This window comes from Caulobacter sp. 602-1 (assembly GCF_003931565.1).
Classification (GTDB): domain Bacteria; phylum Pseudomonadota; class Alphaproteobacteria; order Caulobacterales; family Caulobacteraceae; genus Caulobacter.
The window spans coordinates 509,732-925,202 of sequence record NZ_RRYI01000002.1 but is presented as its reverse complement, the minus strand read 5'-3'; the positions used below and the strand labels follow the sequence as shown (position 1 = coordinate 925,202).

Sequence of the window (415,471 nt, the reverse complement as noted above, 5' to 3'; positions counted from 1 at the left end):
GACTTCGCCAGCGTGATCGTGATCGCCGCCGTCAGCGTCGTCTTGCCATGGTCAACGTGACCGATGGTGCCGATGTTGCAGTGCGGCTTAGTGCGTTCGAACTTTTCCTTGGCCATCGTCTCTACCTTCGCGCCGGCGGGTGTTGTTGGGGTAACTCATATGGGGAGCTGGAGCGGGTAGCGGGAATCGAACCCGCATCCTCAGCTTGGAAGGCTGCTGCACTACCATTGTGCTATACCCGCCTTATCACCCAAGCGTGGGCTAGCGGGGTCGCGATCGGCTCCCGGTCTCTGGCTCTGGGACCCATCTTGCCTTCAGGACGCGCCCGTCTCGGAACTCGTCGCGTGCATGGTGGGGGAAGCAGGACTCGAACCTGCGAAGGCGTACGCCAGGGGATTTACAGTCCCCCCCCTTTGCCACTCGGGACATTCCCCCAAGCACGCGACGGAGTTCCGAAGCCGGCGGCCTTTAGCCGGTTCGACGCACAACGGCAAGCCGTTGAACTTCGAACTGGAACAAAAGCTTCTTTGGACGGTGACGGACGATGCTAAGAGCAGCGCCGGCCGGCCTAGAAACCCTTGGGGCCCCAAATCGGAGCGCGTCTTATAGTGTCCTCTCATTCCGAACGCAACGACCGGAAACGTCCTTCTGCACCCGGACGCGATTTTCGTTCCAAGCCCCGGAATAAAAACGAGTTTTCTCGCGGGCAAGGTGACGCAAAGGACTGGATTTGGGGAACCCACGCCGTCGAGGCGGCGCTTTCCAACCCGCTGCGACCGGCGCCGAAGCGCCTTCTGGCGACCGCGGACCGCGCCAAGCGACTCGCCCCCGATTTCCAGAAACTGGCCTGCCTCCAGGTGATGGAGGGCCAGGAGATCGCCAAGCACCTGCCACAGGGCGCCGTGCACCAGGGCCTGGCCCTGAAGATCGACGAGGCCGAGTCCCTGTCGATCGCCGAGATGGGCGCGCCGGCCAAGGGCCTGCTGGTCATGCTGGATCAGATCACCGACCCGCAGAACATCGGCGCCATCTTCCGCTCGGCCGCCGCCTTCGGCGCCAGGGGCGTGATCCTGCAGGATCGCCACGCCCCGGTGCTCTCCGGCGTCCTGGCCAAGACCGCCGTGGGCGCGGTGGACAAGGTCGCGCACGCGCGCGTGGTCAATCTGTCCCGCGCCCTGGAGGAACTGGCCGACATGGGCTGGCGGGCCGTGGCCCTGGCCGGCGAGGCCGAGGAGAGCCTGGAGGCGGTGCTCGACCACCAGCCCACGGTCCTCGTGCTGGGGTCGGAAGGCGAAGGCGTCCGTCGTCTCGTCGCGGAACATTGCGACGCCTTGGGAAAGATCCCGATGCCGGGCGGTTTCGAAAGCCTGAACGTCTCGGCCGCGGCCGCCATCGCGCTCTATGAAGCCTCGAAAGTTCGCGCGCGGGACGAAACTGTTTCGTGAATCCCTCTTAACCGTTTTGATTTCGTCGCAGGCACGTGCTCTTCTCGCGAACAATGGTCCGCGAGCGCTTGCTCGCGGAGGAGTTAGACATGGGATCGGGGGACCCGATGTTTGGACGTAAGGTACGCTTGGCCGCCTTGGCCACCACGGCGGTCGGCGTTCTGATGCTCGCCGGCTGCAGCGCCGGCGACCAGGTGAGCTCGGCGCCGCCGCCCAGCGATCGCCAGGATGCGACGACGCCGCCGGAGCTGATGGGCGCTGCGCCGCCGCCGAGCGCCGACGAGGCCCAGGACGGCCTGCTGGGCGGTCCGAGCCAGGCTCAGGCCCAGGCTCGCGCCGACGCCAGCGTGGATTCGAGCCCGCTGCCGCCGCCTTCGCGCAATTCGCATCTGAAGACCTGGCGCCGCCCGGACGGAACGCTGGTCACGGCCATGCGCCCGATCGCCAATCCGAAAGGCTCCAGCCGCCACGACTACAGGCCGCGTCGCGTCCACGCGACCCTTCCGGCCGCCACGACGGCGCACGCGGCGTCGAAGCCGACGCCCAAGCCGATGGTCCTCGCCAAGCCGGTGACCCCCAGGACGGTCGCCCCGGCGCCCGCGCCGGTCCAGGCCGCCAAGCCGGTCATGCCCGCCGCGCCGCTGGCCAGGCCGCCCGTCGTGGCCGCCAAGCCGGTGGCTCCGCCCGTTCCCGCGAAGCCGGCGACCAAGCTCGAGAAACTGCAGGCCGTCGTCGCGCCCGCCGCCACCAATGGCGCGGTCCTGGCCGCCGGCGAGAGCCTGGGCAAGAACCAGCCCGGCCAGGTGACCCTGTCGCTGCCGGCAACGCTGGGCGACCTGATCAAGCAGGAAGCCGCCAAGCTGGGCCTGACCAAGGCCGCCAAGAAGACCAGCGCCTATGCCGAGCTCTCGGGCGAAGGCTATGAAGTCACCCCGAACGGCCGCCAGACGGCGGTCGTCAAGCCGGGCGAGCCGACCACCTTCGCCTGGCAGGTCAAGCCGGGTCCGGAGGCCAAGGGCCAGCTGACGTCGCGGTTCGGCCTCGAACTGAACGGCGGCAAGACCCCGCAGGGCTTCTCGCTGGGCGAGATCAGCAAGCGCGTCGCCGCTCTGCCGGAACAGGCCAAGAAGGGCATGGGCAAGCTCGACCTGGGCGGCCTGAATGGCGACATCACGCTGCCGGGCTTCGGCCCGACGCCGATCAAGACGGTCCTGGGCGCCGCCTTGGTGCTGCTGGCCATGATCATCCTGGTCGGCGTATCGCGCAGCGCTTCGGCGGCCCGCCGCCGCGCCGAGCGTCAGCGCAAGTACCGCACCCTGACCGACTACGGCCGCAACGAGATGGAGTTCGAGCAGGAGCAGCACGCCCCGGCCTCGACCCACGTCTCGCACGTCAACCCGTTCCTGGCTGCGGCCGGCGGCGCGGCGGCGGGCGCGGCGGTCGCCTCGGCGGTCTCCTCGCACCATGACGACCGCGGTCATGGCCATGACGATCACGGCCAAGATCACGCCAGCCATGGCTACGACGCCCATGCTCACGAAGACCATGGCCCGGCGGCGCAGGACGGCCAAGACCACGACCCGCACGCCGAGGCTCACCCCGAGCCGCACGCGCCGGCCGAGCATGTGTCCTACGTGAACCCGATGGTCGCCGCCGCCTCCGCCCATCCGGCCAGCCATGACGAGCAGGCTCAGAGCGTCCACCACAAGGAACCCGAGCACGCCCACTAGGGCCAGCGCGGAACGAAAAGGCGACGCCCCGGATCGACGGTCCGGGGCGTTGTCGCATTTGCGGTCGACAGCTCCCTTTTGCGCCTTGCATCCCCGCGCGCGTCGCCGCATTGAGGATACATGTTCGAAACGCTGACGGCCCATCTGGGCGGCCTGCAAGGCCCGCTGACCGCCTTGCTGCAAGTGCTGATGATCGACCTGGTCCTGGCCGGTGACAACGCCGTGGCCGTGGGCCTGGCCGCAGGCGGCCTACCCGCCAAGGAGCGCAAGAAGGTCATATTGTATGGCCTGGGCGCGGCGGTTGTTCTTCGCATCACCTTCGCCCTGATCACCACCTGGCTGCTGGGCGTCATCGGCCTGCTGCTGGCCGGCGGCTTCCTGTTGCTGTGGGTCTGCTGGAAGATGTGGCGCGAGCTGCGCGAGCAGGCGGCCGAGGCCGACGCCATGGCCTGCGTCGATGGCGATCCGAACACCGAGCCGCGCGTCGCCCGCCAGCCCAAGTCGTTCAAGCAGGCTTTCCTGCAGGTCCTGATCGCCGACGTCTCGATGTCGCTGGACAACGTGCTGGCCGTGGCCGGCGCGGCGCGCGAACACCCCGGCATCCTGATCTTCGGCCTGCTGCTGTCGATCGCCCTGATGGGCCTGGCCGCCAGCGCTATCGCCAACCTGCTGCACAAGCACCGCTGGATCGGCTTCATCGGCCTGGCGATCGTGCTCTACGTCGCCGTGCACATGATCTGGGAAGGCCACCGCAGCGTGGTCATGGACCTGAACCAGACGGCCGCCTACAACGCCGCCGCCCCGGCGCCGCTAGACATCAAGCCGGACGAGCTGGCCCAGCACAACAAGCACAAATAGGGCGAGAATCACGGTCAGCGCGCCGGCAGGGGCGGCAGATCCAGCCGTCGAAGGTCGGCCATCCTGACATAGAGCCGCAGGATCGCGTGGTGGCGGACCGTGTCGTCCCGCGCCTCGACCGCCTCGTGCAGGCCGATCAGCGCCGTCCGCAGCGCCGCGTTGACACGGTCGAGCGACGAGACGGTCACCTCCTCCGTGAACGGAAGACCCGCGACGTCCAGCCCATAGTCGGCCGCCGCCTCGGTCAGGGTCGCGCGGATCAGGGCGTTCTCCTCGACCCGCGCCGCCACGCCGCGCTCGGCTTCCTGAGCCGCCAGCAACGACAGCAGCGCCACAAGCCCGACCTTGCCGGCCATGAACTCGCCCTGCTGCTCGGGCGGCCCGGGATCGGCCATGCACATGAAGTTGCCGACCAGGATGTCGGGCAGGCTTGGAGTCATGACAGGTCCTCCAGACGCAGCATCGCGGCGGCCAGGATCTGGTCGTGCCGTCGGGCGGTGTACCAGCCCGACACCGCCAGGATCGGCTCCTTGAAACCGCCGTCACGATATTCCTTGGCCGCCGAGGTCCAGATCGCCTGGCCCTTCACGGCGGCGAACAACGACCACCAGGCCAGGGCCGCCTCATCGACCGCGAGGCCGCTGGCTTTCGACCAGATGGTCAGGGCCTCGTCGCGCGGAATCATCGCGGCGACGGTCGTCGTGTCGAAGGGGTTCCAGAGCGGGTCGATGGCCCAGGCAAGGTCTTCCAGCGGGTCGCCCAGATGGACCATCTCCCAGTCCAGCACCGCCAGGATGCGGCCGTCCGGGGCGTGCAGGAAATTGCCGCCGCGATAGTCGCCGTGCACCACCCGCACGGCGCTGGGCGGCGGTGGCGGCTTGCGGCGCAAGAGCCGGATGGCGGCGCGGACGATCGGTTGCGGATGCTGCTCGTCGGCCTCGATCACGCCGGCCCAGTGATCGACGGCGATCCGCCAGCAGTCTCCGGGCGCCGGGGTCTCGGCGGCCTTCGCCAACGGCAGGTCGGCGGGATCGGCGCCGGCGATACGGCCCAGGATGTCGAAGAACGCCTCGCCGACCACCCGCGCGTGAGCGCCGTAGGGCATGACCGTGAACGGCGAGACCACCGTCCCGCCCTCGATCCGCTCCATGATGAAGAACGGCCGCTCCAGTTCCGCGCCCTCGACGTCCATCGCCACGGGACGCGGCGCGGGCACGCGATCGTGGAAACTCTCCAGGGCCAGGTATTCCAGGCCGCGGTCGGTCTCGATCAGGCTGCCGGGCGGGTCACGGCGCAGGATCAGGGGCCGGACCGCGCCGCCGACGTGGGCGGCGAAACGATAGGTCTCGCGGCTTGCTCCGCCGGGGATGCGCGACAGGTCGGCGACCTTGACCGGCTGGCCCCAGATGCGGGTGAGATACGCCTCCAGGCGCTCGGCCAAACTCATCGTGAGGGGGCCGCTCAAGGCGCCATGTCCAGGATCGAGGCGAAGCCCGAGGTCGCGTGCGGACCGATGGCCAGCTGCTCGAAGACGCCCCTGCCCTTCCGCGTCTTTCCCGCGCCGTCGACATAGGTCACGTCGCTGAGCGCCTGGACATGCAGCAGATGCGGCATCTTTCGGTCGAGCTCGGCGGCGGCGAAGTCCTCGCGCTCGACCTTCAGCGCGCCGTGGTTCAGGCCATGGCCCCAGACGGGGTGGCCGTATCCCAGACCCAGCATGAAGAACTCGGTCTTGGGTTCGATCGTCACCGCGCCATCGGCGCCGAAATCGAGGGTCGCGGCGGCCGCGTGGCGCGTGCCGCTCTTCCACTCGATAGCGCATGACGCCCGCGCGAAGCCGCCAAAGTCATCCTCCCGGCCGCCGTCCTCCAGCCAGAGCGCGCGGCGGTTCCAGGGCCGGCCCAGGTCGTCGTCATTGGTGTGGAAGAAGAGGCTTCCATCCGCGAAGTTGCACGGCGCCCACAGCCAGAAGAACTGCGGCGGGACCGGCGGCGCCAGCTCCTGCGGGTCGCGCGTCCCGACGGGGCGGACGCCCCACGACCGATCGCGCGTGCCGACGAAACCGTCGATGCCGGTCCGTACGCCGTCGACCTCGATCCAGCCGCTGTAGCGACCGTTCTGGGTCAAGCGGGTGTAGTCCAGCAGCGTGCGCGGTCCGTTGCGACGCACGAAGCGCGGCTCCTCGATCGGGAAGGATCGGCCCTCGAAGACGATCTCGGCGGCGATCCCCTGCTCCTGGGCGGTCACGGTCAGCTTCAGGCGCCGCAGCGGCTCGAGGACTTCGATGGCGATCGGCCCGACCGTCAGGTCCATCCGCTCCATCTTCAGCCAGCGGCTGGCGTGCAGATTGACCTGCCTGCCCTCCTTCATCACGCAGAAGGCCGCGTCAGCGATGTTGAGGTGCGGATAGACGCCGAATGCGGCGGCGAAGAACAGGTCGGAGCCGTCGCCCTGAGCGGCGTAGCCGTTGAAGAAGTAGCGGTCGTAGAAGTTCCGATCCGTCCCGGCATAGGCCACGGGCTCGGGCGTCTGATGGATCGGGTAATCGTCGCCCCAGGTGAGCGCCATGCCGTCCTCCCTTCTGGACGCGCGAACGCTCTGACTGCTTACGAAGTCGGCTTCGCTTTACGTCCAGATGAACGACGTTAAGGTCGCGCTCGACGATTGCAACGGTGACGGAGCGTAAGCCGATGGAGGGATGGACTCCCCGGACCTGGACGGCCCTGGCGGCGCTGAGCGGCCTGCTGTCCGTGGCCTTCGGCGCCTTCGCCGCCCATGGCGTCGACAGCTGGAAGGCCGTCGAGTGGCTGAAGACCGGCGCCCAGTACCAGATGATCCACGCCCTGGCGGTGTTTGGAGCCTTCGCCCTGCATCGGGCCGGGGCCAAGGGCATGGGGCTGGTCACGGCGCTGTTCTTCGTTGGAACCCTGGTGTTTTCGGGCTCGCTCTACGCCATGGCCCTGGGCGCGCCGAGGATCCTGGGCGCGATCACCCCGATCGGCGGACTGTCGTTCATGGCCGCCTGGGCGCTGATGGCCTGGCGCGGCTTCTCGATGCCCAATCAGGCCTGAGCCTTCCTCGCGCCCGGCAGGGCCAGGAAGAAGATCGCCAGGGCCGAGCCGACCAAGCAGGCGAACATCACCCCGGCCACCGGACGCGCCGTGCCGTCGTGCAGCAGGCCGCCGGCCCACGAGGCCAGGGCCCCGGCCCCGAACGAGGCCGAGCCCATCAGGGCCGAGATCGAGCCGGCGCGGCGCGGGTCGACGCTGAGCGCCCCGGCCATGGTGTTGCCGCCCATCAGGCCGTACAGCGACAGCGAGGCGAACAGCAGCGGCAGCACGGTCCACTGGCCGCCCCAGCCGGTCCAGGCCGCCAGGGTCAGCAGGAAGGCCGCGGCGATCGACGCGATGCTGGCCTTGCTCAGCACCTCGTCCGGCAGGTTGCGCCGCAGCAGCAGGCGATTGACCTGGCTGGCGCCGATGATGCCGACGGCGTTGAAGGCGAAGATCAGGTTGAAGACCAGCGGCGTGTGGCCATAGGTCCCCATCACCAGGTCCGGCGCGCCGGAGATGTAGGTGAACAACACCGCCCCGTTCAGCGCGCCGGCCAAGGCGTAGCCGACCAGCCGACGCAGGCCCAGGAGGGCGACATAGGCCTTCAGCGGGTTCTCCGACCGCGCCTGGGCCAGGGTCTCGGCCGAACGGGATTCCTTCAGGCTCGCCAGCACCCAGGCCCCGACGGCGAGGCCGAAGCCGACCTGGACCCAGAACACCACTCGCCAGCCGGCGAACGCCTGGATCACGCCTCCCAGCTGCGGCGCCAGGACCGGCGCCAGCCCCATGATCAGCATCATCAGCGACAGCACCCGGGCGGTGTCGGTGTGACCAAAGCGATCGCGCACCACCGCGCGCGCCACCACCGCTCCAGCGCATCCCCCCAGGGCCTGGACGAAGCGAGCGCCGATCAGGGCGTGGATGTTGGGCGCCAGGGCGCAGGCCAGCGACGCGATGATATAGACGCCGATCCCGGTCAGCAGGGGTCCGCGCCGCCCCAGACGATCGGACAGGGGGCCATAGATGAACTGACCGATGGCCATGCCCGCGAAGAAGGCCGCCAGCGTGGCCTGGGTCTGATCCGGCCGCGCCGACAGGGTGCGACCGATCTCGGGCAGGCTGGACAGGTACATGTCGATCGACATCGGCGCGAAGGCCGTCAGCGCGCCCAGCAGCAGGACGAGACGCCACGGAACGGCGGCGGGCGGCGAAGTCGTGTCGGTCATGCGGCCTTTTACGCCCGTTCGACCCTACGGAAACCAGAAATGCCGCTTGCCGGGGATCGCGACGGGCTCCAGGGTGAACGGCAATCACCTAGAAACGCGGGAGGACGAGCGGTCATGACGGTCAAGAATCCGGGCCTGCCCGAACCCCAGTACGCCGACGTCAACGGCATCCGCATGGCCTATTACGAGGCCGGTCCGCGCCAAGGCGTTCCGGTCGTCTTCTGCCACGGCTTTCCGGAGCTGGCCTTCTCCTGGCGCCACCAGATCGCCGCCCTGGCCGCCGCCGGCCGCTGGGTGATCGCCCCCGACCAGCGCGGCTATGGCCTCACCCCCGGTCCCGAGGCGGTCGAGGCCTATGACATGGACCACCTGACCGGCGACCTGGTCGGGCTGCTGGACCACCTGGGCGTGGAAAAGGCGATCTTCGTCGGCCACGACTGGGGCGGCATCATCGTCTGGCAGATGCCGCTGCTGCATCCCGACCGCGTGGCCGGGATCATCGGCCTCAACACCCCCTTCACCCCGCGCCTGCCGCTGGATCCGATCGAGATGTTCCGCAACGCCTATGGCGAGGACATGTACATCGTCCACTTCCAGAAGCCGGGCGAGGCCGACGCGCGCCTGGGCGCGGATCCGGAACGGACGATCCGCTTCTTCATGCGCAAGCCCAAGAGCTCGCAGGACGAGTTCCTGGGCCGCCCGGCCGAACGCCGCAGCCTGGCCCTGCAGGACGCCCTGCTCCACTACGACCCGGCGACCGACGACAACCAGTTCCTGGAGCCCGACGAACTGGCCTTCTTCGTCGACGCCTTCAAGCGCACCGGCTTCACCGGCGGCATCAACTGGTATCGCAACTTCACCCGCAACTGGGAGAAGGCCGAGACCCTGCCGCGCCGGATCGACGGCGTCCCTTGCCTGATGATCATGGCCGAGCTGGATGTCGTCCTGCCGCCGGCCATGGCCGACCGCATGGGCGAGCAGATCTCGGACCTGGAGAAGGTGCTGATCGAAGGCAGCGGCCACTGGACCCAGCAGGAGAAACCCGCCGAGGTGAACGCGGCGATCCTGGACTGGCTGGACCGCCGCTTCCCGCTCTAGTTCCTGGCCGCGATCATCTGGTCCGCCCGGCGACGCATGGCGGCGGCCAGTTGCAGCATGGCCAGGGCCGAGACCTCGTCACGCTCACCCGCGCGCAGGCTGTAGACGCTGGCCATGGCGAACAGCGCCTCGGCGCGGTCGACGCCCTCGGCCCCGAACATCTCGCCGATCTGCCGATCCAGTTCCGCCTGCTGCGCCGGGTTCAGCATCGCGAGCAGCTCGTCGTCGGAATAGTCTTCGGGCGCGGGCTGAGTCATGGCGGGCAACATACAGAACCGGATGAAGGGCGAAAACCTCAAGGGTCCGCCGAAGCAGACCCGTGTGTTTCTTTGACGAAAGGCCTGCTTTTCCGACACGAGGAAAATCCCCGCGATCGGGCAGGCCTTTTGCTTTCCTCCGTTCACAGCCGGCGGAAAAACACGTTAGGCTCGTTTCATGGATCGTAACGCTTCCGCCGCCGCCATGAGTTCCGTTGGCCGTCGCGGCCTCTTTCGCGAGGTCGAACCGTTCTCGTTCGGCTGGATGCCGACCGGCGGTCCCCACGAAATCTACTACGAGGAATGCGGCAATCCGCGGGGCAAGCCCTGCGTGATCCTGCACGGCGGCCCGGGCGGCGCGGTCAATCCGACCATGCGGCGGTTCTTCGATCCAGCCAAATGGCGCATGACCCTGTTCGACCAGCGCGGCTGTGGCCGGTCGCGCCCGAACGCGAGCCTGGAAGACAACACCACCTGGAGCCTCGTCGAGGACATCGAGCGGCTGCGCGAGCACCTGGGCGTCGAGAAATGGACCGTGTTCGGCGGCTCTTGGGGTTCGACCCTGGCCCTGGCCTACGCCATCAAGCACCCCGACCGCGTCGCCGGCCTGGTCTTGCGCGGCATCTTCCTGCTGACCGAGCGCGAACTGGGCTGGTTCTACCAGGACGGCGCCTCGATGCTGTTCCCGGACGCCTGGGAGCGGTTCCTGGCGCCGATCCCCGAGGAGGAGCGCGGCGACCTGATGGCCGCCTATCACCGCCGCCTCACCGCCCAGGACCGCCGCGTGCAGCTGGAAGCCGCCGCCGCCTGGAGCCAGTGGGAAGGCGACACCATCTCCCTACGCGGCCCCGACGCTCGTCCGCCCAAGTTCAACGAAGAGGACTTCGCGATCGCCTTCGCGCGGATCGAGTGCCACTTCTTCACCAACAAGGGCTTCTTCGATCACGACGGCTGGATCCTGAAGAACATCGACAAGATCCGAAACATCCCCGGCTGGATCGTCCAAGGCCGCTTCGACGTGGTCACCCCGCTGGACAGCGCCTGGAAGCTGCACAAGGCCTGGCCCGAGGCGCGCTTCGACATCGTCTGGGACGCGGGGCACGCCTCGACCGAGCCCGGCGTGATCGACGGGCTGATCCGGGCGACGGAGGCGGCGCTGGTCTCCTAGAGACCAGCCCGACCCTACATCAACGAGCCCTTGCCGCTGGTCACTTCCGTATAGCGGTGCACGCGCACGGCCTGCACCAGGCCGAAGCCGACCATGACCGTCAGCATGACGGTGCCGCCGTAGGACAGCATCGGCATCGGCACGCCGACGACGGGGGCCAGGCCCATGACCATGGCGCCGTTGATCAGCACATACAGCGAGAAGGTCGCCGTCACCCCGGCCGCGGCCAGGCGTCCGAAGTGGCTGTGGCTGATCGAGGCGATCCGCAGGGCCATGAAGATCACGGCCCCGTACAGGAACAGCACGCCGAAACAGCCGACGAAGCCGAACTCCTCGGCCAGGGTGGCGAAGATGAAGTCGGTCTGCTTCTCGGGCAGGAAGTTCAGCTGGCTCTGCGAGCCGAGGCCAAAGCCCTTGCCCAGCAAGCCGCCAGAGCCCAGGGCGATCTTGGACTGCAGAATGTGGTAGCCGTCGCCGGACGGGTCCTGCTCGGGGTTCAGGAAGGTCAGGATCCGGTTGCGCTGGTAGTCGTGCAGCCCGAACATGATGAACGGCGGAATGGCCACGGCCGCCAGCGCGCCCAGGGCCGCGATCACCCGCCAGGACAGACCGGCCAGCATCATGATCGCCCCGCCGGTGGCGGCGATCAGGATGGCGGTGCCCAGGTCGGGCTGCTTGGCGACCAGCAGGAACGGCACGCCGATCATCGCGGCCGGGATCAGCAGGCGCCAGGACAGCCGGGCGCTGTCCGACGACAGGCCGTGGTAGTATCGGGCGAGCGCCAGCACGAGACCGATCTTCATAACCTCGGACGGCTGGAAGCGCAGCGGCCCCAACTGCAGCCAACGCTGGGCGCCCAGCGAGATGTCGCCGACCAGGTCCACGGCCACCAGCAGGACGAGGCCTACGCCGTAGATCGGATAGGCCGCGGCGAACCACCAGCGCAGGTCGCACATGGCCAGGGCGATCATGATGATGAAATAGACGCCGAAGCGCAGCAGGTGCTTGTCGGCCCAAGGCTCCCACGAGGCCCCGGCGATCGAGAACAGCATCAGGCCGCCGACGCCGGCGATCATCGCCAGCACCAGGCAGAAGGTCCAGTCGACCTCCATGAACTTGATGATCGGCCGGTCGCGTTCGCCGGGCCGGGTCAGGCCGCCGCTCAAGGTCATCTTTGCCCTCCCTGAGGCGTGGTCGGCGGAACGGCCGGCGGAGCGCCGACATCGGGCGCGGGGGGCGCGACGCCCTCGACCGGATCATCCGGCGCGGCGCCTTCCATGACGTCTTCCGGAGCGACCTCGGGCAGCGGCGCGGGGCGCTCGATGCGAGCGCGGATCTCGGGGTCCTTCAGCAGCGCCACGCGCATGACTTCGCGGGCGCGCGGGGCGCCGGCGGTGGCGCCGCCCAGCCCGCCGTGCTCGATGATGACCGCCACGGCGTAGCGCGGGTCGTCATAGGGCGCGAAGGCGACGAACAGGTTGTGGTCCTTCAGGCGCCAGGTCGTGGCGTAGCCCTTGCGGTTCTTGACCCCGTCATAGCTGCGCACCTGGGCCGTGCCGGTCTTGCCGGCCATCTGCACGTCGCCGAGGCCCAGCTGGCTCTGCCTGTAGGCGGTGCCGCGCACGTCGTTGGCCACGGCCGCCATGCCGCCGCGGACATAGTTCAGATGCTCGGTGGAGAACGGCAGGTCGGGCACCGCCGCGCCGCTGGGCTGCTCCACCCCGCCGACCGACTTGATCAGGCGAGGCACCAGGGCCTTCTTGCCATTGGCCAGGCGCGAGGTCATCACCGCCAGCTGCAGGGCGTTGACCGTCAGAGCCCCCTGCCCGATCCCGTAGCTGGGCGTCTCGCCCGGAAACCAGATCTGGTTGGCCGGGTTCTTCTTGAACGCCCGTTTCTTCCAGGCCGGGTCGGGGACATTGCCCCGCTTCTGGCCGGGAATGCCGATGTCGTAGATCTGGCCGAAGCCCATGGCCCGCGCCGCGTTGGCGATCGCGTCGGGACCGATCTTCAGCGACGTCTGATAGAAATAGACGTCGCAGGAATTCTTGATCGCGTCGTGCAGGTTCTGCGAGCCGTGGCCGCGCGGCTCCCAGCACCGCCAGGTCCGGCCGCCATAATACCAGCTGCCGCCGCAGTTGATGCGGACCTCGGGATCGATGCCGGCGGTCAGCGCCGCCAGGCCCACGGTCGGCTTGAAGGTCGAACCGGGCGGGAAGACGCCGGTCAGCGACTTGTCCAGCATCGGCTTGCGCTCGTACTCGGCCAGAGCCTTGTACTCGGCGCCCGACAGGCCCTTCACGAAGCGGTTGGCGTCGAAGCTGGGGGCCGAGACCATGGCCAGCAGGTCGCCGTTGCGCACGTCCATCACGACGATGGCGCCGCTCTCCTCGCCCATCACCTCGAGGGCGCGGTTCTGGATGTCGGCGTCCAGGGTCAGCAGGACTTCCTTGCCCGGGGTCGGCGGCACGTCGCCGGCCGGATCCAGGCGCACGACGCGGCCCTGCGCGTCGACCTCGGTCTTTGTGGCGCCGGCGCGACCGCGCAGTTCCTTGTCGAAGGCCTTCTCCACGCCCTGCTTGCCGATCCGGAAGCCGGGGTGATGCAGCAGTTCCTGATCCTGGGTGGGATCGTCCTTGGCCGCGGCCAGGTCGCGGTCCGAGACCTTGGCGACGTAGCCGATCACGTGGGCGAAGGCGCCCCCGAACGGATAGACCCGAACCTCGCCCATGTCGGCGGTGACGCTGGGCAGCTCCGGGGCCCGGATGTTGACGCGGCTGAACTCCTCCCAGGAGAGGTCTTCCATCACCACGACCGGGGCCTTGCGCGGGGCGCGGTCCAGCTCCTTGAGCACGCGGGCGCGGCGGGCCTCGTCGATCGGCACCAGCTTCTGGAGGTCGGTCATCACCGCCTCGGCGTCCAGGCCCTTGTCCTTGTTGATGATCAGCCGGAAGTTCGGCCGGTTGGACGCCAGCGACACGCCGTTGCGGTCGCGGATCAGGCCCCGCGGCGGCGGCACCAGGCGGTAGTTGAACTGGTTGCCGGCCGAAAGCTTCTGATAGCGCTGGGCCTCGACCAGCTGCAGTTGCGCCAGGCGTCCGCCCAGGGCCAGCAGGCCCGCGCCCGTCAGGCCGCCCAGCAGGAACGCGCGCCGGTGAAAGACCCCCTGACGCTCGTTGACCTCGAAGAAGAAGATGGACGGTTCGCTCATGGCCTTACCGGAACCGCACGTCGGCGTCCTCGAAACGATCGACCAGGCGGTGAGCGAACGGGAACAGCAGCGCCGTTACCAGGAACTGCCAGAACACGGCCAGGAGACTCGGCATGGCCAGGCTGTCGAGCATGGTGAACAGGAAGCCGGCGATCATGGCGACGGCCGTGACGCCGGCGAACCAGGCCCACATCATGGGCCGGCTCTGGCCGGTCATGGCGTTGCGCAGGATCAGGACCATGGCGTAGGCGACCAGCAGCGACAGGCCCCAAAGGCCCGTCGGACCGCCCCAGAAGATGTCCAGGAACAGGCCCAGGATCAACAGCGCGAACGGCGCCAGGATCGAGGGGCGGATCATCGCCCAGGCGAAGGCCGGCACCATGGCGAACACAGGCTCGGGCAGCTGCAGGCCCCAGATGCGGATCGGCGCGGCGAACAGCATCGTCGCGAAAATGCACAGCAACATCGGCACGCCCAACCAACGGGCGGGATTGAGCGCTCGCCCGCCGCTCATGCTCATCGCGGCGATCCCGTCGGGACGGGCGTCGCGGCCGTGGCGGGCTTGGGCTGGGCCGGTTTCGGCGCCGCCGGCTTGGGCGTCGCGGGCTTGGGCTGAGCCCCGGCAGGCGGCGTCGCCGTGGCGGCGGACGGCGGGGTCGTGGTGGCCGCCGGCTTCGGCGCGGGCGGCGTCGGGGCCGACAGGATCGAGGTCTGCGGATCCTCGGTCGTGACCGGCGGCAGGGTCTTGGCTTCCAGCTGCTTCTCGTCGGCCAGCTGGGCGAAGTCCTTGAACAGCAGGATGCGGATGTAGTCGATCGACGACTGGTCGGCGAACAGCACCACGCGCCAGCGGCCGTCCAGCCCCTTGACCGCCGCGCCCACCGGCAGGCCGCGCGGCACGACGCCTCCGTCCCCGGAGGTGACGACGCGGTCGCCCTGCTGGATAGGATCCACCCCGCGCAGGTATTCGAGCTTGGGGTTGGGGCCGCCGTCGCCGGTCAGGATGGCGCGGGCGTTGGTTCGATCGATCATCACCGGCGTGCGCGAGGCGATGTCGGTCAGCAGCAGCACGCGGCTGGCGCCGCGCGAGACGCCGACCACGCGACCGACCAGGCCGCGCTCGTTGAGGACCGGATTGCCGACCTCGATGCCGCGCTCAGAACCAGCGTCGGCCAGGCGGGTGTTGGCGAAGGGACCGCGGCTGTCGGCCACAACCCGGGCCGAGGCCATCGGGATCGGCGGATCGGTGCGCAGGCCCAGCAGGCTCTTGAAGCGTTCGTTCTGGTCTTGCAGGTCCAGGGCCCGGTCGCGCCACTGGCGCATCTCGGCCAGCTCCGACTTCAGGCGACGGTTCTCCGAGGCCGTGAAGAAGTAGCTGCGGACGAAGTCAAGGCCCAGGCCCGTCCAACGACCGGGCGCGGCGATGGCGCCGCTGACCGGCTTGGCGACGACATCCACCGTCTGGCGGGTGACGCCGTAGGCCTGCTCCTGCAGGGTCTCGCGCCGGTCCGCCAGCAGGAAGGCGACGGCGATGACGGCCGCAACGATCAGGGCCACCGCCGCCGTCCAGGTAAGCGGCACTTTCAGGTCGCCAAGGGGACCTTCGCGAAAGGGCACGTAGTTTCTCCCGACGCCCCCCAGGCGCCTCTAGAGCAATACCAGCTTTAGGCCAGCGTGGATTCCAGGACGCCCTTCATCCACTTCGGATGCTCGAGAACCTTGCCGCAGCCCAGGGCCACGCACGACAGCGGATCGTCGGCCACGGTCACCGGCAGACCGGTATGATCGCGGATCTCGGCGTCCAGGCCGCGCAGCAGCGCGCCGCCGCCGGTCAGCATGATGCCCTTGTCGGCGATGTCGCTGGCCAGTTCCGGCGGGGTGGCTTCCAGAGCCACCTTCACGGCCTCGACGATCTGACCGACCGGTTCGGCCAGGGCGTCGGCGGCTTGCTTTTCGCTGATGCGGACTTCGCGCGGCACGCCCTGCATCAGGTCACGACCCTTGACGTCGATCGACAGCCCCTCGCCGTCGGCCGGCGCGCGGGCGGTGCCGATTTCCTTCTTGATGCGCTCGGCGGTGGTCTCGCCGATCAGCAGGTTATGGTGGCGACGCATATAGCTGATGATCGCCTCGTCCATCTTGTCGCCGCCGACGCGGACCGAACGCGAATAGACGATGCCCGACAGCGACAGCACGGCCACCTCGGTGGTGCCGCCGCCGATATCGACGACCATCGAGCCGGTCGGCTCGTGGATCGGCAGGCCGGCGCCGATCGCGGCCGCCATCGGCTCGTCGATCAGGCCGACGCGACGGGCCGAGGCGTTCAGGCAGCTGTCGTTGATGGCGCGACGTTCCACGGCGGTGGCGCCCGACGGCACGCAGACGATCACCTTCGGGTTCACGAAGCCCTTGCGGTTGTGAACCTTGCGGATGAAGTACTTGATCATTTCCTCGGCGACTTCGAAGTCGGCGATGACGCCGTCGCGCATCGGACGGATGGCTTCCATGTGGCCCGGGGTGCGGCCCAGCATCTGCTTGGCCTCGATGCCCACGGCGTGGACGATCTTGCGACCGCCGACGTTACGCAAGGCCACCACCGACGGTTCATTCAGAACGATCCCCTTGCCCTTCATGTAGATGAGGGTGTTGGCCGTGCCGAGGTCGATGGCGATGTCGTTCGAGATCACGCCGAAGAGGGAAGAGAACATTGAAAGCCCTGACTGAGGGGTAGGAGGGGCGTTACGGACGGCAGATCGGTGAAGAAGGGGCCTGATCCGTCCCGGAGACGGGGTCGGCGGAGAAGAAAAGGCTCCTACTTCAATTCAATGCGAGGACAACATGATTCCCGCATTTGGCGGATTTCGATCCGGTCAACATGCCTCGATGTTCGGCGGGAGCGCCGCCCCCTGGCCGCGCCGTCGTCCGAACGGCCAAAAGTACGCCGACGCCCGCCCGTTTGCCCTGCGAAAGCGTTGAATTCAAGGTCTATTCGCGGGGTTTTCGAAGGCTTTTGCGGTCAAGCCGACCAAGCACCCGAACATGGCGAAATCTAGCCGAGCGCGGCCATGACGACCCCGACCGCCGTTATGCCGCCGGCGGCCATCTGAAAGAGGGTCAGACGTTCCTTGAACAGACGACGTCCGGCGATGGCGGCGACCGGCATTTCGACCACGCCGACCGCCCTTACCGGCCCCACGGGCGACAGGGCCATGGCCGTGAACCACAGGCCCGAGGCCGCCGCGCCACAGAAGCCCGCGCCCAGCGACTGCCGCCAGGCGGCGACCACCGCCTTGAGGGCGTCGGGATTGCGCCAGGCCAGATAGCTGGTCAGGGCCGCCGTCTGGATCGCCTGCACCACCAGCACGGTCGCGAAGGCCGCCGCCGGCGGATGTCCGGGCTCCAGGGCCAGGGCCGCCTGCCGGAAGCAGTTGGCGCACAGCGCGAAGGCCGCGCCCGAGGCCAGGCCGGCCAGCACCGCGCCCTTGCGGATCACGACCTCGCCCCGCGGCCACGACAGGGCGGCCAGTCCGCCGGTCGCCACAAGTCCGCCGGCCCAGGCGATCGGCCCGACATGATCCTTGAAGACCAGGGCCCCGAACACCAGCGCGAACGGCAGGCCGCTCTGCTGCAGGGCCGTGCCCAGGGCGAACGACGAGCGCTGCATCGCCGTCAGCATGGCCGCGGTCGCGCCGATCTGGAACGCCGCGCCAGCGACGCAGGCGATCCAGAACCGGGCTTGCGGATGAAAGTCGAGTCCAGGCGTCGCCAGCACCGCGATCGCGGCGAAGACGGCCGCGAACGGCAGGCCGAACAGAAAGCGCACCAGGGTCGCGCCCCAGGGCCCCGCCCCGCCCATGACCGAGCGCTGGGCGGCGTTGCGCGCCACCTGGAAGACCGTGGCGGCGACGGTGATGGGGATCCAGATCATCTTCGACCTTTACGCCGCCCTTAGGCGGGCGGGCTGGGTTTCGCATCGAACCCTTATGCGCCTCGGGCGCAAGATAAGCGGGTTCGTCGCCGTCGCGCGGCGCTCGTTGAAAAAGGCTTACCGACCATGTCGCCCCACCCGCCCAGGAAAACGCCTCTTAGGCAGGCCGCCCAGTTCCTGCTGGGCGTGCCCACCGAGGGGATCAATCCCGCCCTGGACCGCATGCTGGACCTCGCCGAGGCCACGCCGCTGTGCTTCGTGACCGTCGCCGGCCCCGGCGCGGGCGAAGCCATGTGCCAGCTGTGGCGTCGCGGCTATCAGCGCGTCGAGGCGGCCCGCCGGGCCACCTGCGGCGCGGCTGACGAGCGCAGCGACGTGCTGCTGGTGATGGGCTGCCCCACCCTGGCCGACGCGCGCGCTGTCGTCGCCGCGACCTCCACGATGCTGCGCCCCGGCGGGACGCTGGTCGTGGACGTCGGCGCGCTGCTGGACGAGACGCCCCGAAGGGCCCTCGCTGAAGCCTTGCGAGACCTGGGCCTGGAGGTTCAGCCCCAGGCGCACCTGGGGGCCGAGATCCTGGCGACGCGGCCGTTCAGCCGTGGGCGCGCGGCGGCCTAGAAGCCGCTGGCGATCGCCGCTTCGGGCCGGCTCTTCTCCTTGCGGGCGAAGAGGTTGTTGAGGGCGTTGACGTAGGCCTTGGCCGAGGCGGTCAGGGTGTCGGTGTCGGCGGCCGCGCCGGTGGCGATGCGGCCGTCCTCCTCCAGACGCACCGAGACCTGGGCCTGGGCGTCCGTGCCCTCGGTCACCGCGTGGACCTGGAACAGGCGCAGGGCCGCGCTGTGCGGCACGATCTTATGGATCGCGTTGAACACCGCGTCGACCGGGCCATCGCCGGTGGCCTCGGCGGTGCTGGAGACGCCGTCGACGTCCAGGGTCAGTTCGGCCGACTGGCCGTCGGTGCCGGCGACCACGCGCAGGCGCGAGACGCGGATCTTCTCCGAGCCGCGCGCCAGGGCGTCGTCGACCAGGGCGATGATGTCGTCGTCGTAGACGTGCTTCTTGCGGTCGGCCAGGTCCTTGAAGCGGCCGAAGGCTTCCTTCAGCGCGTTCTCGCCCAGCTCATAGCCCAGGTCCTTCAGCTTGGCGCGGAAGGCGTGGCTGCCCGAGTGTTTGCCCATGACCAGGCTCGACGGGGCCTGGCCCACCGATTCCGGCGTCATGATCTCGTAGGTCTCGCGGTTCTTGAGCATGCCGTCCTGGTGGATGCCGCTCTCGTGCGCGAAGGCGTTCTTGCCGACGATGGCCTTGTTGTATTGCACCGGGAAGCCGGTGATGGCCGAGACGTAGCGGCTGGCGCGGGTGATGTGGGTGGTGTCGATGCCGGTGCGGTAAGGCAGGCGGTCGCCGCGCACCTTCAGCGCCATGACGATCTCTTCCAGCGCGGCGTTGCCGGCGCGCTCGCCCAGGCCGTTGATGGCGCATTCCACTTGGCGCGCCCCGCCCTGCACGCCGGCCAGGCTGTTGGCGACGGCCAGGCCCAGGTCGTTGTGGCAGTGGGTCGAGAAGATCACCTTGTCGGCGCCCTCGACATTATTGACCATCCAGCTGAACAGGTCGGCATATTCGGACGGATAGGTGTAGCCGACGGTGTCGGGCAGGTTGATCGTCGTGGCGCCGGCCTTGATGGCGGTCTCGGTGGCGCGTCGCAGGAACTCGCGGTCGCTGCGGGTGGCGTCCTCGGCCGACCACTCGACGTCGTCGCGCAGGTTGCGGGCGTGAGCCACCGAGCGGGCGATCACGTCGATGACGGCGTCCGGCTCCATCTGCAGCTTGTGCTTCATGTGCAGGTCGGACGTGGCGATCACCACGTGGATGCGGCCGCGCTGGGTCGGCTTCAGAGCCTCGGCGCAGCGGTCGATGTCGACCTGGTGGGCGCGACACAGGCCGGCGATGGTCGAGTTCTTGACGATCTTGGCCACTTCGCGGACGGCCTCGAAGTCGCCGTTCGAGGCGATCGGGAAGCCAGCCTCGATAATGTCGACCCCCATCTCCTCGAGGATCTTGGCCAGCTCCAGCTTCTCTTCCAGCGACATCGAGGCGCCGGGCGACTGCTCGCCGTCGCGCATGGTGGTGTCGAAAATGACGACGTTGTCGCGCTTGTCGAAAGCGCCTGCGGATACGGTGGTCATGGAAGTACTCGTCGAATGGGGTGTCTGCGTGCGGGCTGCGGGAACTATCCCCTGTGCGCCCGGCCGCGACGAAGCGCGGCCCCTAGAGCGCCCAGGGGCTGATAAGCCGAAGCGAAAGCAGTGCGCGCGCGACGTTCATGCCGGACTTTCTACACATCGCCCTGGAATCGAGCAAGCAATTTGCGCCAGCCGCGCGATCCGTCGCAGCCAGCGCAAGTTTATTCCAGGTCCAGATTAATTAGGGCGCGTAACGATCGGGAAGTCGGTCGGGAAGGCGTCAAACCATCCCGTCATTCGCCCCAACGCCGCGCGATCACCCTCAAGCTTGACCTGCCCGGTCAGGATCTTCGGGACCAGCGACTTGCCGGTGAACAACGACTCCAGGAACACGGGCCGGGCCACGGTCAGAGTGGCGTCAGCCTTCTCGCCCTGCCCATTTTCGCTTTTGGGGGACGGCTGGGCGACCAGCACGCCGTTGCGCACCTCGACCAGGAATCGCTCGTTCCGGTCGGGGAACACGAAGACGATCCGCAGGTGCGCGTCCTTGGCCTTGTCGGGGTTCAGGCGCACCGACAGCACGTCGAAGATCATCCCGCTGTCCAGCGCCGCCAGCATGTCCAGCGGCGTCATCGAGGCCGGCAGCTTGCGCACTCCGCCCCGCAGCTCATCGGCCCCGGTCAGGTAGATGTTCCGCCACAGGCTGTTCTCGGTCTGGTAGCCCATCTGGTCATAGGCCGCGGCCAGCAGCGCCTTGGCCTCCTTGTCGCCGTCGTCGGCCATCACCGCGTGGTTCAGCAAGGTCGCGGCCCAGGCGTAGTCGCCCTTCTCCGCCGCCTCCTTGGCCATCGCCTTGACCTTGGCCGCCCCGCCCATGGCGGCGACATAGCGCTTGCCCGCGTCGGCCGGCGGCGCGGGCTCCAGATGGGCCGGATTGGCGTCGTACCAGCCCATGTAGCGCTGATAGACCGCCCGGCTGTTGAAGCTCATCGAGCCGTAGTAGCCGCGGTTGAACCAATCCTTGGCCAGCGCCGGCGGCAGCTGGATCCTGGCGGCGATCTCGTCCCCGGTCAGGCCGAGGTTCATCATCCGCACCGTCTGGTCGTGCAGGTATTTGTAGGCGTCGCGATGATCGGCCAGGAAGTCCCGGACCACCGCCCCGCCGAAGCGCGGCCAGCCGTGGCTGGTGATCATGGTGTCGGAGACATCGCCGAACAGGCGGATGGACTCGGTCAGGCCATCGGCCCAGGCCTTGCTGTCGCGGACCAGCGCGCCGCGCGGCGTGAGGATATTGTGCAGGGTGACATTGGCGTTCTCGGCCATGTCCAGAATGCGCAGGTCCGGGAAATAGAGGTTCATCTCGGCCGGCGCCTCGGTGCCGGGCGTGTACTGGAAGCGGATCTTCACGCCGTCGAGCGTCAGCTCCTGCCCCGTATGGTCGATGCTGATGGTCGGCGGGATCAGGGTGATCGAGCCCTTGGCGATGGTCTGGCCGATGCCCGAGGTGATCTGCCCCTCGACGCCCGGCGGCAGCATGATGCCGAACTGGTACTGAGCCCGGCGGGCCATGGCGTTGCCGGCCAGGATGTTCTCAGCGGCGACCTCCCGCATGAAGCCCTCGGGCGCGACGATCGCCACCTTGCCCGCCTTGACGTCGGCCTCGTCGACCACCCCGCGCACGCCGCCGAAGTGGTCGCTGTGGCTGTGGGTGTAGATCACCGCCTTGACCGGCAGAACGCCCAGCTTGTCGTTGACCAGCTCCAGGGCGGCCTGGGCCGTTTCCTTCATGGTCAGTGGGTCGATGACGATCCAGCCGCTGTCGCCGCGCACGAAGGTTATGTTGGAGATGTCGAAGCCGCGCACCTGATAGACGCGATCGGAGACCTTAAAGAGCCCGTGCTTGGAGAGAAGTTGCGCCTGCCGCCACAGGCTGGGGTTCACGGTGGCCGGCGGCTCGCCCTTCAGGAAATCATAGGCGGCCAGGTTCCAGGCGACCTGGCCGTCGGCGCGCTTGATCAGGGGATCGGTACGCGTACCCAGGAAGCCCTGGTCGGCGAAGGCGAAGTCCTGATTGTCGGCCATCGGCAAGGTCGCCGCGAAGGCCTTCTGCTTGTCGATCGTGATCGCGCTGGCGGAATCCCCCGCCCAGGCCGCGCCCGCGATCATCGCCAGAACCGCGACGCCCGCCGCGAGCATTCCTTTGCGCATTCGTCCCTCCACGTTTTGAAACTTTATAGTTTCATTCTACATAGCACCCATGAGCGGAGTCGCGAAAGTCCCTGTCGCCAGAGGTCGCCCCGGCCAGCCCAAGCCTCGGGTCGACAAGGCCGCGCGCGGCCTGGCCGTGCTGGAGGCCGCCGTCGAGGTATTTGCGGAAAAGGGTCTGCAGGTCGCGACCATGCAGGATGTCGCCGACCGCATGGGCGTGGCCAAGATCCTGATCTACCGACTCTATCCCTCGCGTCAGAGCCTGATCGACGCCCTGTTCGGCGAGATGCTGGCCCGGATCGAGGCCGACGCCGGCAGGCCCTGGGGCGGTTACGGCTCGAGCATCGCCCGGCTGGTCGAGATGTCGCGCGCCAATCCGAAGCTGGCGCTCCTGCTGCTCAGGGACGCCCGAGGCGCGCCCGAGGCGGCCGTCTGGCGAGCGGCCCTGGAAGCCCTGCTGACCAAGCTGATCGAACCGTTCGTGGCGCCGCCGGAGGATGCGTCCGCGGCCCAGAGGGCCGCCTGCAAGCACGCCGCGCGCACCTTCATGCCGTTCGTGATCGAGGCCTGGGCGGCCGGGGTCGAAGAGACCGACGGCATGGACGATACGACCCGCACGCGCTGGTTCGGCGAGATCGTCCGAGCCTGGCGCGAGGCGACCTACGCCGCGGCGGGGCTTACGACTCCGCCTCTTCCGCCGCCTCACGCTTCTTGAGCCAGGCGCGGCTGGCCAGGCCCATGGCCAGCCAGATGACGACAGCCAGGGCGATCATGACGATATGCTGCTTGCCGCCGCCCTTCATCGCCTGGACGATCGAATTGCCGGCGAAGGCGGTCAGGGCGATCTTCGGCACGATGCCGATGGCGGTGCCGGCGGCGAAGTCGCGCAGCCTCATCGGCGTGACGCCGGCGGCCATGTTGACGATGATGAACGGCGCCGAGGGCACCAGGCGCACGATCAGGCTGGCCGTGAAGCCGTTCTTGCCGATCATCCGCATGAACTTGTTGACGCCCTCGCCCGCGAAGTCGCGGAGGATCCGCGCGCCGTAGGCCCGGCCCAGCCAGAAGCCGACCAGCGACGAGACCAGGGTCCCGATCCAGCTGTAGGCGAAGCCGGTCCAGGGCCCGAAGGCGACCACCGCCGCGGCGATCAGCACGAACTGGGGCACGCCCAGGAAGGCCATGACCGCGAAGGCCGCCACGGCCATCGGCAGGGCCCACGGCCCGCTGGCCGCGCCCAGCCAGTGCTCGACCGCCGTCTCGCCATTGACGCCCAGCAGCTGCGCGCCAAACAGGAAAACGACGCCCACCCCGCCGAACAGCACGAACGAGACCGCCACCGTGCGCCAGGCGCGGGCGTCCATGTTGGTCACGAAGTCGATGATGCGGCGGATCACGGCCCCTCCTCGCCCAGGCGCCGGTCAGGGTCAAGCGGCGCCGCGGCAAACGACGGCCGACACCTGCTGGAGAAAGAGGCGCTTTTCCGGCGGGCGCCGCGAAACGCGATCCGGGGACACATGATTCGCCCGTCACGACATTTCGGTTGCGCGGGCTTCACATGACAGCGTTACTTATCCACAGGCCGCAAGGACGGAAAACCTTGGCCCTGTAAGGAGTTTTATAGTGAAGACCCTGGCTGTGATCTCCCGCAAGGGCGGCGCCGGCAAGACGACCTTGGCGGTGAACCTGGCCATTACCGCCCATCTGGCGGGACTGAAGATCATGCTGGCCGATATCGACCCCCAGCGATCGGCGTCGGACTCCCTGCGCGCCCGCACCGGCGACGGCCCGCTGCTGGCCGAGATCAACGCCGGCAAGCTGTTCTCGACCCAGACTCAGGCCCGGCACGGCGACTTCGACGCTCTGGTCGTCGACACCCCCGCCGCGCCCGAGACCGATGTCCTGCAGGCGATCAATTTCGCCGACCTGTGCGTGCTGGTCTGCCGCCCGACCTTCCTGGACATCGCCTCGGTGGTCCGTTCGGCCGAGGCCGTGCGCCGCCTCGGCAAGAAGGGCGTCATCGTGCTCAGCCAGGCGCCCTCGCGCCGCAACGGCGTCGAGCCGCCGGCCGTGATCAAGGCGGCCGAGGCCTTGCGCTTCACCGGGATGCCGCTGGCTCCGATCGGTCTGCGCGCCCGCGCCGCCTTCCAGCAGTCGGTGGCCCACGGCCGCTCGGTCTGCGAATGGGAGCCGGGCTCGGCCGCCGCCGAGGAGATCAGCCGCCTCTGGGATCTGATCGCCCCGATGCTGCTGGGCGACCAGGGAAAGACCCTCGCCGCCAACCAGGCCTGACGCGCGCCTTACCGGCCTTCGTCAGAATGTCGCCCAACCGCGTTGCGCCGCGGCGAACGGGCGCGTAAAGACCCCCGCAATCCTGAAACGGTCCCGTTTGTCGGACCATCAAGCACAGGGGAGTCCTGCATCATGTCGCTCGAGTCCGCCGCCCTGCGGCGCATCGCACCGTCGGCCACCATCGCCATCAGCGCCAAGGCGCGCGCGCTGAAAGCCGCCGGTCGTGACGTGATCGCCCTTTCCGCCGGCGAGCCTGACTTCGACACGCCGGACAATATCAAGAACGCCGCGATCGAGGCGATCAAGGCCGGCAAGACCAAGTACACCGACCCCGACGGCATGCCCGAGCTCAAGGCCGCCATCTGCGCGAAGTTCAAGCGCGAGAACGGTCTGGACTACAAGCCGGGCCAGGTCCACGTCGCCCCGGGCGGCAAGCCGGTGATCTACAACGCCCTGGTCGCCACCCTGAACCCGGGCGACGAGGTCATTATTCCCGCGCCCTACTGGGTCTCGTACCCCGACATGGTTCTTCTGGCCGGCGGCACGCCCGTGTCGGTCGAGACCACCGCCGACAACGGCTTCAAGCTGACGCCGCAGGCCCTGGAAGCGGCGATCACCCCGAAGACCAAGTGGCTGATCATCAACAGCCCCTCGAACCCGTCGGGCGGCGCCTATGCCCGCGCCGAGCTTCAGGCGCTGGCGGATGTGCTGCTGCGTCACCCGCAGGTCTGGGTGCTGACCGACGACATGTACGAGCACCTAGTGTTCGACGACTTCGAGTTCACCACCATCGCCCAGGTCGAGCCCAAGCTCTACGACCGCACCCTGACGATGAACGGGGTCTCCAAGGGCTATTCGATGACCGGCTGGCGCATCGGCTACGCCGCGGGCCCGGAAGCCCTGATCAAGGCCATGGGCAAGATGATCAGCCAGACGACCTCCAACCCCTGCTCGATCTCGCAATGGGCGGCGCTGGAAGCGCTGAACGGCACGCAGGACTTCATCAAGCCGAACGCCAAGCTGTTCCAGGAGCGCCGCGACCTGGTCGTGTCGATGCTGAACCAGGCCGCGGGCCTGCAATGTCCGACCCCGGAAGGCGCGTTCTACGTCTACCCCTCGTGCGCCGGCCTGATCGGCAAGACCGCGCCCTCGGGCAAGGTCATCGAGACCGACGAGGACTTCGCGGGCGAACTGCTGGAAGCCGAGGGCGTGGCGGTCGTGCATGGCGCGGCCTTCGGCCTGTCGCCGTTCTTCCGCATCAGCTACGCCACCAGCAGCGACGTCCTGGAAGACGCTTGCCAGCGCATCCAGCGCTTCTGCGCCAGCGTCAAATAGGCGGCTTCGAGCCGCTGAACGACGAAGGGGACCGGTTCGCGCCGGTCCCCTTTTGCTTATCTTAGTCGTCGATCCAGTCGGTCAGGCCCTCCCGGGCGTGAACCTCCCGCAGCGCCGGACGCTGGCGGACGCAGTCGAGATAGCGCTTCAGGTTCGGCCATTCGGTCGCGGGCCTGGGCATGTTGCGCGTCCAGCGGCACAGGATCGTCGCCAGCAAGTCCACGCTCGTGAAATGGTCGCCGACGAGGTAATCCCGGTCGGCCAGCCGGGCGTCGAGCCGCGCCAGGCCCATCTCGATCCGCTCACGCGCCGCGGCCCGCACAGCGTCTTGCGCCTCGCCGCCCGCCGGCTCGTGCGGATAGAACCAGGCCCGGAAGTGCGGTTGGAAGCTGTTGGCCAGCCACAGGGTCCAGCTCAGATACTCGGCCCGCCCAGGCGAACCCGCCGGCGGAGCGAAGCCGGCCTCCGGGTGACGCTCGGCCAGCAGGGTCGCGATGCCGGCCATCTGGGTGATCGGCGCGCCATCGACGATCAGGGTCGGCACGACGCCGTCGGGATTGAGCGCCAGATATTCGGGCGTCTTGTGCTCGCCCTTGTCGAAATCGAGCAGCCTGGCCTCGAACGGAACGCCCAGCTCGATCAGCAGCCAATGGATGGCCGTGCCGGCCGTGCTGGGCGAACCATAGAGCGTGTACATCGAGACCCCTCCGCTGATGCGGCGGATAGGCGGATGCTTCTAGCGCCCGGTCAAGCAAAAGGCCCCCGCCCTGGCGGACGAGGACCTCGGAAATCGCTAAGCGCTCTGTCTCAGTGCTTTTCGCGCCACTTGGACTTGGCGTCGTCCTTGGTCAGGCTCAGATGGATCTTGTCGTCATTGATGTATTCCACCCAGTCCAGGGGGATCATGTGGTGCTTGAAGCCGGCGCCCAGATCCAGCTTGGCCAGCTCGATCTCACCACCGACGACATGGTCCACGCGGCCGACATGGCCGCCGTCCGAGCCGACCACTTCCTGATGTTCCTTGATCTGCGAGAGGTCGATCATGTGTCGTCTCCAAGGTTGAGCGAAACCGTCACGGGTCCCTCGTGACATGAAACGGCCATGGCCGTGGTCAAGTTTCAGCTTGCCATGCACGCATGGATTGTTCTTGATACGTTCCAAACGGAGTTTGGGGGTCACGCATGAGCCTACGCGCCCTTCTCGCCTGCGCCCTCCTCCTGGCCGCCGGCCCAGCGCTCGCCGATCCGGCCATTGGCAAGCGGGTCGACGCCGTCTTCGCCGACGACGCCGTGACCCTGACCGAGGCCGGCAAGACCGTGCTGGTCTACCGAACCAAGCCGCTCGATCCCGCCACAGAACCCGGCCGGGCCAACTACGTCGGCGTGCTCTACGCACCGGACGGAACGGCCTTGACCGAAGACAGGCCTGGAGACCATCCGCATCAGCGCGGTGTCTGGTGGGCCTGGATGAAGGTGCAGACCAGCGGCAAGACCGTCGCCGACGGCTGGTACATGAAGGGGCTCAGCTACTTCGTCCGTTCGAAATCGTTCCTGGGCGACGCCGAGGGCGGCGGGACCCTGACGGTCGAGGTCGACTGGATGGTCAATTCAGGCCCGGAGCTGGCCTATGTCGCCCGCGAGACGACCAGGGTCACGGTGCGCCCGCTGAAGAGCGGCGCGCGACGGGTGGAGTTCGACACTACGATCACCTCACGCGTCGAAGCCCTCGGCCTGGGCGGCAGCGAGGACGATCGCGGCTTCGGCGGATTCTCGATCCGGCTGGTCGATCCCGAGCACCTGACCTTCGCCTCGGGCGGCAAGACGATCACGCCGAACGGCGCGGCGATCAACGCCGGCGGCAACATGGGTTTCGCCTAGACCGGCGAGGCCGCGCCGGCCTGGGCGGTTGGCCTGGCCTGCAAGGCCAATGGCCAGGCGGTGACGCGCTGGATGCTATATAACGATCGTTCGATGCAGAACTGCGTCTTCCCTGGACGCGCGCCGCTGGTGCTCAAGAAGGATGAGGCGTTGCATCTGCAGGAAACCTTGGTCATTCGTCCCGCACCCAAGAAGAAGTCCCCGTAAGCGCATGGCTGACATCGTCAATCTGAACCAGGCCCGCAAAGCCAAGGCCAAGGCCGATGACAAGGCTCGCGCCGCCGAAAACCGCGCCAAGTTCGGCCGCACCAAGGGCGAGAAGACCCTGGACGCGGCGCGGGCCGACAAGCTCAAGCGCGACCTCGACGGCGCCAAGCGCGAGGATTGAACCGCGATGGATTTCCCATGGCGGGGTTGAAGAAACGCTCGGTGAATCTGGCCGGCCACGCGACCTCTCTGGCGCTTGAGCCGGAGTTCTGGGCGGTGCTGGAGAGCGCGGCGGCCGACGAGGCCGTGAGCCTGGCCGGTCTGATCCAGAGAATCGACCTGGAGCGCGGCGAGCGGCCACTGGCTTCAGCGTGTCGTGTTTTCGCCCTCGCGCGGGCGTCCACCTAGAGCGTGGCTGAAGGCGCGCGGTTCTACGCGCTTCGCGGCTCTGTCTGAAAAGCGGCTCTGTCTGAAAAGAGCCCGCCGTCGGAAGCGCGGGCTCTAATCGCGAAGTTCAGGCTTCACCGCCGGTCGTCGCTGCGTCGGCAGCGGCGGCGGTTGTGGGTTCGGCGTCGAGCGCAACGTCCTGGACAGGTCGGGTAGAGACCCGCGCCACTCCGCCCTATCGCCGGCCATGACACCCAGCATCCAGGCGCCCCATACGGCCGACACCAGTATCGCCAGGACCAGCAGAACGGCGAACACCCCGCCGCCGGTCTCGCGACGCGCCTGTCCGTTATCGGCGAGCGTCCTGGCCATGGATCAGCCCGGCGTCTTGGGCGCGTCGGGAAGCTTCGGCGCGTCCGGCAACTTCGGCGCCGAAGCCGAGATGTTCACGTCGACCTTCTTCTGTTGCGTGAAGCCGCCGGACATCATGAAGAAGGCCAGGACTGCGACAACGACCACCAGGCCGCCCACGATGAACGCCAAGCCAGCGTTTCCGCCGCCGCTGCTGCTAGTTCCTTCGGCCATGAGAGTCTCCGTGCCTGTCGGCTTTGTTCGTGATGGCGGATGAACGGCACGGGCGCGGGGAAGTTCCTTTTCCAACACACCTCGTCATCCCTATGCCGCGCCTGTTGGGGCTTAAGCTCCGCGCGGTTTGTGCTACATATGTTCCATGTATCCCGATGATGACTCGCGCGAAGCCGCCGGCGGCTTTCCGGGCGACCTCCCCTCTCCGCGCATCTCCGACCTGGCCAGGCCGCGGCCGCCGGCGCATGGCCACGCCACACCCGACTATCTTGACGGCCTGAACCCCGAGCAGCGCGAGGCGGTCGAGACCACCGAAGGCCCGCTGCTGGTCCTGGCCGGGGCCGGCACCGGCAAGACCCGGGTGCTGACCACGCGCCTGGCCCACATCCTGGCGACCGGCCGCGCCCGCCCGTGGGAACTGCTGGCGGTCACCTTCACCAACAAGGCCGCGCGCGAGATGCGCGAGCGGATCACCCACATCATCGGCCCAGAGGCCGAAGGTCTGCGCTGGCTGGGCACCTTCCACTCGGTGGCCGCCCAGATCCTGCGCCGCCACGCCGAGCTGGTGGGGCTGAAGTCGAACTACACGATCATCGACACCGACGATAACGAGCGGCTGCTGAAGCAGCTGATCGAGGCCGAGAACATCGACGCCAAGCGCTGGACCCCGCGCATCCTGTCGGGGATCATCGACGGCTGGAAGAACCGCGGCTGGACGCCCGATCGTGTCCCGACCAGCGAGGCCGGCGAGTTCGCCAATGGCAAGGGGATCAGCCTCTACCGTCAGTATCAGGAGCGCCTGCGCATCCTGAACGCCTGCGACTTCGGCGACCTGCTGCTGCACAATATCAGCCTGTTCACCGGCCATCCCGACGTGCTGGACGAGTTCCAGCGCCGCTTCAAATACGTGATGGTCGACGAGTACCAGGACACCAACGTCGCCCAGTATCTGTGGCTGCGTCTGCTGGCCCAGGGCCGGCAGAACGTCTGCTGCGTCGGCGATGACGACCAATCGATCTATGGGTGGCGCGGGGCCGAGGTCGACAACATCCTGCGGTTCGAGCGCGACTTCGCCGGCGCCAAGGTCGTGCGGCTGGAGCGCAACTACCGCTCGACCGAACACATCCTGGCGGCCGCTTCCGGTCTGATCACCGCCAACAAGGGTCGCCTGGGCAAGACCCTGTGGACCGAGGCGACCGGCGGCGACAAGGTCCGGGTCAGCGGCGTGTGGGACGGCGAGGCCGAGAGCCGCATGGTCGCCGACGAGATCGAACGCGCCAAGAAGGCCGGCCGCAAGTATAACCAGATGGCCATCCTGGTGCGGGCCAGCTTCCAGATGCGGGCGTTCGAAGAGCGCTTCGTGATGCTGCAGATCCCGTACAAGGTGGTCGGCGGTCCGCGCTTCTTCGAACGGGCCGAAATCCGCGACGCCCATGCCTATCTGCGCCTGATCCAGTCGCCGGACGACGACCTGGCCTTCGAGCGCATCGTCAACACGCCCAAGCGCGGAATCGGCGACACCTCGGTTCAGAAGCTGCTGCAGATCGCGCGGCTGGGCGGAATCTCGACCGTCGAGGCGGCGCGCCAGATCATCGCCAGCGACGAGTTGCCGGCGCGCACGCGCACGGCCCTGTCGAACTTCATCCGCGACCTGGACCGCTGGCGCTCGCTGATCGGGACCGTTCACCACCAGCGCCTGCTGGAAACGGTGCTGGAGGAGAGCGGCTATACGGACGCCCTGCGTCTGGACAAGGGCCCAACCAGCCAGACGCGGCTGGAGAACCTGAAGGAACTGGTCCAGTCGATGGGCGCCTTCGACACGCTCGAGGCCTATCTGGAGCACGTGTCGCTGGTCATGGACCTGGACCGCGAAGCCACCGGCGACGCCGTCTGGATCATGACCCTGCACTCGGCCAAGGGCCTGGAATTCCCGCTGGTGTTCCTGCCCGGTTGGGAGGAAGGCGTGTTCCCCAGCCAGCGCAGCATGGACGACAAGGGCGAGAAGGGCCTCGAGGAAGAACGCCGCCTGGCCTATGTCGGCATCACCCGCGCCCGCGAGCAGGCCCTGATCAGCTTTGTCGCCAACCGGCAGGTTTACGGCCGCTGGACCAGCCAGCTGCCCAGCCGCTTCGTCGACGAACTGCCGATCGCCCACGTCGATGCGGCGTCCGAGACCGGCTACTACGGCGGCGGCCCTGGCATGCAGTCGACGGCGGCCTCCCGCTGGGACGATCCGGGCGTCAGCGCCTTCCAGGCCGGCAGCAGCTATGACAGCCCCGGCTGGAAGCGCGCCCAGGAACGCACCGCCGGCTTCGGCGAGCGCAACGCCGCCTGGCGCGGTCCCCAGGGCGTCCGCGCCGGGTCGTCCGCCCGTTCGGCGCCGATCGAGGGCGAAGGTCGCCTTGTCGCCGTCTCGGCCCCCACGGGCAGCGCCTATTCGCGCGGCGACCGGGTGTTCCACGTCAAGTTCGGCTACGGCAAGGTCACCGGCATCGAGGGCAACAAGCTGACCGTCGCCTTCGACAAGGCCGGCGAGAAGAAGGTCATCGACAGCTTCGTCGAGAAGGCCTGAACGACGGCGGATGCTCCCCGCGGCGCATGAGGAGCATCTTTCCCCCGCGCTCCGATGTCGCGGGGGTTGAACGCGACAAGCGGATAACCATATGCTAGTCAAGAAGTAGCCAAACGCTTCAGCCCAAGACGGCTATCGCCCTGGCGCTCCATCGCCCCCCAACCGTCACCGACGGCTCCGGGCGGATATCTCCACCCTTTATGATCTATCGGGTCCGGCGACACGCCCGCCCCCTGTCTGGAACTTTATGAAAACCAACTTTACCCGTAAGGCCGCCACCAAGAGCGCGCCCCACATGCCTTCGACCTTCCGCCCCGCGACGCAAGCGCGCGCCGCCCAATCCGACTGGGTGTGGCCCGGCCTCACCCGCGCCCAACTGCGCGATATCGTCATCGACCAGATCGGCTAAGCGGCGCGACGCGCCTCCGCCAACCACGTCTCCCACGCCCCGACCGCGACCAGGATCAGGGTCGTCGCCACTGACAACGTCAATGGGCTGACATGTCCCGCGACCGGAACCAGCGCCGCCAGCAAGGCCAGGCCAGCGATCCGGGTGCGGGACCACTGCCTGAACACCGAAAGCTTGAACACCAGGGCTCCGAACAGGAACAGCGCCGGTCCGCCAATCACGGCGGCGGCGGTCTTGAAGTCTGTATGGCCCAGCGGATGGTGCAGCACCCACTCGTCGCCGACCGCCGCCACGATGACCCCGGCCACCGGTAGAAGGTGGCTGTAGGTGTAGGCGACGCGCGCGATCCGGCCGGGATTGTCGGAATGAGCGATGGCCTCGCTGGCCGCCTCGGCCGTGAACGAAAAATAGATCCACCACATGGCGATGCTGCAGACCAGGGCGCTGGCGAAGGCGGCAATCACCTCGAAAGTCCATGGCAGGCCGACCACCGTGGCCCCGGTGACGATGATCGACTCGCCCAGGGCGATGATCGTGAACAGGGCGCAGCGCTCGGCCAGGTGACCGCCCTCCACGACCCAGTCGGTCGAGGCCGAGCGGCCTATACCGGGCGTCCAGAAGCCCATGGCCGGCGAGGCGTATTCGATGGCCATGGCCAGAGCCCAGATCAGCAGCCGCATCTCGCCCTGCTGAAAGGCGCCGGTGATCCAGAAAACCGCCGACAGGGACAGCCAGGACAGGATGCGGATGAAGTTCAGCCGGTGGGCCGGCTCGCGCCACACGCCGAGCAGGAAGAACAGGCTCCGCCCGACCTGGATGAAGACATAGGCGCAGGCGAAGACCAGACCCCGCTTTCCGAAGGCGTCCGGGATGGCGGCCGACAGCACCAGGCCCGCCGCCATCAACACGAACAGCATCACCCGCACCGGCGTCCGCTCCGGATCCATCCAGTTGGTGACCCAGGCGGTGAACACCCACGCCCACCAGACGGCCAGCAGCAGCAGGGTTGCGTGCAGCAGGCCAAGGCCGGTTGGGTGTCCGATCACCGCGTGGGACAGCTGTGTGACCGCGAACACGAACACGAGATCGAAGAACAGCTCCACATAGGTGACGCGGGCGTGCTCGTGGGCGTGGCGTTCGCGCAGCAGCGGCTTCTTGGTCATGGCGTCCCTCTTCGCGACCAACCTAGAATCCGCCCCCTGAGTCTCGCGAGGGGGATTTCGAACCAAAGCCCTCGTCGCGCGCTATGCCGACATGGACCCGCGGCTCGCACACTTCCTTGGCCACCTGAAGGCCTTCGCCCTCACCCGCCCCGTCGCCCTTGGCGCGCCGGCCTGCGCCGTGCTCGGCGCCGTGGCTGGACTGGCCATGCAGACCGGAGCCCAGGATCGCGGCTACACGCCCGAGATGGAACCCGCCCAGTATGCGCGACAGGACTACGCCGAGCCGATCTCCTGGCCGGCGGGCGAGGTCCCGGACTATGTGGTCGGCACGGACTTCCTCAAGGCGACGCAGCCCCCGCCGCCGATCCAGTACGCCGACTATGAACCGCCCCCGGCGCCCGAGCTTCCGCCCTATGTTCCGGCCGAACACGGCCCGGCCGCGCCTCCGCCGCCAACGGACGCACCGAACTGGGCGTCCGAGCGCGGCGACATCCTGGACGTCTCCCTGCCCGAGGATCACCAGCCCCAGGCCATGGCGGCGCCCGCGCCTCTGGTGATGGCGGACGCGGCGGCCACCGGCATGACGACACGCTGAAGGCTCGCTTTTTAGCGCCTTTGCCGCTAACGGAGCGGCATGACCGACTATACGCCCCAGCAGATCGTCGCCCGCGGCGCGCGCGCCGAGACCGAGACCGCCGCCGACGCCATCGACAACCATCCCGGCCTGGAAGGCGCCACCTACTCGATCCTGGAAGAGGACGAGGACAAGGGCGTCTGGCGCATCGACGCCTTCCCCACGACCGACGAGGAAGACGCCAGCCTGATGGCGCTGCTGGGCCAGTACGACCTGAAGGTCGTGCGCGACACCCTGGCCGACGCCGACTGGCTGGCCATGGCGCTGTCGGGCCTGCCTCCCGTGCGCGCCGGCCGCTTCTTCGTCTACGGGATGCACGACCGCGGACGCCTGCCGGCCAGCACGGTCAACCTGCGCATCGAGGCCGGCGCGGCCTTCGGCACGGGCCACCACGGCACCACCGTCGGCTGCCTGCAAGCCTATGACCGCCTGATCAAGGCCCGCAGGTTCAACAAGGTTCTGGACGTCGGCGCCGGCACGGGCCTGCTGGCCATCGCCGCCGCCCGCACCGGTTCGAAGCTGGCCGTCGGCACCGACATCGACAAGCCCAGCGTGCGGATCTCCAAGGAGAACGCCAAGGTCAACAAGGCCAACGCCAAGTTCGTCCACGCCTCGGGCCTGTCGAACTCGCTGGTGGCCAACAACGCGCCCTACGACCTGGTGTTCGCCAACATCCTGGCCCGCCCGCTGATCGGTCTGGCCCAGGACATCAAGCGCGCCCTGGTTCCCGGCGGCACGGTCATCCTGTCGGGCCTGCTGCGCACCCAGGAGCGGATGGTCAAGGCCGCCTACCTCTCGCGCGGCTTCAAGGTCGTCAACCGCATCCACCGCGACGCCTGGGCGACGCTGGTCCTGCAACGGCCCTAGGCCTTCCCTGTCGGCGCATGGCGGCCTAAATCGGTAGCCATGCGCCAGACCTTCGACGAATCCACCGACCCGTCCTTCGGGCCCAAGCACGTCCCGCTGATCCGCGCCGCCATGGCCGAGCAGGGGCTGGACGGCTTCCTCGTGCCGCACGAGGACGAGCACCAGAACGAATATCTGCCCGCCGCCAATGACCGCCTGGCCTGGGCCAGCGGCTTCACCGGCTCGGCCGGCGCGGGCGTGATCCTCAAGGACCGCGCCGCCGTCTTCGTCGATGGCCGCTATACGCTGCAAGTCCGCGAGCAGGTCGACCAAGACCTGTTCGAGATCCGCGACCTCGTCGAGGGCGGCGTGCCGGCCTATCTGGAGACGACCGAAAAGGGCGCGGTGATCGGCTACGACCCCCGCCTCCACAGCCCCTCGGCCCTGGAAGGCCTGAAGGCCGCCGCCAGCCGCGCCGGCGCGATCCTCAAGCCCGTCGCCGTCAACCCGATCGACCTGGCCTGGGGCGAGGCCCGTCCCGCGCAGCCTATGGCCCCGGTCGTGCCGCACCACGTCGAATACGCCGGCGAGGAGTCCAGTTCCAAGCGCGCCCGGGTCGGCGCGGCGATCGCCGCCTTTGGCGCCGACGCGGCGGTGATCACCGCGCCGGCCTCGATCGCCTGGCTGTTCAACATCCGCGGCGGCGACGTCATTCGCTCGCCCCTGCCGCTGGCTCAGGCCATCCTCGGCGCCGACGGCGCGGCGCGCCTGTTCCTGGAGCCGGCCAAGGTCACTACCGACCTGCCGGCCTGGCTGGGCAACCAGGTCTCGCTGGAGACGCCGGACAAGCTTCAGGAGGCGCTGGGCGACCTTTCGGACAAGACTGTCGTGGTCGATCCGACCCAGTCCTCGGCCTGGTACTTCGATCAGCTGGCCGCCGCCGGCGCGAAGATCGTCCGGGCCATGGATCCCTGCGCCCTGCCCCGGGCCTGCAAGAACGGCGTCGAACTGGACGGCACGCGCGAAGCCCACAGGCGCGACGGCGCGGCCCTGACCCGCTTCCTGCACTGGCTGGCCACCGAGGGGCAGGTCAATCCGCCGGACGAAAAGGAGGCCGTCGCCAAGTTGGAAGGCTTCCGCGAGGCTACCGGCCGGCTGAAGGACCTGTCCTTCGACACCATCGGCGCGGCCAACGGCCACGGCGCCCTTCCCCACTACCACCCGACCGAACGCTCCAACGAGCGCGCCGCGATGGGCTCTCTATTGCTGGTCGACAGCGGCGGGCAGTATCTGGACGGCACCACCGACGTCACCCGCACGGTCGCCATCGGCGAGCCGTCGGCGGAGATGATCCACCGCAACACCCTGGTGCTGAAAGGCCACCTGGCGATCGCCCGCCTGCGTTTCCCGCCCGGCACCACCGGCTCGGCCATCGACGCCTTCGCCCGCGCTGCGCTGTGGGCCCACGGCCTGGACTATGACCACGGCACCGGCCACGGCGTCGGCGTCTATCTGGGAGTTCACGAGGGCCCGCAGCGGATTTCCAAGGCTCCGAACACCATCGCCCTGCAGCCCGGCATGATCGTCTCGAACGAGCCCGGCTACTACAAGGACGGCGAATACGGCATCCGGATCGAGAACCTGGAAGTGGTCATGCCGGCCGAGGACCTGCCGGGCGGCGACCGCCCGATGCACCGCTTCGAAGCCCTGACCCTGGCGCCGATCGACCGACGCCTGATCGACAAGAGCCTGCTGAGCGCCGAGGAAACAGCGCAGCTCGACGCCTATCACGCTCGCGTATTGCGCGAGATCGGACCTCGGGTCGAACCCGAGGTCCGCGCCTGGATGGAAGAGGTCTGCGCGCCGCTCTAGGCGGCGCGCGCGACGCCTACTTCAACCGCGTCCACCGCTGCGTCTTGCAGAGCGGGGCGACGATGCAGCCCTTCAGCTTGAGCTCGTTGTCGCTGAGCAGTTCGATCGTGCCCGAATAGGTGCCGCCGTCATCGGGGTTATAGACCTTGCCGCCGGTCCACTTGGTCGGGCCGCCGGTGAAATCGTACAGCATCTGCAGGTTCTTCAGGGGACGACCGCGCTGGGAATCGTCCTTGTTCTTGGCGTCCTTCTGGGCCGGGTTGGCCTTGATGTGGTCGGACGTGATCAGCTTGCCGCACAGGCTGTTGCCGCAGCGGGCGATCTCGACCTGGCCGCCGTTGGTCGGCGTCTGCCAGACCCCGGTGACGTCGGCCGCGAAGGCCGAGCCGGCCGTAACGGCCATGGCGGCGGCGAGCAGGATAGTGCGCAGCATTCGATACTCCCAATAGGTTCACGCATTCGAATGCGTGTTTGAACCCATTCGTTGCGTGATCCGCCCAGTGAGGACAAGGCCGAAGGCGAAAACGAGGCGGGAATTGCGGTTGCGGCGATGCGCCTCAGCCGTGGACCCGCGCCCGTCGGAGGCCGACCGCGCCCTTGGGCGGCGTATAGCCGTCGTGGCTCAACCGACCGAGGGTCATGCCCAGGCGTCCCGGAAGGTCGCGAACATGTGTCACGCCGTTCAAGCTGGCCGCCGCCAGCGCCACGCGCCCGCAGGCATAGGCGTCGGCCGCCGCGTCGTGGTGGGCGAAGTCGACGCCCAGGTGACCGCAGACCACGTTCAGCTTGTGCGACGACAGCTCCGGCCAGACGCCGCGCGCCACCTGCACCGTGCATAGATAGTCGAAGCTGGGCGGCCGCACGTCATAGTGCTCGCAGGTCCGACGGATCACACTGACGTCGAACGAGGCGTTGTGGGCCAAGACGAGCGCGCCATCCAGTTCGGGGCGCAGCCGCTCCAGCACGTCCGGCCACTCGTCGGCGTCCGCGACCTGTTGAGGCCCGATGCCGTGAAAGGCGATGTTGAACCGCGCGAAGCGATTGCCGGGCGGACGGATATAGTGGTGCTCGATGCGCGCCACCTGGCCGTCCTCGATCCAGGCCAGGCCGATCGAACACGGGCTGGCGCGCTGCTCGTTGGCGGTCTCGAAGTCCAGCGCGATGACCTTCATGCGCCGACCATCGCCAGCCACTCGTCCTCGGTCATCACCTGGATGCCCAGCTCGGTGGCGGTCTTCAGCTTCGAGCCCGCGCCCGGACCGGCCACGACCAGGTCGGTCTTCTTCGACACCGAAGAGGCCACCTTGGCGCCGAGGCCCTCGGCCTGGGCCTTGGCCTCGTCGCGGGTCATCTTTTCCAGCGAACCGGTGAAGACGATCGTCTTGCCGGCCACGGCGGTGTCGGTCTTGGGTTTGGCGACGGGCTGGATGTTCAGCTCGGCGACGAGATTGGCGACCTTGGCGCGATTGTGTTCCTCGGCGAAGAACCGGGCCAGCGACTGGGCCGCCACCGGACCGACGCCGTCGATGGCGGCCAGGTGTAGATAGTCCTCGCCCGGCGCGCCCGAGGCTGCGGCGGCCAGCCCTTGGGCGAAGGCGTCCCAGGTCCCATACCGCTGGGCCAGGGCCGCGCGGGCCGGCTTGGTCAGCCTGGGCACGGCGTGGCCGATCTTGATCTCCAGGTCGTCGGTCTGGGGCCAGGGGTCGGCGACCAGCCCGCCCTTCCCCGCCTCGACCAGCAGGTCCAGCGCCTTGGGGCCGACGCCCTGGGCCGTGGAAAGCTCCAGATAGGTCTCGCCGGGCAGGCCCTTGGCGGCGGCCTCGGCGGCGGCTCGCAGGTCCTCGAAGCGGTCGAAGTTGCGGGCCAGGACGGTCGAGGTCGTCTCGCCGATGTCGCGCGCGCCCAGGCCGTAGATCATCCGGTCCATGCCGATCGTGCGGCGGGCCTCGATCCCTCGCACGAGGTTGGACACCGAGGTCTCCCCATAGCCCTCGCGCTCGCGCAGCGCCGCCAGCTTCTCCTCGTCCTTGGCCAGCTTAAAGATGTCGGCCGGCTCGGTGATCCAGCCCTCGTCAAAGAAGGCCTGAAGTTGCTTCTCGCCCAGGCCCTCGATGTCGAAGGCGCGGCGCGACACGAAGTGGCGCAGGTGCTCGACCCGCTGGAACGGACAGGCGAACTCGCCGGTGCAGCGGCGCACCACCGACTCCTGGCCCGAGGCCGTGACCTCGCGGGCCAGCGGCGTTTGCAGCGGACACGGGCAGACGTGGGGGAATTCGTAAGGCGCCGGCGCCGGATCGGGCCGTGCGTCCAGGGCCACCTCGACGATCTGGGGAATCACGTCACCGGCCCGCTGGATCACCACGGTGTCGCCAATGCGGACGTCCAGGCGGGCGATCTCGTCGGCGTTGTGCAGGGTGGCGTTGGTCACCGAAACGCCGCCGACCGTCACCGGCTTCAATCGCGCCACAGGCGTGATGGCGCCGGTGCGGCCGACCTGCAGGTCGATGGCTTCCAGGATCGTGCGGGCGCGCTGGGCGGGGAACTTGCGGGCGATGGCCCAGCGCGGCGAGCGCGACACGAAGCCTAGGCGGCGCTGCTGGTCCAGGTCGTCGACCTTGTAGACGACCCCGTCGATGTCGAAGCCCAGCGTGGGCCGCAGCATCTCGAACTGGGCGTAGACGTCCAGCAGGCCCTGGGCGTTCTCGACCCGCCTGGCCGGCGGGGCCGTGGTGACGAAACCCCACTCGGCGAGCTTCTCCAGCGCCCCCCACTGGCTGTCGGCGAACGGCTCGGACACCAGGCCCCAGGCATAGCCGAAGAAGCGCAGCGGCCGCTGGGCGCTGATCTTCGGATCGATCTGGCGTAGCGAGCCGGCGGCGAAGTTGCGCGGATTGGCGTAGGTGCGCTGGCCGGCCTCCTCGGCGGCCTGGTTGAACGCCGCGAAGGCCTCCAGCTCGACATAGACCTCGCCGCGCACCTCGATCACGTCGGGCCAGCCCGAGCCCTTCAGGCGGTGGGGGATGTCGGCGATGGTGCGCAGGTTGGCGGTGACGTCCTCGCCCACCCGGCCATCGCCGCGCGTCGCGCCCTGGACCAGCACGCCCTTCTCGTAGCGCAGCGAGGCCGACAGGCCGTCGATCTTGGGCTCCGCCGTATAGGCGACGGTCTCGGACGGCGACAGGCGCAGGAACCGCCGGATCCGGGCGTCGAACTCGATCGCCTCGTCGTTGGAAAAGGCGTTGTCCAGGCTGAGCATCGGCACGCCGTGCTCGACAGGGGCGAACTGCTCGGCCCGCGCTGCGCCAACCCGCATGGACGGGGAGTTGTCGCGAACCAGGTGCGGAAAGCGGGTCTCGATATCGAGGTTGCGGCGCTTGAGGGCGTCGTACTCGGCGTCGCTGATCGTGGGCGCGTCCTGCTGGTGATAGGCGATGTCGTGCGCGGTCAGCTGGTCGGCCAGGCGCTCCAGTTCCTCGACGGCCTGGGCTTCGGTGAGGTCGGCGACGGGGATGAGGGACACAGCGGCGAATCCGAAAGACGGGAAGTTCCGGCAGGTTAGCAACGCCGTCCTGACGGGGGGAGTCAGCGATGTGATCGCCTGTCAGGGGAAAACTGGCCCGGCCCTTGCGCCGCAAGGCTTGAAGGAGCCCTCGATGTTCAAAGCCGGCACAAATAACGCTCTGCCCGTCCTGTCGCGGGACGGTCCGCTGGACGCCCTGCGGTTCCTGGCGGCGCTGTTCATCGTGCTCTATCACGTGGCCGAGCGCGCGCCGGTGTCGCTGTTCAGCCTGTCGCCGGCCTTCGGGCGCGGCTATCTGGCCACCGACTTCTTCCTGATGCTGTCGGGCTATGTGCTGGCTCGGACCTATGGCCCTCGCGTCCAGGGCTCGGACGTCGACACCCTGACCTTCCTGAAGCGGCGCGTGCAGCGCATCTGGCCGCCGCATCTGGTGATGCTGGCCCTGTTCGTCGCGTTCTTCGTTGGAACCTCGGCGATCGGCCTGGCGCCGCAGAACCCGCAGTGGTTCCAGCGGGACCAACTGCTGCCGCAGGTCTTCCTGGTCCAGGCGTGGTTCGTCCCTGGGAACTCCGGCTGGAACATGCCGACCTGGACCCTGTCGGCTCTGATTGCGGCCTACGCCCTGTTCCCGATGGCGTGGCGGCGCGTGGCGGCGACGCGGCGGCCGCTGGCCCTGCTGATCCTCGGAGTCTGCGCCTATGTCGCCATCGACCAGGCCGCCCTGATGGCCTTCGACATCCCCGGCTACCAGCTGCCGCTGCGCTTCGGCCTGATCCGGGGCGTGCCGCTGTTCATGATCGGCCTGCTGGTCGCCCGCCTGCCGGTGACGACCCTGGCGCGCCGCCAGGCCCTGCCGCTGGCCGTGGCGACCCTGACGGCCGTGATCGGCATCCAGGCCCTCGGGCGGTTCGACTATTTCAGCCTGGCCCTGCTGGGCTTCCTGATCTACGCGGCCGGCGCCTCCAAGCCTCGGGCCTGGCGCTGGGCCGGCGCGGCCGGGAAACTGTCGTTCTCGCTGTTTCTGACCAACACCCTGACCGCGGCCGTCTGGTTCGGCGTCGCGCGGATGGTGGAGAGCAAGCTGGGCCTGCCCGCGGCGGCGGCGTGGGCGCTGTGGGCTTTGGCCATCCCGGCGACGATCGTCGTGGCGTGGATGTTCGAGCGGGCGGTGGATGCGCCGTTGCAGCGTTGGATGAAGGGGCGGTCGGCCGCCCAGCGCGTTCCGACCAGCGCTCCAGCGACAGCCTAGAGCCTGTCCGCTTTTGATGGAAACATCAGAAGCGGATAAACAGGCTCTATTTCAAACATTTGGAGCGTGGCAGACGCCGAAACCGCTCACACTTTCGGCTGCCACGCTCTAGGCCATCAGGGCCCGCGCCGCCGCGCGCGCGGCTTCCGTCACCTCGGCGCCCGACAGCATCCGCGCGATCTCTTCCTCGCGCTCGGACGGGCCGAGCGGTTCGACCTTGGTGCGGGTCGAGGTGTCGTCGCCCGATTTCGAGATCCGCCAGTGGGCGTCGCCTCGCGCGGCGACCTGGGCCGAGTGGGTGACGACCAGAACCTGGGCGTTCGAGGCCAGGCGCTTCAAGCGCAGGCCGACCGCGTCGGCCACCGCCCCGCCGACGCCTTGATCCACCTCGTCGAAGATCATCAGCGGTTGCGGGCCGCCGCCGCGCCCCGCCAACGCCGCCTTCAGCGCCAGGGCGAAGCGGGCCAGCTCGCCGCCCGAGGCGATGGCCTCCATCGGGCCGAAAGGCGCGCCGGGGTTGGTCGAGATCTCGAAGGCGATGCGGTCCAGGCCCGTCGGGCCCGCGCGATCCTCGGCCAGCGGCTCGACGGCGACGCGGAACCGGGCCTTCTCCAGCTTCAGCGGGGCCAGTTCGGCCTCGACGGCCTTGGCCAAGGCGTCGCCGGCGGCGCGGCGCTCGGTCGACAGGGCCTCGGCGGCGAACAGATAAGCCTCGCGGGCCTCGGCGGCTTCCTTGTCGGCGGCCTTCAGGGCCTCCTCGGAGGTCTCGATGGCCTGCAGCCGCGCGGCGAACTCCGCGCGCTTGGCCGGCAGGTCCTCGACCAGGACATTGAGCTTGCGGGCCATGCCGCGCAGGGCGAACAGGCGCTCCTCGGCCTTCTCCAGGCGATCGGGCTCGAACTCGAAGCTCTCGGCGACCGAGTCGATGGCGGCGCTGGCCTCCTGGGCCTCGACCAGGGCGCGGTCGACGGCCTCGCAGGCGGCCGAGAGCCGGGTCATGGCCGCGCCATCAGCCGGAGCGCCGGCCTGCAGGGCGCGCTCGCGGGCCCGCTCCAAGGCCCGATAGGCCTGGGCAAGCTTGCCGGACAAGGCGTCGCCGCCCAGGGCGTCCTGGGCCGAAGCGATGTCGATCATGGCCTTCTCGGCCGAACTCAGCAGGGCCCGCTCCTCGGCCAGCGCCTCCTCCTCTCCCTCGCGGGGATCGAGACGGTCCAGTTCGGAGAGGCGGAGGGTCAGTTCCTCGGTCTCGGCGGCGGCGCGTCCAGCCAGGTCCCGCAACTCGGCGGCCGCCTCGCGGGCGGCGCGCCAGGCGCTCCAGGCCGAGCCGACGGCGCCGATCGACACGCCGCCGAACGCGTCCAGCAGGCCGCGATGGGTCTTGGGATCCAGGAGGCCGACGGTCTCGTGCTGCCCGTGAACCTCCAGCAGCAGCGCGCCCAGGTCCTTCAGCACCCCGACGCTGGTGGCCTGGTCATTGACGAAGGCCCGGGAGCGGCCGTCGGGCGACAGCTGCCGGCGCAGGACCAGATCCTCGTCGCGGGCGTAGGCCAGACCCTTGTCGTCGAGATAGGCGAAGGCGGGGTGGTCGGCCGGCAGGGCGAACATCGCCGTGGCCGAGGCGTGACCCGCGGCCCCTCGGCGCACCAGTCCCGCGTCGGCGCGCGCGCCGGTGGCCAGGCCCAGGGCGTCGAGAATGATCGACTTCCCCGCCCCGGTCTCGCCGGTCAGCGCGGTCAGGCCCTCGCCAATGGCCAGGTCCAGGCTCTCGATGAGCACGACGTCACGGATGGAGAGGCCGATCAGCATGACGCGCAAGATCGCCGGGAATCAGGATTTTTCAAAGCGCAAAGGTAGAACGAAACGAGACCAGGCGCCTGGTCCCGTCGCTTCTACATGCCCAGAACGCCCATCAGGCCCTTCTTGGACTTCTTTTCGCCCGGGGGGGCCAGGGTGGTGTCCTTGTCCTTCGACAGGACGCGCTCCAGGGCGTTGCGCTTGGCGCCGGCCTTCAGCGGCTCGACGGCGGGGCGCAGGCCATTGTCGTTGAGCAGCTTGTAGGCGTCTGCGTACCAGCGGTCGCCCGGGAAGTTATAGCCCAGGACCGCGCCATTACGCTTGGCTTCCTCGCTCAGGCCGATGGTCAGATAGGCCTCGACCAGGCGGTAGAGCGCTTCAGGCGTGTGCGAGGTGGTCTGGTGCTTCTCGATGACCGTCTTGAAGCGGCCGATGGCGGCCAGGGTCTGCCCGTTCTTCAGGTAGTAGCGACCGATGGCCATTTCCTTGCCGGCCAACTGGTCGTTGACCATGTCGATCTTCAGGCGGGCGTCTTGGGCGTACTCGGTGGTCGGATAGCGCTGGACGACGTCGCGCAGCGCGGCCAGGGCCTGCTCGGTGGCGGCCTGATCGCGGTTCACGTCGACGATCTGCTCGAAATAGCAGATGGCCTTCAGATAGTAGGCGTATTGGGCCGACGGATTGCCAGGATACAGCGAGATGAAGCGGTCCGAGTCGCCGATGGCGTCGGCGTACTGGTTGCCCATGTAGTGGGCGTAGCCGGTCATCAGAATCGAACGACGCGACCATTCCGAATAGGGGTGCTGGCGCTCGACCTCGCGGAAATAGTCGACGGCTTCGTTCCAGTTGCCGCGGTCCAGGCGGTTGGCGCCCGTGGAATAGAGCAGCTCGACCGGGCGCTCTTCGTAGGCGAGGGTCGGCTTCTTGGCCTTGCCCGCGCAGCCCGCCACCGAAACGGCGACCAGCATGGCGGCGATCGTGACGGCCGAACGTCCCTTGAAATTACGAAGCACGGAGTCTCTCACCCTCGAAGCAAACGCGCGCCCCAGCGCCGTGCAAGGCTTCTACACCACGCCGTCAAAGGCGCAAATGCGAACGCCGAGCCCGACTCCCGGAGACGCTATCTAGACCGCTTCGGCCAGTTCCGACGCGAGGGCGCGTAGGCGCCAGGCGCGCGGCTGGTTCAGCAACGCCCTAACCACGGCGTTATTGAGGCCGTGACCGGCCAGAACGCCTTCGAAGCGGCCCAGGAGCGGCCTGCCCAGCACATAGAGGTCGCCGATGGCGTCCAGCGCCTTGTGGCGCACGAATTCGTCCGGGCGGCGCAGGCCTTCCGGGTTCAACACGCGGTCGCCGTCGATCACCACGGCGTTCTCCATCGACCCGCCCCGGGCCAGGCCGATGGCGCGCAGGGCCTCGACGTCGCGAACGAAGCCAAAGGTGCGGCAGTCGGAGAGCTCGGCGCGGAACGAGTCCTCGTCGACGACCAGATCGACGGACTGATGGCCAATGGCCCGCGAGCCGAAGGCGATCTCGAAGGCGACCTCGAAACGGTCCGACGGCAGCAGGCTGGCGCGTTTGTCGCCCTCCTCCACCGTGATCGGGGCCAGGATCTCGATATATTGGCGGACGGCTTCCTGCTTGCGGCGGCCGGCGCGGTCCAGGATCTGGATGAAGGGCTCGGACGAGCCGTCCATGATCGGCACTTCCGGACCGTCCAGCTCGACGACGCAGTTGTCGATCGACAGGGCCGCCAGGGCCGCCATCAGGTGCTCGATGGTCGAGACGCGGACGTCGTCGCCATTGCCGATCACCGTACCGAGCTGGGTCTGGCAGACCGCCTGGGCGGTCACGGGGACGCGGTTGTCGCGGTTCTGCACATCGGTCCGCACGAAGACGATCCCCGTGTCGGGGGTCGACGGACGCACCGAGACGCGCACGTGCGCGCCCGTGTGCAGGCCGATCCCCGCGAAGATCACCGGTCCCGCGACCGTGTGCTGAAAATAACCCGAAGCCGACACTAGAGACACCTTATCGTTCGACGGACGACTCTGCGGTCGTCCTTTCGCCCCAGCTTCCATCTAGGAAGGATGCTGCGTCGCGGCAAAGCAAAGTCTGTTTCGGATTGTTACGCGCTAAACGACTGACTTGATTACAGATTTGTCACAGAAACGCAGGCGCGGAAACAGACCGTCGGTCGACGATCCGTGCTCGGGAATCTTGGTCCCCGGCTCCCCTAGCGGCTCGGCGAAACCAGGACTACGCTCCGCCGCCAAAGCGATAACCGTTTCCGGGAATTTCGGTTTCATGATCAAGAGCTTGCGTATCGTCGCCCCCATGGCCGCTTCCGCGGCGGTCCTCGCCGTCGCCCTCGCCGGGGCGGCCCACGCGCAGACGCCCGCCAAGCCGCACGTCTTCACCGCCAAGGACATGGCGAGCCTGGATCGCCTGTCTGATCCGCGCGTCTCGCCCGACGGTCGCCATGTGCTCTATTCGGTGCGGACCATGGACTATCCGGCCAACAAGGCCGCGATGTCGCTGTGGATCGCCGACCTGAAGGCCAGGATGGCGCCGCGCCGGCTGAAGATCTCGGACGGCGGCGCGTCGAGCGGCCGCTGGAGCGCCGACGGCAAGACCATCTACTTCTCATCCAGCCGCGCCGGCGGGACCGAGCAGGTGTTCAAGACCGACGTCATGGGCGAGACCGCGACCCAGGTGACCGCGGCGCCGTTCGACGTCCAGGCCTTCAAGGTCGCCCCGGACGGCAAGACCATCGTCGTGGGCCTGGCCGTGTTCCCTGACTGCGCCAACTTCGCCTGCACGGAGGGCAGACTGGCCGCCAAGACCGCGACCAAGGCCACGGGCGTGGTCTATGATCGCCTGTTCGTCCGCCACTGGGATACGTGGAACGACGGGACCAAGAACCACCTCTTCGCCTGGACGCTGGACGCCAACGGCGTGGCGACCGGCCAGCCGATCGACCTGATGAAGGGTTTCGACGGCGACACGCCCACCAAGCCCTATGGCGACGACGCCGACTTCACGATCACGCCGGACAGCAAGGGCGTGGTCTTCTCGGCCAAGGTCGCCGGCAAGGACGAGGCTTGGACCACCAACTACGACGTCTGGAGCGCGCCGCTGGACGGTTCGGCCAGGGTCCAGAACCTCACGGCAGCCAACAAGGCCTGGGACGCCGCCCCGGTGTTCTCGCCCGACGGTAAGCAGGCAGCCTATCGCGCCATGAAGCGCCCCGGCTTCGAGGCCGACCGGTTCGGGATCATCGTCCGCGACATGGCCACCGGCCAGGAACGCGAACTGGCCCCGACCTGGGACCGCTCGGCCGATTCGATCGCCTGGAGCCGTGACGGCAAGACGATCTACGCCACAGCGCTGGACGTCGGTCAGGGCAAGCTGTTCGCCATCGACGTCAAGACCGGCAAGGTCGCCGCCCTGACCGGCGAGGGCCACGTCACCGCTTTCGACGTCGGCCCCGGTGGGCTCGTTTACGCTTCCGACTCGCTGAAGAGCCCCTCGGAGCTGTTCATGACCCTGCCGAAAGGGCCGCCGGCGCGCGTGGTCAGCGTCAGCGACGAGGCCCTGAAGGACGTCGCCTGGGGCGAGCCCGAACAGTTCCGCTTCAAGGGCTGGAACGATGAGACCGTGCACGGCTTCATCGTGAAGCCGGCCAACTTCGATCCGGCCAAGAAGTATCCCGTGGCCTTCCTGATCCACGGCGGCCCGCAGGGCTCGTTCAGCAACAGCTGGTCCTATCGCTGGAACCCGCAGATCTACGCCAACGCCGGCTACGCCGTGGTCATGGTCGATTTCCATGGCTCGACCGGCTACGGCCAAGCCTTCACCGACGCGATCAGCCAGCACTGGGGCGACCGTCCGCTGGAGGACCTGCAAAAGGGTTGGGCCTTCGCCACCCAGAAGTACGGCTTCCTGGACTCCGACCGCGCCTGCGCCCTGGGCGCCTCCTACGGCGGCTACATGGTCAACTGGATCGCCGGCAACTGGAACGCGCCCTGGAAGTGCCTCGTGGACCACGACGGCGTCTTCGACACTCGCGCCATGGGCTTCGCGACCGAGGAGCTGTGGTTCACCGAGTGGGAGAACGGCGGAACGCCGTGGCAGCCCGGAACGACCTACGAGACCTTCAACCCCGCCCTGCACGTCGACAAGTGGGTCAAGCCGCAGCTGGTGGTGCAGGGACAGCTCGACTACCGCATTCCCGTCGAGCAGGGCCTGGCGACGTTCAGCGCCCTGCAGCGCAAGGGCGTGCCCAGCAAGCTGCTGTACTTCCCGAACGAGAACCACTGGGTGCTGAAGGCCCAGAACTCGGTGCAGTGGCACAAGGAGGTGCTGGACTGGCTGGACCAGTGGACGGGGAATACCCGGCCCGGCAAGTAGGTCTAGAGACGGCCCGTCGCCACCGCGAAGGTGAGACGGGCCTTCCTTTCGAGATCACTCATCTCGCGGCCCTTCAGGTGGGGTCGCGCCAGCGCCGCCGGGGCCACGGCCGGGAAAGCCGCCACGGGCAGCCCCCTCACCTCGCCCCGCGCCGCCTTCAGTTGCGCCTCGACGCGCCCGACCACGTCCTCACGCGTCCAGGTCTCGGGCAGGCGCGACCGCCCCGCCTGCGCCAGCCGCCACAGCCCAGTCAGGCCGAACGCCCGCGCCGCGCCCTTGACGGCGTGCGGATCGGCGCTCGCATCGAGCCGCCGCGCCGCCAGCACCGCCAGCGTGCCGGCCGTGGCGTCGACATAGGCCAGAACGGCGGCCTCGTCCTTCAGGGGACCTTCGTCCAGATCGGCGAAGCGCGCCTCGGCCAGTGTCGCGAGCGCGTTCGGGTCGAACCGGGACGCGGCCAGGGCCTCGACATTGGGATGCTTGCGCGGCGGCTTGCCGGCGGCGATCTCCTCCATCGCCTCGCGCCACCAGGTGATGCGGATCTCGCCCATCAGGGCGTTGGAGACGCCGCCCGCCACCCGGGCCAGCTCGTAGTTCAGGCCGAAGAGCGCGATGACGTCGGCCCGCGCGGCGAGGTCGCCGATGAACCGGCTGGCCAGCCAGCGGTCGGGGTCGACGCGGCGGACGAGGTCGTCGAGGGTTTCGGTGTCGGCCATGGTCTCAAAACGAAGAAGGACCCGCCGAGTTGGCGGGCCCTCCCCTTACAGCGTGTCGCCTCGGGCGTCAGCCGAAGACGGTCTGGTTCATCGCCATGGTCGCCAACATCGGCAGGCTGAGCAGCGTGTTGGTGCGGGAGAACAGCATGGCCAGCTTGGCGGCCTTGGCCTTGGCGTCCGCGTCGGCCTCGACCATGCCCAGCGCGATCTTCTGGTTCGGCCAGATGAAGACCCAGACGTTGAAGAACATCACCGTACCCAGCCACATCCCGGTGCCGATGAAAGTGTACTGCATGTCGACGCCGGGCGTGTAGCCGCCAGCCAGGCCCAGGGTCGCCGCTTCCAGCAGGTAGCCGCGGCTGAAGGCCAGGATAACGCCCATCACCCAGGTGAACAGCGCCGCCCAGCGGAACCAGAACAGCGCCTCGGGCGCGATATACTTGCTGACCGCCGGTTTCAGCTCGGCCGGGATCTGCGGCATCACGCGGATCTGCACGAAATTGAAGTAGTAGAGCAGCCCGATCCACAGGATGCCGAACATCACGTGCAGCCAGCGGAAGACGGCCTGCAGGAAGATCGCGCCATGCCCGTCAGGGCCGTGCGCGTAGCCAATCACGATCACAAGGGCCAGCACGAAGCTGACGATCATGGTGTTGCGGAAGTTGGTAAGCAGCCCGGACATCGTTTCCCCCAAGTCCTTCTGAAAGCTTGGCCTGGACCATAGGACCGTTTTCGGGAGTCGGCAAAGTCGCCGCTAGGACGCCGTTAAGGCGAATGCCGTAACCTCAAGTTGCGCCAAAGCGAGATCCGCCATGCAAGTGTCGTCCGTCGCCCAGCCCCTCTCCCCGCCGCCCGCCAGCGGTGGCGGCGTCGTCGCCGTGGTTCTGCGCCAGTCCGCGATCCTAGCCGACGGCTCCGGCGCCTCGGATGACCAGAAGATCGACGCCTATGTCGCCATCGGCAAGGCGCTGTACACCTCGGACCAGGGTCGGGCCGACTGGTTCAAGTCCAGCACCCAGGCCGATCGCGACGCGCTGAACGCCGCCTGGAACAACTCGACCATAGCCAAGCAAATCCGCCAGGCCGCCGATGACTTCAACGCCCGGGGTATGCGCACGCCGCGCGAAGGCAATGTGATGGCCGACCAGATCGTCGCCCTGAACCGGATGTCGCCCCAGCAGCAGAAGATGATCTTCGCCGGGACGGCCAGCCTTGAGCAGACCGGGACCCTGGAGAGCTGGAAGGCCTTCCTCCAAACCAATGCCGATGGACGCGAGCAGCAGCTGGCGGAGGAGAAGGCTGAAAGGGCCGAGAAGACCGGCAACGGCGCGGCTGTGCAGGTCTCGTTGTCGGACGACGCCAAGGCCGCCCTGGACACCCTGACCGACGAGAACCGCGTCGCCGGCGTCGCCGAGGCGGCCCTGGGCATGCTGCGAAAGGCGGCCGAGGAACGCGCCGAAGCCAAGGCGAAGAAGGATCGCGCCGAAGAACCCGGCGCGACCGTCGACCAGACAGCCTAGACCGCGATCAGCGCCGCCGCCAGCCGCCGGCCTTCGCTGGCCAGGACGTTGTAGGTGCGCGCCGCCGCCTCGGTGCTCATGAACTCGAGACCAACGCCCGCCGCCTTCAGGGCGTCGCGGACGGGGCGCGGCGGCAGGGCGTTGTTGAGGCCCGTGCCCAGTAGAACGAACTCGACCGCCCCGCCGGCGGCGAACACCTCGGCGAAGGCCTCGGGGGTCAGCGCGGCCAGGGAGGTGGCGGACCAGTCGCGGGGCTGATCGTCGAGGATCAGCAGCGAACCGGGCCGCCAGTCGCCGGAGACCCGGAAGCCGCCGCCGCCCCAGGCGTCGATGGACGGCGGCTGGCGCATCAGGGGCGCGAGGCCGCGCCGAGCTTGATCGGCGTGGCTTCGTCGTCGTTACGCTTCACGCCCCAGATGAGGATCATCGGCAGGGCGATATAGATCGACGAATAGGTGCCGATGACGATGCCGAAGATCATGGTGAACACCAGCGGGAACAGCACCGGGCCGCCGAACGCCATCGTGCCGCCCAGGGCCAGCAAGGCCGTGGTGCCGGTGATGATCGTCCGCGACAGACGCTCGTTTTCCGACAGGTCGATGATGTCGCGCAGCGGCGTGGTGCGGTACTTGCGCAGATTTTCCTTCAGACGGTCGAAGGTGATGACCTTTTCGTTCATCGAGTAGCCGATGACCGTCAGCAGGGCCGCGATCTCGGTCATCGAGAACTCGATGCCGCAGACCGACAGCAGACCCAGGGTCAGGACGATGTCGTGGATCACGGCCACGACGGCGCCCGTGCCATACGACAGACCGAAGCGGAACCAGATGTAGCCCAGCGTCAGCAGCAGGGCGACGCCCAGGGCCTTGAAGCCGGACATCAGCAGTTCACCCGAGACCTTGGCGCCCACTTCGGAGCGGCTGGTCACCTTCAGGTCGGGGAAGCGCTTGATCAGCTCCGCCTCGACGTTCTTGGATGCGTCGCTGGGCTTTTCGCCCTCGGCCGGCAGGAACTTGACCATGGCCGAGTTCGGCGAACCGAAGCCCTGGACCTGGCCGTCATGGGCGCCGATCTGGTCCAGCGCCGTGCGCAGCTGGGCCAGGGGGACCGGGCGCGACATCTGCACCTCCAGGGCGACGCCGCCCTTGAAGTCGATGCCCAGGTTCAGGCCCTGGAAGATCAGCAGGCCGATCGAGGCGACGATCAGGATCGCCGAGATGACGGCCGCGACCGGCGCCCAGCGAACGAAGCGGAAGTGGGTCGAACGCGGGATATAGCGAATGAGGGGCCAACGCATGGTCGGATCTCCTATGCGATCGGCAGCTTCTTCGGCTTGGTGGCCTTGAACCACCAGCCGATGAGCACTTGGGTGATGAAGATGGCGGTGAACAGCGACGTGAACACGCCGATCACCAGGGTCCAGGCGAAGCCCTTCACCGGGCCCGAACCGAAGCTGAACATGATCAGACCCGAGATCAGGCTGGTGATGTTGGCGTCCAGGATCGAGGTCAGGGCCAGCTTGTAGCCGTGGTCGGCCGCGGCCATGGGCGTTCGCCCGGCGTTGGCCTCGTCGCGCATGCGCTCGTAGATCAGCACATTGGCGTCGACGGCGACGGCCAGGGTCAGGATCAGGCCGGCGATGCCCGGGAAGGTCAGGGTCGCCTGGGTCATCGACATGATGCCGACGATCAGCAGGACGTTGACCACCAGGGCGATGGCCGCGAAGCCGCCGAACAGGCCATAGGCCAGGATCACGAACACGAACATCGACACCGCGCCGATGGCCAGCGAGATCGAGCCGGCCTTGACGGCGTCGGCGCCGAGCTCGGCGGTCACGGTGCGCTGGTCTTCGATGTTCAGGGGGGCCGGCAGGGCGCCCGAGCGCAGCAGCAGCGACAGCTCGTTGGCGCTCTCGGCGGTGAAGTTGCCGGTGATGATGCCGCTGCCGCTGGTGATCGGATCGTTGATCACCGGGGCCGAGATCACCTTTTTGTCCAGGACGATCGCGAACCGCTTGCCAGGGTTTCGCAGGGTGATGTCGCCAAACTTCTTGGCGCCGGAACCGTTGAAAGCGAAGCCGACGGCCGGCCGGCCATTCTGGTCGAAGGTTTGCGACGCATTGGTCAGTTCATCGCCCGAGACGATGGCGCGCTTCTTGACCACGTAGTACGGCGCGTAGCGGTCTTCGCTCTGCAGCAATTCCGAGCCTGCGGGCAGACGGCCGGCCTGGACGTCCTCGGGCGTGACCGTCTCGTCGACCATCTGGAAGGTCAGCTTGGCGGTCTTGCCGATGACGGCGCGCAGCCGTTCGGGATCGCTCTCGCCAGCCGCCTGGATCATGATCCGGTTGGTGCCCTGGCGGTTGATCGAGGGCTCCTTGGTGCCCAGGCTGTCGATACGGCGACGGATCGTCTCGATCGACTGGTCGACGGCCTTGGCGGCGTCGGCGCGCTGGGCTTCCGGCACGAAGGTGACTTCGATGCGGTTGTCGCCCTTGCCCGCGACGGCGACATCCTTGCCGCCGATGACGCCGGCCAGCGGCGCCCCGAGGTTCTTGCGCAGCAGGTTCAGGGCGGCCTCGTAACGTGAGGGGTCGCCGATGCGGACGCTGATCACCTCGCCCTGCTGGGCCAGTTCGCCGAACGGGATCTGCTCGCTCCGCAGCTGGGTGCGGGTGTCTTCCATCAGGTCGGACAGACGCTCGCGGTGCAGCGCGTCGGTGTCGACCTCATAGAGCAGATACGAGCCGCCTTGCAGGTCGAGGCCGAGGTTCAGCTTCTGGTGCGGCAGCCAGCCGGGCATGGCGTCCAACGTCTTCTGCGGCAGGACGTTGGGCAGGGAGAACAGGATGCCGAAGATCACCGACAAGGTGACGGCGATGATCTTCCAGCGGGAGAGGGTCAGCATGGATCAGTGACTTTCAGGCGACGTCGCTAGAACGCCTCGCGATATTCTGAGAGCGTCTTAGTTCTTCGCGTCGTTGGCGGGCGCCGGCTCGCCCTTGGTGCGGACTTCCGTGATCATGCCCTTGATGACCTTCACGGTCACGCCGGTGGCGATCTCGACGCCGACTTCCTTGTCCTCCACGCGGACGACCTTGCCGATCATGCCGCTGGACAGGACGACCGTGTCGTTGCGCTTCAGATTGGAGAGCATCGTCTGATGCTCCTTGGCGCGCTTCTGCTGCGGACGGATCAGCATGAAGTAGAACAGCACGACCATCAGCAGGATGGGGGCGAGCTGCAAGAATTGAGCGTTCAGACCGGACATGACGTCTCCAACAAAACCGATGCGGCGCGCCAGCCAAAAAGAGACAAGCTCATAGGGTCGCGCCAAGTCGGCGGAAGCTATGCGTTCGCCTCCCCTTTTGCAATCCAAGCGCACCCGGTATGCAGCGTGCCCATGACAGACGCGCCAAACACCGTGCTTGCTCCCTTGCTGGCCCGCATCGCCGAGGCCCTGGAACGGCTGGCCCCGCCGCCGCCGCCCGCGCCGGACTTTTCGGCCGCGCGCCTGTTCCGGCACGAGCCGAAAGACGGCGCCTTCGTCCCGGCCGCCGACTATCCGCTATCTCTGGACCTGTTGGTGGGAATCGACCGGCAGAAAGGCCGTTTCGTCGACAACCTCCGCCGCTTCGCGCTCGGCGTGCCCTGCAATCACGTGCTGTTGTGGGGCGTCCGCGGCACAGGCAAGAGCTCGGTGACCAAGGCCGCCTTCGTCAGCCTGACCGAAGAGTTTCCGGCTCTCAAGCTGATCGAGGTCGATCGCGACGAGGTCGCCGCCCTGCCCCCGCTGTTCGATCAACTCCGCGCGCGTACGGAGCGCTTCGTGGTGCTATGCGACGACCTCTCGTTCGAGGACGGGGCCGCGGCGGCCAAGGCGCTGAAGTCGGCTCTGGAGGGCGGCGTGTCGGGCCCGCCCGAGAACGTGCTGTTCGTGGCCACCTCGAACCGTCGCCACCTGATGCCCCGCGACCACGTCGAAAGCCAGGGCGCCATCGCCGCCGCCGAGAACGCCGAGGAGGAGATGAGCGTCTCCGACCGCTTCGGCCTGTGGATCGGCTTCCCGCCGATGGACCAGGACACCTATCTTGCCGCCATCCGCGGCTACGCTGAACAGTTCGGCCTGACTGCCCCCGACCTCGACCGCCGCGCCCTGCAGTGGTCGCAAATGCGCGGAGCCCGCTCGGGACGTGTGGCCTGGCAGTTTGTGCGCGACCTGGCCGGCGAACTGGGCGTCAAGCTGCCCAGCTGAGCCGGATGGCGCGTAATCGGTGATCTTTGGCGCTTTATCGCAAGCGCGCCACGCCGATCCGCGCTTAGCTGAGCCTCCCATCCAGGAGAGCGCCATGCCCGCGACCTTCAGACACTTCGCCATCAATGCCGACGACACCAGCCGCGCCAAGGCCTTCTACGAGAGCGTCTTTGGCTGGCGGTTCGACCCGTGGGGTCCGCCGGACTTCTACCAGGTCAAGAACGCCGGCCAGGGCCTGCTCGGCGCCTTGCAGGGTCGCCGCGAGCTGGTTGCGGGCGTGCGCATGGCCGGCTTCGAGGCCAGCTTCGGGGTCGCGGACCTGAAGGCGACCATCGCCGCCATCGAGGCCGGCGGCGGCAAGATCGTCATGCCGCCCTACCGCATCGAGGGCGTCGGCGAGCTGATCTATTTCGAAGACACCGAAGGCAACCTGGTCGGCGCCATGCAGTATGACCCGGGCGTCTTTCCCGAGACGGCATAGGTGAGCGACGGCTTCGACGTCCGCACCTATGCGGCGGGCCTTCACGCGGGGACGCTGCTGCCGGCCCACCGCCACGGGTGGGGTCAGTTGGTCTTCGCCGCCTCAGGCGTGATGCGGGTGGTCACCGACGACGCCACGTGGACGATCCCGCCGACGCGGGCGATCTGGGTTCCGGCGGGCGTGCGCCACGCCATCGCCGCGCGGGGCGAAGTCGCCATGCGCACGCTCTATATCGACCGCCCGCGCGCCGCCCCGCTGCCGGTCGAGCCTTGCGTCATCGCCGTGGCGCCGCTGCTGCGCGAGCTGATCCTGCATGTGCTGACGGTCGGTATGCTGAACCCGGACAAGCCCCACCACGACCGTCTGGCCGGTCTGCTGATCGACCTCATCCTCCAGGCCCGCCCGGAAGATCTGGCCCTGCCCCTGCCTCGCGATCCGCGCGCCCTGCGGCTGGCGGAGACATGGCGCGACCATCCAGCCGACGCGCGCGGACTGTCCCAGATCGCGCGAGAGTCCGGCGCCAGCCTTCGCACCTTGCAGCGCCTGTTTCCACGCGAGACGGGCCTGACCCTCGAGGCCTGGCGGCAGAAGGCGCGGCTGGTTCACGCTGTGGAACGTCTCTGCGCCGGCGCCGGCGTGACCGAGACCGCTCTGGACTGCGGCTATCAGAGCCCGGCCGCATTCAGCGAGGCCTTCTCTCGCCAGTTCGGCGTCTCGCCCAGCCGCTTCGCGCCGCGCGGTTTGGTCTGAGGCGAACGGCAGAACGGCCCGCCTCTTTCGAAGCGGGCCGTCGCCGGTTTCAGGGATGGCGTCGCCTCAGCGCGGCAGCACCAGGGCCGGGTCGACCGGCTTGGCCTTGTCCTTGACCGTCGGCGCATAGCGCATCTCGAAGTGCAGCTTGGACTCGTTGGTCCCGCCGGTGGCGCCGACCGCGCCCAATTGCTCGCCCTGGCGCACGGCCTGGCGCATCTTGACGTTGATGCTGGACAGGTGAGCGTAGGCCGTGACCCAGCCGTCGGCGTGCTTGACCAGCACCAGATTGCCGAAGGTCGGGACCTGGTTGCCGGCATAGGCCACTTCGCCGTCGGCGGCGGACAGCACCGGCGTGCCTTGCGCGGCGCGGATGTCCAGGCCGTCATTACGCTGGCCCGTGCCCTTGACGCCGAAGGTCGAGATGATCTCGCCGCGGACCGGCCAGGCGAACTTGCCCTTGCCCGAGGCGATGATCTCGGCCTCAGTCGGGGCGGCGCTGCTTTCGATGATCGGCCGCGCCGACGACGGCGGCGGAGTGACCGGCTGGGCGGCGATCGGCGCGCTGGGACGCGAATAACTGTTGCCGCTGGGCTGGTAGGGCTGCGGGCTGGATGGCGTCGACGGCGTGGGGGCCGTGGGCGCCGAGCTGTCGACGCGGGCGTAGGTGTTCGAGGGCGTCGACGGCGAAGGCGCTCGTGTCGGCTCGGGACGCTTCGCCACGGTGGTGGTGGTGGTCCGGATCGGGCCCTTGTCCTTGTAGCCGTCGGGCAGCAGGACCTTCTGGCCCTTCTTCACCGAGGCCGTGGCCCGCAGGTTGTTCTCCGCGGCCAGTTCCTTGACGCTGACATTGAAGCGCTTGGCGATACCGGCCAGCGTATCGCCGCTCACCGCGACATAGGCCTTCTGAGTGGTCGCCGGCCCCTTGATCTTGGCGCCTAGCTTCAGCGGCGTGTCGGTCTTCAGCTTGTTGTCGTCCGCCAGGTCGCTGACGCTGACGCCGAACTTGCGGGCGATGGCCGTGAGCGTGTCGCCCGACTTGACGGTGTGGATCTGGCGCGGCCCCGCGACGGTCGTGACCGAACCGGTGACGCTGAGCGTCGTCGTGCTGACGGGGCCCAGATCGCCCGGTTCCGTCGGCGTCAGTTGATTGGCCGGATGCAGCGATCCGGGCGTCGGGCGCGACGGGGTCGTGGTCGCCGGACGGCTCGGGGTCGGCTCGGCCTCGGCGGAGCTGGGCTGCGAGGCGGGCGCGCCGGCCAGCACGGTCGTCGTCTTGATCGGCCCCTTGTCCTTGTAGCCGTCCGGCAGGATCAGCTTCTGACCCTTCTTGATCGCCGAGCCGGCCTTCAGGTCGTTCTCGTCGGCCAAGGCGGCGGCGGTGACGTTGAAGCGCTTGGCGATGGCGAACATCGTGTCGCCGGTCTGGACCACATAGGCCTTCTGGTCGTCCTTGGCCGGGCCCTTGATCTTCTGACCCAGCTTCAGGCGATACGGAGGCTTCAGATCGTTCAGCTCGACCAGCTCGGCGCGGGTCGCGCCGAAGCCGCGGGCGATGGCGTCCAGCGCGTCACCGGATTCGACGACACGCACTTGCGGCTTGCCGGGAACATTGACCACGGGACCGGTGACGGTGGTGGTGACCACGGTCCTGGGCGGGGCGGCGCGCAGCTGCGGCGCGGGCGCCGAGGTCGTGGCGCGGGCGGGCGGCGGCAGCTCGGACTGGGTGACCGACGGCGCGGCCGAGGTCGAGATCGGCGTCGGACGCGACAGGGTCTCGGCCTCGTTGGGCGCGGTCGAGACGGCCTCCGACGCCGGCGCCGTGGATTGCGGAACCGGCTGGGCGGCGGGGGGCTGGGTGATCGGGAAGTTCGGCGTGAAGCGCTGGCCCGCGGCGCGCGCGTCCTCCGCATGGGCGCCGAGCGTTCCAGCCGTCAGGGCGATCACCGCCGCGCGCGTCCACAACTGCCTCATAGCCTCTCCTTTCCCGCCGTCGCCACCAAAGGGCTCCGCCAGGGTAAACCAACCTTTAACACCAGAGGCCGCGAAACGCCGCGTCCCCCAACCTTCACTGATCCTTCGCGACGCCGGCCAGCAGGGGCACGAAGCGCACGTCGCAGAGAATCTCGACCCGGAAGCCCCCCTTGCCGTCGCCGGCATAGCGGCGAAGGCTTTGAACTGGCCCCTTCCCCACCGGCGCGACCAGCACGCCGTTGGGCTTCAGCTGCGAAAGCAGCCGTTTCGGATCATCTTCGGCTGCGGCCGTGACCATAATGCGGTCGAATGGCGCCTGTTCGGCCCAACCCTCGCCGCCATCGCCGAACTTGGTGATGACATTAGTCAGGCCCAGCTTTTGAAAGCGGCCCTCGGCCTCCTTCATCAGGGTCCGGTAGCGCTCGATCGTATAGACGAGGCGCGAGACCTTGCTGAGGATCGTGGTCTGGTAGCCTGAGCCCGTGCCGATCTCCAGCACCCGGCAGCGCGGCTCGATCGTCAGGGCCTGGGTCATCAGACCGACGATATAGGGCTGGCTGATCGTCTGGCCGCAGGCGATCGGAAGGGCCGAATCCTCCCACGAGCGGTCCTTGAACAGGTCCGGCGTGAACAGGTCGCGCGGCGTGGTCTCGATGGCCTTCAGCACCTGCGGATCGGTGACCCCCTGGTCGCGCAGGGCTTGCATCAGGCGCGGCAGGTCGGCCTTGGCGTTCTCTGCGGCCTTGGACGTCCCTCCGCTCATGGAGCCGCCTTCAGCTTCGGCGGAGCGCCGCCCAGCACGCCCTTCAGCTTGTGGACGGTCTCGTTGTGCGTCAGGTCGATGTGCAGCGGCGTCACCGAGATGCGGCCCGAATAGATCGCCTTCAGGTCGGTGCCGTCGGCGGGCTCGGAGGCCTTGGCCGAGAAGCCCATCCAATAGTAGTCGCGGCCGCGCAGGTCGGTGCGCTTTTCCATGTTGCGCAGCAGGCCATCGCGGAAGCCCTGGCGGGTGACCTCGACCTCGGTCACCGCCTCGGGCGCCACGGCCGGGAAGTTGACGTTCATGATCACATCGGCCGGCCAGCCCACCTCCAGCAGGCGCTGAACGACGCCGGGGCCGAAGTGCTCGGCCGTCTCCCAGTGGGCGACGACCTCGTCGTGGAAGAAGTTCATCGTCTGGGACAGGGCGATCGAGCGGATGCCGTGGGCCATGCCCTCGATCGCGCCGGCGACCGTGCCCGACAGGGTGACGTCCTCGGCCAGGTTCTGGCCGCGGTTGACGCCCGACAGCACCAGATCCGGCGCGGGGCCGTCGATCAGCTGCTGCACGGCCATCATCACGCAGTCGGTCGGCGTGCCCTCGACGGCGAAGCGGCGATCGTCGAGCTTGCGGACGCGGATCGGGTCCGACAGCGTCAGGGCCCGGCTGGCGCCCGACTGCTCGTATTCCGGCGCGCAGATCCAGACATCGCCGCTGAGGGCGCGGGCGATCTTCTCCAGGCTCTTCAGACCGGGCGCGTTGATGCCGTCGTCGTTTGTGAGGAGGATCCTCACGCCGCGACTCCGATGTGGGTGACGCCGCCCATATAGGGCTGCAGCACGGCCGGGACATGGATGCGGCCGGCCTCGTCCTGGTAGTTCTCGAGCACGGCCACCAGGGTGCGGCCGACGGCCAGGCCCGAACCGTTCAGGGTGTGGACGAAGTGGCCGCCCTTCTCGCCGGTCTTGCGGTAACGCGCTTCCATACGGCGGGCCTGGAAGTCGCCGCAGTTCGAGCACGAGCTGATCTCGCGATACATGTTCTGCGACGGCAGCCAGACTTCCAGGTCGTAGGTCTTCTTCGCCCCGAAGCCCATGTCGCCGGCGCACAGCAGCATGGTGCGGAAGGGAAGCTCCAGCTTCTTCAGCACGGCCTCGGCGCACTCGACCATGCGCTGGTGCTCGGCCTCGGACTGGTCGGGCGTGGTGATCGAGACCAGCTCGACCTTGTAGAACTGGTGCTGGCGGATCATGCCGCGCGTGTCGCGCCCGGCCGACCCGGCCTCGGCGCGGAACGACGGCGTCAGGGCCGTCAGGCGCAGCGGCAGTTCTTCCTCGGCCAGGATCTGCTCGCGGACGATGTTGGTCAGCGAGACCTCGGCGGTGGGGATCAGCCAGCGATCGTCGGTGGTGTGGAACAGGTCGTCGGCGAACTTCGGCAGCTGGCCGGTGCCATACAGCGCCTCGTCGCGCACCAGCAGCGGCGGGCTGATTTCCGTATAGCCATGCTCGACCGTCTGCAGGTCCAGCATGAACTGGCCGATGGCGCGCTCCAGGCGGGCGATTTCCTTCTTCAGGACCACGAAACGCGCCCCGCTCATCCGGGCGGCGGCCTCGAAGTCCATGCCGCCGAGGGCCGCGCCCAGGTCGACGTGGTCCTTGGGCGCGTTCAGGCGGCCGGCCGGCAGCTTGGCGGCGTCGCCCCAGCGGCGCTCTTCGACATTGCCGTGCTCGTCCTCGCCCGCGGGCACTTCCGGAGCCGGGATGTTGGGCAGGCTGGCGAGAAGGTCCTTCAGCTTGCCGCCGACCAGGGCCTCTTCTTCGGCGGCCGTGGCCATGACGCCCTTCAGGGCCTCGACCTCGGCCATGAGGCGGGCGGCCTCGGCCTCGTCCTTCTTGGCCTTGGCCATGCCGATCAGCTTGGAGCTCTCGTTGCGCTTGGCCTGGGCCTCTTGCAGCGCCGTCTGGGCCGCGCGCAGCTGGGCGTCCAGCTTGACCGCCTGCGCGGCCTCGCCCGATCGCCCCTTGGCCGACCATGCGGCTTCGAAGGCTTCGGGATTTTCGCGGATGGCCTTGATGTCGTGCATCTAACGCAAGCTCAGGGATAGGCGGTGGAGAAACGCCCTCTCTAAGGCGCGTCGGCGGGGGCGCCAAGCTTTCCGGACGGGGGCGCGCCCTCCCCACGGCTTCGTGATCTCGGCGGCCGGGGGCCAAAACACCGTCACGTTGCTCAGAACCGTCGAAATTTAAAATATGCGACCGGATGACGCAGGGCGCGAAAAAGAGATTCACCCGCTTCCGCCAGATAGCGGCACGAACAATCCAAATGTTAACGGAAATTAGCCGCGCTTTCACACGCCGGCTTAATCCCGATCGCCGAAAAGCCGCGCCAACTTCAGTACGCGTCCTTTTTCGGCCCTCCCCGGCCGCCCGATCATTCCAAGGAATTTGAAATCATGAAGTCGTTCGCCGCTTTCGCCGCCCTCGCCATCGCCGCCGCTGTGGCCGTTCCGGCCGGCGCCAAGACCGCCAACGAAGTCCGCGTGTCGCTGACGGGCAAGAACTCGGTCCAGATCGAAAACGAGATCAAGGCCGCCGCCGCTTCGGTCTGCGGCGCCGGCGACGCGACCTGCGTCGACAACGCCCTGATGAACGCTCATCGCCAGCTGGCCTCGATCATGCGCGCGCGCGACATCGGCAAGCCGGCCGCCGTCGAGACCGTCTCGGTCGTCCGCATCTCGCTGAAGGGCAAGACCCAGAACCAGATCCGCGCCGAGATCCGCACGGCCGCCCAGACGGTTTGCAAGGCCCAGCGCCCGAACGTCAGCGTCGTGAACTACTCGTCGTGCGTCGCCGAGACGGTGCGCGCCGCCAAGGCCCAGCTGCAGGCGCGCATCGGCGCCGCGGCCTAGTTTCCCTCGCCTTTCCAAGTGGAACCGGAGGGCTCCGCGACTCGATCGCGGAGCCCTTTTCCATTGGCTCAGACGGTGACGATGTCCTTGCCGGCTTCCTCGTCGTCTTCCCGCTTGCGGCGACGCTCGATCAGCCAGACGCACCAGATCGAAATCTCGTAAAGCAGGCACAGCGGCACCGCGAGGGTGATCTGGCTGATCGGGTCCGGCGGGGTGACGATGGCGGCCACCACGAAGACGGCGACGATGGCGTAGCGACGGCCGGTCCGCAGCATATCCGACGTGACCAGACCCGCCAGGCCGCCCAGAGACAGGACCACGGGAAGCTGGAAGCTGAGGCCGAAGGCCAAGAGCAAGGTCGTCACCAAGGTCAGGTATTCCGAGACCCGCGTCTGCAGGACGACCTTCACGCCATCGCCGACGATCTGCTGGCTCAGCGAGAACCACAGCACGAACGGCAGCATCACGTAATAGACCAGCGCCGAGCCCATCAGGAACAGCACCGGCGAGGCGATCAGGAACGGCAGGAACGCGTTGCGCTCCTTCTTGTAGAGACCGGGCGCGACGAAGCGGTAGAGCTGCCAGGCGATGATCGGGAAGGCCACCACGATGGCCGCGAACGCCGACAGCTTGATGTTGGTGAAGAACTGCTCCAGCGGCGCGGTGGCCTGCAGGGTGATGTCCTTCAGGGCGGTGGGCGGCACGTGCTTGATGCCGACCAGGGCCAGGATCAGGTCGAACGAGCCATGATGGCCGCCCGCGTCCTGCACCGCCTTCAGGCCCTCAGCCACAGTGAAGGGGCGCACGAGGAACAGAAAGATCGGCTTCACGAAGGCGAAGCAGACGCCGAAGGCGACGGCGATCGCGCCGACGCAGATGATCAGGCGGGTGCGCAGCTCGATCAGGTGATCCAGAAGCGGCGCGCGCGAGGACTCGATCTCGTCCTCGGGTTCGTATCCGATGGCCTTGTCGTTCACGAGACGATGTCCGAAGCGGTGGAGCCGCCGGCCTTGGCCGCGCGCTTACGCGGCGTGCGGACGGCCTTGGGGGCCTCGACCGTAATGTCCTTCTTGGGCGCGGCGGCGCGCTTGCGCGGAGCTTTCGCGGTTTCGACCGGAGCCTGCTCGGCGACCGCGACGACCTTCTTGCGCGGCGCGCGCTTGGGCTTCTCGACGATCTGAGCGGCCGGCTCCGGAACCGAATTGTCCGTGCTCAGGGCCGGATTGTGGATTTCGGCTCCGGCATAGGGGTGCATCTGGGTCGCGCCGCTGGACAGCGAGGCGTCGATGTCGGCGAACACCTGGTCGACATGCGGATCCGCGGCCGGCGTCGAATTGGTGAACTGACCCGAGCGCATGGCCTGCACTTCGCGGCGCAGCTCGTCCAGTTCGGACTGGCGCGCCATCTCGTCGAAGCTGGCGCGGAATTCCGACGCCATGCCCCGCATCCGGCCCACGAACTGGCCCAGCTTGCGCAGCAAAGCGGGCAAATCCTTGGGACCAACCACGATCAAAGCGACGGCGGCGATGACAAGGAGTTCTGTGCCGCCGATATCAGGAAGCATGGACGCGCCTTAGAACGCGGAGCCCGTAAGCTCCCCGCGGGGTTGAACAGATGCGCGCGAAGAACCCTCCCCGCGCTTCAAGGCCTTACGACTTGCGAAGCTCTTCGGCTTCCTGCTCGGTACGCGGCAGGGCGCCCTTGGACTTGTTGTCGGCGACTTCGCTGCTGGTGTCGTCCTTCAGGCCGTCCTTGAACGCGCGAATGCCCTTGGCTGCGTCGCCCATGATGCCCGACAGCTTGCCGCGGCCGCCGAACAGCAGCAGCACCACGACGGCGACGATGATCCAGTGGATCGGACCGAGACTTCCCATAATCGAGACTCCTTGCGACAGCGCCAGATAGCCGCTGCGAAGCGTAGTTACAACATGCCGAAGAATATAGGCGCTCGCGGGGCCGGCGACCATCGTTCACCCGAGAGACGCGAGGTCGCGGAGCTCGGCGCGTCCTCTGGGCAAGTTCTGCTCGGCGGAGTTGACCGACCGGCCACGCCTTCAGCGCCCCCTTGTCCGCTAAGGATCTGTAAAGCCTAGCTTCCCGCCCGTGGCCCTTGCCTTGCACAAAGTGTCGCACCCTGGGGTTCGGGAGCGTTTTCATGTCCATTTCGTCCATCGGCTCATCGGCCTATGCCGGGGCCTACGGCGGCATGTCCGCCAGCAATTCGTCATCCATCGGCGAAACGTCCGCCAAGGACGAGTTCCTGAAGTACCAGGCGATGACCCCGGCCCAGAAGATGCGGGCCGCGATGCTGGCAAAGCTGGGCGTCACCGAGGAGCAGCTCAAGGCGATGAGCCCCGAGGATCGGGCCAAGGTCGAGCAAAAGCTCAAGGACATGATCAAGCAGCAGGTCCAGAACGATCCGGACAAGAAGGACAAGACCGGCCAGATCGCCGACGTCCTCGCCTAGCGATCCGCCTTCTCCGGCTCGCCCAGGAAGTCCTGAGCGAATTCCGGCTGTTCGCCGTCGTCCAGATCTAGCGGGTCCTCGTCATCGACGCGCAGGCCTAGCGGGTCGGGCACGGTGAAGCCTGGCGGCAGGTTCATTTCCAGCAGGCCCGCGGCCTTCATCTCGGCGATGCCCGGCAGGTCCGACAGCGCGGCCAGGCCGTAGTGCTCCAGGAAGGCGTCCGTCGTCCCGAAGGTCACCGGCCGGCCCGGCGTGCGCCGGCGACCACGCATGCGGATCAAGCCCAGCTCCAGCAGGACGTCCAGCGTGCCCCGGCTGGCCTGCACCCCGCGCACGGCCTCGATCTCGGCCCGGGTGACGGGCTGGTGATAGGCGACGATCGCCAGGGTCTCCTGGGCGGCCTTGGACAGGCGGCGCGGCTCCTCGCGTTCTTCGGTCATCAGGAACGACAGGTCGGTCGCCGTCTGGAAACGCCAGCGATCGGCCACGCAGACCAGTTCGATTCCCCGGCCCTCGTAACGCGTCCGCAGGCCCGCGAGGCCGGCGGCGATGTCCGCGCCCTCCGGCAGGCGCTTGGCCAGGTCGATATCGCTGAGCGGCTCGGCCGCCGCGAACAGCAGGGCCTCGATGCAGCGCTCGACGAAGAGAGGTTCCAGCTCGACGGTCATTCGCCGACCTCTAGCGGCTCCGCCCTGGTCCGCAAGTAGATCTCCTGGAAGTGCTCCATCTGCCGCGCCTCAAGGATGCCCTCCTTGACCAGTTCCAGCGAGGCCGACAGGGTCGAGGCCAGGTAGGAGGCGGGCGTGGGGCCGTCCTCCTCCTCCAGCGCCCGCTCGATCGGGGCGACGGTGGAGAGGATCGTCCAGTCGCGCATCTTCGGCAGCAGGCCGCGCAGGCGGTCGCGGGCGTCCTCCAGCGGATAGGCGGTCGGCGGGCGCGGGGCGTAGTGGCGGCTGTGCTCGCGCTTGCGCTGAGTGATGTAGGCGCTCATCAGGCCGTAGAGGTCGCCTTCGAGCCGGGTCGAGGAAACGATGCTCACCGCCTCTGGGTCGCCGCGCATGAAGACGTCGCGCCCCAGGATCGGGCGCTCCTTCAGGGCCTCGACGGCCTTGCGCATCACGTCCAGCTTGGCCAGGCGGAAGGCCAGCTGGGCGGCCATTTCCTCGGCCGGCGGCTCCTCGGCCTTGGCGCGCTCGGGCTTGGGCAGCAGCAGGCGGGACTTGAGATAGGCCAGCCAGGCGGCCATGACCAGATAGTCGGCGGCCAGCGAGAACCGCACGCGGCGCGCCTGCTGCACGAAAGCCAGGTACTGCTCGGCCAGCTTGGTGATCGACAGCTGCAGCAGGTCGACCTTCTGGCTGCGCGCCAGGGCCAGCAGAACGTGCAGCGGGCCTTCGTAGCCGTCGATGTCGATGACCAGCGCCGCGCCGTCCTCGGCCGCCTCGTTGGCGGCCTCGAAGTCGAAGGTCGGCTGGAAGCCCGTGCTCAAGCGTACTTGCCGTCGAAGGCGGCGTCGAAGCGGGCCCGCGCCTCGGCCGCGTCGAACGGCTCGGGAACCTTGACCAGGCGACCCATCACGGCCTGGGCCCGACGGCGGGCCTCCTTGCCCAGCCGGCCGACGCCGGACATCACGGCCTTCATCTCGACCATGTCGCCATTGCAGTGCAGGACGACGTCGCAGCCGGCCGACAGGCTGTCCTTGGCCCGCTGCTTGAAGTCGCCGCTCAGCGCCTTCATCGACAGGTCGTCGCTCATCAGAAGTCCGTCGAAGCCGATGGATTCGCGGATGATCTTCCGGATGACCTTCTTCGAGGTCGTGGCCGGACGGTTGCGGTCGATGGCCGTGTAGACGACGTGGGCGGTCATCGCCATCGGCATGTCCGACAGCACCCGGAACGGTGCGAAATCGCGGATTTCCAGCTCGAGCAGCTTGGCCTTCACGACGGGCAGTTCCAGGTGGCTGTCGCTCAGGGCGCGACCGTGGCCGGGGATGTGCTTGATGATCGGCAGGACGCCGCCGGCCAGCAGGCCTTCGGCGGCCGCGCGGCCCAGGGTCGCCACCTGTTCGGGCGTGTCGCCATAGGCGCGATCGCCGATGATCTCGTGCCCCTGGGGGTCCGGCACGTCCAGCACCGGCACGCAGTCGACATTGATCCCGATCGCGCGCAGGTCATGGGCGATCAGGCGCGAGCCCAGGCGGGTGATCTCGCGCGCCGTCAACGGATCGTTGGCGACCAGTTCGCCATAGGCGCGGCCCGGCGGATAGATGCGCCAGTGCGGCGGCTGCAGGCGGGCGACGCGGCCGCCCTCCTGGTCGATCAGGATCGGGGCGTCGTCGCGGCCGACCGTGGCGCGCAGGGCGGCGGTCAGCGCCCTTACCTGCTCGGGATCGGCGATATTGCGCTTGAACAGGATGAAGCCCCACGGCTTCACATCCCGGAAGAAGGCGACCTCCTCGGCCGTCAGCGTCGTCCCGGCGCAGCCGAGAATAGCGGCGGAAGAGGTGCTCAAAGGGGTAGCTCCTTACTTGACGAAGCAGGACTTGCCCGAGGCCGAGATCGCCTCGCAGAAGGCCTTGGCCGCCTCACGCGAAGCGAAGCCGGTCACCGAGGTGCGGTAGAGCGTCGTGCCGTTCTTGTCGATCGCCTCGACCTTCTTGCCCTTGCCAGCGGCCAGGCCCGGGGCCAGGCGCGTGGCGTCGGTCCAGGCCTTGTCGGCCAGGGCCGGAGACGACAGCGCGCCGATCTGCACCATGGCCGGACCGCTCGATGCGGTCGCGGGGGGCGCGGCGACCGGCTTGGCGGGAGCGGCGGCGGCGAGTTGAACCGGCTTGGGCGCCGGCTTCTGGGCGGCGGCGGTGGCTAGGGATTCGATGGTCGGAGCCGGGGCCGCGGCCGGCGCGGGCTTGGCGGCCGGCAGGGCGGCGGTCTGCACCGGGGCGCTGGCGACCGGCGCGGCCGGACGAGCCTGCGGCGCCTCGGGCGGCGCGGCGAAGGTGGCCGAGGGCTGCGGGTCCTCGTTGTGATAGATCTGCAGACCCGCGGCCGGATCCTGCGGCTGGCTGCCGGCCGGCGGCGGGGTCTTCATCTGGGCCACTTCGGTCCCGACGGCCTGCGGCGGATCGTTCGGGTTCCGCACGCCGCCGCGATAGACCAGGATCACCCCGACAACGAGGGTCACCAGCACCACCGCGCTGATGATCAGGGTCATGGGCAGCGGGCGCGCGCCTCGCACGGGCTGACGCGCATCGAACGACAGCGGCGCGTCGGTGGGCGGCGTATAGGCCCCGCGGTGCGGATCGGACATCTCGGCTAGGCTCCAGATACTCTCGGGCGTCCAAACAAGGGCGCACAGGTCGAACGCATCGAATCAGACGCGCGCGACCCTAGGTTACCCAACGGCGGCCCGTCCAAGAAGCGTCCGCCCCGCTCAGGTGGCAGACGATCGGCCGCTCGCGCCCACGTTCCGGATCCCTGGCCCGAAGGCCTAGTTCCAGACGTCCAGGTGGAACAGCTTGCGGTGTTCTTCTATCGCGAAGCGGTCGGTCATGCCCGCGATGTAATCGCATACCACGCGGGCGCGGCCAGCTTCGTCGCGGTTCTGCGACTTGGCGAACCAGATGGTCGGCAGGACCTCCGGCTCCTTCAGGAATAGCGCGAACATTTCGCCCAGAATACGGCGGGCCTGGCTGCGGGTGCGGTTGACGCGCCAGTGGCGGTACATGCGTTCGTGCAGGAAAGCGCGCAGGCGAGCCAGGTCCTCGGCCATGTCGGGCGAGAAGGCGACCAGGGCGTGGTCCAGGGCCCGGACATCGTCGGCCGAACCGACGCCGGTGGCCGCCGCGCGCTGCAGCGTCTCGCCCATCACGTCGTCGATCATCGCGCCGATCATGCGGCGGATGGCTTCCAGGTGGGTCAGGCGCGGGTCGAGATCGGGGCGCTCGCTCTTCACGGCCGCCAGGATCGGGCCGATCAGCGGCACGTCCATCAGTTCGTCCAGGGTGAACAGGCCCGCGGTGACGCCATCGTCGACGTCGTGGTTGTTGTAGGCGATGTCGTCGGCCAAGGCCGCCACCTGGGCCTCGGCCGACGCCCAGGTGTTCAAGCCGAGGTCGTACTCGGCGTCGTACTTCTGGATCGCCTTCCAGGACGGCTTGCCCAGCTTGTTGGTCACCGGACCATTGTGCTTGATGATCCCTTCCAGGGTCTCCCAGGTCAGGTTCAGCCCGAGAAAGTCCGGATAACGGTGCTCCAGTTCGGTCACGACCCGGAAGGTCTGGACGTTGTGGTCGAAGCCGCCGTAGTCCTTCATCTGCAGTTCGAGCTCGTCCTCGCCGGCGTGGCCGAACGGCGGATGGCCGATGTCATGGCCAAGAGCGATGGTCTCGGCGAGGTCGCTGTCCAGGCCGAGCGCCGTGGCCAGCGAGCGCGCCACCTGCGCCACCTCCAGCGAATGGGTCAGGCGCGTGCGGAAGTTGTCGCCCTCGTGGGCCACGAACACCTGGGTCTTCTCCTTCAACCGGCGGAAGGCCGAGGTGTGGATGATGCGATCGCGATCCCGCGCGAACGGCGTCCGGGTGCGGCTCTCGTCCTCCTTGAACCGGCGGCCCCGCGACTTGAACGGATCTTCGGCGTAGGGGGCGCGCGGAACGAAGTACGGGGTCGAGGTCATGAACCGCCTTTATCGCGTTGGACGATTTGGCCCCTTCCGTAGAGGCCGCGTCACCCTCATATAGGCTCAAGGTGACTTTTCCACAGCCATGACCCAAGTAGACTTAACGCTTTCCGAAAACGCCGCTCGTCGGATCAAGGCCATCGCCGCCAGCGAGGGCCGCCCCCTGATGTTGCGCGTCGCCGTCGATGGCGGCGGATGCTCCGGCTTCCAGTATCGCTTCGATCTGGTCGACGCCGTCGAGGACGACGACCTCAAGGTCGAGCGCGACGACGCCGTGGCCCTGGTCGACGTCGTCTCCCTGGCCCTGCTCAAGGGTTCGGAGATCGATTTCGTCGACGAACTGGCCGGGGCGGAGTTCCGCGTCCGCAATCCGAACGCCAAGTCCAGCTGCGGCTGCGGGGTCAGCTTCTCTATCTAGCGAGCGCCTTCAGGCGAACTGGCCTTCGGTTCGCCACCCGGAAGGCGCCACAGGACCTAAGCCGGCACGAACTGCAGCAGGGTCAGCGTCAGCGCGCCCCAGGCCAGCGGCGCGGCCATGGCGGCCCAGGCGAAGGGCGTCTGCCCCTTGCGCCACAGTATCCAGCCGGCCAGCGGGGCCAGCAGGCACACCACCCAGAACAGCGCCGCGAAGCCGAAGCCCAGCCAGGCGATCGGATTGAGCATGTTGCCCGCCCGGTCGAAGACCAGAGGCGTGAAGATGGCCAGGATCGCCCCGACGCTGGCGAAGGCCAGGCACGCGACGGTCGCCAGAACCATCAGCGCCAGCTGTCTCCGATCGATGGATTTGCCTGCCGGCTTGAGCGCGACCTTCATGGGCTCTAGCCTCCCGCCGCAGTCTGGAGCCGTCAATGCGTATCGCCACATGGAACGTCAATTCGATCAACGCTCGCCTGGAAGGCGTGTTGGCTTGGTTCGAATCGGAAGCGCCGGACGTGGCCGTGCTGCAGGAGATCAAGTGCGTCGACGAGAAGTTCCCGGCCGAGGCCTTCGAGCGGCTGGGCTACAACGTCGTCGTCCACGGCCAGAAGACCTATAACGGCGTCGCCCTGCTCTCGAAGTTCCCGGTCGAGGACGTCCGCAAGGGCCTGCCGGTTCTGTCCGAGGACGAGGTCGACGAGCAGTCGCGCTATATCGAGGCGGTGATCGCCGCGCCGGTACCGTTCCGCGTGGTCGGCATCTACCTGCCCAACGGCAATCCGATCGGCACCGAGAAGTTCGACTACAAGCTGGCCTGGATGCGCCGCCTGCAAGCTCACGCCCAGGGCTTGCTGGCCTTCGAGGAGCCGCTGGTCATCCTGGGCGACTACAACGTCATCCCCGAAGCCGAGGACGTGGCTAATCCCGAGGCCTGGCTCGGCGACGCCCTGTTCCAGCCCGAGAGCCGCGGCGCGTTCCGGGCGCTGAAGAACCTCGGGCTCACCGACGCCTACATGCAGGTCGACGGCGCGCCGGGCGGCTACACGTTCTGGGACTACCAGGCCGGCGCCTGGCCCCGGAATCTGGGGATTCGCATCGACCATCTGCTGTGCTCGCCCCAGGCCGCCGACCGGCTGACCGACGTCGTCATCCACCGCGACGAGCGCGACAAGGAAAAGCCGTCCGACCACGTGCCGGTCGTCGGTCACTTCCGCGACTGAGGCTTCATGGCCCCTCTGTCCGGGAATCAGGACTCTCGATAGCCTGGGCTCACTATGAGCGAACTCGCGCGTCTTTTGCTGTTCGTGGCCATCGCCGGCTCGGCGGTGACGTTCCTGGGCAGCCTGGCCATCTGGTACGGCGACGAGGACCGGCGCCTGCGCCGGGCCCTGCGCCATGTGCTGAAAAGCGACCCGGAAGGCTTCATCGTGGCGCGCGGCCGGGGCCGAGGCGCCGGCTTCTCGTTCTCGACCAACCTGCTGGCCGTGGCCTGGGATCGAGGCGCCTGGTGCCTGATCTATCGCCTGGAAGAGCTGATGGGCGCCGAGTTGCTGGTCGACGGTCAGGTGATGGGCCGCGTCTTCCGCGGCGAAGGCCGCCGCGCCATCGACCATGTCGCGCCCCAGGCCCAGTCGGTCACCCTGCGCCTGATCTTCGACGATCCGCGCCATCCCGACTTCGCTCTCGAGCTCTGGGCGCCCGGCGACGAGCAGCGCCGTGAAAGCCGCTCGCCGGGCGAGTTGGTGCAGGAGGCCAACCGCTGGCTGGCCCGTTGCGAAGCCATCGTCCGCCGGCCACTGCCGCCGCGCCCCGTGAAGCCAGAGGGCGCTCCGGTAGTCGCCGCCCGCCCCGCGCCGCCGCCAGAGCCGCCCGTGTCCTTCGATCACGACGAAGACGACGAGGACGATTTCCGCGCGCCACCGCCCCTGCCCGACACCCCGCCGCCGCTTGCTCGACGCTCTTCGTTCGACGACGCCCCGCGCGCCGCGCCGGCGCGGCCGGTTTCGCGGCCGACGGCTCCGGCTCCCGCGCCAAGGCCGCTTGTCGAGCCCGATATGTTTGACGATCCGCCGTGGGACGACGCGGACGACGAGCCCCTCGTCCCGCCCGCGGCCCCGACCTACAAGCCCGTTTCAAAGGCCCGCCGCGACACCGCCGCCGACCAGGACGAGTTGCCCTTCGATCTCGACGACTGATCACGCCCACGGGAACGGAATGCCGATCCGTCGAATTTCGATTGCTGCGACGCGGCGACAAGCGTAAATCGCCGCCGCCGGACGTGAGCCGGCGCTTTGGAGCTTCGAGCTTGCATGGCGGGTAAAGACCCCCTCGCCGCGTCCGACTCTGCCACCCCGACAACTCAAGCTTCCCACCACGGCCACGCGGCGTCGCGTTTCTGGGCTTTGGCGCTGGGCAGCGTGGGCGTCGTGTTCGGCGACATCGGCACCAGCCCTCTCTACGCCTTCCGCGACGCGCTGGAGGAGGCCGCCCGCGACGGCCTGGTCCGTCCCGAGATCATGGGCGTGCTGTCCCTGGCGCTGTGGGCGCTGATCCTGGTCGTGACGGTCAAGTACGTCCTGTTCCTCATGCGCGCCTCCAACAAGGGCGAAGGCGGGGTGCTGTCGCTGATGGCGCTGGCCCAGCAGGGCGCCAAGGGCCGCACGGGCCTGATCTTCGCCCTCGGCGCCATCGGCGCGGCGCTGTTCTATGGCGACGGCGTGATCACCCCGGCCATCTCGGTGCTGTCGGCGGTCGAGGGCCTGAAGTCGGTCCGCGGCTTCTCCGGCTGGTTCGGCACGCAGGAGGTGATCGTCACCAGCCTGGTGATCCTGACCGCCCTCTTCGCGTTCCAGGCCAAGGGCACGGCCAAGGTGGCGGGCATCTTCGGTCCGATCATGGTCTGCTGGTTCCTGTGCCTGGGCGCTCTGGGCGTGTGGCACATCAAGGACGACCCCAGCGTGCTGGCGGCGATCTCGCCGACCTACGCCATCTATTTCCTCGCCCATCACGGCCTGACCGGCTTTCTGGTCATGGGGGCGGTGTTTCTGACGGTCACCGGGGCCGAGGCTCTGACCGCCGACATGGGCCATTTCGGCCGTGGCCCGATCCAGATGTCGTGGTTCAGCCTGGCCCTGCCGATGCTGGCCCTGAACTATTTCGGCCAGGCGGCCCTCGCCTCGAAGGCGCTGGCCGCGGCCGAGGCCGCCGGGACCGCCCTGCCCAACGCGGACTGGTTCTTTCTCCTGGCCCCGCACCAGTGGCGGCTGGCCCTGGTGCTGTTCTCCGGGGTCGCCACCGTCATCGCCAGCCAGGCGGTGATCACCGGGGCGTTCTCCCTGACCCAGCAGGCGATCCAGCTGGGCCTCCTGCCGCGCATGGACATCAAGATCACCTCGACCACCGAGGCCGGCCAGATCTATGTCGCGCCGATCAACTGGCTGCTGTTCGTCGGCGTCGTCCTGGTGGTGCTGTCGTTCCGCTCGTCCAGCGCCCTGTCGCACGCCTATGGCATCTCGGTGACCGGCACGATGGTGGTCACCACCTTGCTGGCCTACATCGTCGTGCGCCACGTCTGGAAGTGGAGCCTGCTGGCGTCCCTGGCCCTGATCGTGCCGCTGTTCGCCCTGGACCTGACCTTCTTCGTCGCCAACCTGCTGAAGGTGCTGACCGGCGGCTGGGCCCCTCTGGCCCTGGGCGCGGGCCTGTGCCTGCTGATGTCGATCTTCGTCAGCGCCACCGAACGCCTGCGGGCCAAGCTCAACAAGGACGGCCTGCCGTTCGCCGACTTCCGCGAGATGATCGCCCGCCGTCCGGCCGCCGCGACGCCCGGCACGGCGGTCTATCTGACCTCGGACCCGGAGACGACGCCGCCGGCCCTGATGCACAGCCTCAAGCACTTCAAGGTGCTGCACGAGCGAAACGTGCTCTTGAAAGTGGTCAACGAGACCACACCCTACGTGCCCGACGACCAGCGCATCGAGGCCAAGACCCTCGACGACCGCTTCTCGCTGGTCACCGTGCGCTACGGCTATATGGAAAGCCCCAACATCCCGCAGGCCCTGGCGGCCTGCCGCAAGCAGGGCCTCAAGTTCGACATCATGAGCACGTCGTTCTTCGTCAGCCGCCGCACGATCGTGCCGTCGGTGGGCACCGACGCCCTGCCCGCCTGGAAGCGCAAGCTCTTCACCTTCCTGACCCGCAACGCGGCCGATCCGACCACCTTCTTCCACCTGCCGCCCGGGCGCGTGGTGGAGCTGGGGGCGCAGGTCAGCTTGTAGGCGCCACCGGAGGTTAGGACGGGCGAAATCGCAGCGCGAAAGTTGCCTCACCCGCTCTCACGGTTATTGTCCGGACGATGGGGTGCTTGGGGGCGTTCGGTAGATGCGTGTGATGAGTCTGGCGGCGATGGCCGCCCTGGTCCTGGCCGGCGGCGCTCACGCGGGCTCCCGGACGGTGCAGTACGGGCCGGCCCCCGCCTGGGTCATTGCCTCGCCTGCCGCCACCGGCTCTCCGGCGCAAGAGGGCGCCGCGTTCCAAGTGATCTATCTGGACAACCAGACCCGGCTGTCGTCGGACGGAGACGAGTTCTACACCGCCTACCGGTTCAAGATCCTCCGGCCCGAGGCCCTGTCGATCGGCAACCTGACGGCGGTCTGGAGTCCCGGCTCGGACGACATCCGCATCCACCGGCTGAAGATCATCCGGGACGGCCGCGAGATCGATGTTCTGGCCGCCAACAGGTTCAAGGTGATCCAGCGCGAGGACGAGCTCGCCGCGGCGATGCTCTACGGCAACCTGACGGCGACACTGCAAGCGCCGGGGCTGCAGGTCGGCGACGAGCTGGAGTTCGCCCTGACCATCCGCCGGCGCGACCCGACCCTGGGCGACCACGCCCAAGGCGCTCTGCAACTGCCGGCCCAGGGGGCGCCCGGAGCCTACCGCCTGCGGCTCCTGTGGCCGACCGGCAAGGCCGTGCAATGGCGCGCCTCCAGCGACCTGGGCGAGCTTCGTCCCATCCAGGCTGGCGGTGAGAACCTGCTGAGCTACGAGTTGCGCGATCCGAAGACCGTTGTGCTGACCGACGGCGCCCCGCCACGCTACAATGTCCGCCGCCTGCTGCAATTCAGCGGCTTCTCCTCTTGGTCGGAGGTCTCCTCGGTCCTCGCGCCGTTCTACGAGGTGGCGCAGACGGCGGCCCCCAACTCGCCCATCCGCGCCGAGGCGGCCCGAATCGCGGTCTCGACCCAGGACCCGGCCGCCCGCGCAGAGGCGGCGCTGAAACTGGTGCAGGAGCGCATCCGCTACGTCTATGTCGGCCTGGCCGACGCCAATTATCGTCCTGCCTCGGTCGACGAGACATGGACCCGCAAGTTCGGTGACTGCAAGGCCAAGACTGCCTTGCTGCTGGCCCTCCTGCGCGAACTGGACATTCCGGCCGAGGCGGTGCTGGTCAACAGCCAGGGCGGCGATGCGATCGAAGGCCTGCTGCCAATGCTGAACGCCTTCGACCATGTGCTGGTGCGCGCGCGGATCGGTGACAAGTCCTATTGGCTGGATGGCACGCGGATCGGCGACCAGCGCCTGGACCAGTTGACGCCTCCAACCTCGCGCTGGGCCCTGCCGATCCGGACCAAGGACGCGGCCGTGGAGCGTATTCAGCCCGACGCGCCGATGCTAGCCGAGACGGGCCAGATCCTAGACATCGACGCGCGAGCGGGGTTCGACAAGCCGGCCAAGATCGAGGCCCGTGAGTTCTTCCGGGGCGACGAGGCCCTGATGCTGAAGGCCAAACTGTCCCAGCTCTCGCCCGAGGACTCCGAACGCGCCCAGCGCGACTACTGGGCTAAGGACCAGACCTGGGCCGAGCCCAAAACTGTCGGCTGGACCTACGACCCGGCCCAGACACTGTTGATCATGACCATGACCGGCGAAGGCCCGCTGGAGTGGGAGGGCGACGAGACGGAAGGCCGCCGCCTGGACATCCAAAACGCTGGCTTCTCCCCGCCCGCCCCCTACAAGCGCGGCCGCGAGCAGGACCAGGATGCGCCTTGGCTCATCGAATTCCCCGCGTATCGGCGCTGGACCACCGTGCTCCGCCTGCCGCACGTCGAAGGCAAGAGCTGGAGCTTCCGCGCCTCGGACATGGATATCCGTATGGGCGGCGTCGCGTATCGCCGGGACGCGGTCCTTTATCGTGACAACGTCACCCATCAAGAGACCCTGCGCACGATCATGAGCCGCCGCGCCCTGGCGCCGGAGATCACCGCCGACGAAGCGCGCGAGACCAACAAGCAGCTTCAGACCTTCGATAACCGGGTGTCTTTCGTCTACCAGGACGAGCCGCTGCCCTCGAACGCGGTCATGAAGGCGAGCGTCGAAGAGCGGGCGGGCAAGGATCCGCAGAAGCTCACTGACGGCGCACGCTTCATGCGCGGCGAGGGCGAGACGGACCTAGCTCTGAAGCTTCTGGACAAGGCCCTCGTCGCGGACCCAAGATCCAAGGACGCCGCGCAGTTGAAGTTCGACATCCTAGCCGCGGACAGAGACGCGAAGAAGGCCCTGGCCTTCGCCGACGCGAGGCTAAAGACCGATCCGACCACCGCGCTGGCCTTGGCCCGCGCCCGGCTGCTGATCAAGCAGGGCCGCCGCGATGAGGGCTTCGCGGCCATGGACGCCGTGGCCGCCGCCCATCCTGACGACGCTGGCGTGCTGTCCGACTATGCCGAGGAAGCGCGGCAGGCGAGACGGACCGACGAGGCGCTTCAGGCCATTGCAGCGTCGATCAAGCTTATGCCCGGCAACGTGACCTCGCATCGCGTGAAGGCAGCGTTGCTCGTCGACCAGATGCGCTACGCTGACGCCTTGGTCGAGATGCAGGAAGCGTTCCGTCTGGAGCCCGAGCAGAGCATCAACTTGGTCAACCGCGCCATCGCGTATCGCCATCTGGGCAGAATCGATGAAGCCCTCGCCGATGTCGACGAAGCCATCCGCATGGACCCGATCAGCAGCGGCGCCTTGACGATCAAGTCCCAAATCCTACGCCAGGCCGGTCGCAACGCCGAGGCCGCCGCTGTCTTCGATCGAATGGTCGCGCTGGAGCGCAACAGTCAGAATCTCAACAGTCGCTGCTGGGCGCGCGCCCTGTCCAAGGTCGAACTGGCCGGCGCCGAGGCCGATTGCGCAGAGGCGGTGAAGATGTCGCCTGGGATTGCCGCTTTCTGGGACAGCTACGCCCTGGTGGCGCTGCGGACGGGCCGGCTCGACGAGGCGCTCAAGCGCTATGACCAGGCCCTGACGCTGCAGCCCAGGCTGGCCGGATCGCTGTACGGACGCGGCCTGGCCAGGCTGAGCAGGGGCGACGTGCCCGGCGGTCGTGCCGACATCGCCGCGGCCAAGACCATCTCGCCAACGGTCGATGCCGAGCTGATCGAGGCCGGGGTGGCCAAGGACGTGCCGGACCTGCCCTAACCCTCGACAGCCTGCTCGACCGCCAGCGCCAGGTCCAGCGCCCGGGCCGCCTCCTCGCCGGTCACGACGGGACGGGGGGCCTCGCCGCGCACGGCCGCGAGGAAGCCTGCGACCGACGGGCCCAGCGGATCCTTGCCGGCCGGGGTCTCGGTGAAGTTCTCGATCAGCGGGAACGGCGTGGTGTTGCGGAAGGCGCGGGTGAGGAAGTCGATCTCGACCTCGCCCGACGGGTAGACGACCTTCATGGTCCGCTCGCGGGTCTCGGCGACGCGAGAGCTGTCGAACACGGCGATGAAGCCGTTCTCGAACATCGCCTCGACCTTCACCCAATCGAGCGAGGTCGAGCGGGTGATCCCCCCTTCGCCGTCCACGGTCATGGGCAGGGCCTCGCACAGGGCCAGGGCGAGATCGATGTCGTGGATCATCAGGTCCAGCACCACCGAGACGTCGAGATTGCGGTCCGAAGGCACGCCCCGTCGCACGGCTTCCAGGCGCAGCGGCTGCTCGGGAATGTCCAGCAGACCCATGGCCTGGAACACCACCCGTTCCTGATGACCGCAGGCCAGCGGGACCCCGGCCTTGGCGGCGGCGGCGACCATCCGGTCAGCGTCCTCCGGCGTCACCGCCAGGGGCTTTTCACAATAGACCGGCTTGCCAGCCTTCAGCGCCTTCAGCGCCGCTTCGGCGTGATGGACGGCGGGGGTTGCGACCGTGACCACGTCAACGGCCGCCAGGAAGGCGTCCATGTCGTCGAAGCCGTTCGCGCCCAGCGGCTCGGCCAGGGCCTGGGCGCGCGACAGGTCGATGTCGAACACGCCGACCAGGGTGACGCCCTCCAGCTCGGCGTATTTCTTGGCGTGGTAGCCGCCAAACACGCCGGCGCCGATGACGCCCGCCCGAAGGGAAGAGGAAGGAGGCAAGGTCTGAGTCATGGCCCGCTGTCTACTCCGCTTCGGCGACGCTTAGAAGCACTGGAGCCTTCCGTAAGGACGCGCTAAACATTCGTTTGAATTAGCAACACTGGCCATGAGCCAGGGAGGAACGACCATGACCATCTCGCGCGAAATCCGCCTGAAGAGCCGTCCCGTGGGCGTGCCCAAGGTTTCCGACTTCGACCTGGCCACGGTCGAGCTGGCCGGGCCGGGCGACGGCGAGATCCAGGTGAAGAACCTCTGGATGTCGGTCGATCCCTATATGCGCGGCCGCATGTACGATCGTCCCAGCTATGTGCCGCCGTTCCAGATCGGCCAGGCCCTGCAGGGCGGCGCGATCGGCGAGGTCGTCGCCTCCAACGATCCCGACTTCAAGCCGGGCGATATCGTCAATTCGATGTTCGGCTGGCGCGAGGCGTTCAACGCCAACCCCAAGGCGCTGGCCGCCGCCGGCATGGGCGCGATCACCAAGATCGACACGCAAGGCGTGCCGCCCCAGGCTTTCCTCGGCGTCGCCGGTATGCCGGGCATGACCGCCTATGTCGGCCTGCTGAAGATCGCGGCGCTGAAGGAAGGCGACGTGGTGTTCGTCTCGGCCGCCGCCGGCGCGGTCGGCTCGATCGTCTGCCAGATCGCCAAGCTGAAGGGCCACACCGTCATCGGTTCGGCCGGCGGCCCGGAGAAGGTCGCGTTCCTGAAGTCGATCGGCGTCGACCACGTCATCGACTACAAGGCCACGCCCGACGTGGTCGCCGAGCTGGCCAAGGCCGCGCCCAAGGGCATCGACGTCTATTTCGAGAACGTCGGCGGCGTTCACCTGGAGGCGGCGCTGAACTCGGCCCGTCCGTTCGCCCGCTTCGCTCTCTGCGGGATGATTTCGCAATACAACGAGACCGGTAAGGCCGAAGGCCCGTCCAACATCATCCTGGCCGTCGGCAAGAGCCTGCGCCTGGAGGGCTTCATCGTCTCCAACCACTACGACCTCTATCCGCAGTTCGCCAAGGACATGGGCGAGTGGATCAAGGCCGGGAAGATTACCTGGAAAGAGACCGTCGAAGAGGGCGTCGAACGCGCGCCGGACGCCTTCATCAAGCTGTTCTCGGGCGAGAACATGGGCAAGATGCTGGTGAAACTGGACTAGTTCCCACCCCGCTCCTGGGCGTAGATGCGGCCTTCGCCTCTACGCCCTTGGAGATTCCCATGCCCGTCGCCCACCTCAAGCGCTGGAACATCGCGATCGGCGACGGCCAGCCGCTGGCCGTGATCGCGGGCCTGAACGTCCTGGAGAACCTGGACCTGGCGCTGGAGGTCGGCCGCGAGCTGAAGGCGGTCACGACCGAGCTGGGCCTGCCCTATATTTTCAAGGCCAGCTTCGACAAGGCCAACCGCTCGTCGATCAAGAGCTATCGCGGTCCGGGCCTGACCGAGGGCCTCAAGATCCTGGCCGAGGTCAAGCGTCAGCTGAACGTACCGATCGCCACCGACCTGCACGAGGTCGAACAGGCCGAACCGGTCGCCGCCGTCGCCGACCTGGTCCAGATCCCCGCCTTCCTGGTGCGCCAGACCGACCTGATCGTCGCCGCCGCAAAGGCCACGGCGGCCCAGCAAGGGATCATGCACGCCAAGAAGGCGCAGTTCATCGCGCCCTGGGACTGCAAGAACATCATCAGCAAGGCCCGCGAGGCCGCGTCGGACCTGGAAATCGTGCTGTGCGAGCGCGGCGCCTCGTTCGGCTACAACAACCTGGTGGTCGACATGCTGGGCATCGCCGAGATGCAGGCCCTGGGCGTGCCGGTCTCGATCGACGCCACCCACGCCGTGCAGCTGCCGGGCGCGGACCCTCGCACCGGCGGCGCCTCGACGGGCGGCCGCCGCTCCGGCGTGCCGATCATCGCCAAGGCCGCGGTGGCGGCCGGCGCCGACGCGGTGTTCCTGGAATTCCACCCCGATCCCGACAAGGCCCTCTGCGACGGCCCCAGCTGCCTGCCGCTGGACGGCGCGGCGGCGCTGCTGAAGACCCTGAAGGTTCTGCACGAGGTCGTGCGGGCCTGACCTCGCGGCTCCGTGATCGCGCGTGAGAATCCGGAGCCCAGGGTCCGAAATGCCGCGCGGCGAGGCGCCTTTCAGCATCAAATCGGCGCTCGAAGGCGCTCCCGCGAGGGGGGAACGTGATGGTCTACGCGGCTAAGCTTGCGAACGGATTTCTAATGGCCAAGCTTCTCTTCCACAATTTAACGTCCACATATTCAATTACTTATTGAAATTCCCCATATGAGCGAGCATCCCTGCTCCATACCGTCGCGGAGGTTTTTTCTCGCAACTGCGAAATTCGCGTGATTTCCGGTAGCGAATTTGTGATCGAGGTTTTACTCTAAGAGAGGTCGGCGGCTCTCCACGCCGAAACAGCCCGAGTTCCAAGACATGAGCGATCGCTCCAGCCTCTTCGACGTGCGCTCCTCCACGAGCGTGACCCTCGATCAGGTCGTTCGCCGTGAGACGGTGGAAGTCCCCGCCGAGGCGCCGCTAGCCATGCCGGTTCAGCCGCTGGGCTTCTGGCAAGGCGGCTCGCGCCGCGCCTCCGCCCTGGTCGCCGACATGACCTTCCGCCGCTGGGTCGTGGCGCTGGCGACGATCGCCATGGGCTTCGCCGGCTGGAAGGCCACCTTCGACACCATCGCGCTCGGTGGCGTAACCCGCCTGGAAGGCGTGGTCCTGACCCTGCTGGCCCCGCTGTTCCTGGCCCTGTCGCTATGGTTCTGCACCGCCGTGGCTGGCTTCGTGATCCTGCTGGGCAAGCCCAAGGATCCGCTCGGCATCGACGGCGAGGCCCCGATGCCCAAGCTGCACACGCGCACGGCCATCCTGATGCCGGTGCACAACGAGGACGCCGCCGCGGTCTTCGCCCGCCTGCGCGCCATGGACGCCTCCATCGCCGAGACGGGCATGAGCCGCCACTTCGACATTTTCGTGCTCAGCGACACCCGCGACGCGCAGGTGGCCCTGGCCGAGCAGGCCTGCTTCGCCCGCTTCCGCCGCGAGGCCCACAGCAACGTCTTCTATCGCGTCCGCAAGGAAAACACGGGCCGCAAGGCGGGCAACGTCGCCGACTGGGTGCGCCGCTGGGGCAGCGCCTATGAGCACATGCTGGTGCTGGACGCCGACAGCCTGATGACCGGCGAGGCCATGGTGCGCCTGGCCGACGCCATGGAGCGTCACCCCGGCGCCGGCCTGATCCAGACCATGCCGATGATCATCAACGGCCAGACGATCTTCGCCCGCACCTTGCAGTTCGCCACGCGCCTGTACGGCCGTGTCGCCTGGACGGGCCTGGCCTGGTGGTCGGGGTCGGAGAGCTCCTTCTGGGGTCACAACGCCATCGTCCGCACCCGCGCCTTCGCCGAGACCTGCGGCCTGCCGCACCTCAATGGCCCCAAGCCCTTCGGCGGCGAGGTGATGAGCCACGACGCCCTGGAAAGCGCCCTGCTGCGCCGGGGGGGCTGGAGCGTCCACCTGGCGCCCTATCTGGAAGGCTCGTACGAGGAGAGCCCCTCGAACCTGTTGGACTTCGCCACGCGCGATCGCCGCTGGTGCCGGGGCAATGTTCAGCACGTGCCGCTGATCGCCCTGCCCGGCCTGCACTGGATGAGCCGGCTGCACCTGGTGATCGGCGTGCTGAGCTACGCCCTGTCGCCGCTGTGGTTCATCGCTCTGACGGCGGGCGTCACCTCGCGCGCCCTGATGCCTGAGCTGAAGAAGGCCGCCTTCACCATGGCCGACCTGCAGGCCGCGGCGCACGCCCTGATCGACTGGCGCGAAATCCAGGCCACCGCCTGGGCCATGATCATCACCTTCCTGCTGCTGTTCGGCCCCAAGATCATGGGCTCGATCCTGGTCTTCAGCCGCAAGGCCGAGATCAAGGGCTTTGGCGGCAAGCGCCGCGTCGCCGCCGGCCTGGCCGTCGAGATGCTGCTCTCGGCGCTCGTCGCCCCGATGCTGATGTTCACCCAGACCCGCGCCATCGTGGAAATCATGGCCGGCAAGGTCGGCGGCTGGGCCACCCAGCGCCGCGACGCCGACAAGGTCGCCTTCAAGGAGGCCAGCGCCGCGATGGGCTGGATCAGCGTCACGGGCCTGATCCTGGGCGGCGTGTTCTGGTTCACCCCGGACCTGTTCACCTCGACCGCCCCGATCCTGTTGGGCCTGGTCCTGGCCGTGCCGCTGACCATGCTGGGCGCCAACAAGATCGCCGGCCTGAAGGTCAAGACCAACGGCCTGTTCATGACCCCGGAAGAACGCCGCCCGCCGGCCATCGTCCGCGCGGCCCTGGGCAGCGCCTGCGAGCCGCCGATCCGCTGGTTCGCCCGCGACGGCCGCCCGATCGGCCCGACCACCCGGATCCGCGACGCGGCCTGATCCTCAGCTCAAACACCCGAGAGCCTGTCCGAAAGGACAGGCTCTTTTTCTTTTGGGCTTAGCGGCGGGCTGGCCGTGGGGTTCGCGCCGGAGTAGAAGCGCGGCTCCTGTCCTTCCCGGGGAGCCGCGTACCGTGTCGCGTCTGTTCAGCGCCTATGTGATCGTCGACTGGAGCGCCGCGGCCAAGCCGACGACGGGCGCGGACTCCATCTGGATTGGCGTGCTCAAGCGCGACGTGCGCTTCCGCCTGACCTTCGAGAGCTATAATCCCGCGACGCGCGGCGAGGCCGAGACGCGGCTGGCCGCCATCCTCGACGACCTGAAGAAGCGCGGCGAACGGGCCCTGGTGGGCTTCGACTTCCCGCTGGGCTTCCCGCGCGGGCTTTCCAAGGCCCTCTCGCTGCCGGGCGAAACGCCCTGGCGCGCGGTCTGGGACCAGCTGGCCAAGATGGTCAAGGACAAGGCCGACAACACCAACAACCGCTTCGGCGTCGGCTCGGAGATCAATCGTCGCCTGACCGGCGGCCCCTTCCCGTTCTGGGGCTGCCCGCCCAAGGACGCGCTGACCACGCTGCAGCCCAAGCGCCCGCGCGAGCACGGGCCTGACGACCTGCCGGAGTTCCGTTACGCCGATGAGGCCGCCAAAGGCGCTCACTCGATCTGGAAGCTCTACTACAACGGTTCGGTCGGCGGTCAGGCGATCATGGGCATCCCGGCGGTGCGCCGCCTGAAGGACGCCCGCGGCGAGGCCGTGCGCGTGTGGCCGTTCGAGACCGGTTTCAAGGCCCTGACCGAGGCCGATCTCGATGGCGTCGCCGTGGTGGCGGCCGAGGTCTATCCGTCGCTGCTGAAGGTCACGGCCACGCCGGGCGAGGTCAAGGACCTGACCCAGGTGCGCACCCTGGCCGAACACTTCGCCAAATTGGACGAAGCGGGAAAGCTGGGGGCGTTGTTCGACGCGCCGAAGGGCCTCTCCGAGGACGCGCTGGAAGCGGCTTCGACCGAAGAAGGCTGGATCCTGGGGGCTTAGGCCTCCTCGCCCGCCAGCTTCCGATCCCGCCAGTCCAGCATCCTGAACCTGAAGAGCAGGAAGCCGGCGGCCAGGAAGCTGGTGATAATGATCGAGATCAGCACCCCGTTCAGGCCCATGCCGCGCGGGATCGCCAGCCACCAGGCCAGCGGGCCCATGACCAGCGCGTAGCTGATCAGGTGGGTCACAGTCGGGATCCACACCTCGCCCCGCGCCCGCAGCGCCTGGGCGGCCACTACCTGCACCGCGTCGGGCGCGAAGAACAGGCAGGCCAACGCCATCGCCGGGAGGATCAGCGTCATGGCCGCCGGGTCAGTGGTGTAGGCCAGCGCCACCCAGTGCTTGGCCGGATAGAGCAGAAGGCCAAACAGCGTCCCGATCACCGCGATAACAGCGAAGGCGATCCAGCCGGCCCGCTTCATGCCTTCCGGGTCGCGCGCGCCATAGGCCCGGCCGACCTGTACGGCGGTGGCCGTCGCCACGCCCAGCGGGACCATGAAGACGATGGCCGAGACGTTCAGGACCACGGTGTATGCGGCCACGGCAAGGCTGCCGATCCATCCGCAGATCAGGTTCATGCCCGCGAAGGCCGAGACCTCGAAGAAATTGGACGCCCCGGCGCCGTAGCCAATCTTGCGCTGCTCGATCTCGGCGGCCTTGTTGTGGGCCGGCTTGTCGAAGACGCCCAGTTCGCGGGAGTCCTTCATGCGCAGGACGTAGATCGCCAGGGCGATCGCCAGGGCGGTGCGAGCCACGAAGGTCGACCAGGCGCCGCCGACCGCGCCCATGGCTGGCAGGCCGAAGGTCCCGGGCACGAACAGCAGGTTGGCGGCCAGGTTCACGACATTGGCCAACCACATCATCACCGCCCCCGGAGCCGGCCGCGCCAGGCCCTCCAGCCAGAAGGTCAGCACCACCGAGATCGCATAGACCGGCAGCGACAGCGAGAAGACGATCAGCGGCGCGGTCGCCCCGTCGGCCAGGCCGTCCTTCAGGCCCATGGCGTGCAGGAACAAGGGCCCGAACAGGGCCAGCAGCGCCGCCGAGCCGACGCCCAGCCAGGCGCCGTAGCTGAGACCTCGCCGCAGCACCGCGCCGGTCTCGTGCGGCTTGCCGGCGCCGATCGCGCGGGCGGTCATCACCTGCACCCCGACCAGCAGGCCGACCGTGGCGGTGACGAACACCGAGGTCGGGGCCCAGGCCATGGCGTGGAAGCCCAGTTGCCGGGCCGAGAAGTGGCCGACGACGATGGCGTCGGTCAGGCCCATGACCATGATGCCCAGGCGCGACAGCACGACCGGCCCCGCCAGACGGAGCAGTTCGAGGAGGTCGGTCAGGATCGGGCCGCGCGGCTGCCCCGAGGGAAGCGCCGCTCCGGCCGCGTCGCGCGGCATGGTCTTCACCCCGAAATCTGGAAGGCGGTGGTCGAAGAAGGGCGCGCAAAGTGGCTCATGCCCGATTTGTGGGCAACCCGCTTTCGGCGAGGCTTGGAACATCGCGAGCGGCCAACGGTTCTTCGGGCTCAGTCCCCGAGAGGAGCGCGCCATGGCCGAGACACAGACCCCCGAGTTCGAGCACACCAGCGATCAGGTCGCCAAGGCCTATCGCGAGATCCAGGCCCCGCTGGACGCCAAGGAGGAACGCTCCTTCCAGTCCAAGGACGAGGCCAAGGACGCCGAACGCAGCCATGCCATGCAGGCGGGCGCCCGCCCCTACCCCGCTCCGCCGTATCCCGAACAGCACCAGGCCAAGCCCGGCGACGAGGCCGCGCTGAACCCGGCCCCAATGTATGACGCCCCATTCTACAAGGGCTCGGGCAAGCTTGAGGGCAAGGTGGCCCTGATCACCGGCGCCGACAGCGGCATCGGCCGGGCCGTGGCCGTGCTGTTCGCCCGCGAGGGCGCGGATGTCGCCATCGGCTATCTCAACGAGGACGACGACGCCAACCTGACCCGCATGGCCGTCGAGCAGGAGGGCCGGCGGGCCATCCTGCTGCCGGGCGACGTCGCCGACCCGGCCTACGCCAAGGCGGCCGTGGAAAGGACGGTGGCCGAGTTCGGCCGGCTCGACATCCTGGTCAACAACGCCGCGTTCCAGGAGCACGTGCTCGACTTCGAGGACCTGACCGAGGCGCACTTCGACCGCACCTTAAAGACCAACCTCTATGGCTATTTCCACATGGCCAAGGCGGCGGTGAAGCACCTGCCCAACGGCGGCGCGATCATCAACACCGGCTCGGTGACCGGCCTTCTGGGCAACAAGGACCTGCTGGACTACTCGATGACCAAGGGCGGCATCCACGCCTTCACCCGCTCGCTGGCCACGCACCTGATCGACAGGGGCATCCGGGTGAACGCCGTCGCGCCCGGCCCCGTCTGGACCCCGCTGAACCCGGCCGACAAGCTGGGCCCCGACGTCGCCCAGTTCGGCGCCAAGACCCCGATGAAGCGGGCGGCCCAGCCGGAGGAGATCGCGCCGGCCTACGTGTTCCTGGCCTCGCCCCAGACGGCCAGCTTCATCACCGGCGAGATCCTGCCGATCATTGGCGGCTATGCCGGAGGCTAATGGCCTGACCACTTTCCTTCCCGGCGGGAACGGCTAGGCTCGCGCGTCCTTCAAGCTCGAGTCCCGCCATGGCCCGCCGCGTCGCCCTCGTCTCCCTGCTGGTCGCCGACTACGACGAGGCCATCGCCTTCTATGTCGGCAAGCTCGGCTTCACCCTGGTGGAAGACACCGACATGGGCCACGGCAAGCGCTGGGTCGTGGTCTCGCCTGGGAGCGAGGGCACGAACTTTCTGCTGGCCCGCGCCACCGGCGACCAGGCCGAGGCGATCGGCCGCCAGGGCGGCGGCCGGGTCTGGCTCTTTCTGCACACGGACGACTTCGCCGGCGACCACGCCCGTATGAGCGCCGCCGGCGTCACCTTCCTGGAAGAACCACGCCACGAGGCCTACGGCACGGTGGCGGTGTTCGAGGACCTTTCCGGCAATCGCTGGGACCTGATGCAACCCAAGGGCTGAGATGATGATGCGCCGATTGCTGCCTCTGTTCGCGGCGGTCGCCGCGCTTTCTGGTCCGGTCGCCCAGGCCGCGCCCGCGAAGATCCGGGTGCTCTATCTCGATCAGTCCGTCGGTTTCGTGCACAAGCCCGTCACGCGTCCCGCCAACAGCAACGGCCCGACCCCGTCCGAGATCGCCCTGGCCGAAATCGCGGCCAGGACCGGCGCCTTCACCGTGGAGTCCACCCAGGACGCACGCGTGATCACGCCCCAGAAGCTCAAGGACGTCGACGTCCTGATCTTCTACACGACCGGCGAACTGCCGATTTCGGCCGAGAACTGGGCCGCCGTGCAGCGGTGGGTCGAGAGCGGCAAGGGCGGCTTCGTGGGCCTGCATAGCGCCACCGACACCCATTGGGACTATAGCGGCCCCGGACTGACCTACACCGCCTTCATCAACGGCAAGTTCGCCGGCCATCCCTGGACCCAGGGCACGCCGATCACCGTCCAGGCGCTCGGTCAGAAAGCGGGGGGCGGCAAGGATCCCGTCAACACCGCCTGGCCCGCCCGCTTCACCTATGCCGAGGAGATCTATCAGTACTCGGACTATGATCCGACCAAGGTCCGCGCGCTGCAGGCTCTCGACTTCACCGACATGGCCCTCAAGCGCCCATGGTTCGTGCCGGTCACCTGGACGCGCCAGATCGGCCAGGGCCGCCTGTTCCACACCAGCCTGGGTCATACGCCCAGCACCTGGAACGACCCGCTCTATCGCGCCCAGATCCTGGACGCCGTACGCTGGACCGCCCATCGCAAGCCTGGCGCGGCCAAACCCAATCCGGACGAGCAGGCGCTGTGGGCGCTTCGCTCGCTGCTGGCCTATGACGGTCGGCCCAAGGCCGAGATCGAGGCGCGCCTGACCAGGCTGGCCAAGGCCGATCCCGCCTGGCTGAGCAACGCCGCCGCCCGCACGGCCGCCCTGCGGCCGCTGTGGCCCGCCAAGCCCGACAGCGACAAGGCTCCGTTCGACACAGCCTACAAGGCCGTGCTGGACGAGGTCGTTGCGAAGTCCGGCGGTTAAGCCTCCCCGAACGCCTCCGCCGCATAGGTCCGCAGCTGGGCGGCGATGTCCCCCGGCCAGGCCTGGATCCGGGCCTCGAAAGCCGCGTCATCGCCAGCGAACAGGGCCCGCATGGCCTCCTCGAACGCCGGCAGGTCGCCGCCGATCGCCGAGGCGAAGCGATAGGCCGCCTCGCGGGCGGCGCGGACGCGGTCCGGACCTTCGCTGGCCCGGCGGGCGGCCTCCACCAGCTTGCGCAGGGCCACCGACGCGCCGCCGGGCTGCGTGGCCAGCCAGTCCCAGTGGCGGGGCAGCAAGGTCACCTCCCGCGCCACCACGCCAAGCTTAGGCCGGCCTCTACCGCGCGGCGTCTCCGCGGGCGGCGCGAGACGCGCGGCCAGGACGTCCGGCCCGCCGCTGAGATCAAAGTCCACCGAGCGACCCGCGGGATCGAAGATCAGCACCCCCGCCTCGCCGACCAGCCTCTGGGCCGCCAGGGCCGCGTCGAGGCGCGAGCCGACCGCCACGCGCGTCGGCCCGTGGAAAACGACAAACACCTCGTCCATCAGTTCAGCCCCGTGGCGTTCAGCGTTGCGATCCAGTGGGCGCGACGATCCTTGAGCTTCGAGGCGCGCATGGCGCCGTCAAGGTCCGCGACATCGACCGCCTCGACGGCCTCGAACACGAAGGCGTCCGCGCCATGGCTGTTCCAGGCCGCCTGCAGGCTCTTCTCGCGATGGGAGCCAAGGCGCAGCGAGAACCAGACGCCGTTCTGGCGATTGGAGAGGTCCGGCGCCGCGCCGATCCACACCGCACCCGTCGGGACGCAACGCACGGCGTAGATCCCGGCCTCGACCTTGCGTTCCTTATACTCGCGCAGCAGCGCCTTGCGGTCGGACATGCCAAGCTCCTCCAGAGGCTACCGTCTGACGCGCCTTTTACCCGGACGAAACTTCAAGTCAATATTGCCCGGGTAATTATCCGTCAGCAGCGCGGTAGGCCACATAGCCCCGCTCGACCAGACGCCGAGTGGCCTCGTAGACCGCCGCCAGTTCCTCATAGGCCGAACGCAGGTGAGCCAGGCGCGCGACCTGGGCTTCTGAGAGCGATGCGCTAGCGTCGGTCATCGCCGCGGCCTCGGCCACCCACTTGGCGCGGGCAGTCGCGGTGGCCACGGCCAGGCGCTGGAAGCGGCCGGCTTCGGCTTTCGGCACGATCGCGCCAAGCACCGCCTTGTTCGAAGCGTAGGCCGTATAGTCGATCTGCTCCAGATAGCCGCGCAGGCGGCGCTGGACCTGGGGATCGGTGTCGGTGGGCTCGAAGTGGTCGCCTGTGCGGCGCGTGCTGGAAGTCATGGTCGCCATGACGGCCTCCGATCCGCCGAGAGCGGCGGTTCTAGCAGGAAGCGTGCGCTTGAGAGTTTAATGACGCGTTGAGCCGCGATGCGACCAATCGACTAATGCCTAGGTTGATTTATTACAGACGTAGCTTAGAGTCTCGATACCTAAGGAGTGCTCATGCGCTGGATCGCCGCCTTCTCCGCCGTCGCCCTGGCGATTTCGCCCATGCCGGTCCTGGCCGCCAACCAGACCATCATCCAGTTGAAGGTTTCCGAACAGGAAGCCCAGGATCAGGAGGTCCTGAAGAAGGCTTACCAATCCGGCTCGCTGCAGGCCGCCAAGGCGTTCGAAAAGGACCTGACGACCGTTCTCAGCCACGCCCCGGCCAGCTATCCGCAAATCGAGCGCAGGGACGACCTGACCGTCATCCGCGCCCAGTCCCGCACGGCGGCCATGAGCGGCGCGATCCTGGTCAGCGCGCTCAACAGCAGGGAAGGTAAGGCCGGGACGATCGCCACCAGCCTCAACACCTATCCGATGGCCGCCCTGCTGCTGGGCTCGATCGCCAACGAGCAGCGCGACCCGCGTGGGGCCATCGCCTATCTGGACAAGGGCTTGGCCCTGCAGCCCGACAATTTGGCGCTGATCACCGAAAAGGGCGGCGCCCTGGTCGTACTCAAGCGCTTCTCGGACGCCCTCGACCTCTACGAGCGCGCCGAGAAGATCGATTTCATCACCAAGCTGCTTGAGCCTGGCGGCGAGGCGCGCGTGCTGCGCGGCAAGGGCTTCGCCCTGATCGAACTGAAGCGCCTGGACGAGGCCCAGGCCGCTTACGAGGCGGCGCTGAAGCTGGAGCCCAACCACGCCGGCGCCAAGGCCGAGTTGGAGTACATCAAAAAGCAGCGCGGCGGCGGCGCTCAGGCCGACATCGGCCTGGTCACCGGCGACAAGGCCAAGGACGGTGACGCCGCCCCGCCCAAGCCTTAAGCGCTAGAGCATTTTCCGACGAAGTGGATACCGGTTCGCCGTCAAAAAATGCGTCAAAACAAACCCTAGAGCAGCTTCCGGAAGCCCAGGCGCACCGTCCGGCCCAGCGGGTCCAGATAGTCGCGCTGGTAGGCCTGGGGCGTCGCGCCGCTCTGGTCATGCACCGACTGCTTGGAGTCGAACAGGTTCTCGAAGTTCAGCGACACCTGGGCCCCTTTCAGGATCGGGAACTTGTCGACCATCGGCTTGCGCGCGGGCGCGCCGAAATTGGCGAACAGGTTCACGCCCAGCGTCGCCAGGTCCGAGAAGTACAGGGCCTGGCCGCCGGTCGAGCCGCCGTCGACCCAGGTCGAGGCCTTCCAGGCGCCGTTGAAGCGGAAGCCCAGACCATCCTTGAAATAGCCGCCCTGGATCGAGACCTCGTGGCGCGCCTGGCCGTTGCGGGCGCTGATCGCCGCGCCGTCCAGCTGGTCCAGAACGGGCATCCCCTTGCGGACGGTGATCTCGTCGCTGAGGCGCCAGGTGTGATAGACCGACAACTGGAACAGGCCCTGGCCGGGACGCATCATGCCCGGGGGCGGGCCCATCATGCCGCCGCCGGGACCGCCGCCGCCGCCCGGCGGACCGCCAGGACCGCCGCCGCCCATGCGCATCATGCCGCCGCCGGGCGGGCCGCCGCCCGGGCCGCCGAAGCGCCCTCCGGGACCGCCAGCCGCGCCCGGCGTCGGCTTGCCGATCGCCTTGAACAGGTTGAAGCCCCAGCGGATGTTCTCGTTCTGCGCGCTGGCGAAGTTCACCGGCCGGGCGTCGATCGACAACAGGCGGCCCGAGGCGTCGCGCACGAAACGATCCGGGAAGGCGCGCTCCAGGTCCGGCGTGATCGCGGGGAAAGACGCGATCACGTTCTTGGTCTCGGCCCGGGTGTAGGTGGCGTTGAAGGTCAGCTCGATGCTGGTGAACGGCTTGTAGTTGACGCCGAACTTGCTCACCCGGCGGTTGTCGTTCAGCAGGTTGGCGTTGCCGCCGTCGGTGCGGCTGATGATCACGGTCTGGCCGGTCGTGAAGTCGAACACCGAGACGTTCGGCGTCACCACCAGAGGGTCGTTGATCTGGTTGGTCGTGGGCGCGCCCTCTTCGTCGGTGTAGCTGGCGATGAAGCTGATCGGCTTGATCGGCGACCAGTTGAAGCCGCCCCCCAGGGTGGTCAGCCCGCCCAGGTCCGACAGGTTGTCATAGCCGGCGTTGAAGTTGGCCGAGAGGTCGCCCAGCTTGGCCAGAACGTTGTTGCGCGTGCTGGTGATCGGCAGGTTGAAGCTGCTCTGGAAGCTCTCCGTCGTGCGGGTGATATCGCGCTTGGTGGTGACGCCCGAACGGACCGTCTCCGAGTTCAGGCCCTTGCTGTTGGCCCCGACCTTGAACGTCGTCTGCAGGCCGCCGGCCGGCAGCATGAAGAGATTGCCGTTCAACACCAGTTCGGCGCTGGCCGCGGTCGAGATCGAGTGGGCCGTGTCCGGAGCGACGGCCTTGTAGAGGCTGGGCGCGATCACGCCGAACGGATTGACGGTCGGATCGCCCGCCGCCACCGCCGTCTGGAACGCCGAGGCGTCTAGACCGCGACCGGTCTCGGTGTCGGTCTTGGTGCGGTCGAAGTCGCCGGTGACGTTCCAGCGCCAGTCCTTGATCCGGCCGTTGGCGGCCATGCTGACCTGGGTGCGCAGGGTGTCCACGTCGCGCGACAGGGCGCCCGGCGCGTCGATGTAGCGATAGCCGGTCACGGCCTGCGAGAACGGCGAGAACGGGCTTCCGGACGGCAGGGTGAAGTTCACGCCCGGCAGGCCCAGCAGGGCGTGGCTGCTCGTGTCTTCCAGATTGCCGCTGAGGGTCAGCTGGGTCTGCTTGTTGAGGTCGCGGCTGATCGAGCCCCGGAAGGTGCCCTTGTCGGACTTGGAGATCAGGGAGCGGCTGGCCGTCAGGTCGCCGGTATTGTAGCGGCCGGCCAGCGGACCGAAGTCGGCCAGCGGCGCGCGGCCGTTCACGGCCGAGTCCGGCACGCCCGCGAAGCTGGCGGGAATCGTCGGGTCGAGGGCCGCGCCGTTCAGGCTGGCGACATTACCGACCAGATCGAACGGCTGGCCGTTCGGCGAGCGGACGATGTTGCGGTCGGTTTCCAGCAGATAGGGGTCATGCGATAGCTGGACGTCGACGTTCCAGCGCTTATCGCCGTTGATGTTCACGCGGTTGCCGCCACCGCCGCCTGAAACCCGGCCGCCGTCGGTGGCGACCGTCGCCGCCGCCTGCATCTGCAGCGCGTTGTAGTTCTTCTTGAGGATGATGTTCACGACCCGCTGGTCGGCCTTGTAGCCGTAGCTCAGCGCCACCTCCTCCGGAAGTATCTGGAATCTCTCGATGGCCTCGGGCGGGATGCCCTGGATCTCCTGGAAGCCCGAGATACGACGGCCATTGATCAGCAGCACCGGTCCGCCGCTGTCGCGGCCGCGCGTGCTGGTGGTCTGGGGCGTCAGCATGGTGAGCAGTTCGCCGATGCTGGTGGCGCCGAAGCTCTTGATCTCTTCCTCGTTCAGCTCGAGTTCGGGCTCGATATTGCCCTCGACCTTGCCGCGCGGGTCGGCCTGGACGACCAGACCCTCGACCTCGTTGGGACCGTCGTCCTTGACCTGCGGCTTCTTCGGGTCGGTGTCGGCGACCGCCTCGGCCGGCGACGAGACGGGGATCGCCGGCGCGGCCGAGGCCGCGGTCGCCGGGTCGAACGCGGCCAAGGCCAGCCCATACAGGAGGATGGTCGAAAGGGTCATCAGGCCCACGAGAAACACGAGTGACAGGAACGTCGACGCTCGGTCGCGCCAACGCTGGGTTGTCGCTCCTTACGGGGGTGCGCCCCCCTCCGCAACGCCCCCCGGCGTTAAGAAAAAGCAATGCGCTATAAAGCGCACACTCGTGTGTCTTTCGGCGCTCAAAGAGCGTTCACGCATTGAAATATCGTCACATTTTCGACGGCCACGTGTTGCACATCGAAACGATGTTGCAGCTTGGCAATAAACCGCCCCCCCCTGTCGCAGGCGTCTTCCTCGCGCGGTTTCGAAGCGTCGCCTGGCGGCGTATCCGCGCGAGTTTGCAATCCTAACGGGTTACCCTTCCAGGAAACTCTCGAAGCCGCCATAGATCATTCGCTTGCCGTCGAACGGCATGTTGGCCATGCCCGCCTTCAGGCGCTCGTCGGACATGACCTTGGCGTTGATCTCATCTCGACTGGCGCGATCCTTGTAGGTGATCCACGAGAAGATCACGATCTCGTCTTCCTTGGCCTGGACGGCGCGCGGGAACGAGGTCAGCTCGCCATAGGGCACGTCGTCGCCGATGCACTCGACATACGACAGCGCGCCATGCTCCATCCAGACCTCGGCCCCGAGCCGGGCCATGGCCTTGTAATCGTCCAGCTTATCCTTGGGCACGGCGAGCACGAAACCATCGACATAGGCCATGATGTTCTCCCTTGGTCGTCGTTGACGGGACAAGGACGCTCAGCGGCTTCCCGTTCCGACACTCCCGTCGCGAATTTTCGTGATCAGGCCGGCGATCGCCTTGGCGTGGCCGCCGGAAAGATCCGAGTCCGGAAAGATCGCCATCGGCACGTCGGGAACGAGCCCCCTGCCCTCCAGGTCCTGGCCTTCGGGTCCCTTGTAGAGCTCGGCCGGCAGCGCCATCGTCCAGCCGTTTGGCAGCGGCTTGGGCAACTGGTCGGAGAACGCGCCGCGGGTCGCCCCGCCCACCTGGGTGACATTGGGCAGGGCCTTCATCATCAGGGTGAACGTCTCGCCGGCGCTGACGGTGATGTCGCTGGTGACCAGATAGACCGGCCCGGTGAAGCCGGCCGCGCTGGCGGGCTCGACCTTGACCGGCTGCGGCGGCGCCTTGGCCCCGACCGGGACCTTGGCGTAGGCCGCGCGCGGTTGGGCGGCAAAGCGAGCGGCGATCCGCTGGCCGATGGTGTCGTAGCCGCCGCGGTTGTTGCTGACGTCGACGATGACCGCCTTGGCCCCGGCGAAAGCGGCCATGGCCTCGTCGAGCACGGGATCCAAAGGCCGGGGATCGTCCGGCGCGGCGTTGCGGGCGAAGGCGCCCATGGTGACAATGTTCATATAGCCGATGTCGTCGACCCGGCCCCAGAAGACGCGGTTGTTGGCCGCCTGTCGCCCGCGCCCTTGCAGGATCCCCGTCAGGATCCCCTCGCGATAGGCCTGCAGCCACGCCTTCTCGTCGCCCTGCGGATCGGCGGCGTGGACACGGTTCAGGGTCGGAGACTCGCCGGGCTCCAGGTCGCGCCGGGAACCGGCGACCATGCCGTGCAGCTCGACATGCGGGTCGTCGAGGCCGGCCATCAGGCCCGAGAGCGCCGTCCACAGCTGGGCGTCGGTGGCGCTGGGACCGACCTGGGCCAGGGCGGCGACTTTGCGCGCCGGCCAGTCCAGCCCGCGCTCGGCCGAACGCGGGTAGTAGGCGGCGAAGGTGTCGGCGGCGAAGGCGACGATGCGGTCCGGCGTCCAGGCCGCCGCCGCGATGCAGGGCGTTGGCAGGTTGGGCAGCTTGTCGAACAGGTAGCGCGTGCCGTCCTGACTGCCGGTCAGGGTGATCGTCCCCTGCCCCTCGGCGCGCCAGAGGGACAAGACCCCGTCGGGATCGGGTTCCCGGCGCGGGTCCGGATAGCAGGCCTCGCCAGCGGTCTGGAACAGTTGGGCGCCGTCGGGACCGAACAGCACGATCCAGCCGTAGCCGCGCGACTTCCAGGCGCCGCGCAGCTCGGCCGCCACGGGCGCGCCCTTGGGCTGCACCGGCCAGAACGGACTTTCGGCGAGCGCCGGCGCGGCGAAGGCAAGAACGGCGGCGGCGGCGGCGGCCAGAAGACTCAAGCGTTTCATGGGCGCGACGGTGGAGGCGTCTCCGCCGCCGCGCCAGTGAAATCGCCGCGACGCCCGACGCTAGCGGAGCAGAACGGCCTGAGGGCCGCGGCGCAGGGAGCGCGGCAATTCGGGTCCATAGCCGAAGCGGACGACGAGATCGGGGCGTTTGGCCGGCTCACCCAGCCATGCGGCCATCCGGCGGCGCGTCGCCGGATCCTCGACCGGCTGATTGAGGAAGGCCAGCTTCAAGCCCGCGGCGGTCGCCGTCAGCGCGAACCGGGTGAAGGCACGCCCCACGGCGATCCAGCTGGCGGGCGTCTCGGCCGGACCGGTGAAGATCGCCGCGCCCGCCGAGCTCCTCATCCAGCCGGCGAGGCGATCGGCCTCGCCGTTCTTCGTCATGACCATGGGCAAAAGCCGCTCGCCCAGCCAGCGTGGCGCCGTGATGTTGCCGGAAGCGGCCGTGAACAGGCCGTCACGTCGCGCCAAGGCTTCTCCGGCGTCGAAACGGATCCAGTCGGTAAGTTCGCGCATGAAGGCGGGATTGGCGAGCTGAGCGCTGTTCCCGGCGACGATCATGTCCGTCAGGCGAGCCCGCGCGTCAGGCTCCAGCACCCATCGAAGCCCCACGTCCTGTCCAATGGCGGCTTCAAGCCGACGGAGCGTGGCCGCGTCCACCGGTCTTCCGTCGTACTTGGTCCGCGTCGACGCGCGACGGGGTATGGCCTGGAACAGGGCGTCGGGACGCGCCTGCGCGCTGGAGAAGGTCACACGGACGCCGCCTCCCGGCAGAAGCTCCGGCTCGCCCGCCCAGCCATAGCCGAGCCCTGCCCGCAGCAGGGTCTCCAAGGCGCAGCCGAGACTGACGAACAGGTGATGGTCGTCCGGATCCACCACCGGGGTCCGTCGCGAAAAGTTCGGCAGGATCTCAATCGCGCGGGGCTCGATTCGAAAGCGCCAGGGCTGGGTGTTGTGCCCGTTCGCGGCCAGCGTCGCGGCACGGATCAGGGCGATCATCGGAACGCCGCCGCCGCCCAGGTCCGGCAGCCGCCAGAGGTCCCGGACCGCGCGGTCGTAAGGGCTTTCACCGCCGGAACAACCCGCGACCAGCAGCGGCATGGCGGCGATCAGGGCGCGACGGGTGGGCATGGCGGCGGCTCCGAAAGCCCAAGCTGTAGCCGCCGCCTCTTGCCTCACCTTGCGGTGGGTCAAACCCGCCCTATTCGGTCTTCAGATAGATCTCCGAGCCCCGTTCCTTGAACTTCTCGCTCATCTCGGCCATCCCGAGCGCCGCGTCGTTTGGCGCGATGCCGGCCGCGAAGTCACGGACCTCGTGGCTGATCTTCATCGAGCAGAACTTGGGACCGCACATCGAGCAGAAGTGGGCGGTCTTGTGCGCCTCCTTCGGCAAGGTCTCGTCGTGGAACTTGCGCGCCGTTTCCGGATCGAGCCCCAAGTTGAACTGGTCCTCCCAGCGGAACTCGAAGCGCGCGCGGCTGATGGCGTCGTCCCACATGGCCGCGCCCGGGTGGCCCTTGGCGAGGTCGGCGGCGTGGGCGGCCAGCTTGTAGGTGATGACGCCGGTCTTGACGTCGTCGCGGTCCGGCAGGCCGAGGTGCTCCTTGGGCGTGACGTAGCAGAGCATCGCCGTACCGAACCAGCCGATCATCGCCGCCCCGATCGCCGAGGTGATGTGGTCGTAGCCAGGCGCGATGTCCGTCGTCAACGGACCGAGGGTGTAGAACGGGGCCTCGTGGCAGTGCTTCAGCTGCTCGTCCATGTTGGCCTTGATCTTGTGCATGGCCACGTGGCCCGGCCCTTCGATCATCACCTGGACGCCGTGCTTCCAGGCCACCTTGGTCAGTTCGCCCAGGGTGCGCAGTTCCGAGAACTGGGCCTCGTCATTGGCGTCGGCGGTCGAACCCGGGCGCAGGCCGTCGCCGAGGCTGAACGACACGTCGTAGGCGCGCATGATCTCGCAGATGTCCTCGAAGCGCTCGTAGAGGAAGTTCTCCTTGTGGTGGGCCAGGCACCACTTGGCCATGATCGAGCCGCCGCGGCTGACGATGCCGGTGACGCGCTTGGCGGTCATCGGGATGAACGGCAGGCGCACCCCGGCATGGATGGTGAAGTAGTCGACGCCCTGCTCGCACTGCTCGATCAGGGTGTCGCGGAAGACCTCCCAGTTCAGGTCCTCGGCCACGCCGTTGACCTTTTCCAAGGCCTGGTAGATCGGCACCGTGCCGATGGGCACGCTGCTGTTGCGGATGATCCAGTCGCGGATGTTGTGGATGTTGCGGCCGGTCGACAGGTCCATGACCGTGTCGGCGCCCCAGCGCGTGGCCCAGACCAGCTTGTCAACCTCGTCGGCGACGGTCGAGAGCACCGCCGAGTTGCCGATGTTGGCGTTGATCTTGACCAGGAAGTTGCGGCCGATCGCCATCGGCTCCAGCTCGCCGTGGTTGATGTTGGCCGGGATGATGGCGCGGCCGCGGGCGATTTCCTGGCGCACGAACTCGGGGGTCACAAAGTCCGGGATCGAGGCGCCAAAGTCCTCGCCGTCGCGCACGCACGGGCGGTCCTGCTCGCGGCGCAGGTTCTCGCGGATGGCGACATATTCCATCTCGGCCGTGATGATCCCGGCGCGGGCGTATTCCAGTTGGGTGACCAGCTTGCCGGGCTTGGCGCGGTAGATCGGACGGCTGTTGTCCGGGAATTCGGGGGCCAGATGCTTGCCCTGGGCGAAGCCGTTGTCCTCGGGCTTCACCTGGCGGGGATTGGAGACCAGCTCGACGTCACCGCGCGCCACGACCAGGGGCTCGCGCGTGCGCGGCAGCCCCTTCTCGATGTCGATGGCGACAGTCGGGTCGCTATAAGGACCAGACGGGTCGTAGATGGTCACCGGCGGTTCGTTGGCCGACGGGTGGACAGCCACCTCGCGGAACGGCACGCGGATGTCGGGGAACAGCTGGCCGGCCTGGTAGACCTTGCGCGAGCCGGGGATCGGGCCGGTCGAGATGGCTTCGGCCACGGATTTGATGGTGGTCTGGATGTTCATTTCGGGCGCTCCTTCGGCTTCGAGGAGACCCGGACGTGCGCGCTTGAGTCGGTTTACGGACGGACGAAAAGCCCTGATCCGCGTTCCCTCCCTTCGCCGGCATGACCCGGATCAGGTTCTACGGGTCAGGGCCAGAGCCCAATCTCAGCCGCGCGAGCGACCCCCCGGTGAACAACGGCCCGACACTAGGCGCGTTGACGCCAAGGTCAAGCGTCGCGCGCCCTGGCGATCACGAAGTCGTCAACCTCGTTACCCTTGGCCTTGCCGGCGCGAATGGAGCGTGACCGCCTCTGGTCACCACCGCCGAGGGCATACTCATGAACGCCATCCCCAATCGCCGCGCCGTCCTACTGGGCGCGCTCGCCGCAGGCCTCGCCACGCCGGCCCTGGCTCGAACACCGGCGAAAAACATTGTTCTGGTTCACGGAGCCTGGGCCGATGGCTCGTGCTGGAACGAGGTGATCCCTTCGCTACAGGCCAAGGGCTTCAACGTCACGGCGGTGCAGAACCCCCTCACTTCGCTGGCCGACGACGTGGCGGCCACCCGGCGGGTCCTCGCGCGGCAGGACGGCCCGACCGTGCTGGTCGGCCACTCGTGGGGCGGCGTGCCGATCACCGAGGCCGGCGTCGACCCCAAGGTCACGGCCCTGGTCTATGTCGCCGCCCGCGCGCCAGACGCCGGCGAGGACTTCAACGCCCTGGCTGCGACCTATCCGACCATGCCGGTGCGGGCCGGAGTCGTGACGACCGACGGCTATTCATGGCTGACCCAGGACGCCTTCGTCCGCTTTTTCGCCGGCGACGTCGAACCGGCCCGCGCCCTGGCGCTCTTCGCGACCCAGCAGCCGATCGCCGCCAACCTGTTCGCCGGCCGGACCACCGTGGCGGCCTGGCGCGACAAGCCCAGCTTCTACGCCGTCTCGGCCAACGACCAGACGACCAGCCCGGACCTCGAGCGGTTCCTGGCCAAGCGCATGAAAGCGACGACCATCGAGCTGCCGTCCAGCCACGTGTCGATGATCTCGCATCCCAAGGCGATCGTGGATCTGATCATCCGCGCCGCCGGGTGACGGTTAATTCACTTGCGGCCGGCGGCCGGTCACGCGATCCGGAGACCCGCGTTCCATGGAGATCCCCCATGACCTTCCGCCGCCTGGCCTTGCCCATCCTCTGCGCCCTGATCGCCACGCCCGCCCTGGCGCAGGAGACCTATCCCAAGACGATCCCGTCCTCGGGCGGCGAGGTGATCATCCCGTCCGAACGTCACCAGAAGTCCTATGACGAGTTCAAGTACGCCCCCGCCCGCCGGGCCGGCGACATGCTCTACGTCTCGGGCGCGGTCGCCGGGCGCGCCAAGGACGAGGGCACGGACCCGGAGTCGTTCAAGCGGCAGGTCCGCCGCGCCTTCGTCGCCCTGGACAACACGTTGAAGGCCTCGGGCGCCACCTTCGACGACGTGGTGATGATCAACAGCTTCCACGTCTGGGAGGGGCCCGATCAGCCCGCCCCGCGATGGGAGCAGCTGGCCATGATCAACGCCGTCAAAAGCGAGTTCATCAAGGGTCCAAACCCGGCCTGGACCGCCGTCGGGACCAGCGGTCTGCTGCCCGCCGGCGGGATCGTCGAGATCCAGCTGATCGCCTACGCCCCGAAGAAGTAGGCCTTAAAGCCGGCTGGCCGAGAAGGTGTCGCAGGCCGACGGATCGCCCTGGTCGTAGCCGCGCGTGAACCAGCGCATCCGCTGGGCGCTGCTGCCGTGGGTGAAGCTGTCGGGCACGACTTGGCCTTGGGTCTGCTTCTGGATGGTGTCGTCGCCCACCGCGGCGGCGGCGCCCAGGCCGTCCTGGATGTCGGCGCGGTTGATGACGATCTTGCCGCCCGAGGCCTCGCCCGCGTGGGCCGCCCAGACGCCGGCATAGCAGTCGGCCTGCAGTTCGAGCCTTACCGAGCCGCTCTCTTCGCCCCGCGCGCCCAGGCGGCGGGCCTGCTGGTCCGCGCCCAGCAGGTGCTGCACGTGGTGGCCGATCTCGTGGCTGACGACATAGGCGCGCGCGAACTCGCCCTTCGCCCCGAAGCGGCCTTCCAGTTCCTGCCAGAACGACAGGTCCAGATAGACCTTCTGGTCGGCCGGACAATAGAACGGCCCCATGGCCGACTGGCCCGTGCCGCAGCCCGTGCCGGTGGCCTGGTTATAGAGCACGATGGCCTCGGGCGGCCGGTAGTCGACGCCCTCGTTGCGGAAGATCGGTGTCCAGACCTCGCGGTTCGATGTCTCTATCACATCGATGAACTGGCCCTCGCGATCAGACACCTGGCCGCGCGTCCCCTCCTGTTGGGCGGGTTGCTGCAGGCCCTGCGTCGCTTCCATGGTGGTGCGCGGATCGATACCGAACACGAAATAGCCGATGGCGGCCAGCACCACCGCGCCGATGCCGCCGCCAGCGATGCCGACAGGCCCCAGACCGCGCCGATCCTCGATATTGCCGGACCGACGTCCGCCTTCCCACTCCATGCCGTCCTCGCTCAGTTCGGTTGGCTGGCGGGCTTGATCGCCCGCATGCGCGCATTGCTCTGGTCCAGAGCGTCCTGCGTCAAGCGTTCCATGCGGCTGATCGAAGCTGAAAGCTCCGCGTCACGGCGCGCGGCGTCGTCGCGCGGCGGGAGGGTCCCGCTTCGCTGATCGTTGAGGTCGCGCAGGATCACCTGGGTCCTGGCCCGCTCGTTGGCGTTCGAAGCGTCGATCTGGTTCGACAGCATGTCGCGCCGCACGTCGTCGACCGCTTGCGCGGCGGCGTTGCGCGCCTGGATGTCGCGCAGGGTCGTCTGGGCCTGGGCCGCGCCGCCCAGCGCCGCCAAGCCTATCGTGAGCCAAAGAACCGTGCGCGTCATCGGGATGCTCCTACAAACGGGGCGAGCCGACGACGCGCCGCGCGTCAGGGCCGCTTGACCGTGAAACGCGCGAGTTCGGTCTTCGGCGCCGGCCAATCGGGCTTCAACTGGGCCGCTCGCGAATAGTCATTATAGGCCGCGGTCAGGTCGCCGAGCCCTTCATTGGCCAGGCCGCGATTGAAGAAGGCCTTTTCCGGCGCCCTTACGCCCATGGAAAGGCCCTTGTCGATCTGTTCCACGCCCTCGCGATAGCGCTCCTCGCCGACGAAGGTCGCCCCGCGGTTCACATAGGCCTCGCCCAGGTTCGGATCGATGGCCGAGGCCTGGTCGAAGTCGGCGCGAGCGGCGTCGAACTGACGCTGGCGCATCTGCAGGACGCCGCGGTTCACATAGGTCCGGGCGCGATCGCGGAAGCTCAAAGTCTCGACCTCAAGGGCGGTGGTGCAGGCCAGGACGGCGCGGTTGTCCGTGCGGCCCTTTTCCGCCGCGTCGGAGCATTCCTGGGCGGAACCGCCGCCGATGATCAGGTTCGAAGCGCCAGCGGCTCCGGCGGCGGCCAGCATGGCCGTAGCGCAGAGGGCGGCGACAGGGATCGCTCGCATATGTCTTCCTCCCATCGGGCCGGTCTCTCTGGCCGGCCGCTTATGCGGCGATCATAGCACCGTCGCGCGGCGGCTCGAAGCGGCGCCATCGCATCGGGGGCGGGTCGTGCTAACAGAGGCGGCGACTCCGTCAGGGACTTCCGCTCATGCACCTCGCCCGCTTCCCCCGCGCCCGCTTCGCCCACCTGCCGACCCCGCTGGAGCCGCTGCCCCGCCTGGGCGCGGCGCTCGGGATCGACCTCTGGGTCAAGCGCGACGACTGCACCGGCCTGGCTGGCGGCGGCAACAAGACCCGCAAGCTGGAGTTCCTGCTCGGCGAGGCCCTAGCCCAGGGCGCCGACACGCTGGTCACGCAAGGCGCGGTGCAGTCCAACCACGTGCGCCAGACCATCGCCGCTGGCGCCCGCTTTGGCCTCAGGACCGAAGTGATCCTGGAAGAACGCACCGGCTCCAAGGCCAGCGACTACATGGGCAACGGCAATGTCCTGCTCGACAAGCTGCTGGGCGCGGCGATCCGCTACGTGCCCGGCGGCGCGGACATGGTCGCCGAGCTGGAAGCCACCGCCGACAGCGTCCGCCAGCGCGGCGGCAAGCCCTATGTCATCCCGGGTGGCGGCTCGAATACGGTCGGCGCGCTGGGCTATGTCGACTGCGCCCGTGAACTGGTGGTCCAGGCCGACGGGATGGACCTGAAGATCGACCGCCTGGTCACGGCGACCGGCAGCGCCGGCACCCACGCGGGCCTGGTGGCGGGCTTCGCGGCCCTGTCGGTCGACATCCCGATCCTGGGCTTCGGCGTGCGCGCCCCCAAGCCCAAGCAGGAGGAGAACGTCTTCAACTTGGCGCTCGCCACCGCCGAGAAGATCGGCGCGGCCGGCCGCGTCAATCGCGAGATGGTCGTGGCCGACTGCGACTATGTAGGCGAGGGCTATGGCCTGGTCGATCAGGGCGTGATCGACGCCCTGGCCCTGGCGGCTCGGACCGAGGGCCTGCTGTTCGATCCGGTCTATTCGGGCAAGGCGCTGAAAGGCCTGATCGACCAGGCCGCCAAAGGCGCGTTCAAGAACGAGCGGGTGGTGTTCCTGCACACCGGCGGCGCCCAGGGCCTGTTCGGCTATCAGTCCGTGCTGGAGCCCGCCCTCCGATGAGCAAGAGTCCCCAGAGCAAGGTCTTGGGGGTGCTGGGCGGCATGGGCCCGGCGGCGACCCTGGACTTCCTCGCCAAGCTGCAGGCCGCCACGCCGGTCAAGCGCGAGCAGGACCACCTACGGGTGCTGGTCGACATCAATCCCAAGGTGCCGGACCGCAATGTCAGCGCCTCGGACCCCGGCCCCGTGCTGGCCGCCATGGCGGCGGGCCTGCGCGACGGCGGGGCCCAGGTGCTGGCCATCGCCTGCAACACCGCCCATGCCTATGCAGACGCGGTTCGCGCCTCGGGTCTGCCGCTGGTCGACATGCTGGAGACGGCGGGCCTGGCCGCCCAGGCCAAGGGCGCCGGCGTCGTCGGCGTGCTGGGCACCGGTCTGGCGCTCGGCCTCTATCGCGACCGCTTCTCGCATATGGGCCTGGAGGTGGTGATGCTGGACGACCACGAGCAGGTCGAGTTCATGGCCCTGCTCTATCGCATCAAGCAGGGCCACGTCGGCCCGGACTCGCGCGAGACCATGGCCGCCCTTGCCCACCGCCTGGTCGGCAAGGGCGCGCAGAGCGTGGTGGCGGGCTGTACGGAAGTGCCGCTGGTGCTGAGCGCGGCCGACCTGTCGGTTCCCTTCCTCGATGCGACGGAAGAGTTGGCCAAGCGCTGCGTGGCGGTCTGCCTCGAGGATATTAGCGCATAATCGAGGGCTGGCCGTCTTCGCGCGAGGCTTCGAACAGCCCCAGGAGGGCCGCCGCGCCGCGCGAAGCCTGGGCCATGCGCAGCAGCGCCGCCCGGACATGAGCAGTCTCGGCGATCTCGGCTTGTCGCTCGAGACGCTCGGCTTCGCTGAGATGATCGTTGCTGTTCCCCATGGGGCGAACATTTACAGGACATGAACAGAGCCACCATGCGACCGCTGGACGCACACCGTTCATTAACCATCGTTTTGCGTGCGCCCAATTGTCACAGAATGTTAAATTCGCAAGCATGACGCGCGAATGAAAACACCCCCGGACTTGGAAGGTCCGGGGGTGTCGTCCTGTTCCCCAACAGGACGGCGTCGGCCGCGCTGACATCGAGCGCAGCGGCGTCGCCTCGTAAACTGGCGCCATTGCTTTCGCCGAACGCGGATCCTTAGGCAACGCGTCGACCTGTCGCAGGCCCCATTTCGGGGACGCTACGGGGCTTGAAATCCTTTGCACAAAAGGGGTTTGAGCCGGGCCGCGGCGCACTGACGCGGCCATCCCAGAATGAGAGAACTCGTCGCAAAAAGTGGGTAGCCAAAAGCTATGACACCGGTAGCATGTTAACTGAAACCGTTGCATCAGACGACGGAGCCATCATGGCCGGGAGAAACGCCAAAAGCCGTCTAGCGCGACAGTCGAAAATGGATGCCGATTTCGGCGCCTATCACGCTCCAGGCTTTGAGATGGAACCTGTCCAAACAGGCTCTAGCGGCTTTCCGATCGTCGACGGCTCCGCCTCATCCGGAGTCCCGCATGCCGCTCTCCCCCCTCTCCCGTCGCCGCCTGATGGCCACCACGGCCGCCGCCTTCGCCGCCGCGGGCCTGCCGCTGAAGGCCCTGGCCGCGCCGACCAAGGCGGACGCCTTGGGGACCATGAAGAAGGCGGCCAGGTTCATGGTCGAGAAGGCCGCCTACAAGGGCGGCTATGTCTGGTCCTACTCGGCCGACCTGTCGCGTCGCTGGGGCGAGATGGAAGCCTTTCCGACGATGATCTGGGTGCAGCCGCCCGGCACCGGCACGGTCGGTCACCTGTTCCTCGACGCCTATCACGCCACCCGGGACGAATATTACTACGACGCCGCCCGCAAGGCCGCCGACGCCCTGATCGCTATCCAGAACCCGGCCGGCGGCTGGAACTATATCGGCGACTTCGCCGGCGAGGCCTCGCTGAAGCGGTGGTACGACACGATCGGCAAGAACGGCTGGCGCCTCGAGGAATTCCAGCACTACTACGGCAACTGCACCTTCGACGACGAAGGCACTGCCGAGTGCTGCAAGTTCATGCTGCGCATGTACGTCGAAAAGAAGGATCCGAAGTACAAGGCCGCCTTCGAGAAGGCCCTGAAGTTCGTGCTGGAGAGCCAGTATCCCGTCGGCGGCTGGCCGCAGCGCTATCCGCTGAAGAACGAGTTCCACCACCACGGCAACCCGGACTACACCAGCTTCATCACTTTCAATGACGATGTGATCGGCGAGAACATCGAGTTCCTGATCATGGTCTACCAGGCCCTGGGCGATAAGAGCGTCCTGGAGCCGATCCGCCGCGCCATGGACTGCTACATCGCCTGCCAACAGCCACAGCCGCAACCGGCCTGGGGCCTGCAGCACACCGTAGCCGACCTGAAGCCGGCCGGCGCCCGCACCTACGAGCCCAAGGCGTTCGCCACCCACGCCACGGCCAGCTGCCTGTCGCAGATGATGACCTTCTACCAGCTGACCGGCGACCCGAAGTACCTGACCCGGGTGCCCGAGGCCTTGGACTGGTTGGACTCCGTGCGACTGCCCGACGACGTCATGCCCGGCAAGCCGCGCTATCCGACCTTCATCCAGATCGGCAACGGCCGACCGCTGTACGTGCATCGCGCCGGCTCGAACGTGGTCAGCGGCCGTTACTTCACCGACGAGAACCCGCACAACACGGTCACCCACTACTCGTCGTTCCGGAACGTGGATGTGAAGGGCCTGCGCGCCCGCTACCAGACGCTGAAAGCCACGCCGCCGGAAGAGGCCAGCAAGCACTCGCCGCTGAAGGGCCAGCGTCCGCTGCCCAAATACTTCATGGTCAAGGACATCTCGGTCGAGGACCTGTCGGTCGGCGGCGACCTGTCCAGCTCCGCCCCCAAGGCCGTGTCGGCCGACGCCGACAAGGTCGCCAAGCTGACCGTGGAGCTCAACGCCGAAGGCTGGTGGCCCACGCCCCTGACCTCGACCAGCCACCCCTATGCCGGCGAGCCTCCGGCCGAGCCGACGCCGGGCGACTTCTCGGAGACCAAGGTCGGCGACAAGTACGATACCTCGCCCTATCCCGATCCGAACCCGAAGATCGGCGTCTCGACCGCCGCGTTCATCGCCAACATGGCCACGCTGATCAAATATGTCGACGTCGCCTAACCCTGCTCGCAGGCGCGCCGGAGGTTCATCAGGACCTTCGGCGTGTCCTTGCGCAGCGCCTCGCGCATCATGGCCTTGGGGACGGGCCAGTCGACCGCCAGGCGGTTGTCGTAGAACACCCGCGTGCCGCGCCCACCGTCCAGCGGCTGCAGCCGCCACTCGCCTTGCTCGACCTTCAGGTCCCCCTCCACGAGGTGGAAGCGGATCCGGCTGACCGGCTCGTAGTCGGAGCGGAACACGATCCGCATCCCCGGAAAGACGAAGGTGCGACGCGTGACGTGCTCGCGGATGTCCCAGCCCCTGCGTTGGTCGCCCGAGACGATGCGACAGCTGGCCAGGTTGGTGATCATCCGCCCCGCCGTGGCGCAGTCGGTCATGATCGCCCAGACCCTCTCGGGCGTCGCGGCGATGTCGATCACCGCCCGCACGCGCCCTGAAACGCCGTCGGGATCAGGCGTCACCTCTGCATGGGCCTCCCCCTTGGCGAGGGCCGCCTGGGCCTTGGCCGTCAGTTCGAAAGCGTGGGCGGAACCGCTCAGGGCCCACGCCATCCCCGCCATCACCATCCATCGCCGCATGTGTCCGCTCCTTGCCTGGAGCAGCTACGTCCGCGGCGGGCTGACGGACGCGAAGACCGCGCTACAGATCCGAGCGCTCCAGCGCCTCGCGCACCACGTCGGGGGCGTGGTCTATGACGCGGAGGTAGGCGGTCAGGGCGGCGTCGGGGCGGACGTCGCCGTGCTCCAGGTCTTCCAGCAGCTTCCGATCTATGTGGAAGCTGCGCGCGAAGTCGGCCTGGCTCAAGCCTGTGCGCCAACGGACCGCCTGAACCAGGGCGCGGGCGGATCGAGCCCGCGAGGGGGCGGCGGCTTCATCGATCGCGGGGTCGGCGGGTCTGATCATCGGTACGCTCCTACGCCTATCCCCGAGGAGGGCTTCTAGGCTCCGTCGATTGCAGAAATTCGACGGCTTTGAGTCAGGGCGAAGTCTTCAGGCGCCTTGTTTGGCCAGAAAAGCGGCCGTGGCCTCGATCGCCTCGACCAGGCTGACCCGCTCCAGGGTCACCCCCTCGGGCAGGCTGGAGAACAGCCGCGTGGGCGCAGCGGCGTCCAGCATGACGAACACGCCCCTGTCGTCGGCGCGGCGGATCAGGCGGCCGAACGCCTGGCTGATGCGGGCGCGGGCCACGGCGTCGTCATAGCCCTTGCCGCCGAAACGCAGGCGGCGGGCCTTGTGCAGCACGTCCGGACGCGGCCACGGCACCCGGTCGAAGACCAGCAGACGCAGGGAGCGCCCCGGCACGTCCACCCCGTCGCGGATGGCGTCGGTGCCGAGCAGGCAGGCGTCCTCCTCGGCCCGGAAGATGTCGACCAGCGCGCCCACCTCCAGCGGATCGACGTGCTGGGCGTAAAGGGCCAGCCCCTGGTCGGCCAGCGGGGCGGCGATGCGCTCGTGCACGGCCTTCAGCCGGCGGATGGCGGTGAACAGGCCAAGCCCGCCGCCGCCGGCGGCCAGGAACAGCTCGCGCATGGCGGCCGAGACCTGGCGTGGGTCTTCCTTGTTCACGTCGGTGACGACATAGGCCTTGGCGTTGTTCTCGTAGTCGAACGGCGAGACCAGCCGCAGCACCTTGGGCGCGGTCGGCAGGCGGGCCGCGCCGGTCCGCATCTCCGCCAGGGCGAACGGATCTTCCAGAGCCGGGTCGACCAGGGTGGCGCTGGTCACCAGCACCCCGTGGGCCGGCGATAGCACCGCCGCGCGCAGCGGCTCGGTCGGGTCCACCCAGTGGCGGCGGCAGGCGGCGTCGACCACGCGACCGTACAGGAACGTGGCCTCGAACCAGTCGACGAAGTCCGGATCGGTCTCGCTGGGCTCGACGTCGTCGTCCTCGATCGCCTTCAGGATCGAGCGCCAGGCCGGCAGGGTCATGCGGGCGCGGCGGTCCAGACCGCGCAGCGCGCCTTCGATCCGGGCGCGTTCGGAGGGCCCCAGGTGCTCGGCGTCCTCGTCCAGCACATCCTCCAGCGCCCGAGCCAGAGCCAGCAGCGGGGCCTCGATGGCGGCCAGGGCCTTGGCGGCCTCCGGCGCGCGCTCGCGGACCAGATCGGTGGCGGGTCGAGCGTCGCATTGCAGGCCCAGATCCGCGCCGCCGACCCGCTCGCCGACGCGGGCCCGCAGTTGCTCGATTACCGCGACCAGGAAGTTCTCGATCGGCCCGATCGGGTTGATCTGGCCATCCGGCGGCGCCACCCGGCCCGACCACCCTTCGCCCGGCAGGGCGGCGGCGGCGTGCAGGGCCTGGGTCATCGCCCCGCGCGCGCCCTCGCGGTCGCCGAGGATGTCGAGCAGGCGCGCCTCGAGCCCCCGGCCGCGCCGACCGCGCCCCTCGGGCCCGCGGATCCAGCGGCGCAATTCGGCGGCCTCGGCGCCGGACAGGGCGGCCGAGAACGCGCTATCGGCGGCCTCGAACAGGTGGTGGCCCTCGTCGAAGACGATGCGCTTGAGGCTGGTGGTCTCGTTGTCGCCCTTCAGGCCCCGCGCCGTTCGCGCGCCGTCGAAGGCGGCCTGGGTCAGGACCAGGGCGTGGTTGGCGATGACGATGTCGGCGCGCTTGGACGCCCGCACGGCCTTCTCGACGAAGCAGATGCGATAGTGCTGGCAGCCGGCGTGGATGCACTCGCCGCGCCGATCGACCAGGTTCGACGGGCTGGCCTGGGCCGACGGCGGCACCGCCGACAGCGTCGGCAACCAGGCGGGGAAGTCGCCGCCGGTCATGTCGCCGTCGCGGGTCGCCCGCGCCCACCGGGTCGTCAGCGCCAGGCCGATCAGATCGCCATTGCCCAGCTGGGCGCCGTTGATCTGCTCCTGGAAATTCAGCAGGCAGAGATAGTTCTCACGCCCCTTGCGAACGACGGCCTTCCTGGCCCGCTCCTTGGGGTCGGGATAGATCGAGCGGCTTTCGCGCTCGATCTGGCGCTGCAGGGCGCGGGTGTAGGTGCTGACCCAGACCGACGGTCCGTTGGCCTCGGCCCACAGCGAGGCGGGCGCCAGGTAGCCGAGCGTCTTGCCGACGCCGGTGCCGGCCTCGGCCAGCATCATGCGCGGCTCGCCCTCGCGCTCGCGGGGCTGGAAGGCGAAGGCCGCCTCCTTGGCGAAGGTGACCTGGGCCTCGCGCACCTCATCCAGGCCGGAGCGTTTCAGCAGCTCGGCCAGGCGCTCGCCGGCGCGTTCGGGATCGATCGGCCGCGAGCCGGGCTCGCCGGGCGGGGCCTGGTCTTCCCACTCGGCCAGACGCGCCCAGACATCGAGGCCCGAGCCGCGAAACTGGTTGCCGGCCTGAACCGAGCGCAGCGCGCCGATCACGGCGGGGCCCCACGACCAGCCGGCCTTGGCCAGGGTCTCGGCGACGGCCAGGGCTTCTTCGCGCGACGGGACAGGCGCCAGGGCCAGATCGCGCAACAGGGCGTCGGCGCTCTCGCGCAGACTCTGGGCCTGCTCCGCGGCGCCATGCGGTTCACGCAACCCCAGCGCCATGGCCAGACCCACGGCCGACGGGGCGCAGAAGGTCGCCGGCCGGACGAAGGCATAGAGCTCCAGCACGTCGAACAGGCGGGCGTGGCGCGAGGGCGGCGACAGGTTCAGGCGGCGGGCGGTCATCGCCGCGTGGGCCACCAGCACAGGACCGTGCTCAAAGAGGTCGCGGGCGTCCGGCGGGCGCAGCATCCGCCCCTCGCCCGCCCCGTCGGCCACGCCCGCGCGCGGCCCCGGCAGCACGACGAGCGCGGGGGCGAGATCCAGAGTCGGCGGGAAAGCGGTCACCCGACTCCGTTAGCAGAAACCGCGACGAAACAGAATAAGAACAAGCGCTTCCCTAGCGCCTCAGACGACAGGCACCTCGTCATCGTCGTCGACGCCCTGCAGGCGGTTGATCGCCTTCTGGGCCTTCTGGCGCAGGTCGGCGTCCTTGCTCTCGGCCGCCTTGCGATACATCCGTAGCGCCAGGTCATCGTCGGCCTTGATGCCCTGCCCGCGCTCGCACATGACGCCGAGGTCGTACCAGGCCTCCAGATAGCCCCGATCGGCCGCCATCTGGAACCAGCGCATGGCCTCCGTGTAGTTGACGGGAACGCCCTCGCCGTTGTGGTGCGCGACGCCCAGGTTCGCCATGCCGGCCGCCAGATCGTTGGCCGCGGCGGCGCGGTAGAACTTCAGGGCCTCGGCGGGGTCGAGGCGCACGCCCGTCCCCTCCGAATGCAGCCGGCCCATCTCGTTCATGGCGTCGGGCGAGCCCATCTCGATCGCCTTGCGCAGCAGGGCCACGCCCTTGGCCGTGTCGACCGGCGCGCCATCGCCGTCCAGATAGGCCTCGCCGGCGCTATAATAGCCGCGCGCGGACCCGGCGGCGGCGGCCTTCAGGTACCAGGCCAGCGCCAGGCGCGGGTTCTCGGGCAGCCCCTCGCCGCCTTCGTAGGCGACGCCGAGATTGTACATCCCATTGGGATCGCCCAACCGGGCGGCCTGGGCGTAGAGCTTCATGGCGGCGCGGCGGTCGATCTTCACCCCGTCAGCGCCATCGAAATAGATATTACCGAGCTCGACCATGGCGTCGGGATCGCCGCCGGCCACGCCCTTGCGCAGCCAGGCCAGGGCCTGGGTCACGTCGCGATCGACGCCTTCGCCGTCCAGGTACAGCTTGGCCAGGTCGACATAGCGCGTGGCGTCGCCGTCCTGGGCGCTCCTCAGAGTCGCGGCGAAGGCCGCCTTGGCTTCGGCGGCGCCATCGACCCGCGCGAAAGCCGCGCCGCCGCCCATCGATAAGGACGGCGACAACGCCAAGGCCAACATCGCGGGCAGCACTCTGGTGCGCATCAGGTCCCCACCGTCCCGGATCGTCGCATCGGCGGCCGGGGCGTCAAGGCAGACAACCGCGCGCTCGGCCCCGCGCAACCGGACTCGCCCGATACGGGTTCAAAAGACAGATGAAACAGAAGGGGAACATGCTATATCGCGGTCAATGCTCGCGGCTGACGCCCTTCCTCCCAGGTTTCGAGACTGGTTCGCCGCCCGCGGCTGGAGCCCGCGCGAGCATCAGCTGGCCATGCTGGAGAAGGCGCGCGAGGGACGCGGCGCCCTGCTGATCGCCCCGACCGGCGGCGGCAAGACCCTGGCCGGCTTCCTGCCCAGCCTGATCGAGCTGTCCGAGCGCCCGCCGCGTAACACGCCAGCGGGGGTGCATACCCTCTACATCTCGCCGCTGAAGGCCCTGGCCGTCGATGTCGAGCGCAACCTCCTGACCCCCATACGCGAGATGGGCCTGAAGATTGTGGCCGAGAGCCGCACGGGCGACACCGGCGAGGCCCGCAAGGCCCGCCAGAGGGTGAGACCGCCGGACATCCTGCTGACCACGCCCGAACAACTGGCCCTGTTCTGCGCCTGGGAAGGCGCGCGCGAATACTTCAGCGACCTGCGCTGCGTGATCATCGACGAGGCCCACGCGATCTGGCCGAGCAAGCGGGGCGACCTGCTGGCGCTGGGTCTCGCGCGCCTGCAGCAGTTCGCGCCGTCGATGCGACGGGTGGGGCTGTCGGCGACGGTGGATGATCCGGACCTGGTGAGGAGGTGGCTGGGCGACAGCGGCCGCGACAGTATCGACCTCGTCCTCGGCTCCGGCGGCGCCCAGCCTGTTGTCGAGGTGCTGGTCTCCGGCGGCCGCGTCCCCTGGGCCGGCCACACGGCCGAGCACGCCATGGCCGAGGTCTACGAGATCATCAAGTCGTCGAAGACGGCGCTGATCTTCGTCAACACCCGCTTCCAGGCCGAGTTCGCCTTCCAGCGCCTGTGGGAGCTGAACGAGGACGACCTGCCGATCGCCCTGCACCACGGCAGCCTGTCGGCCGAGCAACGGCGCAAGGTCGAGGCGGCCATGACGCGGGGCGCGCTGCGGGCCGTGGTCTGCACCTCGACCCTGGACATGGGCATCGACTGGGGCGACGTCGATCTCGTCATCCAGCTGGCCGCGCCCAAGGGGGCCTCGCGGATGGTGCAGCGGATCGGGCGCGCCAACCACCGCCTGGACGAACCCAGCCGCGCCCTGTTCGTGCCCGCCAGCCGCTTCGAGATGCTGGAGTGCCGCGCCGCCGCCGACGCCATCCTGGAGAACCATTTGGACGGCGACCCGCCGCGGGTCGGCGCGCTGGATGTCCTGGCTCAGCACGTCATGGGCTGCGCGTGCTCGGAGCCCTTCAAGCTGACCGAGCTCTATGACGAGGTCCGCTCGGCCGGCCCCTACGCCGAGCTCTCCTGGGAAGACTTCGAGACCGTCGTCGACTTCGTCTCGACGGGCGGCTACGCCCTGCGCACCTATGACAAGTTCCGCCGCATCGTGCAGAACGCCGACGGCCTGTGGACCGCGCGCAACGCCCAGGCCCGCCAGCAGCACCGGATGAATGTCGGCGCCATCGTGTCGCCGGGCATGATCAACATCCGCATCGGCGGCGGCAAAAGACCTATGGGCGGCCGCAAGATCGGCGAGGCCGAGGAAGGCTATTTCGAGCAGCTGACGCCGGGCGACACCTTCGTCTTCGCCGGGCAGGTCTGGCGCTACAACAGCCTGGTCGGCGCCGACGCCTTCGTCTCGCCCGCCCCCAACGACGATCCGAAGATGCCCAGCTGGGGCGGCTCTAAGTTTCCGCTATCCACCTATCTGGCCAGCCGCGTGCGCCAGATGATGCACGACGAGCGCGAATGGGCCGCCCTGCCCGCCGACGTCCAGGAGTGGCTGAGCTGGCAGAAGGTCCGCTCGGCCATTCCGGGCGATGGCGAGATGCTGCTGGAGACCTTCCAGCGCGGCAAGCGCTTCCACCTGGTCTGCTATCCGTTCGACGGCCGGCTGGCCCACACCACCCTGGCCATGCTGTTGACCCGGCGACTGGACCGCCTGGGCGTCGGGCCGCTAGGCTTCGTCTGCAACGACTACGCTCTCAATATCTGGTCGCTGCGACCGATGGACGGTCTGGATCTCGACGAACTGTTCGCCCAGGACATGCTCGGCGACGACCTGGAGGCCTGGCTGGACGAGAGCTTCATGATGAAGCGGGCCTTCAAGCACTGCGCCCTGATCGCCGGGCTGATCGAGCGCCGCCACCCGGGCGCCGAGAAGTCAGGGCGACAGGTGACCTTCTCAACCGACCTGATCTACGACGTGCTGCGCAAACACCAACCCGACCATCTGATGCTCCGCTGCGCGCGCCATGACGCCGCCACCGGCATGCTCGACATCGCCCGCCTGGGCGACATGCTGACCCGCGTGCAGGGCCATATCCGCCACGTCCGGCTGGATCGTGTCTCGCCCTTCGCCGTTCCGATCATGCTGGAGATCGGCCGCGAGCGTGCGCCGGGCGACGCCGCGGGCGAGATGATCCTGGCCGAGGCCGAGGAAGACCTGATCGCCGAGGCCATGTCGTGACGCGTTTCGAACCCTCCCTCTGCGGCGGCCTGCGGGTCGGCCTGGCCAATGTCGAGGTCATGCTGCGCTGGTCCGGCGCCCTGTGGCTGGAGCGCGAGAGCACGCTGGTGGTCGCCGACCTGCACTTCGAGAAGGGCAGCAGCTACGCCGCGCGCTTCGGCCAGATGCTGCCGCCCTACGACACCCGCGAGACCCTGGACCGCCTGGACCGTGAGATCGCCCTGCTCTCGCCCGCGGCTCTGATCTTCCTCGGCGACAGCTTCCATGACGGCGGCGGCGAGTCCCGGCTGGCGGCGGACGACTATCGACGGCTGGAAGGCCTGGCAGTCGGCCGCGAGCTGGTCTGGGCGGTGGGCAACCACGACGCCGACGGGCCGAAGGTCCTGCCCGGCGACATCGTCGACGAGGCGGCCGTGGCCGGCCTGACCCTGCGCCACGAGCCAGTCCCTGGCGTCCAGCTGGGCGAGGTCGCTGGCCACTTGCATCCGGCGGCCAAGATCACCAGCGGCCGCGCCACGACGCGCCGCCGCTGCTTCGTCACCGACGGCCAGAGGCTGGTGCTCCCGGCGTTCGGCGCCTTCACCGGCGGGCTGAACATTCTGGACGAGGCGTTCTCGAACCTGTTCGCCGGTCCGCTGCTGGCCGGCGCGCTGGGCCCCAAGCGGGTCCACGCGGTGGGCCGGAAGTCGCTGCGGCCGGACTGAGCGGCCGCGGACAGGTCACATATGCAGCGCCTGCTCCAGCGCGAAGGCCAGGGAGATGGCCGCGCCGGCGGTCAACAGGGTGCGCATCCGCGGACGCCAGGTTGGGCCGTCGTGGTCGGTGACGTCCCAAACCCATTGCAGCAGGAAGACCAGCAGGAAGCCCGACAGCTGCCAGGCCGGATCGAACTTCAGCTCGCCCAGCAAAAGGCCAAAGCCCGCGAGGGGAAACAGCAGCGAAATGCCCAGCACCGACCAGCGCGGACTGGGGTTCTCGATCTCCAGCCCCGTCCGCACGCCGCCGAAGTACGAGACCATGGCGGCCGAATAGGACAGCAGCGCGATCAGCGACGACCTCTGGATGCTGTCGGGGCCATAGCAGAACAGCACCGACGAAACGAAGAAGGGAATGAGGGTCGATAGACCAAAGACCCATACCGCCGGCGGAACCGGCGTCCGCTCGCCCGCGGACTCGTTCATGACTCAACTCCTTCGGAAGGCGACCGAAGCCGCCCACCCTGCCCCGAGCGCGACTATTACCGACACGAGCCCATAGGTCCACGGACGATCTTTGGCGAACACATAGAGCGCCCGCTCGGCGCCGGCCTTCTCGACCACCAGGGCGCGGTCGCGGATCGACACCGGCTTGCCGTCCTGGAAAAGCACGATGCGGGCCGTGTACTGGCCGATCGGGGCCTCGGCTGGCAAGTCCAACTGGGCGCGGAACAGGCCCTTGTCGACGAACCGGACGCCTCGCGGGTCGGCGGCGTAGAGGCCGGCCTTCTCCTTCAGGCGCACCACGGCGCGCCGCCAGTCGAGATAGTCCGCGCCCAAGCGGCTGACCACCACGTCGCGAACGCCATAAGTGGTCTCGACCCGCTGCTCCAGCGGCGCGGCGATGGCCAGGTGCTCCAGCCCCGCCCCCAGATGGCGCAGCGGCGCGAAGCCGGCGATCTCCTGAAGCTCGCGGGTGGAGGCCACGCGGTAGAATCCCGGCGCGCCGCGGAACACCACGGGACGGCTGTTCAGCCACAGGCCCGCCACCTGGGTCTTGCGGGCGATGCGCAGCGGCTGATCGGGACCGCGGACGATGACGACGATGTCGCTGGGCCGGTCCTTGGGATCGAAGACCGCGCCGTAGAGCACGATCCGAGCGCCCCGGAAGCCGGAGCTGACGCGAATCTCGGTGTCGGTCAGGGCGGCGGAAACCGCCGGCGCGGGCGGCGCCAGAACGAGGGGAGGCGCCGGCGGCGCTTCGACGAGCGGGATCATCGCGTCGCCCCGGTCATCAGGACGAAGGCTTCCTCGGGCTTGATGAACAGGTCCGCGCCCATGCGCAGGCCGACCAGCAGCACCAGCAGGGCCAGGAGCGCCCGCAACTCCTCGGCGCGGAAACGCCCCGAGGCCCGGGCGCCCAGTTGCGCCCCGATCACCCCTCCGATCAACAGCAGAGTGGCCAGCACGATGTCGACCGTCTGGTTGCGGCCGGCCTGCAACACGCTGGTCAGCGAGGTGGTGATGACGATCTGGAACAGGCTGGTGCCCACCACCACGGGCGCGGGCATGCGCAGCAGATAGATCATGGCCGGCACCAGGATGAAGCCGCCGCCGACGCCCATCACCGCCGATAGAATGCCGACGAACACGCCCAGCAGAATCGGCGGGATGACGCTGATATAAAGCCGCGAGCGCGGGAAACGCACCTTGAACGGCAGGGCGTAGAGCAGCGCGGGCCGCCGGTCGCGGCGCGGCTTGGGCGGCTGACCGCTCCGGCGGCGCAGGATCGTCCCCACCGACTCCGTCAGCATCAGCCCGCCGATGACGCCCAGGAACAGCAGGTAGGACAGCGACACGGCGAAGTCCGCCTGGCCGATCAGGCGCAGCCAGCGGAACACCTCGACCCCGATGAACGAGCCGATCGCCCCGCCACAGGCCAGCACCCCGCCCATCCGGAAGTCGACGGACCGCTTCCTGCTATAGGCGATGACGCTGGAGACCGACGAGGCGGCGACGTGGTTGGCCTCGCTGGCCACGGCCACGACCGGGGGGATGCCCATGAACACCAGCACCGGCGTCATCAGGAAGCCGCCACCGATGCCGAACATGCCTGAGATGAAGCCCACGAGCCCGCCCAGCACCACCAGCAGCAGCGCGTTCACCGACACCTCGGCGATGGGCAGGTAGAAGTGCAAGGCGCGCGCGACCCTCTCGACGTCAGAGAGATCCCTGATTGCCGGGTGGGCGCGGTTGCGTCAACGCACAGTGGTCAGCGGGCGTAAACCGACAGACGGTTCAGGGTCTCGCCGTCCATCGCACCCGACGCCGGCAGGCCCTGGTCGCGCTGGTAGGCGGCGATGGCCATGCGCAGGGCCGGCGATGCGACGCCGTCGCGCGGACCTTGATAGTAGCCGAGTTGCGACAGCACTTTCTGGGCCATGCCGAGGTTGGCGTTAGCGGCCGGAGCCGATGCGGTCAGGCTGGCCGTCTGGGTCTGGGTTTGCGGACGGAAGGCCAAGGCCGAGCGGTCGGCGGTCTGCTGGGCCTCGGCCGTCAGTTGAGAGCGCAAGGCGTTGGCGCGGCTGCGGGCGGTGGCGTCGCCCGAACGGCCGGCGATCACGTACCACTTGTAGGCCTCGGCCGGATTCTGGCTGACGCCAAGGCCGCTTTCATAGAGCTGGGCCAGGTTGAACTGGCTGTCGACCAGACCGGTGTCGGCGGCCTTGCGGAACCAGCTCGCCGCCGTGGTCGAGTTGCGCGGACCGCCCTCGCCCTTGAAATAGTAGAGGGCCAGATTGTGCATGGCGCGCGGGTCGCCGCCGGCGGCCGCGCGTTCGCTCCAGCGGCGGGCTTCCGGCATGTCCTGCTTCACGCCGCCCTTGCCGCCCTCATACATCTTCGAAAGATAGAACTGGGCGGCGGGATAGCCGCCGTTGGCGGCCTTGCGCAGCGTCTCGAGGCCCGAGCGGTCGCCGGTCTCGATCTTGCGGACCCCGTCCTCGAACAGGGCCTTGGCGTTGTCGGTGGCGACCGGCGCGACGGGGGCGTCGGCCTGGACGGGCGCAGCGCCCGCGGTCAGGGCCACGGCGGCGCGCGGCTGGCCCGGCGTGGTGTCGGCTTCCGGGCGAGTGACCTCGACGTCCGACTTGCGGCCGGCGATGGCGTCGGCGACGCGCGTCGGGGTCGCCCCGCTGCCGTCGGCGCTCAGCAGCATGAATCCGCCGACCATGGCGCCCAGGGCGCCGGCGCCGCCAAACACCATCACGGCGGTGGCGACGGTCGCGCCCAGGCGGTTCTTGGACTTTTTGGCGAAGCCGAAGCCGCTGAACAGCGGCGTTCCGGTCTTTTCCCCCTTCGCGGCCTTGGGGGTCTTGGCCTTCTTTTCCGGCTTGGCCTTGCCCACGACCTTGGCGTCGGCGGCCGCGGCGGCGCGCGCGGCGGCGCGGGCCTGCTCGATGATGTCGCGGGTGGACATCGGCCGGGCGGGCTGGGCCGGCGCGAAGTCGGAGACCTCGGGCTCGACCTCCTCGTAGCGCGGCGCTTCCGGCTCGAAGCCGTCTGCCAGGGCGTAGTCGTCATGCGCGAAGGCGCGCTCTTCCGGTTCGGCGGCCGGGAACTCGGCGATCTCGAAGCTGGGCTCGCGCGACGGGGCGACCGGCGCTTCGAACACGTCCTGATCGTCGTCGAACGAAGACGACTGGCTGAACGAGGCGGACCGCCCGAAATAGGGATCGTCGAACGGCGAGACCGCCGGGGCCGGCGCGACACGGGCCGGCGCGGGAGCGGGCGCGACCGGCGGCGCCGCGGCTTCCAGCTTGCGCTGGGCGTCGTGCAGGCGAGTGTCGATCTTTTCGCGCGCCTCTTCCAGCATGCGGAGCGTACGTTCCTCGCTCTGGCGGATGCGGTCGACCAGCTCCTGGCTGGAGCGTTCGTGGCGTTGGTTCAGGCGCTCGGTGACGCGGGCGACCTGCTCGCCGACATCGTCGATGGCCAGGGCGTTGCGGCGCTCGGCGCTGCCGATACGCTCGGCCAGCTTCTCGGTGATGCGGGCGATTTCCGCGCCCAGCTTTTCCAGGGCTTGCGCCTGGACGCTGTCGGCGCGGTTCAGCTTGTGCTCGACGCTGGCGGCGATGCGCGCCACCTCGCCGCCGACCTGCTCGATGGCCGTGGCGTTGCGCTGCTCGGCCGCCTGGACGCGGCGATTGAAGGCGTCGGCGACGCCGACCACTTCGCGGCCCATGCGCTCGATGGCCTGGGCCGAGCGCTGCTCGGCGGCCTGAACGTGGGCGGCCATCTCGCCCAGCTTGCGCTCCATGCGGTCGAAGCGACCGTCGGCGGATTCCTTCAGCTTGGCGGCCATCTCCAGGCGCGCGGCTTCCATCTTCTGGGTCAGGCTGACGGCCAGGCTGTCGAGGCGCTCCTGCACGCCCGCGGCCGGATTGGCGCCCTCGACCGCGCCCAGACGCTGGTCCAGCGCCGAGAACGACGAGCTCATGTCGCGCAGGGCCTCGCTGGTGCGGGTCTCGGCGGCTTCCAAGCGTTCGCTGAGGCGCGCCACGACGGCGTCGACCAAGGCGGTGGGATCCTGCGGCGCCGACGTCGCGTTGACGCGGGCTTCCAATGCGGCGATCGCCTCGCGGGTGCGGGCCTCGCCGTCATAGAGGTGGCTGGCGACCTTGCCCAAGGCGCCTTCGAGCGCACGAAGCGCCTCGGCCGAGCGCGGCCCGGCCGCCTCGGCTTCCATGCGGCGCGTGCGCTCGGCGGCGCGCGCCTGCTCGGTCTTCAGTTCGTTCACGGCCCCCTCGAAACGGGCGGCGACGGCGATCTGTTCACGCTCCGACTGTCCCAGGCGCGCGAGCGCGTCACGGACGGAATGGTCGATGCCGGAGATGGCGGCGGCGTTGCGGCCCTCGGCGGCCTCGATGCGCTGGGTCAGCCGGTCGAGGGCCAGGGCCACGCGGCCGACCTCGTCGGCCGGATGCTCGGCGATCTCGATACGCGGGGGCGCGTCTTCCTTGACGATTTCCAGATAGGCGCGGCTACGCGCCTCTTCCCGATCCGCGGGCTTGTCCGAGAACTGATCCGCCGCCTGACCATCACCCTCGATGATCATGCGATTGAGCCATTCCCCCAGGGTCATGCCGGAGCGACGCGCGAGGTCCTTGGCGACCTCCCGTGCCTTGGGGTCGATCCCCTTAACGCTCCATGGCGACGCCGCAGTCATTGCGAATCGATCTCCTCGCATCTGAGGAAAACGCTAGTCACCGATTCCTGGGGTGTAAACGCGACCAAAACGCCAGATGTAGTGGCTGCACGATTCACTGTGGAGGAATCGGGACAGAGTCCCAAGGTTCTGTAGCGTGGTTAAAACGCAAGAGGGTTAACGCAGGTTAACCATTTGCCAGGCGGATTGTCGCAGGCCTAGAAGCGGCCATGGACCTGCCCCTAACCATTTCCGCCGCGGTTGCGTTCCTTGCATTTGCACTCGTCTTCGGGTGGCTCGGCGCGCGCCCCATCAACGTCCTAAAGGGTCCGCGGATGGTTCCGTGGCGCCCGTTGATGATGGCCTGCGTGGTCGGCCTGATGCTGATGCTGGTGCATCTGGCGAACCTCCTGGGCGTGCAGACCGGCAACCAGCAGCGCTACTAGGTCGCAGGCGCCGCTGGGGCTTTCTTGGGCCGCTTGGTCAGGCCCGACATGCCGCCAGAGGACAACAGACCGATGTCGGCGAGCAGGAAAGGGATCGCCCATTTGTGGGGCGCGGCAATGTAGCGCGGCTGCCAGACGGGATCGTACTTGTCCTTGTACCGCCGCACGCCCTGGAAATTGTAGATCTCCTCGCCGCGCTCGTAGAGCAGCCGGCCGACGCGCGACATGATCGGCGCCAGCGGCCGGTCCTCGAGTCCCGCCAGCGGGGCCATGCCGAACTCGAACGCCTGGTAGCCCTCGTCCTTGCCCCACTGCAGCAGCTCGACGAACAGATAGTCCATGACGTTCTTGGGCGCCTCGTCGGAGTAGCGCATCAGGTCCATCGAGAACGAGGTCTTGCACGCCGTCAGCCACAGGGTGGCGAAGGCGACGATCTTGCCCTCCTCGCCGCGCACCACCGCGACCGGGAACTCGGCCACGTAGCGCGGATCGAAGCCGCCCATCGAGAAGCTCTTCTCGCCGCCGGCGTGGTGGCTGAGCCACGCGTCGGAGATCGCCTTCAGCTCGTCCATGATCGCCGTGGCGGCGCCGACCGGCAGGATCTCGAAGGCCGCCCCGCCCTCCCCGGCCTTGCGCCAGTTGCGGCGCAGCACCTCGCGGCGGCGGCCAGCCAGGCTGAAGGCCTCCAGCGGCACCGCGGCGCTCTCGCCGGTCTTCTGGATAGCCAGGCCCAGGTCCACGGAGTCCGGCAGGTCGTCGGGGCCCAGGCCATAGAAGCCGGCCCGTGCGGCGTGGGCGTCGGCCAGTTCGCGGAAGCGCCAGAAGAGCTCCATGCGCTCCTCTTCCTTGCCAACCGGCGCGCCCAGGGCGATCCACGACCGCCCTCGCACGCCGAACATCAGGAAGCTCTCGCCCGAGGCCGAGAACAGAAAGCGCTTGTCGCCCAGCAAGGCCAGGTTGGCGCTCGGCTCGGCGTCCTCGGCCTTGGCCAGGATGGCGCGGACGCGGTCGAAGTCCGGATCGGTGTCGTCGACCACGGCGGGCGTGGCGGCGGTGGCGACCAGCCGCCAGACGCCGACGGCCAGCAGCGCGATGGCCGCGGCGATCGAGGATCGGATGGCGCGCGCCGCCTCGTCATGGTCCTGCAGCACCCGGATCCAGGACTTGTCGGCGAACTCGGTGTGGTGGAACGACCACCAGCCCAGAAGGCTGGCCCCGACGATGGCGGCGGCCGCCGACAGCAGCCAGCCGGGCGTGATCTCCATCTTGGTCAGGGCCGCCTTGCGCGGAAAAGCGTCGTGGAACGGCAGGATGAGCAGGAAGCACACCGACAGCATGGCGGTCTCTTCCCAGTTCAGACCCTTGAAGATCGCCAGGACCGCCGAGGCGGCCAGCACGGCCAGCGCCGCCCACCAGGCCGCCCCCAGCCGCGCTCGCAGGCCGAACGCCAGCAGCAGCAGGACCAGGCCCAGGATGGAAGAGAAGAAGTGACTGATCTCGATCAGCAGATCCGGCGCGAAGGCCAGCAGCAGCAGGAACCGGGTCGGCTCCGACGGCGTGGCCCCTGAAGCCAGAAGCATGACGCCAGCCGACGCGGTGAGAATCGCCGCCAGGGTCGGGGCGATCGCCAGGGCCGCGGGCCTGAAAACTGTCGAGGACATCCAGATCCCGAAGTGACGAATCCCCTGCGGGATCCAACAGCGAGCCTCTCTATACCGCGCAAACCGTGACACGGTCGCCAGCCAAGACGCGAACGATCGTTTGAATCGACTTGCCGCCGTCGCCGGGCGGCGTAGTGTGTCGGCCAATAACCGTCCGCTTAGGGAGATGAGACGATGGCCGATTTCGGGGGAACCGAGCTCGACGCCTTCCGCGCCGAGACCCGCGCCTGGCTCGAGGCCAACTATCCGCCGTCCCTGAACGCGCCGATGGGCGAGGACGAAGCCCCGTGGGGCGGCCGCAAGATGGTCTGGAAGAACCCCGACGCCAAACTGTGGCTGGACCGCATGGCCGAGCGCGGCTGGACCGCGCCGATGTGGCCCAAGGAATATGGCGGCGGCGGTCTCTCCAAGGCCCAGAACAAGGTGCTTGAGCAGGAGCTGCGACGCCTGAAGGCCCGCCCGGCCCTGATGAGCTTCGGCATCTGGATGCTCGGCCCGGTCCTGCTGGAATACGCCACCGAGGAGCAGAAGCAGCGTTTCCTGCCCCAGATCGTGCGCGGCGAGATCCGCTGGTGCCAGGGCTACAGCGAACCCGGCGCCGGCTCCGATCTCGCGTCCTTGCAGACCAAGTGCGAAGACAAGGACGACCACTACCTGATCAACGGCCAGAAGGTCTGGACCAGCTACGCCGATCAAGCCGACTGGATTTTCTGCCTGGTGCGCACCGACACCAGCAAGAAGCACGAGGGCATTTCGTTCGTGCTGTTCGACATGACTTCGCCCGGCGTCGAGGCCCGCCCGATCAAGCTGATCAGCGGCTCCTCGCCCTTCTGCGAGACCTTCTTCGACAATGTGAAGGTTCCGAAGGTACAGCTGGTCGGCAAGCTGAATGGCGGCTGGGACATCGCCAAACGCCTGCTCCAGTACGAGCGCCAGAACATCAGCGCCTCGGGCTTCGGCGGCGGCGGTGGGCTCTCGCCCGTCGAAGCGGCCAAGAAGGAGATCGGTGTCGATGGCGAAGGCCGGATCGCCGACGGCGACTTCCGCGCGCGTCTGGCCGCCCATTCGATGGACGCCCACGCCTTCATGCTGACCGTGCGCCGCGCCGAGGCCGAGTCCAAGCAGGGTTCGGGCCCCAGCGCCGCCGTCTCGATCATCAAGTACGCCGCCGCCAAGATGAACCAGGAGCGCACCGAGCTGCTGGTTGAGGCGCTGGGCTTGCAGGGTCTCGGCTGGGAGGGCGAAGGCTTCGCGTCGGAAGAACTGGCCGCCCCGCGCGCCATGCTCCGCGCCAAGGGCAACTCGATCGAGGGCGGCACCAGCGAGGTGAACCTCAACGTCGTCGCCAAGCGGGTTCTTGGCCTGCTGGACCACCAGTAGGGCCATGATCGAGTTCTGGCCATGTTAGAGTTCTGGTACGAGTTCGCCTCGACCTACTCCTATCCGGCGGCCATGCGCATTGAGCGGCTGGCCGGCGACAAGGGGGTGGCCGTGGCCTGGCGGCCGTTCATCGTCGGCCCGCTGTTCCATGAGCAGCAGGGGCTGAAAGACAGTCCTTTCAACGTCTTCCCGGTGAAAGGCGAGTATATGTGGCGTGACCTGGAGCGGGTCTGTGACCAGCAGGGTCTGCCGCTGGTTCACCCCAGCCAGTTTCCGCGCAACAGCCTGCTGGCCGCCCGCGTGGCCTTGGTCGGGCTGGAGGATGGCTGGACGCCCCAGTTCAGCCGCGCCGTCTACCAGGCCAACTTCGTCGACGACCTGGATATCTCCAGTCCGGAGGTTCTCGCCCCGCTGATCGCCGAGGTCGGCGCTGGTCCTGAACACGTCCTGGCCGCCGCTCAGTCCGATCCGATCAAGGCCCTGCTCAAGGACCATGTCCGCATGGCCAAGGAGCGCGGCCTGTTCGGCGCGCCCAGTTTCCTCACCGCCGACGGCGAGCTCTTCTGGGGCAACGACCGTCTGGAACAGGCCCTCGACTGGGCCGTCCGTCATCAATCCAGGGAGCACGCCTGATGGCCGTCCTGACCGAAGAACAGACCATGCTGCGCGACGCCGCCAAGGGCTGGGCCAGCGAAAGCGCGCCCGTCGGCGCCCTGCGCAAGCTGCGCGATGGCAAGTCCAAGCAGAGCTTCGATCCCAACGCCTGGGCCGAGATGGGCCAGATGGGCTGGGCCGGGGTGATCGTGCCGGAGGACTATGACGGCTCGGCCTTCGGCTATCTGGGCCTGGGCCTGATCCTGGAGGAGACCGGACGCACCCTGGCCGCCTCTCCTCTGCTCTCCACCGCCCTGATCGGGGCTTCGGCCCTGCGGTTGGGCGGTTCGGACGCCCAGAAGTCGGCCTGGCTGCCCAAGATCGCCACCGGCGAGGCCGTCGCCACCCTCGCCGTCGACGAGGGCTCGCACCACAATCCGGCCCGCACGGCGCTGACCGCGACCAAGAGCGCCTCCGGTTTCATACTGAACGGGACCAAGACCTTCGTGCTGGACGGCGAGGCCGCCGACCTGCTGATCGTCGTCGCCCGCACCGGCGGCGCAGTCGGCTCGACCGAAGGCCTGACCCTGTTCCTGGTCGCTGGCGACGCGCCCGGCGTCGTCCGCACGCACCTTTCCCTGATCGACTCGCGCGGCGTGGCCCGGATCGCCTTCGACGGCGTCGAGGTCGGCGCCGACGCGGCGCTGGGCGAGGTCGACAAGGGCTGGGCCGTGCTGGAGCCGGTCCTGGATCGCGCCTATGCCGGCCTGGCGGCCGAGATGCTGGGCAGCGCCTCGGCGGCTTTCGACATCACCCTGGACTACATCAAGACCCGCACCCAGTTCGGCCAGGTCATCGGCACGTTCCAGGCCCTGCAGCACCGCGCCGCCAAGTGGTTCACCGATATCGAGACCACCCGCTCGTGCGTCGAGGCCGCCTTGGAAGCCTTTGATGCTGGCAGCGACACCCGGGCGCTGGCCTCCCTCGCCAAGGCCAAGGCCAGTGAGCTCGTCCATCTGGCCAGCAACGAGATGGTCCAGATGCACGGCGGCATCGGCATGACCGACGCCCACGACGCCGGCCTCTACATGAAGCGCGCCCGCGTCACCGAGGCCCTGTTCGGCGGCGCCAGCTTCCACCGCGACCGCTATGCACGCCTGATGGGTTTCTAGGATCGGACGACTACCCCCAGCCCTGGGGATAGGCCCCGCCCGCGAGCCTCCGATACCGTCGTTCTCGAACTGACGGACCGGGGTCTCGCGGGGAGCGGGTTTCATAGACGGCTTCCGTCCAGGGGAGCCATCATGACCAAGACCATCACCACTGCTTTCGTCCAATTTGGCGCCGTGCTGGGCCTCGCCCTCGCCGCCACCAGCGCCCAGGCCCAGTTGCAACTCAGCTATCCGGCTGACGCGACCATGACCTGCGACCAGATCAGCGCCGAGATGGTTCGCATGGACCAGATGATGGGCGTCTCCAACAACGCCATCGCCAGCGCCGAGGCCGGCGCGCGGGGGGCCGAGACGGCCGCCAGCCTGGGCGTCAACGCGGCGCTCTATAGCGGAGCCCTGGGCCGCGTCCCGGGCCTGGGCATGTTCGCCAACGCCGCCGCGGCCCAGGCCAAGGCCGCCGCCGCGGCCAAGGCCCAGCGCGAAGCCCAGAATATCCAGCTCGCCCAGCAGCGCCGGGCGGTCATGGGCGGCCTCTATCAGGGCAAGTGCGGCGCGGCCGCCGTGACGCAAGTTTCGTCCGCCATGACCACCGCCGCACCGACCGCGTCCGCGGCGCCGAACCTGCTGGCCACGACCCAGGAAATCTCCTTGCGCGGCGCCGCCTCGCCGACCGGCGCGATCGTCGGCAAGGTCAAGGCCGGCGGCGTGGTCTATCCGACCGGCCAGCGCAACGGCGTCTGGATGGAAGTCGACGACGAGAACGGCGCCCGGGGCTGGATGTCCTCGGCCTTCGCCAAGCCGAAGTAGTTCTGAACGGCGGAGGCGCTCGGCGGTGCGCCTCCAACAAGGCCGATGGCGTACGAACCTTCGCCTTCTGGGTAGCTGACGAGGGCTCGCACGCGTGGGACCAGATCGCTCGAATCCCTCCCGTCCCCGGGTCAGGTTCGGCGGCCTGGGGCGCGGGAACCGCCGCCCGCGCCAACGGCTCTTCCTTGCGATTCCCCGATCGCGAGGAAGGCCGACCATGCCCACACCGGTCAGGGTCAGGGCGGGACCTGGCCAGGGGCGACGTCGCCAGCGACCGTCGGAGCGCGAGCCAACAGCACGCCGCCGTCCCATTCCTTGTTCCGAACCGTCTTCAAGCCGCCCTCTCGAGGCGGCTTTTTCTTTGCACGCTTCAGATCAGTTCAAGTCGCCACGCACCTAGATTGAGTAGTTATGTCGACCACCCGACAGACACTCAAAATGCCAAATGATGGCGAAAAGCAGACTGTTTCGTGGACTCTTCTGTTTTTACGACCGTCCTGACTGCATTGTGTCGGCTAAGCGACGGCGCCCAGCAACGCCCCCACCTATAGCTTGCAACCCTTGCCGTGAGACGGCGTTCGATTCCGCATGACTGGGCCGTTGGCGACCTTGAAGAACCGCTTGCTTTCCGCGCTGCCGTCCGAGGACAGGGCCCTTCTCGCGCCACATCTGTCCGCGATCGATCTGGAGAAGGGGCGCCTCCTCCATGATCCGGGCGACCAGATCGATCAGGTCTATTTCCCGAACGATTGCGTCATATCGCTGATGACCCTGATGGAAAACGGCGCGGCCATCGAGTCCGCCACCATCGGCCGCGAAGGCGCCCTGGGCCTGATGGCCGCCGTCGCGCCACGACAAGCTCTGAGCCGCGCCATTGTCCAGGCTCCGGGCTCGACCCTGCGGATCGCCGCGGCGCCCCTGCATGAGGTCTGGAGGCGAAGCGCCGCGCTGCGCGATCTGGTGGATCGTCATAACGAGGCGCTGTTCGGTCACGCCATCCAGTCGGTGGCCTGCAACGCCCTGCACGCCGTCGAGGCCCGCTTCTGCCGCTGGTTGCTGGGCTGCCACGACCGCATCGACGGCAACACGGTCAACCTGACCCAGGAGTTCCTGGCCGACATGTTGGGCGTTCAGCGCACCACCGTCACGGCCGTCGCCGGCTCACTGCAGAGCAAGGGTCTGATCCGCTATCGCCGCGGCGTGGTCGACATCCTGGACCGCGACGGCCTCGAAGCCATGGCCTGCGAGTGCTACCGCGCCGTGCGTCGCGGCTACGAGCGACTGCTGCCGGCGTCTTTCGCCGGCTAGCCGGGGCTACCGCCGGCGGGACGGCGCGGGTGCATGGGCCAATCGCAGCAGGTTGGCGGCGCCCGGCGCGCCGAACGGCGTTCCCGCCACGACCAGCAGGCGTTCGCCGGGCGCGACGAGACCCAGGTCCAGCGCCTTGCTCGACGCGTCGGTGGTCACGACTTCCAGGCTGTCGGGCTGAGCGCTGACGCGCGGCTCGATCCCCCAGCAGAGGGTCATGCGGCGCACGGCGTTGATGTCGGGCGACAGGGCTAGGACCGGCTGCAGGGGGCGTTCGCGGGCCAGGCGGCGCGCGGTCGCGCCCGTGGTGGTGAAGGCCACGAGGCACTTGGTCGAGCCGGACTTGGCCGCGCCGGCGGCGGCGACCACCAGCACGTCGGCGTCGTCGTCGTCGTGGCGCTGTTCTGCCTGCATCAGTTCGGGCCAGCGCGGGTCGCGTTCGACACGCTCGATGATGCGGTTCATCATCGACACCGACTCTTCGGGGTAGTCGCCGGCCGCCGATTCCGCCGACAGCATCACCGCGTCCGCGCCCTCGTAGACCGCGTTGGCCACGTCCGAGGCCTCGGCGCGGGTCGGGGTCGGCGAGTTGATCATCGATTCCAGCATCTGGGTCGCGACGATCACCGGGATGCCGCGCTCGCGCGCCGCCCGCAGGATTTCCTTCTGGGCCACCGGCACCTCTTCCGGGGCCATTTCGACGCCGAGATCGCCACGAGCCACCATCACCCCGTCGCAGAGGTCGAGGATCGGACCCAGCACCTTCAGGGCCTGGGGCTTCTCGATCTTGGCCAGCACGGCGGCGCGACCTTCGACGATCCGGCGCAGCTCGGCCATGTCCTCGGGCGCCTGTACGAACGACAGGGCGATCCAGTCGACGCCGAGACGCAGCGCGAAAGCTAGGTCCTCGCGGTCCTTGGCGGTCAGGGGCGACATCGGGATGACGACATCCGGCACCGCCACGCCCTTGCGCTCGGACAGCTTTCCCCCATTGACCACGGTGGTGTTGGCGTAGCCCGGACCGGCGTCGGTCACGGTCATGCGCAGCTTGCCGTCGTCCAGCAGCAGGGTCGCGCCCGGCCGCATGGCGGTCAGGATCTCCGGATGCGGCAGATGCACCCGCGTTTCGTCGCCCGGGGTCGGGTCGCTGTCGAAACGGAAGGCCTGACCGGCCTTCAGCATGACCGGACCTTCGGCGAACTTGCCGACGCGCAGCTTGGGGCCTTGCAGGTCGGCCAGAATGCCCAGCGGGCGGCCCACGGTCTTCTCGGCCTCGCGGATCGCCGCGTACACGGCCGCGTGAGTCTCGTGGGCGCCGTGGCTGAAGTTCAGGCGGAAGACGTCCGCCCCGGCCCTGGCCAGGGTGACGATCATTTCCGGCGAGCTCGAGGCCGGACCGAGGGTGGCGACGATGCGCGAGCGACGGGCGCGGATCATGCCGTCGCTCCTTCCTGGTCTTGAATCAGTCCGGCGGACAGAAGGCGTCGCCCTCGTTGGAAGCCAGCTTGATTTCGGTGAACGACAACGTCATGCGTCCGGCGGTGGACAGCGCGAAGGGGGACGAAACATGCGTCATGTCCGCGCCCTTGGCCTTGAAGCAGGAAAGTTTGATCTTGGCCGTACGCCATTCGCCGCGTTTCACACCTGACAACGTTGACGTAACGTCTACCGTCGCCCCGCAGGATTCGCCACAGGCCAAACCCAGGGACACCGGTTTCTCTGGGGACGCATCCACCCTGTACCGGATCGTCACCGCCATGTCGCCGGTGGTCTGGCGCGAAAGATCGACCGGCGGGCCGGCGATCGTCAGGCTCCCGGCCCCCTCCCCGCTCCATGTCGCCTGGCGGGCGTTTTCCTGCGCGCCGGCGTCGATGGTCTTCAGCGAAACGGCGCCGCTGGCGTTCAGGGCCCACGGCGGCGGCGCGCGGCCGGCGGCGAAATAGCGGTCCACATTGACCGCCGCCGTCGAAGCGACGCCGGCGTCTTCGGACAACACCGCTACCTTGCCGGGCTTGGCGTAGCTCAGGCCGTAGCCATAGGCGAACTGCGGATCATAGTTCTTGTCGCCGACATTCAGCGGCTCCTGGTCGGCCCGCTTGGGCCAAGAGAACGAGAGCTTGCCCCGGAAGTCATGGCGCGGCTTGCCGGCCGCGTCGCCGATCAGCACGTCGGCGACCCCGCCGCCTTCCGAGCCCGGCAGCCAGGCCGCGACGAAGGCGTCCGAAGCGTTGATCTCGGGATTGGTCCATAGCGGCCGGCCGCTGAGGAACACCGAGACCACGGGGATCCCGGCCCCCTTCAGCTTCTTGAGCAGGGCCAGGTCGGACTTGTCGCCTGGCTGGTACTCGACAGTGGCGATGTCGCCCTGGAACTCGGCGTAGGGGTTCTCGCCGAACACCACGATGGCGACGTCGGGCCTGGCCTTGAAGTCGCCCGAGGTCGACAGCTCGGCGCTACCGCCGCCCGCCTTCACCGCCTCGGCGATGCCGGCATAGATCGACTGGCCGTTGGGGAAGTCGCTGTTCTTGTTGCCCGTGCCCTGCCAGGTCAGGGTCCACCCCCCGGCGGCCTTGCCGATGTCGTCGGCCCCGTCGCCGGCGACCAGCACGCGGGCCGAGCTCTTCAACGGCAGGACGCCGTCGTTCTTCAGCAAAACGAGCGACTTGCGGACGGCTTCACGCGCCACGGCGCGGTGGGCGGGCGAGCCCAGAAGGTCATACTTGCCCTCATGCGGGCGCTTGTCTTCGAACAGGCCCGCCTTGACCTTGACTCGCAGGATGCGGCGCACGGCGTCGTCGATCCGCGCCATCGGGATCTGGCCGGCCTTAACCTGGGCCAGGGTGTTGTCGTAGAGGCCCTTCCAGCTGTCGGGGGCCATGATCATGTCCATGCCGGCCAAATAGGCCTGGGCGCAGTTGGTGTTGGTGCAGCCCTCGACCTGTCCGTGGGCGTTCCAGTCGCCGACCACGAAGCCCTCGAAGCCCAGCCGTCCCTTCAGCACGTCGGTCAGCAGGCTCCTGTTGCCCGTGTGCTTGACCCCATTCCAGCTGGAAAACGAGACCATCACCGACAGGATGCCCGCGTCGATGGCCGGCGGGTAGCCGGCGGCGTGCAGGCGAACGAGATCGGCCTCGGAGATCTGGGCGTCGCCCTGGTCCTTGCCGCCCGTGGTGCCTCCGTCGGCCAGGAAGTGCTTGGCCGACCCGGCGACATGGTCGGCGCCCAACGGCTTGCCGGCGATCAAAGGCCCCTGCAGGCCCAGGGTCATCGGGCCGGAATAGGCCTTCACCACTTCGGGGTCCTCGGCATAGCCCTCATAGGCGCGGCCCCAGCGTTCGTCGCGCGGCACGGCCACGGTGGGACCAAAGGTCCAGTCGGCGCCCGTCGCGACCATCTCCTGGGCCGTCGCCTCGCCGATGCGGCGGATCAGGTCCGGATCGCGCGCCGCGCCCAGGCCGACATTGTGCGGGAAGATCGTCGCGCCCACGACGTTGTTGTGGCCGTGCACGGCGTCGACGCCGAACATGATCGGGATTTCCTGGTGGCCGCCGCGCTTCTCCAGGGCCGCGGCGCGAAAAGCGCGGATCCACTCGACCCAGCGCTGGGGCGTGGCGCGGTCATTGCCGTCCGGCGCGCTGTTGCCGCCGACCAGCACCGAGCCGAGGCGATACTTCGCCAGCTCTTCGGGCGTGATCGACGCGCCATCGGCCTGGATGGTCTGGGCGACCTTATCCTCGACGCTCATCTGGCTCATCAGCTTGGTGATGAAGGCCTCGGTCCTAGCATCGGTGATCGTCGCGGGGCTGTGGGCCTTGGGCCAGACGCTGGGATGGGCCGTCGCGGCGTTCTGCGCCGGGGCCGAACCCGCCAGGCCGCCAGCCAGGATCAGGGCCAGGGCGGACGCGCGGACGAGGCTGGATGCGGACATGGTTCTTCCCAAGGATACGCCGCCCCCGGGCGGATCGCGTGAATTGAAGCGGAAAAGCGCTCGACGCGGCGCTTGCGGGTAACCGCGCCGAGCGAAAGATGAAGCGGTTCAGGGCCGCTTGGAGGGGAGTGATCGTGCGTCGAGAGCGCGCGAAACGCGCTCTTCTCCAGGGAGAGCGAGCCTGCTGATCCGGTTTGAATGGAGACATTCAAACCGGGCAGGCTGCACGACGCGACGGGCGCTGTCGGGCGAAGTCATTGGCGTTTCCTCCGACGCCGCCTTCGTGGACGACCGTCTTGATCGCAATGATGTCGCGCCAATTGGACAGCGCTGTCAAGTTCAATATGATTGCGGTAACACATGACCCAAGGCTCCATCGCCTTAGCGGAGCGCCGGTCCGGTGGATTCTCGGACCACCAGTTCGAAATCCAGCACGCGCGAGGGCGGCGGCGCGCCCTCCTCCCGCTCCACGCCATGCATCAGCATGTCGGCGGCCGCGCCTGCCATGGCGAAGATCGGCTGGCGCACGGTGGTCAGCTGCGGCCAGGTGATCTTGGCGCCGGGCGTGTCGTCGAAGCCGGCGACCGACAGCTGGGCCGGCAGGTCCAGGCGCAGGCGGTTGGCCACCGCCATCACGCCCAGGGCCATGTCGTCGTTGGAAGCGAATATCGCCGTCGGACGATCGGCGCCGCCCAACAGCTTCTCGGCCGCGTCGAAGCCCGAGCGGAACGAGAAGAAGCCCTGCTCCACCCGGTCGTCGCGGACGATCAGGCCGCTGTCGCGCATGGCGTCCAGGAAGCCCTGGTGACGCAGATGCGAGGCGCCGTGGTCGGGGTGGCCGATGATGAAGCCGATGTCGCAGTGGCCCAGCCCGATCAGGTGCTTGGTCATCTCGTAGGCGGCCAGGCGATCGTCCATGCTGACCCACGGGGCGCGGTCCATATCGCCGCCCGGCGCGATGCGGACATAGGCGACGCCCGCCTGCTCCAACGCGGAGAGCACCAGCGGATGGTCGCTGAGCGGCGGGGTCAGGATCACCCCGTCCATGCGCAGGGTGGCCAGCATAGGCTGGACCTGTTCCTGGATGTCGCCCGTCGAGTCGATCGGCTCGACGATCAGGTGGAAGCCCTCCTGCCGGCACCGCGCGATGGCTCCCAGCTGCACGTCGGTGACATAGCCAGGGCTGGGGTTGTCGAAGAAGACGCCGATCAGATAGGCCTTCGAGCCCGCCAGGCTGCGGGCCGAGATGTTGGGCCGATAGTTCAGCGCCGCCACGGCGGCCTGCACCCTGTCGCGGGTGTCGGCCTTGACGTTGGGCTCACGGTTGAGGACCCGCGAAACGGTCTTGATCGAGACCCCGCTCTCGCGGGCCACATCGTGGATCGTGACTTTGGCGCTCAATTCCGTCCCTCGTCGCGCCGATTCTCTCCGGCGTGGCGGATACTAAGCCATGACAGGGTTGTCATGGCGAGCCCCAAGAGGACGACTAGGAGACCGCCGCCCGGCCCTCTGGCGTCAGAGCGACCGCCGCGCCGATCAAGGCGGTGTGCGGGTGCAGGATGACGTGCGTCGGAATCGACTGGGTGTAGTGCGACAGGCGCCCCTTGGCGTCGAAGCGCTCGCGGAACGGGCTCTTCTCCAGGATGTCGATGATCCGGGGCGCGATGCCGCCGGCGATGAACACGCCGCCGCGCGCGCCCAGGGTCAGGGCGATGTCGCCGGCCGTCGAGCCTAGCACCGCGCAGAAGCGGTTCACCGTGGCCAGGCTGTCGGCGCAGCCCTCGACCGCGCGCTCGGTGATCTGCTTGGCGGCCAGGGTCTCGACCTTGCGGCCCTCGGCCTCGGCCAGGGCCACATGCAGGTCTTCCATGCCGGGACCCGACAGGATGCGCTCGACCGAGACGCGGCCGCCGTCCAGTTGCCGGGTCAAGGCGCGCAGCACCTCGATCTCGATGGCGTCGACCGGCGCGAAGGCGACGTGGCCGCCCTCGGTGGCCAGCGGGATCTCCTGACCATGACGACGCACGAGACCGGCGACGCCGAAGCCGGTGCCCGGACCAAGGATCGCCAGATCCCCCTCGCCCGAGGTCGGCAGATGGCCGACCTGGCGCAGGTCCTTGGGGCTGAGGCGCGGCGCGGCCAGGGCCTGGGCGGTGAAGTCGTTGATCAGCTTGGCGTTGCGGAACCCGCCCGCGCGCCGCAAGCTGTCTTCCGAGATCCGCCAGTCCAGGTTGGTCATGTGCACCGAGCCGTGCTCGATCGGGCCGGCCACGGCCACCACCGCCTGGTCCGGATGCCGGACGCCCACCTTCTGCAGGTAATGCTCGATGGCGTCCTCGGCCGTACCGTAGTCCTCGCCCTTGTAGGTCGTCGGCTCGATCAGGCGCGGGTCCTGACCATCGAATTCGACCAGGGCGAAGCGGGCGTTGGTGCCGCCAATGTCGCCGACGAGGCCGAGCCCCACGCTGTGATTGCCGTCCATGCTGCGCGCTTCCTTAGGCGAAGACGGACGCGCCGGCGTCGGCGGCGCCGACCCCGCTGCGCATCCATCCGAACAGTTCCCTACCAAAGCCCGGCTTGGACGCCGGGACGTTCGCTGGCGTACGGGCGCGTAGAACCGCCTCGTCCACCAGGATCTTCAATTCGCCGGTCTCGGCGTTGACACTGATGACGTCACCGTCCTGGACATAGGCCAGCGGCCCGCCCTTGGCGGCTTCCGGCGTCACATGGATGGCGGCCGGTGTCTTGCCCGAGGCACCCGACATGCGGCCATCGGTGACCAGGGCGACCTTGTAGCCGCGATCCAGCAGCACCGAGATCGACGGCGACAGGTTGTGCAGTTCCGGCATGCCGTTGGCCGACGGGCCCTGGAAGCGGACGACGACGACGACGTCGCGGTCCAGCTCGCCGCGCTTGAAGGCGGCGATGAAGTCTTCCTGTTCCTGGAACACGGCCGCCGGGGCGGTGATCACGTGGTGCTCGGGCTTCACGGCCGAGATCTTCATGACGCCGCGGCCCAGGTTGCCGGCCAGCAGGCGCAGGCCGCCTTCGGGGCTGAACGGATCGGAGACCGGGCGGACGATGGCGGTGTCCAGGCTTTCGGTTGCGCCCTCGCGCCACTTGAGGACGCCGTCCTCGAGATGCGGCTCCTGGGCGTAGAGCGACAGGCCGGGGCCAGCGATGGTCTGGACGTCGTCATGGACAAGTCCGGCCTTCAGCAGCTCGCGGATGATGAAGGCCATGCCGCCGGCGGCCTGGAAGTGGTTCACGTCGGCGGCGCCGTTCGGATAGACGCGGGCCAACAAGGGCGTGGCCTTGGAGATGTCGTCCAGGTCTTCCAGCGTCAGCTGGACGCCGGCCGCGTGAGCCATGGCGACGATGTGCAGGGCCAGGTTGGTCGAGCCGCCGGTGGCCATCAGCCCGACCACGCCGTTGACGATCGACTTCTCGTCGATCATCCGGCCGACCGGAAGGAACTCGTTGCCCTTGTTGGTCACGGCGGCGGCGCGGCGCGCGGCTTCCTTGACCAGGGCCTCGCGCAGCGGCGTGTTGGGATGCACGAAGGCCGAGCCGGGCAGATGGAAGCCCATCAGCTCCATCAGCATCTGGTTGGTGTTGGCCGTGCCATAGAAAGTGCAGGTGCCCGGGCCGTGGTAGCTGGCCTGCTCGGCTTCCAGCAGCTCGGCGCGGCCGACCTTGCCCTCGGCGTAGAGGGCGCGGATGCGGGCCTTCTCGCTGTTCGGGAGACCCGAGGTCATCGGACCGGCAGGCACGAACAGGGCTGGCAAGTGGCTGAAGGTCAGGGCGCCGATGACCAGACCCGGCACGATCTTGTCGCAGACGCCGAGATACAGCGCCGAGTCGAAGGCGTCGTGAGTCAGGGCCACGGCCGTGGCCATGGCGATGACCTCGCGGGAGAAGAGCGACAGCTCCATGCCGGGACGGCCCTGGGTGACGCCATCGCACATGGCGGGTACGCCGCCGGCGAACTGGGCGGTGGCCCCGACCTCGCGCGCGGCGGCCTTGATCAGCGCCGGATACGCTTCCAGCGGCTGGTGGGCCGACAGCATGTCGTTATAGGCCGAGACGATGCCGATATTCGGCGCGTTCGGGTCGAGCGCTCGGACCTTGTCGACGCCCGGCGAGGCGGCGAAAGCGTGCGCCCAGTTGGCGCAGGACAGCTTGGCCCGGCCCGGCTGGCTGTCGATCGCGTGCTGCATGTTGGCGAGATACGCCGCGCGGCTGTCCTTGCTGCGCGCGACGATGCGGGTGGTGACTTCGGCGATGACCGGGTTCAGGCTCATGGCGACTACTCCGCCCACAGGATGCGGACCTTGGCGCGGTCCTGGTTCAGGATGGCGGCGATCGGCAGGGCCGGATCGACCTCGCCGTCCAGCAGGGCGCGCTTGGCCTGGCCGGTGATCAGCAGCACGATCAGCGCCGACTGGGTCAACGCCTGGAAGGTCAGGCTGATCCGGGGAATGTCCGGGGCCGGATCGCCCGGCGGCACGGCCAGCACCAAGCGGTCGGACGCGGGGTCGAGACCACGCGCCAGCACCGGCGAACCGGGGAACAACGAGGCGAAGTGGCCGTCGGGGCCCATGCCCAGCAGCACCGCGCCGAACGGCGCGGCGGACGCGACGCCCGCCTGGGCCTTCAGCGCCGCCTCCTCATGGCTGACGCCTTCGAAGTATAGCGGCGAGAAGCCGGCGCTGGCCGCGCGCCCCTTCAGCAGATGACGACGCACCAGCCGTTCGTTGCTGCTGGGATCGGTCGGCGGCACCCAGCGCTCGTCGGTCAGGGTGACCATGACCTTGTCCCAGGGCGCGGTCAGGGTCGCCAGGCGATCATAGACCGGGGCCGGCGTGGAGCCGCCCGTCGCCGCGAAGCCGGCCACGCCATGCTCGGCCACCGCCGTGGTCAGGGCCTCGACGATGGTCGAAGCGGCGGCGTCGTAGAGCGCCTCGCGGGTCGGGAAGGCTTCGATCTCGGGCCTGGGAAGCGGGGATTGGGCCATGATCACGCCTTCCAGGACCGACCGCCGGGCGAGATCAGGCCCTGCGCCGACTGCGGCCCCCAAGTGCCGGCCGCGTAGTGCGCCGGCTCGATATTGGCGTCGGCCCAGGCGGCCGAAACGTCGTCGATGAACTTCCAGGCGGCCTCGACCTCGTCGCGGCGCACGAACAGCGTGCTGTCGCCGCGGAAGACGTCCAGGAACAGCTTCTCGTAGGCGATGCGGCGGCGGCCGCCGCTCTGGCTGAACGACAGCGACAGCGGCAGCGACTGCAGGCGCATGCCTTCTTCCGACAGGCCAGGACGCTTGTTCATCACCGTCAGCACGATGTTCTCGTCCGGCTGCAGGTCGATGACCAGACGGTTCGAGCACAGGTCGCCGGTGGTCGCCGGGCCGAAGATGTTGTGCGGCAGCGGCTTGAACTGGACGACGATCTGGGTGCGGCGGTCGGGCAGGTTCTTGCCGGTGCGCAGGAAGAACGGCACGCCGTCCCAGCGCCAGTTGTCGATCGCCACCTTCATGGCCACGAAGGTCTCGGTCTTGGTGGGCTTGCCGACTTCGTCGACATAGCCGACCCGCGCGGAGCCTTCGACGACGCCGGCCACGTACTGGCCGCGGACGGTGTCGTGGGCCACGCTATCGCGGGTGAAGGGGCGCAGGCTGCGCAGAACCTTGACCTTTTCGTCCCGGACGGCGTCGGCGTCGAAGCCCGACGGCGCCTCCATGGCCACCAGGCACAGCAGCTGCAGCATGTGGTTCTGCACCATGTCCCGCAGCGCGCCGTACTCGTCGTAATAGGGCCAGCGGTCGCCGACCTTCTCGGTCTCGGCGATGGTGATCTGCACGTGGTCGATGGTGTTGCGGTCCCACAGGGGCTCGAACAGCACGTTGGCGAAGCGCAGGGCGGTCAGGTTCTGGACCGTCTCCTTGCCCAGATAGTGGTCGATCCGGAAGATCTGGCTTTCGTCGACGATCGCGCCGACCGCGGCGTTGGTCTTCCTGGAGCTTTCCAGGTCGCGGCCGATCGGCTTTTCGAGAACCAGACGCGTGTTCGGACCCGTCAGGCCGGCCGCCTGCAGCGCCACGCAGGCCGCGCCGTACAGGCTGGGCGACAGCGAGAAGAAGATCACCATGGTCCCATGCGGGCCGATCCGATCGGCCAGGCGCTGGGTGTCTTCTTCCTTGGTGATGTCGACGGCGACATAGTCGAGACGGGCGGCCAGGCGGTTCCAGGCCGCCTCCTCCACCGTGGCGCGCTTGCCCAACTGCTCGCGGACCAGGGCCTTGTAGCTCTCGGGCGTATGGTCCGCGCGGGCCACGCCGACGATGCGCAAGTCGTGCGGCAGCAGTCGGTCGACTTCCAGGAAATACAGCGAAGGCAACAGCATCCGCAGGGCCAGATCCCCCGCGCCGCCCAGCAGCACCAGCACTTCGCGCCCGTTATCGGCGTCTTGGTTGTTCTTAGCCAATGTCGTCCACCCTATGACAACGTTGTCATGACATGCTCGCGACGGAAAGGCAAGCGGCCGCCGGCCGCCAGCCCCTTCGAACCCTCGGGCGAGCCCTAACTAGGCCAAACGCCCAGAGCCCGCCATAAGACCAATCCGCTTTGGCGGGCGAATTTTCGATGACGTGGGCCGCGCCAAGGCTGATCGTGCCTTGGCCCTCCGCGAAAACGAGCTGTTGGGGAAAGTCCCTGCCCTATTTGCCCGCGCGAGCGGGCGAGCCGGCGGGCTGGCCCGTTCGGAACCTGTCCTTCATCCGACCGATCCAGCCGTTGAAGGCCTCGTTGTCGGCGGTGACGCGGCTGAAGTCCGAGGCCGACAGCGATTCGACATTCATGCCCTGCAACGCGACGCGCAGACCGTCCGGATTGCTGGCGTTGTCGACGAAGCCCGACCAGCGCTGGCGCAGGCGAGCCAGGGACTTGTCGTCGTCGGCCAGGCTGTAGGCCACGGCCGAGCGAAGCAGGCGGGCCTCGTCGCCGGGACTCAGAGCGCCCGGGGTCTTGAAGCGATCACCCAGCGAACGCTCGTACAGCGCACCGGCCGTCGGCCAGGTGTGCTGCTTCCAGGCGATCTCGGCGCGGATCTCCTGGCCGTCGCGGCTGGCGTCCCTGTCGATCAGCTCCAGCGCGTCGTCGAAGCGGCCCAGGCCCATCAGGGCGCGAGCGGTGGCCAGGCGACGCTCGACGTTCAGGGCCGGCGGCAAGATGGTGGTGCGGGTCGCGTTGATCGCGTCCAACGCATCCTCCGGCTTCTTGTTCATCAGGTAGATCCAGGCCAGATCTGTGGCGACCTGGGCCTTGGGCACGCCGTTCAGGCGGTTGTCGACCTGGTACTTCAGCAGCTTGGCGGCGTCGTCCAGCAGGTCGACGTCGACAAGGCGGCGCACCAGGTTGCGGACCATCTGGTCGCCATCGGCGCCGATCGGGGTCAGGTCCTGGAAGTCATAGAACAGCCCCACGGCCTGGACCGGCTGCATGCCGTCGGCCAGGCCTTGCAGGAACAGCTGCCGGAAGGTGTTCGACAGATCGTTCTGCAGCGCCACGGCTTCGGGGCGGTCGGGCAGCTGGCGACCCGCCGAGCGCAGCACTTCCAGCGCCTCCCGATAGCGGCCCTGGTCGATATAGAGGCGGCCCAGCGAACGGATCACCTCCAGCTCGACGCCGTCGCCGCGCCAGCGGTAGCGGAGCTGGTTCAGGACCTCGGCGGCCTTCTGAGCGCTGATCTGGCCCTTGGCGTAGCCCAGCTCGGTGGCGTGCAGCATGGCCGGCGTAGCGATGCGGTCGTACGGCGCCTTGGCGATAGCCTCGAACATGCGGCGGGCGCGGACCTTCTCGCCCTTGGCCTCGAAGATGCGGGCCTGGGTCAGGCGGATATCCAGTTGATCCTCGACCGGAACCTTGGGTGTATCCAGCGCCTTCGTCACCCATTGCATCGCGCCAGTCACGTCGCCGACGCCGAGCGCCGCCTGGGCCTGGGCGTGCAGGAAGCGCGCGCGCCAGATCGGCGGAAAGAGATCCAGGGCCCGGCCGCCGCCGGCGAACTTGGCGCGGGCGTCGGCCCACTGCCCCTGCTTGGCCGAGATGTAGCCGCGCCACAGGGCGCTGGACGGATCGTCGGCCAGGACGGGCGAGGAGAAGTCGGCGTCCGCCTCGTTCAGGCGACCGGCGAACACCTTGGCCACGCCGCGCAGGCCGCGGAACTCGGCGTCGCCCAGCAGGGTCTGGTGCTTGCGGCCCGCGGCGTTCAGGACGCCAATGGCCTCGAACGACATTTGCGAGCCGACCAGGAAGCGGGCCAAAGCCATGCGCGCGGCGCGGTCGCTATCCTTGCCCTCGCCCTCCGGCGCGGCGGCGACGGCGCCCTGCAGAGCGTTGTAACGGGCCAGGAAGCCGCCCGAACCGGTCTTGGGCCAGGTGTCGAGGTCGATCAGGGCCGGCATCGACATCGGCTGCGGCGCGCCGGCGGCGGCCTCTTCCGGCGGCGTGTTGGCCGATATCGGCGAGAGGATCAGGCCCTTGGGGCGGCCGATGCGCAGCAGGTCGCCGCTGGCCTGGACGACCAGGTCGCTGGCATAGGCCTCGGCGGCCAAGCCCTGGGCCGACTGCAGCAGCGCCATCTCGACATAGTCGCGACGCGACGGCAGCCCCTTGGACGGCCCCAGCGCCGGGGCCACCATCAGCTTGTCGCCCACGGCCGGGTCGGCGACCCAGACCGGCTTGGTGACGCCCGAGACGGTGGCCGACAGGGTGGCCGGTTGGACGCTCTCGTCGCGCGCCACCTTGATGACGTCCGGCGTTTCCTGCGTGCCCGGACCGAGGCTGATCTTCCACGACCCGCCCTGCCCCACGGCCACGTAGGGCGTGCCGGCCTGGGTGACGATGCGCAGGGCCGTGTAGTCCGGGCCCTTCAGGGCCTGGATCTTGGAATAGCGAACGCTGGATGACGGCAGCTTGGAGATATCCAGCCGCGCGGGCGTGTCGAACACGATCCACACCGCCTCGCCGCGCCGGAAGACGGCGGCGCCGGCCGGCGCGGCCCAGTCGAATGACAGCGTGACCTGCTGGTCCTCGCGGTCGAAGCCAACCTTGACCACGCCGCCGGCGGGCATCGGGTTGGGACGGCCGATCGGAGCGGCCGGGGCCGGCGTCTGGCTGGCGGGCGGCGCGCCGGGACGAGCGAACAGATTGACGAAATCGACGCCATCGGCATTGCCGAGCCGGGCGTCGGCGTCATCCGTCAGTGTGATGACGATCTCCAGCGCGCCGTTGATGTGGCGGGCCTCCGCGGCCTTCAGCCAGCGGGGCGGCGCGATCTTCAGGGTCGAGAGATCGGGATTGGCGTCGCGGTTGAACCGCAGCACCAAGGTCTGACCTTCGCGATGGGAAACAAGCTTCGCGCCGCCGCTCCAGTGGAACTCGATGCGCGAGAAGTCCGCCGCCTGCGCCACGCGCACGTCCAGCGACGCGCGCGCCGCGGGGGGCGGCGGCGCGGCGTATCCGGACGGCGCCAGCGTCCCCGCGATGACCGCGGCGGCGACGCTGGAGCGCAGGAGCTGGCGAAGGGTCATGGGCCTCCCTTAACCGGCCTTCTTGGGCGCCGACTTGGCCTTGGGCGCGGCGGGATCGGCCGCGCCGGCGAGACCGGCGTCGGCCTGTTGCTTGTTGGGCGCGGCGCCCGGGGCGGCGGGCGTGGCGGCGTTGTCGGCGATCGCGGCCTTGCCCTTTTCGACGGCCGGATTGGCCATGCGCGAGGCCAGGCGTTCGGTCAGGATCTTGGCGTCGGCCGGAGCCATGTTGGCCAGGATCTGCGACAGGGCCCGTTCCTTCATCTTGGCGGCGATCGGCAGGCGGACCTCATCCGACAACAGGGTCATGCGGGCGGCGGCGTCCTTGGGCTTCATGCCCTGATAGACGACCACAAGCCGGTCGACCTCGGCCTGCTTCTGGGCGTCGACCTGGCCCAGCAGGCCCGAGATGTCGCCCTTCAGGCCGGTCAGGGCCTTCATCTTGGCGTCCAGCTTGGCTTCGGCGGCGGCCAGCAGTTGCAGTTGCACGTCGATGTCCTGCTCGCGCTGGTCCAGCTGCCCGCGGCGGGCGCCCAGGCTCTGCAGCACGCGCAGTTCGGCGGGCGAGAGACCGGCTTCCTTGGCCAGGGCGTCGGCCGAAGGGGCGCAGACGCGCGGCGGCGGCGCGTTGGCGGCGGCGGGCTGGCCTGCGCTCTCGGCCGAGGCGGCTTCCTCGCCGCCCTCGGTCTTGGCGTCCTTCTTGCCGGGCTTGGCGACACCCTCGGCGAAGGCCTTGGCCCCGCCCACGAGGTCGGGCAGCGACTTGGCGCCGGCCATGGCGTTGATCGCCAGCACGCCGCCGACGGCGACGCCGACGAGGGGGAGAATGCGCGGAACGTTCTTCATCGGCGGGGAGCCCTGGGGTTGGCGGACGGGCTCTCGCCCGGTCCGTCGAAGAGGTCATCATCGATCCGCGCCCGTGAACGCGGCGTTTCTTTCGTCTGGCTTGGCGCTATGCCCGGACGCGAGGCCGGGCGCGCGATGGGCTCGCCGCGGGCGGCGCGTTCGACGCGGTCCTCGCGGTCCAGCAGGCGCTCGAAGTCGGCTGCCGACAGGCGGCGCTCGCCCTGCGGGGCGGCGGCCGGCGGCGTCTCGCGGCCGAGGCGCGGCGCGGGACGCTCGGCCGGGGCTTGTGGCTGAGCCTTCGACGCCAGGCTCGGAGCCTGCGGCGGGCGGCTGACCAGTTCGCCCAACTGGGCGGCCAGGGCCTGGGCGCGCTCGATTCGCACCGCCAGGGTCTCGGCCGCCTCGTCGGTGGCCGCCCGCAGATCGGCCAGGCCCTGCTCGGCGCGGGCCGCGGCGTTGTCCAGGTCGGCCACCGCCTTGGCGAAGCCCTCATGACTGTCGCGCAGCGCCTTCAGACGGCGCTCGAGGCGCCAGCCGAAGACCAGCGCCGCGATCAGCAGCACGACCAGGAACCCGTTCATGGCGAAGGCGACGAGGCTCATTTCAGCTTCTGCACGGCCTTCTTGGCGGCGGGCGTCAGCGGCGCCTCGGCCCGCACGGCGATCGAATGGTTGCGGCGCCCCATGCGCCCCCGCGTCAGCGGGATGGCCCCGGCGCGCAGCTCGACCAGGCTGTCAGGCGTGGCGTTCAGCATCAGCGTGTCGCCGATCTGCATGTTCAGCACGCGCGACAGCGGCACCTGCTGCTCGTCGAGCACGGCGCGAACCTCCATCTGCGTGGTCCACAGCTCGGTGGCCAAGTGGCCTTCCCAGATGTTGTCGCGGCCGAACTTCTCACCCATGAACTGCTGCAGCAGCATCTTCCGGATGGGTTCCAGCGTCGCGTAGGGCAGCAACAGCTCGATACGGCCGCCGCGGTCTTCCATGTCGATGCGCAGCTTGACCAGGATCGCGGCATTGGCGGGCCGGGCGATAGCGGCGAAGCGCGGGTTGGTCTCCAGGCGATCCAGCGAGAAGCTGACCGGATGCAGGGGCTCGAAGGCGCTCTTCAGATCGTGCAGCACCACCTCGATCATCCGCTGCACCAGCACGCGCTCGATCGTCGTATAGGGACGACCTTCGATGCGCATCGCGGCCGTGCCCCGACGCCCGCCTAGCAGCACGTCGACGATCGAATAGATCAGGTTCGAATCGACGGTCAGCAGGCCGTAGTTGTCCAGCTCCTCGGCGCGGAACACCGCCAGGATGGCCGGCAGCGGGATCGAGTTCAGATAGTCGCCAAAGCGGATCGAGCTGATGTTGTCGAGGCTGACCTCGACGTTGTCGGAGGTGAAGTTCCGCAGGCTGGTGGTCATCAACCGCACCAGGCGGTCGAAGACGATTTCCAGCATCGGCAGGCGTTCGTACGAGACCAGCGCCGAGTTGATGATGGCGCGGATGCCCGTGCGGTCCTCGCCGCCGTCGCCAGAGAGATCGAAGCCCAGCAGGCTGTCGATTTCGTCCTGGTTCAGGATGCGCTCGGAGCCGCCTTCGCCGCCGCCGTCGTCCCAGCCGCCCATGCCGCCGGAAAAGTCGCCGAATTCGTTCGTGCCGCCGCCGGCGTCGCCTTCACCGAAGGCGCCGGGGGGATTTTGCGAGGCCCATTGGGCCATCGCGGCCTGATCGTCGAGTTCGTCCGCCATGATCGTTCGCCCAACAGCCCGAGGGCTAGTTGATCAGCATCTCCTCGATGAGGACCGCATTCACCTTCGCCGGCGCGGCGACCAGGTTCACCCGGCGCAGCAGCTCGTAGCGCAGCTGGTAGGTGCCCTGGCTGCCGTTCAGATCTTCCGGGCGAAGCTCGCGCAGGAAGGCCTGGAACATGTCCTGGAGCCTCGGCAGATTCGGCGTCAGCTCTTCGGCCGTGTCTTCGTCCGGCAGCTCGAAGGTCAGTTTCAGCTTCAGGAAGGTCGACTTGCCGTCGGCGGCCTGCATGTTCACGACGATGTCGGGCAAGGTGTAGAAGACCACGCCGTCGGGGCCCTCCTTGATCACCGGCGCGGGACCGCCGGCCGCGGCCGCGCCGCCCTCGCCTTCCTTTTTCTCGCCGTGACCGCCCTTTTCTTCCTTCTTTTCCTTTTTCTTTTCCTTCTTTTCAGCCCCGTGCTCGCCCGCCTCGGCGGCCGGTTTCGGCTTCATCAGGAAAAAGGCCGCGGCGCCGCCACCGCCCAGGACGAGGACGCCCGCGGCGATCGCGATGATCAGGATCGGCGGCTTCTTCTTGGCGGGGGCTTCGCCTTCGGCGCCCTCTTCGCCTTCGGGAGCCGGAGCTTCCTTTTCGGGTTTCTTGGCCACGCGCGCGGTTCCTTGGAATCTATACCCGTACACATGCGGGGCGCATGGTTAACGATCTGTTCTTGAGGCCATTTGGTCGCAGGCTGAATCTGCCCGGCAGACTCCGACCAACACCCGGCCATTAACCTTCCTATTCGTTGATTTATAAGAACTTTCAGCGCTGGCACGAAGGTTGCTTCAAGGGTTTCGGCGCATTTGTCGCGCCAGCCGCCCGAGTTAACTCGCCATGGACAACGCGCTCTACGTCGGCCTCTCGCGTCAGATGACGCTGCGCCGCCAGCTCGACATCGTGGCCAACAACATCGCCAACGCCAACACCACCGGCTTCAAGACCGAGGACCTGATGGTCCGCACGGAACAGGCCAAGCCGGCCAAGACCCTGGACGGCGCCTCGCCGGTGAAGTTCGTGCTGGACGACCGCGTCGCCCGCGACTTCACCCAGGGCGCCATGACCAAGACGGGCGGTGATTTCGACCTCGCCATCGAGGGAACCGGCTTCTTCCACGTCCAGACCGCCGCCGGCGATCGCTACACCCGCGACGGTCGCTTCACGACCAATCCCGAAGGCCAGCTGGTCACCCAGGAAGGCGCGCAAGTGCTGGACGACGGCGGCGGCCCGCTGCTGATCGACCCGGCCCTGGGCCCGGTCTCGATCGGCAAGGACGGCACGGTCAGCCAGGGCGCTGTTCGCGTCGGCCGGCTGGCCGTGGTTCGTCCCGACGACCTGGCCTCGATGGCCAAGGACGGCGACAACCTCTACCGCAACACCGCCAACACCACTCTGCAAGCCGCGCCGGACGCCCGCGTCCACCAGGGCATGCTGGAATCCTCGAACGTCCAACCGGTCATCGAGATCACCAAGCTGATCGAGATCCAGCGCGCCTACGAGGGCGTCGCCAAGATGATGGACAACACCGCCGAACTTTCGCGCAGCGCCGTCGAGCGTCTGGGCAAGCTGAATTAAGGGGCCTAGCCGATGCAAGCTCTCCGCACCGCCGCTTCGGGCATGTCAGCGCAACAGCTGAACGTCGAAGTCATCTCGAACAACATCGCGAACATGAACACCGTCGGCTTCAAGCGCCAACGGGCCGAGTTCCAGGACCTGCTCTACCAGCAGGTGGAGCGCGCCGGTTCGCAGTCGTCCAGCGATGGCAGCATCGTCCCGACCGGCGTCCAGGTCGGCGGCGGCGTCAAGGCCGGCTCGGTCTACCGCATCACCGAACAGGGCACCCCGACCCTGACCGACAACCCGCTGGACGTCGCGATCCAGGGCAAGGGCTACCTGCAGATCCTGCTGCCCTCTGGCGAGACGGCCTATACCCGGGCCGGCAACTTCTCGACCAACGACCAGGGCCAGATCGTCACCGAGGACGGCTACACCGTCCAGCCGGGCATCACGGTCCCGCAGAACACCACCGACATCACGATCAGCAAGACCGGCCTGGTGCAGGTCAAGCTGGACGGCCAGCCGCAGCCGCAGACCATCGGCCAGCTGCAACTGGCCACCTTCATGAACGAAGGCGGCCTGGAACAGATCGGCGACAACCTGCTGCTGGAGACCGCCGCCTCGGGCGCCGCCAACCTCGCCGCCCCCGGCGAGCCGGGCTTCGGCACGCTGCTGCAGCACTACACCGAAGCCTCGAACGTCGACGCGGTGACGGAAATCACTTCGCTGATCACGGCCCAGCGCGCCTACGAGATGAACTCGAAGGTGATCACCACGGCCGACCAGATGCTCCAAGCCACCTCGCAGCTGCGGTCGTAAGCTCATGAAAGCCTTCCTCCTCGCCGCCGCCGCCACGCTGGCGATCAGCGCCCTCAGCGCCCCGGCGCACGCAGGCACGCCGGTGACCCTGCGCATGGACACCACCGACGCCGACGGCCGCATCACCCTGGGCGACCTGTTCGACGGCGTCAGCGGTCCGGCCGCCAACATCGTCGTCGCCCCCCGCATGGGTCCGACGGCCGTGCTCGAGGCCGGTCAGGTGCAAGTCTCTGCCCGCCGCGCCGGCTTCGACTGGAGCAACAGCAACGGCATCCGCCGTATCATCGTCCGCGAAGGCCAGGACAACGGCGGCGTCTCGACCGGCGGCAGAGCCCTGGCCGGCGCCGCGCGCGGCAATGTGGAAGTTCTTGCCTACGCCCGCAGCCTCTCGGCCGGCGAAATCGTCCAGCCCCAGGACCTCGTCTGGGTAAAGATGGCCGGCGCCCCTATGGACGCGCCGCGCGACGCGGACACCGTCATCGGCCTGGCCGCCAAGCGCCCCCTGCGTGAAGGCGCCGCAGTCCAGAGCCGCGACGTCGCCGCCGCCCAGGTCATCAAGACCGGCGACCTGGTCACCGTCACCTATGACGACGGCGGAATTTCCCTTTCGCTTCAAGGCAAGGCCATGGCCGCCGCCGCGACGGGCGACCTCTTCGCCGTTCAGAACACGCTCTCGAAGAAGATCATCCAAGCGGTCGCCACCGGCCCTGGCTCCGCGGCGGTCGGTCCGCAGGCCCAAGGCTTGCAAGCCCGTTCGCAACCCGTCCGTTTCGCCGCTCGCTAAGAGGTAGCCCACCCCATGCGTCGCCCCGTCATCATCGCCGCCGCCGTCCTGCTCGCGCCGCTGGCCGCCTGCTCCACCGTGACCGAAGCCGTGAAGGGGCCGCAGCTGGCCCCGGTCGGCTATCCGGCCGAACTGGCCCCGATGCAGCAGCAATATGTCTCGGCCCGCGAGCCCGCCCCGCAGGCGGCCTCGGCCAACTCGCTGTGGCGCGTCGGCGCCCGCGCGTTCTTCAACGACCAGCGCGCCAGCCGCGTCGGCGACATCGTCACCGTCATGATCGACATCGACGACAGCGCCAGCACCAAGAACCAGACCGCCAGCTCGCGCACCTCGAACATGAAGGCCGGCGTGCCGAACTTCCTGGGCCTGGAGTCCAGCCTGGGCAAGGTCCTGCCGGGCGGCTTCGATCCGGCCAACGCCGTGAACACCAACTCGGCCACCACCAACGCCGGCGCGGGCAGCGTCCAGCGCTCGGAAAAGATCAGCCTGACGATCGCCGCCGTGGTCAGCCAGGTCCTGCCGAACGGCAACATGGTCATCCAGGGCACCCAGGAGGTCCGCACCAACGCCGAGCTGCGCCAGCTGACCGTGGCCGGCATCGTGCGCCCGGAGGACATCTCCTCGGCCAACACCATCAAGCACACCCAGATCGCCGAAGCCCGCATCAGCTACGGCGGCCGCGGCGACATCAGCCGCGTGCAGAAGACCCCCGCCGGCCAGTCGCTGGTCGAGAAGTTCTCGCCGTTCTAAGCGCGCCATTTGGGCGGAAACGTCCAAGCCCCCTCAAGGACCCGCAAGTTCGTCGGGCGCGGCCATCGCAAGGTGGCCGCGCCCGATGCGTTTCAGGAGCCATTCAGGTTCCGGCTGCGTTGATCGGAGCGAGGAGAGCTTCATGGGACGCCGCATCACCGCCTTCGCCGCGCTGGGTTTGGCCGCCGTCCTGTCCGGCTGCGCCCATGAGAAGGTCGCGCTGGACGGCTATCGCTGGGCCTATCTTGCGGACGGCGCAGAAGCCCCTCGCCTGGCCTACGGCCGCCCCAACACCGACGATGTCGTGCTGATGATCAGCTGCCGTCCCGGCCAGGATCAGGTGAACGTCTCGGCCGTGGGCCTGTCCGGCGGCGAAATCGTCCTGGCTTCGGGCCGGGCGGAAAGCCGCTTCTCCGCCGCCCGAGTGGACGACGCCCTAAACCAGGGCGGCCTCCTGGAAGGACGCGGCAAGGCCAGCGCTCCGGCCCTGGACGGTTTCCGCAAATCCGGCGACCTGGCCCTGCTGACCAAGGGCGAACGCCATAGCCTTGCCGCGGACGCCGCCGACCGGGGCAGCATAAAGGCCTTCTTCAAGGCCTGCGGGGTCTAGGCCCGGCGGCCGGCGCCCGCGGCGCTGACATTGTCCATGCCCATGGCTGACAAGGCCCCGCGCAGGATGCCCTCGGCGTCAAGGCCGGCCTGGGCGTACATGGCTTCAGGCTTGTCCTGGTCCTGGAAGACGTCGGGCAGGCACAGGGTGCGGATCTTCAGGCCGCGATCCAGCGCGCCGTGCTGGGCCAGGGCCTGCAGCACGAAGGCGCCGAAGCCGCCCGTCGCGCCTTCCTCGACCGTGACGATCGCCTCGTGCTCGCGCGCCAGGCGCAGCAGCAGATCCAGGTCGAGCGGCTTGGCGAAGCGGGCGTCGCAGACGGTGGCCGAGAGGCCACGCGCGGCCAGCAGATCAGCAGCCTTCAAGCTCTCCGACAGACGCGTGCCGAACGAGACGATGGCGACGCTGGTCCCTTCGCGGACGATGCGGCCCTTGCCAATCTCCAGGGGTTCGGCGATCGCGGGAATGTCCAGGCCCAGACCCTCGCCGCGCGGATAGCGGAAGGCGCTGGGGCGATCGTCGATCTCCGCAGCGGTGGCGACCATGCGGGCCAGTTCCACCTCGTCGGCGGCGGCCATCAGCACCATGCCGGGCAGAGCGCCCATGAAGCCGATGTCGAAGCTGCCGGCGTGGGTGGGGCCGTCTGCGCCCACCAGACCGGCGCGGTCCATGGCGAAGCGCACCGGCAGACCCTGGATGGCCACGTCGTGCACCACCTGGTCGTAGCCGCGCTGCAGGAAGGTCGAATAGATCGCCGTGAACGGCTTCATCCCGTCCGCGGCGAGGCCGGCGGCGAAGGTCACCGCGTGCTGCTCGGCGATGCCGACGTCGAAGGTGCGCTCCGGGAAAGCCTTCTGGAACAGGTCCAGGCCCGTGCCCGAGGGCATGGCGGCGGTGATGGCGACGATCTTGTCGTCCTTTTCCGCCTGCTTGATCAGTTCCTGGGCGAAGACCTTGGTGTAGCTGGGCGGACCAGCGGCCGCCTTGTGCTGCTGGCCGGTGACCACGTCGAACCTGGCCACCGCGTGCAGTTTGTCGTCGGCGCCCTCGGCCGGAGCGTAGCCCTTGCCCTTCTGGGTGACGCAGTGGACCAGCACCGGCTTGTCCTCGAACGCCTTGGCGTTCTTGAGCACGCTGACCAGGGCGTCCATGTCATGGCCGTCGATCGGGCCGATATAGTAGAAGCCCAGCTCCTCGAAGAAGGTGCCGCCGGTGACCATGCCCCGGGCATATTCTTCCGCCTTGCGGGCGGCTTCGCGCATCGGGGTCGGCAGTTTCTCGACCACCGTCTTGCCCAGCTTGCGCACCGAGCGGTAGGCGCCGCCCGAAACCAGGTTGGCGAGATAGGCGCTCATGCCGCCGACCGGCGGGGCGATCGACATGTCGTTGTCGTTGAGGATGACGATCAGGCGCTTGGTGGTGTCCGTCGCCGCGTTCATCGCCTCATAGGCCATGCCCGCGCCCAGCGAGCCGTCGCCGATCACGGCGATGACGTTGTTGTCCTCGCCTTTCGCGTCGCGCGCGGCGCAGAAGCCCAGGGCCGCCGAGATCGAGGTGGCCGCGTGGGCCGCGCCGAACGGGTCGTATTCGCTCTCGGCCCGCTTGGTGAAGCCCGACAGGCCGCCGCCCTGGCGCAGCGTCTTGATGCGGTCGCGGCGCCCGGTGAGGATCTTGTGCGGATAGGCCTGATGGCCGACGTCCCAGATGACGATGTCCTTGGGCGTCTCGAAGACGTGGTGCAGCGCCACGGTCAGCTCGACCACGCCCAGGCCCGCGCCCAGGTGGCCGCCCGTCACCGACACCGCGTCGATGGTCTCGGCGCGCACCTCGGCCGCGAGCTGTTTCAGCTCCGCGACGGAAAGGCCGCGCGTGTCGGCTGGCGAAGCGATGGTGTCGAGCAGTGGCGTTTTGGAGGACATGTTGGAAGAAAGCGCGGTCAGTTGCGGCGGTCCAGCACGAAATCAACGCTTTCGCGCAGATGTTCGGCTCGTTCGCCAAAGATTTCGAGATGGGAGCGGGTTTGGTCGGCCAGAAGCGTCACGCGCTCCTTGGCCGCGTCCAGCCCCAGCAGGGTGACGTAGTTGGCCTTGCCCTTGGCGGCGTCCTTGCCGCCGGTGGCCTTGCCCATGGTCTTGGGATCACCCTCGGCGTCCAGGATGTCGTCGACGATCTGGTAGGCCAGGCCCAGATCCTGGGCGAACGCCATCAGGGCGGCGCGCTCGGCTTCCTTGGCGCGGGCGATGATCAGCGGGATCTCGAAGGCGAAGGCGATCAGGGCCCCGGTCTTCAGCCGCTGCATCCGGGCCACCGCGCCGAGATCGTCGCGAACCCCGAGAATGTCGATCATCTGACCGCCAGCCATGCCCTTGGCGCCCGAGGCGATGGCCAGCTTGCGCACCAGTTCGGAACGGACGTGGCCGTCGTCGTGGGTGTCGGGGTGGGCCATGATCTCGAAGGCCGCCGTCTGCAGCGCGTCGCCCGCCAGGATGGCCGTGGCCTCGTCATACTGCTTGTGCACGGTCGGACGACCGCGGCGGACGGCGTCGTCGTCCATGGCCGGCAAGTCGTCGTGCACCAGGCTGTAGGCGTGGATGCACTCCAGCGCGCAGGCCGCACGCAGCACCGGCCGCTCGGGCAGGTCGAACATCTTGCCGGTCTCGAGCGCGAAGAACGGGCGCAGGCGCTTGCCCGGCCCCAGGGCCGCGTAGCGCATGGCTTCGGTCAGGCGGGTCTCCGGACCGTCGGCCCGCGGCAGCAGCTCGTCGAGCGCCACGGTGACGATGTCGGCGGCCTGGACGATCCGCTTGGCCAGGTCGGACGGGGCGAGATCTGTCAAGGGCGGCTCCCCTCGGTCCGCGCGCGGGCGCCCGTCATCAGTTGAACTCGGCCGCTTCGGCGGTCACGGCCCCGCCCTGGCCCAGGACGATCTTCTCGACCTTCAGGCGCGCGGCTTCCAGCTTCTTCTCGCAATGGGCCTTCAAGGCCGCGCCGCGCTCATAGATGTCGATCGAGCGCTCCAGCGGAGCCTGGCCCGACTCCAGCTCGGCCACGATCCGCTCCAGCTGCGCCAGGGCTTCCTCGAAGCTCAGGGCGGCGATATCGGCGGGATTGCTGGCGGCGTCGGTCATTTCAACTCTCAGGTGAACAGCCGTCAGCCTAGTGGCGACAGGCGGCGCGGGCAACGGCGTAGAGCCAAGGCGTGGTTAAGGGAAGAGTCTTTGGCCCGTCAGCCGCGACGGAAGCGCTTGAGGCTCCAATAGGCGTGGCCTTCATCGAGCAATTTGATCAGCCCCCGCGCCTTTAGCGCATCGGCGATCATCCAGTTGAAGAAACCATGGGCCACGACCAGCACATCCTGACCCTGGTCGGACAGAGCCACCAGCCGGTCGGCGACCTCGCCGGCCCGGATCTCCGCCTCGGCGCGGGTCTCCTGGCCGCCATGGTTGTTGAAGAACCACCACCAGAAGCGGGCGAAGAACCCCAGGCGCTTGGGCGACATCCGCAGCCACAACGGCCAGGGCGGCGGCGGCAGCGGGGCCTCGATGAAGGTCTCGTCAGTGACGAAGGCGCGATCGCCGACCACCGCCTTGGCGGTCTCGATGGCGCGGCGGCGGGTCGAGACGATGATCGCATCGGCGTCGCGGGCGATCTGGATCAGCCCGGCCGGCGGAGTCTGCCCTTCCTTGAGCCCCCCTACCTCGTAGCGAGCCCACCACTCGCCGTATTCGGGCGCGTTGAGGCGAACCTTCCGCGACAGCGCGGGTTCGCCGTGGCGGGCCAGGGTGATGGTCCCCGGCTTCACGGGCGAGGACGCTTGGTCGGCGGTGGTGACGTCGGCCATGTTGAAGAGAAGTCGGTGGGCAGAAAGCCGTCCCGTCCCCTCACCCCTCCTGAAGAGCGCGCACATGCGCGGCGGCGGAACGCCCCAGCGCCTGGAGGTCGTAACCGCCCTCGAGCGAGGACACAACCCGGCCCTTGGCGCGGGCGTTGGCCACCGAGACGATCGCCCGCGTCGCCCAGGCGAAATCGTCCTCGTCCAGGCTCTGGGCCGACAAGGGGTCCCGGACGTGGGCGTCGAAGCCAGCCGAGACGATCAGCAGTTCGGGCGCGAAAGCGTCGACCTTGTCCATCAGTCCCTCGAATCGCGACCGCCAGGCCTCGCGCGGCGCGTGGGGCGCCACGGTGGCGTTGGCGATGTTACCCAGCCCCGTCTCGGACGGATCGCCCGTGCCGGGATAAAGCGGCGACTGATGGATCGAGGCGAAGAACACGGTTGGGTCGTTCTCGAACACCGCCTGGGTGCCGTTGCCGTGATGGACGTCGAAGTCGACGATAGCCACCCGCCTCAGCCCGGCCGCCTGGGCCGCGCGGGCCGCCACGGCGACGCTGGAGAAGACGCAGAAGCCCATCGCCACGCCAGGTTCGGCGTGGTGACCGGGCGGCCGGACGGCGCAGAAGGCGCGGCTGGCCTCTCCCGCGGCGATGGCCCGCACTGCCGCGACGCCGGCCCCGGCCGCGCGCCGGGCCGCGGCCAGGCTGCCGCTCGACATCACCGTGTCGGGATCCAGCGCCAGGCGACCCGACTTCGGGGCGGCCTCGAACACGGCGTCGATGAAGGCCTTGGGATGCACCCGCAGCAGGTCCTCGACGTCGACTAGCGGCGCGTCCAGCGCCTCCAGCGCCAGGTTGGGATCGTCGTTCAGCGCGTCGACCACGGCCCGCAGCCGCTCGGGGCTCTCGACGTGGCCATGGCCGGGCTGATGATCCAGCATGTCGAGATGCGTGTAGAGCGACAGGGTCACGGATCAGCCCGCCTTGCGGACCGGCTCGGCCTGGACGCCCAGCACATTGGCGTCGCCCCAGGCCTTGAGCGCGCAGATCACCGGCTCCAGGCTCCTGCCCTTGGTCGATAACGCATATTCGACCTTGGGCGGCACCTCGGCATAGACGGTGCGGACGATCAGGCCGTCGCGCTCCAGCTCGCGCAGTTGCTTGGTCAGCATGCGCTGGGTCACCGCCCCCAGCTTGCGCCCCAGGGCGTTGAAACGCAGGCGGCCGCTGAGCAGGTGGTACAGGATCACCCCCTTCCACTTGCCGTCGATCAAGTTCAGCGCCGCCTCAACGCCACACTCCTTGGGATCTTCCACAGCCGCCTCACGGTATACTTTAGGGTACTACATACAGAAAATGACCGTACTTGCGAAGATCGTAGCATGGCGCGATCTCCTGGTCGCGGCTTGAGACCGCCCTCTTTGCTGGAGACCATCATGAAGATCGTCGGCTTCCGTGACTTGCTGCCCGCTACCGATCCCAACGCCCTGCTCGACCTGGAAGCCCCCGATCCCATGGCCAGCGGACACGACATCCTAGTGCGGGTGAAAGCCGTTTCGGTGAACCCCGTCGACACCAAGGTGCGCAGCCGCGCCCAGCCGGCGCCGGGCGAGGTCCGGGTGCTGGGCTTCGACGCCGCCGGCGTGGTCGAGGCGGTCGGCGAGGCCGTCACCCTGTTCGCGCCGGGCGACGAGGTGTTCTACGCCGGCGCCATCGGCCGCCAGGGCTCGAACGCCGAACTGCAGCTGGTCGACGAGCGCATCGTCGGCAAAAAGCCCAAGAGCCTGGACTTCGCCCAGGCCGCCGCCATGCCCCTGACCTTCATCACCGCCTGGGAACTGCTGTTTGACCGGTTCGGCGTGGCGCGCGACGGCGGCGAGGGCCAGACCCTGGTGATCATCGGCGGCGCCGGCGGCGTGGGGTCGGCCCTGATCCAGCTGGCCCGCAAGCTGACCCGGCTGAACGTCGTCGCCAGCGCCTCGCGCGACGAGACCCGGCGCTGGGTCGAGGACCTGGGCGCGCACCAGACCTTCGACCATACCAAGCCGCTGGCCGACGAACTGGCGCGCCTGGGCCTGGACGCCCCGGCCTACATCGCCTGCCTGACCCACAGCGCCCAGCACTTCCCGCAGGTCGCCGACGCCATCGCCCTGCAGGGCAAGATCGGGATCATCGAGGCCGATGGCGACCTGAACATCCGCCCGCTGCAGGCCAAGGCCGCTTCGATCCACTGGGAGTACATGTTCGCCCGGCCGCAGGGTACGCCGGACATGATCCAGCAGCACCGGTTGCTCACCGAAGTCGCCGACCTCGTCGACCAGGGCGTTCTGCGCACCACCCTGACCCAGGTGGTCGGCAAGATCCGCGCCGCCGACCTGCTGGAAGCCCATCGGATCGTCGAAAGCGCCCGCACCATCGGCAAGGTGGCGCTGGAAGGCTTCTGACCGCTGAAGGGCTCATATTGAAGGCGGGGGTCATGGCGGCTACTCAAGTCGCCATGACCGACAAGCTCCGCCGCGCGACGATCGAAGACGCCGACACCGTATCCAGCCTGGGCGCGCGCACCTTCACAGAGACCTTCGCCCATCTCTATCCGCCCGAGGACCTGGAGACCTTCCTGGCCTACGCCTACGGCCTGGAGCGGACCCGCAACGATCTCGCCCATCCCGACAAGGCGACCTGGCTGCTGGAGGACGAGGACGGTGAGGCCATCGGCTATGCCCTGGCCGGCCCCTGCGACCTGCCGCATGACGAGGTGAGGCCCGGCGACGGCGAGCTGAAGCGCGTCTATGTGCTCAAGAGCCATCAGGGCGGCGGCCGCGGCTCGGCGCTGCTGAACACCGCTCTGGACTGGCTGGAGAAGGACGGCCCGCGTCCGCTGTGGATCGGCGTGTGGTCGGAGAACTTCGGCGCGCAACGGCTTTACGGCCGGCTGGGGTTCGCGAAGGTGGGCGAATACCACTTCCCGGTCGGAGAGACCCGGGACCTGGAGTTCATCCTGCGGCGAGGGTGAACGCCCCTTCCGCCCCCTCCGGGGGCGGACGACCGCGCATCGCGCGGTCAGGTGGGGCAAGTAGGGCGATTACGCTCCGCACTTGCCCCCTCCGCGCCTTCGGCGCTCCTCCCCCAGAGGGGGAAGAAGGCCATTGTTGCGTCTGCTTTCAGAACCCTCCATTCTCCCGAACATCTGTTCGAAAGCCGCGCCGATGTTCCTTCGCTTCTTCTCCGAGCTCCGCCAGGCCAAGGTGCCGGTGAGCCTGCGCGAATACCTCCTGCTGATGGAGGCCCTCGACAAGGACGTCATCGATCGCACGGTCGAGGACTTCTACTTCCTGTCGCGCGCCAGCTTGGTGAAGGACGAGAAGAACCTCGACAAGTTCGACCGCGTGTTCGGGCATGTCTTCAAGGGGCTGGAGACGGTCAACGAAGGCCTCGCCGCCGACATCCCGGAAGAGTGGCTCAAGGCGCTAACCGAGAAGTTCCTGACCGACCAGGAAAAGGCCCAGATCGAGGCCCTCGGCGGTTTCGAGAAGCTGATGGAGACCCTGCAGGAGCGTCTGCGCGAGCAGAAGAAGCGCCACGAGGGCGGAAACAAGATGATCGGCTCGGGCGGAACCAGCCCGTTCGGCAACAACGGCTACAACCCGGAAGGCGTCCGGATCGGACAGGACAAGAGCCGCCATGGCCGGGCGGTGAAGGTCTGGGACAAGCGCGAGTACAAGAACCTCGACGACAGCGTCGAACTGGGCACCCGCAACATCAAGGTCGCCCTACGCCGCCTGCGGAAGTTCGCCCGCACCGGCGCGGCCGAAGAGCTTGATTTGAACGGCACGATCAAGGGCACGGCCGAAAAGGGCTATCTGGATATCCAGCTGCGTCCCGAGCGCCGCAACGCCATCAAGGTGCTGATCTTCTTCGACATCGGCGGCTCGATGGACGGCCATATCAAGCTCTGCGAGGAGCTGTTCAGCGCGGCCAAGACCGAGTTCAAGAACCTCGAATTCTACTACTTCCACAACTGCCTCTACGAGACCGTGTGGAAGGACAACAGACGCCGCAACACCGAGAAGATCCAGACCTTCGACGTGCTCCACAAGTTCCCGGCCGACTACAAGGTGATCTTCGTCGGCGACGCGACCATGAGCCCGTACGAGATCACCTATCCGGGCGGCAGCGTCGAGCACTGGAACGAGGAGCCCGGCGCGATCTGGATGCAGCGGGTCACCGATATCTATCAGAGCTGTATCTGGCTGAACCCGACGCCCGAGCGGCACTGGGACTACACCCAGTCGATCGGCGTCATGAAGCAGATCCTGTCCGACCGCATGTACCCGCTGACCCTGGAAGGCCTGGACAAAGCCATGCGCGAACTGGTTCGCGGCTAGATTAGCGGACCGGCGCGTCGCCGAAGTGGCCGGCGTCATTCGATGGCTGGCCGATCAGCGGCACTTCCGGCGCCGCGGTATGATCGTTGGCGATCATGGTTCCGATCCGGAAGGTGGAGCTGTTGGCGCCGCCCAGCAGGATGAAGACGTCTTCGCGCCCGTCGCCGTCGATATCGAAACCGACGCGGGCGCCCGACACCGCCTGGCTGACGTCCGTGGCCTGCGTGAGAGCAGCGTCGTTCAGCGCCTGGACCTGGGCCGCCAGCACGTTGCTGACCGCGGCGGTGCTGACCACTGTCGCGCGCCCCTCGCCCATCACGGCAAGATGGTCGCCCTTGGCGGCCGAGTAGTCGAGCACGACACCCAGCAGGGCGGCCAACTTGTCGGCCGGTCGCGCGGCGGAGATCAAGAAGGTGTCGGCGCCCGTCCCACCGGTCGCGACCGCGCGGGCGTTCATGACGATGCGGTCGGCGCCTTCGCCGCCGTCCAAGTGATCGACCTCGCCCTTCGGGGCGCCTCGGCCGTCGATATAGTCGTCGCCGGCGCCGCCGCGGATCGTGTCGCCGCCGGCCGTGCCGTACATGACATCGGCGCCGGCCGTGCCGACCATGACAGTCCTGGTCGCGGCCAAGCCCTGGCCGCCCACGTCCTCGACCACCGCCTTGTCTTCCGAGGTGGGAGGCAAGTGGCCGGAGCCCCAGGCCGGCTGCGGTTCCGGCGCGGGAGTCGCCGCCAGGTGCGAGATCTTGAACGCCGACAGGCCCTGCGGAGCCTCGCTCGGCGCCTGGATCGTGATCGCCTCGGCGCCTTGCGGCTTGACCGCCGGCGGCGGCAAGGCTTCGCCGGCCGCGGCGGCGGGCGTATGCGCCTGCGTCCGGTCCGACTCGAGGTTGAGGGCGGCGATCAGCTTGGAGGCCAAAGTCTCGATAGCCGGATCGTCGGCGCGCGGCAGGTTCTCGAAGGTCAGGCGGCCCGCCTCGCCCAGGTCGGCGCCGCGCATCTCTAGATAGAGACCGACGGCGATGACCAGCGACAGGAACGACTGGGCCTCGCGGCTGGCGGGATTGAAGGCGACGACCGTTCCGCTCTGCTCCGGGATGCCCGAGGCCAGCACCTGGCGCAGAGCGCCCCACAGGCTGCCCACCTGGTGGAACATGTCGATCGCCGCGTCGTGGACGACGAACTGGCCGTCGATGCGAGCGATGTGGACCAGAACGTCCTGGTTGGAATCGGTGACCACGTACCAGGGGTCGCCCGAATCGGTCTGGCCGAAGATCCCGTCGACCTCGCCATAGGCCGCCTCCAGCTGCTGCGTCAGCAGCATCAGCAGGCCGCGCTCGTTGGCGGACCAGTCGCTGGCCGGAGGCCGCGGGCTGAAGGCTAGGATCTCACCCATTTCGTCGCTCGTCAGGCCTGGGCCGCCCGTTCAGTCACGACCGGCTCCGCCTCTTCGGCGGCGCCGTCAAACAGAAGCCGGTACAGCTCAGGTTCGTAATATCGCAGCAAGGTGCGGGCGAACTGGCCCGGATCAAGACCCAAGCTCTCGGCCCAGACGGCTTGAGCCTCGATCGGAACGCGACCCAGACCGTTCTCCACCTGCGAGACGAAGGTGTAATAACGCAACCCGGTCTTCTCGGCCAGTTCAGCCTGAGTGAGGCCAGCGGCCTCGCGCGCGGACTTCAGCCAACGCCCCGCCTCGCGGCGCAGAGTCTTGGTAAGAGCCGCCTTGGCGGGATTCATGGCCGTTCTGGACATCGCTAAGCCGCTTCCTCGCCCCGTACGCGGGCGCTCCCTAGTTGTTACACAATGCGTAAAAACGCAACAATCGATCGTCGGCCTCGCAAGAGGCCTTGCGGATGATCTTCGACCCACATACAGTTTTTATGCAACTATTTTGAATGTATCGACCGCATGTACGTTTCGATCGCCGCCACCCACGCCCGCTCGGCAGCCCCGCTCCCACAGGAGTGGCGCGTTCCGCCGCGCCTGTCGCTGATCATGGTGGTCTACATGACCGGTCCGACCTTGATGGAGAGCGTGCGCCACGCCCTGGCCGAGCCTAGGGTCGAGGAGTTCGTCATCGTCGACAATGGCTCCTCCCTGGCCGACGCGGCCTGGCTGCGCGACCTGGCGCGCCGCGAGCCGCGCGTGCGCCTGCTGCAGGGCCTGGGCAATATCGGCTTCGCGCGCGCCGCCAATCTGGGCGCGGGCGCGGCCAAGGGGGAAGAGCTGATCTTCCTCAATCCCGACGCCTTCCTGACCCCCGGGGCGGTGGCGGCCCTGTCCGAGGCCGCCCGCGATCGCCCTTCGCCCTGCGTGATCGGGGCCCGGGTGTTCAATACAGACGGAACCGAACAGCGGGGCGCGCGGCGCGGCGAGATCACGCCCGTCACGACCCTGCTCACCCTCTCGAAGCTTAGCGCCCTTCTGCCCCCGCTGCGCCGCTTCGAGATCCACCGGGAGAGCGAAGCCCCCCCTTCGCACCCGGTGGACACCCCTACGATCTCGGGTGCCTGCTTCTATATGCGGGCCACCGATTTTCACGCCCTCGGCGGCTTCGACGAGGGCTATTTCCTGCATGTCGAGGATATCGACCTGTGCTGGCGGGCCCGCCGTCAGGGCGGCAGCGTGCTGTTCCAGCCCGACGCCCGCATCGTCCACGTGGGCTCGACCAGCAAGGAGAACCCGCTGGTCGTCGAGTGGCACAAGGGCCGCGGTCTGGTGCGCTACTTCCTCAAGCGCGCCGATAGCCTGCCCCGCAAGGCCCTGGCGCTGCTGCTGGCGCCGCTGATCCTGGGCGTGGCGGTGGGCCGGCCGCTGCTGCGCCAACTGCGCCGCGGCCGGATGGGTCGCCCCGTCGAGCGTCTCGCCGCCGTCGGCTGAACGCCCGCTGGAGAGCGGAGCAGCGCGCGTTTCGCGGAAAATGCCGCCAACAACCGTCCATCCGCGTTCAGACGATGATCTTGACGCTTGCGCCAAATTCGAACGCCCGTAAGACTTCCCCACGGGTAAAGGGGAACATGTAGTGAGTCCGACCACCGACGTCGCCGCTTCCAACGAAGTCGAGGCGGCAGAGACCGAAGCCGCCACCAAGAATCTGGTCTTCGTCGCCGCCGAGCGCCTGTTCGCGCTGCACGGTTTCCAGAATGTCTCCGTGCGCGACATCACCGCCGCCGCCGGCGTGAACCTGGCCTCGGTGAACTACCACTTCGGGTCCAAGGACGCCTTGCTGTTCGAGATCTTCCGTCGCCGCACGGCCGAGCTCAATCGCGAGCGGGCCAAGATGCTGCACGAGGCCAACGACCGCAACGACGGCGCCCCGCCGCTGCGCGAAATCCTGGCCGCCCTGCTGACCCCTCCCCTGCGCTGGCTGGCCCCGGACCACGAGCGCCGCATCTCGCTGCAGTTCCTGATCCGCGCCCGCAGCGAAGGCACCGACGAGATTCGCACCGTGCTGAAGACCGACGTCTCGCACCTGCGACGCTTCTCCGACGCCCTGCTGCGCGCCCGTCCGGACCTGTCGCCGGAAGACGTCTACTGGCGGCTGCACTTCACCCTGGGCATGCTGCACAACAACCGCTTCGCCGAGTTCGACCGCCTGAACGTGCTCTCGGAAGGCCAGACCAGCGAGGCCGATGTCGTGGCCCTGCTGGGCCGCATGCTCGCCTTCGCCGAGGCCGGTTTTCTCGCCTAACGCGTAGTCCGGAACCCAGTCACGGCCGGCGCGTTCTGCGTCCGGCATGGGACGGCTGCGGATCCTTCACGAGACTCGGTACTATTATGAACGGCCGGTGCGGTTCGGACCGCAGCGGCTGATGATCCGCCCGCGCGACAGCCACGCCCTGCGCATCGTCGAGGCCTCGCTGCGGCTGTTTCCGCCGGGCGCGACGCGCTGGAGCTATGACGCCAACGGCAACTGCGTCTGCATTTTCGAACCGACAGGCCAAGCCGACGCCATGCGTGTGGCCAGCGAGCTTGTCATCGACCGCTACCCCGCGCCGCTAGCGCCGCAGCGGATCGAGAACCCCGACACCCTGACTCCGATCGTCTATTCCCGCGAAGATCGGATGACGCTGGAGCCGTTCATCGCCCCCGTCACCGACGACCCTGACGCGGTGCTGCTGCGCTGGCTGCGCGACATCCGGGCGCATCGCGACGAACCGGCCCTGGCCTTCCTGCTGCGCATCAACGAGCTGATCCACAGCCAGTTCGAATATCGCACGCGCATGGAAGAAGGCGTGCAGACGCCGGTCGAGACGCTGCGGAAACGCAGCGGAGCGTGCCGCGACCTGGCCTGGCTGATGGTCGAGGGCCTGCGACGCCTGGGTTACGCGGCCCTGTTCGCCACCGGCTACATCCATTCGCCCGGGACGATGATCCGCGGCGCCGGCGCCACCCACGCCTGGTGCGAAGTCTTCCTGCCCGACCTGGGCTGGCTGGAATTCGACCCCACCAACGGCTTGGCCGAGTCGCCGGACTTGATCCGCGTGGCCGCCACCCGAACGCCGGCCCAGGCGTTACCGGTTTCCGGGGCGATCATCGGCGACCCGGGCTCGGCGCGTCTTCACGTCTCCGTGGAGGTGCGCCTTATCGATCCCATTAATCATGCGGCGTGATACAGTGAGTGCGCGTACGGGAGGAAAAGCCATGACTAGCGGCTTCCAGCACCAGGACCCCATGCGGAACTTCAGCTTTCCCAAGGCGGAGCCCAAGGCCCAGCACGGCCAGAAGCCCGATCAGGAATGCCTGAAGGTGAAGGAAAAGCGGACCTTCGAACCCAAACCCGGGCACTGAATTGTAAAAAAGGCTCACGACCACCCCCTCGGGGCGCCCCTGTCACGCGAGCGATCTATACAGACACTCGCGGCGTCTTTAACTTTTGACGCCTGGGGAATGGGGAGCACCACGAGTATGCGACGCGTCGCGCTCGGATGTCTGTTGGCGACGGCTGGTCTGGCGGTGGTGAGCGCCGCGACGGCCCTGTCGACTCGCGCCCCAGAAGAATTCAACCAGACCCTGACCTTGGCTGGCGGACCTGAGGCTGGCGGAGCGGACGTCCGCGCCCCGGTGGACGATCCCGATGCGCCGATCGCGACGGCGCGCTATGGCGGCGAGCGGTCTCGCGTCGCCGCCCCCATGGCCATCGCCGCCGAAACCCACGCCGTTCCGGCCGTGGCGACGGTGGCCCTTGCCGGCGGACCGCAAGACGTCAGCGTGGCCGGCGACGCGCCTGCCGTGGCCATCGCCGCCGCTCGGACAACCCCGCCTTCCGCTCCGGCCGCCGCGCGTCCGGCGGCGCGTATCCTGGCCGAGGCTTCGACCGCGCCGCGCCGTCCGGTGCTGGCCCTCACACGGGTCGAGCATCGCCGCCCGGCCGGCAAGATTCTGCAGATGCGGGTCGACGACCAGCCACTGGCCTTCACGCCCATGGGCCTGCAGTCGGGCGCGGTGAAGCGCCTGACCCTGAACGCCTCGAACCTGATGTCCAAGGCCAGCGCCTCGGCCGAGGATCTGCGCCGCGGTCGCTGGATGCTGTACGCCGCCAGCTCGGGCAAGGCCTACGGCCTGAACCTGATCCGCGACACCTTCGGCGGTTGGCGCAACGCCGGCTATAGCGAAGAGAAGATGGCCCGCTTCGGCAGCCGCCAGATCGGCGTGGGCTATCGCAAAGGCAATAGCCTGATCTCGCTGAGCGCGACGCGCCGCAAGCTCAATTCGATCGACTATTCCGACAAGGACACGGTCGTCGGCGTCAGCGTCTCGGTGCGCGGCCGCTAGGGTCCATATTCGATCGAAGCTTGGAGACCATAGAATTCAAGGCTTCCAGCGCTTGTCATCCCGGAAGCCTCGTAGAGGCTGTCCGGGACCCAGGGGCCGGCGCATTGCGGTTTCCCCTGGGTCCCTGCTCTCCGCTTCGCTGCGGGCGGCATGACAAGAAAGGGGCTGCTCCCTACTGCATCTGGCCGCTAGCCGCCTGTCTCGGTTCTGCAAGGATGTAATGCGCGCGCGTCTGGACCCTCGCCATTCAGGGGCGTAAAGCGCCCTCGTGTCCGATCCATCTCCCGCATCCTCCCCGCTCGCGACGCGCCTGATCTCGATCGCGGTGGCCAGCGCGCTCCTGATGGAGTTTATCGACTCCACGGCCCTGTCGACCGCCCTCCCCACCCTGGCCCACGCCTTCGCGGTCGATCCGATCCACCTGAAGCTGGCCCTGACTTCCTACATTCTCGCCCTGGCGGTGTTCACGCCGGCCAGCGGCTGGGCGGCGGAGCGGTTCGGGGCGCGACGGGTGTTCCTCTCGGCCATGACCGTCTTCCTGCTGGGCTCGGCCCTGTGCGGCCAGTCACGAAGCCTGGAGACCTTGGTCGCCTCGCGGATCGTCCAGGGGATCGGCGGGGCGATGATGACGCCGGTGGCGCGGTTGATCGTGGTGGGGTCCACGCCCAAGGACAAGCTGCTCACCGCCATGGGCTGGTTCACCATGCCCGCGCTCGTTGGGCCCTTGATCGGCCCGCCGATCGCCGGGCTCGTGCTCAGCGTCGCCGACTGGCCGTGGATCTTCTACATCAACCTGCCCGTCGGCCTGCTGGGCGTGATCGCCGTCATGCGCTTTGTCCCACGGAGCGAGCCCAAGCCTGACCTGGGCCGCTTCGACACCATCGGGTTCGTCCTGTCGGCCCTGGCGGTCAGCGGCCTTGTCGTGGTCGCCGAGACGGCCGGCGTGGGCCTGTTGCCGCCCTGGGCCCAGATCGCGTTGCTCGCGCTCTCGATCGCCTGCGGCTTTGTCTATCTGCGCATCGCCAAGCGAACCGGCCGCCCGATCCTGGACCTCACTCTCCTGCGCTACCCGACCTATCGCGCCAGCCTGGTCGGCGGGACGCTGGTGCGGCTGGGCATCGGCGCCAGTCCGTTCCTGATGCCCCTGCTGCTGCAGGTGGCGCTCGGCTGGAGCCCGCTGAAGGCCAGCTTCGTCACCCTGGCCACTGGCGTCGGCGTGCTGTCCGCGCGTCCGTTCGCGAGCAAGATTCTCAAGCGTTTCGGCTTCCGCACCGCCCTGACTGTGTTCGTCACCCTGACGGCGCTGTTCACCGCCGCGCCCGGCTTCTTCCGTCCGGCCACGCCCATGGCCGTGATGATGATCGCCCTGCTGCTGGGCGGCTTCTGTCGGTCCAACCAGTTCATCGCCACCAACACCATCGCCTATGCCGACGTGCCGGAAACCTCGACGGCGGCCGCCTCGACCCTATCGGCCGTGACGCAGCAGATCGGCCTGGCCCTCGGGGTCAGCTTCGGCGGCATGATGCTGCACCTGGCGCGCGGCGCGGGCGGCGCGCTGACGCCCGACCGCTTCACCTTCCCGTTCCTGGCGATCGGCCTGGTGACCCTGCTGGCCCTGCCCGTCTACCTGTCGCTGGACAAGGACGCCGGCGCGGCGATCAGTGGCCGCGATCGGGCGCCGGCCTAGGACTTGGTCCGGCGGCCGCCCCGCGAGTGGTTGGCGGTCATCGGATCCGGCTTCTTCGGCGGGACCCAGCCTTCGGGTTTGCGTGGTACGGGCTGGTCGGTGCCCAGGCCCATCCGACCGGGGACCTGACGCTGGAAGTACGACGCTTGCGGACGCTTCTCGACGTTCCGGACCAAGGCGCTGCGCTGGATGCCCTCGATCTCAACGCGAAGCCGGCCGGCCGTCTCGAAATCCTGAGCCGCGACGGCCTCTTCCAGCTGTTCCTTAAGTTCGTCGAGATGGGACATCGGCGCCTCCATGGGTCAGCTTCCATGGAGAACGCGCGAGGTCGTGGTTTAGCCGCGCGCCGCCGCGATGCGCGCGCGGGCGATCTCGTCGGCGACCAGGTTGGCCGGGCGTTTCTCGGCGATCGACTGGTCGATGACCTCGGCCAGGGTCTGGGCCAGGCGGTCCAGCTTGGCCGCCACCCAGTCGCCGTCGAAGGCGGCGCCCGCTTCCAGGCCCCGGATCTCGGCGGCCACGTTGATGATGCCGCCGCCGTTGATGACGTAGTCGGGGGCGTAGAGCACGCCGCGATCGAACACGGCCTGGCCGATCATGGCGTCGGCCAGCTGGTTGTTGGCCGCGCCGGCGATGATCCCGGCCTTCAAGCGCGGCAAGGTCGCCGCCGAGATCGCCCCGCCCAAGGCGCAGGGCGCGAAGACGTCAGCCTCGACGTCGAAGATGGCGTCGGTCGGCACGATCGTCGCGCCGGTCTTGGCGGCGACCGCGTTCAGGGCCGCCTGGTTGACGTCGGCGATGGTCAGGATCGCGCCGGCGGCGTGCAGCTTTTCCGCCAGATAGCCGCCGACATGGCCAACGCCCTGGATGGCGACGCGGACGCCCTTGAGATCACGGTTCAGGGCGCGCTCGACGCACAGCCGCACGCCGCGGAACACGCCCTCGGCGGTGACCGGCGACGGGTCGCCCGAGGCGGCGGCGTGACCTTCCAGGCCGGCGACGAAGCGGGTGGTCTTGCGGGTGCTTTCCAGGTCGGCCGGCGAGACGCCGACGTCCTCGGCGGTCCAGTACTTGCCGTTCAGGCTGTCGACCGCACGGCCGAAGGCCTCGAAGAGTTCCGGGGTCTTCTGGCTGCGGCTGTCGCCGATGATCACGGCCTTGCCGCCGCCCAGATCGAGCTCGGCCATGGCGTTCTTGTACGACATGCCGCGCGACAGGCGCAGGGCGTCGGTCACGGCGGCGTCGGCGCTGGAATAGTCCCACATGCGGCAACCGCCGGCGGCCGGGCCGCGCGCGGTCGAGTGGATCGCGACAATCGACTTCAGACCAGTTTTTTCATCGAAGAAAGCGTGGACGCCTTCATGTCCCTCGAAATCGGGGGAATCGAACAAGGTCATGCCGTCGGTCTCGCCTATGCCAGAATGAACGTGGCGGCTTTACGCCCCCTCGCCCCGCCTCACAACCCCGAAGACCGACGCGAGGGAGTCTTGCGTTTGGCCGGCTTGGGCGGATCCAACGCCGCCATCTCCGTCACGCTGGACGGAATGGGCGGCGCGCCCGAAGGCGGCCAAGGCCCCGGCGCGTCGCGCAGGAAGGCCTCGGCGTCGCCCCAGACATTGGCGGCCTGCCGGTCGACCAGCAGCAGGTGATAGCCCTTGGCGTAGTAGGCCGTCCGCGCGCCCGGCTTCAGGCGACCCACGGCCTCGACCGTCGGTTCGCGCGGGATGATGTGGTCGTTGGCGCCGTAGAACCACGCGACCGGGACATTGATCGCGCCCGTCGACTTCCAGGCCCGCTCCATCAGCCCGACTAGGCCGTAGATGGTGTCGGACCGCGCACCCCAGATCATCAGCGGGTCGCGACCCATGCGACGCAGCTCGTCGATATTGTCCGAGGCCATGACGTTGCGGACCAGCCAGTCCGGCGGCTTGACCACCCACTGGCCCAGCACGTGCGCGGTGACCCAAAGGCTCATGCGGTTGGGCAGCGGCTGGTTCGACCAGCCCCAAACGGCCGGGGCGAACAGCATCAGCTTGTCGACCGGCGGCGGATTGTCGGAGGCCATGGCGCTGACCGCCAGAGCGCCGCCCATGCTGACGCCAGCCAGGGCGACCTTCGCCCCCGGATGACGCTCGCGCACGACCGTCACCAGGGCCCGGACGTCGTCCAGCACCAGTTCGGTCGGCGCCCAGACGCCGCGCTCGGGCGAACGGCCAAAGCCCCGAACGTCCAGGGCGTAGGTCGCGATCCCCTTCCCCGCCCACCAGCCGGCGGCCAGGTGGAAGGCGTTCGAGTAGTCGTTCATGCCGTGCAGAGCGACGATCACCCACTCCGGCTCGCCCGTCGGCAGCCAGCGCATCAGGCCCAGGCGCGCGCCGTCGAAGCTCACGAAGGCGTCGGTCTCGATCCGAGGCCCGCGAAAGCCCAGGGGTCCAAGGCCTGGCCCTTGTCGCAGCGGCGCGCAGGCCGAGAGCACGGCGGCGGACGCGGTCAGGATCAGGGCGCGGCGGTTCATCGCCCCAGAATGTCCGCGACACGCTGGCGAAGGAAGGGAACGACGTCCTCCTCGAACCAGGGATTGCGCTTCAGCCAGGCGGTGTTGCGCCACGAAGGATGCGGCAGCGGCAGAACATTCGGGCCGAACTCGCGCCAGCGGGCGATGGTCTCGGTCATGGTCTTGCCGGTCCGGCCCGGCAGCGCCCAGGTCTGGGCGTAGCTTCCGACCAGCAGGGTCAGCTCGACGTTCGGCAGGCCCGCCAGCAATCGAGGTCGCCACATCGTCGCGCAGCGCGGCGGCGGCGGATAGTCGCCGCCCTTGGGATTGGTCCCCGGAAAGCAGAAGGCCATGGCCGCCACGCCGATCTCGGGCCGGCCATAGAAGGTCTCGCGGTCGACGCCCATCCACTGGCGCAGACGGTTGCCGGAAGGATCGTTGAACGGCAGGCCGGTCTCGTGGACCAGCCGCCCCGGCGCCTGACCGGCGATCAGGATGCGGGTCTCCGCGCGCACCCGCGTCACCGGCCGGGGAACATGCGGCAAGTACGGCGCGCACGCCCGGCAGGCGGCGATATCGGCCAGGATTTCGTCGAGCGGCATCAGCGGGATTTAGGCGCGCGCCTGCGGATGCCAAGCGTGACTAGTCTTCGTCGCCCTCGATATCGTCCGGGACGTTGTCCTCGAAGCTGGTCGGGTCGCCCTCAAGCCGCGTGCGGATGCGATAGACGCCGCGGAATTTCTCCGGATTGACCGGCTTGTTGTGGCGCAGGATCACGACCTTGCCCTCGCGGGCCAGTTCGATGGCGTTGGTGCGCACGTGGCCCAGCAGTTGCTGCCAACGCTCGGGCTGGATGGCCTTGGCGACGTTCATCGGGTCGATCGACTTGCCTTCGGGCAGCGCCGCCAGTTGAGACAGGATGGTGTCTTGGATCGGGGAGGTCATGAGCGCTCCCTTGCCATGGATTGTCAGCAGAGGCGAGAGCGTGGACAGGACTTGGCCGCTTGCGCCCAGCGCCGCGCCCTTCTAACTGAACAGCGATAAGAACAAGCGGAGGGGATGCGCCATGGACGGCGGAAACGAAATCTCGAGCGGCCCGCGCCTCGTCCAGGCGGGCGACTGGGCCGGCTGGAGCACGTGGTCGGGCATGGACCCGTTCGAGGACCAGTCTGGCCCCTTCTATTTCCGTGAAGACGAGAACGGCCGGGCCACCACCGCCTTCCGCGCCGAGACCAAGCACATGAACGGCGGCGGCTTCATGCACGGCGGCTGCATGATGACCTTCGCCGATTTCTCCCTGTTCGCGATCGCCTGGAAGGAACTGGCCGACAGCCGCGCGGTGACGGTCAGCCTGAACGGCGAATTCGTCGGCCCGGCCCGCCCCGGCGATCTGATCACCGGGACGGGCGAAGTGATCAAGGCCGGCGGCTCGCTGCTGTTCATCCGCGGCCTGATCTCGACCGGGACCGGACCGATGCTGAACTTCTCGGGCGTGGTGAAGAAGATCAGGGGGCGGGTCTAGGGGCGGGCATCCCGGCGGCCGCGGCGGGGCGCGCCAGCATTTCGGCCAGCCAGCGGTTGACGTGGACCAGATCCTCATCGGGTCGGAAGTCGATCATCCGGCCGAAGTCAACGCCCGTGACGGTGACGATGTCGGCGATGGTCACCCGCTCGCCGCCGATAAACGGGCTTTCCGCGAGTCGCGTGTCGAGAAACTTCAGCGCCCGCTTGGCGCCGGCGAGATTGTTCTCGCCGACCTCCCGCACCTGCTGCTCCAGGGCCGCCATATTGGGGTTGGTGTGTCGCACGGCGAGCGCCAGGGGCGTCACGATCATCATTTCCGTGCGCCGCTGCCACATCTCGATGACGGCGGCCTCCCGGGCGTCGCGCCCGAACATGTTCGGCTCGGGATACAGACTTTCCAGGTAGCGGCAGATGGCGACCGACTCGGTGATCACCGTCCCGTCGTCCAGCTCGAGGGCCGGCATATGGGCCACGCCAACCTTCGTCCGGTATTCAGGCGACTTGTGCTCGCCGCGCATGATCGACAGCGTCACCACCTCGATGTCGGTGATGCCCTTCTCGGCCATGAACCAGCGGACACGCCGAGGATTGGGCGCGCGGAGACAGTCGTAGAGTTTCAAAAGAAAATCCTCCCGGCTTTTGACCAGGAGGATGATCTCATTCCGCAGCGGAACGGAAGTGCGAGCTTTTACAGCCCGAACAGGCTCCGGGGCATCAGGCCGATCAGGGAGCCGGTCAGGCAAGTGGCCAGGAAGCCGGCCATCATCGCCTTCCAGACCAGGCTCAGCACCTCGGCGCGGCGTTGCGGCACCAGGACCGAGAAACCGGCGACGTTCATGCCGACCGAGCCGATGTTGGCGAAGCCGCACAGCGCATAGGTCATGATCATGCGCGTGCGCTCGTCCAGCGCAGCGCCGCCGACCTTGGCCAGCTGGATGAAGGCGGTGAACTCGGTGAGGATCAGCTTGACGCCCAGCAGGCCGCCGGCCGCGCCGGCTTCCTTCCAGGGCACGCCCATCGACCAGGCCAGCGGCGAGAAGACCACGCCCAGGCCGCGCGCAATGCTCATCGGCTGACCGCCGACCATCGGCATGGCGCCCAGGATCTTGTCGACCATGGTGGCCAGGGCGACGAAGACGATCAGGGTCGCGCCGACGTTCAGCGCGATCTGCAGGCCGTCGGTGGTGCCCTTCATCACCGCGTCGATCGAGGAGCCGTAGGTCTTGTCCTCGACCGAAAGATCCAGGTCGGCGCCCTTCTCCATCGGGTCGGACGGCACGATGATGCGCGCCAGCAGCACGCCGGCCGGGGCGGAGATGATCGAGGCGGTCAGCACGTGGGCGGCGGCGTTGGGCAGCACGCCGGCCAGGATGGTGGCGTAGGCGACCATGGTCGAGCCCGAGACGCAGGCCATGCCGACTGTGATCAGCATGAAGAGTTCCGAGCGGCTCAGCTTGTCGAGATACGCGCGAATGAAGATCGGGCCTTCGATCTGGCCCATGAAGATGGTTGCGGCGGTCGCCAGGGCCGGCGGTCCGCGCAGGCCCAGCGTCTTCTGGAAGATGAAGCCGAAGCCCTGGGCCAGCCACTTCAGGATCTTCCAGTGCCATAGCAGCGCCGACAGGGCGCAGACCACCAGGATCACCGGCATGACGCGGAAGGCGAAGATGAAGCCCGCGCCCGGATTGCTGACCGGATATGGCTGGTCGCCGCCGGCCAGGAAGCCGAACACGAAGGCGGTGCCGGCCTGAGTCGAGCTGGCCAATCCCTCGACGGCCCCGTTGACGCCCTGCAGCAGCTGGCGCGCCTGGGGCAGGCCGAACAGCACCACCACCAAAAGCACCTGCACGACAAGGGCGGCGATCGCCAGAACCCAAGGGAATCGCTTGCGATTCTCGGAAACGAGCCAGCAGAGGCCCAAAGTGAGCGCCAGACCCGCCAGGGCCTGAACGTTCTCGGGACGGAACATCAAGACGACAACCTTAAAAAGAGGCGACGCCCCCGCGACGCCGATCAAGGGGCGAAGAATGACACCAACTCCGCCGTCGCACGCAAGCAGGTTCGGGAAGGTTTGTTAAGGAAGGAGTCGATTGCCTAAGTCAGAAGCCACTTACTAACTCATCTCGCCATCCCAGACGGTCCCGACGGGCCATCCAGGATGGCAAGCTGGAGTTCTAGGCGGTCACGTTCGTGCCGCCGCTGACCGAACCGCCGCTCGACGACGCGGACGAGGTCGTCATCGCCGCGTCCAGCTGGGCCAGCAGCTTCTGCATCAGGTCGGCGGCGGCCGTGGAACCGGAGATCAGGCTGGCCAGGGTCGAGGACGCGTCGGTCCCCGTCGACTTGCCCTGCTCGAGCATGGCGGCGAACTCGCCGCCGCTCAGCGTCCCGTCGCCGTCCTGATCAGCGGTCTTGATCAGGTCGGAGGCGGCGCTGGTTCCGTTCGCACTGTCGCTGCTGTTGGCGGCGGCCAGTTCCTCGGCCGAGACCGTGCCGTCCTGGTTGGTGTCGAGACTCTCGAACACGCCGCTCGAAGCCGACGCCCCCTCCGCGCCGCCGGAGGGGGGCGGACCGTGGTGGTGGCCTTGCGCGCCGCGCGTCGCCTGGGTGGACGACTGGTTCGCGGCGGCCGTGGTGATCGCCGATGAGATCTCGCTCGACGACAGATTGCCGTCGCCGTCGGTGTCGAGGGCCGACATGATGTCCGACGCCATCTTGTCCTCGATCCCCTCGCCCTTCGCACCTTCAGGGGCGTTGGCGGCGAGGGCCGAGGAGAGTTCGCTGGCGCTCATCTTGCCGTCGCCGTCGGCGTCGCCGGCCTTCATCAGTGAGCTGGTCAGGTCGTCGACCGACTGGGTCGAAAGCAGCGACGAAAGCGTGTCGCCCTTGAAATGTTGGCCGGGGCCGCCGCTCCCGCGCATCGGCGGTGGGCCCTTCTCGCCTTCCGCCCCCTGCACATTTTGCCCGATGGACTGGAATTCGGTCAGCGAAAGCTGCCCATCGCCGTCAGCGTCCGCCGTCTTGAAGGCCGCCTGCTGCAGTTGGCGAAGCTGGGCCAGACTCGTCGATGAGCCAGCGCTGGTTACGGTCATAGTGCTCACCCTCTGTAGGGAGGCCGCCTGCGTGGGCGAGCCCCTTCCTCCGCGCCGCGTGTCGACGCCCGAGAGATCACGCGAGAAACAGTCCAGTTTTCAGCATGTTGCAGTTAAGACATGAGGCATTTCGCTGGCAAGGTTAACGCTGCACGGCCTGCGCGAGACAAGCTTTTACGGCTCGCGCGGAGCGCGTGCTACGGACCAGTCAGTTCGCGGACCAGGGCCGTGCGGTCGTAGACCTTCGTCAGCGCCTCGACGATGGCCGCGGACGACACCGACACCGTCCGGTTCTTGGTTCCGTCGTAGCCGTAAGCGCCGCCAAGCGAATGGATGTTGCCATCGAAGGCCAAGCCGAGCATCCGCCCCTTGGCGTCCAACACCGGCGAGCCGGAATTGCCGCCGATGATGTCGTTGGTGCTGACGAAGTCGAACACCGTGCCGGATTTCAGATCGTCCTTGGCGTCGAGCCAGCGCGGGGCGGCGGCGAACGGTTCGGCGCCGGTGATGCGGTCGTAGAAGCCTGCGAAGGTGGTGACGGCCGCAACCGCCCGCCCCTGCTCGCGCCAACCGGCGACCTGGCCAAAGGACAGGCGCAGCGAGAAGGTGGCGTCCGGATAGACCGCGTCGCCCAGCACGGCGAAACGGGCTCGGGCGATCTTCTCCGCCGCCTTGTCGACCGGTCCCGAGACCTCGGCCTCGTAGGCGGCGCGGGCCGCGCGGGCCAGCGGATCGACGCGGCGGACGAACTGGATCAACGGGTCGTCCGAGGCCTCGATGGCTTCCAGCCCGCCTGTCCACAGCGCCTCACGCACGGCCGGATCGCCGAGCCGGCTTTCGGCTAGGCGTTCGGCGATGGCTTCGGGGCTCTCATGGCCCAGCAGGGCCCGGACCTGCGGCGCGTCGACGGTCAGGACCTCGCGGGTCTTCAGCAGCCAGTGCTCCAGATAGACCCGCTCCAGCACCGGATCGACCGGCGGCAGGTCGGCCAGCCTGCGTTCGATCATCGGCAGGCGGCTGTCGGCGTATTCGGGCAGCCGCGAGGCGTTGGGCTTGGTCCGCTCCTGCGCCGCCTGGACCAGCAGGCGGGCATAGTAGAAGAGATCCGAACCGCCGCCCGCCCCGCTCTCCAGCATCCGCCAGGCCGGATAGAGCTCGGCCGCCTGGGCTTGAGCCTCGGCGATCTGGTCCCAGGCCGCGCCGGTCTCCGCCGCCAGTTTCGGATCGGCGGCCACCTTGGCGCGCAAGGCGTCCTCGGCCGCGCGCTTGGCGGCCAAGAAGGCCTGGTCGTTAAGCGCGGCCTGCTTGCCCAGCCCCGCCTTGTAGCCGTTCTCGACCCAGGCCAGGCCTTGCGCCGCGGCGCGAGCGTGATCGTCGTCCTGTTGACGTAGCTGGATCAGGCGGCCGCGCAGTTCGGCCCGTTGCAGCTGCTGCATCGGCAGGACGAGGTCGCGCTGGGTCTCCAGCTGGGAAACCGTCAGCTGCCGGTCGGTCGCGCCGGGATTGCCGACCACGAAGGTCGGCTCGCCCTCGACCGGGGCGCTGGTCCGCAAATGCAGGAAGCCCGGCGTCGCGGCCGGTTGGCCGTCGGCATAGAGCCGCACGAACGCCGCATCGAGCGCGTAGCGGGGGAAGTTGTAGTTGTCGGGGTCGCCGCCGAAAGCCGCCGAGGCCCTTTCCGGCGCGAAGACCAGGCGCACGTCGTCGTAGCGCCGGTACTTGTAGACCTTGTACTGGCCGCCCCGGAAAAAGCTGATCGCCTGGCAGCGCAGGCTCTGGTCCTGGCCGCAGGCGGCCAGTTCGGCGAGCGCCAAAGCGCCCTCTCGGGCCTGGACGAAGTCGCGGCCGCCCTTGCCCTCCACCGCCGCCCGCACCTGGTCGGTCACGTCGGTGATCGTCAGCAGCACCTCGGCCCGCAGGCCGGCGCATTTGCGCTCGTCCTCGCGCCCGTCGGTCAGGACGCCGTCCTTGACGTGGTCGCTGCCGTCGTCCGAGAGGGCCTGGGCGCAGTCGGCGACGCAGTGGGCGTTGGTGGCGACGAGGCCCTCGGGACTGACGATCCCACCCGAGCAGCCATTGGTCAGCCGCACCGCCGCGGCCTGGGCGGCGTCCAGCCAGACCTGGTCCAAGACGACGCCATAGGCCTGTCGGATCGCCTCGACCGGGACCTTGTCGAAGGTCCACATCCCCTCGTCCGCCCGCGCCGATCCCGTCGCGGCCAGCGCAAGGGCCAGGACGCTGATATGGGCGGACGCTGTACGAAGAACCGTCATGAACCCGTGGGTCGCTGCACTCTCCCTTGCCGCTTAACGCCGGCGCCGGGGACTAGCCAGCCTCCTTCCGCGCACCTGTACAATATTTCATGCCCGCAACGCCGCCTTACCCCGATTTAACTTGGCCGCTCGGTGATCGCCGTTCATTGCTGCAACCGTCGGTTTGGGGGAGCTAGAGTCCGAATGTCGTTGGCCTTGGCCACTCTTCTCTATGAGTGGCGTCGTTACATGGCGGCCGTGGTCGCCCTCGCCTTCTCGGGCCTTCTCGTCCTGGCGCAGGTCGGCATGTTCGTCGGCATCGGCAAGGGCTTCACCGCCCAGATCGACCGCGCGCGCGCCGACATCATGGTGCTGGGCCCGGGCGCCAAGGCGCTGTTCGGCGGCCCATCGGGCCTGCCGCGCCGCATGATCCCGCTGGTCTACAGCCATCCCGAGGTCACCCAGGTGGCGCCGCTGGACGGCTCCGGCGGCCGCTTCCAGAACATCCTCAGCCCCGAGCAGCAGGCCAAGGAAGAGGCCCGCGCCAAGAAGGCCGGCAAGGGTAAGGGCAAGGGTGGCGGCGGCGCTGGCGGCTCGGCCCGCAAGAGCGAGTTCGTCAACGTCACGGTGATCGACGCGATCCCCGGCTATGTGACCGTGCCCACCGACTACACCCAGTCGATGATCGAGGCCCTGCGCCGCCCCTACGCCGTGGCGGTGGACGAGACGGCCCTCAAGCGCCTGGGCGTCAAGAAGGGCGACAAGGCCCTCTATAATGGCAAGACCATCAATATCGCCGTCGTCACCCGCGGCTATCCGAACATCATCCAGCCTACCCTGGTAATGTCGCGCGACACCCTGCGGATGCTGGGCGAGGCCGACACCGGCCAGCGCGTCGGCCCGCTGATGGTCGAGATCCAGGATCCCTCGCGCGCCGAGATCGTCGCGGCCCAGCTCAACAAGAAGGCCGACGGCAAGTTCCGCGCCTGGACCCGCCAGGAGCTGGCCGACGCCAATTCCGGCGCCATGCTGGACGACCAGATCATCGGCATCATGCTGGGCTTCTCGGCCTTCCTGGGCCTGCTGATCGGCGTGGCCATCACCTGGCAGACCCTGCGCGGCGCGATCATGGCCAACATCAAGGAGTTCGCCTCCCTGCGCGCCCTGGGCGTCTCGATGGGCGACCTGCGCAACATCGTCATGGAGCTATCCTTCTGGGTCGGCATCGTCGGGGTGCTGGCCGCGGGCCTGCTGACCTGGCTGGTCTCGCTGCTGGCCGTGGCCGGCGGCGTGCCGATGTATTTCCCGCCGACGCTGGTGATCATCGTCGCCGTGTTCCTGATCGTCATCGCCATGCTCTCCGGCTTCCTGTCGCTGGGCATCCTCAAGAACAGCCAGCCGGCGGACCTGCTGCGATGAGCAACGATCACAGCCACAAGCGCGGCCAGAGCGCGCTCACCGCCAAGGGTCTGGTCAAGCGGTTCAAGACCGGCCGGACCTTCATCGAGGTGCTCAAGGGCGTGGACTTCGACGCCAAGCACGGCGACGTGACCATGGTCATGGGCCCCTCTGGCTCGGGCAAGTCGACCCTGGTCGCCGCGCTCTCCGGCCTCTTGATGCCCGACGAGGGCAAGGTCTCGGCCTTGGAGGCCAAGGACCTGTGGGCCCTGCCGAAAGGCAAGATCGACAAGTTCCGCCTCGACCACTGCGGCTTCATCTTCCAGGGCTTCAACCTGTTCCCGGCCCTGACGGCCAAGCAGCAGGTGATGACGGTCCTGAAGTACCAGGACGTCGGTCCCGGCGAGGCCGCGCGCCGCGCTCAGGCGGCGCTGGAGTCCGTGGGCCTGGGCCCGCGCGTCAACCAGCGCCCCTCGGAACTGTCGGGCGGCGAGAAGCAGCGCGTGGCCATCGCCCGCGCACTGGCCAAGAACCCGAACCTGATCTTCGCGGACGAACCGACCTCGGCCCTCGACGGCAAGAGCGGCGAGATCGTGATCAAGCTGCTGCGCGCGGCCGCCACCGAGCGCGGCGCGGCGGTGATCTGCGTGACCCACGACCCGCGGCTCGAGGCCTATGCCGACCGCGTCATCCACATCGAAGACGGCCGGATCCTGGACGACGTGCGTAGAACGCCCGACGCCAATCCCGCGTCGCTCAGCCACTGATTTCCTGGGGGAACCTTAGAATGCCCGCGTTTCTGCGCCGACCCGCCTTCTGGATCGCCATCGTTGTCGTCGTACTGCTCGGCGGCGGCTTCTTCTACATGAAGGGCCAGGCGGCCGAGAAGAAGAAGAAGCTCGAAGCCGCCGCCGCCCAGGAGGAGCCCTCCCCCTACGCGGCCATCGCCCAGGGCAAGGCCGACGTCGAGGGCGGCGTGATCCAGGTGGCCGCGCGCCGCCAGGGCATCGTCCGCGAGGTCTACGTCCAGGAAGGCGACCAGGTCGTCGCCGGCCAGCCCCTGGCCAAGCAGGAAGACGACGAGCCGCGCCTGGCCGCCCAGACGGCCACGGCCAACCTCGCCTCGGCCCGGGCCCAGCTGGCGCTGTATCAGGTGCAGCTGCGAACGGCCCAGCGCGAGTACAAGCGCCTGCAAGGCCTGGCCGCCTCGAACTACGTCGCCGCCCAGAAGCTCGACGCCGCCCAGGACGCGATCTCGCAGGCCAACGCCAATATCGGCGCCCAGTCGGCCGCGATCCAGGTCGCCGGCGCCCAGCTCAGCCAGTCGAGGTACCAGCAGGAGCTGACGGTGATCCGCGCGCCGGCCAATGGCCGCATCGCCCGCCGCTACGCCAATCCGGGCGCCGGCGCCTCGACCCTGAACGTCACCTCGATGTTCGACCTTGAGCCCAACACCCAGCGCATCGTCCGCGCCGAGATCGTCGAGGCCGACATCCCCAACGTGACCCCCGGCCAGGAAGTCGAGATCCAGCCGGAAGGCGATCCCGACAAGACCTATGTCGGCAAGGTCCTGCGCACCGCCCGCGTGTTCGGCGCCCGCAAGCTGGCCTCGGATGACCCCAGCCAGCGCAGCGACGAACGCGTCGTCGAGGTCGTGGTCAGCGCCGACAGCGCCCCCTTCCTGGTCGGCCAGCGCGTGCTGGTGAAGTTCATGAAGCCCGGCCAGAAGGCTGGCGTGAAGCGCGACAAGCCGACCCAGCCGGTGGCCGGCGGAATGACGAAGAAGAAGGCCTAGGACGGAGGCGGGCGGTCCCAAAGGATTCCCTTTCCGGCGGAGAGGGAATCCAAGAGGGTCTTTTAAGCAGCGCCCGTCGCGCTTCGAGGTGCGGCCACGTCCCCGTCGGAGGTTCGCCGACCTAGAAGTAGGCGGCGTTCTCCAGGTCCTCGGCCAGGCTCGGGCCGATGGGCGTCCAACCCAAGGCCTCGCGTGTCCAGGCGGCCGAGGTCGCCGCGTCCATGCCGGCGAACATGGCGAACCAGCCGAAATGCTCGCTAGGGCGGCTTTCGACGGGAAGGGACAGGCCCTTCCCGATCGCGGCGGCGATGTCCTTGAACAGGACGGCCTCCTCGGCGACGGCGTGATAGCGCTCGCCGCCCGCACCGCGCTCGATGGCGAGACGGTAGAGGCGGGCGGCGTCCGAACGATGGACAGCCGACCACCGGTTGTTTCCCTCGCCGATATAGGCCGCCACGCCCTTTTCGCGGGCCAGAGCGATCAGCATCGGCACGAAGCCGTGGTCGCCCGCGCCGTGCGTCGTCGGCGCGAGACGAACGACCGAGGCGCGAACCCCCTTCGCGACCAGGTCATCGGCCCCGCTTTCCGACATGCGCGGCGACGGGCCCGACGGCCGGTCCGCCTCGGTCGCGACGCGGCCTTGCGCCAGCATGGCCGTTCCGGAGGTCACCAGGATCGGCTTGGTCGTGCCTTCCAGCGCGCCGCCCAGGACCTCGATGGCGCGGCGGTCCTGCCGAGCGTTTTCGGCGAACTTCGAGAAGTCATGATTGAACGCGGTGTGGATCACGCCGTCACAGCCGGCCGCGGCGCGGGCCAGGACGTCGTGGTCATCGAGCGTGCCGCGCGCGACCTCGGCCCCGGCCGCTTCCAGCTGGCCTGCGCCGGCGTCGGAGCGCGACAAACCCAGAACCCGATGCCCGTGGGCGATCAACTCCTGGACGACGGCCGAGCCGACGAATCCGGTGGCGCCGGTGACGAAAACACGCATGGGAGAGACCTCGAAGGATTTCACTTCGGTCAGCCTGCGCGCTAATATTATCCTGTTAAAGTAGTGAGATTATACAGGTATAAGGCCTAACAGGATGAACGCGCCCCTCCTCGGCGAAAACAAGCTCGGCGCCTATCTGCGTGATCGCCGGGCCCGACTGGACGCCGCCGCCCTGGGCTTTTCCAGCCCGCGCCGCCGCACGCCGGGCCTGCGCCGCGAGGAGGTCGCCCAGCGCGCCCACATCAGCGCCACCTGGTACACCTGGCTTGAACAGGGTCGCGGCGGAGGTCCGTCGGCCGACGTTCTGGACCGCATCGCCCGCGCTTTGATGTTGACCGAAGTCGAGCGCGAGCACCTGTTCCTGCTGGGCCTGGGTCGACCGCCGGAGGTCCGCTACCGCCAGGCCGAAGGCGTGTCGCCGCGCCTGCAGCGGGTGCTCGACGCGCTGGACCCCAGCCCGGCCATGATCAAGACCCTGACCTGGGATGTCGTGGCCTGGAACCGCGCCGCCACCGTGGTGTTGGCCAACTACGGCGATCTGCCGGTCGAGGAGCGCAATATCCTGCGGCGCATCTTCTGCGATCCGCGGTCCCGGGCGCTCAACGAGGAATGGGAGCACGTGGCCCGCTTCGTGGTCGCCGCCTTCCGCGCCGATGTCGCGCGCGCCGGGGCGGGGGCCGAGACCTCGGTCAACGCCTTGGTCGACGAACTCAGCCGGCGCAGTCCCGACTTCGCGGCCATGTGGGCGGAAAACGACGTCCGCTACTACGGCGATGGCGTCAAACACCTTCGCCACCCGGCCCTGGGCCAGATCGCCTTCGAATACTCCGCCTTCGCGATCGACGGCCGGCCGGACCTGGGGATGATCGTCTACACTCCGGCGACGCCGGAAGAGTTCGAGCGGGTGCGGGCGTTGGTGGCGGCGGGTTGAGCCGACTTCCCCCAAGGGTCGAGGATAGGCGCGCCCATCTCCAAGGTTCGACCTATCGAATGCAGCCAATTTAATGCGAGGGAGGGCTCCCCTTGACGCCCCTCCTCCCGCGCCGCACAAACGCGTCAAACCAAACATGCGTTTGAGGGAGACTTGGGCATGGCGGACATCCGCTTCGACGGCAAGGTGGCGATCGTGACGGGCGCCGGTGGCGGCCTTGGCCGGCAGCACGCCCTGGAGCTGGCGCGGCGCGGCGCCAAGGTCGTGGTCAACGACCTGGGCGGCAGCGTCGACGGCTCGGGCGGCTCGTCCGAGGCGGCCCAGAAGGTGGTCGCGGAGATCGAGGCGTTCGGCGGCGAAGCCATCGCCCACGGCGCTTCGGTGACGGATGACGCGGGCGTGGCGAACATGGTCCAGACGGCCATGGACAAGTGGGGCCGCATCGACATCCTGGTCGCCAACGCCGGCATCCTGCGCGACAAGACCCTGACCAAGATGGAGCTGGCCGACTTCGAGCTGGTCATGCAGGTGCACGTGTTCGGCACCTTCAAGCCGATCAAGGCGGTCTGGGACATCATGAAGGCCCAGAACTACGGCCGCATCGTCGTGACCACCTCGTCTTCGGGCATGTACGGCAACTTCGGCCAGAGCAACTACGGCGCGGCCAAGATGGCGGTGCTGGGCCTGATGAACACCCTCAAGCTCGAGGGCGCCAAGAACGACGTTAAGATCAACGCCATCAGCCCGGTTGCGGCCACCCGCATGACCGAGGGCCTGATGCCGCCGGAAGTGCTGGCCAAGCTGGCGCCGGAATATGTCACCCCGGGCGTCGTCTATCTGTGCTCGGAAGAGGCGCCCACCGGCGCGATCCTGACCGCCGGCGCCGGCGCCTTCGCCCTGTCGCGCATCTACGAGACCGAGGGCGTCTATCTGGGCGAGGACGGCCTGTCGGCCGAGGAGGTCCGCGACAACTGGGACAAGATCACCGCCGAGGACGGCCAGAAGGCCTACTTCAACGGCGGCGAGCAGGGCCAGAAGTTCTTCCGGAAGATGGCCGGCGGCTAAATTGGCATAAGCATTGCCGCTTTCTCACCAAGTCACGCGCGGATTTTTGACATAACGACGATTGATACGGGGCCTTCGCGGCCCCGTATCTTTATCAAAACTGACAAAATTCATGTTCTGGACAATTTATAGCAACGGTATTTGAACAGATGCGTTAAACGCGGCGCTCCTCGAGCGCCCAACAAGCGTTCGGCGAGCCTCTTCCCCCCCAAGAAGGTCGCACGTCAAAATGTCTCTCTCGCGTACCAGCCTCGCCGCCGGCGTCGCTCTGCTGGCGCTCGCCGCCGCGTCCCAGGCCTCCGCTTCGGCCTTCTACCTCCAGGAACAATCGGTTCGCGGCACCGGCCGCGCCTATTCGGGCGAAGTCGCCGACAAGGGCGTCGGCAGCCTGTGGTGGAACCCGGCTTCCATCGCCGGCATCCAGCGCAACGAAGGCTATATCGGCCTGAACATGATCCAGGTGGACTCCAAGGTCACCAACACCGGTTCGACCATCACCCGTCCGGTTCCGCCGGCAGGCCTGACCACCCCGATCGGCGGCGCCAACACCGCCTATGACCCAATCAACGACGGCATCGTGCCGAACGCGGGCGTCGCGTTCCGCGTCAACGACAAGCTGGCCTTCGGCGTCTCGGTCGCCGCGCCGTACAACTTCACCACCGAGTACAACGCCGACAGCTGGACGCGCTACGACGCCCTGAAGTCGCAACTGCGCACGGTCAATGTCGACGGCGTCGTCGCCTATCGCGTCAACGACATGATCGACCTGGGCGTGGGCGTCACCGCCCTCTACGCCGACGCCAAGCTGACCAACGCCCTGCCGAACATCTCGCCGCTGCAGGCCGATGGCTCGCAGTCGCTGAAGGGCGACGGCTGGGCCTATGGCTACACGGTGGGCGCGCAGATCCACCCGAGCAAGGCCCTGACCATCGGCGCCAGCTATCGCAGCAAGATCGACCAGAAGCTGGACGGCACCGTGACGGTCGGCGGCCTGCTGGCCCCGATCCCGGCCGCCAACAACTTCTCGGTCGACGGCCAGGCCAAGATCACACTGCCCTGGATCGCCAATGTCGGCGCCCGCTGGGCGGTGAACGACCAGTGGACCCTGAACGCCTCGGTCAGCCGCGTCGGCTGGAAAGAGTTTGACGCCATCCGCGTCACCTTCCCGGGCGGCGCCTCGACCAGCGTCCAGAACTACAAGAACGTCACCACCTACGCCGCCGGCGTCGACTACCAGGCCTCGCCGCGCCTGACCCTGCGGGCCGGCGTCCAGTACGACCCGACCCCGACGCCGGACGTCGGCCGCACCGCCCGCGTGCCGGACGGCGACCGCATGATGTACGCCGCCGGCGCCACCTGGGCCGCGACCGACAACATCAAGCTGGACGCCGCGATCAGCTACATCAGCTTCGATGACAGCAAGATCAACCGCACCGACGTGACGGCGACCAGCTCGACCGTCCGCCTGAATGGCGACGTCACCGGCTCGGCCGTTGTGCTGGCGACCGGCGCCCGCTTCAGCTTCTAAGGCTGACGCACCGCTGAAAAGAGAAGCCCGCCCGGAGCGATCCGGGCGGGCTTTTTCATGGCTGGTGGCTGACCGTCGCCCACAGCGTCTTCGCCGCTGCGACGAAAACCTCGGCCGCCTGACCCTTGGGTTCGGAAATCACCGCCGGAACGCCCTCGTCTCCGCCCAGGCGGACGGCGATCTCGATCGGCACGCGGCCCAGGAGCGGCACGCCCAGGCGCTCGGCCTCGGCGACGCCGCCGCCCTCGCCAAAGATCGGGATCGGCGCGCCGGTCGAGGGATCGGGGAAGAAGGCCATGTTCTCGATCAGGCCCAGGATCGGGGTGGCGGTCTTCTGGAACATCGAGGCCGCGCGGCGGGCGTCGATCAGGGCGATTTCCTGCGGCGTCGTGACCAGCACCACGCCGTCGATCCGCAGCTTCTGGACCAGGGTCAGCTGGACGTCGCCGGTGCCGGGCGGCAGGTCGACCACCAGCACGTCCAGCGGCTGGGCTTCCGAGCCCCAGGCCACGTCGTGGATCATCTGGCGGACGGCCGAAGAGGCCATGGGCCCGCGCCAGATCATCGCCTTGCCCTCGTCGACGATGAAGCCGATCGACATCAGCTTGACGCCGTGGGCTTCCAGCGGCTGCAGCTTCTCGTTCTCGAACAGCGGATCCCCATCGACGCCCATCATCTTGGGGGCGGAAGGGCCGTAGATGTCGGCGTCCAGCAGCCCCACGCGCAGGCCCATCCTGGCGAAGGCGACGGCGAGATTGGTCGAGACGGTGGACTTGCCCACCCCGCCCTTGCCCGAGGCCACGGCGATCACGTGGCGGACGTGGGCGGGCTTCTCGGCTTCCGGCGGCGGGACCACGCGAGCCTGCGGATCTTCGCTGATCTTGGCGCCCTTGCGCACCCGGGTCGCGCCCTCGACGGCCTGAGCGGTCAGCACGACCTGGGCCTGCTCCACGCCCGGCAGGGCGGCCAAGGCCTTCTCGGCGGCCTCGCGGACCGGGGCGTAGGCGGCGGCCTGGCTGGCCGGGACCTCCAGCATGAAGCCGGCGCGGCCGTTGCGGACCACCAGGCCCTGCACCAGGCCGGCGGCGACCAGACCCTGCCCGCTCGCCGGGTCGGCGATGCGGTCCAGCGCCACGCGAGCGTCGTCGAGGGTAGCGGTCACGGGCGAGGCCTCCGGTTGGGAGAGCCTGATATCCGCGCGACCGCCCGCCTTTACAAGTGCGTAGCGCCGCGTAACGCGTGACGACGTCCCGCCGTCGCGCCCGAGCGCTAGGCCGCCATCTCCTCGACCGACGCCTTCAGCAGGTCCAGCACGTGGTGCAGGCTGTCGGCGATGTGCACGCACTTGTCGTGCATCTCCTCGTTCGGGTCGAGGATGTCGGGAACCATCACCGTCATCATGCCGGCCGCGTGGGCGGCGCGGACGCCCGGGTGGCTGTCCTCCAGCGCCAGGCAGTGGGCAGGATCGACGCCGAGGCGCTCGGCGGCCAGCAGATAAGGATCCGGGTTCGGCTTGTGCCGGGTGACGTCCTGGTGGGCGACCACCGCGTTGAAACGGCGCAGCAGGTCGAAGCGGCCCAGATATTTTTCGACCGCGATCATGCCGTTCGAGGTGGCGATGCCGCGCGGCAGGCCCTGGTCGTCCAGATAGTCGAGGATTTCGATCACTCCGGCCTTCAGCCTGGTTTCGGCCGCCAGCAGGTCCTCGACATCCGCCCAGACCCGCTCGAAATAGGCCTGGACCGGAAATTCATCGCCATAGAGGTCGCGCAGCATGAGGCCGCACTCGGGCGTCGTCTTGCCCACCATGGCCGCGTAGGTCTCGCCGGTGAAGTGGACGCCAAAGACGGATCCGGCCTCGATCATGGCGGCGCGGTAGACAATCTCGGTGTCCAGCAGCAGGCCGTCCATGTCGAAGACGACGGCCTCCACGCGACGGGGAAAGCTCACTGATGGAACTCCTCGGTCCTGTAGCCCTGGAAGTAGAGCAAGGTGGTCAGGTCGGTATGGTCGACCTTGGCGTCCGCCTGGGCCGCCACGATCGGCTTGGCGCGATAGGCCACGCCCAGGCCCGCGGCCTCGATCATCGCCAGGTCGTTGGCGCCGTCGCCCACGGCCAGGGCGTCGGCCGGGGTCAGACCCAGAGCCGCCGTTTCCGCGTTGAGGGCGGCCAGCTTGGCTTCCTTGCCCAGGATCGGATCGCCGACGTGGCCGGTCAGCGCGCCGTTCAGCTCGATCAAGGTGTTGGCGCGGTTCAGGTGGAAGCCCGCGGCCTTCGCCACCCGGCTGGTGAAGAAGGTGAAGCCGCCCGAGACCAGGGCGCAGCGCGCGCCGTGCTTGGCCATGGTGCGGACCAGGATCTCCGCGCCGGGGTTCAGCCGGACCCGCTGGTCGTAGCAGCTCTGCAGCGCCTCGACGCCCAGACCCTTCAGCATGCCGACCCGCTCGCGCAGGGCGCCTTCGAAGGCCAGCTCGCCGCGCATGGCGCGCTCGGTGATCTCGGAGACCTGCGCCTTGACGCCGGCGAAGTCGGCCAGCTCGTCCAGGCACTCGACGTTGATGATTGTCGAGTCCATGTCGGCGATCAGCAGACGCTTTCTGCGGTTCGCGACGGGCTGGACCGCGAAGTCGACCGGCAGGTTCGCCAGGTCGGCCTTGAGCGACGGTAAGTCGCCGCTTTCGACGAAGAAGTCGGCGGCCAGCGGCCCCAAGTCCTCGCGACGGCTGGACAGCCTGGCTTCGACGCGCGAAACGGCTTGTGCATAGGCGTCGGGGTCTGCCCCCACGACGGTGAGGACGGTCGGAATGGTGGAGAGTTCGGACATCGCGCCCCGCATCTGGCTGATCGCGGGCCCGACCGCAAGCGGCAAGTCCGCCCACGCGCTGCAATTGGCCGAGTGGACCGGGGCCGAGATCGTCAACGCCGACTCCATGCAGATCTACGCGGGGCTGCGTGTGCTGACCGCGGGCCCGTCTCCAGAAGAGAAGACCAAGGCGCCGCATCACCTGTTCGAGGTGGCCGACGCCGCCGTCGGCTGGTCGGTCGGCCGCTGGCTGGAGGCGGCGACCACGGCGATCGCCGAGATCGAAGCGCGCGGCAATCCTGTCATCGTGGTCGGCGGCACTGGCCTCTATTTCCGCGCCCTGACCCATGGCCTGGCCGACGTGCCGCCCGTGCCCGAGACCCAGCGCGAGATCTCCGGCCTGCTCTACGCCGCCCGGGGCGAGGAAGCGTTTCGCGAGATTCTGAAGCCCCTCGACCCCGAGGCCGAGGCGCGCATCGAGGTCGGCGACCGCCAGCGGCTGGTCCGCGCCCACGCCGTGGCCGTGGCCACCGGCAAGTCTCTGACCTCGTGGCAGACCGACACCAAGCCGGCGCTGAAGCCTGGAACATGGGAGGGCCGCGTCCTCGATCCGCCCCGCGCCGAACTCTATGCCCGCTGCGATGCGCGCCTGTCGGCCATGGTCGAGCAAGGCGCCCTGGACGAGGTGCGGGCCATGGAGGCGCGAGGCCTGGATCCGTCCCTCCCCGCCCTCAAGGCCGTCGGCTATCGCGAGTTCGCCGCCCATCTGCGCGGCGAGACCACGCTGGAGCAGGCCCTCGACGCCGCCCGCCAGGAAACCCGCCGCTACGCCAAGCGCCAGCTGACCTGGTTCCGCAACCAGACGCCGGACTGGGAGCGCATAAGCGCTCCGTGATGGTCCCTACGAAAGAAGCATGATGTCCGACCTCCACGCCCTCGCCGAACGCGTCGCCGCGCTTCTGATCGCCCGAGGCGAGACGATCGCCATCGCCGAGTCTTCGGCCGGCGGTCTGATCTCGGCGGCGCTGCTGGCCGTGCCGGGGGCCTCGAAATTCTATGTCGGCGGGGCCGTCGTCTATACCGCTCGCGCTCGCCTTACCCTGATGGATATCCCGCAGAAGGCCATGGACGGCCTGCGCTCGGCCAGCGAGCCCTATGCGGTGATGCTGGCCCGCGTGGCCCGCAAGAACCTGAAGGCGACCTGGGCCCTGTCGGAAACTGGCGCGGCGGGTCCTGACGGCAACCGCTATGGCGATGCGCCGGGCCACTGCTGCATGGCCGTGGTCGGCGAAGAGGTGTCTGTCAGCACGACGGTGGAAACCGGCAGCGACCAGCGCGCCGCCAACATGCAAGCCTTCGCCGCGGCGGCGCTCGGGTTCCTGGCCCAGACGCTGGAAACGCTGGAAGCCTAGACCGTCCCGAACAGACTGTAGGCGAAGTCGTCCATCGCCTTCTGGGAAATGCTGGTGTTGTTGAGCAGCACGACGGTGGTCTGGTCATCGAAGCGGTGGCCCAGCACCGAGCGATAGCCGGCCGCCCGGCCCGTCTCCCAGGCGAAGACGCGCGGCATGCCGTCGGCGAACAGGCTCTTCACCCGACCGCCCAGGGCGTAATCCTGGTCCGGCCAGCCCACGGTCAGCAGCGCCTTCTTGCTGGCGGGCGCCAGGAAGCCGCCATCGAGGATCGCGTGCGCGGCCTTCAAGAGGTCGCCCGCCGTGCTGACATAGCCGCCGCTGGCGGCCATGAATGGGAAACGGTCATTGCGCTGTCGCGTCAGGGGCTCCAGCGTCCGATACGATACGGCCATGTTCGCCGGATCGGTCGGCGTGGTCCGGGTCAGACCCAGCGGCCCCAGCACCAGCTCGCTCATCGCCTGGGCGTAGGCCTCGCCCGTGACCGTCTCGATGATCGCGGTGATGAGGATCCAGTTGGTCAGAACATAGTCGAAGCGCGTCCCCGGCTCGAAGATCAGATCGCCCGAGCACCACAGCTTCACCGCCTCGGCGGTCGTGAAGGTCTTTTGGAACAGGTCGGGATCGGGATTGGCCTTGGTCCACGTCGCGAAGCCATTCGGCACGCCGCTGATGTTGGTCATCAGGTGGCGAAGCTTGACCTTGGTTCCGGTGTCGGCGCGGTAGTCGGGCAGCCAGGTCGAGATGGGCGCGTCCAGATCCAGCTTGCCCGCCTCGACCAGCTTCAGCAGCGCGGTCGAGGTTAGCCATTTGGAGATCGAGGCGATGACGTAGGGCGTGTCCAGCGCGGCCGGCTTCCTGGCTTCGATCTCGGCGAACCCGACCGTCCGGGCGTAAATCGGCTTGCCGGCCCGGCCGATCAGCACCACGCCCTGGAACGGCTGAGTTTTGAGGAACGCGTCGACCGCGCGGTCCGCCGCGCCGCCCGTAAGCACGCTGGCGCCCGCCTTTCCGACCAAACCGAGCGCCGCCGCGCCCGCCAGAAATTCACGCCGTCCGAACACCGATGCGCTCCTCCGTTGCAGGAGCGCCAACGTGGGAGGGAAAAACTGCCCATGTCACGTGAAACTACGGTAAGATCACGCCACCGAAAAAGGCACAACCTTGCGGCAAAGAGCGCCTTGACGCTCCAACGGGCGCATGTCATGACCCATTCCGTAGCTTTGGAGCAAGACTCGTGCGCAAAACCATGACCGTACTTATGGAGCGGCCGTTCGCGGGGTGACCTAGAAGTCACGTCGTAGCTCGGTCGCGCGCGCAAAGGTCCTTCGGGACCTTTTTTCTTTTCCGCTTCCCTCCAGTTCAGTTTCCCGCCCCTTCCCCACTCGGACCTCTCCCATGACCGCCCATCAAACCATCGAGAGCCAAGCTCCCGCCGACACCATCGATCGCGCCATGACCGGCGCCGAGATCGTGGTTCGCGGCCTCGTGGACCAGGGCGTCGAGGTTCTCTTCGGCTATCCGGGCGGCGCGGTCCTGCCGATCTATGACGCGCTGTTCCATGAACCGCGCCTGCAGCACATCCTGGTCCGGCACGAGCAGGGCGCGACCCACGCCGCCGAGGGCTACGCCCGCAGCTCGGGCAAGCCGGGCGTCGTTCTGGTCACCTCGGGCCCCGGCGCGACCAACGCCATCACCGGCATCATGGACGCCCTGATGGACTCGATCCCGATGGTCGTCATCACCGGCCAGGTTCCCACGCACCTGATCGGCACCGACGCTTTCCAGGAAGCCGACACCGTCGGCATGACGCGCTCGTGCACCAAGCACAACTACCTGGTCAAAGACGTCCGCGACCTGCCGCAGATCATCCACGAAGCCTTCAAGATCGCCACCACCGGCCGTCCGGGCCCAGTGCTGATCGACATTCCCAAGGACGTCCAGTTCGCCAAGGGCGAGTACTTCGGCCCGACCGAGATCAAGTCGACCCATGCCTATTCGCCGCGCACCAAGGCCGACGCCAGCCGCGTCGCCGAGGCCGTCAAGATGATCGCCGGCGCGCGCCGGCCGATCTTCTACACCGGCGGCGGGGTGATCAACGCCGGTCCCAGGGCCAGCGAGGCGCTGCGCGAGTTCCAGGCCCTGACCGGCGCCCCCGTCACCTCGACCCTGATGGGCCTGGGCGCCTTCCCGGCCGCCGATCCGGCGTGGCTGGGCATGCTGGGCATGCACGGCACGTTCGAGGCCAACAACGCCATGCACGACTGCGACGTCATGATCTGCGTCGGCGCTCGCTTCGACGACCGCGTCACCGGTCGCCTGGACGCCTTCTCGCCGGGATCGAAGAAGATCCACATCGACATCGATCCGTCGTCGATCAACAAGAACGTGCGCGTCGAACTGCCGATCGTCGGCGACGCGGCTTCGGTGCTGGAAGACCTGATCGCCGCCTGGAAGGCCGCGAACCTGCAGCCGAACAAGGTCGCCCTGACCGACTGGTGGGCCCAGATCGACCAGTGGCGCGCCCGCGAATGCCTGAAGTACCGGGCGTCCGACACGGTCATCAAGCCGCAGTACGCCATCCAGCGCCTGTACGAGCTGACCAAGGACAAGGACGTCTACATCACCACCGAGGTCGGCCAGCACCAGATGTGGGCGGCGCAGTTCTTCCGCTTCGAGGAACCGAACCGCTGGATGACCTCCGGCGGCCTGGGCACCATGGGCTACGGCCTGCCCGCCGCCCTGGGCGTGCAGCTGGCGCACCCGAACAGCCTGGTCGTCGATATCGCCGGCGAGGCCTCGATCCAGATGTGCATCCAGGAGCTGTCGACCGCGATCCAGTTCGACCTGCCGGTCAAGATCTTCATCCTGAACAATGAGTGGATGGGCATGGTCCGCCAGTGGCAGCAGCTGCTGCACGGCGAGCGCTACAGCCACTCCTATTCCGACAGCCTGCCCGACTTCGTGAAGCTGGCCGAGGCCTATGGCGCCCACGGCATCCGCTGCTCGGATCCGGCCGAGCTGGACGGCAAGATCCTGGAGATGATCAACAGCGACAAGGCGGTGATCTTCGACTGCCGCGTCGAGAAGCACGAGAACTGCCTGCCGATGATCCCCTCGGGCAAGGCCCATAACGAGATGATCATGGGCGAGGTCGAGGATATCGGCAACGTCATCGGCGAGGCCGGCGCGGGGCTGGTTTAAGGTACGGGACGGGTTAGAAACGACACATGACCAGCAACACCCAACCCGCCCCCGCCTCGGCCTACGACCTTAGCCCCACGGGCGAGCCGGAGCAGACCGCGACCTTCGCCCTGCTCGTCGACAACGAGCCTGGCGTGCTGCACCGCGTGGTCGGCCTGTTCGCCGCGCGGGGCTACAACATCGAGAGCCTCACGGTCGCCGAGACCGACCGCAAGGCCCACACCAGCCGCATCACCGTGGTGACCCGCGGCACGCGCCAGGTGCTGGACCAAATCGAGGCCCAGCTGAACAAGGTGGTCAACGTCCGCCGCGTTCACGACGTCACCCGCGACCCCAACGGCGTCGAGCGCGAGCTGGCCCTGGTCAAGGTGCGCGGGTCTGGCCCGGATCGCGTCGAGGCCCTGCGCATCGCCGAGATCTTCCGCGCCAAGCCGGTCGACACCACGCTGGAGAGCTTCGTGTTCGAGATTTCGGGCGCGCCGTCCAAGATCGACAAGTTCCTGGACCTGATGCGCCCCCTGGGCCTGGTGGAACTTTCCCGCACGGGCGTCCTTTCCATCGAGCGGGGCGTCGAAGGGATGTAGCGAATGAGCGGCCTGACTGGACTGATAGCGGGCCTGGCCCTCGCCATCCAGCAGGCCCCGCCGCCATCCGATCCGTCGACCTGGTGGTCGCCGGAGGTTCGACGCCCGACCGCCGAGCAGGATCCGCTCTACGCCCGCCGGCTAGGCAAGACCGAACAGGCCACCCCGATCAACAATGGCGTCGAGCCCCTGCTCTACCGCCTCTGGGGCCTGCAGCCGCTGCAGGGCCAGGTGCTGCGCAAGGGCGAGCTGATCCTTGAGGTCTGGGCCCGTCCGGCGGGCGATGTGCGGCAAGCCGTCGTCCGCCTGACTCTGCGCCGTGACGGCCGCGCCTTCGTCCAGGCGCGCGCCGGCCTGGGCTGTTGCACCCCGGAGATCGGCCGACGGGTCGACATCAACGCCGAATTGGCCGAGCCCCGGATCGCCGCGCTGAGAGCGGTCTCCGCCGATCCAGCCTGGAGCCAGCCGCGCGCCGTCATCGTGGACTATGGCGGCGGCGCGGTGTCGGCGGTCTGCGTCGACGGCGTCTCATGGGACGTGACCCTGGTCATCCCCGGCCAAGCCCGCCATCTGCGCCGCGCCTGCGACGACGCGGAGGTCGGTTCGATCGCCGGGATCCTATCGGCGGCGATCGGCGCGGCCGTTGGACGCGACCCACGCTTCGACGCCGTCCTGCCCCGAGGCGCCGACTTCTCGCGCCAGCAGCGGGCCTATGACGACCTGCTGGCGTCGGGAGGCCGATTGAGGTCGGACGCATCCGACCGGCCCCAGCCGCCCGCCGTCCCGCCTCCGCCGGACGACGAGCCGCCAGCGGACGTCAGCCGACCTTCAGGATCTTGAAGCGGTAGAGCAGCGCGCCGAGGATCGCCCCGATCGCGGGAGCCACGAAGAACAGCCACAGCTGCGCCAGCGCCTGCCCGCCAGCCAAGAGCGCCGGACCGAAACTGCGGGCCGGATTGACCGAGACGCCGGTGACCTGGATGCCGACGATATGGATCACCGCCAGGGCGATGCCGATCCCCAGGCCAGCGAAACCGGGCGCGGCGTCGGCTCCGGTCGCGCCGAGAATGACGATGACGAAAAGCGCCGTCATCACGACCTCGAAGACAAAGGCCGCGTGCAGCGGATAGGCCCCGAGATAACCCGCCCCCCAGCCGTTCTGGCCCAGATTGGTCGTGCTTCCCGCGATACAGGCGAGCACCGCCGCGCCCGCCAGGGCCCCGACAAACTGGGCGATCCAGTAGAGGACCATCTCCTTGGCGCCCATTCGACCCGCGACGAACGCCGCGAGACTGACCGCCGGATTGACGTGGCAGCCCGAGACCGGACCGATGCCATACGCCAGGGCGATGATGGCGAAACCGAAGGCCAGGGCGATGCCCAGCTGCCCGACGTGATCTCCCCCTAGAACCGCCGCGCCGCAGCCGAATAGAACCAAAGCAAATGTTCCGATGAATTCGGCAACAATTTTTGACATTTCAAGCCCTCCCGATCGAATTTCATAAAGTTCACTGCATGACGTGAACTAATATGCATCCTACCGGCGAGTCCAAGAATATCTATACTGCCTCTAAGCGCCAGCCATCGGCTCCGGCTGCTCCCGCAGGCGCGCCACGTCCCTCAGGGGCGGCGCGCCGAACAGGCGGGCGTACTCACGGCTGAATTGCGAGGGGCTGTCATAGCCGACCGTGTGGCCGGCCGTCGCCGCGTCCAGCCGCTGGACCAGGATCAGGCGGCGGGCCTCCTGCAGGCGGATCTGCTTCTGGTACTGCAGCGGCGACAGCGAGGTCACCGCCTTGAAGTGCTGGTGTAGGGCTGAGGCGCTCATCCGCGCCTCGTCGGCCACGGCTTCGATGCTGAAAGGCTGGTCGAAGTTGCGCTTGATCCAGCCAATGGCGCGGTTGACCTGGCGCAGGCGGCCGTCGCGGCGGGCGATCTGGGCCAGCCGCGGCCCCTGCGGCCCGGTCAGCAGGCGATAGAGCATCTCGCGCTCGATCAGCGGCGCCAGAATCGGGGCGTCCTCTGGACAATCCATCAGGCCGACCATCCGGCAGGCGGCGTCGAACAGCGCCGGCGTCATCGCCCCGGCCGACATGCCGCCGACCAGCGGCGCGGCGGCGTCCAGCCGCGCGGCCAGGCCGCACTCCATGATCATCTCGCTGATCAGGTTGGCGTCGAGCACGATGCGAAAGGCCAGATAGGGCTTCTCGGGCGAGGCCTCGATCACCTGACCGGCCACCGGCACGTCGATCGACGACAGGAAGAAGTTCACGTCGTCGTATTCGTGGACGGCGTCGCCGACCAGCACGCGCTTGCGCCCCTGAGCCAGCACGCAGAAGGACGGGTCGTGGACGGCGTGCATGGGCTCCGTCGGCGCGTGGACCCGGTAGAGATTGACCCTGGGGCAGCAGGTCTCGACCGGACCTTCATCCGGCGCGAATCGTTCAATCAGGGCGGCCAGGGCCTCGCGCGTACTCATGCATTTTCCCCTTTCCGAGCGAGGCTATTCGTACGCCTTGCACGATCCTCCGTCACGCGACGCCGTTCGGTTCTGGATTTTCGTGCAATCATGCCGGAGCATCGATCTACCGGCTGGACGGACCTGTGCGCCATAGCGGCCTCGTTCCGCTTCCCAACGCGGCAACCCCCAAAATTCAGGTGCGCCTTGCGACGCTACACGCCCCGACGCGGCGTGGCGGCTCCGCGCTGGTTCGTCGCCGCCCTGCTGGGCGGGACGGCCGCGCTGACCGCCATGACCTCCGCCCTTCCGACCGTTTCGGCCGCTCCGGCCGCCTCCTCTTCATGGAGCATCGCCCGATGATGATGTCCGCCATCGTTCCCCACATCCCCGTCGCCGGCGTCTGGACGTCGCCCGACGGCTACGTCTCGCTGGAACTGCGCGCCGACGGCCGCTTCATCGAGACCCGCGCCGACTTCCCCGACGTCTTCACCGGTGTCTACGTCCTGGTCGGCGAGCGGCTGAAGCTGTTCGAGGATCACGGCGCCGTCATCAGCGGCACGTTGATCGACGGCCGTCTGAAGCTGGGAGCGGCCTGAGCCCGCGCCCGCCCTTCCCTTGGCGGGTCGAACCCCCTATATTGGAAATGTCCGGTTTCGGCCGGACTATGGGGATAAACGCGCACGTAATAAGCGGACTGGACCCGGGTGCGATTCCCGGCGGCTCCACCAAATCTCTCCCAAGTTATCGTGGGACTGCATGGGGCCGATCAGCATCGACAGACGTGTAAAGGTGTCTGCTTTCCCTCGGCTTGATCCACCGTTTCGGGTCATTTTTCTAAATGCGAACGATAACTTCGCTGAAGAGTTCGCCGTCGCCGCGTAATGCGGTGCAGGTGAATTCGCCTCTTAAGTCCTAGGGGTTCAGATCCCTAGGCGGGGCCCGGAGGGAGCCTGCCAACAGAATCCCTCCACTTTCCACGACATCGCCGACGCTCCCTCCTCTCTATTCCAGAGAAGGAATGGGGGAGCCTGCCAACAGAATCCCTCCACTTTCCACGACATCGCCGAGACTCCCTCCTCTCTATTCCAGAGAAGGAACGGGGGAGCCTGCCAACAGAATCCCTCCACTTTCCACGACATCGCCGAGGCTCCCTCCTCTCTATTCCAGAGAAGGAATGGGGGAGCCTGCCAACAGAATCCCTCCACTTTCCACGACATCGATTGCGCTTGATCGGAATTCGCAGCCGCCCGCTTTGCGCGGGGCCTCCGACGCGCTAGGTTCCCGGCTTCGTTCTCAGTTCGAAGTACCGACGCCAGGCATGTCTCAGACCAATCCGCCCGAAGACCTCATGCAATACGAGGCCATGGCCCAGGACGCCCTGCGCGGCGTGGTCAAGGCGGCCTTGAAGAAGGCGGCCGCGCCCGGCGGCCTGCCCGAGCCGCACCATCTGTACATCACCTTCAAGACCAAGGCGGCCGGCGTCTCGGGCCCGCAGGACCTGCTGGGCAAGTACCCGGACGAGATGACCATCGTCCTGCAGCACCAGTATTGGGACCTCGCGCCGGGCGAGACCTTCTTCTCTGTGACCCTGAAATTCGGCGGCCAGCCCAAGCGCCTGTCGGTCCCCTATGCGGCCCTCACGCGCTTCTATGACCCCTCGGTGCAGTTCGCCCTGCAGTTCTCCGCCCCCGAGGTGATCGAGGACGAGCCGGAGCCCGAACCCGAGGTCGAAGACAAGACCCCCGCCGCGACCGGCGAGGAAGGTCCCAAGATCGTCTCCCTGGACCAGTTCCGGAAAAAATGAGCGCCCGTAAGAAATGAACGATGTGGCCTCTGACGCTCCTCAGACCCTGAGCGACGAGGCGATCCTCGCGCGCTTCCGCGCATCCAAGAACGCGCCCACCGGATCCCAGACCCTGGGCTTCGAACTCTTGGCCGTGCGCCAAGCCGATCGCGAGGTCGAGGTCGGTTTCACGGCGCGCGCCGAGCTCCTGTGCAACCCGATGGGTCAGATCCAGGGCGGTTTCGTCTGCGCCATGCTCGACGAGTGCATGTCGGTCGCCGGCATGATCACTTCGGGCATGACCCACGTGGTTCCCACCCTGGAGATGAAGACCAGCTTCCTGCGTCCCGCCATGCCCGGGTCGTTGCGCGGCGTCGGCCGCGTGGTCAAATGGGGCCGGACGGTCTGCTTCATGGAAGGCGAGCTCCACGACTCCGAGGGACGCCTGCTGGCCACGTCCACGGGCACGGCCATTCCAACGCCGTTCGCCAACTTCAAGAAGAAGTAGGGAGTGAGCGATGCGGGGGACGGCGGCGGTCATCGGACTTCTGGCTTTCCTGCTCGCGCCGCTCTCGTCCGCCTACGCGGCCGGACCGTTCGCCAACTGGGCCGCGGTTGTGGTGGCCGGCGACTTTCACGCCCACTCCGGCGGCCCGACCGAAGCCTTCGACAACGCCCGCCGCGATGTCTCCAAGACCCTTGTCGATCTGGGCTTCGACAAGGCGGCGATCCAGCAGTTCTCGGTGCGCCCCGAGCGCTATCCGGCCGACACCCCCGGCAAGTCGGAAGCCCGGACCGTCTACGAGGCCCTCAAGACTCGGGCTTCGACGGCGACGGCGGGCTGTCTGTTCTACATCAGCACGCACGGCAGTCCGGAAGGCGTGATTCTGGGCCGACAGATGCTGCGCCCCCAACTGTTGGCCGCCCTGCTGGACGACGCCTGTCCCAACCGGCCCAGCGTGGTGGTGATTTCCGCCTGTTTTTCGGGCGTCTTCGTTGCGCCGTTGCAGAAGACCAACCGCCTGATCCTGACCGCCGCCCGGCCCGACCGCGCCTCGTTCGGCTGTGGCGTGGACGACAAGTATCCCTATTTCGACGACTGCTTCCTGTCGGCCGCGCCCAGCGCCCACGACTTCGCGGCCCTGGGCGCTGGGGTCCAGGCCTGCGTGGCGCGCCGCGAAAAGGAGACCGGGGCCGAGCCCGCCTCCGAGCCGCAGGTCTGGATCGGTCCGGCCCTGCGGCCGATGCTGCCGCTCTATGCGTTCAATCGGGGCAAGCCGGCTCCACCTTGACCGGTGATCGGGTTTGACCCCCGCGCCCAGCACGTTACACAAACCCTAGGGGTTCTTCCGCTTCACCCAGGGGACATCGTTGACGTCGCGCGTATCGCCCGCAGCCGCCCTCGCGGCGGCCTTCATCGCACTATGGTCTGTCACGGGATCGGAGGCGCGGGCCCAGGACTCGTCTCCGCCGCCCGCCGCCGACGAACCGACGCTGAACGCCGCCCCCCGTCCCTATAACAGCCTGCGCCCTCGCCGGGTGCGCCCCCGTCCCGTCGTGGCGGCCACGCCGCCCAAGCCCGTCGCGGCTCCGGCCGTCGCCGTCGCCGCCACGCCTGCGCCTACCGCGCCCGCCATCCCGGCTCCCACGCCCCATACGCCCATGTCGGCGCCGGAGCTGGAGGCCTTCGTCGATGGCGTCGTCCGCCGCGCCATGAGCCGCGACCACATCGCTGGCGTCACCCTGTCGGTGGTCCAGAACGGTCAGGTGGTGCTCAAAAAGGGCTACGGATTCTCGAACCTCGGCCAGCGCAAGCCGGTTGATCCCGATACGACCCTGTTCCGCATAGCCTCGATCTCCAAGACGTTCACCTGGATCACCCTGATGAACGAGATCGAGTCAGGCCACATGCGCCTCGATGGTCCGGTGAATCTCTATCTGCCCGAACCCCTGCAGCTGAAGGATCAGGGCAAGAAGACCCAGGTGCGCCTGCGCGACCTGATGACCCACACCGGCGGGTTCGAAGACCGGTCGATGGGTCAGCTGTTCGAGCGCGATCCCAGCCGCGTCCGCACCCTGGCCGACTACCTGCGCCAGGAACGTCCGCGCCGGGTGCGCGAGCCGGGGCTGCTGCCCAGCTATTCGAACTATGGCGCGGCGCTGGCGGGCGCCGCGGTCGCCAATGTCACCGGCAAGCCCTACGAGCAGTTGGTCAGCGAGGAGATCATCCTGCCGGCCGGCATGCGCCACACCACCTTCCGCGAGGCGCGCCCGTGGCGCGACGGCCTGCCCGCGCCGATGAACGGATCCCTCGCCGCCAACCTGTCGGACGGCTTCTCGTGGACGCCGATGGGCTGGAAGACCCAGCCGCGCGAGTTCATGGGCCAGGCGGCCCCCGCCGCCTCGGCCTCGAGCACGGCCGGCGACATGGCGCGCTACATGACCCTGCTGCTGAACGGCGGGGTGATCGACGGCAAGACCATCTTCTCGCCCAAGACCGCCTTGGCCTTCCGCACCCCGATGTACCGCCCCGCTCCGGAAGCGGCTGGCTGGAACGCCGGCTTCCAGGACGGCCCGATGCCCGGCAATCGCCGCGGCTACGGCCACCAGGGCGCGACGCTCTACTTCCATTCCAACATGGTGATCGTGCCGGATCTGGGCTTGGGTGTCTTCGTCTCGGTCAATACCGACAGCGGCGCGAACCTGCCGGCCACCTTGCCCGCGACCATCGTCGAGCACTTCTACGCCCCCGCCCCGGCCGTGCCGGCCGACAGCGCCATCACCTACGCGCAGGCCAAGGCCTATGAAGGCGACTATCTGACCACCCGCCGGGCCTATGGCGGGCTGGAGGGCTTCATCAACCGCATCACTGGCAGCGCCAATGTCCGCGCCACCGCCGATGGCCGCCTGACCGTGACCGAAGGCGGCGTCAGCAGCCTCTATAACGGCACGGAGCGCCCCGGCGTATTCAAGGCCGTCGACGGGCCGCTGATGCTGGTCTTCGACGCCAATGGCGACCGGCCGTCGCGCTTCTACGCCGCGCGCGGATTCGCCACCTATGAGCGGATCGGCTTCTTCCGGTCGGCCAGCCTGCTGAAGTGGACGGCGGTGATCGCGGGCTTGGCCAGCATCGTCACCATCCTGGGCGTCCTGTTCCGCAATCGCCGCGAGGCCCGCCAGACCCCGGTCCAGGCGCGCGCCGCCCAGATGCAGACCATGCAGGCGGTGCTGTGGCTGATCTCGGCCGGCTGCATGGGCGTGTTCTCGGCCAAGGCCGCCGATCAGACCCTCGTGTTCTTCGGCTGGCCCTCGGGTTGGCTGCTCAGCGGCTCGGCCTGCGCCCTGGTCGCCGCGGCGCTCAGCATTCTCACGCTCGGCGCCCTGCCGATGGTCTGGCGCGGCGGCCGGCGGGTCGACAGCTGGAGCAGCGGCCGCAAGCTGGCCTTCACCTTCACCGCCCTGCTCTTCGTCCTGCTCAGCGTACTCCTGGGCCTGTGGGGTTACCTGCTGCCGAAAAGCTAGTCCCGTCACCGTTCACTCCTCGGCTCGTTTCCCGGCGCCTGGCTTGCAGAACGCCGTTTGGGGAGACGAGCGAGGGAGACGCGACGTGTCAAAACTGGACGGTTTGGCGTTTGGGGGAACGGGGCTGGCGGCCTGGTCGGCGGCCACCCTGTTTTATGCCGCTTTCGGTGGGGGGCTTCTGGAAAGCGCCTTCTGGTTCTACGCGATCAACGCGTTCGCGGCGGCCGCCGCCGTGACGTTCGCCTTCCAGGCGGTCGCCCGGCTCACGCACACGCCGCGCCGCCGCCGTCTGTTCGCGATGATCCTGTTCTCGACGCCCGGCCTTGTCGCGGGGAGCCTGGTGGTCTCGCGCTACGCCGAAATCATGCCGTCGGGCGATCCCGTCAGCGTCGGCCGCTACGGCGCCTTCCTGGTGGTGCTGTACGTGGCCGTGGCCGCCTCAGTCTTCGAGCGTTCGCCGCATAAGGCTTGAGTTCAGCTTCCGCACCTGGATGATGATCCGCTCGCGCTCGCCCGGACGCCGCTCGACCAGCAACCGGGCGACCTGGGCGTCGTCGTGAAAGGCGTAGCCCTTGATGGCGTCCAGGAGGGCCTTGGCCAGGTTGTCGAGGTCCATCCACGGCGGCTCGCCCAGATATTCCATGCCGATCTCGACGCTGAACTCGCCCCACGCCGGACGAGAGCCGCGCCAGGACTTGCGGAAAAACTCGTAGATCAGCGGCTTGTAGTACTTGCCCTGGGTGGTCAGCCCGTCGACCACGATGGTCAGCTCGCCGCCGGCCTCGCGAGCGCGGACCTTGCCGTGGTGGGTCCAGTCGTCTTCGAACAAGCTTTCAGAACCTTGAGCCTGGGAGCCGAGCGCCTAGGCGCCCATCATTTCGGCCAGCTTTAGCACGGTGTTCCAGTTTCGCGTCGTGCCGACCGGATTGCGCTTCGTCTTCTTCCAATCCCGATCCAGCAGCGAGTCGGCGATGCTGATCGGGAAGTCGATATAGAGCTCCCGCGCCGCGACCGCGAACCGCTCCGGTCCGGTGTTCGCCGCTCTCAAGATCTCTTCGTCGCCCTTCGGCAGAGGCGCCTTCAGGAAATTGACGATCAGGTGGCTGGGATGGTCCTCGGCCTCGGTCTTGAACGGATTGCCGTCGATGATCGCCCGCAGGTCCGAGGGCGAGCGAACCATGAAGTCAGTGCGCAGGCCGATGCGGGCTTCCAGGGCGTCTTCAAGCACCTGTTCCAGCGCAGCTCCGCCCTCATGCGTCCCCCAAAGCAGGAGATTGCCGCTGGCCAGATAGGTCTTGGCCTCCGTGAAGCCGACGTCCTTGGCGATACCCAGCAGGTCTTCCTTCAGCACCTTGCGCTTGCCCGTGTTGATCGAACGGGGCAGCGCCAAATAGGGGATCATGCGGGGTCTCCTTCGCGCTTGCGAACATTGCCCTCTCGCCGCTCAAGGTCTAGACCGCGCTCGACCGTTTTTCCGGAGATCGCCGCATGACCGCCACGCGCATCGAGACCGACACCTTTGGCCCGATCGAAGTCGCCGCTGACCGCTATTGGGGCGCGCAAGCCCAGCGCAGCCTGGGCAACTTCAAGATCGGCTGGGAGAAGCAGCCCCTGCCGGTCGTTCGCGCCCTGGGCATCGTCAAGCGCGCCGCCGCCGAGACCAACCTGAAGCTGGGCAAGCTGGACGCCAAGATCGCCGAGACGATCATCGCGGCCGCCAACGAGGTGATCGACGGCAAGCTGAACGACCACTTCCCGCTGGTCGTCTGGCAGACCGGCTCGGGCACCCAGTCGAACATGAACGCCAACGAGGTGATCTCGAACCGCGCGATCGAGATGCTGGGCGGCGAGATGGGCAGCAAGAAGCCCGTCCACCCCAACGACCACGTCAATATGAGCCAGTCGTCGAACGACACCTATCCGACGGCCATGCACGTGGCCTGCGCGGAACAGATCGTCCACGACCTGCTGCCGGCCCTGAAGCACCTGCACGCCGCCCTGGAAGCCAAGACCAAGGCCTGGGCCGACATCATCAAGATCGGCCGCACCCACACCCAGGACGCGACGCCCCTGACCCTGGGCCAGGAATTTGGCGGCTACGCCCAGCAGGTCGCCAACGGCATCGAGCGCATCGAAAGCACCCTGCCCAAGCTGATGCAGCTGGCCCAGGGCGGCACCGCCGTCGGCACCGGCCTGAACGCCCCCATTGGTTTCGCGGAAGGCGTGGCCGAGGCCATCGCCGCGATCACCGGTCTTGAGTTCACCACCGCCCCGAACAAGTTCGAGGCCCTGGCCGCCCACGACGCCATGGTCTTCAGCCACGGCGCGATCAACACCGTCGCCGCCAGCCTGTTCAAGATCGCCAACGACATCCGCTTCCTGGGCTCGGGTCCGCGCGCCGGCCTCGGCGAGCTGTCGCTGCCGGAAAACGAGCCGGGCTCGTCGATCATGCCGGGCAAGGTCAATCCGACCCAGTGCGAGGCCCTCACCCAGGTCTGCGTGCAGGTGTTCGGCAACAACGCCGCCCTGACCTTCGCCGGCAGCCAGGGCCACTTCGAACTGAACGTCTACAATCCGGTGATGGCCTATAACTTCCTGCAGTCGGTCCGATTGCTGGCCGACGCGGCGATCAGCTTCACCGACAACTGCGTCGTCGGCATTGAGCCGCGCGTCGACAACATCAAGAAGGGCGTCGAGAACAGCCTGATGCTGGTCACGGCCCTGAACGGCCGCCTCGGCTACGACATCTGCGCTAAGATCGCCAAGACGGCGCACAAGAACGGCACCACGCTGCGCGAGGAAGCCGTGGGCGGCGGCTATCTGACGAACGAGGAGTTCGACCAGTACGTCCGCCCGGAAAAGATGGTCTCGCCGGGCTGAGGCTGAGTGCTTCAACTCGTCAGGATCTTTGACGAGCTGCCGGATGGCTTCGACGACCTGGTCGCGGAGGCCTCCGACGAAGGCGTGCGCAACATGGCCCTGCTGGCGGACGGCTGGGCGCCAAAAGACCAGGCGCGCGGCGCACGCTTCCAGGACGACGGCGAGGCCATCCTCGCCGCGTTCCTGGTGGGAGAGTTGGCGGGGATCGGCGCGCTCAGCGTCGAACCCGCCGCTCCCGAGCCGGCCCGTCGCCTGCGCCGCTTCTACGTCCGGCCAGCGATGCGCCGCCGGGGCGTGGCCAGCGCCCTCGCCGCGGCCCTGATCCATGAGGGTTTCGACAGCGTCGGCCTGCTGACGGTCAACGCCAGGGCCTCCGAAGCCGCCGGCCCGTTCTGGGAGGCGCAGGGGTTTGTTCCGGACACCAGCGGGCCCTGGACCCACGTGATGCGGAAGACCTGACGATGCGCGAGACGCTCGAGCGCGACGGCGCTGTTCTTGCCGCCGATTTGCTTTCCAAGCCGCATATCGAGGCGCTACGCGCCCTCGCCGATGACGCCATCGGCGCGCGCCCAGGGGCCCGCTTGCGCGGCGATGTCGCGCTCGACTCGATACTGGCGTCCAACGGCCCCGTCGGAGCCTTGGCGGCCCGCCTGACGTCCAGCGCGGCCCGCCCCGTCCGCGCGGTGATGTTCGACAAGACGCCCGAGGCCAACTGGATCGTCGCCTGGCACCAGGATCGCGTGATCCCGGTGCGGGAGCGTCGTGAGGTCGAGGGTTTCAGCCCCTGGTCGACCAAGGACGGCGTCCTGCACGTCGCCCCGCCGTTCGAGGTGCTGGCCCGGATGCTCACCGTCCGCGTCCATCTCGATCCCGTCGACAGCAGCAACGCTCCATTACGGGTCGCGCTCGGCTCCCATCGCCTGGGGCGTGTCCCGGCCGAGGCGGCGGCGCGAGAGGCCGAAGCCCTGCGCCAGTTGGTCTGCCTGGCGGACACCGCCGACGTCTGGGCCTATTCGACACCGATCCTGCACGCTTCTGACCGCGCCGAGCCGCCGCGCCGGCGACGCGTGCTGCAGGTCGACTACGCCGATTTCGATTTGCCAGGCGGCTTGGAATGGCTAGGTGTCGGCTGAAGAATCGACTGGCCATTCCGCCGGCGCGCGACCGTCTGATTTCCCGTCGACCTAAACCGCGATATGCTCCGCCCATGGACGCGCCCGAACTCGACCTCGGCATCGACCCCGAACTGCTGGTCCAGGCCAAGCGGCTGGGCATTTCCGTCTCAGGCATGAGCGAGACGCAGCTGCGGTTGCATCTGCAGAAGGTCGACCCGGCCGGCGCAGAGGAACGAGCCCGGCGGTGGGCCGAGGAAAACGCCGAAGCGATCAAGGAGCACAATCTCTTCATCGAAGAGCACGGCCTTCTCTCGGATCATCTGCGGACCTGGTGAGTGCGCCAGTTCGATCTGTACGAGAACCCGATTTCCGCGATGCGGGCGGCCGTGCCGTTCGTGCTCGTCCTCTCGTCGCACTATGCGACCGGACTGACGGGAGCGATCGTCGCGCCGGTTCTGAGAGGCAGGACGGCGCCTGTCACCGCTTTCGAAATCCCATTGGAACGCGATGATGAAAGTCTGCTCATCAGCGTGACCGGCATGATCGCGATCCGTCAGACGGATCTGCGTCGCCAGGTCGGTTCGGCAGTCGAGCACGAAGACGCCATCCGTCGCGCGCTCGACCGCCTGTTCACCGGCTTCTAGTCGACCCGCGCCACGTCCCGGCCGATGGGCGCCAGGGCGATGTAGGCCAGTTGCAGGTCTTTGATCGCGAACGGGATGCCGATGATCGTGATCGCCTCGGCGACGGCGACCACCACGTGCCCCAGGGCCAGCCACCAGCCGGCCAGGATGAACCAGATCACGTTCAGGACCACGCCCAGCGGCCCCGAGCCCAGGCCGACCTCGCGGACGACGATCTCCTTGCCGAACGGCCAGAAGGCGAAGCCGGCAATGCGGAAGGCCGCGCCCGCATAAGGCAGGCCCACGATGGTGATCGCCAGCAGCACGCCGGCCAGAAGCCAGCCCAGGCCGGTGACCAGACCGCCGAAGAAGAACCACAGCACGTTCAGGATGAAACGGATCACGTCCAAAAGTCCCCAGCAAAGGCAAAGCGCCCTGGCCCTAGACGTGGCCCCGCCCGCCCTTTCTGTGAAGAGCGTTACGGCGAATTCACCTCAGGGCTAGGACTTGATCAGCTGCCACTTGCGCGCCCAGCGTCCCTTGCCAAAGCGGCTGAGCGTCAGAACGTAGACCCCGGCATAGAGCACGGTCCCGACGCCGATCAGCACCCAGCCCCAGGTCCCCGGCATGCGCAGCGTTGGCGCGGTGGTGATCCAGTCGTGCCGCGGCGAGGTGAACTCCAGCCACAGGCCCCCGACCCAGATCAAGGCGAAGAACGCCACGACCGGATAGCGCACGATCGGGCTGCGCTGAATCAGCAGCCAGGCCTGGACGAGCGCAGCCACGACGCCGACGGTCAGGCCCGCCAGACAAGCCCACAGCGGGCCAGGGACGAGCCGCGCGACGCGCAGACCGGCCCAGACGGGCGCCCACAGGATCGGGCCCAGCATCAGAATGATCAGCAAGGCGCCAATCAGCAGGCCCAGGCCGCCGCCGATCACCTTGCCGGCGACTTCTCCGGCCTCATGCGGCCGGATGTTCGGATCGCCGCCAGGATTTTCCGGCGACGACGCGACAATGGTCTGGAGACGCGGCAGGGTCTGGCCAGGCCGCACCGGAGGAAGCCCGCCGTAGGATGACTTCCGCTTGAACATCAGGTCCTGCGACTGACCGCGAAATCGGCCAGGTCTTCCAGCGCCTCGCGCCAATCGTTGGCCGGGAAGATCGCCAGCGCCGCCTTGGCCTTGTCGGCATAGTCGGCGGCCAGGTCGAGCGTGGCGTCCAGGGCGCCCGAGCCGACGATCAACTCGCGGGCGCGGCGGAAGTCGGCCTCGGTCTGTTCGCGGCGGCCGATGGCGCGCTCCCAGAATTCCGCCTCGCGGGGCCCCGATCGGGCGATGGCCAGCAGCAGCGGCAGGGTCGCCTTGCCTTCGCGGAAGTCGTCACCGGCGTTCTTTCCCAGGGTCTCGGTCGTGCCCCCGTAGTCGAGCGCGTCGTCGACCAGCTGGAAGGCCAGGCCGAGATTCAGGCCATAGGCCTTCAGGGCGTCGGTCCGGGCGGCGTCGACCCCGGCCGATACAGCGCCGGCCTCCGAGGCGGCGGCGAACAGTTCGGCGGTCTTGGCCTGGATGATCTCGAGATAGACGGCCTGCGACAGGTTCAGGTCGTGGCTGCGCATCAGCTGCAGCACCTCGCCCTCGGCGATCACGCGGCTGGCGCGGGCCAGGATCTCCAGCGCCTTCATCGAGTTGGTCTCGACCATCAGCTCGAAGGCGCGGGCGAACAGGAAGTCGCCCACCAGCACGCTCTGCGCCGCGCCCCAGATCAGGTGCGCGGCGACCTTGCCGCGGCGCAGCTGGCTGCCGTCGACCACGTCGTCGTGCAGCAGGGTGGCGGTGTGGATGAACTCGACGGCCGCGGCCAGCTTCAGGCAGTGGTCGTTGTCCGACTGGGCCAGGCGTGCGGCGGCCACGGTGAGCAACGGGCGAAGACGCTTGCCGCCGGCGGCGATCAGATGCTCGGCCAGGGCCGGGATGATCGGCACATCGCTCTGCATCCGGTCCGTGATCAGGGCGTTGACGCCCTTCATGTCGGCCTCGGCGAGGCGCACGAGACGATCCACCGAACCCGGCTTACGGGTGAGGGTCGCTGCGGCTACGTCCAAGACCATGATCTCCTTACGGCGGCCCCCCACGAACCATTGCGAGGGACAATGGTGGCGGGATAGGTCACGGTCAAGGCGAGCACAAGGCCTAGAAAGCATTGGACGATCAGCAGGTGACGGAGGATCGGGTTCTGGGAGGCCGCGTGCGGCTGCGCCAGAAGCCCGACGGGTACAGGGCCGGCATGGACGCGGCTCTGCTGGCGGCCGCCTGCGACGCCCTGCCCGGCCAGCGCGTGATCGAGCCCGGCTGCGGGGTCGGCGGCGCCCTGCTGGCCGCCGCGACTCGCCGGCCCGAGTCGCTCTTCCAGGGCGTGGAGCGTGATTCCGCCGCCGCCGCCCTGGCTGCCGGCAACGCCGCGCTCAATGGCCTGGATCACCGCGTCAGCGTGGTCGAGGGCGACGTCGAGGCTGGCTTTCGCGCCCTGGCCCTGCCGGTTTTCGACGCGGTGATGACCAATCCCCCGTTTTTCGACGACCCGGCCGCCTTGCGCGCCCCCGCCCCGGCCAAGAGCGGCGCCTGGATGGCCGACGGCGGACTGGCCGCCTGGACCGGCTTCTGCCTGAAGGCCGTGCGCGAGGGCGGGACGATCACGATCATCCACCGCGCCGACCGCCTGGCCGATCTTCTTGAACAGCTGGCCCCCAAGGCCGGCTCGTTCCGCATCCGCCCGATCGCGCCCTTCGCAGACGTCCCGGCCAAGCGGGTGATCGTCCGGGCGATCAAGACGGGAAAGGCGCCGCTGGTCCTGCTGCCGCCGCTGGTCCTGCATGATCGCGCGGGCGGCAAGCATTCGGCCGAAGCCGAGGCGATTCTGCGCGGGGAAGCGGCGCTGGATTGGTGAGGCGTCCTACTCGGCGTAGAGCGCCAGGGCTCCCAGGCACAGCTCAAGCCCCGTCAGATCTCGCAACGGGTCCTGGGTGACGATCACGAACAGCCGCCGGGCCTCGCCCCACAGCATGACGGTCTCGGGCAGGCCATTGTCCTCGACCACGCAGCCGTCGCCGTCGCGCCAGATCCGCGTGGCGTCCAGGGTCGCGCCCAGCAGGGTGTCGACCCGGGCGACATACTCGGCCTGGACCTCGCTGGTGACGTTGAGATAGGCGAAGATCGGCCGGCCCAGGCCCGCCAGCACGCCCGCCTCGAACACCGTCGCTGTGTCGGCCGAGGGGCCGCGAAACGGCGTCAGGTTGACGACGGCCGCGTCGGCCTGGCGCAATTGCGCCATGCGGGCGGCGTAGAATTCCCGGGCCGCCATCTCGTCGCCGCCCTCGCCGGGCGGCAGGCGGGCGGGAACAATGGCTTCCAGGCCAGCCTCCAGGCACAGGGCGCGCTGACGCGCCGCCTGGGCTTCGCTGTCGGGGAGCCACGATTCAGGGCCGGCGAGCCAAAGGGAACGGACTGGGCGCATACCCTCTTAGGTCTGGTCCCGGACCCTCGCTGTCAATGTATGTCGGAGACTCAATGGCGTCGATCGCGCGCAGAACCTTGTTGACCGGCGGCCTGGCCCTGGTCGCCGCGCCCCTTTTCACCACGTCCGGGCTGGCCGCTTCGCCCCAGCCCTGGATCGCCTATGACCGCCGCCTGAGAGCCTTGCTGGCCGACCCGCCCGAGGGCGGCGATTTCGACGCCGACTTCGAGCAGACCCTGTTCGACCTCAACAACATCTTCCGCGGCCGCCAGGGCCCGCGCGCCTTGGCCTGGGACAAGGGCCTGGCCCTGGCGGCCCGCGCCCACGCCGCCGACATGGCCGTGACCGGCGACTTCGACCATATGACCCGCGAGGGCTACTCCCCGGCCGGCCGCGTCGGCCTGCTGGCCCGCGACCTGGTCGGCGCGCCGGGCGAGAACATCGCCATGCGCCGCAACGTCGCCACCGTCGTGCGGCCCGACCAGATCATGGAGCAGTGGCGAACCAGCCCCGGCCACCGCGCCAATCTGCTGGCCCCAGGCTTCACCCATGTCGGCTACGGCGTCTACCGCCAGGGCCAGCGCGTCATCGCGGTCGGAGCCTATGCGGAGGTCGCCGCGCGCCTGGCTGGCCCCGCGCCGCTGCGGGTGGCCTCGGCCGAGGCGATCGCCGCGGCTCTGTCGCATGCGGCGCCGGCCATCCAGCAGTTCTCGGTATCCGAACCCGGCGGCGAAGTCCTGACCACGACCTATGTCGAGGGCCGTCCGCAAAGCGCGTTGGCCGCCGGCGCCTGGCAGCTGCGCCCGCACCTTTCGACCGGCGAGCATCGCTACGAGGTGGCCTGGGGGCCGGTGTTCGTGCTGGGGTAGCCAGCGCTACCCCAGCAGCTCTATTGGGCCACCGCCAGCGTCTCGATGCGGATCGCGACGTTGTCGCCGATCGCGCCCGCGCCGCCGGCGCTGCCGAACGCTTTGCGGCTGATAGAGCCGGTAATGGTGAAGCCGGCCATCTTCTTGGGCCCCATCGGCCCCGTGCCGATCTTGTTCAGCTTGACGTCGAGGGTGACCGGTTGCGTCACGCCCATGATGGTCATATCGCCGGTGACCTTGGCCGTGTCGGCGCCGGTCTTGACCACCTTGGTCGACTTGAAGGTCATGGTCGGGCTCTTGGCGGCGTTCAGCCAGCGCTCGCCCTTGATGTGCTCGTCGCGGGTCGGGTTGGCGGTCAGCAGGCTGTCGACGGAAACCGTGGCCTCGACGCGCGACTTCTCCGGCGCGGCCTCATCGAGCCAGATCGTGCCTTCCGACTTGGCGAAGATGCCGAGGATCGAGGTGAATCCGAAGCGGTCGATCGAGAAGCTGGTCTCGGTATGGGCGGTGTCGAGCTTGTAGGCGACCTCGGCGGCGAAGGCGGGCGCGGCGGCGGCCGTCAGGGCCGCGCCAGCGGCGATGGCGGCGAGCAGGCGTTTCATGAAACGGTTCCTCCGTCCCCCAACGGGACCGGCTTGGACTTTTCCCCGCGCCCGGCGACCGCGCAAGCGGGAAACGAAGCCCCCGGTCCAAGCCGAGGGCTTCACGCCGATCAGGCCGCCAGCTCGACCAGCAACGCGTCCAGTTGCTCGAACTGTTCGGGCAGGCCGGCGGCGGAGCCGGTGATGGCCTCGTCGCAGGCTTCCTTGCTGGGATAGAGCTCGCTGAAGGTCAGCAGAGTCTTGCCGCCCTGATCATCGAAGGTGACGGTGGTCACCGTGATCTCGCCGGCCTCCTCGTTGGTCCAGACGATCTTCGAGGGCGGCGTCACCTCGATGTACTTGCCGAAGAAGGCCATGGAATTGGCCGCGTCCAGCCCGAACTCCAGGCGGTAGCCGCCACCCGTGCGGACATCCATCTCGCAGGCCCGCAGCGGCACGCCCAGCGTCTTGGGGACCCACCAGCGCTGAAACAGCTCCGCCTTGCTCCAGGCCTCGAACACGATGTGCGTCGGGCCATCGAACAGGCGGGTGACCACCAGTTCCACGTCGGACTTGCGCTCCACCCTCGTCTCATTCTTCGCGGACATTCTGACCTTCCCTCTGTTTCAATTCTTCGACGACCTCGTCCAGCGCCTCGAAGCGCAGCTCCCAGCGGCGGCGATAGCGCTCGATCCACGCGGCTTCCTCTTCCAGCCGCGCCGGGCTGAGCCGGCAGGTCCGCACGCGCCCGACCTTCTCGGTGACCACAAGACCCGCCTGCTCCAGCACGCTGACGTGCTTCCTCATGCCCGTGAGGGTCATGTCGAACCGCTCGGCCAGCGTCGTGATCGAAGCCTCCCCACGCCCCAGCTGCTCCAGGACGCCACGGCGGGTGGCGTCCGATAGCGCGGCGAACGAGGCGTCGAGGCGGATAGCTGAATACTGAACCATATAGTTCACTATTAGGCGCCAGCTCGCCGCCCGCAAGCCCAAAACGAAAAGCCCCCGGCCTGGGAGGGCCGAGGGCTTCGTGGGATCTAATGGGTTGTGAAGCTTAGTTCTTGGCCTGGTCAACCAGCTTGTTCTTGGCGATCCAGGGCATCATGCCGCGCAGGCGGCCGCCGACTTCCTCGATCTGGTGCTCGGCCGCGCGGCGACGGGTCGCCTTGAAGCTCGGCTGGCCCACCTGGTTTTCCAGCATGAAGTCGCGCACGAACTTGCCCGACTGGATGTCTTCCAGCACGCGCTTCATCTCGGCCTTGGTTTCCGGCGTGATGATGCGCGGGCCAGTGACGTACTCGCCGTACTCGGCGGTGTTCGAGATCGAGTAGTTCATGTTGGCGATACCGCCTTCGTACATGAGGTCGACGATCAGCTTCAGCTCGTGCAGGCACTCGAAATAGGCCATTTCCGGCGCGTAGCCGGCTTCCACCAGTGTTTCGAAGCCGGCGCGAACCAACTCGACGGTGCCGCCGCACAGGACGGCCTGTTCGCCGAACAGGTCGGTCTCGCACTCTTCGCGGAAGTTGGTCTCGATGATGCCCGAGCGGCCGCCACCGATGGCAGAGGCGTAGGCCAGGCCGAGGTCGAGGGCGTTGCCGGTGGCGTTGTGGTGAACGGCGATCAGGCAGGGCACGCCGCCGCCCTTCTGGTACTCGCCGCGCACGGTGTGACCCGGGCCCTTCGGCGCGACCATCAGGACGTCGATGGTGTCCTTCGGCTCGATCAGGCCGAAGTGGACGTTCAGGCCGTGGGCGAACAGCAGGGCCGCGCCGTCACGGATGTTGGGGGCGATCTCGTGCTTGTAGATCGCGGCCTGATGCTCATCGGGCGCCAGGATCATGATCAGGTCGGCCCAGGCGGCGGCCTCGGCGACGGTCATGACCTTCAGGCCTTCGCCTTCGGCCTTCTTGGCGGTCGGCGAGCCAGCGCGCAGGGCGACGGCTACGTTCTTGATGCCCGAGTCCCGAAGGTTAAGCGCGTGGGCATGACCTTGCGAACCATAGCCTACGATCGCGATCTTCTTGTCCAAGATGCGGGCGAGGTCGGCGTCGCGATCATAATAGACGCGCATGTTTTATCTCCAAGGACTGGTCAATTTGGCCACCCCGCGCAACGGCGGAGCGACAAAGGCCGGGCGTTTGAGCGTTTTTTTGCCGTTTCGTCAAGGCGAAGCCGACAGAACGCCGAAAAGCCGAGGCCTTCGCGGCTTCGTTCTAGGCGCTCGCGCGGTCGTGCGCCATGCCGACGGCGAAAAGACGGGCGAGCCATCAGGCCCGCCCGTCCGCCACGCTGGTCTCCTCACCCACGGGGAGTGAGGATTTTCGCTACCAGAAAAGGTCGTAATAGACGCTCAGGACCTGGCCGCTCCAGATATCGACCAGCAAGGCGTCGTCGCCGACCCGGACCCACTCGCAGCCGATCGGCGGCAACGGCAGGCCGTACGCGCCCCAGTTCAGATAGTAGGAGCTGCCATACCAGCCGCCCGGCAGGTAGTCGCCGAACGACCAGCTCCGCGCGTACCAGCCGCTGGGGTAGCGGTAGGCCGGAGCCCTGTAGCGTTGAGACGCGTGATAGCTGGGGCGGTAGTAGCCGCGGTCGTACTGGTGGCGACCGCGGTCACGATCGCGGTACTGACCCTGCCCCGGACGACGGTCGTTCCGATCCCAGCCGCCACGGTTGCCATCCCAGCGATTGTTGTCCCAACGGTTGTTGTCGTTGCGATCCCAGCCGCCCCGGTTGTCATTGCGGTCCCAATTGCCCGGACGGTCGCCACGATTGTCGTTGCGGTCGGGCCGGCCGCGATGGTCGTCGCCGCGATTCCAGCCGCTCCGGTTGTCATTGCCGCCACGGTTCCAACCCGAACCGCCGTTGTTCTGCGGTTGTTGGGCCTGCGGTTGAGGCTGAGGCTGCTGTTGCGGTTGGGTCTGCGGGCGGTCGCCACGGTTCCAGCCGCCGCGATCACCTCGGTCGCCGCGATCACCTCGGTTCCAGCCGCCGCCGTCGCTACGCGGCTGGGCCTGGGGCTGCGCTTGAGGCTGAGATTGCGGGCGTTCGCCCCCGCCGTTGCGGTTCCAGCCGCCGTCACCGCCGCGATCCCCCCTGGGACCGCCATCGCCGTGATCGCGCTGGGCGAACTGTTGTCGCTGAGCCACCACCCCGGCGGCGGCTCCGGCCTCGGCCGCCGCGCCGCCCAGCAGCGAAAGCGCCAGGGCGGTCGTGATCAGACGTTTCATTTCTTGCTCCGAAGGGCCTTGAAGCGCGGCCCGGGCTTGTCCCTTGATAGCAGTGTCGGACTCGCCCGATGAACCGTGCTTGAACGAAGAACGCGTGAGGGCCTTGATGAGCGCGCACTACAACGACATCGTCGCCTTCTGGCGCGGAGCCGGGCCCAAGAAGTGGTTCAAGAAGGACCCCGCCTTCGACAGCGCCATCGCCCTGAAATTCGAGCAGACCCACTACCGCGCGTCCATGCGTCGCTACGACAGGTGGACCGAGACGCCCCTGGGCTCGCTGGCCTTGCTGATCCTGCTCGATCAGTTCCCCCGCAACATGTACCGCAACACCCCGCACGCCTTCGCCACCGACCCGCTGGCCCGGATGTTCGCCCACGAGGCCATCGCCGCGGGTCATGACACGGATCCGGCCATCGACGCGGACCTGCGACCGTTCTTCTACCTGCCGTTCGAGCACTCCGAGTCGCTGGTCGACCAGGAGCTCAGCGTCCAGCTGTTCGCCGCCCTCCAGGCCGACACCGGCGATGAGGAGTCGATGAAGTTCGCGATCATCCATCGCGACATCATCGCCCGCTTTGGTCGCTTCCCCCACCGCAACGCCGGCCTTGGTCGCAAGACCACCGAGGCCGAGCAGGAGTTTCTCGACGAGGGCGGGTTCGCCGGTTAACCCCCTCTCAATCTTGGCGCGACCGTCCCTCGCCTGTAGGGTGACGCCTCAAATTCGGGGACACACCGGGGAACACCACGTATGAAAGCCTTCCGTAGCGCGCTTGCCGTTGGTCTGGCGCTGACCACCTTGACGCCTGTCACGGTCCTCGCCCAGGCCAAGGCCAGCAAGGGCCAGACCATGCAGACGCAGGCCTCGGCGGAGGTCCCGCGCTGCGCCCGCAAGCTGGGCACGCTGTCGATAGTCGACGGCGACGATTCCCGCGGCTGGACCCAATACAATCTCGCCTCGCCCCAGAAGGTGCTGCGCGCCATCGTCCAGCGCTCGGGCTGCTTCAACTTGGTCGACCGGGGCGCGGGCCTCGGCGCGGCCGAGAAGGAGCGCGCGATCAGCGGCAATCTCGGCCTGCAGCGCGGCTCCAACGTCGGCCAGGGCCAGGTCAAGGCGGCCGACTACGTGCTGGTCGCCGAGGTCCAGGGCAGTAACAGCAACGTCGGCGGCGGCGCGGTGGCCGGCGCCCTCGGCGGTATCATCGGCGGTCGCGTCGGCGGCCTGGTCGGCGGCATCAAGACCAAGAAGCTGGAAGCCAACACCGTCCTGTCGCTGACCAATGTCCGCACCACCGAGACCATGTCGGTGGCCGAGGGCTACGCGGTGAAGAACGACATCGGCTGGGGCGCGGGCGGCGGCTACGGCTTCGCCGGCGCGGTCGGCGGCGGCTACGAGGACACCGACATCGGCCGCATCGTCACCCTGTCGTTTATCAACGCCTATTCGAAGATGATCGGCGACCTGGGCCTGCTGGCCGAGGGCGGCCCTGCCGCCGCGGCCGCGCCGACCAAGACCTTCGCGGCCCAGCGCCCCGTCGCCATGCGCGCGACCCCGGTCGCCGGCGGCAAGCTGATCCGCACCCTCCCCGCCGGCGCCATCGTCTATCCGACGGGCAAGCAGCAGGATCTGTGGTGGGAAGTGGCCGACGAGAACGACAACGTCGGCTGGGTGCTGAACACGGGTCTGGCGCCGAGCAAGTAAGGCCAAGCTCCCGAAGAACGGGGAGAAATGACGATCGATTGTGGACGCCCGTCAGGCTCGTACTGGCGGGCGTTTCGATTCGGCGGCACTCTGTGTCCATCATGAGCACCGCCGTCCTCGACGCCCCCAAAGCCGCCGCCGATCATCCCGAGCGGCAGTATCTGGCCCTTCTCGCCGACATCCTGGCGAACGGCGTCCAGCGTGGCGACCGTACCGGCACAGGCACGCTCGGCGTATTCGGCCGTCAGATCCGCTTCGACCTCGCCAAGGGCTTCCCGGTGCTGACCACCAAGAAGCTGCACCTGCGCTCGATCTTCATCGAGCTGCTGTGGTTCCTGAAGGGCGACACCAACATCGCCTATCTCAAGGACAACGGCGTTCGCATCTGGGACGAGTGGGCCGACGAGAACGGCGACCTCGGCCCGGTCTACGGCAAGCAATGGCGCTCGTGGGCGGCGCCGGACGGTCGCGTGATCGACCAGATCGCCAACCTCGTCGAGAACCTGAAGACCAATCCCAACAGCCGCCGCCACATCGTCACGGCCTGGAACCCGGCCGATGTCGACGACATGGCCCTGCCGCCCTGCCACTGTCTGTTCCAGTTCTTCGTCGCGGATGGAAAGCTGTCCTGCCAGCTCTACCAGCGCAGCGCCGACGTGTTCCTGGGCGTTCCGTTCAATATCGCCAGCTACGCCCTGCTGACCCTGATGGTCGCCAAGGTCGTCGGCCTGGAGCCGGGCGAGTTCGTCCACACCTTCGGCGACGCCCACCTCTACCTGAACCACCTGGACCAGGCCCGCGAACAGCTGACCCGCGAGCCCTATCCCTTCCCGACCTTGAAGATCGCCGACAAGCGCGACCTGTTCGCCTTCGACTACGAGGACTTCACCCTGGAAGGCTATCAGGCCCACCCGCACATCAAGGCCGAGGTCTCGGTTTGATCGGTCTCCCATGAGCGCGATCCTCGCCATCGTCGTCGCCCGCGCCGCCAACGGCGTTATCGGTCGTGACGGCGACCTTCCCTGGCGGCTGAAGTCGGATCTGGCTCTGTTCAAGGCCAATACCCTGGGCAAGCCGATCATCATGGGCCGCAAGACCTGGGAAAGCCTGCCCAGGAAGCCCCTGCCCGGCCGCACCAACATCGTCCTGACCCGCGACCAGAGCTTCGAGGCCGCGGGCGCTGTGGTCTGCGAGACCTGGATGGAGGCGGTGCAGATCGCCCGGGAGCAGGCAGCCGACGACGGGGTCGAGGAGGTCTGCGTGATCGGCGGCCACGCCCTGTTCGAGCTGGCCCTGCCCAAGGCCAAGCGCCTGTATCTGACCGAGGTCTCCGCCACGGTGGAGGGCGACGTCCGCTTCCCCGACTTCGACGAGGCGGCCTGGACCGAAGTCCGTCGCGAGACGCACCCCGCCGGCGAAGGCGACGACCATGCCTTCGTGTTCCGGGTGCTGGAGCGGCGCTAGTTCGCCGGTTCTGTCGCCAGCGGACGCGGCTTCTTCTCGAGCTCGGCCCGTTTGTGCGTCTTCAAGTACTTGCCCGTGCAGGCCTGGAAGACGACCTCGACCTCACCGCCCTTGCCGACCTCGGGCATGGCGTACTTGGCCGGGCCGATCCGCTGGGCGGTGATCACGGTATCGCCTTTGTCGGTCTTGCTCCAGGCGATCCGCGAATGGACGCCGGTGTCGCCGAAGCGCTTCTGGAGATCACGGTCGAAGGTCTTGTGGACCGCGCCCTCGACGATCGGCTTCCACTGCTCGGTCTTTATCGCCGGGCAGCTTGGCCGCGTCGGCATCGCCGCCGACTTCGACCACGGCAGGGAGGGCATGGCCGCGCAGGCCGTCAGCATCACGCCCGCCGCCGCGACGGCCACCACAGATACCCGCATACCCAGAATCCCTTGTCCGTACTTCAGCCCACGCTCACCGCGAAATCGTGGCGGGCGCAAGGCCTCAGTCGTCGGTGAAGTAGTCGGCGATCGCCGCGTCCACCGTTTCCAGCTCGAACTTCGGCGATGCGGCGCGCTCCAGGGCTCGGCGGATCTGCCAGGCGCTACGGCCGACATGGACGCCCATGCCGCGCAGCTCGGCGACGATGGCCTCGCGGGTGGCCTCGTCGACCGACTTGTTGTTCTCCAGCCGCGCCTGGTCCAGCCGCCAACCGAAGAAGGTGTCGGGCGTCAGCTCGACCACCGCCCCCGGCGCGGGTAGCCACTCGTAGATCGCGCTCTGCCGGTCGACGGCGTAGTCGACATAGTTGGCCAGGCAGTTGCGGTAGCGGCGGGCCGCGTCGCGGATGGCCGCTACCGTCTCCAGCGGCCGCAGGCGTTCGGTGCCCGGATGGGGCGGCGGGGGCAGTTCGCGGCGGAAGTCCTCGGCCACCAGGGTGAACAGCGCCTTGGGCGTGGGGACATGACCCCAGGCGGCGATCCGCTGGGCCAGCAGTTCCGGCGACAGACGCTTCTTCAGCACCGCGTGGGCCTCGGCCAGCAGGGCGGCCTGGGCGGGGCTGACGCGCAGGGCCACACCGCCGACCTCGCGCAGGTCGGCCGGCAGCGCCGCCAGGGCGCGGACCAGGTCCGGGGTGATCGCGTCGGCGTGGCGCAGGGTCTTGGCCGGCGCGGGGTCGGCCAGCAGATGCACCAGCGCGCGGTAGTCCTCCGACGCCCAGGCGATCTCGCCCAAGCGCTCCAGCGCCCGGCGCAGACCGGCGGGCGCGGCGTCCTCCAAGGCGAGCGCGATGGCCTTTCGCAGCGACAGGTCCATCAGGCCGACGACGTCGATCGGCGGACCGCCGTGAGGCTCGGCGGCCAGCATCAGGCAGATCAGGTGCCGCCGCGCCGCTGGCGCGGTGACGAAGGCGGTATGGGGCGCGGGCCACAGGGCGGCCAGCACGTCGGCATAGGCCGGCGCGATCAGGCGTAGCAGGGGCGAGGCGACGGAGGTCGTACTCGCGAGAGACAGGACGGTCATTGAAGAGCTCCGGCGGCGGCCGGAGCGGCCGCGGCTAGCGGTAGATGCGCAAGGGGCGAGCGGTGGATCGGCGGCGCGAATTCGACGGCGCGCGCCAACCCGCCTTCGGCGGTGCGTTGGTCTGTGCGGCGACGAGTTTCATGCGGCGGATCGGCTCCCGGAGCTGGTTTCGAGGCTGGCTGATCCCACAGGCATCGACTCCCGACAAGCCCCGAGAACGCCGTTCGAGCACGCGCGCCGGTTGATGTGGCGCTCATGACACGGTTCGCCGAACGGAACCCTCGCCAGATTCAAACGAGCGTTTATAGTGATCCCAACACCCGCTCAGAGGTGTCAGGGAGACGTCGATGGACACCCAATTGGTCGCCGAAGGTCTGCAATTCCCCGAAGGTCCCGTGGCCATGGCCGACGGTTCGGTGATCCTCACCGAGATCCAGGGTCAGCGCCTGACCCGGGTCTGGCCGGACGGCCGCAAGGAAACCGTGGCCGAAACCGGCGGCGGGCCCAACGGCGCGGCGATCGGCCCGGACGGCGCGCTCTACGTCACCAACAACGGCGGCGCCTTCCAGTTCTTCGAGGCCAACGGGCTGAACATCCCCGGCCCTACCCCGCCGACCCACAAGGGCGGCTCGATCCAGCGGATCGACATCGCCACCGGCGCCGTCACCACGCTCTACACCGCGTGCGACGGCAAAGACCTGGTCGGCCCCAACGACCTTGTCTTCGACAAGCAGGGCGGCTTCTGGTTCACCGACCACGGCTGCTCGACGCCCGAAGGCCGCAAATATGGCGCACTCTACTACGCCCTGCCCGACGGCTCGAAGATCACCCGCTGGCGCGATCACTTCGTCTCGCCCAACGGCGTGGGCCTCTCGCCCGACGAAAAGACCGTCTACATGGCCGACACCATGCTGGGCCGCCTGTGGTCGTTCGAGGTGACCGCTCCCGGCGTCCTGGCCGATCCCCTGCCCCTTCAGCCTGGCGACGTGGTCTGCAACCTGCCGGGTTACCAGTTGCTGGACAGCCTGGCCGTCGAGGCCGGTGGCAAGGTCTGCGTGGCGACGATCATCAATGGCGGCATCACCGCCTTCGACCCGGACGGTTCGACCGAGCACTATGCCTTCCCGGACGTGATCGTGACCAACATCTGCTTTGGCGGGGCCGACATGCGCGACGCGTGGATCACCGCCTCGGGCACCGGCAAGCTCTACAAGGCCCGCTGGCCGCGCCCAGGCCTGAAGCTGAACTTCAACGCCTAGGCGTCCAATCGATGAACTGAAGTCACAAGTCCTGTGCCAAGTCACGGCGTAGTCTGGCGTCGTGGCGGGCCCATCTGTGGAGCCGTCAAAGCAACGGAGCCCAGCGATGGACCTCAAACTGAACGACAAGACCGCGCTGGTGACCGGCTCGACCGCCGGGATCGGCCTGGAGATCGCCCGCACCCTGGCCGTCGAAGGCGCCAAGGTGTTTGTGACCGGCCGCACCCAGGACAAGCTGGACGAGGCCCTGGCCAGCATCCGCGCTTCGGGCGGAGCCAAGGTCAAGGGCGTGCTCGCCGACGCGGCCACGGCCGATGGCGCCGCCGCCATTCTCAAGGCCGTCCCCTCGGTCGACATTCTCGTCAACAACCTCGGCATCTACGAGATGAAGGCCTTCGCCGATATCCCGGACGAAGACTGGCTGCGCCTGTTCGAAGTCAATGTGATGAGCGGCGTGCGCCTGTCGCGCGGCTATTTCCCGGGCATGCTGGAGCGAAACTGGGGCCGGGTGATCTTCATCTCATCGGAGTCGGGTCTGGCGATCCCCGGCGAGATGGTCCACTACGGCATGACCAAGAGCGCCCAGCTGGCGGTCGCGCGCGGCATGGCCCAGCAGACCAAGGGCACGGGCGTCACGGTCAATTCCGTCCTGCCGGGTCCGACCCGCGCGGCCGGCATCTTCGAGTTCCTGAAGAGCGTATCGGCCAATCCGAACGGCACGGCCGCTGAGCACGAAGCCGAGTTCTTCGAGAAGCACCGCACCTCGTCGCTGTTGCAGCGGATGATCGAGCCGCAAGAGATCGCCAGCCTGGTGGCCTATGTCGCTAGTCCGCTGTCGGCGGCCACCAACGGCGCCTCGCTGAAGGCCGAGGGCGGTCTGGTCACCACCATCGCCTAGGATGAAAGCGGCGGGAGGAGCGTCAGCCCCCGCTCCCCCGCCTACTCCCGCAGGAAGGCGCCGGCGACCAGCAAGGCCATGGCCAGCAAGGCGAGCAGGCCGGACAGATAGGGCAACCAAGTCATCGACGCCTCCCGCTGGTGAGCGAGACGACGATGGTCCGGGGCCGGCCCAAGGCACAGCCCCGGAACAGGGGGTGTCGGCTAGTACAGCGCGCCCAGGGCGGCGCGCTCGAAGTTCTTCAGCTCATCATTGCGGCCTTCGCGGATCTTCACGACCCATTCCGGGTCCTGCAGCAGAGCCCGGCCGACGCCGACGAGGTCGAACTCGCCGCGCTCCAGACGCTCCAGCAGGCCGTCGATCGAGGCAGGCTGGCTACCCTCCCCGCCGAACGCGGCGATGAACTCGCCCGACAGGCCCACCGAGCCGACGGTGATGGTCGGGGCCCCGGTCAGCTTCTTGGCCCAGCCGGCGAAGTTGAGGTCGGATCCCTCGAACTCCGGCTCCCAGAAGCGGCGCTGCGAGCAGTGGAAGATGTCGGCGCCGGCGTCGGCCAGCGGCTGCAGCCAGGCTTCCAGCTCGCGCGGGGTCGAGGCGTTCCGGGCCGTGTAGTCCTGCTGCTTCCACTGCGACAGGCGGATGATCACCGGATAGTCCGGGCCGACGGCGGCGCGAACCGCCTTCAGGATCTCGGCGGCGAACCGCGCCCGCTCGCCAATCGTCGGGCCGCCCCACTTGTCGGTGCGGATGTTGGTGCCGGCCCAGAAGAACTGGTCGATCAGATAGCCGTGGGCCCCATGCAGCTCGACCGCGTCGAAGCCCAGGCGCTTGGCGTCGCCCGCAGCCTGGCCGAAGGCGGCGATGGTGTCGGCGATATCGGCGTCGGTCATCGGTTCGGTGAACGGCTCGCCACCGGCCTTCGAGATGCCCGAGGGGCTGTCGACCTTGCCCAGCTGGGCCGGCCCCTTGGCCGAGCCGACGTGCCAGAGCTGCGGGGCGATCAGGCCGCCGGCCGCGTGGACCTCGTCGACCACCTTCTTCCAGGCGGCCAGTTCCTTCTCGCCGTGAAAGCGCGGCACGTTGGCGTCGTTCAATGAGGCCGGCCGGGCCACGCCCGTGCCCTCGGTGACGATCAATCCGACTTGGTTCTCGGCGCGGCGGCGGTAGTAGGCGGCGACCTCGTCGGTGGCCACGCCGCCGGGCGAGAACGACCGCGTCATCGGCGCCATCACCACCCGGTTAGGCAGCTTCAGCGACTTGAATTCGAACGGCTTGAACAGGGCGTCGAGCGACATGAGGGATTCCGAAACAGGAGAGGTTACCGGCGATCCAAACACGCGTTTGGATCGCCACGCCATCCAGAAAAACTGAGGCGCTAAAGCCCCAGCACCATCTTGGCCATGATGTTGCGCTGGATCTCGTTTGATCCCGCGTAGATCGAGGCCTTGCGGTAGTTGAAATAGGCCGGCGCCGCGGGCGCCGCGTAGTCTGGGCCGGCGCGCCGCTCGTTGCTCTTGGACCAGGGATCCTCGACGAATGGCGCAGCGTAGGTTCCAACCGCCTCCAGGGTCAGCTCGGTGATCGCCTGCTGATATTCCGAGCCCACGCACTTCAGCATCGACGAGGCCGGGCCGATCGCCTTGCCGGCGGTGCGGCTCGAGAAGATCCGCAGCTCGGTGGCGTTCAGCGCCTCGACCTGGATCTCCAGATTGGTGATCTTGCTCCGGAAATCGGCGTCGTCGAGCAACCGGCCGCCGTCGTCGGCCAGCTCCAGCGCGGCGATGCGCTTGACCTTCTTGAGCATGTTCATCAGGCCCGGCGCATAGGCGTTGCCGCGTTCGAACTCGAGTAGGTACTTGGCGTAGGTCCAGCCCTTGTTCTCCTCGCCGATGCGGTTGGCGACCGGCACCCGCACATTGTCGAAGAAGACCTGGTTGATCTCCTGCTCGCCGTCCGGCGGGCCGTCCAGGGTCGGCAGCGGCTTGATCTGGATGCCGGGGCTGTCCATGCGCAGCAGCAGGAACGAGATGCCCTCCTGCGGCTTGCCCTGGTTCGAGGTGCGGACCAGGCAGAACATCCAATCGGCCCACTGGGCGTGGGTGGTCCAGATTTTCGAGCCATTGAGGACATAGTCGTCGCCGTCCCGCTCGGCCTTCATCTGCAGGCTTGCCAGATCCGACCCCGAGCCTGGCTCGGAATAGCCCTGGCACCACCAGATGTCGGACTTCAGGATCGGCGGCAGATGCTGGGCCTTCTGCTCGGGACTGCCGAACGCCATGATCACCGGCGCGACCATCTTCAACCCCATCGGCGAGGAGGTCGGCACGCCGGCCAGGCTCATCTCCATGTTGAAGATGTAGCGCTGCGAGGGGGTGAACCCCGCCCCGCCCAGCTCGACCGGCCAGTCCGGCGCGGCCCAACCGCGCTCGGCCAGCTTCTTCTGCCAGGCCACCTGGCCGGCCTTGTCGAGATAGCCGTTCTTGGATTGGCTGAACTGCTTCTTCAGGCCGTCGTCATAGGCGGTCGCGATCCAGTCGCGGACCTCCTGCTGGAAGGCCAGGTCCTCGGGCGAGAAGGCCAGATCCATCGCCGTCTACTCCACGGCGTCCAAATATTCGATCTCGGGGCGACCGGCCATGAACGGTCCCATCGCCGCGCCGGCGGCCTTGAAATACTCCGTGCCGCCGTGGTGCTTCAGCGCGTCCTCGGAGGCGTAGAGCTCCAGGACCTTATAGGTCCCGGCTTCGGTCTTGGACTTGGTCAGCTGGTATACGAGGCAGCCCGGCTCGTTGGCCTTCACCTTGTTCTGGAGATCCAGGAACACCTTCTCGAAATCCCCGGACTTGTCCGGCTGGACCTTCAAAACCGCGACGACGCCAATCATGCTTGCCTCCCAACATCTGTTTGAAAGGCAGGATGCGGGAGCAAGGCGATGGGAGCAAGGGGGACGTGGCGGAACGCGCCTTCATGCGCCCAGCCTCTTAACAGTCATTTCCCGCCACACCGGCGGGTATTCGCCAAAACCAACAATTGCTTACAGTCACGATCCCCCCTCAACTGCCGCCACGCGTGCGCGACCAAGGTGCGATCGGTGACGGTCGAGATCAAAAGGGCGCGCCAGCCTCCTTCGGATTCCTATGGGACGCGCAGGGCAAGAGCCGTCGTGCCGTTCAGGCTGATCTCCATTTTCCTGGCAAGGCCATCTCCAGCGTCGAAGATGATGCTCGCGTCCACGCCTCTGATGAAGAACCGGTCCATTGCCTCCGCCAGCAAGCCGGCCTCGTCGCGCCCGTCGACTTTGAAGACAAGGCCATCCTCGTCCTCAGTCACCGTGACATGTCGATGATCGGCGAGTTCGTACACGCCCAGGTACCGCTTCAGCCGCTCTGCCGAAAGCTCAACCGAATTCGGACGACGCATGAGATTGTCGCGGGGCAGCAGGAAGGGGAACGCGGCGTTCGGAAGAGCGGGATAGTAGGAGATGTGCTGTTCGCCCTCGAACGCCTTGGCCTGGAGCAAAGCGCCTTGCACGCCGCTTAACGCCCGGATCACCTGCCGCGCGCCGTCGATCATGTAGGCGTTTTCGTCGCCTCCGTAGCCCACGAAGACACGGCGGGGCGAATTGGCGATCCGAAGGGCCCGAAGACGTTCGACGACACCAGGATCGGCCCAGACCGACGGGCTAGCGATGAGGTAGGCGGCAAAGTCCGAGGGATGACTAGCAAGGACGTTGGCCGTGAAAAGTCCAGACAAGGAATGCCCAAACAGCATCGACTTGCCGCCATCCACCGGGTAGCGCGCTTCGACGAACGGCTTCAGTTCCTCTACCAAGAAACGGCGGAAGGCGTCCGCGCCTCCCCCCTTGTGAGCGAAGCCGTCCGGGCTGGTCGCGGATGTGGACAGCAGGTCCACGCCGCGCGCCGATGCTCCCGCTGGATACCCCACCGTCACGACATAGGCCGGGGCCATCACGCCCGCCGCGCCAAGCATATAGCCCGCCGGGCCGGCTAGGTCGTAGCCGCCGTCTAGGACATAGACCACGGGCGCGGTCTGCCCAGGAAGGATCGGTGGCGTGCGCGGCGGCGTGACCTCGATGACGAAGTCTCGGCCGACGATCGCGGAGTGGACCGTCAGGCTGATGGCGTCGGCGATGACGACAGGCCCTTCAGCCTTGATGGATAGAGATGACGAGGCGGCCAGAGCGGGTGCGCAAAGAGCACAGATGAGTAGCCAAGCGGCGATTAGATGCGTCTTCATGGAGCCCCCTAAATCCAAGGGGAGATTTACCGCTGTAGATTGCGCCGTCAATCTTGAGCCGGTCTTGCCTGCGCCTATCGGCGATGAGGGCGCCAGTAGCCGTAAAGCCTTTTTTCGGGGCTAGAAGACAGAATATTCTGCTGACTGTTTGGCTTTAAGGCCGCTCGTTCCAGCCGTAGGCGACCCACGAGTGGCCGCCGACATTTCGGGCCTCGATCAGGCTGGGATCACCCGTCGGCGCCTTGGCGACCTTGCGGCCGCGGAAGGCGAAAGCGGCGAGACCAAAGAGCGCGCTGCCGAGGAAACCGACGGCGACCACGGTGGCGGCGAACACCACCGCCAGCACCGCGCCGATCAACACCGCGACCGAGGTCGCCAGAGCCCCGGCCATCCAGGCCAGGCTATGGAAGGGCGAAGCTGCGACGCCTTGGCTGCTCATCGTAATCCTCTCGTCCACGCTCATGATCAACGAAGTTGGTTCACAAGCGCTGAACCGCAACTGAACACCCGACGGCCTCGGATGAAAAGCCCTATTCCGGCCCCTTACGGAGCGACGGATCGTCTCGGCTCAACCCGCCGCGGCCAAACCCAGTTCCTTGCGCTCGCGCATCACCGTCGAGAAGGCGGCGTTGATGGCGGCGGCCTTGGTCTCGGCCAGAGCGATGAAGTCGGCCGGCAGGCCCCGCGCCCGCGCCCGGTCGGGGTGGGCGTTGGACAGGGCCAGCTTCCAGGCCTTGCGCACCGTGGCGTCGTCGGCGTCGGCCGGCACTTCCAGGATGGCGTACGGATCGTCCTTGCCCACGCCTAGATGGGTGGCGCGCAGACGGCGGAAAGACAGCGGCGACATGCCGAACAGGTTCGAGACTCGCTCCAGATAGTCGAGCTCGTCCTGGGTCACGACACCGTCGGCCTTGGCGATATGGAACAGGCCGTCGACCACGTCCTCCAGCAGCTGCGGGCAGGTGCTATAGCGCTTGGCCAGACGCTTGGCGTAGCTCTCGAAGCCATGAGTCGTCTGGCGCGCCAGGTCGTACAGGCGGTGAATGTTCTGCTCCGAGGCCGGATCGGGCTGGAACACCTCGGTGAAGGCCAGGAACTCGCCACCGTCGGCGCGGCCATCGACCTTGGCCAGCTTGGCGCCCAGGGCCGTCACCGCGGTCGAGAACGCCGGATCCTCGCCCGGCAGGCCGCTCGGACATTCCGTGCAGTCGGCCAGGTCCAGACGCCGGGCGGCGATACTCGCAATGTTGCGCCAGAAGGTCATGAAGCGCCTCGAAACCAGCGACGGACGAAGAAGATACGCATGACGGGTCCTTTCGGATCACCCGCCAGCTCGCTTCTAGCACAATGAGAATGATCGTTCACATGACTTTAGTGCAATGCGGCGAAACCGCCCGATCACGCGACGAGGGAGCCGATCGGTGCTTCGTCCGTTATGGCCGCGCTTGACCTCTTATGGTCACGCAACGGTCCCATTCTGGATCGAAATGCTCTAGTCAGGCTCGACGTATTTTTAAAAAGGACATCCGCCCGCATGGCGAACGCCCTCTTCCTCGCCCTCGCCCTCTTCGCCCAGGACGGTCAGGCCAGCCAGTCGCCCAATGCTCCGCCGACCGACGAGTACGGCTATGTCGCCTGGTGCTACGGCGCCCTGGGCGGCTACGCCAATCTCTATGATCGCGTGATGCCCGAGGTGACGCGGATCGAGAAGGCGTTCCCGGGTCCCGACGGCGTCGCCGCCTCGCTGAAGACCTATCCTGAAATGCGCGAGCAGGCGCAAAAGGACCTCAAGGTGTTCGCCTCGGCGATCACGGCGGCCGAGAAGGCCAGTCCGCGCCCGATCTCGGAATATGGCGGCGCCCAGGTCAAGCGCGGCCAGTCCGTTTGGCAAGGCGCCGACACGGTCGACAAGGCGCGCCTGGCGCAGATGTGGATGAGCTGGAGCCCCCCCGGCGACTGCGAAAAGCGCGCGAGGGCGCTGGAGACTCGCTCGACCATCCTGGGCAAGGCCCTGAACTACAACAATGCCGCTGCGGCCTCGAAGAGCGCGCCGCCGGCTGAAGCCTCCAACCCGGCGTTCAACGCCACGCCGGCCACAGAGCCCGCCGCGCCGCCCGCGCCGGTGTCCGAGCCGACGCCCGCGCCGAAACCGACGGTCGCCCAGCCCGCGCCGGCGAAAACCGCTCCGGTCAAGACTGTGAAGGCCGAGACCAAGCCGACCGCCGCCAAGCCGCTGCCCAAGGCCCCTGCCGCCAAACTGCCGCCAATCGGCGGCAATGAGGTGATCGTCGACCCGGTCAATCCGATCCCCTGCGCCGGCAGCCTGGTCCCCGCCAAGCGCGGCGGCCGCGACGTGCTGATCTGCAAGGCGGACTGACGCCCGACCGGTCCTTCGCCCTCCATCTTATCGTTGGGCGAAGGATGCAGGCGCCGCAAGGCGATCCTCCCCAGCTGGGAGCGTCCGGACTAGAGGACCTTCGCCGCCTCGCGCACGCCGGCGATGGCGTCGGCGGGCATAGGGCGGCCCAGCAGGTAACCCTGGAACTCGCTGCAGCCCAGTTTCACCAGGGCGTCCAGCTGGCCTTGCGTCTCGACGCCCTCGGCCGTGGTCTTCAGACCTAGTGACTTGGCCAGGCTGATGATGGCGCTGGCGACAGCCATGCTCTCGCTGTTGCCCGGCAGGCTGGAGACGAACGAGCGATCGATCTTCAACTTGTCGATCGGATGGCGGCGCAGGTAGGCGAGGCTGGCGTAGCCGGTGCCGAAGTCGTCCAGGGCCAGACGGAAACCCAGGCGTTTGAGGCGACGCAAGGCGTCGTGAACGCCATCGCTGTCCTTCAGGAGCGCCGTCTCGGTGATCTCCAGCAGGAAGACGTCGGCGCGGGCGCCGGTCTCGGCCAGGGTGGCGACCATCTCGTCGACGAAGCCGGGGCTGGACAGCTGGATGGCCGAGACGTTGACCGACACCTCCAGCCCCGACCAGCGCAGGCTGTCGTAGCAGGCGCGGCGGAACACCGCCGCCCCGACCAGGCCGATCAGGCCGCAGGACTCCGCCAACGGGATGAAGATGGCCGGCGAGATTTCGCCGCGTTCAGGATGGGTCCAGCGGGCCAGGGCCTCGACGCCGATCATCGCGCCGCGCGCGTCGGTCAGCGGCTGGTAGGCGACGGCCAGGGATTCGCTCTCCAGGGCCGCGCGCAGGTCGCGCTCCAGACCCTTCCGTAGGCGAAGAGCCGCATCCATCTCGGGCTCGAAGAAGGCTAAGCGACCGCGGCCGGCTTCCTTGGCGCGGTAGAGCGCGACGTCGGCCTGGCGCAGCAGCTCGGCCTGCCCCTGATCCGCGTCGGAGACGACCGATACGCCGACCGAGCACGACAGGTGCGCCCGGCCGATGGAGAGGTCCACCTCGCCCGACAGGCCGTCGACCACGCGCTGGGCCAGGGTCGCCGCGCCGGACGGGGTCGTGTCGGGCTGGATGATCGCGAACTCGTCGCCGCCTAGTCGGCAGATGGTGTCGGTCTCGCGGCAGATGTTCACCAGCCGACGGGCGACCTCGCGGATCAGCTGGTCCCCGGCGTCGTGACCATAGCTGTCATTGACCTCCTTGAACCGGTCGAGGTCGATGCACAGCACGGCCAGATGCCCCGGCTTGCGGCGCAACAGGGCGTGGGCGTGGACCAGGCGGTCGGTGAACAGGGTGCGGTTGGCCAGACCCGTCAGCGGGTCATGCAGCGCCAGGTGCTTGGCCTCGGCCTCGCTCAGCAGCAGTTTCTTGGCCGCGCGGCGGGTGACGCGGAACAGCAGGAGCGAGCCGGCCGCCGCGGCCAGCACGGCCAGGGCCAGGATCGGCGTGGCCGACTTCAGCAGTTCCTCGCCCGGCTTGCGGGGCGTCCAGCTCAGAACGACGCGGCGACCATCCGCGGCCCGCCCCAGCATGGCCTGGGCGGCGTCCGTATTGGCCGCGCCCGGCTTGACCACCTCGATACGCGCGTCGCGCAGCAGGAAGCGGTCGGAGAAGGTCTTGATCACGCTGTTGGCCACCGGGATGCCGGTCACCAGCAGCGGGGCGCGGGGCCCCCGGGTCTTGGCCTTCAGGTCCGGGCGGATCAGCGAGACGGTGATCAGCACGGGCTCGTCGCCGATCAGCTCGACACGACTCGTGTGGACGGCGCGCAATTTGGCGACCTTCTTGGGATCGGCCTCGATCTCGCGGATCGCGGTGACCAGACGGGCGGTCGGTGTTGCGTATCGGGCATAGGCTTCCGGCGCGACATCCTTGCCGTTGATGTGGCCGTAGATCGGCTTGCCGTCGGCGTCGAGAACGAAGGCGACCTTGTAGCCCAAGGCGCCGCCCAGCGAGGCGCCGATGTTCTGGCTGGCCCATGCCTGGTCATAGTGGTTGTCCAGCTTGATGATCGCCTCATCCCAGATGACGTAGGGATTAAGGGCGGTCTGGATCTCCTTGCCGCGCTGGCGCAGCCCGTTGCCGACCAGGGTCTGCTCGTACTGGCGCTCGCGCGCGTCGGCGTGGCGTGTGGCCACCGTCAGGGCCACACCGGCGAGCAGCATCATGCCCGCCGCCATGCCGGCGATCAGGCCAAAGATCTTCAGCTCGATGTTCCGACGGTCCATCTCACTCCCCTGAGATGGCGCATCCTTCATGGGAACCCTTGCCGAATTCCTTATCGTGACGCCCCCGTGGACAAATTATCGCACAGTGTTACGCGATTTGGGTTTCACGGTTCCCGTCACCCGACGCCCCCCACGCCGGAACCCGCCCGATCGGCGTCCGACGTCGTCGGCGGGACGGGCCCGGCGCCTCGTCAGGCCGCCGCCCCCCGAGTCCGCGCGGCCGGGTCGTAGTTGAGGATCGGCGCCAGCCAGCGTTCGGCCGTGGCCACGTCCCAGCCCTTGCGGCGGGCATAGTCCTCGACCTGGTCCGCGTCGATCTTGCCAACCCCGAAATAGTGCGCCTTGGGGTGGCTGAAATAGAGACCCGAGACCGCCGCGCCCGGGGTCATCGCGTAGCTCTCGGTCAGCTTCAGGCCGGTGGCCGCCTCGGCGTCCAGCAGCTTGAACAGCGCGCCCTTCTCGGTGTGGTCGGGCTGGGCCGGATAGCCGGGCGCGGGACGGATGCCCTGATAGGTCTCGGCGATCATCACGTCGGTGTCGGCCGCCTCGTCGGGCGCGTAGCCCCAAAGCTCGACACGCGCCTTGTAGTGCAGCCATTCAGCGAACGCCTCGGCCAGGCGGTCGGCCAAGGCCGACGCCATGATGGCGCTATAGTCGTCGCCGGCGTCCTTGAACATCTTGACGATCTCGTCCTCGCCGTGGCCAGCGGTGACGGCGAAGCCGCCGATATAGTCAGCGCCCTGTCCGATCGGCGCGACGAAATCCGACAGCGCCACGTTCTGCTTGCCTTCGCCCTTGTCCATCTGCTGGCGCAGGGTGTGGAAGCGCGAATATTCGGCCGTTCGGGTCTCGTCCGTATAGAGAACGATGTCGTCGCCCTGGGCCTGGGCCGGCCAGAAGCCGATCACGCCCTTGGCGCCGAACCACTTCTCGGCGACCACCCTGTCCAGCATCTCGCGGGCTTCGCGATAGAGGTCGGTGGCGGCCTGGCCGACCACGTCATCCTCCAGGATTTGCGGGAAGCGCCCGATCAGCTCCCAGCTGGCGAAGAACGGCGACCAGTCGATGAACGGAACCAGCTCCTCCAGGCTCGGCTCGAACGTGCGCGCGCCGATGAAGCTCGGTTTGGGCGGCACATAGCCGTCCCAGTCGATGACGAACTTCCGAAGCCGCGCCTCGGCGATGCTGGTGCGCGCCTTGGCCGTCTGGCCGCGGGCGTACTGCTCGCGGATGCGGACATATTCGGCGCGGGTCTCGGCCTGCAGACGGTCGCGCTCGCTCGGCGACAACAGGCCCGAGACCACGCCCACCGCCCGGCTGGCGTCCAGCACATAGGTGGTCGAGCCCTTGTGATAGGCCGGCTCGATCTTGACCGCCGTATGGGTGCGGCTGGTGGTGGCGCCGCCGATCAGCAGCGGGATGGTGAAGCCCTGGCGCTCCATCTCGGAAGCCACAAACACCATCTCGTCCAGCGACGGCGTGATCAGGCCCGACAGGCCGATCATGTCGACGTTGTGCTTCTTGGCCTCGTCGAGGATGCGGTCGGCCGGGACCATGACGCCCAGGTCGATGACCTCGTAATTGTTACATTGCAGGACCACGCCGACGATGTTCTTGCCGATGTCGTGGACGTCGCCCTTGACCGTGGCCATCAGGATGCGGCCGGCCTGCTCGCGCGGCTTGCCGGCCTTTTCGGCCTCCATGAAGGGCTCCAGCCAAGCCACGGCCTGCTTCATGACGCGAGCCGACTTCACCACCTGCGGCAGGAACATCTTGCCCGAGCCGAACAGGTCGCCGACCACGTTCATGCCGTCCATCAGGTGACCTTCGATGACGTGCAGCGGCCGCTCGACCGACAGGCGCGCCTCTTCGGTGTCCTGGTTGATGAACTCGGTGATGCCGTGGACCAGGGCGTGGGTGATGCGCTCGTTCACCGTGCCCTTGCGCCATTCCAGGTTGGCGGTCTGGACCTGGCCCTTCTCGCCTTTGTAGCGCGGGGCCATGTCGACCAAGCGCTCGGTGTTGGAGACATTGGTCCGCTGCGGCCGGTTGAGGATCACGTCCTCGACGGCCTCGCGCAGCTCGGGATCCAGAGCGTCGTAGACTGGCAGGTCGCCGGCGTTGACGATGCCCATGTCCATGCCGGCGTTAATGGCGTGATACAGGAACACCGAGTGGATCGCCCGGCGCACCGGCTCGTTGCCGCGGAAGCTGAACGACACGTTCGAAACCCCGCCCGACACGCGGGCGTAGGGGCAGCGTTTCTTGATCTCGCGCGTGCCCTCGATGAAGTCGACGGCGTAGTTGTCGTGCTCCTCGATGCCCGTCGCCACGGCGAAGATGTTGGGGTCGAAGATGATGTCCTCGGGTGGGAAACCCACCTTGTCGACCAGGATGCGGTAGGCCTTCTCGCAGATCTCGATCTTGCGGGCGGCGGTGTCGGCCTGGCCGACCTCGTCGAAGGCCATGACCACCACGGCGGCGCCATAGCGCAGGCACAGCTTGGCCTGCTCGATGAACTTGGCCTCGCCTTCCTTCATCGAGATCGAATTGACGATCGCCTTGCCCTGGACGCACTTCAGGCCCGCCTCGATCACCTCCCACTTGGAGCTATCGATCATCACCGGCACGCGGGCGATGTCCGGCTCGGCGGCCATCAGGTTCAGGAAGGTGATCATGGCCTGCTTGGAGTCGAGCAGGCCCTCGTCCATGTTGACGTCGATGACCTGTGCCCCGGCCTCGACCTGCTGGCGCGCGACCGACAGCGCCTCGGGGTAGTTCCCCTCGACGATCAGCTTCTTGAACTTGGCCGAGCCGGTGACGTTGGTGCGCTCACCGATATTGACGAAGACGGGTCTCATGGTCGGTCGATCCAAATAAACCCGCCTTCCTCGCCCTTGTGGCGAGGACCCAGGGCGCCGCTAACTCGGCGCCTGGAAAGTCGGGCTCCGCATCAGCGGAAAACTAGGTCCTGGGCGCAAGGCCCAGGAAGGCAGAAGAGAGATAGCGGCTAAGCCAGCTCGAACGGCTCGAGCCCCGCCAGGCGCATGGCCTTGGGGCGCTCGGGGATCTGGCGGGGCGCGACACCGCGCACCTCGTCGGCCACGTGACGGATGTGATCCGGCGTCGTGCCGCAGCAGCCGCCCAGGATGTTGACCAGGCCGTCCTTGGCCCACTCGTGCAGGGCGTGGCCGGTCTGGTGCGGCTCCTCGTCGTACTGGCCCATGGCGTTGGGCAGGCCGGCGTTGGGGTAGGCCGCGACAAGCGTGTCGGCGATGCGGGCCATCTCGGCGATGTGCGGGCGCATTAGGTCCGCCCCCAGGGCGCAGTTGAAGCCCACCGCGAAAGGCTTGGCGTGCTTGATGCTGTTCCAGAACGCCTCGGCCGTCTGGCCCGACAGGGTGCGGCCCGAGCGGTCGGTGATGGTGCCGCTGATCCAGATCGGCAGCTCTTCATGGCCCTCGTCGCGCAGGTCGAGAATGGCCTTGATGGCAGCCTTGCAGTTCAGGGTGTCGGTGATGGTCTCGATCAGGAAGAGGTCGACGCCTCCTTTGTAGAGCGCGTCCACCTGCTGGCGATACGCCGCGTAGACCTGGTCGAAGGTCACCTTGCGCGCGCCCGGATCGTTCACGTCCGAGGACATCGACAGCATCACGTTCAGCGGCCCGATCGAGCCGGCGATGAACTTTGGGCTGGCCGGATTCTGCGCGTTCCAGCGGTCGGCCACCGAGCGGCCGATCCTGGCGCCCTCGAGATTGATGTCCCAGACGTCCTGTTCCGACAGGTGATAATCGGCTTGGGCGATCGTGGTGCCCGAGAAGGTGTTGGTCTCCGAGATGTCCGCGCCGGCGGCGAAATAGGCGTCATGCAGTTCGGCCACGAGATCCGGCCGGGTCAGGCACAGGATGTCGTTATTACCCTTCATCTGGCCGTTGTAGCCGGCGAAGCGCTCGGCGCGGTAGTCGGCCTCGGTCAGGCCCTTCTTCTGGAACATCACGCCCCAGGAGCCGTCCAGGATCAGGATCTTCTGCTTGGCGGCGGCCTTGAGGGCGGCCACGCGGTTCGCGCGGATGGAAAGGTCGGTCATTTCCGGACTCCGGAAGCCGCCGCCTGCTGGCGCGCGAGCTCTTCATTGAAGGCGGCCTCCGAGTCGGCGACGAAGCGCGTCAGCTCGGTCGGATCGACGAAAGCGTTGGGGTCGCCGCGCAGCTGCTTCTTGCGCTTGGCCAGCAGGTCGCCCTGCTCCTCGTGCGCCGGCAGCATCACATCGGTCGGGATGGCCCGCAGCTTGGCGAAGCTGCCACGATAGTCGGCGACGATGTTTCGGTGGGTCTTGTTGCCGACCAGCACATTGCCGGCCACGGACAGCGAGCACGGGAAGGTGACGGTCAGCGGCCGCCCCTTCTCGATCACGGCGGTGGTCCAGCTGGTGCAGCCGATCGTGTGGCCGGGCGTCAGGTGGGCGACCAGCGCCGTCTCGCCCAGCTTCAGCTTCTGGCCGTCGCCGAACGCCTTGTCGACCTTCACCGCCGGCATGGGCGTGGGGCCGTTCTCGTTGTCGCCGATATGGTGGCCCTGCTCGATCGCCGGCTCGTCGCCGCGCGAGATCCACAACTTGGCCGTTGGGATGTCGGCCTTCAGCTGAGCCAGACCGCCGGCGTGGTCGTAGTGGGCGTGGGTGTTGATCAGGATCTTCACATCGGCCAACTGGAAGCCCAGCGCGGCGATGTTCCGCTCGATCTGCTTGCCGACCTCGGCGTTCGGCCCGCCGTCCAGCAGCACATGACCTTCGGACGATGTCATCAGCCAGGACGAGATGCCCTCGGTCCCGACGTAATAGATGTTGCCCACGACGCGGTAGGGCTTGGTCGGCTTGGTCCAGTTGGCGGGCATGTCGGCGTGGGCCGCCGGGGCCAGGGCCAGGACCGACGCCGCCAGGGCGATCAAAAAGCGCTTCATGCCGCCGCCTCCGCCGGGGCCGGTGAAACCTCGCGAACGCCCAGCACACGGCAGATCGCATAGACCAGGTCGGCCCGGTTCAGGGTGTAGAAGTGGAAGTCCTCGAAGCCCTGCTCCTGCAGCTTGGCGCACATCTCGGCGGCGACCGAGCAGGCGATCAGGCGACGCGTCTCGGCGTCGTGCTCCAGGCCGTCGAAAAGGTTGCCCAGCCACGATGGGATCGCCGTCTGACAGGCGGCGGCCATCTTCTTGAGGCCCGCGAAATTGGTCACCGGCATGATCCCCGGCACGATCGGGATCGTGATCCCGGCGTCGCGGACCTTGTCGACATAGCGCAGGAAGGCGTCCAGATCGAAGAAGAACTGGCTGATGCCCAGCGTCGCGCCGGCGTCGACCTTCTGCTTCAGCACATCGATGTCGTGCTCCAGCGACGGACTTTCCGGATGCTTCTCAGGATAGACGCCGACCAGCACCTCGAACGGCGCGATGCCGCGCACGGCCTTGGTCAATTCGGTGGCGTTGGCGTAGCCGTCGGCGCGCGGGACATAGACGCCGCCGATGCCGCCCTCGCCCGGCGGCGGGTCGCCGCGCAGCGAGACGATGTGGCGAACGCCCGTCTCCCAGTACTCACGGATCACCTCGTCGACCTCGTCGCGCGAGGCGCCGACGCAGGTCAGGTGGGCGGCGGGCTTGAGAGTCGTTTCGTCCAGGATGCGCTTGACCGTGCGGTGCGTGCGCTCGCGGGTCGATCCGCCGGCGCCGTAAGTCACCGAGACGAAGGCCGGGTCCAGCGGGGCCAGGCGGGTGATCGCCTGCCACAGGCTCTCTTCCATCGCCGGGGTCTTGGGCGGGAAGAACTCGAACGAGACGCGCGGACGATAGGTGCGCTCGCCAGCGCGGGCGACGGGACCGATCACGCGGCGGGTGGGCGGAAGGGTCATGCGGCGTTCCTCTCGGCCACGGCGGCGACGGGGCGCCGGGCCGTCCAGATCTTGACGGTCAGCCCCTCGGCCGTGGCCGGCGGCAGGGCGATATTGCTTTCCAGATGCAGGCCCGCGGCCTGCAGCCAGGTGACGATCTCGACGTCGTCGAAGCCCAGGCGGCGGTGCTGGTGAACCTCGCGCAGGAACTCGTGGTCGTGCGGGGCGAAGTCGGCGATCAGCAGCAGGCCGCCGGGCGTCACCAGCCGCGCGGCCTCGGCTACCGCGTGGGCGGGATCCGAAAGGTAGTGCAGCACCTGATGCACGGTGACCAGATCGGCGCAGCCGCCCGGCAGGCCCGTGCGGAAGATGTCGCCATGACGCAGTTCGCAGCGGGTCAGCCCGGCCTTGGTCACCTCATCGCGGGCGATGTTCAGCATCTGCTGCGACAGGTCCAGGCCCAGGGCGTTGCTGACTCGCTTGCCCAGCAGGGTCAGCATGCGCCCCGCGCCGGCGCCCAGATCGACCATCTCGTCGAAGGGGCCCTCCCCCGCGGCCCGCAGGATCGCGGCCTCGACCTCGGCCTCGTCGACATACAGCGAGCGGATCTCGTTCCAGCGCGCGGCGTTGCGGGCGAAATAGGCCTGGGCGTCCGTCGAGCGCTCGGCGCGCACGGCCGACAGCTTGTCGGCGTCCAGGCGCACGACGGGATCGGTGTCGTCGATCAGGTCCAGCGCTTGCTCGACCAGGAAGCGGCCCGGAGACTTTGCGGCCAGGCGGTAGAACACCCAGGCCCCGTCCGGAAAACGCTCGACCAGGCCCGCCTCGGCCAGCAGCTTCAGATGCCGCGAGACGCGCGGCTGGCTCTGGTCGAGGATCCGGCACAGCTCCAGCACCGACAGCTCCTCGGCCGCCAACAGGGCCAGCAGGCGCAGGCGCGTCGACTCGCCGGCGGCGCGCAGCACTTCGACAACCTGTTCGGCGGTGAGCTTCATGAGGACATAAAGATATCTTTATGTCCGATTTGGCAAGGGGAATTTATGCCTCGGCGTCGGCCGCAGGCGGCTCCCAGAGCTCGATTTTAACCCCGGCCGGGTCCATCAGCCAGGCGAAACGACCCATGCCGCCCTCGTCCTGCCGGCCCGTCGGCTCAACGCCCTCCGCGGCGGCCGTGGCCAGCACGCCGTCGATATCATCGACCACGAAATTGATCATGAACGGCGCGGCGGACGGCGCGAAATATTGAGTGTCGGCTCCGAACAGCGCCCAGTTGGTCGTCGCGGTCCTGGGAGACTTGAACACCGCCCCGCCCCACGAATGGATTTCGAAGCCCAGCACCCGCGCGTACCAGTCGCGCGCGGCTTGCGGATCCTCGGCCTTGTAGAACACCCCGCCCAGCCCCAGCACCTTGGCCATCACCGATCCCCCATCGCGCTCGCCCAATCCTCGGACCACCTTAGCAGAGGCCACAGCGCCGCGATCAAGTCCGACCCGCGCGGGCTGAGGCGATAGCCGGCGTCGGCCGCCACGATGTCGGCCGCGCGCAACTCCGCCAGCCGTGTGTTCAGCGTGCCCGGCGGCAGTTCGGCCGCCGCCTGCAGGGCGCGGAAGGTCAGGACGCGGCCCTCGCGCAGCTCCCAGACGATCCGCAGCGCCCCGCGCCGACCGAGGAGGTCCAGCGCCGCCATGATCGGCCTGCCGCTGTCCGAGCCACGAACCGCACGCCCCGGCATGGGCGCTTCATTTTTTGTAGCATCTTCGGAATTTTCCATGTTACAAATTTTGTAGCACGGAGCACCACCGATGTCGCCACGGATCGAACCCGCCCAAGCCCCCTACCCGCCGAGCGTCGCCCGCACGCTGGAGCAGTTGAAGACGCCCGGCGACCAGCCGCTTTCGCTGTTTCGAACCCTGGCCCGCGACGAGCGCCTGTTCGCCCGCTTCACCGGCGGCGGGCTGCTGGACCCGGGCCATTTGACCTTGCGAGAGCGCGAGATCGTCATCCATCGCATCTGCGCTCTGAACGGCGCGGCCTATGAGTGGGGCGTCCACGCGGCGCTCTTCGCCAGCGCGGCCGGTCTCCGCGCCGAGCAGCTCGCCGCCACCACCGCCCCGGGAGTCGCCACCTGCTGGGGACCGCGCGAGGCGCTGCTGATCGGCTTCTGCGACGCGGTCAACGCCCGCGCCGACATCGACGACGCCCTGTGGGCGCGCCTGGCCGAGGCCTTTTCCGAAGGGGCCCGGATCGAGCTGATGATGCTGGCCGGCTTCTATCGGACGGTCAGCCTGCTGGTGAACGGTCTGCGGTTGGAGCCCGAGCCCTTCGCCGCGCCGTTCCCGCCCTAGGCCGCCACGGGAGTCGCCAGCGGCTCGCCGTGGAAGTAGCGGCGCAGGTTCTCCAGGGTCAGGCTGACCATGGCCGGGATGCTGTCCAGGGTCGCGCCGGCCGTGTGCGGGGTCAGCACCGTGTGCGGCACGTTCGCCCAGCGCGCGGCCGGGGTCGGCTCCTGCGCGTACACATCGAGGGCGGCCATGCCGAGCGCGCCGCTCTTCAGGGCCTCGATCAGGGCGTCCTCGTCGATCAGGGCGCCGCGCGCGACATTGACGATCAGGCCCTGCGGCCCGACCGCCTCGATGACAGCCTGGTTGATCAGGTGATGGTTCGACGCGTCCGAGCGCGAGCAGACCACCAGCACGTCGCTGTCGCGAGCCAGGGCCAGCAGGCTGTCGGCGCGGGGATAGTCGGTCTCCTTGGGATGCGGCCCCCACCAGGCGATCTTCATCTCGAACGCCGTTAGGCGGTTGGCCACCGCCTCGCCGATATGGCCCAGGCCGACGATGCCGGCCTTGCGGCCGCGCAGACCATGGCGCGGGGCCATGCGCTCGGCATGGGTCCAGTGGCCCGAGCGCAGGCGATGATCGCCCTCGACAATGCCGCGCCAAGCGGCCAGGACAAGGCCCACCGCGTGATCGGCGACGTCGGCGGCGTTCAGGCCGGTGGAATGGGTGACGGCGATGCCATGGGCCTTGCACCAGGGCACGTCGACGCCGTCATAGCCGACGCTGACGCAGGCGATCAGGCCCAGTTGCGGCATTTCCGAGAGCATGTCGCGGGAGAGCGCGAACTCGCCGGCGTGAACGATGGCCCGAACCCGCCGTCCCGGCCCCTCTAGAAAGGCCATCCGGTCGGGATGGTCCCATAGTCGATGCACCTCGTAGGCGTTCTCCAGCAGCGGCTGCAGCGGCAGCAGCATCTCGTGCGAGAGCAGGATGTGAGGCTTGTCGACGGGCGCCTTCGGGGAATCCGGCATGCATGTCCTCCAACTGCGCGGGTCGTTGAGCCCGCGGCGGATCTTTGTCTCGCCCCCGGCGCCTCGGTGGAAACGCCTATTGAGAAGCTAGGCAGAGCCCTGCGCTGACGCCAGTGTCGGTCACATCACGCTGTGGTGACGAAGCCGGCCCGCGCGGCAAGAACCCGATCCGGACGCGGCGGTTCCGCCAAGCGCCATTTTGCAAGGCCAAGCTGTGAACAACCGCCGCCGCGAGGGGTTTTGCTGACGGCGCCACCAGGCGCTTCAGATCCGGAGAATTCCAGATGTTGACCAAGATGCTCGCCGCCACCGCGGCCCTGTCGATGTTGGCGTGCGGCGGCGTGGCGCTGGCCGCCCAGGCCAAGTCGTCGGTCCAGACCGGCCCCAAGCAGCCGATCCCCTATTCGCAGCTCGACGCCTACGACAAGGCTTCGCCCAAGGCGCGGGCCAGCAAGGACTGGTGGGCCGGCTCCGCCAGCGCCTCGACCGGCATGTCGACCGACACCAGCGCCACCCTGCCGCCGGCCACGTCGAGCGCGCCCGATACGGCCGTGAACCCAGCGCCGTCCGCCTCCCCCAGCTTGCCGACGACGCCACCGACCAACGCGCCGATGACCGAGGATAAGATGACCCAGCCCGGCGCCGCGGCCACCCCGCCGATGTCTTCGCCGGCCGATCCGAAGTAGGCCCTTGGCCGGGACGGCCCGCGCCGTCCCGGCGGCTTAGCCGCCGAAGATAAAGTCGGCCTTGTAGTAGCCGTTGGCCGGATCCAGGATGTTGACAGCGAACGGTGCGGAGCCGTCGGCGAGGTCCATCAGCCAGGCGTCGTTGGACTTGGCCATGACCCCGAGGTTCTCGGTCGCCGCCGCCGCCAGCAGGAAGCCGACCATGGCCGCCTTGGTGCCGATGCCGGCCGCGCCATCACCGCCATAGTAGGCGAGGTAATCGACCCGCGTGTCGATCAGCGCGTGAACCTTGGCGTCGGTCGGCGTCCCTCCGAAAATCGTCGCATAGGCCTTCTTCGTTGCTTCGAACAGCGACAGCGACCCGTAGGTGGCCGCGAAGCTGTCCTTGGCCTCGCCGTTCTTGCCCAGATTGACCGCGAAGTTGATGTAGCGGTTCACCGTATCGAACGTGGCGTAGTAGGCGCTGTTCAGGTTGGTCGGGTTCGGACCGGTTGGCGAAACAAGGAAGTCTACGCCTCCCTGAGTCGGCACCTTGCCCGTAAAGAACTGGTAGCTCATCGACGCGACCGAGGTGGTGGCGTCGGCGGCGTTGACGATTGCGGCCGTGACCTGGACGTCCGAAAGCTGCCCCACGCTCCACCTCACCAACAGGTCCGCCGCCAAGGTCGACACGGCAGCCGTGTTACTCTGCCGAAGGATAGCGTTCATCTCGGAGGCGATCTCTGCGCTCGACGGTGGGTTCGGGAAGAGGATGCTCTCAATATTTAGCAGTCTGTCGGTCCCGTCCGGGGAGCCGGCGCGGAGGTCGGTCACGGTCGTGGAACCGTCGCTGTTCTGGACCACCGAATAGTTGGCCTTGCCGCCCAGGTAACGGGCCGTATCAGCTCCCGCGCCGCCGTCCAGCACGTCGTCGCCGCCCCCGCCAATCAGCACGTCGTCGCCCGCTCCGCCCTCGATCTGGTTGGCGCGCCCATCACCCGTCAAGGTGTCGCCGAAGGCCGAGCCGACGAGGTTTTCGATGCTGACCAAGATGTCGGCGCCCGCGCCCTTGGTGTCCTGGCTGGACCCGCTCAGCAACAGGTTCACGGTCACGGCGACGCTCGCGCTACCATAGTAGGCGGTGTCGACGCCCGCGCCGCCGTCCAGCCGGTCGGCGCCGTCGCCGCCGATCAGGCGGTCGTTGCCGGCGTCGCCGTAGAGCTGGTCGTCGCCAGCTCCGCCGTTCAGCACATCATCGCCGGCGAAGCCCTGCAGGCGGTCCGCGCCCGCGCTGCCGGTGAGGGTGTCAGCGCCGTCCGTACCGCCGTCCGCCTTGAGGACGGCCATGTTGACCGAGACCACGCTCTTGCCGTCGAAGACGATCAGCCGCGCGCCGTCATTGCTGAGGATGACGCGGTCGCCATAGGCGGCGCTGGCATAGTTGGTGTCGCCGCCGTTCGGCGCGATGTCCACGTTCAGCGAATAGACTTGCTCTATGCCCCAGGTTTCGGTGGAGAACTTGAAGACCCGATCGGTCATGGAGTCGACGACGAGCAGGTGCTTGCCATCGGCGCTGAAATCCATGCCGAAAACCGACGAAAGCTCCGGGTGCAGGCTGCTCAGATTGACGAGGTATTTGAGCGAGCCGTCGTAGACGTGCAGCTTGTCCGTATAGTGGGCGATACACGAGCCATCTCCCGATATCGCTTGGACGCCACGGTTGGGGCCGTAGACCCCGTCCTTGTACAGGTCGTGCGCGGCGGCTTGCGCGCCACCCTTCAGGATAAAGAGCGGCGCGGCCGTCGAGCCGGTCTCCGCCAGCAGGACCGTCTGGTGGTCGTCGGTGACCGACAGCACGGGCTGGGTATAGGTGCTGGATCCGCGCGTGAACAAGCCCGACGTGAGATCCAGCGTCGTGACCGGCGTCCAGCCCGACCCGCCAAAGCCCTGCGTGAACATGACTTTGCCGTCGCTGGTGAAGGCCACGTCGGCGAAGCCGCGGTCATAGCCGGTGACCGTGGTCGCATAGTCCGTGACCTTGCCTGTGATGGTGTCCAGCAAATGGACCTTGATCGTAGCCTTGTAGCCCCACTGGTCTCCGGTCGGGTTCTCCAGCACGCCATCGGTGACCATGAGATAACGACCGTCGGCGGACACATCCATGCCGCCCAGGATGGAGCCAACCTTCCAGCGGCCAGAGATCTCGCCGCTCGAGGCGCTGTAGCCGGTGACATAGCCGTCGCTGTTGGCGACATAGACCGTCAGACCATCGGGCGAGAGAACAGCGTCGGCGAACGTCCCGGTGGCTATGGTCTGGGTCGAGCCGACTTGGGTGAGGCTCTCGATCGTCGCGTTAGTCGCCGACCGCGACAGCGTGACGGTCCGGTCGGTGAACCTGAGAGCCTCGACGTTCAGCAGCGTGTCGACGCCTTGAGCGCCGCGCACGGTCCATGAGCCGTTGTCGTCCAAAGTCCAGGTGTAGGCGCCGGAGGCCCCCGCATAGATGGCCGTGTCGAAACCCGCGCCGCCGTCGATCAGGTCGTCTCCGGCCCCGCCCTCGAAGCTGTTGTCGGCCTTGTCGCCCCGCAGGATGTCGGCGAAGACCGAGCCCTTCAACCCTTCGAAGCCTGTCAGCTTGTCCAAGCCGTCGCCGCGGGTGTTTTGCAGCGTTCCGACCTTGGACAGATCAACCCGCACCCCGGCGGTCGCATTCTCGTAGGACGCCACGTCGAAGCCCGCGCCACCGTCGAGCGTATCGTCGCCCGCGCCGCCATTCAGGACATCGTCGCCCCCGCCGCCGTCGATCCGGTTGCCCGTTGCGTCGCCGGTGAGCTTGTCGCCGAAGCTGCTGCCGACCAGGTTCTCAATCGAGACGAGCGTGTCCAGCCCCGCTCCCTTGGTATCCTGGGCGACGGCGATCTTCAGGTCGACCGTGACGCCCGACGACACGCCGCTGTAGTCGGCGGCGTCGACGCCCACGCCGCCATCCAGCAGGTCATTGCCATCCCCGCCCAGCAGCCGGTCGTCGCCAGCGTCGCCATAAAGCTTGTCGGCGCCGGCGCCTCCGCTCAGCACGTCATCGCCTGCGAAGCCTTGCAGGCGGTCGTCGCCCGGCCCGCCGGAGAGGTTGTCAGGACCGTCGGAGCCACCGTCCGGCGTCAGACCACTCAGCTTGACCGACACGACGCTGACGCCGTCGAAGATCATCAGGCGCGATCCGTCGTTGGAAAGCAAAACATGGTCGCCGTAGTTGATGGCGTTGACGTTGGCGGACGCCGACAGAATATCCACGCCCAGGCCGTAGACCTGCTCGACCTTCCAGGTCACGGTGGAGAATTCGAACAGTCGGTCAGTCGTCTGATCGACGACGAAGAGATGCTTGCCGTCGGCGCTGAAATCCATGCCGTAGACCCCAGTCAGTTCGGGGTACAGCTTGGTCAGGTTGACGAGATAATTCAGTGAACCATCGTAAACGTGCAGCGCACCCAGATACTGGGCCACGCGCGAGCCGTCGCCCGAAATGGCCTGGAAACCCTGGTTAAAGCCGCCGACCCCGTCCGCGTACCAGTCGTGAGAGGCGGTTTGAGCGCCGCCCTTGACGATATACAACGGCGCGTCCGAACTGTTGCCTTGCGTGAGCAGGATCGTCTTGTGGTCGTCCGAGGCCGAAAGCGTGCCGGTCGTCAGCGCCGTCTGCTTCAACGCGCCCGTGGCCGGGTCCAGGATCGTCGTTGGCGTCCCCGTATAGGCCGTGTCGCGTGTCAGCAAGATCCTGCCGTCATCAAGAAAGGCGACGTCGGCGAAGCCGTTCTTGTAGGTGCTGCCCTCGATTGCGTAATCCGCGATCTGGCCGGTGACGGTGTCCAGCACGTGGACCTTGATCCTGGCGTCAGAAATGGCCGGATCCAGGGCGCCGTCGGCGGCCACCAGATACCGGCCGTCAGCGGACATATCCATTCCGCTCAAGGCCAAACCCATTTTCCAGCGGCCCGCAAGCTCGCCCGTCGTGGTGTTGAAAGCGGTAACGTAACCCTCGTTGTCGGAAACATAGGCCGTCTGGCCATTCGGCGAGAGCACCGCGTCGCGGTACGCGCCCGTGGCCAGAATCTGGACCGCCCCGGCCGGGATCAGGCTCTCGATCGTCACATTGGCCGCAGAGGGAGAAAGCGTGATGGTCTTGTCGGTGAACTTCAGGCTTTCGATGTTCAGCAGGGTGTCCACACCCTCGCCCCCGCGCACGGTCCAAGAACCGTTGGCGTTCTGGCTCCAACTGTAGGCGGAGGACGCACCGGCGTAGATGGCCGTATCGACCCCCGCACCACCGTCGATGAGATCGTCTCCACCGCCTCCCTCGAAGGTGTTGTCGCCACTGTCGCCCTTCAGTGCGTCGGCGAAGGCCGAACCCTTCAACCCTTCGATGCCAGAGAGCTTGTCCAGGCCGTCTCCGCGGGTGTTCTGGACGGTCCCGACCTTTGTCAGATCGACCCGCACGCCGGCGATTGCGGCTTCGTACGAGGCGATGTCGAAACCGTCGCCCCCCTCAAGCGTGTCGTCCCCTATGCCGCCAATCAACAGGTCATCGCCTACCCCGCCGACTAAAGTGTCGCCGCCGACGCCGCCGCGCAGCGTGTCCGCTCCTGCGCCGCCTTCGAGACGATTGGCGTTCGCGTCGCCGGTCAACTTGTCGTTGAACGCGCTGCCGATCAGGTTCTCGATCCCGACCAGGCCGTCGTAGCCCGCCCCGCCGGTGTACTGGCCGTTGGTGATCGTCAGGTCCAAGGTCACGGCGGACGCGGCGCCGCTATAGTCGGCGGTGTCGACGCCCGCCCCCCCGTCCAGAACGTCGTCTCCCAGGCCGCCGATCAGGCGGTCGTCGCCATAGCCGCCGTAGAGCAGGTCGTTGCCGGCCCCGCCGTCGATCACATCGGCCCCGCCATAGCCCTTCAGCGTATTGGCCGAGGCGTCGCCCGTCATCGTCTCGGCGGCGTCGGAGCCGCCCATGGCGACGGTCGACAGCTCAATGGTGTTCAGCTTCGTGGCGTTCAAGACCAGCAGGTACTTGCCGTCCGACGTCAGGGTCAGCCCGTCGCCGTAGCGGACGCCGCCGTTGAAATAGGAATCCGTCGTCGAGAGCCCGGATGAGAAGCTGCTCTGGATGGACCAGTCCGTCGTCGATAGCTTGAGGATCTGGCCGTCGTTTCCGTTCAGGACATAGAGGCTGCCGCCGTCGGTGCTGAACGCTGCGGAGAAGACGAAGATCGACTCCTTCTGGAAGTCCGAGAGCAGCCCCTTGTAGTTCAAGGCGCCATCATAGATCACGCCGTACTTGCTGGTCGAACCGCCCTGGAAGATCAGGTTGCCGGCGGGCGAGATCGCCTGGACTCCGTAGTTGAAGCCGCTGATATTGTCTTTGTAGCCTTGGTGACTGGCGATGATGCCCACCCCGGTCTGGTAGAGCCAGATCGGCATGTCCGAGATGTTATCCTGCGCAACGATGACCCTCGTGCCGTCCGGCGAGGCCGAGAATGCGCCGTTGAGATAGGAGTTGCCGGCCGTCTTGAAGACGCCTGTGCTGGGATCAAGGGTCACATTGCTGTTGGAGAGCAGGATCTTGCCGTCCGCGGTGAACACTGCGTCGAAAAAGCCGCCGGAATAGCTGCTGCCTTCCATCACGAAGTCGCGGACCTGACCGGTCGCTAGCTCCATGACGTGGACCGTAACGGATATCGTCGTGGAGCCACCGGTGGGCTGCGTAAAGCTGCGCTCGGTCGCGACCAGGGACTTGCCGTCTTGGGAGATATCCATGCCCCCCAGCGTCGTCCCGACCTTCCAGCGCCCGGCCGCCTCGCCGGTGGCGACATTGAAGGCGCTGACGAAGCCGTCGCCGCTCGACACATAGGCGATCTTGCCGTCGTTGCTAAGGACGACGTCCTTGAGATCGCCCGTGGCGATCGTCTGGAAAGTACTCACGAACCCCACCCGACTTCGAACGCTTGGAGGTCCGCACTACACTATGTTGAGTTGAGGCGCATCAACCCACTAAATCGCCGGTGACGATCCCTACGAAAAAAGCCGCGGGTCACCCCGCGGCCTTCGATCGCCTGCCATTCGGCCCGTTTTTACCGCGCGAACTTCTGGAACTTGATGCGCTTGGGAATAAGGCTGTCGGCGCCCAGGCGGCGCTTCTTGTCTTCCTCGTACATCTCGAAGTTGCCCTCGAACCATTCGACGTGGCTGTCGCCCTCGAAGGCCAGGATGTGGGTCGCCAGGCGGTCCAGGAACCAGCGATCGTGGCTGATGACCACGGCGCAGCCGGCGAACTCCTCGAGCGCCTCTTCCAGGGCCTGCAGGGTTTCGATGTCCAGGTCGTTGGTCGGTTCGTCGAGCAGCAGCAGGTTGCCGCCGGTGGCCAGGGTCTTGGCCAGGTGGACGCGGTTGCGCTCACCGCCCGACAGCAGGCCGACCTTCTTCTGCTGGTCGCCGCCCTTGAAGTTGAAGCTGCCGACGTAGGCGCGGCTGTTGATCTCGCGCTTGCCGACGATCATCACGTCGGTGCCGCCGCTGATCTCCTCCCAGATGGTCTTGTTCGGGTCGAGCGCGTCGCGCGACTGGTCGACATACGAGAGCTTGACGGTCTCGCCGACCTTGACCGTGCCGGCGTCGGGCTGCTCACGGCCGGTGATCAGCTTGAACAAGGTCGACTTGCCGGCGCCGTTCGGGCCGATGACGCCGACGATGCCGTTCGGCGGCAGGCGGAACGACAGGTCCTTGAACAGCACCTTGTCGCCATACTCCTTCTCCAGTCCGTTGACCTCCAGCACCAGATTGCCCAGGCGCGGGCCGGGCGGGATCTGGATATGGGCCTGGGTCTGAGCGGCGCGGGCGTTCTCCTGCGCGGCGACCATTTCCTCGTACGAGGCCAGACGGGCCTTCGACTTCGACTGACGGGCCTTGGGCGAGCTACGCACCCATTCCAGTTCGCGGGTGAGCGCGCGCTGGCGGGCTTCGGATTCCGACTGCTCCTGGACGACGCGCTTGGTCTTCTGCTCCAACCAGCCGGAGTAGTTGCCCTCGTAGGGCACGCCCTTGCCGCGATCGAGCTCCAGCGTCCACTTGGTGACCTGATCCAGGAAGTAGCGGTCGTGAGTCACCAGGATGACGCAGCCCGGGAACTCTTCCAGGTGATGCTGCAGCCAGGCCACCGACTCGGCGTCCAGGTGGTTGGTCGGTTCGTCGAGCAGCAGCATGTCGGGCTTGCTGAGCAGCAGGCGCGCCAGCGCGATGCGGCGCTTTTCACCGCCCGACAGGCTTTCGATATTGGCGTCGTTGGGCGGACAGCGCAGGGCGTCGATGGCCATCTCGACCTTGGAGTCGATGTCCCACAGGTCGCGGGCGTCGATGATCTCCTGGAGCTTGGTCATCTCCTCCATCAGCTCGTCGGTGTATTCCTCGCCGAGCTGGGCCGCCAAAGCGTTGTACTTGTCGAAGATCTGCTTGTCTTCGCAGTCGGCGATGACGTTGCCCCAGACGTCCAGGGCCGGGTCCAGCACCGGCTCCTGCGGGAGATAGCCGCGCTTGATGCCGTCGGCGGCCCTGGCCTCGCCCTGGAATTCCTTGTCCAGGCCGGCCATCACCTTCAGCAGGGTCGACTTACCAGAGCCGTTGACGCCGACCACGCCGATCTTGGCGTCGGAATAGAACGACAGCCAGATGTTCTCGAAGACCTTCTTGCCGCCGGGATAGGCCTTGGTCAGGCCCTGCATCTGGAAAATATATTGCTGCGCCATGAGGGCTCGCGTTCTCGCTGGACGAGGGTTTCGGGGATTGGGCGCTGAAATAGCGGTCCGGAGAGCTTCGCGCAATCGTGGCGGGGTCCGCGCGGCCGGATCGGGGCGGGACAGCCGTCACGGTTCCGTCGTCAGACTGTCGGACAGCCGACACGGCTCCGTCGCCTCGCCGTCGTCGACCGCTGTTACCGCAGGCTCCCAACCGGCCCCTCCCTTGTCTCGGGCCGGATTGGGGACAGTCATGAAAAAGCACGCCTTGTTGCTGAGCGCCGCCGCCTGCGCGCTCGGCCTGTTCGCGCACCCGGCCTTCGCGGCCGACGACGCCAAGCCCGCCGACGCCGCCGCCGCGGCGCCGACCGCCGCGCCGGACGTCTCGGAAGTGGACGCCATCATCGTCCTGGGCCGTGGCGAAAGCCGCCAGGTTCAGGTCGTCAACGAGCAGCAGGTCGCCCTGCAGGCCGCCGGCTCCAGCCCGCTGAAGGCCATCGAGAAGCTGCCTGGCGTATCGTTCCAATCGGCCGACGCCTTCGGCGCCTACGAGTGGTCGACCCGCATCTCGATCCGCGGCTTCGACCAGAGCCGCCTGGGCTTTACCCTGGACGGCGTGCCGCTGGGCGACATGAGCTACGGCAACTACAACGGCCTGCACATCAGCCGCGCCATCGCCAGCGAGGACATCGGCAAGATCGAGCTGGCCCAGGGCGCGGGCGCCCTGTCGACCGCTTCGACCTCGAATCTCGGCGGCACGTTGCAGTTCTTCTCGCGCAACCCGACCGACGACTTCGGCCTGCAGGCCAACGCCACGGTCGGCTCGGACAACATGCACCGCGTGTTCGGCCGCATGGACACCGGCGCCATCGAGTCGCTGAACGGCCTGAAGGGCTATTTCTCGGTCGCCGAGCAGAAGGCCGACAAGTGGAAGGGCGGCTCCAAGCAGAAGCAGCTGCAGATCGACGGCAAGGTCGAGCTGCCGCTCGGCGAAAATGGCTCGCTGACGGCGTGGTGGGACCACTCCGAACGCCGCGAGCAGGACTACCAGGACATGTCGTTCGACATGATCAAGCGCCTGGGCCGCGACTTCGACAACTTCCAGCCCGACTGGGCCAAGGCCGTCGGCGTCGCCTCGGTGCTGAACAACCCGGCCAACTACGCCGGCGCCACGCCGCTGCTGAAGGGCGGCTACTGGACCGGCGTGGGCGTGAACCCGTACCGCGCCTACGGCGTCGACACCCCGGACGACGCCTACTACGCCGGCGCCGGCATCCGTGACGACGACCTGTTCGCCGCGACCTTCAAGCAGAAGATCGGCGACAACGTCCGCGTCGACCTGACGGGCTATGGCCACAAGAACAAGGGCCAGGGCCTGTGGTACACGCCCTACACAGTCAGCCCTGGCTACGGCACGACGGGTTCGACGGCGGCCCCGCTGTCGATCCGCACCACCGAGTATGACATCGACCGCAAGGGGTTGATCGGCAACCTGGTCGTCGACCTGGCCAGCCACCGGATCAGCGCCGGCTTCTGGCACGAGGACAACGACTTCGCCCAGGCTCGCCGCTTCTACGCCGAGACCCTGGCGGCCCCGTCGCGTGACCCGCTGGACTTCCAGTCCAACCCGTTCACCACCTCGTGGGAGTACAAGTTCAACACCAAGACCACGACCGGCTACGTGCAGGACGTCTGGTCGGTGACCGACGCGTTCAAGGTCAACTTCGGCTTCAAGGCCCTGAAGGTCGAGAACGAGGTCAAGGCCGTGGTCGGCGCGATGAACGGCAAGATCGAGAGCAAGGACAGCTTCCTGCCCCAGGTCGGCGCCGTCTACAGCCTGGACAACGGCGTCGAAGTGTTCGGCGGCTACACCGAGAACATGGCCGCCTTCGTGTCGGCCGCGACCTCCGGTCCGTTCGCCTCGCAGAACCAGACGGTCGTCGACTATGTCGCCAAGAACCTGAAGCCGGAAACCTCGAAGACCTTCGAGGGCGGCCTGCGCCTCAAGACGAGCCGCTTCCAGGGCGTGGCGGCCCTCTACCACGTCAAGTTCGACAACCGACTGGACAGCGCCTCAACGGCCCCGCCGATCCTGGGTCTGCCGGCCGTGCTGTCGAACGTCGGCTCGGTGACGACCAAGGGTGTCGAGGTCGCAGGCGAGTTCCGCATGACGGACGAGTGGTCTCTGTACGGCTCCTACAGCTACAACGACTCCAAGTATGACGACGACGTCCCGGGCGCCGGCGGCCTGGTGGCCATGAAGACCAAGGGCAAGGACGTGATCTACACGCCCAAGAACCTGCTCAAGGCCGAGCTGAAGTACGATAACGGCGGCCTCTATGCCCGCGCCGGCCTCTCGTATGTCGGCTCGCGCTGGTACACGTTCGAGAACGATGGCGGCAAGGTCGACAGCTATACGGTCGCGGACCTGACGGTCGGCTATCGCTTCAGCGACAGCGCCGCTCCGATGCTCCGCGGCCTGGAGATCCAGGCCAACGTCACCAACCTGAACGACGAGGACTACATCTCGACGGTGGGTTCGGGCGGACCGGCCAAGGCCGACCCGGGCGGCACGGCCATGACCCTGCTGCCGGGCGCCCCGCGCCAGGCCTATCTGACGATCAAGAAGCGCTTCTAGACCCGAAGCCTTGTCATCCGGCTCTCCGCTTCGCCGGGGTCGGATGACAAGAATAAATGCAGGGCCGGGAGCGCGTATCCCGGCCCTTTCTCTTGTCCGGACACGAATTTTCGCCGTCCGGACAGGGCTTCCCTGGCGCTCCGGCGTGACGTGGGGCCTGGTCGGCGCATGATCGACATGCCCTCTACCGACACGCCTCGCGCCAACGCCTGGCGCGAACTGCTCGAGATCCTCCGCACCGTGGGCTTGGCGCTCGCCATCGCCCTGGTCCTGCGGGTCGTGATCTTCCAGCCCTTCACCATCCCCTCGTCCTCGATGGAGCCCGGGTTGGTGACCGGCGACTACATCGTGGTCTCCAAGTCGTCTTACGGTTGGAGCCGGGCTTCGCTTCCGTTCAATCCGCCGCTGTTCAAGGGCCGGTTGCTGGGGCGCGCGGCCCAGCGCGGCGACGTGGTGGTCTTCCGCCTGCCGCGGGATCCCTCCCAGACCTGGATCAAGCGCGTGATCGGCCTGCCCGGCGACCGGATCCGGGTGCGCGAGGGTCAGGTGTTTGTCAACGACGCGGCCATTCCTCAGACGCCCATGGGCATGACCCAGGATCACGACGCGCCGGATCGCGCCGTCCTTCAACTGGGCGAGCGCACGCCGAACGGACGCGCCTACGTCACCTATGACGGCGGTCCCGGCCTGCCGGGCGACGACACCGGCGTATATGTCGTGCCGGCGGGCCAGTACTTCGTGATGGGAGACAATCGCGACAACTCGCTGGATAGCCGCTTTTCGCCGTCGGCGGGCGGCGTCGGCCTGCTGCCGGCCGAGAACCTGGTCGGCCGGGCGAAGTTCGTTCTGGTGTCGTGGCGCCAGGGCGCGTCGCTGTTCAAGCCCTGGACGTGGCTGGACCTGCAGTGGGACCGGCTGCTGAAGCCGATCCGTTAGCGCCCGCTGAATTCCTCGAAGCTCAGATTGCCATCGTGATTGGCGTCGAGGCGTTCAAAGACCGCGTGCGAGGGCGTGGTCGGACGGGCGAGCGAGGGCGCGGCCACCGCGCCGACGAAGAGACCGGCCAGGGCCGCCGCCAGGGCTCGCCACATTAGGCCATGCGTGCGCGGCTTCGCCGTGCGTCCGTCCAGCTCCTGGTCGATGAAGATCCGCACCACCTCGCTGGCCGTGCGGTCCGTCTCGCGGCAGCGGGCCATGAAGGCGGTCTTGGTCTCGTACGGCAGACGAACCTCGAGCACTTCGCTCTTCTTGGGCTTGGCGACTGTCATATGCGGAACCTCGCGTCGTTAGCGCCCTGACTAGCATCTTTCGCGACGCGCAAAAAGAAAGCCCGGCCAAACGACCGGGCTTGAAGTCAATAGGGAGGAAACGCCCAGGAAGGGCAGAGGCGCTCGGCGCCTCACGGATCTCTGATAGCGCTAACACTCCGGATGGCGCAACCTCTTTTCGACGGCCGCGACGGCCTGCCGCATGTGGCCTCGAAAATCATCCGCGAACGGCGGCGCTTTACGGCGACCGCGAGAGGTCATACCAATGTTACCGCTACCGATGTCGCAAGGTCGGAGTGGGGAGAAAACGTCGATGAAGATGCTCGCGCGGCTGGCCGTATTCGGCGCAGCCCTGGCCCTCGCTTTCCCGGTTCATGCCGAGCCGACCAAGTCTCCCCGCTGGGTCGGCGCCTGGGCCAGCGCCCAAATGGCGCCGGACGAGAAGAATCGCCTCGCCGCCGAGGACTATCCGGACGCCACCCTGCGCCAGATCGTGCGCCTGACTCTGGGCGGCGAGACGCTGCGGGTGCGCCTCTCCAATGCCTTCGGGACCGCGCCGCTGACGATCAAGGCCGCCCACGTCGCGGTCTCGTCCGATCTCGCCAGCGCCCGCATCGACCCGGCCACGGACCGCGCCCTGACCTTCTCCGGCCGCGCCGAGGTGACCATTCCCGCCGGCGCCGACTATTGGTCCGACCCGGTGAGCCTGAAGGTCGCGCCGCTGACCAGCCTGGCGATCAGCCTCCACTACGCCGCCGCGCCCAGCGTCCAGACCGGACACCCGGGCTCGCGGGCCACCTCCTACGTCCTGGCCGGCGACCACGTGTCCGCCGCCGATCTTCCCGGCGCCAAGACCGCGGACCGCTGGCTGCAAATCTCCAGCGTCGACATCGTCTCGGCCAAGGCCAAGACGGTCGTGGCGCTGGGCGACAGCATCACCGACGGCTACGGCGTCCAGCCCAACACCAACCTGCGCTGGACCGACGGCCTGATCGAACGCCTGAAGGGCAGGAACATTGGCCTGCTCAATCTCGGCATCGGCGGCAACCGCGTGCTGCTGGACGGCCTGGGGCCCAACGCCCTGGCGCGGTTCGAGCGCGACGTCCTCTCCCAGGCCGGCGTCACCCATGTGGTGCTGCTGGAAGGCGTCAACGATCTGGGAACCCTGACACGCGAGGCGCCCGCCACGCCCGAAGCGCACAAGGCCCTCGTTGAGCAGGTCATCGCCGGCTACCGCCAGATGATCGACCGCGCTCATGGCCGGGGCGTCAAGGTGATCGGCGCGACCATCCTGCCCTATGGCCGTTCGGCCTATTACCATCCCGGACCGGAGAGCGAGGCCGACCGCCAGGCGATCAACGCCTGGATCCGCGCGCCCGGCAACTTCGACGGCGTGATCGACTGGGACAAGGCCCTGCGCGACCCCGCCAACCCGACCCACCTGCTATCCGCCTATGACAATGACGGCCTGCATCCGAACATGGCCGGCTACAAGGCCATGGCGGACGCCGTTCCGCTGAGCCTGTTCGGGAACTAAGCCATGATCGCCGCCGCAGTCCTTCTTCTAGCGTCCCCGGCGCCCGTCATCGCCTTCACCTGGGACGACCTGCCGGCTCACAGCGCCCTGCCGCCCGGCGTCACGCGCGTGCAGGTCGCCGCGGATCTGCTGAAGGCGGCCGCCGACGCCAAGGCCCCCGCCTTCGGGTTCATCAACGGCGTCCAGACCGAGCGCGAGCCGACCTCGACGCCGGTGCTGAAGATGTGGCGCGACGCCGACCAGCCCCTTGGCAACCACACCTGGTCGCACCAGAACCTGAAGGACCTGACGCCCGAACAGTTCGCCGCCGAGGCCGCCCGCAACGAGCCGATGCTGAAGGACCTCATGGCCGCCGAGGACTGGCGCTGGCTGCGCTATCCGTTCCTGTCCGAGGGCGACACGCCCGAGAAGCGCCTGGCCGTCCGCGCCTGGCTGGCGGCCAACCACTACAAGATCGCCAGCGTGACGATGAGCTTCGCCGACTACGCCTTCAACGAGCCCTATGCCCGCTGCATGGCCAAGGGCGACAAGGCCGCCGTGGTCGAGCTGGAGAAGCGCTATCTGGACGCCGCCGCCGCCGTCGCCGACCGGGCGCGGGCGATGAGCAAGACGCTGTACGGCGCGGACATCCCCTATGTGCTGCTGATGCATGGCGGCGCCTTCGACGCGCGCATGGCGCCCCGCCTCTACAAGCTCTACGCCAGAAAGGGCTTCGGCTTCACGACCCTCGCCAAGGCCGAGAGTCATCCGTTCTACCGAACCGACGTCGACCCCGGTCTGCCGCCCGAACCGACCTCGCTGGAGGACGCCCTGAAAGCCAAGGGTCTGCCGGTTCCGCCCGATCCGGTGGATGTGAAGGCGCTCGACGGGATGTGCCGCTAAGCGTTTCAGCCCCGCAACAACTTCCCTGCTGACAATGGCGACGCTCCCGCATAGCGTCCCGCGCCATGATCAAGCCCTCGCTTACGGCGCTCGCGGCCGTCCTCGCCCTCACCACCCCTGCCATGGCGGAAAAACTCACCCCACAGCGCGTCTTCGCCGACCCTAGCCTGAGCGGCCCGACCGCCAAGGGCGTGGCCTTGTCCCCCGACGGCAAGCGCGTCACCTATCTGAAGGGCAAGGCCGAGGCGGCCAATGTCCAGGACCTGTGGGCGGCCGACGTGAAGGGCGGCGAGCCCTATCGCCTGATCGACTCGGCGGCGCTGTCGTCCGGGGCCAAGGAACTTTCGGAGGCCGAGAAGGCCCGTCGCGAACGCGCCCGCGTCTCGGCCCGCGGCATTGTCGAGTACAGCTGGGACAAGCAGGGCCGCTTCATCCTGGTGCCGCTGGACGGCGACCTCTATCTGGACAGCATCGCCGACGGCAAGGTCACCCGCCTGACCGAAACCCCGGGCGACGAGGTCGACGCCAAGGTCTCGCCCAAGGGCGGCTATGTCAGCTATGTCCGCGACCAGAACCTCTACATCAAGCCGGTGAGCGGCGGCCCCGAGAAGGCCCTGACCACCGAGGGCAAGGACGCCCTGTCGTTCGGCGTCGCCGAGTTCATCGCCCAGGAAGAACTTTCCCGCGCCACCGGCTACTGGTGGAGCCCGGACGAGGCTCGCATCGTCTATGCCCGCGTCGACGAGAACGGCGTCGACATCGTGCCGCGCGCCGACATCGGCCCGACCGGCGCCACGGTGGTCAACCAGCGCTATCCGCGCGCCGGCCGGCCCAACGCCGTGGTCGACCTGTTCGTCCGCGACCTGGCCTCGGGCAAGGTCGTGCAACTGGACCTAGGCGCCAACAAGGACATCTATGTCGCCCGCGTCGCCTGGGCCCAGGACGGCAAGACCGTCTATGTCCAGCGCCTGTCGCGCGACCAGAAGACCCTGGACCTGATCGCCTTCGACCCGGCCACCGGCGCGGGCAAGACCATCCTGACCGAGACCGACCCGCACTTCATCGAGCTGCTCGACAACTTCAAGGCGCTGAAGGACGGCACCTTCCTGTGGGGCTCGGAGCGGGACGGCGCCAGCCACCTCTACCGCTACGCCGCCGACGGCAAGCTCATCGCCCAGATCACCAAGGGCGACTGGCCGGTCGACAGGCTGGAAGGCGTCGACGAGACCCGTCAGGTCGCCATCTTCGGCGCCTCGATGGACAGCCCGCTGGAGCGCCGCATCTATGAGGTAAGCTACGCCAAGCCCGGCAAGCCCAAGGCTCTGACCTCGGGCGGCGGCTGGTGGTCGGCCAAGGTCGCCGACGCGGGCGGCGCCTTCGCGGGCTCCTACAGCGACCCCAAGACCCCGCCCCAGACCGCGCTCTATTCGGCCGACGGCAAGCGGGTCCGCTGGATCGAGGAAAACAAGCTGGCCGAGGGCCACGCCTACTGGCCCTACGCCTCGACCCTGCCGGTTCCGGAATACGGCTCACTGAAGGCCGCCGACGGCGCGGCGCTGTATTACGAGATCCTCAAGCCCATCGGCTTCGATCCGGCCAAGAAGTACCCGGCCATCGTCTCGGTCTATGGCGGCCCGCATGCCCAGCGCGTCACCAAGAGCTGGCATAGCCCGAGCGAGCGCACCTATCTCGAAGCCGGCTACGTGGTCTTCAAGCTGGACAACCGCGGCAGCGGCAACCGTTCGGCGGCCTTCAAGCGCGCCCTCGACCGCAACCTCGGCACGGTGGAGGTCGACGACCAGTTGCAGGGGGCCAAGTTCCTGCAAAGCCTGCCCTATGTCGACGCCGACAAGCTGGGCGTGATGGGCTGGTCATACGGCGGCTTCATGACCCTGATGCTGCTGACGGCCGACAACACCCCGTTCAAGGCCGGCGCGGCTGGCGCCCCGCCGACCGAATGGAGCCTCTACGATACGGCCTATACCGAGCGCTACATGGGGACGCCCGCCGACAACAAGGCCGGCTACGCCTATTCGGACATCAATACCCGCCTGGACAAGCTGAAGCCCGGCAGCCTGCTGCTGCTGCACGGCATGGCCGACGACAACGTGATCTTCGAGAACAGCACCCGCGTCATCGCGGCCCTGCAGAGGAAGGCCATCCCGTTCGAGATGGCGCTCTATCCCGGCGAGCGCCACAGCGCGCCCGGCAGCAAGACCAAGGGCCTCAGCGTGCTGAACACGCACCTGGAGTTCTTCGACCGCAAGCTGAAGGGCCAGTAGCCCCTTCCGCGCCCCGCTCGCATCCAAGGACTCCTTGGTCGAGCGGGGCCGCGACGGAATGCGCCACCCCGACGCCACTTTGTCGCGGACCTGAACCGCGAACCACTCTCTAGACTCCGCCAGTATTGATCCTGGAGGAGCGGGCCATGGCGAAGACCACCGACGAAGCCATCGAGCAGCTGATCGCGACCGTAAAGGAAGCGCTGGAGGACGGCCGCGCCTCCGCCTCGGAGCTCGAGGAATGGCTGCTGGCGGCGATCATGCTGGAAGAGATGGCGCTGGAAGAACAGCGCGACGAACGCGACAACCGCACGTTCTCCAGCTGGATGCTGGCCAGTACGACGCTGCACTAGGCCGCTCCGACATTACGCCGAATTCACGCATCGCAGGCTAGTCGCGCTACAAACGTAGCGCTACACATGTAGCGGACACCGGATAGCGGAAGCCGCCATGATCGAATCCCTGCCCCGACGCGAACGCGAGGTCTTCGAGACCCTCTGTCGCCTGGAGACCGGCGCCGTCGCCAACGTGCGTAGCGCCCTGTCCGACCCGATCAGCGACTCGGCCATCCGCACCATGCTCTCGCGCCTGGAGGCCAAGGGCCTGGTCGAGCGCGAGGCCGGTCCCGACGGCTTCGTCTACCGCCCCGCCCCGCGCCCCGAGGCCGTCGCCGCCAGCGCGCTGAAGCGGGTCATCGACACCTTCTTCGCCGGCTCGGCCGCCAGCGCCGCCACCGCCCTGCTTGGCCTTGGCCAGCGCCTGACCACCGAGGAAGCCGCCGCCCTGGAGCGGGTCATCGACAAGGCCGTGGAACGGCCGCTGGAGGATCGGTCGTGACCTGGACGCTTCTCCTGTCGCTGCTGGTCAAGTCCAGCGTCGTCGCTGGCGCGGGCCTGGCCTGCGCCCGCTTCCTGGCCCAGCGACCGATCGACCGCGTGGATATCCTGCGCGCCACGGTCGGCCTGCTGTTGGCCATTCCCGTGATCATGAACGTTTTGCCGGCCCTGGACCTGGCCCTGCTGCCGCCGATCGCGCCCTACGTCCCGGTGGAAGGCGCGAGCATGGCCGCCGACGCCGCTTCGGCTCCCGTCGCCCCATCCTGGCCGCCCTCGGCCCAGATGGTCGGCGGCCTGTGGCTGCTGGGCGTGGCGGCCGTGGTCGGCCAGTTGCTGCTGGGCCTGCTGACCCTCGACCGCTGGACCCGTCAGGGCCGTCCGGTCGAACAGCGGGACTGGCTGCTGCCCCTGGAAGAGCTTTCGCCGGAAGAAGACCGTCCGCGCCTGATCGCAAGCGAGCGCGTCGCCAGCCCGCTCAGCTGGGGCGTCGCGCCGGGCTTCATCGTCGTCGACCCGGCCAGCCTGGACGAGCGGCAGGCCGCCCGCGCCATCCTGGCCCACGAACTGGCCCACCTGCGTCGCCAGGACTGGATCTTCCTGATCCTGTCGCGCCTTGCCCTGGCGGTGTTCTGGTTCAATCCCCTGGTCTGGCGCCTGCACGCCGTGCTGGCTGAGCGCTCGGAAGAGACCGCCGACGCCGTCGCGCTCGAGACCGTCGATCGCACCCTCTACGCCCGGACGCTGGTGCGCCTGGCGTCTCACCCCACCGCCCGCCTGATGAGCCCGCGTCCCGCAACCGCGATGGCCGCCAGCGCCCGCACGCTGAAGACAAGGATCGCCCACATCATGACCCACACCGCTTCACGTCGCCGGCCCGTGACCGTCGCCCTCAGCGTCGTCGCCCTGGCCGCCGTCGCCACGCCCCTGGCCGCCCTGGGCCTGACGCACCAGGCCTGGGAGGCCCCGCCGCCGCCGCCCGCTCCCCCGGCGGCGCCCGCGCCGATGGCCGCGCCCCCGGCTCCCCCCGCTGCACCAGTCAGCGGGCCCGCCGCGCCGGCCCCGCCGGCGCCCCCTGCCCCGCCGCCCGAACCGCCCGCCTACAAGTCCGGCTACGTCTACAGCTACTTCCGCGAGGCGACGCCCGCCGAGCGCATGGCCGCCGACCAGGCGCGCGCGGAAGCCCAGCAGGCCCGCATCGAGGCTGACCAGGCTCGCATCGAAGCCGACCTGGCGCGCCGCCAGGCCGACCAGCAACGGATCCACGCCGACGAAACCCGCCGCCTGGCGGACGACGCCCGAGCCCAGGCCGACCTCGCCCGCCAGGCGGCCGAAGGCGCGCGCCGAGGCGCCGAACAGGCTCGCCTCGCCGGCGAGCAGGCGCGGATCATCGGCGAGCGCGCTCGCGAGCAGGCCATGCGCCAGGTCGCCAACGCTCGCATCCACATGGCTACTGGCGCGGTGCAGATGCGGCGCGGCGCTCAGCAGATGCGCGAGGAAGCCGTCCGCCTGCGCGACCCGGCCTATCGCGCCAAGCAGATCGCCGAGAACCGCGAACGCGGCGGCGTCGTCACCGACGCCGAACTGCGCGACCTGGCCGAAACCCTGCCGGACAAGGCCAAGGACATGGAGCGTCGGGCCGACGAGCTGGAAGCCCGGTCGCGCAAGCCGAGCTGAGATCCCAAATCCGAGGCGACGACGGCGCTTGACTTCCGTAGTGAAAGAAAACGAACCTCTTTCGCATGACGCTCTATACCGATCTGATCGCCGCCGTCGCCGCCACCGAGTCCGGCTTTTCCGCCTTCGTCACCGACGACTGGAAGCAGGGCCGCACCACCTATGGCGGCCTTTCGGCGGCGCTCTGCGTCGAGGCCGCCCAGCGCACCTTTCCGGAGGCGCCGCCCCTGCGCTCGGCCCAGTTCGCCTTCGTCGGCCCCGCGTCTGGCGAACTGGCCATCCAGGTCAGGCCGCTGCGTCAGGGCAAGTCGACCCTGTTCGTCGCGGTCGACCTGGTCGGCGAACAGGGCGTGGCCACCCACGGGGTCCTGACCTTCGGCGCGGCGCGGGTCTCGACGCTGTCCTACAGCGAGGTCCCCGCCCCTGACGTCGTGCCGCCCGAGGCCTGCGAATCCTTCTTCCCGGAAAGCCGCCAAGGCGCGCCGCACTTCTCGGCCCAGTTCGAGGTGCGGAAGGCGGGCGGCACGCGACCGCTGGCCGGTGGGGACCCCGAATACCTGCTGTGGATCCGTCACCGCGACCCGGCGGCCCGCTCGCTGTCGGCCCTCATCGCCCTGGCCGACATGCCGCCGCCCCCGGCCATGGCCCTGTTCACCCAGTTCGCCCCGATCTCGACCATGACCTGGGCGATGGACGTGGTCGGCCTGCCCGCTGAGGAGGATGACGGCTGGCGCCTGCTGCGCACGCGCGCCGAGACCGTTGGCGAAGGCTATTCCACCCAGGAGATGCACCTGTGGGACCGGAATGGTCACCCACTGGTCCTGGCGCGCCAGAACGTGGCGGTCTTCGCCTGATCGCGCGCGAACGGGCCGCGAGGCCCTTGGCGATCGTGGATTTTTGACCTCATCCTCCGCACCGGCCCGCGCTCGAGGCGCGGCCGTTCGGGGGACACGCTTCATGACCAAGTTCGCCTTTCTGGCTGGCGCCGCCGCCGTCGCCTTCCTGACCGGGAGCGCCTCGGCGCAGACCGCCGAACAGGCGACCAAGGCCTATCTGGCGGTCATCAAGGACAAGAACCCCGTCCTGCACGCGGTGATCGCCACCAACCCCAACGCCCTGGCCGAGGCCAAGGCCCTGGACGCCGAGCGCAAGGCCGGCAAGGTCCGCTCGCCCCTGCACGGCGTCCCGATCCTGCTGAAGGACAATATCGAGAGCGCCGATCCACTGCCGACGACCGCCGGCTCTCTGGCGTTGAAGGACAACGTCACCGGCCGCGACGCGCCCATCGCCAAACGTCTGCGCGACGCCGGCCTGGTCATGCTGGGCAAGGCCAACCTGTCGGAATGGGCCAACATCCGCTCCAGCAAGTCGATCAGCGGCTGGAGCGCGGTCGGCGGCACGGTGCGCAACCCCTACGTCCTGGACCGCAGCGCCTGCGGCTCGTCCAGCGGCTCGGGCGCGGCGGTGGCGGCGGGCCTCGCCCCGATGGCCATCGGCACCGAGACCGACGGCTCGATCACCTGCCCGGCGGCGATCAACGGCCTGGTGGGGCTGAAGCCGACCGTGGGCCTGGTCTCGCGCACCCATATCGTGCCGATCAGCCACAGCCAGGACACCGCCGGCCCGATGACCACCACGGTCGAGGACGCCGCCAAGGTGTTGACCATCATCGCCGGCAGCGACCCCGCCGACGTTGCCACCAAGGACGCCGACGCCCGCAAGACCGACTATGCGGCCGATCTCTCCAAGGACGCGCTGAAGGGCGTCAAGCTGGCCGTGGCGCGGTTCTACACCGGCTATTCGCCCAAGACCGACGCGGTGTTCGAGCAGGCGCTGAAGGATCTTCAGGCCCAGGGCGCCACCCTGATCGACGTCAAGGCGTTCGATGAAGGCCCGATCGGCAAGGCCGAGGGCGTGGTGCTCTACACCGAGCTGAAGGCCGACATGGCCGCCTATCTGGGATCGACCGCCCCCAAGAAGGTCCCCAGCCGTACGCTGGCCGACCTGATCGCCTTCAACAAGGCGACCCCGAAAGAGCTTGAGTGGTTCGGCCAGGAGAGCTTCGAGAAGGCCGAGAAGACCAAGGGCCTGACCGATCCCGACTATCTGAAGGCCTTGGCGGACTCGAAGCGTCTGGCCGGCCCGGAAGGCGTCGATCGAATTTTGAAGGACACCGGCGCGGTGGCGATCATCGCCCCGACCACCGGCCCGGCGTGGACCATCGATCCGCTGAACGGCGACAACTACGGCGGCTCGTCGACCACCCTGCCCGCCGTGGCCGGCTATCCGCACCTGACCGTGCCGATGGGCGCCGTGAACGGCCTGCCGGTCGGCCTGTCGTTCATCGGTCCGGCCTGGAGCGAGAAGCTGCTGCTGAACCTGGGCTACGCCTATGAGCAGGCGACGCACCACCGCAAGGCGCCGACCTTCATCAAGACGATCGCGCCTTAAAGCCTACGGGACCTTCGGTCGGACCACCTCGATCGACGGCGGCGGCGGCGTGACCTCGTGCCGGTTCGGGGCCGAGGGCGGTGGCGGGCCGGACGGCGGGTCGTATGGCGCGTACGGACGCCCGTCCGCGCAGGCCGCCACGGTCAGCGCGGCCAGGATCAGCAGGGCCGCGGGCCTCAGCATCGACGCCCGCCGGCGCTGGGCGGACCGAACAGGCCCGTGCCCGACCGGAAGCAGTAGTTCTCGTAGCGCGGATCCCAGACGTCGGTCCGGCCGTCAGCGCGGGTGAACTGGTAACGCTCGCCGCGATCGTCGCGGCCGCTGAGGGTGACCTGGCCCGGACGGTCGGAGGTCACGCCGTAGGACTCGCCGGTCAGGCCGTCGACCGCGCAGGACGACACCAGGCCCGGGCGGCTGAGATCGCCCGACAGGCCTGCGGCCGATCCGGTTTGGGCGTTATAGGCGGCCACATCCGTGCCGCCGCCCCGCGTCCCGCCGACGAACACCTGGGTCCCCGTGGCGCTGTCGTAGGTCATGATGTCCGGCGCCTGGCCGGTGATCGGCGCGCCGCAAATGTCGCGACGCTTGGGCGCGTAGCCCTGTGGAGGGCCTTGAGGGGCGGCATAGGTCGGCGCGTAGCCGCCGCCCTGCTGGGCAAAGGCCGGGGTCGAGATCAGGGCCGAGGCCGCGACGGCGGCGGCGACCAGGCCATGGACCAGCTTGCTCATTTGGGGGCTCCCCCTTTTTGCGGCGGCGCGCCGGCCAGGCCGGTGGCGGCCGCGTCATTGGCCAAGTCGCCGGGACCGGCGCTGACGGCCAGCGGCGCGGGGCCGATGGATTGGGCCGGCCAGTAGGCGTCGTAGTCCAGGCGGGCCCGGTCGCGCTGGGTGCGATAGAGCTCCGGCGCCTCGAACCACGGGCGGCAGGTCAGCTCGCCGTCGAAGAAGCCGCTGACCAGCGCCTTGCACCCCTCGGGGCGGGCGTAGATACGGTTGTCGACCGCGCGGATCTGGCCGCCGGCGTCGGCATAGATGCCCGAGCGCATGACGCCGACGATCTTGTTGTTGGCGGCGTAGACGATCCCCGAAGCGACGTAGAGGCCGACATCGGTCGCCTCCAGCTCGCCCTCGTTCAGGCGCAGATTGGCGTTCTCGACCGTCACGGCCCAGTCGCTGTCGCGCACCACGGGGCGCAGCAGGGTCGTCTCGTCGCCGCCCCCGATATAGACGCCGCGCGAGAAGCCATCGACATACAGGCGGTCGATCGTCACCAGTTGCTGGCGGTTCATGCCGCTGAGCACGAAGCCGGCCGAGTTGCGGGTGCGCGACGAGCCGGTCCAGTCGCCGAGGCGGACAATGCGGATGTCTCTTAGGCGGCTGTCGCCCGAGGTCTCGAAGGCCCCACCGATGGCGGCGGCGGCGATCTCGACGTCCTGGGCCATGATCGTGCCGGTGGCCTTGACCACGGCGGAGCGCGTGCGGCCGATGAAGGCCACGCCGGCCAGTTCGATGCGGCTGTCGCCCACGTCGAAGGCCGAGGCGTCGCCGTCATAGCGGACCGTGACGTTCTTCAGGGCGATCTCGGTGGCGCGGCCGGTGATGCACGAGGAAGAACCCGCGCGCGAGGCCTCGATGCCCAGGCCTTCCAGCACGACATATTGCACGCCCGGCTGGATGCGGATGCAGGGCAGGCCGGCTGGAGCCACCAGGATCGGACGGTCCAGGCTGGGTGAGTAGTTCCGGACGACAATGGTGATCGACTGGGTGATGTTCAGCGAGTCGACGCAGGCCCCGCCATTGGTCGAGGTCAGGGTCAGGGTATCGCCGTCATAGAGCCGCGCCAGGGTCTGCGAGACCTGGCCGGGATAGGCGTAGTCGCAGTTGATCTCGCGCGGCGCGTAGCCGCCATAGCCGGGACCATAGCCGCCGCCCGCCACGCAGCGGCCACGCGAGCGGTAATAGCCGCGGGCGCAGGGACGCGGCTTGGCGTAGCGCACCTTGCAGCCCTGCGAGAGGTTCGGCTGGATCAGCAGGCCGAAGCACGGCCGGATCTGCTGATCGATCTTGGCGTCCGGCGAGGCGATCGCGATCTCGGGCGCGGCGGCCGCGACGCCGAGGATCAAGGCGGCCCAAAGCGCCAGCAGGCGGCTGAGGCTGCGCATCTAGAAGTCCCTTTCGCTGTACGGACGGCCGCGATCGGCCGCGGGCCGGGGCGGACGCGAGACCTGGGCCAGCAGCTGCTGCAGCCGATAGGCCGACGGCTTGAAACCCGAGAGGGCTCCGTCGATCTGGTAGACCACCGCCTTGGCGCGATCCTGGTCGGCCACGCCCTGCAGGCCCAGGGAGAAGAAGGTCGACATGGCGTACTTGGCCTCGGCCGAGCCCTGGCGCTCGGCTTCCTCGTACCAGTGATAGGCTCGGGCGTAGTCGCGCGGGACGCCGACGCCCTCTGAGTACATCACCGCCAGCACCAGCTGGGCCTTGGACGAGCCGTTGACCGCGGCGTACTGGATCGCCCGCACCTTTTCGATCGAGGACAGGCGGCCGTTGGCGGGTCGGCCCAGCATCGATTCCAGTGTCTGGGCGTCGTTGACGCTAAGCAGCTTCTCGTCGAGCACCGCCGAGGGGATGACCCGCAGGTACGCCAGGGCCTCGGCCACATGGACGAAGGGCAATTCGTTGATCCGGCTCAGCGCCGCCTCGCGCGCCTCGCCCGACAGGTCGGACTCGTCGGAGTGCGGCACGCCCGAGTCGGGCGACTCCGGCGGATAGAACTCGTAGGGCGGGATCCAGCGCTTGGCCTTGGTCTCGACGAACGAACCGTACGAGGCGCGCTGGGGCGAGCTGCGCTCGAAGTCCTTGAGCATGACATAGGCCGACACGTCGCCGGTCTGCACCGCCAGGTAGTTGTAGAGATAGGCGTCGACGTCGTTGCGGCGGAACAGGTCCAGCGCAGCCGGCGCGCCCGGCTGGCTGGGCTTGCCGTAGGCCTGGATGGCCTGGAGGTTGTCGGACGGCTCGCCGAACGGACCGAAATAGGCGTCGTGGATCCGCGCCAGGGTGCGGAATCCGTCGGCGCCCTGGGCCGACAGCACATAGATCACCCGGTTGCGGACCTTCTCGCGCTCTTCGGTCGACATGCGCGACAGCAGGCGATCGAGGGCGAAATAGGCGCTGCGGCGCTCGAAGGCGCGGCAGTCGTCGAAGCGCGACACGGCCTTCGATTCGGAGCCCCGACGCTCATAGGACGAGATTGGCGCGTACCCGCCGGCGTTGGACAGGGCCATGGCGTACCAGACGGCCGCCTCGACCGGATCCTCGAGGTTCTTGTCGACCGCGCGCTGCGCTTCGTAGCGGCGGGCCAGCTCCAGTTGGGCGAAGAAGTCGCCGCGGAAGCCGCCCTGGCGGAGGGCGCGAATCTCTTGCTGCTGCTGGTTGAACTGGCCGGATACGCCCTGGGCCGCCTGCGGTCGCGGACACGCGCTGGCGCGCTTGTGAAACCAGAAGCTGGGGCCCGTGTCGCAGCCCACCAGGGGGATCACCACCGCAGCCACGATCGCGCCCACCGGGGCGCGACGCAGCAGGGGGGAGCGGCTGGCGAACGCGCGCTCGGCCGCTCCACGGAGCATCCGAAGGCGCGCAAATGCGTCGCCGGCCTCGCGCATGAATCCCCCTTCAGCCCAGCCCGTTAACCATAAAACAACGATCTCTCATGTGCCCGGGAGTGATGACTGTCAAGCTCAGCTCAACCCATCCAGCAATGAAGACTTTGTCACGACAGTCCGGGTTCGCCCGGCAGGCGAATTTCCCGGATTTCGCGCGACTTCACCGCGCACTGAACATCTTCCCAAGCATCGAAAAGCCGACAGCTAACCTCGTCAGCTGTCGGCTTCAGTGTATCGACGGAAGACGAAGATTCGACGAAATCAGCGCCCGGTCGGCATGTCCTTGAACGGCACATCCTTGTCGACGCGCACATCGCCGGGCAGGCCCAGCACCCGTTCGGCGATGATGTTCTTCAGAATCTCATCGGTGCCGCCGGCGATGCGCAGGCCCGGCGCCCACATCAGACTCTGCTGGAACGCCGCCTCGGCCGGGGCTTGGTCGGGATCGACGAGGATGCCGTACTGGTCCTCCATCTCGACGGCGGTGTTGGCCATCTCCTGCAACTGGTTGGCCGAGATGATCTTGCCGATCGAGCTTTCCGGTCCCGGCGTCTGGCCGCGCGACAGGGCGGTCATGGTCCGGAAGCGGGTGAACTTCAGCCCCTCGGACTGCACGTACCAGTCGGCCAGCTTCTCGCGGAACGCCTGGTCCTTGATCGCCGGACCGGTGGGGCCGGCGAGATCCTGGGCCAGCTTCATGACCTCGCGATAGTTCGGACCGGCCGAGCCGCCGACCGCCAGGCGCTCGTTCATCAGGGTGACGAGGGCCACCTTCCAGCCGTCGCCGACCTCGCCCAGGCGCTGGCTGTCCTTGACGCGCAGGTCGGTGAAATAGACCTCGTTGAACTCGCGCCCGCCCGACATCTGGTGGATCGGCCGGCACTCGACGGCGGCGTCCTTCATGTCGATCCAGAACATGGTCAGGCCCTTGTGCTTGGGCACATCGGGGTCGGTCCGGGTGAGCAGGATGCCGTAGTCGCAATAGTGGGCGCCTGTCGTCCAGACCTTCTGACCGTTGATCACCCACTCGTCGCCGTCCTTGACGGCGCGGGTGCGCAGGGCCGCCACGTCGGAGCCGCCCGCCGGCTCGGAGAACAGCTGGCACCAGATCTCCTCGCCCTTCACGGCGGGCGAGACGAAGCGTTTCTTGGTCTCGCTGTCAGCGAAGGCCATGACCGTGGGCACGCACATGCCCAGGCCGATGGTGAAGTAGCCATAGCCCAGGCCCGCTCTGCCCTCTTCCTGGCCGAAGATCACCGACTGGATCGGCGTGCCGCCGCCCCCGCCGATGGCCGCGGGCCAGGTGATGCAGGCATAGCCGGCGGCGGCCTTGGTGGCCTGCCAGTCCTTGGCCGCGGCCATGTGCTCGGGCGTGTTGGGCTTGAGTTCGCCGAACTTGGCGCGATGCGCGGCGGCGTTCTCGGCCAGCCAGGCGCGGGCCTTCTCGCGGTAGGCGGCTTCCTCGGGGGAATCGTTGAAATCCATAGTCGTTTCCTCGCCTTACGCCGCGTTTTTCTTTTCCAGCTCGCTCACCAGCCGCTCCTTCCAGAGCTTCGGCGCGCCGGCCACCAGGCTGAGCTGCCGCGATCGACGGTAATAGAGGTGGCAGTCGACGTCCCAGGTGAAGCCCATGCCGCCATGGACCTGGATGTTCTCCTTGCTGGCGAACCAGAAGGCTTCCGAGGCGGCGATGCGGGCGGCCGAGGCCGCGATCGGCAGCTCGGGCGCGTCGTCGTTCAGGGCCCAGGCGCCGTAATAGGCGTTGGAGCGGGCGACCTCGTTCTTGACGTACATGTCGGCCAGCTTGTGCTTGATGGCCTGGTAGCCGGCGATCACGCGACCGAAGGCGTAGCGGCCCAGGGCGTACTCCTTGGCCATCTCAAGACACCGGTCGGCGCCGCCCAGCTGTTCGAAGGCCAGCAGCACGGCGGCGCGATCGAGGATCGCCTGGACGATGTCGAAGCCGGCTCCGGCCTCCCCCACCCGCTCGGCGACCGCGCCGTCGAAGACGATCTTGGCCACGCCCCGCGTGGGATCGAGGCTCTTCAGGGTCTCGCGCTTCACGCCCGCCTGCTTCAGGTCGACCAAGTAGAGGCCGGGACGGCCGCCGTCACTGGCCAGGACCAGCGCGGTGTCGGCGACGTCGCCGTCGGTGACCGGGATCTTGGTCCCCGAGAGCTTGCCGCCCTCGACCCGGCACTGCAGTGTGTTCGGGCCCACGACGCCCGGGCCTTCCGAGGTCGCCAGGCAGCCGATCACCTCGCCGGCGGCGATGCGCGGCAGGATCGCGGCCTTCTGGCCGTCCGTGCCGTGGGCCATGATCCCTTCGGCCAGGATGTAGACGGTGGAGGCGAACGGGATCGGCGCGACGGCGCGGCCCAACTCCTCGGCGATGGCGCACAGCTCGATACGCCCCAGGCCCAGCCCTCCGTGCTCTTCGGGGATAGAGGCGCCCAGCCAGCCCTGCTCGGCGACGCCCTTCCAGAGTTTCTCGTCGAACGAACGGTCGGCGTTGTCCAGCACGCCGCGCACGACGGCGACGTCGCAATGGCCGGCGAGGAACTTGCGCGCCTCGTCCTTCAGGAACTTCTGGTCGTCGGAATAGTCGAAATCCACTGGAGCCTCCCTGGACCGCGCTCTTCGGCGGGTCGCGGGAGTCACACTGAACGACGTTCACGCGAAGGGAAAGATTGACCCGGCGTCAAGAATTTCAGGTTCTTATGCGCGCCTGTCAGCGCATTCGGACGTTACTCAACGGCATGGCCAAGACCGTCTTCCAGAAGAACCAGAGGGTATGGGTCGAGAGCGTCGGCTGCTGGGCCACGGTCGACAGGATCGTGCCCATCTGGGCCAAGGGCTTCGACGAGCCCGTGCGGGTCACCTACGACGTCGGGCTGAACCGCGAGTTCCAGGCCCACGAGCTGAAGGCCGAGGACAAGGTCGATGCGCAGGATGGCGGCCTCGACTCCAATTGGCGAGTGCTGCGGGCCCGCAACAAGTGGCAGCAGGAGGGCGACTGCGCCCACCATCCCTATCCGGGCACCTATCCGGTCGTGGTCACCGACGCTCAGGACTGGGGCGGCTGGCGCACGCCGGGCGCGGAGTACGACCGCGACCCGCACAAGATGGAATACCAAGCCCGGCTGATCGCCAGCGCCCCGCGCCTGCGCGCCATCGCCCGGGAACTGCTGACCCTGGTGGCCGACAGTCCCGAGGACGCGCCGCCGGCCCTGACGGGCCTGGCCCACAAGATCGCGGCGATCGAGCGCTACCTGCAGGAAGCGCCCGCCGCCGGACCGAGCTCGGACTAGTTAGAAGCGCCGGCCGAAGCCGACCGAGAACACCAGCGGGTCAAGCTTGACCTTGGACTTCAGCGCGCCGCCATTGATCTTGGCGTCGGTGTCGAACCAGATCTTCTTGACGTCCAGGTTCAGGCTGTAGGCGGCGTTGATCGGGATGTCCGCGCCAGCCTGCAGGGCGTAGCCGAAGCCGTCGTCCAGATCGACCGTGAAGCCGTTCTTGTCCTTGCCGCTGTAGAACAGCATGTAGTTCAGGCCCGCGCCGACATAGGGGCTGAAGCGCGCGCCCGGCAGCGGGTGATACTGCAGCGAGACGACAGGCGGCAGGACCCAGGTCTTGTGGACGGCGACATCCGTGCCCGGCCCGACAGCCTTGACCGTGTGCTGGGTGGTGCCGGCGATCACCTCGACGGCCAGCTTGTCGGTCAGGAAGTAGCTGAGACCGATCGTCGGCTTGATATCGTCCTTGACGTCCGCCTTCAGGCCGGTGGCGGCGCCGGCGGCGGTCAGGATCGGATCGCCCGCATCCGGCGCGACGTCGGTCACCCGGACGTTCAGGACGATGTCGCCCTTGGCCTTGGGCGTCACGGGCTCGGCGGCGAAAGCCGGCGCGGCGCTCAGGCCGGCGGCCACGGTCAGGGCCAGGAAGAGTTTGGTGGTCATCGGTATCCCCTTTACGACCTCGTTGTGTCGAAAGGGGTTTGCGCCTGTGTCGGGTCGGTTTCGTTGACGCGGCTCAAGAAAAGACCACAAAAAACCTGCGGTTATTACGTAGTCGCGTCCGGCCTCGCCTTGAAGTTTCCCTGCTTCCAGGCCAGCCACAGCACGATAATCGCCACCAGCGTGCCGACGACCATGGCCGGCAGCGAAGCTTCGGGGCCGAAGGCGCCGCCGCTCAGAAATTCCGGCGCGCCGGGCTTGGGCTTGCTGACCAGCCAGCTCTCGGTGACGGGGATGCCCGACACAGACGCGCCCCACACCCAGCCCTGGGTGAAGTTCCAGGCCGCGTGAACGCCGACCGACATCCACAGACGTCCGGTCAACAGGTAGAAGCCGGCCAGCATCAGCCCCGCCTCGACGGCAATGGCCGCGGCGGCGACCGGCGTGGCGTTGGGATTGGCCAGGTGCAACGCCCCGAACAGGGCCGCCTGCACGATCAGCGCCGGCCAGATCCCGAAGGCGCGCATGAGGAGACGCAGGAGAATGGCGCGCATGATCAGCTCCTCCATGAAGCCGGACTCGATGGCCATGGCGACGGTCGCCCAGGCCGTGGCCGCGCGCGGACCACTGATGTCGTAGACGCCCAGCAGGTAGAGCCCGCCCACGGCCGCGCTCAGCATCAGCGCTCCGATCACTAGGCCGATGGCCAGCTCGACCGGCATCCGGCGCAGGTCCAGCTCCTCAGGCCATCGCCCCTCGGCCAGCCTGACCACGCCCGCGTAGAGGCCAAAACCCGCGCAGCAGATCGCCAGCACCTCCAGCACTTCGAGGAGATGACCGCCCTTCTTGAACATCGGGTTGGCCACCATCTGGGCGCCCGCATAGACGATGCTGAACAGCACGAAGAGCAGGACCATCCAGCCCAGCGCCCGCAGCCAACGCAGCGGTCCCGGGTGCAGGAACCGCTTGCGCCCGACTTCCAGCCCCGCCTGATCGCCCGTGATTTCGCTCGTCATCGCCAAGCCCCTCCCGCCTAAGCTCAAGCCGGCACTGACCATTAATTTGGGCTTGGCCGTCAAGGTCCTCTCGCGGAGGTCGCCCGGTACGACTAAGTTGGACGGATGCGCACCGACACGCCCCAAGCCGTCCGTCTGGCGGACTATCGTCCGTTCCCGTTCACCATCGAGACGACCCGACTGGTCTTCGACCTGCATCCGTCGCAGACCCGGGTGAAGGCCGAACTCGCGGTGCGCCGGACCGGCGCGAAGGACGAGCCGCTGGTGCTGAACGGCGAGCGGCTGAAGCTGGTGTCGGTGGCCGTGGACGGCGAAGGCCTAAGCGCCAACCAGTATGTCGTCGACGCCGAGCGCCTGACGATTCCGGACCTGCCCGACCAGTTCGTCCTGACCACCGAGGTCGAGATCGATCCCTCGGCCAACAAGGCCCTGATGGGTCTCTACATGTCGGGTGGCCGCTTCTGCACCCAGTGCGAGGCCGAGGGCTTCCGCACGATCACCTACTTCCCCGACCGCCCCGACGTGCTGAGCCGCTACAGCGTGCGCATCGAGGCCGGTCGCGAGTTCACGCACCTGCTGAGCAACGGCAACCTGGTTGGTTCCGGCGCGCTGGAGGACAATCGGTTCTTCGCCGAGTGGGAGGACCCCTTCCCCAAGCCCTGCTACCTGTTCGCTCTGGTGGCCGGTCACCTGGATGTGCTCGCCGACAAGTTCCTCACCATGAGCGGTCGCGAAGTGGCGCTGCGGGTGTTCGTCGATCCCGGCCAGGCCTCGCGCGCGGCCTACGCCCTGGACAGCCTCAAGCGGGCGATGAAATGGGACGAGGAGGCCTTCGGCCGCGAGTACGACCTGGATCTGTTCATGATCGTCGCCGTCCGCGACTTCAACTTCGGGGCCATGGAGAACAAGGGGCTGAACATCTTCAACAGCTCCCTGCTCCTGGCCGATCCGGAGACAGCGACGGACCTGGACTACGAGCGCATCGAGGCGGTCGTGGCCCACGAGTACTTCCACAACTGGACGGGCAACCGCATCACCTGCCGCGACTGGTTCCAGCTGTGCCTGAAGGAGGGCTTCACGGTCTTCCGCGACCAGAGCTTCAGCGCCGATCAGCGCGGCGCGACGGTGCAGCGGATCAAGGACGTCCGGGCCCTGCGCGCGCGCCAGTTCGCCGAGGACGCCGGTCCCCTCGCCCATCCGGTGCGGCCGTCCAGCTACATGAAGATCGACAACTTCTACACCGCGACGATCTACGAGAAGGGTTCGGAGATCATCCGCATGCTCAAGACCATCCTGGGCGCCGAGGCGTTCCGGAAAGGCAGCGACCTCTACTTCGAGCGCCACGACGGCCAGGCGACCACGGTCGAGGCCTTCATCGAGTGCTTCGCCGAGGCGTCGGGCCGCGACCTTTCGGACTTCTTCGGCTGGTACGAACAGGCCGGCACCCCGGCGGTGACGATCGAGACCGCCTATGACGCCGACGCCCAGGCCGTGACCCTGACGCTGACCCAGTCGACCGCCCCCACACCGGGCCAGCCGGACAAGAAGCCCCTGCCGATCCCGATCGCGATCGGCCTGCTGTCGGAGACCGGCGCGGTGCTGCGCGACACCGAGGTGGTGCTGCTGGACCGAAACACCCTGACGGTTCGCTGGGACAACGTCGCCAGCGAGCCCGTGCTGTCGGCCCTCCGCGGCTTCTCGGCGCCGGTGAACCTGTCGACCGATGCGCGACCGGCCGAGCGTTATGTGCTGTTCGGTTCGGACCCTGACCTGTTCAACCGCTGGGAGGCCGGCCAGACCCTGGCCCGCGACCTGATCCTGGCCCGCGCCGCCGGAGCGCCCGACGAGGTCGGCGAGGAGCGCTACGCCGACGCCCTTGGCCGGGCTTTGGTCGACGACGCCGCCGAGCCGGCCTTCAAGGCCCTTCTGCTGGCCCTGCCGTCCGAGCCCGACCTGGCCCTGATGTCCGAGCCGGCCGACCCGCCGGCCCTGCACGAGGCTCGCAACGCCCTGCGCACCCGCGTCGCCGTCCATCTGGGCGACCTGCTGCGCCGCCTGCATGGCGAGATGCAAAGCGACGCCGAGTTCTCGGCCAGCGCCGAAGCCGCCGGCCGCCGCGCCCTGCGCAACGCCTGCGCCGAGGTGCTGTGCTCGGATCCTCACGCCGACAACCTGGAGCGCCTGACCGCCCACTTCAACACCGGCCGCAACATGACCGACGCGATGGGCGGCCTCTTTCCCCTGGTCACCATCGGCGGCCCGGCCCGCGACCTGGCCCTCAGCAAGTTCCATCGCGCCTGGCGGAACGAGCCGCTGGTGCTGGACAAATGGTTCGCCGTCCAAGGCCGCGACCCGAACGAGGACGCCCTGGACCGGGTGATCGCCCTGACGAAGCATGAGGATTTCGAGCCGACCAACCCCAACCGCCTGAGGGCCCTGGTCTCGACCTTCGCCAACTTCAATCCGGCGCGTTTCCACGACCCCAGCGGCGCGGGCTACCGCTTCCTGGCCGATCAGATCCTGGCGGTGGACGGCTTTAACCCGATGACGGCCGCGCGTCTGGTCGAGCCCCTGGGCAACTGGCGGCGCTACAAACCCGAACTGGGCAAGCTTATGCGCGAGCAGCTGGAGCGGGTCGCGGCCCACCCGGACCTGTCCAAGAACGTGCTGGAGCTGGCGACCAAGGCGCTTGGCTGACGCTGCTTTTCGGGATTCGTTCGGCCTTGAGTTGCGACCAATAGGCTCACACTTGCCGAATCCGCCTTTCCGGCGGTGACGGAGCGGTTTGCGGTACGGTAGATTCACCATCTCGGCGAAGTGACTCGCCCCGAGGTCTGTCGCTGACAGCCCTCGGATTTGGGATTGGAGCGCGCCCTGGCGCGCTCCGGGGATCGACGGGAGCCGCGCGGTTTGGACACGGGCTTAGCGAGACACGGGGGGACGGCGTCCGCCGGACCGACCGCGCCCGCGGCCGTGCGCGCCAAGTCCGTCCAGGCCCCGTCGCAAGGGTTCATCCGCGTCGCCATCCTGGCGGCCCTGCTGCTGCTGGCCGTCTACACCGCCTTCGGCGTCAAGCGCCTGCAGCAGGAGGCCTCGGCCCAGCCGGGCGGCGCGCCGCTGTCGGCCAAGGCTGGGCTGATCGCCGGGCGCGTCGAGGCCAACCTCGCCGCCCAGCGCGCCGGTCTGTCGGCGGCCGCCGATATGCTCAAGCGCGATCCGGGCGCGACCATGGACGCCGCCGAGACCGCTCTGCGCGCCGCCGGCGGCGAGGCCGCGGCCGTCGCCGTGGTCAGCCCCTCCGGCGTCGTCTCGGTCGCCGGCCGAGACGACGGCGCCAACTGGAAGGGCGCGGCCCAGGCCGCCGCCGCCTCGGGCCGCACCACCTGGACCGGGTCGGTCGGCGAGACCGGCCGACTCTACGTCGCCACCACCGCCCCCCTCGACAAGACCCGGGCCTTCGTCATCGCCAGCGGCGACGCCACGCGCCTGATCGACGAGCCCGAAAAGGGCGACAGCGGGGCCCTGGCCCTGCCCAGCGGCGCGCTGATCGCCGCCCGGGGCCGCGCCGCTCAGGGCGCCGCCACCATCCGCGAGGCCTTCGCCCTGTCGCCCGAGGATGTCGTCGGCGGTCCCGTCGCCCTGCGCGGCCAGGCCGCCGATGGCGCGGCGCTGGACATCGCGGTGCGCCCGGTGGCGGAGGGCGCCTTGCTGGTTCTGGCCGCCGCCCCGACCCACAGCGTCGCCAATGTCGACCGGCAGGTCATGGAAGGCGCGATCAACCTGCTGGCCCCACTGGCCGTCGGCATCGCGCTCGCGCTGCTGCTGATGATCCAGAGCCGCAAGGCCGAGGTCGCCCACCGCGAGTTCATCGACAGCGAGCAGCGCTTCCGTCTGGCCGTCGAAGCCGCCCGCTGCGGCATCTGGGAATGGGACCTCAACGCCGACCAGGTCTTTCTGTCCGACGTCACCGGCGCGATGTTCGGCTGGGGCGGCGGCGGCGTCGTCTCCGGCCAGGACCTGCTGGAGCGGATCTCGATCGACCACCGTGAGCGCGTGCGCCAGGCCCTGGCCAACGCCGCCATGTACGGCGCCTTCGACGTCTCGTTCCGCGTGCCGGCCACTGAGCATGGCGCGCGCTCGCTGTGGATCGACGCCCGCGGCCAGGGCTTCGGCAAACCCGGCGCGGACGGCTATGTCCGGATCATCGGCGTCGCCCTGGACGTCACCGAGGAGCGCCTGGCCCAGGCCCGCGCCCAGGCCGCCGAGAACCGGCTGCGCGACGCCATCGAAAGCGTGTCGGAAGCCTTCGTCCTGTGGGATCGCCAAGGACGGCTGCTGATGTGCAACCGCAACTACCGCAGTGTCTTCTCGCTCGAACCCAAGCTGCTCAAGCCCGGCGCCGCCCGCGCCGAGGTCAACCGCTTCGCGGCCCTGGCCATCAAGCAGGACCACCCCGCACCGGACGGCGCCCGAGGCGTGCGCGAGGCCGAGATGATGGACGGCCGCTGGATCCAGATCAGCGAGCGCCGCACGGCCGAAGGCGGCCTGGTCATGACCGCCGCCGACATCACGGCGATCAAGACCCAGGAAGAAGCCCGCCGCCTGAACGAAGAGCAGCTGCAGAACGCCATCACCGGCCTGGAGCGCAGCCAGGAACAGCTGGCCGAGCTGGCCCGCAAGTACGAGACCGAGAAGGTCAAGGCCGAGAGCGCCAACAAGGCCAAGAGCGAATTTCTGGCCAACATGTCCCACGAGCTGCGGACGCCGCTGAACGCCATCAACGGCTTCTCGGAGATCATGATGAACGAGATGTTCGGCCCCCTGGGCGACGCTCGCTACAAGGGCTACAGCCAGGACATCCACTCGTCGGGCCAGCACCTTTTGGCGTTGATCAACGACATCCTCGACATGTCGAAGATCGAGGCCGGCAAGATGAACCTCAAGTTCGAGCCGATGCACCTGGAGGACGTGACCGAGGACGCCGTGCGCCTGGTCCGCAACCGCGCCGAGGCGGCCGGCCTGAAGCTCAATGTCGCGTTCCCGCACCTGCCGGAGATCGAGGCCGACTATCGCGCCGTCAAGCAGGTGCTGCTGAACCTGCTGTCGAACGCCATCAAGTTCACGCCGCGCGCCGGCAGCGTCACGGTCAGCGCTGAGCTCCGCCGCGATCCGTTCGGCGACAAGGTCAAGGTGTCGGTCATCGACACCGGCATCGGCATCGCCAAGGAAGACTTGGCGCGCCTGGCCAAGCCGTTCGAACAGGTCGAGAGCCAATTCTCCAAGACCACGCAGGGCACGGGCCTGGGCTTGGCCCTGACCAAGTCGCTGATCACCATGCACGACGGCCTGTTGGAGATGCACTCCCAGCCCGGCGAAGGCACCACGGTCAGCTTCACCCTGCCCGTCCGTCAGAGCGAGCATAAATCCGCCCGCGATTTCGTGGCGGCCTAGCCTCCCGCCTCCCCCTTACGTAGCTGAAATCGCCGCCCCACCCTCCTGAAGAGGTTCGGGCTATTGTCATAGCCTGGGATGGCAGATATTGCGACGCACTCGCAATATCAGGATCCGTCATGTCCCGTCGCCTCGCTCTCCTTCTGTCGTCCGCCATTCTCGGCGCCGCCGTGGCCAGCCCGGCCCTCGCGCGACAGACCGAGGAGACGAAGGTCGACGAGGTGGTGATCACCGGCTCGCAGGTGCGCCTCCCCCCTGTCTATTCGGGCGGCCAGGTGGCGGCCGGCGCGCGCGTCGGCCTGCTCGGGGCGCTGGACACCATGGACACCCCGTTCGCCATCACCAGCTACACCGAGGAACTGATCCGTGACCAGCAGGCGCGCAGCATCGCCGACGTCCTGCAGAACGACCCGACCGTCCGGGTCTCCAAGGGCTTCGGCAACTTCCAGGAGCTGTACGTCGTTCGCGGCTTCCCGGTCTATTCCGACGACATGACCTATAACGGCCTCTACGGCGTGCTGCCCCGGCAGTTCGTGGCGGCCGAACTAGTCGAGCGCGTGGACGTGTTCCGCGGCGCCAACGCCTTCCTGAACGGCGCGGCCCCGGGCGGCAGCGGCGTCGGCGGCGCCTTCAACCTGATGCCCAAGCGCGCCGGCACCGCGCCCCTGACGCGCCTCACGACGGGCTGGGACGGCGGCTCGCAATTCTATGGGTCGGCCGACGTTTCTCGCCGCTTCGGCGAGAACAACGCCTATGGCGCGCGGCTGAATCTTGGCCTGCGCGACGGGGAAACGGCCGTCGACAATGAGAAGCGCAATCTCAAGGTGGTGGGCCTGGGTCTTGACCGTCGCGGCGACCGCGCCCGTTTCTCGGCCGACCTCGGCTTCCAGGATCACCACATCGACGCCCCGCGCCCGACCGTCACCCCGGCCGGGGCGATCCCCAAGGCGCCGGACGCCGGCGAGAATTTCGCCCAGCCCTGGACCTATACCGACGAACGCCAGCTGTTCGGCGCGGCGCGCGGCGAGTTCGACCTGACCGACACCGTCAGCGCCTGGGCCGCGATCGGCGGCCGCAAGGGCAAGGAAGACAACGTCCTGGCCAACCCGACGGCCCAGCCGAACGGCGTGATCAGCGCCTACCGTTTCGACAATGTCCGCAAGGACGAGGTCATCTCCGCCGACGCCGGCCTGCGCGGCAAGTTCCAGACCGGTTCGATCGGCCACAGCCTGGTGGCCTCGGTCGCCTCGGTCAGCCTGAAGTCGAAGAACGCCTACGCCTTTTCGAACTTCGCCGGCTTCGCCAGCGATCTCTATAGCCCCATCAATGTCGCCGCCCCGAACCCGAACTTCTTCGTCGGCGGCAGCAAGTCGGACCCGAACGTCACCGAGCGCGCCAAGAACCGCAGCGTCGCCGTCGCCGATACCCTGTCGTTCCTCGACGACAAGCTGCTGCTGACCGCCGGCCTGCGATATCAGGACGTCGAGACGCGCTCGTACGACTACAACACCGGCGCCCGCAACGCCGCCTATGACGGCCACGCCACCACTCCGGCGCTGGCTGCGGTGTTCAAGCCCAGCGACCATGTCTCACTTTACGCCAACTACGCCGAGGCCCTGGTCCCCGGCCAAGTCGCGCCGGCCCAGGTCAACGGCGTCGCCGTGGCCAACGCCGGCGACATCCTCTCGCCGTTCCGAGGCAAGCAGGCCGAGGTCGGCGCCAAGTACGACCACGGGACCTTCGGCGGCGCGATCTCGCTGTTCCGCGTCAAGCAGCCCAACGCGTTCTTCGTGGCCAGCAGCCGCCAATACACCTCGGGCGGCGAGCAGGAGAACAAGGGTGTCGAGCTGACCGTCTATGGCCAGCCCGCCGAGGGCCTGCGCGTCCTGGGCGGCGCGACCTGGCTGGACGCCAAGGTCAATCACGCCCTGGACGCCACGCTGGAAGGCAAGTCGCCGATTGGCGTGCCGGACTTCCAGGCCAATGTGAACGTCGAGTGGGACGTCAAGGCCGCCCCCGGCCTGACCGTCGAGGGCCGCATGGTCCATACCGGTTCGCAGCCGGCCAACGGCGCCAATACGGTCGACCTGGCCGCGTTCACCCGCTTCGACGCTGGCGTCCGCTACGCCTTCCAGGCCGGCGGCAAGGCGATGACGGTCCGCGCCCGGGTCGAGAACCTGGGAAACAAGGACCAGTGGGTCGCGGTCGGCGGCTATCCGAACGCCAACTACCTGACGCTGGGCGCGCCGCGCACCCTGCGTCTGTCGCTCACCACGGACTTCTAGACCGAATGAAGGCCCGGACGCTCCGCGCCTGGTCGTGGGTTCACAAGTGGTCGAGCCTGGTCTCGACCGCCTTTCTGCTGATGCTGTGCGTCACCGGCCTGCCACTGGTGTTCAAGCACGAGATCGAGCATGTCCTGATGCGCGAGGCCTGGGCCCCGGCCCATCCGGACGGGCCTCGACTGAACCTCGACCAGGTGCTGAACGCCGCCCTCGCCCGTAAGCCGGGCGAGGTCCCGGCCTTCATGAGTTTCGACGAGGACCGGCCGGTCGCGAATGTCACCAGCGTCAAGCCCGGCGACAGGGCGGGCGTCTACAGCTTCCAGCCCATCGACCAGACCAGCGGCGAGCCCGCCCCCTCGGTGGCCGGCCACCCGGTCATGGAATTCCTGCTCCAGCTGCACACCGACATGTTCCTGGGTCTGCCTGGGATGCTGTTCCTGGGCGCGATGGGCCTGTTGCTGATCATGGCCCTGGCCTCGGGCGTGGTGCTCTACGCGCCGTTCATGCGGCGGCTGCCGTTCGGCGCCGTGCGGGCCAGCAAGCAGGCGCGCACGCGCTGGCTGGACTACCACAACCTGCTGGGCGCCGTGACCCTGACCTGGGTTCTGGTCGTCGGCGCGACCGGCGTCGTCAACACCCTGGCGACGCCGATCATCGACTACTGGAAGAATACGGCGCTGAAGGAACTGACGCAGGCCTATGACCAGCCCGCGCCGGCCGGCCAGCGCAGCTCGCTGCAGGCCGCCGTCGATCGGGCCAAGCTCGCCCTGCCCGGCATGCGGCTGCAGTTCGTGGCCTTCCCCGGCTCGACCTATTCGACCGAGCACCACTACGCGGTGTTCTTCCATGGCGACACGCCGCTGACCGCGCACCTGACCACCCCGGCCCTGATCGACGCCCGCACCGGCCAGTTGGCCGCCGTCGCCCCGACGCCGTGGTATGTGAAGACCCTGTCGCTGTCGCAACCGCTGCACTTCGGCGACTATGGCGGCCTCCTGCTGAAGATCCTCTGGGCGCTGCTGGACATCGCCACCATCGTGATCCTGGGTTCGGGCCTCTATCTGTGGTTGGCCAAGCGGAAACCCGCACGATGAGCAAGGGCCATCACCTCACCCTCTGGCAGGTGTTCCGCGCCCCGGCCGCGATCGCAGCGCTCAGCCTGTTCGGCCTGGTCGCCGCATTGCTGGGCGACGGGGTCTGGGACGCCGTCGGCGCGCTGGCCCTGGCCTCCTCGGTCGCGGCGACGGTCTGGGCCCTGGCCACGCGCAGGCGCTGAATATTACTTTCGTTTCATAGACTTAAATCGACGTCATGAAGCAGTCGTAACGGGTGTTCCGCGGCGCCGGCGACTACACCCTCATTCAACGGATCGCCACCGGCGGCCACACGAATTGAGGGACAAGATCATGAGCAAGCTCGTCAACCGCATCGCCGCCATCGCCGCCCTGGCCCTGGCCGCCACCCCGATCATCGGCCTGACCGCCGCTCACGCCGCCGAGCCGGCCACGCCCATCGCCCGCATCCGTGTCGGCGACCTGACCCTGTCGAACCCCGCCGACGCGCGCGAGTTCGCCCGTCGCGCCCACGCCGCCGGAACCCGCGCTTGTGACGCCAAGGGACTGACTGGCCTGTCGGCGAGGGCCTGCCTGATGGACTTCCACCAGGACCTGCGGCAAGCGCTGACCAAGCAGCAGGCCGCTCAATTGCGGATCGCCAAGCGCGCCGGCGCCTGATCAGCCCCGACGCAGCCAGGCCGCGACCGCCCACGAATGGGCGTCGTGGCGGAGGGCGACCACCGCATCGCGCGGATCCAGCCAGACCAGCTTGTGGTCGTCCTCGACCTTCAGGCCCGGGGTCTCCCCGATGACCTGGACGACATAGACGCCGCCGAAGTTACGCACCGGCTGGCCGTCGGACTTCAGGAACAGCTGCGAGACCATCTCGACTAGCGCCCCAGCCTCGACCACCAAGCCGGTTTCCTCGCCGAACTCGCGGACCACCGCTTCCCGCTCGGTCTCGTCGCCGTCCACCGCTCCGCCAGGCAGGTCGAAATACGGCGCCTTGCCGGGCTTGGTGACCTGGGCCAGTGCGATCTGGCCCAGGCTGTTCTCGGCGATACCGAAGGCGGCGGCGCGGTCCATATAGGTCTTGCCCGCGACGGGCGCGCCGAAAGCCAGCATCCTTTAGTCCTTGCCGTAGAGGTCGTTCCAGGGATCGGCCTTGCCGGACGCCACGTCCGCCACGCTGATCTCGGGACGATAGCCGATCGTGCCATTGGCGCTCGCGCTCCAGGCGTCGACGACGAGGTCGCGCAGGGCCGCCGCGCCAGCCGCGATGCGGGCCTGGACGAAAGCCTTGGCGCGCGGATCGGTCTCGACCATCTCGCCGGCCTTTTCCAGCTGGTACAGGGGCTCGGTCTGCTTCCAGGTGTCGGTCAGATAGCCGACCACGCGGGTCTCAATCGAGCAGTCGCAGGCCTTGTAGGCGGGGACCAGCGCCTTGACCGACGCCTCGTCACCCAGGGCCTTGGCCAACGGACCTTCGAACTGGAAGTGCGTCGAGCGCGCGTTGGTGTAGCCGTTGGGGTTGGGATAGTCGCCCCAGCCGTTGTAGTGCACCGACAGATGCAGCGGCTGGCTGCCGTCGCCAACATAGTGGGCCCAGACGCCCAGATCGCGCAGCAGCAGCGCCTCGCGACGGATCAGATCGGCCTTGTAGTAGGCCAGGCGGGTCTTGTCCTTCTCCAGCTTCACGGCCGCGGTCAGCACGCGCCAGTAGGTGAAGTCCTTCACCAACTGCTGGTAGCCGTCGATGATCGCATACGGCAGGTAGCCAGCCTTCCAGCTGTCGACGCCGGCGGCCTGCAGGGCCTTCTCGTAGTCGGCGCGGGTCGGCGGCAGGGTCGCCACCGTGAACATCGGACCGCCGTACATGCGGCCCTGGTCGTCGATGTCCAGGAAGTGGGCGGCGTCCCGGTCGGTGTCGTGGATCTTGCCCGAGCCCTTCCAACGGTCCGGCTCGCGGGCGTATTCGCCAATGGCGGCGATGGCCGTCGGGGTGCGCAGGAAGGCCGGCACGTCGGCCGGGAAGCTCTCGGCGCCGACCACGCCCACGACGCGGTGGCCCGAAGCTCCCCAGGCGAACGCCGAGGCGGCTGGCGCCGACAGGGCCGCGGCGAGGACGAGGACTTTCAGGCTGGACGAAAGGCGCAAGGCAGAGGCTCCGAAGATCAGATAGGCCAGACAAGCCGGGTGTAAGGCGCCAGGACGCTGTCGGCCAGCGTCGCGCGCGCCGAGACCAGAGCCGCCCTGTATTGCCGCCGTATTTCGGGTCGCGCGTGGCGCGCCGGAACCGAATGGCGAGTCGCGAAGAGCACGCTGTTCACGGCCGGGTTCCGTCCGAGACGTCAAAAAAAGGTGAAAATCGACTCTTCCAAGGCTCCGCTTCAAGCGGCTGAATCCATGTCGCTTTTTCGCTTATCTGGCGAAAGGGGTCCGCGGCGTATCGACTCTCGGGGTTGTCACGGGTGCGTGATCCGAATATCCAAGCCGCCAACCGACAGACACGCCGATAAGAGGACACCCTCGATGCGACGCAAGCTCGCCGGAATTTTGGCCACCGCGGTCATCTCCGCATTCGCCATTCCCGCCCTCGCTCATGCCGCTCCCGCGGATTCCGCGCCCGCTCAGGCGACGCGTGTCGACCCGCTCGGCGACCTGATCACCTCGGCCCTCAGCGGCGGCGCCCTGCCCGGCTCGGTCGAGTTCACGATGAAGGCGACGATGTATCACGCCGGGGCCAAGGGCATCCGCGCATTCGACTCGCTGGGCTGCAAGGTCGCGGCCATGCGCACCGTCGCGGTCGATCCCAAGGTGATCCCGCGCCGCACCGTGATCTTCATCAAGGAAACCGTCGGTCTGCCGATGCCGGACGGCGGCAAGCACGACGGCTACTGGTACGCCTCCGACATCGGCGGCGCGATCAAGGGTCTCAAGCTCGACCTGTTCAGCGGTGTCGGCGCCAGCTCGATGAAGGCCCTGCGCGGTCTCGACCTTTCCAGCCTCTCGGTCAGCAAGGTCGGCGAATTCAAGGGCTGCCCGCCGCAATAGCGGTCTCCGCGCGCCGCGCGGACTAGAATTGTCTCCCGGACTCGGCTTGGATCCCCGCCTTCGCGGGGATGAGCGGTTCGGGGTCTATCATGCGCAATCTATCCATCAGCGTCCTGGCCCTCGCGGCCGTGCTCGCGGCTGCTCCCTCCCACGCGGATGACCTCTCCCGCCTGAAGACCCGGGCCGCCAAGGTCCAGATCATTCGGGACGACTGGGGCATCGCCCACATCCACGGCAAGACCGACGCCGACGCGGTGTTCGGCATGGCCTACGCCCAGGCCGAGGACGACTTCAACCGCGTCGAGACCAACTTCATCACCGCCCTGGGCCGCACCGCCGAAGCCGAGGGCGAGAAGGCGATCTGGGCGGATCTGCGCCAGAAGCTGTTCATCGATCCCGTCGTGCTGAAGGCCGACTACGCCAAGAGCCCGGTCTGGCTGAAGGCGCTGATGAACGGCTGGGCCGACGGCCTGAACTTCTTCCTGGCCACCCATCCGAACGTGAAGCCGAAGGTCATCACCCATTTCGAGCCGTGGATGGCGCTCAGCTTCTCGGAGGGCAGCATCGGCGGCGACATCGAGCGCGTGGCCCTGACCCAGCTGGAAGCCTTCTACGGCCAGCGCCAACTGGCCATGACGGCCGACGAGAAGGGCCTGCTGTTCAAGGAGCCCAAGGGCTCGAACGGGATCGCCATCGCCCCGTCCAACACCCTGGGCGGCCACGCCCTGCTGCTGATCAATCCGCACACCAGCTTCTTCTTCCGCTCGGAGATGCAGGTGGCCAGTGACGAAGGCCTCGACGCCTATGGCGCCACGACCTGGGGCCAGTTCTTCATCTACCAGGGCTTCAACGCCAAGGCCGGCTGGATGCACACCTCCAGCGGCGTCGACGTCGTCGACGAGTTCGCCGAGACCATCGTCGAGAAGAACGGCCAGCGCTTCTACAAGTACGGCTCGGAACTGCGCCCGCTGAAGAGCGAGGTGATCGCCGTTCCCTACCGCGCCGCCGACGGGACGATGTCCACGAAGCGCTTCACAGTCTTCAAGACCCACCATGGCCCGATCGTCCGCGAGGCCGCCGGAAAGTGGATCAGCATCGCCCTGATGAACAAGCCGATCGCGGCGCTGGAACAGTCGTTCCTACGCACCAAGGCGACCGACTACGCCGGCTTCATGAAGGTGGCCGAGTTGAAGGCGAACTCCTCGAACAACACCCTGTTCGCCGACAGCAAGGGCGACATCGCCTATCTGCACCCGCAGTTCATCCCGGTGCGCGACGACCGCTTCGACTACACCAAGCCGGTGGATGGCTCGGACCCGGCCACCGACTGGAAGGGCCTGACGCCGCTGGACAAGGCCCCGCACGTGCTGAACCCGAAGAACGGCTGGGTCTTCAACAGCAACAACTGGCCCTACGGCGCCGCGGGCCCCTACAGCCCGAAGAAGGCCGACTTCCCGAAGTACATGGACCAGGCCGGCGAGAACCCGCGCGGGCTTCATGCGCCGCTGGTGCTGAAGGACCGCAAGGACTTCACCTTGGGGGGGCTGATCGACGCAGCATACGACCCGTACCTGACGGCCTTCGCGCGCCTCGTCCCGACGCTGGTCGCCGCGTATGACGCCGCGCCCGATCCCAAGGTCGCAGAGCAGGTCGCCGCCCTGAAGGCCTGGGACTGCAAGTGGTCGGCGCGCTCGACCGAGACGTCGCTGGCCGTGTTCTGGGGCGAGGCCATGTGGGCCAAGGCCGCGCCGGCCGCCAAGGCGGCGGGGATGAGTGTTTACGACTACATGGCCGACAAGCTCTCGCCCGCCGACAAGCTGGCCGCCCTGGCCGAGGCTTCGGATCGCCTGACCGCCGACTTCGGATCGTGGAAGACTCCTTGGGGCGAGATCAACCGCTTCCAGCGCAACGACGGATCGATCGTCCAGACCTTCGACGACAACAAGCCCAGCATCCCGGTGGCCTTCACCTCGGCCCAATGGGGTTCGCTGGCCTCGTTCGGGGCCAAGCACTGGCCGGGGACCAAGAAATACTACGGCACCTTGGGCAACAGCTTCGTGGCGGTCGTGGAGTTCGGCGACAAGGTCCGGGCTCGCGCCATCTCGGCCGGCGGCGAAAGCGGCGACCCCGCCTCCCCGCACTTCAACGACCAGGCGCTGCGGTACAGCCTCGGGAATTTGCGGGACGTCTACTTCTATCCTGAAGACGTGAAGGCCCACGCGGTGAAGACGTACCGGCCCGGGGAGTAGCTAAATATCCCCGCCGACGTTCGGCGCCGCGCCGGGCGCGCGGGCGACATGGATGCCGCACTCGGTCTTTTCCTGGCCGGCCCAGCGCCCGGAACGACCATCTTCCGACGGCTGGGTGCAGGGCCAGCAGCCGATCGAGGCATAGCCCTGGGCGACCAGCGGGTGGGACGGCAGGTCGTGCTCGGCGACATAGGCCTCGAGTTCGGCCTTGCCCCAGTTGGCCAGGGGATTGAACTTCAGCTTGCCGTCGGCCGCCTCGACCACCGGCAGGCTCAGGCGGTCGCCGCCATGGAAGCGCTTGCGGCCGGTGATCCAGGCGTCGAAGCCGCCCAGGGCGCGGTCCAACGGCAGCACCTTGCGGATGTTGCAGCAGCCGTCGATGTCGGTGCGCCACAGGTCCGACTTCGGGTCCTGGGTGGCGATGTCCGCGAACGCCGGGCGCAAGTCGCGCACGTCGGTCAGGGCGAAGCGCGACGCCAGGTTCTTGCGGTAGTCCAGCGTCTGGCCGAACAGCATGCCGGTGTCGAGGAACAGCACCGGAATGCTCGGCGACACCTGAGAGACCAGGTGCAGCAGCACGGCCGACTCCGCGCCGAACGACGAGACCAGGGCCAGGCGGCTTCCAAAGTGCTCGTAGGCGACGCGCAAGATGGTCAGCGGGTGGGCGTCGCGCAGCTCGGCGTCCAGCCGGGCGGCGAGACCCGCGGCGCTGCCCCCGATCTGGTCGTAAGCCATCAGGAGGCCCTTTCCTCGAACGCGACCGGCTTGTCGTCGACGGCGCGCTGATAGACGTGGCGGAAGCGGCTGGCGGCCTTGGTCCAGGCCTCCGGGGTCGCGCCGTCGGACGGTTCGAAGGCGTCGAAGCCGCAGCGGACCATGAAGCCGGCCTGCTCCTGCAGCACGTCGCCCACGGCGCGGATCTGCCCCTCATACTTGAAGCGCTCGCGCAGCAGGCGGGCCGAGGTGTAGGCGCGGCCGTCGCGGAACTTCGGGAAAGCCAGGGCCACCACCGCGATGCGCGGCAGGTCGTAGGCCAGAACCTCGATCTCCTCGTTCGACTCGACCCGCACGCCGACGCGACGGCTGTTCGAGGACAGCAGGCCATCGCCCTCGGCCTCGAAGCGGGCCAGAGACAGGATCACGTCGCCGCTTGAAGGGATGGCGTCCTCGTCAGCGACGTTGACGAAAGCGTCGTCGGCCCAATGGGCCTGGCCGTCCGTCAGCTCAATCAGCCTGGGCATAGACCGCCTCCTTGAAGGGCTCGAGGCCGACGCGGCGATAGGTGTCGAGGAAACGCTCGCCGTCCGCGCGGGTGTTCAGATAGGCGCCGACCAACTGGTCGACGGCGGTGGCGACCCGGTCGGCCGGCAGCGCCGGGCCGAGGATCTTGCCGATCGAGGCGTCTTCCGCCCCCGAGCCGCCCAGCGACAGCTGGTAGAATTCCTCGCCCTTCTTATCGACGCCTAGGATGCCGATGTGGGCCACGTGGTGGTGACCGCAGGCGTTGATGCAGCCGCTGATCTTGATCTTCAGCTCGCCCACCTCTTCGGCGCGATCGGGATCGGCGAACTGGCGGGCGATGTCCTGAGCGATCGGGATCGCGCGAGCATTGGCCAGGGCGCAGTAGTCCAGGCCCGGGCAGGCGATGATGTCGCTGATCAGGTCGATATTGGCGGTGGCCAGGCCGGCGGCTTGCAGGGTCGCGAACACGGTCGGCAGGTCGTCCAGCCTGATGTGCGGCAGGACGAGGTTCTGCACGTGGGTCACGCGCAGGTCGTTGAAACCGTAGCGCTCGGCCAGGTCGGCGACGACCTCCAACTGGTGGGCCGAAGCGTCGCCGGGCGTCTGATCCGGGGCCTTCAGCGAGACCTCGACGATCGCATAGCCCGGCTGCTTGTGCGCCTTGACGTTGTTGCGGACGAAGCGGGCGAAGGCCGGATCGTTGGCCTTGGCGGTCTCGAAGGCTTCCGAACGGGCCGGCAGGGTCTCGAACGGGATCGCGGCGAAGGCGGCGCGGATGCGCGCGTACTCGGCGGCCGGCAGGTCGGCGCGCTCGGCGTCGATCTTGGCCCACTCTTCTTCCACCTGGCGGCCGAACTCCTCGGCGCCGAGGGCGGCGACCAGGATCTTGATGCGGGCCTTGTAGATGTTGTCGCGGCGACCGTGGCGGTTATAGACGCGCAGCACGGCTTCCAGATAGCTCAGCAGCCGGTCGGTCGGCAGGAACTGCTTGATGGTCGGGCCGACATAGGGCGTGCGCCCCTGGCCGCCGCCGACGATCACCTCAAAACCTAGCTGCCCGTCGCGGCCCTGGCGCATCAGCAGGCCGATGTCATGCACCTTGGCGGCCGTGCGGTCTTTGGCCGAGGCGGTGATGGCGATCTTGAACTTGCGCGGCAGGTACGAGAATTCCGGGTGCAGGGTCGACCACTGGCGGATCACCTCGGCCCAGACGCGGGGATCGTCGACTTCCTCGGCCGTGGCGCCGGCATAGGGATCGGACGTGGTGTTGCGGATGCAGTTGCCGCTGGTCTGGATCGCGTGAAGGTCGACCTCGGCCAGCTTGTCGAGGATCTCCGGCGCGTCCTTCAGCTTGATCCAGTTGAACTGGATGTTCTGGCGCGTGGTGAAGTGGCCGTAGCCCTTGTCGTAGTCGCGGGCGATCTCGGCGAGACGGCGAGCCTGGGTCGGGTTCAGCGAGCCGTAGGGGATGGCGACCCGCAGCATGTAGGCGTGGAGCTGCAGATAGAGGCCGTTCATCAGCCGCAGCGGCTTGAACTGGTCCTCGGTCAGTTCGCCGGCCAAGCGGCGGGCGACCTGGCCCCGGAACTCGGCCGAACGGTCGGCCAGGAATTCCTTATCGATGAGGTCGTACTGGTACATGCCCTACTTCCTGCGGATCAGGTCTACACGGCCAGTCGAGCGCGCCGCGCCGGAGGCGTGGCGCAGGGCCTCGACCACGTCGCCGCCCTCGGCCTGCTTGCCGTGCGTGGGTTCGTTGGTGGGGCCCAGGGCCCGGATGCGTTCGCGGTAGCTGACAGGCGCCCAGTGGCCTTCCGACGGGGTCAGGTCGATCGGATAGACGTCGACGACCACGGTCGGCTGGCCCTTGCCCGTGGCGACGGCGGCCTCGAGCTCGGCTTCGGCGGTCTCGTCGAACAGCTGGGCGTCCCCGAAACGCTCGACCCATTGGCCGGCCTTCCAGAACACGACATCGCCGTCGAGCAGGCGGTTGGCGGTGATAGCTTTCATCAGCGCGAGCTCCGCTCGAACGACAGGGTTTCGGCAACTTCGGGCGTGGCCGTGACCGTGTCGGCCATGGCCATCGACTCGCCGACCATCAGCAGCGCGGGGCCTTTCACGCCCTGGGCCGCCTCGGCCAGACCCGCCAAGGTGGTCAGCACGCGGCGCTCGTCGGCGCGGCTGGCGTTCTCGACGATCAGGGCCGGAGTCGAACCGGCCCGGCCGGCGCCGATCAGCCGCTCGGCGATCAGGCCGGCGGTCGAGACGCCCATATAGACGACGACGGTCTGGTTCGGCCGGGCCAGGGAGACCCAGTCGAGATCCGGCTCGCCCTGAGCGGCGTGGCCGGTGACGAAGGTCACGGCCTGGGCCGCGCCGCGATGGGTCAAGGGCGCGCCGGCGCCGGCGCTGGCGGCCAGGGCGGCGGTGACGCCGGGCACCACGTGGCACTCGACGCCCGCCTCGCGGCAGGCCAGCAGCTCCTCGCCGCCTCGCCCAAACAGGAACGGGTCTCCGCCCTTCAGGCGCACGACGTTCAGGCCATCCAGGGCCAGGGCCACGATCAGCTGGTTGATGTCGTCCTGCGGCAGGGTGTGGCGCGACTTGCGCTTGGCGACGTTGATCCGGCGGGCGCGGCGCGGCGCCAGGTCCAGGATCTCGTCGGACACCAGGCCGTCATGCACCACGACGTCGGCGGCGCGCAGGGCGTTGAAGGCGCGGAAGGTCAGCAGGTCCGGGTCGCCCGGACCCGCGCCGACGAGCCACACCGCGCCGAGCGCGCGACGGGCCCGCGTCCCGCCTACGACGACGAGACCGGGCTTGCTCCTGTGGGCCGGCGAGCGGGCCATGCTGTTTAGAACCTCTATCAACGCGCTTGGAATAAAACTCTGGAACGCAAGGCGGGGCCGCCCCTAAGGACGACCCCGCTCGCGCGCGCCGGCGAAAAGGGCCAATCCGCCAGCGAGCCCTTGCAAACTCGACGCGAAGGGCTCAATTCGCAAACAAGGACTTCTGCCGGGGCGTTCAGTAAAACTATGGAAAGACCCAACGAGCGCCGCCGCCTGCCGCCGCTCAATGCTCTGCGCGCCTTCGAGGCCGCCGCTCGTCACCTGAACTTCAGCCGCGCCGCCGACGAACTTTCGGTGACGCCCGGCGCCGTCAGCCAGCAGATCCAGAATCTGGAGGACTATGTCGGGGCGGCCCTGTTCAAGCGCACCCCCAAGGGCCTGTTGCTGACCGACGCCGCCCAGACCGCCCTGCCCGCTCTGCGCGAGGCCTTCGACCGCCTGGCCGAGGCCGCATCCCTGTTGACCGCCGCCGTCGACGGGCGCCGCTTGACCCTGACCGCCGCCCCCTCCTTCGCCGCCAAGTGGCTGGTGCCGCGCCTGGGCAAGTTCGAGCAGGCCCATCCGCAGGTCGACGTCTGGCTGTCGGCCGGCATGGAGGTCGTGGACTTCGCCACCGGCGAGGTCGACATGGCCATCCGCTACGGCTCGGGCCGCTATCCCGGTCTGGAAGTCATCCGTCTGATGCACGAGACCGTGGTGCCGGTCGCCAGCCCGGAACTGCTGGAGACCAACGCCCTGGAGCGTCCCGAGGACCTGGCCCACCACATCCTGCTGCATGACGGCTCGCCCGACGCCGACGACAGCTGCCCAGACTGGGCGATGTGGCTGGCGGCGCGCGGCATCAAGGGCGTCGATGGCGCGCGGGGTCCGCGCTTCAACCAGTCCAGCATGGTCATCGAGGCCGCCGCCAACGGCCGCGGCGTGGCCCTGGCCAAGCGCACCCTGGCCCAGGCCGACCTCGACTCGGGCCGCTTGGTCATCCCGTTCGAGGCCTCCACGGCGGTCGACTTCGCCTATTACGTCGTCCATCCCAAGGCCAAGGGCCGCCTGCCCCAGGTGAAGGCCTTCGTGAACTGGCTGAAGACCGAGGCCGAGGCGCACGAGGCGGCGCTCCAGACCATGGACAATGGTTCAGGGATCTAGGGGCTGGGGGATTTAAGCCCTTACGGTACTGGTTTTGGCGGCCGGAACCGGCTTAAAGGAGCCCATGAAAATCACGACTCTCACAGTCGACGAGCACCTCGCTCCCGCCGACTGCCAGACCATGGCCGATGTGCGCCAGGGCGTGGACGCCCTGGACCGGGCCCTGGTCCAGCTCCTGACCGAGCGTCAGGGCTTCATGGACGCCGCGGCCCGCATCAAGGCCGATCGCTCCAAGGTGTTCGACCGCGCGCGGATCGAGGATGTGGTGACGAAGGTCAAGGCCGCCGCCCGCGAGACCGGCCTGTCGGAAGCCATAGCCGAACCGGTCTGGCGCACGCTGATCGACCGCTGCATCGCCTACGAATATGACAGCTGGGACAAGACCAAGGGCTGACGAAAAAGCGCCCCCCCTGACGAGGGGCGCTTCCGCTCCTAGTTCCCGTCGATCATCCGGCCCAGGCCGCCCAGAATCGAGCCTTCGCCCTGGTTGCCGCCTTGATGGCTGGCGGCCTGCAGCATGCGGCCGGCCAGGCGCGCAAAGGGCAAGGACTGGATCCAGACCTTCCCCGGCCCGCGCAAACGAGCAAAGAACAGGCCTTCGCCGCCGAACAGCACGCTCTTCACGCCGCCGGCCATCACCAGGTCGAAGTCGACGCCCGGCGTGTAGGCCGCCAGACAGCCGGTATCGACGTGCAGTTCCTCGCCGGGACCAAGCGTGCGCTCGACTAGCGTGCCGCCCATCTGGACGAACACCCAGCCGTCGCCTTCCAGGCGCTGCATGATGAAGCCTTCGCCGCCGAACAGGCCGGTCATCACCCGCTTCTGGAAGTGGAGGCCGATCGACACGCCGCGCGCGGCGGCCAGGAAGCTGTCCTTCTGGCAGATCAGCGTCCCGCCCAGTTGGCCCAGGTTCAGCGGCAGGATGGTGCCTGGCGTCGGCGAGGCGAAGGCGACGCGCGCCTTGCCGGAGCCCTGGTGGGTGAAGACCGTGGTGAAAAGGCTCTCACCGGTGACCAGGCGCTTACCCGCGCCGAGCAGCTTGCCCATGAAGCCGCCGCCCTGGTCGGCAGAGCCGTCGCCGAACACGGTGGTCATCTGGACGCTGGCGTCCTTCCAGACGAAAGCGCCGGCCTCGGCTACCGCGCTCTCGCCGGGATCCAGCTCGATCTCGACGAACTGCAGGTCCTCGCCCTTGATTTCGAAGTCGATATCGTCGGCGACGCTGGCGCTGCGGGTGTGACTCCAGGGGCTGGGGGGCATGGAAAGGACTCCTCGTCTTGGGAAACACCGTTCTAGCCAACCGCCGCCCGCCGCGCCAATGAAGCATCTTTCATATGCGTCGCTCTGCCCCCGGGATCGGCCGATTGGAGCGTTGCTTTGTAGCCTCTCCTCGGTGTCGTCCGTCGCGGTCGGTCATGTCGCTGATAGGCGGATGGCCTTACCATTAGTCCGACTATTGGCGACCAAGCCCATGGCGCGGTCGTCTTCGGGACGTCGCAATGATCGCGGTTTCCCAGCAAAATCAGCGTGCAGCATCGGGCCGGCGGTGATCGCGCACTCTTCGTCGGGAGACCCGTCCGCATCCTCAGGTTTGGCCTGACCAAGAACCCCATCACCTCCTTAAGTGGCATTACCAATTATTGACAATGCGGCAAACTGGTCGGATAAGTTCGGTCAAGGGCGCCAGGTCAGTGCGCCGGGGGAGGCAATTTCATGAACCATGCTCGCAACACGTTCGCTCTTCGCGCCGCGCTGATGGCGTCGTGCGCCGCTCTGGCGGTCGGCTCGGCCGCCCAAGCCCAGGACGCCGCCGGCGACAAGAAGGCCGAGCCGGACACCGTTGAAGCCGTCGTCGTCACCGGCTTTCGTCAGGCCTACGCCAACGCCATCTCGACCAAGCGCGAGACTTTGGAAATCTCGGACGGCATCTCGTCGGACGGCCTGGGCCGTTTCCCCGACCTGAACGTCGGTGAAGCCATCCAGCGGATCCCCGGCGTCCAGATCAACCGCGAAGCCGACAGCCGCAACGCCACCATCAGCCTGCGCGGCCTGCCGGGCTCGTTCGCCCGCACCACCCTGAACGGCGGCGCGTTCGCCGACCCGATCCTGAACGGCTCGACCCCGCTGGGCGCCTTCAACTCGGACATCTTCACCGCCATCAACGTCATCAAGTCGCCGTCGGCGTCCAACCTGGCCGGCGGCCTGTCGGGCAATGTCGACCTGCGCATCAATCCGGCCCTGTCGCGCAAGGACGGCGGCTTCGCCAAGGTCTCGTACGAGTACAACGACCTGGGCAACCTCGGCAGCCCGCTGGCCTCGCTGGGCTACAACAAGCACCTGTCGGACGACTTCGCCGTGTTCGGCGTAGTGGCCTGGAAGGACGAGAAGTTCCGCCGCGACTCGATCACCGTGAACTCGTGGAACAACCGCCTGGGCTCGATCCAGGTGGGCAACCAGGCCGCCGCAGGCTCCAACCCGGTCTACGACGCGCTGATCGCCGCCAATCCGGGCGGCGTCTACTATCCCAGCCAGACCCGCCAGTTGGTGAAGTACAACCGCGGCACCACCCTGTCGGCGGCGACCGGCTTCGAGTGGCGGATCAACGACGCGTGGAAAGTCGGTGCGAACGGCTTCATCACCAAGCGCAACCTCAAGGACGCCACCAACAACATCCTTTATATCGACGCGGGCCCGGGCAACGGCTCGACCGGCGGCCTGAGCTCGACTTCGGCGGTCGCCCGCATCACCCAGATCGGCACGCCCTATATCGTTCGCCGTCCCGACGGCGATCGCGCGTACATCAACAGCTTCTCGGCCGAGAACATCAACACGTTCGACTCGATCCGCTCCGAGCCGGCCGAAAACCAGACCTGGGCGATCAACCCGACCCTTGAATTCAACAACGACACCTGGAAGGCCACGGCCAACCTGACCGTGTCGAAGGCCAAGACCCACGCCAATCAGATCGAACTGGACATCGTCCAGAACCCCTACCGCAACCTTGGTCCAGCCGGACTGAACGGCATCAAGACCTCGGTCGATGTCGGCGGCTCGGACCTATCGAACTATACGGCGATCCTGACCACGCCGCACGCCACTCACCTGCCGACCGGCGGCTTCACGATTCCGGCCACGGCGACCGCGACCACCCAGGCGGGCGCCCCCATGCCAGGGCAGGCCGCCACCGTGGCCGGCGACAAGTTCGGCGTGACCGGAACCAGCGGCGCCGCCGAAAACGAGCTCGACTCGTTCCAGCTCGATTTCGACCGCGCCCTGGACGGCTCGCTCCTCACCAACTTGCAGTTCGGCGGTCGCGCCGAGCATAACAAGTTCACCTCCACCGGATCGCGCAACTCGGCCCTGGGCGCCCTGACCCAGAACATCACACCGGACATGGCTTCGCAGCTGTCGTACGGTCGCGACTTCTTCGGCGGCAAGGCGGCGGGTCCGACAAGCAACTGGATGAACCTGGACGTGGATCGCATCCTGGCGGCGATCACCCCGGTCAACACCCAGCTCCGCAGCGCCACCAACCCGAACGGTCTGCCCGATCAGTTCGCCCTAGGCTCTCCGGGCGTTTTCCTGACACCCTACGGCGTGGTGAACAACTATACGGACGGCAACTACTGGAACAACAACTTCAGTAACGAGAACGATGTCTTCTCGGCGTACCTGACCGCGAAATTCAAGACCCAGCTGTTCAACGTCCCGGTGCGCGGCACCGTCGGAACGCGCTACGAATACACCAACAACAAGATCGTCTCGCTGAACTGCCAGAACTGCACGACCGCCCTGTCCAATCAGGCGGGACCGATCAATCATTCTCTGTCCACCCGGACAACCAAGAACAACTACGATTACTGGCTGCCCTCGGCGATCCTGGTCGCCGATCTGCGCGACGATCTGATCCTTCGCGCGGCGGCCTATCGCACCTATGTGCGCCCGCAGCCGCGCGACAACGTACCGACCACCTTCGTGCAGGTGCCGGTCGACGTGAACCCGCCAACCAACCCGGTCTATACGGTCACGCTCGGGGCGACGGACCTCAAGCCCTACACCTCCGACTCCTACGACGTCTCGCTGGAATGGTATAACCGCCCCGGCGGGCTGATCTCGGTCGCGGCCTACCGCAAGGAGATCAAGGGCTATATCGGACCGATCCTCGACGCGGCGATCCTGTGCCCCTCGAACGGCAAGATCGACGGCCTGGACGTCAATCTGGGAACGCTGACGGTCGATAGCTCGGGCAAGTGCATCAGCTCGAACCAGTTCGTCGGCTCCACCGGCGCCCTGACCAACGCCGAGGTGCGCATCAGCGGCAAGACCAACCAGTCGCCGATGACGGTGACAGGCTTCGAGTTCAACATCCAGCAGAACCTCGACTTCCTGCCGGGCTTATGGAAGAACTTTGGTGGTGCGTTCAACTACTCGTATACGAAAATCGACGGCAAGGACACGGCCGGCAACAAGATCACCTTGCCCAGTGTCTCGAAGAACAACCTGAACCTCATCGGCTACTACGAGTCGACCAAGTTCGGTGTTCGCTTGGTCTACAATTGGCGTGACAAGTATGACTTGGCCGCCGGCAACTCGTTCGTCGGCGACGCCCGCACCGTCAAGGCGCGGAGCCAGCTGGACGCCTCGGCCTCATACAACCTGACCAAGGACCTGACGATCTCGGTCGACGCCTTCAACCTGACCGACGCGACCCGATCGGAATACGAGAACGACCCGATGCTGCCGCGCCGCATCGACTACGACGGCCGCACCTATCAGGTGACCATGCGCGCCAAGTTCTAGGCGCGAGCGGATACCCTCTCCCCTGCGGGGCCGAAGTTCGCTTCGGCCCCTTTCTTTTGGCCATTATCCCTTCAGCGATCGCAGGGCCTGTTCGTGGGCGTAGGCGGCGATGTCCATGAGGGCGATGTCGAGGGCCGTCTTGACCGCTTCCAGGCTATCCCGCCCCGCTTCGCAGCGTTCGCAGACCTCGCCCAGCTGGAAGGCTCCCACCCCGCGCGCCGCGCCCTTCACCGTATGGACCGCGTCCCGCCAGCCCGGATGGGTCGGATCCAGCATCGGAGTCCACAGCGCCGCCTGCTCGCGAAACAGCGCCAGCACCTCGTCGACGACCCCGAAATCCCCCGCCGCGAACCCTTCCAGGTAAGCGAAATCCACGGCTCCGCTAATATCTCGTCTGGCCATGAAAAAAGCGCTTGCGCTCCCAAAATCATTGCGTATGTTCCGCGCCTCGCCGCCGGGGCTCGCAAGTGCTTCGGACCGTCGAATGGGTGTATAGCTCAGTTGGTAGAGCAGCTGACTCTTAATCAGCGGGTCGTAGGTTCGAATCCTACTACACCCACCATTTCCTCAAAAATCTGAACGGCTTAGAGATTTCCCCTTCGGGGACCCAGAGCCCTTTTGCGCCACTGGAACCGCCGCGCGCGCAACGCCGTCGACGGACGTTGGCCGCCGATCCAGGCCGCCAAATCTCCTCCGATCCAGGTCTTGTCAGGCCAAGCTTCCCGGGCTCACAAAAGGCCTTCCGACGCGAGCCGCGTCGCGGTGTGCTCACAGGGTTTCGAGGACCGACATGACCGCATTTCAAGACCTGGGCCGGCGCGGCTTCCTGACCGGCGCCGCGGCGAGCGCGGCCGCGATGGGCGCGCCGGCGTGGGCGCGGCAGGCGAGCGTCAAGAAGATGACCGACGGCGTCGCCCTGATCGGCCCGGCCGAGCGGCAGGCGCGGCTGGAACGCGCCCAGGCCCTGATGGTCAAGCTGGGCCTGTCGGCGATCGTCACCGAGCCGGGCTCCTCGATGGACTACTTCACCGGCGTGCAATGGAGCCGCAGCGAGCGGCCGTGCCTGGCGATCATTCCGCGCGAGGGCCAGGTGGGCATGGTCGTGCCGAAGTTCGAGGAACCTTCGATCCGCCAGAGCCTGGGCGTGCCTGCCGAGGTCCGCACCTGGGAGGAGGACGAGAGCCCCTACGCGATCGCCGCCGGACTGCTGGCCGACCGCAAGCTGGCGGCGGGCAAGATCGGCGTCGAGGAGACGATCCGCGCGTTCATCGTCGACGGCCTGACCGGCGCCCTGCCCTCGGCCCAGGTCGTCTCGGGCGCGGCGGTGTTCCGCGGTTGCCGGATGATCAAGTCGCCCGCCGAACTGGCCCTCATGCAGGTGGCCGCCGACATCACCGTGGCGGCCCTGCGCCACACCCACGCCAATGTCAGGGCCGGCATGGGCCCCAAGGATATCGGCGCCCTGATGGCCGAGTTCACCGTGAAGCAAGGCGCGCGGGTCAGCTTCAACCTGATCCTGATCGGCGAGGCCAGCGCCTACCCGCACGGCTCGCGCCAGCCCCAGGTGCTGGGCGAGGGCCAAATCGTGCTGATGGACTGCGGCTGCAATGTCGGCGGCTACGAGTCGGACATCTCGCGCACCTTCGTGTTCGGCGAGCCCACCGCCCGCCAGCGCAAGGTCTGGAACGACGTGGCGCGCGGCCAGCAGGTGGCCTTCGAGGCCGCCCAGATCGGCGTCGAGGCTGGTTCAGTCGATCGCGCCGTTCGCGCCTACTATGACAGCCTCGGCTGGGGCCCGCGCTACAAGCTGCCCGGCCTGTCGCACCGCACCGGCCACGGCATCGGCATGGACGGCCACGAGCCGGTGAACTTCGTGATGTCCGAAACGACGAAGCTGGCGCCGGGCATGTGCTTCTCGGACGAGCCGGGCATCTACATTCCGGGCGAGTTCGGCGTGCGGCTGGAAGACTGCATCCACATGACGCCGAAGGGGCCGCAATGGTTCAGCGAGCCCCCGACGACGCTCGACAAGCCGATGGGCTGATCGGGGCCTTTGCGGGCTTCGCGCAATGTGGCGGCAATCCGACGCATAAGCGGAGCCATATCGAGGCTCGATCATTTCAGATCTGCAAACCGGCGCACATGTTCGACCTCTAGGGACTTAGCGTCCGTCTGCTCACGACGGCGCGTTCCCTTGGGCGGCCAGTCGCCGCCCGCTCACGCCGCGCCGCGCGCGGCCGTTCGAAGGCTGACGATGACTGACTTTCACGCCCCGCGTACGCCCCCGCGCCGCCGGACGCTGATCCTCGGCGGACTGATCGCGATCCTGGCCCTGGCCGGCGTGGTCTGGTTGTCCTGGACTCTGCTGCACGGCGACAAGAGTGGCGAAGGCGGTCCGGGCGGCGGATTCGGTGGCGGCGGTCGTCGCGGTCCGGCCAGCACGGTGGCGGTGGCCACGGCCAGCGCGACGGATCTGCCGATCGTCATCGAGGCGCTGGGCACGGTGAAGCCGGCCGCGACGGTGACGGTGCGCCCGCAGGTCGGGGGCACGATCACCCAGGTGATGTTCCGCGAAGGCCAGGTGGTCCAGCGCGGCCAGGCTCTCGTTCAGATCGATCCTCGTCCCTACCAGATGGCGCTGCTGCAGGCGCAGGGCAATCTCACCCGCGACCAGGCCCAGCTCACCACCGCCAAACTCACCCTGAGCCGCTATCAGACCCTGCTGGCCCAGGACTCGATCGCCCGCCAGGAAGTCGACAATCAGGCCGCCACGGTCAAGCAGCTGGAAGGCACGGTCATGGCCGACCAGGCGGCCGTCGGCACGGCGCGTCTGAACCTGGGCTTCGCCCGCATCGTCGCGCCCGTCTCGGGGCGCGTGGGCCTGCGCGTCACCGACGTGGGCAACTATATCGGCGCGGGTGACGCCAACGGCGTGGCGGTGATCACCACCGTCTCGCCGATCGATGTCGAGTTCACCGTCCCGCAGGACGACGTCCCGCGCATCGCCGCCCGCCAGGGCCGCGCTAATCTGCCCGTCATCGCGCTGGACCGCACCCGCACCCAGACCCTGGATCGCGGGTCGTTCTCGACGCTCGACAATATCGTGGACACCGGCACCGGCACGGTGAAGGCCAAGGCCCGTTTCCCGAACAGCGGAAACACCCTGTTCCCCAGCCAGTTCGTCAATGTCCGCATGGAGCTGGACACCATCAAGGGCGCGATCGTCGTGCCGGCCACGGCCGTGCGCCAGGGGGGCGACGGCGCGTTCGTCTGGCTGCTCAACGCCGACCAGACCGTCTCGAAGACTCCAGTAAAGACCGGCCAGGCGACGGGCGTCCAGGTGCAGATCACGCAAGGCCTGAAGGTCGGCGACAAGGTCATCACCGAGGGCGGCGACCGCCTGCGCGACGGCGGCAAGGTGCAACTGCCGGGCGCCAAGCCGGCGGGGCAAGGCAAGGGCGACGGCAAGGCCCGTCGCCAGCGCCAGCAGCGTCCGGAATAGTCGGGCCCCGCCGCGATGAACCCCTCGCGCCCCTTCATCCAGAGGCCGGTCGCCACGGCTCTGTTCATGGCGGCCATCGTCCTGGCCGGCCTGGTCGGCTTCCGGTTGCTGCCGCTGTCGGCCCTGCCGCAGGTCGACTATCCCACCATCCAGGTCCAGACCCTGTATCCCGGGGCCAGCCCCGAGGTGATGAGCCAGACCGTCACCGCCCCGCTGGAGCGCCAGCTGGGCGAGATGTCGGGCCTGGCCCGGATGAGCTCGGTCAGCACGGCCGGGGCCTCGGTCATCACCCTGCAGTTCAATCTCGGCGAGACGCTGGACGTCGCCGAGCAGGAGGTGCAGGCGGCCATCAACGCCAGCAGCTCGCTGCTGCCGGCCGACCTGCCCGCCCCGCCGATCTACGCCAAGGTCAACCCGGCCGACGCGCCGGTCCTGACCCTGGCGATCACGTCGGACACCATGCCGCTGACCGAGGTGCAGAACCTGGTCAACACCCGCCTGGCCCAGAAGATCAGCCAGGTCTCGGGCGTGGGCCTCGTGTCGCTGTCGGGCGGCCAGCGACCCGCCATGCGCATCCAGGCCGACACCCAGGCCATGGCCAGCTACGGCCTGACCCTGTCGGACGTGCAGACCGCGATCAGCGCCGCGAACGCCAACAGCGCCAAGGGCAGCTTCGACGGTCCGACGCGCAGCTACACGATCAACGCCAACGACCAGCTACTCAGCGTCGACGACTACAAGAACCTGATCGTCACCTATAAGGACGGCGCGCCGATCCGCCTGTCGAACATCGCGCAAGTGGTCGAGAGCGCCGAGAACACCCGCCTGGGCGCCTGGGCCGGCAAGACCCCGGCGATCATCGTCAACGTCCAGCGCCAGCCCGGCGCCAACGTCATCAAGACCGTCGACGCCATCAAGGCCAAGCTCCCCGAGCTTCAGGCCGGCCTACCCGCCACCCTGGACGTCCAGGTCCTGGCCGACCGCACCACCGGCATCCGCGCCTCGGTGCACCATGTCGAGATCGAGCTGCTGCTGGCTGTGGCGCTGGTGGTGCTGGTGATCTTCTTCTTCCTGCACAGCCTGCGCGCCACGGTGATCGCCAGCCTGGCCGTGCCGATCTCGCTGATCGGCTCGTGCGGGGTGATGTATCTGATGGGCTTCAGCCTCAACAACTTGAGCCTGATGGCCCTGACCATCGCCACCGGCTTCGTCGTCGACGACGCCATCGTGATGATCGAGAACATCACCCGTCACCTGGAGAAGGGCGAAAAGCCGATGGAAGCCGCGCTGAAAGGCGCGAAGGAGATCGGCTTCACGATCATCTCGCTGACCATCTCGCTGATCGCCGTGCTGATCCCGCTGCTGTTCATGGGCGACGTGGTCGGCCGCCTGTTCCGCGAGTTCGCCATCAGCCTGGCCATCACCATCCTGATCTCGGCGGTCGTCTCCCTGACCCTGACGCCCATGCTGTCGGCCCGCTGGCTGAAGCCGCACGAGGGCGAAGAGGCCAAGGGGATCGGCAAGAAGGCCCAGGACCTGTTCGCCAAAGTCGAGGCTCGTTACGAGATCGCCCTGAATTGGGTGCTGGAGCGCCAGGTGGCGACCCTGGTGGTCGCCGTGGGCACGCTGGTCCTCACCGGGCTGCTCTACCTGATCATTCCCAAGGGCCTGTTCCCCACCCAGGACACCGGCCAGCTGCAAGCCCGCACCGAGATGGCCCAGTCGGTCTCCTATGACCGCATGGCGGCCCTGCAGCAGCAAGCGGCCGAGGCGATCCTGGACGATCCGGCGGTCGAAAACGTCGCCTCGTTCATCGGCGTCGACGGCGCCAACAACGCCATGCTCCACACCGGCCAGATGCAGATCAACCTGAAGGCCGACCGCTCCGGCTCGCAGGAGAAGATCATGCAGCGGCTGCGCGAGCGCGTGGCCAATGTGCCGGGTGTGACGCTGTACCTGCAGCCCACCCAGGACCTGACCATCGACGCCGAGACGGGCCCCACCCAGTACCGCCTGTCGCTGGAAGGCGCCGACACCGCCACGATCAAGGAATGGGCCGGCAAGCTCACCGCCGAACTGGCGAAGGTGAAGGCCGTCCGCAACGTCTATTCCGACGCCTCGGCCACCGGCCAGGCGGCCTATGTCGACATCGATCGCGACACCGCCGCGCGCCTGTCGATCACCGCTTCCGACGTCGACGACGCCCTCTACAGCGCCTTCGGCCAGCGGATCGTCTCGACGATCTTCACCGAGACCAACCAGTACCGGGTGATCCTGGAGGCCAAGCCCGGCGTTCTGGTCGACCCGACCACCCTGGGCAATCTGAACCTCAAGACCGGCGGCGGCTCCCCCACCCCGCTCGCGGCGTTCTCGACGATCAAGACCCAGCAGTCGCCGCTGCAGGTCACCCACGTCGCCCAGTTTCCAGCCACCACGATCGGCTTCGACACCGCCCCCGGGGTCTCGCTGGGCCACGCGGTCGACGAGATCCGCAAGGCCATGACCCGGATCGAGATGCCGGTCGCCGTCACCCACACCTTCCTGGGCGCGGCCGGAGCCTACCAGAACTCGCTATCAAACCAGCTGTGGCTGATCCTGGCCGCCGTGGTCTGCGTCTACATCGTGCTGGGCGTGCTCTATGAGAGCTACGTCCACCCTCTGACCATCCTGTCGACCCTGCCTTCGGCGGGCGTCGGCGCGCTGCTGGCCCTGTGGATCACCGGCAACGACCTGGGCGTGATCGGGATCATCGGCATCATTCTCCTGATCGGCATCGTCAAGAAGAACGCGATCATGATGATCGACTTCGCCATCGAGGCCGAGCGCGAGGAAGGCAAGAGCCCGCGCGACGCCATCTTCCAGGCGGCCATCCTGCGCTTCCGGCCGATCCTGATGACCACCCTGGCGGCCTTGTTCGCGGCCATTCCGCTGATGCTGGGCTTCGGTGAAGGCGCCGAACTGCGCCGCCCGCTGGGCATCGCCATCTTCGGCGGCCTGCTGCTCAGCCAGCTCCTGACCATGTTCACGACCCCGGTCGTCTATCTGGCCTTCGACCGCCTGGCGCCGACCGCCAGGCGCGAGCGCCGCAATGACGGCCCGCACCCCGATCGCATCGATCCCGAGCCGATCCCGGGGGCGCCCTCGTGAACCTGTCGGGACCCTTCATCCGGCGGCCGGTCGCCACCATCCTGCTGACCATCGGCCTGGCGATGGCAGGCATCGCGGCCTTCTTCGTGCTGCCGGTCTCGCCCCTGCCGCAGGTGGATTTCCCGACGGTCTCGGTGTCGGCCAACCTGTCTGGGGCCAGCCCCCAGACCATGGCCTCCAGCGTCGCCACCCCGCTGGAACGGCGGCTGGGTACGATCTCCGGCGTCAACGAGATGACCTCGCAGAGCTCGACGGGCTCGACGCGGATCACCCTGCAGTTCGACCTCAACCGCCAGATCGACGGCGCAGCGCGCGAGGTGCAGGCCGCGATCAACGCCGCCCGCGCCGACTTGCCCGCGACGCTGCGCAGCAACCCGACCTATCGCAAGGCCAATCCGTCCGACTCGCCGGTGATCATCCTGGCCCTGACCTCGGACTCAAAGACGCCCGGCCAGATCTATGACGCGGTCTCCAACGTCGTGGCCCAGCGCCTGGCCCAGGTCAGCGGCGTCGGCGACGTCGAGATCGGCGGCGGTTCACTGCCGGCTGTCCGCATCTCGGCCAACCCGTTCCTGCTGAACCAGTACGGCGTCGCCATGGAGGACGTCCGTGCGGCGATCCAGTCGGCCAACGCCAACCGTCCCAAGGGCGCGCTGGAGGGCAACGGTCAGCGCTACCAGATCTATACGACCGGCGCGGGCCGCAAGGCGGCCGACTATGCCGGCCTCGTGGTGGCCTGGCGTAACGGCGCGCCGATCCGCCTGTCGGACGTCGCGCAAGTCACCGACAGCGTCGCCGACACCCGGACGCTCGGCCTGTTCAATGGCAAGCCGTCGATCATCGTCCTGATCACCGCCCAGCCGGGCGCCAACATCATCGAGACGGTCGACAGCGTCCGCGCCGTCCTGCCAGAGCTTCGCGCCCAGCTGCCCTCCGACATCACGGTCGACGTCGCCAGCGACCGCACCAATTCGATCCGCGCCTCGCTGCACGAGATCGAGGTCACCCTGCTGATCTCGATCATCCTGGTCATCGTGGTGGTCAGCGTCTTCCTGCGCAGCGCCCGCGCCACCTTCATTCCCGCGGCGGCGACCATCGTCTCGCTGCTGGGAACGTTCGGGGTCATGTACCTGCTGGGCTTTTCCCTCAACAATCTCAGCCTGATGGCGATCACCGTCGCCACCGGGTTCGTGGTCGACGACGCCATCGTCGTGCTGGAGAACACCGCCCGCCACATCGAGAAGGGCATGGACCGCTTCGCGGCGGCCCTGCTGGGCGCGCGCGAGGTCGGGTTCACCGTGCTGTCGATCAGCATCTCGCTGGTCGCCGTCTTCATCCCGCTGCTGTTCATGGGCGGCCAGGTCGGGCGTCTGTTCCGCGAGTTCGCGGTCACCCTCTCGGCGGCGGTGCTGATCTCGCTGGTCATCAGCCTGACCACCACGCCGATGATGTGCGCCTACCTGCTGCGCCCCGAGAAGAAGGACAAGGAAGGCCGCCTGTCCCGCTTCTTCGAGACGGCGTTCAACCGCGTCCACAAGACCTACGAGCACAGCCTGGACTGGGCGCTGCACGCCAAGCCGCTGGTCATCGCCCTGCTGGTGGCCGTGATCGCCATGACCGCCTGGCTCTATATCGCCGTCCCCAAGGGCTTCTTCCCGCAGCAGGACAGCGGCCAGTTGATGGCCGGCATGCGCGCCGACCAGTCCGTCTCGTCCCAGGCCATGCAGAAGAAACTGCGCCAGGTGGTCGGCATCATCCACAAGGATCCCGCCGTCGACACCGTGGTTGGCTTCACCGGCGGCGGCCGCGCGGGCGGCGGCTTCATGTTCGTGAACCTCAAGCCGATCGGCGAGCGTAAGGAGAAGGGCTCGGCCGTCATCGCCCGCCTCCGGCCGCAGTTGCAGCGCGTGACCGGAATCAGCGTGTTCCTGAACCCGGTGCAGGACCTGCGCATGGGCGGCCGGCAGAGCAACTCGACCTACCAGTACACCCTGACCAGCGACAACAGCGCCGCTCTGAAGGAGTGGGCCGCCAAGCTGGCCGAGGCGATGAAGGCGCGCAGCGACGTGCTGACCGACGTCGATTCCGACCAGCAGGAGAACGGGGTCGAGACCCTGGTAACCATCGACCGCGACAGCGCGTCGCGGCTGGGGATCACCCCCCGGGCCGTCGACAACGCGCTCTACAACGCCTTCGGTCAGCGTCAGGTCGCGACCATCTACGAGGACGTCAATCAGTACGCCGTGATCCTGGAGTGGCAGCAGAAGTTCGCCCAGGGACCCGAGGCGCTGAACGACGTGCACGTGCCGACGCGGCCGTCCGGGACGGCGAAGGCCACCGGTCCAAGCGTCAATCCGGCCCTGCGCGACCAGTCGACCGGCTCGGCCCTGAACACCTCGGCCACCGCCATGACGCCGCTGTCCGCCATCGCCAGCGTCGCCCAGAACGCGACCCCGACCTCGGTCAACCACCAGAACGGCGAGCTGGCCACCACGGTCTCGTTCAACCTGGCGGACGGCAAGTCGCTCAGCGACGCCCAGGTCGCCGTCGCCCAGGCCGAGGCCGAGATCGGCATGCCGACCTCGGTGCGCGGCAGCTTCCAGGGTCAGGCCCGCCAGGCCAACGACCAGATGAAGCAGCAACCGCTGCTGATCCTGGCCGCCATCGTGGCGATCTACATCGTGCTGGGCATCCTCTACGAGAGCTACGTCCATCCGATCACGGTGCTCAGCACGTTGCCCGCCGCCGGCGTCGGGGCGGTAGTCGCCCTGCTAATCTTCAAGATGGAGTTCTCGATCATCGCGCTGATCGGCGTGTTCCTGCTGCTGGGCATCGTCAAGAAGAACGCCATCCTGATCATCGACTTCGCCCTGGACGCCCAGCGCAGCCGGGGCCTCTCCGCCCAGGAAGCCGTGCGCGAGGCCAGCCTGCTACGCTTCCGCCCGATCCTGATGACCACCTTGGCCGCCGCCCTGGGCGCCCTGCCCCTGGCCATCGGCTTCGGCGAAGGCGCCGAGCTGCGCCGCCCGCTGGGCGTGGCCATCATCGGCGGCCTGATCGCCAGCCAGCTGCTGACCCTGATCACCACCCCCGTGGTCTATGTCTATCTCGACCGCCTGCGCGGGAAGACGCGCAAGGACGAGCGGCATCTGACCCACCACCCGACCGCGCCGGAGCCCGCTCGATGATCCGCCTTTCGCGCCTGATCGGCGCCGCCTCGCTCCTCGCCCTCGGCGCCTGCTCGATGACGCCGGCCTACGAGACGCCCGCGCTGAAGTCTGCGCCGCCAGCTCAGTTCAAGGCCCTGGAAGGCTGGAAAACCGCCACGCCGTCCGACCATCTGGATCGCGGCGACTGGTGGACCCTGCTGGGCGATGCGCAGCTCAATGCCCTGGCCGAGCGCGTGAAAGTGGACAACCAGACCATCGCCCGCGCCGAGGCGGCCTATCGCCAGGCCCGCGCCCTGGTCCGCGAGCAGCGCGCCAGCCTGTTCCCGACCGTCGACTTATCGGGCTCGGCCACCAGGTCGGGCGGAGGCGGCACCAAGACCACGACCTCCGTCGGCGGCGCCACCCGCGCCGGCGACACTCAGCGCTATCAGGTCGGCATCGGCGCCAGCTGGGAGCCCGACGTCTGGGGCCGCATCCGCGCCGGGATCAGCGGCGCCAAGTTCAGCGCCGAAGCCAGCGCCGCCGACCTCGCCGCCGCCCAGCTCTCCGCGCAAGGCGAGCTGGCGACCAGCTATCTGGGCCTGCGCCGCGCCGACGCCGAGATCGCCATGGTCCGGGCCACGGTCGAGGGATACCAGCGCAGCCTGCAGATCACCACCAACCGCTACAACGCCGCCATCGCGCCCAAGTCCGACGTACTGCAGGCCCAGGTCCAGCTGGCCAACGCCCAGTCGACGCTGGAGGGTCTGGTCCAGGATCGCGCGACCTTCGAGAACGCCATCGCCGTGCTGGTCGGCGAGCCCGCCAGCAGCTTCCGCATCGCCGCCGTCAGCGACTGGAAGCCGGTCGTGCCGGAGATCCCGATCGGCGTGCCGTCGACCCTGCTGGAGCGTCGCCCCGACGTCGCGGCCGCCGAGCGCCGCGTCGCCGCCGCCAATACCGACATCGGCGTAGCCCGGGCGGCCTTCTTCCCGACCTTCAGCCTGTCGGCCAACGGCAATTCGACCTCCAGCGTCCTGGGCGATCTGCTCACGACCTCGGCCAACACCTGGTCGCTGGGCCTGTCGGCCGCCCAGACCCTGTTCGACGCCGGGGCCCGTAGGGCCAGGGTCGCGCAGTCGCGCGCGGCCTATGACGCCACCGCCGCCGATTATCGCCAGACGGCTCTCCAGGCCTTCGAGGACGTCGAGAACCAGCTGGCCGCCACCCGCGCCCTTGAACGGCAATACGCCCTGCTGCTGACCGCCTCCCAGGCCGCCGACCAGACCGAGCAGATGCTGCTGAACCAGTATAAGGCCGGTCAGGTGGCCTATACCGACGTCGTCGCGGCCCAGGCCTCGGCCCTGTCGGCGCGGCGGACGCTGTTGCAGACGACAGTGGCGCGTCAGACAACGGCGGTGGCGTTGGTCCAGGCCCTGGGCGGCGGCTGGCGCTGAAAACTTGTTGAGGCTGGCGCCTCGCGACTCTAACACTTGTTTGAGCGCGACGATCCGGGAGCCTTCGCATGACCACCGCCTATCTCTGTGACGGCATCCGCACGCCCATTGGCCGCTATGGCGGCGCGCTCTCCAAGGTTCGGGCCGACGACCTGTCCGCCATACCGCTGAAGGCCCTGGCCGCGCGCAACGCCGGCCTCGATCTCGAGGCGATTGACGAGGTGGTGCTGGGCTGCGCCAACCAGGCCGGCGAGGACAACCGCAATGTCGCCCGCATGGCCCTGCTCTTGGCCGGCTATCCTGTCGGCGTGCCGGGCGCGACCGTCAACCGCCTCTGCGCTTCGGGCCTGGAGGCCATCGGCTACGCGGCTCGCGCCATCCTGTCGGGCCACAACGACCTGCTGATCGCCGGCGGCGTCGAGAGCATGAGCCGCGCGCCGTTCGTGATGGGCAAGGCCGACAGCGCCTTTTCGCGCAACGCCGAGATCTACGACACCACGATCGGCTGGCGCTTCGTCAACCCGGCCATGCGCAAGGCCTATGGCGTCGACTCCATGCCCGAGACCGCCGAGAACGTCGCCGCCGACTACGGTGTGAACCGCGAGGACCAGGACGCCTTCGCCCTGCGCAGCCAGCAGCGGGCCGCCGCCGCCCAGGCCAACGGCTTCCTGGCCGGCGAGATCGCCCCGGTCGAAATCCCCGGCAAGGCCGGCCCGACGATCGTCGAGCGCGACGAGCATCCGCGCGAGACCACTCTGGAGGCCCTGGCGAAGCTGAAGCCCGTCGTCCGCGAAGGCGGCACGGTGACGGCCGGCAACGCCTCGGGCGTCAATGACGGCGCGGTGGCCTTGATCGTCGCCTCCGAGGAGGCCGTGAAACGCCACGGCCTGACGCCGCGCGCTCGCATCACCGGCTACGCCACCGCCGGCGTCGCGCCACGGGTGATGGGCATAGGCCCCGTGCCCGCGGTTCAGAAGCTGCTCGCCAAGACCGGTCTGTCGATCGGCGACTTCGACACCGTCGAGCTGAACGAGGCCTTCGCCGCCCAGGGGCTGGCGGTGCTGCGTCAGTTGGGCCTGCCGGACGACGGCGCGCACGTGAACCCGAACGGCGGCGCCATCGCCCTGGGCCACCCGCTCGGCGCCTCCGGCGCGCGGCTGGTGCTGACCGCCCTTCGCCAATTGGAGGCGACCGGCGGCAAGCGCGGCCTCGCCACCCTCTGCATCGGCGTCGGCCAGGGCGCGGCGCTCGCCTTCGAGCGCGTCTAGTGTCGCTGGTGGATCCGGAGTTGATCGAGGCCCTGCGCCAGACGGTGCGCGCCCTCTGCCGCGACTTCCCGCCGCCCTACTGGCGCGCCCTGGATCGCGAGAAGGCCTATCCGACCGAGTTCGTGGCCGCCATGACCCAGGCCGGACTGCTGGGCGTGCTGATCCCCGAGGAGTATGGCGGCGGCGGCCTGGGCCTGACAGCGGCGGCGGCGATCCTGGAGGAGGTCCACGCCGGTGGCGGCAACGCGGCCGCCGTGCACGCCCAAATGTACACCATGGGCACGGTCCTTAGGCACGGCTCGACGGCGCAGAAGGAGACCTGGCTGCCCCGGATCGCCGACGGCTCGATCCGCCTGCAGGCCTTCGGCGTCACCGAGCCGACGGCCGGCACCGACACCACCTCGATCTCGACCTTCGCACGTCGCGAGGGGGATGCGTATGTCGTCAACGGCCAGAAGGTCTGGACCAGCCGCGCCGAGCACTCCGACCTGATGATCCTGCTGGCGCGCACCACGCCCAAGGATCAAGTCGCCCGCAAGGCGGATGGCCTGTCGGTGTTCCTGGTCGACATGCGCGAGGCCAAGGGTCGAGGCCTCTCGATCAGCCCGATCGCCACCATGCTGAACCACGCCACGACCGAGGTCTTCTTCGACAATCTGGTGATCCCCAAGGGCAGCCTGATCGGTGAGGAAGGCAAGGGCTTCCGCTACATCCTGGATGGCATGAACGCCGAGCGGATCCTGATCGGCGCCGAGTGCCTGGGCGACGCCGCCTGGCTGATCGGCCGGGCGCGCGACTACGCCAACAGCCGCGTGGTCTTTGGCCGCCCGATCGGCCAGAACCAGGGCGTCCAGTTCCCGATCGCCCGCGCTTACGCCCAGGCCCACGCCGCGCGACTGACGATCTATGATGCGGCCGCCCGCTACGACGCCGGGCTGCCCTGCGGCGAGCAGGCGAACATCGGCAAGATGCTGGCTTCTGAGGCCTCGTGGGCGGCGGCCGACATGTGCCTGCAGACCCACGGCGGCTTCGGCTTCGCCGAGGAGTACGACATCGAGCGCAAGTTCCGCGAGACGCGCCTCTACCAGGTGGCGCCGATCTCGACGAACCTGATCCTGGCCTATGTCGCCGAGCACGTGCTCGGCCTGCCGCGCTCGTACTGATGCAAAGACGGCGGACGGCGGTCCTGGCGGCCTCGGACCTCGCCCGGCTGGCGGCGGTGCTGGACCGGCCGACGCCCGATGAAGTCCCGCCCGCCTGGCACTGGGGATGTCTGGCCGAACCGATCCCCCGAGCCGATCTCGGCCCAGACGGCCATCAGAGGCGCGGTCTGTTCCTGCCAGCGATCGAAGCGCCTCGGCGGATGTTCGCGGCGGCGGACATGACCTTCGCGGGTCCCCTCATCCCCGGCCTCGAAACCGAGCTCGTCGAGACCGTCGCCAAGATCGAGGAGAAGCCAGGCGCGAGCGGCCCCCTGACCTTCGTCACGGTCGACCGGACGTTCAGCCAGGCCGGCGAGGTCCGCGTCACCGAGCGCCAGACGATCGTCTACACCGCCGCGCCGCGCGCGCCGCGCGCGCCTGACGCTGAAGCCCGACCCAACGCCGAGTGGTCCAGAGAAACGCCTACCGATCCGGTGTTGCTATTCGCCTTCTCGGCGGCGACCTCGAACAGTCACCGCATCCACTACGACCTGCCCTACACGACCGAGGTCGAAGGCTATCCGGGCCTCGTCGTCCACGGCCCGCTGATCGCCCTACTGCTGCTCGAGGCCATGCCCGCCCGGCCGCTGAAGCGTTTTTCGTTCCGGGCGCTGAAGCCGGCCTTTGCTGGTGAGACCATCGCGGCGAAAGGACATCTCACTGACGACGGCGCTGCGTTGTGGGCGGAGGTCGATGAGGCCGTGGTGATGAAGGCGACGGCCACCTTCTAGGCCGCCCTACTCCTCCAGGGTCGACGTATCGAACCCGTGGTAGAGCGACAGGAACCGGAACGGGTGCCCCTCGACATATTCCTTGAACATCACGTTGTTGATGTCGCTCTGGGTGTCGAAGGTTCCGATCTTCGCGCTCGGGGCGTGCAGCTCCAGGTGACGGCGGGCCAGGTTCAAGGCGACCTGGTCGATCCAGCGAGTGACGGTCTCACGTGACAGTCGCGCGTCCAGATAGGCCCGCAGCCAGCGCAGCAGGATGGATGTCTCCGAAGTGGGACGTGCCAGCAGCAGGTTGGCGGTGATCCGCGAGCCGGCCTGGAAGTTCTTGTCGTTCAGGTTCAGCACCAGGTCGGCGTCGGCCCACCGCTCCAGCAGGTCGGCGACGCCGCGTTGGAGCAGCAGATCGATGTCGGAGATGAAGACCGGTCGTTGCAGCAGATCCAGCAATCCGCCCAGGCGCTGGAAACGCACCGACTGGTAGTGGGCGACCGGGATCTCGATCAGCCCCTTCGGCGGGGCCTCGAAGCACTTCGTGGTCACCGCCGAGGCGTCGAAGTCGTCGCCGACGAACACTACCCGCGGGTCATCGATCCGCACCGTCGCGGCGGCCTCGGCCAGCTTGCCGGCGCCGCCGATCACATGGATCACCACCAGGAACGGGGTGTCGCTGTGCTTGAGCACCGACAGGGCCAGCCAGCGACCATACAGCTCGACGTAGCGGGGGTCGCCAGCGGCGAAGAACACCACCTCGGCCCCGACGGCGTCGGCGTGGGCCTTCAGCCCCTCGCCATCAAGGGTCCGGCCATCGCCAGTCAGAAAGGTCTGGGGGCCGTCGTCCGGCGCTGGCGGGGTCGGGCCGTTCAGGTCCGCGCCGGTCAGGGCCTCCATCACCGCGCGGTAGTGATTGACCCAGTCGCCCCACTCCGGCCCCGGCGACTCCATGCCCATGGCCGCGGCCTCGGCCAGCAGCAGTTCGAACAGTTCGAGGCGCTCGCGGGTCAGGGGCTCGCAGAGGATCAGGCTGACAGCGTCGTGATAGAATTTCATCCGGCCTAGCGGATGCAGGCCCGACTGCGTATCGCGGGCGGTGGCGATGGCCTTGGTCAGCTCGGCGGCGACATCCAGCGCCGGTTCGGTCGGTAGCGCGACGGGGGGCGCGGGCTCGGTCGGCACGCCCTCGAAGAAGCGCCCGAGCAGGGCCAGGGCCTGAGCGCCGACCGGCAAGGCCCCCTCGCCCAGCATGACCGCGAAGTTCAGGCCGCCGCGCCAGCCGACCTGCAGCTCGAAACGCTGCGGGGCCTGCGCCCACACCGCCTCGCCCGGAAAGGTCAGGTGCTCGAGCAGCGGGGTCTTGGGCGCCAGCACCAGGGCACCGTCCAGGTGGTCGGCGGCCCAGCGGTGATGGGCGAAGCCGCGATAGGCCCCCTCGGGCTTGAGGGCCTCGAGATAGCGCGACGGCGTGGTGATCCAGCCGGCCTCGGCGATCAGCGGCAGGCGCTCCAGTAGCACGGACGGCCGGGCCAGGGTCTGGACCACGTGCGTTGCCAGCACACAGTCGAAGCGACCCTCGCGTGCGACATGGACCAGGACGGGGCCATAGGTCTCGGGATCGGAGAGGTCGCCGGGGAAATCGGCGCCCTTCCCGCCTAGCTTGGCGTCGCGCAAATCTTCCGGCCAACCGGGCGGCCCCTCGCCGACCAGCAGGACTCGAAAGTCCAGGTCCTCCGCCTTGCATCGCCGGAGCTGGGCCACCAGCCCGGACAGGTCGCCCAAGCTCGCCAGTTGGCCGAACTGCGCGGGCCGCGTCGTGCGACGCCCGAACAGATCGCCAAGCGGAACTTGGCTCACGAAGCGCCGCCTTCCCAGAGCCGGCCATCGGCGGGGATGGCCTTGACCCGGTCGCGCCGCGTCAGCTCGTGGCGATAGATGGTGTGAAGATCGGGCTCGGTCTGCATCTCGCGATCGTCACGGTCCAGCGACAGGCCGATGCGGAAGTAGGTGTCGAGATTGGTCAGGTTCGGACGCGGCCTCTGGCCCGCATGATACTCGGCGATCATCTCGCGGTAGAGGTCTTCCAGCTTGCCGGCCAGCAGGTCCATGTCGAACAACACGCAGCTGTCGCGGTTGGCCTCCAACGTCTCGCGCAGAGCCTGGGCCTTGGCGCGATCGACGCCGATCTCGACGGCCTTCTCGACATAGGCCCGCGCGCTGTCGACGACCAGCTCGGGCAGGCCAGCGCTGCGCACCAGGCTGCCGCAGACCCGCGAGGCGAAGCAGCGCCCCGACCAGGTCAGGACCGGCACGGCCATCCACAGCGCGTCCGAGGCCGTCGTATGGGCGCCGTAGGGCGTGGTGTCGAGGAACAGGTCGGCGAGGCGGTAACGAGCCAGATGGAAGGCGTTCTGCAGCTTCTGGGCGAAGACCAGACGGGTGCGATCCACGCCCCGCACCTCGGCCGCGTCGCGCAGGCGGGCGTTGGTTTCGGGATTGCTGTCCAGCAGCCACAAGACGCTGCCGGGCGTGCGCTTGAGGATCTCCATCCAACGGTCGAAGACGTGGGGCGTGATCTTCTGCGTGGCGTTGAAGCAGCAGAACACGAAGGCGTCCTCGGGCAGGCCGGCCTCGGCGCGGGTCGGGACCGTCTCCTCCACCTTCCGGCGGCGATCGTTGGGCTGATAGCAGGGGATTCGGCGCACGGCCTCCGAGTAGTAGAGCTCCATCTCCGGCGGAATGATCCACGGGTCGGCGATGATGTAGTGGTGGTAGTCGCTGCCCATCGTCCCAGGGTAGCCCAGCCAGTTGACGATGATCGGGGCCGGACGGCGGGCGAAGACCGAGGTGCGAGCGTCGCGGGTGTGGCCGTTGACGTCGATCAGGATGTCGATGCCGTCGTCGGCGATGCGCTGGGCGGCCTCGTCGTCCGACATCGGGCGGATGTCGGTGAAGTGCTCCACCGCCGCGCGGATGCGGGTGTTCAGGCCGTCACTGGACTCCGGGCCGCAGTAATAGGCGAAGACCTCGACTTTCGACTTGTCGTGAACCTCGAACAGCTCGGCCATCAGATAGCCGACGGCGTGATCACGCAGGTCGGAGGAGATGTAGCCGATGCGCGGACGCCGGCCGTTGATGTCGATCGGAGCGTCGCGGCGATCGACACGGATCTGTTCGGGCGTGACCTTGGCCTCGCGCTCGACGAAATGGTTGCCCGCGGCCAGCAGCAGCAACGGGTCGTCGGTATAGGCGGCCACCGACAGCGGATTGACGCCTTCCAGCAAGGTCTCGCGCGGGACGCGCTCCGTCGGCTGCAGGGCCGGCCACTTGCATAGGGACAGGCGCGTGGCGACCAGCTGGCCGATCACGTCCATGGCCGAGGGATCCAGTTCGGCGGCGCGCTGCAGGGCCAGCTCGGCGCGGGCCGACTGGTGCATGTCGCCCAGCAGCCGCGCGATCTGCTTGAGGCAGGTGAAGGCGTAGCCCGCGCCCACGCCGCTAATGACGACCTGGCGGTTGGCGCCCGCCTCCCAAGTGGCGACGGCCAGCTCGCCCAGCCCGGCCCGCTCCTGGATGCCGCCCAGGTTCACATAGGCAGGAAGGAAGTCGGGATTGAGCTTGATCGCCTGTTCCAACGAGGCCGCCGCGCCGGGGTTGTCGCCCAGAGCCGCCTGCAGGACCGCGCGGTTGAACAACGCCACCGACAACTGCGGGTGCTCGGCGTTGAACTTGATCCAGACCTTGTAGGCCTGGTCGGCGAGCGCTGGCTGGCCTTCCGCGCCAAGTTGCGAGGCAAGGGTGATGAGGTCGCCGAGCGAACAGTCCTCGGCGGTCAGCGTGCTGAGCAGGTTCAGCGTATCGACGTCAGCCATTGTCTTCCTGAAACCGATGGGCGGCGGACGGGCGCGCGCGAAAGCGGCGCGCGAGTCAGCGCTGCGTGATCATGGCATGGGGTTTGGAACTCGACCAATGCTCCAGAGCAAGGATCGCAAGCGGTCCGCCGTCCGCGCCTCGGGGAGGCGCGGACGGCGGACGGGATCAGCTCACCGTCAGGTAGGCCGCGATCTGGGCGTCGCTCAGGCTCTGCACCTGGGCGGTGGTCAGGGCGTTGGCCTGGGTCGTGGTCAGCGCCGCGATGTTGGTCGTCGACAGATAGTCCAGCTGGGTGGCGGTCAGGCCGGAGATCTGCGTGGCTTGCAGCTGGCCGATCTGGGTCGTGCTCAGCGCGTCGATCACGGTCGTGCCCAGCGCGCCGAGCTGACTGCTCGTCAGGGCCGCCAGCTGCGTGTCCGCCAGCTCGCCCACGTCGGTCACCGACAGACCCTTCAGCTGCGAAGCGGTCAGACCCTTCATCTGGGTCGTGGTCAAAGCGGCGGTCTGGGTGGCGTCCAGGGCCGAGACGTTGGTCGCCGAGAGGGCCGCCAATTGCAGGATGCTCAGCGCCGCGATCTGGGTGTCGATGAACTGGCCGACATCGGCCGCGCTCAAGGCCGACAACTGGCTCGGCACGATGCCCTTCACCTGGGTGCTGGTCAGCGCGCCGACCTGCGTGCCCACCAAGGCCGAGAAGGCCGTGGTCGACAGGGCGCCGACCTGGGTCGCGGCCATCAGGGCGATCTGGGCGGCCGACAGCGTCCCGGCCTGGGCCGCGCTCAGGGCCCCCACCTGGGGCGCCGTCAGGGCGGCGACCTGGGTGTCGGCCAAGTCGCCGATGTCGGTGGTCGACAGCCCCTTGACCTGGTCGAGGGTCAGACCCTTGACCTGGGCCGCCGTCAGCGCGGCGGTCTGGGCGGCGTCGAGGGCCGAGATGTTGGTCGTCGAGATCAGCGCCAACTGGGTCGGGGCCAGGCTGGCGACCTGGGTCGTCGTCAGTTCACCGATGTCGGTCGTGGTCAGGCCCTTCAGCTGGTCGGCCGTCAGCCCCTTGACCTGGGTCGTCGTCAGCGCGGCCACCTGGGTGTCGACCAGGGCCGAGAAGGCGGTCGCGCTAAGGGCGCCGATCTGGGCGGGCGACAGCGCGCCGATCTGGGTCTCGTCGAACTCGGCGACGTCGGTGACGGTCAGCCCCTTGATCTGAGCCGTCGTCAGGCCCTTCAGCTGTACCGAGGTCAGCACGCCCACCTGGGTGGCGCTCAGGTTCGAGAAACCGGTCGGCGTCATGCCGCCCAGCTGGGTCGAGCTGAGAGCCTGCACCTGCGTATCGGCCAGGGCGGCGATGTTGGCGGTGTTGAGGCCGCCCATCTGGAGCGCCGTCAGGCCCTTGATCTGGGTCGTCGACAGCGCGGCCAGCTGGGTGTCGCGCATCAGCGAGACATTGGTGGACGAAATCGCGCCCAACTGGGTGGCCGTGAGGCCGCCGACCTGGGTGGTCGACAGTTCCTGCAACTGGCTCGGGACCAGGGCGCTGATCTGGGCCGGCGCGAGCTGGCCGATCTGGGTCGCCGACAGCTCATCGATGTCGCTGACCGACAGACCCTTCAGCTGGGTCGTGTTCAGCGCCTGGAGCTGGGTGTTGGCCAGAACCGCGACCTGGGTGTCGGCCAGGGCCGAGATGTTGGTCGCCGACAGCTGCTTCATCTGGTCCGCAGTCAGGGCGCGGATCTGGGTGGTCGAGAACTCTCCGATGTCCGTGACCGTCAGGCTCTGCAGCTGGCTGGGCGCGATACCCTTGATCTGGGTGGCGTTCAGCGCCGCGACCTGGGTCTGGCTCAACTGCGAGAAGCCCGTGGTGCTGAACGCGCCCACCTGCAGGGCCGAGAGCCCTTGGATCTGGGTGTCGGCCAGACGGTCGAGCGCGCCGCCCGAGGCTAAGCCCTTGATCTGGGTGGCGGTCAGGCCCTTGACCTGGGTCGAGGTGATGGCCGCGAACTTCGTGTCGTTCAGGCTGTTCAGGGACGTGACGTCGAAGCCGCTGAGCTGGGCACCGCTCAGCGAGCCGATCGCCGTCTCGCTCAGTTGCGTAACCGGAGGGCCCATGCCGGTGATCTGGGTAGCCGTGAGGCCCTTGACCTGGGTCGTGGTCAGGGCGCCGGCCTGTGTCGCGCTCAGCGATCTCAGGTTGGTCGCCGACAGCGCGCCGATCTGGGTAGACGACAGCGCGGCGACGTTGGTGTCGCCGAAGCTGCCCAGGATGCCCTGCGGCAGCGCGCCGATCTGGGCCGTCGTAAGACCGGGGATCTGGGTCGCTTCTATGCTCTGGTAGAAGGCGCCGGCGAAGCTACCGATGGCTTCCTTCTTGATCGCGCCGATCTGGCTCGCGGTCAGCGACTTGACCGCAGTGCTGCTGAGCGACGTGATGTTGGTCGATGTGAGCGCCCCCACCTGCGCCGTGGTCAGACTAGCAAGCTGCGTGCCCGTCAGCTCGTTCAGCGTGCCACCCCCGACCCCCGCCAGTTGGGTGACGGTCAGCGCCTTCAGCTGGCTGGCCGTCAGCGCTTGGGTTTGCGTCGTGCTGAGGAAGTCCAGCATGGTCGTCGGCAGGGCCGACAGCATGCTGGTTGACATCGCCGCTGTCTGTGTCTCGTCGAGAGCGTCCACGAAGGAGAACCACAGGCCGTTCGCCTGCGTGCCCGTCAGCCCGCCCATCTGGGTGGTCGTCAGAGATCCGATCTGGGTCGAGTTCAGACTGTTCAGGGCGGTGGTGGTCAACGCCCCCAGCTGGCTGGCGGACAGCTTGGCCACCGCGGTCGAGAACTCGAAGGTGTTGAAGGCGTCCAGGGCCTTCAGCTGGGTGGCCGTCAGGCCCTTGACCTGGGTCGCGGTCAGGCTCTGCACCTGGGTCCCGTCCATGGCCAGGAAGGCGGTGTTGCTGAGCGCGCCCACCTGGCTGGCGGTCAGGCCGGCCAGTTGGGTCGTCGACAGCTCCTGAACCTGGGTGTCGGCCAGGGCGCCGATCTGCAGCACCGAAAGCGCGCCGATCTGGTTCGCCGACAGCTCGTCGATGTCGGTGACCGACAGGCCCTTCAGCTGGGTGGCGTTCAGCGCCTGGATCTGGGTGTTGGCCAGAACCGCGACCTGGGTGTCGGCCAGGGCAGAAATGCTGGCCGCCGAGAGGTTTTTGACCTGGTCGGCCGTCAGGGCCTGGATCTGGGTCGTCAGCAGCTCGCCGACGTCGGTGACCGTCAGGTTCTTCAGCTGGTCAGCGGTCAGACCCTTGATTTGCGTCGTCGTCAGGGCCGCCACCTGATTGGCGTCCAGGGCCGAGAAGCCGGTGGCCGTCAGCGCGCCGACCTGCGCCGCCGAGAGCGCGTTGACCTGGGTGGTCGACAGTTCACCGACGTCGGTGACCGTCAGCGCCTTCAGCTGCGAGGTCGAGACGCCCTTGATCTGGGCGGTCGACAGAACGCCGACCTGGGTGGCGTCCAGAGCCGAGAAGCCCGTGGCCGAGAGCGCGCCCAGCTGGGTCGGCGTCAGGGCCTTGACCTGGGTCGTCGAGAACTCGGCGATGTCGGTGGCGTTCAGCGCGCCCAGCTGCGAGGCGGTCAGGCCCCGGATCTGGGTGTCGTTCAGCGCGCTGACCTGGGTGGCGTCCCAGGCGGCGAACTTGGTCGCGCCCAGCGCGCCGATCACCGAGGCGCTGAGGCCCGAGATCTGGGTGGTGGACAGGTCCGCGACGTTCAGCGCCGCGATCTGGCCGCTCGACAGCGCGCCGATCTGGGTCTGGTTCAGTTCGCCGATGTCCGTGACGCTCAGGCCGGCGATCTGGGTGTTGGTCAGACCCTTCATCTGGGTCGCCGTCAGGGCGGCGGTCTGCGTTGCGTCCAGGGCCGAGAGGTTGGCGGCCGAGAGGTTCTTGATCTGGTCGGCGCCCAGGGCGCCGATCTGGGTCGCGGACAGTTCGCCCACGTCGGTGAGGGACAGGCCACTGATCTGGGTGGCGGTCAGGCCCTTCATCTGGTTCGCCGTCAGCGCCGCCACCTGGGTGTCGACCAGGGCCGAGAAGTTGGCCGCCGACAGCGCGCCGATCTGGACGGTCGACAGGGCCGACAGCTGGGTCGTGTTCAGCTCGCCGATGTCGGTGACCGAAAGGCCCTTGATCTGCGCGGTCGTCAGGCCCTTGATCTGCGTCTCGTTGATCAGCGAGACCTGGGTCGAATTCAGGGCGGAGAAGCTGGTCGCGGCCATGGCGCCCAGCTGGCTCGCGCTCAGCGCCTGGATCTGCGTATTGGCCAGGGCGGCCACGTTGGTGGTGGTCAGCGCCGCCACCTGGGCGGTGGTCAGGCCCTTCAGCTGGGTCGAGGTCAGGGCGCCCATCTGGGTGGCGTCCATCAGGCTGAAATTGGTGGCCGTGATCGCGCCGACCTGCGTGCCGTTAAGGGCGCCCAGCTGCGTGGTCGAAAGCTCCTGAACCTGGGTCGAGGCCAGGGCGGTCAGCTGGGCGGCCGACAGCGCGCCAACCTGGGTCGCCGACAGCTCGTCGATGTCGGAGACCGACAGGCCCTTGAGCTGGGTCGTGTTCAGCGCCTGGATCTGCGTGTTGACCAGGACGGCTATCTGGGTGTCGACCAGGGCCGAGATGCTGGCCGCCGAGAGGTTCTTGATCTGGTCGGCCGTCAGGGCCGAGACCTGCGTGGTCGACAGTTCGCCGATGTCGGTGACAGTCAGGTTCTTCAGCTGATCAGCCGTCAGGCCCTTGATCTGGCCCGTCGAGATCTGCGCCATCTGGGTGGCGCTCAGGGCCGAGAAACCCATCGAGGTCATGGAGCCCAGCTGGGTCGCCGTCAGGGCGCCGATCTGGGTGTCGGCCAGGTCGCCGATGTCGGTGATCGACAGGGCCTTCAGCTGCGAAGAGGTCAGTCCCTTCATCTGCGTGGTCGTGAGGGCCGCCGTCTGGGTCGCGTTCAGCGCGGTGAAAGCCGTCGCCGTCAGGGCGCCGACCTGGGCCGCGCTCAGGGCGCCGACCTGGGTCGCGGCCAGCTCGCCGATATCGGCGGCCGTAAGAGCGGCCAGTTGAGCGCTGGTCAGGCCTTTCACCTGGCTCTCGGTGAGCGAGCCGACTTGCGTGGCGTCCAGGGCCGCGAAGTTCGTCGCCGACAGCGCACCGACCTGCGTGGCGGTCAGCTGACTCAGCTGAGCCGTCGAAAGGCTCTTCACGTTGGTCAGGTTCAGAGCCGACAGCTGCGAGGTCGCCAGGGCGCCGATCTGGGTATCGGCCAGTTCGGCGATGTCGCTGGCCGTCATGGCCTGCAGCTGGGCCGCGGACAGACCCCTCACCTGCGTGCTGCTCAGCACCGCGACCTGGGTGTCGACCATCGCCGAGACGGCGGCCGTGCTCAGGTTCTTGATCTGGTCGGCGCTCAGCGCCTTGACCTGGGTGGTGGTCAGCTCGCCGATGTCGGTGGTCGTCAGGTTCTTCAGCTGATCGGCCGTCAGACCCTTCACCTGGGTCTCGGTCAGGGCCGCCATCTGGGCGGCGTTGAGCGCCGAAAGATTGGTCGTGGACATCGCGCCCAGCTGGGCGGTCGTCAGGGAGGCGACCTGGGTGGTCGAAAGCTCGCCCACATCGGTGGTCGTCAGCGCCTTGATCTGGTTGGCCGTCAGGCCCTTGATCTGGGTTTCGTTGATCAGCGAGACCTGGGTGGCGCTCAACGCGGAGAAGCTGGTCGTCGAGATCGCGCCCAACTGGGTCGACGAGAGCCCGCCGATCTGAGTGTCGGCCAGATTGCCGACATTGGCCACGGTCAGGGCCCCCACCTGCTGGGCGGTCAGGCCTTTGAGCTGGGTCGTGGTCAGAGCGCCCAGCTGCGTGGCGTCCATCAAAGTCAGATTGGTCGTGCTGACCGCGCCCAACTGAGTCGAGCTGAGGCCGCCGATCTGGGTGGTCGTCAGCGCCTGCGCCTGGGTGGTGGCCAGGACGCCGACCTGGGCGGCCGTCAGGGCGCCGACCTGGGTCGAGGACAGCTCACCGATGTCGGTGACCGTCATGCCGCGGATCTGGGTCGCGCTGATCCCAGCGATCTGGCTGTTGTTCAGCCTTGCGACCTGGGTGTCGGCCAGGGCCGAGAAGGCGGCCGCCGTCAGCGAGCCCAGTTGGGTCGGCAGCAGGGCCTCGACCTGGGTCGTGGACAGTTCGCCGACATCGGCGGCGCTTAGCCCCTTCAGCTGATCGGCCGTCAGCCCCTTGATCTGAGTCGTCGTCAGCGCCGCCACCTGGGTGTCGGCCAGGGCCGAGATGTTGGTGGAGGTGATGGCGGCCAACTGGCTGTTCGCCAGGGAGCCGATCTGGGTCGTCGTCAGCTCGCCGATGTCGGTGGTCGTCAGGGCCTTCAGCTGGTTGGCCGTCAGACCCTTGATCTGGCTCGTCGACAACGCCGCCACCTGCGTGGCGTCCAGGGCCGAGAACGCGCCGGTGGTCAGCGCGCCTAGCTGGGTCGCGCTCAGGAAGCCGACCTGCGTGGAGGTCAGCTCGCCGACGTCGCCGACGCTCAGGGCGGACATCTGCTGGGCCGTCAGGCCCTTGATCTGGTTCTCGGTCAGGCCGCCGACCTGGGTGGCGTTCAGGGCCGCGAAGGCGGAGGTCGACAGGGCCGCGACCTGGGTCGAGGCTAGTACCCCGATCTGGTCGGTCGAAAGCGTCGCGGCCTGGCCCGTGGTCAGGGCGCCAAGCTGAGCGACGCTGAGGCCGCCGATCTGGGTCGAGGACAGCTCACCGACGTCGGTGACCGTCATGCCCTTGATCTGGTCGGTGGTGACGCCCTTGATCTGCGTCGTCGTCAGCACGGCCATCTGCGTGTCGGCCAGGGCCGAGAAGCTGGCGACGGTGAGCGCGCCGAGCTGAGCCGCCGAGAGCGCGCCGACCTGCGTCGTCGACATCTCGCCGACATCGGTGGCGGTCAGGCTCTTGATCTGCGCGGCGGCCAGGCCGGCGATCTGGGTGGTGGTCAGCGACGCCATCTGGCTGGCGTCGAGGGCCGACACGTTGGTGGTCGACAGCGCCGCGACGCGATCCACGCCAAGGGCGGCGATCTGGGTGCCGACCAGTTCGCCGACGTCGCCGACGGTCAGCCCCTTCGCCTGGGCGACGCTGACGCCCTTGATCTGATCCTGGCTCAGGGCGGCGATCTGCGTGCCGACCAGGCCCGAGAAGTTCGTCGCCGACAGGGCGCCGATCTGCGTCGAGCCGAGGCTGGCGATATGCGACACATCGAGGGCCGCAAGCTGGGTCGAGGTAAGCGCCGAAACCTGGTTGGTCGAGAGCTGCGTCAGCTGGGTGACGTCGAAGACCACCGATGTCGCGAACTTCGGGATCTGAGTGGTGGTGAGCGCCTTGACCTGGGTCGCGCTGAGCGCGGCGACCTGGGTGTCGGCAAGCGCGCCGATCCCCGTCGCGCTGATCGCGGCGATCTGGGACCCGTTTAGGGACTGGATGTCGGTTGTGGACAGCCCCTGGATCGCCGTGATCGAGAGGTTCGAGATCTGCGCTGCAGAAAGGCTCGAGATCGACATTCACCCACCCTTGCTGGCCGACACGCACCTGCGCGCCCGGACGCAAACCATGGAGACGCCCCCCAAAACTCAAGCGCCCCGCGACAAGCCAGACTATGGCCCGATTCCGGTAACCATATTTCCTTTCCAAGTCCTTTCAACGAGACATGCCGACGCAGCGCTATACATGCCACGCGAGTTTACGGGCGCGCCTATATTTCGGCCCGCCGGAAGCGCGCATAAGCCTTATGAAGTAAGGTGTTGGCTTCGCGTTGCGCCGCCCGCTCACAGCGCCTGGACAGGCGACGTCAAGCTTAGCGCGCGCTTAACGCGAATGCTTTGAAGCGAAGCGTCGGCCGCTTTTAGGCCCAAACTCCTAACGTCACCGATTCGGGTTCAACCCTGGCCGGCCCCTAGCAGCTCGAAACTGGCCATCAGGCCGTCGACGGCGGAATTGGCCAGCCAGACGTCGAACATTCCCGGCTCGGCGATCCAGTAATCGTTGTCGCCGACGAACATCAGGTTCTCACGCTTCAGCTCGAACCGCACCTCGCGCTCGGCTCCAGGAGCCAGGGAGACGCGCTGGAAGCCCTTCAGCTCGCGCACCGGCCGGGTGCGGCTGGCGACCCGATCGCGGATATAAAGCTGGACGACGTGGTCGCCGTGCAGATTGCCGCTGTTCCTGACCTTGGCGGTGATATGCAGCGTGTCGGTCCACCCCAGCCGCGCCGTCGACAGCTTCATATCGGTGATGTCGAAGCGCGTGTAGCTGAGCCCGAAGCCGAACGGATAGAGCGCGTCGTTGCGGATCGAGCGCCAGCGCGCCTTGTACTCCTGGCCGTTCGGATCGACTGGGGCCGGGCGGCCGGTGGTGCGGCCGTTGTAGAAGAACGGCTCCTGGCCGCTGTCGATCGGGAAGCTGACCGGAAGTCGGCCCGAGGGGTTCACCACGCCGAACAGCACATCGGCCACGGCGTTGCCCATCTCGCTGCCCAGGAACCAGGTCGCCAGGATGGCCGGGGCGTCGCGGACCACGCCCTCCAGCTGAATGGCGCGGCCGTGGCGCAGCAGCACGACGACCGGCTTGCCCGTCGCGGCGATCGCCTCGGCCAGGCGCTGCTGGACCGGCGGGATGCGGATATCGGTGCGCGACTTGGCCTCGCCGGTCATGTCCTGGCTTTCGCCGACGGCCAGCAGGACGATGTCAGCGGCTTGAGCCGCGGCGACCGCGCGCTCGAAGCCGCCGGCGATGGTGGTCTCGACCTCGCAGCCGCGCTCGACGATCAGGCTCCCCGGGTCGACCAGTTGGGCGCGAAGGCCGGTGGCCAGATCGACGTTAAGGCGGCGGTCGGCGAAGAATCCGCCCCAGGCCCCCAGCACATTGTCGCGGTCGTCGGCGAACGGACCGATCAGGGCCAGACGCTTGCCGGCCTTGGACAGAGGCAGCAGGGCGCCGTCGTTCTTCAGCAGCACGATCGAGCGCGCGCCGGCCTCGCGGCTCAGGGCGCGCAAGGCGGGCGTGGCGGTTCGCTGCGCCTCCGCGCGGGGGTCCAGCGAGCGGTAGGGATTGTCGAAAAGACCGATCGCCTCCTTCAGGGCCAGCACCCGGCGCACGGCCGCGTCGACCGTGGCCATCGGCACGGCTCCCGAGGCGACCAGTTCCGGCAGGTAGCGGTTGTAGAGGCCGCTCTGCATGCTCATGTCGACCCCGGCCAGGATCGCCAGGCGGGCGGCGTCGCGGTCGTCGGCGGCGAAACCGTGAGCCACCAGTTCCTGGTCGGCCGTGTAGTCCGAGACGACCACGCCCTTGAAACCCCACTCACCGCGCAGAATGTCGGTCAGCAGCATCTTGTTGGCCGTGGCCGGGATCCCGTTGACGTCGTTGAAGGCCGACATGGTCGTCAGGGCCCCGGCCGCGAAAGCGGCCTGGAACGGCGGCAGGTGGATCTCACGCAAGGTCGCGTCCGAGACCTCGACGGAGTTGTATTCCAGGCCGGCCGTCACCGCGCCATAGGCGGCGAAGTGCTTGGGCGTGGCCAGCAGACTGTCGTCGGCCTTCAGGTCCTTGCCCTGGAAACCACGCACGCGGGCGGCGGCCATCACCTCGCCCAGATAGACGTCCTCGCCCGCCCCTTCCGCCACCCGGCCCCACCGTTGATCCCGGGCGACGTCGACCATCGGCGCGAAGGTCCAGTGCAGGCCCGAGGCCGTCGCCTCCAGGGCGGTGGCGCGGGCGGTGCGCTCGGCCAGGTGCGGGTCGAAACTGGCGGTCTCGCCCAGCGGGATCGGGAACACGGTGCGGAAGCCGTGGATCACGTCGGCGGCGAACAGCAGCGGGATCTTCAGGCGGGAGCCCTCGATCGCGGCCTTCTGGGTGTCGCGCGCAGCCTGGGCGCCGACGCCGTTGAACAGCGCGCCGATTCGGCCGGCCTTGACCTCCGCCAGCAGGATCTGGGCGTTGCGGATATTGACCAGCGGGTTCATGTCGCCGATCGGCGGCCGGATCATGTCGGCGAAGCACGACAGCTGGCCGGCCTTCTCCTCGACCGTCATCTGGGCCAGCAGCCCTTCGACGCGATCCGAGGCCCGGGCGAAGGCGCGGGGGGCGGTGACGGCGAGGCCCGACAGGGCCGTGGCGCCGGACAGGAAGGCGCGCCGGCTTGGCCCCCGGGGGCCGCCGTTCGTCGTCTTCAAAGCCATGGAATCCCCCGGGGACGCTTCACGAGGCCGGCAAAATTGCCGCTAAAGCGTCCTGGCGCAACCGCGCTCGCCTATTCGGCGGGATGCAGGACCGTCTCGGCCGGAACGCGAGCGGTGTTGTAGGTCTCAAGGTCCAGGATCCCTTCGCGCTTGGCCACGATGGTCGGGACCAGCACCTGGCCGGCGACGTTCACGGCCGTGCGGCCCATGTCCAGGATCGGGTCGATGGCCAGCAGCAGGCCCACGCCTTCCAGGGGCAGGCCCAGGGTCGACAGGGTCAGGGTCAGCATCACCGTCGCGCCGGTCAGGCCCGCCGTGGCGGCCGAGCCGATCACCGAGACGAAGACGATCAGGAAGTAGTCCGACCAAGCCAGGTGCACGCCGAAGAACTGCGCCACGAAGATCGCCGAGATCGCCGGATAGATGGCCGCGCAGCCGTCCATCTTGGTGGTCGCGCCGAACGGCACGGCGAAGGCGGCGTAGGCGCGCGGCACGCCCAGGCTGGTCTCGGTCACGGCCTCGGTCACAGGCAGTGTGCCGACCGACGAGCGCGAGACGAAGCCCAGCTGGATCGCCGGCCAGGCGCCCTGGAAGAACTTGATCGGGTTGAGACCGTTCAGGGCCAGGATTGTCGGGTAGACCACCAGCAGCACCAGGGCCAGGCCGATATAGATCGCGCCGGTGAAGGCGCCGAGCTGACCCAGCGTCGTCCAGCCGTACTGCGCCACGGCGTTGCCGAACAGGCCGACGGTGCCGATCGGAGTCAGGCGGATCACCCACCACAGCACCTTGCGCACGATCGCCAGGGCCGAGGCGTTGAACTTCAGGAAGGCCTCGCCCGCCTCGCCGACCTTCAGGGCCGCGACGCCTGTGACCAGCGAGATGACCACGATCTGCAGCACGTTGAACGACAGGCCCGTGGTCGCCGCGCCCTCAGTGATCTTGGTCGAGGCGGCCAGGCCAAGGATATTGGCGGGGACCAGGCCGGTCAGGAAGTCCAGCCACGAGCCATGGGTCTTGGGAGCCTTGGCAGCTGCGGCCTCGACCGTGGTGTGCAGGCCCGGCTGCAGGATCAAACCCAGCGCGATACCGATCAGCACGGCGATCAGGGCGGTGACCGCGAACCAGAACAGGGTCCGCCAGACCAGGCGCGCGGCGTTCTGCAGCTGGGCGATGTTGGCGATCGAGGCGACGATAGCCGTGAACACCAGCGGCGGCACCAGCACGCGCAGCAGCTGGACGAAGATCGCGCCAACCTGGTGCAAGGTCTCGGCCAGGGCGTAGCCCGCCTGGCCTTCGCCCGGTCCCAGGTTGCGGGCCAGCAGGCCCAGCCCGAGGCCCAGAGCCATGGCGACCAGGACCTGGACTCCGAACCCGCTGATGAAACGGCTGCTCTTCGGCTGGGCGACGGCCATGCGCGATCCTCGACAAAGGTGAGGATGGAATGTCGTGCCGCACGGTGGGATTTACGAGCGAGGTTTTTCGGTGGTCGCCCCCAGGAAAACTGAAACGGAGCCTGTGCCTAAAGACGCGGCAACCACAGTCCCAGGGTGGCGAAGACGCCGCCCGCCGCCGTCGCCAGGGTGACCACCGCCATGCCGCCCGCCATGGCCAGCTTGGCCCCAGCCCCGCCCCGGTCTCGCGCCAGCAGGTAGAGCTCCAGGATTGCGACCGGGACCAGCACGTGACCGAAGGCCAGGGCGATGTCGAACGGTCCGTCGAACGCCTTGGTGTGCCCCACCGGCCCCTGGTTGGCGGCGAACCACAGCATCATGCCCAGGCGGTAGAAGAACACGCCCAGCATCAGCACGAAGGCCCGCAGCGCCCAGCGTCCATGTAGGTCGAACCGCCTCTTCCGCGCGAACCGCAGCGCCTGGCCCGCGCAGAGCATCAGCAGCACCGCGTTCAGCATGTTGCCGATCGCCATATAGGTTCCGGCCACCGCGCCCCGGGTGAAGGCGATGAACAGGCCCGACAGCGCGATGGCGAAGGCCACGACGATGAACGCCCGCCCGTTCCAGCGGTGAAACCTCGGCGCTTTTCCGCGGATCCCCGGAACCAGTTGCAGCGAGCCGGCGAAGGTCACGAATACCGCCATCAGCAGGTGGACGCCCAGCGCAAGGTTCCCGGCCGTGTCGCCATGATTGTAGCCATGTCCCGCCGGCAACACCGCGTTCCAGCGCTCCCAGTCTCCGGTGACGGCGCCCACGCCGTAGAGCCCGACGATATAAACTCCGAACGCCCATAGCCCCGCGACCAGGGCGACGAACCACGCGGTCGCCGAAACGCTCAGCGCCCGGCCAGCGATCTTCTCCATGTGCACGAACTCGCCAACGCATCCCTCGGCCGCAGGCTTAGAGAGCGCGGCCCAGCCAAGCCATGACGCGCGGCGACACGAACTTGACCGTGGCGATCACCCTGCTACCGCTCGCGCCATGGCCATCAGTCTCGAGGCAAGCGTGGTGCAAGCGACGGTGTCGGGCGGGTTCTTCAAGGGCCTGCTGGAGTTCGCGGCGTCGCTGGGCGCGGACCGCGCGGCGCTGCTGGAGCGAACCGGCGTCACCGAGACCGATTTCGCCGACCAGGACGCCCGCATCCCGCTGCAACGCTACAAGGCGCTCTACCGCGCCGGCCAGGAGATGACCGGCGAGCCGGCCCTGGCCCTGAAGTTCCCGGAAGCCACCCGCTTCGAGCAGATCTCGATCGTCGGCCTGATCTGCCAGGCGGCCGACACCATGGGCGGGGCCTTGAAGCAGTTGAACCGCTTCTCGCGCCTGGTGGTGGAAGTCGATGGCGTCTCGGACGGTCCCCGCTTCCAGCTGACGCCGCGCAATGGCGAACTCTGGCTGGAGGACCGTTGCGCCGAGGACTTTCCGGAGCTGATCGAGGCTGCCCTGGCTCGCTTCACGTGCGAGATGACGCGGCACTATCCGGACTTCACCTTCGCCCTCGCCGTCCACCTGACCCGTCCGCGCCCGGCCCACGCCGCCGAGTACGAGCGGGTGCTGCGCGCGCCCGTCACCTTCGGCGCGGCCTGGAACGCCCTGCGGATCGAGCCTTCGTGGCTGAACCTCGCGATCCAGCGGCCCAACCGCTACGCCTTCGGCATGTTCAACGGCCATGCCGACGCCCTGCTGGCCAGCCTGGAGCAATCCAAGACCACGCGCGGCCGGGTCGAGGCCCTGCTGATCCCGCTGCTGCACACCGGCGAACTGGCCATGGACGCGGTCGCCACCGCCCTGGGCCTGTCGCGCCAGACTCTCTACCGCCGCCTGAAGGCCGAAGGCGTCGGTTTCGACCAGGTGCTGGACGATCTGCGGCGGCGGATGGCCGAGACCTATCTGGAAAAGCTGTCGGTCAACGAAACCGCCTATCTGGTCGGCTTCTCGGAAACCAGCGCCTTCTCCCGCGCCTTCAAGCGCTGGACCGGCGCCAGTCCGCGCGGCCGCAAGGCCTAGCTCTTCAGATTCACTTTCACGGTCGTCGACAGGCCCGGCCGCAGGCGGGCGATGTCGGCCTGACCCGGATCCAGGCGGATGCGGACCGGCACGCGCTGGACGATCTTGGTGAAGTTGCCCGTGCCCGGCTCGAACGGCAGCAGCGAAAACTGAGAGCCCGAGCCCGGGGCGAAACTCTCGACGCGGCCCTTCAGCGCCTTGCCGCCCAGCGCGTCGACCTTGATCGTCGCCGCCTGCCCGGGAAGCATCCGCTCGACCTGGGTCTCCTTGAAGTTGGCGACGACATACAGCGCCTTGATCGGCACGATGGTCATCAGCCGCGTGCCGGGCTGGACATAGTCGCCGGGCTCGGCCTGGCGGTCGCCGACCACGCCGTCTATCGGCGAGACAATGACGGTGTGGCTCTGGTCCTGACGGGCCAGGATCAAGGCGGCCCTGGCGCGGGCCACCGCGGCCTCGGCCTGGGCCAGGTTGGCCGTCAGGGTGGCGCGCTTGGCGGCGGTGACGGCGGCTTGGTCCTGGCTGACCGAGAGCTGGGCGCGGCTGCGGTCGGCGGACGACTGCGCCCCGACGGCGGCGGCGCGGAAACGCTCGACGTCACGTCGGGCCACCGCGCCGCTGTCGGCGAGATCCTCGTAGCGCTTGCGGTCGGCCTGGGCGCGGACATTCTCGGCGTCGGCGGCCGCGATGGCGGTCTGGGCGGCGCGGATATTGGAGCCGGCCAGCCGCTGCTCGGCGTCCAGCGAGATCAGGGCGGCGCGGGCGCTGGCGACGGCGGCCTCGGCGTTGCCGACATCGGCTTCGGCGGAAGCCACGCGGGCGTCGAACTCCTCGGGGTCGATGCGGACCAGGGCGTCGCCCCGCTTGACGGCCTGATTGTGGTCGACCAGCACTTGGGCGACCAGGCCCCGCACCTTGGGCGCCACGCTGGAGCTGTCGGCCTGGACATAGGCCGCGTCGGTCGAGACCGCGCCTTTGGGCATGGCGATCAGGGCCGAGCCGCTGGCGGCCACGATGATCGCCCCGCCCACGGCCAGCACGGTCTTGCGCGAGAACGGCGACTTCTTCGCCTTGGTGACGGACTGGGCGGCCGCGCCCTCGAACGTGGCGTCGGTCATTGGTCGGCCTCCAGGCCAAGGCGGCGCTTCAGGTGCGCGCGGGAGCGTTCAAGAATGGCGTCGGAGCGGTCGGCGTCGGGCTCGGCCCGGGCCAGGGTCAGGGCCCCGACCAGTTCGGCGAGGGTCGAGCTGGCCTCATCCTCGGCATGGTCGCGGCCCAACGCCGCCAGATGGGTGGCGATGATCCCCGTCAGGTGCGCCACGCCCCTGGCGTAACGCTCGCGCGAAGCCTGCGACAGGCGCGGCGCGTCGACCGCGAGGTAAGGCAGAGGACAGCCGCCCGAGCGCGAGTCGCGATGGCGGGCCGACAAGTAGAAGTCGATGTAGCCCGTCAGGGCCTCGCGCGGCGGCGCGCCCTTCACCTTCTCCAGCATGGCCGTCGGCCCGCCCTCGAACATGTGGGCGATGGCCTCGGAAACGAAGGCCTCCTTCGACGGGAAGTGAGCGTAGAAGCCGCCGTGCGTCAGGCCCGCGCGGGCCATGACCCCGGCCACGCCCAGGCGGTGCGGACCTTCCTCGCGAATGACCATGGCGGCCTCGTCCAGGACCCGCAGGCGGGTCTTCCGCTTGTGCTCCGCGTCGTAGCGCATGCTTGCGTCCTCGATTACATGATACATATAATATTATAGCCATCATACTTTCAAGGGGCGCTCCCGTGAGCTCAGCCGCCGCCAAGCCGCCCATCGATCCAGGCGCCCTGCCCACCCGGACCAAGTTCCTGATTTTCGGAGTGATGGCTTTCGGCCAGTTCATGGCCCTGATCGACATCCAGATCGTGGCCGCGTCGCTGAACGACGTGCAGGCGGGGCTCTCAGCTGGACCCGACGAGATCAGTTGGGTGCAGACCGGCTATCTGATGGCCGAGCTCGTCATGATCCCGTTCGCAGCGTTCCTGGCCCAGTCGCTGTCGACGCGATGGCTGTTCGCCCTGTCGGCCGGCCTCTTCACCCTCTCCTCCGCCCTATGCGGCATGGCCTGGGACATCGACTCGATGATCCTGTTCCGCGTGCTGCAGGGCTTCACCGGCGGGGCCATGGTGCCGACGGTGTTCGCGACGGGCTTCGCCATGTTCTCCGGACCGCAGCGGGCGATGATCCCGGCGATCCTGGGCATGGTCTCGGTGCTGGCCCCGACCCTGGGCCCAACGGTCGGCGGTTGGCTGACCGAGGCGGTCGGCTGGCGCTCGATCTTCTACATCAACATCGCGCCCGGAGCCCTTGTGACGATCCTGGCGATCACGGTGATCAAGGTTGATCGGGCCAGGCCCGAGATGCTGAAGACTATCGACTACGCCCACCTGGCGGCCATGGCCGTCTTCCTGGGCGGGCTGGAATATGTGCTGGAGGAAGGTCCGCGCCGGCAGTGGTTCGAGGATCCGGCCATCGCCATCGCCGGCTGGGTGACGCTGGTGGCCTTCGCCCTCTTCGTCGAGCGTTCCTTCCGGTCCGGCGGACCGGTCGTGAAGCTGTCGCCGTTCCGCAAGCCGACCTTCGTGTTCGCCTGCGTGTTCAATCTGGTGATCGGTTTTGGCCTCTATTCCTCGACCTATCTGATCCCTGTCTTCCTGGGGCGGGTGCGGGGCTATGACAGCCTGGAGATCGGCACGACGGTCTTCGTCACCGGCATCGCCCAGATCCTGTCGACGGTGATCGCGGCCAGACTCTCGACCCGCGTCGACCAGCGGATCGTGGTGACGGTGGGCCTGTCGTTGTTCGCCGCGGCCTTGTGGCTCACCTCGCACATGACCAGCCAATGGGGCTTCGCGGCCCTGCTGGCGCCCCAGGCCCTTCGGGGCTTCGCGATCATGCTATGCATCGTGCCCAGCGTGAACATGGCGCTGTCCGGCTTCGAGATGGCCGAGCTGCGTTACGCGTCCGGCCTGTTCAACCTGATGCGCAACCTGGGCGGAGCGATCGGCATCGCCGTGGTCAACACCTGGCTGGGCGACAACGCCCGCGTCCACGTGGCCCGCTTCGGCGAGGCGCTGGGCGAGGCTGGCCGCTCGGGCGATGCGGCGCTGGAGGCCCTGGCCGCCCGCATCGCCGAGCGCCCCCCCGACGCCGCCCAGGCCGCGCTGATCCTCCAGGCCGAGCTGGCCAAGGTGGTCGGGCGCGAGGCCCTGACCCTGGCCTTCAACGACGTCTTCCGGGTGATGGCGGCGCTGTTTGTGCTGGCCCTGATCATGGCCCCGTTCTGCAAGCCCCCGCCCCTCGCCGGCGCCAAGCCGCCGCCGGATGCTCACTAAGCAAAAAAAGCCCCGGGAGGACGAGCCTCCCGGGGTGCGCTTGCAGGAAGTTGGAGTGAACCGGTCAGTGCGCCGCGGCGGCCGGCGCGGCTTCGAGCGTCTCGGCGGCATGGACAGCTTCGACCGGCTTGCGGGCCGACCAGCCGAAGGCGGCGATGATCAGGTAGCAGATGGCCGGCACGAACATCGCCAAGCCCAGGCTGCCGATGTGGTCGGCGACGAAGCCGGTCAGCGGCGGGATCACCGCGCCGCCGACGATGCCCATGCACAGCAGGCCCGATGCGGCCGGGGTCTTGCGACCCATGCCCTCGATGCCGAGCGTGAAGATGGTCGGGAACATGATCGAGTTGAACAGGCCGATCGCCAGCAGGCTGTACCCGGCGGTCGCGCCAGACGTCATGGCGGATGTGGTGATCAGACCCACCACGATCAGGGCGCAGACGGTCAGCACCTTGCCGGGCGAGACCCGCGCCAGCACGAAGGCGCCGATGAAGCGGCCGACCATCGCGCCGCCCCAGTACCAGGACAGCATGGCCCCGGCCTTCGACAGCGGCAGGCCCAGGGTGCTGGGCTGGGCCAGATAGTTGGTCATGAAGGTGCCGATCGCCACCTCGGCGCCGACATAGACGAAGATGCACAGCACGGCGAAGGCCAGGCGCTTGTGCTTCATCATGCCCAGCATCTCGCCCAGGCCCGTGGCGGCCTCGGCCTGCGGGGCCTTGTCGTTGTTGCGCAGGAACCAGAACAGCAGCGCCAGCACCAGCAGGCCGCCGGCGATGATCATGTACGGCGCCTGGACGGCATGGGCCTGGGTGTGGCGCAGGGCCTCCAAGGCGGCCGGGGTCAGGGTCGCCGGATCGGGCGCCTTCTCGATGTGCCGGAGGATCAGGGCCGAACCCACGAACGGCGCCAGATAGGTGCCGAACGAATTCAGGAACTGGGCGAAGGTCAGGCGGCTGGAGGCCGTCTCGCTCTTGCCCAGCAGGGCCACCAGCGGGTTGGCGGCGACCTGCAGCAGGGTGATGCCGGAGGCCAGGATGAACAGAGCGCCGAGGAAGCCGTAATAGACGCCGGTGTTGGCGGCCGGGGCGAACAGCAGGCAGCCGATCATCATCACGACCAGGCCCACCACGACGGCGCGCAGATAGCCCAGGCGGCTCAGCAACCAGCTCGACGGCAGCGACATCAGGAAATAGGCGCCGAAGAAGCAGGTCTGCGTCAGGGCGGTCTGGAAGTTGTTCAGCTTGAACAGCGACTTCAGCGCCGGCGCCACCAGGTCGACCAGGCAGGTCGAGAAGCCCCAGGCGAAGAACAATAGAATTACGAAAGGCAGCAGCACGCCGCCCGACTTGCTCGTTCCGTCTTGGCCAGTCCCGCCCGATGGCGCGAGTCCGCCGCCCATACCCGCCATGCCCTGAAGCTCCCTAGTGACGCTAGATTTGTGAATCCGTCTTTGCGCGGACGCGCCATTCACAGGAAGCGTGACAACGTTGTCAACCACGCGCGCGCTTTTTCAATGGCTGATAGCGCTACCAGGGGAACCGCCTACCGCTTTCGCGGCTTGATCCGGAGAACCGGGAGTTTCTCATGTCCGCGCTGATGGTTCTTCTGATGTCCAGCCTGTTCGTGCTGGCGGCGATGGTCGGCTTGGCCGACGCTCTGGTGCACTTCCTGGCCTGGAGCATCGAGCGCCTCAAGGCGCCGCGCGAGACCACCAAGGCGTCTCAGTCACCCGCGCAGGGAATGACCGCGTAGCGGCTGGCCTTGAGGGCGCGGAGCGCGCCCCGGTCGACCTGATCGCGGGTGAACGGCGCCTCGGGCGTCCAGTCTCGCGCCGCCAATTCGGCGGCCAGCGGCGGGGCGTCCTCCCAGCGCGGCCAGATGATCCAGGCCGGCGCATCCGACGCCGCGCAGAAAATCCGGACTTGCGCCAGGCTCGGCGGCGGCAGGCGGCGTTCCGGCGCCGTCAACGGTCGAATGAAATCCTCGCCCGCCAATCCCAGGTTCGTCAGGCGCTCGGCGCGGTCGCGAATCTCAAGGGCCATGGGTCTCGAGAACACCACGCCGGCGCCCTGCACGCGCGCGGACCAATTGGGTCGGCCCAGCAGCAACCAGGACTCCATGTCGCCGACCAGCCACAGCACTGGCCCGGGCCGCGCGGCGGTCATGGCGACCAGTCCCTGATCTCTCCCCCGGTCACGCGCGCGGATGTAGTCGGAACGGTCGTCCCACAGGAGGATCGCCAGCACGCAGACCGCACCCGCCCCGACGATGCGCGCCATGACCGGCGGCGTCGGTCGGCCGAGGGCCAACCAGACGCCGATCACCACCGCGATGGCCAGGGCGGGCAGATCGCTGAACCAGACGATACCCTCGCTATAGCGCCCTGCTCTCGCCAGCTTGTTCGCCAGACCCGCGCCAGCCAATCCGGCATAGCCGATCGCCCCCACGGCCAGCAGGCCGAGCGCCAAGCCCATGTAAAGTCTCGGATGCGTGAAGCGCGACTTGCCGTCCATGGCGACAAGCAGCAGGCCCAACGGCGCCGCGAGCAGGCTGAGCTCGCCGACATCGCGAAACAGCCAGGCCAAGCCGATCAAGGACGTGCCCAGCAGCCCTGCCGGCCCGCGTCGGGGCAGTTCGGCGACCAGCAGCGCCAGGCAGGCCAGGGCCAGGACCGCGACGGGTTGCAGGGTGCGCCAGCTCTGGATCTGCAGGAAAAGGATCAGCGACAGACGTTCGCCGAGAATGGCCGCGGCGGCGACGCCGACGAGACCGGCGATCAAGGCGCCCAGGACCAGGCGACGCGGCGCGCCCTGGAGCAGAAAGACCCCCGCCGCCGCCGTACAGATCTGTACGGACAGAAGGCTCCAGGCCTCGAGCGGCCAGAGCGAGGGGAACAGGATTGGGCTGCGGGTCTCGACCACCGCCCGCCAGGCGGGATCCATGATGGTCACCAGACGGTCGGCGATCGGCAGGTGCGCGAGCCCCGCCACGGCGACGACGGCGACGCCCGTCAAACCCGCCCATAGCCAACGGCGGTCCTCCAGGCAGAGGGCGGCGCCGATCGCCGCGACCGAGCACAGGCCCATGATCGGATGGAACAGCATGCCGACGACGCAGAGTCCAAGTCCCAGCCGGGGGCGTCCGGACAGATAGGCGGCCATGCCGGCCAGGCCCGCGGCCTCGACCAACCCGCGCGGCGTAGCGTAGGGCTCGCCGAAACCGATGACGTTTAGAGGTCCGTAAAGGGAGGGCAGCGAAACCACGAAGACCAACGCCGCCCAGCGCAACGCCGGCGGCCGGTCGGCCAGGAGCCGCTCGACCATCAAGGCCGCCGCCGCGAACCACAGCGCCAGCGTCAAGGCCACGATCGCCATCGTCGCGGCCGAAGGACCCAGGACCGCGATCAGCCTCGCCAGTATCGGCGTGTAGAGGCTGAAGCCGAACTGCCCGTCATGGACGAACATCAGGTCGCGCCCGACCCCGCCTGGGTCCAGCTTGGCCAGGGCGTCGGCCACATAGAGGCGGCCGTCGTGATAGATCCCGGGATAGGGACGGCTCAGCAGGAACAGGCCAAGCGCGGCCAGCCATCCAAGCCAGCGGCCATCGGCGAACTTGTCGAGGCGGCTCACGGCTGGACGGGGTCGACGCCCGGAGCCTTGAACAGCAGCGCCCGGCGGACGGTGAAGTTGAATATGAAGACGATACCGGCGGTCGGGATCTTGGCCACGCCCGGATGCAGGCGCAAGACCTCGACCCAGAGGGCCATCAGGCCTTGGGTCAGTATCAGGCCGGCCAGACCCACGCCGACGAAACCGACGAACTCTCGCCGGCGGTCCGCGACAGGACGGTGGCGGAAGACCACCGAGACCGACAGCAGATAGGTCACCGCAATGCCGCTGACGAACCCCGTCGCCGAGGCCGCCAGATAGTTGACGCCCAGCGCCGTCAGCGCCAACAGCAGACCCCAGTCGAGACCGAGCGCCAGGGCGCTGGCCAAGCCATAAAGCATCAGCTCGCGCAGCCCCCCGATCAGCCCTGTCGGCAAGCGCCGCCAGATCCGGAGGCGACCGTGGCGCGCCGCGAAAGCCATGATCAGGCGGCGACCTTGGTCGGAACCAGGCGTTCGCCGCGCAGAGCCTCGCGGGCGCCGGAGACGCCGGCCTCGCCGTACTCGGCGTCCTCATTGACCTCCCACACGTCGTGCAGGGTCTCCCCGGCGATGATGTTCTCGGCCGTCAGCAGGCCGGTCATCATGGCGTGGTCCTGGTTGTTGTACTTGTGCATGCCGTTGCGGCCCACGAGGTGCAGCCCCGGGAAGTGCATCTTCAGGTCCAGGCGGACCATCTTGATGTGCTCGGCATAGGCGTCGTCATAGACCGGATAGGCCTTGTGCTGGCGCACCACGCAGGCGTCGTAGACGTCCGCCGGGTCCATCAGGCCGATCTTGGCGATTTCGCGCTTGGCCTGGACGATCAGGTCCTCGTCCGAGGTGGTCCACAGGCCGTCGCCCTCGAAGCAGAAATACTCAAGACCGAGGCAGGTCGAGACGCCATCCGGGATCATTTCCGGCGACCACGAGCGGAAGTTCTGCACGCGACCGACCTTTACCGACGGGTCGTGGATGTAGATCCAGTTGTCCGGCAGTTCCTTCTGGGGCTTGCCGATCAGCACCACGGTCAGGAAGTCGCGGTACATCAGTTCGCCGGCGTGGAAGACGCTGATCGGCGTCGGGCTGATCGACTGCATCAGCTCGCGGATCGGGGCGGACGAGACGACGTCGTCGGCCGTGTAGATCTCCTTCCTGCCGTCGGCGCACGAGACGCTGACGGTCCAGATCTTGGCCAGCTTGTCATAGTGCAGACCGTCGACCTTGCGGCCCATGCGGGCCTGGCCGCCCAGGGCGGCGATCTTCGCCGCGCAGGCCTCCCACATCATGCCGGGTCCCTTGCGAGGATAGCGGAAGCTCTCGATCAGGGTCTTGGGCGCGCCCTCGCCTGTCCTGGCCTTGACGCCCAGCGAGCGCTTGACGCCGTCGATGATGGCCGAGGCCAAGTCCAGACCCTTGATGCGCTGGCTGGCCCAGTCGGCCGAGATCTCATCGCAGCTCATGCCCCACACCTTCTCGGTGTAGGTCTTGAAGAAGATCGAGAACAGCTTTTCGCCGAACTGGTTGCGGACCCACTGGTGGAAGGTGGTCGGCGCGGCGATCGGGTTCAGCTTGGCCCAGCCGAACGAGGCCATGCACTTGGTCGCCGTCCAGACGCCCAGGTTCGCGAGCGCCTCGAAGGCCTTCAGCGGATAGGCGTAGAACTTCTCGCGGTAGTAGATGCGCGACAGGCGCGGCCGGTCGATGAAATCGTCGGGCAGGATCTCGTTCCACAGGTCGACGATCTCCTTGCTCTTCGAGAAGAAGCGATGACCGCCGATGTCGAACTTGAAGCCCTTGTAGTCGACCGTCCGGCTGATGCCGCCGACATAGGTCGGGTCCATCTCCAGCACAGTCACGCCGCGGCCGGCCTTGGCCAGGGTGTAGGCGGTCGTCAGGCCGGCCGGGCCGGCGCCGATCACCAGGGTCTCCACGTGCTGGCCCATGCGGCCGTCTCCTATCCCGTTTCGAGACAAGATGCGGGCGGATGGTTAAGGCGGGGTCGCGAGGCTTGGTGAATCCCGATTAATCGTGAATCCGCTACGATCGGTCGCGGCGGTTGCTTATCAGGGGTGACAGACGCGAAAGGCGACGCTAGGTTTGCCGTGATGACCCTCGCCGCCAGCCAACAGCTGTTTTGGTATTTTAGCTATCCGACGCCTCTGGCGCCGGGAGGGTTTCGTTCGGCCTGACATCAGGGCCACAAAGAACACCTTCACCAGCCGCCAGGGGTTCCCCGGGCGGCTTTTTTGATGGCCGCCGGACCTCGCAAGATCTTCCGGAGTACGCCATGCCTTCCACCGCCCATCTCGTCTCGCTGCCCGTTCCCACCGACGATCTGCGCATCGAGAAACTGCAGACGCTCAGCCCGCCCGCCCAGGTGATCGGCGAGGCGCCGGCCAGTTCGTCGATCGCCGAGGTCGTCGGCGAGGCCCGCGCCGCCGTCCACGAGATCCTGCACGGCCGCGACGACCGCCTGGTGGTGGTGATCGGCCCCTGCTCGATCCACGATCCCAAGGCCGCCCTCGACTACGCCCACCGCCTGGCCGCCGAGCGCACGCGCCACGCCGGCGAGCTGGAAGTGATCATGCGGGTCTATTTCGAGAAGCCCCGCACCACGGTGGGCTGGAAGGGCCTGATCAACGACCCCGACCTGGACGGCGGCTTCCGGATCAACGAGGGCCTGCGCCTCGCGCGTCGGGTGCTGCTGGACGTCAGCGCCCAGGGCCTGCCGGCGGCCTGCGAGTTCCTGGACGTGACCACGCCGCAGTACATCGCCGACCTGGTGGCCTGGGGCGCGATCGGCGCGCGCACGACCGAGAGCCAGATCCACCGGGAGATGGCCTCGGGCCTCTCCTGCCCGGTCGGCTTCAAGAACGGCACCAACGGCGACGTGAAGGTCGCGGTCGACGCGGTCACCGCCGCGTCGCAACCGCACCACTTCCTGGCCGTGACCAAGGAAGGCCGCGCCGCCATCGCCACCACCACCGGCAACGCCGACTGCCATGTCGTGCTGCGTGGCGGCAAGGCGCCCAACTACGACGCCGCCAGCGTCGCGGCGGCCGCCGAGGTCCTGGCCAAGTCCGGCCTGCCGGCTAGGATCATGGTCGATGTTAGCCACGCCAACAGCGGCAAGAACCACGAGAACCAGCCGGCCGTGGTCGCGGACGTCTGCGCCCAGGTGGCGACCGGGACCTCGCCGATCATGGGGGTGATGATCGAGAGCAACCTCGTCGCGGGCCGCCAGGACATCGTTCCCGGCCAGCCCCTGACCTACGGCCAGTCGGTCACCGACGCCTGCGTCGACTGGGACACCTCGGTGCGCCTGCTCGACCAGCTGGCGGCCGCGGTGAAGGCTGGCCGAGAAGCGCGCGAGGCCTAGGCGAACCACGCGCGAGCGGCGGGACTTAAGTCGACATCCCGCCGTTCGCGCATCCTTCCGCCGACCAGACGCGTTGTGAAGCCCGAGGGACCTTCACCAAGGCGAAGTTCACATGACCCGTCTCGTCATCATCGGCCTGGCCATCGGCGCCATCGCCCTTCCCGCGACGCTGGCGCCCACCGACGCCGACGCCGCCACCTGCCGCAGCCGCAAGGCCACCGGAACCGTCATCGGCGGGCTGGGCGGCGCCCTGGTCGGCAACGCCATCTCCAAGGGCGGCGGCGGTCTGCTGATCGGCGGCGTCGGCGGCGCCCTGGTCGGCCGCGAAATCGGCAAGAGCGGCTGTCGCACCCGCACGGCCTATTATAGCTCCGGCTCCAGCTATCGCGCCGCCTCGCCGGCGCCGGCGCGACCCACGCCCGTCCGTCAGGTCTATTACGACCACATGGGCAACCCGGTCGCCACGGGCGAGGTCCGCGACGGGACCTTCCACCAGGTCTCGACCAGCGCTCCGACCGGCGGGACGTGCCGCAACGCCACGATCTCCTACTACGACGAGCGCGGCCGCCTGGCCCAGCGCCCGGTCCAGATCTGCCCCCGCTAGAAACGCACGGAAATCAAAACGATGATCCGCAAGCCCGTGATGGCCGGCCTGGCCGTCGCCACCCTCGCCCTGGCCGCCTGTGAAAACGGGCATGAGGCCATGTCCAACCCGAAGATCTGCGCCGATTTCCGCAACAATGCCGGCCCCGGCGCCACGGCGGCCTCGGATCCGTCGACGCCCGTCGATGAGTGCGCCCGCCGCTGGGCCTACAGCCTGGCCGGCTCCAAGGACGGCGCCGAGATCGTCGCCGACGCGGTCGTGGCCGCCTGCGCCCCGGTGCTGAGCCGCTGGAACCAAGCCTCGCTGGGCCAGACCGCCAACAGCGGCGAGCAGGCGCTGAGCCTGACCACCGGCCAGCCGACCAATCCGCTGGCCGAGCATAGCAGCTTCGCCCAGGGCCGCGCGCTGTTCTACGTGGTCCAGGCCCGCGCCGGCCGCTGCAAACCGCCGCCGGTCACCAACGGCGTGCCCGCAGGTCTCTAGAACTGGCGTTTTCCCTGTGGCAGGGTCGGAGCCGGACACCGCTCCACATCGGGCACGCGCACCGCCGCCCCTGCCCTTTCCACAGGGAACCCGCGAGCGATGTCCTCATCGACCTCGAACATCCGGTTCGGCCGTCTGGCCGCATCCGCCTTCACGCGCGACATCCAGGCCGCCCATGCCTTCTATCGCGACGTCCTAGGCTTTACGAAAACCTTCGAAAACGGCGATCCCGTCGGCTTCATGATCCTGGAGAAGGGCGGCGCCGAGCTGCATCTCAGCTTGGTCCGGGACCACAAGCCCTCGACCGCCAATGTCGCCCACCTGATGGTCGACGATGCCGACGCCCTGCATCAGGTCCTGGTCGCGGCCGGCGTGCGGATCATCAAGTCGCTGGCGGACAAGGACTACGGCCTCAGGGCCTTCGTCTTCGCCGACCCTGACGGCAACCGCATCGACGTCGGCCAGCCGCTCGAGGCGGGCGCCGAGGCCACACGCTTCGAGAACCTTGACCTGTCGAGCGCCGCCTTCGCGAACTGCCGCCTGGCCGGCGCGACATTCACGGATGTCGACTTGTCAAAGGCCAGCCTCAACAACGTCAATCTCAGCGGCGTCACGATCGACGACGCCAGGATCGACGGGCTGACCATTTTCGGCATGGACATCCAGGCGCTGATCCGCGCGGAACTGGCCCGCCGGCGCGAAGGCTAGGCTAGCGAAGCGCGCTCCCATTCCAAGAACTCCGGCGTCGCCAGCAGGCGCTCGGCGTAGGCTTGCGCCGCGCCGGCGTCGCCGTATTCCGAAAGCCTGATTCCATAGGTGCGGAAGCGCGTCGCCACCGGGGCGTAGAAGGCGTCCGCGATCGACCAGTCACCCAGTAGGAACGGTCCGCCGGACCGCGTCAGCAGCCGGTTCCAGCGCCCGACGATCGTGCGGACGTTCTTCTGGGTAGCTTCGGAAATCTCCAGCGTCGTGCGGATGTCCAGCGCCATCGGGCACTCGCCGCGCAGCGCCTGGAAACCGCCGTGCATCTCGGCAGCCGCCGAACGGCCCAGCGCCCGCAGGATCGGATCTTCCGGCCACAGCTTGGCCTCGGGGAAGGTCTCGGCCAGGTACTCGCAGATGGCCAGCGAGTCCCAGATGGTCAGGTCGCCGACCTTCAGCACCGGCACCTGCCCGCTCGGCGAATGCTGGGCGATGGCCGCGTCGGTGGCCGCGCCCTGGCGCAGCTGAACCTCGATTTCCTCGAATGACGCGCCGGTGCGCTTGAGCGCCAGCCACGGCCGCAACGACCAGCTGGACCACCGCTTGGTGCCGATCACGAGTTCCATGGCGCGTGCTCCCTGATGCGATTGCCGCCTGGCTTACCCTGCGTCTAAGGTGGCCTCAACGATTAGAACAACTGTTCGAGGGAGAGCGCTCATGGCGGAAGCGGCCACGCCGTCACCGGTCATCAATCCCGTTTCGACGGGCTATCGCCGGTACGCCCTATGGGTGCTGCTGATCATCTACACCCTGAACTTCCTGGATCGGCAGGTGGTCAACATCCTGGCCGAGCCGATCAAGCGCGACCTTGGCCTGGCCGACTGGCAGCTGGGCATGATGACGGGCCTGGCCTTCGCCATCTTCTACACCGTGCTGGGCATCCCGATCGCTCGCCTGGCTGAGACCAAGAACCGGCCCTTCATCATCGGCGCCTCGGTGGCCGCCTGGAGCGCCTTCACCGTGTTGTGCGGCTTCACCCAGAACTTCTGGCAGCTGATCCTGGCGCGGATCGGCGTGGGGGTCGGCGAGGCCGGTTGCACGCCGCCCGCCCACTCGCTGATCACCGACTATGTGCCGCGCGAGAAGCGGGCCAGCGCCATCGCCTTCTATTCGATCGGCACACCGCTGGGCACCTTGGCCGGCATGGCCATGGGCGGCCTGGTCGCCGACGCCTACGGCTGGCGGGCCGCATTCATGGTCGCCGGCGCGCCGGGCGTGGTCTTCGCCTTGGTCGCCGCCTTCACCCTGGTGGAGCCGCGCAAGAAACTGGCCGCCGAAATGGCCGCCCGCGCCAGCTCGCAGATCAGCCTCGCCGCCGCCCTGGCGGTGCTGGCGACCAAGAAGACCTTCTGGCTGGTGGCCCTGGCCGCCTCGATCAAGGCCTTCATCGGCTATGGCCACGCGCCGTTCACCGCCTCGTTCTTCTTCCGCAACCACGGGCCGGAGATCGCCCAGCTGGCCGCCGGCTTCGGCCTGAAGTCCGCGGGATTCCTGGGCCTGGCCCTGGGACTGATCGGCGGCACGGCGGGCGTCATCGGGGCATGGCTGGGCGGGGTGTTCGCGGATCGCCTGGGGGCCAAGGACCTGCGCGCCTATGTGACCGTGCCGGCGGTCGCCTCGCTGATCACCATCCCGATCTTCATCACCGCCGTCAGCCTGGACACCCCGATGACCGCGATCTGCCTGCTGGCCGTCAACGCCCTGCTGGGAACGCTGTGGTACGGGCCCGTCTACGCCACCGCCCAGAGCATCGTCGACCCGGCTCTGCGGGCGACCGCCTCGGCCGTGCTGCTGCTGATCATCAACCTGATCGGCCTGGGTCTCGGCCCCCTGGCCGTCGGCATCCTCAGCGACGTGCTGTCCGGCCACGCGGGCCTCGGCGAAGCGCAGGGCGTGCGCTGGGCGCTGATCGTCTCGGCGACGCTGGGCCTGGCCGCGTTCGGCCTGTTCTGGGCGGCCCGCCGCAGCATCCGTGAAGAGATGGTCGCCTAGGAGCCCCCCGCGGTGCAGGAGCGCCTCGCAAATTAGCCCCTGGCGCTTTGCCTTCCGCTCCGTCACAGTCCCCTCAAAGATTAGAACAAATGTTTGAAGGGAGAGAGTCAGCATGGCCGACGCGCGTGCGTCCGGCGGCGAACGGCCGCTTTATTCGAATGGCTACAAGGCGACGGTGCTGGGGCTGCTGCTGGCCACCTACACCTTCAACTTCATCGACCGGACGATCATCGCCACCATCGGCCAGGCCATCAAGGTCGACCTGAAACTGACCGACACCCAGCTGGGCTTGCTGGGCGGCCTCTACTTCGCCCTGCTCTACACCCTGCTTGGCATCCCGATCGCCCGCCTGGCCGAACGCTGGAACCGCGTGACCATCATATCGCTGTCGCTGGTGGTCTGGTCGGGCTTCACGGCCCTGTGCGGCGCGGCGACCAGCTTCGCCCAGCTGGCCCTGTTTCGTTTCGGCGTCGGCGTTGGCGAGGCTGGCTGCTCGCCGCCCAGCCACTCGCTGATCAGCGACTACTACGAGCCCAAGAAGCGCGCCTCGGCCCTGTCGATCTACTCGTTCGGCATCCCGCTGGGCACCATGTTCGGCGCTGTCGCCGGCGGCTGGCTGGCCCAGGAGTTCAGCTGGCGCGTGGCGTTCGTCATCGTCGGCCTGCCCGGCGTGATCCTGGCCCTGATCGTCAAGCTGGTCGTCAAGGAACCGCCGCGCGGCCATTCCGAGATCGTCGAGCGCCCGATCGAGCCCGAGAACCTCGTGGTCGAGCCCGCGCCCAAGCCGGCCTTCTCGATGGCGACCGAGTTCAAGGAGTTGTGGGCGGTCTTCAAGATCCTGTTCTTCAAATGGCCGGTCCTGCACATGGTGCTGGGCGTGACCATCGCCTCGTTCGGCTCGTACGGCTCGGGCGCCTTCGTGCCGTCCTACTTCGTGCGGGCCTTCGGCCTGGGCCTGGCGCAGGTGGGCCTGATCACCGGCCTGATCGGCGGCTTCTCGGCGGGCGTCGGCACCCTGGTCGGCGGCTTCCTCAGCGACTGGGCCGGCAAGCGCAGCGTCAAATGGTACGCCTGGGTCCCCGCCATCGGCCTGATCATCTGCACGCCGATCTACATCCTGGCCTACCTGCAGAGCGACTGGCAGGCGACGGCGATGATCCTGCTGATCCCCGGCATCTTCCACTATGTCTACCTGGCCCCGACCTTCGCCGTGGTCCAGAACTCGGTGGAGCCGCGCCGCCGGGCCACCGCCACGGCGTTGCTGTTCTTCTTCCTGAACCTGATCGCCCTGGGCGGCGGGCCGGTCTTCACCGGCTGGCTGATCGACCACCTGGCCCAGTACCACTTCAACACCCCGGACGCGGCCGGCGTGGTCCACAGCCTGCTGGGCTCGTTCGGCCCAGGGAGCGGCGCTGAAGGCGGCCAGAGCTTCGCGGCGACCTGTCCCGGCGGCATCGCGCCCAAGGGCTCGGCGCCCGAACTGGCGGCGCAGTGCCGCTCGACCCTAGCCCTGTCCAGCCAGCAGGGCATCATCATCTCGCTGTGCTTCTACGCCTGGGCCGGCGTGCACTACGCCCTGGCCGCCATCGGCATGGTCAAGCACATGAAGTCGCGCGAAGCGGCGTAAGTAATAAGCCTCTTCCCTTGACTCCCGGGGCGGGCGGGCCGAAACGCCCGCCCATGATCAGCCGCTACGCCCGCCCCGAAGCCGCCGCCATCTGGTCCAGCCAGACCAAGTACAAGATCTGGTTCGAGATCGAGGCCCACGCCGCCGACGCCATGGCCGAGATCGGGACCATCCCGAAGCTCGCCGCCGAGACGATCTGGGAAAAGGGCCGCGACGCGGTCTGGGACAGCGACCGCATCGACGAGATCGAGCGCGTCACCAAGCATGACGTCATCGCCTTCCTGACCCACGTGTCGGAAATCGTCGGCCCCGAGGCCCGCTTCCTGCACCAGGGCATGACCAGCAGCGACGTGCTGGACACCTGCTTCGCCGTGCAGCTGTCGCGCGCTACCGATCTTCTGCTGGAAGACGTCGACCTGGTCCTGAAGGCGCTGAAGCGCCGCGCGCTCGAGCACAAGATGACGGTCTGCGTCGGCCGCAGCCACGGCATCCACGCCGAACCGATCACCTTCGGCCTGAAGCTGGCCGGCTACTACGCCGAGTTCCAGCGCGCCAAGGAGCGCCTGGCCATGGCCAGGTTCGAGATCGCCACCTGCGCGATCTCCGGCGCCGTCGGCACCTTCGCCAATGTCGATCCGCGCGTCGAGCAGCACGTGGCCGACAAGATGGGCCTGGCCGTCGAGCCGGTCTCGACTCAGGTGATCCCGCGCGACCGCCACGCGGCCTATTTCGCCGCCCTGGGCGTCGTGGCCTCGTCGGTCGAGCGCCTGGCCACCGAGATCCGCCACCTGCAGCGCACGGAGGTCCTCGAAGCCGAGGAGCCGTTCGATCCGGGCCAGAAGGGCTCGTCGGCCATGCCGCACAAGCGCAACCCGATCCTGACCGAGAACCTCACGGGCCTGGCCCGCCTGGTCCGTTCGGCTGTGGTCCCGGCCATGGAGAACGTCGCCCTCTGGCACGAGCGTGACATCAGCCACTCGTCGGTCGAGCGCGGCATCGGCCCCGACGCCACCATCCACCTCGACTTCGCTCTGCGCCGCCTGGCCGGCGTCATCGAGCGCTTCAACATCTATCCCGACAACATGGCCAAGAACCTGGACAAGCTGGGCGGCCTCGTCTTCTCGCAGCGCGTCATGCTGGCCCTGACCCAGGAAGGCGTGTCGCGCGAGGACGCCTACGCCGCCGTGCAGGGCAACGCCATGAAGGTCTGGCGCGGCGAAGGTCGCTTCATCGACTTCCTGAAGGCCGACCCGGTCGTCTCCAAGGCCCTGTCGGACAGCGTGCTCGAAGAGCTGTTCGACTACGGCTACCACACCAAGAACGTCGACGTGATCTTCAAGCGCGTCTTCGGCGAGCAAGCCTGAAGATGAGCGAACCGCCGGTTCTCCGCCTCAATCCGGCGCTGGATCCGGCGGTCTTCGCCCGAGCCTATGCGCGCGAGGGCGTGGTGCGTATTCCCGAGGCGTTCGAGCCGGCGGTCGTCGATCGCCTGGCCGGCATTCTCGAACAGACCATCGACTGGGACATTATCTGCTCGAATGAGCGCGGCGGGGCCGAGGTTATCACCCGCGCTCGCCGGGCCGAGCTGGGCGACCCGGTGGTGGCCGGCAAGCTGCAGGCGGCCACGGTCCGCGCCCGCGCCGGCTTCGCCTATGTCTATCTCGGCTATCCGATGATCGACGCCTATGTCGAAGGCCGCGACCCGGGCCATCCGATCCACGCCCTGACCCAGTTTCTGAACAGCCCCGAGTTCATCGCCTTCGGCGCCGCCGTCACCGGCGAGAGCGGGATCACCAAGATCGACGGCCAGGCGACCTGCTATCGTCCTGGCGACTTTCTGACCCAGCACGACGACACCGGCGTCGGCGAGCGCCTGGCCGCCTACACCCTGGGCCTCACCCGCCAGTGGCGCCCCGACTGGGGCGGCCAGCTGTTGTTCCATGATGATAACGGCGACGTCGCGCGCGGCTTCGCGCCGGCGTTCAATGTCCTGACCCTGTTCAAGGTCCCCCGGCAGCATTCGGTGGCCCCCGTCGCGCCCTATGCCGGCGCCCTGCGCCTGACGGTCACTGGCTGGCTGCGCAACGATCCGCCCAATGGCGCCGGCGCCCCCATTGGCGGCTAAGCGCGGCTTCCCACCGGTCGTCGACGCGAACACGCGTGTTCTCGTGCTGGGCAGCCTGCCCGGCGAGGCCTCGCTCGCAGTCAGGCAATACTACGGCAATCCGAGGAACGCCTTCTGGCGGCTGATGGAAGGCGTGATCGGCGCGCCGCTCGCGCCGCTGGCCTACGAGGCGCGGCTGGCGACGCTGCTCGAACACGGGGTCGGCCTGTGGGACGTGATCGCCGAGGCCAAACGCGAGGGCAGTCTGGACGCGGCCATTCGCGACCCGGCGGCCAACGACCTGCAAGCGCTGATCGAGACCTTGCCGGCGCTGCGGTGCGTCGCCTTCAACGGCGGCGCGGCGGCGAAGCTCGGCGCGCGGCTGATCGGCGAGCGGACGCCGACGATCGCCCTGCCTTCGTCCAGCCCCGCCCACGCGGCGCGGAGCTTCGGCGAGAAGGCGGACGTCTGGGCCCGCCTCAAGACTTTTCTCGTCTCATAGTCCCGGTTCGGGCGAGCCGGCGACGACATTACGGGAAATTCATCTGCGCGTCGGCCGCGCTTGGGGCAGCATCCCCGGCTCAGAGGGGTATTGGGATCCTACACATGCGCATCTTCCTGCTGGCCGCCGTTTCCGCGGCTGCGATTTCCGGCGCGGCCTTCGCCGCCGATAAGCCGATGTACGGGACCTGGGGCGTCGACCTCACCGCCCGCGACCTGGCGGTGAAGCCGGGCGACGACTTCAACAAGTTCGCCAATGGCGCCTGGGAAAAGCGCACCGCCATCCCGGCCGACCAGGCCTCGGCCGGTGTCGGCTACGACGTCTACAACCGCTCGCAGGATCAGCTGCGCACCTTGATCGAGACGGCCGACGCCTCGACTCCGATCGGCGCGCTCTACAAGAGCTTCACCGACGAGGCCAAGGTCGAGCAGGTCGACGACGCGCCGCTTAAGGTCGATCTGGCGGCGATCCAGGCGATCTCGTCCAAGGCCGAACTGGCCAAAGCCATGGGCCGCGCCCACGGGGGGTTCGGCCCCGACCTGTTCTCGCTGGACATCTATGCCGACGCCCGGACGCCTGAGATCAACACCCTCTATATCGGCCAGTCGGGCCTCGGTTTGCCCGACCGCGACTACTATCTGACCGACGGCTTCAAGCCTCAACTGGACGCCTACAAGGCCTTCGCCGAACGGGCGCTGGAGATGACCGGTCATGCCGACCCGGCCAAGGCCGCCGCCGACGTGATCGCCTTCGAGACCGCCATCGCCAAGGTCAGCTGGCCGGTCGCCGACCGCCGCGACATCGAGAAGTCCTACAACCCCGTCACCCTGACCGAGCTGCAGGCCTATGCGCCCGAGGTTCCGTGGGCGGACTATCTGGCCGCGGCGGGCATTACTGGCCGTGACCAGGTGGTGCTGGGCGAGAAGACCGCCGTCCGCGACATCGCCAAGCTGTTCGCCGCCACGCCGCTGGAAACCCTGAAGGCCTGGCAGACCGTGCAGGGCGTCCAGGAGATGTCGCCCTATCTCTCCAAGCGCTTCGTCGACAGCCGCTTCGAATATGTGAAGGTGCTGAGCGGTCAGACCAGCCTGCGCCCGCGCTGGAAGCGCGGCGTGCAGCTGGTCGACGGCAGCCTCGGCGAGGTGGTCGGCCAGACCTATGTCGCCAAGTACTTCCCGCCTTCGTCCAAGGCCCAGATGGTCGAGCTGATCGCCAATCTGAAGATCGCCATGGCCGAGCGGATCCAGAAGGCGCCGTGGATGGCTCCGGTCACCAAGCAGGCGGCGCTGAACAAGCTGTCGAAGATGACGGTGATGGTCGGCTATCCCGACAAATGGCGCGACTATTCGGGCCTGAAGCTGGACGCCGGCGACCTCTACGGCAATGTCCGCCGCAGCGGCGCCTTCGAGTGGGCCTACGCCCTGAGCGACCTGGGTAAGCCCGTCGACCACGCCAAGTGGGGCATGACCCCGCAGACGGTGAACGCCTACAATGGCGGTCTGGAGAACAAGATCGTGTTCCCGGCCGGCATCCTGCAGGCTCCCTATTTCGATCCGGCCGCCGACCCGGCCGTGAACTACGGCGCGATCGGCGCGGTGATCGGCCACGAGATCAGCCACGGCTTCGACGACCAGGGCCGCAAGATCGACGAGACCGGCAAGCTGCGCGACTGGTGGACCGCCGAGGACGCCAAGCGCTTCGACAGCCAGGCCGCGGTTCTGGGCGCGCAATATGACGCCTACGAGCCGGTGCCCGGGATGCGCATCAACGGCCAGCTGACCATGGGCGAGAACATCGCCGACTTGGCCGGCCTGCAGGTGGCCTACGACGCCTATCACGCCTCGCTGAAGGGCAAGCCCGCCCCCGTCGTGGCCGGCATGACCGGCGACCAGCGCTTCTTCCTGGCCTTCGCCCAGGCCTGGCGGGACAAGTCGCGCCCCGACTCGCTGAAGCAGCAGATGGCCTCCGACCCGCACGCGCCATCGAACTTCCGGGTCATCGGCCCGACGCGCAATGTCGACCCCTGGTACGCGGCCTTCGGCGTCAAGCCAGGCGACAAGTTCTACCTGCCGCCGGAGAAACGCTCGCGCATCTGGTAGCCGCGGAACTGACCAACCGAAAAGCATGGGCGGGGGCGTCGCATCGGCGCCCCCGCTTCGTGTTTGCGGCTCCGCCTTTCTCGGCGCACCCTCTCCGCGACCTCGGAGAGAACATGACCTTCGTCTCGACCATCGGCGCGACAACATGGCGGTTCGACGGCCTGGCCGATCTGCTGGCCAAGGCTTCTCCGCCGCGCTCGGGCGACGCCCTGGCCGGAATCGCCGCGACCAGCGCCCAGCAGAACGTCGCCGCCAAGCAGGCTCTGGCGGACGTCCCCCTGAAGACCTTTCTGTCCGAGCCCCTGGTTCCCTACGAGATCGACGAGGTCACCCGCCTGATCCTGGATAGCCATGACCCGGCGGCCTTCGCGCCCGTGTCATCCCTGACGGTGGGCGAGTTCCGTGACTGGCTGCTTTCGGAAGCCGCGACACAAGCCGCCCTCGCCCGCCTCGCGTCGGGCTTGATCCCCGAGATGGCCGCCGCGGTCAGCAAGATCATGCGCAACCAGGACCTGATCCTGGCCGCCAGCAAATGCAGGGTCGTCACGAAGTTCCGCAATACGATCGGCCTGCCAGGGACCATGGCGGTGCGGCTGCAGCCCAACCACCCGACCGACGATCCGGCCGGGGTCACCGCCTCGATCCTGGACGGGCTGCTGTACGGGTGCGGCGACGCCGTGATCGGCATCAATCCGGCCAGCGACAACCTGTCGGTGCTGGGCGACCTCCTGCGGCTGATGGACGACCTGATCCAACGTTTCGAGATCCCCACCCAGTCGTGCGTCCTGACCCACGTGACCAGCGCCGTGGACCTGGTCGAGCGCGGCGCGCCGGTGGATCTGGTCTTCCAGTCGATCGCCGGAACCGAAGCGGCCAACGCCAGCTTCGGCGTCACCCTGGCCCTGCTCAGGGAAGGGCTGGACGCCGGCCGCTCGCTCAAGCGCGGCACGGTCGGCGACAACGTCATGTATTTCGAAACCGGCCAGGGCTCGGCCCTGTCGGCGGGGGCGCACCACGGCGTCGACCAGCAGACGCTCGAAGCCAGAGCCTACGGCGTTGCGCGCGCGTTCGAGCCGCTGCTGGTCAATTCCGTCGTTGGCTTCATCGGCCCCGAGTACCTGTATGACGGCAAGCAGATCATCCGCGCCGGGCTTGAGGACCACTTCTGCGGCAAGCTCCTGGGCGCGCCGCTGGGGGTGGACGTCTGCCACACCAACCACGCCGAGGCCGATCAGGACGATATGGACACCCTGCTGACCCTGCTGGCCGCGGCGGGCGTCACCTTCGTCATGGGCGTGCCGGGGGCGGACGACGTGATGCTGAACTACCAGTCCACCTCGTTCCACGACGCGCTCTATGTCCGCGAACTGCTGGGCTTGAAGCGCGCGCCGGAGTTCGACGCCTGGCTGGGGCGGTTGAGGATCACCGGTGACGACGGCCGGCTGGCTCCGGCCCGCGCCGGCCACCCCCTGCTGGCCGGCGCATGAGCCGGCTGGTTCCGCCCGATCCCTGGAGCGCCTTGCGCGCCCGCACCCCGGCCCGCATCGCCATTGGTCGCTCCGGATCCAGCCTGCCGACCCGCGAGGTGTTGGCCTTCTCGCTGGCCCACGCCCAGGCCCGCGACGCGGTCCACACGCCGTTCGCGGCCGAGCAGGTCGCCGCCGGGATCGAGGCGCTGGGCGTCCCCACGCTGCGCGTCGACAGCGCCGCGGCCGACCGCGCGACCTATTTGCGCCGGCCGGACCTGGGCCGCCGCCTTTCCGACGCCAGCCGCATCGCCCTGGCTGCGGCGCGCGGTCCGGCCGACCTGGCGATCGTCGTGGCCGACGGCCTTTCGAGCACGGCCGTCCACGCCCACGCCGCGCCGCTGATCGCCGCCCTGCTGCCCTACGCCAGAACCGAAGGCTGGAGCCTCGCGCCCATCACCGTCGCCAGTCAGGCCCGCGTGGCCCTCGGAGACGAGGTCGGCGAGCTGCTCGGCGCGCGGCTCGTGTTGCTGCTGGTCGGCGAACGGCCGGGCCTGTCCTCGCCCGACAGCCTCGGGGCCTACCTGACCTTCCAGCCGCGCGTCGGGCGCACCGACGCCGAACGCAACTGCGTCTCCAACATCCGCGCCGAGGGGCTTTCCTATGATAGGGCCGCCTTCAAGCTGGCCTGGCTGATGCGCGAGGCCTTGCGCCTGTCGGCCACCGGCGTGTCGCTGAAGGACGAGAGCGACATCGAGGGTCTGCCTGAAGCCATCGCGCAACCGGCGATCGCCCGCGATTTGGACGAACCGCGTTCGCCGTGATGAAATAGTAAACGGCGATCGGGGTCGGGCGACCGACAGATCCTCCAGGACTCGTCCGCAGACGGACGCGGGGCGCACCCTCGACGTCCAAGATCATGGAGGGACGGATCATGAGCGAACCAGGACCGGGCGGCGGCGTCAGCTACGAGACCGTCGACGACGGCTATTTCGAAAAGCGCGGCCTCAAGCGCTACGCGGGCGTGTTCTCGCTGTGGGCGCTGGGCGTCGGCGCCGTGATCTCGGGCCAGTTCTCCGGCTGGAACCTGGGGATGGGCGTCGGCGGCTGGGGCGGCATGCTTGTCGCCACCCTGATCATCACCGTCATGTATCTGGGCCTGACCTTCTCGATCGCCGAGATGGCGGCGGCCCAGCCCCATACCGGCGGCGCCTATTCGTTCGCGCGCTCGGCCATGGGCCCCTGGGGCGGCTTCATCACCGGCCTGTGCGAGAACGTGGAATATGTGCTGACCGCGGCCGTGGTCTGCTTCTTCATCGGCAGCTATCTGGGCGGGATCTTCGAGACGCCGGCCTGGGTCCAACCGCTCTACTGGATCGGGGCCTATGTCGTGTTCGTCGGCCTCAACGCAGGCGGGGTGGCGATGTCGTTCCGCTTCACGGTGTTCATCACCCTGCTGGCCCTGGCCTGTCTCGTCGTGTTCTGGGTCAGCGCCTTCCCGCACGCCGACTTCGGCAGGTACGCCCTGAACGTCGGCCCCGGCGGGACCGAGCTGAAGGACGGCCACGGCCCCTTCCTGCCGGCCGGGATCGGCGGCGCCCTGGCCCAGCTGCCGTTCGCGGTCTGGCTGTTCCTGGCCATCGAGCAACTGCCGCTGGCCGCCGAGGAATCGCACACGCCGCAGCGCGACCTGCCCAAGGGGATTATCCTGGGCATGCTGACCCTGATCGTCTCGGCCCTGCTGGTGCTGTGGCTGAACAGCGCGATCCCCGCCGGGACTTTCGCTCTCTCCAAGTCGGGCGAACCGATCCTGGACGGCTTCCGGGCGATCTACGGCGGCTCGCTGGCCAAGCTCCTCTCGGCGATCGCGGTGGCGGGCCTGGTGGCCAGCTTTCACGCGATCATCTTCGCCTATGGCCGGCAGATCTATTCGCTGTCGCGGGCTGGCTATTTCCCGCGCGCCCTGTCGGTGACCCATGGCGTGCGCAAGACCCCGGACGTGGCCCTGATCACCGGCTCGCTGGCCGGCCTGGCGGTGATGCTGGTCGTCTGGTTCGCCCTCGGCGCGGAGAAGGGCGCGGCGGTGATCGGCGGAACCCTGCTGAACATGGCCGTCTTCGGGGCCATGCTGTCCTATGTCGCTCAGGGCGCGTCCTACATCCTGCTGCGCCGGAAGCTCCCGAACCTGGAACGGCCCTACAAGAGCGTGTTCGGCGTGGCCGGGGCCGGCGTGACGGTCATCATCTCGCTGGTCACGATTTTCTACCAGCTCAAGGACCCGGTCTATCGGACCGGTGTCATCGGGGTGGCGATCTGGTTCGCGGTGGGAATCGCCTACTTCGCCGCCGTCGGCCGCAAGAAGCTGGTGCTGTCGCCCGAGGAGGCCTTCGCCATCAACGGCGGCAAGGCGGCCTACGAGAGCCACTGACCATGAAAAAGGCCGCCCCTAGGGGCGGCCTCGTTCAAATCATCAAGGCTTGAGGCCTATTCGCCGGCCTTGATCTGCTCGCGCGCGACGGCCAGCAGTTCGTCCATCTTCATGCGGACCTCGCCCTCGGAGGCGGCGACGCCCGAGCCCTTGAGGTCCTCGAAGACCTTCCGCAGCACGTCCTCGTCGCCCGGCTGTTCGAAGTCGGACTTCACCACGGCGCGCGCGTATTCCTCGACGGTGGCCAGGCCCATGAGACCAGCCGCCCATTCGCCCAGCAGGCGGTTACGGCGCGCGGCCGCCTTGAACTCGATTTCCTGGTCGTGCGCGAACTTGCGTTCGAAACCCTGTTCGCGTTCGTCGAAGGTGGTCATGAAGGCCCCAAAGTCGCCGAGACCCCGTCGCGGCCAAATAAAAGTATCTGGCGCGATAGGCTCTAATTCCAAACGTTTAGAGCATGATGGTCGCCGAAACCGGCGTCCACTTTCGACTATCACGCTCTTACGCCGGCTGCATATCCTGCGACGGTCTCCGCCGCAATCGGCGGATAAGCCGCAGATGACGTTTCCAATCATAACCTAGCCCAAAACACCGGCCGAAAGTTGTCCTTCGTTTGCGCGGCAGCGCTGATTCAGGTAGGTTCCGCGCGACATTTTCCAGTGAGCGGCCTTGAGTCGAACGCCGCGCGCAGCTATCCGCCGCGCGCGCTTTTCGTTTCTCCGGAAGATTCCGGACTTGAGGAGCGGCGCGCGCTTACAGAAGGGCCTCGACGAGAGCCATGACGACCCGTCGCAAGAAGATCTACGAAGGCAAGGCCAAGATCCTCTACGAGGGCCCCGAGCCCGGCACCCTGATCCAGTACTTCAAGGACGACGCGACGGCCTTCAACGCCCAGAAGAAGGCCATCCTGGAAGGCAAGGGCGTCATCAACAATCGGATCAGCGAGTACATCATGACTCGCCTGAACTCGATCGGCGTCCAGAACCACTTCATCCGCCGCCTGAACCTGCGCGAGCAACTGATCAAGGAAGTCGAGATCGTCCCGCTCGAGGTCGTGGTGCGCAACATCGCCGCCGGCTCGATCGCCACGCGCCTGGGCCTGACCGAGGGTCAGCCCCTGCCCCGCTCGATCATCGAATTCTACTACAAGGACGACAAGCTGGGCGACCCGATGGTCTCCGAGGAGCACATCACCGCGTTCAACTGGGCCGCGACCCAGGAGATCGACGACATGATGGCCACCGCTCTGCGGGTGAACGACTACCTGTCGGGCCTGTTCAGCGCGGTCGGCATCACGCTGGTGGACTTCAAGATCGAGTTCGGCCGCATCTACGAGGGCGACTTCTCGCGGATCATCCTGGCCGACGAGATCAGCCCCGACAGCTGCCGCCTGTGGGACACCGTCACCAACGAGAAGCTGGACAAGGACCGCTTCCGTCGCGACCTGGGCAATGTCATCGAGAGCTATACCGAGGTGGCCCGCCGCCTGGGGATCATGAAGGAAATGCCAACCGTCATCCAAGGCGGCGTGCACTAACCCTTCATCTGGAAGCAGCGCGGCCCGGAGCGCCGCGCGGGGAGAATCTGTCAGTGAAAGCCACCGTCCACGTGTTCCTGAAGCCCGGCGTGCTCGACGTTCAGGGCAAGGCCGTCGAGAACGCCCTGCATGGCCTGGGCTGGCCGTCGGTGAAGGACGCCCGCGTCGGTCGCGTCATCGAGTTCGACCTCGACGCCGCGGACGCCGATGCCGCCAAGGCCGAGGTCAAGACCATGTGCGAAAAGCTGTTGGCCAACATGGTCATCGAAAGCTACCGGATCGACATCGCCTAGAGCCCTTTCGCTTTAGATGGAGTCATCTAAAGCGAAAGGGCTCTAAATGTCTGATTCTAGAGCGCGATCTAGGCGCTGAAGCTGGCCTTCAGGGCCGCCAGGCTGGTCTCCCGGATGGGCTCCAGGTCCATGCCGGGATCGACCAATAACTGGGTCGAGAGCCCCAGCAGCAAAGACCCCACCATCAACGCGACCGCGTCGGCGTTCAGCCCGGCGCGGATCACGCCCTCGCGCTGCCCCCGCAGGACCAACGCCTCCAGGCGGGTCTCGACGTCCCTGTGCGCGGCCGCGAACGGCGCGCGCAGGTCCGAGACGTCGGACACCGCCCCGGCCATCAGCGTGAAATAGGCCCGCATCTCGCCGTCGCGCGTCAGGTTGCGCAGGAAGACGTCGACGAAGCCCAGCACGGCCTCCAGGCCGTCAAGGGTGTCCAGCTGGCGGGCGTCCAGCAGCGCCTCGACCCGCGCCCCCAGCCGCGCGATCAGCGCCTCGATCAGCCCCTGTTTCGAGCCGAACCTCTGGGTGACCAGCCCCCGGCTGTAGCCGGCGCGCTGGCCGATGCTCTCGAAGGTGGCCGCCGCCACGCCGCGCTCGGCGATCAGCTCGGCCGCCGCCCGAAGGAGCTCGCTCTCGGACTGCTGGCGGCGATCGAGCTGGGTTCGGCGCGCGGCTGGCGCCTTAAGGGTCGCGGTCATCTTGCGGAACATAGTTATTTGTTGGACAACAAGCAAATAAGAAGGACGGCCCCTAGGCCGCCGGGAGGAGCGAGGAAGCCGCCATGACGATCTCGACCGACATCGCGAACACCATTGTCGATCCCAAGGCCTATGCCGACGGCAGCCGGATCGACGAGGCTTTCGCCCATCTTCGCCGCGATGCGCCGTTGGAAGTGGCCCAGCCCGACGGCTTCGACCCGTTCTGGGTGGTGACCCGCCACGCCGACATTCTCGAGGTCGAGCGTCAGAACGAGCTGTTCCACAACGGCGACCGCGCCACGGTGGTGACCACCATCGAGGCCGACAAGAAGGTCCGCGAGATGATGGGCGGCTCGCCCCACCTTGTCCGGTCGCTGGTCCAGATGGACAACCCCGACCACTTCGCCTACCGCAAGGTCACCCAGGGTTCGCTGCTGCCGCAGAACCTGCGGGCGCTGGAAGCGCGGATCCGCGAGATCGCCCGCGGCTTCGTCGACCGCATGGCCGAGCACGGCGACCGCTGCGACTTCGCCCGCGACGTGGCCTTCCTCTATCCCCTGCACGTGATCATGGAGGTGCTGGGCGTCCCGGAAAGCGACGAGCCCCGGATGCTGAAGCTGACCCAGGAGCTGTTCGGCAACGCCGACCCCGACCTGAACCGGTCCGGCAAGTCGGTCACCGACGTCAACGAGGGCATCGACAGCCTGCAATCCGTGGTCATGGACTTCATGATGTACTTCAACGCCATCACCGAGGACCGTCGCGCCAAGCCGCGTGAGGACCTGGCCAGCATCATCGCCAACGGCAAGATCAACGGCGAGCCGATGGGACATCTGGAGGCGATGAGCTACTACATCATCGCCGCCACGGCCGGGCACGACACCACCTCCTCGACCACCGCCGGCGCCTTGTGGGCCCTGGCCGAGAACCCCGACCAGTTCGCCAAGGTCAAGGCCGATCCGTCGCTAATCCCCGGCCTGATCGAGGAGTCGATCCGCTGGGTCACGCCAGTGAAGCACTTCATGCGGACCGCCATCGCCGACGCCGAGCTGGCGGGCCGCAAGATCGTCAAGGGCGACTGGATGATGCTGTCCTACCCGTCCGGCAACCGCGACGAGGCGGTGTTCGAGGACCCGTTCAAGTTCCGGGTCGATCGCACGCCCAACAAGCACGTGGCCTTCGGCTACGGCGCCCATATCTGCCTGGGCCAGCATCTGGCGCGGATGGAGATGCGGGTGCTGTGGGAAGAGCTGTTCGCTCGCCTCGACAGTGTCGAACTGGACGGCCAGCCCACCCGCATGGTCGCCAACTTCGTCTGCGGTCCGAAGTCGGTGCCGATCCGCTTCAAGATGCACTGAGGGCGGGACGATGAGCGCGGAACCCTTCAAGGTCTGGCAGTGCCGCACCTGCGGCTACATCTACGACGAGGAACAGGGCGATCCGGACGAGGGCTTGGCGCCAGGAACCCGCTGGGCCGACATCCCCGATGGCTGGATCTGTCCGATGTGCGGCACGCCCAAGTCCGACTTCGACATGATCGAGCTGTAGGAAATCTCCACCGCCCCTCTTCCGCCTGAAGCTTCGCGGCACAATGTTCGGCGGTCGGGCGGACGAAAGGGAGACGGCGATGAGCGCGAAGTTCCATCTGGCGCAGGTCAATGTCGGACGCTTGAGAGCCCCGATCGATCACCCGATGATCAAGGACTTCGCCGACAATCTCGACCGCATCAACGCCCTGGCCGAATCCTCGCCGGGTTTCGTCTGGCGCCTGAAGGGCGACGGCAACAACGCCACGGATCTGGCGATCGATGACGATCCGCTGTTCATCCCCAATCTGTCTGTCTGGGAAGATATCCCGTCCCTCGGCGCCTTCGTCTACCGAAGCGGCCACATCGAAATCATGCGCCGCCGCCGCGAGTGGTTCGAGTCTATGGATCTCTACATGGCCCTCTGGTGGGTCCCCGCCGACCACACGCCGACGGTCGAAGAGGCCTTGGAGAAGCTCGCCCTGCTCGAGGCCCACGGCCCGACGCCGGCCGCCTTCACCTTCAAGTCGCCCTTCCCGCCGCCTACGGGCGAGATGGTCGAGCCCGAGCTCGACGAGTGCGCATGACTTTCCCGCCGCGCGGGACTGACATCCCGGCCGAACGGTGCTACAGGCCCGCGCCATGAAAGCCGCCGTCGTCGTATTCCCCGGTTCGAACTGTGACCGCGACTGCAAGGTCGCCATCGAGCGCTCCGCCGGCGCCCGCGTCGAGATGGTCTGGCACCAGGAGACGGCGCTGCCGGACGACCTGGACCTGATCGTCCTGCCCGGCGGCTTCTCGTACGGCGACTACCTGCGCTGCGGCGCCATGGCGGCCCAGAGCCCGGTCATGAAGGAAGTGGTCGCCGCCGCCGACAAGGGCGTGGCGGTCGTCGGCATCTGCAACGGCTTCCAGGTCCTGACCGAGGTCGGCCTGCTGCCCGGCGCTCTGCTGCGCAACGCCGGCCTGAAGTACGTCTGCAAGGCCGTCGACCTCGATATCGTCAACGGCCAGACCCGCTTCACCGCCGGTTACGGCGAGCAGCGCGAGGCGGTCATGACCGTCGGCAACGGCGAGGGCAACTACTTCGCCGACGAGGAAACCCTCGACCGGATCGAGGGCGAGGGCCAGGTGGTGTTCCGCTACAAGCAGAACCCGAACGGCTCGGCCCGCGACATCGCCGGCATCGTCAACAAGGGCGGCAACGTGCTTGGCCTGATGCCCCATCCGGACCGCGCATTCGATCCGGACCTGGGCTCGGAAGACGGCGCGGTGCTGTTCCGCAGCATCTTCCAGAGCGCCTGAGCTCGCCTTCCGCCCGCGAAGCAAAAAGTGGGCTGAAGACCGCTGTTACAGTGTAGCAGCCCCAAAGTCCCAGGCCTAAGGTGCCCGCCTCTTCAGGAGGGCCAACTATGAGTCTCGTCTCCACCCTGCGCGCCGGCCTGCTGGCCGCCGTGGCCATCGCCGCGTTCGGCGCGACCGCCCACGCCCAGACGCCGCCGCTCGCGCCGGACATCGCCGGCAAGTACGTCGCCGCCAAGATCAACTACGACTACGAAAAGCGCGTCGTGATGGTCCCGATGCGAGACGGGACCAAGCTCTACACCGTCATCGTGATCCCCAAGGGCGGCAAGAACCTGCCTATCCTGCTAACCCGCACGCCCTACAACGCCGCCAAGCGCGCCGCACGGAACGACAGCTCGAAGATGGTCGCGGCCCTGGCTCAAGGCGACGAGGTTTTCGTGGCCGACGGCGGCTATATCCGCGTGTTCCAGGACATTCGCGGCAAGTACGGCTCGGAAGGCGACTACGTGATGACGCGCCCCCTGAAGGGCCCGCTGAATTCGTCCGAGGTCGACCACTCCACCGACGCCTACGACACCATCGACTGGCTGGTGAAGAACGTGCCGGAGACCAACGGCAATGTCGGCATGTTGGGGTCCTCGTACGAGGGCTTCACCGTCGTCATGGCGCTGGTCAATCCGCACCCGGCGCTAAAGGCCGCCGCGCCGATGAGCCCGATGGTCGATGGCTGGATGGGCGACGACTGGTTCCACCACGGCGCCTTCCGCCAGCCGAACTTCGACTACTTCACCGGCCAGACAACCGTGCGCGGCGCCGGCGAGGGCGTGCAGCGCCAGGGCTATGACGACTATTCCAACTTCCTGAACGAGGGTTCGGCTGGCGACTACGCAAAGAACCATGGCCTGGACGCCCTGCCCTTCTGGAAGAAGATCAGCGAGCACCCGGCCTATGACAGCTTCTGGAGCGAGCAGGCCCTCGACAAGACCATGGAGAAGACGCCGCTGAAGGTGCCGACCATGTGGATCCAGGGCCTTTGGGACCAGGAGGACATGTGGGGCGCGGTGCACTCTTACCCGGCGCTGGAGTCCAAGGATAAGAACAACGACATGAACTACCTGGTGCTGGGCCCATGGCGGCACAGCCAGGTGAACTACGACGCCTTCAACCTGGGCCCGTTCAAGTGGGATGGCGACACCGCCCTGCAGTTCCGCCGCGACGTGCTGAAGCCCTTCTTCGACCAGCACCTAAAGGGCGCCGCCAAGGCCGACACCCCGCCGGTGCTGATCTACGATCCCGGCCAGAACAAGTGGAACCGCTACGCATCGTGGCCGCAAGGAAAGACCAAGAACCTCTATCTGGAAGCCAAGGGCGGCCTGGGCTTCGAGGCCCCGGCGGCGGCCAAGGGCGCGGGGGCCTATGACGAGTACGTCTCCGATCCCGCCAAGCCCGTGCCTTACATCCCGCGCCCGATGCAGTTCGGCGACCGCAGCCGCTGGACTCAGTGGCTGGTCACCGATCAGCGCGGCGTCGACGGCCGCCCGGACGTCCTGACCTACACCTCCGAACCGCTGAAGGAGCCGTTGAAGATCGCCGGCGTGCCCAAGGTCAACCTGGTCGCCTCGACCAGCGGGACGGACAGCGACTGGGTGGTCAAGCTGATCGACGTCTATCCGGACGAGGTTCCCAGCCAGCCGGAACTGGGCGGCTACCAGCTGGCCGTGGGCATGGACATCTTCCGCGGCCGTTATCGCGAGAGCTTCAGCGATCCCAAGGCCATCAAGCCGAACACCCCGCTGAAGTACCAGTTCATCCTGCCGACGGCGAACTATACCTTCCAGCCGGGCCACCGGATCATGGTGCAGGTCCAGTCCAGCTGGTTCCCGCTCTACGACCGCAACCCGCAGACCTTCGTGCCGAACATCTTCTTCGCCAAGCCGGCCGACTATGTGAAGGCCACCCAGAGGGTGTTCCACAGCGGCGCTGACGCCAGCTTCATCGAACTGCCAGTGGTGGACGCCAAGTAGCGGTCCCGCTGGTTGCCAACCCCAGCCGGACGCGCCAACGTCCGGCTGGGAAGGGGACCATCATGACCATCGGAAAGACACTGGGCGCCGCGAGCCTCGCGGCGTTGCTGATGACGAGCGCTGTTCACGCGCAGAAGGCGCCCAAGCCGAGCGCCTATAACGAGACGCCCGCCAAGCTGATCGAGTCGACCGAGGGTTTCGACTTCGAACGCAGGGACGTGATGATCCCGATGCGCGACGGCGTGAAGCTGCACACCGTCATCCTGGTCCCCAAGGGCGCCAAGCGCGCGCCGATCCTGCTGACCCGCACGCCCTACAACGCCACGGAGCTGACCAGCCACGCCGCCAGCGGCACGCTGTCCGCCGTCCTGCAAGGCTACGACAACGCCGCCGACGTCATCGTCGAGGGCGGCTATATCCGCGTCGTCCAGGATGTGCGCGGCAAGTATGGCTCGGAAGGCGACTACGTGATGAACCGGCCCCTGCAGGGGCCGCTGAACCCGACCAAGGTCGACCACGCCACCGACACCTACGACACCATCGACTGGCTGGTGAAGAACATCGCCGAGACCAACGGCAAGGTCGGGATCCTGGGCATCTCGTACGACGGCTTCCTGCCGCTGATGGCGCTGGTCAATCCGCACCCGGCCCTGAAGGTCTCCGTGCCAATGAACCCGATGGTCGACGGCTGGATGGGCGACGACTGGTTCCACCACGGCGCCTTCCGCCAGCAGAACCTGCCCTACATCTGGGAACAGCAGGCCACGCGCGACAACAGCGCCAAGTGGTGGTCCAACACCCACGACGACTACGACCTCTATCTGCGCGCCGGGTCGGCGGGCGAGTTGGCGCGCCAGCGCGGCCTCGACCAGCTCGGCTTCTGGCGCAAGATCATCGAGCACCCTGCCTACGACGCCTTCTGGCAGGAGCAGGCCATGGACAAGGTCCTGGCCAAGCAGCCGCTGAAGGTTCCGGTCATGCTGGTCCACGGCCTGTGGGATCAGGAGGACATCTATGGCGCCCCGGCGGTCTACAAGGCGCTGAAGCCGCTCGACACGGCGGGCGACAAGGTCTTCCTGGCCATGGGTCCCTGGTTCCATGGCCAGCAGATCGAGGACGGCTCGACCCTGGGCGCGATCAAGTGGGATGCCGACACCGCCAAGCAGTTCCGCCATGAGATCCTGGCCCCGTTCCTGGCGCGTTACCTGAAGGACGACGCGCCGGGCGCCGATATCGCCACCGTCAACGCCTTCGAAACCGGGACCAACACCTGGCGCAAGCTGGCCTCGTGGCCGCTCTCCTGCGAGACCTGCGCGGCCAAGCCCAAGGCGCTGTACCTGCAGGCTGGCGGCAAGCTGTCGTTCTCACCGCCCGCCGTAGGCGGGACAGCCTACGACGAATATGTCTCCGACCCCGCCAAGCCCGTGCCGAACCGCGCGCGGCCCGGCCAGCCGGTCGGATACGATCCGCCGTTCACCTGGACCCAATGGCTGGTCGACGACCAGCGCGAGAGCTCGGGCCGCACGGACGTCCTGACCTTCACCACCGATGTACTGACAGCTCCCGTGCAGATCTCCGGCGAGCCTCTGGTCAATCTGATCGCCTCGACCAGCGGCACGGACAGCGACTGGGTGGTGAAGCTGATCGACGTGTATCCGGACATTGTCCCGGCCCAGCCGGACATGGGCGGCTACCAGCTAGCGGTATCGATGGACATCTTCCGCGGTCGATATCGCGAAAGCTACAGCGATCCCAAGGCCATCACGCCGGACAAGCCCCTGCCCTATCGTTTCGGCCTGCCGATCACCAACCATGTGTTCAAGCCCGGTCATCGGATCATGGTGCAGGTCCAGTCCAGTTGGTTCCCGCTTTACGATCGCAACCCGCAGACCTTCGTGCCGAACATCTTCTTCGCCAAGCCGGCCGACTATGTGAAGGCGACGCAGCGGGTGTTCCACAGCGGCGCGGACGCCAGCTTCATCGAACTGCCGGTGGTGGACGTGAAATAAGACAGAGAAAGGCCGGCGGGGTCGCCGCCGGCCTTCCTTCTACGGAGAGGATCAATCAGGTCAGCGGTCGCCGCGCCTGACGTTCTCATCCTGCGGGTTGGCCTGACCGCCGGGGTTGCGGCCCTGCTCGTCCTGCCTGACGCCGTCTTCCCTCGCCCCGTCTTGCCTGGGCTGGCCCTGCTGCTGTTGCTGGCCGGGCGTTCGGCGTTGCTGGTCGTTCTGCTGCTGCGGCGGATTGCGGTTGTTGTCAGCCATCGGGCTTACTCCTTCTACACAGCGCGCTCGTGACGCACGGAGATAGAACGAGCTCGGACTCGCGACGTTCCTACGGTCGAGTCGCCTTAATTCAGGCTAAGCTTCGGAATCTAAACAGCTTTGCCAGAAATCTCCGTCGCGCTGCCTTGATTGCCGGCGACCGAAACGTTCTTCCCGCCGGTCGCGCCCTTCAAGGCAAAGCTTTCGCCTCCAGCGTGAGATTCAAGGTTAATCCGCACTTGCCGGGGGAGAGGACTGGAACCCTCGTTTCGCATCGCCCAACGTCGCCCCAACACTGAATGGGGAGGCGTCGGCGGAGCCTTCCGAAGACGCGCAGAGTCAAACACCATGGCCGACCCCGAAGTTCGGTTCCCCGAGACCTATGTCAGCGGCGTCCCCGTCTGGGCCAAGCGCCGCAAGCGTTCCAACGTGCACCCCCTGCTGAACCTGACCCTGATCCTGCTGGCCCTGTTTGGCGCCGTGGTCATCGGCGTGTCGCTGCGCATGGGTTCGGTCGAGAAGGGCGGCGTGGTGATCGATCATTGGCTCGGCGAGGGCGGCGCCCTGACGGAGCGGCTGATCAGGTCGATGTAGCCGCGGCGGTCGGCCGGCAAGAAACGCGACAGGCTGTGGCGGAATCTGAACGAGCGGGTTAGAAGGCGCGCCCATGAGCACGCCCCAAAAGCCCATGGCCGAATTGGCCGCCGAGTTCGGCCTGAAACCCGCCGAATATGACGTTGTCCTCAAGCGCCTGGGGCGAGAGCCCAACCTGGTCGAGCTGGGCGTCTTCTCGGTGATGTGGTCCGAGCACTGCTCGTACAAGTCCTCGAAGAACCAGCTGAAGAAGTTCCCGATCGACGGTCCCCGCGTGATCTGCGGTCCGGGCGAGAACGCCGGCGTCATCGATATCGGCGATGGCGACGCGATCATCTTCAAGATGGAGAGCCACAACCACCCGTCCTACATCGAGCCCTATCAGGGCGCGGCGACGGGCGTGGGCGGCATCATGCGCGACGTCTTCACGATGGGCGCGCGACCGATCGCTCTGCTGAACGCCCTGCGCTTCGGCGATCCGGAGCACCCAAAGACCAAGCGCCTCGTCGACGGCGTGGTCGCGGGCATCGCCGGCTACGGCAACTGCGTGGGCGTGCCCACTGTCGCGGGCGAGACCAACTTCCACAAAGGCTACAACGGCAACATCCTGGTCAACGCGATGTGCGTGGGCTTGGCCAAGGCCGACAGCATCTTCTACTCGGCCGCGCCGGGCCCTGGCTTGGCGGTCGTCTATTTCGGCTCCAAGACCGGCCGCGACGGCATTCACGGCGCGACCATGTCCTCCACCGAGTTCACCGAGGATTCCGAGGAAAAGCGCCCCACCGTCCAGGTCGGCGACCCCTTCGCCGAGAAGCTGCTGATCGAGGCCACCCTGGAACTGATGGCCACCGGCGCGGTCGCCGCCATCCAGGACATGGGCGCCGCGGGCCTGACTTCCTCGTCGGTCGAGATGGCGGGCAAGGGCGGCGTCGGCATCGAGCTGAACATGGACATGGTCCCGCAGCGCGAGACCGGCATGTCGGCCTACGAGATGATGCTGTCAGAAAGCCAGGAGCGCATGCTGGCGGTCCTGAAGCCCGGTCGTGAGCAGGATGGCCACGCCATCTTCGAGAAGTGGGGCCTGGACGCCGCCGTCATCGGCCACACCACCGACACGGGCCGCCTCGTGCTCAAGCATCATGGCGAGACGGTCTGCGACGTGCCGCTGGCCCCGCTGTTCGACGACGCGCCGCTGTATGATCGTCCGTGGGTGCAGCCCAAGCTGGATGCCCGCCTCGACCCGGCGACCATTCCGGCTCCGACCGACTGGAACGAAGCGGTCCTGAAGATCGTCGGCTGCCCCGACATGGCCTCCAAGCGCTGGCTTTGGGAGCAGTACGACCGCCACGTGATGGCCGACACCCTGGAAGACAGCGCTACAGGCTGCGACGCCGGCATCGTGCGTATCCACGGCACGGGCAAGGCCATCGCCGTCACCAGCGACTGCACCCCGCGCTACGTCCAGGCCGATCCCTACGAGGGCGGCAAACAGGCCGTGGCCGAGGCCTGGCGCAACCTGACGGCCGCCGGCGCCCTGCCGATCGCCATCACCGACAACCTCAACTTCGGCAGCCCCGAAAAGCCCGAGACCATGGGCCAGATCGTCCGCGCCACCGACGGCATGGCCGAGGCCTGCCGCGCGCTGGACTTCCCGGTCGTGAGCGGGAATGTCAGCCTCTACAACGAGACCAACGGCGTCGCCATTCCGCCGACCCCGACCGTTGGCGCTGTGGGCCTGCTGGAAGACTACGACCTGCGCACCGATTTCTCCGGCGTCGCCGAGGGGGATGCGCTGGTGCTGATCGGCGAGACCCGCGGCGAACTGGGCGCCTCGATCTATCTGCGCGAGATCCTGGGCCGCGAGGACGGCGCCCCGCCGCCGGTCGACCTGGCGCTGGAGCGCAAGAATGGCGACTTCGTGCGCGGCCTGATCAGCTCGGGCCTCGTTGCGGGCGTCCACGACCTGTCGGACGGCGGCCTGCTGATCGCCGCGGCCGACATCGCCCTGGCCAGCAAGGTCGGCGTCACCCTGAACGCCACCAGCACGACCAATGCGCACCCGTACCTCTTGGGCGAGGACCAGGCCCGCTACCTGATCGCCACGCCGGACCCGGACGCGGTGCTGGAAGCGGCCAAGGAAGCTGGCGTCCACGCCCATGTCGCCGGCGTCGCCGGTGGGAACGACTTCGCGTCGACGGACCTTTTCAGCGTCTCGCTCGATGCCCTGCGCACGGCCCACGAATCCTGGCTGCCGGGCTACATGAACGCCCCCAAGGCCTAGCCGAAGGCTCCAGAACCATGCGTATTCTCGCCCTGACCGCCGCCATCGCCGCCCTGACGCTGAGCGCCTGCGCGGCCCCCAGCGCTCAACAGGCCGCCGAACCGGCCGCTCCGTCCGCCCAGACCCTGGCCGCCCAGTGCTCGGCCAGGGGCGGTGCGATCCAGCCGGCCGGCAAGGCCCAGATCCCGACCTGCGTCGTGCCCTATGCCGACGCTGGCAAGGCCTGCACCGACAAGAGCCAGTGCGAGGGCGCATGCATCCTCGAGGGCAACCTGGAACCCGCGAGCGACGTCACCGGCCAGTGCCAGAAGACCAATCGCCAGTTCGGCTGCTACGCCAAGGTCGTGAACGGCAAGTCGACCGGGGCGATCTGCGTCGACTGAACGTCTCCGCTGCCCCGCATCCCGGAAGGCTCACCGGCTCCGCGCTTTTCCGCGCCGGGTTGAAAGGTCTGGTCAAGCCGTGTGCGTCCGCCCCGACCACCGCGCCACCGTCTCCAGCAGCTTCGTTGGATTGATCGGCTTGCCCAGGTGATCGTCCATGCCGGCCGCCAGGCAGTTGGCGATCTGTTCGGGCAGGACGTTGGCGGTCATGGCCACGATGGGGGTGGCCGCGCCGCGCGCGCCCTCCATGGCCCGGATCTCGCGGGTGGCGGTCAGGCCGTCCATGACCGGCATCTGCACGTCCATCAACACCAGGTCGAAGTGGCCCTGGCGCATGGCCTCGACGCCGGCGACGCCGTCATTGGCGGTCTCCACGTCCACGCCGAACGGCTCCAGCATGGTCTTGATCAGTTCACGGTTGACGGCGTTGTCCTCGACCAGCAACAGGCGCACGCCGCCCTCGCCGTCCAGCAGCGGCGCGGCCTCCTCCTCCGGCGCGGCCAGTTCGGCCAGCGGCCCACGCACCTCGAACCAGAAGGTCGAACCCCGCCCTTCGACGCTGTCGACGCCGATCTGGCCCTCCATGCGCTCGACGATGCGGCGCGAGATGGCCAGGCCCAGGCCCGTGCCCCCGAACCGGCGCGAGACAGCCGCGTCGGCCTGCGAGAAACGGTCGAAGATGTTGTCCAGGTGCTCGGGCGCGATTCCGATGCCGGTGTCGGTCACCGCGCCACGCAACAGCGCCGCGTCGCCCTCGACCTTCTGGCTAAGCGCCACCGTGATCGAGCCGTGGGCCGTGAACTTCACGGCGTTGGACAGGAAATTCAGCAGCACTTGCGACAGGCGCGGCCCGTCCAGGTTCATGGGCCTGAGGCCCTTGCTGGCCTTGACCTTGATGACCAGGCCCTTGGCGACCGCCCTCTCCTCGACAAGCGCCGCGCAGGACGAGGCCATGGCGGCGGGATCGAACGGCGCCGGGTCCAGCTCCAGCCCGCCGGCCTCCAGACGCGAGAAGTCCAGCACGTCGTTGACGACGCTCAGCAGGGTATTGCTGGCGTCGAGGATGTGGCCGACCTGACGCGCGGCGGTCTGGCTCAAACCGCGCGAGCGGCGCAGCACCTCGGCGAAACCGATGATGGCGGTCAGCGGCGTGCGCAGCTCGTGGGTCATGTTGGCCAGGAAATCGGACTTGGCCGCCGACGCCGTCTCGGCCAGCTCCAGCGCCTTGGCGATATCCAACTCCAGCTGCTTGCGCTCGGTGATATCGCGCGAGGTGACCAGCAGGATCCCCGAGCCGTCGCCTAGCAGAGAATAGGCGCTCTCCAGCCAGATCAATGTTCCGTCCTTGCGCGTGCACTCGTAGTCGGCGGTGGCGGGCGGGCCGCCGGGCGTCAGGCCGCGGATCAGCTTCTGGACTCGCGCGAAGTCGGCCTCGCTGACCATGGCCTGGGGCGGCAAGGCCATGAACTCGTCCAGCGTGTAGCCGGTGATCCGCTGGATGCTGGGCGAGCTATAGACGCGCTCGCCCTTCGGCGACCACAGGGCCACATGGTCGGTCAGGTTGTCGCTCAGCAGGCGATAGAGGCGTTCGGCCTCCTCAGCCTCGCCCCGGCGACGGTCGGCCTCCTCGATCGCCTCCTGCTTGGCGTCGAGACTGGCGGAGAGGTCGTCGCGCAACCGTTCCAACCTCTGGCGCTGGCTGGTCAGCCAGTAGGAGAGCGGCGCGGCCACCACCAGCGCTATCAGCAGGGTCGAGACCGGCGTGTAGGCGTTCGGCGTGTTCAACAGGACGATGTTGACCAGATAGTCCGTCGCCATGACCGCGCACACGATGAGAGCCACCGTAGGCGCGGTTCCAAAGATCCGATCTTTCAAGACGCCCAGGTTGATCGCGCGCTCCCGCTGCTGACTGATTCACGTTGGACTTCTCCAGAATAAGGAGAGATTGCGTGGCTTAGCCAGCCGCGGCGACAATTCGTCGCGCGGAAATCCAAATCAAACCCGAGGTTTAGCGCCCAGAAGCCTTGGCCACGTCGTCGAGGTCCTTTTCGAGCGCCAGGCTGGCCTGGACGACGGTCGCCACTGAACGCTTGAAGAAGTCCTGAGGCACGGTCGCGAAATCATCCGTGGGCCTATGATATTCGGGATGGTCCTCGACCCCGAAATAGACCCACGGTACGCCCTTCTCGCCGAAGGCGTAGTGGTCGGACTGAGTGGTCCAGTTGTTTTCCTTGCCGTCGGCGTCGGTGTCGTGACCCAGCTTCAGCGTCACCTTCGCGGTGGCGGCGACCTTGACCAGGATCGGCTTCAGGACCGGGAACGGCGAAGCGCCCGAGACATAAAGCTCGTTCTTGGCGTTCTTGCTCAGCATGTCGAAATTGACATCGAGCGCGATGTTTTCCAGTGGAACCGGCGGGGCGGCGGCGAAGGCCTTGGCGCCGCGCAGGCCGCTCTCCTCGGCGTCGACCACCGCGAAGATCACGTCGTGTTTGGGCCGCTTGGCCTTGAACGCCTCGGCCACGGCCAGCAGACCCGCCACGCCCGAGGCGTTGTCATCGGCGCCATTGTAGATTTCGCCATTGCGGACACCCAGATGATCGTAGTGGGCCGAGACGACCATCGCCTTGCCTGGCCTGGTTCCCTTGATGCGGGCCACCAGGTTGACGCCCCGCAGCTTGGTCCCGTCGCGCTTGGCGAACTCGAAGGGTTGCTCGAACGTGTCGCCGATCGGCGAGAGGCCGATCCGCGCGAAGCGCGACAGGATGTAGCTCCGCGCTTTTTCCGAACCCGGCGTGCCGGGCGCGCGGCCCTGCATGTCGTCGGCCGACAGGATGCGGATATCTTCGATGGCCCTGTCGCCAGGAGCGGCCAGGGCCGGCGCGGCGGCGGAGAGGATCGCGGCGGCGATCAGCGCGGAAAAACGGATCATGTCGCCTACATGCCGTGCGCGAAGTGGCGAATTCAATTAAATCTCGCCCATATCGCCGTGGACCGCCGTGACCAACGCTGTCAGCGTAGGCTCGTTGTTAAGGAATCCCGGCCACATAAGCCCTTCAGAGACCGGAGCCTTCCCAGTGCCCATGTCCCGCGCCGAGCTTGAGGCCCGCCTCACTACGGCCTTCCCCGATTCCGAGATCGTGCTGACCGACTTGGCCGGCGACAACGACCACTGGAAGGCCCGCATCGTCTCGCCGGCCTTCAAGGGGCTGCCGCGCGTGCGCCAGCATCAGCTGGTCAACAAGGCCCTGGCCGACGTGCTGGGCGGGACGCTGCACGCCCTGGCCCTCGAAACCGCAGCGCCAGCGGAATAGGAGAAGCGCGTGCGCTACCGGCCCTTTGGCGCCTCGGGCATGGCGGTCTCGGCGCTCACGCTGCGCCTGGCCGACAGCTCGCGCCTGCGGGCCAGCGAATGGCGCGCCCTGATCTTCACGGCGCTGGAAAACGGCATCAACAGCTTCCAGGTCGAAGGCGACTCGCCGGAGTTGCTGAAGGGCGCGGCCGAGGCCTTCGCCAGTGTCGAGCGGCGGCTGCTGTTCCTGACCTGGCGGGTGCGCGGCGACGCCGCGGCCCTGGACCATCAGGCCGTCGACGGTCTGCTGAAGTCGGCGTTCGACGATCTTTCGCTCGACTATCTCGATCTCGTGCTGATCAACGACCCGCTGACCCCGGCCCTGCCGCCCGCCTTCGAGGCCGGCCTGCGCTCGCTGTACGACAGCCACGCGATCCATGGCCTGGGCATAGCCAGTCGCGGCGACATCGATCCGCATCTGCTGAAGAACGGGATGGTCACGACCATCTCCTCGCCGTTCAACCTGTCGTCCGGCTGGGCCGAGCGCCACCGCATCCGCCACGCCTCGACGCACGACTTCGCGGTGATCGGCGAGGACTTCTGGCCCCAGGCCCTTCGCGAGGGCGGCGAGATGTCCGCTCCGAAACCGTCCCTGTGGCGGCGCCGATCCGATCCTCTGGCGGACATCGGCGGCTATGAGTTCCTGCACGCGACGCAGGGCTGGAGCGGCGAGGACATCTGCCTGGGCTACGCCCTGACCGAGCCGTCGCTGTCGACCGTGCGCATCACCGCTGATACTCGCGCCGACGTCGAGCGTCTGGCGGCCGTGGTCGAGCGCGACTTGCCCAACGGCGTCTGCGCCCAGATCGAGATGGCTCGCTTCTCGGCGCAGGAACGCGAGAAGGCGGCCAATCGTACTTGATAAACAAGGCGCACTTGACCCGGAGCCTGGCGGCGCCTAGCTGAAAGCCTTGCGTTCCAGGACAATCCCGATGACCGACGTCGCCTCCTCCCCCGCCCTCGACTTCATCGCCAAGACCGTGGCCGAAAATCCGGTCGTGGTGTTCATGAAGGGCGTGCCGGACCAGCCGCGCTGCGGCTTCTCGTCGGTCGTGGTCCAGATCCTCGATCACCTGGGTGTCGAGTTCATCGGCGTCGATGTCCTGCAGGACGACGACCTGCGCCAGGGGATCAAGACCTTCACCGACTGGCCGACCATCCCGCAGCTCTATGTAAAGGGCGAGTTCGTCGGCGGCAGCGACATCATCCGCGAGATGTTCCAGTCGGGCGAGTTGAAGACCTTCCTGACCGCGCAGGGCCTCATCGCCGCGTGAGTCGGGTCTTCGTCCCGCCTGCGGACGCCTATTGTCTGACCTTCGAGCCCAAGGCGTCTGACATTGACGCCAACGGCCACGTCAACAACGTGGTCTATCTGGCCTGGGCTCAGGACCTGGCCATCGCCCATTGGGAAGCCTGGACCAGCGAAGAACAGCGCGCGCCCTGGAGCTGGATCGCGCGCCGCCACGAGATCGACTATCGCCGCGAGCTGCTGCCGGGCGAGATCGCCACGGGCTATACCTGGGTCGGCGAACTGAAGGGCCCGCGGTTCGAGCGCTACGTTCGCATCGACGGCCCGGACGGCGAGATGTGCGCCCAGAGCCGCACTGACTGGGTGCTGATCGACATCGCCGCCAAGCGCCCCGCGCGCGTCCTGCCCTGGATGATCGAACGCTTCACGCCGAAGGGGTGAGTCTCAGGCCTGTGGCGTGGCGGAACGATAGATTTTCAGGATCCGGAAGCCGTTGCACTTCGAGCACGTACCCAACGTGTATTTGGTCCCGGCCGCGCCGTATCTGATGCCGCCCACCGAGGTGAGCGATTTCTGGTGGCCACACTTGGTGCACCGGATCTTCCACTCGCGCGACTGGCGGGCGATGTCCTCGGCGAGATTGCCAAACCCCTTGCGGATAAACTCGAACACGCGCGCCCTCCTCAGGGAACCGGATTAGCGATGACGATGCGGTCGGCGTGGGTCAGGCCCAGTTCGTCATAGCTGAACCGAAGCTCCGCCGCGCCCGTCGGCCCCCTGCAGGTCTCCAGCCGCCGCCGCGCGAAGGCCACTACGGCGTGGCCGGCCTTGCGATCGACGCGGAACACGAAATCGGCCTTGGCCGTGCACCCCTTCGAGGCGACGCGGATCGTCAGGACGCGCGGACCGGTCTTCGCCGCCAGCAGCGGCTCCAACTCCGGAAAGATCTCGCCCGGCGCGGCGGCCAGCAGCGCGGGCGTCGTCGCGCAACCGGCCAGCGTCAGGGCTGTTCCGGCGAGCACAAAACCTCTACGCGAAAGAACGACGCTCATCGACCTCTGTACGAACCGCCCGACTTGAGGTGAAGATCGCCCAGCGCTGGCGACCTGACCAGCCCCGAAGCCCGCGGGGCTTCGGTCTTCAGACAGTCGGAGCGCATCTCGCGCTCCAGGGAGCGTATCGTGCGTTTTCGTTCAGCCTTCCTGGCCGCGTCGCTGGCCAGCGCTTTTGCGGCGCCCGCGGCGCATGCCGCTCAGGACTACCGGAAATTTGACGCCGAGATCGATCGGCTGATGGTCGCCGGCAAGATACCCGGCGTCGCCGTGGCCGTGATCGACGGCGGCAAGGTCCGCCATGTGGTCGCCCGGGGCGTGCGCAACGAAAAGGGCGATCCGCTGACGACCGACACCATCATGTACGCGGCCTCGGTCACCAAGGCGGCCTTCGCCTACTATGTCATGATGCTGGTCGATGAGGGAAAGCTGGATCTCGACAAGCCGATCTCGACGTACCTGCCCAGACCCCTACCCGAGTACAAGACCTATGCGGACTTGGCGGGCGACCCGCGCTGGCAGGCGATCACGCCGCGCATGCTAATGACCCATTCGGCGGGCTTTCCGAACTTCCGTTGGCTGAACCCGGACGAGAAGCTGGACATCAAGCTGACGCCGGGAACTCGCTACGCCTATTCCGGCGAAGGCATCAACCTGATGCAGTTCGTCATCGAGCAGGGTCTGGGGCTGAAGGTTGGCGAAGAGATGAACCGCCGGCTGTTTCAGCCGCTGGGCATGACCCGCTCCAGCATGGTCTGGCGCGACGACTTCGCCGGCAACCTAGCTGACGGCCAGCACGAGGACGGCAAGTGGGAGCCCCACGACGACCGCTCCAGCGTCAAGGCGGCCGGCTCGCTGGACACCACAATCTCGGACCTGGGCAAGCTGGCGGCGGCCATGGCCTCGGGCTGGGGGCTCTCGCCGAAAGCGCGGGCCGAATGGCTAAAGCCCAGCCTGCCGATCGTCAGCGCCCACGAATTTCCACCGTTCGCCCTGGAGGAAAATCCCGACAACGCCAAGATCGGGCTGGCGGCGGCAATCGGCGTGGTGACGCACCAGGGCCCCCAGGGCCGCGCCTTCATGAAGGGCGGCCACAACGAGATTACGGACAACATCTTGGTCTGTGTCGAGAAGAACCAGCGCTGCGTCGTGATCCTGACGAACAACGAGGTCGGACAACGGATATTCCCGCCCCTGGTGAAGGCGGCCCTCGGCGAGACGGGCACGCCGTGGGGGTGGGAATATACCCGCGTCCTGCCGGTGGCGCGCTAGATCAGCCCCACGGTCCCGGGTTGCGCCCGGTGTTCGGCCGGATCGCCGGTTCGGACACCGGGACGACCGAACGACGCGCCGCCCCCTGACCGACGCCCAGCCGCATCAAGGCCTCGACGCGGTTGCGGGTCGCCGGGTGGGTCGAGAACAGGTTGTCGGCGCCCTTCCCGTTCAGCGGGTTGATGATGAACATGTGGGCCGTCGCCGGATTGCGCTCGGCCTCGTAGTTTACATAGCCGCCGCGGGCATAGGCCTCGATCTTCTCCAGTGCGCGGGCCAGGGCCGCCGGGTCGCCGCCAATCGACGCGCCGATGCGGTCGGCCTCGTATTCGCGGGCCCGGCTGATGGCCATCTGCACCAGCATGGCGGCGATCGGAGCCAGGATGGCGATGGCGATCGCACCGATCACGCCGCCCGGCCGCTCCTCGTCCCGCGAGCCGCCGAAGAAGAACGCGAAATTGGCCAGGGCCGAGATCGCGCCGGCGATGGTCGCCGTCACGGTCATGGTCAGGGTGTCGCGGTTCTTCACGTGGGCCAGTTCGTGGGCCATCACGCCGCGGATCTCGTCGCGGGTCAGCAGAGACAGCAGACCCGTCGTCGCGGCGACGGCGGCGTGAGCCGGATCGCGGCCGGTGGCGAAGGCGTTGGGCTGATCGCTCTGGATCACCGTCACGCGCGGACGAGGGAGACCGGCCTTGGCGGCCATCTCCACCACGTCGATCACGTAGTTGCGGATCAGCGGCTCCGGATGGCTCTCATCCACCACCTGCGCGCCATAGGTCCGCAGCACGATCTTGTCGGCGTTCCAGTACGAGAAGGCGTTCAGCGCCACGGCGAAGGCCAGGGCGATCAGCATTCCCGTGGGACCGCCGATCAGATAGCCCGCGGCCATGAACAGCGCGGTAAGGCCCGCCAGTAGCAGATAGGTCTTGAAGTGGTTCATTGGTTTATCGGTGTCGTCAGTCGAAGATGTCGAACAGGTCGAAGCGCTTCTTCTTGTGGCCGTGCTGGCCCGGGCGGCGATAGCGATCGTCGTCATCGTCGCGGTAGCGCCCATGGTCGTGCTTGTGGTGATCGTGGTGGTGATCGGGGCGCGTATAGGGACGAGGCTCATTATAGATAGCTTGCGTCTCCTCGCGCTCCAGGGACATCAGCTTTTCAAGCTCGCCCCGGTCCAGCCAGACGCCGCGGCAACGCGGGCACATGTCGAACTCGACGCTGGCGCGCTGCACGGCCTGCATGGCGCCGTCGCAGTTGGGGCACATCAGAAGGGGCATACAGAAACCTCCGGTCCAAGGGATGGAACGGGTGTCCTCGATGACAGGCGGCGCCTTTGGGGGAGGGGCGGTGGCGGCCGGACCCAGACATCGAGAACACCCGATGCGGTCCGACATCACGAGTGCTTGCATCACTCGCCAGAGGGGCCCGGTCCCGCCTTCTAAAGCTGGGATAGCGCCCGGGGCCTTTCAAGAGGCGCGAAGCCCTTAAGGACGCAACAAAAAAGGCCCCGGATCGCTCCGGGGCCTTTTCCGTATCTTTCGGATCCGACGCTTACGAAGCGTAGAATTCGACGACCAGGTTCGGTTCCATCTTCACCGGATACGGAACTTCCGAGAGTTCCGGAGCGCGGACGAAGGTGGCCGACAGGCCCTTGGCGTCGACCGAGACGTACTCGGCGAAGTCGCGCTCGTTCGAGGCGACAGCTTCCAGGACCAGGGCCATGTTGCGCGACTTTTCGCGGACCGCGATCACGTCGCCCGGCTTGCAGCGGTACGACGGGATGTTCACGCGCTTGCCGTTCACGGTCACGTGGCCGTGGTTCACGAACTGGCGGGCGGCGAACACGGTCGGCACGAACTTGGCGCGATAGACGATGGCGTCCAGGCGCGATTCGAGCAGAGCGATCAGGTTCTCCGAGGTGTTGCCCTTGCGGCGGGCGGCTTCCTCGTAGGTGCGCGAGAATTGCTTCTCGGTCAGGTTACCGTAGTAGCCCTTCAGCTTTTGCTTGGCGCGCAGCTGCAGACCGAAGTCAGAAACCTTGCTCTTGCGGCGCTGGCCGTGCTGGCCGGGACCGTACGAGCGTTGGTTGACCGGGGACTTCGGACGGCCCCACAGGTTTTCACCCATGCGGCGGTCGATCTTGTACTTGGCGCTATGGCGCTTCGACATAGTCGTTCTTTCTAACGATCCGGGCCGGCTCCCCCTGAGGAGGTGCGATTGCAACGGCGGCTTCGGGTCAATCCGTCATAAGGTCATCGCGCCGTCCGGCGAGCCGGCAGCGTGAAGGGGTGGCTTATGAGGGAGAGAGGCCGGGGAGTCAATGTTGGCGGTCCAGCCCCAGCATGGCCCGCCGCTCGCGCGCCTGCCGCCGATGCCGCCGCTGGGCCGCTTTCCAGGCCGTCCAGAAGACCCAATAGCCGGCGACCGCCGCGAAAGGTAGCGTAAGGAACAATGGATTGAAGCCGCGGCCGTAGCGCCCCAGCACGTCCCGCGCGCCCAACAGGTCCAGCAGAACCGCGCCCCATCCGCAGACGAAGATGAACGCCATGGACCGCCAAGGGGTCAGTGGATTGATGAGGTCGTCGTCCTGGGAGTCATCCTGGCTCACGGATCGAGCTCCGATCAGGGTCAAAGTCGCGCGGCATGCCGAATACGAACGATGTCACGACATCGTCCCCGGCGTGATAGCGAATGACATAAGGAGGGATAGCAACCAGTTCCCGCAAGGTCGCCGTCGCCAGACGGCCTCGTTCAGGGCGCTCCGCCAGGCTCTCCGCCGCCGCTCGCAGGCGCGCCTGCCGTCCGCTGAGTCGCCAGCGGACTGAGCTGTCCGATATATTCGCGAATGGCCGCCAGATCGGCCAGCGCCCGCCACGTCCAGGCTTACTTGCGCGACTTGGCCGGAACGGGCTTCTCTTCGGGTGTCTCCCAGGTGTCCAGCCAAGCCGACACCTCTGCCCGCTCAACGGTCACGGCAAGATATTCACAATCTTTCCGCGTGAAACGCCACGTGATCGCCAATGAAGGTGGTAATAAAGAAGTAGCTGTGGTCGTAGCCCTCTTGCCGGCGCACCGTGACCTTGCGACCGGCCTTGGCGGCGGCGGCTTCGATCAGCTCCGGCTTCAACTGGCTTTCCAGGAAGCTATCGGCCAGGCCCTGGTCGATCAGGATCTCGTCGAACGCGCTCCCCGCCCCGTCCTCGATCAGGGCGCAGGCGTCGTGCCCCCGCCACAGGGCGCGGTCGGGGCCGAGATAGGCAGTCAGGGCCTTGTCGCCCCACGGGCAGTTCAACGGCGAGACGATCGGCGAGAAGGCGCTGACCGACTTGAAGAGCTCGGAATGCTTCAAGGCGATGGTCAGGGCGCCGTGGCCGCCCATCGAATGACCGAAGATCCCCCGGCGGGCCGTGTCCAGCGGGAAGGCGCCGTCGACGGCCGCCAGCAGGTCGCCGGTGATGTACGAGTGCATCATGAAGTGCGGCGCCCACGGCGCCTGGGTGGCGTCGACATAGAAGCCCGCCCCCTGTCCAAGGTCATAGGCCGGGTCGTCGGCCACGCCGTCGCCACGCGGCGAGGTATCGGGCGCGACGATCGCCACGCCGTGCCTGGCGGCGTGTTCGTAGACGCCGGACTTCACCGTGAAATTGTCCTCGGTGCAGGTCAGACCCGACAGCCAGACGAGATAGGGAAACGGCCCCTCGCCGTCAGGAACCCACACCGTGAACTTCATCGGCGTGCCGGTGCTGGTGGAGGCGTGCTTGCAGTAGCGTAGCGTTCCGCCGTGGACGCGGTGGGTGGAGAGGGTTTCGACGGTCATGATCACTCCTGCCACTCGCCCCCTCCGCGCTTCGCGCTCCTCCCCCCGGAGGGGGAAGAAGGTTCACCTTCCGCCCGCCTTTGGGGGCGGACGACCGCGAAGCGGTCAGGTGGGGGGAGTATCGCCTCTAACTAGAACGTCACCACGGTGCGGATGCTCTCGCCGGCGTGCATAAGGTCGAAGGCCTTGTTGATGTCTTCCAGCGGCAGGACGTGGGTGATCATCGGGTCGATCTGGATCTTGCCGTCCATGTACCAGTCGACGATCTTAGGCGTGTCGGTGCGGCCGCGCGCGCCGCCGAAGGCCGTGCCGCGCCACACCCGGCCGGTGACCAACTGGAAGGGACGGGTGGAGATCTCCTTGCCCGCCTCGGCCACGCCGATGATGATGCTCTCGCCCCAGCCGCGATGGCAGGCCTCCAGCGCCTGGCGCATGACCGTGGTGTTGCCGGTGGCGTCGAAGGTGTAGTCCGCGCCGCCGTCGGTCAGGGCCACCAGGTGCGCGACGAGATCCCCGTCGACGGTCTTGGGATTGACGAAGTGGGTCATGCCGAACTTGCGGCCCCACGCTTCGCGCTCCGGATTGAGATCGACGCCGACGATCATGTTGGCGCCGACCAGCTTCAGGCCCTGGATGACGTTCAGGCCGATGCCGCCCAGGCCGAAGACGATGGCGTTGGCGCCCGGCTCGACCTTGGCGGTGTTGGTCACCGCGCCCACGCCCGTGGTCACCCCGCAGCCGCAGTAGCAGGCGGTCTTGAACGGCGCATCGCGGCGAATCTTGGCCACCGCGATCTCGGGCAGCACCGTATAGTTCGAGAAGGTCGAGCAGCCCATATAGTGGGCGATGGCCTGGCCCTTGTACGAGAAGCGGCTGGTGCCATCGGGCATCAGGCCCTTGCCCTGAGTGGCGCGGATCGCCGTGCAGAGATTGGTCTTGCCGGAAAGGCAGCTTTTGCACTGGCGGCATTCGGGCGTGTAGAGCGGGATCACGTGATCGCCGACCGCCACCGAGGTGACGCCGGGCCCGACCTCGACCACCACGCCCGCGCCCTCGTGGCCCAGGATCGAGGGGAAGATGCCCTCGCTGTCCAGGCCGTCCAGGGTGTAGGCGTCGGTGTGGCAGACGCCGGTCGCCTTGATCTCGACCATCACCTCGCCAAACTTCGGCCCCTCCAGGTCGACCTCGACGATCTCCAGCGGCTTCTTGGCTTCGAAGGCGACGGCGGCGCGGGTTTTCATGGACAGGCTCCCTCGAGATTTGCGTGATCTTGGTACGCCGCGCGGCCCGCGTCGATAATCCCGATCCGCGCAAAACATTGTTGCTCACAAAGAATAATCGGCGCATCCCTGCCGCATGAGCCGCTGGGACGGGATCGACGAATTCGTGGCCACGGCCGAGGCCGAAAGCTTCTCCAAGGCCGCTCTTCGCCTGGGCCTGTCGACCTCCGGCGTCAGCCGCGCGGTGGCGGGACTGGAAGAGCGGCTGCAGACGCGCCTGCTCTATCGCACCACGCGCCGCGTCAGCCTGACCGACCCCGGCCGCGCCTTCCTCGCCCGCTGCCGGCAACTGATCCTCGACCGCGACGAGGCCCTGGCCGCCGTCGGCGAGGAAGACGGCGAGCTGAAGGGCCTGCTGCGCATGACCTGCTCGACGGCCTATGGCGAGAGGTTCGTGACCCCGGCGGTGAACACCTTCATGCTGGCCCACCCCAAACTGTCGATCCTGATCGAGTTGGACGACGCGGTGCGCGACATCGTCAGCGAGGGCTTCGACCTGGCCATACGCTTTGGCCGCCTGACCGACAGCCGGCTGATCGCCAAGCGCCTTGCCTCGCGCACCCGGCGACTCTGCGCCGCGCCCAGCTACCTGGCCCGCGCCGGCGCCCCGCAAGCCATCGCCGACCTCTCGCGCCACGCCTGCGTTCTGGGCGCGGTCGACACCTGGCCGTTGCGCGAGCATGGCCCGGACGGCGAGCGCGAGATCGCCTTCAAGCCGCAAGGGCGCTGGCGCTGCAACAGCGGTCAGTCGGTGCTGGACGCGACGCTGCAAGGCCTGGGGATCTGCCAGTTGCCGAACTTCTATGTCGACGCCCCCATCGCCGACGGCCGGCTGGTCCCTCTGCTGGAGGCCAACCGCCCGGCCGACGAGGGCGTCTGGGCCGTCTATCCGCACCTGCGCCTGCTGCCCGCCAAGGCCCGCCTGCTGGTCGAGCACCTTGAACGCAGCCTGGCCGAGGCCGGCTAGACCTTGACCACCGCCGGCAACCGGAAGCGGCCGTCCAGAAGTTCCGCCTTGGGCAGGTAGGCCCGCAGATACATGGCGAACGGGCCGGACTTGGGCGCGGGCAGCCAGTTGGCGGTCTTGTCGCCGCCCGGGTCGACGCGGCCGATCCAGAGGTCGAGCGTTCCGTCGGCGTTGCGCTTCAGCCCTGGCGTGCGATCGCCGATCGCATAGCGCTTGAGCGGGTTGTCGGTGAAGAAGTACTGGCCGTCGGCCGTGGCCTCGTACATCGACAGCGACCAGAAGCCGTCCAGCGGCAGCTGGGCCGGCAGGCTCAGGCGATAGGGGCCGTCGCCCGTGAAGCTCCCCGCCCCGTCGTCGCCGGCCGCCTTCAAGTACACGGCCTCGGCCACCGGCAGAGCGCCCAGGCCCTGCAGGGCGACGATGGCGCGATAGAGATAGTCCTGGCCGTAGTCGCCGAGGTTGGGCCTCGGATACGACCAGCCGCCGGTGAACACCTGCCGCCCCTTGGCGAAGACGGTGATCATCTTGGCCTCGTCGACGCCGTCGACGGCCGCGGTTTCTCTGAACGGACCCCCGCCCAGGAACGCGCTCGTGCGGCGCAGGATCTTCAGGTCGGTCGGCGGGCCCGGATCGCTGGCCAGCAGGGCCCGCGCGGTCGCGAAGTAGTCGGCCGGTTTGGCGTCGCGGGCCGCGTAGGCGGCGATCGGACCGCCAGCGGCCCCCTTCAGCACGAAGCCGTCCTGGGCGTTGTGGGTGGCGGCCAGATCCTCGCCGCCGTCGGTCAGGATGCGGATCAGCATCCAGGCGTGCGGCGTGGCGATGCGGACGGGGTTCGGCCCCGTCGAGGCCTGGCCCGGCCCGACCAGGGTGAAGGTCCCGCCCTCGCCGCCGATCGTACGCGTCCCCAGCACCACGTTGTTGTTGGTGAACATGTCCATCACCGCCACCGAGTAGTAGCGCTTGCCCATCGGCGGGATGGTCAGGGTCGCGGCCCCCTTGGAAAGATCCAGGAAGGCGGATGAATAGAGGGTGTCGTTGTTGGGCGTCGTGACCCAGCGGGCCGTATGATCCGACAGGGCGCGGGTGTGGCTCAGCCTGTTGATAGCCGCGCCGGGGGTCTTGAGGAGGCGCGCCCGGGTCGTGGCCATCTCGATCAGGGGCAGGGCGTAGAGATAGGCGTCGCGCGCGGCGGTGGCGTCGCCGTCCATCTTTTCCTGGACAGCGGCGCGCGCCAAGCTTGGGGCAAGCCCCAAGGCCCCGGCCAAGGCCAGCAGTTCACGACGGTTCATGCCGCCCTCCCCAACATTTGTTTGAAGGGAGTGAACGCGGGAACGGCGCGGGATGCAAGCGTCGCGCGCCGTCAAATGCTCAGGCCGCGCTGGCGAAACGCGCGGCGTGAACGACACTTTCCAGGGTGATCAGCGTGGCGTCGACGCGGTCGTGCGCATCCGAGCCGACGACCTTCTTGGCGACGGCCGCCGACAGGGCCTCGCGCAGGTGCCCCAGAGCTCGGGGCGGCGCCACGAGGATCACCTGATCCAGGCCATGCTTGGCCATCAGGGCCTCCACGCGCCTGGCCAGATCGGCGAGGAACGCCTTCTCGGCCCGATCGCGCGCGTCGCCCGAATGGGTGATATGGCTGGGCGCGGCGTGATCGTGATGTTCCTTAACATCGGCCAGCCATTCGGGCCGATCGTGCAGCGGTCCATCGATCCGCGTCTGCTCCAGCAGCCGGGCGCGACGTCCGTCGGCGACGACGATGAGGGTTGTTGCATCGGGGGTCATGGAAGCTCCTTGCTTGGCCATGACCACAGCGTGCGCCCGCCGGAGCGCCGCAAGGATGATTAAAGTCAAATTCGCGCCGCGGCCCGATCCTTAAGGAGCCTCGCTCTTGGCGGCCTTGGCGGCCAGCTTGGCCAGAACGCGGCCGCGCCCCTTGCTGAGCGCGGTGATCACGCCGCGGAAGGTGCGCACCTCCTGGTCGGTCAGGCGGGCGCGGGCCAAGGGGACGCGCAGGTTGCGGACCATCGAGGGCCGCTTCTCGGGCGGATGGTAGAAGCCGGCCTTGTCCAGTTCGCCCTCGAGATGTTCGTAGAGGCCCATCAGGGTCGCCTGATCGGCGGGTTCCTCGACGTTCTGCTCGAACTTCTTCCAGGGCCGGTCGTCCTGGGTCATCTTCCATTCGTAGGCGTTGATCGACACCGCCTGGGCCAGGTTCAGGGAGCGGAAGCGCTCGTCGATCGGGATCGAGACGATGGCCTGGCAAAGGGCGATGTCGTGGGTTTCCAGACCCGCGCGCTCGCCGCCGAACAGCAGGCCGACGCCGCGCCCCAGGTCGACCTCCTCGGCCAGGTGGCCGGCGCTTTCACGTGGCGTGTAGACCGGCAGCCGCGTCTCGCGCGGGCGGGCCGTGGTGGCGTAGACCAGCTTCAGGTCGGCGATCGCCGCTTCCAACGTGTCGAACACCTTGGCGTCGTCCAGCGGCCAGCTGGCGCCCGAGGCGCTTGCCCAGGCCCGCTCCTGCGGCCAGCCGTCGCGTGGTCGCACCAGGCGCAGGTCGTAGAGCCCGAAATTGGCCATGACCCGAGCTACCGCGCCGATGTTCTCGGCCAGCTGGGGCTCGTTGAGGATCACGCACGGCGGCGTGACTTTGGGCGGGACGGGCTTGAAGTCTTCGGTCATCCGCACCCTTTGCCGCCGACCGCGCACCGTATGCAAGAGGCAGCGCAGCCGAACCGCCACGGCCGCGTTTAGCGGGGATGTCACGCCGCGCCTTTCTGACCGCCCTCCTCGCCCTGCCCGTGCTGGCCTCTTGCGGCGAGAAGCCGATGCTGGGGCAGGAAGAGCCGGCCATGAAGCCAAAGAACCTCCAGAAGCGCATCGAGGCCATCGCCGCCCGCGCGGCGCCTGCCGTGCTGGGCGTGGCGGTCGAGGATCTCGGCACGCGTCAACTCTGGGCGTTCAACGGCGACCGGCCGTTCCCGCTGGGCAGCGCCGCGCGCATCCCGATCCTAGCGTCGGTGATGGCCGAGACCGAGTCCGGGCGCCTGCCGCCCGGCGAGATCCTGTCCGTCCGCGATGTCGACCTTTCGCCGCCGCCCAGCGCCGTGGCCGACGCCTGGCCGGGACGCCAAACCTGGAGCGTCGCGGAGCTGGAGACCCTGGCCCGGGAAGGCGACAACACCGCGCTCGACCTGCTGACCAGGCGGGTCGGCGGGCCGGGCGGCGTCAACGGATGGCTGGACGTCAAGCGGCTCGAGCACGTCAGCGTCGACCGCTACCGCCGCCAGATCGCCACCGACGCCCGAGGCCTGGCTTCGTTCCGCGCCGACTGGAAGGGCGACGTCGCCTGGCGCAAGGCGGTCGACGCCGTGCCGGCCGACGCGCGCGCTCGCGCGGCCCAGGCTCGCGCGACCGACCCGCGCGACACCGCCACGCCAGTCGGGCTGGTCCGCCTGCTGGAGGCCTTCATCAATCGCGAGCTGTTGTTCAAGCCGGACCCGGCGCGCCTGCTGGGCCGCGATCCTGGCTACCTGGCCGACGCCCTGCCCGACGGCGCCAGCATCATCCAGTCGGCCGGCGCCCCGCGGTCGGACCTCGGCGTGCAGCCCACCAACCACGCCGTGGCCTTCGTCGAACTGAAGGACGGCCGCCGGATCGCCTTCGTCGTCTTCCTGACCGCCTCGACCGCCGACGCCGCCCAGCGCGAGGCGATCATCACCGACGTCGGCCGGGCGGTCTTGAAGGAGTTCTAACGCTTCCAGGCCCGCGCCAGGGCTTCCAGCAACTGCGCAGGATGCAGCGGCTTGGCCAGGTGCAGGTCGGCGCCGGCGGCCTCGGCGGCGGCGATATGGTCCTCCATGGCGTTGGCCGTCAGCATGACCACCAGGATCGGCGGCGCGCCCGAGGCGGCCTCGCGAGCCCGGATCGCGCGCGTGGCCGTCAGTCCGTCCATGACCGGCATCTGCATGTCCATCAGCACCGCGTCGAAGCTGGCCTCGTCCAGCGCCCTTAGCGCCGCCTCGCCGTCCCCGACCATGGTCAGGTCGACACCGAACGGCTCCAGCACGATCTCGACGACCTTACGGTTGGTGGGATGGTCCTCGGCGACCAACACCCGCATGCCCTCGAGCGAGATTTCACGGTCCTCCTCGACGGCGGCCTCGGCTACGGTCGCGCAGCGCTTCAGCGGCAGCAGCACCTCGAAGCGCGCGCCGCGCCCCGGCGAAGCGTCGGCGCTGATGCCGCCGCCCATCATCTCGGCCAGGGCCGCGCAGATCGACAGGCCCAGGCCCGTGCCACCGAACTGGCGGGTGATCGACTGGTCGGCCTGGACGAAGCGCTTGAAGAGGCGATCGCGTACGCCCTCGTCAAAGCCGACCCCCGTGTCGCGCACGACGAAGCGGACCTTGTCATCCACCCGGTCGACCTCAAGCGACACCTCGCCCCGCTCGGTGAATTTCACGGCGTTGGCCAGGAGGTTCGAGAGGATCTGGCTGATCCTCCCAGAGTCGCCCTCATAGGTTCCTTCCGTGTCGGGCGAGACCGACCAGCGGAAGACCAGTTGCTTGGCTTCCGCGGCGGCGGCGTGCAGCTCGGCCATGCCCCGCACCAGCTGGGTCAGGTCGAACGGCCCGGTCGTCAGCTGGAACTCGCCGGCCTCGATCTTGGAAACGTCCAGGATGTCGCCCAGCACCTGCTCCAGCAAGCGCCCCGACGAGGAGACCAAAGCCGCCAGTTCGCGGCGGGCGATCGGGTCTTCCTCGTCGCCCAGGCGGTCGCCGATGGCGATCACGCCGTTCAGCGGCGTGCGCAATTCGTGGGACATGTTGGCCAAGAACACCGATTTGGCCTGGTTGGCCCGCTCCAGCTCGGCGGTGCGCTCGGCCACGCGATCCTCCAGCGAGCGGCGCAGTTCCTCATTGCGCTCCCGCTGGCTGCGGAGCGCTCTGGCCAAGGAGCCGATCTCGTCGGTGCGGGCCTCGATCGGCTGGGCGGCGGCCGGGTCGCCCCGGCGCTGGGCCTCGGCCAGGGCCTCCAGCGGCGCGGCCACCATCTGGTTGGTCAGGCGGTAGAGCAGCAACACCTGCAGGGCTACGCCGAAGAAGCCGAACAGCAGCACCCACGAGGCGGTCTTCAGCGACGACCAGACGATGTCGCCGGGCGGGAAGGTCATCAGGAACCACCAGCCCGGCTCGACGAGTCGGCCATAGGCCACCAGTCGATCCCCCCTGGGCGTGAGGACGGCGCCCACGTCGCGCTTCTGCGCGCGGATCGTGTCCACCAGGTTCTTCAGGTCGTTGTCGGTCTCGAACTTGCGCAGCAGAGCCGCGTCGACCACGCCGTCCCGAGCCAATCCCTGGGCGCCGATCAGTTCGCCATCGTCGGCGACGATCAGGTTACGCCCGCCCGGCAGAGCATCGGCCACGGCGCGCAACAGGTAGCTGTCGAGCGACAGGCTGGTGCCGAACGCGCCCATGAACTGGCCCTTGTAGTAGAAGGGCGTCATGCAGGCCGCGTTCAACCCTCGACCGCTGGGATCTGAGATCAAGCGCCGCAGCTTGGTGCACTTCATCACCCGGTCCGGATTGTTCTCGGGCAGGGTCAGGAGGGTCATCTCCTCCTGGCTGATGTCGAGGCTCGGCGGGGCGTCGCGGCGGTAGTAGAGCAGCTTGTCCGGCCGGTGGGGCCCGAACATCACCATCCGCGTCCTGGGCGTGAAGAAGTAGAAGTTGTCGTAGTGGCGGATCCCCGCCTCACCGGTCGCGGCCACCACGTCCGTGGCGGCGACGAACAGCTGCTGCTCGGGCAGGCTCATAGCGTCGGCGTCGGGCAGGTAGCCGCCTATGCCATAGACGTAGCGGTCGCCGATCCGCGCGCCGTTGAACAGGCCGTCGGCCGAGCGCCGGGTGCCGTCGCCCTTCTCCGGGAACAATCGCTCGAACTGGGCATGGATCTCGGGGGCGTCGCCCACGTCCAGGCGTCGCGTCAGGGCCTCGCTCGCCGCGTCGTGGACCTTGACCAGGTCGGAGAACAGGCGGTCCTCGGTCTTGACCCGCTCGCCGACATACTCGGCCAGGTGGCGCGTCTGGGTGTCGGCGGCGCTCTTGCGCACGAAGACGAAGGCGGCCGCTGTCGCGACGCCCGTCACCGCGATCGACAGAATCGCCACCATGGTCAGGAGCCGCCGCGCCAGCGGCGTCGTCACGCTCGTGACCGCTCCGGAACTCGTGTTCAAAAACAGCTCCCCCAAGCCCGCCGTTACAGACCGTCTCGCGTCCTCGAGAAACGAGGCCACGCCTCACGAAACACGGTCAGGCCCCGCCCTGGGCCGTCGCGCTCGAAACTCCACGCCGAAAAGCTGAACTTGATCACCAGGTCCAACCGACCCGCTTTTCCCCCGCGACGCAACAGTCTATAGCCTCCCGGACCGCGCCGCTTCCTGGCCCTGTGCGCCAGATCGCCACAGGCGCGCCACCGCCAGAGGAACATCCCCGCAATGGCCAAGATCAAAGTCGCCAATCCCGTCGTCGACATGGACGGCGATGAAATGACCCGCATCATCTGGAAGCTCATCAAGGACAAGCTGATCTTCCCGTATCTCGACCTCGAGCTGGACTACTATGACCTGTCGGTCGAGAACCGCGACGCCACCGACGATCAGGTGACCATCGACGCGGCCAACGCGACCAAGAAGCATGGCGTCGCCGTCAAGTGCGCCACCATCACGCCGGACGAGGCCCGCGTGAAGGAATTCAATCTCAAGAAGATGTGGAAGTCGCCGAACGGCACGATCCGCAACATCCTGGGCGGCGTGATCTTCCGTGAACCGATCATCTGCCAGAACGTGCCGCGTCTGGTGCCGGGCTGGACCCAGCCGATCATCGTCGGCCGCCACGCCTTCGGCGATCAGTACAAGGCCACCGACTTCCTGTTCCCGGGCAAGGGCACGCTGACGATCAAGTTCGTCGGCGAAGACGGCGCCACGATCGAGCACGAAGTGTTCAAGGCCCCCTCCTCGGGCGTCGCCATGGGCATGTACAACCTCGACGACTCGATCCGCGACTTCGCCCACGCTTCGTTCGCCTACGGCCTGGGCCGCGGCTATCCGGTGTACCTCTCCACGAAGAACACGATCCTCAAGGCCTATGATGGCCGCTTCAAGGACATCTTCCAGGAAATCTACGACGCCGAATACGCTGAGGCCTTCAAGGCCAAGGGCATCCACTACGAACACCGCCTGATCGACGACATGGTCGCCTCGGCGCTGAAGTGGTCGGGCGGCTACGTCTGGGCCTGCAAGAACTACGACGGCGACGTGCAGTCGGACATCGTCGCCCAGGGCTTCGGCTCGCTGGGCCTGATGACCTCGGTGCTGATGACGCCGGACGGCAAGACGGTGGAAGCCGAAGCCGCCCACGGCACCGTCACCCGCCACTATCGCCAGCACCAGAAGGGCGAGAGCACCTCGACCAACTCGATCGCCTCGATCTTCGCCTGGACGCGTGGCCTGGCCCACCGCGCCAAGCTGGACAACAATCAGGACCTGGCCAACTTCGCCCTGACCCTGGAAAAGGTCTGCGTCGACACCGTCGAAAGCGGCTTCATGACCAAGGATCTGGCGCTGCTGGTCGGCGACAAGCAAGGCTGGCTGACCACCGAAGGCTTCCTCGACAAGATCGACGAGAACCTGAAGAAGGCCATGGCCTAGGCCTTTCGGGCTCCGGCCTGAACGACAACGCCCCGGAGGACAGCCTCCGGGGCGTTTTTCGTCTCCCGCTGTCCGCTCCGCCCGCCCCTCTTCCATCGTCCGCGCCTCTCACGCGAGCGGCCTTGCGGAGAACGGCGATAGCTGGGATATCCGGCGTTAACCTTTCGGAGGCGGCATGACCCTGCAGAAGCGGATCTGGGACCTGATCGTTCTAGCGATCTTCGTCTTCGCCGCCGCCTTCGCCACCGCGCCTTGGTTCGCCTTCCGCGCCCTGAAGGCCGCCGCCCAGTACGAGGACGTGCAGGCGATCGGTGAATTGGTCGACTTCCCCGCCGTGCGTCGCAGCCTGACCGGCCAGCTGGTGGCCGACGCGCCGGTCGCCCAGCCGGAAACCCCGTCGATCTGGCGCGACCCGCTCAGCGCCTTCAAGAAGGCCATCGAACCCCTCGCCCCGCCGGAGCCCAAGGTCGACCGCTACCTGACCGTGGCCGGCGTCTCGGCCCTGACCCGCGGCTACGCCCCGGGCAAGGCCCCGCCCGCCATGTCCCGCGACACCTCGCTGGGCGGCCAGGTCAAGGACACCCTCAAGGGGCCCTATCCCAGTATCGCGTACTGGGACCCCAACCGTGTGCGCATCGCGGTCAAGCGGCCGGACGGTAGCGGCAGGGTCACGATCTTCACCTTCGAGCGCAGGGCGTTGTTCACCTGGAAGCTGGTGCACATCCGCCTGCCCGGCGACGAGCGCCAGGGCTGATCCGCCTCTCGTGACGCACCTCGTCCTCGACGTTCTGTCCCGGGTCTGGCCGTTCTTCCTGCTGGTCGGCGCGGGCGTGGCCCTCGTCCGGCTGCGCCTGCTGGACGGGCGGATGACCCAAGGTCTGTCGGCCTATGTCTATTGGGTCGGCTTTCCCGCCCTGCTGATTCACTCGCTGTCGCGCCTGGGTCGGCCCAGCCATGACCTGATCCTGGGCCTGGTCGCCTATGCCTGTATCGGCCTTCTGCTGATGGCCGCGACCGTGGCGGCGGGCCGTACGCTGGGCTGGAACCGGGCCGAGCGCGCCGGGGCTGGCATGGCGTCCGGGGTCGGCAACAGCGCCTTCCTGGCCCTCCCCGTCACCGCCTCGGTCCTCGGGGCCGAAGCCGCACGGCTGGCCGCGGGGGTGGTGGCCATCGACTTCGCGGTGCTGGCGACCGCCGGCGTGGGCCTGCTCGGCTGGGCGGCCGGTCGGTCGGTCTGGCGCTCGACCGTGCAGGCGTTCCACAATCCGGTCGTGGTCGCGGCCCTGGGCGGCGTCGCCCTGGCCCTGCTGGACATCGCCCTGCCGGAGCCGCTGGACCGCGCGGTCGGCATGGCCGCCTTCTCAGGCAGCCCCGTCGGTCTGGTGGCGCTGGGCGCGGCCCTAGGTCTGAGCGAGGCCGATAACGAAGCCGCTCCCGCGACCGCGCCGGTGGTCCTGGCCACGCTCGTCAAGCTGGCCGCCTTCCCGCTGCTGGTCTGGCTGGCCGTCGGCCTGACCCCCGCCCCGCCCCTCTTCCGCGCCGGCGCGACCCTGCTGGCGGCCGCGCCGACGGCGGTCAATGTCTTCATCCAGACCCGAGCGTACGGCGTCTGGCCGCGCGGCGCGGCGCGGATCGTGGCCCTGACCACGGCGCTCTCGGCGATCACCCTGTCCGTTGTGGCGCTGCTGCTGACGGCCCGCGTCAGCTAGGACGCGTCGGTCCCTCTGGAGGGGCAGACTAGACCTTGGGCGCAAGCAGGTTCGAGGCGGGGCCGCCGCCGACCTTGGCCTGATCGCCGGCCTTCCAGCCGGCGGGGCAGTCACCGAGCCGGCGATAGCGACGAGCCTGAACGACCGTGCCGATGTCGGTCTGGAGCGGCTGCAGGGCGAAGCGGACGGTGAAGTCGCTGGCCCGGTCACCCTGGGTCGAGACGTAGAGGCCGTAGCGCTGTCCGTTGGCCTCGCAGCGTCCAGCATAATCGGTCGGCGTGTCGGTCGCGGGCTTGCCATAGGGCTTGCACGGCTGGCCGGCTATGCTGGGCTCGGCGCGCGAGAAGGCGGCGAAGATCTCCGGATTGGCGCAGACCTCGACCGCGCCGGTCTGGCCGCCAGAGTCCTCGACGATCTCGACACGCCAGAAGGACGGCGGCGGGATGGCGGTAGAGGGGGCCGGCGCCTGATCGCAGGCGGTCAGAGCGGCCAACAGCGCCAATCCGATCCCGTTTCGCATCTCGCCCCCATGAGACTACAGAAGTAAATCAACGCGGAAGCGGGCGCGCCGTCAAGCGTCGGCATGAAAAAGGGGACGCCTCGCGGCGTCCCCATCGTCATTCGAACCGTCAGGTCGATCAGCCCGCCAGGATCGCCTTCACGGCGGCCAGGCCTTCGTTGGCCTTGCTGTCGTCCGGCGCGCCGCCCTGGGCGAAGTCGGCCTTGCCGCCCGCGCCCTGGCCGCCCATGGCGATCACGGCGGCCTTGGCGAGGTCAGCGGCGCTGAACTTGCCGGTCAGGTCGGCGGTGACGGCCACGGTGACGGCCGCCTTGCCGTCCGACGTGCCGACCAGGGCCACGACCCCCGAAGTCAGTTGCTTCTTGAACTCCTCGGCCACGCCGCGCAGCTCCTTGCCGCCGACGCCGTCCAGGACGCGGGCGATCAGGGCCGTGCCGTTGACATCTTCAGGACCCGCCGCGGCTCCGCCGCCGCCGCCCAGGGCCAGCTGCTTCTTGGCCTCGGCCAGTTCCTTCTCGAGACGCTTGCGGTCGGCGATCAGGGCGTCGACACGAGCGCCCACTTCGGCGACCGGGGTCTTGAACTGGTCGGCCAGCGACTTGGCCACGCCCGCCTGATCCAGCAGGAAGCGGCGGGCCGCCTCGCCGGTCAGGGCCTCGATGCGACGCACGCCAGCGGCGACGCCCTGCTCCGAGACGATCTTGAACAGGGCGATGTCGCCGGTGCGGGCCACGTGAGTGCCGCCGCACAGCTCGACCGAATAGGCTTTGGCCTCATCGCTCAGCGACTTGCCGAGCGTGAGCACGCGGACGCTGTCGCCATACTTCTCGCCGAACAGCGCCACGGCGCCGGCCTCGATGGCTTCCTGCGGCGCCATTTCCTTGGTCTCGGCCGGGACGTTCTGGCGGATGACCGCGTTGACCTCGGCCTCGATCTTGTCCAGCTCCTCGGCCGTCAGCGGGCCGCCGTGGCTGAAGTCGAAGCGCATGCGCTCGCCATCGACCATCTGGCCCTTCTGGGCGACGTGCGGACCCAGCACGTGGTGCAGGGCGGCGTGCACCAGGTGTGCGGCCGAGTGGTTGGAACGGGTGGTGTGGCGGCGCTCGGCGTCGACCGAGGCCACGACCTGGTCTCCGACCTTCAGGTCGCCCGAAAGCTCGACGCGGTGAACGAACAGGTCGCCGGCCTGCTTCTGGGTGTCGATCACGCGGTTCTCGCGGCCGTTGGCCTCGAGCACGCCGGTGTCGCCGGCCTGGCCGCCGCTTTCGGCGTAGAAGCTGGTGCGGTCCAGCAGCACCTCGACGGTCGTCCCGCCCGTGGCGCCTTGGACTTCCACACCATCGACGACGATCGCCTTGACCACGCCCGTGGTCTCGGTGGTCTCATAGCCGACGAAGTCGGTGGCGCCGGCCTTTTCCTTGATCGCGAACCACGCGGCCGCGGCGCCTTGCTGGCCCGATCCGGCCCAGTTGGCGCGCGCCATGTCGCGCTGTTTCTGCATCGCCGCGTCGAAGGCGTCGGTGTCGACGGTCAGGCCCTTGGCGCGCACGGCGTCCTGGGTCAGGTCCAGCGGGAAGCCGTAGGTGTCGTAGAGCTTGAAGGCGGTCTCGCCGTCCAGCACGCCGCCGGCGGTCAGGTTGGCGGTCGCCTCGTCCAGCAGGCCCATGCCGCGGCCCAGGGTGACGCGGAAGCGCTCTTCCTCCTGCCGCAAGGTCTCGACGATCGAGGCCTCGGCGCGGCGCAGCTCCGGATAGGCCTGCCCCATCTCGGCCACCAGGGTCGGGGCCAGGCGGTGCATCAGGGGTTCCTGCGCGCCCAGCAGATAGGCGTGGCGCATGGCGCGGCGCATGATCCGACGCAGGACGTAGCCGCGACCTTCGTTCGACGGAGTGACGCCGTCGGCCAGCAGGAACGAGGACGAGCGCAGGTGGTCGGCGATGACGCGGTGCGACGGGGCCTGATCGCCCTCGGCCTTGACGCCGGTCAGCTCGACGCTGGCGGCGATCAGGGCCTTGAACAGGTCGACATCATAGTTGTTGTGCACGCCCTGCAGGACGGCCGCGACGCGCTCCAGGCCCATGCCGGTGTCGATCGAGGGCTTGGGCAGCGGGACGCGCTCGCCGCCGGCCATCTGCTCGAACTGCATGAAGACGAGGTTCCAGATCTCGATGAAGCGATCGCCGTCCTCGTCGGGGCTGCCCGGAGGGCCGCCCGGGATACCTTCGCCGTGGTCGAAGAAGATTTCCGAGCACGGACCGCAGGGGCCGGTGTCGCCCATGGACCAGAAGTTGTCGCTGGTCGGGATGCGGATGATGCGATCGTCGCCCAGACCGGCGATCTTCTTCCAGAGGTCGGCCGCCTCGTCGTCGGTGTGGTAGACCGTGACCAGCAGCTTTTCCTTCGGCAGGGCGAAGTCGCGGGTCAGCAGGGTCCAGGCATGGTGGATCGCCTGTTCCTTAAAGTAGTCGCCGAACGAGAAGTTGCCCAACATCTCGAAGAAGGTGTGGTGGCGGGCGGTGTAGCCGACATTGTCCAAGTCGTTGTGCTTGCCGCCGGCGCGGACGCACTTCTGCGAGCTGGCCGCGCGCGGATATGCGGGCGTCTCGGCCCCCGTGAACACGTTCTTGAACGGCACCATGCCGGCGTTGACGAACAGCAGCGTCGGATCGTTCTGCGGCACCAGCGGCGCGGACGGGACGACGGCGTGATCGGCCTTGCCGAAATAGTCGAGGAAGGTGCTGCGGATCTCGTTCAGGCTGGGCATGAGCGTCTCAAGTCTGGGCGTCCGGCGAGCGGCCGGGAGTCGCGCGCTGCATAGCGCGGTTTTTGGCGAAGGGGAAACCGATCCACAGATGGGGACCCTAGACCGGGCGGAAAAGGACGGGTTGAGAGGCTGGAGACGCCCCCCGCGCCATCTGGAGCGACCGAGGGGGTGATGCGGCATGCGTCCATCTCGCCCGCTCTGGCCCTTTGGGCGACCTCCCCCGTATCGCAGGGATGATCTTCGTCCGCTGAACGAAAAAGGCCGCCTGGCATGGGGTCCAGGCGGCCTGCGATCGCGGCCCTCGCGGCGGTCCGGCCGCGGGCGTGTTGAAGGCGGGGACGCCCGGGGTCGGGCGAGGGCCGCGAAACCTTGCGAGGAGACTATTCCTCCTCGCCATCCTCCGGACCGCCGACCAGAAGCTCTTCCTCGATCTTCTGCGACGACTTGCGAACCGCGGCCTCGATGGAGGCGGCGACGTCGGGATTGGACTTCAGGAACTCGCGGACATTATCCCGGCCCTGGCCGATGCGCTGGCTGCCGTACGAGAACCACGAGCCGGCCTTGTCGATGATCCCGGCCTTGACGCCCAGGTCGATAACTTCGCCCAGCTTGGAGATGCCCTCGCCGTACATGATGTCGAACTCGACCTCGCGGAACGGCGGAGCGACCTTGTTCTTGACCACCTTCACGCGAACGTTGTTGCCGATGATCTCGTCACGCACCTTCACCGAGCCGGTGCGGCGGATATCCAGGCGCACCGAGGCGTAGAACTTCAGCGCATTGCCGCCCGTGGTCGTTTCCGGGCTGCCGTACATCACGCCGATCTTGTGACGGATCTGGTTGATGAAGATGACGATGGTGTTGGCCTTGTTGATCGAGGCGGTCAGCTTGCGCAGCGCCTGGCTCATCAGACGGGCCTGCAGGCCCGGCAGGCTATCGCCCATCTCGCCTTCGATTTCAGCCTTCGGCGTCAGGGCCGCGACCGAGTCGATCACGACGATGTCGACGGCGCCCGAACGCACCAGGGTGTCGGTGATCTCCAGGGCCTGCTCGCCGTTGTCGGGCTGCGAGACCAGCAGATTGTCGAGATTGACGCCCAGCTTGAAGGCGTAAGACGGGTCGAGCGCGTGCTCGGCGTCAACGAAGGCGGCGGTGCCGCCAGCCTTCTGGACCTCAGCCACCACGTGCAGGGCCAAGGTGGTCTTGCCCGAGCTTTCCGGGCCGTAGACCTCGATGATCCGGCCCTTGGGCAGACCGCCGATACCGAGCGCGATGTCCAGGCCGAGCGAGCCGGTGGAGACGGACTCCATCTCGACCTTGCCCTTTTCGCCCAGCTTCATCACCGAGCCCTTGCCGAACGCACGGTCGATCTGGGCGAGAGCCGCCTCTAGAGCGCGTTGCTTGTCGCCTTCTTCCTTGGCCACGAGTTTCAATGCCGCCTGACTTGTCATGTTGATCCGCCCTCTATCCCATGATTCCGGTCGCTCGATCGGCGCTTCCCGCGCCCCGCCACAACGACCTGTGGAACACCCTTAATGCGTACGCCCTTTGTTCCGGGTTCGCAAGATGTTCTCGTCGGGAGAAACGACCGTTTCTGTCGTAGGCCATAATGTCGCACCGTGGCGACCGGATATGGGGTCGCTCCTATCCGCACGAAACGGCTCTTTAAGTCCCGCCGTGCCAGCTTAGCCGCTTCTTGGGGGCCCGGTGTTCTGGGGGGATTGCCGACTTGTCCATCGATCCGCGTCGCCTTTTGGGCCTGGCGTTCGCCAGCGCCGATCTCCTCGTCGAGCTGCAAAATGGCCGCGTGCGCCTGGCGCTGGGCGCCGCGCAGAAAGTCATGGGCCAGAGCGAGGCCGGGCTGACCGGCAAGGTGTGGCCGCACCTGTTCCACGCCGACGACCAACCACTGATGGACGCCATGCTGAACTGCGCCGACGACGGCGTGCGCCGCGGTCCGGTGGTGCTGCGCCTCGGCGGTCCGGGAAACCGCCACGTCCGCGTGATCCTGCGCGCCCTGCCCGAGAACGACGGCAGGGTCTCGCTGGCCGTCACCGCCGCCCAGTCGGCCGGTCCGCCGTTGACGGCCGGCACGCTGCATCCCCGCGAGTCGTTCGACGACATCGCCAAGGGTCTGTTCGAGGCCGCCCGCGTCACCGGCCTGGAATTGGAGCTGGCCATGGTCGAGTTCGCCGGCCTGGAGACGATGCGCGGCGGCCTGACGCCCGGTGAGGCGGCCGCCCTCGACCTGCGCGTCGCCAGCGCCGTGCGCGCCGAGTCGCACGGCGGCTCGGCCGCCACCCAACTGTCACCCGATCGTTTCGCCCTGCTGCGCACCCGCGACGACCGCCCCGACAACATGATCAAGCGCTTGACCCGCATGGTCAGCGCCGAGGCCCGCGCTCACATCGTACCGCTGGAGGCCGGCGGCGGCTCGGCCCGCGCGCTTCGCGCGCTTCGCTACGCCCTCGACGACTTCCTGCGCGAGGGCTTGAAGGACATGCCGCCGATGACGCTGTCGGAGGCGATGAACCGATCCGTGAAGCGCACCCTGGCCCGCGCCGGCGCGCTGGGCGTGGCCGTCAGCCAGCGCCGATTCAACCTCGCCTACCAGCCGGTGGTGTCGCTGGCGACCGGCCAGGCGCATCACCACGAGGTGCTGGTGCGCTTCGAGGACGGCGGCAGCCCGTTCGCCCTGATCCGCATGGCCGAGGAATTCGACCTGATCGAGGAGCTAGACCACGCCATCGTCGAACAGGCGGTGAAGAAGCTGGCCAACGACCAGGACCGCAAGCTGAAGCTGGCCGTGAACGTTTCGGGGAGAACGATCGTCAACGAGACCTTCGTCGATCACATCGGTCGCCTGCTGTCCAAACATGACGAGGCCAAGGGTCGGCTGATCTTCGAGGTCACGGAAACCGCCGCGATCGACGACCTGCCGCGCGCCAACCGCCATATCCAGAGCCTGCGTAGCCTGGGCTCGATGGTCTGCCTGGACGACTTCGGCGCGGGCTCGTCGTCGTTCGCCTATTTGCAGCAGCTGTCGCTCGACATCGTCAAGATCGACGGCCGCTATGTCCGCGAATTGGCCGACAACGGCCGCGACGGCGCCCTGGTGCGTCGCCTGGTCGAGCTGTGCCAGGACCTGAAGATCCGCACCGTGGCCGAGATGGTCGAGACGGTGGAGGTAGCCGACATCGTGCGCGCGGCTGGCGTCGACTTCGCCCAGGGCTGGCTCTACGGCAAGCCGGCCGACAGGCCGAGCCCGCCCCTGCGCCCCGCCCCGGCGATCGCCGCGGTGGCGCGCCGGGCTGGAGCGTCGGAAAGCTGGGGCTAGACGAAAAACGGAGGGGCGAGGCCCCTCCGTTCCGCTTCAGCCATTCGTTCTTCAGGCTCAGGCCTTGCCGCCCTTGCTGACGATGTAGTCGTCAATCACGCGTTCCAGCGTGGTCAGCGGGGTCATGCCCGAGAGCAGGCCCGCGTCGTGGAACTCGCGGATGTCGAACTTCTTGCCGAGCGCCTTCTGGGCCTTGGCGCGGGCGCGCAGCCAGACGATCTTGCCGATCATGTAGCTGCAGGCCTGACCCGGCCACACGACGTAACGTTCGATCTCGGTGATCGAGCCGCTTTCCTCGTCGCCCATGGTCTCGGCCATGTACTTCACGGCCTGCTCTCGGCTCCACTTCTTGTAGTGCATGCCGGTGTCGACCACGAGGCGGACGGCGCGGAACAGGGCGTCGTGCAGCATGCCGATGTGACCGCGCGGGTCGGTCTTGTAGATGCCCATCTCGACGGCCAGCTGCTCGGAATAGAGCGCCCAGCCCTCGGTGTAGCCCGAGAAGCCGATGATCTTGCGGATCATGGGCAGGCCCTTGGCCTCGTTCGAGATCGACAGCTGCAGATGGTGGCCCGGGACGCCCTCGTGCACCGTCAGGGTCGTCAGGGTGTACTTGGCCTGCTCCTTGGTGTCGCGCAGGTTGATCCAGTAGATGCCTGGGCGCTTGCCGTCGAGCGAAGGCGAGTTGTAGTAGCCGCCCGGCGCGCCAGCCTCGATGGCCTTGGGAACGCGGCGGATCTCCAGCGGCGCCTTGGGCAGGGCGCCGAAATAGGCCGGAAGCTGCTTCTGGATCCAGGCCGCCTTGGCGTTCAGATCCTTGATAAGCTGCTCCTTGGCCTCGTCGGTGTTCGGATAGATGTCCTCGCCCAGCTTGGCCATGCGCTCGCCGACCGTGCCCTGGGTCATGCCGATGCTCTTGAACAGCTTGTCGGCCTCGGCGTTGATCGACTTCACCAGATCCAGACCCAATTGGTGGATCTCATCCGGCTTCATGTCCGAGGTCGTGTAGTTCTTCAACGACACGGCGTAGTAGTCGGCGCCGTCTTTCAGGCGCCACACGCCAGCGTCATGCGTGGCCTTGCCACGGACGCTCTCCAGCAGGGCGATCTGGCGCTTCAGGGCCGGCAGGACCGAACCTTCGTAGATGCGCGAAGCTTCAGCGGCCCAGTCGCCGGCGATGTTCTTGTCCTTGGTCCGACGGGCGATCGACTTGACCAGCGGCGAGTCGGCCGTCGGGGTGTCGGCGAAGGCCTTCATCTGGACCAGGGTCTTGTCGATGATGAAGTCCGGCGGGATCACGCCGTCGGCCATGTCCTGCCTGGCCAGGGCGGTTTCCTGGTCCATCAGGCGGGCGAAGCCCTCCATGCGCGACAGATAGGCGTCGGCGTCGGCCTTGGTCTCGATGCTGTGCTGGGTGTCCAGGAAATCCGGCATCTGCTGGTAGCTGCCGGTCAGCTGGCTGAGGACGTAGGGCGCGCCCGAACCGCCGCCGCCGTAGCTGAACTTCTTGTTGCCCTCGTCCTGCACCGCCAGCACGAACTCGACAGTGTCGTAGTTGGCGGCGTCCATGCCCTTCAGAGCGCGGCGGTCGATGCCGCGCAGGGCGGCCAGTTGCTGGGAGGTCTGGGCCGCGCCCGACTTGATGGCGGCGAACGAGCGGTCGCTGAGCAAGCCCTTGGTCCAGGCCAGGTCACCGCTGTCCAGGCCCAGGCCGGTCGCCGTCTCGGGCGACTGGCGCAACTGCTTGGCCATGATCTCGTCGAACAGCGCGTTGAGCTTGGCGACCTCGCCTTCGCGCGCGAAGGCCAGGGACGGCGCGCCGCCGGTGGCGGCGAAGCCGGCCGCGGCGGTGGCGAACATCATTTGACGACGGTTGAGCAAGGCTTTTCCTCCCCGGGGCCCTAATTGAGGGCGAAGGCGTAAGCCCCCGCCCGGCTTTGGCGAAATTAATTCCGCGTCATGCGGGCGATTACAATCACCAAGCTCACGCCAGCGTCACGAACAGCTCGTTCTCGATCACCCACTGGCCGGTGACCTTCTTCCAGGTAGCCAGATAGGTCCCCGATTGCTCGGAGGCGTCCTTCCATTGGCCGACCCAGCGGCCACGCTCGGCGGCGCGGGTCCCCTCGGCGTTCAAGCTGATCTCCTCCGTCGTCCGGACGTAGGCCCCGAAGCCCTTGTCGGCGAACTGGCTGGCGAAGGCGGCCAGCACGTCCTCGGCCCCCAGCAGCAGCGAGCCGTCGCCTGCGATCAGAGTGACGCGCGGATCGAAGAACGGCCGCAGACGCGCGGCGTCCTTGGCGGCGATCAGCTTGTTGGTCAGCTTGCGGCGGGCGGCGATCGCGTCTTCCGGCTTGGTCATGGTCTTCCCTACTCTGCGCGCCGGTGTAGCTTGCTCACTGTTCGACGCAAACTCAGAGCCGCGATGCCCGCCCCAACCCTGACCACCGCCCGCCTGACCCTTTCGCCCCCGACTCTGACCGACTTCGAGGACAGTCGCGCCATGTGGGCCGATCCGGTGGTGGTCCGCCATGTCGGCGCGCGCGCGTTCACCGACGAGGAGACCTGGACGCGGCTGATGCGGGCCCGGGGCCTGTGGGAGGTGCTGGGCTTCGGCTATTGGGCGGTGCGCGAGACCTCGACCGGCCGCTATGTCGGCGAGGTGGGTTTCGCCGACCTGCGCCGCGACATCCAACCCAGCCTGTATGGCCTACCGGAGATGGGCTGGGTGCTGGCGGCCTGGTCGCATGGTCAGGGCTTCGGTACGGAGGCGGTCCGCGCCGGCCTGGCCTGGATCGACGAGACCCTGGCGCCGCCGGTCGTGCCCTGCATCATCGATCCCGAAAACGCCGCCTCCCTAGCCCTCGCCGACAAGGTCGGCTTCACGCTGAAAACCCACACGACGTTCAGGGGCTCGCCGATCATGGTGCTGGAGCGACGTCGATAGAGCTTGTACAGTTTTTATGAAACTTCGGCTTGATCCGGGCTCTCGCCCCTCATAGGTTCCGCCGCGTCGCGGGGGCGCGATCGCTTACGGAGTCCAAGTAAGTGCTGAGTTCTGCTCACCGGGCTGGCGCTCGCGCGCCGGCCACGGGTCGATTCCGCGCGTCGACCGCGCTCTCGGCCCTCCTCGCCCCCATGATGCTGCTGACGCCCGTGGCGGCCCACGCCGACGATCCGCCCAAGGCCAGCCCGGTCTTCGGCGACAAGCTGCTCACGGACGGGGACGACGAAGTCACCAGCAACGGCGCCGTCGACCTGACCGCAGACGTCGATTTCCTCGCCGGCTCCGACACGCTGCTGAACAATGGCGTCCTCACGGTGGGCGCCGGCGCGACGTCCCCCGTGAAGGTGTCCTTGCTGTCGCTGGACGCTCTCAAGAACCAGGGCCTGATAGACCTGCGCAACGGCCATGTCGGCGACGTCCTGACGATATCCGGCGACTACAATGGGGTCGCCGGCAAGGCGCGCCTCGGCCTCGATGTCGGGCCGACCGGCGCCGACATGCTCGTCGTCGGCGATGTCGCCAACGGCGGCACGCAGATCCTCCTGGGCGGCGTTTCGGGAAAGACCGCGGTCCTGACCGGGGACAGCGGCCCCATCCTGATCCAGGCCGGCGCGGACTCGAAGGCGGACGCCTTCCGCATCGAAAACAACGAAATCGGCCTGATCCGTTACGGCCTGCTGTTCGACACCAAGACGTGGACCTATCGCCTGAAGGGCGTGGCGGGTCAGCGAACCTACGAGGCGCTGAAGATCTCCGAAGGCGCCAGCAGCGTCTGGCGCCAGTCGGCGGACGCCTGGAGCACGCATGTGGCCAGCCTGCGCGACGCCGGCTCCGCGGCCAATGGCAAGGGCGTGTGGGCCCAGACCTATGGCGGACGGCAGGACCGCGATGACGACATCGCCGCCTCGGCCCAGCACACGGTCGCCGTCGACTACGAGCAGACCACCTATGGCGGCCAGATGGGTCTCGATCTCCTCAACGCGGGCCTGGACGACGGTCGCATCGCCCTGGGCCTGACCGGCGGCTACGCCGACGCGAAGATGCGGTTCAGCGGCGTGGCGGGTCAGGAGGTCAAGCTGAGCGTGGTGAACTTCGGCGGCTATGTCGCCCTGACCCAAGGCGGCTTTTTCCTCAACGCCCTGGCCAAGGCCGACCTCCAGTCGATCAAGGCCCGCAACGACGTCGACGGCATCGACGCCAAGTTCGACGGGACCGCCTACGGCGCCCAGGTCGAGACCGGTCATCGGTTCGGCGACGGCGACCTGGCCTATGAGACGCTGCTGGGCGTCAACTATGTCAGCACGCACCTCGACGACATGAAGACCCTGGGCCAGCGCCTGGACTTCGATCGCGCCACCGGCTTCACCGCCAGGGCGGGCTTGCGCGGCGCGGCGCGGAACGACCTGCTGGGCGGCGCCCTGACCACCTATGGCGCGGCGTTCGTGGTCCATGATTTTACGATCAAGAACGGCCTCACCCTGGTCAGCGGCGGCGAGCGCGAACACCTGTCGAAGGACGGCGGCCGCACCTTCGGCCAGGTCGCCGTCGGCGTCAGCTATCGCGCCTCCAGCGGCGCGATCACCTTCGCGGAAGCCGGCGGCGACTATGGCGGCGGTCGACACGGCGGCGGCCTGCGGATCGGCGCGCGCTTCGGCTTCTAGCGCGAGGCCGCTGGACTTCTCCCAAGGTCCGGCGGCCAACGCCGCCCTCTCCTAGACGGGCTCCAGGCCCTGCTGTTCGACCACGGTCCTCATGGACGCATGATGGGAAGTTTTCCCATCCGGTGCTAGGACGCGTCCATGGTTCGCAAAGTCACCGCCAAAGTCATCAAGGATCCGACCGCAGAGGCCGACCGCGCCTGGTTCGAGGCCCATCCCGAGCGGCGCTTTCGCCTGCGCGATCCGGCCCTGGTCGAGTTCAAGGATCCGCTGGGGGATCCTGGCGAAGGCTTCTCCTGGCGCGTGCTGGTCGCCCGCCTGTCCGACGGCGGCCGCCTGCGCCTGCCGGTCTCGCTGTCGTGGGAACTGCACAACGACCACGCCAAGGACCAGCATCTGAAGATCCTGTTCGACCAGGTCGCGCCGCCCGAGGCCAAGGCGCGTCTAGGCTGAACCGCGCCATGCGGGGGGATATGATCCGCACGATCCTCCTGTGGGCGCTGGTCCTGGCGCTGGGCGCGTTCGCGCTGCAGTGGCTGGAGTACCGGTTCGTGGCCCGCGCCTTCTCCTGGCAGATCTATGTAGGCCTGATCGGCGCGGCCTTCGCGGCCGGCGGTGTCTGGGTCGGCTGGAAGCTGGCGGCGCGGGCGCGGCCCGAGCGCTTCCAGCGTAACGACGCGGCCCTCGCCGCCCTGGGCCTGACGGGCCAGGAGGTGAAGGTGCTGGAGCGCCTGGCGGCGGGCCGCTCCAACAAGGAGATCGCCCGCGACCTGGGCCTCTCCCCCAATACGGTCAAGACTCACGTCGCCAACCTCTACGCCAAGCTCGAAGTCAGCCGCCGCACCCAGGCGATCGGCAAGGCCCGGGATCTGGCGCTGATCCCCTAGCTTGACCGCCGCCCGTTAGGACGAAACTGTCGATCTCACCCTTTCGGGCGATACCGTCGCGGACACGGCGACGGCAGCCTTGGGACGCGTCGCGGGGCGGCGCGGAGGAGAAATTCCATGACACGCACCATCCTGACCTACGGCCTGATCTCGGGCGTCATCATCATCCTGGGCATGATCGCCACCATCGTCTTCTCGGCCCAGCACAGCCTGTGGCTGGGCTATCTGATCATGCTGGTCGGACTTTCCGCGATTCTGCTGGCGATCAAGTCGCACCGCGACAGGGCGCTGGGCGGGGTCATCAAGTTCTGGCCGGCCTTCCTGGTCGGCCTGGGCGTCGCCGTGGTCGCCGGGATCGCCTATGTCGCCATATGGGAAGCCTATCTGGCCATCACCCACTATCGCTTCATGGACGAGTACACGGCCAGCATCCTGGCCTCGAAGAAGGCCGAGGGTCTTTCCGGCGCAGCCTACGCCAAGCTGGCGGCGGAAATGGCGGAGATGAGGAAGAGCTACGCCAACCCGCTGTACCGAATGCCGATGACCTTCATCGAGATCTTTCCCGTCGGCCTGCTGGTCGCCCTGGTCAGCGCGGCCCTGGTGCGAAACCCGCGTTTCCTGCCGGCCAAGACCTCGGTCGCTTCACGATAGGGGAAGCGGCCAACGAGCCTCAAGCCGCCTGCAGCTGCTGCTTGACCCGCTCGGCCAGGGTCTTGATGTCGATCGGCTTGGGCAGGAAGGTCACGCCCGTTTCGCCTTCCAGCAGATCGCTGAACTCGGCCTCGGCGTAGCCGGAGATGAACATCACCGGCGCGTTGCCCAGATAGCCGCGAGCCTTCTTGAGCAAGGTCGGTCCGTCGATGCCGGGCATGATCACGTCGGAGATCAGCAGGTCGATCGTGCCGGCGTGCTCCTCGGCGATGATCAGGGCCTCCTCGCCGTCGGCGGCTTCCAGCACCTCGTAGCCGCGGGCGCGCAGCAGGCGAGCGGCGACGCTGCGGACGGCGTCTTCGTCCTCGACGAACAGGATACGGCCAGCGCCCGACAGGTCGCGGGCGGCGCGCGGCTTGACCGGCTCGGCGGCGGCCTGGACGGCGGCGACGCCCGCAGGAGCGTCGTAGATTGGCAGGAAAATGCGGAAGGCCGCGCCCTCGCCCGGCCGGCTGTGAACATGGATCCAGCCGTCGCTCTGCTTGACGATGCCGTAGACGGTGGCCAGACCCAGGCCGGTCCCCTCGCCCACCGGCTTGGTGGTGAAGAAAGGATCGAAGATCTTGCCCATGACATCGGGCGGGATGCCGGGGCCGTCATCCGACACCTCGATGAAGGCGACATCGCCCTCGGCCGCCGGGAAGCCCAGGCCGATGGCCTCGTCCCGGGTCAGGCGGGCGGTGCGGATCCGCACGATGCCGCCGCCCTTGGCCGCGCGCACGGCGTCGCGGGCGTTGACCGCCAGGTTCATGACCGCCGTCTCGAGCTGGCTCTTGTCGGCGCGCACCTTCGGCAGGTCGCGGCCGTAGTCGGTGATCAGCTTGACGTCTTCGCGCAGCAGGCGGCGCAGCAGGACCTCGAACTCCGAGATCAGCTCGCCCAGGTCCAGCACCTCGCGCTGAACGGTCTGCTTGCGCGAGAAGGCCAGCAGCTTGCGGACCAGGTCGGCGGCGCGCACCCCCGTTTGACGGATCTCGTTCAGGCCCTCGTACGACGGATCGCCGACCGGGTGACGGTGCAGCAACTCGTCCAGGCGCAGCTGGATGGCGGTCAGCAGGTTGTTGAAGTCGTGGGCGACGCCGCCGGCCAGTTGGCCGATGGCCTGCATCTTCTGCGACTGGGCCAGCTGAAGCTCCATCTGCTTCTGCTCGGACACGTCGATCATGTAGGCCACGACGCGCCCCTCGGCGCGGTAGAGATAGAGATGGGCGATGCGGGTCTGATCGCGGGCCAGACGCACCTCGAACGGGCCGGCCTTGCCCTCGTTCAGGCGGGTCTCGGCCTCGGCGCGCGAGGCCGGGTCGATCAGATCGCCGAACACCATGCCCGCCTTGCCGCCGGTCATGGTCGTCAGGGCCGGATTGACCTCCAGCACCTTCGACCTGAACGGATCCAGCCCTTCAAGCAGCGCCGCGCCGAACGGCGAGGCCCCTGCGAAGGCGTCCAGGGTGGTCGGCGGCGGGGCGACGCGCTCGGCGACCGGCGCGGTCGCCAGCGTCTCGACCACGCGTTCGAGCTCGACGATCGGCGTCAGACGGATCAGCAGGCGACCGCCCGCCAGGCGCGAGACATTGGCCGTGTGGTCGACGCCACTGGCGCGCAGCACGCCCTGAGCCATCTCGCCCTTGCGGGCCTGGACCAGGGCGGCGAACAGGCTGGAGCCGGCCACACCCTTGGGCAGGCGGCGCTGATCGCCCATCACCTCGCGCCAGGACAGGTTCGCGGCCAGCAGGCGACCGTCCGGCGCGGCCAGGGCCGCCGGCTCGCTGAGCGCGTCGATGAAGCCCTCGGCCTGGTCGACGTCGGCGCCCGTCACCGCCGAGCCGCGGATGGCCACCAGGCCCAGGATCGCCACGCCGGCCACGCCCAGCAACAGCAGCAGACCGGCCAGGGTCACCGGTCCGGCCTTCAGCGCCGGCGCCACGGCGAACGCCGCAGCGGCCACGAAAAACACCGCCGCGCCCACCAGCCACGGATCGAAGCGCCGGCGCGGCGCGCCGGTCGGAGCTTTGTCCTGAAGCTGGAAATCGGCCATCGGCTGGATTGTTACCTTTGTTACGGCGAAGCCGCGACTCACCTGTAGTCGGAAAAGAATAGCCTTTCCCGACTGCTAGGTCAGTTTTCTGGAAATTGAGTCTTATAGAGGACGCGCGCGCTGCCCAGCGCGCCCCTGAGGCCGCGATTGGGGCTTCTTTCCGTTCATGATGAAGCTGATGACCTTGGCGACCGCCTCGAAGTGCTCGACCGGGATCTCCTGGTCGACCTCGACGCTGGCGTAGAGGGCGCGAGCAAGGGGCGGATCCTCCAGCACCGGCACGCCATGTTCCTCGGCCAGGGCGCGGATCTTCAAGGCCAGTTCGTCGACGCCCTTGGCCACGCACATCGGCGCGGGGGTCTCGCCGGCCTCGTACTTCAGCGCGACCGCGTAGTGGGTCGGGTTCATGACGACGACGGTCGCCTTGGGCACGGCCTGCATCATCCGCTGGCGCGAGCGCTGCATCTGGATCTGGCGTCGCTTGCCCTTGATGTGCGGGTCGCCGTCCGACTGCTTGAACTCGTCCTTGACCTCCTGAAGGGTCATGCGCATGCGGTTCATGAACCGAATCCGCTGCCAGAAGTAGTCGAAGGCGGCGGTGGCGACCAGGAAGATGATCACCATGATCAGCAGCTTCTTGGACAGCTTCAGCGCCTCGGGGATCAGCAGCGAGACGTCCATGCCGACCAGGTTGCGCACCTCGCCGACATTGGGCTTCAGCACCATCCAGGCGATGAAGGCCGTAACGCCGATCTTCAGGACCGACTTGGCGAACTGCACCAGCCCGTCCATGCCGAAGATCCGGGTAAGGCCCTTCAGCACATTCAGCTTGCTGAAGTCCGGCTTCAGCTTATCCGGCGTCAGCATGAAGCCCGTCTGCGAGACGTTTGCGATCACGCCCATGGCGGCGGTGACGATCATGACCAGCAGCAGCGGCGGCAGGGCGGCCATCACCGCCTGCTTCATGATCAGCACGGCCCCGCCGCTGGAGATCTCGATCGTGCCGGCGTGGGCGATGAACGGATAGAGCGCGCTCATCAGATCGCGCGTCAGCCAGCCGCCGGCGATCAGGATCACCGAGACCGCGCCAGCCAGCGAGGCCAGCTGCGGGATGTCGGCCGACTTGACGACGTCGCCCTTGGCCCGCGCATCCGACAGCTTCTTGGCTGACGGTTCTTCTGTTTTCGACTCGGGATCTGAATCTTCCGCCATGCCGCGCCCCTAGTTGAACACGGCCAGAAGTTCGCGGTAGCGGTCGGTCCAGACCATGGCGATGCCGCCAAGCGACAGGGCCAGCAGGGACAGGCCCAGGATCACGCTGAGCGGCGAGGTCACGAAGAAGATCTGGAACGCGGGCATGACCCGGCCGACCAGGCCCGTGGCGAGGTTGAAGACCAGCGAGAACACGATCACCGGCGCGGCCAGCTGGATGCCCAGCGAGAACGACTGCGCCACCGTCCGCACCGCCAGAGTGACGGCGTCGTTGATCGGTACGGCGCGGGTGAACGGGAAGATCGTGTACGACTTGACGATCGCGCCAATGAACAGGTGATGCAGCCCCGTGGCCATCACCAGGGTCAGGCCCATCATCGACAGGAAGGTGGCCACCGCCGTGCTGGAGCCCTGCATCGAGGGGTTCACGCTCTGGGCGAAGGACAGGGTGGTCTGCATCGAGATGATTTCACCGGCCGTGGTCAGGGAGCTCATGAACAGGCGCAGCACCGAGCCGATCATCAGGCCGATCAGGATCTCGTGGATCACCCCGCCGACCAGGCCGCCCAGGGTGGTCGGGATCGGCGGCGCGGTGTTCTGGACCAACGGCCCCAGGATCAGGGCCATCAGCAGGGCGAAGGCCAGGCGCACGCGCGGCGGCACCGACTGTTCGCCGATGCCCGGCATGGTCATGACCATGGCCCCGACCCGCGCGAAGACGAGGCCGGCGACATAGACCTGGAACGCCGTGGCGAAGGAGTTCACCTGAAGGCCCCCTGCCCTTGCGCTACATGCCGGCGATGCGGGCGGCGATCTGGCGCATGAAGCCGCTCATCAGCGCGCCCATCATCGGCAGGAAGATCAGCAGCGACACGAAGATGGCGACGATCTTGGGGGCGTAGACCAGGGTCTGCTCCTGGATCTGGGTCAGGGCCTGGAACAGGCCGATGGCGACGCCGATCACCAGACCGACGATCAGGCAGGGCGCACACAGCTGCAGGGTCAGCCAGATCGCGTCCCGGCCGACATCAAGAACCTCTGCGCCCGTCATGCGAAGCCTCGTGGGAATCGGCCGTACTGGCCGCGTTGTTTCGAGGCCCGAAGATGGGCGAAATATGGTTAACAGGGCGTTAGGGGTTGTCGCCCGAACGCCTGGATAAGCGGGGCGCGACGGTGGGTCGCGGGCTTAGCGTTCAGGCCGCCGCCGCGCCCGCCGGGCCTTTCCGGATTGGCAGCAGGCGGCCCATGGTCAGGCAGCGCCAGATCCACTCGAAAGGTCCCATTTCGAACCGCTTGAGCCACAGCGGCGACCAGGTCAGCTGCAGCGCCCAGATCGCCAGGACGATTCCCCAGAGCGCCGGCCGGTCGACCTGCCCCATCAGCGCGCCTCGGCCGCCGTAAAAGATGCAGGTCATGATCAGTGACTGGGTCAGGTAGTTGGTGAAGGCCATCCGCCCCGCCGCCGCCATCGGCGACAGCACCACCGCCGCGCCGGCCTTCAGCAGCAGGATCAGCACGCTGGCATAGGCAAGCGAAATGAATGGCGTCAGCACCCTGCCCAACACATCTCCGCCCAGGACCGGCGCGCCGGCCATGACCGCGCGCCACTCCAGCCAAGAAACGATCGCCAGCCCAGCAGCGCCCGCAGCGGCAACCGCCGCATAACGCCTAGTGCTCGAGCGCCCCGCCAGGAAGCCGGACTTGAACAGCGACAGGCCGATCATCATCAGGCCCAAGGTCGCGGGCAACAGGCGCGGATAACCCGACAGCAGCCGCTGATATTCCTTGGTATTGACGCGATAGGCCCCAGCCCAGGAACTCTTGGCCTCAGCCAGATCGGCCTCGGCCCCGGCCTTGCGCTTGGCGATGGCGGCGGGCGGCGGCGTCAGTTGAGCCTCTGCTCTCGCTCGAGCCTCGGGCGGCGCGAAAGGCAGGGCGCCCGGCGGCAGGTGCTGCAGCGTCATGGCGCCGTAGAGCAGGACGCCGGCGATCATCAGCGTCCGCGCCGACAGCGAGCGGCAGAAGAACATGATCGCCCCCGTCGAGGCGTAGAGCGTGAGAATGTCGCCCCACCAGATCCCGAAGCCATGGATCATGCCCAGGATCAGCAGCACCGCCAGGCGCCGTGCCAGGAACTTGCCGCGCGTCCTGTCCGACAGTTCGCCGCCCACCAGGAACAGCGAGACGCCGAACAGCATCGAGAACAGGGTGACGAACTTCTCGTGGAAAAAGGCCTGGACGATCCAGAAGGCGATCGCCGTCCAGCCCTCGTGCGGGAACGGCCAGGTCGCGGGATTCAGCGAGGCCAGCATCGGCGCGGCGAAGCCGTCGGCGTTCACCGCCAGTATGCCCAGGATGGCCAGGCCGCGGATCAGGTCCAGCGCCTGGATCCGCACCTTGGATTTGACCGGCGGAGACGTCGTTCCCGAGTTCGCATCAACCGCCGTCATCGCCATCCTCCAAGCCACGGCCTAGTCTGGCCGGGCTTGGGGCGGGCTGTCGCGTTTATTCCGCGTCATGAAGGGATGGATGCGCCGGGACGCCCACCCGCGTCTTAGCGAATGCGGATCCGCACCGGCACCTGGATGTACGACCCCGCGCGGCTCTTGCCGTCCGGGCCCAGCAGGTCGACCTGGGTCTGCGAGATCATCGACAAGGCGGCCTGGCCGACGCCGAGGTCGTTCGGGCTCTCTTCCTGGACAGTGCAGGCGGTCAGGTAACCGTCCTGCTTGACCATGCAGTTCAGCAGGGCGACGGCGACGCGCGGCTCGGACACGGGGGTCAGCAGGTCCGACGGAGCCTTGACTTGAGCCGGGGTGGCGGCGACGGCGGCGGCGAGAGCGAGCGAAGCGATCACGAGTTCATCCCTTACTTATCTTTGTTCGGCCGGCCTTCCGCCGCCCCTCTCCCGCTTTGGGAGTGTTCCGTTTCGGATCAGGCGGCCTGGGCCTGCTTCAGGCGTTGCAGGCCCTGTGCCGCCAGGTCTGTGAGCGAGCGCAAACCCAGCTCGGAAAAGACGTCGAACGCGCAGGCCAGGGCCGCGCCGGCGCGGGCCAGGCGACCATCGTCGCGGCCCGTGATCTCGACCCGAGCCTCGTAGAGGCGGGCCAGGTTCATCTGGGCCACGGCCCAGCTGGCCGGGTCTCGGCCGCCGGGAGCGGCGGCCAGCTCGGCCTTGAACGCCAGCTCGGCGGCATCCAGCACCGCCAGATCCGCGGTCAGCTCGGCGCAGCGGGCCAGGCACAGGGCTCGGTTGTTTGCGACCACCGCGCGCAGGGCGAGGGCCGGTTGAGCCTTCAGCACCTGGGTGGCGCGGTCATAGGCCGAAACCGCCTGCTCGAAGGCGCGCTCGCTGGTCGAGGCTTCGCCAAGGGCCTGAAGCCCCGCGCCCAGCGACGCGCCGGCCCGCGCCCAGTCCATCGGGCTGTGCTCGATCGACAGCACGTCGACGGCGGCGAAATGGGCCTCGACCCCCTTGGTGATGTGGCTCAACTCGCCATCCAGCTCTCCCAGCAGGACCAGCGCCTGACCGCGCAAGCCTTCCAGGCGGGCCCAGGCCAGGGGTTCGAAGTCGGAGTCGAGCACGCTGGCGGCGGCCTTGGCCTCTGCCGCGGCCAGTTCGGCCAGGGCGCGATCCTTCAGGCGCTCGGCGCAGGCCAGGATCAATTCGATACGGGCGGCGCGCTGGTCGGCCAGTAGCAGACGGGCCGATCCGCCCTTCACCCGCTTGACGGCCGCCAGGGCGCGCAGCGGCGCTTCATAGGCCTGAACCGCGGCCAGGGCGCGGTCGACGTTGTTCTCGGACAAGGCGGCGCGGCCTTCGAGACCGGCGGCCAGGGCGATGCAAAGCGGCGTGCGCTGGTTGACCGGCGTGCGCGCCAGGGTGGCGGACGCGGCGGCGATCAGGCCCTCGTCGCCAAACAGGTCCGCGCCCAGAATGGCCAACAGCGCCTGCTCGCAGCGCGCGGCGGCCAGGGCGTCCGAACGGCGCTCAGCCTCGAAGATCTTCACGCCGGCCTCGGCCTGGGCCGCGCCCTTGCGCAGCGCGGCGGCGTCGCCGCCTCGGCGGGCCAGTTCGCGCCAGACGACGGCGGCTTCCAACAGCCGCGCGCCGCGGTCCTTGGCGCCGATCCGGCCGGCGACCACGTCGGCCGAGCGGGCCTCGTTATTCAGCAGGCGCAGGTCGAGCAGTTCGAGCAGCGAGGTGTCCCCGCCGGTCAAACCCTCTCGCCAGGCCCCCTTGGAGTCGGCGTCCACACCAAACAACCGCTTCAGATCCCGTCCGAACTCGAACATCGCCTTGCGCACTCCGCCTACGGATCGTCCCACGCCGGGACAGCCCGACGGAGGTTCAACGCACAATCAGCAAAACCGGAGCCAGCGACTTTAACAAGTGGTTAACAGGTGTTTACGGCGCGTTAACCATAAATATTTTCCATATTTTTACACCTTGTTTATTATTTCAACCAATTTGGTTGACCATGTAGTGAATTGGCACACTTCTTGCTTTGTCGAATACAAGCAGAGCCGTGAAGCGACATGCGTTATTAGAACTTCGTTCATTGAACTGAAAATGACGTTAACCCTAAGATTTAAGCCTCAGTTTACCTTTCGTTCACGGGCGCCCTCCCCTTCTTGCGGCGAAGCAGGCTAGAACGCAGCCAGGAACGCCTCTCCGGGAGCCCATCATGGCCGCCGTCACCCTATGGATCACCAGCCTGTGCCGCGCGGAACCGGGCTATGGCGGCTGGTCGTATGTGCGACGGCTGGACGGCGAAACCGGCGCGGCGGCCATCAAGGGCGCGGCCGGCGGCGAGCGGCGGACCAGCGCCGCAAAGATGAGCCTGACGGCTCTGTCCGAGGCGCTGGACAGCCTCTCGGACCTGCCGAAGGACACACGAGTGACCCTACGCTTCGCCGATCCTGATCTGGCCGCGCAACTGGTGACTTTGGACGGCGCCTACGCCACGGCCGAGCCAGATGCCTGGGCCGCCGCCCGCGCCGCGCTCGCGGCCCGTCCCGTTCTGGAACTGGTCCCAGCTTCGACCTCCGCACCAGCGAACGGTTTCCTCGACGCCTGGGCCGAATTCGGGCTGGACACGGCCAAGTCCCGCGGCAGCTTCAAGGCCGCGATCCCCAAGCCGAACCTGCTCAAGTTCCCGGGTTAGCTCGCGCTGCTTACGATCAGATCCGCCGTCGCCGGATTACAGGCGAACGGAATGTCGGCCAGGGTCGCCATCCGGATCAGCGCCTTGACGTCGACGTCGTGCGGCTGCGGCGACAGCGGATCGACGAAGAAGATCAGCACGTCCAGCCGCCCCTCGGCGATCATCGCGCCCAGCTGCTGGTCGCCGCCCAGCGGGCCGCTCTTCAACCGCGTCAGATTCAGCTTCGGCAAAGCCTGAAGGATACGCCCGCCGGTCGTGCCGGTCGCGAACAGCGCCTTGTCCTTCAGGAACGCCTGATGCGCCTCCGCCCACGCCACGAGCGCGGCCTTCTTGTCGTCGTGGGCCACGAGACCGATGGCGAGGGGGCTGGGCATGGGCGACTCCCTGAGCTTTCAAGCGTCGCACTCATTTCGCGCCCGCGCTCCCGTGGCAAGCATTGCTCTGCTCGCCGCTTGAGCAAGGCGCTCTTTTGCGACGACCGCCTCTTGCGCCCGCCGTCGTGGAGGTTCGTCCTGCGCCTGTCGGGCAATGGGGAGAACGATCATGACCAAGCGGATGACTGGCGCGCCGGCCCTGGGACGCCGATCCTTTCTGCGTAGCGCCGCCTTCCTGGCGGCCGCGGCGCCGATCCTGACCGAGGCCCAGTTGGCCATGGCCGCCGCCCAGACCAGCGCGCCGCCGTCCGGCATGGCCTTGCACGGCCAGAGCCCCAACGCGCCACCGCCGAGCATGACGCTGATCAACGCCAACGAAAACCCGCTGGGTCCCAGCAAGGCCGCGTGCGACGCGATCGCCCGGGTCGCCCCCTTGGGTGGGCGCTACGACCTGAACGGCGAGACCGACCTTCTGGCGCGAACCTTCGCCGCCCAGAACGGCCTCAAGCTCGAGAACGTCGCCGTCTATGCCGGCTCGTCCGAGCCCCTGCACTACAGCGTGCTGGCCTTCACCTCGCCGACGAAGAGCTTCGTCACCGCCGATCCATCCTACGAGGCGGGCATGTACGCGGCCAAGACCAGCCAGGCCAAGGTGGTGAAGGTGCCCCTGACCGCCGACTACGCCCACGACGTCAAGGCCATGGTCAAGGCCGACGCCCAGGCCGGTGTCATCTATATCTGCAACCCGAACAACCCGACCGGCACGCTGACCACCAAGCAGGACATCGTCTGGGCGCTGGAGAACAAGCCGGCCGGTTCGATCCTGCTGGTCGACGAGGCCTATATCCACCTGACCGACGCCCAGGACACCCTGGACCTTGTGGCCGCCGGCAAGGATCTGATCGTGCTGCGGACCTTCTCGAAGATCTACGGCATGGCCGGCATCCGCTGCGGCTTCGCCGTCGCCCGGCCCGACCTGCTGGCCAAGCTGACGCCGTTCGGCCAGAACGCCATGCCGATCACCGGCTCGGCCGCCGCGCGCGCCTCGCTTGAGGACGCCAGCTTGGTCCCCGAGCGCCGCAAGATCATCGGCGACACCCGCCGCGACACGATCGGCTGGCTAAAGGCCAACGGTTACAAGGTCATCGGCGACCCGCAGACCAACTGCTTCATGATCGACACGGGGCGGAACGGAAAGGCGGTGTTCGCGGCGATGAAAGCCAAGAACGTCCTGATCGGTCGCACCTGGCCGATCTGGCCCAACGCCGTCCGCGTCTCGGTCGGTACGCCCGAGGAGATGGCCAAGTTCAAGGTCGCGTTCAAAGAGGTCATGGACGCCAAGCCGATGGCGTTGGGCGACCACGCCCAGCACGCGGAACTGGACTATTACGCGACGCTTTAAGACCCCGGCCGGCGAAGACGACTCCGCCGGCCTACCTACCCGTCAAGCCAGCTTGAACTTCGGCGGCGGCAGGCTCAACCGGGTGTCGGCGACGGCGTCACCGCGGAAGAACCGCACCAGCAGGCCCTGCACGTCGGGATGAGCCTCGAAGACGTTGTGACCCGCGTTCTCGACGATCACCCTGGACTTGCGCTTGAACTGAGCCGCGACCTCGTCCTGTTCGGACATCGGCGTGCGGCCGTCCAGCGTGCCGGCGAGCAGAAGGGCCGGATGGTCGATCCGGAGCGGCGTTCGGAAGGTTTCGCCCAGGTCCACGCCTGGGACCGCCCCCAGCAGTTGCGGCATCGGAAAGTTCAGGGCCTCGCCCAGCACGGCGGTCTTGGCCTCGCGCCGCACCAGGGCCAGCCGGCCCGGCGAGATGCCCGACGCCAGGTCCGTCGCCTCGGGCATGCCGGCGATGCCGAGCTGCCCCGCGAACTCGCCCACGAACGGCTTGAGCACGTCCGTGTTTCCGGCGTCCAGCGCCAGATAGAGCCCCGGCAGCATGACCAGGGTCTGCGGATTGGCGATCATCCCGCCAGCCATCAGCTGAATGGCGAAGCCGCCCAGCTTCAGCTCGACCGGCTTGCCGTTCAGCGTGGCGGCCATGCTGACCGGCGCGGTCTCCATCTTGGCGTGCACTCGCCGCATCAAGGCCGGCAGGTCCGGGATCGCCGCTCGGACGGCATGGTCGGCGGCCAGGAGGCTGTCCACCTGTCGCAGCATCGCGTCGACCGCCGCCGGCCGCTTCACGGTCTGGTCCTGACCTTCCAGGCTGGCCAGGGCCACGCGGTTCACCCGCTCGCCGTGCCGTTTGAGCATGCTGAGCGCCAGGTGGCTGCCATAGCTGATGCCCCACAGATCGACCTTCTCGGCGCCCAGATGGCGTCGCAGATCCTCGATGTCGTCGGCGTTCTGTTCGGTATTGTAGCCGGTCATGGCCACCCCGGCCTTGGTCCAGTCGGCCCACGCCTCCTGGAAGTCCCGCCGGAAATAGGACGTCAGCCCTGCCTCGGTGAACGGCGGGGGCGGGCGCGTCGAGGCTGGGCGCTCGGGGATGTGGTTGGACAGGCCTGTGCCACGCTGGTCGAAGGCGATAACATCCGCCACCTCGCGCAGGGCCATGAAGATGGGATAGCGCGGTCCGCCCGCCGCCCGCGTCGCCAGGCCGCCCGGTCCGCCGGCCAGATAGATGATCGGCGGCCCAGGCTTGGCCGCCGTCGAGGCGAACCGGACATAGCTCAGGCGGATCTTCCGCGAGCGAGGATCGCGACGGTCCTCCGGAACCTCGAAGAAGCCCCGCTCGGCGTCGGTCTCCTGGCCCTTCCAGCCCTTGAAGCGGAACGGACCGGGCGGAGGCGAGGACCGCGCGGCGGCCTGGGCCAGCGCCAGGCCAGGAACGGCGAGACCAGGGAGAGCGAGGCCGGCGGCGAGCACGGCGCGGCGATTGAGGAATGCATGGGTCATGACGGCAGCTGAGCCGATCAGCGGGGCCGTCCGCCACACCACTTCGGTCAACGGCGGCTGGCGATCGGTGAACGGTGGCGCGCCTCGGCGAACGGCGCTCTACAGTGACGCCATGTGGCGAACCCTGCTTCCGATCCTCTTTCTGACAGGCCTCGCGACTCTGGCGCGGGCCCAGGACCTGGCGTGGGAGGCCTGCCATGGCGCGGCCAGCGTGACGGGACCCGTGCTGAGCGATTGCCGTCCAATCGGGGACTTCGTCGATCCCCAAGGCCAGGAGCTCTGGATCCGAGCGACGATCCCCGCTCCGAGCGACACCCAGCCGCGCGCCCTGTACGTGGCGGGCGTCGCCTCGTCCGAAGCCTGGCTTAATGGCGAGCGGCTGGGATCCAACGGCCGCCCTGGGGCGTCGGCGCGGGACGAGATCCCAGGACGCTATCAGGCGACCTTTCCGATCCGCGAGACCGCCTGGCGCCCGGACGCGAACACCCTGGTGGTGCGCCTGTCGTCCTTCCATGGCGGCCTGCGCTTCGCCGGCCCCATGACCGCCATCACCGTTCTGCCCTTCCCCTACCCACAGCGCGCCGCTCTGTTGGCCGTGACCTTCGTGGCGACCGGGACCCTGCTGGCGGCGGCGTTCGGGTTTGGCGTCATCCACGCCCTGAGACGGACAGGCTCCAGCCTCATCCTGGCCGCCATGGCGAGCGTCGCGGCCGCGCAGTCCATCGTCGAGAGCCTGCGGCCGCTCTTCAACTATCCCTATCCGCTTCATGCTTGGCGGATGAGCGCCATCTGGGGGCTGGCGGCCGCCTTCGCGATCCTGCTGGTCGCCTATGTGACCAGCCGCTTCCTGCCCAAGGCGCGGGGCCTGATGATCGGCCTAGCGCTGGGCGGGGTCGGCGCCACGGTCCTGCTTCCTGGCTTCGACAACAAGACGGTCTGGGCGCTGATCCTGGGCGTGGCGCTGGCCGTGGCGCCGGCGGTCGCGGGCGTGCGGCGACGCGTCCCCGGCGCCCGGCCCGCCCTGGCCTATCTGGCGCTGTTCCTGGCCCTGGCCCTCGGCTTCCCCGAATGGCTGGCCGACTTCTCCTACTTCCTGCTCGCCGCCAGCCTGGTGCTGCCGCTGCTGATGGTCGAGGTCGTACGGCTGGGCCGCGAGGACCGCGGCCGCGAAGCCGCCCTGACCCGCGCCGTCAGCCTTCCCGACCGCCTCACGGTGGCCTCGGCCCGGGGCGTCGAGCTGGCGCCCATCGCCGAGATCCTGGCCGTGGTCGGGGCCGACGATTATGTCGAGCTGCGGATGGTCGGGGGCCGAAGCCTGCTACACGCGGCGCGCCTTGACGGGCTGACGGCCCAACTGCCGGCGAACTTCCTGCGTATCCACCGGTCAGTGATCGCCAACCTGGCGCACGTCCAACGGTTAGAGCGCGAGGGCGACCGCTGGCGGCTGCATCTGAGCGAGGGCGCGCCCCTGCCCGTCAGCCGTTCCCGCCAGCCCGCCGTGCGCGAGGCGCTGGAAGCGGCTAGCGCCTAGGCCCGTTCCTTGGTCCGCTCGAAGCGCACCTTCGGATAGCGCTCGGCGACATAGCCGATTTCCCAGGACGACTTGCCCAGGAAGACCGGTTGCTCGTCGATGTCCTGGCCCATGGCCGACTTGTGCTTGTTCACGAAGTCCTCGACGTCGGCCTTGTCGCCGCCCAGCCAGCGGGCCTCGGCGTAGGGGCTGGCCTCGAATATGCATTCGAGCTGATACTCGTTGGCCAGACGATCGGCCATGACCTCGAACTGCAGCTGGCCGACGGCGCCGACGATGAAGTCGCTGCCGATCATGGGGCGGAACAGCTGGGTGACACCCTCCTCGGCAAGGCCTTCCAGCGCCTTCTTCAGGTGCTTGGCCTTCAGCGGGTCCTTCACGCGTACGCGGCGCAGGATTTCCGGGGCGAAGTTGGGCAGGCCCGCGAAGCGCAGGGTCCCGCTTTCGGACAGGCTGTCGCCCACCCGCAGGACGCCGTGGTTCGGGATACCGATCACGTCGCCGGCGAAAGCGTCCTCGGCCAGCTCACGGTCCGACGCGAAGAACATAATCGGCGCGTTGACGCTCATGGCCTTGCCGGTGTTCTGAGCCTTCAGTTTCATGCCGCGGGTGAAGCGACCGCTGGTCAGACGCAGGAACGCGATCCGGTCGCGGTGATTGGGGTCCATGTTCGCCTGGACCTTGAAGACGAAGCCCGACACCTCGCTGTCGCCCGGGGCGACGTGGGTCTCGACGCCGTTGCGGGTGGCGGCCGCCGGCTTCGGCGCGGGCGCGTAGGCGCCGATGCCGCCCAGCAGCTCCGAAACGCCGAAATGGCGCAGGGCCGAGCCGAAGAACACCGGCGTCATGTGGCCTTCCAGGAAGCTCTGCACGTCGAACGGCTTGCCGGCCTCGGTGACCAGCATGGCGCTGTCTTCCAGCTCGGCCTTCTCCTCGGGATCGAGATACTGGACCACCGCATTGCCCTTGAAGGCGACCGGGTCGGGATGGCCCTCGTCGTCGGTCGAGCTCTTCTTGGCGTAGGGGATGAACTTGTCGGCGCGCAGGTCCAGCATGCCCTTGAAGCGGCCGCCAGAACCGGCCGGCCAGTAGAGCGGCGCCGGGTCCAGGGCCAGCTTGGACGAAACCTCGTCCAGCAGCTCGAACGGGTCCTGGGCCTCGCGGTCCATCTTGTTGATGAAGGTGATGATCGGGATGTCGCGCAGGCGGCAGACCTCGAACAGCTTCAGGGTCTGCGGCTCGATGCCCTTGGCGGCGTCCAGCACCATGATCGCCGCGTCGGCGGCCGTCAGGGTGCGGTAGGTGTCTTCCGAGAAGTCCTCGTGGCCCGGGGTGTCCAGCAGGTTGAACATCAGGCCGTCGTGGTCGAACGTCATCACCGACGCCGAGACCGAAATGCCGCGCTCGCGCTCGATCTTCATCCAGTCCGACTGGGTGCGGCGGGTCTGGCCGCGCGCCCGCACCGCGCCGGCGGCTCGGATCGCCCCGCCGGCCAGCAGCAGGTTTTCCGTCAGGGTCGTCTTGCCCGCGTCGGGGTGGCTGATGATGGCGAAGGTGCGCCGACGGGCGGCTTCAGCGGCGGGGGAAGTGCTCATGGCCGGGGACTAGCCCCATCGGCTCTTCTTGTCACCTTCCACCTTACCGACCGCCGTCGTCACCATCCCCAACGCTTCCAAACAAGGACACCTCCGCGACAGGGATCGCTTGCACATCCCTAAATTGAATTCGATCGCTGCGGACAAGGCGACTCGGCCCTCTTTCCGCGCCCTTTCAGTTTGGCGCGATCGAAGCGCGACCAGGTTTCCATCACGAACGCGGCAATTCGCCCGGAAATGGGTCAAAATGCCCCTATTCGAAGAATGGGTTTGGAGTCATGCTTTCCTCATTCCGCACCGGCGGCGTCAGATCGTCGGGCGAATGGAGGAAATCGAACGATGGCCCTGCTCGATCATCACCGCGCGCCCAGCCGGCAGCATCCGGCGAACAGCGCGCTCTGCTTTGGCGTCACCCTGGCCGGACTGGTCGTCCTGGCCGTGACGCTTGGCTGGCTGATGACCCTGGTTCGTTTCTGAGGCCTAGGCGGCCAGACGCCGCCAGACCTGACGATCGGCCTCAAGGTTGGTGAGCGCGCCGGAGTTCTGGCGCTGCAGCAGCGTCGCCATGACTTCGAGGCTCAGCTGCGCATAGCGAACCTGAACGTCTTCCTTGCGACAGCCGCGGCCCGGCGCGACAAACAGCGCGGCATTGACGTCCGGCGCCTTGGCCACGATCAGCGCCGCGAGGCGCTCGACCCGCTCACGGTCCTTGTGGTGCAGCAGCGGTTCTTCCGCGAACAGTTCCTTGCCCAGCTCGCCGACATAGTTGAGCGATAGCGCGGCGAAACGATCGCGCGTCATCGGCGGCGAGAGTTCGGCCGCGTCAAAGCTCAGAATGACGTCGTTCATGAGGAAAAGCATGGCGGATACTGGCTGCTGAACTTTTGGGAGGGGTTCGAAAGCTCGCGCAGCATGCCCAAAATGGGCTTTAGGTCCGGTTTAGGAGCAGGGTTAACGGCGCTCTGGAGTCGCGTTCTCCACAGCTCCTCCACCGATATCGCGAGCGTTTAGGCCTCGACCGGTTCGGTCAGGAAGTGGCGGCCGTCCCGGTCCTCGATCTCCACCACCCAGACGTCCGGGTCGATGCGGGCGGCGCGCTCGACATAGGCGTCGAGATCGGGTTCGAACTCGGAACGGACCGGCTGCATCCAGAACCGCTCGCCGTCGCCGCGCGTGGCCTCGCTATAGAGCCGCGCGGTCCCGGCCCGACGGTCGACGATCTTGACCAGCACCGCGCCGGCCCGTGCGTCGCCCTTGCGGGCCACCGTGGCGAAGGCGCCGCCCAGCTCGGCGCGGCGGATCAACGCGCCGACCCAGATATCCGTCGAAAGAAGCATCGCTAACCGAACCGCAACCCGTCAGGCGTATAGCTCGCCCCTTAGGTCTCGAAGCATACGAGAAACACCGCCCCAACACCCGCCTTTTAGGCGGGCGCCGCTTTCAGGAGTTAGAAGCGCGATGGCCGCCGAAACCGGCTTCCCCTTTCGGCTATCGCGCCTTGGGACACACCCGAAAGGTCGCGGGGCGCGATGGATCGGGGCGTTGATCGGGTTGGCGGCCATGGTCGTTCCGACCGCGCTGTACGCCAACGCCGCTGACCAGCTCTACGAACGCACGCTGATGACGGCGGCCGACGGCCGTTGCCGGCTGTTCTCATCCACTGTCTCGGCCGCGCTCGACGCCTCGCGGGCCCAGGCGCGCGGCGCGACCCTGCGCTCGGGCGCCAGCGAGCTGCAGGTCGCGGCCCTGGAACAGCGCGCCCGCGCCAAAGCCGCCGGCGCGGCGTGCGATTCCAAGGACCTGGCCTTGGCCGCCTCGCGCGTGAAGAAGGCCTTCGAAGGCTATTCCCAGATGCTGGCCATGAATTATCCGGGCGACGTCGCGTCCTGGAAGGCCGAGCGCTCTGTGTCGGCGACCATCCCGGTCTGGCGGCTCTCCCAACCAGCGACCTTCGGCGGCGACCGCCTGATGTTCGGCCTGGCCGGCCGCGCCAAGGCGATGATGGCCGTGGCGACCTTCGACAACGGCCAGCGCCCCTATGCGGCGCGAATCCTCGCGCGGGACACGAGCAGGACCCTAGGGCCCTACATCGCCTCCAACGCGGGGCGGAATCTGGCGAGCAAGGTCGCGCCGCGCAACGCCAACCTGGTGTTCACCGCCCAGACTCGCGAGGAAGCGCCCCTCACCCTGCTGCCAACCAGCGCCAAGACGGGCCTGGCCTTCCGCTTCCCGCCGGCGGCGATCGACGCCATGTTGCGGCTGGATCCGCGCGAGGCGGTCACCGTGGAGTTCGTGTTCCAGGGCCGCGGCGGCGACGAGGTCACCCGCAAGGCCTATATCGAGGTAGGGGATTTTGCAGCGGGCTACGCGTTCCTGCGCTGATCAGCGCGGCGCAAAGGCGATGACGTTGTCACCCAATGCGGTCGGCGCGGGCTTGGGCTCGACCTCGACCGGCGCCTCGGCCGGCGGCGTGGACTCGGTCAGGCTTTCCAGCGTCACCGACTTCAACGGGGCCAGCAGCACCGGCAGACGCACGGACACGCTTGTGCCGGCGCCCAGGCGGCTCTCGATGGTCATCTCGCCGCCGTGCAGCTTGGCGAAGGCGCGGACCAGCGACAGGCCCAGGCCCGTACCCTTGGCCCGCTGTTCGACGCCGCCGGCCTGCTCATAGGGACGCCCCAGGCGTTCCAGGTCCTCGGGGCTGATGCCGACGCCGGTGTCGGCAACGATGATCTCCAGCACCCCGTCATAGCCGTGGGCGGTGACCGTCACCTGGCCGCCGCGCGGAGTGAACTTCAGGGCGTTGGAGACGAGGTTCAGCACGATCTGCTTCAGGGCGCGACGATCGGCGTCGACTTCCAGCTCGCCCGGCGGCAGCACGCCGCGCAGCTGAACGCCGGCGCCGTCTGCCTGGACGCGCAGCAGACGCATGGCCGCCTGCACCGCCTCGCGAGCGTCGAACACGCCGCGCTGCAACTCGAAGCGCTCAGCCTCGATCTTCGACATGTCCAGCACGTCGTTGATCAGGTCCAGCAGATGTCCGCCGCTCTCGTGAATCAACTCGGCATATTCGGCGTAACGATCGCTGAGGGGGCCGAACATCCTGGCGCGCATGATGTCCGAGAAGCCCATGATGGCGTTCAGCGGCGTGCGCAGTTCGTGAGACATGTTGGCCAGGAAGCGGGCGCGGCCGGCGGCCAGGGCCTCGGCGTCGACGCGGGCCTGGTCCAGAGCGGTCTCGCGGTTGCGCTCGGCGGTGACGTCGCGCAGCACCCCGACCAGCTGGTTGGGCGCAATGCGGGCCAGATCCAGGGCCACGGTGCGCTCGACGCCCAGGGCCGGGTTGAAGGTCAGGCTGGCCACGCCCTCGCGGTGGGCGGCGGCGATGGCGGCGGTCAGGCGCTGGCGATCGCCCGGGGCGGCCGCGCCGGTCAGGCCGCGATTGACGAGGTCGACGGTGGTGACGCCGCGCGGCGGCGCGCCGCGCACGGCGGTCACCTGACCTTGCCCGCGAATCGCGATCGCCAGGTGCGGCAGGCCGTCCAGCAGGCTCTCGAGTCCGATGATCTCGGAGGCATAACGGTCGTCGCGCGCGCCCTGGCGGCGACGGCCGATCAGGAGGCCCGCGGCAAGGCCAAGGCCCGTGGTGACCAGGGCCAGAAAGCCAAGCACGAAGGCCAGCGGACCGGTCGGGGCCGGCGGAGCCAGGCCCGAAAGCTGGGTCAGGGCGGCGACGCAGCCGCCGATCAGGGCCAGGGCCGCGCCCTCGGCCAGGCGCTTGGGCTGGTCCAGGGTCGAGGCCGCCGCGACCGGCGCGAGGCACCAGGCCGCCATGGCGCCGGAGACCCCGCCCGTCAGCACCGCCGCCAGCGAGCCGCCCACGGCCCACAAAACCAGAAGCACCGACTGGGTGCGCTCGTCGTCGCGCGAAAAGACCAAGGCCACGAGCGCCGGGACCGCGCCCGCGCCCAGAGCCGCCCAGACGGGCCAGCCGCCCCCGCTATTGGCGAACAGCGCCGCGGCCGCAGCCAGACAGATGGCCGCCAGCCAGCCCAGACGCCACGCGTACGCGGGGTCGAACCCCGCCGGAGGGGCGGGGCGTCGGATCGGGTCTGGAAGCGTTTCGAATTCCAAGGGCCGGTCGACTTGCAAGCGCGGCGGGGAGGCGCCGTCGTCAAACCTTAACGCGAGGGAGCCCTTCCCTCCAAGGCCGCACAATCGCTAAGCGATCTTTCCTCGTGGAAGCGCTGTGGACGGAAACGGAATCGTAAGCGCCGGCCGGCATCCTCCGGGCCTGAAGTCATCACGGACAGAAGGTCCGGGAGCCCCTCATGCCAGAACCGGTGTCCCTGGACACGCTGTCCGACCGCACCTTCGCGGACCCTGCCCTGGTCGATCGCCGGGCGGCCGCGAACGAGCGCCGTCGTCTGGCCCTCGACGATCGCAAGCGCTCGTTCCTGCGCATGGTCAGCCACGAACTGCGCACCCCGCTCAACGCCGTGATCGGCTTCTCCGAGATCCTCTCGCACGAACTCTACGGACCGCTCGGCAACCCGCAGTACAAGGAATATGCGGGGATCGTGCACGAAAGCGGCATGAAGCTGCTGAAGCTGGTCAACCAGATCGTCGAGATCGCCCGCCTCGAGGGTCACGTCACCGACATCGAGATGACGCCCGAGCCTCTGGACGAAGCGCTCGACGACGTGATCGACGGGCTGAAGGCCGAGATCCGGCGCCGCGACGTCATCGTCCACGTGGTCAATCAAGGCGCCCTGCCCTCGGTCCTCGCCGACAGCCGCGGCCTGCGGACCATGCTCACCAATCTCCTGCAGAACGCCGTTACGCACTCGCCCGCCGGGGGAGTCGTGCATGTCGCCGCCGGCAAGATCGGCGGCGAGATCGAGATCACCATCCGCGACCAAGGCCCCGGCGTGGAGAGCGCCGAGCTGCCCCGCCTGCTGCAACCGTTCGAACAGGGCGGCTCGGCCCTGACCCGTTCCAACGAAGGCGTCGGCCTGGGCCTGCCGATCGTCGACCTGCTGTCGCGGGCCATGGGCGGGCAACTGAAGCTGTCGTCCAGCCTGGGCGCGGGCTTCCTGGCGCGACTCATCCTTCCCGTCGCGTAGGCGCGAGCTTGCCTTGAACCGGCGCGCCGCCTAATTGGCCGCCATGACCAGTCCGATCGACGCCGCCCTCAACGACCTCGCCGACGAGTTCGAACTCCTCGGCGACTGGGAAGAGCGCTATCGCTACGTCATCGAGCTGGGCAAGGAACTGGAGCCCCTGACCGACGCCGAGCGCTCGGAAGACAACAAGGTGCGCGGCTGCGCCAGTCAGGTATGGCTGGTCACCCTGCCCCAGGCCGACGGGACCCTGGCGTTCAAGGGCGACAGCGACGCCCACATCGTCAGCGGCCTGGTCGCCATCATGCTGCGGCTCTATTCCGGCCGCGCCCCCGCCGACATCGTCGCCTTCGACGCCAAGGGCGCGATGGACAAGCTGGGCCTGTCCGAAGCCCTGTCGTCGCAGCGCTCGAACGGCCTGAAGTCGATGGTCGCCCGCATCCAGCACGACGCCCAGAAAGCCCTTGGGAAATCCCGCCTTGGCTGAGTATCGCGTCGCCGCGCTCTATCGCTTCACGCGGTTCGAGGATCCGGCGGCGATCCAGGGCCCGCTGGCGGCCTTGTGCTGTGGCCTCGGCGTCAAGGGCACCCTGCTGCTGGCCCGCGAAGGTATAAACGGCACCATCGCCGGCGAGGACGCCACTATCGAAACGGTGCTGGAGCACATCCGCGCCCTGCCCGGCTGCGCCGATCTGACGCCCAAGACCGCCTGGGCCGAGCGCATGCCCTTCCACCGGATGAAGGTCCGGCTGAAGAAGGAGATCGTCACCCTGGGCCAGCCGGACCTGGATCCGACCGACGCGGGGACCTATGTCGATCCTCGCGACTGGAACGCCCTGATCGCCGATCCCGACGTCCTGGTGATCGACACCCGCAACGACTATGAGGTCGCCGTCGGATCGTTCGCGCGCGCGATCGATCCCAAGACGACGAGCTTCTCGGAGTTTCCAGCCTGGTTTCGCGACTACCGCGCGGGCCTGGAGGCCGCGCGTGGTCCGAACGCCGCCCCGCTGAAGGTGGCCATGTATTGCACGGGCGGCATCCGCTGCGAGAAGTCGACCGCCTTCCTGAAGGCCCAGGGGGTCGAGCAGGTGTTCCACCTCAAGGGCGGCGTTCTCGACTATCTGGAACAGGTGCCCGAGCCGGAAAGCCTCTGGCGCGGCGAGTGCTTCGTGTTCGACGAGCGGGTCGCGGTCGGCCACGGCCTGTCGCCAGGGACACACGTCCTGTGCCGCGGCTGCCGGATGCCGGTCAGCGCCGAGGCCCAGACCTCCCCGCTGTATGTCGAAGGCGTCGCCTGTCCAACCTGCCACGACCAGCGCAGCGAGGACCAAAAGGCCCGCGCCGCCGAGCGACACCGCCAGGCGCGGCGCTGCGAGGCCCTGGGCATCGAACATGTCGGCGCCACTTTTCCTTCAAGGCCAAGCTGAACGCTTCGCGGTCGCCCCGCGTTGACCCGGCTCCCCTTCTGTAGGAGCCGCCCCCATGCATACGAACGAAGACCACATCAAGCTCGTCAATGGCCTGGTCGAAACCACCATCGACAGCGCCGACGGCTATGCCGAAGCCGCCAAGGACGCCGACGCCTCGCGCTACAAGGATCTGTTCGAGCGCCGCGCCCAAGAGCGCCGCTCCGTCGCCTCGGAACTGCAGAACGAGGTTCGCCGCCTGGGCGGTGAGCCCAAGGACGACGGCACCATCCTGGCCGCCGCCCATCGCGTCTTTCTGAACCTGAAGGACTCGATCACCAAGGGCGACGAGGCCGTGGTCAATGAGGTCGAGGCCGGCGAAGACCACATCAAGGCCAAGTACGAAAAAGCCCTCCAGGACACCGACGTCGACGCCCAGACTCGCGCGGCGATCGAAAAGGCCTGGACCTCGGTGAAGTCCGGCCACGACCAGATGCGCGACCTCAAGCTGTCGCTGAAGCACTAGGTTCAGCGTCAGAACGGCAAAGGGCGGGACCGAGAGGTTCCGCCCTTTCGCATGCAGATTTGCCTCCGCGCTCGACCGATCGCATATGAAGGCCATGGAAGACGCGCCGCGCCCGGTTCTCGATGAACGCCAGATCAATCTGATCGCCAAGGCCCTGGCCGAGCCCCGCCGTCGCCAGATCCTCAAGGAGGTCGGCGCCAACAGCGAACCAACAGCCTGCGGGGCGCTCGCCCAGCATGTGGCGGTCAGCGCCGCCACCTTCTCGCATCACATGAAGGAACTGGAGACGGCAGGCCTGATCAACATCTGCCGCCAGGGCAAATTCGCCTTCCTGATCCTGCGGCGCGACGTCCTCAACGCCTACCTCGCCCAGCTGGCGGAGATCTGAAGACGGCGCGATAGGCTCTTCTAAATAGCAGGGCTACGGGGTGGCATGGTCGTCTGCCGGAGCCCTGACTTATTTGAAGGGCGTGTGCGACATGCCGGGCGGCTCAAACACCGAGGCCTGCATGGCCGCATCATAGGTCGCATCCAGCCGCGATCGTTTCGCGGACCATCGCCGCCATCGCCATGCTGTCGTGCTGAAGCGCTTGATCCTCTCTACCCCCTAGACGTGACCCGCACGCCGCTGAAATGGGCCAGCGTGCCGGGGCCGATCCACAGCGCCACGGCCCCCTTGGCGTCGGCGCCGTGCTTGAGGTCGCCGACGATCAGGGTCGGCTGCTCGGCGCCGTCGACATGCAACCGGGCCTTGGAGCCCGCCACCACGATCCGCACATGCGTCCATCGGCCTGGTTCGAGATCGACATAGGTCTCGTACTTGGCCGGGGCTTCGGCCCGCAGTCGCTCCCAGGGATAGTCGGGGTGCGATATGTACTGGACGGCATGGTTGCGGCGTAACTGGTCGTCGGCCCGGCCGTTGGTCGGACGCAGATAGATGGCCTCCAGCTTGGCTTCCTCGCGCACCCGAAAGGCCACGCCCACGAAGCCTCGCGCCGTGGCGCTGGCTGTCACGCTCGGGGCGCCGCTGATCCAGGCTTCGATGACGCCGTCGCCGAAGGCGGGCGTGTCCAGCACCACCAGCCGGTCGAGCTCGGGGACGTTTTCCAACGCCGTGGCGCGTAGGGCGGGATGGCCCCGATAGTCCGTCCGCGCCGTCTCAACGCCGATGGCCCGGATCGCTCCGGTCTCCAGGCCCGTCCCGACGGCGACGCGTGGCGCGGCGAGGGCTGCCAGGGAGCTGGCCGAAGCTATCGACAGCGCGGCGCCGCCGATCGCGGCCCGACGGGTTTGAGCATTGCCGGACATTTGAGGCTCTTGGTGGTGGGACCACGCCACTTTCATCGTCACGCATGGCCGCATCAAGGCCATGCTTGGCGGGCGAACCCGACAAGCCCGTCAGAAAATCTCTCGAGCCTCGCTCATTGAATCACTTCGATGATTATCTAAATGTCGAAGCATGCGCCGTTAGGGCGCCGAAGAGTGAGAGAGATCATGAGCAAGCTTGCTGGCAAGACCGCCGTCGTCACGGGCGCCTCGAAGGGCATCGGCGCGGCTATCGCCAAGGCCCTGGCCGCCGAGGGCGCAGCCGTCGCCGTCAACTACGCCTCCAGCCGTGAGGGCGCCGACAAGGTCGTGGCCGAGATCGCCGCCGCCGGCGGCAAGGCCATCGCGGTCCACGGCGACGTCGCCAAGAGCGCCGATGTAACCCGCCTGTTCGACGAGGCCCACAAGGCGTTCGGCGGCGTCGACATCCTGGTGAACAACGCCGGCGTCTATGAATTCGCCGCCCTGGAGGAGGTCACCGAGGAACACTTCCATCGCCAGTTCAACATCAACGTCCTGGGCCTGCTGCTGGCCACCCAGGAAGCGGCCAAGCGCTTCGGCGCCGATGGCGGCAGCGTGATCAACATCAGTTCGGCGGCGACCACCGTCGATATCCCGACGGCCTCGGTCTACACCGCCACCAAGGCCTCGGTGGACTCGATCACCCGCGTCCTGGCCAAGGAGCTGGGTCCGCGCAAGATTCGCGTCAACGCCATCTCGCCCGGCGCGGTCGAGACCGAAGGCACCCACACCGTGG

384 protein-coding genes, 3 tRNA genes, 1 other RNA gene, 7 pseudogenes and 1 riboswitch (1 of these 396 only partly in view) are annotated in these 415,471 nt (G+C 68.0%); of the genes and pseudogenes, 190 read left to right on the top strand and 205 right to left on the bottom strand.

Features of this window, described 5'->3' with window-relative positions; translation table 11 throughout:
- From EIK80_RS08960 to EIK80_RS08950, 3 genes are all read right to left on the bottom strand, one after another.
- A partial coding sequence (locus EIK80_RS08960) for a GTP-binding protein (protein ID WP_148099114.1) occupies positions 1-116 on the bottom strand: 116 nt, incomplete at its 3' end.
- Between the two features lie 52 nt (positions 117-168).
- Positions 169-242, bottom strand: a tRNA-Gly gene (locus EIK80_RS08955).
- A 107-nt stretch (positions 243-349) separates the two neighbouring features.
- Positions 350-435 (bottom strand) — tRNA-Tyr (locus tag EIK80_RS08950).
- Positions 436-608: 173 nt separating this feature from the next.
- On the opposite strand from EIK80_RS08950, the gene rlmB reads away from it, so the two are divergent.
- The 3 genes from rlmB to EIK80_RS08935 all read left to right on the top strand — a co-directional run bounded on the left by rlmB (position 609) and on the right by EIK80_RS08935 (position 4,033).
- A complete protein-coding gene (rlmB, locus tag EIK80_RS08945) occupies positions 609-1,445 on the top strand; it encodes a 23S rRNA (guanosine(2251)-2'-O)-methyltransferase RlmB (protein ID WP_125156606.1) in 837 nt (278 codons plus the stop codon).
- Between the two features lie 107 nt (positions 1,446-1,552).
- Complete coding sequence (locus EIK80_RS08940) at positions 1,553-3,175, top strand: stalk-specific protein X (protein ID WP_233586496.1); 1,623 nt, start codon at positions 1,553-1,555, stop codon at positions 3,173-3,175.
- 120 nt (positions 3,176-3,295) lie between these two features.
- Positions 3,296-4,033 (top strand): TerC family protein, encoded by a 738-nt coding sequence (locus EIK80_RS08935; RefSeq protein WP_125156604.1) that lies wholly within the window; start codon positions 3,296-3,298, stop codon positions 4,031-4,033.
- Positions 4,034-4,047: 14 nt separating this feature from the next.
- On the opposite strand, the gene EIK80_RS08930 is transcribed toward EIK80_RS08935, so the two are convergent.
- The 3 genes from EIK80_RS08930 to EIK80_RS08920 are packed head-to-tail and all read right to left on the bottom strand — an operon-like array spanning position 4,048 to position 6,601.
- Positions 4,048-4,473 (bottom strand): hypothetical protein, encoded by a 426-nt coding sequence (locus EIK80_RS08930; RefSeq protein WP_125156603.1) that lies wholly within the window; start codon positions 4,471-4,473, stop codon positions 4,048-4,050.
- A complete protein-coding gene (locus tag EIK80_RS08925; protein WP_125156656.1) occupies positions 4,470-5,480 on the bottom strand; it encodes a phosphotransferase family protein in 1,011 nt (336 codons plus the stop codon). Before EIK80_RS08925 ends, EIK80_RS08930 begins: the two co-directional genes overlap by 4 nt.
- Positions 5,481-5,494: 14 nt before the next feature.
- On the bottom strand, positions 5,495-6,601 hold the full coding sequence (locus EIK80_RS08920) for a hypothetical protein (RefSeq protein WP_125156602.1): 1,107 nt from the start codon (positions 6,599-6,601) through the stop codon (positions 5,495-5,497).
- A gap of 122 nt (positions 6,602-6,723) precedes the next feature.
- Here EIK80_RS08920 and EIK80_RS08915 point away from each other — a divergent pair, with 122 nt between their 5' ends.
- Positions 6,724-7,104, top strand: coding sequence for a DUF423 domain-containing protein (locus EIK80_RS08915; RefSeq protein WP_125156655.1), 381 nt, complete (start codon positions 6,724-6,726; stop codon positions 7,102-7,104).
- Here EIK80_RS08915 and EIK80_RS08910 read toward each other — a convergent pair.
- Positions 7,095-8,312 carry a multidrug effflux MFS transporter gene (locus tag EIK80_RS08910; RefSeq protein ID WP_125156601.1) on the bottom strand — a complete coding sequence of 406 codons (1,218 nt, stop codon included), beginning with the start codon at positions 8,310-8,312 and terminating at the stop codon, positions 7,095-7,097. The two genes, EIK80_RS08915 and EIK80_RS08910, sit on opposite strands and share 10 nt — an antisense overlap.
- 114 nt (positions 8,313-8,426) lie before the next feature.
- Between EIK80_RS08910 and EIK80_RS08905 the strand changes: the two genes are divergently transcribed.
- A complete protein-coding gene (locus tag EIK80_RS08905; RefSeq protein ID WP_125156600.1) occupies positions 8,427-9,410 on the top strand; it encodes an alpha/beta fold hydrolase in 984 nt (327 codons plus the stop codon).
- On the opposite strand, the gene EIK80_RS08900 is transcribed toward EIK80_RS08905, so the two are convergent.
- Positions 9,407-9,667, bottom strand: a complete 261-nt coding sequence (locus tag EIK80_RS08900) for a low temperature requirement protein A (RefSeq protein WP_125156599.1) — start codon at positions 9,665-9,667, stop codon at positions 9,407-9,409. The two genes, EIK80_RS08905 and EIK80_RS08900, sit on opposite strands and share 4 nt — an antisense overlap.
- Positions 9,668-9,845: 178 nt before the next feature.
- On the opposite strand from EIK80_RS08900, the gene pip reads away from it, so the two are divergent.
- Positions 9,846-10,835, top strand: a complete 990-nt coding sequence (gene pip, locus EIK80_RS08895; RefSeq protein WP_125156598.1) for a prolyl aminopeptidase — start codon at positions 9,846-9,848, stop codon at positions 10,833-10,835.
- A 14-nt stretch (positions 10,836-10,849) separates the two neighbouring features.
- Here the strand turns inward: pip and rodA are convergent, their stop codons facing one another.
- The 6 genes from rodA to EIK80_RS08865 form a co-directional block, all read right to left on the bottom strand.
- On the bottom strand, positions 10,850-12,007 hold the full coding sequence (gene rodA / locus EIK80_RS08890; RefSeq protein ID WP_125156597.1) for a rod shape-determining protein RodA: 1,158 nt from the start codon (positions 12,005-12,007) through the stop codon (positions 10,850-10,852).
- Positions 12,004-14,046, bottom strand: a complete 2,043-nt coding sequence (gene mrdA, locus EIK80_RS08885; protein ID WP_125156596.1) for a penicillin-binding protein 2 — start codon at positions 14,044-14,046, stop codon at positions 12,004-12,006. The genes rodA and mrdA overlap by 4 nt, the downstream gene beginning before the upstream one ends.
- A 4-nt stretch (positions 14,047-14,050) precedes the next feature.
- Complete coding sequence (locus tag EIK80_RS08880) at positions 14,051-14,566, bottom strand: hypothetical protein (RefSeq protein ID WP_125156595.1); 516 nt, start codon at positions 14,564-14,566, stop codon at positions 14,051-14,053.
- Positions 14,563-15,663, bottom strand: a complete 1,101-nt coding sequence (mreC, locus tag EIK80_RS08875; RefSeq protein ID WP_125156594.1) for a rod shape-determining protein MreC — start codon at positions 15,661-15,663, stop codon at positions 14,563-14,565. Before mreC ends, EIK80_RS08880 begins: the two co-directional genes overlap by 4 nt.
- 47 nt (positions 15,664-15,710) lie before the next feature.
- Complete coding sequence (locus EIK80_RS08870; protein WP_004623009.1) at positions 15,711-16,754, bottom strand: rod shape-determining protein; 1,044 nt, start codon at positions 16,752-16,754, stop codon at positions 15,711-15,713.
- Positions 16,755-17,095: 341 nt separating this feature from the next.
- Entirely contained in the window at positions 17,096-17,974 is an 879-nt protein-coding gene (locus tag EIK80_RS08865) for a DMT family transporter (RefSeq protein ID WP_125156593.1), read from the bottom strand.
- A 126-nt stretch (positions 17,975-18,100) separates the two neighbouring features.
- Here EIK80_RS08865 and EIK80_RS08860 point away from each other — a divergent pair, with 126 nt between their 5' ends.
- Positions 18,101-18,592, top strand: a complete 492-nt coding sequence (locus EIK80_RS08860; protein ID WP_125156592.1) for a hypothetical protein — start codon at positions 18,101-18,103, stop codon at positions 18,590-18,592.
- Here EIK80_RS08860 and EIK80_RS08855 read toward each other — a convergent pair.
- The 3 genes from EIK80_RS08855 to EIK80_RS08850 form a co-directional block, all read right to left on the bottom strand.
- Entirely contained in the window at positions 18,589-20,163 is a 1,575-nt protein-coding gene (locus tag EIK80_RS08855) for a 2-isopropylmalate synthase (protein ID WP_125156591.1), read from the bottom strand. The two genes, EIK80_RS08860 and EIK80_RS08855, sit on opposite strands and share 4 nt — an antisense overlap.
- An 82-nt stretch (positions 20,164-20,245) precedes the next feature.
- On the bottom strand, positions 20,246-20,302 hold the full coding sequence (locus tag EIK80_RS26365; protein ID WP_199170726.1) for a hypothetical protein: 57 nt from the start codon (positions 20,300-20,302) through the stop codon (positions 20,246-20,248).
- Between the two features lie 95 nt (positions 20,303-20,397).
- Positions 20,398-22,368 carry an alkyl/aryl-sulfatase gene (locus EIK80_RS08850; protein ID WP_125156590.1) on the bottom strand — a complete coding sequence of 657 codons (1,971 nt, stop codon included), beginning with the start codon at positions 22,366-22,368 and terminating at the stop codon, positions 20,398-20,400.
- Positions 22,369-22,417: 49 nt separating this feature from the next.
- Here EIK80_RS08850 and EIK80_RS08845 point away from each other — a divergent pair, with 49 nt between their 5' ends.
- Complete coding sequence (locus EIK80_RS08845) at positions 22,418-23,083, top strand: TetR/AcrR family transcriptional regulator (RefSeq protein ID WP_125156589.1); 666 nt, start codon at positions 22,418-22,420, stop codon at positions 23,081-23,083.
- Here EIK80_RS08845 and EIK80_RS08840 read toward each other — a convergent pair.
- Complete coding sequence (locus EIK80_RS08840) at positions 23,046-23,765, bottom strand: TVP38/TMEM64 family protein (protein ID WP_125156588.1); 720 nt, start codon at positions 23,763-23,765, stop codon at positions 23,046-23,048. The genes EIK80_RS08845 and EIK80_RS08840 overlap by 38 nt on opposite strands.
- A 226-nt stretch (positions 23,766-23,991) precedes the next feature.
- On the opposite strand from EIK80_RS08840, the gene EIK80_RS08835 reads away from it, so the two are divergent.
- Both EIK80_RS08835 and EIK80_RS08830 read left to right on the top strand, forming a co-directional pair.
- A complete protein-coding gene (locus EIK80_RS08835) occupies positions 23,992-24,660 on the top strand; it encodes a ParA family protein (protein WP_125156587.1) in 669 nt (222 codons plus the stop codon).
- A 132-nt stretch (positions 24,661-24,792) separates the two neighbouring features.
- On the top strand, positions 24,793-25,995 hold the full coding sequence (locus EIK80_RS08830) for a pyridoxal phosphate-dependent aminotransferase (RefSeq protein WP_125156586.1): 1,203 nt from the start codon (positions 24,793-24,795) through the stop codon (positions 25,993-25,995).
- Positions 25,996-26,056: 61 nt separating this feature from the next.
- Here the strand turns inward: EIK80_RS08830 and EIK80_RS08825 are convergent, their stop codons facing one another.
- A complete protein-coding gene (locus tag EIK80_RS08825; protein WP_125156585.1) occupies positions 26,057-26,692 on the bottom strand; it encodes a glutathione S-transferase family protein in 636 nt (211 codons plus the stop codon).
- A gap of 110 nt (positions 26,693-26,802) precedes the next feature.
- Positions 26,803-27,039 (bottom strand): DUF2171 domain-containing protein, encoded by a 237-nt coding sequence (locus EIK80_RS08820; RefSeq protein WP_125156584.1) that lies wholly within the window; start codon positions 27,037-27,039, stop codon positions 26,803-26,805.
- Between the two features lie 137 nt (positions 27,040-27,176).
- On the opposite strand from EIK80_RS08820, the pseudogene EIK80_RS08815 reads away from it, so the two are divergent.
- The 3 genes and pseudogenes from EIK80_RS08815 to EIK80_RS08805 all read left to right on the top strand — a co-directional run bounded on the left by EIK80_RS08815 (position 27,177) and on the right by EIK80_RS08805 (position 28,487).
- Positions 27,177-28,079, top strand: a pseudogene (locus EIK80_RS08815) (DUF6807 family protein).
- A 4-nt stretch (positions 28,080-28,083) separates the two neighbouring features.
- The gene (locus EIK80_RS08810) at positions 28,084-28,260 is read left to right on the top strand and encodes a DUF4169 family protein (protein ID WP_125156583.1); all 177 of its coding nucleotides are present in this window, start codon (positions 28,084-28,086) and stop codon (positions 28,258-28,260) included.
- 17 nt (positions 28,261-28,277) lie between these two features.
- Positions 28,278-28,487, top strand: coding sequence for a ribbon-helix-helix domain-containing protein (locus EIK80_RS08805; RefSeq protein WP_125156582.1), 210 nt, complete (start codon positions 28,278-28,280; stop codon positions 28,485-28,487).
- Between the two features lie 93 nt (positions 28,488-28,580).
- Here the strand turns inward: EIK80_RS08805 and EIK80_RS08800 are convergent, their stop codons facing one another.
- Both EIK80_RS08800 and EIK80_RS08795 read right to left on the bottom strand, forming a co-directional pair.
- Positions 28,581-28,838 carry a hypothetical protein gene (locus tag EIK80_RS08800; RefSeq protein WP_125156581.1) on the bottom strand — a complete coding sequence of 86 codons (258 nt, stop codon included), beginning with the start codon at positions 28,836-28,838 and terminating at the stop codon, positions 28,581-28,583.
- A gap of 3 nt (positions 28,839-28,841) precedes the next feature.
- The gene (locus EIK80_RS08795; RefSeq protein ID WP_125156580.1) at positions 28,842-29,051 is read right to left on the bottom strand and encodes a hypothetical protein; all 210 of its coding nucleotides are present in this window, start codon (positions 29,049-29,051) and stop codon (positions 28,842-28,844) included.
- Positions 29,052-29,196: 145 nt separating this feature from the next.
- Here EIK80_RS08795 and EIK80_RS08790 point away from each other — a divergent pair, with 145 nt between their 5' ends.
- Both EIK80_RS08790 and EIK80_RS26360 read left to right on the top strand, forming a co-directional pair.
- Positions 29,197-31,623 (top strand): ATP-dependent helicase, encoded by a 2,427-nt coding sequence (locus EIK80_RS08790; protein WP_125156579.1) that lies wholly within the window; start codon positions 29,197-29,199, stop codon positions 31,621-31,623.
- Between the two features lie 247 nt (positions 31,624-31,870).
- Complete coding sequence (locus EIK80_RS26360; protein WP_199743418.1) at positions 31,871-32,032, top strand: hypothetical protein; 162 nt, start codon at positions 31,871-31,873, stop codon at positions 32,030-32,032.
- On the opposite strand, the gene EIK80_RS08785 is transcribed toward EIK80_RS26360, so the two are convergent.
- The gene (locus tag EIK80_RS08785; RefSeq protein ID WP_125156578.1) at positions 32,029-33,195 is read right to left on the bottom strand and encodes a low temperature requirement protein A; all 1,167 of its coding nucleotides are present in this window, start codon (positions 33,193-33,195) and stop codon (positions 32,029-32,031) included. The two genes, EIK80_RS26360 and EIK80_RS08785, sit on opposite strands and share 4 nt — an antisense overlap.
- Before the next feature lie 91 nt (positions 33,196-33,286).
- Here EIK80_RS08785 and EIK80_RS08780 point away from each other — a divergent pair, with 91 nt between their 5' ends.
- The 3 genes from EIK80_RS08780 to EIK80_RS08770 are packed head-to-tail and all read left to right on the top strand — an operon-like array spanning position 33,287 to position 36,547.
- Positions 33,287-33,790, top strand: coding sequence for a hypothetical protein (locus tag EIK80_RS08780; RefSeq protein ID WP_125156577.1), 504 nt, complete (start codon positions 33,287-33,289; stop codon positions 33,788-33,790).
- Positions 33,791-33,829: 39 nt separating this feature from the next.
- Entirely contained in the window at positions 33,830-34,696 is an 867-nt protein-coding gene (locus EIK80_RS08775) for a 50S ribosomal protein L11 methyltransferase (RefSeq protein WP_125156576.1), read from the top strand.
- A 39-nt stretch (positions 34,697-34,735) separates the two neighbouring features.
- A complete protein-coding gene (locus EIK80_RS08770) occupies positions 34,736-36,547 on the top strand; it encodes an aminopeptidase P family protein (RefSeq protein WP_125156575.1) in 1,812 nt (603 codons plus the stop codon).
- Positions 36,548-36,563: 16 nt separating this feature from the next.
- Here the strand turns inward: EIK80_RS08770 and EIK80_RS08765 are convergent, their stop codons facing one another.
- From EIK80_RS08765 to ligA, 3 genes are all read right to left on the bottom strand, one after another.
- The gene (locus EIK80_RS08765) at positions 36,564-36,980 is read right to left on the bottom strand and encodes a DUF2147 domain-containing protein (protein WP_125156574.1); all 417 of its coding nucleotides are present in this window, start codon (positions 36,978-36,980) and stop codon (positions 36,564-36,566) included.
- Between the two features lie 124 nt (positions 36,981-37,104).
- Complete coding sequence (locus tag EIK80_RS08760; protein WP_199743417.1) at positions 37,105-37,740, bottom strand: 3'-5' exonuclease; 636 nt, start codon at positions 37,738-37,740, stop codon at positions 37,105-37,107.
- Positions 37,716-40,067 (bottom strand): NAD-dependent DNA ligase LigA, encoded by a 2,352-nt coding sequence (gene ligA / locus EIK80_RS08755; RefSeq protein WP_125156572.1) that lies wholly within the window; start codon positions 40,065-40,067, stop codon positions 37,716-37,718. Before ligA ends, EIK80_RS08760 begins: the two co-directional genes overlap by 25 nt.
- A 133-nt stretch (positions 40,068-40,200) precedes the next feature.
- On the opposite strand from ligA, the gene EIK80_RS08750 reads away from it, so the two are divergent.
- A complete protein-coding gene (locus EIK80_RS08750) occupies positions 40,201-41,316 on the top strand; it encodes an acyltransferase (RefSeq protein ID WP_125156571.1) in 1,116 nt (371 codons plus the stop codon).
- Positions 41,317-41,424: 108 nt separating this feature from the next.
- On the opposite strand, the gene recN is transcribed toward EIK80_RS08750, so the two are convergent.
- The 3 genes from recN to lpxC form a co-directional block, all read right to left on the bottom strand.
- The gene (gene recN / locus EIK80_RS08745) at positions 41,425-43,122 is read right to left on the bottom strand and encodes a DNA repair protein RecN (RefSeq protein ID WP_125156570.1); all 1,698 of its coding nucleotides are present in this window, start codon (positions 43,120-43,122) and stop codon (positions 41,425-41,427) included.
- An 83-nt stretch (positions 43,123-43,205) separates the two neighbouring features.
- Positions 43,206-44,135 (bottom strand): outer membrane protein assembly factor BamD, encoded by a 930-nt coding sequence (locus tag EIK80_RS08740; RefSeq protein WP_199743416.1) that lies wholly within the window; start codon positions 44,133-44,135, stop codon positions 43,206-43,208.
- 99 nt (positions 44,136-44,234) lie between these two features.
- Positions 44,235-45,131 (bottom strand): UDP-3-O-acyl-N-acetylglucosamine deacetylase, encoded by an 897-nt coding sequence (gene lpxC, locus EIK80_RS08735; protein WP_125156568.1) that lies wholly within the window; start codon positions 45,129-45,131, stop codon positions 44,235-44,237.
- A gap of 286 nt (positions 45,132-45,417) precedes the next feature.
- On the opposite strand from lpxC, the gene EIK80_RS08730 reads away from it, so the two are divergent.
- A complete protein-coding gene (locus tag EIK80_RS08730) occupies positions 45,418-47,523 on the top strand; it encodes a S9 family peptidase (protein WP_125156567.1) in 2,106 nt (701 codons plus the stop codon).
- Between the two features lie 2 nt (positions 47,524-47,525).
- On the opposite strand, the gene EIK80_RS08725 is transcribed toward EIK80_RS08730, so the two are convergent.
- Positions 47,526-48,239: a squalene/phytoene synthase family protein gene (locus EIK80_RS08725; RefSeq protein ID WP_125156566.1), complete on the bottom strand. Its 714-nt coding sequence runs from the start codon at positions 48,237-48,239 to the stop codon at positions 47,526-47,528.
- A gap of 67 nt (positions 48,240-48,306) precedes the next feature.
- Positions 48,307-48,921: a urate hydroxylase PuuD gene (locus tag EIK80_RS08720; RefSeq protein ID WP_125156565.1), complete on the bottom strand. Its 615-nt coding sequence runs from the start codon at positions 48,919-48,921 to the stop codon at positions 48,307-48,309.
- Between the two features lie 130 nt (positions 48,922-49,051).
- Here EIK80_RS08720 and EIK80_RS08715 point away from each other — a divergent pair, with 130 nt between their 5' ends.
- Positions 49,052-49,759 (top strand): hypothetical protein, encoded by a 708-nt coding sequence (locus EIK80_RS08715; RefSeq protein WP_125156564.1) that lies wholly within the window; start codon positions 49,052-49,054, stop codon positions 49,757-49,759.
- On the opposite strand, the gene EIK80_RS08710 is transcribed toward EIK80_RS08715, so the two are convergent.
- From EIK80_RS08710 to yajC, 4 genes are read right to left on the bottom strand one after another with little or no spacing between them, the layout of a single operon-like run.
- Positions 49,756-50,109: an Mth938-like domain-containing protein gene (locus tag EIK80_RS08710; RefSeq protein ID WP_125156563.1), complete on the bottom strand. Its 354-nt coding sequence runs from the start codon at positions 50,107-50,109 to the stop codon at positions 49,756-49,758. The genes EIK80_RS08715 and EIK80_RS08710 overlap by 4 nt on opposite strands.
- Complete coding sequence (gene secF / locus EIK80_RS08705; RefSeq protein WP_125156562.1) at positions 50,109-51,056, bottom strand: protein translocase subunit SecF; 948 nt, start codon at positions 51,054-51,056, stop codon at positions 50,109-50,111. Before secF ends, EIK80_RS08710 begins: the two co-directional genes overlap by 1 nt.
- 11 nt (positions 51,057-51,067) lie before the next feature.
- Positions 51,068-52,666: a protein translocase subunit SecD gene (secD, locus tag EIK80_RS08700; protein WP_125156561.1), complete on the bottom strand. Its 1,599-nt coding sequence runs from the start codon at positions 52,664-52,666 to the stop codon at positions 51,068-51,070.
- A gap of 57 nt (positions 52,667-52,723) precedes the next feature.
- A complete protein-coding gene (gene yajC / locus EIK80_RS08695) occupies positions 52,724-53,029 on the bottom strand; it encodes a preprotein translocase subunit YajC (RefSeq protein WP_125156560.1) in 306 nt (101 codons plus the stop codon).
- A 132-nt stretch (positions 53,030-53,161) separates the two neighbouring features.
- Here yajC and EIK80_RS08690 point away from each other — a divergent pair, with 132 nt between their 5' ends.
- The 3 genes from EIK80_RS08690 (at position 53,162) to EIK80_RS08680 (ending at position 55,244) form a co-directional block, all read left to right on the top strand.
- Complete coding sequence (locus EIK80_RS08690; RefSeq protein WP_125156559.1) at positions 53,162-54,013, top strand: ATP-binding protein; 852 nt, start codon at positions 53,162-53,164, stop codon at positions 54,011-54,013.
- Positions 54,014-54,107: 94 nt separating this feature from the next.
- Positions 54,108-54,494 carry a VOC family protein gene (locus tag EIK80_RS08685; protein WP_125156558.1) on the top strand — a complete coding sequence of 129 codons (387 nt, stop codon included), beginning with the start codon at positions 54,108-54,110 and terminating at the stop codon, positions 54,492-54,494.
- Positions 54,495-55,244, top strand: a complete 750-nt coding sequence (locus EIK80_RS08680; RefSeq protein ID WP_125156557.1) for a helix-turn-helix transcriptional regulator — start codon at positions 54,495-54,497, stop codon at positions 55,242-55,244.
- Between the two features lie 66 nt (positions 55,245-55,310).
- On the opposite strand, the gene EIK80_RS08675 is transcribed toward EIK80_RS08680, so the two are convergent.
- From EIK80_RS08675 to serS, 4 genes are all read right to left on the bottom strand, one after another.
- Positions 55,311-57,218 carry a LysM peptidoglycan-binding domain-containing protein gene (locus EIK80_RS08675; protein WP_125156556.1) on the bottom strand — a complete coding sequence of 636 codons (1,908 nt, stop codon included), beginning with the start codon at positions 57,216-57,218 and terminating at the stop codon, positions 55,311-55,313.
- Between the two features lie 94 nt (positions 57,219-57,312).
- Positions 57,313-57,981 (bottom strand): protein-L-isoaspartate(D-aspartate) O-methyltransferase, encoded by a 669-nt coding sequence (locus tag EIK80_RS08670; RefSeq protein WP_125156555.1) that lies wholly within the window; start codon positions 57,979-57,981, stop codon positions 57,313-57,315.
- Complete coding sequence (gene surE, locus EIK80_RS08665) at positions 57,978-58,772, bottom strand: 5'/3'-nucleotidase SurE (RefSeq protein WP_125156554.1); 795 nt, start codon at positions 58,770-58,772, stop codon at positions 57,978-57,980. The genes EIK80_RS08670 and surE overlap by 4 nt, the downstream gene beginning before the upstream one ends.
- Positions 58,769-60,064, bottom strand: coding sequence for a serine--tRNA ligase (serS, locus tag EIK80_RS08660; protein ID WP_125156553.1), 1,296 nt, complete (start codon positions 60,062-60,064; stop codon positions 58,769-58,771). Before serS ends, surE begins: the two co-directional genes overlap by 4 nt.
- A gap of 369 nt (positions 60,065-60,433) precedes the next feature.
- On the opposite strand from serS, the gene EIK80_RS08655 reads away from it, so the two are divergent.
- The gene (locus EIK80_RS08655; protein WP_125156552.1) at positions 60,434-60,889 is read left to right on the top strand and encodes a hypothetical protein; all 456 of its coding nucleotides are present in this window, start codon (positions 60,434-60,436) and stop codon (positions 60,887-60,889) included.
- A gap of 68 nt (positions 60,890-60,957) precedes the next feature.
- Here EIK80_RS08655 and tatC read toward each other — a convergent pair whose 3' ends face one another.
- The 3 genes from tatC to tatA form a co-directional block, all read right to left on the bottom strand.
- The gene (tatC, locus tag EIK80_RS08650; RefSeq protein WP_125156551.1) at positions 60,958-61,866 is read right to left on the bottom strand and encodes a twin-arginine translocase subunit TatC; all 909 of its coding nucleotides are present in this window, start codon (positions 61,864-61,866) and stop codon (positions 60,958-60,960) included.
- Complete coding sequence (tatB, locus tag EIK80_RS08645; protein WP_125156550.1) at positions 61,863-62,453, bottom strand: Sec-independent protein translocase protein TatB; 591 nt, start codon at positions 62,451-62,453, stop codon at positions 61,863-61,865. The genes tatC and tatB overlap by 4 nt, the downstream gene beginning before the upstream one ends.
- An 85-nt stretch (positions 62,454-62,538) precedes the next feature.
- Positions 62,539-62,763 (bottom strand): twin-arginine translocase TatA/TatE family subunit, encoded by a 225-nt coding sequence (gene tatA, locus EIK80_RS08640; RefSeq protein ID WP_099579690.1) that lies wholly within the window; start codon positions 62,761-62,763, stop codon positions 62,539-62,541.
- Between the two features lie 281 nt (positions 62,764-63,044).
- Between tatA and EIK80_RS08635 the strand changes: the two genes are divergently transcribed.
- On the top strand, positions 63,045-63,356 hold the full coding sequence (locus EIK80_RS08635; protein WP_125156549.1) for a hypothetical protein: 312 nt from the start codon (positions 63,045-63,047) through the stop codon (positions 63,354-63,356).
- On the opposite strand, the gene scpB is transcribed toward EIK80_RS08635, so the two are convergent.
- The 5 genes from scpB to EIK80_RS08610 all read right to left on the bottom strand — a co-directional run bounded on the left by scpB (position 63,353) and on the right by EIK80_RS08610 (position 68,027).
- Complete coding sequence (gene scpB, locus EIK80_RS08630) at positions 63,353-64,024, bottom strand: SMC-Scp complex subunit ScpB (RefSeq protein WP_125156548.1); 672 nt, start codon at positions 64,022-64,024, stop codon at positions 63,353-63,355. The two genes, EIK80_RS08635 and scpB, sit on opposite strands and share 4 nt — an antisense overlap.
- Positions 64,021-64,845 carry a ScpA family protein gene (locus tag EIK80_RS08625; RefSeq protein ID WP_125156547.1) on the bottom strand — a complete coding sequence of 275 codons (825 nt, stop codon included), beginning with the start codon at positions 64,843-64,845 and terminating at the stop codon, positions 64,021-64,023. The genes scpB and EIK80_RS08625 overlap by 4 nt, the downstream gene beginning before the upstream one ends.
- The gene (gene nagZ / locus EIK80_RS08620) at positions 64,842-65,867 is read right to left on the bottom strand and encodes a beta-N-acetylhexosaminidase (RefSeq protein WP_125156546.1); all 1,026 of its coding nucleotides are present in this window, start codon (positions 65,865-65,867) and stop codon (positions 64,842-64,844) included. Before nagZ ends, EIK80_RS08625 begins: the two co-directional genes overlap by 4 nt.
- 12 nt (positions 65,868-65,879) lie before the next feature.
- Positions 65,880-66,662: an SPOR domain-containing protein gene (locus EIK80_RS08615; protein WP_125156545.1), complete on the bottom strand. Its 783-nt coding sequence runs from the start codon at positions 66,660-66,662 to the stop codon at positions 65,880-65,882.
- A gap of 180 nt (positions 66,663-66,842) precedes the next feature.
- Positions 66,843-68,027, bottom strand: coding sequence for a deoxyguanosinetriphosphate triphosphohydrolase (locus EIK80_RS08610; protein WP_125156544.1), 1,185 nt, complete (start codon positions 68,025-68,027; stop codon positions 66,843-66,845).
- Between the two features lie 88 nt (positions 68,028-68,115).
- Between EIK80_RS08610 and erpA the strand changes: the two genes are divergently transcribed.
- A complete protein-coding gene (gene erpA / locus EIK80_RS08605) occupies positions 68,116-68,448 on the top strand; it encodes an iron-sulfur cluster insertion protein ErpA (protein ID WP_125156543.1) in 333 nt (110 codons plus the stop codon).
- Positions 68,449-68,504: 56 nt separating this feature from the next.
- Here erpA and EIK80_RS08600 read toward each other — a convergent pair whose 3' ends face one another.
- On the bottom strand, positions 68,505-68,879 hold the full coding sequence (locus EIK80_RS08600; protein WP_125156542.1) for a hypothetical protein: 375 nt from the start codon (positions 68,877-68,879) through the stop codon (positions 68,505-68,507).
- Here EIK80_RS08600 and xth point away from each other — a divergent pair.
- The 4 genes from xth to EIK80_RS08580 all read left to right on the top strand — a co-directional run bounded on the left by xth (position 68,879) and on the right by EIK80_RS08580 (position 75,914).
- Positions 68,879-69,667 (top strand): exodeoxyribonuclease III, encoded by a 789-nt coding sequence (xth, locus tag EIK80_RS08595; RefSeq protein ID WP_125156541.1) that lies wholly within the window; start codon positions 68,879-68,881, stop codon positions 69,665-69,667. The genes EIK80_RS08600 and xth overlap by 1 nt on opposite strands.
- A 54-nt stretch (positions 69,668-69,721) precedes the next feature.
- Entirely contained in the window at positions 69,722-70,642 is a 921-nt protein-coding gene (locus EIK80_RS08590; RefSeq protein WP_125156540.1) for a hypothetical protein, read from the top strand.
- A 222-nt stretch (positions 70,643-70,864) separates the two neighbouring features.
- On the top strand, positions 70,865-72,724 hold the full coding sequence (locus EIK80_RS08585; RefSeq protein ID WP_233586494.1) for a potassium transporter Kup: 1,860 nt from the start codon (positions 70,865-70,867) through the stop codon (positions 72,722-72,724).
- Positions 72,725-72,827: 103 nt separating this feature from the next.
- On the top strand, positions 72,828-75,914 hold the full coding sequence (locus EIK80_RS08580) for a DUF3857 domain-containing protein (RefSeq protein ID WP_125156538.1): 3,087 nt from the start codon (positions 72,828-72,830) through the stop codon (positions 75,912-75,914).
- Here EIK80_RS08580 and EIK80_RS08575 read toward each other — a convergent pair.
- Positions 75,911-76,846 (bottom strand): Gfo/Idh/MocA family protein, encoded by a 936-nt coding sequence (locus tag EIK80_RS08575; RefSeq protein ID WP_125156537.1) that lies wholly within the window; start codon positions 76,844-76,846, stop codon positions 75,911-75,913. The genes EIK80_RS08580 and EIK80_RS08575 overlap by 4 nt on opposite strands.
- A gap of 115 nt (positions 76,847-76,961) precedes the next feature.
- Between EIK80_RS08575 and EIK80_RS08570 the strand changes: the two genes are divergently transcribed.
- From EIK80_RS08570 to EIK80_RS08555, 4 genes are all read left to right on the top strand, one after another.
- On the top strand, positions 76,962-77,987 hold the full coding sequence (locus EIK80_RS08570; protein WP_125156536.1) for an NADP-dependent oxidoreductase: 1,026 nt from the start codon (positions 76,962-76,964) through the stop codon (positions 77,985-77,987).
- Between the two features lie 59 nt (positions 77,988-78,046).
- A complete protein-coding gene (gene kdsA, locus EIK80_RS08565) occupies positions 78,047-78,898 on the top strand; it encodes a 3-deoxy-8-phosphooctulonate synthase (protein ID WP_125156535.1) in 852 nt (283 codons plus the stop codon).
- Between the two features lie 369 nt (positions 78,899-79,267).
- A complete protein-coding gene (gene mdoH / locus EIK80_RS08560) occupies positions 79,268-81,259 on the top strand; it encodes a glucans biosynthesis glucosyltransferase MdoH (RefSeq protein ID WP_125156534.1) in 1,992 nt (663 codons plus the stop codon).
- Positions 81,260-81,392: 133 nt separating this feature from the next.
- Positions 81,393-82,289 (top strand): cobalamin biosynthesis protein CbiG, encoded by an 897-nt coding sequence (locus EIK80_RS08555; RefSeq protein WP_125156533.1) that lies wholly within the window; start codon positions 81,393-81,395, stop codon positions 82,287-82,289.
- On the opposite strand, the gene EIK80_RS08550 is transcribed toward EIK80_RS08555, so the two are convergent.
- Positions 82,286-83,683, bottom strand: coding sequence for an MATE family efflux transporter (locus EIK80_RS08550; RefSeq protein WP_125156654.1), 1,398 nt, complete (start codon positions 83,681-83,683; stop codon positions 82,286-82,288). The genes EIK80_RS08555 and EIK80_RS08550 overlap by 4 nt on opposite strands.
- A 151-nt stretch (positions 83,684-83,834) precedes the next feature.
- On the opposite strand from EIK80_RS08550, the gene EIK80_RS08545 reads away from it, so the two are divergent.
- The 3 genes from EIK80_RS08545 to EIK80_RS08535 all read left to right on the top strand — a co-directional run bounded on the left by EIK80_RS08545 (position 83,835) and on the right by EIK80_RS08535 (position 86,369).
- Positions 83,835-84,854: an SDR family oxidoreductase gene (locus tag EIK80_RS08545; RefSeq protein WP_125156532.1), complete on the top strand. Its 1,020-nt coding sequence runs from the start codon at positions 83,835-83,837 to the stop codon at positions 84,852-84,854.
- Between the two features lie 68 nt (positions 84,855-84,922).
- Entirely contained in the window at positions 84,923-85,309 is a 387-nt protein-coding gene (locus tag EIK80_RS08540) for a VOC family protein (protein ID WP_125156531.1), read from the top strand.
- 7 nt (positions 85,310-85,316) lie between these two features.
- Entirely contained in the window at positions 85,317-86,369 is a 1,053-nt protein-coding gene (locus EIK80_RS08535; protein ID WP_125156530.1) for a ThuA domain-containing protein, read from the top strand.
- Here the strand turns inward: EIK80_RS08535 and EIK80_RS08530 are convergent.
- The 3 genes from EIK80_RS08530 to EIK80_RS08520 all read right to left on the bottom strand — a co-directional run bounded on the left by EIK80_RS08530 (position 86,366) and on the right by EIK80_RS08520 (position 87,712).
- Positions 86,366-86,914 carry a DUF2239 family protein gene (locus tag EIK80_RS08530; RefSeq protein ID WP_125156529.1) on the bottom strand — a complete coding sequence of 183 codons (549 nt, stop codon included), beginning with the start codon at positions 86,912-86,914 and terminating at the stop codon, positions 86,366-86,368. The two genes, EIK80_RS08535 and EIK80_RS08530, sit on opposite strands and share 4 nt — an antisense overlap.
- Complete coding sequence (locus EIK80_RS08525; protein WP_125156528.1) at positions 86,914-87,249, bottom strand: GIY-YIG nuclease family protein; 336 nt, start codon at positions 87,247-87,249, stop codon at positions 86,914-86,916. Before EIK80_RS08525 ends, EIK80_RS08530 begins: the two co-directional genes overlap by 1 nt.
- A 76-nt stretch (positions 87,250-87,325) precedes the next feature.
- Entirely contained in the window at positions 87,326-87,712 is a 387-nt protein-coding gene (locus tag EIK80_RS08520) for a hypothetical protein (RefSeq protein ID WP_125156527.1), read from the bottom strand.
- A 153-nt stretch (positions 87,713-87,865) separates the two neighbouring features.
- Between EIK80_RS08520 and EIK80_RS08515 the strand changes: the two genes are divergently transcribed.
- Complete coding sequence (locus EIK80_RS08515; protein WP_125156526.1) at positions 87,866-88,675, top strand: tetratricopeptide repeat protein; 810 nt, start codon at positions 87,866-87,868, stop codon at positions 88,673-88,675.
- Between the two features lie 65 nt (positions 88,676-88,740).
- On the opposite strand, the gene EIK80_RS08510 is transcribed toward EIK80_RS08515, so the two are convergent.
- The 5 genes from EIK80_RS08510 to thiC all read right to left on the bottom strand — a co-directional run bounded on the left by EIK80_RS08510 (position 88,741) and on the right by thiC (position 96,649).
- Positions 88,741-91,488, bottom strand: a complete 2,748-nt coding sequence (locus EIK80_RS08510) for a TonB-dependent receptor plug domain-containing protein (RefSeq protein WP_125156525.1) — start codon at positions 91,486-91,488, stop codon at positions 88,741-88,743.
- A gap of 333 nt (positions 91,489-91,821) precedes the next feature.
- Positions 91,822-92,175 (bottom strand): DUF1428 domain-containing protein, encoded by a 354-nt coding sequence (locus tag EIK80_RS08505; RefSeq protein ID WP_125156524.1) that lies wholly within the window; start codon positions 92,173-92,175, stop codon positions 91,822-91,824.
- 39 nt (positions 92,176-92,214) lie between these two features.
- Complete coding sequence (locus EIK80_RS08500) at positions 92,215-93,609, bottom strand: S41 family peptidase (protein ID WP_125156523.1); 1,395 nt, start codon at positions 93,607-93,609, stop codon at positions 92,215-92,217.
- 60 nt (positions 93,610-93,669) lie between these two features.
- Positions 93,670-94,740 (bottom strand): hypothetical protein, encoded by a 1,071-nt coding sequence (locus EIK80_RS08495; RefSeq protein WP_125156522.1) that lies wholly within the window; start codon positions 94,738-94,740, stop codon positions 93,670-93,672.
- A gap of 70 nt (positions 94,741-94,810) precedes the next feature.
- Positions 94,811-96,649, bottom strand: a complete 1,839-nt coding sequence (thiC, locus tag EIK80_RS08490) for a phosphomethylpyrimidine synthase ThiC (protein ID WP_125156521.1) — start codon at positions 96,647-96,649, stop codon at positions 94,811-94,813.
- 71 nt (positions 96,650-96,720) lie between these two features.
- Positions 96,721-96,826, bottom strand: a riboswitch (TPP riboswitch).
- A gap of 140 nt (positions 96,827-96,966) precedes the next feature.
- On the opposite strand from thiC, the gene EIK80_RS08485 reads away from it, so the two are divergent.
- Positions 96,967-97,719: an alpha/beta hydrolase gene (locus tag EIK80_RS08485; protein WP_125156520.1), complete on the top strand. Its 753-nt coding sequence runs from the start codon at positions 96,967-96,969 to the stop codon at positions 97,717-97,719.
- Between the two features lie 68 nt (positions 97,720-97,787).
- On the top strand, positions 97,788-98,309 hold the full coding sequence (locus tag EIK80_RS08480; RefSeq protein WP_125156519.1) for a RidA family protein: 522 nt from the start codon (positions 97,788-97,790) through the stop codon (positions 98,307-98,309).
- Between the two features lie 3 nt (positions 98,310-98,312).
- Here the strand turns inward: EIK80_RS08480 and EIK80_RS08475 are convergent, their stop codons facing one another.
- From EIK80_RS08475 to EIK80_RS08465, 3 genes are read right to left on the bottom strand one after another with little or no spacing between them, the layout of a single operon-like run.
- Positions 98,313-99,161 carry a neutral zinc metallopeptidase gene (locus EIK80_RS08475; RefSeq protein ID WP_125156518.1) on the bottom strand — a complete coding sequence of 283 codons (849 nt, stop codon included), beginning with the start codon at positions 99,159-99,161 and terminating at the stop codon, positions 98,313-98,315.
- Between the two features lie 11 nt (positions 99,162-99,172).
- On the bottom strand, positions 99,173-99,538 hold the full coding sequence (locus EIK80_RS08470; RefSeq protein WP_125156517.1) for a hypothetical protein: 366 nt from the start codon (positions 99,536-99,538) through the stop codon (positions 99,173-99,175).
- A gap of 44 nt (positions 99,539-99,582) precedes the next feature.
- Positions 99,583-100,140, bottom strand: coding sequence for a tetratricopeptide repeat protein (locus EIK80_RS08465; RefSeq protein ID WP_125156516.1), 558 nt, complete (start codon positions 100,138-100,140; stop codon positions 99,583-99,585).
- 146 nt (positions 100,141-100,286) lie between these two features.
- On the opposite strand from EIK80_RS08465, the gene EIK80_RS08460 reads away from it, so the two are divergent.
- On the top strand, positions 100,287-101,288 hold the full coding sequence (locus EIK80_RS08460; RefSeq protein WP_125156515.1) for a D-cysteine desulfhydrase: 1,002 nt from the start codon (positions 100,287-100,289) through the stop codon (positions 101,286-101,288).
- Positions 101,285-101,977: an aspartate/glutamate racemase family protein gene (locus EIK80_RS08455; protein WP_125156514.1), complete on the top strand. Its 693-nt coding sequence runs from the start codon at positions 101,285-101,287 to the stop codon at positions 101,975-101,977. The genes EIK80_RS08460 and EIK80_RS08455 overlap by 4 nt, the downstream gene beginning before the upstream one ends.
- Here the strand turns inward: EIK80_RS08455 and EIK80_RS08450 are convergent.
- A complete protein-coding gene (locus tag EIK80_RS08450) occupies positions 101,967-102,149 on the bottom strand; it encodes a hypothetical protein (protein WP_125156513.1) in 183 nt (60 codons plus the stop codon). The genes EIK80_RS08455 and EIK80_RS08450 overlap by 11 nt on opposite strands.
- A 627-nt stretch (positions 102,150-102,776) precedes the next feature.
- On the opposite strand from EIK80_RS08450, the gene EIK80_RS08445 reads away from it, so the two are divergent.
- The gene (locus tag EIK80_RS08445) at positions 102,777-104,414 is read left to right on the top strand and encodes a pectate lyase (protein ID WP_125156512.1); all 1,638 of its coding nucleotides are present in this window, start codon (positions 102,777-102,779) and stop codon (positions 104,412-104,414) included.
- Here EIK80_RS08445 and EIK80_RS08440 read toward each other — a convergent pair.
- The 4 genes from EIK80_RS08440 to EIK80_RS08425 all read right to left on the bottom strand — a co-directional run bounded on the left by EIK80_RS08440 (position 104,411) and on the right by EIK80_RS08425 (position 109,283).
- A complete protein-coding gene (locus EIK80_RS08440; protein WP_125156511.1) occupies positions 104,411-104,992 on the bottom strand; it encodes an SRPBCC family protein in 582 nt (193 codons plus the stop codon). The two genes, EIK80_RS08445 and EIK80_RS08440, sit on opposite strands and share 4 nt — an antisense overlap.
- Positions 104,993-105,053: 61 nt before the next feature.
- Positions 105,054-105,317, bottom strand: coding sequence for a DNA-binding transcriptional regulator (locus tag EIK80_RS08435; RefSeq protein WP_125156510.1), 264 nt, complete (start codon positions 105,315-105,317; stop codon positions 105,054-105,056).
- 87 nt (positions 105,318-105,404) lie between these two features.
- Entirely contained in the window at positions 105,405-108,233 is a 2,829-nt protein-coding gene (locus EIK80_RS08430) for an ATP-dependent DNA helicase (RefSeq protein WP_125156509.1), read from the bottom strand.
- A 60-nt stretch (positions 108,234-108,293) separates the two neighbouring features.
- Positions 108,294-109,283, bottom strand: a complete 990-nt coding sequence (locus EIK80_RS08425; RefSeq protein WP_125156508.1) for a tetratricopeptide repeat protein — start codon at positions 109,281-109,283, stop codon at positions 108,294-108,296.
- Between the two features lie 145 nt (positions 109,284-109,428).
- Here EIK80_RS08425 and EIK80_RS08420 point away from each other — a divergent pair, with 145 nt between their 5' ends.
- Positions 109,429-111,879 carry a ligase-associated DNA damage response DEXH box helicase gene (locus EIK80_RS08420; protein WP_125156507.1) on the top strand — a complete coding sequence of 817 codons (2,451 nt, stop codon included), beginning with the start codon at positions 109,429-109,431 and terminating at the stop codon, positions 111,877-111,879.
- Positions 111,876-112,583 carry a ligase-associated DNA damage response endonuclease PdeM gene (pdeM, locus tag EIK80_RS08415; protein WP_125156506.1) on the top strand — a complete coding sequence of 236 codons (708 nt, stop codon included), beginning with the start codon at positions 111,876-111,878 and terminating at the stop codon, positions 112,581-112,583. The genes EIK80_RS08420 and pdeM overlap by 4 nt, the downstream gene beginning before the upstream one ends.
- 15 nt (positions 112,584-112,598) lie before the next feature.
- On the opposite strand, the gene EIK80_RS08410 is transcribed toward pdeM, so the two are convergent.
- The 4 genes from EIK80_RS08410 to EIK80_RS08395 all read right to left on the bottom strand — a co-directional run bounded on the left by EIK80_RS08410 (position 112,599) and on the right by EIK80_RS08395 (position 117,801).
- Positions 112,599-113,060 carry a DUF3429 domain-containing protein gene (locus EIK80_RS08410; RefSeq protein ID WP_125156505.1) on the bottom strand — a complete coding sequence of 154 codons (462 nt, stop codon included), beginning with the start codon at positions 113,058-113,060 and terminating at the stop codon, positions 112,599-112,601.
- 3 nt (positions 113,061-113,063) lie between these two features.
- A complete protein-coding gene (locus tag EIK80_RS08405; RefSeq protein WP_125156504.1) occupies positions 113,064-113,852 on the bottom strand; it encodes a TIGR02186 family protein in 789 nt (262 codons plus the stop codon).
- Positions 113,849-114,772 carry a sulfite exporter TauE/SafE family protein gene (locus EIK80_RS08400; protein ID WP_125156503.1) on the bottom strand — a complete coding sequence of 308 codons (924 nt, stop codon included), beginning with the start codon at positions 114,770-114,772 and terminating at the stop codon, positions 113,849-113,851. Before EIK80_RS08400 ends, EIK80_RS08405 begins: the two co-directional genes overlap by 4 nt.
- A gap of 74 nt (positions 114,773-114,846) precedes the next feature.
- The gene (locus tag EIK80_RS08395; RefSeq protein WP_125156502.1) at positions 114,847-117,801 is read right to left on the bottom strand and encodes an SEL1-like repeat protein; all 2,955 of its coding nucleotides are present in this window, start codon (positions 117,799-117,801) and stop codon (positions 114,847-114,849) included.
- A 209-nt stretch (positions 117,802-118,010) separates the two neighbouring features.
- On the opposite strand from EIK80_RS08395, the gene EIK80_RS08390 reads away from it, so the two are divergent.
- Positions 118,011-118,226 (top strand): hypothetical protein, encoded by a 216-nt coding sequence (locus EIK80_RS08390; protein WP_125156501.1) that lies wholly within the window; start codon positions 118,011-118,013, stop codon positions 118,224-118,226.
- Here EIK80_RS08390 and EIK80_RS08385 read toward each other — a convergent pair.
- The gene (locus EIK80_RS08385; RefSeq protein ID WP_125156500.1) at positions 118,223-119,887 is read right to left on the bottom strand and encodes a bifunctional lysylphosphatidylglycerol flippase/synthetase MprF; all 1,665 of its coding nucleotides are present in this window, start codon (positions 119,885-119,887) and stop codon (positions 118,223-118,225) included. The genes EIK80_RS08390 and EIK80_RS08385 overlap by 4 nt on opposite strands.
- 174 nt (positions 119,888-120,061) lie before the next feature.
- On the opposite strand from EIK80_RS08385, the gene EIK80_RS08380 reads away from it, so the two are divergent.
- The 5 genes from EIK80_RS08380 to EIK80_RS08360 all read left to right on the top strand — a co-directional run bounded on the left by EIK80_RS08380 (position 120,062) and on the right by EIK80_RS08360 (position 125,148).
- Positions 120,062-121,267, top strand: coding sequence for an acyl-CoA dehydrogenase family protein (locus tag EIK80_RS08380; protein WP_125156499.1), 1,206 nt, complete (start codon positions 120,062-120,064; stop codon positions 121,265-121,267).
- Between the two features lie 21 nt (positions 121,268-121,288).
- Positions 121,289-121,900, top strand: a complete 612-nt coding sequence (locus EIK80_RS08375) for a 2-hydroxychromene-2-carboxylate isomerase (protein WP_125156498.1) — start codon at positions 121,289-121,291, stop codon at positions 121,898-121,900.
- Complete coding sequence (locus EIK80_RS08370; RefSeq protein ID WP_125156497.1) at positions 121,900-123,033, top strand: acyl-CoA dehydrogenase family protein; 1,134 nt, start codon at positions 121,900-121,902, stop codon at positions 123,031-123,033. The genes EIK80_RS08375 and EIK80_RS08370 overlap by 1 nt, the downstream gene beginning before the upstream one ends.
- Before the next feature lie 132 nt (positions 123,034-123,165).
- Complete coding sequence (locus EIK80_RS08365; protein ID WP_125156496.1) at positions 123,166-123,840, top strand: SH3 domain-containing protein; 675 nt, start codon at positions 123,166-123,168, stop codon at positions 123,838-123,840.
- A 621-nt stretch (positions 123,841-124,461) separates the two neighbouring features.
- Entirely contained in the window at positions 124,462-125,148 is a 687-nt protein-coding gene (locus EIK80_RS08360; protein ID WP_233586492.1) for a Crp/Fnr family transcriptional regulator, read from the top strand.
- 6 nt (positions 125,149-125,154) lie between these two features.
- Here EIK80_RS08360 and pyk read toward each other — a convergent pair whose 3' ends face one another.
- The 12 genes from pyk to fliL form a co-directional block, all read right to left on the bottom strand.
- Complete coding sequence (pyk, locus tag EIK80_RS08355; RefSeq protein WP_125156494.1) at positions 125,155-126,585, bottom strand: pyruvate kinase; 1,431 nt, start codon at positions 126,583-126,585, stop codon at positions 125,155-125,157.
- Between the two features lie 25 nt (positions 126,586-126,610).
- Entirely contained in the window at positions 126,611-129,076 is a 2,466-nt protein-coding gene (locus EIK80_RS08350) for an exo 1,3/1,4-beta-D-glucan glucohydrolase (protein WP_125156493.1), read from the bottom strand.
- Between the two features lie 381 nt (positions 129,077-129,457).
- Positions 129,458-130,477: a LacI family DNA-binding transcriptional regulator gene (locus tag EIK80_RS08345; protein WP_125156492.1), complete on the bottom strand. Its 1,020-nt coding sequence runs from the start codon at positions 130,475-130,477 to the stop codon at positions 129,458-129,460.
- Positions 130,478-130,562: 85 nt separating this feature from the next.
- Positions 130,563-131,558, bottom strand: a complete 996-nt coding sequence (gene glk, locus EIK80_RS08340) for a glucokinase (RefSeq protein ID WP_125156491.1) — start codon at positions 131,556-131,558, stop codon at positions 130,563-130,565.
- Between the two features lie 13 nt (positions 131,559-131,571).
- Positions 131,572-133,380 carry a phosphogluconate dehydratase gene (edd, locus tag EIK80_RS08335; RefSeq protein ID WP_125156490.1) on the bottom strand — a complete coding sequence of 603 codons (1,809 nt, stop codon included), beginning with the start codon at positions 133,378-133,380 and terminating at the stop codon, positions 131,572-131,574.
- A 5-nt stretch (positions 133,381-133,385) separates the two neighbouring features.
- Positions 133,386-134,093, bottom strand: a complete 708-nt coding sequence (gene pgl / locus EIK80_RS08330) for a 6-phosphogluconolactonase (RefSeq protein WP_125156489.1) — start codon at positions 134,091-134,093, stop codon at positions 133,386-133,388.
- A 2-nt stretch (positions 134,094-134,095) separates the two neighbouring features.
- A complete protein-coding gene (gene zwf / locus EIK80_RS08325) occupies positions 134,096-135,559 on the bottom strand; it encodes a glucose-6-phosphate dehydrogenase (RefSeq protein WP_125156488.1) in 1,464 nt (487 codons plus the stop codon).
- A 232-nt stretch (positions 135,560-135,791) separates the two neighbouring features.
- Positions 135,792-138,665, bottom strand: coding sequence for a lipopolysaccharide assembly protein LapB (locus EIK80_RS08320; protein ID WP_125156487.1), 2,874 nt, complete (start codon positions 138,663-138,665; stop codon positions 135,792-135,794).
- A gap of 9 nt (positions 138,666-138,674) precedes the next feature.
- Entirely contained in the window at positions 138,675-139,508 is an 834-nt protein-coding gene (locus EIK80_RS08315; RefSeq protein WP_125156486.1) for a MotE family protein, read from the bottom strand.
- Positions 139,505-140,110, bottom strand: coding sequence for a DUF6468 domain-containing protein (locus tag EIK80_RS08310; protein WP_125156485.1), 606 nt, complete (start codon positions 140,108-140,110; stop codon positions 139,505-139,507). Before EIK80_RS08310 ends, EIK80_RS08315 begins: the two co-directional genes overlap by 4 nt.
- Positions 140,107-141,249, bottom strand: coding sequence for a flagellar motor switch protein FliM (fliM, locus tag EIK80_RS08305; protein ID WP_125156484.1), 1,143 nt, complete (start codon positions 141,247-141,249; stop codon positions 140,107-140,109). Before fliM ends, EIK80_RS08310 begins: the two co-directional genes overlap by 4 nt.
- 25 nt (positions 141,250-141,274) lie before the next feature.
- Positions 141,275-141,901, bottom strand: a complete 627-nt coding sequence (gene fliL, locus EIK80_RS08300; protein ID WP_125156483.1) for a flagellar basal body-associated protein FliL — start codon at positions 141,899-141,901, stop codon at positions 141,275-141,277.
- A 226-nt stretch (positions 141,902-142,127) separates the two neighbouring features.
- Here fliL and flgF point away from each other — a divergent pair, with 226 nt between their 5' ends.
- The 5 genes from flgF (at position 142,128) to EIK80_RS08275 (ending at position 145,810) form a co-directional block, all read left to right on the top strand.
- Positions 142,128-142,865 (top strand): flagellar basal-body rod protein FlgF, encoded by a 738-nt coding sequence (gene flgF, locus EIK80_RS08295; RefSeq protein WP_125156482.1) that lies wholly within the window; start codon positions 142,128-142,130, stop codon positions 142,863-142,865.
- Positions 142,866-142,877: 12 nt separating this feature from the next.
- The gene (flgG, locus tag EIK80_RS08290) at positions 142,878-143,666 is read left to right on the top strand and encodes a flagellar basal-body rod protein FlgG (protein WP_125156481.1); all 789 of its coding nucleotides are present in this window, start codon (positions 142,878-142,880) and stop codon (positions 143,664-143,666) included.
- Positions 143,667-143,670: 4 nt separating this feature from the next.
- Complete coding sequence (gene flgA, locus EIK80_RS08285) at positions 143,671-144,450, top strand: flagellar basal body P-ring formation chaperone FlgA (RefSeq protein WP_125156480.1); 780 nt, start codon at positions 143,671-143,673, stop codon at positions 144,448-144,450.
- A gap of 15 nt (positions 144,451-144,465) precedes the next feature.
- Complete coding sequence (flgH, locus tag EIK80_RS08280; protein ID WP_125156479.1) at positions 144,466-145,200, top strand: flagellar basal body L-ring protein FlgH; 735 nt, start codon at positions 144,466-144,468, stop codon at positions 145,198-145,200.
- A 142-nt stretch (positions 145,201-145,342) separates the two neighbouring features.
- A complete protein-coding gene (locus EIK80_RS08275) occupies positions 145,343-145,810 on the top strand; it encodes a hypothetical protein (protein ID WP_125156478.1) in 468 nt (155 codons plus the stop codon).
- Here the strand turns inward: EIK80_RS08275 and dxs are convergent.
- From dxs to EIK80_RS08245, 6 genes are all read right to left on the bottom strand, one after another.
- Positions 145,807-147,729, bottom strand: coding sequence for a 1-deoxy-D-xylulose-5-phosphate synthase (dxs, locus tag EIK80_RS08270; protein ID WP_125156477.1), 1,923 nt, complete (start codon positions 147,727-147,729; stop codon positions 145,807-145,809). The genes EIK80_RS08275 and dxs overlap by 4 nt on opposite strands.
- A 17-nt stretch (positions 147,730-147,746) precedes the next feature.
- Positions 147,747-148,646 (bottom strand): polyprenyl synthetase family protein, encoded by a 900-nt coding sequence (locus EIK80_RS08265; RefSeq protein WP_125156476.1) that lies wholly within the window; start codon positions 148,644-148,646, stop codon positions 147,747-147,749.
- Positions 148,647-148,683: 37 nt separating this feature from the next.
- On the bottom strand, positions 148,684-148,938 hold the full coding sequence (locus EIK80_RS08260; protein WP_125156475.1) for an exodeoxyribonuclease VII small subunit: 255 nt from the start codon (positions 148,936-148,938) through the stop codon (positions 148,684-148,686).
- 98 nt (positions 148,939-149,036) lie between these two features.
- Positions 149,037-149,717, bottom strand: coding sequence for a histidine phosphatase family protein (locus EIK80_RS08255; protein ID WP_125156474.1), 681 nt, complete (start codon positions 149,715-149,717; stop codon positions 149,037-149,039).
- Entirely contained in the window at positions 149,692-150,612 is a 921-nt protein-coding gene (locus EIK80_RS08250) for a histone deacetylase family protein (protein WP_199743415.1), read from the bottom strand. The genes EIK80_RS08255 and EIK80_RS08250 overlap by 26 nt, the downstream gene beginning before the upstream one ends.
- Before the next feature lie 3 nt (positions 150,613-150,615).
- The gene (locus EIK80_RS08245; RefSeq protein WP_125156473.1) at positions 150,616-150,957 is read right to left on the bottom strand and encodes a helix-turn-helix domain-containing protein; all 342 of its coding nucleotides are present in this window, start codon (positions 150,955-150,957) and stop codon (positions 150,616-150,618) included.
- Positions 150,958-151,077: 120 nt separating this feature from the next.
- Between EIK80_RS08245 and EIK80_RS08240 the strand changes: the two genes are divergently transcribed.
- From EIK80_RS08240 to EIK80_RS08230, 3 genes are all read left to right on the top strand, one after another.
- Entirely contained in the window at positions 151,078-152,085 is a 1,008-nt protein-coding gene (locus EIK80_RS08240; RefSeq protein ID WP_125156472.1) for a zinc-binding alcohol dehydrogenase family protein, read from the top strand.
- A 32-nt stretch (positions 152,086-152,117) separates the two neighbouring features.
- Positions 152,118-152,654 carry a GNAT family N-acetyltransferase gene (locus EIK80_RS08235; RefSeq protein WP_125156471.1) on the top strand — a complete coding sequence of 179 codons (537 nt, stop codon included), beginning with the start codon at positions 152,118-152,120 and terminating at the stop codon, positions 152,652-152,654.
- 193 nt (positions 152,655-152,847) lie between these two features.
- Positions 152,848-154,026 (top strand): VWA domain-containing protein, encoded by a 1,179-nt coding sequence (locus tag EIK80_RS08230; protein ID WP_125156470.1) that lies wholly within the window; start codon positions 152,848-152,850, stop codon positions 154,024-154,026.
- A gap of 1 nt (position 154,027) precedes the next feature.
- Here EIK80_RS08230 and EIK80_RS08225 read toward each other — a convergent pair whose 3' ends face one another.
- Together EIK80_RS08225 and EIK80_RS08220 are read right to left on the bottom strand one after the other, a co-directional pair.
- The gene (locus tag EIK80_RS08225; RefSeq protein WP_125156469.1) at positions 154,028-155,422 is read right to left on the bottom strand and encodes a calcium-binding protein; all 1,395 of its coding nucleotides are present in this window, start codon (positions 155,420-155,422) and stop codon (positions 154,028-154,030) included.
- Between the two features lie 11 nt (positions 155,423-155,433).
- The gene (locus EIK80_RS08220) at positions 155,434-155,781 is read right to left on the bottom strand and encodes a helix-turn-helix domain-containing protein (protein WP_125156468.1); all 348 of its coding nucleotides are present in this window, start codon (positions 155,779-155,781) and stop codon (positions 155,434-155,436) included.
- A gap of 156 nt (positions 155,782-155,937) precedes the next feature.
- Between EIK80_RS08220 and EIK80_RS08215 the strand changes: the two genes are divergently transcribed.
- From EIK80_RS08215 to EIK80_RS08195, 6 genes are all read left to right on the top strand, one after another.
- Positions 155,938-156,909, top strand: coding sequence for a glycosyltransferase family 2 protein (locus EIK80_RS08215; protein WP_125156467.1), 972 nt, complete (start codon positions 155,938-155,940; stop codon positions 156,907-156,909).
- A gap of 142 nt (positions 156,910-157,051) precedes the next feature.
- Positions 157,052-157,720, top strand: coding sequence for a TetR/AcrR family transcriptional regulator (locus EIK80_RS08210; protein ID WP_125156466.1), 669 nt, complete (start codon positions 157,052-157,054; stop codon positions 157,718-157,720).
- Positions 157,721-157,766: 46 nt separating this feature from the next.
- The gene (locus EIK80_RS08205; RefSeq protein WP_125156465.1) at positions 157,767-158,642 is read left to right on the top strand and encodes a transglutaminase family protein; all 876 of its coding nucleotides are present in this window, start codon (positions 157,767-157,769) and stop codon (positions 158,640-158,642) included.
- 31 nt (positions 158,643-158,673) lie between these two features.
- Positions 158,674-158,820, top strand: coding sequence for a hypothetical protein (locus tag EIK80_RS26355; protein WP_199743414.1), 147 nt, complete (start codon positions 158,674-158,676; stop codon positions 158,818-158,820).
- A 144-nt stretch (positions 158,821-158,964) separates the two neighbouring features.
- Positions 158,965-159,804 (top strand): hypothetical protein, encoded by an 840-nt coding sequence (locus tag EIK80_RS08200; protein WP_233586491.1) that lies wholly within the window; start codon positions 158,965-158,967, stop codon positions 159,802-159,804.
- Between the two features lie 268 nt (positions 159,805-160,072).
- Entirely contained in the window at positions 160,073-161,491 is a 1,419-nt protein-coding gene (locus EIK80_RS08195) for an MFS transporter (RefSeq protein ID WP_233586489.1), read from the top strand.
- Here EIK80_RS08195 and EIK80_RS08190 read toward each other — a convergent pair.
- From EIK80_RS08190 to EIK80_RS08170, 5 genes are read right to left on the bottom strand one after another with little or no spacing between them, the layout of a single operon-like run.
- Positions 161,488-161,778 carry a UvrB/UvrC motif-containing protein gene (locus tag EIK80_RS08190; RefSeq protein WP_125156463.1) on the bottom strand — a complete coding sequence of 97 codons (291 nt, stop codon included), beginning with the start codon at positions 161,776-161,778 and terminating at the stop codon, positions 161,488-161,490. The two genes, EIK80_RS08195 and EIK80_RS08190, sit on opposite strands and share 4 nt — an antisense overlap.
- 48 nt (positions 161,779-161,826) lie before the next feature.
- Entirely contained in the window at positions 161,827-162,888 is a 1,062-nt protein-coding gene (locus EIK80_RS08185) for a Glu/Leu/Phe/Val dehydrogenase (protein ID WP_125156462.1), read from the bottom strand.
- A 59-nt stretch (positions 162,889-162,947) separates the two neighbouring features.
- On the bottom strand, positions 162,948-164,006 hold the full coding sequence (locus EIK80_RS08180; protein ID WP_125156461.1) for an alpha/beta hydrolase: 1,059 nt from the start codon (positions 164,004-164,006) through the stop codon (positions 162,948-162,950).
- Positions 164,003-164,587, bottom strand: coding sequence for a uracil-DNA glycosylase family protein (locus EIK80_RS08175; protein ID WP_125156460.1), 585 nt, complete (start codon positions 164,585-164,587; stop codon positions 164,003-164,005). The genes EIK80_RS08180 and EIK80_RS08175 overlap by 4 nt, the downstream gene beginning before the upstream one ends.
- A gap of 40 nt (positions 164,588-164,627) precedes the next feature.
- Entirely contained in the window at positions 164,628-164,930 is a 303-nt protein-coding gene (locus EIK80_RS08170) for a DUF3253 domain-containing protein (RefSeq protein ID WP_125156459.1), read from the bottom strand.
- 121 nt (positions 164,931-165,051) lie between these two features.
- Between EIK80_RS08170 and EIK80_RS08165 the strand changes: the two genes are divergently transcribed.
- Positions 165,052-165,507, top strand: coding sequence for a PaaI family thioesterase (locus EIK80_RS08165; protein WP_125156458.1), 456 nt, complete (start codon positions 165,052-165,054; stop codon positions 165,505-165,507).
- Here EIK80_RS08165 and EIK80_RS08160 read toward each other — a convergent pair.
- The 4 genes from EIK80_RS08160 to EIK80_RS08145 all read right to left on the bottom strand — a co-directional run bounded on the left by EIK80_RS08160 (position 165,491) and on the right by EIK80_RS08145 (position 170,874).
- The gene (locus tag EIK80_RS08160) at positions 165,491-166,129 is read right to left on the bottom strand and encodes a glutathione S-transferase family protein (protein WP_125156457.1); all 639 of its coding nucleotides are present in this window, start codon (positions 166,127-166,129) and stop codon (positions 165,491-165,493) included. The two genes, EIK80_RS08165 and EIK80_RS08160, sit on opposite strands and share 17 nt — an antisense overlap.
- A 68-nt stretch (positions 166,130-166,197) precedes the next feature.
- Positions 166,198-167,478, bottom strand: coding sequence for a NupC/NupG family nucleoside CNT transporter (locus EIK80_RS08155; RefSeq protein ID WP_125156456.1), 1,281 nt, complete (start codon positions 167,476-167,478; stop codon positions 166,198-166,200).
- Between the two features lie 205 nt (positions 167,479-167,683).
- Positions 167,684-168,601: an EF-hand domain-containing protein gene (locus EIK80_RS08150; RefSeq protein WP_125156455.1), complete on the bottom strand. Its 918-nt coding sequence runs from the start codon at positions 168,599-168,601 to the stop codon at positions 167,684-167,686.
- Positions 168,602-168,798: 197 nt separating this feature from the next.
- Entirely contained in the window at positions 168,799-170,874 is a 2,076-nt protein-coding gene (locus EIK80_RS08145) for a S46 family peptidase (protein ID WP_125156454.1), read from the bottom strand.
- A gap of 183 nt (positions 170,875-171,057) precedes the next feature.
- Between EIK80_RS08145 and EIK80_RS08140 the strand changes: the two genes are divergently transcribed.
- From EIK80_RS08140 to EIK80_RS08130, 3 genes are read left to right on the top strand one after another with little or no spacing between them, the layout of a single operon-like run.
- Positions 171,058-172,272, top strand: a complete 1,215-nt coding sequence (locus tag EIK80_RS08140; protein WP_125156453.1) for an ABC transporter permease — start codon at positions 171,058-171,060, stop codon at positions 172,270-172,272.
- Positions 172,269-173,018, top strand: coding sequence for an ABC transporter ATP-binding protein (locus EIK80_RS08135; RefSeq protein WP_125156452.1), 750 nt, complete (start codon positions 172,269-172,271; stop codon positions 173,016-173,018). The genes EIK80_RS08140 and EIK80_RS08135 overlap by 4 nt, the downstream gene beginning before the upstream one ends.
- A gap of 20 nt (positions 173,019-173,038) precedes the next feature.
- Positions 173,039-174,046, top strand: coding sequence for an HlyD family secretion protein (locus EIK80_RS08130; RefSeq protein ID WP_125156451.1), 1,008 nt, complete (start codon positions 173,039-173,041; stop codon positions 174,044-174,046).
- A 121-nt stretch (positions 174,047-174,167) separates the two neighbouring features.
- On the opposite strand, the gene EIK80_RS08125 is transcribed toward EIK80_RS08130, so the two are convergent.
- Complete coding sequence (locus EIK80_RS08125; protein ID WP_125156450.1) at positions 174,168-175,034, bottom strand: SDR family oxidoreductase; 867 nt, start codon at positions 175,032-175,034, stop codon at positions 174,168-174,170.
- A gap of 94 nt (positions 175,035-175,128) precedes the next feature.
- On the opposite strand from EIK80_RS08125, the gene EIK80_RS08120 reads away from it, so the two are divergent.
- The 3 genes from EIK80_RS08120 to EIK80_RS08110 all read left to right on the top strand — a co-directional run bounded on the left by EIK80_RS08120 (position 175,129) and on the right by EIK80_RS08110 (position 178,558).
- A complete protein-coding gene (locus tag EIK80_RS08120; protein WP_125156449.1) occupies positions 175,129-175,965 on the top strand; it encodes a helix-turn-helix transcriptional regulator in 837 nt (278 codons plus the stop codon).
- Positions 175,966-176,124: 159 nt separating this feature from the next.
- Complete coding sequence (locus EIK80_RS08115) at positions 176,125-177,030, top strand: SDR family NAD(P)-dependent oxidoreductase (protein WP_125156448.1); 906 nt, start codon at positions 176,125-176,127, stop codon at positions 177,028-177,030.
- Between the two features lie 229 nt (positions 177,031-177,259).
- Positions 177,260-178,558, top strand: coding sequence for an outer membrane protein transport protein (locus EIK80_RS08110; RefSeq protein ID WP_125156447.1), 1,299 nt, complete (start codon positions 177,260-177,262; stop codon positions 178,556-178,558).
- A 55-nt stretch (positions 178,559-178,613) separates the two neighbouring features.
- Here the strand turns inward: EIK80_RS08110 and EIK80_RS08105 are convergent, their stop codons facing one another.
- The 3 genes from EIK80_RS08105 to serB form a co-directional block, all read right to left on the bottom strand.
- Entirely contained in the window at positions 178,614-179,720 is a 1,107-nt protein-coding gene (locus tag EIK80_RS08105; protein WP_125156446.1) for an Mrp/NBP35 family ATP-binding protein, read from the bottom strand.
- A gap of 107 nt (positions 179,721-179,827) precedes the next feature.
- Positions 179,828-180,508 carry an HAD family phosphatase gene (locus EIK80_RS08100; RefSeq protein WP_125156445.1) on the bottom strand — a complete coding sequence of 227 codons (681 nt, stop codon included), beginning with the start codon at positions 180,506-180,508 and terminating at the stop codon, positions 179,828-179,830.
- Complete coding sequence (serB, locus tag EIK80_RS08095; RefSeq protein ID WP_199743413.1) at positions 180,505-181,383, bottom strand: phosphoserine phosphatase SerB; 879 nt, start codon at positions 181,381-181,383, stop codon at positions 180,505-180,507. Before serB ends, EIK80_RS08100 begins: the two co-directional genes overlap by 4 nt.
- Here serB and miaA point away from each other — a divergent pair.
- Together miaA and EIK80_RS08085 are read left to right on the top strand one after the other, a co-directional pair.
- Positions 181,364-182,257: a tRNA (adenosine(37)-N6)-dimethylallyltransferase MiaA gene (gene miaA, locus EIK80_RS08090; protein WP_125156443.1), complete on the top strand. Its 894-nt coding sequence runs from the start codon at positions 181,364-181,366 to the stop codon at positions 182,255-182,257. The two genes, serB and miaA, sit on opposite strands and share 20 nt — an antisense overlap.
- Before the next feature lie 22 nt (positions 182,258-182,279).
- On the top strand, positions 182,280-182,774 hold the full coding sequence (locus tag EIK80_RS08085; RefSeq protein WP_125156651.1) for a CinA family protein: 495 nt from the start codon (positions 182,280-182,282) through the stop codon (positions 182,772-182,774).
- Here the strand turns inward: EIK80_RS08085 and EIK80_RS08080 are convergent.
- The gene (locus tag EIK80_RS08080) at positions 182,771-183,838 is read right to left on the bottom strand and encodes a serine hydrolase (protein WP_125156442.1); all 1,068 of its coding nucleotides are present in this window, start codon (positions 183,836-183,838) and stop codon (positions 182,771-182,773) included. The two genes, EIK80_RS08085 and EIK80_RS08080, sit on opposite strands and share 4 nt — an antisense overlap.
- Positions 183,839-184,011: 173 nt before the next feature.
- On the opposite strand from EIK80_RS08080, the gene EIK80_RS26350 reads away from it, so the two are divergent.
- The 4 genes from EIK80_RS26350 (at position 184,012) to EIK80_RS08065 (ending at position 187,402) form a co-directional block, all read left to right on the top strand.
- Positions 184,012-184,059 (top strand): hypothetical protein, encoded by a 48-nt coding sequence (locus EIK80_RS26350; protein ID WP_175582080.1) that lies wholly within the window; start codon positions 184,012-184,014, stop codon positions 184,057-184,059.
- A gap of 113 nt (positions 184,060-184,172) precedes the next feature.
- Positions 184,173-185,978 carry an acetolactate synthase 3 large subunit gene (locus tag EIK80_RS08075; protein ID WP_125156441.1) on the top strand — a complete coding sequence of 602 codons (1,806 nt, stop codon included), beginning with the start codon at positions 184,173-184,175 and terminating at the stop codon, positions 185,976-185,978.
- Between the two features lie 26 nt (positions 185,979-186,004).
- Positions 186,005-186,562, top strand: coding sequence for an acetolactate synthase small subunit (gene ilvN, locus EIK80_RS08070; RefSeq protein ID WP_125156440.1), 558 nt, complete (start codon positions 186,005-186,007; stop codon positions 186,560-186,562).
- Between the two features lie 3 nt (positions 186,563-186,565).
- On the top strand, positions 186,566-187,402 hold the full coding sequence (locus EIK80_RS08065; RefSeq protein WP_125156439.1) for a hypothetical protein: 837 nt from the start codon (positions 186,566-186,568) through the stop codon (positions 187,400-187,402).
- On the opposite strand, the gene EIK80_RS08060 is transcribed toward EIK80_RS08065, so the two are convergent.
- Positions 187,380-188,039 (bottom strand): aquaporin, encoded by a 660-nt coding sequence (locus EIK80_RS08060; RefSeq protein WP_125156438.1) that lies wholly within the window; start codon positions 188,037-188,039, stop codon positions 187,380-187,382. The two genes, EIK80_RS08065 and EIK80_RS08060, sit on opposite strands and share 23 nt — an antisense overlap.
- A gap of 93 nt (positions 188,040-188,132) precedes the next feature.
- On the bottom strand, positions 188,133-189,041 hold the full coding sequence (locus EIK80_RS08055) for an AraC family transcriptional regulator (protein ID WP_125156437.1): 909 nt from the start codon (positions 189,039-189,041) through the stop codon (positions 188,133-188,135).
- Between the two features lie 186 nt (positions 189,042-189,227).
- On the opposite strand from EIK80_RS08055, the gene EIK80_RS26345 reads away from it, so the two are divergent.
- From EIK80_RS26345 to EIK80_RS08020, 8 genes are all read left to right on the top strand, one after another.
- Positions 189,228-189,383 carry a hypothetical protein gene (locus tag EIK80_RS26345; RefSeq protein WP_199743412.1) on the top strand — a complete coding sequence of 52 codons (156 nt, stop codon included), beginning with the start codon at positions 189,228-189,230 and terminating at the stop codon, positions 189,381-189,383.
- Positions 189,380-189,619, top strand: coding sequence for an Atu4866 domain-containing protein (locus EIK80_RS08050; protein ID WP_233586487.1), 240 nt, complete (start codon positions 189,380-189,382; stop codon positions 189,617-189,619). Before EIK80_RS26345 ends, EIK80_RS08050 begins: the two co-directional genes overlap by 4 nt.
- A gap of 10 nt (positions 189,620-189,629) precedes the next feature.
- Positions 189,630-189,995: a transfer-messenger RNA gene (ssrA, locus tag EIK80_RS08045) on the top strand.
- Between the two features lie 346 nt (positions 189,996-190,341).
- On the top strand, positions 190,342-190,827 hold the full coding sequence (locus tag EIK80_RS08040; protein ID WP_125156436.1) for an SspB family protein: 486 nt from the start codon (positions 190,342-190,344) through the stop codon (positions 190,825-190,827).
- A 13-nt stretch (positions 190,828-190,840) separates the two neighbouring features.
- Positions 190,841-191,314: a PaaI family thioesterase gene (locus tag EIK80_RS08035; RefSeq protein WP_125156435.1), complete on the top strand. Its 474-nt coding sequence runs from the start codon at positions 190,841-190,843 to the stop codon at positions 191,312-191,314.
- 10 nt (positions 191,315-191,324) lie between these two features.
- Positions 191,325-192,098, top strand: coding sequence for a C13 family peptidase (locus EIK80_RS08030; RefSeq protein ID WP_125156434.1), 774 nt, complete (start codon positions 191,325-191,327; stop codon positions 192,096-192,098).
- 79 nt (positions 192,099-192,177) lie between these two features.
- Positions 192,178-194,328: a serine hydrolase gene (locus tag EIK80_RS08025; protein ID WP_125156433.1), complete on the top strand. Its 2,151-nt coding sequence runs from the start codon at positions 192,178-192,180 to the stop codon at positions 194,326-194,328.
- Between the two features lie 85 nt (positions 194,329-194,413).
- Positions 194,414-194,800: a hypothetical protein gene (locus EIK80_RS08020; RefSeq protein WP_125156432.1), complete on the top strand. Its 387-nt coding sequence runs from the start codon at positions 194,414-194,416 to the stop codon at positions 194,798-194,800.
- On the opposite strand, the gene EIK80_RS08015 is transcribed toward EIK80_RS08020, so the two are convergent.
- A complete protein-coding gene (locus EIK80_RS08015) occupies positions 194,768-195,157 on the bottom strand; it encodes a RusA family crossover junction endodeoxyribonuclease (RefSeq protein ID WP_125156431.1) in 390 nt (129 codons plus the stop codon). The two genes, EIK80_RS08020 and EIK80_RS08015, sit on opposite strands and share 33 nt — an antisense overlap.
- Positions 195,158-195,190: 33 nt before the next feature.
- The gene (locus EIK80_RS08010) at positions 195,191-195,730 is read right to left on the bottom strand and encodes a DUF1697 domain-containing protein (protein ID WP_125156430.1); all 540 of its coding nucleotides are present in this window, start codon (positions 195,728-195,730) and stop codon (positions 195,191-195,193) included.
- Between the two features lie 86 nt (positions 195,731-195,816).
- Here EIK80_RS08010 and fumC point away from each other — a divergent pair, with 86 nt between their 5' ends.
- From fumC to EIK80_RS07985, 5 genes are all read left to right on the top strand, one after another.
- Complete coding sequence (fumC, locus tag EIK80_RS08005; RefSeq protein WP_125156429.1) at positions 195,817-197,208, top strand: class II fumarate hydratase; 1,392 nt, start codon at positions 195,817-195,819, stop codon at positions 197,206-197,208.
- A gap of 6 nt (positions 197,209-197,214) precedes the next feature.
- On the top strand, positions 197,215-197,667 hold the full coding sequence (locus EIK80_RS08000; protein ID WP_125156428.1) for a GNAT family N-acetyltransferase: 453 nt from the start codon (positions 197,215-197,217) through the stop codon (positions 197,665-197,667).
- A 2-nt stretch (positions 197,668-197,669) separates the two neighbouring features.
- Positions 197,670-198,341: a phytanoyl-CoA dioxygenase family protein gene (locus EIK80_RS07995; RefSeq protein ID WP_125156427.1), complete on the top strand. Its 672-nt coding sequence runs from the start codon at positions 197,670-197,672 to the stop codon at positions 198,339-198,341.
- A 74-nt stretch (positions 198,342-198,415) separates the two neighbouring features.
- The gene (locus EIK80_RS07990) at positions 198,416-198,658 is read left to right on the top strand and encodes a type II toxin-antitoxin system CcdA family antitoxin (RefSeq protein WP_125156426.1); all 243 of its coding nucleotides are present in this window, start codon (positions 198,416-198,418) and stop codon (positions 198,656-198,658) included.
- A complete protein-coding gene (locus EIK80_RS07985) occupies positions 198,659-198,967 on the top strand; it encodes a CcdB family protein (protein ID WP_125156425.1) in 309 nt (102 codons plus the stop codon).
- On the opposite strand, the gene EIK80_RS07980 is transcribed toward EIK80_RS07985, so the two are convergent.
- The 3 genes from EIK80_RS07980 to EIK80_RS07970 form a co-directional block, all read right to left on the bottom strand.
- Complete coding sequence (locus EIK80_RS07980) at positions 198,964-199,350, bottom strand: YccF domain-containing protein (protein ID WP_125156424.1); 387 nt, start codon at positions 199,348-199,350, stop codon at positions 198,964-198,966. The genes EIK80_RS07985 and EIK80_RS07980 overlap by 4 nt on opposite strands.
- Before the next feature lie 96 nt (positions 199,351-199,446).
- Entirely contained in the window at positions 199,447-200,040 is a 594-nt protein-coding gene (locus EIK80_RS07975) for a hypothetical protein (RefSeq protein WP_125156423.1), read from the bottom strand.
- On the bottom strand, positions 200,040-201,050 hold the full coding sequence (locus EIK80_RS07970; RefSeq protein ID WP_199743411.1) for a polyprenyl synthetase family protein: 1,011 nt from the start codon (positions 201,048-201,050) through the stop codon (positions 200,040-200,042). Before EIK80_RS07970 ends, EIK80_RS07975 begins: the two co-directional genes overlap by 1 nt.
- A 98-nt stretch (positions 201,051-201,148) precedes the next feature.
- Between EIK80_RS07970 and EIK80_RS07965 the strand changes: the two genes are divergently transcribed.
- Entirely contained in the window at positions 201,149-201,892 is a 744-nt protein-coding gene (locus tag EIK80_RS07965) for a tRNA1(Val) (adenine(37)-N6)-methyltransferase (RefSeq protein WP_125156421.1), read from the top strand.
- A 6-nt stretch (positions 201,893-201,898) separates the two neighbouring features.
- On the opposite strand, the gene EIK80_RS07960 is transcribed toward EIK80_RS07965, so the two are convergent.
- Positions 201,899-202,459 (bottom strand): nucleoside 2-deoxyribosyltransferase, encoded by a 561-nt coding sequence (locus EIK80_RS07960; protein ID WP_125156420.1) that lies wholly within the window; start codon positions 202,457-202,459, stop codon positions 201,899-201,901.
- 53 nt (positions 202,460-202,512) lie between these two features.
- On the opposite strand from EIK80_RS07960, the gene EIK80_RS07955 reads away from it, so the two are divergent.
- Positions 202,513-203,328, top strand: a complete 816-nt coding sequence (locus tag EIK80_RS07955) for a CAP domain-containing protein (protein ID WP_125156419.1) — start codon at positions 202,513-202,515, stop codon at positions 203,326-203,328.
- Between the two features lie 20 nt (positions 203,329-203,348).
- Here EIK80_RS07955 and EIK80_RS07950 read toward each other — a convergent pair whose 3' ends face one another.
- The 5 genes from EIK80_RS07950 to EIK80_RS07930 form a co-directional block, all read right to left on the bottom strand.
- Complete coding sequence (locus EIK80_RS07950) at positions 203,349-203,930, bottom strand: YceI family protein (protein WP_125156418.1); 582 nt, start codon at positions 203,928-203,930, stop codon at positions 203,349-203,351.
- Between the two features lie 110 nt (positions 203,931-204,040).
- Entirely contained in the window at positions 204,041-204,517 is a 477-nt protein-coding gene (locus tag EIK80_RS07945) for an SRPBCC family protein (protein ID WP_125156417.1), read from the bottom strand.
- Entirely contained in the window at positions 204,501-204,860 is a 360-nt protein-coding gene (locus EIK80_RS07940; protein WP_125156416.1) for a helix-turn-helix transcriptional regulator, read from the bottom strand. Before EIK80_RS07940 ends, EIK80_RS07945 begins: the two co-directional genes overlap by 17 nt.
- A 103-nt stretch (positions 204,861-204,963) precedes the next feature.
- Positions 204,964-205,983 (bottom strand): ketol-acid reductoisomerase, encoded by a 1,020-nt coding sequence (gene ilvC, locus EIK80_RS07935; protein WP_125156415.1) that lies wholly within the window; start codon positions 205,981-205,983, stop codon positions 204,964-204,966.
- 253 nt (positions 205,984-206,236) lie between these two features.
- Entirely contained in the window at positions 206,237-207,145 is a 909-nt protein-coding gene (locus tag EIK80_RS07930) for an RcnB family protein (RefSeq protein ID WP_125156414.1), read from the bottom strand.
- Between the two features lie 103 nt (positions 207,146-207,248).
- On the opposite strand from EIK80_RS07930, the gene EIK80_RS07925 reads away from it, so the two are divergent.
- The 4 genes from EIK80_RS07925 to EIK80_RS07910 all read left to right on the top strand — a co-directional run bounded on the left by EIK80_RS07925 (position 207,249) and on the right by EIK80_RS07910 (position 210,308).
- The gene (locus tag EIK80_RS07925) at positions 207,249-207,812 is read left to right on the top strand and encodes a DUF924 family protein (protein ID WP_125156649.1); all 564 of its coding nucleotides are present in this window, start codon (positions 207,249-207,251) and stop codon (positions 207,810-207,812) included.
- Positions 207,813-207,893: 81 nt separating this feature from the next.
- Positions 207,894-208,844: an SH3 domain-containing protein gene (locus EIK80_RS07920; protein WP_125156413.1), complete on the top strand. Its 951-nt coding sequence runs from the start codon at positions 207,894-207,896 to the stop codon at positions 208,842-208,844.
- Positions 208,845-208,945: 101 nt separating this feature from the next.
- Entirely contained in the window at positions 208,946-209,785 is an 840-nt protein-coding gene (locus EIK80_RS07915) for a thymidylate synthase (RefSeq protein WP_125156412.1), read from the top strand.
- Positions 209,786-209,795: 10 nt separating this feature from the next.
- Positions 209,796-210,308 carry a dihydrofolate reductase gene (locus EIK80_RS07910; RefSeq protein WP_125156411.1) on the top strand — a complete coding sequence of 171 codons (513 nt, stop codon included), beginning with the start codon at positions 209,796-209,798 and terminating at the stop codon, positions 210,306-210,308.
- Here EIK80_RS07910 and EIK80_RS07905 read toward each other — a convergent pair.
- Both EIK80_RS07905 and EIK80_RS07900 read right to left on the bottom strand, forming a co-directional pair.
- On the bottom strand, positions 210,305-210,730 hold the full coding sequence (locus EIK80_RS07905) for a hypothetical protein (RefSeq protein ID WP_125156410.1): 426 nt from the start codon (positions 210,728-210,730) through the stop codon (positions 210,305-210,307). The two genes, EIK80_RS07910 and EIK80_RS07905, sit on opposite strands and share 4 nt — an antisense overlap.
- Before the next feature lie 64 nt (positions 210,731-210,794).
- Positions 210,795-211,814, bottom strand: a complete 1,020-nt coding sequence (locus EIK80_RS07900) for a hypothetical protein (protein ID WP_125156409.1) — start codon at positions 211,812-211,814, stop codon at positions 210,795-210,797.
- A gap of 347 nt (positions 211,815-212,161) precedes the next feature.
- On the opposite strand from EIK80_RS07900, the gene EIK80_RS07895 reads away from it, so the two are divergent.
- Positions 212,162-213,073, top strand: a complete 912-nt coding sequence (locus EIK80_RS07895; RefSeq protein ID WP_125156408.1) for an SMP-30/gluconolactonase/LRE family protein — start codon at positions 212,162-212,164, stop codon at positions 213,071-213,073.
- A gap of 106 nt (positions 213,074-213,179) precedes the next feature.
- Complete coding sequence (locus tag EIK80_RS07890) at positions 213,180-213,971, top strand: SDR family NAD(P)-dependent oxidoreductase (RefSeq protein ID WP_125156407.1); 792 nt, start codon at positions 213,180-213,182, stop codon at positions 213,969-213,971.
- Between the two features lie 203 nt (positions 213,972-214,174).
- Here EIK80_RS07890 and EIK80_RS07885 read toward each other — a convergent pair whose 3' ends face one another.
- The 6 genes from EIK80_RS07885 to EIK80_RS07860 all read right to left on the bottom strand — a co-directional run bounded on the left by EIK80_RS07885 (position 214,175) and on the right by EIK80_RS07860 (position 219,492).
- Positions 214,175-215,266 carry an NADH:flavin oxidoreductase gene (locus EIK80_RS07885; RefSeq protein WP_125156406.1) on the bottom strand — a complete coding sequence of 364 codons (1,092 nt, stop codon included), beginning with the start codon at positions 215,264-215,266 and terminating at the stop codon, positions 214,175-214,177.
- A gap of 80 nt (positions 215,267-215,346) precedes the next feature.
- Complete coding sequence (locus EIK80_RS07880) at positions 215,347-216,558, bottom strand: acyl-CoA dehydrogenase family protein (RefSeq protein ID WP_125156405.1); 1,212 nt, start codon at positions 216,556-216,558, stop codon at positions 215,347-215,349.
- Positions 216,559-216,564: 6 nt separating this feature from the next.
- Positions 216,565-216,855 carry a putative quinol monooxygenase gene (locus EIK80_RS07875; protein WP_125156404.1) on the bottom strand — a complete coding sequence of 97 codons (291 nt, stop codon included), beginning with the start codon at positions 216,853-216,855 and terminating at the stop codon, positions 216,565-216,567.
- A 251-nt stretch (positions 216,856-217,106) separates the two neighbouring features.
- Complete coding sequence (locus EIK80_RS07870) at positions 217,107-218,228, bottom strand: alpha/beta hydrolase-fold protein (protein WP_125156403.1); 1,122 nt, start codon at positions 218,226-218,228, stop codon at positions 217,107-217,109.
- A 154-nt stretch (positions 218,229-218,382) separates the two neighbouring features.
- Positions 218,383-218,697 (bottom strand): hypothetical protein, encoded by a 315-nt coding sequence (locus EIK80_RS07865; RefSeq protein WP_125156402.1) that lies wholly within the window; start codon positions 218,695-218,697, stop codon positions 218,383-218,385.
- Between the two features lie 99 nt (positions 218,698-218,796).
- Positions 218,797-219,492 carry a DnaJ family molecular chaperone gene (locus EIK80_RS07860; protein ID WP_125156401.1) on the bottom strand — a complete coding sequence of 232 codons (696 nt, stop codon included), beginning with the start codon at positions 219,490-219,492 and terminating at the stop codon, positions 218,797-218,799.
- A gap of 270 nt (positions 219,493-219,762) precedes the next feature.
- Between EIK80_RS07860 and EIK80_RS07855 the strand changes: the two genes are divergently transcribed.
- The gene (locus EIK80_RS07855; protein WP_125156400.1) at positions 219,763-220,605 is read left to right on the top strand and encodes a hypothetical protein; all 843 of its coding nucleotides are present in this window, start codon (positions 219,763-219,765) and stop codon (positions 220,603-220,605) included.
- Between the two features lie 89 nt (positions 220,606-220,694).
- Here the strand turns inward: EIK80_RS07855 and EIK80_RS07850 are convergent, their stop codons facing one another.
- The 8 genes from EIK80_RS07850 to EIK80_RS07815 all read right to left on the bottom strand — a co-directional run bounded on the left by EIK80_RS07850 (position 220,695) and on the right by EIK80_RS07815 (position 230,472).
- Positions 220,695-222,860: an EAL domain-containing protein gene (locus tag EIK80_RS07850; RefSeq protein ID WP_158624649.1), complete on the bottom strand. Its 2,166-nt coding sequence runs from the start codon at positions 222,858-222,860 to the stop codon at positions 220,695-220,697.
- A gap of 191 nt (positions 222,861-223,051) precedes the next feature.
- Positions 223,052-225,721, bottom strand: a complete 2,670-nt coding sequence (gene metH / locus EIK80_RS07845; protein ID WP_370450206.1) for a methionine synthase — start codon at positions 225,719-225,721, stop codon at positions 223,052-223,054.
- Positions 225,722-225,870: 149 nt separating this feature from the next.
- On the bottom strand, positions 225,871-226,947 hold the full coding sequence (locus tag EIK80_RS07840) for a homocysteine S-methyltransferase family protein (protein ID WP_125156397.1): 1,077 nt from the start codon (positions 226,945-226,947) through the stop codon (positions 225,871-225,873).
- Positions 226,944-227,819, bottom strand: coding sequence for a CAU/MBL1b family subclass B3 metallo-beta-lactamase (gene blaCAU, locus EIK80_RS07835; RefSeq protein ID WP_125156396.1), 876 nt, complete (start codon positions 227,817-227,819; stop codon positions 226,944-226,946). Before blaCAU ends, EIK80_RS07840 begins: the two co-directional genes overlap by 4 nt.
- The gene (gene metF, locus EIK80_RS07830; protein WP_125156395.1) at positions 227,816-228,760 is read right to left on the bottom strand and encodes a methylenetetrahydrofolate reductase [NAD(P)H]; all 945 of its coding nucleotides are present in this window, start codon (positions 228,758-228,760) and stop codon (positions 227,816-227,818) included. The genes blaCAU and metF overlap by 4 nt, the downstream gene beginning before the upstream one ends.
- Complete coding sequence (locus EIK80_RS07825) at positions 228,757-229,734, bottom strand: metalloregulator ArsR/SmtB family transcription factor (protein ID WP_125156394.1); 978 nt, start codon at positions 229,732-229,734, stop codon at positions 228,757-228,759. Before EIK80_RS07825 ends, metF begins: the two co-directional genes overlap by 4 nt.
- Before the next feature lie 43 nt (positions 229,735-229,777).
- On the bottom strand, positions 229,778-230,155 hold the full coding sequence (locus EIK80_RS07820; protein ID WP_125156393.1) for a VOC family protein: 378 nt from the start codon (positions 230,153-230,155) through the stop codon (positions 229,778-229,780).
- Positions 230,155-230,472, bottom strand: coding sequence for a helix-turn-helix domain-containing protein (locus EIK80_RS07815; RefSeq protein ID WP_233586485.1), 318 nt, complete (start codon positions 230,470-230,472; stop codon positions 230,155-230,157). Before EIK80_RS07815 ends, EIK80_RS07820 begins: the two co-directional genes overlap by 1 nt.
- A gap of 70 nt (positions 230,473-230,542) precedes the next feature.
- On the opposite strand from EIK80_RS07815, the pseudogene EIK80_RS26660 reads away from it, so the two are divergent.
- Positions 230,543-230,827 (top strand): annotated as a pseudogene (locus EIK80_RS26660) (carboxymuconolactone decarboxylase family protein); the annotation flags it as partial.
- A pseudogene (locus tag EIK80_RS26655) lies at positions 230,775-231,085 on the top strand (hypothetical protein). The pseudogenes EIK80_RS26660 and EIK80_RS26655, both read left to right, overlap by 53 nt.
- Here EIK80_RS26655 and EIK80_RS07805 read toward each other — a convergent pair.
- Positions 231,082-232,050: a 2-hydroxyacid dehydrogenase gene (locus EIK80_RS07805; protein ID WP_125156391.1), complete on the bottom strand. Its 969-nt coding sequence runs from the start codon at positions 232,048-232,050 to the stop codon at positions 231,082-231,084. The pseudogene EIK80_RS26655 and the gene EIK80_RS07805 overlap by 4 nt on opposite strands.
- Before the next feature lie 284 nt (positions 232,051-232,334).
- Between EIK80_RS07805 and EIK80_RS07800 the strand changes: the two genes are divergently transcribed.
- The gene (locus EIK80_RS07800; protein WP_125156390.1) at positions 232,335-232,736 is read left to right on the top strand and encodes a hypothetical protein; all 402 of its coding nucleotides are present in this window, start codon (positions 232,335-232,337) and stop codon (positions 232,734-232,736) included.
- A gap of 36 nt (positions 232,737-232,772) precedes the next feature.
- On the opposite strand, the gene EIK80_RS07795 is transcribed toward EIK80_RS07800, so the two are convergent.
- Positions 232,773-238,685 (bottom strand): hypothetical protein, encoded by a 5,913-nt coding sequence (locus tag EIK80_RS07795; protein WP_125156389.1) that lies wholly within the window; start codon positions 238,683-238,685, stop codon positions 232,773-232,775.
- Between the two features lie 149 nt (positions 238,686-238,834).
- Positions 238,835-240,502, bottom strand: a complete 1,668-nt coding sequence (ettA, locus tag EIK80_RS07790; RefSeq protein ID WP_125156388.1) for an energy-dependent translational throttle protein EttA — start codon at positions 240,500-240,502, stop codon at positions 238,835-238,837.
- A gap of 241 nt (positions 240,503-240,743) precedes the next feature.
- On the opposite strand from ettA, the gene EIK80_RS07785 reads away from it, so the two are divergent.
- Together EIK80_RS07785 and lepB are read left to right on the top strand one after the other, a co-directional pair.
- Positions 240,744-243,128, top strand: a complete 2,385-nt coding sequence (locus EIK80_RS07785; protein WP_125156387.1) for a TonB-dependent receptor — start codon at positions 240,744-240,746, stop codon at positions 243,126-243,128.
- A gap of 168 nt (positions 243,129-243,296) precedes the next feature.
- Entirely contained in the window at positions 243,297-244,064 is a 768-nt protein-coding gene (gene lepB, locus EIK80_RS07780) for a signal peptidase I (protein WP_125156386.1), read from the top strand.
- Here the strand turns inward: lepB and EIK80_RS07775 are convergent.
- Complete coding sequence (locus EIK80_RS07775; RefSeq protein WP_125156385.1) at positions 244,061-244,396, bottom strand: hypothetical protein; 336 nt, start codon at positions 244,394-244,396, stop codon at positions 244,061-244,063. The two genes, lepB and EIK80_RS07775, sit on opposite strands and share 4 nt — an antisense overlap.
- 313 nt (positions 244,397-244,709) lie before the next feature.
- On the opposite strand from EIK80_RS07775, the gene EIK80_RS07770 reads away from it, so the two are divergent.
- The 8 genes and pseudogenes from EIK80_RS07770 (at position 244,710) to EIK80_RS07735 (ending at position 254,058) form a co-directional block, all read left to right on the top strand.
- Entirely contained in the window at positions 244,710-245,933 is a 1,224-nt protein-coding gene (locus EIK80_RS07770; RefSeq protein WP_125156384.1) for an SGNH/GDSL hydrolase family protein, read from the top strand.
- 3 nt (positions 245,934-245,936) lie between these two features.
- A complete protein-coding gene (locus tag EIK80_RS07765; protein WP_125156383.1) occupies positions 245,937-246,815 on the top strand; it encodes a polysaccharide deacetylase family protein in 879 nt (292 codons plus the stop codon).
- A gap of 65 nt (positions 246,816-246,880) precedes the next feature.
- Positions 246,881-249,097, top strand: a complete 2,217-nt coding sequence (locus EIK80_RS07760; protein ID WP_125156382.1) for a S9 family peptidase — start codon at positions 246,881-246,883, stop codon at positions 249,095-249,097.
- A gap of 146 nt (positions 249,098-249,243) precedes the next feature.
- Entirely contained in the window at positions 249,244-249,450 is a 207-nt protein-coding gene (locus tag EIK80_RS07755) for a hypothetical protein (protein WP_125156381.1), read from the top strand.
- Between the two features lie 97 nt (positions 249,451-249,547).
- The gene (locus tag EIK80_RS07750) at positions 249,548-249,934 is read left to right on the top strand and encodes a BlaI/MecI/CopY family transcriptional regulator (RefSeq protein WP_125156380.1); all 387 of its coding nucleotides are present in this window, start codon (positions 249,548-249,550) and stop codon (positions 249,932-249,934) included.
- The gene (locus EIK80_RS07745; RefSeq protein ID WP_125156379.1) at positions 249,931-251,607 is read left to right on the top strand and encodes a M56 family metallopeptidase; all 1,677 of its coding nucleotides are present in this window, start codon (positions 249,931-249,933) and stop codon (positions 251,605-251,607) included. Before EIK80_RS07750 ends, EIK80_RS07745 begins: the two co-directional genes overlap by 4 nt.
- A 65-nt stretch (positions 251,608-251,672) precedes the next feature.
- Positions 251,673-252,461 carry a thioesterase family protein gene (locus tag EIK80_RS07740; protein WP_125156378.1) on the top strand — a complete coding sequence of 263 codons (789 nt, stop codon included), beginning with the start codon at positions 251,673-251,675 and terminating at the stop codon, positions 252,459-252,461.
- 39 nt (positions 252,462-252,500) lie between these two features.
- Positions 252,501-254,058 (top strand): annotated as a pseudogene (locus tag EIK80_RS07735) (amidase).
- A 3-nt stretch (positions 254,059-254,061) separates the two neighbouring features.
- On the opposite strand, the gene EIK80_RS07730 reads toward EIK80_RS07735, so the two are convergent.
- From EIK80_RS07730 to EIK80_RS07705, 6 genes are all read right to left on the bottom strand, one after another.
- Positions 254,062-254,241, bottom strand: coding sequence for a hypothetical protein (locus EIK80_RS07730; RefSeq protein ID WP_125156376.1), 180 nt, complete (start codon positions 254,239-254,241; stop codon positions 254,062-254,064).
- On the bottom strand, positions 254,235-254,786 hold the full coding sequence (locus tag EIK80_RS07725) for a hypothetical protein (protein WP_125156375.1): 552 nt from the start codon (positions 254,784-254,786) through the stop codon (positions 254,235-254,237). The genes EIK80_RS07730 and EIK80_RS07725 overlap by 7 nt, the downstream gene beginning before the upstream one ends.
- Entirely contained in the window at positions 254,783-256,219 is a 1,437-nt protein-coding gene (locus EIK80_RS07720) for a hypothetical protein (RefSeq protein WP_125156374.1), read from the bottom strand. The genes EIK80_RS07725 and EIK80_RS07720 overlap by 4 nt, the downstream gene beginning before the upstream one ends.
- Positions 256,220-257,722 carry a tetratricopeptide repeat protein gene (locus EIK80_RS07715; RefSeq protein WP_233586484.1) on the bottom strand — a complete coding sequence of 501 codons (1,503 nt, stop codon included), beginning with the start codon at positions 257,720-257,722 and terminating at the stop codon, positions 256,220-256,222.
- Between the two features lie 261 nt (positions 257,723-257,983).
- Complete coding sequence (locus EIK80_RS07710; protein WP_125156372.1) at positions 257,984-259,207, bottom strand: acyl-CoA dehydrogenase family protein; 1,224 nt, start codon at positions 259,205-259,207, stop codon at positions 257,984-257,986.
- A gap of 15 nt (positions 259,208-259,222) precedes the next feature.
- Positions 259,223-260,338: an acyl-CoA dehydrogenase family protein gene (locus EIK80_RS07705; RefSeq protein WP_125156371.1), complete on the bottom strand. Its 1,116-nt coding sequence runs from the start codon at positions 260,336-260,338 to the stop codon at positions 259,223-259,225.
- Between the two features lie 143 nt (positions 260,339-260,481).
- Here EIK80_RS07705 and EIK80_RS07700 point away from each other — a divergent pair, with 143 nt between their 5' ends.
- Entirely contained in the window at positions 260,482-261,033 is a 552-nt protein-coding gene (locus EIK80_RS07700; protein ID WP_125156370.1) for a hypothetical protein, read from the top strand.
- On the opposite strand, the gene EIK80_RS07695 is transcribed toward EIK80_RS07700, so the two are convergent.
- Together EIK80_RS07695 and EIK80_RS07690 are read right to left on the bottom strand one after the other, a co-directional pair.
- Positions 261,034-261,684: an OmpW family protein gene (locus EIK80_RS07695; RefSeq protein WP_125156369.1), complete on the bottom strand. Its 651-nt coding sequence runs from the start codon at positions 261,682-261,684 to the stop codon at positions 261,034-261,036.
- Between the two features lie 104 nt (positions 261,685-261,788).
- Entirely contained in the window at positions 261,789-262,697 is a 909-nt protein-coding gene (locus tag EIK80_RS07690; RefSeq protein WP_125156368.1) for a CPBP family intramembrane glutamic endopeptidase, read from the bottom strand.
- Positions 262,698-262,802: 105 nt separating this feature from the next.
- Between EIK80_RS07690 and pepN the strand changes: the two genes are divergently transcribed.
- The 6 genes from pepN (at position 262,803) to EIK80_RS07660 (ending at position 272,166) form a co-directional block, all read left to right on the top strand.
- Positions 262,803-265,394, top strand: coding sequence for an aminopeptidase N (gene pepN / locus EIK80_RS07685; RefSeq protein WP_125156367.1), 2,592 nt, complete (start codon positions 262,803-262,805; stop codon positions 265,392-265,394).
- Between the two features lie 213 nt (positions 265,395-265,607).
- Entirely contained in the window at positions 265,608-268,148 is a 2,541-nt protein-coding gene (locus EIK80_RS07680; RefSeq protein ID WP_125156366.1) for a PAS domain-containing sensor histidine kinase, read from the top strand.
- Positions 268,149-268,267: 119 nt separating this feature from the next.
- Positions 268,268-270,433 (top strand): TonB-dependent siderophore receptor, encoded by a 2,166-nt coding sequence (locus EIK80_RS07675; RefSeq protein WP_125156365.1) that lies wholly within the window; start codon positions 268,268-268,270, stop codon positions 270,431-270,433.
- Positions 270,343-271,527 carry a PepSY domain-containing protein gene (locus EIK80_RS07670; protein WP_125156364.1) on the top strand — a complete coding sequence of 395 codons (1,185 nt, stop codon included), beginning with the start codon at positions 270,343-270,345 and terminating at the stop codon, positions 271,525-271,527. The genes EIK80_RS07675 and EIK80_RS07670 overlap by 91 nt, the downstream gene beginning before the upstream one ends.
- Positions 271,524-271,709: a hypothetical protein gene (locus EIK80_RS07665; RefSeq protein ID WP_233586482.1), complete on the top strand. Its 186-nt coding sequence runs from the start codon at positions 271,524-271,526 to the stop codon at positions 271,707-271,709. Before EIK80_RS07670 ends, EIK80_RS07665 begins: the two co-directional genes overlap by 4 nt.
- Before the next feature lie 130 nt (positions 271,710-271,839).
- Positions 271,840-272,166 carry a UrcA family protein gene (locus tag EIK80_RS07660; RefSeq protein WP_125156362.1) on the top strand — a complete coding sequence of 109 codons (327 nt, stop codon included), beginning with the start codon at positions 271,840-271,842 and terminating at the stop codon, positions 272,164-272,166.
- On the opposite strand, the gene EIK80_RS07655 is transcribed toward EIK80_RS07660, so the two are convergent.
- On the bottom strand, positions 272,167-272,613 hold the full coding sequence (locus EIK80_RS07655) for an NUDIX domain-containing protein (RefSeq protein WP_125156361.1): 447 nt from the start codon (positions 272,611-272,613) through the stop codon (positions 272,167-272,169).
- Positions 272,614-272,616: 3 nt separating this feature from the next.
- Positions 272,617-273,645: a S1/P1 Nuclease gene (locus EIK80_RS07650; RefSeq protein WP_125156360.1), complete on the bottom strand. Its 1,029-nt coding sequence runs from the start codon at positions 273,643-273,645 to the stop codon at positions 272,617-272,619.
- A gap of 375 nt (positions 273,646-274,020) precedes the next feature.
- Here EIK80_RS07650 and EIK80_RS07645 point away from each other — a divergent pair, with 375 nt between their 5' ends.
- Entirely contained in the window at positions 274,021-274,542 is a 522-nt protein-coding gene (locus EIK80_RS07645) for a 3D domain-containing protein (RefSeq protein ID WP_125156359.1), read from the top strand.
- A gap of 89 nt (positions 274,543-274,631) precedes the next feature.
- Positions 274,632-276,791, top strand: coding sequence for an acylase (locus EIK80_RS07640; RefSeq protein WP_125156358.1), 2,160 nt, complete (start codon positions 274,632-274,634; stop codon positions 276,789-276,791).
- Here the strand turns inward: EIK80_RS07640 and EIK80_RS07635 are convergent, their stop codons facing one another.
- The 5 genes from EIK80_RS07635 to cobA are packed head-to-tail and all read right to left on the bottom strand — an operon-like array spanning position 276,792 to position 280,882.
- Positions 276,792-277,526 (bottom strand): phosphoadenylyl-sulfate reductase, encoded by a 735-nt coding sequence (locus EIK80_RS07635; protein ID WP_125156357.1) that lies wholly within the window; start codon positions 277,524-277,526, stop codon positions 276,792-276,794.
- Positions 277,526-278,032, bottom strand: coding sequence for a DUF934 domain-containing protein (locus EIK80_RS07630; protein WP_125156356.1), 507 nt, complete (start codon positions 278,030-278,032; stop codon positions 277,526-277,528). The genes EIK80_RS07635 and EIK80_RS07630 overlap by 1 nt, the downstream gene beginning before the upstream one ends.
- On the bottom strand, positions 278,016-279,674 hold the full coding sequence (locus tag EIK80_RS07625) for a nitrite/sulfite reductase (RefSeq protein ID WP_125156355.1): 1,659 nt from the start codon (positions 279,672-279,674) through the stop codon (positions 278,016-278,018). Before EIK80_RS07625 ends, EIK80_RS07630 begins: the two co-directional genes overlap by 17 nt.
- 3 nt (positions 279,675-279,677) lie before the next feature.
- Positions 279,678-280,043, bottom strand: a complete 366-nt coding sequence (locus EIK80_RS07620; RefSeq protein WP_125156354.1) for a DUF2849 domain-containing protein — start codon at positions 280,041-280,043, stop codon at positions 279,678-279,680.
- Positions 280,043-280,882, bottom strand: a complete 840-nt coding sequence (gene cobA / locus EIK80_RS07615; RefSeq protein ID WP_370450204.1) for a uroporphyrinogen-III C-methyltransferase — start codon at positions 280,880-280,882, stop codon at positions 280,043-280,045. Before cobA ends, EIK80_RS07620 begins: the two co-directional genes overlap by 1 nt.
- A gap of 186 nt (positions 280,883-281,068) precedes the next feature.
- Between cobA and gcvA the strand changes: the two genes are divergently transcribed.
- Both gcvA and EIK80_RS07605 read left to right on the top strand, forming a co-directional pair.
- Entirely contained in the window at positions 281,069-282,025 is a 957-nt protein-coding gene (gene gcvA, locus EIK80_RS07610; RefSeq protein WP_125156353.1) for a transcriptional regulator GcvA, read from the top strand.
- Between the two features lie 64 nt (positions 282,026-282,089).
- Positions 282,090-282,419 carry a chorismate mutase gene (locus tag EIK80_RS07605; RefSeq protein ID WP_125156352.1) on the top strand — a complete coding sequence of 110 codons (330 nt, stop codon included), beginning with the start codon at positions 282,090-282,092 and terminating at the stop codon, positions 282,417-282,419.
- Positions 282,420-282,457: 38 nt separating this feature from the next.
- On the opposite strand, the gene EIK80_RS07600 is transcribed toward EIK80_RS07605, so the two are convergent.
- On the bottom strand, positions 282,458-283,285 hold the full coding sequence (locus EIK80_RS07600; RefSeq protein ID WP_125156351.1) for a TIGR00266 family protein: 828 nt from the start codon (positions 283,283-283,285) through the stop codon (positions 282,458-282,460).
- A gap of 453 nt (positions 283,286-283,738) precedes the next feature.
- Here EIK80_RS07600 and EIK80_RS07595 point away from each other — a divergent pair, with 453 nt between their 5' ends.
- Entirely contained in the window at positions 283,739-286,825 is a 3,087-nt protein-coding gene (locus EIK80_RS07595; protein WP_125156350.1) for a TonB-dependent receptor, read from the top strand.
- Positions 286,826-286,888: 63 nt separating this feature from the next.
- Here EIK80_RS07595 and EIK80_RS07590 read toward each other — a convergent pair whose 3' ends face one another.
- Positions 286,889-287,227: an Hpt domain-containing protein gene (locus EIK80_RS07590; protein ID WP_125156349.1), complete on the bottom strand. Its 339-nt coding sequence runs from the start codon at positions 287,225-287,227 to the stop codon at positions 286,889-286,891.
- Positions 287,228-287,311: 84 nt separating this feature from the next.
- Between EIK80_RS07590 and EIK80_RS07585 the strand changes: the two genes are divergently transcribed.
- The 9 genes from EIK80_RS07585 to EIK80_RS07545 all read left to right on the top strand — a co-directional run bounded on the left by EIK80_RS07585 (position 287,312) and on the right by EIK80_RS07545 (position 301,281).
- Positions 287,312-287,387: transfer RNA gene (locus EIK80_RS07585), tRNA-Lys, on the top strand.
- Positions 287,388-287,615: 228 nt separating this feature from the next.
- On the top strand, positions 287,616-288,869 hold the full coding sequence (locus tag EIK80_RS07580) for a Xaa-Pro peptidase family protein (RefSeq protein ID WP_125156348.1): 1,254 nt from the start codon (positions 287,616-287,618) through the stop codon (positions 288,867-288,869).
- 210 nt (positions 288,870-289,079) lie between these two features.
- The gene (locus EIK80_RS07575) at positions 289,080-290,327 is read left to right on the top strand and encodes an efflux RND transporter periplasmic adaptor subunit (protein ID WP_125156347.1); all 1,248 of its coding nucleotides are present in this window, start codon (positions 289,080-289,082) and stop codon (positions 290,325-290,327) included.
- A 15-nt stretch (positions 290,328-290,342) separates the two neighbouring features.
- A complete protein-coding gene (locus EIK80_RS07570) occupies positions 290,343-293,474 on the top strand; it encodes a multidrug efflux RND transporter permease subunit (RefSeq protein WP_125156346.1) in 3,132 nt (1,043 codons plus the stop codon).
- Complete coding sequence (locus EIK80_RS07565) at positions 293,471-296,662, top strand: efflux RND transporter permease subunit (protein ID WP_125156345.1); 3,192 nt, start codon at positions 293,471-293,473, stop codon at positions 296,660-296,662. The genes EIK80_RS07570 and EIK80_RS07565 overlap by 4 nt, the downstream gene beginning before the upstream one ends.
- Positions 296,659-298,080: an efflux transporter outer membrane subunit gene (locus EIK80_RS07560; RefSeq protein ID WP_125156344.1), complete on the top strand. Its 1,422-nt coding sequence runs from the start codon at positions 296,659-296,661 to the stop codon at positions 298,078-298,080. The genes EIK80_RS07565 and EIK80_RS07560 overlap by 4 nt, the downstream gene beginning before the upstream one ends.
- A 68-nt stretch (positions 298,081-298,148) precedes the next feature.
- Positions 298,149-299,348 (top strand): 3-oxoadipyl-CoA thiolase, encoded by a 1,200-nt coding sequence (gene pcaF / locus EIK80_RS07555; RefSeq protein ID WP_125156343.1) that lies wholly within the window; start codon positions 298,149-298,151, stop codon positions 299,346-299,348.
- Positions 299,348-300,511, top strand: coding sequence for an acyl-CoA dehydrogenase family protein (locus EIK80_RS07550; RefSeq protein ID WP_125156342.1), 1,164 nt, complete (start codon positions 299,348-299,350; stop codon positions 300,509-300,511). Before pcaF ends, EIK80_RS07550 begins: the two co-directional genes overlap by 1 nt.
- Positions 300,511-301,281 carry a hypothetical protein gene (locus EIK80_RS07545; RefSeq protein WP_125156341.1) on the top strand — a complete coding sequence of 257 codons (771 nt, stop codon included), beginning with the start codon at positions 300,511-300,513 and terminating at the stop codon, positions 301,279-301,281. Before EIK80_RS07550 ends, EIK80_RS07545 begins: the two co-directional genes overlap by 1 nt.
- A gap of 6 nt (positions 301,282-301,287) precedes the next feature.
- Here the strand turns inward: EIK80_RS07545 and EIK80_RS07540 are convergent.
- The 6 genes and pseudogenes from EIK80_RS07540 to EIK80_RS07515 form a co-directional block, all read right to left on the bottom strand.
- Positions 301,288-303,105, bottom strand: a pseudogene (locus EIK80_RS07540) (FkbM family methyltransferase); the annotation flags it as partial.
- Positions 303,106-303,125: 20 nt separating this feature from the next.
- Positions 303,126-305,144, bottom strand: a complete 2,019-nt coding sequence (locus EIK80_RS07535) for an N-acetylglucosamine transferase (RefSeq protein ID WP_125156340.1) — start codon at positions 305,142-305,144, stop codon at positions 303,126-303,128.
- Between the two features lie 166 nt (positions 305,145-305,310).
- On the bottom strand, positions 305,311-312,717 hold the full coding sequence (locus EIK80_RS07530) for an ice nucleation protein (RefSeq protein ID WP_125156339.1): 7,407 nt from the start codon (positions 312,715-312,717) through the stop codon (positions 305,311-305,313).
- A 375-nt stretch (positions 312,718-313,092) separates the two neighbouring features.
- Complete coding sequence (locus EIK80_RS07525) at positions 313,093-315,396, bottom strand: glycoside hydrolase family 3 N-terminal domain-containing protein (RefSeq protein WP_125156338.1); 2,304 nt, start codon at positions 315,394-315,396, stop codon at positions 313,093-313,095.
- A 71-nt stretch (positions 315,397-315,467) separates the two neighbouring features.
- Entirely contained in the window at positions 315,468-316,811 is a 1,344-nt protein-coding gene (locus tag EIK80_RS07520) for a dicarboxylate/amino acid:cation symporter (protein ID WP_125156337.1), read from the bottom strand.
- Positions 316,812-316,918: 107 nt separating this feature from the next.
- Positions 316,919-317,713, bottom strand: a complete 795-nt coding sequence (locus EIK80_RS07515) for a DUF2306 domain-containing protein (protein ID WP_125156336.1) — start codon at positions 317,711-317,713, stop codon at positions 316,919-316,921.
- A gap of 142 nt (positions 317,714-317,855) precedes the next feature.
- Here EIK80_RS07515 and EIK80_RS07510 point away from each other — a divergent pair, with 142 nt between their 5' ends.
- Positions 317,856-318,854, top strand: coding sequence for an AraC family transcriptional regulator (locus EIK80_RS07510; RefSeq protein WP_233586480.1), 999 nt, complete (start codon positions 317,856-317,858; stop codon positions 318,852-318,854).
- Here EIK80_RS07510 and EIK80_RS07505 read toward each other — a convergent pair.
- Positions 318,851-319,972 carry an HlyD family secretion protein gene (locus EIK80_RS07505; RefSeq protein WP_125156334.1) on the bottom strand — a complete coding sequence of 374 codons (1,122 nt, stop codon included), beginning with the start codon at positions 319,970-319,972 and terminating at the stop codon, positions 318,851-318,853. The genes EIK80_RS07510 and EIK80_RS07505 overlap by 4 nt on opposite strands.
- Positions 319,969-320,562 carry a TetR/AcrR family transcriptional regulator gene (locus tag EIK80_RS07500; RefSeq protein ID WP_125156333.1) on the bottom strand — a complete coding sequence of 198 codons (594 nt, stop codon included), beginning with the start codon at positions 320,560-320,562 and terminating at the stop codon, positions 319,969-319,971. Before EIK80_RS07500 ends, EIK80_RS07505 begins: the two co-directional genes overlap by 4 nt.
- A 65-nt stretch (positions 320,563-320,627) precedes the next feature.
- On the opposite strand from EIK80_RS07500, the gene EIK80_RS07495 reads away from it, so the two are divergent.
- Positions 320,628-322,217, top strand: a complete 1,590-nt coding sequence (locus tag EIK80_RS07495) for a DHA2 family efflux MFS transporter permease subunit (RefSeq protein ID WP_233586475.1) — start codon at positions 320,628-320,630, stop codon at positions 322,215-322,217.
- 64 nt (positions 322,218-322,281) lie between these two features.
- On the opposite strand, the gene EIK80_RS07490 is transcribed toward EIK80_RS07495, so the two are convergent.
- Positions 322,282-323,556: a sugar MFS transporter gene (locus EIK80_RS07490; protein ID WP_233586473.1), complete on the bottom strand. Its 1,275-nt coding sequence runs from the start codon at positions 323,554-323,556 to the stop codon at positions 322,282-322,284.
- Positions 323,557-323,804: 248 nt separating this feature from the next.
- Here EIK80_RS07490 and EIK80_RS26070 point away from each other — a divergent pair, with 248 nt between their 5' ends.
- Entirely contained in the window at positions 323,805-323,972 is a 168-nt protein-coding gene (locus EIK80_RS26070; RefSeq protein ID WP_158624647.1) for a hypothetical protein, read from the top strand.
- On the opposite strand, the gene EIK80_RS07485 is transcribed toward EIK80_RS26070, so the two are convergent.
- The 3 genes from EIK80_RS07485 to EIK80_RS07475 are packed head-to-tail and all read right to left on the bottom strand — an operon-like array spanning position 323,942 to position 327,812.
- Complete coding sequence (locus EIK80_RS07485) at positions 323,942-325,849, bottom strand: hypothetical protein (RefSeq protein WP_125156331.1); 1,908 nt, start codon at positions 325,847-325,849, stop codon at positions 323,942-323,944. The genes EIK80_RS26070 and EIK80_RS07485 overlap by 31 nt on opposite strands.
- Positions 325,846-326,265, bottom strand: a complete 420-nt coding sequence (locus tag EIK80_RS07480; protein ID WP_233586471.1) for a GtrA family protein — start codon at positions 326,263-326,265, stop codon at positions 325,846-325,848. The genes EIK80_RS07485 and EIK80_RS07480 overlap by 4 nt, the downstream gene beginning before the upstream one ends.
- A 47-nt stretch (positions 326,266-326,312) precedes the next feature.
- Positions 326,313-327,812 (bottom strand): NAD(P)/FAD-dependent oxidoreductase, encoded by a 1,500-nt coding sequence (locus EIK80_RS07475; RefSeq protein WP_125156329.1) that lies wholly within the window; start codon positions 327,810-327,812, stop codon positions 326,313-326,315.
- Positions 327,813-327,974: 162 nt separating this feature from the next.
- Between EIK80_RS07475 and EIK80_RS07470 the strand changes: the two genes are divergently transcribed.
- The 5 genes from EIK80_RS07470 to EIK80_RS07450 all read left to right on the top strand — a co-directional run bounded on the left by EIK80_RS07470 (position 327,975) and on the right by EIK80_RS07450 (position 331,043).
- Positions 327,975-328,058 carry a hypothetical protein gene (locus tag EIK80_RS07470; RefSeq protein ID WP_125156646.1) on the top strand — a complete coding sequence of 28 codons (84 nt, stop codon included), beginning with the start codon at positions 327,975-327,977 and terminating at the stop codon, positions 328,056-328,058.
- Positions 328,059-328,156: 98 nt separating this feature from the next.
- Positions 328,157-329,248: a 3-deoxy-7-phosphoheptulonate synthase gene (locus EIK80_RS07465; RefSeq protein WP_125156328.1), complete on the top strand. Its 1,092-nt coding sequence runs from the start codon at positions 328,157-328,159 to the stop codon at positions 329,246-329,248.
- Between the two features lie 112 nt (positions 329,249-329,360).
- Positions 329,361-329,852 carry a hypothetical protein gene (locus tag EIK80_RS07460; protein ID WP_125156327.1) on the top strand — a complete coding sequence of 164 codons (492 nt, stop codon included), beginning with the start codon at positions 329,361-329,363 and terminating at the stop codon, positions 329,850-329,852.
- Positions 329,853-329,873: 21 nt separating this feature from the next.
- Positions 329,874-330,335, top strand: a complete 462-nt coding sequence (locus tag EIK80_RS07455) for a hypothetical protein (protein WP_125156326.1) — start codon at positions 329,874-329,876, stop codon at positions 330,333-330,335.
- Positions 330,336-330,434: 99 nt separating this feature from the next.
- A complete protein-coding gene (locus EIK80_RS07450) occupies positions 330,435-331,043 on the top strand; it encodes a VOC family protein (RefSeq protein ID WP_125156325.1) in 609 nt (202 codons plus the stop codon).
- Here EIK80_RS07450 and EIK80_RS07445 read toward each other — a convergent pair.
- A complete protein-coding gene (locus tag EIK80_RS07445) occupies positions 331,040-331,663 on the bottom strand; it encodes a glutathione S-transferase family protein (protein WP_125156324.1) in 624 nt (207 codons plus the stop codon). The genes EIK80_RS07450 and EIK80_RS07445 overlap by 4 nt on opposite strands.
- 91 nt (positions 331,664-331,754) lie before the next feature.
- Between EIK80_RS07445 and EIK80_RS07440 the strand changes: the two genes are divergently transcribed.
- The 9 genes from EIK80_RS07440 to EIK80_RS07400 all read left to right on the top strand — a co-directional run bounded on the left by EIK80_RS07440 (position 331,755) and on the right by EIK80_RS07400 (position 343,315).
- Complete coding sequence (locus tag EIK80_RS07440) at positions 331,755-333,089, top strand: MFS transporter (protein WP_125156323.1); 1,335 nt, start codon at positions 331,755-331,757, stop codon at positions 333,087-333,089.
- Positions 333,090-333,201: 112 nt separating this feature from the next.
- The gene (locus EIK80_RS07435) at positions 333,202-334,716 is read left to right on the top strand and encodes an MFS transporter (protein WP_125156322.1); all 1,515 of its coding nucleotides are present in this window, start codon (positions 333,202-333,204) and stop codon (positions 334,714-334,716) included.
- 53 nt (positions 334,717-334,769) lie between these two features.
- Positions 334,770-336,080, top strand: a complete 1,311-nt coding sequence (purB, locus tag EIK80_RS07430) for an adenylosuccinate lyase (protein WP_125156321.1) — start codon at positions 334,770-334,772, stop codon at positions 336,078-336,080.
- 2 nt (positions 336,081-336,082) lie between these two features.
- Positions 336,083-336,841, top strand: a complete 759-nt coding sequence (locus tag EIK80_RS07425) for a 2OG-Fe(II) oxygenase family protein (RefSeq protein ID WP_125156320.1) — start codon at positions 336,083-336,085, stop codon at positions 336,839-336,841.
- Positions 336,813-337,322 carry a DNA-deoxyinosine glycosylase gene (locus tag EIK80_RS07420; RefSeq protein WP_125156319.1) on the top strand — a complete coding sequence of 170 codons (510 nt, stop codon included), beginning with the start codon at positions 336,813-336,815 and terminating at the stop codon, positions 337,320-337,322. Before EIK80_RS07425 ends, EIK80_RS07420 begins: the two co-directional genes overlap by 29 nt.
- A gap of 104 nt (positions 337,323-337,426) precedes the next feature.
- Positions 337,427-339,421, top strand: a complete 1,995-nt coding sequence (locus EIK80_RS07415) for a M13 family metallopeptidase (protein ID WP_125156318.1) — start codon at positions 337,427-337,429, stop codon at positions 339,419-339,421.
- A gap of 113 nt (positions 339,422-339,534) precedes the next feature.
- Positions 339,535-340,908 (top strand): ethanolamine ammonia-lyase subunit EutB, encoded by a 1,374-nt coding sequence (locus EIK80_RS07410; RefSeq protein ID WP_125156317.1) that lies wholly within the window; start codon positions 339,535-339,537, stop codon positions 340,906-340,908.
- Complete coding sequence (eutC, locus tag EIK80_RS07405) at positions 340,905-341,711, top strand: ethanolamine ammonia-lyase subunit EutC (protein WP_125156316.1); 807 nt, start codon at positions 340,905-340,907, stop codon at positions 341,709-341,711. Before EIK80_RS07410 ends, eutC begins: the two co-directional genes overlap by 4 nt.
- A 110-nt stretch (positions 341,712-341,821) precedes the next feature.
- A complete protein-coding gene (locus EIK80_RS07400; RefSeq protein WP_125156315.1) occupies positions 341,822-343,315 on the top strand; it encodes an amino acid permease in 1,494 nt (497 codons plus the stop codon).
- Positions 343,316-343,371: 56 nt separating this feature from the next.
- On the opposite strand, the gene EIK80_RS07395 is transcribed toward EIK80_RS07400, so the two are convergent.
- On the bottom strand, positions 343,372-343,689 hold the full coding sequence (locus EIK80_RS07395; RefSeq protein ID WP_125156314.1) for a DUF1476 domain-containing protein: 318 nt from the start codon (positions 343,687-343,689) through the stop codon (positions 343,372-343,374).
- 404 nt (positions 343,690-344,093) lie between these two features.
- On the opposite strand from EIK80_RS07395, the gene purC reads away from it, so the two are divergent.
- Both purC and purS read left to right on the top strand, forming a co-directional pair.
- Positions 344,094-344,852, top strand: coding sequence for a phosphoribosylaminoimidazolesuccinocarboxamide synthase (purC, locus tag EIK80_RS07390; RefSeq protein ID WP_125156313.1), 759 nt, complete (start codon positions 344,094-344,096; stop codon positions 344,850-344,852).
- A gap of 53 nt (positions 344,853-344,905) precedes the next feature.
- A complete protein-coding gene (gene purS / locus EIK80_RS07385) occupies positions 344,906-345,145 on the top strand; it encodes a phosphoribosylformylglycinamidine synthase subunit PurS (protein WP_125156312.1) in 240 nt (79 codons plus the stop codon).
- A 68-nt stretch (positions 345,146-345,213) separates the two neighbouring features.
- On the opposite strand, the gene EIK80_RS07380 is transcribed toward purS, so the two are convergent.
- Positions 345,214-345,840 (bottom strand): TetR/AcrR family transcriptional regulator, encoded by a 627-nt coding sequence (locus EIK80_RS07380; protein ID WP_125156311.1) that lies wholly within the window; start codon positions 345,838-345,840, stop codon positions 345,214-345,216.
- An 83-nt stretch (positions 345,841-345,923) separates the two neighbouring features.
- Between EIK80_RS07380 and EIK80_RS07375 the strand changes: the two genes are divergently transcribed.
- The 6 genes from EIK80_RS07375 (at position 345,924) to EIK80_RS07350 (ending at position 352,704) form a co-directional block, all read left to right on the top strand.
- Complete coding sequence (locus tag EIK80_RS07375; protein ID WP_125156310.1) at positions 345,924-347,198, top strand: cytochrome P450; 1,275 nt, start codon at positions 345,924-345,926, stop codon at positions 347,196-347,198.
- Positions 347,199-347,208: 10 nt separating this feature from the next.
- Positions 347,209-347,388 carry a rubredoxin gene (locus EIK80_RS07370; RefSeq protein WP_125156309.1) on the top strand — a complete coding sequence of 60 codons (180 nt, stop codon included), beginning with the start codon at positions 347,209-347,211 and terminating at the stop codon, positions 347,386-347,388.
- Positions 347,389-347,467: 79 nt separating this feature from the next.
- Positions 347,468-347,953: a DUF3291 domain-containing protein gene (locus EIK80_RS07365; RefSeq protein WP_125156308.1), complete on the top strand. Its 486-nt coding sequence runs from the start codon at positions 347,468-347,470 to the stop codon at positions 347,951-347,953.
- A 55-nt stretch (positions 347,954-348,008) separates the two neighbouring features.
- Positions 348,009-348,671 carry a phosphoribosylformylglycinamidine synthase subunit PurQ gene (purQ, locus tag EIK80_RS07360; RefSeq protein WP_125156307.1) on the top strand — a complete coding sequence of 221 codons (663 nt, stop codon included), beginning with the start codon at positions 348,009-348,011 and terminating at the stop codon, positions 348,669-348,671.
- Positions 348,672-348,778: 107 nt separating this feature from the next.
- Positions 348,779-350,695 carry a CocE/NonD family hydrolase gene (locus tag EIK80_RS07355; protein WP_125156306.1) on the top strand — a complete coding sequence of 639 codons (1,917 nt, stop codon included), beginning with the start codon at positions 348,779-348,781 and terminating at the stop codon, positions 350,693-350,695.
- 62 nt (positions 350,696-350,757) lie between these two features.
- Positions 350,758-352,704, top strand: coding sequence for a CocE/NonD family hydrolase (locus EIK80_RS07350; protein ID WP_125156305.1), 1,947 nt, complete (start codon positions 350,758-350,760; stop codon positions 352,702-352,704).
- 60 nt (positions 352,705-352,764) lie between these two features.
- On the opposite strand, the gene EIK80_RS07345 is transcribed toward EIK80_RS07350, so the two are convergent.
- The gene (locus EIK80_RS07345; RefSeq protein WP_125156304.1) at positions 352,765-352,959 is read right to left on the bottom strand and encodes a hypothetical protein; all 195 of its coding nucleotides are present in this window, start codon (positions 352,957-352,959) and stop codon (positions 352,765-352,767) included.
- Between the two features lie 348 nt (positions 352,960-353,307).
- Here EIK80_RS07345 and EIK80_RS07340 point away from each other — a divergent pair.
- The 3 genes and pseudogenes from EIK80_RS07340 to EIK80_RS07330 form a co-directional block, all read left to right on the top strand.
- Positions 353,308-353,508: pseudogene (locus EIK80_RS07340) on the top strand (hypothetical protein); the annotation flags it as partial.
- Between the two features lie 118 nt (positions 353,509-353,626).
- Complete coding sequence (purL, locus tag EIK80_RS07335; RefSeq protein WP_125156303.1) at positions 353,627-355,834, top strand: phosphoribosylformylglycinamidine synthase subunit PurL; 2,208 nt, start codon at positions 353,627-353,629, stop codon at positions 355,832-355,834.
- Positions 355,835-355,851: 17 nt separating this feature from the next.
- Entirely contained in the window at positions 355,852-356,217 is a 366-nt protein-coding gene (locus tag EIK80_RS07330) for a hypothetical protein (RefSeq protein WP_125156302.1), read from the top strand.
- A gap of 72 nt (positions 356,218-356,289) precedes the next feature.
- Here EIK80_RS07330 and EIK80_RS07325 read toward each other — a convergent pair whose 3' ends face one another.
- Entirely contained in the window at positions 356,290-358,107 is a 1,818-nt protein-coding gene (locus tag EIK80_RS07325) for an ATP-binding protein (RefSeq protein ID WP_233586505.1), read from the bottom strand.
- A 118-nt stretch (positions 358,108-358,225) separates the two neighbouring features.
- The gene (locus EIK80_RS07320) at positions 358,226-359,146 is read right to left on the bottom strand and encodes a M20/M25/M40 family metallo-hydrolase (protein ID WP_125156301.1); all 921 of its coding nucleotides are present in this window, start codon (positions 359,144-359,146) and stop codon (positions 358,226-358,228) included.
- Positions 359,147-359,291: 145 nt separating this feature from the next.
- On the opposite strand from EIK80_RS07320, the gene EIK80_RS07315 reads away from it, so the two are divergent.
- The 4 genes from EIK80_RS07315 (at position 359,292) to EIK80_RS07300 (ending at position 361,256) form a co-directional block, all read left to right on the top strand.
- Positions 359,292-359,528: a BolA/IbaG family iron-sulfur metabolism protein gene (locus EIK80_RS07315; RefSeq protein ID WP_125156300.1), complete on the top strand. Its 237-nt coding sequence runs from the start codon at positions 359,292-359,294 to the stop codon at positions 359,526-359,528.
- 9 nt (positions 359,529-359,537) lie between these two features.
- Complete coding sequence (locus tag EIK80_RS07310) at positions 359,538-360,428, top strand: hypothetical protein (protein ID WP_125156299.1); 891 nt, start codon at positions 359,538-359,540, stop codon at positions 360,426-360,428.
- 70 nt (positions 360,429-360,498) lie between these two features.
- On the top strand, positions 360,499-360,840 hold the full coding sequence (gene grxD, locus EIK80_RS07305; RefSeq protein ID WP_125156298.1) for a Grx4 family monothiol glutaredoxin: 342 nt from the start codon (positions 360,499-360,501) through the stop codon (positions 360,838-360,840).
- A complete protein-coding gene (locus tag EIK80_RS07300; protein WP_125156297.1) occupies positions 360,837-361,256 on the top strand; it encodes a thioesterase family protein in 420 nt (139 codons plus the stop codon). The genes grxD and EIK80_RS07300 overlap by 4 nt, the downstream gene beginning before the upstream one ends.
- Positions 361,257-361,259: 3 nt before the next feature.
- On the opposite strand, the gene EIK80_RS07295 is transcribed toward EIK80_RS07300, so the two are convergent.
- Both EIK80_RS07295 and EIK80_RS07290 read right to left on the bottom strand, forming a co-directional pair.
- The gene (locus EIK80_RS07295) at positions 361,260-361,487 is read right to left on the bottom strand and encodes a hypothetical protein (protein WP_125156296.1); all 228 of its coding nucleotides are present in this window, start codon (positions 361,485-361,487) and stop codon (positions 361,260-361,262) included.
- A gap of 11 nt (positions 361,488-361,498) precedes the next feature.
- Positions 361,499-361,837, bottom strand: a complete 339-nt coding sequence (locus tag EIK80_RS07290) for a hypothetical protein (RefSeq protein WP_233586470.1) — start codon at positions 361,835-361,837, stop codon at positions 361,499-361,501.
- A 159-nt stretch (positions 361,838-361,996) separates the two neighbouring features.
- Here EIK80_RS07290 and EIK80_RS07285 point away from each other — a divergent pair, with 159 nt between their 5' ends.
- Entirely contained in the window at positions 361,997-363,139 is a 1,143-nt protein-coding gene (locus EIK80_RS07285) for a serine hydrolase (RefSeq protein WP_125156294.1), read from the top strand.
- A 1-nt stretch (position 363,140) separates the two neighbouring features.
- On the opposite strand, the gene htpX is transcribed toward EIK80_RS07285, so the two are convergent.
- From htpX to EIK80_RS07250, 7 genes and pseudogenes are all read right to left on the bottom strand, one after another.
- Positions 363,141-364,082 carry a zinc metalloprotease HtpX gene (gene htpX / locus EIK80_RS07280; protein WP_125156293.1) on the bottom strand — a complete coding sequence of 314 codons (942 nt, stop codon included), beginning with the start codon at positions 364,080-364,082 and terminating at the stop codon, positions 363,141-363,143.
- A 16-nt stretch (positions 364,083-364,098) separates the two neighbouring features.
- Complete coding sequence (locus EIK80_RS07275; protein ID WP_125156292.1) at positions 364,099-364,416, bottom strand: zf-TFIIB domain-containing protein; 318 nt, start codon at positions 364,414-364,416, stop codon at positions 364,099-364,101.
- Between the two features lie 274 nt (positions 364,417-364,690).
- A complete protein-coding gene (gene rpsD, locus EIK80_RS07270) occupies positions 364,691-365,308 on the bottom strand; it encodes a 30S ribosomal protein S4 (RefSeq protein WP_125156291.1) in 618 nt (205 codons plus the stop codon).
- A gap of 148 nt (positions 365,309-365,456) precedes the next feature.
- The gene (locus EIK80_RS07265) at positions 365,457-365,747 is read right to left on the bottom strand and encodes a hypothetical protein (RefSeq protein WP_125156290.1); all 291 of its coding nucleotides are present in this window, start codon (positions 365,745-365,747) and stop codon (positions 365,457-365,459) included.
- 20 nt (positions 365,748-365,767) lie between these two features.
- Positions 365,768-366,071, bottom strand: a pseudogene (locus EIK80_RS07260) (type II toxin-antitoxin system RelE/ParE family toxin).
- A 51-nt stretch (positions 366,072-366,122) separates the two neighbouring features.
- Entirely contained in the window at positions 366,123-366,956 is an 834-nt protein-coding gene (gene fghA / locus EIK80_RS07255; protein WP_125156289.1) for an S-formylglutathione hydrolase, read from the bottom strand.
- 131 nt (positions 366,957-367,087) lie between these two features.
- The gene (locus tag EIK80_RS07250) at positions 367,088-368,197 is read right to left on the bottom strand and encodes an S-(hydroxymethyl)glutathione dehydrogenase/class III alcohol dehydrogenase (RefSeq protein WP_125156288.1); all 1,110 of its coding nucleotides are present in this window, start codon (positions 368,195-368,197) and stop codon (positions 367,088-367,090) included.
- 115 nt (positions 368,198-368,312) lie between these two features.
- On the opposite strand from EIK80_RS07250, the gene EIK80_RS07245 reads away from it, so the two are divergent.
- Complete coding sequence (locus EIK80_RS07245) at positions 368,313-369,203, top strand: LysR family transcriptional regulator (protein ID WP_125156287.1); 891 nt, start codon at positions 368,313-368,315, stop codon at positions 369,201-369,203.
- Here EIK80_RS07245 and EIK80_RS07240 read toward each other — a convergent pair.
- The 3 genes from EIK80_RS07240 to EIK80_RS07230 all read right to left on the bottom strand — a co-directional run bounded on the left by EIK80_RS07240 (position 369,200) and on the right by EIK80_RS07230 (position 371,885).
- Positions 369,200-370,492, bottom strand: coding sequence for a DUF1254 domain-containing protein (locus EIK80_RS07240; RefSeq protein ID WP_125156286.1), 1,293 nt, complete (start codon positions 370,490-370,492; stop codon positions 369,200-369,202). The genes EIK80_RS07245 and EIK80_RS07240 overlap by 4 nt on opposite strands.
- A gap of 79 nt (positions 370,493-370,571) precedes the next feature.
- A complete protein-coding gene (locus tag EIK80_RS07235) occupies positions 370,572-370,988 on the bottom strand; it encodes a host attachment protein (protein ID WP_125156285.1) in 417 nt (138 codons plus the stop codon).
- A gap of 90 nt (positions 370,989-371,078) precedes the next feature.
- Complete coding sequence (locus tag EIK80_RS07230) at positions 371,079-371,885, bottom strand: RNA methyltransferase (RefSeq protein WP_199743410.1); 807 nt, start codon at positions 371,883-371,885, stop codon at positions 371,079-371,081.
- 77 nt (positions 371,886-371,962) lie between these two features.
- On the opposite strand from EIK80_RS07230, the gene EIK80_RS07225 reads away from it, so the two are divergent.
- Positions 371,963-372,958, top strand: coding sequence for a serine hydrolase (locus tag EIK80_RS07225; RefSeq protein ID WP_125156284.1), 996 nt, complete (start codon positions 371,963-371,965; stop codon positions 372,956-372,958).
- Here the strand turns inward: EIK80_RS07225 and EIK80_RS07220 are convergent.
- Entirely contained in the window at positions 372,955-375,378 is a 2,424-nt protein-coding gene (locus EIK80_RS07220; protein ID WP_125156643.1) for an ATP-binding protein, read from the bottom strand. The two genes, EIK80_RS07225 and EIK80_RS07220, sit on opposite strands and share 4 nt — an antisense overlap.
- Positions 375,379-375,702: 324 nt before the next feature.
- On the opposite strand from EIK80_RS07220, the gene EIK80_RS07215 reads away from it, so the two are divergent.
- The 3 genes from EIK80_RS07215 to EIK80_RS07205 all read left to right on the top strand — a co-directional run bounded on the left by EIK80_RS07215 (position 375,703) and on the right by EIK80_RS07205 (position 378,623).
- Complete coding sequence (locus EIK80_RS07215) at positions 375,703-376,914, top strand: NADP-dependent isocitrate dehydrogenase (RefSeq protein WP_125156283.1); 1,212 nt, start codon at positions 375,703-375,705, stop codon at positions 376,912-376,914.
- A gap of 175 nt (positions 376,915-377,089) precedes the next feature.
- A complete protein-coding gene (locus EIK80_RS07210) occupies positions 377,090-377,668 on the top strand; it encodes a DUF2939 domain-containing protein (protein ID WP_125156282.1) in 579 nt (192 codons plus the stop codon).
- Between the two features lie 10 nt (positions 377,669-377,678).
- A complete protein-coding gene (locus EIK80_RS07205; RefSeq protein WP_125156281.1) occupies positions 377,679-378,623 on the top strand; it encodes an AEC family transporter in 945 nt (314 codons plus the stop codon).
- Between the two features lie 28 nt (positions 378,624-378,651).
- On the opposite strand, the gene EIK80_RS07200 is transcribed toward EIK80_RS07205, so the two are convergent.
- The 3 genes from EIK80_RS07200 to recA all read right to left on the bottom strand — a co-directional run bounded on the left by EIK80_RS07200 (position 378,652) and on the right by recA (position 383,358).
- Entirely contained in the window at positions 378,652-379,116 is a 465-nt protein-coding gene (locus EIK80_RS07200) for a hypothetical protein (RefSeq protein WP_125156280.1), read from the bottom strand.
- Between the two features lie 145 nt (positions 379,117-379,261).
- Positions 379,262-381,907: an alanine--tRNA ligase gene (gene alaS / locus EIK80_RS07195; RefSeq protein ID WP_125156279.1), complete on the bottom strand. Its 2,646-nt coding sequence runs from the start codon at positions 381,905-381,907 to the stop codon at positions 379,262-379,264.
- A 380-nt stretch (positions 381,908-382,287) separates the two neighbouring features.
- A complete protein-coding gene (recA, locus tag EIK80_RS07190; RefSeq protein ID WP_125156278.1) occupies positions 382,288-383,358 on the bottom strand; it encodes a recombinase RecA in 1,071 nt (356 codons plus the stop codon).
- Between the two features lie 278 nt (positions 383,359-383,636).
- On the opposite strand from recA, the gene EIK80_RS07185 reads away from it, so the two are divergent.
- Positions 383,637-385,244 (top strand): EAL domain-containing protein, encoded by a 1,608-nt coding sequence (locus tag EIK80_RS07185; protein WP_125156277.1) that lies wholly within the window; start codon positions 383,637-383,639, stop codon positions 385,242-385,244.
- A gap of 57 nt (positions 385,245-385,301) precedes the next feature.
- Here EIK80_RS07185 and EIK80_RS07180 read toward each other — a convergent pair whose 3' ends face one another.
- Together EIK80_RS07180 and EIK80_RS07175 are read right to left on the bottom strand one after the other, a co-directional pair.
- Entirely contained in the window at positions 385,302-387,125 is a 1,824-nt protein-coding gene (locus tag EIK80_RS07180; protein WP_125156276.1) for a DUF885 family protein, read from the bottom strand.
- A gap of 103 nt (positions 387,126-387,228) precedes the next feature.
- Positions 387,229-387,606: a nuclear transport factor 2 family protein gene (locus tag EIK80_RS07175; protein ID WP_125156275.1), complete on the bottom strand. Its 378-nt coding sequence runs from the start codon at positions 387,604-387,606 to the stop codon at positions 387,229-387,231.
- A 63-nt stretch (positions 387,607-387,669) separates the two neighbouring features.
- Between EIK80_RS07175 and EIK80_RS07170 the strand changes: the two genes are divergently transcribed.
- From EIK80_RS07170 to EIK80_RS07150, 5 genes are all read left to right on the top strand, one after another.
- Positions 387,670-388,191, top strand: coding sequence for a GNAT family N-acetyltransferase (locus EIK80_RS07170; protein ID WP_125156274.1), 522 nt, complete (start codon positions 387,670-387,672; stop codon positions 388,189-388,191).
- A 101-nt stretch (positions 388,192-388,292) separates the two neighbouring features.
- Positions 388,293-389,912 (top strand): autotransporter domain-containing protein, encoded by a 1,620-nt coding sequence (locus tag EIK80_RS07165; RefSeq protein WP_125156273.1) that lies wholly within the window; start codon positions 388,293-388,295, stop codon positions 389,910-389,912.
- A gap of 138 nt (positions 389,913-390,050) precedes the next feature.
- Positions 390,051-390,362: a hypothetical protein gene (locus EIK80_RS07160; protein WP_125156272.1), complete on the top strand. Its 312-nt coding sequence runs from the start codon at positions 390,051-390,053 to the stop codon at positions 390,360-390,362.
- 20 nt (positions 390,363-390,382) lie between these two features.
- On the top strand, positions 390,383-390,796 hold the full coding sequence (locus EIK80_RS07155; protein WP_125156271.1) for a response regulator transcription factor: 414 nt from the start codon (positions 390,383-390,385) through the stop codon (positions 390,794-390,796).
- A 117-nt stretch (positions 390,797-390,913) separates the two neighbouring features.
- Positions 390,914-391,447, top strand: coding sequence for a DUF4199 domain-containing protein (locus tag EIK80_RS07150; RefSeq protein ID WP_125156270.1), 534 nt, complete (start codon positions 390,914-390,916; stop codon positions 391,445-391,447).
- 19 nt (positions 391,448-391,466) lie between these two features.
- Here the strand turns inward: EIK80_RS07150 and cckA are convergent, their stop codons facing one another.
- The 7 genes from cckA to EIK80_RS07115 all read right to left on the bottom strand — a co-directional run bounded on the left by cckA (position 391,467) and on the right by EIK80_RS07115 (position 399,062).
- A complete protein-coding gene (cckA, locus tag EIK80_RS07145) occupies positions 391,467-393,542 on the bottom strand; it encodes a cell cycle histidine kinase CckA (protein ID WP_125156269.1) in 2,076 nt (691 codons plus the stop codon).
- Positions 393,543-393,644: 102 nt separating this feature from the next.
- Positions 393,645-394,754, bottom strand: coding sequence for a flagellar biosynthesis protein FlhB (gene flhB / locus EIK80_RS07140; protein ID WP_125156268.1), 1,110 nt, complete (start codon positions 394,752-394,754; stop codon positions 393,645-393,647).
- Between the two features lie 9 nt (positions 394,755-394,763).
- Positions 394,764-395,519, bottom strand: a complete 756-nt coding sequence (gene fliR / locus EIK80_RS07135; protein ID WP_125156267.1) for a flagellar biosynthetic protein FliR — start codon at positions 395,517-395,519, stop codon at positions 394,764-394,766.
- A gap of 22 nt (positions 395,520-395,541) precedes the next feature.
- A complete protein-coding gene (gene fliQ / locus EIK80_RS07130; protein WP_099580251.1) occupies positions 395,542-395,805 on the bottom strand; it encodes a flagellar biosynthesis protein FliQ in 264 nt (87 codons plus the stop codon).
- A gap of 142 nt (positions 395,806-395,947) precedes the next feature.
- Positions 395,948-397,204, bottom strand: coding sequence for a DUF418 domain-containing protein (locus EIK80_RS07125; protein WP_158624646.1), 1,257 nt, complete (start codon positions 397,202-397,204; stop codon positions 395,948-395,950).
- A gap of 104 nt (positions 397,205-397,308) precedes the next feature.
- Entirely contained in the window at positions 397,309-397,611 is a 303-nt protein-coding gene (locus EIK80_RS07120) for an energy transducer TonB (RefSeq protein ID WP_125156265.1), read from the bottom strand.
- Between the two features lie 77 nt (positions 397,612-397,688).
- Positions 397,689-399,062 (bottom strand): hypothetical protein, encoded by a 1,374-nt coding sequence (locus EIK80_RS07115; RefSeq protein WP_125156264.1) that lies wholly within the window; start codon positions 399,060-399,062, stop codon positions 397,689-397,691.
- Positions 399,063-399,442: 380 nt separating this feature from the next.
- Here EIK80_RS07115 and EIK80_RS07110 point away from each other — a divergent pair, with 380 nt between their 5' ends.
- Entirely contained in the window at positions 399,443-399,922 is a 480-nt protein-coding gene (locus EIK80_RS07110) for a ribonuclease H (protein ID WP_125156263.1), read from the top strand.
- Here EIK80_RS07110 and EIK80_RS07105 read toward each other — a convergent pair.
- Complete coding sequence (locus EIK80_RS07105) at positions 399,919-400,296, bottom strand: methylglyoxal synthase (RefSeq protein WP_125156262.1); 378 nt, start codon at positions 400,294-400,296, stop codon at positions 399,919-399,921. The two genes, EIK80_RS07110 and EIK80_RS07105, sit on opposite strands and share 4 nt — an antisense overlap.
- 169 nt (positions 400,297-400,465) lie before the next feature.
- On the opposite strand from EIK80_RS07105, the gene EIK80_RS07100 reads away from it, so the two are divergent.
- Positions 400,466-401,698: a pyridoxal phosphate-dependent aminotransferase gene (locus EIK80_RS07100; protein WP_125156261.1), complete on the top strand. Its 1,233-nt coding sequence runs from the start codon at positions 400,466-400,468 to the stop codon at positions 401,696-401,698.
- A gap of 42 nt (positions 401,699-401,740) precedes the next feature.
- Here EIK80_RS07100 and EIK80_RS07095 read toward each other — a convergent pair whose 3' ends face one another.
- The gene (locus EIK80_RS07095; RefSeq protein WP_125156260.1) at positions 401,741-403,204 is read right to left on the bottom strand and encodes an alpha/beta hydrolase; all 1,464 of its coding nucleotides are present in this window, start codon (positions 403,202-403,204) and stop codon (positions 401,741-401,743) included.
- Here EIK80_RS07095 and EIK80_RS07090 point away from each other — a divergent pair.
- Complete coding sequence (locus tag EIK80_RS07090) at positions 403,203-404,735, top strand: LytTR family DNA-binding domain-containing protein (RefSeq protein WP_233586469.1); 1,533 nt, start codon at positions 403,203-403,205, stop codon at positions 404,733-404,735. The two genes, EIK80_RS07095 and EIK80_RS07090, sit on opposite strands and share 2 nt — an antisense overlap.
- Here EIK80_RS07090 and EIK80_RS07085 read toward each other — a convergent pair.
- Entirely contained in the window at positions 404,732-406,330 is a 1,599-nt protein-coding gene (locus EIK80_RS07085; RefSeq protein ID WP_125156259.1) for a peptide chain release factor 3, read from the bottom strand. The two genes, EIK80_RS07090 and EIK80_RS07085, sit on opposite strands and share 4 nt — an antisense overlap.
- A gap of 339 nt (positions 406,331-406,669) precedes the next feature.
- On the opposite strand from EIK80_RS07085, the gene EIK80_RS26340 reads away from it, so the two are divergent.
- Positions 406,670-406,807 (top strand): hypothetical protein, encoded by a 138-nt coding sequence (locus tag EIK80_RS26340; RefSeq protein WP_199743409.1) that lies wholly within the window; start codon positions 406,670-406,672, stop codon positions 406,805-406,807.
- Between the two features lie 3 nt (positions 406,808-406,810).
- Here the strand turns inward: EIK80_RS26340 and EIK80_RS07080 are convergent, their stop codons facing one another.
- Positions 406,811-407,191, bottom strand: a complete 381-nt coding sequence (locus EIK80_RS07080) for a hypothetical protein (RefSeq protein WP_125156258.1) — start codon at positions 407,189-407,191, stop codon at positions 406,811-406,813.
- A gap of 146 nt (positions 407,192-407,337) precedes the next feature.
- A complete protein-coding gene (locus tag EIK80_RS07075; RefSeq protein ID WP_125156257.1) occupies positions 407,338-407,667 on the bottom strand; it encodes a DUF1491 family protein in 330 nt (109 codons plus the stop codon).
- A 121-nt stretch (positions 407,668-407,788) separates the two neighbouring features.
- Here EIK80_RS07075 and EIK80_RS07070 point away from each other — a divergent pair, with 121 nt between their 5' ends.
- The gene (locus EIK80_RS07070) at positions 407,789-408,712 is read left to right on the top strand and encodes a hypothetical protein (RefSeq protein ID WP_125156256.1); all 924 of its coding nucleotides are present in this window, start codon (positions 407,789-407,791) and stop codon (positions 408,710-408,712) included.
- On the opposite strand, the gene EIK80_RS07065 is transcribed toward EIK80_RS07070, so the two are convergent.
- Positions 408,713-410,464 (bottom strand): HAMP domain-containing sensor histidine kinase, encoded by a 1,752-nt coding sequence (locus EIK80_RS07065; protein WP_125156255.1) that lies wholly within the window; start codon positions 410,462-410,464, stop codon positions 408,713-408,715. It lies immediately after the preceding gene.
- A 197-nt stretch (positions 410,465-410,661) separates the two neighbouring features.
- Here EIK80_RS07065 and EIK80_RS07060 point away from each other — a divergent pair, with 197 nt between their 5' ends.
- From EIK80_RS07060 to EIK80_RS07040, 5 genes are all read left to right on the top strand, one after another.
- Positions 410,662-411,456 carry a sensor histidine kinase KdpD gene (locus tag EIK80_RS07060; protein WP_125156254.1) on the top strand — a complete coding sequence of 265 codons (795 nt, stop codon included), beginning with the start codon at positions 410,662-410,664 and terminating at the stop codon, positions 411,454-411,456.
- Between the two features lie 43 nt (positions 411,457-411,499).
- A complete protein-coding gene (locus tag EIK80_RS07055; RefSeq protein WP_125156253.1) occupies positions 411,500-411,940 on the top strand; it encodes a SufE family protein in 441 nt (146 codons plus the stop codon).
- Positions 411,933-412,883 carry a rhodanese-related sulfurtransferase gene (locus EIK80_RS07050; RefSeq protein ID WP_125156252.1) on the top strand — a complete coding sequence of 317 codons (951 nt, stop codon included), beginning with the start codon at positions 411,933-411,935 and terminating at the stop codon, positions 412,881-412,883. The genes EIK80_RS07055 and EIK80_RS07050 overlap by 8 nt, the downstream gene beginning before the upstream one ends.
- A gap of 55 nt (positions 412,884-412,938) precedes the next feature.
- The gene (locus tag EIK80_RS07045; protein WP_125156251.1) at positions 412,939-413,388 is read left to right on the top strand and encodes a PA2169 family four-helix-bundle protein; all 450 of its coding nucleotides are present in this window, start codon (positions 412,939-412,941) and stop codon (positions 413,386-413,388) included.
- Positions 413,389-413,473: 85 nt separating this feature from the next.
- Entirely contained in the window at positions 413,474-413,776 is a 303-nt protein-coding gene (locus tag EIK80_RS07040) for a helix-turn-helix transcriptional regulator (protein ID WP_199743408.1), read from the top strand.
- A gap of 212 nt (positions 413,777-413,988) precedes the next feature.
- On the opposite strand, the gene EIK80_RS07035 is transcribed toward EIK80_RS07040, so the two are convergent.
- Positions 413,989-414,696, bottom strand: a complete 708-nt coding sequence (locus EIK80_RS07035; protein ID WP_125156250.1) for a hypothetical protein — start codon at positions 414,694-414,696, stop codon at positions 413,989-413,991.
- Between the two features lie 186 nt (positions 414,697-414,882).
- Here EIK80_RS07035 and EIK80_RS07030 point away from each other — a divergent pair, with 186 nt between their 5' ends.
- Positions 414,883-415,471: the 5' portion of a glucose 1-dehydrogenase gene (locus EIK80_RS07030; protein ID WP_125156249.1), read on the top strand. It continues 161 nt past the right edge of the window; only the first 589 of its 750 coding nucleotides appear in the window; it begins with the start codon at positions 414,883-414,885; its stop codon lies beyond the right edge, outside the window.

Excerpts from the sequence above, each read along its gene's own strand:
- EIK80_RS08440 (WP_125156511.1), bottom strand. The coding sequence starts at position 104,992 with ATGCGGCGATGGATGGTGATGGCGGGGATGGCGTGGGCCCTGAGCGGT.
- EIK80_RS08775 (WP_125156576.1), top strand. The coding sequence starts at position 33,830 with ATGACCGACTATACGCCCCAGCAGATCGTCGCCCGCGGCGCGCGCGCC.
- EIK80_RS07475 (WP_125156329.1), bottom strand. The coding sequence starts at position 327,812 with ATGGGCCAGCACGTGGAGACCCTGGTGATCGGCGCCGGCCCGGCCGGC.
- EIK80_RS07995 (WP_125156427.1), top strand. The coding sequence starts at position 197,670 with ATGCGCGAGACGCTCGAGCGCGACGGCGCTGTTCTTGCCGCCGATTTG.
- EIK80_RS07245 (WP_125156287.1), top strand. The coding sequence starts at position 368,313 with ATGAGCCGCTGGGACGGGATCGACGAATTCGTGGCCACGGCCGAGGCC.
- EIK80_RS08135 (WP_125156452.1), top strand. The coding sequence starts at position 172,269 with ATGAGCAACGATCACAGCCACAAGCGCGGCCAGAGCGCGCTCACCGCC.
- flgG (WP_125156481.1), top strand. The coding sequence starts at position 142,878 with ATGCAAGCTCTCCGCACCGCCGCTTCGGGCATGTCAGCGCAACAGCTG.
- EIK80_RS08435 (WP_125156510.1), bottom strand. The coding sequence starts at position 105,317 with ATGATCAGACCCGCCGACCCCGCGATCGATGAAGCCGCCGCCCCCTCG.
- EIK80_RS07535 (WP_125156340.1), bottom strand. The coding sequence starts at position 305,144 with ATGGCTGACGTCGATACGCTGAACCTGCTCAGCACGCTGACCGCCGAG.
- pyk (WP_125156494.1), bottom strand. The coding sequence starts at position 126,585 with ATGATCCGCGCCCGTCGCTCGCGCATCGTCGCCACCCTCGGTCCGGCC.
- EIK80_RS08185 (WP_125156462.1), bottom strand. The coding sequence starts at position 162,888 with ATGACCTTGTTCGATTCCCCCGATTTCGAGGGACATGAAGGCGTCCAC.
- EIK80_RS07410 (WP_125156317.1), top strand. The coding sequence starts at position 339,535 with ATGACCTTCGTCTCGACCATCGGCGCGACAACATGGCGGTTCGACGGC.
- EIK80_RS07620 (WP_125156354.1), bottom strand. The coding sequence starts at position 280,043 with ATGAAAGCTATCACCGCCAACCGCCTGCTCGACGGCGATGTCGTGTTC.
- EIK80_RS07215 (WP_125156283.1), top strand. The coding sequence starts at position 375,703 with ATGGCCAAGATCAAAGTCGCCAATCCCGTCGTCGACATGGACGGCGAT.
- EIK80_RS08520 (WP_125156527.1), bottom strand. The coding sequence starts at position 87,712 with ATGGCGACCATGACTTCCAGCACGCGCCGCACAGGCGACCACTTCGAG.
- EIK80_RS07750 (WP_125156380.1), top strand. The coding sequence starts at position 249,548 with ATGATCGAATCCCTGCCCCGACGCGAACGCGAGGTCTTCGAGACCCTC.
- EIK80_RS08540 (WP_125156531.1), top strand. The coding sequence starts at position 84,923 with ATGGCCCGCCGCGTCGCCCTCGTCTCCCTGCTGGTCGCCGACTACGAC.
- EIK80_RS07770 (WP_125156384.1), top strand. The coding sequence starts at position 244,710 with ATGAAGATGCTCGCGCGGCTGGCCGTATTCGGCGCAGCCCTGGCCCTC.
- alaS (WP_125156279.1), bottom strand. The coding sequence starts at position 381,907 with ATGCCCAGCCTGAACGAGATCCGCAGCACCTTCCTCGACTATTTCGGC.
- EIK80_RS07525 (WP_125156338.1), bottom strand. The coding sequence starts at position 315,396 with ATGGCTTTGAAGACGACGAACGGCGGCCCCCGGGGGCCAAGCCGGCGC.
- EIK80_RS08860 (WP_125156592.1), top strand. The coding sequence starts at position 18,101 with ATGTCGCCCCACCCGCCCAGGAAAACGCCTCTTAGGCAGGCCGCCCAG.
- EIK80_RS08940 (WP_233586496.1), top strand. The coding sequence starts at position 1,553 with ATGTTTGGACGTAAGGTACGCTTGGCCGCCTTGGCCACCACGGCGGTC.
- EIK80_RS07355 (WP_125156306.1), top strand. The coding sequence starts at position 348,779 with ATGAGTCTCGTCTCCACCCTGCGCGCCGGCCTGCTGGCCGCCGTGGCC.
- EIK80_RS07765 (WP_125156383.1), top strand. The coding sequence starts at position 245,937 with ATGATCGCCGCCGCAGTCCTTCTTCTAGCGTCCCCGGCGCCCGTCATC.
- purC (WP_125156313.1), top strand. The coding sequence starts at position 344,094 with ATGACGACCCGTCGCAAGAAGATCTACGAAGGCAAGGCCAAGATCCTC.
- EIK80_RS08515 (WP_125156526.1), top strand. The coding sequence starts at position 87,866 with ATGCGCTGGATCGCCGCCTTCTCCGCCGTCGCCCTGGCGATTTCGCCC.
- EIK80_RS07435 (WP_125156322.1), top strand. The coding sequence starts at position 333,202 with ATGGCCGACGCGCGTGCGTCCGGCGGCGAACGGCCGCTTTATTCGAAT.
- ilvC (WP_125156415.1), bottom strand. The coding sequence starts at position 205,983 with ATGCGCGTCTATTATGATCGCGACGCCGACCTCGCCCGCATCTTGGAC.
- tatA (WP_099579690.1), bottom strand. The coding sequence starts at position 62,763 with ATGGGAAGTCTCGGTCCGATCCACTGGATCATCGTCGCCGTCGTGGTG.
- EIK80_RS08475 (WP_125156518.1), bottom strand. The coding sequence starts at position 99,161 with ATGGAGTGGGAAGGCGGACGTCGGTCCGGCAATATCGAGGATCGGCGC.
- EIK80_RS07815 (WP_233586485.1), bottom strand. The coding sequence starts at position 230,472 with ATGCCGGGGCGTGCGGTTCGTGGCTCGGACAGCGGCAGGCCGATCATG.
- EIK80_RS08550 (WP_125156654.1), bottom strand. The coding sequence starts at position 83,683 with ATGCCGCGCGACGCGGCCGGAGCGGCGCTTCCCTCGGGGCAGCCGCGC.
- recA (WP_125156278.1), bottom strand. The coding sequence starts at position 383,358 with ATGACAAGTCAGGCGGCATTGAAACTCGTGGCCAAGGAAGAAGGCGAC.
- EIK80_RS07600 (WP_125156351.1), bottom strand. The coding sequence starts at position 283,285 with ATGCCCCCCAGCCCCTGGAGTCACACCCGCAGCGCCAGCGTCGCCGAC.
- EIK80_RS07570 (WP_125156346.1), top strand. The coding sequence starts at position 290,343 with ATGAACCCCTCGCGCCCCTTCATCCAGAGGCCGGTCGCCACGGCTCTG.
- EIK80_RS08180 (WP_125156461.1), bottom strand. The coding sequence starts at position 164,006 with ATGAACCGCCGCGCCCTGATCCTGACCGCGTCCGCCGCCGTGCTCTCG.
- EIK80_RS07055 (WP_125156253.1), top strand. The coding sequence starts at position 411,500 with ATGACCAGTCCGATCGACGCCGCCCTCAACGACCTCGCCGACGAGTTC.
- EIK80_RS07870 (WP_125156403.1), bottom strand. The coding sequence starts at position 218,228 with ATGAAGACGCATCTAATCGCCGCTTGGCTACTCATCTGTGCTCTTTGC.
- EIK80_RS07450 (WP_125156325.1), top strand. The coding sequence starts at position 330,435 with ATGTCCTCATCGACCTCGAACATCCGGTTCGGCCGTCTGGCCGCATCC.
- EIK80_RS07975 (WP_125156423.1), bottom strand. The coding sequence starts at position 200,040 with ATGTTCAAGCGGAAGTCATCCTACGGCGGGCTTCCTCCGGTGCGGCCT.
- EIK80_RS08410 (WP_125156505.1), bottom strand. The coding sequence starts at position 113,060 with ATGAACGAGTCCGCGGGCGAGCGGACGCCGGTTCCGCCGGCGGTATGG.
- EIK80_RS08790 (WP_125156579.1), top strand. The coding sequence starts at position 29,197 with ATGTATCCCGATGATGACTCGCGCGAAGCCGCCGGCGGCTTTCCGGGC.
- EIK80_RS08260 (WP_125156475.1), bottom strand. The coding sequence starts at position 148,938 with ATGACCGACGCCGCCAGCAATCCCGCCGATATCGCCGCCCTGAGCTTC.
- EIK80_RS07910 (WP_125156411.1), top strand. The coding sequence starts at position 209,796 with ATGAGCGCGATCCTCGCCATCGTCGTCGCCCGCGCCGCCAACGGCGTT.
- EIK80_RS08855 (WP_125156591.1), bottom strand. The coding sequence starts at position 20,163 with ATGACCACCGTATCCGCAGGCGCTTTCGACAAGCGCGACAACGTCGTC.
- EIK80_RS07640 (WP_125156358.1), top strand. The coding sequence starts at position 274,632 with ATGCGCAATCTATCCATCAGCGTCCTGGCCCTCGCGGCCGTGCTCGCG.
- EIK80_RS07875 (WP_125156404.1), bottom strand. The coding sequence starts at position 216,855 with ATGATTGGCGTCGTCGCGGTTTTGAAGGTCCAGCCGGACAAGTCCGGG.
- EIK80_RS08205 (WP_125156465.1), top strand. The coding sequence starts at position 157,767 with ATGGGACGGCTGCGGATCCTTCACGAGACTCGGTACTATTATGAACGG.
- EIK80_RS07580 (WP_125156348.1), top strand. The coding sequence starts at position 287,616 with ATGACCGCATTTCAAGACCTGGGCCGGCGCGGCTTCCTGACCGGCGCC.
- EIK80_RS08390 (WP_125156501.1), top strand. The coding sequence starts at position 118,011 with ATGGACCTGCCCCTAACCATTTCCGCCGCGGTTGCGTTCCTTGCATTT.
- EIK80_RS07900 (WP_125156409.1), bottom strand. The coding sequence starts at position 211,814 with ATGACCGTCCTGTCTCTCGCGAGTACGACCTCCGTCGCCTCGCCCCTG.
- EIK80_RS08055 (WP_125156437.1), bottom strand. The coding sequence starts at position 189,041 with ATGAGTACGCGCGAGGCCCTGGCCGCCCTGATTGAACGATTCGCGCCG.
- EIK80_RS08420 (WP_125156507.1), top strand. The coding sequence starts at position 109,429 with ATGCTCGCGGCTGACGCCCTTCCTCCCAGGTTTCGAGACTGGTTCGCC.
- EIK80_RS07740 (WP_125156378.1), top strand. The coding sequence starts at position 251,673 with ATGACGCTCTATACCGATCTGATCGCCGCCGTCGCCGCCACCGAGTCC.
- EIK80_RS08060 (WP_125156438.1), bottom strand. The coding sequence starts at position 188,039 with ATGTCAAAAATTGTTGCCGAATTCATCGGAACATTTGCTTTGGTTCTA.
- EIK80_RS07175 (WP_125156275.1), bottom strand. The coding sequence starts at position 387,606 with ATGACCAAGCCGGAAGACGCGATCGCCGCCCGCCGCAAGCTGACCAAC.
- EIK80_RS07350 (WP_125156305.1), top strand. The coding sequence starts at position 350,758 with ATGACCATCGGAAAGACACTGGGCGCCGCGAGCCTCGCGGCGTTGCTG.
- EIK80_RS08215 (WP_125156467.1), top strand. The coding sequence starts at position 155,938 with ATGTACGTTTCGATCGCCGCCACCCACGCCCGCTCGGCAGCCCCGCTC.
- EIK80_RS07720 (WP_125156374.1), bottom strand. The coding sequence starts at position 256,219 with ATGCGCAGCCTCAGCCGCCTGCTGGCGCTTTGGGCCGCCTTGATCCTC.
- EIK80_RS08450 (WP_125156513.1), bottom strand. The coding sequence starts at position 102,149 with ATGGGGAACAGCAACGATCATCTCAGCGAAGCCGAGCGTCTCGAGCGA.
- EIK80_RS08880 (WP_125156595.1), bottom strand. The coding sequence starts at position 14,566 with ATGAGCATGAGCGGCGGGCGAGCGCTCAATCCCGCCCGTTGGTTGGGC.
- EIK80_RS08465 (WP_125156516.1), bottom strand. The coding sequence starts at position 100,140 with ATGCGAGCGATCCCTGTCGCCGCCCTCTGCGCTACGGCCATGCTGGCC.
- EIK80_RS07470 (WP_125156646.1), top strand. The coding sequence starts at position 327,975 with ATGACCCTCGCCGCCAGCCAACAGCTGTTTTGGTATTTTAGCTATCCG.
- erpA (WP_125156543.1), top strand. The coding sequence starts at position 68,116 with ATGACCCAAGTAGACTTAACGCTTTCCGAAAACGCCGCTCGTCGGATC.
- EIK80_RS07950 (WP_125156418.1), bottom strand. The coding sequence starts at position 203,930 with ATGAAACGCCTGCTCGCCGCCATCGCCGCTGGCGCGGCCCTGACGGCC.
- EIK80_RS08150 (WP_125156455.1), bottom strand. The coding sequence starts at position 168,601 with ATGACCGTAACCAGCGCTGGCTCATCGACGAGTCTGGCCCAGCTTCGC.
- EIK80_RS07880 (WP_125156405.1), bottom strand. The coding sequence starts at position 216,558 with ATGGATCTGGCCTTCTCGCCCGAGGACCTGGCCTTCCAGCAGGAGGTC.
- EIK80_RS08460 (WP_125156515.1), top strand. The coding sequence starts at position 100,287 with ATGCACCTCGCCCGCTTCCCCCGCGCCCGCTTCGCCCACCTGCCGACC.
- EIK80_RS07105 (WP_125156262.1), bottom strand. The coding sequence starts at position 400,296 with ATGCCCAGCCCCCTCGCCATCGGTCTCGTGGCCCACGACGACAAGAAG.
- EIK80_RS07330 (WP_125156302.1), top strand. The coding sequence starts at position 355,852 with ATGCGTATTCTCGCCCTGACCGCCGCCATCGCCGCCCTGACGCTGAGC.
- EIK80_RS08500 (WP_125156523.1), bottom strand. The coding sequence starts at position 93,609 with ATGAAACGCTTGAGTCTTCTGGCCGCCGCCGCCGCCGCCGTTCTTGCC.
- EIK80_RS07755 (WP_125156381.1), top strand. The coding sequence starts at position 249,244 with ATGGCGAAGACCACCGACGAAGCCATCGAGCAGCTGATCGCGACCGTA.
- EIK80_RS08480 (WP_125156519.1), top strand. The coding sequence starts at position 97,788 with ATGACCTTCCGCCGCCTGGCCTTGCCCATCCTCTGCGCCCTGATCGCC.
- yajC (WP_125156560.1), bottom strand. The coding sequence starts at position 53,029 with ATGTCCGGTCTGAACGCTCAATTCTTGCAGCTCGCCCCCATCCTGCTG.
- EIK80_RS08240 (WP_125156472.1), top strand. The coding sequence starts at position 151,078 with ATGAAGATCGTCGGCTTCCGTGACTTGCTGCCCGCTACCGATCCCAAC.
- kdsA (WP_125156535.1), top strand. The coding sequence starts at position 78,047 with ATGCCCGTCGCCCACCTCAAGCGCTGGAACATCGCGATCGGCGACGGC.
- pip (WP_125156598.1), top strand. The coding sequence starts at position 9,846 with ATGGATCGTAACGCTTCCGCCGCCGCCATGAGTTCCGTTGGCCGTCGC.
- EIK80_RS08110 (WP_125156447.1), top strand. The coding sequence starts at position 177,260 with ATGTCTCTCTCGCGTACCAGCCTCGCCGCCGGCGTCGCTCTGCTGGCG.
- tatB (WP_125156550.1), bottom strand. The coding sequence starts at position 62,453 with ATGCTTCCTGATATCGGCGGCACAGAACTCCTTGTCATCGCCGCCGTC.
- EIK80_RS07840 (WP_125156397.1), bottom strand. The coding sequence starts at position 226,947 with ATGACCGACCTTTCCATCCGCGCGAACCGCGTGGCCGCCCTCAAGGCC.
- EIK80_RS07210 (WP_125156282.1), top strand. The coding sequence starts at position 377,090 with ATGACCCTGCAGAAGCGGATCTGGGACCTGATCGTTCTAGCGATCTTC.
- rpsD (WP_125156291.1), bottom strand. The coding sequence starts at position 365,308 with ATGTCGAAGCGCCATAGCGCCAAGTACAAGATCGACCGCCGCATGGGT.
- EIK80_RS08365 (WP_125156496.1), top strand. The coding sequence starts at position 123,166 with ATGACCAAGACCATCACCACTGCTTTCGTCCAATTTGGCGCCGTGCTG.
- EIK80_RS07885 (WP_125156406.1), bottom strand. The coding sequence starts at position 215,266 with ATGTCGCTCGACGCCCTGTTCAAGCCGTTCGAATTCAAGTCGCTGAAG.
- EIK80_RS08715 (WP_125156564.1), top strand. The coding sequence starts at position 49,052 with ATGCAAGTGTCGTCCGTCGCCCAGCCCCTCTCCCCGCCGCCCGCCAGC.
- EIK80_RS07365 (WP_125156308.1), top strand. The coding sequence starts at position 347,468 with ATGAGCGCGAAGTTCCATCTGGCGCAGGTCAATGTCGGACGCTTGAGA.
- EIK80_RS08730 (WP_125156567.1), top strand. The coding sequence starts at position 45,418 with ATGATCAAGAGCTTGCGTATCGTCGCCCCCATGGCCGCTTCCGCGGCG.
- EIK80_RS07235 (WP_125156285.1), bottom strand. The coding sequence starts at position 370,988 with ATGACCCCCGATGCAACAACCCTCATCGTCGTCGCCGACGGACGTCGC.
- EIK80_RS08155 (WP_125156456.1), bottom strand. The coding sequence starts at position 167,478 with ATGTTCCGTCCCGAGAACGTTCAGGCCCTGGCGGGTCTGGCGCTCACT.
- cobA (WP_370450204.1), bottom strand. The coding sequence starts at position 280,882 with ATGGCCCGCTCGCCGGCCCACAGGAGCAAGCCCGGTCTCGTCGTCGTA.
- EIK80_RS08495 (WP_125156522.1), bottom strand. The coding sequence starts at position 94,740 with ATGCCCACCCGTCGCGCCCTGATCGCCGCCATGCCGCTGCTGGTCGCG.
- EIK80_RS07415 (WP_125156318.1), top strand. The coding sequence starts at position 337,427 with ATGCGCATCTTCCTGCTGGCCGCCGTTTCCGCGGCTGCGATTTCCGGC.
- EIK80_RS08220 (WP_125156468.1), bottom strand. The coding sequence starts at position 155,781 with ATGTCCAGAACGGCCATGAATCCCGCCAAGGCGGCTCTTACCAAGACT.
- fliQ (WP_099580251.1), bottom strand. The coding sequence starts at position 395,805 with ATGACGGGCGCAGAGGTTCTTGATGTCGGCCGGGACGCGATCTGGCTG.
- EIK80_RS08425 (WP_125156508.1), bottom strand. The coding sequence starts at position 109,283 with ATGCGCACCAGAGTGCTGCCCGCGATGTTGGCCTTGGCGTTGTCGCCG.
- EIK80_RS07895 (WP_125156408.1), top strand. The coding sequence starts at position 212,162 with ATGGACACCCAATTGGTCGCCGAAGGTCTGCAATTCCCCGAAGGTCCC.
- EIK80_RS08040 (WP_125156436.1), top strand. The coding sequence starts at position 190,342 with ATGTCTCAGACCAATCCGCCCGAAGACCTCATGCAATACGAGGCCATG.
- EIK80_RS07230 (WP_199743410.1), bottom strand. The coding sequence starts at position 371,885 with ATGACCGAAGACTTCAAGCCCGTCCCGCCCAAAGTCACGCCGCCGTGC.
- purL (WP_125156303.1), top strand. The coding sequence starts at position 353,627 with ATGAGCACGCCCCAAAAGCCCATGGCCGAATTGGCCGCCGAGTTCGGC.
- ettA (WP_125156388.1), bottom strand. The coding sequence starts at position 240,502 with ATGGCGCAGCAATATATTTTCCAGATGCAGGGCCTGACCAAGGCCTAT.
- EIK80_RS07595 (WP_125156350.1), top strand. The coding sequence starts at position 283,739 with ATGAACCATGCTCGCAACACGTTCGCTCTTCGCGCCGCGCTGATGGCG.
- EIK80_RS08370 (WP_125156497.1), top strand. The coding sequence starts at position 121,900 with ATGGCCGTCCTGACCGAAGAACAGACCATGCTGCGCGACGCCGCCAAG.
- EIK80_RS07690 (WP_125156368.1), bottom strand. The coding sequence starts at position 262,697 with ATGACGAGCGAAATCACGGGCGATCAGGCGGGGCTGGAAGTCGGGCGC.
- EIK80_RS08870 (WP_004623009.1), bottom strand. The coding sequence starts at position 16,754 with ATGTTCTCTTCCCTCTTCGGCGTGATCTCGAACGACATCGCCATCGAC.
- EIK80_RS07505 (WP_125156334.1), bottom strand. The coding sequence starts at position 319,972 with ATGACCGACGCCACGTTCGAGGGCGCGGCCGCCCAGTCCGTCACCAAG.
- EIK80_RS07445 (WP_125156324.1), bottom strand. The coding sequence starts at position 331,663 with ATGGAACTCGTGATCGGCACCAAGCGGTGGTCCAGCTGGTCGTTGCGG.
- grxD (WP_125156298.1), top strand. The coding sequence starts at position 360,499 with ATGACCGACGTCGCCTCCTCCCCCGCCCTCGACTTCATCGCCAAGACC.
- EIK80_RS08030 (WP_125156434.1), top strand. The coding sequence starts at position 191,325 with ATGCGGGGGACGGCGGCGGTCATCGGACTTCTGGCTTTCCTGCTCGCG.
- eutC (WP_125156316.1), top strand. The coding sequence starts at position 340,905 with ATGAGCCGGCTGGTTCCGCCCGATCCCTGGAGCGCCTTGCGCGCCCGC.
- EIK80_RS08310 (WP_125156485.1), bottom strand. The coding sequence starts at position 140,110 with ATGAGCCTCGTCGCCTTCGCCATGAACGGGTTCCTGGTCGTGCTGCTG.
- EIK80_RS07905 (WP_125156410.1), bottom strand. The coding sequence starts at position 210,730 with ATGCGGGTATCTGTGGTGGCCGTCGCGGCGGCGGGCGTGATGCTGACG.
- fumC (WP_125156429.1), top strand. The coding sequence starts at position 195,817 with ATGACCGCCACGCGCATCGAGACCGACACCTTTGGCCCGATCGAAGTC.
- EIK80_RS08810 (WP_125156583.1), top strand. The coding sequence starts at position 28,084 with ATGGCTGACATCGTCAATCTGAACCAGGCCCGCAAAGCCAAGGCCAAG.
- EIK80_RS07630 (WP_125156356.1), bottom strand. The coding sequence starts at position 278,032 with ATGCCCAGGCTGATTGAGCTGACGGACGGCCAGGCCCATTGGGCCGAC.
- scpB (WP_125156548.1), bottom strand. The coding sequence starts at position 64,024 with ATGACCGTCGAGCTGGAACCTCTCTTCGTCGAGCGCTGCATCGAGGCC.
- secD (WP_125156561.1), bottom strand. The coding sequence starts at position 52,666 with ATGCTGACCCTCTCCCGCTGGAAGATCATCGCCGTCACCTTGTCGGTG.
- EIK80_RS07515 (WP_125156336.1), bottom strand. The coding sequence starts at position 317,713 with ATGGAGAAGATCGCTGGCCGGGCGCTGAGCGTTTCGGCGACCGCGTGG.
- EIK80_RS08635 (WP_125156549.1), top strand. The coding sequence starts at position 63,045 with ATGTCCATTTCGTCCATCGGCTCATCGGCCTATGCCGGGGCCTACGGC.
- EIK80_RS07465 (WP_125156328.1), top strand. The coding sequence starts at position 328,157 with ATGCCTTCCACCGCCCATCTCGTCTCGCTGCCCGTTCCCACCGACGAT.
- EIK80_RS07990 (WP_125156426.1), top strand. The coding sequence starts at position 198,416 with ATGGACGCGCCCGAACTCGACCTCGGCATCGACCCCGAACTGCTGGTC.
- EIK80_RS07625 (WP_125156355.1), bottom strand. The coding sequence starts at position 279,674 with ATGTACCAGTACGACCTCATCGATAAGGAATTCCTGGCCGACCGTTCG.
- EIK80_RS08925 (WP_125156656.1), bottom strand. The coding sequence starts at position 5,480 with ATGAGTTTGGCCGAGCGCCTGGAGGCGTATCTCACCCGCATCTGGGGC.
- EIK80_RS08085 (WP_125156651.1), top strand. The coding sequence starts at position 182,280 with ATGTCCGACCTCCACGCCCTCGCCGAACGCGTCGCCGCGCTTCTGATC.
- EIK80_RS07045 (WP_125156251.1), top strand. The coding sequence starts at position 412,939 with ATGCATACGAACGAAGACCACATCAAGCTCGTCAATGGCCTGGTCGAA.
- EIK80_RS08230 (WP_125156470.1), top strand. The coding sequence starts at position 152,848 with ATGTTCCTTCGCTTCTTCTCCGAGCTCCGCCAGGCCAAGGTGCCGGTG.
- EIK80_RS07420 (WP_125156319.1), top strand. The coding sequence starts at position 336,813 with ATGGCGCCGGCGCCCCCATTGGCGGCTAAGCGCGGCTTCCCACCGGTC.
- EIK80_RS07605 (WP_125156352.1), top strand. The coding sequence starts at position 282,090 with ATGAAAATCACGACTCTCACAGTCGACGAGCACCTCGCTCCCGCCGAC.
- EIK80_RS08930 (WP_125156603.1), bottom strand. The coding sequence starts at position 4,473 with ATGACTCCAAGCCTGCCCGACATCCTGGTCGGCAACTTCATGTGCATG.
- EIK80_RS07375 (WP_125156310.1), top strand. The coding sequence starts at position 345,924 with ATGACGATCTCGACCGACATCGCGAACACCATTGTCGATCCCAAGGCC.
- gcvA (WP_125156353.1), top strand. The coding sequence starts at position 281,069 with ATGGAAAGACCCAACGAGCGCCGCCGCCTGCCGCCGCTCAATGCTCTG.
- EIK80_RS07080 (WP_125156258.1), bottom strand. The coding sequence starts at position 407,191 with ATGCTTTTCCTCATGAACGACGTCATTCTGAGCTTTGACGCGGCCGAA.
- EIK80_RS08175 (WP_125156460.1), bottom strand. The coding sequence starts at position 164,587 with ATGCCGCTCGACGAAATCCTGGCCGATATCGCCGCCTGCCGGGCGTGC.
- EIK80_RS07775 (WP_125156385.1), bottom strand. The coding sequence starts at position 244,396 with ATGACAGTCGCCAAGCCCAAGAAGAGCGAAGTGCTCGAGGTTCGTCTG.
- EIK80_RS08615 (WP_125156545.1), bottom strand. The coding sequence starts at position 66,662 with ATGTCCGATCCGCACCGCGGGGCCTATACGCCGCCCACCGACGCGCCG.
- secF (WP_125156562.1), bottom strand. The coding sequence starts at position 51,056 with ATGCGTTGGCCCCTCATTCGCTATATCCCGCGTTCGACCCACTTCCGC.
- EIK80_RS08235 (WP_125156471.1), top strand. The coding sequence starts at position 152,118 with ATGGCGGCTACTCAAGTCGCCATGACCGACAAGCTCCGCCGCGCGACG.
- EIK80_RS08780 (WP_125156577.1), top strand. The coding sequence starts at position 33,287 with ATGGACCCGCGGCTCGCACACTTCCTTGGCCACCTGAAGGCCTTCGCC.
- EIK80_RS07075 (WP_125156257.1), bottom strand. The coding sequence starts at position 407,667 with ATGCTTCTTTCGACGGATATCTGGGTCGGCGCGTTGATCCGCCGCGCC.
- EIK80_RS08830 (WP_125156586.1), top strand. The coding sequence starts at position 24,793 with ATGTCGCTCGAGTCCGCCGCCCTGCGGCGCATCGCACCGTCGGCCACC.
- EIK80_RS08225 (WP_125156469.1), bottom strand. The coding sequence starts at position 155,422 with ATGGGTGAGATCCTAGCCTTCAGCCCGCGGCCTCCGGCCAGCGACTGG.
- EIK80_RS07760 (WP_125156382.1), top strand. The coding sequence starts at position 246,881 with ATGATCAAGCCCTCGCTTACGGCGCTCGCGGCCGTCCTCGCCCTCACC.
- EIK80_RS07520 (WP_125156337.1), bottom strand. The coding sequence starts at position 316,811 with ATGGCCGTCGCCCAGCCGAAGAGCAGCCGTTTCATCAGCGGGTTCGGA.
- purQ (WP_125156307.1), top strand. The coding sequence starts at position 348,009 with ATGAAAGCCGCCGTCGTCGTATTCCCCGGTTCGAACTGTGACCGCGAC.
- flhB (WP_125156268.1), bottom strand. The coding sequence starts at position 394,754 with ATGGCGGAAGATTCAGATCCCGAGTCGAAAACAGAAGAACCGTCAGCC.
- EIK80_RS07380 (WP_125156311.1), bottom strand. The coding sequence starts at position 345,840 with ATGACCGCGACCCTTAAGGCGCCAGCCGCGCGCCGAACCCAGCTCGAT.
- EIK80_RS08915 (WP_125156655.1), top strand. The coding sequence starts at position 6,724 with ATGGAGGGATGGACTCCCCGGACCTGGACGGCCCTGGCGGCGCTGAGC.
- EIK80_RS08530 (WP_125156529.1), bottom strand. The coding sequence starts at position 86,914 with ATGGACGAGGTGTTTGTCGTTTTCCACGGGCCGACGCGCGTGGCGGTC.
- EIK80_RS08145 (WP_125156454.1), bottom strand. The coding sequence starts at position 170,874 with ATGACGGTTCTTCGTACAGCGTCCGCCCATATCAGCGTCCTGGCCCTT.
- EIK80_RS08385 (WP_125156500.1), bottom strand. The coding sequence starts at position 119,887 with ATGTCCTCGACAGTTTTCAGGCCCGCGGCCCTGGCGATCGCCCCGACC.
- EIK80_RS07820 (WP_125156393.1), bottom strand. The coding sequence starts at position 230,155 with ATGGCCAAGGTGCTGGGGCTGGGCGGGGTGTTCTACAAGGCCGAGGAT.
- EIK80_RS08575 (WP_125156537.1), bottom strand. The coding sequence starts at position 76,846 with ATGACTCAGACCTTGCCTCCTTCCTCTTCCCTTCGGGCGGGCGTCATC.
- EIK80_RS26360 (WP_199743418.1), top strand. The coding sequence starts at position 31,871 with ATGAAAACCAACTTTACCCGTAAGGCCGCCACCAAGAGCGCGCCCCAC.
- fghA (WP_125156289.1), bottom strand. The coding sequence starts at position 366,956 with ATGACCGTCGAAACCCTCTCCACCCACCGCGTCCACGGCGGAACGCTA.
- mrdA (WP_125156596.1), bottom strand. The coding sequence starts at position 14,046 with ATGAGCGAACCGTCCATCTTCTTCTTCGAGGTCAACGAGCGTCAGGGG.
- EIK80_RS08865 (WP_125156593.1), bottom strand. The coding sequence starts at position 17,974 with ATGATCTGGATCCCCATCACCGTCGCCGCCACGGTCTTCCAGGTGGCG.
- EIK80_RS08570 (WP_125156536.1), top strand. The coding sequence starts at position 76,962 with ATGACCATCTCGCGCGAAATCCGCCTGAAGAGCCGTCCCGTGGGCGTG.
- EIK80_RS08120 (WP_125156449.1), top strand. The coding sequence starts at position 175,129 with ATGAACGCGCCCCTCCTCGGCGAAAACAAGCTCGGCGCCTATCTGCGT.
- EIK80_RS07090 (WP_233586469.1), top strand. The coding sequence starts at position 403,203 with ATGACGGCAGCTGAGCCGATCAGCGGGGCCGTCCGCCACACCACTTCG.
- EIK80_RS07920 (WP_125156413.1), top strand. The coding sequence starts at position 207,894 with ATGAAAGCCTTCCGTAGCGCGCTTGCCGTTGGTCTGGCGCTGACCACC.
- EIK80_RS07655 (WP_125156361.1), bottom strand. The coding sequence starts at position 272,613 with ATGCTGGCTTTCGGCGCGCCCGTCGCGGGCAAGACCTATATGGACCGC.
- EIK80_RS07250 (WP_125156288.1), bottom strand. The coding sequence starts at position 368,197 with ATGAAAACCCGCGCCGCCGTCGCCTTCGAAGCCAAGAAGCCGCTGGAG.
- htpX (WP_125156293.1), bottom strand. The coding sequence starts at position 364,082 with ATGAACCACTTCAAGACCTATCTGCTACTGGCGGGCCTTACCGCGCTG.
- EIK80_RS07170 (WP_125156274.1), top strand. The coding sequence starts at position 387,670 with ATGCCCGCCCCAACCCTGACCACCGCCCGCCTGACCCTTTCGCCCCCG.
- dxs (WP_125156477.1), bottom strand. The coding sequence starts at position 147,729 with ATGTCCTCCAAAACGCCACTGCTCGACACCATCGCTTCGCCAGCCGAC.
- EIK80_RS07160 (WP_125156272.1), top strand. The coding sequence starts at position 390,051 with ATGGTTCGCAAAGTCACCGCCAAAGTCATCAAGGATCCGACCGCAGAG.
- EIK80_RS07665 (WP_233586482.1), top strand. The coding sequence starts at position 271,524 with ATGAGCAAGGGCCATCACCTCACCCTCTGGCAGGTGTTCCGCGCCCCG.
- EIK80_RS08470 (WP_125156517.1), bottom strand. The coding sequence starts at position 99,538 with ATGACGCGCACGGTTCTTTGGCTCACGATAGGCTTGGCGGCGCTGGGC.
- EIK80_RS08050 (WP_233586487.1), top strand. The coding sequence starts at position 189,380 with ATGATGATGTCCGCCATCGTTCCCCACATCCCCGTCGCCGGCGTCTGG.
- EIK80_RS07455 (WP_125156326.1), top strand. The coding sequence starts at position 329,874 with ATGATCCGCAAGCCCGTGATGGCCGGCCTGGCCGTCGCCACCCTCGCC.
- miaA (WP_125156443.1), top strand. The coding sequence starts at position 181,364 with ATGGTGGAGAGTTCGGACATCGCGCCCCGCATCTGGCTGATCGCGGGC.
- EIK80_RS07645 (WP_125156359.1), top strand. The coding sequence starts at position 274,021 with ATGCGACGCAAGCTCGCCGGAATTTTGGCCACCGCGGTCATCTCCGCA.
- EIK80_RS08750 (WP_125156571.1), top strand. The coding sequence starts at position 40,201 with ATGTTCAAAGCCGGCACAAATAACGCTCTGCCCGTCCTGTCGCGGGAC.
- EIK80_RS08820 (WP_125156584.1), bottom strand. The coding sequence starts at position 27,039 with ATGATCGACCTCTCGCAGATCAAGGAACATCAGGAAGTGGTCGGCTCG.
- EIK80_RS08590 (WP_125156540.1), top strand. The coding sequence starts at position 69,722 with ATGAGCGAACTCGCGCGTCTTTTGCTGTTCGTGGCCATCGCCGGCTCG.
- EIK80_RS07940 (WP_125156416.1), bottom strand. The coding sequence starts at position 204,860 with ATGGTTCAGTATTCAGCTATCCGCCTCGACGCCTCGTTCGCCGCGCTA.
- EIK80_RS08905 (WP_125156600.1), top strand. The coding sequence starts at position 8,427 with ATGACGGTCAAGAATCCGGGCCTGCCCGAACCCCAGTACGCCGACGTC.
- EIK80_RS08535 (WP_125156530.1), top strand. The coding sequence starts at position 85,317 with ATGCGCCGATTGCTGCCTCTGTTCGCGGCGGTCGCCGCGCTTTCTGGT.
- flgF (WP_125156482.1), top strand. The coding sequence starts at position 142,128 with ATGGACAACGCGCTCTACGTCGGCCTCTCGCGTCAGATGACGCTGCGC.
- EIK80_RS07590 (WP_125156349.1), bottom strand. The coding sequence starts at position 287,227 with ATGGCCAGACGAGATATTAGCGGAGCCGTGGATTTCGCTTACCTGGAA.
- metH (WP_370450206.1), bottom strand. The coding sequence starts at position 225,721 with ATGAGACCCGTCTTCGTCAATATCGGTGAGCGCACCAACGTCACCGGC.
- EIK80_RS07710 (WP_125156372.1), bottom strand. The coding sequence starts at position 259,207 with ATGGATTTCAACGATTCCCCCGAGGAAGCCGCCTACCGCGAGAAGGCC.
- EIK80_RS07575 (WP_125156347.1), top strand. The coding sequence starts at position 289,080 with ATGACTGACTTTCACGCCCCGCGTACGCCCCCGCGCCGCCGGACGCTG.
- recN (WP_125156570.1), bottom strand. The coding sequence starts at position 43,122 with ATGCTGATCGGCCTCTCCATCCGTGACGTCGTGCTCATCGAGAGCCTG.
- EIK80_RS07635 (WP_125156357.1), bottom strand. The coding sequence starts at position 277,526 with ATGGCTTACGACCAGATCGGGGGCAGCGCCGCGGGTCTCGCCGCCCGG.
- EIK80_RS08795 (WP_125156580.1), bottom strand. The coding sequence starts at position 29,051 with ATGGCCGAAGGAACTAGCAGCAGCGGCGGCGGAAACGCTGGCTTGGCG.
- EIK80_RS08920 (WP_125156602.1), bottom strand. The coding sequence starts at position 6,601 with ATGGCGCTCACCTGGGGCGACGATTACCCGATCCATCAGACGCCCGAG.
- EIK80_RS07275 (WP_125156292.1), bottom strand. The coding sequence starts at position 364,416 with ATGCCCCTTCTGATGTGCCCCAACTGCGACGGCGCCATGCAGGCCGTG.
- EIK80_RS07400 (WP_125156315.1), top strand. The coding sequence starts at position 341,822 with ATGAGCGAACCAGGACCGGGCGGCGGCGTCAGCTACGAGACCGTCGAC.
- mdoH (WP_125156534.1), top strand. The coding sequence starts at position 79,268 with ATGAGCGATCGCTCCAGCCTCTTCGACGTGCGCTCCTCCACGAGCGTG.
- EIK80_RS08845 (WP_125156589.1), top strand. The coding sequence starts at position 22,418 with ATGAGCGGAGTCGCGAAAGTCCCTGTCGCCAGAGGTCGCCCCGGCCAG.
- EIK80_RS08315 (WP_125156486.1), bottom strand. The coding sequence starts at position 139,508 with ATGAAGAACGTTCCGCGCATTCTCCCCCTCGTCGGCGTCGCCGTCGGC.
- EIK80_RS08395 (WP_125156502.1), bottom strand. The coding sequence starts at position 117,801 with ATGACTGCGGCGTCGCCATGGAGCGTTAAGGGGATCGACCCCAAGGCA.
- fliM (WP_125156484.1), bottom strand. The coding sequence starts at position 141,249 with ATGGCGGACGAACTCGACGATCAGGCCGCGATGGCCCAATGGGCCTCG.
- rodA (WP_125156597.1), bottom strand. The coding sequence starts at position 12,007 with ATGACCTTGAGCGGCGGCCTGACCCGGCCCGGCGAACGCGACCGGCCG.
- EIK80_RS07850 (WP_158624649.1), bottom strand. The coding sequence starts at position 222,860 with ATGGACCGTCGGAACATCGAGCTGAAGATCTTTGGCCTGATCGCCGGC.
- EIK80_RS07800 (WP_125156390.1), top strand. The coding sequence starts at position 232,335 with ATGTTGACCAAGATGCTCGCCGCCACCGCGGCCCTGTCGATGTTGGCG.
- edd (WP_125156490.1), bottom strand. The coding sequence starts at position 133,380 with ATGAGCCTGAACCCGGTCATCGCCGAAGTCACCACCCGCATCGTCGCG.
- purB (WP_125156321.1), top strand. The coding sequence starts at position 334,770 with ATGATCAGCCGCTACGCCCGCCCCGAAGCCGCCGCCATCTGGTCCAGC.
- EIK80_RS08505 (WP_125156524.1), bottom strand. The coding sequence starts at position 92,175 with ATGGCCTATGTCGATGGTTTCGTGCTCGCCGTGCCCAAGGATAAGCTG.
- EIK80_RS07035 (WP_125156250.1), bottom strand. The coding sequence starts at position 414,696 with ATGTCCGGCAATGCTCAAACCCGTCGGGCCGCGATCGGCGGCGCCGCG.
- EIK80_RS07440 (WP_125156323.1), top strand. The coding sequence starts at position 331,755 with ATGGCGGAAGCGGCCACGCCGTCACCGGTCATCAATCCCGTTTCGACG.
- EIK80_RS07930 (WP_125156414.1), bottom strand. The coding sequence starts at position 207,145 with ATGAAACGTCTGATCACGACCGCCCTGGCGCTTTCGCTGCTGGGCGGC.
- EIK80_RS07225 (WP_125156284.1), top strand. The coding sequence starts at position 371,963 with ATGTCACGCCGCGCCTTTCTGACCGCCCTCCTCGCCCTGCCCGTGCTG.
- pcaF (WP_125156343.1), top strand. The coding sequence starts at position 298,149 with ATGACCACCGCCTATCTCTGTGACGGCATCCGCACGCCCATTGGCCGC.
- EIK80_RS07675 (WP_125156365.1), top strand. The coding sequence starts at position 268,268 with ATGTCCCGTCGCCTCGCTCTCCTTCTGTCGTCCGCCATTCTCGGCGCC.
- flgA (WP_125156480.1), top strand. The coding sequence starts at position 143,671 with ATGAAAGCCTTCCTCCTCGCCGCCGCCGCCACGCTGGCGATCAGCGCC.
- EIK80_RS07425 (WP_125156320.1), top strand. The coding sequence starts at position 336,083 with ATGAGCGAACCGCCGGTTCTCCGCCTCAATCCGGCGCTGGATCCGGCG.
- EIK80_RS08065 (WP_125156439.1), top strand. The coding sequence starts at position 186,566 with ATGAGCGGCCTGACTGGACTGATAGCGGGCCTGGCCCTCGCCATCCAG.
- EIK80_RS07240 (WP_125156286.1), bottom strand. The coding sequence starts at position 370,492 with ATGAACCGTCGTGAACTGCTGGCCTTGGCCGGGGCCTTGGGGCTTGCC.
- glk (WP_125156491.1), bottom strand. The coding sequence starts at position 131,558 with ATGGACGGCAATCACAGCGTGGGGCTCGGCCTCGTCGGCGACATTGGC.
- EIK80_RS08770 (WP_125156575.1), top strand. The coding sequence starts at position 34,736 with ATGCGCCAGACCTTCGACGAATCCACCGACCCGTCCTTCGGGCCCAAG.
- blaCAU (WP_125156396.1), bottom strand. The coding sequence starts at position 227,819 with ATGAAGCGCTTTTTGATCGCCCTGGCGGCGTCGGTCCTGGCCCTGGCC.
- EIK80_RS07860 (WP_125156401.1), bottom strand. The coding sequence starts at position 219,492 with ATGACCTTCTGGCGCAACATTGCGAGTATCGCCGCCCGGCGTCTGGAC.
- EIK80_RS07890 (WP_125156407.1), top strand. The coding sequence starts at position 213,180 with ATGGACCTCAAACTGAACGACAAGACCGCGCTGGTGACCGGCTCGACC.
- EIK80_RS07855 (WP_125156400.1), top strand. The coding sequence starts at position 219,763 with ATGGCGAACGCCCTCTTCCTCGCCCTCGCCCTCTTCGCCCAGGACGGT.
- EIK80_RS08125 (WP_125156450.1), bottom strand. The coding sequence starts at position 175,034 with ATGCGTGTTTTCGTCACCGGCGCCACCGGATTCGTCGGCTCGGCCGTC.
- EIK80_RS08275 (WP_125156478.1), top strand. The coding sequence starts at position 145,343 with ATGGGACGCCGCATCACCGCCTTCGCCGCGCTGGGTTTGGCCGCCGTC.
- EIK80_RS07150 (WP_125156270.1), top strand. The coding sequence starts at position 390,914 with ATGACACGCACCATCCTGACCTACGGCCTGATCTCGGGCGTCATCATC.
- EIK80_RS07545 (WP_125156341.1), top strand. The coding sequence starts at position 300,511 with ATGCAAAGACGGCGGACGGCGGTCCTGGCGGCCTCGGACCTCGCCCGG.
- EIK80_RS07955 (WP_125156419.1), top strand. The coding sequence starts at position 202,513 with ATGGCGTCGATCGCGCGCAGAACCTTGTTGACCGGCGGCCTGGCCCTG.
- EIK80_RS07085 (WP_125156259.1), bottom strand. The coding sequence starts at position 406,330 with ATGAGCACTTCCCCCGCCGCTGAAGCCGCCCGTCGGCGCACCTTCGCC.
- EIK80_RS07370 (WP_125156309.1), top strand. The coding sequence starts at position 347,209 with ATGAGCGCGGAACCCTTCAAGGTCTGGCAGTGCCGCACCTGCGGCTAC.
- EIK80_RS08710 (WP_125156563.1), bottom strand. The coding sequence starts at position 50,109 with ATGCGCCAGCCGCCGTCCATCGACGCCTGGGGCGGCGGCGGCTTCCGG.
- EIK80_RS07095 (WP_125156260.1), bottom strand. The coding sequence starts at position 403,204 with ATGACCCATGCATTCCTCAATCGCCGCGCCGTGCTCGCCGCCGGCCTC.
- EIK80_RS07060 (WP_125156254.1), top strand. The coding sequence starts at position 410,662 with ATGCCAGAACCGGTGTCCCTGGACACGCTGTCCGACCGCACCTTCGCG.
- serS (WP_125156553.1), bottom strand. The coding sequence starts at position 60,064 with ATGCACGACATCAAGGCCATCCGCGAAAATCCCGAAGCCTTCGAAGCC.
- EIK80_RS08655 (WP_125156552.1), top strand. The coding sequence starts at position 60,434 with ATGAAGTCGTTCGCCGCTTTCGCCGCCCTCGCCATCGCCGCCGCTGTG.
- EIK80_RS08525 (WP_125156528.1), bottom strand. The coding sequence starts at position 87,249 with ATGTCCGACCGCAAGGCGCTGCTGCGCGAGTATAAGGAACGCAAGGTC.
- EIK80_RS08010 (WP_125156430.1), bottom strand. The coding sequence starts at position 195,730 with ATGATCCCCTATTTGGCGCTGCCCCGTTCGATCAACACGGGCAAGCGC.
- EIK80_RS08910 (WP_125156601.1), bottom strand. The coding sequence starts at position 8,312 with ATGACCGACACGACTTCGCCGCCCGCCGCCGTTCCGTGGCGTCTCGTC.
- EIK80_RS07805 (WP_125156391.1), bottom strand. The coding sequence starts at position 232,050 with ATGCCGGATTCCCCGAAGGCGCCCGTCGACAAGCCTCACATCCTGCTC.
- pepN (WP_125156367.1), top strand. The coding sequence starts at position 262,803 with ATGCGCACCGACACGCCCCAAGCCGTCCGTCTGGCGGACTATCGTCCG.
- lepB (WP_125156386.1), top strand. The coding sequence starts at position 243,297 with ATGATCGACATGCCCTCTACCGACACGCCTCGCGCCAACGCCTGGCGC.
- EIK80_RS07730 (WP_125156376.1), bottom strand. The coding sequence starts at position 254,241 with ATGCTGAGGCCCGCGGCCCTGCTGATCCTGGCCGCGCTGACCGTGGCG.
- EIK80_RS07040 (WP_199743408.1), top strand. The coding sequence starts at position 413,474 with ATGAAGGCCATGGAAGACGCGCCGCGCCCGGTTCTCGATGAACGCCAG.
- EIK80_RS08255 (WP_125156474.1), bottom strand. The coding sequence starts at position 149,717 with ATGTGCGCGCTCTTCAGGAGGGGTGAGGGGACGGGACGGCTTTCTGCC.
- EIK80_RS07715 (WP_233586484.1), bottom strand. The coding sequence starts at position 257,722 with ATGCGCGAGGCCGGCGACGCATTTGCGCGCCTTCGGATGCTCCGTGGA.
- EIK80_RS07320 (WP_125156301.1), bottom strand. The coding sequence starts at position 359,146 with ATGATCCGTTTTTCCGCGCTGATCGCCGCCGCGATCCTCTCCGCCGCC.
- EIK80_RS08190 (WP_125156463.1), bottom strand. The coding sequence starts at position 161,778 with ATGTCCCATCTCGACGAACTTAAGGAACAGCTGGAAGAGGCCGTCGCG.
- EIK80_RS08405 (WP_125156504.1), bottom strand. The coding sequence starts at position 113,852 with ATGATCCCGCTCGTCGAAGCGCCGCCGGCGCCTCCCCTCGTTCTGGCG.
- EIK80_RS07560 (WP_125156344.1), top strand. The coding sequence starts at position 296,659 with ATGATCCGCCTTTCGCGCCTGATCGGCGCCGCCTCGCTCCTCGCCCTC.
- EIK80_RS08445 (WP_125156512.1), top strand. The coding sequence starts at position 102,777 with ATGCCGCTCTCCCCCCTCTCCCGTCGCCGCCTGATGGCCACCACGGCC.
- EIK80_RS07220 (WP_125156643.1), bottom strand. The coding sequence starts at position 375,378 with ATGGTGGCGATTCTGTCGATCGCGGTGACGGGCGTCGCGACAGCGGCC.
- EIK80_RS08850 (WP_125156590.1), bottom strand. The coding sequence starts at position 22,368 with ATGCGCAAAGGAATGCTCGCGGCGGGCGTCGCGGTTCTGGCGATGATC.
- EIK80_RS08765 (WP_125156574.1), bottom strand. The coding sequence starts at position 36,980 with ATGCTGCGCACTATCCTGCTCGCCGCCGCCATGGCCGTTACGGCCGGC.
- EIK80_RS07915 (WP_125156412.1), top strand. The coding sequence starts at position 208,946 with ATGAGCACCGCCGTCCTCGACGCCCCCAAAGCCGCCGCCGATCATCCC.
- pgl (WP_125156489.1), bottom strand. The coding sequence starts at position 134,093 with ATGGCCCAATCCCCGCTTCCCAGGCCCGAGATCGAAGCCTTCCCGACC.
- EIK80_RS08455 (WP_125156514.1), top strand. The coding sequence starts at position 101,285 with ATGAGCAAGAGTCCCCAGAGCAAGGTCTTGGGGGTGCTGGGCGGCATG.
- EIK80_RS07110 (WP_125156263.1), top strand. The coding sequence starts at position 399,443 with ATGGCCGCCGTCACCCTATGGATCACCAGCCTGTGCCGCGCGGAACCG.
- EIK80_RS08685 (WP_125156558.1), top strand. The coding sequence starts at position 54,108 with ATGCCCGCGACCTTCAGACACTTCGCCATCAATGCCGACGACACCAGC.
- EIK80_RS07700 (WP_125156370.1), top strand. The coding sequence starts at position 260,482 with ATGGCCAAGACCGTCTTCCAGAAGAACCAGAGGGTATGGGTCGAGAGC.
- EIK80_RS07695 (WP_125156369.1), bottom strand. The coding sequence starts at position 261,684 with ATGACCACCAAACTCTTCCTGGCCCTGACCGTGGCCGCCGGCCTGAGC.
- EIK80_RS08935 (WP_125156604.1), top strand. The coding sequence starts at position 3,296 with ATGTTCGAAACGCTGACGGCCCATCTGGGCGGCCTGCAAGGCCCGCTG.
- EIK80_RS26070 (WP_158624647.1), top strand. The coding sequence starts at position 323,805 with ATGTCCGCGCTGATGGTTCTTCTGATGTCCAGCCTGTTCGTGCTGGCG.
- EIK80_RS08485 (WP_125156520.1), top strand. The coding sequence starts at position 96,967 with ATGAACGCCATCCCCAATCGCCGCGCCGTCCTACTGGGCGCGCTCGCC.
- cckA (WP_125156269.1), bottom strand. The coding sequence starts at position 393,542 with ATGGCCGATTTCCAGCTTCAGGACAAAGCTCCGACCGGCGCGCCGCGC.
- EIK80_RS07825 (WP_125156394.1), bottom strand. The coding sequence starts at position 229,734 with ATGAAGCTCACCGCCGAACAGGTTGTCGAAGTGCTGCGCGCCGCCGGC.
- EIK80_RS08320 (WP_125156487.1), bottom strand. The coding sequence starts at position 138,665 with ATGACCCTTCGCCAGCTCCTGCGCTCCAGCGTCGCCGCCGCGGTCATC.
- EIK80_RS07345 (WP_125156304.1), bottom strand. The coding sequence starts at position 352,959 with ATGGCTGACAACAACCGCAATCCGCCGCAGCAGCAGAACGACCAGCAA.
- EIK80_RS08690 (WP_125156559.1), top strand. The coding sequence starts at position 53,162 with ATGACAGACGCGCCAAACACCGTGCTTGCTCCCTTGCTGGCCCGCATC.
- EIK80_RS08670 (WP_125156555.1), bottom strand. The coding sequence starts at position 57,981 with ATGAGCGGAGGGACGTCCAAGGCCGCAGAGAACGCCAAGGCCGACCTG.
- EIK80_RS07460 (WP_125156327.1), top strand. The coding sequence starts at position 329,361 with ATGACCCGTCTCGTCATCATCGGCCTGGCCATCGGCGCCATCGCCCTT.
- EIK80_RS08675 (WP_125156556.1), bottom strand. The coding sequence starts at position 57,218 with ATGAGGCAGTTGTGGACGCGCGCGGCGGTGATCGCCCTGACGGCTGGA.
- EIK80_RS07155 (WP_125156271.1), top strand. The coding sequence starts at position 390,383 with ATGATCCGCACGATCCTCCTGTGGGCGCTGGTCCTGGCGCTGGGCGCG.
- EIK80_RS08170 (WP_125156459.1), bottom strand. The coding sequence starts at position 164,930 with ATGACCTCCCCGATCCAAGACACCATCCTGTCTCAACTGGCGGCGCTG.
- thiC (WP_125156521.1), bottom strand. The coding sequence starts at position 96,649 with ATGAACATCCAGACCACCATCAAATCCGTGGCCGAAGCCATCTCGACC.
- EIK80_RS08545 (WP_125156532.1), top strand. The coding sequence starts at position 83,835 with ATGGCCGAGACACAGACCCCCGAGTTCGAGCACACCAGCGATCAGGTC.
- EIK80_RS08075 (WP_125156441.1), top strand. The coding sequence starts at position 184,173 with ATGACCGCCCATCAAACCATCGAGAGCCAAGCTCCCGCCGACACCATC.
- EIK80_RS26355 (WP_199743414.1), top strand. The coding sequence starts at position 158,674 with ATGACTAGCGGCTTCCAGCACCAGGACCCCATGCGGAACTTCAGCTTT.
- EIK80_RS08510 (WP_125156525.1), bottom strand. The coding sequence starts at position 91,488 with ATGACCCTTTCGACCATCCTCCTGTATGGGCTGGCCTTGGCCGCGTTC.
- EIK80_RS07725 (WP_125156375.1), bottom strand. The coding sequence starts at position 254,786 with ATGAGCAAGCTGGTCCATGGCCTGGTCGCCGCCGCCGTCGCGGCCTCG.
- EIK80_RS08800 (WP_125156581.1), bottom strand. The coding sequence starts at position 28,838 with ATGGCCAGGACGCTCGCCGATAACGGACAGGCGCGTCGCGAGACCGGC.
- EIK80_RS07125 (WP_158624646.1), bottom strand. The coding sequence starts at position 397,204 with ATGACGGCGGTTGATGCGAACTCGGGAACGACGTCTCCGCCGGTCAAA.
- EIK80_RS08035 (WP_125156435.1), top strand. The coding sequence starts at position 190,841 with ATGAACGATGTGGCCTCTGACGCTCCTCAGACCCTGAGCGACGAGGCG.
- EIK80_RS08825 (WP_125156585.1), bottom strand. The coding sequence starts at position 26,692 with ATGTACACGCTCTATGGTTCGCCCAGCACGGCCGGCACGGCCATCCAT.
- EIK80_RS07530 (WP_125156339.1), bottom strand. The coding sequence starts at position 312,717 with ATGTCGATCTCGAGCCTTTCTGCAGCGCAGATCTCGAACCTCTCGATC.
- EIK80_RS08140 (WP_125156453.1), top strand. The coding sequence starts at position 171,058 with ATGTCGTTGGCCTTGGCCACTCTTCTCTATGAGTGGCGTCGTTACATG.
- EIK80_RS08115 (WP_125156448.1), top strand. The coding sequence starts at position 176,125 with ATGGCGGACATCCGCTTCGACGGCAAGGTGGCGATCGTGACGGGCGCC.
- EIK80_RS07100 (WP_125156261.1), top strand. The coding sequence starts at position 400,466 with ATGACCAAGCGGATGACTGGCGCGCCGGCCCTGGGACGCCGATCCTTT.
- EIK80_RS08725 (WP_125156566.1), bottom strand. The coding sequence starts at position 48,239 with ATGGCCGACACCGAAACCCTCGACGACCTCGTCCGCCGCGTCGACCCC.
- EIK80_RS08350 (WP_125156493.1), bottom strand. The coding sequence starts at position 129,076 with ATGTCCGCATCCAGCCTCGTCCGCGCGTCCGCCCTGGCCCTGATCCTG.
- serB (WP_199743413.1), bottom strand. The coding sequence starts at position 181,383 with ATGTCCGAACTCTCCACCATTCCGACCGTCCTCACCGTCGTGGGGGCA.
- EIK80_RS07960 (WP_125156420.1), bottom strand. The coding sequence starts at position 202,459 with ATGCGCCCAGTCCGTTCCCTTTGGCTCGCCGGCCCTGAATCGTGGCTC.
- EIK80_RS07500 (WP_125156333.1), bottom strand. The coding sequence starts at position 320,562 with ATGCGCTACGACGCGGAGCACAAGCGGAAGACCCGCCTGCGGGTCCTG.
- flgH (WP_125156479.1), top strand. The coding sequence starts at position 144,466 with ATGCGTCGCCCCGTCATCATCGCCGCCGCCGTCCTGCTCGCGCCGCTG.
- EIK80_RS08130 (WP_125156451.1), top strand. The coding sequence starts at position 173,039 with ATGCCCGCGTTTCTGCGCCGACCCGCCTTCTGGATCGCCATCGTTGTC.
- EIK80_RS08610 (WP_125156544.1), bottom strand. The coding sequence starts at position 68,027 with ATGACCTCGACCCCGTACTTCGTTCCGCGCGCCCCCTACGCCGAAGAT.
- xth (WP_125156541.1), top strand. The coding sequence starts at position 68,879 with ATGCGTATCGCCACATGGAACGTCAATTCGATCAACGCTCGCCTGGAA.
- EIK80_RS08805 (WP_125156582.1), top strand. The coding sequence starts at position 28,278 with ATGGCGGGGTTGAAGAAACGCTCGGTGAATCTGGCCGGCCACGCGACC.
- ilvN (WP_125156440.1), top strand. The coding sequence starts at position 186,005 with ATGACCAGCAACACCCAACCCGCCCCCGCCTCGGCCTACGACCTTAGC.
- EIK80_RS08720 (WP_125156565.1), bottom strand. The coding sequence starts at position 48,921 with ATGTCCGGGCTGCTTACCAACTTCCGCAACACCATGATCGTCAGCTTC.
- EIK80_RS07660 (WP_125156362.1), top strand. The coding sequence starts at position 271,840 with ATGAGCAAGCTCGTCAACCGCATCGCCGCCATCGCCGCCCTGGCCCTG.
- EIK80_RS08380 (WP_125156499.1), top strand. The coding sequence starts at position 120,062 with ATGGCCGATTTCGGGGGAACCGAGCTCGACGCCTTCCGCGCCGAGACC.
- EIK80_RS08375 (WP_125156498.1), top strand. The coding sequence starts at position 121,289 with ATGTTAGAGTTCTGGTACGAGTTCGCCTCGACCTACTCCTATCCGGCG.
- metF (WP_125156395.1), bottom strand. The coding sequence starts at position 228,760 with ATGACCCTTCCGCCCACCCGCCGCGTGATCGGTCCCGTCGCCCGCGCT.
- EIK80_RS08785 (WP_125156578.1), bottom strand. The coding sequence starts at position 33,195 with ATGACCAAGAAGCCGCTGCTGCGCGAACGCCACGCCCACGAGCACGCC.
- EIK80_RS07785 (WP_125156387.1), top strand. The coding sequence starts at position 240,744 with ATGAAAAAGCACGCCTTGTTGCTGAGCGCCGCCGCCTGCGCGCTCGGC.
- EIK80_RS07945 (WP_125156417.1), bottom strand. The coding sequence starts at position 204,517 with ATGTCCGCGAAGAATGAGACGAGGGTGGAGCGCAAGTCCGACGTGGAA.
- EIK80_RS07070 (WP_125156256.1), top strand. The coding sequence starts at position 407,789 with ATGGCCGCCGAAACCGGCTTCCCCTTTCGGCTATCGCGCCTTGGGACA.
- EIK80_RS08580 (WP_125156538.1), top strand. The coding sequence starts at position 72,828 with ATGCGTGTGATGAGTCTGGCGGCGATGGCCGCCCTGGTCCTGGCCGGC.
- EIK80_RS08165 (WP_125156458.1), top strand. The coding sequence starts at position 165,052 with ATGGACGGCGGAAACGAAATCTCGAGCGGCCCGCGCCTCGTCCAGGCG.
- EIK80_RS07395 (WP_125156314.1), bottom strand. The coding sequence starts at position 343,689 with ATGACCACCTTCGACGAACGCGAACAGGGTTTCGAACGCAAGTTCGCG.
- EIK80_RS26340 (WP_199743409.1), top strand. The coding sequence starts at position 406,670 with ATGGCCCTGCTCGATCATCACCGCGCGCCCAGCCGGCAGCATCCGGCG.
- EIK80_RS08900 (WP_125156599.1), bottom strand. The coding sequence starts at position 9,667 with ATGACTCAGCCCGCGCCCGAAGACTATTCCGACGACGAGCTGCTCGCG.